The organism is Fuscibacter oryzae (assembly GCF_016765795.1).
GTDB classification, from domain to species: domain Bacteria; phylum Pseudomonadota; class Alphaproteobacteria; order Rhodobacterales; family Rhodobacteraceae; genus Fuscibacter; species Fuscibacter oryzae.
The window spans coordinates 55478-505178 of record NZ_JAESVP010000002.1; the positions used below are offsets into that span (position 1 = coordinate 55478).

Below are 449701 nucleotides of genomic sequence, written 5' to 3' on the forward strand. Positions count from 1 at the left end.
TGGCCGAGATCGGCTGATCCCTTCCCGAAAATCGCCCAAATCGGCAATCAGAAAGGCCGGATGGATCACGCGTCGCCCAAAGCGGATAACCCGGCACAAACCCGCCCCTTCCGGCGGCAGGTGTTTTACCTGCCCGGATATGACCCGTTCCACCCCCGCCGCTACCGAGAGCTTTACCGCAAAGAGGCCAAGGCGCAGGCGGCTGTTTCGGGCTATGACATCGCGCTGCGGGCGCGAAAGGGCGACGGGCCTTACGGCTGGCATGTGACGGCGCGGATCGACGGGGCCGAATGCGTGACCGACATGCAGGTGCTGGTCTGGGCCGATATCGTCAAAGCCTCGATGGCGCATGGTGTCGGGGCGACCTATCTGCAATTGTTGCGCACGGTCTGGACCTATATCGCCACCGGCGCGCTGTTCCGGCTGATGCGGCTGCGCAAGGGGCCGATGATTGCGGCGCTGTACCCAGTGGCGTTTCTGCTGGGACAGTTGGCAATTGCACTGGTGGCGGGGATCGGGCTGGCGGCAGAGCTGGCGCATCTGATCCATTCGGCGGCAGGCTGGGTGGTGGGGCCGCCCTTGGTCTGGCTGATCCTGCGGGTATTCCGGCGCTGGGACCACAAGGTCTATGCCTATTACCTGATGCACGATTACGCCTATTCCGCGCAGGTTAGGGGGGCGACACCGCCCGAACTGGCGGCGCGGATGCGGGCGTTTCAGGGCCAGATTGCCACGGCGCTTGGTGGGAGCGCGGATGAGGTGCTGGTCATCGGCCATTCGTCGGGCGCGCACTTGGGCGTATCGATCCTGGCCGATCTGATCCGGCAGGGTCTGCCCGCGCAGGGGCCAGAGCTGTCGTTCCTGACCTTGGGGCAGGTGGTGCCGATGGTGTCTTTCCTGCCCGAAGCGCGGCAATTGCGCGGTGACCTTGCGTTTCTGTCGGCCAGCCAGGCGCTGACCTGGATCGACATTTCCGCCCCCGGCGATGGCTGCGCCTTTGCGCTATGCGACCCGGTCAGCGTGTCTGGCGTGGCCCCTGCGGGCAAACGCTGGCCGCTGGTTCTGTCGGCGGCTTTCACCCAAACCCTGTCGCCGGAGCGGTGGAAAGCCCTGCGTTGGCGTTTCTTTCGCCTGCATTTTCAGTATCTTTGCGCCTTTGACCGGCCCGGAGACTATGACTATTTCCAGATCACCGCCGGGCCGCAAACGCTGGCCCAGCGCTATGCGGGCCGAGAGCCGTCGAAAAGCCGCATCGAAACCCCGCTTTCGGGCTATACCACAACCGCATGACCCCGCCGAAACCCCAACCCCGGCCAGACCGCGTTTCGCTGTGGCGCTATCTGCGCCTGTTTCGCCAAGACATCCTGTCGGCGCAGCCCGCGCGGCTATACCGGGCGTGGATGGCAGAGTTTCGCACGCCCTTCTTTCGCAGCTATCTGTGCAATGATCCGGCGCTGGTGAACCGGGTCCTGGTGGAAAGCCCCGATGATTTCCCGAAATCGAACCGCATCCGCGCCGGGCTGGAGCCGTTGCTGGGCAATTCGGTCTTTGTGACGAACGGCGAGGTGTGGAAGCATCAGCGCCGCATCATCGACCCGGCGTTTGAAGGGGGGCGGTTGCGCGGCACCTTTCCCGCGATGCTGGCGGCGGGGCAGGCGGCTGTGGCGCGGATGGGGGCGGGCGTGGTTGAGGTGGAGGAGATGGCCAGCCACGCGGCCGCCGATGTGATCTTTCGCACGCTGTTCTCGATTCCGATTGAGAATGAACTTGCCGCCCGCGTCTTCCACGAATTCCGCGCCTATCAGCGCAGCCAGCCGATCCTGAACCTTGCGGCCTTTCTGCCGCTGCCGCGTTGGTTTCCGCGCTTTCATCGACCGGCCACGCGGCGGGCGGCGGAGTCGATCCGCAGCCTGATCGCCCGGCTTTGCGCCGAACGGGCGGCCCAGATCGCCGCCGGAACCGCGCCCGATGATTTGGCGACCAAGATCATGACCACGCCCGACCCGCTGACCGGCCAGCGGTTCACCACGGCGGAAATGGTGGATCAGGTGGCAATCTTCTTTCTGGCCGGACACGAAACCTCTGCCTCGGCGCTGGCTTGGGCGCTGTATCTGTTGGCCAGCCATCCGCAGATACAGGACCGGGTGGCGGCAGAGGCGGCAACCCTGGGCGATGCACCCGATTTCGCCGCGATCACCCAGCTGAAGCTGACGCGCGATGTGTTCCGCGAGACGCTGCGCCTGTATCCGCCCGTGCCGATGATGGTGCGGCAGAACCGTTGCCCGGTGCATTTCCGGGGCCGCAGTATCGCGCCGGGTGGGCAGATTGTGATCTCGCCCTGGCACCTGCACCGCCATGAACGGCTGTGGCAGGCCCCTGACGACTTTGACCCCGACCGCTGGCAGACCGAAGCGGGCCGTGCATCGGCTCGCGATGGCTTCATCCCGTTTTCGGCGGGCGCAAGGGTTTGCCCCGGCGCGGGCTTTGCCATGATCGAAGGGCCGCTGCTGCTGGCGCTGCTGGTGCGCGCGATGCGGTTTGCAGTCACCGAAACGCCGGTGCCGGTGGCGCATCTGACCGTGCGGGCGCGCGATGGCATCCGCTTGCATGCAGCGGCGCGCGCGGGTTTGATGCAATAGGAATGCGGGCTTGCATCGCACGGCCCAGACGTCATAACTGTGCCCCGATCCTTTGATGCCGCAGGCCCCGATGAACGCTGAAGACCGCAAGATCCCCAGCCACGAACTGACCTATGTCCGCCTGCGCGACATGGTGCTGTTTGGCCATCTTGAACCCGGCCAGCCGGTGACGATTCAGGGCCTTGTCGGTGATCTGGAGGCGGGGATGACCCCGGTCCGAGAGGCGATCCGCCGCCTGACCGCCGAGGGTGCGCTGCTGCCGCAGGGCAACCGCCGCGTGACGGTGCCGCGGCTTACGGCGTCAACGCTGGAGCAACTGGCCTTCGCTCGTCTGACGATAGAGCCAAAGCTGGCCGAGTTGGCGGGCGCCCGGATGACGACCGCGCTGATTTCACGGCTGTCGGCGATTGACGATCAGGTCAATGCGGCAATCCGGGCCGGCGACATTTTCGGCTATCTGCAATCGAACCATGCCTTCCACTTTGCGCTTTATGAGGCATCAGAGGCAGCGGTTCTGGTGGATATGGCGCGGTCTTTGTGGCTGCGCTTTGGCCCGTCGTTGCGGGTGGTGGCTGGTTTGCCGGGGGCGAACAGCCTGACGGACAACCATGCCCATGCACTGGCTGCGATGCGCGCGGGCGATCTGGCGGGCGTGGTCGAGGCGATGCGCCGCGATATTGCCCAAGGGGTGGATCAGGTCCGCGCCGCTTTGGAAAGCGGCGCGGTCTGACGCCAAAAGCCGTGATCGGGGATCACTTGATCGGCGTGCGGTACTGGATGCGGCGAACCGACCCGGTTTTCGACCGCATCAGAATGGTTTCCATCGTCACCCAACCCGGTTCGCGGCGGATGCCTTCAAGCAGTGACCCGCTGGTCACACCGGTTGCCGCAAAAATCACATCGCCGCGCACCAGATCGTCTCGGGTGTAAACCCGGTCGAAATTCACGATCCCGGCCTTTTTCGCCCGCGCGCGCTCGTCATCGTTGCGGAAGATCAGCTTGCCAAAGAATTGCCCGCCCATGCACTTCAGCGCAGCAGCAGCCAGCACCCCTTCGGGCGCGCCACCAGAGCCCATGTACATATCAATGCCGGTCTGGTCGGGTTCGGCGCAATGCATCACGCCCGCAACATCGCCATCGGTGATCAGGCGGATCGCAGCGCCGGTGGAGCGGATTTCGGCGATCAACTCCTCATGCCGGGGGCGGTCCAGCACGCAGACGGTGATGTCTTCGGTCGAACAACCCTTGGCGGCGGCAAGGGCCGAAACCCGTTCCGAAGGGGTCATCGTCATGGTCACGGTGCCGGTCTTGAACCCCGGCCCGATGGCCAGTTTTTCCATGTAAACGTCGGGGGCGTGCAGCATCGTGCCACGCGGCGCCATGGCGATCACGGTCAGCGCGTTCGGCATGTCTTTGGCGGTCAGCGTGGTGCCTTCCAGCGGGTCCAGCGCGATGTCCACCGCCGGGCCTTTGCCGGTGCCGACCTCTTCTCCGATGAACAGCATCGGGGCTTCGTCGCGCTCGCCTTCACCGATCACCACCACACCGGCGATATCCAAAAGGTTCAACTGGTCGCGCATGGCGTTGACGGCGGCCTGATCGGCGGCCTTTTCATCGCCCCGCCCGATCAGCTTGGCCGAGGCAAGGGCCGCCGCCTCGGACACGCGGGCCAGGCCCAGCGAAAGCAAACGGTCATGGAATTCAACGGCATCGGCCATGGGAGCATCCTTGAAAATCACCTTGCTCACCCATAGCCGGGCAGGGCAGGCCGGGGCAAGCGTGGTGTCGCTAACGCCCCGGTGCAGGGACGATATTTCGTCAGACTTCCTCGATGCGGATCGCCACCGGGGCACCCACCAGCACGCCCGTCGCCGCAAAGCTGGACATGGCATGCGCCACATCGGCGGGGGCGGCCTTGTGGGTGACGAACAGCACGATGGCGTCGTCATCTTCGGCGTCATGGCTGTTGATCTGGCGCATCTGGTCGATGGACACGCCCGCATCGCCCAGGGCGGTGGCGATCTTGGCCAAGGCGCCGGGTTTGTCCAGCAGGGTCATGCGCAGATACCACGGCGTCGGGTTTGCCGAACGCGCCGGAACCGCAGCGGCCAGCGTGGCGGCGGGCTGGCCAAAGGTCGGCAGGCGCAACCCGCGTGCAAGGTCGATCACATCGCCCATCACGGCGCTGGCGGTGGGGCCTTCGCCCGCGCCGGGGCCGCGCAGCACGATCTGGCCGACACTGTCGCCTTCCAGCACCACCATGTTCGTGCCGCCCTGCAACTGGCCCAAGGGGCTGGCGGCGGGCACAAGGCAGGGGGTCATGCGCTGTTCCAGGCCACGGCCCGTCATCTGCGCCACGCCCAACAGCTTGATCCGATAGCCCATTTCGTCGGCCAACCGGATGTCGTCGATCGACACGTTGCCGATGCCTTCCAGTTCCACAGCATCAAAGGCCACTTGCGTGCCAAAGGCGATGGAGGAGAGCAGGCTGAGTTTGTGGCCCGCGTCGATGCCCCCCACGTCAAGGTTGGGGTCGGCCTCCAGATAGCCCAGCTGACGGGCCTCTTCGAACACGGTTTCATAGGGCAGACCAGCGCTTTGCATCCGGGTCAGGATGTAATTGCAGGTGCCGTTCATCACGCCCATGACGCGGCGCATCTTGTTGCCGGCCAGCCCCTCGGTCAGCGCCTTGATCACCGGAATGCCCCCGGCCACCGCAGCCTCGAACCGGATCACATGGCCCGCAGCCTCGGCCGCGAGGGCCAGCGCCTGACCGTGATGGGCCAAAAGGGCCTTGTTCGCCGTCACCACATCCTTGCCAGCGGCAATCGCCGCCTCGGTCGCGGCCTTGGCGGGGCCGTCATGACCGCCCATCACCTCGACAAACACATCCACATCGGGGCGTTTGGCCAGGGCGACAGGATCGGTTTCCCAAGCATAGCCCGACAGGTCGGCATCGCGGTTCTTTTTCGGATCACGCGCGGAAACGGCGGTGATCACCACCGGGCGGCCCGCGCGGGCGGCGATCAGATCGGCATGGCGCTGCACGATCTTGACGACGCCAATGCCCACCGTGCCAAGACCGGCAAGACCGATGCGAAGAGGTGCGGCGGACATGGTATTCTCCCGAAACTGTGCTGGGGTCTGTTAGCGGTTTGGCGTGGCCAAGGCAACGCAGGTTCAGGGATTGCGCAAGGCGTTCGCGCGGGCCTGAAGGGCGGCGGCTTCGGCATCAAGCGAGCCGGTCGGTGCCGCCGTGGTTATCGGCGCAGGCAGGGCCGAGGCGGGCAACAGCGCAGGCGTAGGGCCCGTGGGCGGGCCGCCAATGCCCAGTTTCGGCAGCGGGTTGCAGCCGGGCAGGGCAATCAGGGGGGCGATCAGGGCAAGGCGCAAGATACAAGGTGTCATGCCGATGATCCTACCCGAAAACACGGCGCGGGAAAGCCCCGCGCCGCGCCGATCCGCTTAATGGGCGGGCTTGATGAAGGTGCCGTTGCGCAGATCGCGCATCGCCTGATCCAGTTCGGCCTGGGTGTTCATCACAATCGGCCCGTGCCAGGCGACGGGTTCCTGTATCGGCGCCCCTGCCACCAGCAGAAAGCGCACGCCATTGTCGCCCGCCTGCACCACCACCTCATCGCCTGCGCCAAACTCAATCAGGGTCCGGTTGCCCGACAGATCACGGATGTTCAGCTCCTCTCCGGCCAGCTCTTTTTCCAGCAGCACCCCGCGCGGGTTGGCGGCATCGGCAAACTTGGCCGCACCGTCAAAGACATAGGCAAAGGCCTTGCGGCGGGTGTCGATGGCGAACCGCTTTTTGCGGCCAGCGGGAACAAAGATGTCCAGATACAGCGGGTCGGCGGCGATGCCATCAACCGGGCCGGTCTTGCCCCAGAAGCTGCCGGTGATCACCTTGACCACAACGCCGTCATCCTCAAGAATCTCTGGAATGTCGCGCGCCTTGACATCCTGATAGCGCGGCGCGGTCATTTTCAGGTCTTTGGGCAGGTTCGCCCAAAGCTGAAACCCGTGCATCTGGCCCTGCGCATTCCCCTTGGGCATTTCCTGATGCAGAATGCCGGACCCTGCCGTCATCCATTGCACATCGCCGCCCTTCAGCGTGCCGCGATTGCCAAGGCTGTCACCATGATCGACCGATCCGGCCAGCACATAGGTGATCGTCTCGATCCCGCGGTGAGGGTGCCAGGGAAAGCCTGCCATATAGTCCGCGGGACGGTCGCCACGAAAATCGTCAAACAGCAGAAAGGGGTCCATCCGCTCTGGCTCGGCAAAGCCGAAGGCGCGGTGCAGGCGGACGCCAGCGCCCTCCATCGTCGGGCGGGCTCGGGTTTCAGAGGTTACAGGACGGATCGACATGGGGCGCTCCTCTCGTTTGCGGTTAAGGCAAAGATAGGGGCGGTGGTCATATTGCCAACCGGCGATAGCAAGCGGTCAGCTGTGCGCGAACGCACAGCTAGGCGACATCAGCCGCAGGCGACACCCGACATGCAGATTTTGGGCACAAAGCGCGGGCGGGTCACGATGAACTGCGAGACGTTATCCGCGCTGATGCCAACGTTGAACGCCGGCACATAGGGCACCACCGTTTCAACGATCACCACATAGTCCCCATCCGACATTGCCGGGATCTTTGACTTGTAGCTTTGCAGCGTTGTGGTCGTCAGTGCGGGCAAATTCGTGCCCCCCGTGGTGCGCGACCAGTGAACCTGAAATTGTTGATTGGTTTGCGACCAGGTGACCGAGGTGACCCGGATCGACACATCCTGATTGCCGTCGATCAGCCGCTCCATCACCGAATCCATGCCGGTAATATAGGCATCGTTGATCGTGAGCATCTCGCGAGAGACCATGTCGGAAATCGTATAAGAGGCTTTCTGAATGCGGTTGATCGACCGGAACGCATCCCAATACACAAACAGCCCCAGATAGGCCCAAAGCATGAAGGGCAGAACCAACACAGCCTCAGCCATGACGGTGCCCTGCTCGGAGCTGAAGTATTGTGCAAATCTGGCGCGGACTGTGTTCATGATACCATTCAACTCGGTTCGGTCACATAGGCGGTGTTGCTGATCAGCGCGTAGCCACCCTTGCCATCAAGCTCCAGATAGGGGGCAAGGCCATAGGCTGGCAGGATCGCATCCTGAATGACGCAAATGCGCACAAGCATCACGTCGTTCTGCTGGCCGATCTGCAACGCTGTCACAGGGTTTACATCTTCCTCACGGTCCACGCAGGCGGCATCAGCGGTCGGGAACGACCAGGTTGTCGTGGAAATGCGCGTCATTTCGATGCTGATGTTCTTCTGGCAATCCAGCAGAATGACGCCACGGCTGCAAATTTCAGTTTTCAGCAATTCGGCTGTCGGGGCCAGATAATGCCCCAAACGCAGTTCCCTGACCGTCCGGTCCACGGCCTGATCCAGCATGATCGACCGCAGCATCAACAGCCCGCTTTCGAACGCCGAGGCGAAGACCAAAAGGATGATCGGCGCTGACAGCGCAAATTCAAGCGAGGCCGTGCCGTTCTGAGAGTTGCGGAAGGCCCGAAGACGCTTGCCGATAGCCCATATCATTGTGTCAACCTCAACTGGCTGATGTTACTGGCAATTGCACGAAACGCGGTTTTGATCTGAAGCCCGGTGGCGTTGAAGTAATGCGCGGCCGAAGAGGCGCAGCCTGCGATCTGGGTCTGGCCGTTGGCCGGTGCCTCGAAGGCGATGCCGTAAACCGTCACACCCTGGTTCTTGATCGAGGTGCAGATTGTCTGAAGCTGGGTGTCCATCGTTGTGGTGGCCGTCTGCGTGCGCATGGCGGTCATGGTGTCATTATAAACCGTGGTGCGCGTCGAGGACGTGGTGCCCAAGGCGCGGGCATAGAACTGCCAGGCGACATAGCTGACCCGCATGTTCGCCCAGACTTGGGGCCAGGTCAGGTTCGTGACGCCACTGGGAATTGCAGCGTTCTGCACATAGCAATTGTTGGTGGGTGGCACCGTGCCGTTCCAGGGGCGCGAATGCCAGGCACCCAGATGCGGCACCCAGTAGGGGCGGCTGTTACAGATCGTCGTGGACGAGGTGGTGACGACTTTGGACGAATGGAAAACCGAGTAATTGTTGTCGCTGGTTGTGCGGAAGATTATCGAGTATCCCGACTTGAAAAGAGGTTTGATCCGCTCTTCGGCGAAATGCTCGCCGTCGGTCATCAGAATGATCACCTTCATCGCATCGTCGTCGACATAGTCAAACGGGCGGCCCTGAAATTCGCTGGGCATCGCACCAGAGGTGATGAACTGACTGAACATGGTCCGCGCGCTCGGATCAAGCAGCGCGGTACCCCAGCGCATCCCGGCGTTGATCGAGGTGGCCCCGATCGCGGTCAGCCCGTTGATCGCCGATTGGAGGCCACTGATGCTTTTCGACGGCAGACGCACGATGTTGGTCGCGGAAGGCGGGCACCACAGGTTGGCGCCGTTGGCGACGCCATAGTTCGAGTCTGTGGGCGTCACGTAAGAGGTGGTCTGGTTGGTGGTCGAATAGGAATCGGCATTCGCGGTCATCGACATCGCCGATGTGCGCGATAGCGACAGAGAACTGTAGGTCGCAGGATCAAGGTCGACACAAAACTGGTTTGTACCGCCATTCGGATCGGTCAGGTTGTATTTCGCCGAAAGGGTAGACCCCAGGTTGACCTGACCATTGAACGGCACGAGGCCAATGGAAATGCGTCCTTCGGCATCACTGGACAGCACCGTATTGACGAATTCGTTCGCGGCCGATTTCAGGTTGGTCAGCTTGCTGTTCGACGCCATCGAGCCAGAAATGTCCAGCACCAGCATGATTTCGACATTGGTCACGCGCTGCTCGGCCTTGGAATGACCTGCCGCGTCCATTGCGTTGATGCCCATCAGTTTCAGGAAAATCGGGTCGGTGCCCGCCGTCGCGTCGGCGGCCACTTCGCGGTAGTTCAGACCTTCGTTGACGGTCACCGTTTTCAGATACTGAATCAGCCCGGCCTTGGTGAAATAGTCGTTCACCACGCTGGTCGCATCCAGTTCCTGAGTCAGCGAGGCCGCCGCAAGGGTAGAACGGTCAAGCGTGTTTTGCAGGTTGGTGCGGATGGTTTCATACCGCATCACATCCACCGCCAACCCACCGATCATGATCATCGCCATGAACAGAGAAAGGGAAAAGATCGTCAGGCTGCCCGACTCTTGTCGTGCAAAGGTGCGCAGCTGAAATCTTGCCATGCCGCCCACGCGGCTCCAAGACTTCGAAACGGACTTTTTGCCAAATAGCTGCATCTGTCGCACTCCCTTCCCCGACTCGATAATCGGGGGAACACACCAAGGGAGACAATTTACTGCGGGGCAGGGCAAATTTGTGGCAAAATGAGGAATAGATTGTGTGACTTGCGGCATTGGCGTGGCTAACGGGGTGCCGGGCAGGGGGATTGTTAACCACGACGCCAGTCATCGGCACTCTCCTACTGCGTCAGGCGCAATTGGGTGATGTTGGTGGCAATGGTGCGGAAGGCGGTTGCGATCTGCAATCCGCTGGCGTTGAAATAGTGCCCGGCCGAGGAGGCGCAGTTTGAAATTTGGGTCTGCCCGTTAATCGGCGCCTCGAACGCGATGCCGTAAACCGTGACGCCGCTGTCCTTGGCAAAGCCGCAAATCTGCTGCAACTGGTTGTCCATCGAGGTGGTGGCGGTCTGCGTGCGGAACGAGGCAAGCGTGTTGTTATACACGGTCGTGCGGCTGGTCGCATTTGTCCCAAGGGCACGGGCATAGAACTGCCAGGCGACATAGCTGACCCGCATGTTGGTCCAGACCTGGGGCCAGGTTTGCAGTGCGACGCCGCTGCCCGAATCCCAAGCGTTTGCACGCCATGCTTCTGCGGTGTTGGTGCCGCCGGTGCAGGCTACCGAAGTGCACAGGTGGGGCACCCAATACTGGTTGGCCCCTGCCGCCGCCGGGCGACCCGTTGCAAAGCGGATGGAATACTTTCCGTCGCCCGAAGAGCGGTAGATCGGCGAGTTGCCGGACTTGTAGGTTTCTCCGACCCGCTCTTCAGCAAAATGTTCGCCATCCGTCATCAGCACGACGATCTTCATCGTGCCGGCTGCGTTGTAGGCATAGGGGCGGCCAGCGAAATCGGGGCTGATCTTGCCAGAGGTGATCAACTCACTGAACATGCCCTTCGAATTGGGGTCCAGCAATGCCATGCCCCATTTCATACCTGCATTGATCGAGGTGGCACCAATCGCCGTCAGGCCATTGATTGCGGCGTGAAGCCCCGACGAGCTTTTTGACGGCAAGAGAACGGTATTGCCTGCAATCGACGGGCACCAGCGGTTCAACGGGTTGGGGGTGCCATAGTTGGTATCGGTCGGCGCAAGATAGCTTGTGGTCTGGTTGGTGCCTGAAAAGGTATCTGCAAAGGCGGTCATCGACATGGCGACATTGTTCGACATCGCGGTCGAGGAATAGACCGAGGGCGGCAGATCGACGCAATTGACGTTCGCCACGTTGGGGTTGTTCGTCAGGTTGTACTTGGCCGCCAGCGTAGCGCCCAGATTGACCTGCCCGTTGAAGGGAACCAGCGTGATCGAGATGCGCCCCTCGGCGTCGCTGGCCAGAACGGTGTCGACGAATTCGTTTGCGGCGGCCTTCAGGTTGACCAGTTTGTTGTTGTTTTGCATCGAGCCGGACACATCGAGGACAAGGGCGATCTCGATGTTGTTCACGCGTTGCTCGGCGCCCGATGCCCCGACCGCCTTCAACTCGTCGATGCCAACAAGGTGAAGGAAAATCGGGTCGGTATTGGTGATGCCATCGGCGCTGACGGTGCGGCCGTTCAGGCCGTCAGTCACATTGATATGGTTGATGTCGCTGCCCAGCCCGGCCTTGGTCATATAGTCGCGCACGACGCTTTCGGGATCAAGCTGCTGGTTCAGCGCCGCCGCCGCAAGAACGCCGCGGTCCAGCGTGTTCTGCAAGGCGGTCCGGCGCTGTTCATACCGCATGAAATCGACGGCCACACCGCCGATGGTCATCATCAGAAAGAACAGGATCAGCGCGAAAATGATCAGCGCGCCATCTTCTTCCTTGCGAAAGCGGGAAAAGGCATTTTTTGCAAAACCAGCACCAGACATATCACTATTCCTGAACACGGCCGACGACATGTTCGACCCACAATTTTCACGCTACAGCCATCTGGTTGCCGCGAAGTTGTGGCAAGATTGTGGCAAATGCGATTGGCTTGGGTCGGCGGCCATCATGCGGGAAACAGTGCAATTTTAGCGGGTGGATTGTTCCGAAATCGGCAAATCGTGGGAAGGTAACTCGCGTCAAGATTGTGTTATGATGAGTCGGTTCGTGTTCGAATTGCGGCATGGTTGCGAATCTATGAATCGGCCCGGCAGCAGATATTCTCTTTGCGGCTGCGGCGATGATTGGCGTGGGGCCGCAGCAGTGACGAAACCGTCGCCTTGTGAAAAGCGACGCGGTTTGTCGCTGATAGCGCAGGAAATCCTGCCGGGCTGTTGATTATCCCGCCCGGACGCGCTTGTATCCGGGCGAGTCAGGGAAAGGCCACGTCATGCGATATTCCGGCTGGAAGGTGATTACCCAAGGTCTCTTGGGCAACAAGGGCTGGACGCCCGCCTGGCGCGAACCCGCGCCCAAGGCGGAATATGATGCCATCATCATCGGCGGCGGCGGACACGGGCTTTCCACGGCCTATTATCTGGCCAAGAACCACGGGCTGCGGAATATCGCGGTCTTGGAAAAGGGCTATCTGGGTGGTGGCAACGTCGGGCGCAACACCACCATCGTGCGCGCGAACTACTTCCTGAAGGGCAATCAGGAATTCTATTCCCACAGCCTGAAGCTGTGGGAAGGGCTTGAGGCAGAGCTGAACTATAACGTGATGCACAGCCAGCGCGGGCTGATCAACCTGTTCCATTCCGATGGCCAGCGCGATGCCTTTGCCCGCCGTGGCAACTCGATGATCAATCAGGGCGATGATGCGATCCTGCTGGACCGCGAAGGCGTGCGCGAGCATCTGCCCTATCTTGATTTCGAACAGACCCGCTTTCCGATTTACGGCGGCCTTCTGCACCCGCGCGGCGGCACCGCCCGGCATGATGCCGTGGCCTGGGGCTATGCGCGCGGTGCCGACCGGCTGGGCGTTGACCTGATCCAGAACTGCGAAGTGACCGGCATCGACATTGAAAATGGCAAGGTCGTCGGGGTCCAGACCTCTCGGGGCGCGATCAAGGCGAAAAAGGTTGGCATCGTGGTGGCGGGGCGCTCGTCTCAGGTGGCGGCGATGGCCGGGATGCGCCTGCCGATCGAAAGCCACATCCTGCAAGCCTTTGTCACCGAAGGGCTGAAGCCCGTCATCCACCATGTGATCAGCTTTGGCATGGGCCATTTCTACATGAGCCAGTCCGACAAGGGCGGGTTGGTGTTCGGCGGCGACCTTGATTTCTACGCCAGCTATGCCGCGCGGGGGAACCTGCCGATGGTTGAGCATGTGATGGAGGCGGGCATGACCCTGATGCCGATGATCGGGCGGGCCAAGGTGCTGCGGTCCTGGGGCGGCATCATGGATATGTCGCCCGATGGCAGCCCGATCATCGACAAGACCCATATCGACGGCCTCTACCTTGACTGCGGCTGGAACTACGGTGGCTTCAAGGCCGTGCCCGCAAGCGGCTGGTGCATGGCGCATCTGATGGCCACCGACCAAAGCCACGAGGTCGCCCGCCGCTTCCGCCTTGACCGCTTCCGCACCGGCCATCTCCTCGACGAGGAAGGCACGGGCAGCCAACACAATCTGCATTGACCATGCCCGCCGCCGCCAAATCTTCGACGTTCCGCCCGGCTTTGGCCGGGGATGCCTCCGGCGGGCATATTTATGCCAATGTGAAAGCGCATTTCACATTGGTCCAAATATCCCGGGGTGAGGCCGCAGGCCGAGGGGCGGCGCCCCTTTTCCTGCCTTTTGCCGTCCTATCGACCAAGGAGACCCGCCCATGCGCCTGACCTGCCCCCTGTGTGGCCCCCGCGACCGGCGAGAGTTCTACTATTATGGCCATGAAGATTACCTTCAGCGCCCCGGTCCCGATGCCGGGCCAGAGGCTTGGGATGACCACCTGCACCTGCGCGACAACATTGCGGGCGAGGTGCGCGACCTGTGGTATCACGAGACGGGCTGCGCGCAGTGGCTGGTCGTCACCCGCAACACCGTGACCCATGAAATCCTGTCCACCGAACTGGTGGCCGACCGTAAAAAGAAAGGGGTCCGTGCATGAGGATCCTTGGCAAGGGCCAGATCGACCGCAACCGCCCGGTCAGCTTCCGTTTTGATGGCAAGAGCTATCAGGGCTATCAGGGCGATACCGTCGCCTCGGCCCTGTTGGCCAATGATGTGCGGCTGATGGGGCGCAGCTTCAAATATCACCGCCCGCGCGGCGTGCTGACCGCCGGGTCGGAAGAGCCGAATGCGCTGTTGGAGGTGGTGGGGGCGACGAACCAGACGCCCAACGTTCGCGCCACGATGCAGGAAATCTTTGACGGGCTGAACACGCAAAGCCAGAATCGCTTTCCGTCTTTGTCGTTTGATTTCATGGGCGTGAATGACCTTCTGTCGCAGTTCCTGTCGGCGGGGTTTTATTACAAGACCTTCATGTGGCCGCGCGCCTTTTGGGAAAAGCTGTATGAGCCGGTGATCCGCCGCGCGGCTGGCCTTGGCCGGTTGTCGGGCAAGCATGACGAAGGGCATTACGAAAAGGCCTATGCCTTTTGCGACCTTCTGGTCATCGGCTCCGGCCCGGCGGGCCTTGCCGCCGCGCTGACCGCCGCCCGCGCCGGGGCCGATGTGATCCTGGCCGAGGAGGACCGCGAGTTGGGCGGTCGTCTGCTGGCCGATGAGCCCGATTTGGATGGCGCGCCCGCGCGTGACTGGGTTTCCAGTACCGAGGCGGAACTGCGCAGCCTGCCCAATGTGCGGGTGATGACCCGCACCACAGTAACCGGCGCCTATGACAACGGCACCTTCGGCGCCCTGGAGCGGGTTGGCCTGCATACCCCCGCCCGCGCCGACCTGCCGCGCGAATGCTTCTGGCGCATCGCGGCCAAGCGGGCGGTTCTGGCGGCGGGTGCGTTGGAACGCCCCATCGCCTTCCCGATGAACGACCGGCCCGGCATCATGTTGGCAGGCGCGGTGCGCAGTTACCTCAACCGCTGGGGCGTGACGGCGGGCAAGCGCGTCACGATCTTTGCCAACAACGATGGCGCGCGCCAGACCGCGCGGCAGTTGATGGCGGCGGGGGTCGAGGTGGCGGCCATTCTGGACAGCCGCACCGATGCAACCGCGATTGAGGATTGCCCGGTCTACCTTGGCGCGCGTGTCACCGACACCTCGGGCCGGCTTGGCCTGCGGTCGATCTCGGGCGCTCATGTCGGCGGCAATTTCCAGATCGAGACCGATTGCCTGGCCATGTCGGGCGGCTGGAACCCGACGGTCAACCTGACCTGCCACCTGAATGGCCGCCCGCGCTGGAACGTGGACATCGCGGCCTTCGTGCCCAGCGAAGGGGTGGTGCCGGGCCTGTCGGTCGCAGGTTCCGCCAATGGCGATTTCACCACCCATGCCTGCCTTGCCGCCGGGCAGGCGGCTGCGATTGAGGCGCTGGCCGAGATTGGTGTGACTGCGGCGGCGGTGCCCTTGCCCCGCGCCGAAGGGGTGCCCTATGCCATTCAGCCGCTGTGGCTGGTCGAAGGCAAGGGCCGCGCCTGGCTGGATTTCGCCAATGACGTGACCAGCAAGGACGTGAAGCTGTCGGCGCAAGAGGGGTTCACCTCGGTCGAGCATATGAAGCGGTATACGACGCAAGGCATGGCCCCCGATCAGGGCAAAAGCTCGAACGTCGCCGCATTGGCGGTGCTGGCCGATGCCACGGGGCGCGGCATTCCCGAAACCGGAACAACCACTTACCGCCCGCCCTTCACGCCGGTTTCCATTGCCGCCATGGGGGCAGGGGGCCGCGCGATGGGCTTTGCCCCGCAACGCTTTACCACCTCCGATCAGGCCAGCCGCGACCGTCATGCGCCCATGATCGAGGCGGGCCTGTGGTATCGCCCCAGCTATTTCCCGAAACCGGGCGAAAAGACATGGCGTGAAAGCTGTGACCGAGAGGTCAATATGGTCCGCAGCGCGGTGGGCGTGTCGGATGTGTCCACCCTTGGCAAGATTGACATTCAGGGGAAAGACGCTGCCCGTTTCCTTGATCTGGTCTATACCAACACGTTCAGCAATTTGCCTATTGGCCGCGTGCGCTATGGCTTGATGCTGCGCGAGGATGGTCTGGTCTTGGACGATGGCACCACGGCGCGGTTGGATGAAAACCATTTCCTGATGACCACCACCACCGCAGCGGCGGGTCTGGTGATGCGGCATCTGGATTTCATCCACCAGACCCATTGCGCCGACTGGGATTTGCGGCTGATTTCCGTCACCGAATCCTGGGCGCAGTTCGCTGTCGCCGGGCCAAAGGCACGGGCGCTTTTGAACGCGGTGCTGGATGCGCCTTTGGGCGATTTCCCCTTCATGGCTTGTGGCGAAACGCAGGTAGGCGGCGTCAAGGGGCGTCTCTTCCGCATCTCGTTCTCGGGCGAGGAGGGGTATGAGGTTGCCGTTCCAAGCCGCTACGGTGAAAGCCTTTTCCGCGATCTGGTCGCCAAGGCCGAGGCGATGGGCGGTGGTCCTTACGGGATGGAGGCGCTGAACGTCCTGCGTATCGAAAAGGGCTTCATTACGCACGCCGAAATTCACGGGCGCACCACCGCCTTTGACATCGGCATGGAAAAGATGGTCAGCCCGAAGAAGGATTGCATCGGTAAGGCCATGGCTGCCCGTCCCGGTATGGTCGGCGAGGAACGCGAGCAGTTGGTGGGACTGAGACTGGCCCAAGAAACCAAGGCTTTCGGCGGCGCGCATCTTTTCACCCAAGGGGCCGAGGTGGAGCGCGAAACCTCGCAAGGCTATGTCACCTCGGTCTGCTGGTCGCCGATGTTCGGCGCCACGCTGGCCATGGGGTTCCTGAAAAACGGCCGTGCCCGGCATGGCGAGAAAATCCGCATCGTCGATCATCTGCGCGACCTTGACCTGTTGGCCGAGGTTTGTGACCCGGTGTTCCACGACCCCAAGGGGGAGAAGCTGCGTGCCTGAACTGATCGCCAAAACCGCCCTGTTGGGCAAAAAGCCCGTCACCTTTGCCGGAACCACGCTGGCCGAGGGTGATGCAGGCCCCGTCGCCTCCATCGCCCTCTTCCCCGGGCAGGACAAAGCCGCCGCCAAGGCGCTGAAACCGCTGGCCTTTCCGGCACCGAACAGCTTTACCGAAAGCGAGGCTGCGCGGTTGGTCTGGACCGGCCGCGACCAAGCCTTCCTGATCGGCGCCGAACCACCCGCGCTGGGTGGCATCGCCGCCGTCACCGACCAATCCGGCGGCTGGGCCACGCTGACCCTGACCGGCCCGATGGCGGTCGAGGCGCTGATGCGCCTTGTCCCCCTCGACCTGCGCGCCACATTCGCCGTGGGGCAGGCGGCCCGCGCGCCGCTTGGCCATATGCAATCGATCCTCTTCCGCACTGCGCCCGACAGCTTTACGCTGATGGTCTTCCGCTCCATGGCGCGCACAGCATGGCATGAGATCGAGGTGGCGCTGCGCTCTCTCGCCGCCCGCGCCGCACTGGCCTGATGCTGACCAACCGCGACATCGCGGAGCTGACCGCGTTTCGCCGCGCCCTGCACCGCGCGCCCGAAGTCTCACGGCAGGAACAGGAAACCGCCCGCTCCATCGCCGCCGCCCTGACGGCGGATCAGGTGGTCGCGGGCTTGGGCGGGCATGGGGTCGCGGCAGTCTACAACGGTGCCGAACCCGGCCCAACGGTGATGTTCCGCGCCGAACTCGACGCGCTGCCGATTGCGGAACTGTCAGACGCGCCCCACCGCTCGGCCATTCCCGGCAAGGGGCATCTTTGCGGCCATGACGGCCATATGACCATCCTGATTGGCCTGTCGCGTCTGCTCTCTCGCCAGCGCCCCGCCAAGGGCCGTGTGGTCCTGATGTTCCAGCCCGCGGAAGAGGATGGCTCTGGTGCCGCCGCCGTCATCGCTGATCCGCGTTGGCCTGCCTTGCGCCCCGATTGGGCGTTTTCTTTGCACAACGAACCCGGCAATGCGCTGGGTCATGCCCACCTGCGCATGGGGCCTGTGAATTGCGCCAGCCAGGGCCTGAAAATCCGCCTGACCGGCAAGACCGCGCATGCCAGCCAACCAGAAACCGGCACCTCGCCCGCCCCGGCGCTGGCCGCGCTGATCCCGGCGCTGACTGCATTGGGGCAGGGCGGCGCGCTGCAACCCGGTTTCCGCCTTGTCACCGTCACCCATGCCCGCCTTGGCGAACCCGCCTTCGGCATCGCCCCGGGCGAGGCAGAGTTGTGGGTCACCCTGCGCACGCTGGAAGACGCCGCCATGGCCGCCCTGCGCGCCGAAGCCATGGCGCTGGCCCATGCCCACAGCCCCGACCTGACCGCCACCTTTGAAACCCACGATGATTTCGCCGCCAGCGTCAACCACCCCGAGGCCGTCGCCCATATGACCGCCGCCCTTGATGCCCTGCATATCCCGCATTCCCCCGGCGAAATCTGGCGCGCCAGTGAAGATTTCGGCCGCTTTGGCGCGACCCCGACCAGATCGGCCATGCTGTTCCTTGGCGCGGGCAATGCCCCAGCCCTGCACAACCCCGACTATGATTTCCCCGATGACCTGACCCCTATCGGCGCGCATCTGTTCCACCGCATCGCCCGCGACCTCCTCGGCCCCCGATAACCGCCGATAGACTTGCCCCTTCCTCTTGGCGTAAATACTCCACGGGGGTCCGGGGGTGTGAAACCCCCGGCTTCGCCCCCTCCAACAGAACCGCAAGCCACATATGTCCCTGCCGCCCGGCTTCCTTGACGAATTGCGCACCCGCGTCACCCTGTCGTCCGTTGTCGGGCGCAAGGTCACCTGGGATATGCGCAAGTCGAACATGGCCAAGGGCGATTTCTGGGCGCCTTGCCCGTTCCACCAGGAAAAATCGGCCAGCTTCCATGTCGATGACCGCAAGGGGTTCTACTATTGCTTTGGCTGCCATGCCAAAGGCGATGCCGTCACCTTCGTCAAGGAATCAGAGAACCTTGGCTTCATGGAAGCGGTCGAGCTTTTGGCGCGCGAGGCCGGCATGCCGATGCCCGCCCGTGATGCCCGCGCGGCGGAAAAGGCCGATCACCGCACGCTGCTGGGGCAGGTGGTCGAGGAGGCGCTGAAGTTCTACCGCCTCAACCTCAAGGCCAGCGCGGGCGCCGAAGCGCGGCGCTATCTGACCGACAAGCGCCGCCTGCCCGAAGCGGCGTGGGAGCGGTGGGAGCTGGGCTGGTCGCCCGAAAACGCGCAAGCGACGGTCGAGGCGCTGAAGCAAAAGGGTATTTCCCCCGAACTGATGGTCGCCTCTGGTGTCATCGCCAAATCCGACTCGGGCCGGTTATATGACCGCTTCCACAATCGGCTGATCTTTCCGATCCGCGATGGCCGGGGCAGGGCAATCAGCTTTGGCGGCCGCAGCCTTGATCCGAACGCGCGGGCCAAATACCTGAATGGCCCCGAGACCGACCTCTTCGACAAGGGCCGCAACCTGTTCAACCACGCCCCGGCGCGCGAGGCGGCGGGCAAGGGCCTGCCCCTGATCGTGGCCGAAGGCTATATGGATGTGATTGCCTTGGCAGAGGCGGGCTTCAAAGCCGCCGTCGCCCCTTTGGGCACTGCCGTGACCGAGGATCAGTTGCGCCTGATGTGGCGGATCAGCGATGAGCCGGTGATTTCGCTCGACGGCGATAAGGCGGGTATCCGGGCAGCCCTTCGGGTGATCGATCTTGCGCTGCCGCTTTTGGAGGCGGGGAAGGGCCTGCGCTTTGCGGTGCTGCCCGAAGGGCAAGACCCCGATGATCTGATCAAGGCGCAGGGGCCGGGGGCCATGCAAAAGGTGCTGGATCAGGCGCAGCCCATGGTGCGCCTGCTGTGGAACCGCGAAACCGAAGGCAAGGTGTTCGACAGCCCCGAGCGCAAGGCTGCACTGGACAAGACCCTGCGCGCCGCCCTGAAGCGCATCGCCGATCCGTCGATCCGCGGCCATTACGGCGAAGAGATCAAGGCGCTGCGGGCCACTCTGTTCGGCACCGGCGCGCGGCCCTTCAAGGAATGGCAGCCCCGCGCGCCCCGGCAGGGCGGCAAATTCGCGCCGCCCGTGGTCATCGCCCCTGCGGCCTCCACGCGCAACTCGTTCCTGGCAGGGTCTGACACAAATGAGACATTTGTACTGGAAGCCACCATTCTGGCCGGAATGCTGATGTTTCCGGCCCTGATCGATGAATTTGAAAGCAGCCTTGGCCCCCTGCGGTTCAGTGGTCCCGGCCACAACCGCCTGCTCGATTGCCTGCTAGGCCTGCCGCAGGGTGTCGAGGCCATCGAATATGCTCGCCTGCATGCCGCCGTTGAACTTGAAACCCTGCTGTCGGATCGCCACGTCTTCTCGATGCCCTTCATGCGGCCCGGCTACCCGCAAGAGGGCGCTATGACCATTATGGCCGATGCGGTGACCAAGCTGCGCGCGGTCAGGGGGGGCGTGCGCGAGGTGAGCGAGGCTGCCAAGGACATCGAAGGTCTGGTGGATGAGGGCCTGACTTGGCGCGTGTCAAAGACGAACGAGGCCCGGTTCGCGGCGCAGAGGGGGCCGCAGGACAATACGGGCGAGGCGGTTCTGGCCCCCAACGGCGTGGCGCTGGACCGCAACGAACTGGAACAGTCCCGTAAGGTTTTCGAAGGGATTCGCTTCGAAAAGCCCAAAGGACGCCACTAACACAAAGAATCACCGCATGCCCCTTCCGTCTGCCGTGATTCGCGTTATTTGATTCGGCAGGACGAAGTGATTCGCGCCCAAGGAGACAGCATGGCCCTGAAAGACAGCGACGACGGCAAACCCGAAGGCGAGGAATCGGACGTATCCCTTGACATGAGTCAGGCGGCCGTCCGCAAGATGATCTCGGATGCGCGCGAACGCGGCTACATCACGATGGAGCAGCTGAACGCCGTCCTGCCGCCCGATCAGGTCTCGACCGACCAGATCGAGGACATCATGTCGATGCTGTCGGAGATGGGCATCAACGTCGTCGAAGAGGAAGAGCAGGAAGAAGGCGAGGCGCCCGCAGGGGGCGAGCTGGTCGAAACCTCTTCCTCGCGCGAAGTGGCGCTGGTTGGTGCGGCCTCCGAAACGCTGGACCGCACCGATGACCCGGTGCGGATGTATCTGCGCGAGATGGGTTCGGTCGAACTCCTCAGCCGCGAGGGCGAAATTGCCATCGCCAAGCGGATCGAGGCCGGTCGCAACACCATGATCGCGGGCCTGTGCGAAAGCCCGCTGACCTTTCAGGCGATCATCATCTGGCGCGACGAACTGCTGTCAGAAGAAATTCTGCTGCGCGATGTGATCGATCTTGAGGCCACCTTTGGCCGCAGCCTTGATGGCGACGAAGAGATGGTTGGCCCGGAACTGGGCGGCGTTGATGTCGGCACCGTAGACCCAGGTGCTGCCCCCCGCCGTGCCACCTCGGCAGAGCCGGAGCTGGATGCTGACGGCAATCCGATCATGCGGTCGGATGATGACGAGGATGACGAGGACGGATCGTCCATGTCACTGGCGGCGATGGAAGCCGCGCTGAAGCCCAAGGTTCTGGAAACCCTGGATCTGATCGCGCGCGATTATGCCAAGCTGGCCGATATGCAGCGCGCCCGGATGGATGCCACGCTGTCGGAAAAGACCCGCTTTTCGGCGTCGGAAGAAGCGGCCTATCAAAAGCTGCGCGGTGAAACGGTGGTTCTGGTGAACGAACTACACCTGCACAACAACCGGATCGAAGCGCTGATCGACCAGCTTTACGGCATCAACAAGCGCATCATGTCGATCAATTCGGGCATGGTGAAGCTGGCCGATGCCGCGCGGATCAACCGCCGCGAATTCATCGACGAATATCAGGGCTATGAGCTGGACCCGACTTGGCTGGATCGCATGGCCTCGAAGGCCGGGCGTGGCTGGCAGACCATGATGGAGAAAAGCCGCGAGAAGGTGGAAGAGCTGCGCAACGAAATGGCCGGCGTCGGCCAGTATATCGGCGTGGACATTTCCGAATTCCGCCGCATCGTGAATCAGGTCCAGAAGGGCGAGAAAGAGGCGCGGCAGGCCAAGAAGGAAATGGTCGAGGCGAACCTGCGTCTGGTGATTTCTATTGCCAAGAAATACACAAACCGCGGCCTGCAATTCCTTGATCTTATTCAGGAAGGCAACATCGGCCTGATGAAGGCCGTGGATAAATTCGAATATCGTCGCGGCTATAAATTCTCGACCTATGCGACGTGGTGGATCCGTCAGGCCATTACGCGCAGCATCGCCGATCAGGCCCGCACCATCCGTATTCCGGTGCATATGATCGAGACGATCAACAAGCTGGTCCGCACCGGCCGTCAGATGCTGCACGAAATCGGTCGCGAGCCGACGCCGGAAGAACTGGCCGAAAAGCTGCAAATGCCGCTGGAAAAGGTTCGCAAGGTGATGAAAATCGCCAAGGAACCGATTTCGCTGGAGACACCGATCGGGGATGAGGAAGACAGCCAGCTTGGCGATTTCATTCAGGATACCAACGCGATCCTGCCCTTGGACAGCGCCATTCAGGAAAACCTGAAGGAAACCACGACCCGCGTTCTGGCATCGCTGACCCCGCGCGAGGAACGCGTTCTGCGGATGCGCTTTGGCATCGGCATGAACACCGACCACACACTGGAAGAAGTGGGCCAGCAGTTCAGCGTGACCCGTGAACGCATCCGCCAGATCGAGGCAAAGGCGCTGCGCAAGCTGAAGCACCCCAGCCGGAGCAGGAAGCTGCGGAGCTTTCTTGATCAATGAGTGGGCCGCGTAACGTCACCCCGCTGACCGCCCAGCGTGCCTTTGCGACAATTCAGGTTGTCGCAAAGGTCGCGCTGAACAGCGAACCGCCACTGACCTATTCCGAACTGGCGCGGCGGCTGGGTATGGCCAAGGTCAACGGGCAAGGCCTGTCGAGCTATCTGAACGAGGCGGCGGCGCTTTGTGCTGAGGCCGGTTGGCCGAATGTAGCGACGCTGGTCGTGTCGAAGGACAGTCTGGACGCAGGCAATCCGATGCCCTCCGAAGGGTCGTTCAGTGACGGCTTTTATGCCAGCACTGGCCTGACCAGGGCCGATATTGCAGACGAACAACAGCGCGTCCGGGCCTACGACTGGCGGTCAGTCGAGGCGTTGGGTCTGACGGGCGAATAACGCCGTATGGTGCGTGCTTTGCACGCACTGCCACCACCTGCAATTGTGCGTGAAATCATGCGGCCTATGGGGCTGCGCGATGTGGATTGCCGCATTTTCCATCACTCACCATCTGGCCATATCGCTCCCCCCAATCTGGCCTCACAACATTTTGTTGACAGCTTCCCCCTGCGCAGCCGTAACCTGTGTCACACAGGGGCCGGGTTGGGGTTCATGCGCGTGTCGCAAACCCTTCCTAAGCCTGTTCTGTCAAAACGGCGCAAGAAGCGCCGGACAAGCCGCCAAAGGCGGACAACATAGGGAGATACCGACGTGTCTGATTCCTCTTCTCTCAATCGCCGCAGCTTTCTCAAACGCTCGGCCGCTGGCATGGGCGCATTGGCTGCGCCTGCGCTGATCTCGTCCAAGGCGCTGGCCTCTTCGGGCGAAATCAACTTCACCGGCTGGGCTGGCTATCCCAAGCTGTCCGAAGTCGTCTTCCCGGCCTTCACCGCTGCTACCGGCATCAAGGTGAATTTTACCGAACTGCCTGATCAGGATGCCATGTTCGCCCAAGCCAAGGTGGCGATCGAGGCAGGCGGCATCGACGTGATCGAGCCGACCATCGACCGTTGGGGCGGCTGGAACTCGAACGGCCTGTTGCAGCCGTTCGACGAATCCAAGCTGGCAATGGCCAACTATCTGCCCGGTCTCGCCGATGGCGCAGCCGGTGAGCGCAGCCGCAAGGATGGCGCGCTGTACTACGTTCCGTCGAACTGGGGCACCGAGTCGCTGGTGGCCAAGGAGAGCGACGCCAAACTTTCTACCCCACCCTCACTGGGCGACCTGTTCAACCCGGATAACCAGGTTGTGGTGCGCCCGCACTCGACTCTGGCTGCCATGGGCCGCTGGCTGGATGCACAGGGTAAGCTGCCCTTCCCGTGGATGGACGGCTATACCGACATGGACAAGATGGTCCAGCTTTGGGACATCGCGCTGGCCGAAGCCATCAAGGCCAAGGGCAACGTGGTTCAGTTCTGGTCGGGTGAAAACGAGGCCAACGCCGGCTTTACCGCCAATGGCGCGACGCTGGGCCTGAACTGGGATTCGACCGGCTACAACCTGCGCAAGGACGGCTACAAGTATCTTGCCCCGGTCGAAGGCGCCTTTGCCTGGCATCAGGGTTTTGTGCTGATGAAGAACGCCGTCAACGTCGAACAGGCGCATGAGTTCGTCAAGTTCGTCTCGACGCCCGAAGGGGCCGCAGGCTGGGCGACTGCCTTCTCGTCGAACCCGGTGGCCAAGGGTGCGGGCGACCTGCTCGACCCGGAAGTGTCGGCCTATTACAATGGCACCTTCAATGACGATGCGCTGAAAGCCCTGTGGTGGTGGCCTGACCAGTCGGCCGATTTCATCGCCAAGCGCGGTGAATACGCCGACAAGTACAAGTCTGCCTGATCGGCCCCACAACCAATGCGCGCCGGGCCCCTGTGGCCCGGCGCGTTTTATTGCGGCCGGGCTGCGGCTGGACGAATGAAGCGTGCTGAACTGGCTATAGCCATTGCGCGATCCAACGGTTCCGCTAGGCTTTCAACAACAACAAAAATGACAGGGGGAAGACGGTCCTATGAGTGCGGGGATTGATCTTGAAAACGTCTGCTGCGATTTCGGCAGCTTTCGCGCGGTGGATAATGCCAATGTCTCGATCAAGCCGGGCGAGTTCTTCTCGTTCCTCGGGCCATCGGGCTGTGGCAAGACCACAATCCTGCGGATGATCTCGGGCTTTACCGAGCCGACGCAGGGTGCCATTCGCATTGGCGGCAAGGATGTGCGGGGCTTGCGCCCGAACCAGCGGCCCACGGCGCTGATCTTTCAGAATCTGGCGCTGTTTCCACTGATGCCGATCTGGGAAAACATAAGTTTCGGGCTGGAGGTGCGCGGGGTAGACAAAGCCACGCGGCGCAAGAAGGCGGAAGAGCTGCTGGAACTGGTGGAGCTGCCCGGTGCGGCCGACAAGATGGTCAGCCAGCTTTCCGGCGGGCAAAAGCAGCGGGTGGCGATTGCGCGCGCGCTGGCGGTGGAACCGGCGGTGATGCTGCTGGATGAACCGCTGTCGGCCCTTGACCTGAAGCTGCGTCAGCACATGCGCGCGGAACTGCGCAGCATTCAAAAGCGCACCGGGGTGACCTTCATCTACATCACCCACGATCAGGGCGAGGCTCTGGCCATGTCGGATCGTGTGGGCGTCATGTCTCAGGGCCGCATTCAGCAGATCGCCGATCCGCGCGACATCTACAACAACCCCGTCAACGGCTTTGTGGCCGGTTTCGTGGGGGAAAACAACGTCTTCACCGGCTCGGTGCGCAACCCGGCCACGGGCATGGCGGGGTATGAGACCAAGCTGGGCACCTTCCGCGCCCGGCTCGGCGAACTGGCCAGCGGCGAGAATGTAAAGCTGTATGTCCGCCCGGAACACACGCTTTTGTCGGAAACCGCCGCCGCCGAAAACTCGGTGCCGGTCACCATTTCCGAAGTGTCGTTCGAGGGCGCCTTCATCGCCGTGCATGGGGTTGCTGAAAACGGCCAAACCCTGGTGGCCGAGATTCGCAACGACGGTTCGGCCACGGTGCCAGCCAATGGCTCGCAGATGTTCATGCAGTTCGATCCGGCGCGGGCGGCCATTCTGCCCGACGCAGCCGTTGCGAAAGGGTAAGCGATGGAGGATCTTTTCCGCCGCTATGGCCACACCCTGACCTTTGCCTTCATGGCGCTTGTTGCCTTCTGGCTGCTGGCGCTGGTGATCCTGCCGAACCTGACGCTGTTCGAGGCATCGTTCCGGCCCTATCTGCCGGTAACGGAAATTGGCGGGCCAAAGGATACCTATTCGCTGGATAACTATGCGAAATTCCTGCGCAATCCGTCGCCGTGGAATGTATTCGGCATCGAGTTGCAGGCACCGCTGAACGTCAAGACCTTCCTGTCCACGATCTTCTATTCGACGATTGCAACCTTCATCACCTTCGCACTCAGCTATCCCTTGGCCTATTATCTGGCCAAGGTGGTGCAGCCGAAATCGCTGCCGACGATGATCTTGCTGCTGTTCATCCCCCTCTGGGTGTCAGAGGCGCTGCGGGCCTTTGCCTGGTACATCATCCTGACTTTCAACGGCCCGCTGAATGCGGTTCTGGTGGGGATCGGGTTGCTGGAAAAGCCGATCCGCTGGCAGCAGGGGGTGCTGACCGGATATGACGCCGTGGTGATCGGTCTGGTCTATTCCTATGTGCTGTTCATGATGTTCCCGATCTATGGCTCGATCCAGTCGCTGGACCGCAACCAGATTGAGGCCTCGGAAGATCTGGGTGCCAAGTGGTGGCAAACGCATTGGCGGGTGATCCTGCCCCATGCCAAGCCGGGCATCGCCTCTGGCTCGGTCATGGTATTCATGCTGTCAGCAGGCTCGCTGCTGGTGCCCTCGGTGCTGGGGTCCACCAATTCCAACTGGTTCACCCAGACCATCCAGCAATGGATGCTGGAAAGCCAGGACTGGAATACGGGCGCTGCCTATTCCTTCCTGTACATCCTGCTTTGCACGGTTGTCGTGGCCTTGGCCATGTGGCTGTTCAAGGTCAAGCTGTCCGATATCGCGAAATAAGGGGGCGGGATCATGCACAAGACGCGCAACTTCCTGTTCAACCTCTATTTCGGGTTGTTCCTGCTGTATCTGTTCCTGCCGCTGGCCATCATGGGCGGGGCGGCGTTCAACAACAACAAACTGCCCTCGGTCTATCCGTGGAAGGGCTTTACCATGACCTGGTTCCAGCAATTGCTGGCCGATCAGGTGATGTGGACCTCGTTCCGCAACACCATTCTGGTGGCGCTGGCGGTTGTGGTCATTGCCGTGCCGATCGGGGCGGCGGCGGCGATCCTGATCAACTCTATCTCTGGTCGGGTCAGGGCGGCACTTTATGGGCTGATGGTGGCGCCCATTCTGATGCCGGGGGCGGTGATCGGCATTTCGACGCTGCTGTTCTGGAACAAGGCCAGTATCCCGCCGGGCCTGCATCTGTCGGTTCTGGGGCAGGTCAGCTATATCGCGGCCTTTGTGATGTTGCTGGTTCTGGCGCGGTTGCAAAGTTTTGATTCGTCTCTGGAAGAAGCAGCGCTGGACCTTGGCGCAAGCCATGCCCAGGTGGTGCGGCGCATTCTGTTGCCGCATCTTTACCCCGCATTGGGGGCAGGGGCGGCGATTGCCTTTTTCCAGTCGATCGAGAACTTCAACGTCACGCTGTTCACCCGCGGCACCTCGAACACGCTGACGGTCTATGTGTTCTCCAAGGTCCGGTCTGGCATCACCCCCACGATCAACGCGCTGGCGCTGTTGCTGATCCTTATGACGCTGGTCATGGCGACGGTATATGAGGTGCGCCGCCGCCGTCTGGCCAAGGTCGAGGCCGCCAGAGAGGCCGAAGGCCGCAGGGCCGCCGCGCTGGAAGAGTTGTAAGAGAAAAGGCCCGGAGGAAACTTCGGGCCTTTTCAATCCAACCAGATGCGTTCGAAGAAATTTGGCCTTACCCTGCCGCCTGCGCGATAAAGGGGGCAAGGTCGCCGTATCCGGTAAACCGCCGTTCAAAGGCCAGTCCCAGCCGCGCCGCGCAGTCCTGCGCCTTGGCGTCCAGCGCCGGATCATTGGTCTGCGCCTGATAGACCAGCTTTTCATAATTGCCGAACATCATCGGGATCAGTTCGGGGTGCCGGTCAAAGCCCATGGGTTTCCAGACAAAGGCATCGAATTGGCGCACCAGAAAGTCGGTCAGGTAAAAGGCGGTGAATTCATCGGGGTGGGCGGCAAAGGCGTCGTTGCCTTCAAAGAACGAATAGCAATGCGGCCCGGCGATCATCTGCACACCCAGCGCATCGCAGGCGACCTGCAACTGCCCGCCGGTGCCGCAATCGGCGTAAAGGACATGGATCGCGTCATAGTCATCGCGGCGCTGCGCCACGGTTTCCTTGACTGCTTCGGTTATCTTATCGGGGTAAAGATGCAACTTGGCGGGCAGGCATTGCAGATCAAGATGGGTCCAGCCATTGGCGCGGATCACGGCCAGCACCTCATGCGCCAAGGCACCGCAGGCCAGCAACAGCACGCGGCCCTTGTGGCTGGCGTCGAGACCCGTCTCGGTCAGCTCGACGTCGCTTAGCGCCACGCAAGACCCCGGACGACGGCGGCCAGACCCAGCGCACCAAAGGCCAGCCAGATCAGCGGCAGGCCAAGGCTGTGAGCCAAGACAAGCGTCACGCCAGCCAAAGCGATGACGCCAAGGAGCAGGGCAAGGAAATGGGGCAGGGGCATTTTGGTCCTCCTGCCCCTAATCTGGGACTTTAAGAGGCGCTTGCCAAGCCTCATAGCGCCCATTTGAAGCCTTCGAACGTCTCATTCCCGTCATAACCGAAATGGCGCTGCTGCGATTTGGTGAAAAGTTTGCGGCCGCGAAAGCGGATGGCGTAAAGCCATTCGATCTGTTGCAGGTTCTCGCAGCCACTGATGCTGCCATCCGGCTCGAAAACATCGATTCCCTCATCGGCATGTTCACCGGCATAGGTATCTTGCTCGCCGTGCAGGATCATCGGCGCGCCGATCTTGCTGTTGACGAACATTTGCACATCGCGGAACGCCGGGCTGCGGGAATGTTTCTGGCCCGACAGGATTTCGAACACGGCCACATTCTCGCTGCGCGCGGTGGCCGGAACGATGCCGTAAAGGTCAAAGTCGCCGTGAACGTATTTGCCCGCCGTCAGCAGGCTGCTGGTGGACAGTTTCACACAGCCATAGCGCGGGCTGCCGGGTGTCAAATCGACGAAATACTGCATGCCGCCGGGAATATAGGTCAGCTCCTGCTGCCCTTCCCAGGTGCGCACGGCGTCATGGATGTGGCCCATGCTGAACCTGGCCCATTCATCCAGCGCCTTTTGGTATTTCTTGTCAGTGGCATAGGCCGCCTGACCCAGAACGGTCGGGTCCACCACCAGCCCGGCACAGTCGATCTGACCATAGGTTTCGTGGGTGACCGGGTTATCCGCCGTCTTGGCCTTGCAGTCGATCCGCTTCGGGACGCAATCCTTGTCGCCGATAAAGCGCAGCGAGGACAGGTTGGTGCGGCGCACCAGAATGAAGACGTTGAAATGGCGGGCTGCGGCCTGAAAGATGCGGGCATGGCCGGGAAGCATGGCAACGGTGGACATCGCAAAATCCTGAATGAACCCGCTTATTCTGCCACATCGCAGGCCCCGCGCAAGCAAAAGCCCCGAAGCGGCGCTTCGGGGCTTTTGCAGATCTGTCAGGCGGTTCAGCCGTTCATCTGGTTGTGCTTGCGCGCAACCCAGCTTTTCGCGGTTTCCACCGCAACGGCGGCATCGCGGCAATAGGCATCGGCACCGATCGCCTTGCTGAACTCTTCATTCAGCGGCGCGCCACCGACCAGCACGATATAGTCTTCGCGCAGGCCCTTTTCCTTCATCGTGTCGATCACGACCTTCATATAGGGCATCGTGGTGGTCAGCAGGGCCGACATGCCCAGAATATCGGGCTTTTCGGTTTCCAGCGCCTCAAGATACTTTTCGACCGAATTGTTGATGCCCAGATCCAGCACCTCAAAACCCGCGCCTTCCATCATCATGGCGACAAGGTTCTTGCCGATATCGTGGATGTCGCCCTTGACGGTGCCGATGACCATCTTGCCCATGCGCGGCGCGCCGGTTTCAGCCAGCAGCGGCTTGAGGATCGCCATCCCAGCCTTCATCGCGTTGGCGGCCAGCAGCACTTCGGGCACGAACAGGATGCCGTCGCGGAAGTCTGCACCAACAATCGTCATGCCGGCGACCAGCGCCTTGGTCAGAACGTCATAGGGCGTCCAGCCGCGCTCCAGCAGAATTTCGACACCCTCTTCGATCTCTTCCTTGAGACCGTCGTACAGGTCGTCGTGCATCTGAAGCACAAGCTCGTCGTCGGAAAGTTCCGAGAGGATGATTTCGTCGTCGTCAGCCATCTGTGTGCTCCTCGGGCAGTTGCCGTAGGTAGTGGGGCCAAAGCCCGGTGCGGACTTTGCGATTTACGACATTGCCTGAATGGAAGCCGACAGCAAGAGGGGGTGAATATAAAAGCTGTTGCGATGTTCGTGAAATGTTCTATTTATTTGACATGCAGGATAAACGCGAAACCCTTTTGCCGGGGCAGCGGGCCAAGGCGCGCGGTGCGCTGGAAAATGCCACGGGGCGGTACGAGGGCAGCACCCGCACCGCCTTTGACGACGGTTGGGAGATGGCGGAGACCGACCGCCTGATCAAAACCGAAGTGCGGGCAGAGGTGGCGCGGTCTGCCATCACCTACAACACATCGCCCGACATTCCGTTTGACCGCTCGATCAATCCCTATCGGGGGTGTGAACATGGTTGCATCTATTGCTTTGCCCGGCCGACGCATGCCTATCTTAACCTGTCGCCGGGGCTGGATTTTGAAACCCGGCTTATTGCGCGCCCCGGCCTTGGCAAAGTGCTGGAGCGCGAGCTGCGGGCGAAATCCTATGCGGTGGATGTGATCGCCATCGGCACCAACACCGACCCCTATCAGCCGTGTGAGGCCGAGTGGCGCGTGATGCGCGAAGTGGTTCAGGTGCTGTCGGATTTCAACCATCCGCTGGCCATCGTGACCAAGGGCACCCTGATCGAACGTGATCTGGACCTCCTTGCGCCGATGGCCGCCAAGGGGCTGCTCAGGGTGGGCGTGTCGGTTACGACGCTAGACCCTGCGCTGTCGCGCAAGATGGAGCCGCGCGCACCCGCCCCGGCGCGGCGGTTGCAGGTGATCCGCAGGTTGGTGGCGGCGGGTGTGCCGGTGCGGGCGATGGTGGCCCCCGTCGTGCCCGGTCTGACCGATCATGAGCTGGAGCCGCTGTTGCAGGCCGTGGCGGACGCGGGCGCGAGCGGCGCCAGCTATATCTCTTTGCGCCTGCCGATGGAGGTGTCGCCCCTGTTTCAGGACTGGCTGGCCGAGCATTTCCCCGACCGGGCCGCCAAGGTCATGGGCCGGGTACGCGAATTGCACGGCGGCAAGGATTACGATGCTCGCTGGGGGCACCGCTTTCGTGGGCAGGGGATCTGGGCCGACCTGATGCGCCAGCGCTTTGCCAAGGCGGCGGCGCGGCTGGGCCTGTTGCGTGACATGCCGCCCTTGCGGCGCGACCTGTTTCAGCCACCGCCGCGTGCGGGGCACCAGTTCACCTTGTTCTGACCGGCGGGCTTGCATCGCTGTCGCAGGATTGCAAGGCTGGGCAAGGTTTTGGAGGGTCCGATGTTTCGCGTTATCATTCCGGTTCTCGCGCTGATTCCATCGCTGGCCTATGCTGGCTGTGAGGTGCTGCTGATGTCGTGCGAGATTGGCAGCAAGCACCTGGAGTTTTGTCTCAATGGCGATATGGTTGACTATACGTTCGGCCCTGCCGGTCGCCCCGAACTGATCCTGTCGCAATCCGTACAAAGCGCGGGTGCCGAGCCGTGGCCCGGTGTCGGTCGCGAGATCTGGGCGATCGCTTCGGTCGAGAACGCGGGCGTGACCTATCTGATGTCGACGAGTTTCGACCGCCAGGACGAGAATGCCGTAACAAACGGCAGCATCGCCGTCCTGAAGGGCGACAAGCCGCTGGCCCGGCTTGACTGTGACAAGGGCACGGTAAAGGGCGATCTGTGGATCGTTGCCGATGAAAAGGCCAGGCGCGGCCAGTGCTGGCAGGAAGCCACCGGCACTTGGGCCTCGGCGCCTTGTAATTGACCGGGCACCCGGGTCTTGCCTTCGCGGCGTGATCCGTTCACCCTGTTTTTGGCCAAATTTCCGTGAGGGAATTCAGTCGATCCTTCGACGGGCCTTTTCCTGTCCTATATGTTGCGCATCAGCCAAAGGAGACGCGCATGTTCTTTGTCGATCGCAGCAAGATGCAGATGGTTTCGCCTGACAAAGCGCTGCCCGGCCGGGCCACGCCGCTTCCCACCGCAGAAACCCATTTCCTGTCGGGCCTGCCACTGGATGGGCCCGTGCCCGAGGGGATGGCGCAGGCGATGTTCGGCATGGGCTGTTTCTGGGGGGTAGAGCGCAAGTTCTGGCAGACGCCGGGCATCTGGCTGACCATGGTCGGCTATGCGGGCGGCTATACGCCGAACCCGACCTATAAGGAAACCTGCACCCAGCTTACCGGCCATAACGAGGTGGTACGGGTGATCTATGACCCTGCCGTGATCAGCTATGATGGCTTGCTCAAGGTGTTCTGGGAAAACCATGACCCGACGCAGGGGATGCGGCAGGGCAATGATGTGGGCAGCACCTATCGGTCGGGCATTTATACCTATTCGCCCGAACAGCAGGCGGCGGCAGAGGCATCGAAGCTGGCTTATCAGCAGGCGCTGGATGCCCGAGGTCTGGGCCCCATCACCACCGAAATCCTGCCCGTGCCCAGGTTTTACTTTGCCGAAGATTACCACCAGCAATATCTGGCCAAGAACCCCGACGGCTATTGCGGCCTTGCCGGAACCGGCGTGACCTGCCCAATCGGCACCGGGGTGGCGGCGCGTTAGCCCCATATACTTGCCACGGGCGGCCCTTGCGATTAAGCCCGGCTTATCCCGAAGGAGCCGCCCGATGACCACCTATTCCGCGCTGACCACCGTGCCCGGCGAAGCCCACGCCAATGCCATTGCGCAATCGCTGGAGCAGTTGGAACCAACCCCGGTTGGCGTAGGCGTGTTTGAGATCGAGGACGACTCGGGCCTGTGGGAAATCGGCGCCTATTACCTTGAACCGCCGAACGAGGCGCTGCTGTCGCTGGTGGCGGAATCTTTCGGCGCGCGTCCCTTTGCCCTGTCGGAACTGCCAGAGATCGACTGGGTCGCCAAGGTGCGCCGAGAGTTGAAGCCGGTCGAGGCCGGACGCTTCTTTGTCTATGGCAGCCATGATGCCGACAAGGTGCCCACCGATCCGGGCCGCGTGGCTTTGCAGATCGAGGCGACGGTGGCCTTTGGCACCGGACACCACGGCACCACGCTGGGCTGTCTGCGGGCGTTTGATCGGCTGTTTGCCGAAGGTTTCCGCCCCGCCAAAGTGGCCGACATCGGCTGTGGCACCGCAGTTCTGGCGATGGCTGCGGCGGCGGTGCTGCCCGAAGCGCTGGTTCTTGCCAGCGACATTGACCGGGTGGCGGTGGATGTGGCCGAGGCGAATGTGGCGATCAACCACTTGCAGGGCCGCATCGAATGCATGGAGGCGGCGGGCTTTGCCCATCCGCGCCTGAAACAGGCCGCCCCCTATGATCTGATCTTTGCCAATATCCTCAAAGGCCCGCTGATCGAGCTTGCGCCCGACATGGCCACCCATTGCGCGCCAGGTGGTCTGATTATCCTTTCGGGTCTGCTTGTGGTGCAGGCAGAGTCGATCATTGCGGCCTATCAGGCTGCTGGCTTCACCCTCGTCTCGCGGGAAGATTTGGGCGAGTGGTCGGCATTGGTTCTGAAACGGAACTGAATCGTTTCCGAACTGCGTGGCGACACCAGCCCCATTTGCCACGTTCGCGCCACATTTCAGGCCCAATCTGGACATGTGAATTTTTTTGTGGCGACGGGGTTTCAGATGACCGATCAGAATATGGCCGACTTCTACGACAGCGTGCGCCGCTATCATTCCCAGCGGGAAAAGGGTTTTGCCCACGAAGCGACGGGCGCATTGGGCCGCTCGTTTTACTTCGGGCAAAACAAGTCGAGGCGCCGGCGGTCCTTGCTGGCCCCCGTGCTGTTTGCCCTGACTTCCGCATTCCTTTTGAAAGCCACTATTTTTTATACTGTGGGTCCTGCCAATTATCAGGACCGTCTCGCCCGGCTTGAGGCAGGGGAAGGGTTTGACAAATTCGGCGCCTGGCTGATGCAGTCGGAACCCGTCACCGAATTTCTGGCCAAGAAGATCGGGCAGGGTGTTAACGCCCTCAAATCCTGAGGGCGTTTATCCCACAAGAACAGGAAGGCCTGAAATCAGCGGGCTTTGAAAACCAGAAGGCCGTTGTCCGCGTTGGACAACGGCCTTCATTCATCTCTGACACTGATTGCGGCTTAACGGCCGATCAGGTCAACATCTCCACGGCACAGGCCGATATCATCAAGCTCACGATCCGTCAGCTTCGACAGGGCCTTGCGGGTCACCCGTGCGTCGTTCCAGGCGGAAAAACGGGTGGTGGCTTCGCCCAGCGACTGGACGAAACGGAAGATCGAGATGGCGCCAAACGGCGCCGCGCGGGACGTCTCATAGGCGGCCATTGCGTATTCCTTTCACAAACTGCTCGCACATCAGGCAGCTTTCTGCCTTCGATGATCGCTAAATAGTCTTGCTGCGAATGCGAAGCAATCCCCACGCCAGCAAGGCCGCCTTGCGTTGTGTGCATGACAAAGTCCATGGATTTGCCATGAATTGCGGGAGAGGCAGGATGCTGCGCTGCGGCAATGTCGTGTTTGCGATGCGCAGCGTCGGCTTTTGCGGCATGATTAGCGAGGCCGGTTCCGATTGCCAAGGCTGGAATTAACCTTGGCGCATGTTCTTGTTTCGTGCTATTTCGGGGAAAACAACGAAAAAGGGGCAGTCATGCGTGTTCTGGGGATCGACCCTGGCCTTCGCAACCTGGGTTGGGGGGTGATCGATGTTGCAGGATCGCGGCTGACCCATGTTGCCAACGGCATCTGCCATTCGGACGGCTCCGAAGGCACTTTGGCCCAGCGTCTGCGCAGCCTGCATGCCCAATTGACCGAGGTGGTACGCCTGTACGCCCCCGATACCTCGGCGGTGGAACATACCTTCGTCAACAAAGATGCGGTCGCCACGCTAAAGCTGGGGCAGGCGCGGGGTATCGCCCTGCTGGTGCCGGCACAGGCCGGGATAGAGGTGGGGGAATATGCCCCCAACGCGGTAAAGAAAACCGTCGTGGGTGTGGGCCACGCCGCCAAGGTCCAGATCGACCATATGGTCCGGCTGCATCTGCCGGGCGTACAACTGGCCGGGCCGGATGCGGCGGATGCGTTGGCAATCGCCATCTGCCACGCCCATCACATGCAAAGCGCGAACCGGCTTCAGGCTGCGTTACAAAGGGCACAGGCATGATTGGCAAGATTTCCGGGCGCTTGGATTGGCGCGGGTCAGACTCGGTGCTGATCGATGTGCGCGGCGTTGGCTATGTCGTGCATGTCAGCGACCGAACGCTGGCGGGCCTGCCCGGTGTAGGAGAGGCCGTGTCGCTTTATACAGAGCTTTTGGTGCGCGAGGATCTGCTGCAACTCTTCGGCTTTCCGACCATGCTGGAAAAGGAATGGCACAAGCTGCTGGTGACGGTGCAGGGCGTGGGGGCCAAGGCCGCCATGGCCATTCTGGGCACCCTGGGGCCAGAGGGCGTGTCGCGCGCCATCACCCTTGGCGATCAACGCGCCATTCAGGCCGCACCGGGGGTTGGCCCCAAGCTGGCGCAACGCGTGATCCTAGAGTTGAAGTCAAAGGCGCCCGGCATCATGGCCATGGGGGTCCGCCTGTCGGCCACCGCCCATGCCGATGATGTGGTGATCGAGACCGAAGCGCCCCCACCCAAACGCGCGGCCAAACCCGCCGCCCCGCCGCCCCGCGCGGCCTATACCGCTGATGCGCTTTCGGCGCTGATCAATCTTGGCTACGGGCAGGGCGATGCCGCGCAAGCCGTGGCAACCGCCGCCGGTGACGCGCCAGAGGCGGACACTGCCGCCCTGATCCGCGCCAGCCTGAAACTGCTGGCGCCAAAGGGGTAAGCGATGCAATCCGACCCCACCTTGCGCCCCGAGCGTCTGGCAGAGGATGCCGATCGCGCCTTGCGTCCTCAGATGCTGGAGGAGTTTGTCGGCCAGCAAGAGGCGCGCGCCAACCTGCGGGTGTTCATCGAAAGCGCCAAAATGCGGGGCGAGTCGATGGACCACACGTTGTTTCACGGCCCCCCCGGTCTGGGCAAGACCACGCTCGCCCAAATCATGGCGCGCGAACTGGGGGTGGGGTTCCGCATGACCTCTGGCCCCGTGCTGGCCCGCCCCGGCGACCTGGCGGCGATCCTGACCAATCTGGAACCGCGCGACGTGCTGTTCATCGACGAGATCCACCGCCTGTCGCCCGTGGTCGAGGAAGTGCTCTATCCCGCGATGGAGGATTTCGCGCTGGATCTGGTGATCGGCGAAGGCCCGGCGGCGCGCACGGTGCGGATTGACCTGCAACCCTTTACGCTGGTGGGGGCCACCACGCGGCTGGGCCTTTTGACCACACCCTTGCGCGACCGCTTCGGCATTCCGACCCGGCTGCAATTCTATACCGAGGATGAGCTTGACCTGATCGTCACCCGTGGCGCGCGCCTGTTGGGTATCGCCGCCGACCCCGAAGGCACCCGAGAGATTGCCCGCCGCGCCCGTGGCACCCCGCGCATCGCCGGTCGCCTGCTGCGCCGCGTGGTCGATTTCGTCACGGTCGAAGGCGACGGTCGCCTGACGCGGGCCATTGCCGATCATGCGCTGACCCGGCTGGGGGTGGACCATCTGGGGCTGGATGGCGCGGACCGGCGCTACATGCTCCTCTTGGCCGAGAATTATGGCGGCGGGCCGGTCGGCGTGGAAACCATTTCCGCCGCCTTGTCGGAAAGCCGCGATGCGATTGAAGAGGTGATCGAGCCGTTCTTGCTGCAACAAGGCCTGATCCAGCGCACCCCTCGCGGGCGGATGCTGGCAATGCGTGCCTGGCGGCATCTGGGAATCGACCCGCCCAAAGGGCTGGGGCAAAGTGATCTCTTCGACGGTTAACCCGAAGAAGCGGGGGCGCTTCGCCCCCCGCATCCCCCGAGAGTATTTCCGGAAGGGCAAGATCAAGAGGCGCTCTTTTATTTGCCCTTCCGGAAATACTCCGGGGGTCCGGGGGCTGGCCCCCGGTCCGGTGGTTGAGCCTCGGCGCGACCTTCGTTATCGCTGCGCCAAGACCGGAGGCCAACATGACCGCTGACGACATTCAAAAGCTGTTCACCCGCAAGGATGGCCAATACCTGTGCGCGCGCTGGGGGCGGCCCATCGTGCCGGTGGTGTTTGGCGTTGACGATGCGACGCTTGCCACGATCAAGGGCGCGATCGAGGCGGTTATGGTCCTGGCCGGGCACAAGATGGCCGAGACCGACCCAGAGCTTGGCGCAAACCTGATGATGTTCTTCTTTCAGGATTGGGCCGAACTGCCGCTCGTGCCCAGGCTGGACCAACTGGTGCCCGATCTTGGCCCCCTGTGCGACCGGCTGGCGGCGGCGGGGGCAAACCAGTATCGGGCCTTTCGGTTCGATGCCGATGGCGCGATCAAGGCGGCTTTCGTGTTCCTGCGGATGAATGGCCCGCTTGCCGATTTGCCTGCCGAGGTTGTCGCGCTGAATGAGGCGACGCAGACCATCCTGACCTGGGGCGAGGGTGCTTTTGCCGAAACCTCGCCTTTGGCGCGGGCGGAGGAAGCCGTGATCCTGCGGCCCGAGATTGCCGGGGTGATTCGCGCCGCCTATCTGCCCACGCTGCCGGTTGTCGCGCGCGATGCCAGCCACGCCTTGCGGCTGGCGGCGCGCCTGTCAGCGGAGGGGCAGGGGGATCACTGACAGCGACATCTTGCCCGAGCCTTGCGTCACCTCTGACGCATGGGCCAGATAGATCAGCGTATTGTTTTTCTGGTCCCAGATGCGGGTGACTTTCAGGCGTTTCAGGATCAGCGATTGGCGTTCGGAAAACACATCCTCGCCGCCCTCATCGTCAGACACGCCGGTGCCCAGCACGATGGGCCCGGTCTGGCTGCAATCAACCGCCGAATAGGAGGGGTCTTCGAACCAGTTGCCTTGGGTCAGCCGGTCATAGACCGAGCGGTCGAAATAGGCGATGTGGCAGGTGACGCCTTGCACCTCGGGGTCGGCGAAGGCATCGATCACGATGTCATTGCCAACCCAGTCAACGCCGACGCGGCCGACCTCTTCGGCGGGGGCGGGGGCGGTGGTGGCTGTGGCTAAGGTCAGGGCAAGGGCGGGCAACAGGCGCATGGAAACCTCCGGGGGCAAGGGCGGATGTTGGCACGGCAAGGCGCCTTCACAAGCCCGCGCTGGACCTTTGCGCGACCTTCCGCCAGCATCGGCCGCGCAAGGAGACCCCGATGCCCCCCCAGACAGCCCACCGCCACCCCGTTCGCGTCTATTACGAAGATACCGACCTTGCCGGGATCGTCTATTACGCCAACTATCTGAAGTTCATCGAACGGGGCCGCAGCGAATGGATCGCGGCGCTGGGGGTGGACCAGATGGCGCTGCGGGCGGCGGAGGGCATCGTCTTTGCCGTGCGCCGGGTTGTGGCCGACTATCTGCGCCCCGGCCGGTTTGGCGATGATCTGGTGGTGATGACCAACCTGCAGGAGCTGGGCGGCAGCCGGATCGAGCTGCGCCAAGAGGTTTGGCGGGAGGATGAGAGGCTGTTCACCGCCGCTGTCACGCTGGTCTGCCTGCATGACACGGGTCGCGCGGCGCGCATTCCGGCGGCGGTGCGCAGCCTGTTGGAGGCGGCCCGCAGCTAGCCGATGCCGGAAAATCGACCGTTGCGGGGGCGCCTTGTGGCGCGATCCCGCCCGATTGATGGCCCCGGTGACGGCAATGTGTTGGCATTCCCCTTCAAATCCGGGTAGAATCGGCGCAATAGGCGGCCATCAGAGCCCCGAGAGCAAAAGAGCAGGCGTAATGGACCCACAAGCCCTTGTTGCGGCGAAGGAGATTGATTTCTCCATCATCGCCCTTTTCTTTCGCGCGACCTTCACGGTCAAGCTGGTCATGCTGGGCCTGATGGCCATGTCGTTCTGGTCCTGGGCGATCATCGTGCGCAAGCATCTGATGTTCCGGCAGGCACGGACCGAGGGGGCAGTGTTCGACCATGCTTTCTGGTCGGGCGAGCCGCTGGATGAGCTGTTCGAAAAGGTGGGCGGCGACCCGCAGGGTGCGTCGGAAAAGATTTTCGCCGCAGGCATGCTGGAATGGCGGCGCAGCCACCGGCAGGATGGCGGGCTGATCGCGGGCGCGCAGGCGCGGATTGACCGGGCGATGGATGTCGCCATCGCGCGGGAAAGCGAGCTGCTGAACAAGGGGCTGTCGTTTCTGGCGACCGTCGGTTCGACCGCACCGTTCATCGGGCTGTTCGGCACGATCTGGGGCGTCAAACACTCGTTTGAAGAAATCGCCATCAGCCAGAACACCAACCTTGCCACCGTGGCCCCCGGCATCGCCGAGGCGCTGCTCGCCACGGGTATCGGCCTGATCGCCGCTATTCCGGCGGTGGTGTTCTATAACAAGCTCAACGCCGACAGCGAGCGTATCCTTGGCGGATACGAGGCCTTTGCCGACGAGTTTTCCACCATCCTGTCGCGCCAGTTGGACGCCTGACCCATGGGCGCGGGGGTGATGAAAAAGGGCGGCGGTGGCGGGCGCCGGGGGCGGCGTCGCGGGGCCTCTGCCGCAATGAGCGAGATCAACGTCACGCCTTTCGTGGACGTGATGCTGGTGCTGCTGATCATCTTCATGGTCGCGGCCCCGATGCTGACCGTGGGCGTGCCGATCAAGCTGCCGGAAACGGCGGCCAGCGCGATGCCGAATGAGGATGAAGAGCCGCTGACGGTCACCATCACCTCGGACGGGCTGCTGCTGATCCAGAATACCGAAGTGGGCGACGGGGAGCTGATCCCCAAGCTGACGGAAATTGCCAAGGAACGCACCTCGAAGAAAATCTTCCTGCGGGCCGATGGCGCGCTGGCTTATGAGCGGGTGGCGCAGATCATGGGTGCGCTGAATGCGGGCGGGTTCAACGAAATCGGTCTGGTGACCGATCCGGGCGGCCCCGCAATGGGGGGCAACTGAGGCCCGGCCATGGATTGGGACAGGGGCACAAAAGTTTCGGCTATCCTGCACGGCGGGCTGATCCTGTGGGTCGCGCTGGGGGATTGGCTGTTTGCGCCGGCCAAGCCGCCCGAAGCGGTTGTGGCAGAGGTGTCGCTGGTGTCGGGCGAAGAGTTTCAGGCGATCATGGCCTCGACTCCGAACCCGTCCAAGGACAACAAGCCTGCGGTAGAGCCGCCAAAGCCGGTCAAGCCCGAACTGCCCACGGCAGAGACCAAGCCTGCCAAACGGCCCCCGGCCAAGCCCAAGCCCGCGCCGAAACCCGCGCCCGCGCCGGATGAGACGGTGCCGGTCGCACCCGATCCGCAGCCGATTGAGACGCCCCCGCCAAAGGCCCCCACGGCCGAGACCGAGCAGCCGATTCAGGTGCCCGACAGCACCGAGGCGCCCGCGCCGAAACCGGCCGAGAAGATCACCGAAACCCCGGTGACCGACCAGAATGACACGCCCGACGTGGCCGATCAGGCAACGCCCAAGGTCAGCGACACCGCGCCGCCGACCGATACGCCGCCGGAACCCGAAAAGCCCGCCGCCTCGCCCGAGGATAGCGCGGCCATGGTCGCGCCCGACGCCAAGCCCACCACCGCGCCGGAACTGGCGCCGACCCGGTCCTTGCGGCCCCGCACCCGTCCGCAGGCCCCGGTGGAACAGCCGACGGAAGACCCGGCCCCGACCGAGACGGCAACGGCGGATGCGACCGACAATCCGGCGGATACCACGGAACAAACCGACAGCACGGCAATTGACGATGCCCTTGCAGCGGCGCTGAACGATGCGACGGCGGATCAACCCGCCGACCAAAGCACGGACCAGCCTGCCGAGACCGGTGGCCAAGACCTGCCCAAAGGCCCGCCGCTGACGGCGGGAGAGATGGATGGGCTGCGGTCGGCCATCAACAAATGCTGGAACATCGGCAGTCTTTCCACCGCCGCCACTATGGTGCGCCTGACGCTGCGGGTGGAAATGGCGCCCGATGGCAAACCGACCTCGATCACCATGACCAACTATGACGGCGGTGATGAGGCTGCGGCCCAGCAGGCTTTCGAGACTGCAAAGCGTGCGGTCAGCCGCTCGGTTCGTGGCTGCAACGGCCCCGGTATGGACCTTGACCCGGCAAAGTACGACAGCTGGAACATCATGAACCTGACTTTCGACGCCTCTGGGATGCGACTGAGATGACGCACCCCGGACAAACCCATTGCCCGTGCCTGATGAGGAAACGATGAGCAAACTTCACGCCCTTGCGACCGCCTTCCTTTTGGGAATGCTTGCCGCCGTCCAGCCTGCGAATGCAGAGTTGAACATCATCATCGACTCTCCCGTCATCGAGCCGATGCCCTTCGCCATCCCCGATTTCGTGGATGAGGGGGGCGCGGGCGATTACGCGCAGAACATCAGCCGCGTCGTGGCGGCGGACCTTGCCGGAACCGGCCTGTTCCGCGAAATCCCGCGAGAGGCGCATATCAGCCGCGTCACCTCGTTCGATGCGCCCATTGCCTATAACGACTGGCAGGCGATCAACGCACAGGCGCTGATCACCGGGGCCGTGCAGGCCAGTGGCGACCGGATTGTCGTCAAGTTCTACCTGTTCGACGTGTTCACCGGCCAACCCCTGGGCGAGGGCCTGCAATTCGCGGGCACCCCCGGCACCTGGCGGCGCATGGCGCATAAGGTGGCCGATGCGGTTTACAGCCGGATCACCGGTGAAGGCGGCTATTTCGACAGCCGCGTCGTCTACGTTGCCGAAAGCGGGCCGAAGAACCAGCGGCAAAAGCGGCTGGCGGTGATGGATTACGATGGTGCGAACACCAGCTATCTGACCGACAGTTCCTCGATCGTGCTGGCGCCGCGCTTTTCGCCGACGGGCGGGCAGATCCTGTTCACCTCTTATGCCTCGGGCTTTCCGCAGATCTATCTGATGGATGTCGGCAGCCTTGGCGTGCGGGCGCTGGAACAGCAGGACGGCACGATGACCTTTGCGCCCCGCTTTTCGCCCGATGGCGGCACCATCGTGTTCAGTCTGGAGCGCGGCGGCAACACCGACATCTATGCGATGGATGTGAACGGCGGCGGGTTGCGGCAGTTGACCAATGCACCCTCGATTGAAACCGCGCCCTCGTTCAGCCCCGATGGCAGCCAGATCGTGTTTGAAAGCGACCGCTCGGGCAACCAGCAGCTTTACATCATGCCTGCGGGCGGTGGCGAGGCGCGTCGGCTGTCGGGCGGGCAGGGGCGTTACGGCACCCCGGTCTGGTCGCCCCGTGGCGATATGGTCGCCTTTACCAAGCAAAATCAGGGCCGGTTCCACATTGGCGTGATGCGCGTCGATGGCAGCGAAGAGCGTCTGCTGACCTCGTCCTTCCTGGATGAAGGCCCGACCTGGGCGCCGAATGGCCGTGTGATCATGTTCACCCGCGAAAGTGCGGGCGCGGGCGGGTCGGCGCAACTGTTCTCGGTGGATATCACGGGGCGGAACCTGCGCCAGATCACGACCGAAGGCGCTGCCTCTGACCCGGCATGGTCGCCGCTGTTGAAGTAATTCCTGTCGCGCCGCTGGTTAACACTGCGGCGCGAATCTGCTACATCTGGGCTATCGAGCCCCCAAAAACCACAAGGACATGCCCATGACCTTCCTGCCCAAAGCCCTTTTGATCGTTGCGGCCCTTGGCCTTGCCGCCTGTAACAACCCCGACCGCTATGGCAAGGGCGGCGCTGGCGGCCCAGGTGCCAATGGTGGCTATGGCGCGGGCGGCATCGACTCGACCGGCCTTGGCGACCCGAACAACCCCAACTCGGTCGCCTATTTCAACCAGCGCATCGGCGACCGCGTGCTGTTCGCGGTAGACCAGTCCACCGTGTCGGCCGAAGGGCGCGGCATCCTGCAAGGTCAGGCCCAGTGGCTGCAATCGCATCCCGATTACGCCTTCATCATCGAAGGCCATGCCGACGAACAGGGCACCCGTGAATACAACCTTGCCCTTGGTGCCCGCCGCGCCGCCGCCGTACAGGATTTCCTGATCTCGCAAGGCATCGCGCCCAGCCGGATGAAGACGATTTCTTACGGCAAGGAACGCCCGCTGGAGGTTTGCTCGGACGAGGCCTGCTATTCCAAGAACCGTCGCGCCGTGACCGTTCTGCAAATGGGCGCGGGGGCCTGATCTGATGCGCCGATTGGCCCTGTGCCTGGCGCTGGCGGCTTCGTCTTTCGCGGTGACCCCGGTTGCCGCGCAGGACAAGGCGCAGACGCTGGCCGACATCAAGGCAGAGCTGGGCCAGTTGATGGCCCAGTTCAACGGTCTGAAATCCGAACTGGTCACAAGCGGGGCCGCCAATGGCGGTGCCGCCGGGGGCGACGCCTTGCAGCGCATGGATGCGCTTGAGGCAGAGCTGACCCGCCTGACCGCCAAGACCGAAGAGGTAGAGCTGAAGCTGAACCGTGTGGTGGCCGATGGCACCAACCGCATCGGCGACATCGAATACCGCCTGTGCGAGGTGACCGAGGGCTGTGATGTGAACAACATCCCCGCTACGCCCACGCTGGGCGGCGATACGGGGGTGGCTGGCACGGCTCCGGCGGGCAACCCCGATCCGGCCCCTGCGGCCGGGGATGCACCTGAACTTGCGGTTGCCGAGAAGGCCGATTTTGACCGGGCCAAGGGGGTGCTCGGTCAGGGTGACTTTCGCACCGCCGCGGACCTCTTTGCGACCTATGCGCAATCCTACCCGGGTGGGCCGCTGACCCAAGAGGCGCAGTTCCTGCGGGGCGAGGCGCTGACCAATCTTGGCGATACCGCCGGGGCGGCGCGGTCATACCTCGATGCGTTTTCGGGCAAGCCCGATGGCAGCTTTGCCGCCGACAGCCTGCTGAAACTGGGCCAGTCGCTGGGCACGCTGGGGCAGACGCCCGATGCTTGTGTGACGCTGGCCGAGGTGGGCAACCGCTTTCCCGGCAGCAGTCAGGCAACGCAGGCCCAGACCTCGATGGCGGGGATGGGGTGCCAGTAGGCAGCCCTGACATGGGGGATACAGGGGCGGCTGAGGCCGCCCTTTTTGCTGCGCTGGGGGCGACATTTCCCCAAGGCCGCCCCGAAAGGGTGGCGGTTGCCGTTTCGGGCGGCGGCGATTCCATGGCGCTGCTGGCGCTGATGGCCGAGATGCCGGGCTGGCAGGTTCATGCCGTGACGGTCGATCACGGCTTGCGCGCCGAGGCTGCGGCAGAGGCGGCGCTGGTGGCGCGGTTCTGCGCGGCGCATGGCCTGCCGCACAGCGTTCTGCGCTGGGATCATGGCGGCGCGCCCAAAGGCAACCTGATGGAGGCTGCCCGTCTTGCACGGCTGTCGCTGATCGGGGAATGGGCACGGGGGCAGGGCATCGCCCATGTCGCCCTTGGCCATACCGCGCAGGATCAGGCCGAAACCCTTTTGCTGGGCCTGTCGCGCGCTGCGGGGCTGGATGGGTTGTCGGGCATGCGCGCCAACTGGCAAGACGGTGGCATCACATGGCTGCGCCCCCTGCTGGCCTTTTCGCGTGAGGATTTGCGGCAGGTGCTGTTGCGCCGGGGAATTGATTGGGCCGAAGACCCCAGCAACGCCAATGACCGCTTTTTGCGCGTTCGCATTAGGAAGGCGCTGGAACCCCTTGCCGCACTTGGTATTTCGGCGGAAATGCTGGCGCAATCCGCCGCCGCCCTTGCCCAATCGCGCGCAGCCTTGGACCGCATGACTGACGCCGCCGCGCAATCGGTGATGGTGCAGCGCGCCGGTGCCCTGTGCCTGAACCGCGACGCCGTGGCCGGAACCGACCCCGAGATCTTGCGCCGCCTGTTGCGCCGCGCCGTCCTTTGGCTGACCTGCGCGCGCCATGCCCCACGGGCTGAAGCGCTGCAACGGCTGGTCGCGGCGCTAAAGGCGGGGCAGGCGGCCACGCTGGGTGGTGTGCGACTGGTGCCCGCGCTCACCGGCCTGTGGCTGTGCCGAGAGGTGCGCAGCCTAGGCCCCGCCGTCGCGCCGGGCATGCTGTGGGATGGCCGCTGGCAGGTGCAGGGGCCGTTCGCCCCCGGCGATCAGGTGGCAGCCCTTGGCGCAGCCGGTCTGGCCCAGCTTGCCGATTGGCGCAGCATGGGCCTGCCGCGCGCCGTGCTGCTGGCGACACCGGCGATCTGGCGTCAGGGACAGCTTGTCGCAGCCCCCTTGGCCGGAAATTTCCCCGAATGGCAGGCGGAAGTGGTGCCAGCCTGCCACGCATTCAACATCGCGCATTGAAGCTGGCGCTGTAATCTCTATCTTAACGACCAAGCGGGCAGTTTGTGCCCTGACGATACGGAGACTTTTGTGGGCAACGCACGCAACATCGCGTTCTGGGTCATCCTGCTTTTGCTGATCCTTGTTCTGTTCAACCTGTTCTCGGGCACGACGATGACCGGCACCGACCGGGCGGTTTCGTATACCGAGTTCATGCAGCGCGTGGACACAGGCAAGGTCACGCAAGTGACAATTGATGGCGAGCGGGCCTTGGTCACCGGATCGGATGGCAGCCGCTATTCCACCGTGGTGCCCACCGATGCCACCTTGTCGGACAAGCTGGTGGCCAAGGGCATCGACGTTTCGGCGCGCCCGCAGCAAAGCTCTGGCCTGATGTCGCTGCTGTCGGTCTATCTGCCCTTCATCGTGCTGATCGGGGTCTGGATCTTCTTCATGAACCGGATGCAGGGCGGCGGGCGTGGCGGCGCCATGGGCTTTGGCAAAAGCCGGGCGAAACTGCTGACGGAAAAGCAGGGCCGCGTCACGTTTGACGATGTGGCCGGGATTGATGAGGCCAAGGAAGAGCTGGAAGAGATTGTCGAATTCCTGCGCAACCCGCAGAAATTCAGCCGTCTGGGCGGTAAAATTCCCAAAGGCGCGCTGCTGGTCGGCCCGCCCGGCACCGGTAAAACCCTGCTTGCCCGCGCCATTGCCGGTGAGGCGGGGGTGCCGTTCTTCACCATCTCTGGTTCCGACTTTGTTGAAATGTTCGTGGGCGTCGGCGCAAGCCGGGTGCGCGACATGTTTGAACAGGCGAAAAAGAACGCGCCCTGCATCGTGTTCATCGACGAAATCGACGCTGTTGGCCGCGCGCGGGGCGTCGGTATGGGCGGCGGCAATGATGAGCGTGAACAGACGCTGAACCAGCTTCTGGTTGAGATGGACGGGTTTGAGGCCAACGAAGGTGTCATCATCGTCGCGGCCACCAACCGCAAGGACGTGCTGGACCCTGCGCTGCTGCGCCCCGGCCGCTTTGACCGCCAGATCACTGTCGGCAACCCCGACATCAAGGGCCGCGAGAAAATTCTGGCCGTGCATGCCCGCAAGGTGCCGCTTGGCCCCGATGTCGATCTGCGCATCATCGCGCGCGGCACCCCCGGTTTTTCGGGCGCCGATCTGGCAAACCTTGTGAACGAAGCCGCGCTGATGGCCGCCCGTGTCGGCCGCCGCTTTGTCACGATGGATGACATTGAAAATGCCAAGGACAAGGTGCTGATGGGGCCGGAGCGCCGCAGCATGGTCATGTCGCAGGAAGACAAGGAAATGACCGCCTATCACGAGGCCGGTCACGCCATGGTTGGCATCAAGCTGCCGAAATGCGACCCGGTCCACAAGGCCACCATCATGCCGCGCGGTGCCGCCCTTGGCATGGTGATGAGCCTGCCCGAAATGGACCGTCATTCCTGGCACAAGGACCAGATGAAGGACCGTATCGCGATGGGCATGGCCGGCAAGGCCGCCGAAATCAAGAAATGGGGCGAAGACCGGGTTTCCTCGGGGGCCAGCGGTGACATTCAGAACGTCTCGGCTGTGGCGCGCGCCATGGTGATGCGCTGGGGCATGTCGGACAAGATCGGCAATATCGATTACTCCGAAGCGCATGAGGGTTATCAGGGCAACACCGGCGGGTTCAGCGTGTCCGCCGAAACCAAGCGCGTCATCGAGGATGAGGTGAAAGCGATCATCGACGAAGGCTATGCCCGCGCGATGAAGGTGCTGACCGATAACGAGGAAGAGTTCGAGCGTCTGGCCAAGGGCCTGCTGGAATATGAAACGCTGTCCGGCGATCAGATCCGCAAGGTCATGGCGGGTGAGCCGCTGGATGGTGGCGATGACGACGGCCCGAAAGATGCGGCACCCGGCCTTGTGGCCGTGCCCAAGACCCGCAGCCGCAAGCCCAAGGCCAACCCAGAGCCGGAACCTCTGGCGTGAGCCAAAAGGCGACACAAGACTGGAACCCCGGGGCCTATGCAAGGTTCCGGGGTTTGCGTTTGCGCCCGGCGCTGGACCTGCTGGCGCAGGTGGGCGATCTGCCCGCTGGCGATGTGGTCGATCTGGGCTGTGGCGATGGCGCTGTCGCCGAGGCGCTGGCCGCGCGGTTCCCTGAGCGGCGGCTGATCGGGGTTGATGCCTCGCCCGCGATGCTGGAGGCGGCGCAGGGTTATGACGCCAAGGTGCAGGCCGATATTGCCGAATGGCAGCCCGCAACGCCCCCTGCGCTGATCTTTTCCAATGCCGCCCTGCAATGGCTGCCCGATCATCCGGCGCTGTTGGCGCGACTGGCGGGGTTTTTGCCGCCCGGCGGGGTGCTGGCGGTGCAGATGCCGCGCCAGTATGCCGCCCCGTCACACCGCTTTTTGCGCGACATCGCGCAGACGATGTTTCCTGACCGCTTTGATTTCCGTCATTGGAAACCGCCGGTCGCGCCCGCGTCCGACTATTGGCAGGCGCTGGCCCCGCTGGGCGCGGTGCAGGCCTGGGAAACCGACTATGTCCAGCGGCTTGATCCGGTGGCTTTGGGGCATCCGGTGCGGTCGTTTACCGGCTCAACCGCGATGCGGCCCTTTGTTGACAAGCTGACCGAGGGCGAGGCTGCAACCTTTGCCGCTGCCTATGACGAAGCCCTGGGTGCGGCCTATCCGCTTTTGCCGGACGGGGCGGCGCTGATGCCGTTCCGCCGGGTTTTCTTTGTGGTAGAACGTTCATGGCAGCCCTGATCCCGACCCCCTTCTTTGGCACCATCACCTGGCTTGGCATCGTCGCCGACCGCGAAGCGCAGTTGGAAAGCCAATCGCTGACCCGGCTGGAGGCGCTTTTTTCCGGCCCCGTGGGCGAGGCGCATGGCGGGCTGACCCGCCCTTCATGCAGCCGGGTGCTTGGGCAATACCCGCGCAACACCGAAATCAGGAACACCCGCCAGCTCGCGGTGCTGTCGCAAGAAGAGCTGGACCGTACGGCCGCAGACATGGGGCTGGACGCCTTGGACCCGGCGTTGCTGGGCACGACCATGGTGATTGCCGGTATCCCTGATTTCAGCCACCTGCCGCCGTCATCGCGGCTTCAGGGCGAGGGGGGTGCCACGCTGGTGGTGGATATGCAGAACCGTCCCTGCACCTTGCCCGCCCGCCCGATTGAAAACCGGCATGCCGGTTTTGGCGTGCGGTTCAAGCCTGCCGCCCAAAACCGCCGCGGCGTGACGGCTTGGGTGGAGCGCGAGGGGATTTTTCTTCTGGGTGAAAAGATTCGCCTGCATGTACCAGATCAGCGCGCATGGGACTATCTGGGTGACGCCCGCGCGCCCGATTGACTGGAATTTTTGTTCTGCATGCGGAATATTCCCGGCCCACGTTCCACTGTTTCCGATAGGAAACGCGACAGGGCGAAATTGGCTGGCAAACTGTCGCAAATTCGCTCTGCCAGACGGGCTCGGACGGCTATCACCCCCATAACCGAGACGCGCGACCTAGGGGGGAGCCCATGGCCTTCAAGACCGATATCGAAATCGCCCGCGAAGCGAAGAAAAAGCCGATCATGGAGATAGGCGCAAAGCTGGGCATCCCGGCAGAGCATCTGCTGCCCTATGGCCATGACAAGGCCAAGGTGGGCCAAGAGTTCATCAAAAGCCTTGCGGGCAAGCCCGATGGCAAGCTGATCCTTGTCACCGCCATCAACCCGACCCCTGCGGGCGAGGGCAAGACCACCACCACCGTGGGTCTGGGCGATGGCCTGAACCGTATCGGCAAAAAGGCCGTGGTCTGTATCCGCGAGGCCAGCCTTGGCCCGAACTTCGGCATGAAGGGCGGCGCTGCGGGCGGCGGGATGGCGCAAGTCGTGCCGATGGAAGAGATGAACCTGCATTTCACCGGCGACTTCCACGCCATCACCAGCGCGCACAACCTGCTGTCGGCGATGATCGACAACCACGTCTATTGGGGCAACGAGCTGGGCATCGACGCTCGCCGCGTGGTGTGGCGCCGCGTGATGGACATGAACGACCGCGCGCTGCGCGACATCGTGGTGAACCTGGGCGGCGTGTCGAACGGCTTCCCGCGTCAGACCGGCTTTGACATCACCGTGGCTTCGGAAGTCATGGCGATCCTGTGCCTGTCGAACGATCTGGAAGATCTGCAAAAGCGTCTGGGCGACATCGTCGTGGCCTATACCCGCGAGAAAAAGCCGGTCTATTGCCGCGACATCAAGGCCGACGGTGCGATGACCGTTCTGCTGAAGGACGCGATGCAGCCGAACCTGGTGCAGACGCTGGAAAACAACCCGGCCTTTGTGCATGGCGGCCCGTTCGCCAACATCGCCCATGGCTGCAACAGCGTTATCGCCACCAAGACCGCGCTGAAACTGGGTGAATATGTCGTGACCGAAGCCGGTTTCGGTGCCGACCTTGGGGCTGAAAAGTTCTTTGACATCAAGTGCCGCAAGGCGGGCCTGAAGCCTGCCGCTGCGGTGATCGTGGCCACCGTCCGCGCGATGAAGATGAACGGCGGCGTGGCCAAGGCCGATCTGGGCGCCGAGAATGTCGAGGCCGTCAAGAAGGGCTGCCCGAATCTGGGCCGTCACATCGGCAACGTCAAATCCTTCGGCGTGCCGGTGGTCGTGGCGATCAACCACTTCTACAGCGACACCGATGCCGAGATTGCGGCTGTGAAAGCCTATGTCGCCGAGCAGGGCGCCGAGGCGATCCTGTGCAAGCACTGGGCGCAAGGGTCTGCTGGTATTGAGGAACTGGCGAACAAGGTTGTCGCCATGGCGGAATCGGGGTCGGCCAATTTTGCGCCGCTTTACCCCGATGAAATGCCGCTGTTCCAAAAGCTGCAAACCATCGCCAAGCGCATCTATCACGCCGATGACGTGATTGCCGACAAGTCGATCCGCGACCAGCTCAAGGCTTGGGAAGCGGCGGGTTATGGCCATCTGCCGATCTGCGTGGCGAAGACCCAATACTCCTTTACCACTGACCCGACCGTGCGCGGTGCGCCCACCGGCCACACGGTTCCGGTGCGCGAAGTGCGCCTGTCGGCAGGGGCTGGCTTCATCGTGGCAATCTGCGGTGAGATCATGACCATGCCGGGCCTGCCCAAGGTTCCGTCGGCCGAAGTGATCCGGCTGAACGATCTGGGTCAGGTGGAAGGTCTGTTCTGATCCTTGAAAAAGAGCGGGGGGCTTCGCGCCCCCCGCACCCCCCGCGGGATATTTGCAGAAGGGGAAGGTGCAGGGGTTTTCGAGCTTGAGCCGGGCCTTTAAGGAGTGACCGGAGCCGAGACGGAGTGTCCGATGCGCAAGCCTGCCGAATGCGAGACCATGGCCCATATCCGGGCCGAAATTGACAGGGTGGATGAGGATCTTGTTCGCCTGTTTGCAGAACGCACGGGCTATATCGACCGCGCGGCGCAGATCAAGGTTGGGGCAGATTTGCCCGCCCGGATCGACAGCCGCGTCGAAGAGGTAGTCCAGAATGTTCGCCGCCATGCCGCCACCTATGGGCTGCCGCCCGAACTGGTGGAAAAGCTGTGGCGGCGGTTGATCGACTGGTCCATCGCGCGCGAGGAAAACCACCTTGGGCCGGACAGTCTGCGCAAGGGCTGATCTTTCGGCCCGCTGATCGGGGAAAGACATGACCGCCACCCAGATTGACGGCCGCGCCATCGCCGCCCGGATGATGTTTGAAACCCTGACCGAGGCAAAGGCGCTGGCCGATGCCGGATGGCAGCCGCGGCTGGTTTCCATTTCCGTGGGCGATGTGGCGGCGGCAGAGCTTTATGTCCGCAACCAGCAGAAACAGGCCGAGGCCGCGGGCGTGGAGTTTGAGGCGCGCAATTACCCCAGCGAGATCTCACTGGAGCAGTTGACGGGCGTGCTGGCGGGGCTGAACGCCGACCCACGGGTGAACGGCATCATCATCCAGCGCCCCCTGCCGGCGCATATTCCGGTGAAAACGCTGCAAAAGGCGGTGCATCCGTTGAAGGATGTCGAGGGGATGCACCCGTCCTCCATCGGTAATATAGTATATAACGATCTTGCGCTTGGCCCCTGCACGGCGGTGGCGGCGGTGGAGATTTTGAAATCGCTGCCTCTGAAGGTTGAAGGACTGGATGTTTGCGTCATCGGCCACAGCGAGATTGTGGGCAAGCCCATCGCTTTTCTGATGATGGGGCTGGGGGCCACGGTGACGGTGTGCCACCATATGACACGGCAGGTTTCGGTGCATTCCCGCCGGGCTGATGCGGTGTTTGTGGCCGTGGGCAAGCCGGGGCTGGTGACGGGCGAAATGCTGAAACCGGGGGCCGCGCTGATCGACATCGGGATCAACCGGGTTGAGGGCAAAACGGTGGGCGACGCCGATTTTGCAAGTTGCGCAGAGGTGGCGGGCTGGATCACGCCAGTGCCCGGCGGGGTTGGTCCGGTGACGGTGGCGATTCTGATGAAGAACGCGGTTCTGGCGACCCGCATGCAGATGGAACATTACCGCAGCGCCTTTGCGATTGCGGTGTAAGGAGCAAGACATGACCAAGGTGATCGACGGCAAGGCTTTTGCGGCCAATGTGCGGGCGCAGGTGGCGGCGCATGTGGCGCGGCTGCGCGAAGAGCAAGGCATCCAGCCCGGTCTGGCCGTGGTGCTGGTGGGCGAAGACCCGGCGAGCCAGGTCTACGTTCGCAACAAACACGCCTCGACGATCGAGGTTGGTATGGCGTCTTTTGAACACCGCCTGTCGGCCGACACCAGAGAGGCCGATCTGCTGGCACTGATCGCGGCGTTGAACGCCGACCCAAAGGTGCATGGCATTCTGGTGCAACTGCCGCTGCCGAAGCATCTGAACAGCGACCTCGTGATCAACGCGATTGATCCGGCAAAGGATGTGGACGGTTTCCACATCTCGAACGTGGGTCTTCTGGGCACCGGGCAAAAGTCTATGGTGCCTTGCACGCCCTTGGGCTGCCTGATGATGCTGCGCGACCACCATGGCAGCCTTGCGGGGCTGAATGCGGTTGTGGTCGGGCGGTCGAACATCGTCGGCAAGCCGATGGCGCAACTGCTGTTGGGCGATAGCTGCACCGTGACCATCGCTCACAGCCGCACCAAGGATCTGGCAGAGGTCTGCAAGCGCGCCGACATCCTCGTCGCCGCCGTTGGTCGGCCCGAGATGATCACCGGCGACATGGTGAAACCGGGCGCCACGGTGATCGACGTGGGCATCAACCGGATCGAGCGTGACGGCAAAGCCAAACTGGTGGGCGATGTGCATTACGAAAGCGCCGCCAAGGTGGCGGGGGCGATCACCCCGGTTCCGGGCGGCGTTGGCCCGATGACCATTGCCTGCCTGCTGGCCAATACGCTGACCGCCTGCTGCCGCGCCAATAGCTTGCCGGAACCCGAAGGCCTGACTGCCTGACAGTTTGGCCGGGGTTGAAAGCCTCGGCCAATTCCTTTAGCCCGGTCTCATGTAATGATCCATTTGGTGGGCGAATGGCTGGCTTTTTGGCCGAATTGAAGTCGGACCTTCAGTCTAAGACGCCATACATCATTTGGGTGATCTGCTCTGGCGTATTTGCCACGACCGGACCCTTTGGCACCTATACCACCGTCAGCCTGCTGGGACGTCTGGTTTATTGGTTGCCGGTGCTGGCGATTTGCGTCGGTCTGGCGACCGTGGTGCGTGCCTTTGTCTGCGGCGGGCTTGGGCTGAAAGATTCGGTTTTTGGCTTTGTGCTGACCACGGTGCTGATCTGTCTTGTGCTGTGTCCGCCCTTCTATCTGGCCGCCAGACTGGTCTTTCTGGATCGCCGCACCAGCACACCGGGCCTGACGGAAATCATTCTTCTGGTCGGCTCGATCTCGATGGGGATGATCCTGCTGCGCCAGTCGGTCCAGCCCGTGGCCGGGGATGACAGCCCTGCGCCCAAAGGTGACGCAACGTCACTTCTGCACGAACTGCGTCTGTTGCGGCGGCTGGGCTCAGATTTGCAGGGCGATCTGTGGTCGATCACCGTGAACAACCATCACGTCGAGGTGGTGACCAGCGCGGGCAGCGCCAGTCTGCTGATGCGCCTTGGCGATGCCATTCTTGAGGCGGAACCGATCGAAGGCGATCAGGTTCACCGCTCTCATTGGGTGGCTTGGGCAGCGGTGGAAGGGGCCGACCGTGATGGCGCGCGGCTGTTCCTGCGCATGAAGGGTGGCCAGCGCATCCCGGTCAGCCGTGCCAACCGTGCCAAGGTGGAAGAGCGTTTGGGCCTTGCCCCCTCTGCCGAGGCGGTGGTCAGCAGCGCGGCATAGGCATAACCAGACAGCGCGGTCCTGTCACGATGGCGCGCGCGCCGGGGGACATCAGCGCCTGAAGTGCAGGGGCTTCCACGCGCAAACCGCCGGTATAGGCGCCAAAGGCGGGCAAGATCAGCCGCTGACCATCGGTCAGAAAACAGCGGCGGCTTTGCCCCGCCAGCCGCACCTTGGGATGAAAATGGCCTGACACCTCAAAGCCATCGCCACCTGCCTGATGGCGAAAGATCAGGCCGCCAAGCGGCAGTTCGGCCCGCAGGCTGCCGCCCAGATCGACCGGGCCGGGATCGTGGTTGCCCTCGATCCAGTGCCACATCCGGCCCGCCATCATCCGCACCAGCCACAGCCGGTCCGCCTCGTCCAGCGCCTCGGCAGCGGCCAGATCGTCAAAACTGTCGCCAAGGCAGACCACCTGCCGCGCGCCCGTCGCCTCCAACTCGGCATCCAGACGTTCCAGCGTGGCAGGGGTTTCATAGGGCGGCAGCAGGCCGCCCCCACGCCGGGCCAGCCGTTCCGATTTGCCAAGGTGCAGGTCTGACACGCACAGCAACCCCTGCGCTGGCCAGAACAGCGCGCCAGAAGGGCGGGCTTGCAGGTCGGCAGGGCCAAGGCGAAAGCTGTGGGGCATGGCGCAGGGTCTGGCGCGGGGCAGGGGGTCAGTCAAGCCCCGCCGCGCGCAACAGGGCCTGCGCCTCGGCCTCGGCCAGCCGTTCGCGGCCCGCACCTTGCACGGGGATCTTGCCGGGTTCCAGAAACAGGGGTGCCGCCAGCGGTGTCACGCCGTCCAGCCGGACAAGATCAATCCGCCCGCTTATGCGTGCCAGCATCGCCTCGATCCGGCCGAAATCGACCATGCCGCGCATCGTCTCTTCCCGAGTGATCTGCAACATCAGGTGGTCGGGGTCATAGCGGCGCAGCGTGTCATAGAGGATGTCCGACGAAAACGTCGCCTGCCGCCCCGATTTGCGGCGGCCCTGATGGGTCCGCTCGATCAGGCCCGCGATGATCGCCACGTTGCGAAAGGTACGCTTCATAACGGCATTGCCCTGCAACCACCCCTCCAGCCCTTGCCGCAGGGCCGCCAGATCGAACAGCGGCGCGGCATCGGTCACCGGATCAAGCCCCCAGATCAGCGTGGCATAATCGGTGGCGACAAAGCCCAAAGGCGCCAGCCCCAATTCCTCCATCCGCTTGGTCAGCAGCAGGCCCAGCGTCTGCTGCGCATTGCGCCCGGCAAAGCCGTAGATGCACAGATGCTCGCGCCCATCTTGTGGAAAGCTTTCCAACAGCAGCCGGTCGGGCGCGGGCAGGCGGCTGACCTCTCGCTGCAAGGCCAGCCAATGGGCGGTATGGGCGGGCAGGCCGGGCCAGCGCGGCTGTTGCAACAGCGCCATGATCCGGTCGGCCAGCAAGGTGGAGGTGGCGAATTTCGTGCCGCCAAACACCGCGACCTTGGGTTGCCGCCCCGGCTGGCGCGTGACCTCGACCGTCAGTTCGTTCAGCCCTTCATAGCGCACGATCTCGCCGCCGATCAGAAAGGTATCGCCGGGGGTCAGGCTGGCGGCAAAGGCCTCCTCGACCTCGCCCAAGGGGGTGGGCCGGCCGCGCAGGCGCACCTTCAGCGTTTCGGTATCGATGATCGTGCCAAGGTTCTGGCGGATCACGGCTGCTGTGCGCGGATCACGCAATTGCCATTTGCCGTTGCGCAAGAGGAGCCGCTGCCACTTGTCATAGGCCCGCAGCGCATAACCCCCGGTGGCGCAGAATGTCAGGCAGGCGGCAAACTGATCGCGGGTCAGGGCCGCGTAGGGTCCGGCTTGGGTGACCTCGGCATAAAGCGCGTCGGCGTCGAACGGGGCGGCGCAGGCCGCCATCAGGATATGCTGGCACAGCACATCGCGCGGGCCGGGGCCACGGGGGGCGCCGTCCAGATCATGGTCCTTGGCAGCTTGCAGGGCTGCAAGACATTCCACCACCTCAAAGCGGTTGGCGGGCACCAGCAGCGCCTTTGACGGCGCGTTATAGCGGTGGTTGGCGCGACCGATGCGCTGCACCAGCCGCTTGACGTTCTTGGGCGCGCCGACCTGAATGACAAGGTCCACATCGCCCCAGTCCAGCCCCAGATCCAGCGACCCGGTGCAAACCACGGCGCGCAACCGGCCTTCGGCCAGCGCGGCCTCCACCCGCTCGCGCGCCTCACGCGACAGGCTGCCGTGGTGGATGCCGATGGGCAGATCATCTTCGTTCTGCAACCAAAGGTTATGAAAGAAGATTTCGGCCTGCGCGCGGGTGTTGTGAAAGATCAGCGTGGTCTTGTGGCGCCGCACCTGTTCCAGAATTTCCGGAATGGCATGGCGCGCGCCGCCCCCGGCCCAAGGGGGCGGAGTTTCGGTTTCCAGCATCGATATCTCGGGGTCGGGGCCGGGGTCGGCCAGCAGAATGGCGGTGTCCTTGCCCAGATAGGCCGCCAGTGCGGGCGGGTCTTCGACCGTGGCCGACAGGCCCACGCGGCGCAGGCCAGGCGACAGGCTGCACAAACGTGCAAGGCACATCATCAATTGATCCCCACGCTTGGATTCGGCCAGCGCGTGGATTTCGTCCACGATCACCCTTTGCAAGCCATCAAAGATGCGTGGCGCGTCTTCATAGGACAAGAGCAGCGCAAGGCTTTCCGGCGTGGTCAGCAGAATGTGCGGCGGATCGGCCCGCTGACGGCGCCGCTGCGTGTAGCTCGTGTCGCCGGTCCGATCCTCAACCCGGATCGGCAGACCTGCGCCCTCAATCGGGGTGCGCAGGTTGCGGCGGATATCGGCAGTCAGGGCCTTCAGCGGCGAAATATACAGTGTATGCAGCCCCTTGTGCGGCGAATTTGCCAGTTCACTCAAGGTTGGCAAAAATCCCGCCAGCGTCTTGCCGCCCCCCGTTGGGGCGATGAGCAGGGTTGAGGACGCCTCGGCCCGCTCCAGCATGGCCTGCTGATGGGGGTGCAACTGCCAGCCTTTGGCATCGAACCAGCGCGTGAGGGCAAGGGGAAGCAGGGCCATGCCGCCAAGCTAGGGCGCTGGCATGCCGCCGAAAAGGGTGAAGCGCGAAAATGCCATGCACAAGGTCGCGGGCAGGCTTGCGAGACAGCGCGCCGGGGCCTAGGACGGGGCCATGAAACTGTTATTCCTTGGCGATGTGATGGGGCGCGCGGGCCGTGCCGGGGTGGCTGAACGGCTGCCGAAACTGCGGGCTGACTGGGGCCTTGATTTTGTCGTGGTCAATGGCGAGAACGCCAGTCAGGGCGCGGGGCTGACGGCGGAACATGCACGCCTGCTGTTGCAGGCCGGGGCCGATGTGATCACGCTGGGTGACCATGCGTTCGATCAGAAAGACATGCTGCAATTCGCCGAAACCGAAAGCCGCATCATCCGTCCGCTGAATTTTTCCAAGGTTGCGCCGGGCAAGGGCGCGCGGGTCTATGAGGCAACGCAGGGCCGCAAGGTTCTGGTGGCGCAGGTGCTGGGGCAGGTGTTCATGAAGCGCCCCTTTGATGACCCGTTCAGCGCGATTGAGACGGTGCTGAAAACCCATCGCCTTGGTGCCGCCGTGCAGGCCGCCATCATTGATGTGCATTGCGAGGCGACCAGCGAAAAGATGGCGATGGGCCATTGGTGCGACGGGCAGGCCAGCCTTGTCGTTGGCACACATACCCATGTGCCGACCGCCGATCACATGATCTTGCCGGGCGGCACCGCCTATTTGTCCGACGCGGGCATGTGCGGCGATTACAACAGCGTGATCGGCATGGAAAAACTGGAACCCCTGCGTCGCTTTATCACCGGCATGGCCAGTGGCCGGTTTGAACCTGCGGGTGGCGAGGCGACCCTTTCGGGCGTCTATGTTGAAGCCGATGACCGCACCGGCAAGGCCACGCGCATTCGCGCCGTGCGCCAAGGCGGGCGGCTGGAGCAGGCCGGACCCTGATGCAGCGCCTTTACATCATCACCTTGGTTTTGCTGGGCATCGGTTGGGGCGGTACGCAACCCCTTGGCAAGATTGCCGCATCAACCGGGCACAAGCCGTTCGGGCTGATCCTGTGGCAGTTGGTGGTCTGCGTTCTGGTCTTGGGCGGGCTGACGCTGCTGCGGGGCAAGCACCTGCCGCTGAACCGCGCGGCGTTGCGGTTCTATGTGGTGGTGGCGGTTCTGGGCACGCTGGTTCCGAACTATACCTTTTACCTGTCGGTCAGCCACCTGCCGGCGGGGATCATGTCGATCATCATCGCCTCGATCCCGCTGATCGCCTTTCCGATGGCCTTGGCTTTGGGGATGGACCGCTTTTCGCTGTCGCGCCTTGGCGGGCTGACGCTGGGGCTGGCGGGGGTGGGGGTTATCGCGCTGCCGGGAGCCGCGCTGCCCGACCCGGCAATGGCCGCATGGCTGCCGGTGGCGATGGTTGGCCCGCTGTTTTATGCCATTGAGGCAACCTATGTCGCGCGCACCGGCATTGGCACGATGGATGCCATTCAGGCGATGCTGGGCGCCTCGATCGCGGGGCTGGTGCTGTGCGTGCCGTTGGCGCTGGCGACCGGGCAATGGTTCACGCCGCCGCTGCCCTTGGGCCGGGCGGAGTGGGCGCTGGTTGCCTCATCCGCGCTGCATTCGGTGCTTTATGCCACCTATGTCTGGTTGGCCGCACGGGCGGGGGCGGTGTTTGCCAGCCAGACCAGCTATGTTGTCACTGTCGCCGGTGTCTTCTGGGCGATGGTGATTTTGGGAGAGCGGTTGACCGGCGGCATCTGGGTTGCTGCGGCCCTGATGATCGGCGGGCTGTTTCTGGTGCGCCCGCGCGCGCGGCAGATTTAATCGGCGCATCACGACTGGTTTTGTAGAATTTTCTTCCCTTTGTCGCCCTCCCGCGCCTATATGCCGCGAAATGACCGGGGGGTGACATGCTGGGACTTGATCTGAGCCAGACCACGCAAACCATCGTCGCGCTGGCAATTCTGGCGGGTATGTTCACCCTGTTCCTGCGCGAAACCTACCCGGTTGAAGTGGTCGCCATGGGCGGTGCCGCGCTGATGATGATGGTGGGCATCCTGCCGGTCAAGGCCGCGACCGAGGTTCTGTCAAACTCTGCCCCATGGACCATCGCCATGATGTTCCTGATCATGGGCGGGCTGGTCAGGACCGGCGCGGTTGAAATGCTGATCGGCATTGCCGAGGCCCATGCCGGCAACCGGCCCCGCACCACGGTTGCCGTGCTGTTTTCCTTTGTCGCCATCGCTTCGGCCTTCATGAACAACACGCCTTTGGTGGCGGTGATGATCCCGGTTGTCATCCAGATCGCGGCGCGGATCGGCACGGCCCCGTCAAAGCTGTTGATTCCCCTTAGCCACATGACGGTGCTGGGGGGCATGATGACGCTGATCGGCACCTCGACCAACATTCTGGTCGATGGGGTGGCGAAGAAAGAGGGGCTGGCGCATTTCACCCTGTTTGAGGTGGCCCCGCTGGGTCTGGCTGTTACGCTGGCGGGGGGCCTTTATCTGGCGCTGTTCGGCAACCGGCTGTTGCCGGTGCGTCAGTCGATGGCCTCGTTGCTGGGTGACCGAAAGCGGATGAAGTATTTCACCGAAGTGGCCATTCCCGAAGATTCGGTGCTGGTCGGCAAGCCGGTGAACGAGGTGCCGCAGTTCAAACGCGCGGGCGTGCGGGTGATCGACGTGTTGCGGGGCGATCTGTCGTTGCGCCGCGCGATGGAGGGCGTGGTGCTGCAAGGCGGCGACCGCGTGGTTCTGCGCACCGAGATGACCGAGATTCTGGATATGCAAAGCCGCACCGACATGCGGATGGCCGACAAGCTGTCCTCGGTGGAAACCGAGACGGTGGAGGTGCTGATCACCCCCGGTTGCCACATGATCGGGCGGACGCTGGGAGAGATGCGCCTGCGCCGCCGCTATGGCATTTATGTGCTGGCGGCCCACCGCCGCAGCCAGAACATCGGGCGCCAGCTTGACGAGCTGGAGGTGCAGGTCGGCGATACCCTGCTGCTGGAAGGCCGGGCCGAAGATATCAAGCGGCTGGCCGAAGATATGGCGATGGTCGATGTCAGCCACCCCAAGGCCCGCGCCTATCGCCGCGCCAAGGCCCCCATCGCGATTGGCGTGCTGGCCATGGTGGTCATCCTGTCCTCGCTGGATGTGGCCCCCATTCTTGTGCTGGCCTTCATCGGGGTGGTGGTGATCTTGCTGGCGCGCTGCGTTGATGCGGATGAGGCGTTCGATTTCGTCGATGGCCGTTTGATGGCGATGATTTTTGCCATGCTGGCGGTGGGCGAAGGGCTGGACCGTTCGGGCGCGGTGGCCATGATCGTGACGGCGGTCAAGCCGTTGATGGAAGGGTTGTCACCATTTGCGATGATCCTTGCGGTCTATCTGTTGGGGCTGATCCTGACCGAATTCCTGTCGAACAACGCCGTGGCGGTGATTTATACCCCTATTGCCATTCAACTGGCGCATGGCTTAGGCGTGGACCCGCGGCCTTTTGTGGTGGCGGTGATGTTTTCGGCCACCTTGGCCTTTGGCACGCCTGTCGGCTATCAGACCAACATGATGGTTTACGGGCCGGGCGGGTACAAGTTTCTCGACTTTACCAAGATCGGCATTCCGCTGAACATCATCACCTGGCTGCTGTGTTCGGCACTGATCCCGTTGATCTGGCCGTTGTATCCCTGACCGCTCTGCCCCTCACCCTGACCCTCTCCCCCAAGGGGAGAGGGAATGCGCCCGAATGGCCATGGTGCGCCGGTGGCAGGGAGGCGCCTCTCCCTCTCCCCTTGGGGGAGAGGGCCGGGGTGAGGGGAGAGGGCTTGCCGCCGCCTTGCCCCGTGGTGTAGAGGACGCCATCACCGAAGATCAGGGGTTCAGGGGTCATGGCAGGCCATTCGAAATGGGCGAACATCCAGCACCGCAAGGGCAAGCAGGATGGCATCCGCTCCAAGATGTTCTCAAAGCTGTCGAAGGAAATCACCGTCGCGGCCAAGATGGGCGACGCGGACCCCGACAAGAACCCGCGCCTGCGTCTTGCGGTCAAGGCGGCCAAGGCCGTGTCGATGCCCAAGGACGTGATCGAACGCGCCATCAAGAAATCGCAGATGGGCGACGCGGCGGATTATGTGGAAATCCGGTACGAGGGCTATGGCGCGGGCGGCATCGCCATCATCGTCGAGGCGCTGACCGATAACCTGAACCGCACCGCCAGCAATGTGCGCAGCTATTTCACCAAGGGCGGCGGCAACATGGGGCAGACCGGATCGGTTTCCCACAGCTTTGACCGCTTGGGCGAAATTTCCTATCCGGCCTCGGTTGGCAGCGCCGATGACGTGATGATGGCCGCGCTGGAGGCTGGCGCGGACGATGTGGAATCGGATGACGAAGGTCATTGGGTCTATTGCAAGATCGAAGACCTGTCGGCGGTGTCCGATGCGCTGGAAAAGGCGCTGGGCGAATCGACCGAGGCCAAGCTGATCTGGAAGCCCCAGACCCTGACCGAGGTGGATCTGGACACCGCGCAAAAGCTGATGCGCCTGATCGACCTTTTGGAAGAAGATGATGACGTGCAGACCGTCACCCATAATTTCGACGTGCCCGAGGATGTGGCCGCGCAATTGTAAAGCGGCCAACGGCACGGTTTCCAAAGGCCCCTTCGGGGGCCTTTTGTTTTGTTTGGGGGCGCAGATCGGGTGACGCTTGACATTGTGCCTGACCGGAACAGCCGCGCCAGCGGCCCGGGCAGCGCCCGACCGCCCCCCGGGCGGGCGCTTCTGCGCCGTCAGATATTGGCTCGGCCGTCACGTGCCATAAAGCGCCTGCATCGCACCGTCGCGCGCCCACCCGCGGTCGGGCACCGCCCTTTGTTGCGCCAAGGGTAAACCGGATCAGCTAAACCAACCCCTTCGCCGCATGGGCGCGGATCGCCCGGGTCAGCGGTGCCAGCGCCGGGGCGGCCAGCCGGGTGAACTGCCAGTGCAAGGGCACGTCCAGCGCGCTGCCGGGCACAAGCTCTGCCAGACGGCCCGTATCCAGATGCGGGCGCACCAGCGTCTCGGGGTTCAGCGCCCAGCCAAGGCCCAAAAGGCACGCCTCGACAAAGCCTTGCGAACTGGCCAGCCGGTGGGTTGGAAACACCTGCCGTGCGCCCTTGACCTGCCGCGTGACCCAGCGTTCCTGCAAACGGTCCTTGTCGGAAAAGGTCAGGGCAGGGGCCTTGGCCAGCGCCTTTGCCGTCGGCCCATCGGGCATCCACCGCGCCAGATAGGCAGGCGAGGCGGTGGCAAGATAGCGCAGCGCCCCAAGGGGCAGGCTGTCGCAGCCGGGCGGGGCGGTGGGATGGGCGGTGATGGCCGCCACAACCTCTCCCCGCCGCAGCCAGTCCTGGCTGACATCCTGATCGTCGATCACCAGATCGAACAGGAACCCGTCGCATTCGGCCAGCGCGGGCAGCACCCAGGTTGCCAGACTGTCGGCATTGACCGCGATGCGCAGCGTCAATGGCCCGGTTCCCAGTTGCGGCAGGTCTTGCCGCAAGGTGCGCTCCAGCACCTCCACCTCGTCATGGTGCCGGATCAGCCGCAGCCCGGCAGCGGTGGCGACGCAAGGTTGCCCCCGCCGCACCAGCAGCGTGCCGGTCTGCTCTTCCAGCGCCTTGATCCGCTGAGAGATGGCAGAGGCCGTTACCCCCAGCCCCGCCGCCGCCAGATCGAACGACCCGCGCCGATGCACGGCGGCAAGGGCGGCCAGTTGGTTGGGGTCCAGCATGGATTAGTTTTCCTTAATCAAGGAAAGACATATTAAGTCGCCTTTCGCTGCGCCGACAAGCTATGTCAGGGCAAAACGGGGGTGCGTGATGACGGGCGAGAAGGATCTGACAAGGCTGCTGGCCGGAATGGCGCCAGAATTGCGGGGGCTGGACTGGGGTTTTGCCGTGGCGGCAGAGGCTCCGGGCGGGCTGCCCTGCTTTGCCACCATTGCAGAAGACGAGGGCCTGACGCTGATCGCCCCGATGGCGCAGCTTTCGGCGGCGGGCCTTGCGCCCATCGGGCCGATGGCGCGGATCACCCTGACCGTGCAGTCGTCGTTGGAGGCGGTGGGTCTGACCGCCGCCTTCGCCAGCGTACTGGCGCAGGGCGGGATCAGCGCCAATGTCATCGCCGGGTTTCACCATGACCATATCTTCCTGCCAGCCGCCGATGCCGACCGCGCCATGACCCTGCTGCGGGGGCTGTCGAATGGGTAACGCGGCTGTCTCTGGCTTTCTCGTCTCTCTCAGCCTGATTCTGGCGATCGGGGCGCAGAACGCCTTTGTGCTGCGTCAGGGCATCCGGGGTGAACATGTCTTTGCCGTGGTGGCGGTCTGCGCGTTGTCTGATGCGGTGCTGATTGCGGCGGGGGTGACGGGGTTCGGCCTTGCCTCGGCGCATCTGCCCTGGCTGGGCACGGCGATGCGCTGGGCGGGGGTGGCGTTTCTGCTGGTCTATGGCGCGCTGCGGTTTCGGGCGGCGGCACGGGGGGGCGAGGCGCTGATGCCTGCCCCCGGTGCCTCGCCCCCCTTGGGCCGGGTGCTGGCCACCTGCCTGACGCTGACCTGGGCCAACCCGCATGTCTATCTGGATACGGTGGTGCTGCTGGGGTCGATTGCGGCGCAGTACAGCCCGCACAAGCTGGCCTTTGGCATCGGGGCGGCCAGCGGGTCGGTGGTGTTCTTTTCGGCGCTTGGGTTTTGCGCGCGGCTGCTGGCCCCGGTCTTCGCCCGCCCGCGCGCCTGGGTGGTGCTGGAACTGGTGGTCGGCCTGACCATGTGGGCGCTGGCGCTGGGGCTGGCCTTGGGGGGCTGACCTTAGCGGGCTGCCCCCCGCCGCGCCGCGTTGCGTGCCCTACCGGGGCAGCGTGCGCCTGCCTTGCCCCAGATTAACCCTGCGCGCCTAGCGTCCGGCCTCAGCACATGCCGGAGGTTCCCGATGCCCGACGACACACCCATTCTTGCCCTGCCGCTGATCATGCCGTCGCAGGCGCAAAAACACGTCACCCATAACGAGGCGGTGATGCTGCTGGATGCGCTGGTGCATCTGGCCGTCACCAGCCGCACCCTTGGCACGCCGCCCGCCTCTCCGGCAGAGGCGGACCGCTATATCGTCGCCACCGGTGCCACCGGCGATTGGGCGGGGCAGGTGGGGCGCATTGCGCTGCGGCAAGACGGGGCATGGCGCTTCGTTATACCGAACCCCGGTTTTCGTGCCTGGATCGTGGCCGAGAATACCGCCGCCACCTGGACCGGCACGGCCTGGGTTTCGCAGGCCGAACAGGCGTTGAGCGTGACCCAGCTTGGCGTGTCCGCCACGCCCGATGCCACCAACCGGCTGGCGGTCTCATCGCCTGCAACGCTGCTGAGCCATGCAGGCGCGGGCCATCAGGTCAAGGTGAACAAGAACGCCGCCGCGGATACCGCCAGCCTGCTGTATCAGACCGGCTTTTCGGGGCGCGCCGAAATGGGGCTGGCGGGCAGCGACGACTTTACTGTCAAGGTTTCGGCAGATGGCTCTGCCTGGTTCGATGCTGTTGTGGCTGACCGCACCTCGGGCAGGGTGCGGTTGCCGGGGGGGGCGCGGCTGCCGAACGGGACGGCAGCCGCGCCCAGCATTGGCTTTGACGCCTCGCCCACAACGGGGGCTTATCGCGCGGCGGCCGACCAGATCGGCCTTGCCACCGCAGGGGTGGCGCGGGTTCTGCTGGGCACCGCCGCCTGCCAGATCGACCTGCCGCTGACGGGGACGGCGGTGGTTTCCAGTGCGACCGATGCCACGGCGGGCCGTGTGCTCAAGGTTGGGGCGGGCTGGCAGCAACTGGACGCCACGCTGTACCGCCCCGGCAACATCCTTGGCACCGTTAGCCAGACCGCTGGCGTACCCACCGGCGCGGTTATCCAGCGCGGCACCGGCGCGAATGGAGAGTTCGTGCGCTATGCCGATGGCACCCAGATCTGCACCCATGCGCTGGCCGGTTCGACAACGGCGGCGGTGACATGGACCTTTCCCGCCGCCTTTATCGCCGTGCCCAGCGTCACGGGCACCGCGCAGGCGGTTGTGCTGTCCTGCGTCATGCTGGATGCGGTGCCCACCGTCACCGCCGCCACCCTCAGCACCCGCGACAAGGCCGATGCCCGCCGCGCCGATACCATGCGGCTGCTGGCGGTGGGTCGCTGGTTCTGATGCGCACAATTTCGTGAAAATCTGGCGCAGATGCCGTGGTTTTGCCGTGGGGTCTGCGCGATTTGCTAACCCTTCGCAGGCAGGCTGGTGGCCGGATCATCCCGGACCCCGGCCATGCAGTTACAAACCATCACCACCTATGGGGCGGACACGCTGGGCACGGCGTTTGTGGCCGATGGCTTGGGCGTGGTGCAGACCGGCGGCTATCTGCGGCTGATCTTCGCCAGCCGAACCGACAGCCGGCCCGGCCAACTGACGCTGACACAGGCCGCCAGCAGCGGATCAGACCTGCAACCCGGCAGCGACATTGCGGTGCAGGATGCCAATGGCACCGCGCGGCTATACCTGTTCACCACCATGGGTGACATGCTGCGCACCACCACGCTGAACGGGAATGGCAAACTCTCTGGCAGCCCCGGCGCTACCACCACCGAGGGCACCCTGATCGGCGTGATCGCGATGGAGGTGATCGAGCGGGCCGGGGGCGACCTTGCGGTTCTGTCGCAAAAGGGTATCGCCGGGTTGCGCATGTTCGGCCTGTCGGACGGCGGGGCGCTGACGCTGATCGGCTCGGTTCAGGATGAGGTGAAATCACACGTCGATACCGTCAGCGATATGGTGAAGCTGACCGTCGGCGCCAGCGATTTCCTGCTGGCCCTGTCACCCACCGAAAACGGCGTGACGGTCTATCATGTCGGCGCGACCGGGTTGGAGCTGAACGACGCCATGGGGCCGTATGATGGTCTGGCAATCAACGGTCCGGTGGCGGCCGAGGTGGTGCAGGTCGGCGGCCAGACCTTTGCCATCGTCGCCTCGACCGGGTCATCCTCGCTGACGGCGCTGCGGATCAACCCTTTAGGCGTGCTGTTCCAGACCGATCATCTGGTCGATGACCGCGACACGCGCTTTGCCCATGTCGCGGCGCTGGACCAGTTCAGCGCGCAGGGCCGGGTGTTCATCGTGGCCGGTGGCACCGATGCCGGGCTGTCGGTGATCGAGGTGCTGCCGGGGGGCGAGCTGTCCAAGGTGCTGAATGTGCCGTTGGAGACGGGGCCGGGGCTGGCGGCTGTGACGGGCATCAGCGTGGCGGTCTATCAGGGCATGGCCAACATCTTCGCCACCGATGCACGCGGCGACCGCATCCTGCACTATGGCATCGACCTTTCGACACTTGGCCCGCTGATACAGGGCGCAGGAACCTTGACCGGCACCAGTGCCGACGACCGGCTGATTGGCAGCGCCGGGGCCGATACGCTGTTTGGCGGCGCGGGTGATGACTTTCTGCATGATGGCGCGGGCAGCGATCACATCACCGGCGGGGCGGGGGCAGATACCTTTGTGATGGCCAGTGACGGGCAGGTCGATTACATTCACGACTTTCAACAAGGCCTTGATCACATTGACCTATCTGATTGGGGCCGGATTTATTCTGCCGCGTCGCTGACCATCACCGCAACCGCCACAGGGGCCGTTATCAGCTATGGAGAGGAGCGGTTGGAGATTGCCTCTTCCTCCGGTCTTGCCCTGAGCCTGACGGATGCCGATTTTCTGTTTTAGGTGGCGGGGCGATAGTCTGTTGCCATGTTGTACATTCGTGCAGCATCGCGTGGCGGCAGATCGGCAATCAGCAGCGCCGCACCCGGCCCGGCCTTGGCCAGAATCTCACCATGCGGGCCGGTGATAACCGACCCGCCCGCATAGGTCAGATCACCCTCAACCCCGCAGTAATTGGCATAGACGATGCCCACGGCATTGTTGGCAGCCATGGCGGGCACCGTCGCCTCGGCCACATGGGTATAGGGCATCATGTTCGCCGTCGGCACCAGCACCGCATCCGCCCCGCGCGCGGCAAGGGCCGCGACATGGGGACCAAACTCCACATCATAGCAAATCAGCAGGCCCATCACCCGCCCTTTCAGCGCAAAGGTGGCATAGCGGTCGCCGGGCGCGTAAATCGCCTTTTCGCGGGGGCCATAAAGCTGGATCTTGCGGTAATGCGCCAGCTCTGCCCCATCCGGGCCAAAGGCCACGGCAGAGTTGAACACCCGGTCCCCGTCACGTTCGCCGTAGCCAAGAACCAAAGCGCACCCCGCCTGCCGCGCCAGATCGGCCAGCGCCTGATGCCAGTCACCGCCGCGCGGCTGCGCCAGCCGGGCGATATTACCCGAATTATAGCCGGGCAGAAAACTTTCCGGCCCGACCAGCACTTCGGCCCCCGCTGCCGCCGCTCCGGCAAGGGCACGGCCCAACCCGGCCAAACCGCCTGCCACATCCTCGGCGGGCGAAGGCGCCTGCCACAAAGCCAAACGCATCATCATACCCCCAGCCGGTCGCGCATCGAATACCACGTCATCGCCATCGCCAACAGCGGCCAGCGGAACGCCACCCCACCGGGAAAGCGTGGCTGCGGCAGGCTGGCCATCAGGTCGAACCGCTCGGCGGTACCTGCCGCAGCCTCTGCCATCACCTTGCCCGCCAGCGTGGCCATCGCCACCCCATGCCCCGAATAGCCCGAGGTGGACAGCACATTCAGCCCGGCCCGTGTGAAACAGGGCATCCGGTTCACCGTAATCGCCAGTGTGCCACCCCAGGCATAGTCGATGCGGGCCTCGGCCAGTTGCGGATAAACCTCCAGCATCGGTTTGCGAACGGTCTTGATGATGTCGGGGAACTTGTAGCCATAGCTTTCGCCGCCCCCGAACAGCAGGCGGTTATCTTCGGACAACCGCCAGTAATTCACCACGAACTTCGTGTCGCAAACTGCGATGGGCTTTGACAAAACCGCCGCCGCCCTGTCGCCCAAAGGCTCGGTTGCGATGATGAAATTGTTGATCGGCATCACCCGCGCCGCCACCGGGCGCGACAGGTTGCCAAGATAGCCATTGCCCGCCAGCAGCACCTGTTTGGCCAAGACCCGGCCATGGCCGCTGCGCACGATGGGGGTGGCACCGGGCACAACTTCATGCACTTCGGACCGCTCGTAAATCCGCGCGCCCACCGCCGTTGCGGCCTGCGCCAACCCGATGGCATAGTTCAGCGGATGCACATGACCAGCGCCCCAATCCACCTCGCCACCCTGATAGGCGGGCGAGCCGACGACGGCGCGAAAACCATCACGGTCCAGTTGTTCCAACTGGGTATAGCCATAATCGCGCGCCAGCTTTTCGGCGTAATGGCGGGTATGCGTCACCTCGCCGGTGGTCCAGCAGGCATGGCCCACGCCGGGGTGCCATTTTACCGGCATGGCGTGGCTGTCGATCAGGCCGCGCACCAGCGCCTTGGCCTCTTCGGCCATATCCCACAGGCGATGGGCGTTTTCCTTGCCCGCCGCCTTTTCCAGCCAGACCTGATCTTGCCGCTGGCCCGACCCGACCTGCCCACCGTTGCGGCCAGAGGCACCAAAGCCAACGCGATGCGCCTCGACCACCACCACATCGTAGCCGCGCTGTGCCAGATGCAGGGCCGCCGACAGGCCGGTATAGCCCGCGCCGACAATGCAGACATCCGCTCTCACCTCTCCGCGCAGCTCGGGGAAGGGGGGCAGGTCGGTGCGGGTGGCGGCGTAGTAGGACGGGGGGTATTTCCCCGTCCGATCATTTGCGTGAAGCAGGTTCATGGCTTACACGTTCAACAGCAGGTGTTCGCGTTCCCAAGGGGAAATAACTTGCAGGAACTCTTTGTATTCGTTGCGCTTTACCGAGTTGTAAACAGCCACGAAGCCCGGCCCCATCACCTCTTTCAGTGCCGTATCCTCATCAAGCAGGTCCAGCGCATCGCCCATGTTCACAGGGATTTCGTCGCTGTCGATATAGGCAGAGCCGATGAATTCCGGGCGCGCGGCCTTTTTCTCCATCAGCCCCAGATAGCCGCAGGCCAATGTGGCGGCGATGCCGAGATAGGGGTTGCAATCCATCCCCGGCAGGCGGTTTTCGATCCGCCGGCCAGAGGGCGAGGAAATCGGCACTCGCAGACCCGTGGTGCGGTTGTCGCGGCCCCATTCCAGATTGATCGGGGCGGCAAAGTCGGGGACATAGCGGCGGTAGCTGTTCACATAGGGCGCGATCAGGGCGATCGCCGCCGACATATGGTTCTGCATCCCGGCGATAAAGTGGTTGAAGGCTTCGGTCTCGACCCCCTTCAGCCCGGCAAAGATGTTCCTGCCGGTTTTGCTGTCCACGACCGAGGTGTGGATGTGCATCGCGCTGCCGGGTTCGCCCGCAATCGGCTTGGCCATGAAGGTGGCGAAACAATCGTGGCGCAAAGCTGCCTCACGGATCAGGCGCTTGAAGAAAAACACATCATCGGCCAGCCGAACCGGGTCACCATGGGCCAGGTTCAGCTCAATCTGGCCTGCGCCGCCCTCTTGCAGGATGCCGTCGATTTCCAGCCCCTGCGCCTCGGCGAAATCATAGATATCGTCGATCACCTTGCCGTATTCATCGACCGCCGACAGGCTATAGGCCTGTTTGCCCGCCGCCCGGCGGCCCGACCGACCCATGGGGGGAATGACCGGCTGATTGGGGTCGATGTTGCGGGCGGTCAGGAAAAACTCCATCTCGGGCGCAACCACCGGGGTCCAGCCTTGTGCGGCGTAAAGATCAACGATCCGGCGCAGCACGTTGCGGGGCGAAAAGGGCACCAGATTGCCCTCTTGGTCCTTGGCGTCATGGATGACCTGCAAGGTGACATCCGCCGTCCAGGGCGCGGCGGTGGCCGTCGTCCAGTCGGGTTCAAGGATCATGTCGGGTTCGGTAAAGGCATCAAACGGGTTGTCGGCCCATTCGCCGGTGATGGTCTGCAAAAAAATCGAATTGGGCAGGAAGTAATTGGTCTGCTTGGCGAATTTCGCGGCAGGCATCGCCTTGCCCCGCGCCACCCCGGCGATGTCGCCGATCACGCATTCCACTTCATCCACACGGCGGTTGCCGATGTAGTCCTTTGCCGCCTCTGGCAGCTTGTCGGTCCATTTGGACATATGTCACACTGTGTTTTTGGGGTTTTGCCCCGCGCATCAGGCGCGGGGTTCCTTGAAAAAGGCGGCGATACGGCCCGCCATGGTCTTGTCCTGCAAGGGGTCGGCCAGCCGGGTTGCGGCGGCCGCCATCACCTCGTCGGGGACCAGACCTTTGCCCCGGGTCTTCATCAGACCATCGACGAATTCGGGGCGGAATTCGGGATGGGCCTGCACCGTCAGCGCGCGGTCATCGTACAAAAGTGCCGCATTGGCGCAGAAGTCGTTGCTGGCAATCACCTTGGCCCCGGCAGGCACCTGAACCACCTGATCGCGGTGCCAGGCGTTCAGCGTTACCTTTTCGCCGGCAAAATCATAATCGGTCGCCCCCACCGCCCAACCGCTGGCATATCGCTCCACCTTGCCACCCATGGCTTGCGCCACGATCTGATGGCCAAAGCAGATTCCCACCACCGGCACATGCGCGGCAAAGGCATCGCGGATGAACTGTTCCAGCGGGGGAATGAAGGCGTGATCTTCGTAAACCCCGTGGCGCGACCCGGTGATCAGCCAGCCTTCGCAATCTGCCACGCCCTTCGGAAACTCTCCCTCCACCACTTTGTAGGTGCGGAAGGAAAAACCGTGGCCATCCAGCAGACGCGCGAACATGTCGGGGTAATCCCCCAGTTCGGGCGACAGGGCGTCGGGCGCAAGACCCGTTTGCAAGATGCCGATCAGCATGGAAGATCCACGAGGTTTGGGTGGTCAAGCCTAACCCGCCGCCCCCCGGGTCCGTCAAGGGGGGAACGTCGGAAATTTGATCAAATCAGAGCTCCCGGCCCTTAGCGACCCCGGACCCGCGGGTCCAGCGCATCGCGCAACCCGTCGCCGATATAGTTCACCGCCAGCACGGTCAGCGAAATGGCCACACCGGGCCAGATGATGCGCTGCGGATAGGTGCGAATGGAATCGATGCCATCAAACAACAACCGCCCCCAGGTTGGAAAATCGGGCGGAAAGCCCAGGCCCAGGAAGGACAGCACTGATTCCGTGATGATCGCGGCTGCAATCCCCAAGGTTGCCGCCACCAGCACCGGCGACAGCACATTGGTCAGGATATGGCGCAGGATGATGCGGCTTGCGGGCGTGCCGATCGATTTCGCGGCCAGCACGAATTCCCGTTCCTTCAGCGCCAGCACCTCGCCGCGCACCACGCGGGCGGCCTGCATCCAGCTTGTCACGCCAATCGCGGTCACAATCAGGATGAAGGTGCCAAGACGCGGCCCCAGCACGCCCGCAATCGCATCGCGGAACAAAAACATCATCACCAGCAGGAGCGGCAAGAGGGGCAGGGCCAGAAACAGGTCGGTCAGCCGCATCAGCCAGCTATCCAAACGCCGGAAATAGCCCGCCAACACCCCGATGGTGGTGCCGATGAACAGGGCGACCATCATCGCCACCGCGCCCACCGCCAGTGAAATGCGGCCCCCGAACATCATCCGCGCCAGCATGTCGCGGCCCAACTGATCGGTGCCCAAAGGGTGTGCCCAGCTTGGCCCAAGGTTGCGCAGCTTGAACATCTTCGCCGTATTCGGCTCGATGAAATTGGGGTCGATCCGCCAGACCAGCGGCCCGATCAGCACAAAGGTCATCAGCACGACCAAAAGCACCAGCGCGGCCATCGCGCCCTTGTGGTGGCGGAACTGCGCCCAGACATCGGCCCACTGGCTGCGCGGCCGTTGAAGTTTCAGCTCAGTCATAGCGGATCCGGGGGTCTAGGATGCCATAGAGGATATCGGCGATCAGGTTGAACAGCACGATCAGCACGGCAAAAATGAAGGTGATGGTCTGGATCAAGGGCAGGTCGCTGACATGGATAGCCCCGATCAGGGCCGCGCCGATGCCGTTGATCTTGAAGATGTTTTCAGTCACGATTGCCCCTCCGAACACGGTGGGCATCCCCAGCGCGATCACGGTGACCACCGGGATCAGGCTGTTGCGCAGAACATGCTTCAGCAACACGGTCGCCTCGCCCATGCCCTTGGCGCGTGCGGTTCGCACATAATCCTGGTTCAGGTTTTCAAGCACCGAAGACCTTGTATAGCGGCTGATCTCGGCTGCGTTGAACAGGGCCAGTACAGTCACGGGCAGGGCCATTTGCATGATCATCTTGTAGAAACTGGCCCAGTCGGTCACGCGCAACTGCGTGTCATAGATCGTCGGAAACCAGCCCAGTTTCACCGCGAAAATCATGATCAGCACGTTGCCGGTGAAAAACGTCGGCACCGAGAACCCGGCCATGGCGAAAAAGGTGCCCGCCTGATCGAACCAGCTATACTGGCGAAAGGCCGAATAGATGCCGATGGGCAGCGCGATCAGAATGCCGATGAAATAGGCGGTGCCGACCACGGTCAGCGTTTGGGGCAAACGCTCGCCGATGATCTGGAAGGCCGGGGCTTTGGATTGCCACGAGATAATCCTCTGCGCGCCCTGCGCGAAATCGGTGCCGAACCAATAGTCGATCAGATATTGCGGCTCTATCCAGAAAAACTGTTTCAGCCACAGCACATAGCGCACCATCACCGGCTGATCGGCGCCCATGGCGGCCATCATCTTCTGGCGAACTTCGGGCGGAACGGTCAACGGAATTTCCGACAGCGGGCTGCCGGGCGCCAGATCGACCAGCAGGAAAATCACCAGCGAAATCAGCAAAAGTGTCGGGATCGCGGTCAGCAATCGCCGGAGCGTGTAGGTCAGCATATGCCTGCCTGTCGCGGATAGGGCCAAGGAAATGGCGCGGCGGAATCTCCGCCGCGCCGGTGTCAGATCACTTCACGCGATACCAATCCTGCGCATTCCACAGTTCGGCATCCCAAGAGTTCATCACGAACCCACCCAGCGCGTTCGACTGCGCCGAGAAACGGCCACGGTCGGCCAGCGGGATGATGACGTTGCTGTCCTTGGTCAGCGCGTCGTTCATCTTTTTCACCAAAGCGCCGCGCGCCTCGATACCGTTGGTGGTGGACAGTTCCTTGGCCATGGCGTCATAGGCCGGGTCGCAGAAGCGGTTCACGTTTTCACCCTGCCACTGGTTGTCGGGGCCGGGGATCTTGTCGCACAGATACTGGGCCATATAGGGCTCGGCATCGGTGCCGTCGAAGTTGTTGGCGTACATTTCAACATCGGCATAGAACTTTTGGAAGGTGTCGGGGCTGGCCGCGTCACCGCCAAAGAACACGCCGGGGTCGATCGATTTCAACTCAACTTCGACGCCGATCTCATTCCACCAGCCTTTGACCAGCGCCTGAAAGTCCTGACGCACGGGGTTGACGGTGGTCTGATAGACGATGGTCAGCTTTTTGCCGTCCTTGTCTACAATGCCGTCGCCGTCGCTGTCGGTCCAGCCTGCTTCGGCCAGCAGCTTCTTGGCGCCTTCAATGTCCTGCGTCAGGCAGCCGGTGTTGTCAGACGCCTGATAGGCCGGTGCGGGCACCAGGTTGCAGGTCGGACGCGCCGCCCCGCCATAGCCCACATCAACCAGCGCCTGACGGTCAATTGCCATCGACAGCGCGGCACGCACCTTGGGTTCAGAGAGGATCGGGTGCGGATGCTTGATCGTCGAACGCTCGCCTTCGGCCAAATCGGCCGAGGGGTCGGTCATGTTGATCTCGATCCGTTCAACCAGCGTGCCAAAGGCGTTAACGAACTTGCCCTTACCGCCAGCTTCCATCTGGGTCTGCTGCTCGGGGTTGATCTGGGTGTTCCAGGCATAGTCGAACTCGCCGGTTTCCATCACGGCAGAGGCCGCGGCCAGCGCATCGCCGCCGCCCTTCAGCGTGACGGTGGCAAAGGCGGGCTTGGCCGGATCCCGATAGTTGGGGTTGGCGGCCATGGTCACCACGTCGTTCACCTTGAAATCCGTTACCATGAACGGGCCGGTGCCGATGGGCTTGGAATTCTGCTCGGTGCAGGTCGAGGCAGCGGCGCCAAGGCAATTGGCGAATTGCGCCTTTTGCAGGATCGGCGCGGTGCCGCCGGTGAAGGGCTGATAGGGATAGGGTTTTGGCCCCTCGAAATTGACCACCACGGTCAGGTCATCGGGGGTATCGACCGACTTCACGCCTTCGTATTTCGCGCCCTGGGCGCAACCGCCGCCGTCGGCGGTGCAATATTCCCAGGTGAACTTGACATCAGCCGAGGTCAGAGGCGTGCCGTCCGACCACAGAAGGCCCGGCTTCAACTTCCAGGTGATCGAGGTCAGGTCAGCCGCAACGCCGCCGTTTTCCACGGTCGGGATGCTTTCCACCAGACGGGGGAACAGGTTGCCGTCCTGGTCAAAGCCGGCCAGTGGCTCCAGCACCAGCGAACCGGCCTCAACGTCTTTCGTGCCCGAGGACAGATAGGCGTTCAGCGTGGAAACAGCCTGATAATACAAGATCTTTACATCGCCGTCGCTGCCGCGTTCGGCATGGGCCGCAGGCGCCAGTACAAAGGCCGCCGCCGCACCCAGAAGGGCGGATTTAAGTTTCATTGTGATACTCCCTGTTGATTATCGCTGATAGGTGCCTGTGTGCCGGTTGGTCCGGCATTGCTGTTGGTATAAAGATGGCAGGCCACGAACCGACCGGGTTCAACCTGAACCAGATCGGGCTTCACTTGCCGGCACAGGTCAAAGACCTTTGGGCACCGGGTACAGAAATTGCAGCCCTTGGGCGGGTTGGCGGGCGAGGGCACATCGCCCTTCAGGATGATGCGCTGACGCCGGGCGCGGTTGGGGTCGGGTTCGTTGACAGCCGACAACAAAGCCTCGGCATAGGGGTGCAGCGGGCGGGCATAAAGCGCATCGCGGGGTGACAGCTCGGCAATGCGGCCCAGATACATCACCGCCACCCGGTCGGCGATATGGCGCACCATCGACAGATCATGGCTGATGAACAGATAGGTCAGGCCAAGGCGGTTCTGCAGGTCTTCCAGCAGGTTGACCACCTGTGCCTGAATCGACACATCCAGTGCTGCAATCGGTTCGTCGCAGACGATGAATTTCGGGTTCAGGGCCAGCGCGCGGGCAATGCCGATGCGCTGCCGCTGCCCGCCCGAAAAGGCATAGGGATAGCGGTTGGCAAAGCTGCGGTTCAGGCCGACCTGATCCATCAGCTCGTAAATCCGGCGCAGGCGGCCCTGTTCGTCCAGATTGGCATGTTCCTGCAACGGCTCGCCGATGATGTCGGCCACGGTCATGCGCGGGTTCAGGCTGGCTTGCGGGTCTTGAAACACCATCTGCATGGTGGGGCGCTTTTTGCGCAGCGCCTCGGGCGTCAGGGTGGCGACATCCTGCCCGTCAATCACCACCTTGCCTGCCGTCGGCTCATACAGCCGCAGCAGCGCCCGGCCCACGGTGGATTTGCCGCAGCCGGATTCGCCCACAAGGCCCAGAGTCTCGCCCGTGTTGATCGAAAAGCTGACGCCATCCACCGCCTTCACATCGCCGGTGTGGCGGCGCAGCAGGCCGGTGTGGATGGGGAAATACATCTTCAGATCGGTGACCTGAACCAGCGGCTGGGCGCCCGCGTCAAGCATCCTCACCCTCCGCCATCAGGTCGGGCGACCAGAAACAGGCCACGTCATGCCCGGTGCCAAGGGGCTTGCCATCCACCCCATGGCGGCCAGGGTTTTCATGGGCGCAGCGGTCCAGCGAATGGATGCAGCGGGCGCGGAAGGGGCAAGAGGCGGGCTCGGCGGTGAGCATCGGGGGCTGGCCCTCGATCACCTGCAACCGCGCCTCGCGTTCGCCGGAAATCGACGGGATCGTGCGCAACAGGGCGCGGGTATAGGGGTGCTGCGGGTTAGCAAACAGCTCTTTCACCGGGGCATGCTCGGCAACCTGCCCGCCATACATCACCATCACCCGGTCGGCGATGGCGGCAATCACGCCAAGGTCATGGGTGATCCAGATGATCGCCATGCCCAGCTTTTGCCGCAGCTCTTTCACCAGTTCCAGAATCTGCGCCTGAATCGTCACGTCCAGCGCGGTGGTCGGTTCATCCGCGATCAGCACATCGGGGTCGCAGGCAAGGGCAATGGCAATCATCACCCGCTGCCGCATGCCGCCCGAAAACTGGTGCGGATAGCTTTTCAGCCGCCGCCGCGCATCGGGAATGCCCACCAGCTCCAGCAGTTCAACCGCCCGATCTGCGGCCTGCGCCTTGGTCATGCCCATATGCTTGCGCAGGGGTTCCATGATCTGGTTGCCCACGGTGAACACCGGGTTCAGGCTGGTCATCGGGTCTTGAAAGACAAAGCCAACCTTGGCGCCGCGCACCGATTGCAGCTCTTTCGGAGAGATTTTCAAAAGGTCGCGCCCGCCCAGCAACACCTGCCCGCCACGCACATCGGCCGGGGGGCTGGGCAACAGCCCCAACAGCGACATCATGGTCACGGACTTGCCCGACCCGCTTTCGCCCACAACGCCCAAAACTTCACCGGGCCGCAGCGAGAAGCTGACCGAGTTCACGGCGTGAACTTCGCCCGCACGGGTATGGAATACGGTCTTCAGCCCCCGCACATCAAGCACGGGCGCGGCCAGATCGGCCATATGATACTCCCCAGAACTTTGTTTTTCTTGTTATTTTTGTCGTGCAGGCCGGGTTTTCCCGGTCCTGATCGGGCAAGTCTTCCCGATTTCGGATTATGTATCAATCCTGTTTTTGGGTGTCATTCTAGCGGGAAGTTTCGTCAATCTGCCGTGCGACACCGTCAATCTGCCAGAGGTTGACACGGATCGGGGCCATGGTCAGGGTTTGCCGCAAGATATGGGGTTAAACATGGAAAAACTGACGCAGCGTCAATTGCTGGACCGATTGGTCAGCTTTCCCACGGTCAGCCGGGGCACGAATCTGGACTTGGTGGATTGGCTGGAGGGCTATCTGACAGGCCATGGCATCACCTGTCATCGCCATTGGAACGAGGATCGCACCAAAGCTGCCCTTATGGCGCATGCCGGGCCGATGATTCCCGGCGCGGTTGTGCTGTCGGGCCATTCCGATGTGGTTCCGGTGGATGGGCAGGACTGGACGGGTGATCCCTGGACGGTGGTGGAACGGGACGGGCGGCTTTATGGCCGCGGCACCTGCGATATGAAGGGTTATGTCGCGCTGGCCGTCTGGGCGCTGGTTGAAGGGCAGGGTATGGGGCTGCGCCGCCCGCTGCAACTGGCGCTGAGCTATGATGAAGAACTGGGCTGCACCGGCGCGCCGCCGATGATCCAGACCCTGCGGCAGGTGCTGCCGGTGGGCGATGTGGCGCTGATCGGGGAACCCAGCCGCATGGGCCTGATCAATGGTCACAAGGGCGGCACCGGGTTTCATGTGCATGTAAAGGGGTATGAGGTTCATTCCTCACGCCTGCCATACGGTGTGTCGGCGGTGATGGAGGGGGCGCGGCTGATCCACTGGCTGAACACCCGCAACGCGGAAATTCAGGCGGCCACACCAACGGCGCAGGCGGCAATGTTCGATCCGCCCTTTACCACCCTGCATGTCGGCCAGATCAAGGGCGGCACGGCGAACAACATCACCGCCGCAGATTGCCATTTCTCCATCGAGATGCGGGTCGTCTCGGACGAGGCGCTGGAGGATCACGCGCAGTCGGTGCTGGATCAGGCGGCGCAGGTGGCGGCGGGGATGCAGGCCATCCACCCCGATACCGGCATCACCCTGACCCGTTTCTTCGGCGTGCCGGGGCTGAAACCCGAACCCGGAGGTGCTGCCGAGGCGCTGGTAAGGAAGCTGACCGGCCAGAACAGCGCCGGTGTGGTCAGTTACGGCACCGAGGCCGGGCAGTTCCAAGAGGCGGGCTATTCCGCCGTAGTGTGCGGGCCGGGCGACATCGCGCAGGCTCATCAGGCTGACGAATATCTGGAGGTTTCCGAATTCGAGGCCGGGCAGCGGTTTATGGAAGCACTGCTAAAGGAATTGGCATGACCTTCCCGATCTCCGAAGCCTCTCCCATCCGATTTCCCGGCCCGCCGCCCGCGCAAACCGAGGTGGTGGTGATCGGCGGCGGCGTCATTGGCGTGATGACGGCGTGGTATCTGGCGGAACAGGGCATCAAGGTTGTCTTGTGCGAAAAGGGCCGGGTGGCGGGCGAACAATCCAGCCGCAACTGGGGCTGGATACGCCAGCAGGGCCGCGATCTGGCCGAACTGCCGATCATGATGGAATCCTTGCGCCTGTGGCGGGGCCTGTCCCAGCAGATGGGAGAGGGACTGGGCTTTCGTCAGGAGGGCGTGACCTACATGGCGCGCACCGCCAAGGAGATGGCCGAGCATGAAGCCTGGTTCGCGCAGGCCCGTGCCTTTGGCGTCGATACCCGGATGCTGGGTCGTGCCGAAACCGCAGACCTGATTCCCGGCGGGGCAGAGCCTTGGCTGGGCGCGATGGTCACCCCATCGGACGCGCGGGCCGAGCCGTGGCAGGCGGTGCCACTGTTGGCGACGGGCGCTGTGGCGAAGGGAGCTGTCATCGTAGAAAACTGCGCGGTCCGCGCGCTGGATGTCGCGGGTGGCAAGGTAGCGGGGGTAGTGACTGAGGCGGGCCGGATTGCCTGCGAACAGGTGGTGGTGGCCGGGGGCGCGTGGTCATCGCTGTTCCTGCGGGCGCATGGGGTCAGCATTCCGCAGCTTTCCGTCCTCGCCTCGGTCGCGCGCACCGTGCCGATGCCGCAGGTTTATGCGGGCAACGCGGCGGATGACCGCTTTGCCTTTCGCCGCCGCCTGGATGGCGGCTACACCATCGCGCCGGGTGGCGCGCATGACTTTTACATCGGGCCGGATGCGTTCCGGCATTTCTTCCTGTATCTGCCGCTGCTGCGGCAGGATTTCCGCCAGACCCGCTTTCTGCCCGTCGCCCCGGCGCATACGCCTGCCTCCTGGCGCCTGCCGCGCCGCTGGGCGCCTGATCGGGTCAGCCCGTTCGAACGTATCCGCGTGCTGAACCCCAAACCCAACATGAAGGCGCTGGGGCGGGTACAAGACGATTTCGCCGCCGCCCTGCCTGCGCTGGGCCGCCCGGTCATCGCCAATGCTTGGGGGGGGATGATCGACACCATGCCCGATGTGGTGCCGGTGATCGACCGTGCGCCGAACGTGCCGGGGCTGGTGATCGCCACCGGCATGTGCGGCCACGGCTTTGGCATCGGGCCCGGCATGGGGCGGGTGGTGGCCGATCTGGTGGCCGGGCGGCCGGTTGGCCATGATCTGTCGCGGTTTCGCCTGTCGCGGTTCACCGATGGGTCAAAGCTGAAGGTCGGTACGGGGTTGTAAGCGGCGGGGGATTGAAGAGGCGGGGGGCTAGCCCCCCGTACCCCCCAGAGTATTTCTGCCAAGAGGAAGGGGGGAAGGGTTTACTTCCCTGTCTTCCCCTCCTATTCCCGCCGCCTTTCCGGGCGAAGGGGCGGACCATGCAGGCCTGTGGCATCGACTTTGGCACCTCCAATTCCACCGTCGGGCTGGCCGATGGCAACGGCGCGCGGCTGATCGCGCTGGAGGGCGGGTCGCCCACGCTGCCCTCTGCCGTGTTCTGGCAGACCGAGGGCGCGCCGCCCCTGTTCGGCCGTGCGGCGGTGGCGGCCTATCTGGAGGGCGAAGAGGGCCGATTGATGCGCGGTCTGAAATCCACGCTGGGATCGGGCCTGATCAACGACAAGACCGCCGTGGGGGGCCGGGCGGTGTCGTTCAAGGACGTGCTGTCGCGGTTTATCGGCCATTTGCGGGCGGCGCAGCAGGCCGAGGTGTCGCTGGACCGGGTGGTTTTGGGCCGCCCGGTGCATTTCGTCGATGACGATGCTGCCGCCGATGCCGCCGCTGAGGCAACCTTGGCCGAAATTGCCCGCGCCTGCGGTTGGCGCGAGGTGGCGTTTCAATACGAACCCATCGCCGCCGCGCTGCATTATGAAACCACGGCACAGACCGAGGAGCTGGTGTTGATCGTCGACATCGGCGGCGGCACATCCGACGTGTCGGTCGTGCGGGTGGGGCCGGGGCGTGCAGGTCTGCCCGACCGGGCGGGCGACATTCTGGCCAATGACGGCATCCGCGTTGGCGGCACCGATTTTGACCGACTGCTGAGCCTGGTCGAGGTGATGCCGCATCTGGGATATCTTGCCCCTACCAAGGGCGGCGGCACCATGCCGCGCCACTACTATCTGGACCTTGCCACCTGGCACCGGATCAACGCCCTTTACACCGCGCGCACCGCCAGCGACCTCAAGGCGCTGCGCGCGGTGGCGGACAGGCCCGAACTGATCGACCGGATGATCCGCGTGGTCGATGGCCGCCATGGCCATGCGCTGGCCATGCGGGTGGAGGAGGCCAAGATCACCCTGTCAGACGCCGAAGCCGCGCGGCTGGCGCTGTCTGGCCTGACCGGGGGGCCGAACCCGATGGTCCGCCGTGAAGGGTTCGAGGCGGCGGTTGAGGCGCCGCTGGACCGGATTCGCGCCCTGCTGGGCCGCGTGCTGGGTCAGGCCGGGGTGACGGCGGACCAGATCGGCACGGCCTTTCTGACCGGCGGGTCCAGCCAGTTGCCGGTGCTGCGCGCCACGGTGCAGGCTGTGCTGCCGGGGGTGACCATGGCGACGGGGGATATGCTGGGCTCGGTCGGCACCGGGCTTGCGCTGGATGCGTGGCGGCGGTTCGGCTAGGGCCGCGCGTCGGGGGCCACGTCTGGGCTGCGTCGGGGGCAGGTTTGGGGGGGCTTGCAGGCGGCGGCCTTTCGGATCAGGCTTTGATCAAAAGGAGTCTCCCCATGCCCGTCAAGAACCGCTTTGCTGAACTCTTGCCCGAAATCACCGCCTGGCGCCGCGATTTCCATGAACACCCCGAACTGCTGTTTGATGTGCATCGCACCGCCGGAAAGGTCGCCGACCTCTGCCGCAGCTTTGGCTGTGATGAGGTGGTCGAAGGCATTGGCCGCACGGGTGTGGTGGCGGTGATCAGGGGCAAGACTGATACGGCGGGCAAGGTCGTTGGCCTGCGCGCCGATATGGATGCGCTGCCGATCATCGAACAGACCGGCGTCGCCTATGCCTCGAAAACCCCGGGCAAGATGCACGCCTGCGGCCATGACGGGCATACCGCCATGCTGCTGGGGGCCGCGAAATATCTGGCCGAGACGCGGAATTTCGACGGCACGGTGGTGTGCATCTTCCAGCCCGCAGAAGAGGGTGGCGGTGGCGGCAAGGAGATGGTGCAAGATGGCATGATGGACCGCTGGAATATCCAGGAGGTTTACGGGATGCACAACATGCCCGGCATCCCGCTTGGCCATTTCGCTATCCGCCCCGGCGCGATCATGGCGGCGGCGGACCAGTTCGAGATCGTGGTGACCGGCAAGGGTGGCCATGCCGCGAAACCGCATGAATGCGTCGATACCACCGTTGTGGCGGCCCATATCATCGTGGCCCTGCAAACCATCGCCAGCCGGAATGTGGACCCGCTGAAACAGGTGGTCGTGTCGGTCTGCACCGTGGCCACGGACAGCACCGCGCATAATGTCATCCCCCAGGTGGTCAAGATGAAAGGCACCTGCCGCACGATGGATTTCGGCGTGCAGGATTTTGTCGAACAGCGCATCGCCGAGATTGCGACCGGCACCGCCCTTGCTTTGGGCGCGCGCGCCGAAGTGCATTATTCGCGCGGCTATCCGGTCACGGTGAACACGCCGGAAAACACCGAACATGCGGTTCAGGTGGCGCAGGCCGTCTCGGGCCATGTCGATGCCGACACCCCCGCCCTGATGGGGGCCGAGGATTTCAGCTTCATGCTGCTGGAACGCCCCGGCGCCTATATCTTCCTTGGCAATGGCGATACGGCGATGGTGCATCACCCCGCCTATAACTTTGACGACAACGCCATCCCGTTCGGGTCAAGCTGGTATGCCGGCATGGCCGAGGCGCGCATGCCTGCGGCCTGAGCGGGCGGACACGTCGGTTTGCCTCCGGCGGGAGTATTTGAAGAAGGGCAATTGCAAGAGAGCCGCCTTGCGGTTTGCCCTTCTGAAAATACTCTCTGGGGGTCCGGGGGGCGAAGCGCCCCCGGCCTTGGCTGGATCAGCCGCCCGTATGGCTCATGTGGCGGCTCATTTGGCCCTTCACATGCTGGCGCGAATAGTCGAAGTCGTGGCCTTTGGGCTTGCGGGAAATGGCGGCGCGGATGGCCTGTTCGGTCAGCGCGTCGTCGGCACTGGCGCGCAGAGGCGCGCGCAGGTCGGCCATGTCTTCCTGCCCCAGGCACATGTAAAGCTGCCCGGTGCAGGTCAGCCGCACGCGGTTGCAGCTTTCGCAGAAATTATGCGACAGGGGGGTGATGAAGCCGATCTTCTGCCCGGTTTCAGCCAGACGCACATAACGGGCAGGGCCGCCAGATCGTTCCGACAGGTCTTGCAGGGTAAAGCGTTCCTCGAGCCGGACGCGCAGGGCCTTCAGGCTCCAGAACTGGTCAAGACGCATCTCTTCGCCCATCTCGCCCATCGGCATGACCTCGATAAAGGTCAGGTCATGGCCGTCGCGGGCGCACCAGTCGACAAGGGTGAACAGCTCATCCTCGTTCACGCCTTTCAGGGCGACGGCGTTGATCTTGACGCGCAGCCCTGCCTCTTTGGCGGCGGCAATCCCGTCCAGCACCTGCGGCAACCGGCCCCAGCGGGTGACCTCGGCAAACTTCGCAGGGTCGAGCGTATCCAGCGACACGTTCACCCGCCGCACCCCAACCGCCGCCAGATCGGCGGCATAGCGGCGAAGCTGGCTGCCGTTGGTGGTCAGCGTCAGTTCCTTGAGCGCGCCGGTTTGCAGATGCCGGCCCATCGCCTCGAAAAACGTCATGATGCCTTTGCGAACCAAGGGCTCGCCCCCGGTGATCCGCAGCTTTTCTACCCCCATCCGCACGAAGGCCGAACACAGCCGGTCCAGCTCTTCCAGCGACAGCAGGTCGGCTTTCGGCAGAAAGGTCATGTGTTCGGACATGCAGTAGGTGCAGCGGAAATCGCAGCGGTCGGTGACCGAGACCCGCAGATAGCTGATGGCGCGGGCGAAGGGATCGATGAGCGGTGCGGTATCCATGCCCAAGATGTAGGCACCCGGCGATTTCGCGGCAAGGTCGAAAGCGGCCATTGAAGCGGCAGCAGCGTCCGACTATCGTCGGGGGATGCGCATTCAGTCCACATTCGCCCCGCTTTTCGTTCTGTCGCTGTCTGTTTCCGGCTGCGGCCTGTTTCAGCCGCATGTGCCGAACTCTGCCCCCGGAACCGACAAGGCCCCGCCGCCCGCCACAGCGCCGCTTGGGGCGCAGGGGCAGTCGGTCGCCAACCTTGATCAGACAACTGACGCCGAGAAGGCTGCGGCCAAGGCCGCCCCTGCTGCTGCCGGGCGGGCCTTGGGTAGCGTATCGGTTGCGCTGGGCAGCCCGGCTGAACAGGGGTTCTGGTTGAAGACGCCGCTGGTTGTGGCGCCGGGCAAGGGGCGGGTCACGCTGGCCTCTGGCAAGTCGGTCGCGGTTGATCTGATGCCAGGGCAGGGCGGCTCGCTTTTGTCGCTGCCCGCCTATCGCGCGCTGGGCCTTGCACTGACCGATCTGCCGCAGGTGACGGTGACGGCAGACTAAGCCGTCACTTAAGGTATTTCACCGCCTCTGACCGGGCAAAGCCCTTCATCGCCTCGCCATGGTCGGCCAGAAACTGTCGCACCCGGTCTGCATCATGCTTGGACAGATCGCGCAGCCACCAGCCGACGGCTTTCTGGATGAACCAGTCCTTGTCCTGCGTATATGCAGCCGCCCAGCCCAGAATACGCTCGCGGATCGCAGCATCTTCGGGTTTCAGGAAATTCAGCTTGGCCCAGGGCAGGGTAATCACAAGCGCCGCGCGGCGCGTCCACATATGGTCCGAGGTGGTCCAGCCTTCCACGGTGTCGATCCTGGACGGGTCGGCCACCAGCCGCCGTTGGCCCGCATCGCAGGCGTGATCGGCAATTGCCCAGGCGTCGAATGTGGGCACCCAACTTGCGATCAGATCCCAAGCCGCGTCATCGGGGCGCAGGCGCGCTTGGGTCAGCAGTTTGGCGGCGGCGATCCGCGCTTCGTGAATGTCGGTCTGCCACAGGGCATCGGCCAGCGCCACGCGGCCCGGCACGTCCAGCTCTGCCCGCCATGCGTTGGCAAGGTCGGTGATCTGCGGCACTGAAACGCCCAGATATTCACGCGGGGCCTTGTGATAGGCCAGCATGTCGGCCGCCTTTGCCGGGTCGGCCAGGGCGCGCAGATCGGCCAGTGCGGTTTCTGCGGTTGTATTTGGGGTTAGGGTCATGGTGTGTTGGCCAGCATATGCCGCAATTGCGACGGGAAAAGTTGAAGCAGCATGGTTTCGCTTTTCGCATCCCCTTGGTGGCTGACAAACAGGCGCAGGTCGATCGGGTTATCGTCCTTGGCGTGCAGCATCGAGAAATCCAGATCGAACATGGCGCGCCAATAGGTTTGCCCGACCACCGGAAACACCGCGCCCTTGCCGGGCTTGCCGGCAGAGGCGGTCACGGTCACCTCTACCCCGTCAGCCGGGCCAAACCCCTCAAGCCCACGGTTGTCAAGATCGCAGACCACCTTGATCACATCGGGCTGGCGGTCCTGTCCCGGCACTCCACCCGCCCCAAGCCGGGTGGCGCGAAACCGGGCTGTCTGAGACTGCACCGGGCAATCCTGAACCCAGGACAGACGGTAGGCGAGGTCATAGCGGTTGCCCGCCTTGGCCGCCTCTGCCGGTTGCCAGCAGGCCACGATGTTGTCATGCGTCTCATCTGCGGTGCGCAGTTCAACCAGCGTGACGCTGCCATTGCCCCAATCGCCCAAAGGTTCGACCCAGGCGCTGGCGCGTTTTTCATAAAAGACGCCATCATCCTGATATTGCGCAAAGTTCCGTTCACGCTGCATCAGGCCAAAGCCTTTGACGCTGGGGGCGGCAAAGGTATTGGCCATGTTGCGCGGCGGGTCATTCAGGGGGCGCCAGATCTGTTCGCCGCTGCCGGTGTGAATTTCCAGCCCGTCGGAATCATGCACCTCTGGGCGCCAGTCTACTGCGACCGAACGGTTGTGCTTGCCGAACCAGAACATCGAGGTCAGGGGGGCAATGCCCAGCCGTTCAACATCGCCGCGCAGGAAGAGGGTGGCCGTCACTTCCTGAATAACGCCGTCCTTACGGGTGGAAGCGATGCGGTAGGCCCCGGTTGCGCGCGGGCTTTCCAGCAGCGCATAAGCCGTCAGGTCGCCATTTTCAGCCGGTTCCAGCCAGAACCGGGTGAACAGCGGAAACTCCTCTGGTCCACTTGCAATAGCGGTATCCATCGCCAGCCCGCGCACCGACAGGCCGAATTGCCCGCTATAGCCTTCGGTCCGCCAGTAGGAGGCACCAAGGAACGCCATCCAGTCGCGGCCCGATTGCGCATCCTGCACGCGGAACCCGGCAAAGCCCTTGGTATGGGTCAGCTTGCGCGCCGGGTTGCCCTTGGGAATGTCGAACATGTCCAGTGCAAAAGGCCATTCGGTCGCCGCGCCGTTTTCCAGCGTGTAAATCCGCACCGGCTCTCGGAAATAGCGGCCGGGAAAGAACGGCTGCACGGGCGACATGCTGCCCTTGTCGCGCCAGAGGGTGTGTTCGGGGCGGAACTGCACCTGATTATGGGCGTCATAGTCAATCTGGTCCAGCACGGCAGGATCGGCAATTTCGGCAGGCTGATAGGGCTTGGCTGCAAGGTCGCGCGCCATGTCCTTCAGGATGTCAAAGCTGAAGGGCGTGGCCTTGCCATCCGAGGCGGGGTTCGCCGTCTGGGCCTGTGCAAGCCGCGGCAAAAGGAAAAACGCCCCACCCGCAAGGGCAGAGCGCAAGATGTCGCGACGGTCGGCGCGAAGGGTCATGATGGGCGTCTCGGTTCGGTTGCGGTCGGCGGAAATCTGCCTGTTCTGGCGCGGTCTGGTATCCGGGTCGGGGCCGCAAGGCAAGCGGCCCCGTGTGCCCTTTGTGGGGCCTTACTCAACCGTTACCGATTTCGCCAGATTGCGCGGCTGGTCCACATCGGTGCCCTTCGCAATCGCGGTGTGATAGGCCAAAAGCTGCGCGGGCACCGAATAGAGGATTGGCGCAAGAATCGGGGCAACTGCGGGCAGGGTCACGGTTTTCCAGCAGCCCTTGCCCGCCTCGGCCACGCCCTGTGCGTCGGAAATCAGCAGCACCTTGCCGTGGCGCGCCATCACCTCTTGCATGTTCGACACGGTTTTTTCGAACAGCGCATCGCGCGGGGCCAGAACGATCACAGGCACCCGGTTGTCGATCAGCGCGATGGGGCCGTGCTTCAACTCGCCTGATGCATAGCCCTCGGCGTGGATATAGCTGATCTCTTTCAGCTTCAGCGCGCCCTCCATCGCCAAGGGGAACATCGGGCCACGGCCCAGAAACAGAATGTCCTGCGCCTCGGCCAGCTTTTCGGCAATACCCGCGATCTCGGCGGAAAGGCCCATGGCATGGTTCATCAGGCCGGGCAGGGTGTTTAGGGCCGACAGATGGTCGGCCACCTGCGCCGGGGTTAGCCGCCCGCGGTCAAGCCCCGCTTTCAGCGCCATCAGGAACAGCACCGTCAACTGACAGGTGAATGCCTTGGTCGAGGCCACACCCACCTCGACCCCCGCAAGGATCGGCAGCGCAAGGTCGCTTTCGCGCGCGATGGAGGAGGTGGGCACATTGACCACCGCAACCACCTTGGCCACCTGTTCCTTGGCATGGCGCAGGGCGGCCAGAGTATCGGCGGTTTCGCCCGACTGGCTGACGAACATCGCCCAGCCTTTGGTGGACAAGGGCGGCTCGCGATAGCGGAACTCGCTGGCAATATCCACGTCGCAGGGCAGATGGGCCAGTTGCTCAAACCAGTATTTCGCCACCGCCGTGGCATAGCTGGCGGTGCCACAGGCCACCATTGACAGCCGGTCCACGGTAGAGAAATCCAACCCTTCGGGCAGGTTCAGCGCGCCGCCTTTGACATAGTGTTTCAGCGCATCGGCGATGACCACCGGCTGTTCAGCCACCTCCTTGGCCATGAAATGCTTGTAACCGGCCTTTTCAATCCGCGTCGCGTCAATCTGAATGCGGGTTTCGGCGCGGTTTGCCAGACGGCCCGCCTCATCATAAATCATCGCGCCGCGCCGTGTGATGACGGCCCAGTCGCCCTCTTCCAGATATGTGATGCGGTCGGTCATCGGGGCCAGCGCGATGGCATCGCTTCCCACGAACATCTCGCCGTCGCCATGGCCAATCGCCAGCGGGCTGCCCTTGCGGGCGGCGACCATCAGGTCATCTTCGCCGTTGAACAGAAAGCACAGGGCAAAGGCACCGTGCAGGCGTTTCAGGGTTTCGCGCGCGGCCTCCACCGGGCTGGCACCCTGATCCATCAGCATCCGCACCGTCAGGGCCACGGTTTCGGTATCGGTTTCCGATTCCGGGGTCAGGCCCGCTGCCTCGACCGCAGCGCGCAGCTCACGGAAATTCTCGATGATGCCGTTATGCACCACCGCCACGTGGCCAGAGCGGTGGGGGTGGGCGTTCACCGTGGTCGCGGCCCCATGGGTGGCCCAGCGGGTATGGCCGATGCCTGATTTCCCGGCCAGCGGGTCATGCACCAGCAGATCCGACAGGTTCACCAGCTTGCCCACGGCGCGGCGACGGTCCAGCCGGCCGTTGTTCACCGTGGCAATGCCCGCGCTGTCATAGCCGCGATATTCCAGCCGCTTCAGCGCCTCGACCAGCAAGGGGGCAACCTCGTGATTGCCCAAGACCCCTACAATTCCGCACATTTTACTGCCCTTTTGCCTTTGCGGCTTTGATAGACTTTAACTTTTCGAACAATTTGGTCGCAAGGCCGGGTTTTGTCACCTGCTTGGCCCGGCCAATCGCCACCGCCTCGGCAGGCACATCTTCGGTGATGACCGACCCGCTGGCCGTCAGCGCGCCATCGCCCACCGTGACCGGGGCCACCAGCATGGTATCCGAGCCGATGAAGGCGCGTTTGCCGATGGTGGTGCGGTGCTTCATCACCCCATCGTAATTGCAGGTCACCGTGCCCGCGCCGATGTTGGTGAATTCGCCCACATGGGCATCGCCCAGATAGGTCAGATGGCCGACCTTCACGCCCTCCTCCAGAATGGCGTTCTTGATTTCGACGAAATTTCCGACATGCACATCCTCGGCCAGCTCGGCACCGGGGCGCAGGCGGGCAAAGGGGCCGACGTCGGCGCCGCGCGACACATGGCAGCCCTCCAGATGGCAAAATCCCTTGATCTCGGCCCCGGATTCGATGGTGACCCCCGGCCCGAACAGAACATGCGGCCCGATCACCGCATCACGGCCCACCACGGTATCAAGGCCGAAGAACACGGTTTCCGGCGCGGTCAGGGTCACGCCATTCTCCAGCGCCTCGGCCCGGGCGCGGGCCTGAAACGCGGCCTCGGCCTCGGCCAGTTGCTGGCGGGTGTTCACGCCCAGCGTTTCCGCCTCGTCACAGATCACCACGCCCGCCGACAGGCCTGCGGCGCGGGCCAGTTCGACCACGTCGGTCAGATAGTATTCCCCGGCGGCATTTGCATTGCCGACCTTGGCGACCAGATCGAACAGCACCTTGGCCGATGCGCAGATAACACCAGAGTTGCACAGGGTCACCGCGCGCTCTGCCTCGGTCGCGTCCTTGTATTCCCGGATCGCCAGCAACTTGTCGCCCTCGGTCAAAAGCCGCCCATAGCGGCCCGGATCGGCGGCATGAAACCCCAGCACCACCACCGCATGATCGCGGCGGGCAGCCAGCATCGCCTGCAGCGTTTCGGGGCGGATCAGGGGGGTGTCGCCGTATAGCACAATCGCCTCACCCGCCGCATCGGCCAGCAGGGGGGCGGCCTGGGCCACGGCATGGGCGGTGCCCAATTGCGGGTCTTGCACAACTGTCTCAACCGCTTCGTCAAAGGCAAGTGCTGCCTTGGCCACATCCGCGGCCCCGTGGCCGGTGACCACGACCACCCGCGCAGGTTCCAGCGCGCGGCCCGCCTGCAGGGCATGGTGCAACAGGGGCGAGGCGGCGACCTTGTGCAGCACTTTGGGCAGGTCGGAATTCATCCGGGTGCCCATCCCTGCCGCCAGAATGATCAATGAAACCGCCATGCCCGCCCTTCCTTTTCCGTTGCGCCCGTTTTACCGGGGAATGGCGGGGTCGCAAGGGGCGGCCGCCTCACGGAAGGTTACAAGGTATGCGGACGGTTGTCTTTGATCTGGATGGCACGCTGGCCGATACCTCTGTCGACCTGCTGGCGGCAGCGAATGCCTGTTTTTCCGCGCTGGGGCATGGCGCGCTGCTGGACGGGCGCGACACGCTGACGGCGTTTCATGGCGGGCGGGCGATGCTGCGGCTTGGGTTTCAGCGGTTGGGGAATGGGTTTACCGAAGAGGACATCAGCCGCGAATATCCCCGCCTGCTGACCCATTACGCCGACAACATCGACACCCACACCCGCCTTTACCCCGGCGCGGTCGAGGCTGTGGAAACCCTGCGCCGCGCCGGCTTTGCCACCGCCATCTGCACCAACAAGCCCGAAGGTCTGGCCGAAACCCTTGTGGTCCGGCTTGGCATTCGCGACCTGTTCGGATCATTGATCGGGGCCGATACGCTGCCCACCCGCAAGCCCGACCCTGCGCCCTATGTCGCCGCCGTGACCCGCGCGGGTGGCGATGTGGCGCGGTCGATGCTGGTGGGCGATACCGATACCGACCGTCAGACCGGCCTTGCCGTGGGCATTCCCGTGGCGCTGGTGACCTTTGGCCCGGAAGGACAGGGGGTTGCCCGTTTCACCCCCGAGGCGCTGCTGCATGATTTCACCGACCTGCCCGCGCTGGCCCAGCGGCTGGTGGGCTAAGACGGCCCAAAACTTCCTCGCGTTGTCTTGCAAAGGCCGTCGCCTTCGCCATGCGCTGGCCTATGCTTACCCGCGTGGACCCGACTTAAGTGGACATGTCGCGCGCGGTCGGGGAAACGCAATGGGTTTCCTGATCCGCCCGGATAAAAGGGGGCACGAATGACGCCCCACCGGGTTTGACAGTTCCGCCCAGCCGCCCTAGCTTTCGCCCCCATGTCGGACAGCATTTCACCCCCCGCGCGCGTTTCGCGCCATGCCACCCTTTTCGTCCTGTTGACCGTGCTTTTGGACATGGTGGGCTTTGGCATCATCATCCCCGTCCTGCCGGTGCTGATCGAGGATGTCGGCCATATGACGCTGGCCGAGGCGACCCGGATCGGCGGCTGGATGGCGGCAGCCTTTTCCATCACGCAGTTCCTGTTTTCGCCCCTGATGGGCAACCTGTCGGACCGTTTCGGCCGCAGGCCGCTGTTGCTGCTGGCAGTCGGGGGGCTAGGCATTGATTACCTGCTGCACGCTTGGGCGCCGACGCTGTTCTGGCTATTCGTCGGCCGGGCGATTGCCGGGTTTTGCGGGTCATCCTGGGTGATCGCCAATGCCTATATCGCCGATGTGACGGCGCCCGAGGAGCGGGCCAAGGCCTTTGGCATCATGGGCGCGGCCTTTGGCGTGGGCTTTGTCATCGGCCCGGCGATCGGTGGCCTGCTGGGAGAGTTGGGGCCGAGGGTGCCCTTCATCGTTGCCGCCGCGATTTCGCTGGTGAACCTGGCCTATGGCTGGTTCGTCCTGCCCGAAACCTTGCCGCAGGACCGCCGCCGCCCGTTCGAATGGGCGCGCGCCAACCCGTTCGGCGCCTTCCGGGTGTTTCGCACTTATCGGGGCGTTCTGCCCCTGTGCGCGGTGATGTTCGTGTTCTTCTTCGCTTCATCGGTTTACCCGGCGATCTGGCCATTCTGGGGCATGGGAAAATTCGGCTGGTCCGAGGCGGTGGTAGGCCTGACGCTGGCCATTTTCGGGCTGGTCATGGCGGCGTTCCAGGGCTTGGGCAGCGGCCCGGCGGTCAAGCATTTCGGCGAAAGCCGCACGGTGCTGATCGGCCTTGTCTGCGCCATGATCGCCATGGTGGGGTATGGGTTGGTCGGCACGCTGGCCGCCGTGGTGATGCTGATGGTGATCCACGGGCCGGAGGGGTTCGTTCACCCGATGCTGACGGCCATGATGTCCAAGGCGGTGCCCGAGAATGCCCAAGGCGAATTGCAGGGCGGTGTATCGGCCATCACCAACATCGCCATGCTGGCCGGAACCGTGTTCTTCTCGCAGATATTCGGGCATTTCATGGCCGAGGGGCGGGAATGGCGGTCGCCTGACGTGGCGTTCTGGTGCGCGGCGGCCACCATGGGCGTGGCGTTGGTGCTTTACATTCTGGTGCGCCCGCGCGACGAAGCGGCATGATGACACCCGAGCGTTTTACCGGCAGTTTCACCCAGCAGGAACCCATCCCCGAAGAGGGGATCGAGGCGGCGGTTGCCGTGCTGCGCCATGGCCGCCTGCACCGCTACAACACCGCGCCGGGCGAGGTGGCCGAGGCGGCGCTGCTGGAAGAGGAATTCGCCGAACTTACGGGTGCGAAATATGCGCTGGCCGTGGCCTCTGGCGGTTATGCCCTGGGATGTGCCTTGCGGGCGGTGGGGTTGAAACCGGGCGAGCCGGTTCTGACCAACGCCTTCACCCTTGCCCCGGTGCCCGGTGCCATTGCGGCGGCGGGCGGCAGGCCGGTCTTTGTTGAGGTGACCGACAATCTGGTGTTGGATTTCGTGCATCTGGAACAGCAGGCCAAGGCAAGCGGTGCGCGCATTCTGATGCTGTCGCACATGCGCGGCCATCTGTGCGACATGGAGGCGCTGGTGGCCCTGTGCGACCGCCTTGGCGTGACGATCATCGAGGATTGTGCCCATACGATGGGGGCGGCGTGGAAGGGTGTGCCTTCGGGTCGTCACGGGCTGGTGGCCTGCTATTCAACGCAGACCTACAAGCACGCCAATTCGGGCGAGGGTGGCTTTCTGATTTCCGATGACGCGCAGGTCATGGCGCGAGCCATCGTGCTGTCGGGCAGCTATATGCTTTATTCCCGCCACCGCGCCGCACCCGGCCCCGAGGTGTTTGAAAGCATCCGGCTGGAAACCCCCAATGTCTCGGGCCGGATGGACAATCTGCGCGCCGCGATCCTGCGGCCTCAGTTGCGCACGCTGCCCGACCGCGTGGCGCGCTGGAACGCGCTTTACCGTGAAATGGAGGCGGGGCTGGCCAACACCCATGGCCTGCGCCTGACCCATCGGCCGGAGGAGGAAACCTATGTCGCCTCGTCCTTCCAATTCCTGCTGCCCGGTTGGTCGCCCACCCGCATCGGCGCGTTTCTGGCACGCACCGGGGCACGGGGGGTGGAACTGAAATGGTTCGGCGCGCCCGATCCGGTGGCCTTTACCAGCCGCTATGACCATTGGGCCTATGCGCCCAGCACGCCCTTGCCCCAGACTGATCGCATTCTGGCGGAGCTGATCGACATGCGGCTGCCGCTGACGTTTTCGGTGGAAGATGCCGCCCAGATCGCCCGGATCATCCGCGCCGAAGTACTGGCCGTGGGGCAGGCGGACGAGGCGGATTTGCAGGCCGAAGCCTTGAATGTAAAGCTGCCGGATTAGGGCGGGGGGGATAGGATGGGCATTCCCGCCCATCCTAAGCAGGGCATCGCGGCGGCGAGGGAACGGCCGCCACGATACCGGACCGTCAGAACTTGATGACGTAGGACACGCCGTAAACCAGCGGGTCAATCTCTGCCGTGCCGATGTCGGCACCGTTCAGCGTGGCCTTGCTGTCGATATCGGCCCAACGCGCATCAACCCGCAGGGCGGCCTTGTCGTTGATCGCCCAGTCCACCCCGACATGCGCCGCCAGCCCGAACGAGTCCTTCAGCTTCAGGTCGCCAAGGGGCGAGTCTTCCTGAAAGAAGGTGGTGTAGTTCAGGCCCAGACCGACGAAAGGCGTAAACGCGGTCTTGTTGGCAAAGTGGTATTGCACCGAGATCACTGGCGGCAGTTGCTTGACCGTGCCGATATTGGCCCCGCCCAGCGAGACCGAATGCTTGAAGGGCAGGGCGGCCAGCAGTTCCACACCCAGATTGTCGCGCAGGAAATATTCTGCGGTGATCGTCGGGCGGGCAGAGGTGCCCACCGTGGCATCGGACCCGGCCAGAACACCATTATCGGATTTCGGATCGACCGCGTGGAACCCGATGCCCAGCGTGATGGTGCCAGCCTCTTGGGCGGCAGCGGGCAGGGCCAGGGCGGCAGAAGCGGCAAGGGCGGAAAATAGAAGTTTCGGATTCATATTATTATTCCGTATGTTAGGTGTGCGCAACCTCTGCCTGCGCGGCGGCGAGAACCTTGATCTGCATCAAATTCCGGTCCGGGCCGGCAATGGGGCGGCAACCTGTCGCAGGCCGGTCTTGCGCCATAGCGGGGTGAGGGGTAGCAGACGGCCATGACCCCGCGCCGGACCTTCAGACCAACCCGCCTGGCCCGACGCACCTCGCCGCCGGGGATGCGGGCGATTGGCTGGCTGGCGGGGGTGCTGGCGCTGTGGCTGGTGGCATTGCCCTTTGCGGTTGACGGCGCGATTTCGGTTCTGCGCCCCGCGACCAGCGAAACCGGCAGTTGCCGCATCCTGCGCGTCGTTGATGGCGATACCGTGAACCTGTGGTGCGCGCGGGGCGGCCACGTCAAAGCCCGGCTTCTGGGGTACGATTCGCCAGAGGTGTTTTCGCCGCGCTGCCTGTCGGAATTTCTCCGTGCCCAGCACGCCACATGGTTTCTGCGTTGGAGCCTGCTGACCGGTAAGGCCCTGCATGTCATCTTGCACGACCGTGACCGTTATGGCCGCCGCCTTGTCGAACTGACGGTTGACGGCCAGCCTGTTGCGAAGACGATGATCGACCGTGGCCTTGGGCGTGGCTATCAAGGCGGGCAGCGGCAGGGCTGGTGCGACTGATTGTTGTGGATAGGGAGCGGTCATAGCCTGCCAGCGGTTTGTGCGATCAGCCAGGCGCGCAGCGCTTCGTACCGTAGGGTCAGCGGGTGACGTTTCGCGCGGTGCCGGTGCTTTGACACACAGTGCTTCGACCCTTCAGCAGATCGCTGCATATAACTCACCGAAATCACACGCTGCACCGCAGCTTTTCGCTTTGCCTTCGGTTGACCCCGCCAAAGGGGCGGAGTAAACGAAAACAAGACCCGGCGGCCCCTGTGATGGGCCGCGGCCCGCCTTGTCGCCAGCCGAAGGAGCCCTTTGTGGACAATTCCCTCCTGCGTGAATACCTGCCCATCCTTATTCTTCTGGCGATTGCAGTCGGTCTTGGCATTGTGCTGATCCTTGCCGCCGCTGTGATCGCGGTGCGCAACCCTGACCCGGAAAAGGTTTCGGCCTATGAATGCGGCTTCAACGCCTTTGACGACGCACGGATGAAATTCGACGTGCGCTTCTACCTCGTCTCGATCCTGTTCATCATCTTCGACCTTGAGGTGGCGTTCCTGTTTCCTTGGGCAGTGGCCTTCAAGGAGGTGTCGATGCTGAGCTTCTGGTCGATGATGGTGTTCCTTGCCGTGCTGACCGTGGGCTTTGCCTATGAATGGAAGAAGGGGGCGCTGGAATGGGCGTGATGGCTGGCGCGAATACGGCGGGTGCCGACCGTGAGGTGGCGACCCAGGCCCTGAACCGCGAATTGCAGGACAAGGGTTTCCTTCTGACCACGACGGAAGACATCATCAACTGGGCGCGCAACGGGTCGCTGCATTGGATGACCTTTGGTCTGGCGTGCTGCGCGGTTGAGATGATGCACACCTCGATGCCACGCTATGATCTTGAGCGGTTTGGCACCGCGCCCCGCGCCTCGCCCCGCCAGTCGGACCTGATGATCGTTGCGGGCACGCTGACCAACAAGATGGCGCCCGCGCTGCGCAAGGTCTATGACCAGATGCCAGAGCCGCGCTATGTGATCAGCATGGGCTCCTGCGCCAATGGCGGCGGCTATTATCACTACAGCTATTCGGTGGTGCGTGGATGTGACCGGATCGTGCCGGTGGACATCTATGTTCCCGGCTGCCCGCCCACAGCCGAGGCTCTGCTTTACGGTATCTTGCAGTTGCAGCGGAAGATCCGCCGCACCGGCACGCTGGTTCGTTGAGGTAACATGATGTCCGAAGCCCTGAACGAACTGGCTGGTTATCTTTCCGCCAAACAACCCGATGCCATCCTGTCCTCCAAGGTGGAGTTTGGCGAGTTGACGGTGACGGTGCAGCCCTCCCGTCTGGTTGCGTTTGTCGAGTTCCTGAAATCCGACCCGACCTGCCTGTTCTCGACCCTTGTCGATATCACCGCCGTCGATCACCCCGAACGCGACCCGCGCTTTGATGTGGTTTACCATTTCCTGTCGATGTACCGGAACCACCGCCTGCGCGTGGTTCTGGGAGCGGGCGAGGAGGACATGGTGCCTTCCTTGGTTGATGTTCATCCCAGCGCGAACTGGGTTGAGCGCGAGGTGTTCGACATGTTCGGCATCCTCTTCTCGGGCCATCCCGATCTGCGCCGCATCCTGACCGATTACGGCTTTCGCGGCCATCCTTTGCGCAAGGATTTCCCGACCACAGGCTATACCGAGGTCCGCTATGACGAGGCCGAAAAGCGCGTGGTCTATGAGCCGGTGAAGCTGGTGCAGGATTATCGCCAGTTCGACTTCATGTCTCCGTGGGAAGGGGCGCAATACATCCTTCCCGGCGATGAGAAGAAGGCCTGATCCGATGGGCATTCTTGCTCCGAACAAGGCACGGCGGCCCATGGCTGCCCCGGCGCGCCGCACGGCGCCGCCGACGCTGATGTTCGGGATCGGTGCGCCGAAATGTGGGACTACCTGGCTGCATGACTATCTGGCAGGCCACCCGGATTGTCACTTTCGCGCGTTCAAGGAACTGCACTATTTCGATACGTTGCAGGAAGGCAAGTTCGACTGGCTGCTGGACATCCTGCATTCCGTGATCGAGCGTCGGACGGCGGCGCTGGCCGATGCCTCGCCCAAGCGGCGGGCAGAACTGACGGACGAGATCATAGATGTCCGGGATTATCTGGCCCTGATGAACCAGCGCAAGGATGATCGATTCGGCTATTCGCGCTATCTGGTTCAGGGCGTTGGCCTAAAAAAACTGGTGGGGGATATTACCCCCAACTATGCGCTGATTCCGGTCAAGGTACTGGCCGAAATGGCTGCGATGACCAAGGAAACCCGCTTCGTCTATCTGATGCGCGACCCTGTGGACCGGCTGTGGAGCCATGTGCGCATGGATGTGCGCAACGATCTGAAAGAGGGCGAAAGCTATCTGGAGAAATCGCGTGCCCATCTGGCCGACCTGATGGAAGGCCGCGCCGATGCCAAGGCTTCGGCGTATCGCTTTTCCGACTATAAGGCGGTGATCGAAAAGCTGCGTGCTGCGATTCCGGCCGAAAAGACGCTGATTCTGTTTCAGGAAGACCTGATGACGCCAGCGGGCGTCAAGCGGCTGTGCAACTTTCTGGGCATCAAGTATGTCGCGGGCGATTTCGGCAAGGAAATCAACGCAGGGCTCCCCGCCGATCTGCCCGAAGAAGACCGCGCGGCGATGCGTCGTGCCTTGCGCCCGCAATACGAATTCGTGGCGCAGAATTTTCCCAATCTGCCAGAAAGCTGGCAACAAACCATGAGCGAGGGCTTCGCATGATGGACGGCGACATTCGTCAGAACAGCTATGACGACGGCTCGCAGGATTCGCTGACGGGCGAACAGCGCATCCGAAACTTCAACATCAACTTTGGCCCGCAACACCCTGCGGCGCACGGCGTTTTGCGCCTTGTCCTGGAGTTGGACGGCGAGATTGTTGAGCGTTGTGACCCCCATATCGGCCTGCTGCACCGTGGCACCGAAAAGCTGATGGAATCACGGACTTACCTGCAAAACCTGCCCTATTTCGACCGGCTGGATTATGTGGCCCCGATGAACCAGGAACACGCCTGGTGTCTGGCGATCGAACGCCTGACTGGCACCGTCGTGCCGCGTCGCGCGTCGCTGATCCGGGTGCTGTATTCGGAAATCGGCCGCATCCTGAACCACCTGCTGAACGTCACCACCCAAGCCATGGACGTGGGCGCACTGACCCCGCCGCTGTGGGGGTTCGAGGAACGCGAAAAGCTGATGGTGTTCTATGAGCGGGCCTGCGGCGCGCGACTGCACGCCGCCTATTTCCGCCCCGGTGGTGTGCATCAGGATCTGCCGCCCGCGCTGCTGGACGATATCGACGCCTGGGCCGACCAGTTCCCTAAAACCGTGGCCGACCTGCATGGTCTGCTGACGGAAAACCGCATCTTCAAGCAGCGCAATGCCGATATCGGGATTGTCAGCGAGAAGGACATTCAGGACTGGGGCTATTCCGGCGTCATGGTGCGCGGGTCGGGCTTTGCCTGGGATTTGCGCCGCAGCCAGCCCTATGAATGCTATGACGAGTTCGACTTCAAGATTCCGGTCGGCAAGAACGGCGACTGCTATGATCGCTACCTCTGCCGCATGGCCGAGATGGACGAGAGCCTGAAGATCATCAAGCAAGCGCTGGCCAAACTGCGCGAACCGGCGGCCCAGACCGATGTGATGGCGCGCGGCAAGCTGTCACCACCCAAACGCGGTGAGATGAAGCGCTCGATGGAAGCGCTGATCCATCATTTCAAACTGTATACCGAGGGTTTCCACGTTCCGGCGGGCGAGGTTTACGCCGCGGTCGAGGCGCCCAAGGGCGAATTCGGTGTTTATCTGAAAGCTGATGGCACCAACAAACCCTACCGCGCCAAAATCCGCGCGCCGGGCTACATGCACCTGCAATCCATGGACTACATCTGCAAGGGCCACCAGCTTGCAGACGTTTCCGCCATCATCGGCACGATGGACATCGTGTTCGGGGAGGTTGACCGTTAATGCTGCGCCGTCTGCACAAAGACCAGCCTGCGTCCTTTGAATTCACCCCGGCGAACCTTGCCTGGGCGAAGGGCCAGATTTCCAAATACCCCGAGGGCCGTCAGGCATCGGCGGTTATCCCGCTGTTGTGGCGCGCGCAGGAACAGCATGGCTGGCTCACCCGCCCGGCGATTGAATATGTCGCCGACATGCTGGGCATGGCCTATATCCGTGCGCTGGAAGTGGCGACCTTCTACTTTATGTTCCAGTTGCAACCCGTTGGGTCCGTTGCCCATATCCAGATTTGCGGCACGACAAGCTGCATGATCTGCGGCGCGGAAGAGCTGATCGCGGTCTGTCAGGAGCTGGTGGCGAAAGCCCCGCATCAACTGTCGGTTGATGGCAAGTTTAGTTGGGAAGAGGTCGAATGCCTTGGTGCCTGCACCAACGCGCCCATGGCCCAGATCGGCAAGGATTATTACGAGGATCTGACGGCTGACAAGCTGCGCGCGCTGATCGGGCGGTTCTCGAACGGTGAGGTGCCGGTGGCCGGGCCGCAGAACGGGCGCTATGCCGCCGAGCCGCTGTCGGGCCTGACCACGCTGCAAGAGTTTGAATCGGGCAAGAAGCAATACAATGCCAGCGCCCAATTGGCGGTGGACATTGGCGACAGCGTGAAGCGCATCGACGGTACCGAGGTTCCGCTGACGACGCCCTGGCTGGGCGTGACCGTCAAGGAACCGGCCAAGGCCGCGAAGAAAACCGCTGCCCCGAAGCTCGCCGCTTTGGCAGATGTGCCTGCGGCAGAGCCTGCGGCGGCCGCGAAAGCGCCGGCCAAGGCGAAGCCCGCGCCCAAGGCCGCAACGCCTGCGACCCCTGCCGAACCCGCTTCGGGGTTGGCTGCTGCCTTGGATCACGCGGCCAAGGCGGGTACCAAGCCGGTCGCTCTGGCCGCCGCACGGGATGGCAAGGGTGACGATCTGAAAAAGATCGAAGGCATCGGCCCGGCGCTGGAAAAACTGTGCCATGAGCTTGGCATCTTCCACTTTGACCAGATTGCCCAGTGGGGCGACGCCGAGGTGACCTGGATGGATGGCAACCTGAAAGGGTTCAAGGGCCGGGTCACGCGCGACAAATGGGTGGCGCAGGCGAAACTGATCCTTGAGGTCGGGGTGGAGGAATTCCTGCGCCGCGCCAAGTCTAACGATTACTGAGGGATAGGCCATGGATCACCACGATCATCACGAAGCGGTCGAGGGCCCCTGGGCCGGGGGCTGGCTGGTGGCGCTGGTTGCGGGCCTGTTCGCAGCCCTGCTGGCGCGCGCAATCGGGGCGACCGGCATGTCGGCGGCGATGGCCGTTGGCACGGTGACCTTTCTGGTTTTCGCGGCGCTGCTGGGCAACGGCGGCGTGGAGCTGACTTTGGATGACAGTCATGGCGATGACCATGGCCATGGTCACCACTAGGGGACGGGATTGACCCCCGGCCCGGAACAGATGGCAACCGCCCGACAGGCCCGCACCGCGGGTTTGGTAATGGCGGGAACCATGGTTCTGTGGCTGGGGGCGCAGGTTGTCGGCGGCGAGATGGGGTGGCCCCCAAGGTTCGCGCTGCTGGTGGATCTGCTGGCGCTGGCGGGCTTTATCTGGGCGCTGGCATTGACGTATCGGATCTGGCGCAAGCGCCGGGCGTGAGGGAAGGGGCAAGGAATGCTCAAGGATCAGGACCGCATCTTCACCAACCTGTATGGGATGCACGACCGCACGCTTGCGGGCGCGATGAAGCGCGGGCACTGGGACAACACGGCCGGTCTGCTCGCGCTGGGGCGCGACAAGATCGTTGACATCATCAAGGCCTCGGGTCTGCGGGGCCGGGGCGGGGCGGGCTTTCCGACCGGCATGAAGTGGTCCTTCATGCCCAAGCAATCGGATGGCCGCCCCAGCTATCTGGTGATCAACGCCGACGAATCCGAGCCGGGCACCTGCAAAGACCGCGAGATCATGCGGCACGATCCCCATACGCTGATCGAAGGGGCGCTGATTGCCTCTTTCGCCATGGGGGCGAACAACTGCTACATCTATATCCGCGGCGAATACATTCGGGAGCGCGAGGCCCTGCAAGCCGCGATTGATGAGGCGTACGAGGCCGGTCTGATCGGCAAGAATGCCTGCAAGTCGGGCTATGACTGCGATATCTACCTGCACCACGGCGCAGGCGCCTATATCTGCGGTGAGGAAACCGCCCTGCTGGAAAGCCTTGAGGGCAAAAAGGGCATGCCGCGGATGAAGCCGCCGTTCCCGGCGGGCGCGGGCCTCTACGGTTGTCCCACCACGGTGAACAACGTCGAATCCATCGCGGTGACGCCGACGATCCTGCGGCGCGGGGCCGAGTGGTTTTCCTCCTTTGGCCGTCCGAACAATGCGGGCACCAAGCTGTTCGGCATCTCGGGCCACGTCAACAACCCTTGTGTGGTTGAAGAGGCGATGTCGATTCCGCTGAAAGAGCTGCTCGACCGTCATTGCGGCGGCGTGCGCGGCGGGTGGAAGAACCTGAAAGCGGTCATCCCCGGCGGCTCTTCGGTGCCGATGCTGACGCAGGCGCAATGCGATGATGCGATCATGGATTTCGACTGGCTGCGCGAACAGCGGTCGGGTCTGGGCACGGCGGCGGTGATCGTGATGGATCAGCAGACCGATGTGATCAAGGCGATCTGGCGGCTGTCGAAGTTCTACAAGCACGAAAGCTGTGGCCAATGCACCCCCTGCCGCGAAGGCACCGGCTGGATGATGCGGGTGATGGAGCGTCTGGTGAAGGGCGAGGCCGAGCTGGAAGAGATCGACATGCTGCTGTCGGTCACCAAACAGGTCGAAGGCCACACCATCTGCGCCCTTGGCGATGCGGCGGCCTGGCCGATTCAGGGCCTTGTGCGGGCGTTCCGCAATGAGATTGAGGACCGGATCAAGGCCAAGAAAACCGGCCGTATCTCGGCCGCGCTGGCGGCGGAGTAAGACGATGCGCGCGCCCTTTGCCATGATCTTGCTGGCGGCCCTTGCGGGCTGTGGTGGCAAGGATGACCCGGCGGCCACGGCCAGCCCGGCGGCGGGCGGGTTTGACATCAAGGTGGATGGCGTCGCCTATTCGGCAGAGCTGATGCCCACCGCCACCGGCAGCAGCCTTAAGGTCACGCGCCCCGGCCAACCCATGACCTATGATGAGGGCGCGCTGGCCAAGCAGGTCGGTGGCCAGTTCTGCTCGGGTCGCGGCAAGCGGTTGGCCCCGTGGAGCCTTGGGCAGTTTCAGGGTGACGGCTGGGTATTCGACGGAGGCTGCGCATGAGCCGCTGTTTACCGATACGGGCCGCCTGTCATGGCATATCACGGGGGGTAGCCCCCATGTCCTTGGTTGGAACAACCAAGGAGGTTTCCATGAAACTTGCAGCTTTCGCCCTTGCCGCCACTCTGGTCGCTATGCCCGCCTTGGCCCAGAAGGTGCCGCTGAACCAGAACCAGCACATCACCGACAGCCTTGTGGCGGGCCGGGTGGCGGATGTGATCCGCAACACCTGCTCGTCCATTTCGGGCCGTCTGGTCACCGCCTATTCCAAGCTGGAAGACCTGAAGCAATATGCCATCGGTCAGGGCTATACCGAGGCCGAGGTGAAGGCCTTCCTGAAAGACGGGTCCGAGAAAACCCGCCTGAAGGGTATCGCAGCCGCCTATCTGGCCAAGGCCGGCGCGGTTGAGGGCGATGAGGAAAGCTATTGCAAGGTCGGTCGGGGCGAAATTGCGAACGGCACCCTTGCGGGCAGCCTGCTGAGGTCGTGGAAATGATCGCGCGTCCGGGCCATCACCTTGCCGAGCTGAACGTGGGGCGCCTTCTGGCGCCCACCGACGACCCGCGCGTGGCTGATTTCATGGCCGCGCTGGACAAGGTTAATGGTCTGGGCAAGCGGATGCCCGGCTTTGTCTGGATGATGGAAGGCTCGGGCGAGCCGGGAACGGGGAACACCGAGGCCAAGATCGGCGGCGACGCGCAGTTCGTGTCGAACCTGACGGTTTGGACGGATGTGCAAAGTCTGGAGCACTTCGTCTGGAACACCGTCCATCGTGCGTTTTACGAACGCCGGGCCGAATGGTTTCAGGTTCTGGGAAAGATGCACTTCGTCATGTGGTGGGTGCCGGAAAGGCACAGGCCCACGCTGGATGAGGCGCTGGAGCGGCTGGCCGATTTGCAGGCGAATGGCGATAGCGACCGTGCCTTTGGCTGGTCATACCTGAAAGAAGCGCGGCTGTGGAAGGACCATGGCTGCACACAAGTGGCAGCGGAGTAGGCTGATGACCAACCTCAAGAAAATCAGCATCGACGGCATCGAGGTCGAGGTGGATGGCGCGATGACCATCATCCAGGCGGCTGAGGTTGCCGGGGTGGAGATTCCGCGCTTTTGCTACCATGAGCGGCTGACGATTGCGGGCAACTGCCGGATGTGTCTGGTCGAGGTGCAGGGCGGCCCGCCCAAGCCTGCGGCAAGCTGCGCCATGCAGGTGCGCGATCTGCGGCCCGGCCCGAATGGCGAGGCGCCGGTGGTGAAAACCAAGTCGCCGATGGTGAAAAAGGCCCGCGAGGGCGTGATGGAATTCCTGCTGATCAACCACCCGCTGGATTGCCCGATCTGCGATCAGGGTGGCGAGTGTGATTTGCAAGATCAGGCAATGGCTTATGGCGTAGACTTCAGCCGCTATCGCGAGCCGAAGCGTGCCAGCGATGACCTGAACCTTGGGCCGCTGGTCGCCACCAAGATGACGCGCTGCATTTCCTGCACCCGTTGCGTCCGCTTTACCACCGAGGTCGCCGGGATCACCCAGATGGGCCAGACCGGCCGGGGTGAAGATAGCGAGATCACCAGCTATCTGAACGAAACGCTGGCCTCGAACCTGCAAGGCAATATCATCGATCTGTGCCCGGTTGGTGCGCTGACCTCGAAACCCTATGCCTTTACCGCCCGTCCGTGGGAACTGTCGAAGACGGAATCCATTGATGTGATGGATGCGCTGGGGTCAAACATCCGCATCGACACCAAGGGCCGCGAAGTGATGCGCATTCTGCCGCGCAACCATGACGGCGTGAATGAGGAATGGATCAGCGACAAGACCCGGTTCGTCTGGGATGGTCTGCGCCGCCAACGTCTTGATACGCCGTACATTCGGGAGAATGGCAAGCTGCGCAAGGCAGGCTGGGGAGAGGCGTTGACCGCCGCCGCCGCCGCGATGAAGGGTAAGAAGGTTGCTGCCTTGGTGGGCGATCTGGCCCCGGTCGAGGCGATCTACAGCCTTAAACAGTTGATTGAATCGCTGGGCGGCAGCATCGAATCCCGCACCGACAATGCACGTTTGCCGATTGGCAACCGCAGCGCCTATGTCGGCACGGCGAAGATTGAGGACATCGATACGGCGAAAACCATCCTGCTGATCGGCACCAACCCGCGGCTGGAAGCGCCGGTGCTGAACGCCCGGATTCGCAAGGCCTGGGCCAATGGTGCGCAGGTGGGGCTGATTGGGGAAGCTGCCGATCTGACCTATGAGTATAAACACATGGGCACCGACCGCGCCGCGCTGGTCGATCTGGTTGGCCGGGTGACGGAAAAGCCGAATACGCTTGTCATCGTCGGGCAGGGCGCCCTGAACGAGGCGGATGGCGAGGCGGTTCTGGCGCAGGCCATGGCCTATGTGCAGGGTTCGGGCGCCAAGCTGCTGGTGCTGCATACTGCCGCTTCGCGCGTGGGCGCGATGGATGTAGGTGCGGTGACCGAGGGCGGCCTGGCGGCTGCCACCGACGGGGCCGAGGTGATCTTTAACCTTGGCGCGGATGAGGTCGAAATCGCCGCCAAAGACTCGGGCGGTCCTTTCGTGATCTATCACGGCAGCCACGGCGACCGGGGAGCGAACCGCGCCGACATCATTCTGCCGGGTGCTGCCTATACCGAGGAAAACGGCCTGTTCGTGAACACCGAAGGCCGCCCGCAACTGGCAATGCGGGCCGGGTTTGCGCCCGGAGAGGCCAAGGAAAACTGGGCGATCCTGCGGGCCTTGTCGGCGGAGCTGGGCAAGACGCTGCCGTGGGACAGTCTGGCGCAACTGCGTCAGGCGCTGGTCGCGGCGCATCCGCATCTGGGCGCGATTGATCAGGTGGCCGAGAATGCGTGGCAGCCCTTGGAGTTGCGCGAACCGGGCAAGGCGACCTTCCGCAACGCGGTCAAGGATTTCTACCTGACCAACCCCATCGCGCGGGCCAGTGCGGTGATGGCCGAACTGTCGGCCATGGCCAAGGCCCGCAGCGCAACAGCCCTTGCGGCGGAGTGAGCGATGACCGCACCCCGCCGCCTGACCCTTGGCCTGACCATCGCTTCGGCGCTGCTGTCGGGCTGCGCGGGTCATGCGGGGGCGGGGGCTTCGGCCTCGGCGTCCTACAAGGGAATCGAGACGATCCTTCTGGATGGCGATCTGGTGAATTTCCGCGTCGCCATGACCGGCGGTCGTGGCGCGGTGGATGTTGAGGATTACGCCCGTTGCGCCGCTGCGCAATATGCGCTGATCCGGGGCTATGGATTTGCCCGCCATGTGCGGACGAATGTGAAGAATTCGGGTGGCGTCTGGCGCGGGGATGCGGTTTACACCGTCTCGGCGGCGCTGCCCCAGGGATTGAAAACGATAGATGCCGAGGTGACCGTGCGCGACTGCGGCGCGCAGGGTATTCCGACGGTATAGGACCAGGAAAAGGGTTCGAGGGATGTGGGCTGATTTCTTCCAAACGGGGCTGGGCACGGCGATTTTGATCGCGGCGCAAAGTCTGCTGATCGTTGCCTTCGTGATGCTCAGTCTGCTGTTCCTTGTTTACGGCGACCGCAAGATCTGGGCGGCGGTCCAGATGCGCAAGGGGCCGAACGTGGTGGGGCCGTTCGGTCTGCTGCAATCGGTGGCCGATGCGCTGAAATATGTCGTCAAGGAAATCGTGGTGCCGGCGGGTGTTGACCGCCCGGTGTTCTTCCTCGCGCCGATGCTGTCCTTTGTGCTGGCCATCCTCGCCTGGGCGGTGATCCCGTTCGACAATGGCTGGGTCTTGGCCAACATCAACGTCGCCTTGCTGTTCGTCTTCGCCGTCTCCTCGCTGGAGGTTTACGGCGTGATCATGGGCGGCTGGGCCTCGAACTCGAAATACGCCTTCCTCGGCTCGCTGCGGTCCGCCGCGCAGATGATTTCCTATGAGGTCTCGCTGGGCCTGATCATCATCGGCATCATCATCTCGACCGGCTCGATGAATTTCTCGGCCATCGTCGCGGCGCAGGACGGGGCTTACGGGCTGTTCAACTGGTACTGGCTGCCGCACCTGCCGATGGTGGTGCTGTTCTTCGTCTCGGCCCTTGCCGAAACCAACCGCCCGCCGTTCGACCTGCCAGAGGCGGAATCCGAACTCGTCGCCGGGTTCATGGTGGAATATTCCTCGACGCCTTACCTGCTGTTCATGGCGGGCGAATACATCGCCATCTTCCTGATGTGCGCCTTGATCAGCCTGCTGTTCTTCGGCGGCTGGCTGTCGCCCATCCCCGGCATCGCCGATGGCTGGTGGTGGATGGTGGCAAAGATGTGGGTGTTCTTCTTCATGTTCGCCATGGTGAAGGCCATCGTGCCGCGCTACCGCTATGATCAGTTGATGCGGATCGGCTGGAAGGTGTTCCTGCCGCTGTCCTTGGGCTGGGTCGTGCTGGTGTCGTTCCTTGCGAAATTCGAAGTGCTGGGCGCGTTCTGGGCCCGTTGGGCGATTGGAGGCTGAACATGGCAAACATCGACTGGGGCCGCGCCACCAAGTATTTCCTGATGATGGACTTCCTCAAAGGTTTCGGCCTGGGGATGAAGTATTTCTTCGCGCCGAAGGCGACGCTGAACTATCCGCATGAAAAGGGGCCGCTGTCGCCCCGGTTCCGCGGTGAACATGCGCTGCGCCGCTATCCGAACGGCGAGGAACGCTGCATCGCCTGCAAGCTGTGCGAGGCGGTCTGCCCGGCGCAAGCCATCACCATTGATGCCGAACCGCGCGAAGACGGCAGCCGCCGCACCACGCGTTACGACATCGACATGACCAAGTGCATCTACTGCGGTTTCTGCCAAGAGGCCTGCCCGGTGGATGCCATCGTCGAAGGCCCGAACTTTGAATTTTCGGCCGAAACGCGGGAAGAGCTGTTTTACACCAAGGAAAAGCTCTTGGATAACGGCGCCCGCTGGGAAGCCGAGATTGCCCGCAACCTTGAACTTGACGCGCCGTACCGCTGATGAACGACGCATTCGCCCAGATGATGAAGCAGATGATGGAGCAGGGCCGCGACATGGCGCGCTCTTTCGCGCCGTCGTTCGAAACCGGGGCGATGGGGGGCTTTGAGAAATTCTGGCCCACCATGTCCAAGGACATGATGGAGATGTGGTTCGGCCGCACCTTCAACCGCGACGGGCTGGATGCCAAGACGCGGCTTCTGGTCACCATCGCCGCCCTGACCGTTCTGGGCGCGCAGGCCGAGCCGCAGTTGAAGTTGACCATCCGCCACGCGATGGAGGCCGGGGCCACCAAACGCGAGATCGCCGAGGTGATCTGGCAGATGTCCATGTTCGGCGGCTTGCCCGCCATGCAGAAGGCGCTTGAGATCGCTCAATCCGTCTTCGACGACACCAAGGAGAGTGACGCATGACCGTTGCGGATTATGCCTTTTACGCTTTCGCCATCGTCACGGTGGCCTCGGGCCTTCTGGTCACGCTGGCCCGCAACCCGGTGCATTCGGTGCTGTGGCTGATCCTTGCCTTCCTGTCCTCGGCCGGGCTGTTCGTGCTGCTGGGGGCCGAGTTCGTGGCGATGCTCTTGATCATCGTCTATGTTGGCGCGGTGGCGGTGCTGTTCCTGTTCGTTGTCATGATGCTCGACATCGACTTTGCCGAGCTGAAGGGCGAGATGGCGCGCTATCTGCCCTTGGCCCTGCTGGTCGGCGTGGTGATCCTGATGGAGCTGGCCCTTGGCGTCGGCGCCTGGGTGCAGGCCGATGGCGCGGGCGGGCTGCGGCAGGCGGTCGCCCCGGCGGCGGCGCAGGTGGAAAACACCAAGGCGCTGGGTCTCTTGATCTACGACAAGTATCTCTACCTGTTCCAGACCGCAGGCCTGATCCTGCTGGTCGCCATGATCGGCGCGATCGTGCTGACGCTGCGGCACCGCAAGGACGTGAAGCGCCAGAACGTGCTCGCGCAGATGTGGCGCGATCCGGCCAAGGCGATGGAACTGAAAGACGTGAAACCGGGGCAGGGGCTTTGACCTGCACCTAGGTGCGTGCCAGCACGCGCCCTACGGAATGACGGGACCGCAAGGCCCAAAAGAATGAACCGGGCCAAAGGCCTTGAGGGACGAAAGACATGGTAGGACTTGAACATTACCTGACGGTCGCGGCGGCGTTGTTCGTCATCGGCATCTTCGGCATCTTCGTGAACCGCAAGAATGTCATCGTGATCCTCATGTCGATCGAACTGATGCTTCTGGCGGTGAACATCAACTTCGTCGCCTTTTCCAGCTATCTGGGCGATCTGGTGGGGCAGGTGTTCACCCTGTTCGTCCTGACCGTGGCGGCGGCCGAGGCGGCGATTGGTCTGGCGATCCTTGTGGTGTTCTTCCGCAACCGCGGCACCATCGATGTCGAAGACGTGAATGTGATGAAAGGCTGAACCCGTGGAGAAAATCATCCTCCTCGCGCCCCTTGTCGGGGCCATCATCTGCGGCTTCGGCTGGCGCCTGATCGGCGAGAAGGCCGGGCAGGTCATTGCGACGGGCCTGGTGTTCCTTGGCGCGATCCTGTCGTGGTACATCTTCCTGACCTTCGACGGCACCACGCAGCACATCACCATCCTGCGCTGGATCGAATCCGGCTCGCTGTCGACCGACTGGGGCATCCGGCTTGACCGGCTGACGGCGATCATGCTGGTCGTGGTCAACTCGGTCTCGGCGCTGGTTCACCTTTATTCCTTCGGCTATATGGCCCATGACGACAACTGGACGCATGAAGAGCATTACCGCGCGCGCTTCTTTGCCTATCTGTCGTTCTTCACCTTTTCGATGCTGGCGCTGATCACCAGTGACAATCTGGTCCAGATGTTCTTTGGCTGGGAAGGGGTGGGGGTCGCGTCCTATCTGCTGATCGGGTTCTACTACAAGAAACCCTCGGCCAATGCCGCCGCGATCAAGGCCTTTGTGGTCAACCGTGTGGGCGACTTCGGCTTTGCGCTTGGCATCTTTGGCCTGTTCTACCTGACCGACAGCATCAAGCTGGACGACGTGTTCGCGGCGGCACCCAAGCTGGCCGAGACGAACCTGCATTTCCTGTGGGCCGACTGGAATGCGGCGAACCTGATCGGCGTCTTGCTGTTCATCGGCGCGATGGGAAAATCGGCGCAGCTGTTCCTGCACACCTGGCTGCCCGACGCGATGGAAGGCCCGACGCCGGTTTCCGCGCTGATCCACGCCGCGACCATGGTGACGGCGGGGGTGTTTCTGGTCTGCCGCATGTCGCCGCTGTATGAATACGCGCCCCATGCCACGACCTTCATCACCGTTCTGGGCGCCTGCACCGCGTTCTTTGCCGCGACCGTGGGTCTGGTGCAGAACGACATCAAGCGCGTGATCGCCTATTCGACCTGTTCGCAGCTGGGCTATATGTTCGTGGCCGCCGGTGTGGGCGTTTATCCGGTGGCGATGTTCCACCTGTTCACCCATGCGTTCTTCAAGGCGATGCTGTTCCTTGGGGCCGGTTCGGTCATCCACGCGATGCACCATGAGCAGGACATGCGGAACTATGGCGGCCTGCGGAAGAAAATCCCGCTGACCTTCTGGGCCATGATGATCGGCACGCTGGCCATTACCGGCGTTGGCATTCCGCTGACCCATTTCGGTTTCGCCGGCTTCCTGTCGAAAGACGCGGTGATCGAAAGCGCCTTTGGCGGTAACCAGTTCGCCTTCTGGGCTTTGGTGATCGCGGCCTTCATGACCAGCTTTTACAGCTGGCGCCTGATGTTCCTGACCTTTTACGGCACCCCGCGCGGTGACCAACATGCGCATGACCATGCCCATGAAAGCCCGACCGTCATGCTGATCCCGCTGGGCGTTCTGGCCCTGGGCGCGATGTTTGCCGGCATGATCTGGTATGGCGTGTTCTTTGGCGATGAGGCCAAGATGCGGTCGTGGTTCGCCATGGCCCCGGCCACCGAACATGCGCAGGAACACGGCACCGAATCGGCCGCCGAAGGCACCGCCGCCGACACCACCCATGCGACGACCGAGGCGGCACCTGCCACGGCAGAAGCCGCCCCGGCAGCGACTCCCGAGGCTGCCCCCGCAACCGAAGCCGCCGCAACCGAAACCCACGAGGCCCCCGCCGTCGCCCCCCAAGGCGCCCTGCTGATGCTCGAGGATCGCGCCGCCCTGCACCACGCGCATGAGGCGCCGACCTGGGTGAAGGTGTCCCCCTTCATCGCCATGGTTCTGGGCTTCCTCCTGGCCTTCCGCTTCTACATCCAGCGCCCGGACCTGCCGGGCAAGCTGGCCGCGTCGCAGCGCCCTCTCTACCTGTTCCTCTTGAACAAGTGGTATTTCGACGAGATCTACGACTTCCTCTTCGTCCGCCCGGCGAAATGGCTTGGCCGCTTCCTGTGGCAAAAGGGCGATGGCACGGTGATTGACGGGGCCTTGAACGGCATCGCCATGGGCATCGTGCCGTTCTTCACGCGGTTGGCTGGGCGCGCCCAGTCCGGCTATGTCTTCACCTACGCTTTTGCCATGGTCCTGGGTATCGCTGCCCTGTTGACCTGGATGACCCTCGGGGGGCACTGAACCATGGATAACCTCCTGTCGATCATCACCTTTCTGCCGGCGGTGGCAGCGCTTGTGATGGCGCTGTTCCTGCGGGGCGATGACACCGCGGCGCAGAAGAATGCGAAGTCGCTGGCGCTGTTTGCCACGACCGCGACCTTTCTTGTCTCGCTGCTGCTGCTGGCAGGGTTCGATCCGTCGAACACCAAGATGCAGTTCGTCGAAGATTATAAGTGGATTGCGGGCCTGAACTACCGCATGGGCGTGGACGGCATCTCGATCCTGTTCATCCTGCTGACCACCTTCCTGATGCCGATCACCATCCTGTCGGCCTGGGGCGTGAACACCCGCACCAAAGACTATATGATCGCCTTCCTGATGCTGGAAACCTTGATGCTGGGCGTGTTCTGCGCGCTGGATCTGGTGCTGTTCTACTTCTTCTTCGAGGCCGGTCTGATCCCGATGTTCCTGATCATCGGCATCTGGGGTGGGCAGAACCGGATCTACGCCGCGTTCAAGTTCTTCCTTTACACCTTCCTCGGGTCCGTCCTGATGCTGGTTGCGATGATCGCCATGTATTCCATGGCGGGCACCACCTGCATCGCCGCCTGTGGTGAGGGGGCGACCCAACTGATCGGGTTCCCGTTCCCGTCGGAAACCTTCAGCATCCTGGGCATTTCCATCGTCGGCGGGGTGCAGACGCTGCTGTTCCTCGCGTTCTTCGCCAGCTTTGCGGTGAAAATGCCGATGTGGCCGGTGCATACCTGGTTGCCCGATGCCCACGTTCAGGCGCCGACGGCCGGTTCGGTCATTCTGGCGGCGGTTCTGTTGAAGATGGGGGGCTATGGCTTCCTGCGCTTCAGCCTGCCGATGTTCCCGGTGGGGTCTGCCCATCTGGCCGATTTCGTGTTCTGGCTGTCGGCGATTGCCATCGTCTACACCTCGCTGGTGGCGCTGGCGCAAGAGGATATGAAAAAGCTGATTGCCTATTCCTCGGTGGCCCACATGGGCTATGTCACGATGGGGATTTTCACCGTGAATTCCCAAGGGGTTGATGGCGCGATTTTCCAGATGATCAGCCACGGCTTCATCTCTGGCGCGCTGTTCCTTTGCGTGGGCGTGATCTATGACCGGATGCACACCCGCGACATCGACGCCTATGGTGGTCTTGTGAACCGGATGCCCGCCTATGCGCTGGTGTTCCTGTTCTTTACCATGGCCAACGTGGGTCTGCCGGGCACCTCCGGGTTCATCGGCGAATTCCTGGTGCTGATGGGGATTTTCCAGGTCAACACCTGGGTTGCCGCCGTGGCCACATCGGGTGTGATCCTGTCAGCGGCTTATGCGCTGTATCTTTACCGCCGCGTCGCCTTTGGCGCGCTGATCAAAGAGGCGCTGAAGACCATTCAGGACATGAGCCGCCGCGAACGGGCGCTGTTTGCGCCGCTGGTGGTGATGACGATCCTGCTGGGCGTCTATCCCGCCGCTGTTACCGACATCATCGGCCCCTCGGTCAAGGCGCTGATTTCCGACTATCACGCAGCCGTTCCGGTCACGGAACTGGCCGCGGCGCATGAATAAAGGACGCACTCGATGACTGGTGTTGATCTTCCCATCCTTCTGCCCGAGATCGTCCTGGCGCTTTACGCGATGGCCGCCTTGCTGTTCGCCGTCTACACGGGGAAAGATGCTCTGACCTCGGCGCTGACTTGGACCACGGTGGCGGTGTTCATCGCCATGGCGGCCTTTGTCGGCCTGCGGAATAGCGAGGGCGCGATTGCCTTTGGCGGCCTGTTCATCGACGACGCCTTTGCGCGGTTCGCCAAGGTAACGGTGCTGCTGGCGGCGGCGGGCGTTCTGGCGGTGTCGCAGGAGTATGTGGCGCGCCAAGGGCTTGCGCGGTTTGAATACCCAATTCTGGTGGTTCTGTCGGTCATCGGCATGATGATGATGGTCTCGGCCGGTGACCTGATTGCGCTTTACATGGGGTTGGAGCTGCAATCGCTGGCGCTCTATGTGCTGGCTGCGCTGCGCCGGGATTCCGTGAAATCGACCGAGGCGGGGCTGAAATACTTCGTCCTTGGTGCGTTCTCTTCGGGTCTGCTGCTTTATGGCTCGTCGTTGGTTTACGGCTTTGCCGGAACCACGATGTTCTCGGGCATCCTGTCGGTGGTGGCCACCGGCGTGCCGCTGGGAGTGCTGTTTGGTCTGGTCTTCGTTCTGGCCGGTCTGGCGTTCAAGGTCTCTGCCGCACCCTTTCACATGTGGACGCCCGATGTTTACGAAGGCGCGCCGACCCCGGTGACCGCGTTTTTCGCGACCGCCCCCAAGGTTGCCGCCATGGCGCTGATTGGCCGCGTGGTGCATGACGCCTTTGGTGGCATCACCAGTGACTGGAGCCAGGTTCTGGCCGCCCTTGCCGTGATCTCGATGTTCCTTGGGGCCATTGCCGGGATCGGGCAAAAGGACATCAAGCGCCTGATGGCCTATTCCTCCATCGCGCATATGGGCTTTGCCCTTGTCGGCCTTGCCTCTGGCACGGTTGAAGGGGTGCAGGCCATGCTGATCTATATGGCGATCTATGCGACGATGAACCTGGGCACCTTTGCCTTCATCCTGTCGCTGGAAAAGGACGGCCGCCCGATCACCGAGATTTCCAGCCTGAACCTGTTTGCCCGGCGTGAACCGTTGAAGGCGCTGGCGATGCTGGTGCTGCTGTTCAGCCTTGCGGGTGTGCCGCCGATGCTGGGCTTTTTCGGGAAATTCTATGTCCTGAAAGCCGCCGTTGATGCCGGGATGACCTGGCTGGCATTGGCCGGGGCCGTGGCTTCGGTGATCGGTGCCTTCTACTATCTGCGCATCGTCTACTACATGTATTTCGGGGCCGAGACCGAGGGCGCCAGCAGCCGCATGTCGCCGGTGCAATGGGGTGTGCTGATGGGCGTGGCGGTGATCATGCTGGTTGGCATCATCAACCTTTTTGGCATTGAACCCGCAGCCCTGCATGCCGCCGAGGCGCTTCTTGGCTGACGCATGGCCTGTTGGCCTTGGGCGGCATGTGCTGCCCGAGGTTGATTCCACCAACGCCCATGCCCTGCGTCTGGCCCCTGATCTTCAGGGGCCTGCGTGGTTTCTGGGCCTGAGCCAGACGGCAGGACGGGGCAGGCGGGCGCGCAACTGGTCCAGCCCGCGCGGCAATTTTTACGGCACGCTGTTGCTGCACCCGACCGAACCGGCAGAGCAGGTGGCCCTGCGCAGCTTTGCCGCCGCTTTGGCGCTGCGCGATGCCTTTGTGGCGCTGACCGGTTTGCCCGACAGTTTCCGGCTGAAATGGCCGAATGACGTGCTGCTGAACGGGGGCAAGGTGGCGGGGATATTGCTGGAATCCTCTGGCCTTGGCAGCAAGGTGCAGCATCTGGCGATTGGCATCGGTGTGAACCTGATCACCCATCCCGATGCGGCGATGGTCGAACCCGGTGCCGTGCCGCCCGTGTCACTGCTGTCGGAAACCGGGCTGCGCATCACGCCCGAGGCGTTTCTGGATGCGCTCGCCCCCGCCTATGCCCGGTGGGAGGCGACCTTTACCACCGAAGGCTTCGCCCCCCTGCGCGACGCATGGCTGGCCCATGCCGCCCGGCTGGGCGAGGAGATTCGCGCCCGCACCGGAACGGCCACCCATCATGGTCGGTTTGAAACAATTGATTCACAAGGGAACCTCATCTTGGCCGCAGCCGGGGGCCGCATGGCCATTCCGGCGGCCGAGGTGTTTTTCTGAAAAGGCATAGCCATGCTTCTGGCCATCGACTGCGGCAACACCAACACCGTCTTTTCCATCTGGAACGGCGACCGTTTTCTGACGACATGGCGTATCGCCACCGACCACAAGCGCACGGCGGATGAATATTTCGTCTGGCTGTCGTCGCTGCTGATGCTGACCAAGACCGAGGCGCATATCACCGAGGCCATCATTTCCAGCACCGTGCCGCGCGTGGTCTTCAACCTGCGTGTGCTGTGCAGCCGCTATTTCGATTGCCGCCCCCTTGTGGTCGGCAAGCCCGAATGCCATCTGCCTGTGGCGCCCCGCGTCGATCAGGGCACCACGGTCGGGCCAGACCGGTTGGTGAACACCGTGGCGGGCTTCGACCGCCACGGCGGAGATCTGATCGTGGTCGATTTCGGCACCGCAACCACGTTCGACGTGGTAGATACGGACGGAGCCTATGTCGGCGGGGTCATCGCGCCCGGCGTCAACCTGTCGCTGGAGGCATTGCACATGGCCGCCGCCGCGCTGCCGCATGTCGATGTGACGAAGCCCGCCAAGGCCATTGGCACCAACACCGTCGCCTGCATGCAGTCGGGCGTTTACTGGGGCTATATCGGCCTCGTCGAAGGAATTGTGCGCGAGGTCCGGCGTGAACGGGACCGCCCATTGAAGGTTATCGCCACGGGCGGGCTTGCTGCCCTTTTTGCCCAAGGCACCGACCTTTTTGCTTCCATCGAGGACGACCTGACAATGCACGGTCTGGTCCTTATCAACGAGTTCAACAAGGAAACCTTATGAGCAACGAACGCCTGATCTATCTGCCCCTTGGCGGTGCCGGCGAAATCGGCATGAACGCCTATGTCTATGGCTATGGCGCGCCCGGCAAGGAACGGCTGATGCTGGTCGATCTGGGCGTCGCCTTCCCTGATATGGATGGCAGCCCCGGTGTCGATCTGATCGTGCCCGACATCGACTGGCTGGTTGATAATGTCGATCGGCTGGACGGCATCATCATCACCCATGCCCACGAAGACCATATCGGCGGGCTGGCCCATCTGTGGCCGCAGTTGAAAAAGCCGGTCTATACCCGCAAATTCACCGCCGCCATCGGCCGGTTGAAGTTTGAAGAGGCGGGCCTGCCGCAAGACGCGATCCACACGGTCGAGGCGCGGCCCGCCGTGGTGCAGATCGGCCCCTTTGCCGTGCAGTTCATGCCCGTCAGCCACTCGATCCCCGAAAGCGCGATGCTGGTGATTGATACGCCCGCGGGCCGGGTGATTCACACCGCCGACTTCAAGCGCGACCCCACGCCGATTGTGGGCGAGGGCTGGGACGATGCCGCCATGGCGGCCCTTGCTGCCGAAGGCCCGGTCAAGGCGGTGATGTGCGATTCCACCAACGTCTTCTCGCCGCTGCCCGGCCGGTCGGAATCGACGCTGGCCGAACCAATTGCCGAATTGATCCGCGCCCAGCCGGGCATGGTGGTGGCGACCACCTTCGCCTCGAACGTCGCGCGGCTGAAGACACTGGCCGAGGCGGGCGTTGCCGCCGACCGCACCATCTGCCTTCTGGGCCGCGCCATGCGCCGCATGGTTACTACGGCGCAGGAAACCGGGGTTTTGACCGGCTTTCCCCGTACCGTCAGCCCGGAAGAGGCGATTGAGCTGCCGCGTCGCAACCTGATGCTGATCGTCACCGGCTCGCAGGGAGAACGGCGCGCGGCATCGGCGGCGCTGTCGCGCGGCAAATATCTGGGGATCGAGTTGAAAGAGGGCGATACCTTCCTGTTCTCTTCGAAAACCATTCCGGGGAATGAGCGCGATGTGTTGAAGATCGTGAACGCCCTGTCGGAAAAGGGCATCGAGATTGTCGATGACAACAACGGAAAATACCATGTTTCCGGCCACGCCAACCGCCCGGATCTGGAGGCGGTGCATCGCCTGTTCCTGCCGGACATGCTGATTCCGATGCACGGCGAACACCGCCACCTGCGCGAACACACCCGCCTTGCGCATGAGGCGGGCCTTGCCTCGACCGTGGCGACCAATGGCACGATGCTGGATATTTCCGGCGATGTGCCGGTGGTGGTTGAGCGGATTCAGACCGGCCGCGTTTATGTCGATGGCACGGCACTGGTGGGGGCGATGGACGGCGTGGTGCGCGACCGGATTCGCATGGCGCTGAACGGGATGGTGATGGTCACCGTCATTCTTGATGAGCAAGATGAGCCCTTGGGCGAGGCCTGGGTGGAACTGATGGGCCTTGCCGCCACGGGCTTGGGCGACCGCCCGCTGGCTGAAACCATGGAACAGGAACTGACCGAGTTTCTGGAAGGTGCGGGCGGCAAGGTGCTGTCCGACGATGATAAGCTGGACGAGGCGCTGAAGCGCATTGTCCGTCAGGTCGCCATGGAAGAGATTGGCAAGAAGCCAGAGGTGCGGGTGGTGATCAGCCGTCTGGCGACGGAGTAAACTGCTTGAAACCCTGCGCCTGCCCTGTAAATTCACTTTACAGGGCAGGGGGGCTGCATGGCCATTCAACCAACCATCGGCACGCGGCTGCGCGAAAGGCGCGCGGCCCTTGGGTTGAAACAGGCCGATCTGGCCGACCGTGCGGGAATTTCGCCCAGCTATCTTAACCTGATCGAACACAACCGCCGCCGCCTGCCGCCCGAATTGTTGGACCGGCTGGCTGCGGCCTTGGGATTGGCGGCAGAGGCCTTGCAGAAAGGCCCCGGTGGCGCATTGGTGGATGATCTGCGCGCGGCGGCAGCGGCCACCACAGGGCCAGAGATGGACGGGATTGAGGATTTCGTCGCCCGCTATCCCGGCTGGGCCGCGCTGCTGGCGGGCCTCAATGCCCGCGTCACCAGCCTTGGCCGCACGGTCGAGGCGCTGAATGACCGCATGACGCATGATCCTCATCTTTCGGCCAGCCTGCATGAAGTGCTGTCGGCCACCGCCTCGGTCCGGTCCACCGCCGCCATTCTGGCCGATACCGAGGATCTGGAACCCGAATGGCGTGACCGTTTCCTGCACAACCTGCATCAGGACAGCGAGCGTCTGGCCGTGGGGGCCGAGGCGCTGGTGACCTACCTTGACAGCACCGGGCAAGAGGTGGAGCTGGGCATCGCCTCGCCGCAGGAGGAGGTCGAGGCCTGGGCCGCCTTGCGCAACTGGGACATGACCGCCGGCACCGATCAGGCCGAGGCGCTGGCCAGCCCCGCCGCCCGCCATCTGGCCGCCGCCATGCTGGCACAGGCGGCAGAAGATCGCCGCGCCGTGCCCGATGACGCTTTGCGGCAGTCGCTGGCCGCGACCGGCGCGGACCCGCTGGCCCTAGCTGCCCGCGCCGCAGCCCCCGTTCTGGCCGCATTTCGCCGCCTTGCCTTGCGCCCACAGGCCGAGGCGGGGCTCGTGATCTGCGATGCCTCGGGCACGCTGACCCTGCGCAAACCCTTGGCCGGGTTCGCCCTACCACGCTTTGGTGCGGCCTGTCCCTTGTGGCCGCTGTTCGCGGCCCTTGGCCGCCCGGCCACCCCGGTTGAGGCGGTGATTGAAACCCCCGGCCCCCAACCCCGCCGCTTTCGCGCGCGGGCGTGGTGCCAACCGCGTCACCCGCAGGGCTTTCGAGGGCCGGAACTGCGAGAGGCGGCCATGCTGATCCTGCCCGAACCGCCCCACAGCTTTGGCCCCCAGCCACCCTTGCCCGTCGGTTCCACCTGCCGGATTTGCCCGCGCGATAGCTGTGCCGCCCGGCGTGAACCGTCGATCCTGTCGCTGTAGGGCGCAGCGGGATTGTGCCAAGCCATGGCCGGGCGGATCAGGAAACGCATTGCGTTTCCCCGCCCGCGCGAGCGGATTCAGCAACAGTCGGCTCCACGCGCAATGCAAAAGGCCAGTGCCTGCCCCGGCGGGCGAGAAGCGCCCGCCGATGGCGGGGCGGGCGCTGGCCGGGCCTTTGCGGCCCGGCGGTGCAATTTGCCGCTGGATGGCATGGCGAAGGCGATGGCCTTCGCCAGATCACAGACGGTGATAGTTGGCCCACCCCAACCAGATCACAGTCTTTTGACAGCGCGCGCATTTCCGCCGATAGTCGGGCCACGGGGCAGGGGGAACGCGAATGGCAGGGCAAGTGCTGCTCATCGAGGATGAGGCGAACATTGCCGAGGCGATCCGCTTTCTGCTGACCCGCGATGGCTGTCAGGTCGAGGTGATCGGCGATGGCCTGACAGCCTTGCAACGCCTGCGCGGCGATTTGCCCGATCTTGTCATTCTGGACCTGATGTTGCCCGGCGCCAGCGGTCTGGACATTCTTGCCAGCCTTCGGGCCGATCCGCGCGGGCAGGGTCTGCCGGTCCTGATGCTGACCGCCAAGGGGCAAGAGCGTGACCGTGACGCTGCCGAGCGGGCGGGCGTGTCGGCCTTCATGGCCAAACCTTTCGCCAATGCCGACATGCGCGCCAAGGTGCGGCAGTTGATGGGGCAGGGCTAGGCCGATGCGCCGCCCGCGCCAACCGTTGTTTCTGGCCCGCGCCAGCTATCGCCGCCGCCGGTTGCGGGATGCGGCGCGGCTGTTGCCGGTGGTGGGGGTGTTCTTGCTGATGCTGCCGCTGCTCTGGCCGCAGGGCGGGGCGGGCAGTGCGGTGATCTTCGTCTTTGTCGTCTGGGCGCTGCTGATCGGGTTTGCCGCCGTGCTGGCCCATGGGCTTGATCAGCCGGAAACCCCCAGCGCCGCCGGGGACGACTGATGCCTTTCGACATCCTTGTCCTGTCGTGCTTCGTCTATGTGATCTTCCTGTTCGCTATCGCCTTTTTTGGCGAGCGGCGGGCACAACTGGGCGGCATGGGGTTTTTGCGGTCCCCGACCGTCTATACCCTGTCGCTGTCGATCTATTGCACCGCCTGGACGTTTTACGGCGCGGTCGGCTATGGCGCGCGGTCGGGGATCGAGTTCATGACGATCTACCTTGGCCCGACGCTGGTGTTCGTCGGCTGGTGGTGGATCCTGCGCAAGCTGGTGCGGATTGGCCGACAACAGCGCGTTACCTCGATCGCTGACCTGATCTCCTCTCGCTATGGCAAGTCGAATGGCTTGGGCGTTCTGGTCACGCTGATCGCCGTGGTGGCGGCAACGCCCTATATTGCGCTGCAATTGCAATCAGTTACGCTGTCATTCGCTGTTTTTTCCTCGGATCAGCCCGAAGGCTGGGCCACGCCGATCCGCGCCTCTACCGCCTTGTGGGTGGCGGGGGGGCTGGCGGTCTTTACCATCCTGTTCGGCACCCGCAGGCTGGATGCCAAGGAACAGCACCACGGCATCGTCATCGCCATTGCGGTCGAGGCGGTGGTCAAGCTGGTGGCGCTGGTGGCGGTGGGCAGCTTTGTGGTCTGGGGGCTGGCGGGTGGCCCCGGTGCGGTGATTGACCGGATCGAGGCGGTCAACCTGCAAGGCTGGCAGTTGCAGCCGGGCCGCTGGGTCGGGCTGATCGCGCTATCGGCGGCGGCGGTGATCTGCCTGCCGCGGATGTTTCAGGTGCTGGTGGTGGAAAACGTTGATGAGCGCCACCTTGCCCGCGCAAGCTGGGCCTTTCCGCTCTATCTGTTCGCGATGTGCCTGTTCATCCTGCCCATCGCCATGGTGGGGCTGGAACAGATGCCCGCCGATACCAACCCCGACATGATGGTGCTGACCCTGCCGCTTGCCCACGGGCAGGGCGCGTTGGCGATGCTGGCGTTTCTGGGCGGGTTTTCCTCGGCCACGTCCATGGTGATCGTGGAAACCGTGGCGCTGGCGACGATGCTTTCGAACCATGTCATCATGCCCTTGTGGCTGCATCTGCGGCCCGAGGCGACACGATCCGCCGACCTGCGCGGCGGTATTCTTCTGGCGCGGCGGCTGTCGATCATCGGGGTGCTGGGGCTGGGGCTGGCATATTACCGGCTGTCGGGCGGCTCTGCCGCGCTGGCCGCGATGGGGCTGATCGCCTTTGCCGGCATGGCGCAGGTGCTGCCCGCGCTGCTGGGAGGCATCTTCTGGCGCGGGGCCAGCCGGGTGGGGGCCATTCTGGGCCTGCTGACCGGCTTTGCCACCTGGGGCTGGACACTGTTTCTGCCCAGCTTTGGGCAGGATGCCGTCATTCCCGCGCAGGTCTTTGCCCTTGGCCCCTTTGGCCTGTCATGGCTGCGCCCCGAGGCGCTGTTCGGCACCGCGGCGATGGACCCGCTGATCCATTCCATTTTCTGGTCGCTGGCCCTGAACACCGCCGCGTTCTTTGCCGGTTCCATCCTGTCTTTCCCCGATCCGGTCGAACGTATTCAGGGGGCCGCCTTCGTCAACGCCTTTGATGCCGAGGCGCAGGGTGGCCGTCTGGGCTGGACCCATGGACAGGCCGAGCCGGAGGCGCTGCTGAACCTCGCCCAGCGGATTTTGGGCGAAGAGGCGCTGACCTTTTTCGAAACTGAAGCCCGCGCACAGGGGAAGGAAGGCTATCTGCCCGACATGACCCCCGCCTTCCTGACCGAGCTTGAACGCCGTCTGGCCGGGTCTTTGGGGGCAGCAACCGCCCACGCCATGATCAGCCAGTTGTTCGGGCGCGCCACGGTGACGGTCGAAGACCTGATGGCCGTGGCCTCCGAGGCGGCGCAGATCGCCGAATATTCCGCGCGGCTGGAATCGAACCAGACCGAACTGACCCGCACCGCCCGCCAGTTGCGCGAGGTGAATGAAAAGCTGACCCAGCTTTCGGTGCAGAAGGATGCGTTCCTAAGCCAGATCAGCCACGAACTGCGCACGCCGATGACCTCGATCCGCGCCTTTTCCGAGATTCTGACCGAGGGCGATCTGCCCGCCCCGCAGGTGGCCGATTATGGCCGGATCATCCATGAAGAGGCCAAGCGCCTGACCCGGCTGCTGGATGACCTGTTGGATCTGTCGGTTCTGGAAAACGGCGCGGTGCAGTTGAACCTTGGCCTTGCCCATCTGGGAGAACTTTTGGACCGTGCAGCGGCAGTGGCCAGCCAGACCCGCCCCGACCGCGCCTTTCGCATCGAACGCGATGTGACCACCGAAGAGATTTACCTGCGCACCGATGCCGACCGGCTGGTGCAGGTGTTCATCAACCTGATTTCCAACGCCCGGAAATATTGCGAGGCGAATCCCGGCGTGTTGCGCATTGCCATCCGCCATCGCGCGGGTCGCGTCACGGTGGATTTCATCGACAACGGGCGCGGTATTCCCAAGGAAAAGCAGGCGCTTATCTTTGAAAAGTTCGCCCGCCTGACCGACCAGACCAAGGCGGGCGGGGCCGGTCTGGGTCTTGCGATCTGCCGCGAGATCATGGCCAACCTTGGCGGCACCGTTGCCTATCTGCCGGGCCAGCGCGGCGCGGCTTTCCGTGTGACGCTGCCCCTGCGGTTGGAACGCAGCGCGGCCTGACGCAGCCCTTGGTTGTAAACCATTCGGTAAGCTCGTTGCCCTAGGCTTTCGTCAGGGTTGCAGGAAAGGGCGCAGAATGGCTGAGATGAGCGTGATCCGGCGAAAGCTTGCGGCAGCGCGGGCGGCGATGGCCGAAGGCACGCCGGGGGCCGACCGGGGCTGGCGGCTCGCGCTGGCCCGCGCCGCGCGCGATGCGATGAAGCTGCCGCTGGAGGTGCCGTCGCTGCGCCTGTCGCGCGCCTCTTTGGCCGAACTGTTGGAGATGCCCGCAGACCGTGCCCTGTTCGCGGTGCTGGAAGGGCCGGCAGAGGGGATGGGGCTGTTGGTCATCTCGCCCCCCATCCTGCAAGGCATGATCGAGCAGCAAACTTTGGGCCGGGTGCAGTCCCACGCCGCCAGCCCGCGCAAACCCACCCGCACCGATGCCGCCATGGTTGCGGGCCTGATCGATGCCGCCCTTGTCGGGCTGGAACAAACCCTTGCCCAAGAGGCCGATCTGGTCTGGGCGGGCGGGTTTCGCTATGCCAGCTTTCTTGACGATCCGCGCCCCCTTGGCCTGCTGCTGGAAGATTTCAGCTACCGCATTCTTCAGGCAGAGGTGTCGCTGGCCCATGGCGTCCGCACGGGTCAGGTGCTGCTGGCCCTGCCGGCCGAAGGACGGGGCGCGATGCCAAGCTATCCCGCGCCCGAAACGCAGGACGATACCGACGCTCCCGCCTTTGCCAGCGCGCTGGCCGAACGGGTTGAGGGCGCCACATCCGAACTGCAGGCCGCGCTGACCCGGGTGACGCTGCCCTTGGCCACAATAATGTCGCTGCGCGTGGGCGAGGTGATGGCCCTGCCGACCGCCGCGCTGGATCATATCAGCATCGAAGGGACCGATGGTCGAACCGTCGGGCTGGCGAAACTTGGCCAAAACCGCGGAATGCGCGCCCTGCGCGTCACCCGCTCTGTCGGGCAGGACGGCACGGCGACCGGGCAGGCAGAGGTGCAGGCTGGTAACCTGATTGTGCCGATGGCCATGCCCGAGCAGATGCGGCAGGCGGGTTGAACCTGACCGCGGCCACCCATCACTGGTCGTGGCAATAAAGGCCTCTCCCCGGACGGTGCGTCTCCTCCCTGCTATGGGGAGGAAACATCGACGGCTTAACCCTGCTCGGCCGCAGCCTCGATCAAACCGCGCAGCGGGGCGTGGTTGTAACCGAACCTCGCGGTGTTGGCGATCATCTCATCCACCGGCAGCTTGCCCGCGTTCATCAGCATCCAGACAATCGCGCTGCGGTTGCCCGACGCGCAATAGGTGAACACCGGCCCGGTCGCCCCGGCCACCGCCTGTTCCTGCACGGCCACGTTCTCGGCCGTCATGGCACCCGGCAACACCGGGTTGATGACAAAGGTCAGCCCCAGCGCCTCGGCCGCCGCCTTCATCGCCTCGGCCTGCAAGGGCGTGGGAATTTCGCCATCGGGGCGGTTGTCGATGATGGTGGTGTAACCGGCCGCCTTCAGGGCGGGCAGGTCCGAAGGGTCGATCTGGGGCGAGACGGCGTAATCGGGGGTAAGCGCGCGGATTTCCATGGCACTCCTGCGGGATGTCAGCGTTTCAATGCGCCGGGACAGCGCGGGTGCGGCGACCATACCCGCGACCATTGCCAGAAGAAAGACCAGACCGCCCAGCCCGCCGTAAGTGGCCGAGGCCAGCGCTGGTCCGGGGCACAGACCCGCCAGCGCCCAGCCCATGCCGAACAGCACTGCGCCAATTACCAGCTTTGGCCCCACCTCGGGCCGGGGCGGTTCGGGGAAGGGGCCGCCCAGAACCGGATGGTACATGCGTGCAGCCACCCGCCAGGCAACTGCCATCGGCACGATTGCCCCGCTCATTACAAAGGCCAGCGTCGCATCCCACTGGCCGAACACATCCAGCCAGCCCTGCACCTTCAACGTGTCGGTCATCCCCGACACCCACAGCCCCGCGCCAAAGATGGCACCGGCCAGCGCGGCAAACCCCGTGCGCCGCATCAGATCACCCCAAAGCCGTGGCGCAAGACCGCCACCGTGATGCCGCCCGCCAGCACATAGAACACCGTCGCCACGATGCCGCGCAGCGACAGGCGCGAAATGCCGCACACGCCGTGGCCCGAGGTGCAGCCGTTGCTGACCCGCGTGCCCACGCCCACCAGCAAACCACCCAACACGATCACCAGCCAGTTGCCGGTCAGATGCGTCGCCCCGCCAAAGGCCAGCGCCAGCAGGCCCGGCACCGCGACCACCCCGGCGACAAAGGCCGCCCGTTCTGCCCATGTGCCCCAGCCGCTGCCATCTACCAACCCGCCAAGGATGCCAGACATCCCCATCACCCGGCCATTCACCAGCAGATAAAGCGCCGCCGCGCTGCCGATCAATAGCCCGCCGCACAGGCCCCAAACCCAGGATGCCAGCATCATTTCCCCCTTACAGCCCGTTCACCGGCACCTTCAGATAACTTGTCCCGTTGTCCTCTGGTTCCGGCAAATGCCCCGCCCGCATATTGATCTGCAAGGACGGGATGATCAGCCGCGGCATCGCCAGCGTCGCATCGCGCTTTTGGCGCAGGGCCACAAAATCTTCGCGCGTGTGGCCCGCGCCGACATGCACGTTCAGTGCCTTTTGCGCACCGACGGTGGTTTCCCAGGCAAAGTCCTCGCGCCCCGGTGCCTTGTAGTCGTGGCCGACGAAAATCCGCGTCTCCTCTGGCAGCGTGAGGATCTTCTGGACCGAAGCCCACATCACCTCTGCCGATCCGCCGGGAAAATCGCAGCGGGCCGTACCGAAATCGGGCATGAACAGCGTGTCGCCGACAAAGGCCGCATCGCCGATCACATAGGTCAGGCAAGCGGGTGTGTGGCCGGGGGTGTGCAGGACCTCGCCGCGCAACTGGCCGATCATCACCACATCGCCGTCACGGAACAGTCGGTCGAACTGGCTGCCGTCACGCTGAAACCTTGTGCCTTCGTTGAAAATCTTGCCGAAGGTTTCCTGTATCACGGTGATGCGGTCACCGATGCCGACCTTGCCGCCCAGCCGCTCTTGCAGATAGGGCGCGGCAGACAGGTGGTCGGCGTGAACATGAGTTTCCAAGATCCACTCTACCTTCAAGCCCTGCGCCGTCACCCAATCGGCCACGGCATCGGCCGACCGGGTATCGGTGCGCCCCGAGGCATAGTCGAAATCGAGCACCGAATCGATGATCGCGCAACTGTTGCCTTCTGGGTCGCGCACGACATAGGTGATGGTGTTGGTTGCTTCGTCGAAAAAGCCCTGCACGGCAGGGGTGGCGGTTCGGGGCATGGCGGCCTCCATGGTCTGGCGCAGTATCTCAGGCATATGCGGCCTTTGTCATGCGATGATTGATGCAGGTCAAGGAAAGCAATTCACCCTCTGGTTACCGTGCCTGCAAGAGAAGGAGTTTGCCATGACAACCGTCGCCCAAAGAAAGCAGCAGTTGCTTGACCGGCTTTCGGCCCTGCAAAACCGGCTGACCGCGGTGGAGGCCGAAATCGCGACCCACGACGAAAAGGACTGGGAAGAGCAGGCGACAGAGCGCGAAGGCGATGAGGTTCTGGAATCCATCGGCCTGAGCGGGCAGGCCGAAATTCGCCAGATCGAGGCTGCGCTGCACCGGATCGAGACCGACGACTACGGATTTTGTGCTAAATGCGGGGCAGAGATCGGTCAGGAGCGGCTGGACGTGCTGCCGCAAACGCCGTTCTGCCGCAGCTGTGCCAACTGACCAAACGGGGGAGAGATGCGATGAAAACCAACAGCGAAATCGAAGCCATGGCCAAGGCTGCCGGAGAGGTGACAGCGGCGGCTTTTGCCGGTCAGGCGGCAGGGCTGGGGCTGTTGCTGGCCGAAATGCAGGCGCTGGCGCAGATGATGCCGGGCAGCACGGCGCCTTTGCCGGAACGCGATCAGGCCGAGATCGAGGCCGATTTCGACAATATGCCCGTCTGAACCTGCCCGGTCTGAGGCCGGGTCTGAAACAGACCCTCTGGATTGCCCGCCCCTACGACAGGGCAATCCCCATCACCACCGCCATCAGCCCCAGTGCGGAAACGCCCAAGGCCCCCAGGTTCAGCATCACCACCCGTTGCAGCCGGGCGCGCAGCGCGTCATCGGGCAGGCCCGCCTTGCGCAGCCGCATCGCCAGCACGATGCACCACACCAGACCGGCAATGCCCGCCAGCGTCAATGCCGCGCCGATCCAGATCAGAAGTCCCATAGCCACCCCCATTGGAATTTTCTTCGCCTAACCGCTTGCGCAGGCCCGCGCAAGCGGCCTTGCCCCGCTTGCGCGGGCCTGCCCGGAAAGGGTAGGGAAGGCCCGAGCAGTTTTCATCCCAGAGGCCAAGATGTCCGATCCCTATAATGTCACCGCTGACGAGCTGAAGCAGTTCATCGAACGCTTTGAACATCTGGAGGCGGAAAAGAAAGATCTTGCCGAACAGCAGAAAGAGCTGATGGCAGAGGCCAAGGGCCGCGGCTATGACACCAAGATTCTGCGCAAGATCGTCGCGCTGCGCAAACGCCAGCCCGATGACATCGCCGAGGAAGAGGCGGTGCTGGAACTGTACAAGCAGGCCCTCGGGATGCAGTGACGCCCCTCATGGCCCCATTCAGGGCGCCATGAAATCCACGCCGTCCATTCCGGCAATCTCGGCCACATCGGCCTCGTACAGCGCGTTGAGGTGGGCAACCACCTCATCCGTCCAGCCCGGCATCTCGATGTTCATGTTGATCCGCTCTGGCAGGGCGAATTTGTCGAGGAAGGCCGAAACCACCCGGCGGCGTTGCAGGATGTTCTGCGGCGGATGCTTGTCAAGATAGGCGCTCAGCCGCACCATCCCTTCGCCCGACATCAGCGTGGCCAGCAATTCATCCTCGCCGGTCAAGGGCACATCGGCAGGCAGGCCAGAGACGGCGCGCAGCACCTCTGGCCAGATCAGCGGCGTATCCTCATCGCACCACACGGTCAGGGGCGCTTGCGGGTTGGCGTCGCGGATGCGCCGGATCACCACCGACCAGCGCAGCGCGAACAGATCGGTGCCCTCCATGAAAGCCTCATAGCTTTCGGGTTTCAGCCGGTCATACAGCAGCGGCACAAAGGTGGCCGGGCTGCGGATCGCCAGATGAAATTCAGCGTCTATCTGTGGGAATATCTGTGAGAACGCCCGCACCCGGCCCCCGGCCGAGGGGTAAAGCGACTTTTTCATCGCCCAGGTCGGCAGCGCCATGAAACTGTCCCATGACAGGATCAGCCGGTCGGCCTTGTCCTCCGCCATGATCTCTTCCAGAATCAGCGCCTGTTCTTCAATCGTCGCCGCGTCGCCCTTCAGCCGGATCGCGGTGTCCCGCAAAAGGGCGCGAAACCGGCGGGTGGGCGGCACGGCAATGGAATGGTCGGCCAGCGCATCGCGGTTGGCCAGCAGACATTTCAGCAAGCGCTCCTCATCGGTGAAATGAGCGCCAAGATGATAGACGATCCGCATCCTGCCCCGGTCTTTCTTGTTCTTGCTTTGGCCGGAATATACCGGGTTTTCTGGACAGGGGAACCGCCTTCCTGTAAGCCGCGCCCATGGATACCCAGCAAAACAGTCGGATAATCCCCTTTGCCCTGCGCTGGAACGGCTGGGCGGTCGGGGCCGTGGTGCTGGCGGTGCTGATTGTGGCGCCGATGCTGGCGGTCTTGTGGATCGCCCTTCATCCGACCGAGAATATCTGGCCGCATCTTCTGGCCACGGTCCTGCCGCGCTATTTCGGCACGACATTGGTGCTGATGACCGGGGTGGCGGTGCTGGCGGGGGCGGCGGGCACCGGGGCGGCCTGGCTGATCACGATGTACCGCTTTCCCGGGCGCGACATGCTGGCCTATGCGCTGCTGTTTCCCTTGGCCATTCCGGCCTATGTCGGGGCCTTCGCGCTGGTCGATTTTCTGGATTATTCCGGTCTGGTGCAGACCTTCCTGCGCGCCACCTTTGGCTGGACCTCGGCGCGCGACTACTGGTTTCCGCAAATCCGCACCAACTGGGGGGCCATCGTGGTGCTGGCCTCGGCGCAATATCCTTATGTGTATCTGCTGACGCGGGCGGCGCTGCGCGAACAATCGGGCGGCATGTATGAGGTGGCGCGCGCCCTTGGCCTGAATGGCTGGGGTGTGTTCTGGCGGCTGGGCCTGCCCTTGGCGCGGCCCGCCATTGCCGCCGGGGTGGCGTTGGCGATGATGGAGACGGTGGCCGATTTCGGCACGGTGCAATATTTCGGGGTGCAGACCCTGACCACCGGCATCTTCACCACCTGGCTGGATGGCGGCAATCCGGGCGGGGCGGCGCAGATTGCGGGCGTCATCCTTGTTCTGATCCTGACCCTTGTGGCCATTGAGCGGTTCAGCCGCCGTAACGCCCGGTTTCACCGCCCCTCACGCGCGCCGCGCCCGATTGCGCCGGTGCGGCTGACGGGGGGACAGGCGGCCATGGCTTGGGTGCTGTGCGTCATCCCCTTTGCCGTCGGTTTCCTGTTGCCGGTCGGCGTGATGGGCCTGCATGCCGTCAAACGGCCCGAAGTCTGGCTGGAGCCGGGGCTTTTGGCGGCGGCGGTCAATACGGCGGTGGTTGGCGGCATCGCAGCGGTGCTGACGGTCGCGGCGGCGTTGTTTCTGGTTTACGCCGTGCGCATGGCGGGGCGGGGCACCGCGCGGTTGGTGCTGCCGGTCACCACCCTTGGCTATGCCGCACCGGGTGCGGTGCTGGCGGTGGGCATCCTGATTCCGCTGGCAGCCCTGGACCACAAACTGGCCGATGGCTGGCTGGCGTTGACGGGGCAAGAGCCGGGGCTTTTGCTGACCGGCACCTCTGCCGCCATAGTGCTGGCCTATGTGGTGCGGTTCTTCGGCATGGCGCAAAGTGCCGCCGACACCGCCTTTGGCCGCATTCCGCCCAGCCTGCCCATGGCGGCGCGGTCTTTGGGGCAGACCAATGGCGGCACCTTGCGCCGGGTTTACCTGCCGATGATGCGTGGCTCGGTTGCCGCCGCGCTGCTGGTCGTCTTTGTCGAATGCGTCAAGGAGCTGCCCGCGACGCTGCTGCTGCGGCCCTTCAATTTCAACACGCTTTCGACCCGCGTTTATGAGCTTGCCAGCCTTGAAAAGCTGGAAGAGGCGTCGCCTGCCGCCCTTGGCGTTGTGGCGATGGGCCTTCTGGCGGTGGCCTTGCTGGCCCATAACAGCCGTGACCGCTAGCTCCCTTGCACTGATGCGTCGGGCTTGCTACATCACCCCTCGCGTAGCCCCTATAGCTCAGCTGGTAGAGCGCTAGTTTTGTAAACTAGATGTCGGCGGTTCGATCCCGTCTGGGGGCACGCGCAACTTCCCTGCTGAGTCTTGCCCGCCACAGTGCCAACCCCATATCGGGTAGGTTCAACTTTCCGCTACCCGATCCCTCGCGCTATGGCCTAGTGTTGGGCCAACCACCGGCGCACAGACACCGGGGCTAGAGGCAGAACAACAATCAGCAAGGAGGGAGCGAATGCGCTGCCCATTCTGCGGCAATATCGATACCCAGGTGAAGGACAGTCGCCCGGCAGAGGATCACGTCTCGATCCGCCGCCGCCGCTTTTGTCCGGCCTGTGGTGGCCGTTTCACCACTTATGAACGTGTGCAGTTGCGCGATCTGGTCGTCATCAAATCCAGCGGCAAGCGCGAGGATTTTGACCGGACCAAGCTGGAACGTTCGATCCGCATCGCGCTGCAAAAACGCCCCATCGATCCCGACCGCATCGACCAGATGATTTCCGGCATCGTGCGGCGTCTGGAAAGCCTTGGCGAAACCGACATCTCCTCCAAGGTGATCGGCGAGATCGTGATGGAGTCTCTGGCCCGGATCGACACCGTTGCCTATGTGCGCTTTGCCAGCGTTTACAAGAACTTCCAGGCCGCTGACGACTTTGACCGTTTTGTCAGCGAATTGCGGCCCTCGCCTACCAGCGACGAGTGAGCGACCGGCAGACAGATGAAACCCACATGGCCCACGCGCTGCACCTTGCGGCGCGTGGGCTTGGCAATGTCTGGCCCAATCCGGCGGTGGGCTGTGTGCTGGTCAGGGAGGGCCAGATCGTCGGGCGCGGCTGGACCCAGCCGGGCGGTCGCCCCCATGCCGAGCGTCGCGCGCTGGATCAGGCGGGCGGCGCGGCACAGGGCGCCACCGCCTATGTCACGCTGGAGCCTTGCGCCCATTATGGCCACACGCCCCCCTGCGCCGAAGGGCTGATCGCCGCTGGTATCGCCCGCGTGGTCACCGCCCTGACCGACCCTGACCCCCGTGTTGCGGGGCGCGGCCATGCCATGCTGCGCGCGGCAGGCATCCGCGTGACCGAAGGCATCCTCTCGGCGCAGGCCGCCCGGTTGAACGCAGGCTTCCTGCGCCGGGTTACCGAAACGCTGCCCTTCGTCACCCTGAAACTCGCCACCACACTTGATGGTCGCATCGCCACCGCCACAGGCGACAGCCGCTGGATCACCGGGCCAGAGGCGCGCCGCCACACCCACCTTTTGCGCCTGACCCATGATGCGGTGATGGTCGGATCGGGCACAGCCCTGGCCGACGATCCCGACCTGACGGTGCGCGACCTTGGCGCACAGCGTCAGCCGGTCCGCATCGTGCTCGATAGCCGCCTTTCGCATTCTCCCGACAGCCGCCTTGGCGGCAGCGCGCGGCAGGTGCCGGTCTGGATGGTCCACGGCCCCGATGCGCCTGCCACCGCCCGAGCCGGCTGGGCCGCCACCGGCGCCGAATTGATCGAGGTTGCAACCGACAACGGCCACATTGCCCCCCGCGGCGCCCTGACTGCACTGGCCGCCCGTGGCCTGACCCGTATCCTGTGCGAAGGCGGCGGCCAGCTTGCAGCCTCCCTTGTCCGCAACGGTCTTGTTCAGGACGCTGCCCTTTACACCGCAGGCGCGTTGATCGGCGGCGACGGGCGCGCGGCGCTTGGTGCGCTGGGGCTGACCCGGTTGGCCGAAGCACCGCGCCTGACACTGCGCGAGGCCTGCCGCCTTGGCCCCGATACCTTTACCCTATGGTCATTCGGCTGAAACAGGGCGGGGGGCGAAGTGCCCCCGCTGCCAACGCTTTCACCAATGCCCGGTGTTGCCCATGCTGGCCCAAGGTTCAGCCGGGGTCAGCGCCGCGCCTTTTTGCAACAGTTCAATCGATACATTGTCGGGGCTGCGCACAAAGGCCATGCGACCATCGCGGGGAGGGCGGTTGATCGTGACACCATTGGCTTGCAAATGGGCGCAGGTGGCGTAGATGTCATCGACCTCATAGGCCAGATGGCCGAAATGGCGGCTGTCCGACGGCAGGCTCGCATCGCCGTCCCAGTTCCAGGTCAGTTCAACCGGGCAGTCGGGCTGACCGGGCGGCGCCAGAAAGACCAGCGAAAAGCGGCCCTGTTCATTGTCATAGCGCCGGGTCTCCTCCAGCCCCAGCAGGCGATAAAAAGCCATAGATTTTTCCAGATCCAGCACGCGGACCATGGTGTGCAGATAGCGGATGGTCATGGAATATGCCCCTTTCAGTTTTGCTGGTCCCAAGGCTAGCCGCCATGGCCGGGGAAGGCGAGGGGGGATCAGAAGGTCGATCGGATGCCCAGCCGCAACTCTGCCTTGCGCGTGGTCAGCGCGGGGATGTTGGAATTTGTGCCGCTCAACACCAGGCCGACTTCGGGGGCAAAGCCCATGTAATCGACCTTGCTGATCAGCGCCGTCACACCCAGCCGTGCGTTCACGTCCTGCCGGGTGGCGAGGCCGGGCAGGGCGCGATCATACTGTGCCAGACCCAGCGTCGCAAAGGCGGACAGTTCCACCCCCAGAACCGGAGCGGCGCGTTGCCAGTCCAGCCGCAGTTCGCCCTCTCTGCGGGCAATCGCGGCAGAGTCGGATTGAACGGTGCCCAGCGTCAAGCGGCTGGCCCAACGGTCGCCCGCCTCGCTGGCCCAGATCCAGCCCACGCCGCCGCCGATTTTCTGCGAGGATCGGATATCGCTGTCCTTGCGCCGGGTATCGGTCACTTCCAGCGCCAGTGACAGGGCGTGGCGCTCGTCCATGCTGCGTTGCAGGCCAAAGGACAGTTGCGACCAATCGGCCAGCGCCGCGCCGCCCTGCCAGTCGCGCCCGATCCGCAGGGTAGAGGACAGCACGCTTTCACCAAACCGCCTGTCATAGCCCGCAGACAGCGACAGGCCAGAGGTGGCATAGTCGCTGGCGCTGGCATCGGGCACCTGCGCGCGCGCGCTTTCGGACAGAATATAGCGCGTGCTGTCTGCCGAAAGGCCAAGGGTGAAACCGGCCTCCTTGCCTGCGGGCAAACGCCAAGTCAGATCGCCTCCGACGCTGAAGCCAAGGCCCGACAGTGGCACGGCATCGGGGTTGACGAATTCGATGCCGCCGACGACCAGCGTGTTTGAGGTCGGGCCATCATTCACGTTCGATGATGGAAACGCCCCAAAAGACAGCCGCGCCTTCAACGGGTTGCGACTGCGGACATAGGTGAAATCGCGCACCGCGACGGCGCGGGCGCGCGCGTCGGGGGCCAGTTCGGTGGCCCGGCGCAGCCAGAATTGCGCCGCCGTCCGCCGTCCGTCCGAAGCCAGTGCCTGCGCCATCGCCAGTGCCGCACCAAAGCGGTCCTCGTCGCGGGTGGCGACGCGTTCGGCGTGGCGGGCGGCTTTTTGCGCGGCCTTGAAGGCGCCCAGATCGCGCTCGGCCCGCGACAGCACGATCAGCGCCACCACATCATCCGGGTCGCGCTGCAACAGGGCAAGGGCGGCGGCACGGGCAGCCGTGGCCTGCCCGTTCTGGACCAACTGTATGGCCAACGCGCGCCCTTGGCCGATCGAAAGCCGCGTTTCCGCCGTTGCGCCACAGGCCAGCGCCACCACCAGCCCGGCCACGCCCAAAAGGCGCGCCGTAGCCCGCATCATGGGCGCGTCGCGATCAGGATGCCGGTCTCTCGCATCGTGTTGCCGTTGGCACCTGCGCCTTCGCCCTCGAACACGATGATGCCCGCAATTTCGGTACCATTGGTCCCGCCGATCACGGCAGACCAACTGCCAGTGCCCAGTTCGGTCGTGACAGTCCGGTTCACCACGGTGCCGCCGCTGATCTTGCCGTTGGCCCGGTCAATCTCGCCCGCAGCAAAGGTTACATAATCGTTCATCGGCCCGATCAGAGATCCGTCTTCGGCATAAAGGTTGCGCCCGGTGATGGTGCCGATCACTGCGCCCACGCCGTCAAAATCGCCAAAGTCCAGCGACAGGTTGGAGCTGCCCGTTATATATTGCACGCCCACCGGGGCCGTCGCGCTGGCGTCGAACGACCGGACGGCGGCATATTCGCCGGTGAAAGTGTATTCGCCGGTCGAGGGCAGGTTGACGTTTCCTGTCCGCCGCACCGCCGCGCCGCCGGTTCCCGGCGTTACATAATCGCCGGTCTGGAAGGCCCCGCCCTCTACTGCGCCGGAATCCGACCGGCGGAAGACGGCATAGTAATTAAGGTCGCCGGCAACATTCTCGTATCGGCCAAAGCCCGTCGCGCCCAGCCCACCCTGCCGCGCATAGACCGCCTGGCCATTGGCCGCCGTCGCGCCGTCGAACGGGATGTTGTTGACCACCAACTCATCTTTGCCCGCATCATAGGCCATGGAGTTCATCGTCAGCGCTGCGTTCAGGGCAGTTCCGTATTCGGCATTGCCCGAATTGTCTCCCGACCCGCTGTCGGGATTGCCCGTGAACGGGTTCCCGCCACAACCTGTCAGGCCGATGGCTGCCACCAGCATCGCGCGTTTCACAAACATTTACTGCCCCTCGCAATTTTTCGTGAATTTGCCGTGAAAGCCCCTGAAAGTCAAAGAGGATCGCCCGCCGCCTTGCAATCGCACCCCAGTGTCGCGCCTGTGCATCACGCTTTCCATGGTGGTTCCGCAAATGGCCTGCCCCAGATATAGTCGGCGCCAACACCAGATTCGCCCGCGAAAGGCCACGCCATGTCCCTGACCCAAGAACAGCTCTCCGAGATCGAGGCCGCCCGCTCCACCCCGCGCCCCACCCTGCGCGCTGTCAGCGAAGGAATGGAGGCCCATCTCTACCGCGCCCATCCGGTGCTGGACCACGGCTTCATCCGCGTGGTCGATTACATGGGTGACGATGCCGCCATCGTGCAGGCGGCGCGGGTTTCCTATGGCGCGGGCACCAAGCATGTCTCGAACGACGAGGGGCTGATCCGTTACCTCATGCGGCACTGGCATTCGACCCCGTTCGAGATGTGCGAGGTCAAGCTGCATGTGAAGCTGCCGGTGTTCGTGGCCCGCCAGTGGATCCGCCACCGCACCGCCAACGTCAACGAATACTCGGCCCGCTATTCCATTCTGGACCGCGAATTCTACATCCCCGCGCCCGAGCAGCTTGCCGCGCAAAGCACAGTGAACAATCAGGGGAGGGGAGAGGTTCTGACCGGCGCCGAGGCCGCCCGCGTGCTGGAGATGCTGAAATCCGACGCCAACCGCAGCTATGACCATTACGAGGCGATGCTGAGCCAGGAGGGCCAGCAGGGTCTGGCCCGAGAGCTGGCCCGCATGAACCTGCCCGCCAATATCTATACCCAATGGTATTGGAAGGTAGACCTGCACAACCTGTTCCACTTCCTGCGCCTGCGCGCCGACGCCCATGCCCAATACGAAATCCGGGTTTATGCCGAGGCGATTGCCGCCTGCGTGAAAGACTGGGTGCCCTTGGCCTTTGCGGCGTTCGAGGATTACCGGATGGGCGGGGTGACCCTAAGCGGCAAGGCGATTGCGGTGCTGAAGCGGCGGCTGGCCGGGGAGGTTGTGGCGCAGGAGGACAGCGGGATGAGCAAGGGGGAATGGCGGGAGTTTGAGGGGGTTTGGGGATGAGTTGGTGGACATTGATGACGGAAGCTCAGGCAACAATTATAAGCGGCGTTTTAACAGTTTTAGCTGGTATAATTGCTGCCTTGCTAGGAGGGTGGGTATTTTCTAAAAAAGTAAAGTCGTTGGAGGATGCAATTTCTGACGCGAATGACAAGCTGGGCCTTCATGTTGAAGGCTTTAAAAAAGAAATTGATAAGCTAGGGGAGAGGTTGAAGGAAATACAAGAGGTAACCCAGGAGACTGGCGAAAAAGTTATCAGGCAGAATGCAGATATTGTTGATCGGCAAGAAGCAGTGCAAGATTTGGCTACATCACCAGATGGAGACTTGAAGTCCAAATTCAGTGAGGCATGGGAGGTAGTTAGGTCAGCTATTGAGGATCGCGCGGTTGATCCATCCATAGATGGCAGAACAAGGGCAAAATATCTTAGAATAGATCGTCGCCAATATCGCGATCTGGCAAACGCTCTCCGGGCGGATGGAAATTTGAATTTAGACGAAGGATCCGTCTTTGGTGCTATTGAACTTAGACAATCGTACCGCAACGGTAGACGGGTAATTAACATTGAGGATGTGGCGAAAATGAAGACTTTTTCTGATGCTATTCAAACGTAGGCTTTGTGATTGGCGCGCATCACACTCGTCATCGCAATCTTAATGACGGCGCGTGTAATGCATATTCAATCTTCCCTCACAGAATTTCAGCCACATGCCGGAATTCTGCTGCGTCCGCCCCCCGGAGGGCGGACGCATTCGCGTCCATCGGGGCGGGCGCATCAGAATTGGCAGCCATAGGGCAAGTTGAACACCCGTTGCCCTGCGGCTTGGGCCTTCGGGCAACGGCGCGGGCGGCTTGCCACTGGCAAGCCCCCTGATCGCGCCCGGCGCATTTTCTGAATCGTTGAGGAAAAGCCGAATCCGTGGCACATTTTTCCGGCGCATTTCGCGCCATTTCAGGGGGTAAACATGCTTCGTTCTGCTTGCACTTCGCCCACCAAATTCATCATCAGCGCGGCCGTTGGCCTTTTCTTTGTCTCCAGCCCCGTCAGCGCACAGGAATTCATGACCCAGGCCGAACTTTTGGCCACCATTCCGGGCCGCACCATTCAGGCCAAGACCGACAAGGGCGTGCCATGGGCGCAGGCCTATAGCGCGGGCAAGAAGAAGGGCAACATTGCCGTGAACTTCAACGGCGAGATGCTCAAGTCAAAATGGTACGTCAAGGACGATCAGTGGTGTGAGGACTGGGGCGATGGCAAGGCCTGCTGGGATGTCGAGCGGGTCGATGCCAATTCTTTGCGGATGTATGAGAACGGCAAGCCCAAGAAGAACCTTTGGAAGCTGAAATAGCACCAATTGGGTGAGGGTCGCACGGCCCTCACCGCATCCGCACAAACCCTTCCACTCCCATCCGCAGCGATGATCCGATCCGATGCGCCAGCGCCGACCAGGCCTCTACCTGATCCGGGCGCAACTCCTGCGCCAGAACGCTATCGAACAGCCCCAGCCAGACCGGGAACATCGGCCCCTTCACGTTCCCCGCCGCAAGATGGGCCTGCATCGGGTTACCGTCATAACTCCGCTCCAACAAAATCGCGTTGCGCCAGAAGGCGGCGATTTTCGCCTCATGTTCGGGCCAGTCGGTGACATGGGCGGCGAAGATAGGGCCAAGGCCGGGGTGCTGGCGGATGGCGGCGTAAAAGCTGGCGACGACGCGGGCGATGTCATCAGCGGTAATGTCAAAGCGGGGCGGCAGGGCGTTGGTCATGGTGCCAAGCTGGGGCAGGGCGCGGGCGGGCGCAAGTGGACCGGCGGTCGCAGGGGCGTTGCCCCCCTTTACCACCTCTGGTGCCCCCCCTATAAGGCGGGGCATGAGCCGGATGATCGCGGAACCCCGTCGAATTATCGGCCCGGCGTCCTGACGGGGCGCCGGGAGCTTGGCGCTTGGCCGCCCCCTTTGACCTGTTCCTGCCCTTTCCCAAGGACCGCCACCGATGTCCGCCGACACTCCTGACTATCGCAATACCGTTTTTCTGCCTGAAACCGAATTTCCCATGCGGGCGGGCCTGCCGCAGCGCGAGCCCGACTGGCTGGCCCGGTGGGAACGGCTGGGCGTCTATGACCGCCTGCGCGCGCAAAAAGGCCGCACGCCGTTTGTGCTGCACGACGGCCCCCCCTATGCCAACGGGCACCTGCATATCGGCCACGCGCTGAACAAGGTGCTGAAGGACATGGTGGTGCGCAGCCAGCAGATGATGGGCCGCGACGCCCGCTATGTGCCCGGCTGGGATTGCCACGGTCTGCCGATCGAATGGAAGATCGAGGAACAATACCGGGCGAAGGGCCTGAACAAGGACGACGTGGATGTGGTCGCCTTCCGTCAGGAATGCCGCAAGTTCGCCGAGGGCTGGATTGACGTGCAGCGCGCCGAGTTCAAGCGGCTGGGCGTGACCGGCAAATGGGACAAGCCCTACCTCACGATGGACTTCCACGCCGAGGCGGTGATCGCCGACGAGTTCATGCGGTTCCTGATGAACGGTTCGCTCTATCAGGGGTCAAAGCCGGTGATGTGGTCTCCGGTCGAGAAAACCGCGCTGGCCGAGGCGGAGGTGGAGTATCACGACCACACCAGCCATATGGTGTGGGTGCGGTTCCCTGTAATTGGCGGCGGCACGGATGACACGACCCACGCCAATGTGCTGATCTGGACCACAACGCCTTGGACGATCCCGCAGAACCGCGCTGTGTCGTTCGGGCCGGGCATCGCATACGGCCTTTATCAACTCACCCCTGACGATCAGCATGAACATGTGCTGGTTGCCGATGCGCTGGCAAGCCAAGTCTTTGCACAAGCCAAGCTGAGTGAAGATCATGTTCACCGCCTGCGTGATGTTTCTGCAGAGGAATTGGCTCGACTGACTCTTGCCCACCCTTACGCCGCCATTCCCGGCGGCAATGGCGAATGGGACTATCCCGTCCCCCTTCTCCCAGGCGATCACGTCACCGATGATGCGGGCACCGGCTTTGTCCATACTGCGCCCAGCCATGGCGATGACGACTATCAGATGGGGCTGAAATTCCAGCTTCCGATGACCTATAACGTCGAGCCGGACGGCAGCTATCGCGCCAGCTTGCCCTTGTTCGGCGGGCAGCACATCATCCTTCCCGATGGCAAGGAAGGGCCGGCCAACGTCAGCAATATCAAGGTGATGGCGGCCCAAGGCGCGCTGTTTGCCAAGGGCAAGCTGAAGCACAGCTATCCTCATTCGTGGCGGTCGAAGGCGCCGCTGATCTATCGCAACACGCCGCAGTGGTTCGTCGCCATTGACCGGCAGTTGGACGACGGCATGTCCACCTATGGCGACACAATCCGCAGCCGTGCGCTCAATTCGATCAACCAGTTGGTCGAGTGGACGCCGGTGACGGGCCGCAACCGCCTGCATTCGATGATCGAGGCGCGGCCCGACTGGGTTCTGTCGCGTCAACGCGCCTGGGGCGTGCCGCTGACCTGTTTCGTGAAAAAGGGCGCGCTGCCGACCGACGTCGATTTCCTGCTGAAAAACCCCGAGGTCAACGCGCGTATCAAAGCCGCCTTTGAGGCCGAGGGCGCGGATGTCTGGTATGTGGCGGGCTTTAAGGAGCGGGTGCTGGCGGGCATCGTGGACCCCGAGGATTACCAGCAGGTCTATGACGTGCTGGACGTGTGGTTCGATAGCGGCTCAACCCATGCCTTCGCGCTGCGCGACCGCGAGGATGGCGCGCCCGATGGTCTTGCCGACCTCTATCTTGAGGGCACCGACCAGCATCGCGGCTGGTTCCATTCCAGCATGCTGCAATCTTGCGGCACCAAGGGCCGGGCTCCTTACCGGGGCGTTCTGACCCACGGGTTCACCTTGGACGAAAAGGGCATGAAAATGTCCAAGTCGCTTGGGAATACCGTGGCCCCGGAAGAGGTTATCAAGGAATACGGCGCCGACATCCTGCGGCTGTGGGTGGCGCAGTCCGACTATACGATCGACCTGCGCATCGGAAAGGAAATCCTGAAAGGGGTGGCCGACAGCTATCGCCGCCTGCGCAACACCATGCGCTTTCTGCTGGGCAATCTTGACGGGTTTACCGAGACCGAACGCGTGGCCCCGGCCGATATGCCAGAGCTGGAACGCTGGGTGCTGCACCGCTTGGCTGAACTCGATGCCGAGGTGCGCAGCGGTTATGCGCGCTATGACTTCCAGGGCGTGTTCCAAAAGCTGTTCACTTTCTGCACCACAGACCTGTCTGCGGTCTATTTCGACATCCGGAAAGACAGCCTTTACTGCGACGCCGCCAGCGACCCGCGCCGCCGCGCCGCGCGTACCGTGCTGGACCTGCTGTTCCAGCGCCTGACCAAATGGCTGGCCCCGATCCTGGTGTTCACCATGGAAGAGGTCTGGCTGTGCCGGAACCCCGGTGAGGACTCGTCGGTCCACCTGACCGACTTCCCCGACACGCCCGCCGACTGGCTGAACCCCCAGCTCGCCGCGAAGTGGGAGGGCATCCGCACCGCCCGCCGCGTGGTGACGGGGGCGTTGGAGGTGCAGCGCACCGCCAAGGTGATCGGGGCGAGCCTTGAGGCCGCTCCTGTCGTGCACGTCGCCGATACCGCCATTCTGGCAGCGCTGAAATCGGTGGAGTTTGCCGATCTTTGCATCACCAGCGGCATTTCCCTGACCGCTGACCCCGAACCGCAAGAGGCGTTCCGCCTGCCCGAAGTTCCGGGCGTGGGCGTGGTGTTCGAACGCGCGATGGGCGAGAAATGCGAACGCTGCTGGAAGGTTCTGCCAGATGTGGGCAGCCACAAGCACCCCGGCACCTGTGCGCGGTGCAACGCGGCGCTGGGTTAAGAAACGAAGAAGGGCGGGTCATCGACCCGCCCTTCGCATAAATGGCTTCGCGGGGGTGTTTGGCCCGCCGCGAAGAGGTTGCCTAGCAGGCGACAGGGAGTGCCCGCTTGGCCAGTGGGGAATGGAAACTGGCGATCCAGCGCGAATCGTCCGCCACGCCCATATGCAGCGCAGTCAGATCGTCGCGGGTCAGACCGATATCATCCAGAAGCCGGTCATCGTTCCGCGCCAGCAAAAACGCGGTGGACCGGCGCATCTGCATCAGGTTGAGAAAACGGTGAAACATGATGGCCTCCTTTACTTGCCCTTGGAATATGGGGCGCAGGGTGGCATTTGACAAACGAATAGGTTTCATGGCTACCATATGTATGGCTTATGGGTGGTGGCGATGCAGATTCCCTTGGAAAGCGACCTGATGCGCAGCTTTCTGGCGGTGGCGGATACCGGGTCGGTCACCGCCGCCGCCGGGCGCCTGCTGCGCACACAATCGGCGGTTTCGTTGCAGATCAAACGGTTGGAAGAGGTTTTGGGCCAACCCCTGTTTGACCGTCTGGCTCGCGGCGTCGCCCTGACCCCGCGAGGAGAGCAGCTTTTGCCCTATGCCCGCCGCGTGGTGTCGCTGCTGGATGAGGCGTCAATTGCCCTGCGGGAAAAGCCGCTGACCGGGCCGGTCCGGGTGGGGATCCCGGATGAATATTCCGGCACCGTGCTGCCCCGCGCGTTGGCGGCCTTTGATGAACGGCACGAGGGGCTGCAAGTGACGGTGCGCTGCGACCACTCCGAAGGCCAGATGCGGGCGTTGGAGAATGACGAGCTTGACCTCGCCGTGATCTATGACTGGAGCTATGTGCAGGACGGCGAGATCCTCTGCATCGACCCGACGGTCTGGGTGACCTCGATGACCCATGCCCAGCACCTGCGCAGGCCGGTACCGGTGGGCCTGTATTTCCGGTCGGACTGGTGCCGCGATTTTGCCGAGGCATCGCTGAACAAGCAGGGGATCGACTGGCGCGCGGCCTGGACCTGCGATCTGGCGGCAGGGTTCCGGGTGGCGGTGCAGAACGGGCTGGCCATCGCCCCCCTGTCGCGCAGCACCATTCCCGCAGGCTGCCGCGAACTGACCGCACAGGACGGCTTTCCCATCGTAGACAGCGCCCGCGTCGTGCTGCGAAGAAACCCGCGCGGCACCTCGCCCGCCATCGAGGGCATGGCCGACATGCTGCGAGAGGCCTTCCGCCCCTTGGCAGAGGCAAACCGGATGTGACGATGGACAAGCATGTAACCAATCTGGAAACGCCGGTGGGGGTGCTGACCCTCACCGAAGAGGGCGGTCAGATCAGCGCGCTGCGATGGGGCGGCTTGTTCAGTTTGACCGAAACCACGCCACTGTTGCAGGCGGCAAAGGCGCAACTGCTGGCCTATTTCGCGGGCGATCTGCGGGTGTTCGACCTGCCGCTGGCCTTGGGGCAGGGGTTTCAGGCCCGCTTTCTGGCCGCGCTATGCGATATTCCCTTTGGCGAAACGCAGACCTATGGCGAACTGGCAAGGGCGCTGGGGGTCTCGGCCCAAGCCATCGGGCAGGCCTGCGGGGCCAACCCCCTGCCGGTGATCGTGCCTTGCCATCGGGTGCTGGGGGCTGCCGGGCTGGGTGGCTATTCCGGGGCGGGCGGGGTGGAAACCAAGGTCTGGCTGCTGCGGCATGAAGGCGCGGCTGGACTGCTTTTGTGACTTGTCTAAGACCACTGGCCGAAAGCGTTAGCGCCACCTGACCATGGCCCCTTTCCCCGGCATCCTGCGAAATGTAACGGTTTTGCGACAGGCGGGATGAGGCGCAGCGGTGACCTTTTGGGTAATGATGGCCGTTCTGGGATCGGCCTTTCTACACGCATTGTGGAATTCGCTGATCAAGGTCGGGGCCTCTCGGCTTGGGGCGATGATCATCCTGTCGATCGGCGAGGTGCCGATTGGCCTTGCCGTGGCGGCGATGCGCCCCACGCTGAACCCCGCCGCCTGGCCTTGGGTTCTGGCGGCAGGCTGCGCCCATCTCTTCTATAAATCCTTCCTGACCTATGCCTATGAGCATGGCGACCTGAGCCGCGTCTACCCGATTGCGCGCGGCACGGCGCCCCTGATCGTGGCGGTTATCGGGCCGCTGCTTGCGCTGGCCTTTCCAACCCAGATGGCGGCGGACAGCCTGACGTTTCACGAATATGCGGGCATATTCGTTCTGGGATGCGGCATCCTTCTGATGGCCCAAGGCGTTTTTGCCAATGGCGAAAGCCGCAAACTGCTGCCCTTTGCGCTTGGCTCTGCTTGCGCCACGGCCAGCTATACCTTGCTGGACGGTCACGGCGCGCGGGTTGCGGGCGATGCGATTGCCTATGTCGCCTGGGTGTTCGTGGTGGACGGCCTGTTCTTTGCCACCGGCATGTTGCTGTGGAAAGGTCTGACGGTGTTGCCGCGTCAGGCCAAGCCTTGGGGCGTGGGCTTCATCGCCTCGGCTGCCAGCTATGGGGCCTATGGCGTTTCGGTCTGGGCGATGACGATTGCGCCGATTGCCGTGGTTGCGGCGCTGCGCGAAACCTCGATCCTGTTCGCGGTGCTGATCGGCTGGCTGGCCTTTGGCGAGCGGATGACCAAAGGCAAGGCGCTGGCGGCGGTGGTGATCGTGGGCGGCGTGATCCTGACGCGGATCTAGCTGATCCGCTTGACGCGCTGCGGCACGATCTGCTGTGCGATTCCCGCAAGGCACAGGTAAAGCGAGGTCGCGACCAAACCCCAATGGGCCAGCGACCCCTCCTCGAAATTCCGCAACGCGGCCCATCCGGCAAAGACCACCCAAGCCAGAGCAACCGGCAACGAGATGTTGATCCAGCGTTTGGTGCGGGTGGGGTGGATGAATTTCAGGTTCAGGAACATCGCAATGGTCAGCCCGGTGACGACGATCAGAATCGTCGTTTGGCTGGGCGCAAGGGCAAACAGAACCAACACCACCATGTTCCAGCAGGCGGGAAAGCCGGAAAAACTTTTGTCTTTTGTTTTCATGCGGGTATCGGCGAAATAGATCACCGAGCCATAGCAGATCACGATAATGGCGAACCACCCGGTCCAGCCCGACAGCAGCCCTGATTTGAACAAGGCATAGGCGGGAATGAAGACATAGGTCAGGTAATCGACGATCAGATCCATCAGCACGCCGTCATAATTCGGCCAGTTGCGGCCAACGTCATAACGGCGGGCCAAGGGGCCATCCACGCCATCGACGATCAGCGCGACGACCAGCCAAAGGAACATCAGGCTCCACTTTTCCTCGACGGCGGCCAGCATGGCGAACATCGACAGAACCGCGCCGGTGGCGGTCAGCAAGTGGACGGAAAGGGCTTTGATACGGATATCCATGGGTCTTTCCTGCCGCAAACCAAAGCGGCGTGCAACGATTCAGACGGGGCTCAGGCGCGGGGATGCGCCTTTTCATAGACTTCCATCAGGCGCGCGGCGTCAACGGCGGTATAGGCCTGGGTTGTCGAAAGCGAGGCATGGCCCAGCAATTCCTGTATCGCGCGCAGATCGCCCCCCGCCGACAGAAGGTGGGTGGCAAAGCTGTGACGCATGGCATGGGGCGTGGCGGTGGCGGGCAGGCCCAGTTGCATCCGCGCCTTTTCCATCACCGATTGAATGAGGCGCGGGTTCAGCCCGCCGCCCCGCGCGCCGCGAAACAGCGGTTCGTTGGGCGCAAGGTCAAAGGGGCACAGGCGGGCATAGCGCGCAACCGCCTCTCGTGCGGCAGGCAGAACGGGGACGATGCGTTCCTTGCCGCCCTTGCCAGTGATGCGCAGCACCTCTGGCAGTGGATGGGCGGCGGCGGTCAGGCTCAGTGCCTCGGAGATCCGCAGGCCACAGCCGTAAAGCAGTGTCACCACCGCCTCATCCCGCGCGGCAACCCACGGGTCGCGCGCCTGTTCGCCCACCATGTCGATCAGGTTGGTGGCCGCCTCGACCGAGACGGGGCGGGGCAGGCGGCGGCGGTATTTTGGCCCGCGCGCTTGCAGAACGGCGGTCACATCGCCGCCATCCCGATCAGCGATCCAGGACAAAAAGCCTTTGACCGCCGACAGCGACCGCGCCAGCGACCGCGCCGACAGGCCGCGCGCGCGCTCTGCCGCCATCCAGCTTCGCAGGTCGGTTGCGGGCAGATCGGTCAGGGTGTGCACGCCATCGGCCCCGCCGCGATGCTGGGCCAGAAAGCCGAGGAACCCCGCCACGTCGCGGCGATAGGCCTCGACCGTCTTGGCGGCGGCCCCATCCAGCGCGCGGCGCTGGTCCAGCCAGCGCGTCATCGCCTCGGACCAGGCGGGGGCCAACAGGGTCAGGGGCGCCTGCATCAGCCCAGCCAACGCCGCATCGTGCGTTCAAAGACGCCCGCGAAAAAGGCCAGCAGGTCGGTGCCATGGGTCGGGCGGAACTGATGCGGATCTTCGGCACCAAGGGCCAGCAGGCCGGGCAGGCGGCCCGTCCCGAAATCCAGCTTCATCAGCGCCTCGGACCGGACCCAGCCCGCGCGTTCGCCATAAAGCACGTCCGAATCCGGCAGCACCTGCCGCAGGACCACCGGGCGCAGCGGCACATTGCGCCCGCCAGAGACGTAATCGGTGACAAAGCCGGGCTGCGCCACGATCAGCGTCTGGCCCAGCTTGCGGACATTTGGGTCTTCGGATTCCTGAACCGATTCAAGCACAAGGCGCACGCAATCCACCCGCAGGGTGGCGGCGACATCGGTGGCAATCGCCTTGATGAAATCCTCAAAACTCAGCGGATCCAGCATTTGCAGAATGGCGCGGTGAATCTGGTTGGTGCCCGCCAGATTTTCATAGGCGGCGGCAATGACGGTGCGGTGGGTATCTTCCAGCCGGTCCAGCCGGGATTCCAGCCGCTCCATCGCGATGCCGCGCAGATCGACGATGTTCGACCCCATGCGCCGTTCATTCGCGCCGATCAGCGCGGACATCACGTCGCGATCCTCCAGAATCACATCGGGTTCCGCAAGGATGCGGTCACGCAGGTCTTGGTCGATCATACTGCCCCTGACTATTCCGTCATTTTTGTCAGGATAGCAGGTAGCGCCGCATTTTGACAGAGGGCGCTATGAACCGGAGCGTCCGGGGGTAAAGGCGGGCAAGGGGGCGGCCAGATGATCGTCGATCAATCCTTTCAGCGCGCTGATCCCGCCCGGAACCCCGCTGCGCGCCGCGCGCGCCGCTTCGGCCAGCGGCGCGTCATGCATCTGGCCCGCCAGCCCGCGCACAAAGCCCGCAACATAGCGGCCCGGCGGCACCTGCCGCGCCAGAAGTTCGGCGGCGCGTTCCAGATCGTCATGCAGGGCCAAGGGGTCTGGGCGCAAAGCCTCTTCCCGGTCCAGCGCTGCGGCCAGACCCCGTATCGGCATGACGGCATTCAACTGCCGGCAAAACCAGGCCACGCTTTCGATGGGTTTTTCCATAAAGCCATCGGCCCCCGCATCCAACGAGGCCGCGCGGCCCATCGGATCGCCGGATGTGGCCAAAATCACCTCTGGCCGATGCGGAGAGCGTGCCAGTTCGGCAATCAGGCCAAGGCCGTTGCCATCGGGCAGTCCCAGATCGATGATCGCCACATCGGGGCGATATGTGCGCAGATGCGCCTGCGCCGCCGCCAGCGTTTCGGCCCGGCGCAACCGTGCGCCGGTGCGCTGGCAGATCAGCCGCAGCGCGTCGCTGGCAAAGCGGCTGTCTTCCACCGCAAGCATCGTCAGCCCGCGCAAGGGCAGCGGGGCCTGAAGATCGGCAGGCAAGGCAAGCGCCGGGGCAGGAGGGTCTGAGGCAAGATGGGGCATGGCAGGCACCATTGGCTTGGGGTTGGCAGGCCCTCAGACAAGCACGGATTGGATAACGATGGGTAAACGCCGTGCCGAAACTGCGGCTGCGACCCTTGGTCCCTTGCCCCGGCGCGGCCCATTGCCCATAACCGGGCAAATTGCACAGGAGAGCCCTATGATCGGACGCCTCAACCACGTCGCCATCGCCGTGCCCGACCTTGAAGCGGCCATCGCGCAGTATCGCAACACGCTGGGGGCCAAGGTTGGCGCGCCGCAGGACGAACCGGCGCATGGCGTGACCGTGGTCTTCATCGAGCTGCCCAATACCAAGATCGAACTTCTCTATCCCTTGGGCGAAACCTCTCCGATCACGGGGTATCTGGAAAAGAACCCCTCGGGCGGCATTCACCACATCTGCTATGAGGTGGATGACATTCTGGCCGCGCGTGATCACCTCAAGGCCAGCGGTGCGCGGGTGCTGGGGAACGGAGAGCCGAAGATCGGCGCGCATGGCAAGCCCGTGCTGTTCCTGCACCCCAAGGATTTCAACGGCTGCCTTGTAGAACTGGAGCAGGCATGAGCATCACCGGCGCACTGATCCTGTTTTCGATCACCTGGTTCATGGTGTTCTTTTGCGTGCTGCCGGTGCGGTTTCAGTCGCAGGCCGACCGGGGCAATGTGGTGCCGGGCACGCCCGCCTCGGCCCCTGAAGATGCGATGATCGGCAAGAAGGCCAAGATCACTACGGCGATCGCGTTGGTGATTTTCGTCCTGCTGTATCTGGTGATCAACTCGGGCTGGATCACCGTGAACAACATGGATGTCTTCCACGTCATGGGGTGATGCGCTGCCCCGTCAGGCGGTGAAACATATGGGTAAAGGTGGCAACGCCCAGCACCGGCACCACCAGATTGACCAGCGGAATGGACAGCGGCGCCGCCATCAGCGTGCCCGCCAGCCAGATTTGCAGCGGATAGGCGGCGCGCAGGGCCTTGGCACCGGCGCGGCCCAAGCGGCGGGTGGCGACAAGGGTGAAATATTCCCGCCCCAACAAAAAGCCGTTGATCGCCCAGAAAAACAGCGGGATCAGCGGGCCGGTAAACGCAAAGACCACCAGCGCCAGCAGGTTCACCACAACCAGCACCCCGAAGAAATTGGCACTGTCGATCAGGCTGTCGGTCAGGGGAACGCGCGGGGCGGGCGGCAGGCCGGGGTAATGCCGATCCTCGACCGCCTGCGCCACATCGTCCAGAAACAGGCCGGAAAAGGCCGAAGCGACCGGCACCATCAGAAACACCGACAGGCCCAGCATCAGGACCAGCGACCCCCAGCTTAACAATGTGTCAATCCCGCCGACCGGCCCGATCCACGGGATGCTCACGCTGCCCGGCGTCGCCCATTCGATCAGCGCCAGAAAGCCCGCGTAAACCCCGGCCAGCAAGGCCAGCGCAAGCCCGATGCCCAGAACGACAACCCGCAGGAATCGCGCATCGCCCAACTGCCCCAGCGCGCGCAGGAAATCCGACAGGATCACGCAAGCCCCCCCAAGCCCCATTGCACGATGCGGGCAGGGTCGGGGCGGGGCCGGTCGGTTGCAGGCGAACCTATTCCGCCGATATGGATCAGGCCCGCGACCTGTTCATCCCCAGCGCATCCAAAAGCGCGCGCGGCAAAGGGGGCATCCAGTGCGGGCCAGCCGGTCAGCCATTGCGCCCCCCACCCGGCGGCAGAGGCGGCGTTGACGAGGTTCAGGCACAGTGCCCCGGCCGAAAGCTGCTGCTCCCACAGCGGCACCTTGTCGGACGGTTTCGGCGAGGAGATCACCGCCACCACCAGATGCCCAAGGTCGAACTGCCCGCGCCCCTTGGCTATTTTCTGCTCATCCCCGCCCATTTCGCGCGCCCGCGCCTCGGCCAGATCGGCCAGCCGCGCAAGGTCGGGGCGCTGCAAGACCACCAGCCGCCAAGGCTCCAGCTTGCCATGGTCGGGCACCCGCAGGGCGGCGGTCAGGATGGCCGTTAACGCGGGCGCATCGGGCACGGCGCCTGTCATCGCCTTGTAGGGATAGGACAGGCGGGTGGCGAAGAAATCAGCAGCAGTGGTGGGCATTGCAGTCTCCTTTGCCGGCAAGCTAGGAGGTGCGAGCAGGGGCGGCAAGGTGGGGCAGGCGATGAAACGGGGCGAATGGGCCGACATGGCCGTGCCGGGGACCGAGTTTTCCCTGCGCGTCACCCCCGCCGTCCGCCGCAACGCGCTGGACCGGGCCGAGGATGGCACGATCCGCGCCCATGTCACCGCGGCACCCGAGGACGGCAAGGCCACGGCCGCCGTTGCGGCCCTGCTTGCCACCGCGTTGGGGGTGGCAAAATCGCGGCTGGTTCTGGTGCGGGGTGTAACGAGCCGGGAGAAGGTGTTCCGGTTGGAGTAGGGGGAGGTGGAAGGACTACTCCTTCACCACGCGCTTCTCGATCCGGTAGCTGCCTTCGGGCAGGTCCAGTGCGGCGGCAAGGTCGTGCAGTTGCGCGATCGACAGGGTGATGGCCACCGGCTCGTCCGTCATCTGGTCAACCTGGCGGATCACCACGCATTCTTCAAAAGCTTCGATCACCACATCCTCTTGCAGGGGGGATGTGCTGTCGTCGCCCTCATCGACAAGGGTGATCACGGTGGCGTCGAAGTCGTGCTCGATGGTGAACATGGGGGCATGGTAGGCGGCGGCGGCGCGATGCTCAAGAGGTCTTGAACAGACGCTTCGGGGCTGGCGGCTTTTGCGGGGTTTGCTATGTCTGCGGAAAAGCCGGTTCGGAGAAACAGAATGACGATGCGGGCAGGATTGTTTTCGGCGCTGGTGGCGGCAAGCGCGCTGGCGGGATGCGTGGACCCTATGGGGATGCCCGCAGGGGGCGGTTATGGCGGCGGCGGATATGAGCAGGCGGCCGATCCGATCCGCCCGGCGGCCTTGCCGTCGCAGGCCAGTTTCACCACCGTCATCGCGCGGGTAGAGCCGGTGGCGACGCGCTATTGCCGCGATCTGGGCCGCGCCGCACGCTGCGATTTCCGCATCATCATTGATGACCGGCCCGGCCAGCCGGTGAACGCCTATCAGACGCTGGACCAGTCGGGCCGCCCGGTGCTGGCCTTTACCAAGGCGCTGATCGACGATGCCCGCAACAGCGACGAGCTGGCCTTTGTCATCGGGCACGAGGCGGCGCACCAGATTCTGGGCCATATCCCCCAGCAGCAACAGAATGCGATGACCGGGGCCTTGCTGGCGGGGGTGGTTGCGGCGGCGGCGGGGGTGTCGGCGGTCGATGTGCAGACGGCACAGCAGGTGGGGGCCACGGTCGCCGCCCGGCGTTATTCCAAGGATTTCGAATTGCAGGCCGATGCGCTGGGGGCCGAGATCGCGTGGAAATCGGGGTTCGATCCGGTGCGCGGCACAGGGTTCTTTGACCGGCTGCCCGATCCGGGCGACAAGTTCCTGGGCACCCACCCGGCCAACGGTGACCGCAAGGCTGTGGTGCGGCAGGTGGTGGCGCGGCTGGAAAGCGGCGGTTGATCTGCGTCAAAGGCGCGCGGTCCGGGCCGTGGCACCCTTGGTGTCAGGAAACTGACGAACGGGTGATGCGATGATGGGCTATACCGAGGCGCCTTTGGCTTGGGGCCATGCGCGGGGCATGGCGCGCACGGTGGGCGTAAGCCTGACCGATGCGGTGGTGGAGGGCTGGCTAAGCCGCACCGAACTGGCGGGCATGGTCGAGATGTGCGGACGATGCAGCCATATCGGAGAATGCACCCGCTGGCTGGCATATACCGTAACGGCCCCGGCGGTGCCGGGGTTCTGCCCCAACGCCCCGGCCATCGGCGCGCTGATGGCCTAGGGTTGCGGGTGGGCAGGACGGCGGATAGTTTGCAGCCATGTTGCAGATCGAAGATGTCGTGCGAGACCGCGGGTCGCGCTATGCCGTGTCGGGCGGCCCGGTTGCGGGCCGCAAGGGGGCGGATGCCTTTCTGGCCGACCTGAAGCGCACCAAGAAATACGCCAAGGCCACGCATAACACCTGGGCTGCAGTGTTTTCCGACGGCGGGCCGGTTCGCAATGATGATGGCGAAAGCGGCGCGGGTGCGGTGATCCTGAAGATGATCGAGCGGGCGGGGCTGGTCGATCACATCATCGTTGTCACCCGCTGGTATGGCGGGGTGCATCTGGGCGGCGACCGCTTTGCCCATGTCGTCACCGCCGTGCGCGCCTATCTGGCGGAACTGGAGCAGTCAGGCTGATGGACAGGCCGCAGCGTTTGGCGTGATATACCCGCAAGGCCCGTGGGAGAGGGCCGTTGGAGGGGATATGCGTGACATTCTGGCAGCCGAGGGGCGGCGGTTTCTGAACACGGTAATCTGGTCCTGGGCCGGGTGGCGTGCCGCCTGGGCCAGCGAGAAATCCTTGCGCCAGTGGACGGTGGTCAACCTTTTGTCCGCCACGCTGGCCTTTGCGCTGCATCTGACACCGGGGGAAAGGGCGCTGATCCTTGCGCTGGGTCTTCTGGTTCTGGCGGCAGAACTGATCAATACGGCGGTCGAAGAGGTGGTTGATCACATCCTGCCCCAGCCCCATCCGGTGGCGAAAAAGGCCAAGGATTGCGGCAGCGCCTGTGTGGCGCTGGCCGCTTTGGCAGGGGGTGTGGCTTGGGCCGTTATCCTGATCGGCTAGCGGTCAGGCGGTGCGCTTCCACAGGTTCACCGTCCACAGGATGGTGCCTGCAAGGATAAACAGCTCAAAGATACCCAGGATCGGACCGATGCTGGCCTCTTCGACCTTGCCCAGCATCAGCAGGGTCAGCCCGATCAGCAGGATCAGCGCGCCGATCTGGTGCAGCCAGAAATGCGCCTTTGGCATCCAGCCCTCGGCCAGACCGGGGATCAGACGATAGGCCAGGCCGAAGATCGACATCACGGCAAAGCCCAGCAGGTTGATATGGGCATGGACCGGGGCCAGCGTATGGTCACCCGAGGCGCCCATGTGCATGCCCAGTCCAATGCCGACCAGCAGATACAGCGAACCGATTACCAGAAAACCACGAGAGATATTCATGTCCTTGTCCCTTCAAAGGGGCCATTCGGCCCATTGTTTTATTGAATGAAAAGGCGCCGGAGAGATCCCCGGCGCATTATATGTAGCATGGTTATGGCTTTTAGGCCCGAAAAAGGGCAGGTCGGGAAAGGCTTACCTCAACCGTGCGCCGTTCGCGTCAAAGTGGAAGGCGCGGGTGGCATCGGGCGTCAGCCAGACGGCCTCATCCACGGCAAAGTCATGCTCGCCGAACAGCCGCACCGTCAAAAGGCCGTGGGGTTCGGCGCGCACATAAACCAGCGTCTCGCCGCCCAGCTTTTCAACATGGCTGACCTGTCCGGCGATCTGGCCCGCATCGCGCGCGATGGTCAGGTGTTCCGGGCGAATGCCCGTGGTCTCGCCCTGCTGTCCCACCGCCGCCGATTTCAGGAAATTCATCTGGGGCGACCCGATAAAGCCCGCAACAAAGGTGTTCGCCGGGTTGTTATACAACTCCATCGGCGCGCCGACCTGTTCCACCCGGCCCGCCCGTAACACCACGATCTTGTCGGCCAGTGTCATCGCCTCAACCTGATCATGGGTCACATAGATCATCGTCGCACCCAGTTCGCGGTGCAGGCGGGCAATCTCGATCCGCGTCGCCACGCGCAGGGCGGCATCAAGGTTTGACAGGGGTTCGTCGAACAAGAACAGCTTCGGCGTCCGCACGATGGCGCGGCCAATGGCCACCCGTTGCCGCTGCCCGCCCGACAGTTCGGCCGGACGCCGGTCAAGGTATGGGTCCAGCGCCAGCATTCCGGCGGCCCGCGCGATTGACGCGTCAATCTTTGCCTTGGGCTCTCCCGCCTGTTTCAAGGCCAGCCCCATGTTTTCGCGCACCGTCAGGTGCGGGTAAAGCGCGTAGGTCTGAAACACCATCGCAAGCTCGCGCTTGGCCGGCGCCAGATCGTTGATCCGCACCCCGTCCAGCATGACATCGCCGCCCGACACATCCTCCAGCCCCGCGATCATGCGCAGCAGGGTGGATTTGCCGCAGCCCGAAGGGCCGACAAAGACGCAGAACTCTCCGTCATTCACGGTCAGGTCGACGCCCTTGATCACCTCGGTCTTGCCGAAGGCTTTGGTAACTTGGGAAAGGCTCAGGGCACCCACGGGCGTCTCCTTCAAAGTTTGACAGGCAGGCCCGACCGCACGCTTTCATCGGCCGCAAGGCAGATGGCAAGCGACTGCACCGCATCTTGCAGGTGCCGCGTCAGGTCCAGGTTTTCGGTGATGGCGCAGGCCATGAAGGCCTGCTCGCGGTCGCACAGCTCTTGGTGGCCCGGTTCGTCCGCCATGCTGATGTCGGTATCGCCGGTATCCACCCGATGAACCCGCAAAAGCGAGGTTTTCGTATGCGTATCGATATCATCCGACCGCGCGCTTTCGGGCATTCGGATGGAAACCGCGCCGTTCGGGCTGACCACATCCTTCACGAAAAACGCGGTGTCCGACATCATCGGGCCCCAGCCCGCCTCATACCAGCCAAGGCTTCCATCGTCGAACAGCACTTGGAAATGGCCGTAGTTATACATGCCGGGCGCAATGTCGTTCGACAGCCGCAGCCCCATGCCGCGCACCTCGACCGGCCTTGCATCGGTGATCTGGCACATCACATCGACATAATGTACCCCGCAATCCACGATGGGCGGCGTGGTCTGCATCAGCGCCTTATGCACCTCCCATGTCGGGCCACTGGACTGCTGGTTCAGGTTCAGCCGGAACACATAAGGCCCGCCCAGCGCCCGCGCCTCGGCGATCAGCCGCTGCCAGCTTGGGTGATGACGCAGGATATAGCCCACCACCACCTTGCGCCCGGTCCGCGCCGCACAGTCCGCCACACGCCGCGCATCGGCCACCGTGGTCGCCAGCGGCTTTTCCACGAACACATCCGCCCCCGCCTCCATCGCCGCCACGGCATAATCGGCGTGGCTGTCGGAATAGGTGGCCACACAAACCAGATCGGGCTTCAGACGCGCCAAAGCTTCGGCATAATCCGCCGTCACCTCATAACCCTGCAACTCCACCGGCAGATCGGGGCGCGACCGGTTGACCAGCCCGACAATCTGGAAAACGGGGTTCGCATGATAGGCCAGCGCATGGCTGCGCCCCATATTGCCTAGCCCTGCAACAAGCACACGGATCATTTCACGGCTCCTGCAGTGATGCCGCTGATAAGCTGGCGAGAGAAGATCAGATACAGCGCCAGCACCGGAATGATTGCCAGCGACAGCGCGGCCAGCACGGCATTCCAGTTGGTCACGAACTGCCCGATGAACACCTGGCTTCCCAGCGTGATGGTCTTGGTCGCCTCGGATGGTGCCAAAATCAGCGGGAACCACAGGTCGTTCCAGATCGGGATCATGGTGAACACCGCCACCGTCGCCATCGCGGGCCGGATCAGCGGCAAGACAAGGGTAAAGAAGATGCGGTATTCGCTAAGCCCATCAATCCGCCCGGCGTTCTTCAGATCATCCGAGATCGTCTTCATGAACTCCGACAGGATGAACACCGCCAATGGCAAACCCTGCGCGGTGTAAACTAAAATCAGCGCTGTCCGCGTGTTCACCAACCCGGCGGCGACCATCATCTGCAAGATCGCCACGGTGCCCAGACGGATCGGAATCATGATCCCCAGCGCCAGATAGAGGCCCATCAGCATGTTGCCCTTGAACCGGTATTCCGACAGGGCAAAGGCCGCCATCGCCCCGAACAACAGCACGAAAAACAGGCTGGCGACGGTAACGATCAGCGAATTGGCGAAATACTGCACCACATGGCCCTGTTGCAGCACGGTGGTATAACCCACTGCGTCAAAATTCTCCGGCATGGGCAGCGCCAGCGGGTCGGCAAAGATCGCCTTCCGCGACTTGAAGCTGTTGATCACGATCACGAACACCGGAAACAGCGCGATCAAGGTATAGGTCAGCAGCACGGCATGGGCTGCAATCGTGCGTCCGGTATGGCTGCGGCTCTGGCTCATGGTTTCCCCCTAGAACTGATAGCGGCGCAGCCGCGTCTGGATGGCAAACAGGTAGATGCACACCCCCACCAGAATGATGCCGAACATCGCCGTCGCAATCGCCGCGCCCATGTGGGGATCGCCCAGCTGCAACTGGAAGCCAAAGAAGGTGCGGTACAGGAACGTGCCCAGAATATCGGTCGAGAAATTCGGCCCGGCCAGCGCGCCCTGGCTGACATAGATCAGATCAAAGGCGTTGAAATTCCCCACGAAAGTCAGGATCGAGATGATGCCGATACTCGGCAAGATCAGCGGCAGCTTTATCTTCCAGAACTGCGCCCAGCCGGTCAGCCCGTCCATCTCCGCCGCCTCGATCACATCATCCGGGATCGACAGCAGCGCAGCATAGATCAGCATCATGGGTATCCCCACGAACTGCCAGACCGACACCAGCGCCAGCGTGATCAGCGCGGTATCCGGCTTGCCCAGCCACGGCCCGTAAAGCGATTTCAGCCCCACCGCATCCAGCATCCCCGGCGCGATGCCCCAGATCGGCGACAGGATCAGCTTCCACACAAACCCCACGATGACGAAAGACAGGATGGTCGGAATGAAAATCGCCGTCCGGTAAAACGCCGCCATCCGCAACCGGGGCGAGGACAGTATTGCCGCCAGCAAAACCCCGATCGGGTTCTGCACCAGCATATGGATGACAAAGAACCAGCAATTGTTCCCCAGCGCGTTCCAGAAACTGGCCGACCAGCGCGGATCGCCAAACAGCGTGGCAAAATTCGCCAACCCCACGAACACCCGGTTTTGGCCCTGCACATTGTACAAGGACAGGTTCAGCGTCCCGAACAGCGGGATGATCATGATGGCGGTATAAACCAGCACCGCAGGCGCCAGAAACACCGCGATATGCCAGCGAAACGCCTTGCGTCCGGCCATGCCCGTTTCCCCATCATCTGTTCATAAATATCCCACGGGGGTCCGGGGGTGTGAAACCCCCGGCGCCGTCAGGTCAACCGGCGTTCAGGGCGCGGGTTTGTACCAGCTTTCAAGGCCCTCTTGTAGACGCTTGGCTGCATTGGCGGGCGTCTCGGTGCCGTTGATCACATTGGCCGATGCCGTCCAGGTCTCATTCTCCAGGTTCGGCGTGCCGCGCGACAGGATCTGATAGGTCGAGCGGATCGTCGAATGGCACTTGCCGCGCCACGACACGAACTCTTGCGCCAGCGGGTCTTTCATCTCGACCGGGGTCGAGTTCAGGCTGAAGAAACCGGGCAGGGCGTTGGCGTACATGGTCGCGAACTCGGGGCTGCCGACCCATTCAAGGAACTTCTTGGTCTCCTCGGGGTGGGCGGTCTTGGCGTTCATGCCCATGGCAATGTCGGTATGGTCGCTGATGTAGCAATCATCCCCGGCGGCTGCGACGGGGGGCGGGAACGCGCCCATCTTGAACGCGGCCTGAGTGTTGAAGCCCGCGATTTCCCACGAACCGGCGGGATAGATCGCCGCACGGCCAAGGGTGAACAGGTTCTGGCTGTCGGGGTAGGTCTGGGCCTGATAGCCGTCGCCCAGATAATCCTTCCACTTCGCCAGTTGCTCGAACGGGGCCACCCAATCGGCATCGGTCAGCTTTTGCGTGCCCTTGATCAGCGCAAGGCGACCCTCTTCGCCCTTCCAATAGTTCGGACCGATGTTGTTATAGCCCATCGTGGCCGCTTCCCACTGGTCGGCGGTGCCCATGGCCATCGGAATATAGGTGCCGTCGGCCTTGATCTTGTCGAGGGCTGCAAAGAATTCATCCACCGTGGTCGGCGGGCTGATCCCCAACTTGTCGAAGGCCTCTTTGTTATAGATGAAGCCGTGGATCACGCTTGCCATCGGAACGCAGAAGGTGGCTGCTGCATCATCCGTCTGCCAGGCAGATTTCGCCACGTCGCTGAAATTCGCCATCGCGGCAAGGCTGGTCAGATCGGCCAGATTGCCCTGCTTGAACAGTTCCAACGAGGCGTCGAAAGGGCGGCAGGTGATCAGGTCGCCCGCAGACCCTGCTGACAACTTGGAGTTCAACGCGGCGTTGTATTCGGCCGGGGCGGTTGGCGAGAAGGTCACCTTGATACCGGGGTTCGCCGCCTCGAATGCGGGGATCAGCGTGTCCTGCCAGATCGTCAGGTCATCGTTGCGCCAGCTTTCGATGGTCAGCGTCACATCTTCGGCCTGAGCGGTGCCTGCCAGCAGCGTGCTGGCCAATAGGGCAAAGCGAAGGGTCTTTTTCATCGGTAACCTCCTGTTGGTCTTTATTATTTGAGTTGTTCCAGCGCCGGGCCAAGATGGCCGCCGCTGTCCGTCAGCAAACTTTGCGCCTTTGCTGGGGCGGCCCCCGCCGCAACCAGAACCGCCGGTTTCACGGCACCCGACGTGGCGGCAAGCGCCTCGTGCGCCCGCGCGACCGGCTGGCCCGACAGCGCCGCGACAATCCGCGCGGCGCGGTCAACCAGTTTGGCATTATCGGCCACAAGATTGACCATAAAGCCATCATGCACATGGCCCAGCCGCAGCCCGACCAGCACGGAAATCAGGTTCAGCGCCGCCTTTTGCGCGGTCGCTGCCCCTAGCCGGGTCGATCCTGCCACGATCTCTGGCCCGGTTTCCAGACAGACCGGAATATCGGCCAGATCCAGCAGCGGGGTGCCCGGCGCATGGGCCAGCCCGATCACCACTGTCCCTGCCGCCTTGCACAACCGTGCAACCGCCAACGTATAAGGCGTGGAGCCAGAGGCCGAGATACACAGTGCCACATCGCCCGCCCCAAGGTTGGCGCGAGAAAAATCCGCCCCGGCCAGCGACAAATCATCCTCGACCGCGCCGGTCATGTGCAGCAGGGCCGTCGCCCCTCCGGCGAACAGCATCGGCGTGCGGTCGGGCGCGATGCCAAAGGTGCCGGACAGCTCCAGGCAATCGGCCAGCGCCATCAGCCCCGAAGATCCGGCCCCGACGTATGCCAGCTTGCCACCGCTCGACAGCGCCTGTGCCGCCGCCAGTGCCGCCCGCTCCAGCGCGGGCAGAGCGGGGCGAACTGCGGACAGTGCCGCGATCTGGCTATCCAGCGCCAGCGACAGAACAGCAGCACCCGGCAGGGCTTGCAGACCCTGCGTTTGGGGATGGCGGCGTTCTGTCGCGGGTGTGGTCATGTGATTCCTCGATTTGATATGACAATGCCAAAACAATACCAATAGTAAAGGGATTTCTTGGATTGGCTGAAATTCCGTTCATTTCACGCAGGATATGGGAACGTGCTTCCTATTTGGTCTTTGTTTGGTATTATCGCGCCGAGAGGGATTCGGATGCAGTTGTTTCTTGGCATTGATGGTGGGGGCACGGGGTGCCGAGCGGCGGTGGCGGATGCCTCGGGCCGTATTTTGGCGCGGGCCGAGGCGGGGCCAGCCAACATCGCATCCGATCTGCCGGGGGCGATGGTAAATATCCTCAGGGCGGCGGATCATGCGCTGACCGAGCTGGGCGCGCAGCCTTCCATGGTGCGCGCCGGGCTGGGGCTGGCCGGGGCCAATGCGGCGGGGGTGGCGGAACAATTGGCCGCCACGCTGCCCTTTGCCGTGGCGCGGGTGGTGACCGATGCGGTGACGGCCGTGATGGGTGCCTTGGGCGAGGGCGACGGGATCGTTGCCGCGATGGGCACAGGATCGGTCTTTGGTGTGCAGCGCGGCGGGGTGGTACGCCAGATGGGCGGGCGCGGCCTTGCCATGGGCGACGAAGGCTCTGGTGCCTGGATTGGCCGCGCGATCCTGGCGCGCGCCTTGCGGGCGGTGGACGGGTTGGAGGATATGACGCCCCTGTTGCGCGCCCTGATTGACGAGGCAGGGGGCGATGACAGGGTGGTGGCCTATTCCCTGACCGCGCGGCCTGCGGATTATGCCGCGCTGGCGCCTCGGGTCCTGACGTCCGGCGATGCGGCGGCAGAGGCGGTGATGCAGGCGGCCACGGATCATGTCGCGGCAGCGGTTGCTGTGTTGCAGGCGGGGCAAGACCTGCCGGTGGTATTTCTGGGCGGGCTTGGCCCTACCTTTGCGGCGCGGCTGGCGGGGCGCTGGCCGATACGGCCCGCTTTGGGCACCGCATTGGACGGCGCATTGCGACTGGCGCGGAGGGACACATGAGCGAGACCATCTTCTCTGCTGCCGGGTTTGACGAACGGCACGCTGGCCCGCTGTATCTGCAATTGCAGCGCCGCATCGCCGAGGCGGTGGCCACCGGCCAGTTGGGCCCGGGCGACAGCCTGCCGCCAGAGCGGGACATGGCGGCGATGACCGGCCTGTCGCGCGTCACTGTGCGCAAGGCGGTTGAGGGGTTGGTGGCGCAGGGCCAACTGGTGCAGCGGCGCGGATCGGGCACCTTTGTCGCGCCCCAAGTCGAACGGCTGGAACAGGCGCTCAGCCTGCTGACCTCGTTCACCGAAGATATGGCGCGGCGCGGGAAATCTGTGGAATCCATATGGTTGTCGCGCGCACTTCATGTGCCGTCACCCGAAGAGGTGATGGCGCTGGGGTTGGGGGCGGGTGACCGCGTGGCCCGGATCGAGCGGGTGCGGCGGTCTGATGGAGTGCCGTTGGCGATTGAACGCGCCTCGCTGCCGCCCGATGTTTTGCCTGACCCTGCCGAGGTGGACACCTCGCTTTATGCTGTGCTGCATCTGCGCGGCCTGCGCCCGGTGCGGGCGGTGCAGAGGATTTCGGCGGCCAATCTGTCGGCCCGCGATGCCGACCTTCTGGGCGTTGCGTCCGGTGCGGCGGGGCTGAAGATCGAGCGGATCGGATATTTGCGCAGCGGGCGCGTGGTGGAATTCACCCGCTCGCTTTATCGCGGCGATGCCTATGACTTTGCCGTGGAACTGAAACTGCCCTCGGATGAGGAAAGGACGTGACGATGACCCAAAGCCACATGGCCCGTGAAGTGGCCGAAATTCCGCAGGTCGCGGCGCGGTTTCTGGACCAATCCGCCCCGGCGCTGGCAAGGGCTGCGGCGGCGATGCGGGCGGCTGACCCCGGCCTGATCGTGACGGTGGCACGCGGGTCTTCGGACCATGCGGCGACCTATCTGAAGTATGCGGCAGAGCTGCTGGCGGGGGTGCCGGTGGCTTCGGTCGGGCCATCGGTTGCTTCGGTTTACGGGCGGCAGTTGCGGCTGGGGGGGGCGGTCTGTATCGGCATTTCGCAATCGGGCCGCAGCCCGGATATTGTAGAGATGATGCGTTCTGCCGGGGCAGGCGGGGCCTTGTCGGTCGCGATCACCAATTTCGCCGACAGCCCGATGGCGCTGGCCTCGGCCCATGCTTTGCCGCTGCTGGCGGGGGTGGAACAGTCGGTTGCGGCGACGAAAACCTTTGTCACCTCTGTGCTGGCCGGGCTGGCGCTGGTGGCGGAATGGCAGGACGATGACGGGTTGCGCCGCGCCGTGGCAGGTCTGCCAGAGGCGTTTGACCGGGCGCTGGCGGTCGATTGGTCGCCCCTTGCCGCGCGGCTGTCACGGGCGCAATCGGCCTTTGTGCTGGGGCGCGGCCCTGCCTTTGCCATTGCCAGCGAGGCGGCGCTGAAATTCAAGGAAACCTGCGGCTTGCACGCCGAAGCTTATTCTGCGGCAGAGGTTCTGCATGGCCCTGCCGCGATTGTGCAATCGAACTTTCCCGTGTTGGCTTTGGCGGTGGAAGATGCCGCACAGGCAGGCGTGGTACAAACGTGCGAACGGCTTGCCGCGCAGGGGGCCGATGTGTTCGTGACCGGGGCCGCAGCACAAGGTGCCGTAACCTTGCCCGCCGTGACCGGGTTGCATCCTCTGGTTGCCCCTTTGGTGCTGGCCGTGTCGTTCTATGGCTTTGTCGAGGCGCTGGCCCGGCGGCGCGGCTTTGACCCCGACACGCCCCCCCATCTGCGCAAGGTGACGGAGACGGTGTGATGACCCTGACCTCTTACACAGGTGCGCGGGTTTTTGACGGGCAGCGGTTTTGCCATGGCGCGCTGGTGGTTGACGGCGGGCAGGTGGTTGAGATCGGCGCGCCGCAGGGGCAGGTGGTGGAGCTTTGCGGCGGCATTATCGCACCGGGCTTTCTGGATTTGCAGGTCAACGGCTCTGGCGGGGTGCAACTGGACGGGCAGGCCACGCTGGCGGGCCTGCGCACCATTTGCGACAGTCAGACGAGCCTTGGCGCGACGGGCTGTCTGCCGACGCTGATAACCGATACCTATCAGGCAACCGAGCAGGTGATCGCCGCCGGAATTGCGGCGACCCAAGCCGGGGTGCCGGGCTTTCTGGGCCTGCATCTGGAAGGCCCGCATCTGGACCCGCGCCGTAAGGGCGCGCATGACCCCGCGCTGATCCGCCCGATGGAGGAGCGGGATCTGGCGTTGTTGCTGCATGCCGCGCGCAATCTGCCGACGCTGCTGTGTACCGTTGCGCCAGAGGCGGTCAGCGCGAACCAGATCGCCGCTTTGGTGGCGGCGGGGGTGGTGGTCAGCCTTGGTCACAGTGATTGCTCTGCCACAACGGCGCGGGCCGCGATGGCGGCAGGGGCCGGATGCGCCACCCATCTTTTCAACGCGATGAGCCAGTTGGGCAACCGGGAGCCGGGCATGGTGGGCGCCATTCTGGGTGGACCCGGCTTTGCCGGGCTGATCGCCGACGGCCTGCATGTTGATCCGCTGTCAATGCAGGTGGCGCTGGCGGCCAAGGCCGAAGGGGTGTTTCTGGTCACCGATTGCATGGGCCTTGCCGGCACCGACCTGGCCGAGATGACGCTGGGCGGGCGGCATATCCTGCGCCGCGACGGCAGGCTGACCTTGCAGGATGGCACGCTGGCCGGGGCCGACCTGACCCTGTCGCGCGCCTTGCAGGTGCTGGTTGATCAGGTGGGGCTGGGGCCAGAGCGGGCGCTGGCCATGGCCTCCTCGGTTCCGGCGCGGGCGATTGGCAGGGGGGACAGCCTTGGCCATCTGGCACCGGGCCGGGGGGCGGATTTTGTGCATCTGTCGCCCGATTGGGCGCTGCGGGGAGTGTGGCGCGCCGGGCAGCCGATTGCGCCCTATGGCAAGGCGCGCACGGCAGCCAGCAACGCCTGAACCTGCGCCGGGTCTGTCTGGCGCGGCGGGCGGAGGGCAAAGCCCATCTGCAACAGGCGCGGATCAACCGCGCCTTCGCGGCCCCCGGAGGCGTGAAACGACCTTGCCCCGGTCGCCTGCGCAAGCTGCGGGATCAGCGCAGCCGTAACGCCAGAGCCCACCATCACCTCGACCCGGCCCGCTGCCGCCTGTACCATCCGCGCCAGCGTTGCAGCCCCATCGGCGGCGCGCGCCGCCCCGCCCGAGGTCAGGATGCGGTCAATCCCCAGATCGGCGGCCACCGCCACCGCATGAACCGGATCGGGCAGCAGATCAACCACGCGGTGCAGCGTGACCGACAGGCCCCGCGCCGCCTGCATCATCCGCGCCAGCGCCGCCACATCCAGCGCGCCGGTGGCGGTTGCCGCACCGATCACCACCCCCGCCAGCCCCATGCTGCGGATGGTGGCAATCTCGGCGCAGATCAGATCAAGCTCGGCTGCCGACCACAAAAAATCACCCGCGCGGGGGCGGATCATCACATGCACCGCGCCATTGCCCTGTGCCGCGTGCAACAGCCCGGTGCCGGGCGACAGGCCCCCCAGATCAAGGGCGGAACACAGCTCGATCCGGTCCACCCCGGCGGCGCGGCAAGTGGTCAGGCCCGCGACAGTATCGACACAGATTTCCAGCGTTGCGGGCATTCCCAACTCCCAGATCAGGCGCGGGGTGATCCGGGGCCGCGCGCTGTGCGTAGTCTTTGCACAACTGCCCGAGGTCGGGCCAGAGCGGATGGGCAGGCGATGCAGGTGATCTTACTTTATACCGTGACAACAGCGCTGTTTCTGGGGCTGGACATGGTGGGCATCCGCTATGTCGTGCTGCCTGCCTTTGAACGCGCGGTGGGCCATCTGTTGGCCGATCCGATGCGGTTAGGCCCGGCGGCGTTGTTCTATCTGGGGTTCACGGCGGGGCTTTTGTATTTCGTATCAATCCCCGCGTTGAAGGCCGAAGCGCCGTTGCAGGCGCTGGTGGGCGGCGCGGCTCTGGGGCTGTTGGCCTATGGCACCTATGAATTCACCAATTACGCCACCTTGGCCGACTGGACCTTGCGGCAGGTGGTGGTGGATTGCCTGTGGGGCACGGCGCTGTGCGGCGTTTCCGCCTGGGCCGGGGTAGCGGTGATGACCGGGCGGCTGGCCTAAAGCCGCGCCACCAGACGCAACGAGGCGGCATAGGGCAGGGCGCGCAACAGCTTGATTCCTAGGGTGAACCGCTTGGGGAAATGGATTTCAAAGCTGCGGCGCTGCAACCCGTTTGCCACGGCAATCGCCGCCTGTTCGGGCGTGATCAGGGCGGGCATGGCAAAGCTGTTCTTGTCGGTCAGCCGGGTTTTCACGAAGCCGGGGCTGACCAGCCGCACATCAATGGCGGGGGCCAGTTCGGTCCGCAGACTTTCGGCCAGATTGATGATCGCGGCCTTGGTGGCCGAATAAGCCTGACCGTTCGGCAGCCCGAAATACCCCGCGACCGAGCCGAACAGCACCAGTTGCCCGCCCGCCGCAATCAAGGGCGGGCAGAGGCGCGCGACATCCAGACTGCCCAGCAGGTTCACCCGCACCAGATCTTCGCTGCGCGCCGCGTCAAGCTCTGCCACGCGCGCCGGATCGTAGAGGGCGGCGGTGCAGATCACTCCATCGACCTTGCTTTCCGCCAGACTGGCCACCGCCCGCACCAGCGTGTCGCGCTGGCCCAGATCAAGCGGCAGCACGGTGGCATCGCCACAATCGGCGGCCAGCGCCTGCAACGCGCCCGCATCGCGGGCCGACAGGATCAGGCTGGCCCTCCGGCGGTGCAATTCACGGGCCAGCGCCGCCCCGATCCCAGCACTGGCGCCGATAATCCAATAGCGCTTGCCCGCGAAAAAGCCGGTCATATGCGGAACAGGGGCTGCAACAGGCGCGGCAACAGCGCATGAAAGCGCAAGGGCGCATCGGTTGCGGCAAGGCAGATGCAGGGGCCTTCCGGCCCGGCGATGGGCTGGTGGTCCAGCTCTCCCCCCGCCACCTCGACATCGCCGGCGGCAAAGCGGCCCTCGCTGTCGGAAAAGCTGCCTTGCAGGACCATCGTCAGTTCCAGCCCGCGGTGGCCATGTTCCGGCACCGCCATTCCCGGCGGGATATAGAGCAAGCGCAACGACCCCTCGCCATCGGCCGCCAGAATCTGCTGGCGCACCCCGCCGCCCAGCATCCGCCAGGCGGGCGGTTTGCCGCCCATCGCCTGCATCACAGGCGCAGGAAAAATGCCGGAACGGGTGATGGGCGCGGGTTCCGGCACCTCATCATCCAGCGCTGCCAGCGCACGGCCCAGCGCGCCCGACGACAGGCTGACCGGCCCAACGCTGTCCATCAGCGCGCCACCCAGCACCTCTGCCGCTTCGGCCCGCGCGCGGCATTCGTCGCAAACCGAGATATGGGCGGCCACCACCACGGAAAACACATGCGGCAACTGCCCGGCAACATGCGCCGCGATCAGCTTTTCAGCGATATGATGAGAAATAACGGTCATTCGGGTTTGAGATCTGCCAGTTCCTTGCGCAGCCTGTCCAGTCCCAGGCGGATGCGCGATTTGATGGTGCCAAGGGGCAGGCCGGTCTGCTGGCTGATCTCGGTATGGGTCAGCTCTTCCAGAAAGGCCTGTTCGATGGTGCGGGTTTGTTCGGGGTTCAGGGCCAGAAGGGCGGCCTTGAGCCGTGTGGTCTCTTGCTCCAGCGCCAGAATTTGCTCGGCGTCGGGTTCGGTGTCGGGCGCTTCGTCCAGCAGCTCGGGCAATGGCGCGGGGCGGCGGCGCACCAGATCGATCTGGCGGTTCCTCGCGATGCGGTAAATCCAGGCCGAGGCGGGGGCGCGGTGGGGGTCAAACTGATCGGCCTTGCGCCAGACCGCCAGCATCACATCCTGCACCACATCCTCGGCGGTGCCATCGCGCAAGCCGCCGCGCATCAGCATGGCCTTCACCCTTGGGGCGAAATGGTCGAACAGGCGGGCAAAGGCCTGCCGGTCACGCTGGTCACGCACCGCAAGCAGCCAAAGCGTCTGTTCCGAGATCGTCTCTTGCACGCCGCGCTCCTGTCTCACCGGCGCACCATGCCCCGGTGCCGCGCGGTCTGACAAGACCGGCGGCGGGGCGGCTGCCTGTGGGGCATGCAAAAGGGGGCAATCAAGCGACATGCAGGGGATACGCTGCCCAAGGCAGGGCGGATCACCCCGAAACGGGTAGGGCAGAATAAATTCTTGCCGGGCTGATCCGCCCGCCTGGGCATTGCGTAACCCTTGATGCAACCATCCAAAACAAGCGGAGCATCCCCTTGCCCTTTGACCAGACGCCCGCCCAAAGCATTGCCATCATCGGCGGCGGCATCTCTGGCCTGTCAGCGGCCTGGGCGCTGTCGGGGATACACCGGGTCACGGTCTATGAGGCAGAGCCGCGTCTGGGCGGTCATGCCCGCACGGTGATGGCGGGGCTGCGGGGCGATCAGCCGGTTGATACCGGGTTCATCGTGTTCAACTATGCCAATTACCCGCATCTGACGGGCCTCTTTCGCGATCTGGATGTGCCGGTCGAACGCAGCGACATGAGCTTTGGTGTTTCCATCGGCGGGGGGCGGTTGGAATATGCGCTGGCCTCGGTCAACGGGTTGTTCGGCCAACGCTCCAATGCGGCGAACCCGCGGTTCTGGGGCATGCTGCGCGACATCATGCGGTTCAATGCGCGGGCCGGGGCCGAGGCGGCGGACCCCAGCCTGACCATCGACCAGTTGCTGGCGCGGCTGGGGGTGGGGCGGTGGTTTCGCGACTATTACCTTTACCCCATCTGCGGGGCGATCTGGTCCACGCCGACGCAGGCGATTGGCGGCTTTCCGGCACAGGCGCTGGTGCGGTTTATGGGCAATCATGCGTTGATGTCGCCCACCGGTCAGCACCAGTGGTGGACGGTGACAGGCGGCAGTGCGGCCTATGTCAGCCGTCTGACCGGGGCGCTGGCCGCGCGCGGGGTTGACCTGCGCCCTGCCACCCCGGTGCAGCGCGTGGTGCGCGATGCGGACGGCGTTACCCTGCACACCGCGCAGGATGAGCCGCGCCGCTTTGATCAGGTGATCTTTGCCACCCATGCCGATGTGACCCTGCGCCTTTTGGCCCAACCCAGCCCGGCAGAGCAGGCGACCCTTGGCGCGATCCGCTTTCAGGACAACCACACCGTTCTGCACCGCGATCCGGGCTTTATGCCGCGCCGGAAGGCGTGCTGGAGTTCGTGGGTCTACAGCACCGACAGTCTGCTCCCCGCCGATACGCCACTGGGTGTGACCTATTGGATGAACCGCCTGCAAAACATCCCCGAGAGTGACCCGCTGTTTGTCACGCTGAACCCGGCGCGGCCGATCCGCGACGATCTGGTTTACGATCAGGTGACCTTTCGCCATCCGGTGTTTGACCATGCCGCCTTGGCGGCGCAGGGGCGGCTGGCCGGGTTGCAGGGGCAAAACCGCAGTTGGTTTGCTGGGGCCTGGATGCGCAACGGCTTTCACGAAGATGGGTTTGCCAGCGCCCTGCGCGTGGCCCGGCGGCTGGCGCCGGTTCTGGCATGAGGGGGCTGGCGGCAAGCCTTGCGGCGGGCGAGGTGCGGCGCATCCCGGCCCAAACCACCCATGCCCGGCGCGGGGGCATTCGCCATGCCTTCCGCTATCATGTTGATTACATGATCCTGTGCCCCGAAACGGCACGCCCGCGCCAACTGTTTTCAATCGACCGTTTGAATCTGGCTTCGTTTCACAGCCGCGACCATGGCGGCCCGCGCGGGCAGGGGCGCGGTGCGGCTTGGGCGAGAGAGGTGCTGGGCGAGGCGGGGCTGGATACTGCGGGGCTGACCATCGCGCTGATCACCCAGCCGCGCCTGTTGGGCCTGTGGTTCACGCCCGTCAGTTTTTGGCTGGCGCTGTGTGGCGATGACCTGCTGGCCGTGATTGCCGAGGTGAACAACACCTTCGGCCACCGCCACAGCTATCTGTGCCACCTGCCGGATTTTGCGCCCATCACCCCGCAGGATGAGATGGTGGCGCAAAAGGTGTTCTACGTCTCGCCATTTCAGCGCATCGCGGGCAGCTATCGGTTCCACTTTGATCTGCGGCCAGACCGCTTTGGCGTGCGGATCGCCCAGATCGACGGGGCAGAGGGGCTGATTGCCACGATGACCGGCCCCATCACCCCCCTGCGCAGCCGTGACCTGCTGGCCAGCCTGATCCGCCGCCCCGGCGGGGCCGCGCGGGTGCTGACGCTGATCTTTTGGAACGCGCTGCGGCTGCGGCTGAAAGGCGCGCGGTATCAAAGCCCACCCCCTCCACCCGCTCAGGAAATCAGCCGCTGATGATGTTTGCGACCAACCTTATGAAAACCCGCTTTCTGTCCTCGCTGGAAGGGCTGCGCCACGGTACGCTGGTGCTGACCACGCCGGAGGGGCAGGTGCATCGTTTTGGGGCTGGGCCAGAGGTGGACCTTACCATCCGTGATTGGTCTCTGCTGCCCCTGCTTCTGACGCGGGGCGAGATTGGTCTGGGAGAGGGCTATGTTGCCGGCCTGTGGGAGACCAGCAGCATTGAGGCGCTGATCACCCTTGCCCTGCGCAATTTTGACCACCTGCAAGGCTGGGCCACACCGGGATGGTGGAGCCGGATCAAGCTGCACCTCTTGGGCCGGGTGCTGCGGCCCAACAGCTTGCGCGGGGCGGGGCGCAACATCCGGGCGCACTACGATGTGGGCAATGAATTCTACCAGCTTTGGCTGGACCGGGGGATGACCTATTCCTCGGCCCTGTTTGCCCCCGGTGAAACCGATCTGGCCCGTGCGCAAGATGCGAAATACGACCGCATTCTTGGCCGTTTGGGGCAGGGGGAACGCGTGCTTGAAATCGGCTGCGGCTGGGGCGGGTTTGCCGAGCGCGCGGCGGAAACCGGGCGGCATGTGACCGCCATCACCCTGTCGCCCAGCCAAAAGGGCTATGCCGATGCACGGCTTGACGGGCGGGCCGATGTGCGGTTGCAAGACTATCGCAGCGTCACGGGCCGGTTTGACAACATCGTGTCCATCGAGATGATCGAGGCGGTGGGAGAGGCCTATTGGCCGATCTATTTCGCCAAGCTGAAGGACAGCCTTGCCGAAGGCGGCCGTGCCGTGCTGCAGGCCATCACCGTGCCGGATGCCGAATTCTCGGTCTATCGCAAGACCACCGACTACATCCGCCACTATACCTTTCCCGGCGGCATGTTGCCCTGCAACGCTGCAATGGCCGATCAGGCCCGGCGCGCGGGGTTGCAGATGGTGGGCAGCTTTGCCTTCGGGCAAGACTATGCCCGCACCTGCCGGATCTGGGGCGAGAACCTGCAAGCCGTTGCCCCCAAGCTGGCGCGGCTGGGGTTTGACGACAGATTCCGGCGCAACTGGCTGTATTATCTGGGCAGTTGCGCCGGGGCCTTTGCAACGGGCCGCGCGGATGTGGTGCAGGTGGAGTTTGCCCACGCCCAAAGGTGATTTACCGCCTCGCATGGCGTCCGAATTGGCGAAGGCCATCGCCTTTGCCACGCGGTGAAGGGGCAAGTTGCACGGTCGGGCCCATAAGGCCCGGCCAGCGCCCGCCCCGCCATCGGCGGGCGCTTCTCGCCCGCCGGGGGTGATGAGGGGTGAGAAACGTGCCAGTGGCACGTTTCCCCGAAGAACGCCGCGCCCGTGGCGCGGCTGGGTGGCACTGGCCTCTCCGAAGGTTCTTGCCGAACTGTCTCTTGTGGAAACCGCACGCACGGGCGGGGAAACGCAGGGCGTTTCCTGATCCGCCCGAACCGACCGCAGGGGCTGATTTCAGCCCATCCGCTCGCTGGCATAGCTGCCGGGGCTGGCGGGGAAGACCACCGTCTTGTTGCCGTTCTGGAACACGCGGTGGTGGATGTGGGCGTGGATCGCGCGGCTAAGAACCTGCGCCTCTACATCCCGACCAAGGCTGACGTAATCCTCAGCCGATTGGGCATGGGTGATGCGCACGATATCCTGTTCGATGATCGGGCCTTCGTCCAGATCGGCGGTCACATAGTGGGCAGTTGCCCCGATCAGCTTGACCCCCCGCTCATAGGCCTGCTTGTAAGGGTTGGCCCCCTTGAACGATGGCAGGAAGGAATGGTGGATGTTGATGATCCGCCCCGACATGCGCTGACAGAAGGCATCGGACAGAACCTGCATATAGCGCGCCAGAACCACCAGTTCGGCACCCGATTCATCGACGAGGTTCAGCAGACGCTTTTCCGCCTCGGGCTTGTTTTCCTTGGTCACCTTGATGTGGTGGAACGGCAGGTCGTGGTTCACCACCACCTTCTGATAGGTCAGGTGGTTCGACACCACGCCGACAATATCCACCGGCAGCGCGCCGATCTTCCAACGATACAGCAGGTCGTTCAGGCAATGGCCAAAGTTCGACACCATCAGCAGCACCTTCATGCGGTGCGCGCCGTCATCGATGGCCCAGGTCATGCCGAACGGGTCTGCCACGGCGGCGAACCCGTCGCGCAGCGCGGCCAGCGAAGCCCCGGTTTCCGACCGAAAGGTGATGCGGGTGAAAAACTGGCCGGTCAGCTCATCATCGAACTGCGAGGCGTCGGTGATGTTGCAGCCCTGTTCGGACAGATAGGTGGTAATGGCCGCAACGATCCCGCGGCGCGAGGTGCATTGCACGGTCAGGACATAGGCGGTCATGCCGGTTTTCCTTTCAGATTCCTGTTACAAGTCGGCAGTTTGTCTGCCAGAGCTTGCGGGCGAGGCTTGGGTGGCGCGTTGGCCCATGTCAATCCATGGGTCAAAAAACAAAGGGTGAAAAGCGACGCAAATTTGCCGCCTTTCACCAATTGCCGATTGTTTCGGCACATCCCGTCGCCAATCGGAAACTTATCCCTGCCGCGTGACCTTTTTCACCAGCACATAAAGGGCGGGCACCATGAACAACGCGATCACGGTCGAGGCGACCATCCCCCCCAGCACCCCGATGCCGATGGCATGCTGCGCCGCCGCCCCGGCCCCGTTGGCCAAGGCCAGCGGCAACACCCCCAGCGCAAAGGCGAAAGAGGTCATCAGGATCGGGCGCAGGCGAATTTCTGCCGCCTTGCGGGTGGCCTCCATCATGCCGACGCCCTGTTTGCGTAAGGATTCGGCAAATTCGACGATCAGAATGGCGTTTCGCGCGGCAAGGCCGATGGTGGTCAGCAGGCCCACCTTGAAATAGACGTCATTCGACTGGCCAAAGGCCCAAGCCGCGACCAGCGCGCCCAAGATGCCCACCGGCACCGCCAGCATCACGGCAAAGGGCACCGTCCAGCTTTCGTAAAGGGCTGCAAGGCACAGGAACACCACCAGCCCCGACATGGCGAAGAGCAGGGGGGCCTGATTGCCCGCAAGCTGTTCCTGATAGGACAGCCCGGTCCAGGCGATGCCGTAGCCGCCGGGCACCTCTTTCACCAGTTCGGCGATCTTGGCCATCGCCTTGCCCGTGGAAACCCCGTCCGCCGGGTTGGCGGAAATGGAAATCGCCCGCGTGCCGCCATAGCTGTCCAGCGAGGGCGAGCTTTCGGTCCAGACCTTGTTCATGAAGGCGGAAAAGGGCACCATTTCGCCCGCGCTGTTGCGCGCGGTCCAACTGTCGATCTGTTCGGGCTGCATCCGCCATTCGGGGGCGCCTTGCACGATGACCGGGCGCAGCTCGGTTCCCAGTTGGAAATCATTGACTTGCGACCCCGAGAAGATGACCGACAGCATCGCATTCACATTGCTGACGGTTAGGCCCATGGCGCGGGCCTTTTCCTGATCGATGTCCAGTTTCAAGGACGGGCGGCGGTTCGGTTCCTGCCCCCGGAAACCTGATGCCACCCCTGCCGCTTCGGCCCGCGCCACCAGATCTTGCGCGGCATCTTCCAGCGCTGCCTGCCCGCTGCCCGCCTGATCGATCAGGTAGAATGAAATCCCGGCGTTCTGGCCCAGGCCCTGAATTTGTGGCGGCTGCATGAAGGTGATGTTGCCCGCCCGGTGGCCGCGGAACCGCTGGGTGCCCGCCTGTTGCAGCATCGCCGCCGTCAGGCCGGGGCGGTCTGCGAATGCCTTGAGCTTGACGAACACCATCGCCGTATTCTGCCCGCCGCCGCCAAAGGAAAAGCCAAGCGCAGTCATCACGCTGTCCACGCTGGCCTTTTCGTCGGTCAGCAACCAGTCCTGCACCTCGGTTGCCACCGCCGCCGTTTGCGCGGTGGTCGATCCTTCGGCCAGCCGCAGCATGACCATCAGCACACCCTGATCTTCTTGCGGAACAAAGGAGGAGGGCAGGCGCTGGAACAGCAGTCCCGCACCCCCGCCGATACCCAAAAGCAGAACCAGCATCAGCAGGGGCTTTTTCATCGCGGCCCATGCAATGCTGCCATAGCTGCGGGTCGCCCCGTCCAGCCCCCGGTTGAACCCCCGCGCAAAGGCGTTGCCGCCGCCATGCGCCCGCCGTTTCAACAGCGCGGCACACATCGCAGGCGTCAGGATCAGCGCAACGGCCAGCGACAGGATCATGGCCGAGATGATGGTGACCGAGAACTGGCGGTAAATCACCCCGGTTGATCCGGTCATGAAGGCCATGGGTAAAAACACCGCCGACAAGACAAGCACGATGCCCACCAGCGCCGAGGTGATCTGCTGCATCGACCGGCGCGTCGCCTCCAGCGGGTCAAGGTGGTCCTCCTCCATCACCCGTTCTACGTTTTCCACCACGACGATGGCGTCATCGACCAAAAGGCCGATGGCCAGCACAAGGGCGAACATGGTCAGCGTGTTGATCGAAAAGCCGAAGACCGCCAGCACGCCAAAGGTGCCCAGCAGCACGACCGGCACGGCGATGGTTGGGATGATGGTCGCCCGCCAGCTTTGCAGAAAGATCAGGATGACAAGGAACACCAGACCCACCGCCTCAAACAGGGTGTGATAAACCTTTTCGATGGACTGTTCGATAAAGGGCGAGGTGTCATAGGGATAGGCGATGTCAACGCCTTCGGGCAGGGCGGGCTTGATACTGTCCAGGACCGCGCGCACCCGGTTGGCGGTTTCAACCGCATTCGCGCCAGAGGTCAGAGTAACCGAGAAACCGGCGGCATTCGCGCCGTTCAGCAGCGCCGAGGCACCATAGCTTTCGGTGCCAATCTCAATCCTTGCCACATCGCCCAACAGAACGCGGGCACCGTCTTGCTCGCCCTTCAACTGAATGCGGGCGAATTGGTCCACGGTCGAAAGCTGGGTCTGCGCCGACAGCGCCACGGTCAATTGCTGACCCGGCACCACCGGCTGTGCGCCCAGTGAGCCCACTGAAACCGTCGAGTTCTGATCCGCGATGGCCGAGGAAATATCCGCCGTGGTGATCTGGTATTCCGCCATCTTGATCGGGTCCAGCCAGACCCGCATCGCATAGCCCGAGGAAAAGCTGTCGATCGATCCCACGCCATCGGTGCGCAGCACCGCATCTTCGATCAGCTGCCCGGTCAGATCGCCCAGTTCCACCGTCGAATAGCGCCCGTCTTTTGACACCAGCGCGCCGACCATCAGAGAAGATTCGCCACTGCGCGCGACCGAGATGCCGCGCTGCACCACGGTATCGGGCAAACTGTTCTGAACCCGTTGCAGCTTGTTCTGGACCAGCATCTGCGCGGTGTCAGGGTCGGTTGCATCCGAAAATGTCATCGCCACCTGCGACCGCCCCGTGGCGCTGGAGGTGGCGGTCATGAACAACAGGCCGTCCAGCCCGGTCATCCCGTTCTGGATGACCGAAGTGACCGAGTTTTCCGTCACCTCTGCCGAAGCGCCGGGGTAATTGGCGGTGATGGTCACGCGGGTGGGCGCGATGTCGGGGTATTGTTCAATCGGCAGGGTCATCAGCCCCCAGGTGCCGAACAGCATGGTGACAATGGCGATGACCCAGGCAAAGACGGGGCGGGTGATAAAAAACTGCGCCACGGGGTCAGTTCCCCGCCGCAGTCGTCTTGGTCGGTGCCGGGGCGGCGGCGTCCTGCACCACGCCGTTTGCGTCGATGGTGGCGGGAACCGGGTCCACCGCCTGCCCGTCGCGCAGGTTGGTGGTGCCGTCGATCAGGATGCGGTCACCCGCCGCCAGCCCGGACTGCACCACCCAGGCGCTGCCATGGGTGCCGCTTTCGGTCACCACCTGTTTTTTCGCCTTGCCCTCCACCACCAGCCAGACGCTCAGGCTGCCATCACGCTGACGCTGGGCGGCGCGCTGGGGCACCAGAAAGGCGGTGGTCTGGCCCAGCTTCAGCTCGCCATGCAGGAACATGCCGGGCGCGATCCGCCCGTTGGCATTGCCCACCTCGAACCGCAGGGTACGGGTGCCGGTGGTGGTGGAAACCGTAGCCCCGGTTGAAACCAGCTTGGCCGCCCCTTCAACGCGCCGCCCGTCATCCAGGATCAGCGTCAGGTCCGGTTCGCCCAGCGTGACCTCACCCGCCGCCGCCCGCGCCTCGATCCGCAGGCGGGTGGGATAGGGTTCGGTCAGATCGACATGGATCGGATCGACTTGCACAATCTCGGCCAGCGCCTCTGACTGGTTCTGCGTCACCAGATCGCCAACCGACACCTGCGGCACCCCGACGATGCCGGCAATCGGCGCGCGGATCGTTGTCCAATCCAACTGCGCCTTGGCCAGTTTCAGGCTGGATTCCGCCGCCCCCAGCGTGGCTTGCGCCTTGAGCAGTGCTGCTTGCGCATCCTCAAAGCCCGAGCGGCTGGTGGCCGAGCCTTGCAACCGTTCGGCCCGGTCAAACGCCAGCTTTGCAGTGCGGTAATCGGCTTCTGCGCGGGTCCGCTCCGCCTCGGCGGCAGAAAGAGCAACCTCATAGGTCAGCGGGTCGATCGAGAACAGCGGCGTTCCCGCCGCAACCTCGGTGCCGGGCGCATAAAGGATGGCGGTCAGCGCCCCGCCCACCCTTGGGCGCACCTGCGTGGCGTTCTGCGCCAGCGCGCGGCCCGTCAGGGTGATGGTCACCGGCACCTGCGAAGCTGCGGCCTCCATATAACCGGCCTTCGCCGGGGGCTGCGCCGTGCCGCCTTGCTGGGCGTTGATGGGGGCTGCGAGCAGCAGTGGGGCAATCAGGGTCAGGGCGGCAAGGCGACGAAGCAGTAGCTGGTTACGGGGCATGATCATCCTTCGTCGAACATTGCGGTGGCCGATCCGCCCGCAGGGGGATTTTATGGTCTGCCGGGGTGATACGCACATGACAAGGTGATCCGTCGCAAGCCGGATCACAAGCCGTTCAACGCGAAGACTGGATTTGGGTCATGGACCACGGCGGTGGCGCGCAGAAAACAGACAGCCCGCAAGATGCACGGGTTTGCGCATCTTGCGGGCCGGTTTTATGAGGCCTTTTCAGGGGTCCAGTTTATTCAGCCGCGATCTTGATCACGGGTTCCATCTTTTCCAGAATCTCTGCCGACAGGTGGCATTTGATCTGATGGCCGCCGCCAATATCGCGCATCGGCGGCATCTCACGGTCACACAACCCCCCCGGAACCTGCGATTTCCAGCGGCAGCGCGTCTGGAACGGGCAGCCGGGTGGCGGGTTCAGCGCCGAGGGAATATCCCCTTCCAGCACGATCCGCTTGCGCGTGATATGGGTGTCGGCGATGGGAACGGCCGACAACAGTGCCTCGGTATAGGGGTGATAGGGCGGGGCAAAGACCTGATCGGTCGTACCGGTTTCCACCACATGGCCCAGATACATCACCAGCACCCGATCCGACAGGTAACGCACGATGGAAAGATCGTGGGAAATGAACAGAAGCGTCGTCTTGTTCTCGCGCTGAATGTCCATCAACAGATCGGTGACGGCGGCCTGTACCGACACGTCCAAGGCCGAAACGGGTTCATCCGCCACCACCACCTTGGCACCACCGGCAAAGGCCCGAGCGATGCCCACCCGCTGCTTTTGCCCGCCCGACAATTGCCGTGGCATCCGTTCGGCAAAGGCGCGCGGCAGTTTGACCAGATCCAGCAGTTCCAGCATCCGGTTGTGACGGTCTTGATCCGAATTGCCGAACTTGAAAATCTCCAGCGCGCGTATGATCTGACGGCCCACGTTCATCGACGGGTTCAGCGTGTCGAACGGGTTCTGGAACACCATCTGCACCCGGCTGACGGTATCGGTGTTGCGCTTTTGAATGGGCGTTGACTGCACATTCTCGTCAAACAGCATGATCGAGCCGGAGGTCGCGGTTTCCAGCCCCATCAGCACCTTGGCAAAGGTGGACTTGCCGCAGCCGCTCTCGCCCACGATGGCCAGCGTTTCGCCTTCATGCGCCTCGAAGCTTAGCGTTTCGTTGGCCTTGACCACCTTTTTGCTGCCGCCGCCAAAGGCACCGGAAGACACCGAGTAATACTTTTTCAGATCGTCCATCTTCAGAACAACCTTGCCAATCGGCGTCTTGACCTTGGCAACGCGGGCAGCGGGTGGTGCGGTCCAGTCGATCTCGGCCCATTTCAGACAGCGAGAGCCGTGGCGGTCGCTGTCGGGTACCGCAGACATCGGAATGTCGGCGGCATCGCAGCGGCCCTTTTCAAAGTAATCGCAGCGCGGGCCAAAATTGCAGCCCGGCGGGCGTTCATGCGGCAAGGGAAAGTTGCCGGGAATGGAAATCAGCGGGCGGGAATTCTTGTCGGCCCCCGGCAGCGGGATGGAACGGAACAGCGCCTGCGTATAGGGATGGCGCATCTTGTCGAACACTTCGGTGACGTTGCCGGTTTCCACCGCCTCACCGGAATACATCACGCAGATGCGGTCGCAGACATCCATCACCAGCCCAAGGTTGTGGCTGATGAACAGCATCGAAGTGCCGTATTTCTCGCCCAGATCCTTGACCAGATCGACGATCCCCGCCTCGACCGTCACGTCCAGCGCGGTGGTGGGTTCGTCCAGAATCAGCAGGGCGGGCTTTGACATCAGCGCCATCGCAATGACGATGCGCTGTTGCTGACCACCCGAAAGCTGGTGCGGATAGCTGCCAAGGATGCGGTCGGGGTCGGGCAGGCGCACATCGGCCACGATCTGGCGCGCCAGCTTCCACGCGGCGTCGCGCCCCATGCCTTCGTGGATCATCGGCACTTCTGCCAATTGCGCACCGATTTTCATCGCCGGGTTCAGCGAGGCCATCGGTTCCTGATAGATCATGGCGATTTCGCTGCCGCGGATGTGGCGCAGCTCTTCATCGCTCATCGTGGTCAGGTCGCGGCCCTTGAACAGGATGCGGCCCCCGGTGATGCGGCCGTTCTTGCCCAGATCGCGCATGACGGCCAGCGCCACGGTGGATTTGCCGCAGCCGCTTTCGCCGACAAGGCCCATCGCCTCGCCGGCCCGCACGGTGCAGGAAAAATCCATCACTGCGGGAATTTCGCGCATCCGCGTGAAAAAGCTGATTGAAAGGTTGTCGATCTGGAGGATCGGGGTTGAAGGATCCCAGTCGGTGATCTTGTCAGACATGGCGTGCCTCGTTCTGGCTGGCGTCGGGACCGGGGGTTTCACACCCCCGGACCCCCGTGGGATATTTATGGACAGATGATGGGATGCGGGGGCGCATCAGTCGCGCAGGCTTTCTTCGCGCAAGCCATCGGCCAGAAGGTTCAGGCCAAGGACCAGGCTCATCAGCGCCAGCGCGGGAACGAGGGCGGGATGCGGGAACAGGTTCAACAGCTTGCGGCCATCATCGATGGTCGAACCCCAGTCGGGGCTTTCTGGGCTGACGCCAAGGCCGAAGAAGCCCAAGGTGCCCAGAAGGATGGTGGTGTAGCCGATCCGCAGGCAGCTATCGACGATCAGCGGGCCGCGCGCGTTGGGCAAAATCTCCCACAGCATGATGTACCATGGGCCTTCACCACGGGTCTGGCCCGCCGCCACATAATCGCGTGCCTTGATGTCCATCACCATGCCCCGCACGATGCGGAACACGCCGGGCGAGTTGACGAACACCACCGAGACGAAGACGTTCAGCAGGTTCGGGTCCATGTGCCAGACGCCCAGCGGGTCTTTGTCGAAGGCCAGGCCGATATAGGCCCAGAAGCCGATGACCAGCACGATACCGACGTAAAGGTTCCGGCGCGCGGGCACCATGAAATAGCGGCTGTTGAAGAGCACCACCACGAACAGGATCGGGAACAGGAACAGCACGGCCGCCAGATAGGTAGGAATGCCGGTCTGGACGATCTCTGGTGTCACCAGCAGGTAGAACAGCAGGATCACCGGGAAGGCCAGCACGAGGTTGGCGATGAAGGACAACACCGTATCCAGGCGCCCACCGAAGTAACCGGCAGGCAGGCCAAGGGTGATGCCCACCATGAAGGCGAACAGCGTTGCCGCCGGTGCAATCACCAGCACCTCGCGCGCGCCCATCACCATGCGGCTAAAGACGTCGCGGGCGCCGTTGTCGCCGCCCAGAAGGTAATATTGATAGGCCTCGGGCGGAACGCCCTTGGCCGGGCTGCCGGGCAGGGCGTTCTTCATGCCCGACAGAACCTTGAGCGGGTCGTGGGTGATGATCGCATTGGCAAAGATCGCGGTGAAGATCCAGAACAGCACGATGCCAAAGCCGACCATGCCGACCGGACTGTCATACAGTTTGCCGTAAAGGCCGAGGTGCCGCTTGTAGCGGACCGACAGAAGGAAGGTGGCAACCATCGCGATCCAGACCGGCCAGAACCGCGCAACGGAATGGGCAAAGATCGAGCCCCAGGAAAGTGCGTCCATGATCTTGTCCTTACGCCAGGCGGATGCGGGGGTTCAGGAAGACATAGCCCACATCGGAAATGAGCTGCGTCACCAGAACCACGAAGACCGCCACGACCGAACAGGCCAGCAGCAGGTTGATGTCGTTGTTGCCTGCGGCCTGAACCAGTGTCCAGCCGAAGCCCTTGTAATTGAACAGGGTTTCCACAATCACCACGCCGTTCAACAGCCAGGGGAATTGCAGCATGATCACTGTAAAGGGCGCGATCAGCGCGTTGCGCAGCGCGTGCTTCATCACCACCTGGCGGAAGCTGACGCCTTTCAGGCGCGCGGTACGGATGTACTGTTGCGTCATCACCTCGGTCATCGAGGCGCGGGTCATCCGGGCGATATACCCGATGCCGTAAAGCGCAATGGTCATCACTGGCAGGGTAAAGTTGCGCCAGGTGATATCATCCATCGCCGATGTGGCGGTGCCCTGAAACAGCGTCTTTTCGGTGATCCAGCCCCAGTCATGCAGATGCGGCGAGATGCCGACCGTGGCCGAGGCGAACAGCGCCACAAAGATCACGCCAGACACATATTCGGGGGTCGCCGTCGTCACGATGGCCAGTGTCGAGAGGATGCGGTCAAGCCGCGTCCCTTCCCGCATCCCCGACAGAACGCCCAAAAGCAGCGCGGTCGGCACCATCACCACCATCACCGCCAGCATCAGCCAGCCGGTATGGCCAAGCGAGCGGCCCAGAACCGTGGTGACCGGCACCTTGGCAAAGGTGGAATAACCCCAGTTGCCTTGCAGGATCCCGCAATAGGTTGCCGCCTGCGCCGGATCGGACCCATCTACGATGCAGCGGCCCCGCGTGACCCCCTTGTCATCGGTGCGCACCCAGCCCGGCACCACACCCAGCCATTCGCCATAGCGCTTCAGCATCGGGCCGCCATGACCGTTGTTCACGATCCAGCTTGCGATGGCATCATCGCTCATTCTGACCGAGCCTTCGCTGCGGGCAAGTTTTTCGAGGTTTGGTTGCAGGTTGGTCAGGCAGAACACTGCGAAGGTCAGCACAAAGGCTGTCAACAGCATCAGACCCAACCGGCGCAGGACAAAGGGAAACATGGCAGACCTACTTTCGCGGAATGGCCAAAATTGCGCGGTCAAGGCAAGGCCGACCACGGTGCAGAAGAGTGAAAAAGGGGCGCCCGAAAAGGTGCGGGCGCCCCCTCTGTCAGGTCAGATCAGGCGATCGACCATTTGTAGTGGTGATGTTCGAAGGACGGGTGCATTTCCACCTTCACGCCTTCCTTGGCGTGACGGAACAGCGACCGCCAGTAAGGCTGAATGATATAGCCTTCGTCCTGCAAGATCGTCTCCAGCGTCACCATCACTTCGCGCCGCGCATCGGCATTGTCCAGGGACAGCGCTTTGGTCATTGCCGCGTCGAAATCGGCATTGGCCATGCCGGTCTCATTCCACGAACCCGTCGAGGTATAGGCCAGCGACATGTTCTGCACCGCCAGCGGGCGGTGGTTCCAGGTGGTCGAGGAGAACGGATACTTCTGCCAATCGTTCCAGAAGGTAGAGCCCGGCATCACGGTGCGCTTGATCTTGGCGCCCGCATCGCGAAGCTGCGAAGCAACCGCATCGGTGGTCGAGGCTTCGAACCCGTCATCCAGCGAGATGATTTCCAACTCGGCATCCGCCAGGCCCGCCGCTTCCAGCGCGGGCTTCAGCCCTGCCGGATCAATGGTTTGCGCCGGGATCTTGGCATACTCCGGGTGGATCGGGCAGGCATGGTGGTTTTCTGCCGTGGTGCCCAGGTTGTTATACCCCAGTTCCAGCACGACCTTGGGGTCAACCGCCTTCTGAATCGCCTGACGAACCGACTTTTCCTTATACAGATCGCCGTTGGCAGAGTTCATCCGCACCACGATGGTCGAAGCGGTCACCGCCTCCAGCTTTTGCCAGCCGATATCGTCAAGCTGGCTGATCTGGTCGCCGGTGGTTTCATAGTTGCAGTCGATCTCGTCCGAGGCAGCAAGGCTGACCATGGTCGAGGGGTCGGTGCCGAAGTCCACATAGTGGATTTCGTCCAGCGGTGCGGTGCCGCCCCACCAGGTGTGGTTCGGCGCACGCACCAGAATGGCGCGCTGACCGGCGATGACCTCTTTCGGCACATAGGGGCCGGTGCCGATGGCATTGGTCGAAGGGTCCGACCCGTCGGCCAGCGACGAATGCACCACCGCAGCCGGATAGTCGGCCAGATTCGGCACCACGGCGATGTCAGACTGGGTCATCTTCAGTTGCACGGTATAGTCGTCAACCTTGGTGACAGCCCCGTCGCGCACGGTTTTCTTCTCGGCATCGACCAGACCGGGGAAGCGCGACGCCATGGCGTTGCCTTCGACCGAGCCGTCGCACCAGCGGGTGAACATACGCACCACGTCATCGGCGTTGAAGGCGTCGCCGTTGTTCCACTTGACGCCCTGACGCACCTTGAGGGTGTATTCGGTGGCGTCGGCATTGGCTTCCCAGCTTTCCAGCAGACGGCCTTCGAAAGTGGCATCGGCGTTGTACTGGATCAGGTATTCCAGCCAGCCACGATAGATGTTGGCAATCTGCGGCCAATCGGCCGTGCGCGGGTCTTTCTGAGCCTTTACTTCCATGGCGCAACGCACCACGCCACCCACTTTGGCTTCTTGTGCCTTGACCGGAGCCGACAGGCCCAGAAGGCCATAGGCCGCCGCCGCCGAGACGCCCAGCGCAGTGGTGCGGGTCAGGAATTCACGGCGGCTCAACTTACCGGCGCGAACTTCCTCGACATACATCTGTGCGGCCGGATGCAGCACGTCATCCGTGATCATGTCCTTCATTGTCGTCTCCCTGTCGGGGCGTTGCCCGGTTTTAATTTTTCTAAGTGCCCCGTCGTTCGACCCAAAAACCGACCCCACGGCGGTTCTTCGTCAGCTTGCCCGACAGGCGCACCATACGCGATATTCGGCACGGTTTTCGTGTTAGCGTCAACGCCCGGATTCGCTGTCTGATGTGCGATTAGCGACATCATCACGGCGGAAACTCACAAATGCGAAGGCTGTGGCCGCAATCGCTGCGGCCAGCACGGCAAAGGAAATTTCTTGGGGGTTTCCGTCAGTTCGGACGATTCGTCGCAGGGGCGTCTTGTGTACGACGGAATGCCGAAGGCGACAGGCCGGTCAGATGCTGAAAGGCCCGCGCAAAATAGGCCGCCGAGGCAAAGCCAAGGCTGGCCCCGATATGGCCGACGGGCGTATCGGTTTCGGCCAAAAGGCGACGCGCCTCAAAGATCCGGCGGTCTTGCAGCAGGTCAATCGCCGACCGCGCGCAAGCCAAGCGGCAACAGCGCGTCAGGTGGGTGGCTGTCACACCCAGCATGGCCGCAATCTCGCCCACGCCCTTGCCCTTGCGAAACTCGGTCTCCATCAGCGCGGTATAGCGCGCGACCAGACGGCGCGCGGCGTCGGGCTGTACAGCCTCGGCGGCGCCCTTGGCCGCCTGCCGCTCCAGCCAGACGCCCAGCAGGCCCAGATGGTGCTGGGCGGCGCGGTCATGGCCGGGGGTGTCGCTGTCCAGCTCGCGCTGGATCATGTCCAGCGTCACGTTCACCTCTTGCTGGGCATGCACCTCGCGGATGCGCAGGTGCAGGGCGCGCTCTGGCAGTGTAACCGGGCAACCGCGTCCGAAAAATACCGCCGTGCCGAAAACCTGCGGCCCAACCTCGAACCCGTGCATCACACCCGGCGGGATGTAGATCGCATTATGCGCGGTGTAGCCCCGTGTCTGGCCCGCCACGGTGATCCGGCCCTGACCCTTGGTGAACCACAAAAGGCAGCCTTCGGACAGGCTGCGCATCGCCTCCACCCGCCAACGCCCGCCAGCCGCCAACCGCGAGATGGCCATCAGGCGCATCTGCGTCGGGTCTTGCGGCGACATCGTGGTCAGCTTTTGCGGCAGCGATTGGGGTGAGGACATTGCGGGGGCCTGCATTCTTGTTCTTGGGCCCCAGATAACCCCGCAGCCACAGCCAACCCAAGCGAAAACTTCCTCGCCGCCGCATCTTGTCCACAGTTGTGGATCAAATCTGTGGATAACTCTGTGGGCAGTTCACGGAAGCGCAATTTCACGCCAGTCGCGCATCCGGGTACGGAACCAGGTGCGCTGGCGTTTGGCATATTGGCGGCTGGCCAGGATCGAGGCGAAGGTCGCCTCGGAAAGTGTTGATTCCCCTTGCAGATAGGAAATCAGCTCTGGCGCGCCGATGGCCTTGGCCGAAGCGTGCGCCGGGTTCCAGAACGGCAGCTCTGCCTGCACTTCTGCCAGCGCTCCGGCCTCTATCATCGCATGGAACCTGCGCGCGATTCGATCGTCCAGCCACTCCACCTTGGGGCGAATAACCCAAGGGTCGCATTGGCCCAGCGCCAGCAAGGGAGGCGGCGTCTCGTCTTGCCAATCGGCCAGCCCGCGCCCGGTGGCGCGCAGCACCTCCCAGGCGCGCTGCACCCGCGCCCCGTTGGCCCGGTCAATCCGCGCCGCGGTGCGCCCGTCCACCCCCGCCAGCAGGGCCGCCACCCCGCCCGCCGCAAAAAGTGCGTCGCCCTCCGCCCGAATGCTGGCAGGTACTGGCGGAATTTCAGCCAGCCCCTCGGTCAGCGCCCGGAAATAAAGGCCGGTTCCCCCGACAATCACCACCGGCCGGGCCAAAAGCGGCGCCACCTGCCGCAGCCATTCGCCCACCGAATAGGCCTGATCCCGCGCCACATGACCATAAAGCACATGCGGCAGCGCTGCTTCCTCCTCAACAGAAGGCCGCGCCGTCAGAATTCGCCAGTTGGCATAAACCTGCAGTGCATCGGCATTCACGATCACCCGCCCGTCGCGCGCCGCAAGATCCATCGCCAGCGCCGACTTGCCCGAAGCCGTCGGCCCCGCCAGCAGAACCGGCGCCTCGCGGGAAATATTGTTCAGAACGCTGCTTATCATCTGTTCATAAATATCCCACGGGGGTGCGGGGGTGTGAAACCCCCGCTCTGTCGTTTGTGACAGGTTGAACCCGCCGCCGTTTTGCGACATTTTGCGCCACAGTCAAATTCCAAAACGAAATGCGGGGGCGCCCATGTCGAATTCCACCACCGGGTCGGGGGTCAAATACAGCCGCGTGATGCTGAAGATCTCTGGCGAGGCGCTGATGGGCGATCAGGGCTTTGGCCTCCATCCGCCCACCGTTGCCCGCATCGCGCAAGAGATCAAATCGGTCCATGATCTGGGGGTCGAGATCTGTCTGGTGATCGGCGGCGGCAACATTTTTCGCGGACTTGCCGGGTCTGCCCAAGGGATGGAGCGGACCACCGCCGATTACATGGGGATGCTTGCCACGGTGATGAACGCCCTTGCCATGCAATCCGCACTGGAAGGGATAGGTGTCTTTACCCGTGTGATCAGCGCCATTCCGATGGATCAGGTCTGCGAGCCCTACATTCGCCGCCGCGCCGTGCGCCATCTTGAAAAGAAACGGGTCTGCATTTTTGCCGCCGGCACCGGCAACCCCTATTTCACCACCGATACCGCTGCGACCCTGCGCGCCAATGAAATGGCCTGTCAGGCGATTTTCAAGGGCACCAAGGTTGATGGGGTTTATGACAAAGACCCCAAGAAATTCCCCGATGCCAAGCGCTATGAAACCGTTAGCTATGACGAATGTCTGGCGAAACATCTGGGGGTGATGGATGCCTCGGCCATTGCGCTTGCGCGCGACAACAGCCTGCCGATCATCGTCTTTTCGCTGGATGAACCGGGCGGCTTCCGGGGCATTCTGGCCGGGCAGGGCACTTACACCCGCGTCTCTGGCTGATCTGTCTGCGCAAGGCCTGCACGCAAAGGCGCAGCCAACCGCTATACCTGTGCCGACATTTCCCCTATAGAACGGCAAATCACGGTGACAGGCCCCGCCCGCCGCCCGCAAAAGACCAGAGGACCCCATGTCGAACGACAACGATCTGGACATCGACACCGACGCGTTGCAGCGCCGGATGGATGGCGCGATGAGCGCATTGAAAACCGAATTCGCCAGCCTGCGCACCGGACGCGCCTCGGCCCAGATGCTGGACCCGATCCACGTTGATGCCTATGGCACGATGACCCCCATCAACCAGCTTGGCACGGTGAACGTGCCAGAGCCGCGGATGGTGGTGATCAACGTCTGGGACAAGGGCATGATCAACAAGGTGGAAAAGGCGATCCGCGAATCCGGTCTGGGCATCAATCCGGTGACCGATGGCCCCTTGATCCGCCTGCCGATCCCGGAATTGAACGAACAGCGCCGCAAGGAACTGTCCAAGGTCGCCGCCGGTTATGCCGAAAGCGCCAAGGTCGCCGTGCGCAACGTCCGCCGCGACGGGATGGACCAGATCAAGAAGGCCAAAGCCGCCGGCATGGGCGAGGATGACCAGAAGATGTGGCAGGACGAGGTGCAAGAGATGACCGACGCCCTGATCGTCGCCATCGACAAGGCGCTGGAAGCCAAACAGCAAGAGATCATGCAGGTCTGACGCCCGTGACGCGGCCCCCGGCAACACTCTGTCAACTGGTTGTGGCGATGCTGTCCCATGGGATGGCGACCGGCACATGGCGGGCACAGGCATGACAACAGACGCAACGTCTTCGGGGCCGGTCGAGCATGTGGCCATCATCATGGATGGCAATGGCCGCTGGGCAACTGGGCGCGGCTGGCCGCGTCTGGTCGGGCACCGCAAAGGGGCCGAACGGGTCAAGGAAATCGTCCGTGCGGCACCTGATATGGGTATTCGCTGGCTGACGCTTTATGCCTTTTCGACCGAAAACTGGAAACGCTCGACCGAGGAAGTCCTTGGTCTGATGGCAATCTTTGCGCGCTATATCGAGCGTGAGGCGGATCGGCTGGCGGCCGAATCCGTGCGGATGCGCTTTATCGGCGACCGGTCGCGGCTGGACCCGAAGCTGCAAAAGCTGATGGCCGGGATCGAGGCGCGCACGGCGCCTTACACGCGGCTGAACCTGACCGTGGCGATCAACTATGGTGGCCGGGATGAAATTGCCCGCGCCGCGCGCGACATTGCCTGCGCTGTGGCTGCTGGGCTGATGGACCCGGCCAAGATCACGGCCGAAACGATCTCTCAACACCTTGATACGGCTGATATTCCCGACCCGGATCTCGTGATCCGCACCAGCGGCGAGACGCGGACCTCCAACTTCCTGCCCTGGCAGGCTGCCTATGCGGAATATGAATTCACCGAAACCTTGTGGCCCGATTTCACGCCGGAAGAGTTGGGCCTTATCGTTGCACGCTTTGGCAATCGGGAACGGCGGTATGGCGGGGTGCTGGCCTGATGGCAGGTGCCGCCGACCGCTGGGCTGATCTGAAGCCGCGCCTGATTTCGGCGGCGGTGATGATTGCCGTCGGCGTGGTCGAGATTGTCTTGGGCGGCTGGCCGTTTCTGGTGCTGGTCGGTGCGCTGATTTCGCTGATGATCTGGGAACTTGCGGCAATGACCGGCAAGCCGCAGGGCGGACGGGTGGCCATTGCCATTGCTTGTCTGGCCGCGCTGGCAATTCTGTTTGATGAGGGCTGGCCCTCGGTACCTTCCTGGTGGGTGTTTCCCTTTGTGATCGGCGCAATTGCCGTGACACCGCGCATTCAGCCCGTCGCGACATCGGTCCTTGCGGCGGCTATTCTGGTGGCCGGGCACGGATTGTTCGTTCTGCGCGACGAGGCGGGAACCGAGGCGATCCTGTGGCTGATCGGCGTTGTCATCGCAAGCGATGTGATGGGCTATTTCGTGGGTCGCATCGTCGGTGGGCCGAAATTCTGGCCCGCGATCAGCCCCAAGAAAACCTGGTCGGGCACCGTTGCGGGCTGGATCGGTGCGCTGGGGGTCGGGGTCTTGTTCGTGGCCATGGGGCGGGGCGAGCCGCTCTTGATCATCCTGTCGCCCATCGTCGCCTTTGCCGGGCAAATGGGCGACATCGCCGAAAGCTGGATCAAGCGGCGCGCGGGCGTGAAGGATTCGTCCCACCTGATCCCCGGCCATGGCGGCGTGATGGACAGGTTCGATGCGCTGACCGGTGCGATGGTTGCGGTGATGGTTCTTGGCCGGATCATCCAGTTGCCAGTGGGCTTTGGGGGCTAGGGGTGCGGCGCATCTCGGTCTTTGGTGCCACCGGATCGGTTGGCGAAAGCACGTTTGATCTGCTGATGCGGCAGGGCGGGCCAGAGGCGTTCCACACCATTGCCTTGACCGGGGGGCAGAACACCGCCCGGCTGGCCGAAATGGCCATCGCGCTGCGGGCCGAAATCGCGGTAACCGCGCATGACGCCTGCCTGCCCGATCTGGCCGACCGTCTTGCGGGCACTGGCATCGCCGTTGCCGCCGGGCCGCAGGCGATTGCCGAAGCCGCCAGCCGCCCCGCCGATTGGGTGATGAGCGGGATCGTCGGTGCTGCCGGTCTGGTGCCGGGAATGCGCGCGCTGGAGCAGGGGGCGACGCTGGCCCTTGCCAACAAGGAAAGCCTTGTCACCGCCGGGCAATTGCTGATGGCAACCGCCGCCCGCCACAAGGCCACCATTCTGCCGGTGGACAGCGAACATTCGGCGATCTTTCAGGCGCTGGTCGGTGAGGATATTTCGGCGGTTGAACGCATCATCCTTACCGCCTCGGGCGGGGCGTTGCGCGACTGGCCGCTGGACCGGCTGGCCCATGCCACGGTGGAAGAGGCGCTGGCCCACCCCAACTGGGCGATGGGGCGGCGGATCACCATCGATTCGGCCTCGATGTTCAACAAGGCGCTGGAGGTGATAGAGACGCGAGAGTTCTTTGGCGTCGATCCCGACCAGATCGAGGTGATCCTGCACCCCGAATCCATCATCCATTCCATGGTGGGGTTCCGCGACGGGGCGGTCATGGCCCATCTGGGCGCGCCCGACATGCGCCACCCGATCGGTTATGCGCTGAACTGGCCCGCGCGCGCCGCGCTGCCGGTGGCGCGGCTGGACCTTGCGCGGCTGGGCAAGCTGACCTTCCGTGAGCTGGACCCGGCGCGCTATCCGGCCTTGCGTCTGGCGCGCGAGGTGATGGCGACGCGCGGGTTGGCCGGGGCGGCCTTTAACGCCGCCAAGGAAATCGCGCTGGACTGGTTTTTGGAAAACCGGCTTGGTTTCATGGACATGGCAGCGGTGGTCGAGGATACGCTTGACAGGCTTGTGTCGGAAACGTGCCTTGCAAATGCCGCGAGCGGTCTTGAGGATGTGCTGGCGATGGACCAACTCGCAAGACGACACGCCACAGAGCTGGCGACAGGACGGGCAGGGGGCTGACGGGTGCTGAGTGACATTCTTTCGCGTGTGGGCGGACTAAGCTGGACCGTCGCGTTTTTTGTGATTGCGCTGGGGATCATCGTCGCGGTCCATGAATACGGCCATTACATCATCGGCCGCTGGTCCGGCATTCATGCTGAGGTGTTCAGTCTGGGCTTTGGCCCCGTGCTGTTCAAGCGCCGCGACAAGCGCGGCACCCAATGGCAACTGGCGGCGGTTCCGCTTGGCGGCTATGTGAAGTTTCTGGGCGACAGCAACGCTGCGGCGGGGCAGGATGCGGGCGCCATGGCGGGCCTGTCGGCGGAAGAGCGGCGGCACACCATGCACGGCGCCCCCCTGTGGGCACGCGCGGCCACGGTTGCGGCGGGGCCGATCTTCAACTTCATTCTGGCGCTGGCGGTCTTTGTCGGCATGATCCAGTGGCAGGGGATTGCCACTGGCAACCCGACCATCGGCAAGCTGCCTGCCTATCCTTTTGACGGACCAAGCCTTTTGGTCGGAGACCGTATTCTTTCAATCGCCGGTCAGCCCACCCCTGATCTGGAGGCTTTGGCAGCGGTGGCCGACAAGTTGCCCGCAGCCCCCGCCGTCACCTATCAGGTAGAACGCGCGGGCCAGACCGTGGATGTGCACGGCCCGCATCCGATGCCGCCCTTGGTCAAGGGCGTGCAGCCGACATCTGCGGCAATGAAAGCGGGGATACAGGCGGGCGACGTGGTGCTGCAAGCGGGCGGGCAGCCGGTTTACACCTTTGATCAGTTGCGCGAGACGGTCGGCGGATCGGGCGGCAAGCCGGTTGATCTGACGATCTGGCGCGAAGGCAAGCAGATTAACCTGTCACTGACACCAGAGCGGCGCGACATGCCGCTGGCCAACGGCGGATTTGAGACCCGCTGGCTTTTGGGCCTGTCGGGCGGCCTGATGATCGAGCCGGAGCTGCGGCACGCGGGGGCGCTGGAATCGGTGAAACTGGCAGCACAGCAAGGCTGGCTGGTGGCGAAATCCTCGCTGTCGGGCCTGTGGCATGTTGTCACCGGCGCAATCTCGCGCTGCAATATTTCTGGCCCCATCGGCATGGCCGAGGTTTTGGGAGATGCCGCGCGGTCCGGTCCGATGGATTTCCTGTCGATTCTGGCCACGCTGTCCTTGGGAATCGGGTTGATCAACCTGTTCCCGATTCCGGTGCTGGACGGTGGCCATCTGGTCTTTCATGTGTATGAGGCGCTGACGGGCCGCGCCCCTTCTGCGCGCATTCTGGGGTTGTTGATGACGGTAGGGCTGGCGGTGGTGCTGTCGTTCATGGCTTTTGCGCTGACCAACGACCTGTCGTGTTAGGTGCCAAATTGGTGCCACAATTTTTCTTTAATCCTGTGGAATGCGCGCGATGACGGGCGTACTGACGGAGGATGCTATGCAAACGGTCATGGAAGGCTATCGTGGGCTTTCGCTGCTGGTTCGCCTGAACTGGGATGTGATCTTCACGCTGGGCACCATTGTCGTGGGCCTCTTGGCAGGGGGCTTCCTCGGCTCTGCCCTGTTGGGCATGTGACAGCCGCAACTGCGGCGGATTATCCACAGAATAATTCATAATGATGCACCGGGGCCGCGTTCTGCGGCCTCTGCCTTTTGACAAGCCTTGTAGTTCCGGCTAGTCAGGGACACAGGATTTTGTAAGGCCGGGGTCAACTTATGGGCATTGCTGCGAAACAAACGGGGCAACCGCGCAACCGGGCAATCCTTCGCCCCGCATTGGTGGCAATTCTGCTTTCCGGCACAGCGATTTGCGCGCCGGTTTTCAACATGGCCCATGCGCAGGCCTACAGCTTTTCCAATGTCTCGGTTGAAGGCAACAGCCGGGTCGATGCCGCCACGATCATCTCGTATCTGGGAATCGGCAAGGGTGGCGCGGTTTCCTCGGGAGAGTTGAACGACGCCTATCAGCGCGTGGTGAACTCTGGCCTGTTTGAATCGGTCGAACTGGTGCCGCAGGGCAGCACGCTGAAGGTGGTTGTCAAAGAATATCCCATGGTCAACGTGGTGGATTTTGAAGGCAACAAGCGCATCAAAGACGAACAGCTTTCCAGCATCGTCCAGTCGAAATCGCGCTATGTCTATTCGCCCGCCCAAGCCGAGCAGGACGCCGCCACGATTTCCGAGATGTACCGCGTCAAGGGCCGCCTGAATGCAGCGGTAGAGCCCAAGATCATCCGCCGGTCTGACAATCGCGTCGATCTGGTGTTCGAGATCAAGGAAGGTAAAGTCACCGAGGTTGAGCGGCTCAACTTTGTCGGCAACCGCGATTTCAGCGACCGTCGTCTGCGCCAGATCCTGCAAACCAAGCAGGCAGGCATCCTGCATGGCTTGATTCAAAGCGACACGTTCGTTCCCGAAAAGCTGGAAGTGGACAAGCAGCTTCTGAAAGATTTCTACCTGTCGCGCGGCTATGTCGATGTGCAGGTGCTGGACGCGACCGGCGATCTGAGCCGCGAACGCAACGCCGGTTTCGTGACCTATACCATCCGTGAAGGCCGCAGCTTCAATGTTGGCAAGGTTTCGGTCGCCTCGGCGGTCGAGGGGGTGGATGCCGCAGATTTTCAGCGTGCGATGCGTTTGCGTCCGGGCGTGACCTATTCGCCATCGGTGATCGAGGCGAACGTGACCCGTATGGAAGATCTGGCGCTGAAAAAGGGTCTGAACTTCATCCGTGTTGATCCGCGCATCACCCGCAACGACGCCGATGGCACGTTGGATGTGCAGTTCGTCGTAACGCGGGGCGAGCGGATTTTCGTCGAGCGGATCGACATCGAAGGCAACACCACGACGCTGGATCAGGTGATCCGCCGTCAGTTCAAGACGGTTGAAGGAGACCCCTTCAACCCACGTGAAATCAAGCAGGCGGCAGAACGTATCCGCGCCTTGGGGTTCTTCAAGAATGCCAATGTTGATGCGGCACCCGGCACCAGCCCCGATCAGGTCGTGCTGAATGTCGATGTGGAAGAGCAACCGACCGGCTCGCTGACCTTTGGGGCCAGCTATGGCGCCAGCGCGGGCTTTGGCGTGACGATTTCGCTGTCGGAAACCAACTTCCTTGGGCGCGGGCAGGGGTTGAACCTGTCGATCGGCTCGGCAACCGACAACATCGATTCCGGGATCACCTTTACTGAACCCGCCTTCCTGGGCCGCGATGTAAAGTTCAGCTTCTCGGCGAACTATCGCACACAGGAATATTCGGAAACCAACTATAGCACTCAAGCGTTGAGCGTTTCGCCCTCGCTGGAGTTTCCTCTGGCGGAAAACAGCCGCCTGCAACTGCGCTACACGCTGTTCCAGGACCGGGTGTACAACGTCGATACCGATTCGTCGCAGGTGCTGAAGGACGAAGAGGCTGTGGGCAGCCCAATCGGGTCTTCGCTGGGCTATACCTATTCTTACGACGTCCGGGGCAAGACCCTGACGCCGGGCGCAGGCCTTGTGTTCCGCTTTGGTCAGGACTTTGCGGGCGCAGGCGGCGAGGTGAGCTATGTCTCGACCAACGTGCAGGCCTTGGCCGAACGCAAGGTGTTGAAGGAAGAGGTTACGCTGCGGGCGATTTTTGAAGGTGGGATGATCACCTCTTTCGGCGATTATGACACCCGGATCACCGACCGTTACACCGGCTCTGGCAAGATTCGCGGCTTTGACCGCAGCGGCCTTGGTCCGCGCGATCTGACCGCGACGAACCAAGATGCACTTGGCGGCAATTTCTTTGCCGTCGCCCGCTTCGAGGCCGAATTCCCGCTGGGTCTGCCCACTGAATACGGAATCAAGGGCGGCGCATTCTTTGATGTCGGTTCGGTCTGGGGTCTCGACAACACCCAAGGCGGCGCGATCGACGATTCGATGCATATCCGGTCGTCCATCGGGTTGTCGCTGCTGTGGGATACCCCGATCGGCCCGCTGCGCTTCAATTTTGCCAAGGCGATTTCGAAGCAGGACTACGACAAGGAACAAACTTTCGACCTGCAGGTTTCGACCAAGTTCTGATGGCGCGCTTTCGCAATGCCCTTCTTCGTTCAGCCCTGGCAGTCTTGCTGGGGCTGACTGCTTTGACGACAGGTGCGCAGACCGTGTCCAACCCGCCGCCGCTGCGCAGCCCGATCCTGACCGTGGATGAAGAGCGGCTGTTCACGGAATCGCGGTTCGGCAAGGCGATTCTGGCCGCGCGCGATGCTGATGCGGCGGGGCTGATCGCCGAGAATCGCAAGATCGAAGCCGATCTTGAGGCCGAGGAACGCGCCCTGACCAGCCAACGGCAAAAGTTGACCAAGGCTGAATTCGCCCCGCTGTCCGAAGCCTTCAACGCCAAGGTAGAAGGTATCCGCAAAGCGCAGGACGCCAAATCGCAAGAGCTGACCCAACGGTTTGACGATCAGCGGCGGCGGTTTTCCGAAGCGGCTGTGCCGGTTTTGGGCCAGGTCATGGCAGAGCGCGGGGCCTTGGCCATCGTGTCCAAGCGGGCCATCCTGATTGGCGTCGCTAATGTGGACATCACGGTAGAGGCGATTGCCCGGCTGGATACCGCCTTGGGCGATGGCAGCACGACCCCGGCCCAACCCACCCCGCCCGCGCCAAAGCCGAACACCAGCCCCTGAGGCAACGGGTGGCTTGCCTCGTGCAATCGGCCTTGTTAGGGAAAGTCAGGCCCCGGCAAGAGGGCAACGCCAAGAGGAGACACCATGGCCGACGCAACCTCCGCGCCCCTCGCCGCCGATCTGGCGCTGATCCAGCGCATCATTCCGCATCGCTATCCGTTCCTGCTGGTCGATAAGGTGCGCGACATTCATGTCGGCAAATCCTGCGTCGGCATCAAGAACATCACCTTCAACGAGCCGCAGTTTCAGGGCCACTTCCCCGGCATGCCGATCTTTCCCGGCGTGATGATCATCGAGGCGATGGCGCAGACATCGGGCATTCTTGTCGGTCTGACGATGGATCTGGTGGACAAGAATGCCAACGTGTTCTTTATGGGCGTCGATGCCGTGAAATTCCGCCGCAAGGTGGTGCCGGGCGATGTGCTGGAACTGCATGTCACCGCCCTGCGCGGCGGTGGCCGGGTTTGGAAATTCTCTGGCAAGGCCATGGTTGACGGCGAATTGGCCTGCGAGGCCGAATTCATGGCCATGTTTGATGTCCCCAAGGACGGGTCAAAATGAGTTGGCACCCTTCGGCCTTCATCCACCCTGCGGCCGTTGTCGAAGAGGATGCGGTGATCGGTGAGGGGTGCCACATCGGTCCCTTCTGCATCATCGGGGCCGAGGTCACGTTGGGCGCGCGGGTCACGGTGAAATCCCATGCCGTGGTGACGGGCTGGACCGAAATCGGTGATGATACGGTGGTTTTCCCCTTCGCCTCGGTGGGTGAGGTGCCGCAGGATCTGAAGTTCAAGGGCGAACGCACCCGGCTGATCGTGGGCGCACGCTGCCGCATCCGCGAAGGTGCGACGCTGAACACCGGAACTGAGGGCGGCGGCGGCATCACCCGTGTTGGCGATGATGTGCTGATGATGACGGGCGCGCATGTGGGGCACGATGCGCAGGTTGGCAACCGGGTGATCATGGCCAATCAGGTCGCCATCGCGGGCCATTGCCATATTGGCGATGACGTGATCATCGGCGGGCTGTCGGGCATCCATCAATGGGTGCGTGTGGGTCGTGGCGCGATCATCGGCGCGGTGACGATGGTTACGAATGACGTGCTGCCCTATGGATTGGTTCAGGGACCGCGGGGCGAGTTGGACGGTCTGAACCTGGTGGGTCTGAAGCGCCGCGGGGTAGAGCGCGCCGACATTACTGCGATGCGCGCGGGCTATCAGATGCTGGCGCAGGGTGAGGGGTCTTTCCTGGAACGTGCCCGCCGCCTGCAAGACGAAACCACCAGCGCCTATGTCCGCGAGATGTGCGATTTCATCCTGTCGCAGACGGACCGCAGTTTCCTGACGCCGAAATGAGCAATCTGGCCATCATCGCCGGGCGGGGTGGTTTGCCCGCCGCCTTGGTGGCGGCGCTGCCGGAACGGCCGTTGGTCTGCGCTTTGGATGGCTTTACGCCCGATGGTCTGGTGCCGGATCAGGTGTTCCGGGTGGAACGGCTGGCGCTGTTTCTGGATGCCTTGCAGGATCAGGGCATCACCCGCGTCACCTTTGCCGGGGCGGTGCAGCGCCCGCGTCTGGACCCGGCCCTGTTTGACCCGATGACCGCGCAGATGGTGCCGCGTCTGGTGGGGGCGATGCAGCAGGGGGATGATGCCACCTTGCGCGAAGTCATTGCGATTTTTGAGGAAAGTGGCATCGAGGTGTTGGGCGTCGATGACATTGCGGCTGATCTGGTGCCCGGTGCTGGGGTGTTGGCTGGCACGGTCACGCCTGCCGATGAACGTGATGCCAAGCGTGCCGCTGCCATCGTGACAGCACTGGGTTCGGTGGATGTCGGGCAGGGCTGTGTCGTGGCGGCTGGCCTTTGCCTCGCGGTCGAGGCGCTGCCCGGCACCGATGCGATGTTGGCGCAGGTGGCCAGCCTGCCGCGTGATCTGCGCCCTGCGAAGGGACTCTTCTACAAAGCGCCCAAGCCCGCACAGGACCGCCGTATCGATCTGCCCGCTTTGGGTGTTCAGACCGTGCGCAACGCCGCCGCCGCTGGCCTTGCCGGGATATGCTGGCAGGCCGGCGGGGTGATTTGCCTTGACCTGCCCGCAATGCAGGCAGAGGCCGCAGCACAGGGCCTGTTCCTGTGGGCGCGCTGAGGCTGTTTCTGCTGGCGGGCGAGCCTTCGGGCGACCGGCTGGGGGCGGCCTTGATGGCGGGATTGAAGTCCCTGCGCCCCGATGTGGAGTTTCACGGTATTGGCGGCCCGCTGATGCAGGCCGAAGGGCTGACCAGCCTGTTTCCGATGGAAGATCTGGCGGTGATGGGCATTGCCGAGGTACTGCCGAAATACTTCCACCTGAAACGCCGGATAGGCGAGGCCGCCCATGCCGCGCTGGCCTGCCAACCTGCCGCCGTCATCACCATCGACAGCCCAGATTTCAGCTTTCGCATGGCGAAACTGGTCAAGGCGGCGCAACCGGGCCTGCGGACCATCCACTATGTCGCCCCCTCGGTCTGGGCCTGGAGGCCGGGCCGCGCCGCCAAGATGGCGCAGTATATCGACCATGTGTTGGCCCTGTTGCCGTTTGAGCCGCCCTATATGACCGCCGCCGGGATGACTTGCGATTTTGTCGGCCACCCGGTGGTCTCCGAACCTTTGGCCGCGCGGGAAGAGGCCGCAGCCATGCACGCCGAGGGCACCGGCCCCCTGTTGCTGGCGCTGCCCGGCAGCCGCCGGTCAGAGGTGACGCGCCTTGCCCCGGTGTTCGGGCAGGTGGTGGCACGGCTGGTCACCACGCACCCCGGTCTGCGCGTCGCCCTGCCCACGGTGCGCGGCGTGGCCGATCTGGTCGCCGACCTGACCGCCGCTTGGCTCGTGCGTCCCGAAATCATCATCGACCCCACCCGCAAGCGCGTGGCCTTTGCCGCCGCCGATGTGGCGCTGGCGGCCTCTGGCACGGTCAGCCTGGAATTGGCGGCGAACCACTGCCCGATGGTGATTGCCTATGACATGAGCCCGATTTCGATGTGGCTGATGCGGCGCATGGCGCTGATCGACACGGTGACGTTGGTCAATCTGGTTTCCGAAACCCGTATCATTCCGGAATTTCTGGGCAAGGATTGCCGCCCCGACCGCATCGCTCCGGCGCTGGAGGATGTTCTGGCCCAACCCATGACGCAAGCCCATGCGATGGAAGTAACGATGAAGCGGTTGGGGCAGGGGGCCGAGCCGCCCGGCCTGCGCGCCGCGAAATCTGTGCTGTCGGTGTTGTAACCAAAATCCTTTGAAGGATTTTGGCCCTACCGCCCCTTCCAGATCCAACCGCCGCCAAAGATCCGGCTGCTGTCGGGGTCATAGAACACACAAGCCTGTCCAGGGCTGACGCCATCTTCGGGCGTGAACAGTTCCACCTCTGCCTCGGTTGCCGAAAGGGGCCGGATCACGGCAGGCAGCGGCGGGCGGGTGGAGCGCACCTTTACGTTCACATGCCATTCGGCACGACTTGTAAGGGGCGCATCGCCCAGCCAGTTGATCTCGCGCACCGGCACAAGGCGGGTGGACAGCGCCTCTTTTGGCCCCACCACCACCTGCCGTGTCGCCGGGTCCAGCTTTACCACATAGATCGGCTCTTCCAGCCCGCCGATGCCAAGGCCCTTGCGCTGCCCGATCGTGTAATGGATCACGCCGCGATGCTGGCCCAGCACATTGCCCGCAAGATCGACAATCTCACCCGGATCGGCCGCTTCGGGCCGCAGCTTTTCGATCACCGCCGCATAATTGCCGTTCGGCACGAAGCAGATATCCTGGCTGTCAGGCTTGTCCGCCACCGACAGGCCGTATTTAGCCGCCAGCGCCCGCGTCTCGGCCTTGGACCCCAGATGGCCCAAAGGAAATCGCAGGTAATCCAATTGCTCGGGTGTGGTCGAGAACAGGAAATAGCTTTGGTCGCGGCGCAGGTCGGCAGCGGAATGCAGCTCTGCCCCCGCGTCGCCCATCTTGCGCTGAATATAATGGCCCGTCGCCATGCAATCGGCGTTCAGATCTTTCGCCGTTGCCAGCAGATCCTTGAACTTTACCCGTTCGTTGCAGCGGATACAGGGCACCGGCGTTGCGCCCGCCAGATAGGCATCGGCGAATTCCTCGATCACCGCTTCACGAAAGGTGTTTTCATAATCCAGCACATAATGCGGAAAGCCCATGGTCTCTGCCACGCGCCGCGCATCGTGAATGTCACGCCCCGCGCAGCAGGCGCCCTTTTTCGCCAGCGCAGCACCGTGATCGTAAAGCTGCAAGGTGACGCCCACCACGTCATAGCCCTCTTCCGCCAGCATCGCCGCCACGACCGAGGAATCGACTCCGCCCGACATCGCCACCACAACGCGGGTATCGGCGGGGGCCTTGGGCAGCCCAAGAGAATTGAGTTTGGCGTCAAGCATGGGGGAACCTTTGGTTTCCTGTGAAATATAGGAAAATCCGAACTACTCTCAACCCCCCGGCTTCACCCTTGCTTAAGGACGATGCGGCAGCATCCCCGAACGGAAAGGGGAGTGCCATGTATCTTAAACGTGTTGACGGTCCGCGACAGGTGACCCTGCCCGATGGTAGCATCCTGACCCGTGCCGACCTGCCACCGCCGCAAACCAGACGCTGGGTCGCCAGCCGCAAGGCTGTTGTGGTGCGGGCGGTGGTCTACGGCCTGCTGTCCGAAAGCGAAGCCATTGAACGCTATCAGCTTTCGCAAGAAGAATTTGCATTGTGGCGTCAGGCTGTCGAGAAATTCGGTGAAAAGGGTCTGCGGGTCACCAGCCTGCAAAAATACCGACAACTTTAGATTGTTTTCTGCTTTCGTTCTGACAGAGTAACCGCTGATTAACCATTGACCCTCAAAGTTAACGACAGCGGTTCTCTGACGGAGCTTTTTAGAATGCGTATCCTGCTGGTTGAGGATGATCCTACAACATCGCGCAGCATTGAATTGATGCTGACCCATGCCAATCTGAACGTCTATTGCACCGATATGGGTGAAGACGGCATCGATCTGGCAAAACTTTACGATTACGATCTGATCCTGTTGGATCTCAATCTGCCCGATATGTCCGGGCATGAGGTATTGCGCCAGTTGCGACTGGCCAAGGTGGAAACGCCGATCCTGATCCTGTCCGGGATGGATGATACCGATAGCAAAATCAAGGGCTTCGGGTTCGGGGCCGATGATTACCTGACCAAACCCTTCCACCGGGAGGAGCTTGTCGCCCGCATCCATGCCATTGTGCGCCGATCAAAAGGCCATAGCCAGTCGATGATCCGCACCGGCAGCGTGAATGTGAACCTTGATGCCAAGACGGTTGATGTGGACAGCAAGCCAGTCCATCTGACCGGCAAGGAATATCAGATGCTGGAGCTGCTTTCTTTGCGCAAGGGAACAACCCTGACGAAAGAGATGTTTCTTAACCACCTTTACGGCGGCATGGATGAACCTGAATTGAAAATCATCGATGTCTTCATCTGCAAGTTGCGCAAAAAGCTGGCAGAGGCGACGGGCGGGCAAAATTATATCGAGACGGTCTGGGGGCGGGGCTATGTGTTGCGCGATCCGGCACCGTTGCAGGCCCGCATCGCCGCCTCTGCCTGATCCGCTTGCCCTTGCCGCCCGTGCCCCCTAGGTTCGGGGGAAAACCGGGAGGGGGCGATGCCCGACACATCCGTCGAGTCCTTGACCGAGGCTGAGGCGCGCGCCGATCTTGCGCGCCTTGCCGGTCTGATCGCCGAGGCCAATCGCGCCTATCACATGCTGGATGCGCCTGACCTGTCGGACGCAGATTACGATGCCCTGAAACGGCGCAACGCGGCGATCGAGGCGCGGTTCCCGCATCTGAAGCGCAACGATTCGCCCAGCGATCAGGTGGGCGCACCGCTGGCGGATGGGTTCGGCAAAGTTGCGCATTCGGTGCCGATGCTGTCGCTGGAAAATGCGTTCGAGGACGGCGACGTCGCGGATTTCGATGACCGCGTGCGGCGTTACCTTGGCTACAGCGGTGCGCTGCTGTACACGGCAGAACCCAAGATCGACGGGCTGTCCCTGTCCTTGCGCTATGAAAACGGCGTGCTGGTGCAGGCCGCGACGCGCGGTGATGGCGAGATGGGCGAGAATGTCACCGACAACGCCCGCACCATCGCCGATATTCCCCAGACCCTGACCGCCGCACCCGAGATGCTTGAGGTGCGGGGTGAAGTTTACATGTCCCATGCCGATTTTGCCGCGCTGAACGACCGGCAGGCGGCAAAGGGGGAAAAGCCTTTTGCCAACCCGCGCAATGCCGCCGCCGGGTCATTGCGACAGCTTGATGCCAGCATCACCGCCAGCCGCCCGCTGCGGTTTTTCGCCTATGCTTGGGGTGCCTTGTCCGAACCGCTGGCCGCAACCCAGTTTGACGCGATTGCCCGGCTGCACGCCTTGGGGTTTCAGACCAACCCGCTGACTGTGCTGTGCGATGGCCCGGCGCAAATGCTGGCGCATTACCGGCAGATCGAGGCGCAGCGCGCCACCTTGGGCTATGACATCGACGGCGTGGTGTACAAGGTCAACGATCTTGCCTTGCAGGTGCGGCTTGGTTTCCGCTCTACCACACCCCGTTGGGCGGTGGCGCATAAATTCCCAGCCGAACTTGCCTGGACCCGGCTGGAGGCGATTGACATTCAGGTTGGCCGCACTGGCGCGCTGTCGCCGGTGGCGCGGTTGGTGCCGGTGACGGTGGGCGGCGTTGTCGTGTCAAACGCGACCCTGCACAACGAGGATTACATCGCAGGCCGCGATTCCAGCGGTGCCCCGATCCGCGACGGCAAGGATATTCGCATCGGCGATTGGGTGCAGGTGTACCGCGCGGGCGACGTGATCCCCAAGGTGGCCGATGTAGATCTGGCCAAACGCCCCGAAGGTTCTGCACCCTATGCCTTCCCCGAAACCTGCCCCGAATGCGGCAGCCCGGCGATCCGCGAAGAGGGCGATTCCATCCGCCGCTGCACCGGCGGCCTGATCTGCCCGGCCCAAGGCTTTGAGCGTTTGCGCCATTTCGTCAGCCGGGGGGCGTTTGACATTGAGGGGCTGGGGGCCAAGCAGGTCGAGATGTTTTTCAATGACGCGGACCTGCCGGTCAAAACGCCCGCCGACATCTTTACCCTTGCGCAACGCGACGCCGACAGCCCGTTGAAAAAGCTGAAAAATCGCGATGGCTTTGGCGAAACCTCGGTCACCAAGCTGTTCGCCGCCATCGACGCGCGTCGGCGGATCGATCTGCATCGCCTGATTTTCGCCCTTGGCATCCGCCATGCGGGCGAGGCGGCGGCGCAGGACCTGGCGCAACATTACGGCAACTGGCAGGCGATGACCGAGGCGCTGGATGCCGCCCGCCCTGCGGCTCTTGCGCACCGCGCCGCCGATGCCGCCGAAGATACTGAACGTCTGGCGGCCCGCACCGCCGCGCGCCGCGCCCGGGTGTCCGAGGCGCGCAGCGCGGCCATCGTCACAGCACAGGTTCCGCCCGAGGCGCAAGCGGCATGGGCCGATCTGGTTTCCACTGACGGTATCGGCCCGGTGCTGGCGCTGTCATTGTCCGACGCCTTTGCCAACGCCCATGAACGGGCCGAGATTGACCGGCTGGCCGCGATGCTGACCATCCTGCCCGCCGCCCGCCGCCAGACCGAAGGCAGCCCGGTCGCGGGCAAGACGCTGGTCTTTACCGGCACCCTGGAAAAGATGACGCGGGCCGAGGCCAAGGCGCGTGCCGAGGCGATGGGGGCAAAGGTTGCAGGCTCTGTCAGTGCCAAGACCGACCTTCTGATTGCCGGGCCGGGCGCGGGATCAAAGGCGAAAGACGCCGCCCGGCTGGGCATTCAGGTGATTGACGAGGACGCATGGATCGCCCTTGCCGGTTTGACGTGAGCGGGCGATGAGCCGCCCGGAACTCCTGTTCCCGCTGTTTGCGGGCCTTGACACGCTGCCCGGCGTCGGCCCGCGCACCGCCGAGGCGTTTCAGGCCATGGGCATCGAACGCCCCAAGGATCTGCTGTTCCTGCTGCCCCATTCCGCGGTGGACCGTACATTGCGTGCCAGCGTTCGCGATGTGGTGCCGCCCTGCGTCGTGACGGTTGAGGTCGAGGTGGGTGCCCATCAGCCGCCGCGCCTGAAGGGCAAGCCCTACCGCGTTCTGGTGCGTGACGCGGCGCTGGATTTTCAACTGGTCTTCTTTCACGCCCGCGCCGATTACCTGCAAAAGCTGCTGCCCACAGGCCAGCGCCGCGTCGTCTCGGGCAAGGTCGAGCTGTTCGACGGTTTGGCGCAGATGCCGCATCCTGATCATATCCTGCGCCCCGAAGAGGCGGGCGATCTGCCCAGCTATGAACCCGTCTATCCCCTGACCGCCGGCATCACGCAAAAGCAGGTGTCCAAGGCGGTGGAGGGCGCGATGGCGCGGTTGCCCGAGATGCCCGAATGGATCGACGGGCCTTTGCTGGCGCGCGAAGGCTGGCCCGGTTTTGCCGAGGCGCTGCGTCTTGCCCATGCCCCTGCGGGAACCGCCGATTTCATGGCCGAAGCCCCGGTGCGGCAGCGGCTGGCCTATGATGAGATGTTTGCCCATCAACTGACCCTTTCGCTGGCCCGCGCCAGTTTGCGGCGGGCCAAGGGGCAGGTCACGCGCGGCACGGGGGCGTTGAAGGCCAGGGTTCTGGCCGCGTTGCCCTATGCGCCTACGGGTGCCCAGACCCGCGCGGTAGCTGAAATCGCGCTGGATATGGAAAATCCGTTGCGTATGAACCGCTTGCTTCAGGGCGATGTGGGGTCAGGCAAGACGCTGGTGGCGCTGCTGGCGTTGCTGGTGGCGGTTGAGGGGGGCGGGCAGGGTGTGATGATGGCGCCCACGGAAATTCTGGCGCGACAGCATTATGAGGGGCTGGCCTCCTTGGCCGCCGCCGCTGGTGTGCGGCTGGAGCTGTTGACCGGGCGCGACAAGGGCGGTGAGCGGGCGGCGAAACTGGCTGATCTCGCGGCGGGCAAGATCGACATTCTGGTCGGCACCCATGCGGTGTTTCAAAAGGACGTCGCCTTTCACGACCTGCGCCTTGCCGTGGTTGATGAACAGCACCGCTTTGGCGTGGCGCAGCGGATGGAGCTGGGTGCCAAAGGGCAGGGCGCGGATGTGCTGGTGATGACCGCCACGCCCATCCCCCGCAGCCTTGCCTTGGCCAGCTATGGCGACATGGATGTTTCGGTGCTGGATGAAAAACCGGCGGGGCGAAAGCCCATTCGCACCGCGCTGATTTCCGACGCGCGGCTGGATGAGGTGATCGGCCATCTGCGCCGCGCGGTAGACGACGGGCGGCAGGCCTATTGGGTCTGCCCCTTGGTAGAAGACAGCGAACTGGTCGATTACGCCAGCGCCGAGGCGCGCTTTGCCAGCCTGCGGGCGGTCTTTGGCGATGTGGTGGGGCTGGTCCATGGCCAGATGCCTTCGCAAGAGAAGGACGCCGCGATGGCGCGGTTTGTCGCCGGTGAGACGCGGGTTCTGGTCGCGACCACGGTGATCGAGGTGGGGGTGAACGTGCCCAATGCCTCGATCATGGTGGTGGAGCGGGCCGAGATTTTCGGCCTTGCGCAATTGCACCAGTTGCGCGGGCGGGTGGGGCGCGGCACGGCCGACTCGACCTGTCTGCTGATGTATCAGGCCCCCCTGTCGGAATCGGGCGAGCGGCGGCTGAAGGTTCTGCGCGATACCGAGGACGGCTTTCGCATCGCCGAGGAAGATCTGGCGATGCGCGGCGCGGGCGATCTGATCGGCACGGTGCAATCGGGCCTGCCGCGGTTCCGTGTGGCCGATCTGGAGCGGCAGGGCGCCCTGATGGCGATTGCCCAGACCGACGCGCGCCGGTTGCTGGCCGATGATCCGGGTCTGACCAGCGCGCGCGGCAAGGCGGCACGGTTGCTGCTGTGGCTGCTGGATCAGGACCGGGCGATCCGGTTGATTTCGGTAGGTTAGGCGTTCGTTCACAAATGTTCTCACAAAGTTCTTGACGGTTAACGAATCGCGTGAGAACAATATGGCAACAACAGGAGGTTGCCATGCTGAATGAGATTGCTGAAATCCTGACCCGTTCGCGCCGTGCCATGTTTGAAGACGCGGTTGGTGTGGTTTCCCTGTTCGTGGTACTTTTCGCCGGTTTGACCTTTACCGGCACCATCTGATCTGCCCGCGGTCTTTTTGATCGGGCCTGACCCTGTCCCCCGGCTGTCCCCGCCGTTGCCCGTATCATGGACACGCTACTTCCGCCGCCAGCCTTGCGCTGTGCGGCGGTTTTTTTATTGGGCGGACGCCTCGCAGGTCGCTTCCAGGGCAAGCAGGATCGAGGCATGGCGGTTCTTGTAATCCCGCGCCGGAATCAGAACCTCATACCCCTCAAACGGCGCATCCGGCACCGGGCCACCGTCTTTCAGCATGGCGCGCAGTTGGTCGCGCGCGGTCTCCAGTTCCGCCCGGCTGCGCCCGATCACCACCGCGCCCAGCACGGCGGCCGAGGCCTGACCCAGCGCGCAGGCCTTCACATCCTGCGCGAATTCGGCCACGCGGCCATCCTGCATCACCAGATCGACCGTGATCGTCGATCCGCACAGCGGGCTGCGCTTTTTCGCCGTCGCCACCGGCGCGGGCAGGCGGCCCAGATGCGGAATCGCCGCCGCCAGTTGCAGAATACGGCCCGAGTAAAGGCTGATCAGATCGCTGTCGCTCATGGCTTTCCCTTTGCCTTGCCCTTAGATAAGCCGCAACCGACCCCAAGCCAAGGAGGCCCGCATGCCCTTTGACCCGACAAGCCTAAAGTATGATGCGGCGGGCCTGATCCCCTGCATCGCGCAGGATGCGGCATCCGACGAGGTGCTGATGTTCGCCTGGATGAACGCGGATGCGGTGGCGCAGACGCTGGCAACGGGCCGGGTGACCTATTGGAGCCGCTCTCGCCAATCGTTCTGGATCAAGGGCGAAAGCTCGGGCCATGTGCAGCGGCTGGTGGAATTGCGGGTGGATTGTGACCGTGATTGCCTGCTGGCGCTGGTGGCGCAGGAAGGCCCGGCCTGCCACACCAACCGTCGCACCTGTTTTTACACGGCGGTGCGCGGGGGCGATGAGGTCGAACTGATGGCGCCGATGGCCTAAAGGCCGACCATCCGGCGAATATCTTCCGGTGTCGCGCCCTCGGCGCGATATTTTGCCAGGGCGCGGGCATCGTCGCGCTTGGCCAACCGCTTGCCCTGATCGTCGCGGATCAGGCGATGGTGATGATAGACGGGCACGGGCAGGCCCAACAGACGCTGCAAGACGACATGAATTGCCGTCGCCTCGAACAGATCCTCGCCGCGCGTGACTTCGGTGATGCCTTGCGCGGCATCATCCACCACTACGGCAAGGTGATAGCTGGTGCCAATATCCCGCCGCGCCAGAACGATATCGCCGATGGTTTCCACCATCCGGCCTGCATCAAAGCGGTATGTGCCGGGGTGAATGCCGGTTTCATCAAAGCTGGTTTCCCCGAGCATTTCCATGGCCTTGGCCATATTCAACCGGACCGCACCGCTTAGGTGGCCTTTGTCACGGCAGGTGCCGGGATATACCGGCCCATCCGGCCCGATGATCGCCACGCCTTCCTGCGGGGCAGAGAGTGCTGCCTTGATGTCGCCCCGCGTGCAGGTGCAATGATAGGTCAGGCCCGCATGGTACAACTGTGCAAGAGCGGCATCATAGGCGAGCAGGCGGCTAGATTGTCGCATCACCGGCTGTTCCCAGCTTAAGCCCAGCCAGCACAGGTCGTCATAGATCGCCGTTTCCCATTCGGGCTTGCACCGGGCGCTGTCGATATCCTCAATCCGCAGCAAAAACCGTTTACCCCGTGCCGCCGCGACCAGCGCCGCATAGGCATGGCCCAGATGCAGCGGTCCGGTCGGGCTGGGGGCAAAGCGGGTTACCCGATCCACCCCAGAAACGCCTCCTTGGCGCGGTCGGTATAGGCCTTGTAGCGGTCTTTCCGGCCCTTGCGGCCACCCCGGGCGTCAATCGGGGGGAAAAGGCCAAAGTTCACGTTCATCGGCTGAAAGGTCTTTGCCTCTGCCCCGCCGGTGATATGCGTGATCAGGGCGCCCATCGCGGTTTCGGGCGGCGGGGGCAGCAGGTCGCGCCCAAGCAATTCCGCCGCAGCCATCCGGCCCGCCAACAGACCCATCGCAGCGGATTCGACATAGCCCTCCACCCCGGTGATCTGCCCGGCAAAGCGGATATTGGGGCGCGACTTCAGCCGCATCTGACTGTCCAGCAGCGTAGGAGAGTTGATGAAGGTGTTGCGGTGAATGCCACCCAACCGCGCAAAGCTGGCATCCTGCAAGCCCGGAATCAGTTTGAAAACATCAACCTGCGCGCCATACTTCATCTTGGTCTGGAACCCGACGATGTTATAGAGCGTGCCCAGCTTGTTATCGCGGCGCAATTGCACCACGGCATAGGGCTTTTGCGGATTGTGCGGGTTGGTCAGGCCCACCGGCTTCATCGGGCCAAAGCGCAGGGTCTCGCGCCCGCGTTCGGCCATCACCTCGATCGGCAGGCAGCCGTCGAAATAGCCCGCCGTTTCGCCTTCGTGAAACACCGTCTTATCGGCGGCCAGTAGGGCGTCGATAAACGCCTCGTACTGCGCCTTGTCCATCGGGCAGTTCATATAGGCGGTCTGTTCCTCGACCGTCTCGCCCTTGTCATAGCGCGACTGCATCCAGGCCACAGACATATCCACGCTTTCGGCATAGACGATGGGGGCGATGGCGTCGAAAAACGCCAGGCTGTCGGCTCCGGTCTGTGCGCGGATGCTTTCGGCCAACTTGCCGCTGGTCAAAGGCCCGGTCGCAATGATCCAGTTTCCGGTTGAGGGAAGCTCTGTAACCTCCTCATAAGAAAACGAAATCATCGGATGCGATTTCAGCCGTGCTGTCACCGCTTCGGCGAACGGATCGCGGTCAACCGCCAGCGCGCCACCCGCCGGCAGGCGGTGGGCGGTTGCCATCTCCATGATCAGGCCCTTGGCCGCGCGCATTTCCCAATGCAGCAGGCCCACCGCGTTCCGCTCATCATCATCCGAGCGGAACGAGTTCGAGCAGACCATCTCGGCAAATTGCCCGGTGCGATGGGCGAATGTGCCGACCGCTGGCCGCATCTCGTGCAGCACCACCGGCACCCCGGCCTCGGCCGCCTGCCAGGCCGCTTCCGAGCCCGCCATGCCGCCGCCAATGATATGAAGCGTTTCCATGCCCGCCCAATTAAGCCAATCGGGCAGGCAAGGGAAGGCTTAGAACAGACCGCGCCGGATCAGCCCGTCCATCGGTTGGCTGGCACGAAAGGCGCGGTCAGCCACCGGGCGCTGCGTGCCGCCCGTATCGCCAAGGCGCCAGGTCAGGCCCAGTTGCACACGGGTATCGGCGGGTGCGTCGTCATTGCCCCACAGGCCATCCTGAATCACGGCGGCAGACAGTTCGAACGGACTGCCCTCGGGCGCGTAATGAAGGCCCAGATCGGCGCGGTAGCTGGTGGCGTTGAAAGCAGCCTCTTGAAAATCGGCCAGCCCCACCCCCAGGCTGACAGCAATCCGGTCGGTTGGCGCATAGATCAGCCGCGCCTCGGCGGAAATGAAATCAAAGCCCCGGCTGGCATAGCCGATACCGGCGCGCCCCTCGATCACGGTCTTTTCCGACAGGGCATACATCCCTTCGATACCCCCATGAAAGATGGTCGCGTCGCGGCCGTCGATATCGGAAAAACTAAGGAAAAACCCATATTTACGGTCACCTTGTGGGGCAAGGTACAGATGCCCGTCGATCGTGCCCACAGCGCCCCCGGCCTGATCGGCAAGGCCCAGATCAAGCTGAATCCCCTGCGCGGTGCCGATCCGCCAATCGCCGGAAAGATGCCCGGCGGCCTTGCCATCGGTTGCGGTCAGGCCGGCCTCGATCCAGGACAGGCCAAGGCTGTCGGATTGGGCAAAAGCGGGCGTAGAAACAACAAGCGCAGCCGCGGCGGCGGTGCGGAACACGGTAAACATGGCGGAACCCTTTGGGCGGTTGGTTTGAACAGACCGCGCTTTGGCGGCAGCAGGGCAACCGGCGCGGTCGCCTATGCCAACACTGTCTCAAATCGATATGATTAACGAAAGTTAAATGTTAGCAAATGGTTAAGGCAGGCCTTTGGCATGAAAAGCCCCGCGCGGTGAACCGGCGGGGCCTTTGATTTTGCTAGGATTACTCTTCCTCGGCCTGTTCCGCGACGCGGGCGACCGAAACCACCTGTTCCTCGCCACCCGTGTTCAGCACCTTGACCCCGCCAGCCCCACGAGAGCGGAAGGAAATCTGATCCACCGGCACCCGGATCGACTGCCCGGAAGAGGTGGCCAGCATGATCTGATCCGACAGTTCGACCGGGAACGAGGCCACCAGCGCCCCGCCACGCATTGCGCCATCCATCGCCTTTACGCCCATGCCGCCGCGGCCGCGCACCGGGTAATCATGGCTGGACGACAGCTTGCCCGCGCCCTGTTCGGTGATGGTCAGAATCAGATCCTCGGCCGCCGACATCTCGGCATAGCGCTCGGGCGACAGGTTGCCCTCGGCCACGCCGTCTTCGTCATCCTCCTCGGCCTCTTCCACCACACCGGCCATCAGGCGGCGCTGTTTCAGGTAAGCGGCACGCTCAGCCGGGTCGGCCTCAAAATGCCGGATGATCGACATCGACACCACGCGGTCGGCCTCTGCCAGACGGATACCCCGCACGCCGGTGGATCCGCGCGACTTGAACACCCTGATTTCATTGGTAGAAAACCGGATGGCGCGGCCCATGGCCGTGACCAGCATCACATCGTCATTCTCATCGGCAATCGCGGCATTCACGAGACTGACACCCTCGGGCAGCTTCATCGCGATCTTGCCGTTGCGCATGACATTGGTGAAATCCGACAGGTCGTTCTGCCGCACATCGCCGTCAGAGGTGGCAAAGACGATCTGCAACTTGTCCCAATCGAGTTCCGGCACATCCACCGGCATCAGGGCGGCAATCGAAATGCCGGTCTGAATCGGCAGAATGTTGACGATGGCCTTGCCCTTGGCGGTGCGCCCCGCCAGCGGCAGGCGCCAGGTTTTCATTTTGTAAACCATGCCGTCCGTGGTGAAGAACAGCAGCGCGGTATGGGTGTTGGCCACGAACAGCGTGGTCACCACGTCATCTTCCTTAGTGGCCATGCTGGCCAGACCCTTGCCGCCGCGATTCTGGCTGCGGAATTCGGCCAAGGGGGTGCGCTTGATATAGCCGCCCGAGGTGATGGTCACGACCATATCCTCGCGCTCGATCAGATCCTCATCCTCCATATCGCCCGCCCAATCGACGATTTCGGTGCGGCGGGGAACGGCGAACAGGTGTTTGACTTCGGTAAGCTCGGTGGAAATGATCGCCATGATCCGGTCACGCGACCCAAGAATTTCCAAGTAATCCTTGATCTTTGCAGCCAGTTCTTCAAGTTCGTCGGTAACTTCCTTGACGCCTAGGGCAGTCAGGCGTTGCAGCCGCAGTTCCAGAATGGCGCGGGCCTGGGCTTCGGACAGGTTATAGGTGCCATCATCGTTGATCTTGTGCGACGGATCGTCGATCAGCCGGATATAGGCCGCAATGTCATGGGCGGGCCAGCGGCGCGTCATCAGCTTTTCGCGCGCCTCGGCGGCGTCGGCGCTGGCGCGGATGGTGCGCACCACCTCATCGACGTTGGAAACCGCAACTGCCAGACCGCACAGGATATGGCTGCGCTCGCGCGCCTTGCGCAGTTCAAAGGCGGTGCGACGCGCAACAACTTCCTCGCGGAAGAGGATGAAGTTGCTAAGAAAATCGCGCAAGGTCAGCGTCTCTGGCCGCCCACCGTTCAGCGCCAGCATGTTGCAGCCAAAGCTGGTCTGCATCGGGGTAAAGCGGAACAACTGGTTCAGCACCACATCCGGCGTCGCGTCGCGCTTCAGCTCGATTACCACGCGCACGCCGATGCGGTCGGATTCGTCGGCAACGCCGGAAATCCCCTCAATCCGTTTGTCGCGCACGCATTCGGCGATGATCTCGATCATCCGCGCCTTGTTCACCTGATAGGGAACCTCGTCGATGACGATGGCAAATCGGTCTTTGCGAATTTCCTCGATATGGGTCTTTGACCGGATGATGACGCTGCCGCGCCCTTCCAGATAGGCTTTGCGCGCGCCAGAGCGGCCCAGAATCGTGGCACCCGTGGGAAAATCGGGCGCGGGAATGATCTCCATCAGCCGTTCCATGCTGATGTCGGGGTCTTCAATCATCGCCAGTGTGCCGTCGATCACTTCGCCCAGATTATGGGGCGGAATGTTGGTCGCCATGCCCACGGCAATGCCGCCCGCACCATTGACCAGCATGTTCGGGAACCGTGCCGGCAGGACGGTGGGTTCCTTGTCCTTTCCGTCGTAATTGTCTTGGAAATCAACGGTTTCTTTGTCAATGTCGGCCAAAAGGAAGGCGGCGGGCTTGTCCATCCGCACTTCGGTATAGCGCATCGCCGCCGCCGCATCGCCGTCCATCGAGCCGAAGTTGCCTTGGCCGTCCAGAAGCTTCAGGCTCATCGAAAACGGCTGCGCCATCCGCACCAGCGCGTCATAAATCGCAGAATCGCCATGGGGATGGTATTTCCCCATGGTGTCGCCCACCGGGCGGGCCGATTTGCGATAGCTTTTGTCATGCGTATTGTTGGTTTCGTGCATCGCATAAAGAATGCGCCGATGCACAGGTTTCAGCCCGTCGCGCAGATCGGGGATCGCGCGGGAAACGATCACGCTCATTGCGTAATCGAGGTAGGCGGTCTTCATCTCGGCGGCAATGTCCACTTGAGGGCCGTGATACGCGGGCCGCTCTGGCATTTCGCCTGCCGTTTCAATCTCTTCGGGGGTGTCATTCACGTTGGCCCGTGCCTTCCTGAAGGTCATCAATATCTGGTTGGCGCGACCTTACACCATGCAACAGGTGGGGTGCAATGGCAGGGTTCCGGCCTTGTTGGCAGCCATAGGGGTCTGCTGCCAACATATTGTTATTATTGAAGAATAAACAGAATCGCGCATCATCATCTGACAGGTAACAGAAAGGCGCGCCAGATGCCGCAGACCGAGACGGAACTGATGCTCAAGGGCTATGGGCTGACCACGGCCGAAATCTACTATCGGATGCCGGATTACAGGCATGTTCTGCAAAGCTACATCTGGCAGGATTACGATCTTGCGCCAGATTATCCGCAGATGTTCCGCTTTATCGAATTCTGGCAAAAGAACCTTGATGGCCCCCTGCATTCGGTGCGCTTTACCCACCGAAAGCTGATTGGCCCCTCGGAATGGCGCAATGTCGTGGGGGAGTTCCGGTTGCACTGACAAGGCGGCCCGGATAAGCGGGGGCCGATGCCACGCCCCCTGCGCCCCTTGCCCCGCGCCGTTACCGGCGCCGATGACCTGATTGCGGCAGGCCTTGCCGCGCCACAGGATCACGCGCTGATGCAGCGGCTGGGCCAAGAGTTCCGCATCCGCATCTCACCCGAAATGCTGGGCGCGATGGGGCAGGGTGTTACGGCGCAATTCCTGCCCGACGCCAAAGAACTGGACCACCGGCCAGAACAACTGTCCGATCCGATCGGCGATGATGTTCACCGCATCGGCAAGGGCCTGACCCACCGCTACCCCGACCGTGTGATCCTGCATGCCACCCAGACCTGCGAGGTTTATTGCCGGTTCTGCTTTCGCCGTGAAAAGGTGGGTGAAGAGGGCATTCTGCCCGAAGCCGATCTGCAAGCCGCGTTGGCCTATCTGCACGCCACCCCCGCCGTGCGAGAGGTCATTCTGACCGGGGGCGACCCCCTGACCCTGTCGCCCCGGCGGCTGACTGACCTGTTTGCACGTCTGTCCGAAATTCCGCACCTGGATGCGATCCGCATTCACAGCCGGATTCCGGTAGTCGCACCAGAGCGGGTCACCCCGCAGATGCTGGCGGCCTTTGATGTGCCACAGGCCGTCTGGCTGGTTGTCCATACCAACCATGCGAATGAGCTGACTGAAAACGCCCGCGCCGCCCTGCGTCGGTTGACGGCGGCCGGTATCCCGCTGTTGTCACAGACCGTGCTGCTAAAGGGTGTCAACGCCGATGCTGACAGCCTTGAGGCACTGTTCCGCGCGCTGATCCGCAACCGGGTGAAACCCTATTACCTGCACCATTGCGATCTTGCCCCCGGCACCCACCATTTCCGCACCACGATTGCCGAGGGGCAGGCGATCATGACGGCCCTTCGTGGCCGCCTCTCTGGCACGGCACTGCCAACCTATGTGCTTGATATTCCTGGTGGGCACGGCAAGGTTCCCATCGGGCCGGGCTATCTGGAGCAAACCGTAGCAGGTCAGTGGCGGGTGACCGACCCCTATGGCCAAAGCCACCTCTACACCGACCCCTGATCATCATCTGTTCATAAATATCCTCTGGGGGTCCGGGGGGCGAAGCGCCCCCGGTCGCGGTCAATAGCTGCGCGTCGGGCGGTCGAAGACCTTCTTGCCCATCAGGCTGCCCACCAGATCGACCATCAGCTTGGCGGTTTTGCCACGCTCATCCAGAAACGGGTTCAGCTCTACCAGATCCAATGATGTGACCAGCCCGCTTTCATGCAGCAGCTCCATCACCAGATGCGCCTCGCGGAAGGTGGTGCCGCCCGGTACGGTTGTACCAACGGCGGGGGCGATGGAAGGATCCAGAAAATCGACATCCAGGCTGACGTGCAGCATGCCACCCGCTTCGCGCACCGCTGTCAGAAACTCGCGCAGGGGGGCAACGATGCCGCGTTCATCCAGCACCCGCATATCGTTGATCGCGATGTCATGGCGCAGCAGGGCGGCATGTTCTGCCGCATCGACCGAGCGGATGCCGTAAAGGCAGATCCGCTCTGCCGGGATCGGTTCGGGGAAGGGCGGAAAGGCATCGAACCCCTCGCGTCCGGCGATATAGGCCACCGGGGTGCCATGCAGGTTGCCGCTTTCGGTGGTCAGCGGGGTGTGAAAGTCGGAATGGGCATCCAGCCACAGCAGGAACAGGGGCCGCCCCTCGCGCGCGGCAAAGGCTGCCGCCCCGGCAACCGTGCCAAGCGCCAGCGAATGGTCGCCCCCCAGGATGATCGGCAGGCCGCCATCGGACAGCGCGTCATCCACCCGGTCGGCCAGCACCTCGGTCCAGCCGACGCATTCGGCCAGCGCATGCACCGCCGGATTGGGGCAGGTGACATGGGCAAGCGAGGGCAGGGCGACATCGCCCCAATCCTCGACCCCGTGGCCAAGGTCAGAGATGGCGCGGGCCAGACCGGCCACGCGATAGGCCGCGGGGCCCATCAGGCAACCGGGGCGGCGCTGGCCCTCGTCAATCGGGGCGCCGATCAGGATGGTGCGGGACATGGGGCCTCCTGGCAGGTTTGCCGCAGTATGGCGGTCGCCTTGGCCGATGTCATCGGTCAAGGGGCGGCAAAGTGCCGGTTTGCACGGGCCTGACGCGGCAGATTGGCGTCAGTTTCCGGTAAAACGGGGGCTGCGCTTTTCCAGAAAGGCCGCGACGCCTTCCCTGAAATCGGCGCTGCCACCGCATTGGCCTTGCAGGCGCGCCTCATGGGCAAGCTGGGTGGCAAGGGTCTGGTCAAAACTAGTGCGCAGCATCTCTTTGATGCCGCGATAGGCCAGCGTCGGGCCTGCCGCCAGATGCGCTGCCCGCGCCGCTACATGGGCGGCAAAGCTGTCATCCGCCACCGCCTCAAAGATCATGCCCCAGTCGGCGGCCTGACGGGCGCTGATCTTGTCGGCGAACAGCATCGCCCCCATCGCCCGCGCCATGCCGATCTGGCGCGGCAGCCAATGGGTGCCACCCGCATCCGGCACCAGACCGATGCGGGTAAAGGCCTGAATGAAGCTGGCGCTTTCGGTGGCAATCACCACATCGCAGGCCAGCGCAAGGTTCGCCCCGGCCCCCGCCGCCGCCCCGTTTACGGCGGCAATGGTGGGCAGCGGGCAATCGGTGATGTCGCGCAGCAGGGGAACGTATTCCTCGTTCAGGATGCGTTCAAAATCAACGCTGCCGGCCTTTTGCGCATCCTGCAAATCCTGCCCGGAACAAAATGCCCGCCCGGTTCCGGTCAGAACCAGAACCCGCGCCTCTGCCACCGCCCGGGCGATGGCCAGCCGCAGGTCGGCGCGCAGCGCGGTGGAAAGGGCGTTCATCACCTCTGGCCGGTTCAGCGCGATGGTGGCGACGCCGCCCTGAAGGGCGTAGGACACTGGTGGGTTCATGCTATCCTCCCGCAATGCGGCCAGATTAGCGGCGGCACCGGGGGCGGAAAGGGAAACCTCGCGTCACTCTTTCAACAGTTCGGCCAGCCGGGCGCGGTCGGCCTCGGTCAGCCCCTCGGCCTCGGGCGCGCGGGCGCGGCGGCGCAGCGTGGCCCAGGCAATCACCCCACCCGCCAGCAGCATCGCTGGCCCCGCCAGCCACAACGCCAGACCCGACCCGGTGGCGCGCGGTTTGAACAGAACGAATTCGCCAAACCGGGCCACGACATAATCGACCACCTGTTCATCGCTGTCGCCCGCCACCAGCCGTTCGCGCACTGCAAGGCGCAGATCGCGGCTGATCGGCGCGTTGGAATCGTCAATCGATTCGCCCTGGCACACCGGGCAGCGCAGGTTTTCCGAAATCTCGCGGGCCCGCGCCTCCAGCACCGGGTCGGCCAGCATCTCGCTGGGCTGCACGGCATGGGCGGGGCTGGCCAGCAGGGCCAGCAGCAGGATGAGCCGACGCATCGCCTATTCCGCCGGTTGGGCAGCAGGCGCCGCACGCCTTGCCCCCGCCGCAATGCGCCAGCGCCGGTCGGTCAGGCTGATCAGCCCGCCCGCCGCCATCATCAGCGCCCCGATCCACAGCCAGTCGGCAAAGGGCTTGATATAGGCCCGCACAGCATAGCCGCCGCCATCCTGCGGATCGCCGATCACCAGATAGATGTCGCGCAGTGCGCCTTGATAAATCGCGGCCTCGGTCGTGGGCATCGCTTGCACCGGATAGATGCGCTTTTCGGGGTAAAGGGTTGTCACCTCGGCCCCGCCTTGCCGCACCACCATCGTCGCCATGGTCGAGGAATAGTTCGGGCCCGGCACCTCGCGCACGCCCGCCAGCGTCACCTCATAAGACCCCAGCGCAAAAGAGCCGCCGGGTTTTACCACGCGAATATCCTCGACCGTCCAGGCCATCACGGCAGAGACGGCGAAAATCGTCACCCCCAGACCGGCATGAGATATCACGCGCCCCCAATCGGCCCGCGGAACCCGGGTAAGCCGCCCCAGCCGCCCCGACAAGGGCCCCCGCCCGGTGCGGCCCATCAGGTCCATGGCAGAGCCAAGGACCAGCCAAAGCCCCAGCCCAACCCCCACCGGTCCCAGCGCCGACCGCCCGGTCTGCATCGCCCAGACCAACAGCCCCACCGCCAGTGCCAGCACCGCCGTGGGGGCCAGCCGCCGCATTGCCCCCGGCAGATCGCCGCGCTTCCACGGCAAGATCGCGCCCACCGGCAAGATCACCGCCAGCGCAACCACAAAGGGCGAAAACGCCGCATCAAAGAACGGCGGGCCGACTGACAGCACCCGACCCCAGGCCATCTCGGCCACCAATGGCCAGATCGTGCCGACGAAGACCACAAAGGCCGCAACCGCCAAAAGCAGGTTGTTCGCCACCAGCGCGCTTTCGCGGCTGACCATGGCAAATACGCCCTTCGCCTCCAACGCGCCCGCGCGGAAGGCAAACAGCGTCAGCGCGCCGCCCATGAAGACGGCGAGGATGGCCAGAATGAACACGCCACGCTCCGGGTCATTGGCAAAGGCATGGACGCTGGTGATCACGCCAGACCGCACAAGGAAGGTGCCGATCAGGCTGAAGCCAAAGGCGAGGATGGCCAGCAGGATCGTCCATGCCTTAAGGCTCTCGCGCCGCTCGACCACAATCGCCGAATGCAGCAGGGCCCCCGCGATCAGCCATGGCATGAAGCTGGCGTTTTCCACCGGGTCCCAGAACCAGAACCCGCCCCAGCCCAGTTCGTAATAGGCCCACCACGACCCCATGGCGATGCCGATGGTCAGGAAGATCCACGCCGCCAGCGTCCAGGGCCTGACCCAGCGCGCCCAGGCGGCATCGATCCGCCCCTCGATCAGGGCGGCGACGGCGAAGGAAAAGCTCATCGAAAGGCCGACATAGCCGAGGTAGAGGAACGGCGGATGAAAGGCCAGTCCGGGGTCTTGCAGCAGCGGGTTCAGGTCTTGCCCGTTCAGGGGGGGCACTTCCAGCCGCAGGAACGGGTTGGAGGTCAGCAGCATGAACAGCAGGAACGCGACGCCAATCATCGCCTGAACCGCCAGAACCCGCGCCCGCAAACCGTCGGGCAGGTTCGACCCAAACCATGTGGCCGAGGCGCCAAACCCGGTCAGCGCCAGCATCCAGAGCAGCAGTGACCCCTCATGGTTGCCCCAGACGCCCGCCACCTTGTACAGCATAGGCTTTGCGGTATGCGAATTCTCGACCACCAGCAGCACCGAAAAATCCGACACCACAAAGGCATAGGTCAGCGCGGCAAAGGCGGTGGCAATCAGCAGGAACTGCGCATTGGCCGCCGGGGCCGCCAGTGCCATCAACCGCCGGTCGCCGATCTGCGCCCCGATCAGGGGCAGGGTGGCCTGCACCAGCGCCACGGCCAGCGCCAGAACCAGCGCGAAATGTCCAAGCTCGACGATCATCGGGGCCTCCTGTTCAGACCCCAGCATAGGGCAGGGCGGCGAAAGGCGGAATGCCCCGCGTCACCCGGTCGCGCCATTGTCAAAGCGGAACATCACTGATCTCTCTCAATGTGGAGATCACTTCTGTGTCAGGGTAGGCGGACAGGCACCCGAAGATCGGTGATGATTATTAGGCTTTCATGCAATGGCGACCGGATCACACCGGTCGCCATTGCATATCTTAGACGCCGCGCGACAGGGCGGCCACACCGGTCCGCGCGATTTCCTTCAGGCCCAAGGGGCGCATCAACTCGGCAAAGCTGTCGATCTTTTCCGGTGTGCCCGTCATCTCGAAGACAAAGCTTTCCAGCGTCGAATCCACCACATGGGCGCGGAAAATCTCAGCCAGTCGCAGCGCCTCGATCCGCGCCTCTCCCTTGCCGGCCACCTTGAACAGCGCAAGTTCGCGTTGAACCGAGGGGCCCTCCACCGTCAGGTCATGCACCTCATGCACCGGCACCATGCGGCCCAATTGCGCCTTGATCTGCTCGATCACCGCAGGCGTGCCGGTGGTGACAACGGTGATCCGGCTCAGGTGCCGGGCGTGGTCGGTCTCGGCCACGGTCAGGCTTTCGATGTTGTAGCCGCGCCCCGAGAAAAGCCCGATCACGCGGGCTAGAACCCCGCTTTCGTTATCGACCACAACAGCCAAAGTATGGCTTTCAATGATCTCGGCATTCGGGTCACGCAGGTCATAGGCGGAATGGCTCGTCGAGCCGCGTTTGATGTTCAGTGCGGACACGTTCTGTCCCTTCATCTTGGCATAAATATCCTGGGGGTCCGGGGGCTAGCCCCCGGTCCACCCGCTTAAACCAGCACCGCGCCCTTGGCGCCGATGACGCCCTGAGTATCGGCCTCGCCCAGCAGCATCTCGTTATGGGGCTTGCCCGACGGGATCATGGGGAAGCAGTTTTCGTGCTTTTCCACCAGGCAATCAAAGATCACCGGGCCGTCATAGCGGATCATTTCCATGATCGCATCGTCCAGATCCCTGGGGTCCGAGACCTTCAGGCCCTTGCAGCCAAAGGCTTCGGCCAGCTTGACGAAATCGGGCAGGCTCTCGCTCCACGAATGGGAATACCGCTCGCCATGCAGCAATTCCTGCCACTGGCGCACCATGCCAAGGCGTTCATTGTTCAGGATGAATTGCTTGACTGGCGCGCGGAACTGCATCGCCGTGCCCATTTCCTGCATGTTCATCAGCCACGACGCTTCACCGGCGACGTTGATCACCAGCGCCTCGGGGTGGGCCACCTGCACGCCGATGCTGGCCGGCAGGCCGTAGCCCATGGTGCCCAGCCCGCCAGAGGTCATCCAGCGGTTCGGCGCCTCAAACCCAAGGAACTGTGCCGCCCACATCTGATGCTGGCCCACCTCGGTGGTGACATAGCGGTCCATGCCCTTGGTCAGCGCCTCCAGCCGTTGCAGGGCGTATTGCGGCTTGATGGTCTTTTCCGATGGCTTGTAGTCAAGGCAGTTGACCGATTGCCATTCCTTGATCTGCTTCCACCATTTGGCCAGACCGTCCTTGTTAACCTTGCGGCCGCGGGCCTTCCAGATGCGCAGGGCATCCTCCAGCACATGGCCCACATCGCCGATGATCGGCACATCAACCCGGATCACCTTGTTGATCGACGAGGGGTCGATGTCGATATGCACCTTGCGCGAATTCGGGCTGAAATCCTTCAACCGCCCGGTGATCCGGTCATCAAAGCGCGCGCCGACATTGATCATCAGGTCGCAACCGTGCATCGCCAGATTGGCCTCATAAAGGCCGTGCATCCCCAGCATCCCCAGCCAGCTTTTGCCGCTGGCGGGATAGGCACCCAGACCCATCAGGGTCGAGGTGATGGGAAAGCCGGTCGCCTCGACAAACTCGCGCAGCAACTGGCTGGCTGCCACGCCCGAATTGATCACACCGCCGCCGGTGTAGAAAATCGGGCGCTCGGCGGTTTCCAGCATTTCGACCATCGCGGTGATGGCCTCGATGTCACCTTTCAGGCGCGGCTGGTAATGCGCGGTGCGCGCGCGCTGCATGGGCGTGTATTCGGCTTGGGCGAATTGCACATCCTTGGGGATGTCCACCAACACCGGGCCGGGGCGGCCCGAGCGCGCCACATGAAACGCCTCGTGAATGGTGCCAGACAGCTTGGCGGTATCTTTGACCAGCCAGTTCATCTTGGTGCAGGGGCGCGTGATGCCCACCGTATCCGCCTCTTGAAAGCCATCGGTGCCGATCATGAAGGTGGGCACCTGGCCCGACAGCACCACGATCGGAATGGAGTCGAGCAGCGCATCGGTCAGCCCGGTCACCGCGTTGGTCGCGCCAGGACCAGAGGTCACCAGCGCCACGCCCACCTTGCCGGTGGAACGGGCATAGCCCTCGGCCATATGGACGGCGCCCTGTTCGTGACGCACCAGAATGTGGCGGATGTCGTTCTGCTGGAAAATCTCGTCATAGATCGGAAGGACCGCACCACCCGGATAGCCGAATACGACGTCCACACCCTGATCCTTCAGAGCCTGAACCACCATTCTTGCGCCGGTCATTGCCTTGGTCATCGGTCTTTCCTCATCTTGGGCCATCGGCCCTTCGGTCAACAAAAAGCCCCCGGGGGTGATCCGGGGGCGCATGGGTTCCGTTATGGACTGTCGTTACCGACCCACGCGCCATTTCCTTACAATTACGAGAAGTTCGGACATTTCCGCACCCTAGAGGCTTCGGGCCGGAAACTAGGCTGGCCGGACAGGGGCGTCAACCGTAAAAAATCATAAAAAGTGTCGTGCGGGGTGGAAAAATTGAAGTTTTCTTTCTCTCGGTGGTCTTTATTTGCAACTTTCAAAAACAAAGTGTCGGATTTGCCGCTGGATGGGCCGACTCGCGCCGGTGCCCGCAACTTCGGCATCTGCATTGTATCTGGGCAGCGGCCGCAGGTTGTCCCCGCGATGCAGATTTACCCTACGTCAAGATTGGTCATCAAAAGTGACCAGAACCCGCCGAACGGGAAAGAAATGGGTTCTCAAGGGTTTGCTGGCTGGCTAGGGTTTCGCCACGTTAACGCGGCGGGGGGGCGAATCCCCGCCACTATGTGGAGGAGAATACATGGATCGTCGTTCCTTTCTGACGAAGGCCACCGTGGGTGGCGTCGCTGCGGCTGGCGCCTCGGTGCTGGCCGCGCCCGCGATTGCGCAGGCCAATCCCAAGGTGACCTGGCGGATCACCTCGTCCTTCCCCAAGGCGCTGGACACCATTTTCGGTGCCGCCGAGGTGATGTCCAAATACATCTCCGAAGCGTCTGACGGCAATTTCACCATTCAGGTCTTTCCGGCGGGCGAACTGGTTCCCGGCCTGGAAGCCGCCGACGCCGTTGCCTCTGGCACGGTTGAGGCCTGCCACACCGTTCCCTATTATTTCTGGGGCAAAGACCCGACCTATGCCTTGGGCGCGGCCGTTCCGTTCAGCCTGAACGCCCGCCAGATGAACGCCTGGTTCTATCATGGCGGCGGCATCGACCTGATGAACGAATTCTACGCCACGCAGAACATCATCGCCTTCCCGGCGGGCAATACCGGGGTGCAGATGGGCGGCTGGTTCCGCAAGGAGCTGACCTCGGTCGCCGACATGCAGGGCCTGAAAATGCGCATCGGCGGCTTTGCCGGCAAGGTTCTGGAAAAGCTGGGCGTCGTGCCGCAACAGATCGCGGGCGGCGACATTTATCCGGCGCTGGAAAAGGGCACCATCGACGCCACTGAATGGGTGGGGCCGTATGACGATGAAAAGCTCGGCTTCTACAAGGTTGCGCCCTACTACTACTATCCCGGTTTCTGGGAAGGTGGCCCGGCGATCGCCACGATGATCAACCTGCAAAAATGGGCCGAACTGCCGCCCGCCTATCAGGCCATGCTGAAGATGGGCTGCCAGGTGGCCAACGCCGACATGCTGTCGAACTATGACTACAAGAACCCCACAGCGCTGAAATCGCTGGTGGCCAATGGCGCGCAACTGCGGCCCTTCCCGCAAGACGTGATGCAGGCGGCGTTCGAGGCGGCGAATGCCACCTATGCCGAGATCGGTTCGACCAACGCGATGTTCAAGAAGATCAAGGACAGCCAGGACGCCTTCAAGAAAGACGCCTATCTGTGGGCTCAGATCGCCGAGTATAACTACGACGTGTTCATGATGACCCAGCAGCAGGCTGGCAAGCTGTAAGCCGTTTCAAACGAACGAAAAAGGCCCGAGGGAAACCTCGGGCCTTTTGCTGTTCAGGGGACAGCTACACTGGTGCGGGCGGAATAGGAAACGCATTGCGTTTCCCCGCCCGTGCGGGCGGGTTCAGCAAGAGACAAGTCCACGAGAAACCCTAGAGGCCAGTGCCTGCCCCGGTGGGCGAGAAGCGCCCGCCGATGGAGGGACGGGCGCTGGCCGGGCCTTGTGGGCCCGACCGTGCATGTTGCCCACTTCATCGCATGGCAAAGGCGATGGCCTTTGCCAGAATGACGTGGCCCCCCGTCAAGGGTTTACCACCGGCGCCCCCAGCTTGGGCAAACCGCCCGGAGCGGGGGCCGGAGCAGGCGCACCGCCGATGCTGGGCGCGCCGATCTTGGGCAGCCCGCCCGTGGCCGGGGCCGCACCCGGCACGTTCAGCGTGGGCAGGGCGGGCACGGTGATCTGCACGTTCGTCGTATCAACCGGCTTGCCCTTGTAATGCATGACCATCGAAGGGAAGGCGATGGTGATGCCGATCATCACAACCTGAATCACCACGAAAGGCACCGCCCCCCAATAGATCTGCCCGGTCGAGACGCCTGCGGTTTTGATGCCTGTCACCTTGTCGATATAGCTCGACTTCGGTGCCACCGACCGCAGATAGAACAGCGCAAAGCCAAACGGCGGGTGCATGAACGAGGTTTGCATGTTCACCCCCAGAATGACCCCGAACCAGATCAGGTCGATCCCCAGCGCCTCGGCCGGAGCGACCAGCAGCGGCACGATGATGAAGGCCAGCTCGAAGAAATCGAGGAAGAAGGCCAGCAGGAACACCAGCGCCGAGACGAAGATCAGGAACCCCATCTGGCCGCCCGGCAGCGCCGTCAGCAGATGTTCGACCCAGATATGCCCGTTCACGCCATAGAAGGTCAGCGAGAACACCCGCGCCCCCACCAGAATGAACATGACAAAGGCCGACAAACGGGTGGTCGAGGCAAGGGCCTGCGTGATCACCCCCATGTTCAGCCGCCCCTTCATCGCCGCCAGCAACATGGACCCAACTGCCCCCATCGCGCCACCTTCTGTGGGCGTGGCGATGCCAAGGAAGATCGTGCCCAGCACCAGGAAGATCAGCGCCAGCGGCGGGATCAGCACCATGATGACCTGACTGGCCAGCTTGCTGAGTACCCCCAGCTTCATCCCGCGGTCCAGCAGGGCAAAGCCGTAGATCGCAGCCACGCCTATGGTTCCGCCCAGAATATCGGCATTGGCGCCATGGGTCGGATACAGCCAGACATGAGCAGCATAGCCGATGCCCATCGCTGCCACGATGGCGATCAGCAAGGAGATGATGCCGTGGCCCAACGTCCGTGCCTCGGGCGGCAGGGCGGGAACCCAGGTCGGCCGCATGATCGAGACGACGAAGATGTAAAGCATGTAAAGCCCGGTCAGAACCAGACCGGGGATCATCGCGCCCTTGTACATATCGCCCACCGACCGGCCCAACTGGTCGGCCAGAACGATCAGTACAAGGCTGGGCGGAATGATCTGCGCCAGCGTGCCCGATGCCGCGATGACACCCGAAGCCACCCGCCGATCATAGCCATAGCGCAGCATGATCGGCAGCGAGATCAGGCCCATGGCAATGACCGAAGCCGCCACCACGCCCGTCGTGGCCGCCAGCAATGCGCCGACGATGACCACCGCATAGGCCAGACCGCCGCGAATGGGGCCGAACAACTGACCAATCGTGTCCAGCAGATCCTCGGCCATGCCAGAGCGTTCCAGCACGATCCCCATGAAGGTAAAGAAGGGAATAGCCAGCATCGTCTCGTTTGACATTGTTCCCCATAGCCTTTGCGGCATGGTGAACAGCAAAGGCCAGTCGAGCGTGATCGAATTGGCCGACCACGGCGCCAGCCAGACACCGATGGCAAAGAACACCAGGCCGTTGGCGGCCAGAGAAAAGGCGACCGGATAGCCCAGCAGGAGAAAGATCACCAGCGAGGCGAACATGATCGGCGCCATGTTCAGGGCGATGAATTCAAGCATTCTTGCGTGCCTCCGCTTCGGCCTGCGCCACGGCTTCGGCAATCGCCGCGCCCTCCAGCTCTGCCGCCTCATGCGCCGAAACGAACGGGTGCGGATCTTCGATCAGCCCCTGCATCACCGCAATTTTCTTGATGATTTCGGAAATGCCCTGCAACACAAGCAAGATGAATCCCGCCGCCAGAATGGCCCGCGCGGGCCAGATCAGCAAACCGCCAGAGTTGGTGGAAATCTGCCCGCTTTTCAGCGCCGCCAGCGCGTAGGGGATCATCATCCACGCCATCAGCGTGACAAAGGGCATCAGAAAGAACACATGGCCGATCAGGTCGATCCAATGCTGCGTCCGCCGGGTGCGGGTGCCGTAAAAGATGTCGATGCGGATATGTTCGTTCTGCTTCAGCGTATAGGCCGCGGCCAGCATGAACGCCGCCCCGAACAGATACCACTGCAGTTCCAGCCACGCGTTCGAGGATATGTTGAAAACCTTGCGCACAATCGCGTTTATCGCACTGACGAGAATGGCAACGAAAATGGCCCACATGACCGTTTTGCCCACAAACTCTGTCAGGCGGTCAATCGCGCGCGATACCGCCAGTAATGACTGCATAAGTCCCTCCCCGTTAGGATGCACTTTGGCACCTTGACCTAAAGTAAACTGGTAAAAAAACTTACCCAATTATTGCAGTCAATCGCGGTGCGTCAATCCGTTAGATCGTGGAACGCCTTATCCCGGTTGAATCAAGTCCCATCGATTGCCGAACGGGTCGCGCCAGACGGCCACAATGCCATAGGACTCATGGCGTGGCGCTTCTTCAAAAACCGCGCCGGCGTTCGTGATCAGGGCCTGGTCGCGCGCAATATCATCAGTCTGAAGAAACAGCCAGACCCGGCCCGCCCCCTGATTGCCAATCGCGTCCTGCTGTGCGGGCGTATCGGCGCGGGCCAGCACAATGTGGCTGCCACCGCCGGGGGCTGCGATGGTGACCCAGCGTTTGCGGCCCTGATCAATATCTTCGATCAGGTCAAACCCCAGATTTTCACAGTAAAAGGCAAGGGCAATGTCATAATCCGGCACGATCAGCGTGATGGCTGCAAGCCGCAGGCCGGTCATTCGCGGATGGCCCGCGCCTCTGGCAGACTGATCCGGGCGACCTGTTCGGCGATCGGATCGACCGACAGCGGATGCAGTTCTGCCCGGTGGTCGGCTGGGTCCCCGATATTCTGCCAGCGCCCGCCCTTGTAAATTTCCAGTGCCGGAAAGTTGGCCTTGTAGCCCATCTTACGGCTGCCGGGCACCCAGTAGCCCAGATAGATATAGGGCAGGCCCGCCTCACGCGCGATGTCGATATGGTCAAGAATGGCAAAAGTTCCAAGCGACCGGCCCTGTAAATCCGGGTCGTAGAACGAGTAGACCATACTCAACCCATCATCGAACACATCCGTCAGGGCAACGCAGGCCATCGGGCGCCCGGTTTCACCGGGGCGGGCGGCGCGAGTGTATTCGATCACGCGACTTTTGATCGGGGTTTCCTCGATCATGGCGGCGAATTCGAACACATCCATATCGGCCATTCCGCCATCGGCGTGGCGTGCATCCAGATAGCGGCGAAACAGCGCGAACTGATCCTCGGTCGCCCAGGGACTGGTGGCGTTGCGGCGCAGGTCGGTGTTGGCTTTCAGAATGCGGCGGTGGGTGCGGCTGGGCTCAAAATCGGCCACCCGGATGCGGGCCGAAAGGCAAGCCGAGCATTCGGCGCAGGATGGGCGATACAGCACATTCTGGCTGCGCCGAAATCCTTGCTTTGACAGCGCATCATTCAGCCGTTGCGCCTGATCGCCTTGCAGGGCGGTGAACAATTTCCTCTCCATCCGCCCGTCAAGATACGGGCAGGGCTGCGGAGCCGTCACATAGAATTGGGGCGCGATGGGAAGGGTGTGGCGCATCTGGCGAACGTGTAAGGACGCGGACAGGTTAGCAACAGGCGCGCCAGAGGCAAGTTTCTTCGAAGAAACTTGCGCTACCCTTGCAAGGAATTTGCGCCGGGACAGCAAAAGGCCCCGCCTTTTGGGGGCGGAGCCTTTGGTCGGTCGGTCAAATCGGCCTTGGGCGGATCAATATTCGCCGGGGCGGTTCGCGGCTTCGGCCTCGGCCGGGCGGGCGGCTTTGGAGCGGTCTTCCATAAAGGCGTCGAATTCCGATTTGTCTTTTGCATCGCGCAGGCGCTGCAAGAACGATTCAAACGCCTGCTGCTCATCCTCCAGCCGTTTCAGCGTTTCGGTCTTGTAGCTGTCAAAGGCCGAATTGCCCGAAGGGCGGAAAGCCTGATGCATGGCGTGGTGGCGTTGCATGAATTCCTGACGGCGGGCTTGGCAGTTGTGGCGGCTGAACATGCGTTTGCTCCAGATCATATAGGCAAGAAGGGCAAGGCCCACGGGCCAGACGAAGACAAAGCCAAGGACCATGGCGGCGATCCAGGCACCTTTGCCCTTGTCGTCCAGCCATGCCTCGGCACGGCGCAGCCAGGACATCCTGGCAGGAGAGGCGCCGCCCCAGGCGGCAGAAGGCGAAGGGGTCATCATAAGGTGGCTCCCGGTTGGTTGATGTGAATGTCTTTCACATGAAGCAAGATGCGCCTGCCGCCCGAGTCTTTCAAGAGGGTATGTTAAAGATTTTTACATGGGGCGGGCGTGCCAATATCCGGCAGGCGAATGGCGCATGGCAAGGCGCACCACGGCAAATGCCTGGGCGCGGAATCTGGTGTATTCATCAAGATAGGCGAGTGGCCCGGCTGGCCGGGAAAACCGGCCTCCCGCGCGGATCAAATGGCCGCGCGGAAGGGGGGAAGGTTTAATTCTGAACCGGGCAGGCACCGTTGACCAAGGCAACCGTGCAGGCTGCGGCCGGGGCTGCGGCGGGTGCGGGAACCGAAGGCGCGGTTACGGCGGGGGCCGGTGCTGCTGCCGGTGCTGCGGGGGCCGCAGCGGCGGGCGCGGCCACAGCGGGAACAGTGACAGGCGCCGCAGGGGCCACGCTGGCGGGCGTCAACACCGGCGGCGGCAACACTTCCAGCTTTGGAATTGCGGCTGGGGCCGGTGCCTCGACCTTTTTCTTCTTGGGCGCGGGCGGCGGCAGGGTCAGGCCCTTGGGCATCTCGCCGCTGGCGGTCAGCACGATCACCTTGCTGCCGTCCGGCACCCGCTCATACAGGTCCATCACGTCCTGATTGATCATGCGGATACAGCCCGACGAGGCATTATGCCCGATCGATTGCCATTCCGGCGTACCGTGAATGCGGTAGCCGTAATCAACGCCATTGGTCTTCAGATACAGCGCACGCGCGCCAAGGGGGTTGGTGGGGCCGCCGGGCTGGCCGTCTTTCCACTTGGCCTTTTCAGGGCTGCGCTCGATCATCTCGGGCGGCGGGGTCCATTTCGGCCAGGTGGTGCGGTGATCGATCAGCGCCTCGCCCGACCACTGGAACCCGGCACGACCCACGGCGATGCCATAACGCATGGCCTGGTTCTTGCCCGTCACCAGATAAAGGTGCTTGGCCGAGGGGTTGATGATGATTGTGCCGGGGGGCTGATCCGTCTCATAATACACATTCTGGCGGCGGAACTGCTGGGGAACCTTGTCTTCGGGCACCGCGGCCACATTGAACTGCGGGTCGGCCTTGGCTGCATACGCACCTTCGGCCAGAATGGTTTCACCCGGTTTCACCTTTGGACCAGAGGTCGAGGTGTTGGTGGTGGGCACGCAGGCGGTAAGCGAAAGGCTCAGGGCCGTGGCAGCAGCCAATTTCAAAAATACAGATGTCATACAGCAATCCAGTGCGCGCGGCCGGGGGTTCGGCTCGATTGTTTCCGAATAACGCTAATGCACCGCCGCAACGTCGTCAAAGCCTTGGGGCATCACGGCGGCGTTATCAGGTCAGATTGTGGTGCGCAAATCCCATAATTCCGGGAAAAGTTGCACTTCCAGCATCCGTTTCAGGTAATGCGTGCCCGAAGTGCCGCCGGTTCCGCGCTTCATCCCGATCACGCGCGACACCGTGGTCAGATGGTTGAATCGCCAGCGGCGGAAGTAATCTTCGAAATCCACCAGCTTTTCGGCCAGCTCATAGGCCTGCCAGTGGTGTTCGGGGTCACGGTACACCGCTTCCCAAACTGCCTGCACCCCGGGGTGATGCGCCCAAGGCTCTCGCAGATCGCGGGTCAACACATCCTGCGGCACCGGCAGACCCGAGCGGGCCAGATGGCGCAGCGCCTCATCATACAGCGTCGGGCGCGCCAGCTCTGCCTCCAGCCGCGCCATCAGGTCGAGGCGGTGGGCATGGGGGCGCAGCATGGCAAGGTTGCGGTTGCCCACCGCATATTCGATCAGCCGGTATTGCCAGGACTGAAAGCCCGACGACTGGCCAAGCGTTTCGCGAAAGGTGGTATAGTCGCTGGGCGTCATGGTGCGCAGCACGTCCCAGGCGTTGTTCAACTGTTCAAAGATGCGGGCGATACGGGCCAGCATCTTGAACGCTTCGCGCGCCCGATCCGCCGCAATCATCCGCCGGGCGGCGTCCAGCTCGTGCAGGGCAAGGCGCATCCACAGTTCACTTGTCTGGTGCTGGATGATGAACAGCATCTCGTCATGCGCGTCCGACAGCGGGGCCTGCGCGGTCAGGATGCGGTCAATCTGAAGGTAATCGCCATAAGACATGCGCCCGTCAAAGGACATCTGGGCGCCATCGGCGGCGGGATCATAGGTGGTCATTGGTATCTCCTGAATTGGGGTTGGGGGGCGGGGTCAGCCGCTCGCACCGAAATTCAGAACCGAGGTGTTGCCCATCCGCCGCCATGCGCAGGCCCAACCGCCGGGCCGACAGACCGGCGGCAGGGACCAGATTTCTGCGAAGAAATTTGCCAGGAATTTTCGAAAATTCCTGGGGCAGGTGGCGGTGTTGCGCATCAGGTCACCTTTTGCCGCGCCTTGAACTCTGGCCGGTCCCAGCGCAGTTCGGCCATGATGCGGGCAAGGATCGCCACCGCACCATCCACGTCTTGCACAGATGTATAAAGCGGGGTGAAGCCGAACCGCAGGATGTCTGGCGCGCGGAAATCGCCGACCACGCCCTCGGCAATCAGGGCCTGCATGATCGCATAGCCTTCGGGGTGGCGGAACGAGGCCTGACTGCCCCGGCTGGTATGGTCGCGCGGGGTGGCAAGGGTCAGGTCGGGGCAGGCGGCCTCGACCCCGGCGATAAAGCGGTCGGTCAGGGCCAGCGAGGTGGCGCGAAGCGCGTTCATATCCACCCGGTCCCAGATTTCCATCGCGGCATCCAGCGCGGCCATTTGCAAGATGGGCGGCGTGCCGACGCGCATCCGTTCGACCCCACGGCCGGGGCGGTAATCGGGGTCAAAGGCAAAGGGCGCCTCATGCCCCAGCCAGCCCGACAGCGCGGGGCGCGCGCGGTTCTGATGGCGGGGGGCGACATAGATGAAGGCCGGGCCGCCGGGGCCGGAGTTGAGGTATTTATAGGTGCAGCCACAGGCGAAATCGGCCCCGCAGGCCGCAAGCTCCACCGGAAAGGCCCCGGCGGAATGCGCCAGATCCCAGACTGCCAGCGCCCCCGCCGCATGGGCGCGGTCGGTGATCGCCTTCATGTCGTGGCGCCGCCCGGTGCGATAATCAACTTCGGTAATCATGGTCACGGCCACCGATTCGTCGATGGCGCCCAGCACCTCTTCGGGCGCGACGACCTTCAGCGTGTACCCATCGCCCAGCGTCTTGCACAGGCCCTGCGCCATATAAAGGTCGGAAGGAAAGTTGCCACTGTCGGAAAGAATGACCTTCCGGCCGAGGTTCATTTCAATCGCCGAGGCCAGCGCCTGATAGACCTTGATCGACAGCGTATCGCCCAAGACCACGCTGCCCGCCTCGGCGCCCACCAGCCGCGCGATGCGGTCGCCCAGACGGGACGGCAGGTCCATCCAGCCCGCGCGGTTCCAGGCGGTGATCAGCATCTGGCCCCATTCATCCTGAATGGTGCGCGCCACGCGGGCAGCGGCACTTTTCGGCAAGGGGCCAAGGGAATTGCCGTCAAGATAGATCACCCCTTCGGGCAGGTCGAACAGCGGGCGGGTCTGGGTGAAATCTGTGATCATGGCTCCTCCTGACGCGCAGTTAACGCGCTGCAGTGTCCAAGATCAATGCGGGCACCGTGAATGAAACCCCTGTGTTAACGCCCAAACCCGACCATTTATTGCCTGAAAGCGGTTGCATCAACGCCCCGCATGGTCATTATGCGCGCGCGGCAAGGCCGGGGGGATGATGGAAAAGGCGCTGGAACGCTGGCTTGACTGGCCGCAGGCTTGGGCCGTGGCTGCGCTGGCGATGATCGCTTTTCTGGGCTGGGTGGGGTTTCCTTGGGGCTTTGGCGCCTATGGGCCGGGTCTGGCGCTGGCCTGTCTGATCGTGGGACTGTGGCTGATGGCCTCTGCGGTCTTGCAGATGCGCCGCGCACGGACCACGGTAAATCCGCGTGGCGAACCCACCGCGCTGGTGACGGATGGAGTTTTTGCCATCTCGCGCAACCCGATCTATCTGGGCGACACCTTTGTCTTGCTGGCGGCCAGCTTCTGGTTCGACACTCTTGTCGGACTATGCGTGGTCACGGTCGCATTCGTGGCTGTGATGACAGAGCGCTTCATCAAGACCGAAGAGGAACGGCTGGGCGAGGCTTTTGGCGATGAGGCGGCGGCCTGGTTTCTGAAAACGCGCCGCTGGCTGTAACGGAATAAGAAGGGCGGCAGTGCCGCGAAGGAGGGACTGGGCGGATGAAGATCGGGGCTTTGGCAGAGATTTTTCCGGGTGAGAACCGGGTGGCAATGACGCCGGATTCAGCTGTGGCCTTGGCCAAGCTGGGCCATAGCAGCGTCATTCAGGCCGGTGCTGGCACTAAAGCAGGCTTTACCGATGCGGCCTATCAGGCGGCAGGGGTGACGGTGCTGCCCGATGCGGCGGCGGTGGTGGCCGAGGCCGATGTGCTGGTCAAGGTGCGCGGCCCGGAACAGGCCGAGGCACAGGCGCTGCGCGACGGCCAGACGCTGATCTCGTTCTTCTGGCCCGCCCAGAACCCCGAGCTTTTGGAAACCGTCAAGGCCCGTGGCGCGACCGTTGTGGCGATGGACATGGTGCCCCGCATCAGCCGCGCGCAAAAGATGGATGCGCTGTCCTCGATGGCCAATATCGCAGGCTACCGCGCGGTGATTGAGGCCGGGAACAACTTTGGCCGCTTTTTCACGGGCCAGGTGACGGCGGCGGGCAAGGTGCCCCCGGCCAAGGTTCTGGTCGTGGGCGCGGGCGTGGCCGGTCTGGCTGCCATCGGCACCTCGACCAGCCTTGGTGCGATCACACTGGCGTTCGACGTGCGGCCCGAAGTGGCCGAGCAGATTGAATCGATGGGCGCGGAATTCGTCTATCTGGATTTTTCGGAAACCCAGACCGACGGCGCGGCCACGGGCGGCTATGCGGCCCCCTCATCCCCCGAATTCCGCGAAGCGCAGTTGAAGAAATTCCGCGAGCTTGCGCCGGAAGTCGATATCGTCATCACCACCGCCCTGATCCCCGGTCGCCCCGCGCCAAAGCTGTGGACGGCCGATATGGTGGCGCTGATGAAGCGCGGGTCGGTCATCATCGACCTTGCCGCCGAGCGGGGCGGCAACTGCGACCTGACCGTGCCGGATGAAAAGGTGGTGTCCGACAATGGCGTGACCATCGTCGGCTATACCGATTTCCCCAGCCGCATGGCGACGCAGGCCAGCACGCTCTACTCCACCAACATCCGCCACATGCTGACGGATCTGACGCCCAAGAAAGATGGCGTCATCAACCACAACATGGAAGACGACGTGATCCGGGGCGCCACCGTGGCCAAGGACGGCGCCATCACCTTCCCGCCGCCGCCGCCCAAAATCGCGGCCATCGCGGCGCAAAAGCCGAAAGAAAAGGCCAAGGAATTGACGCCCGAGGAAAAGCGGGCAGAGGAAAAGGCGGCTTTCGCGGCGCAAACCAAGGCGCAGGTGACCCTGCTGGGCATCGGCACCGCGCTGATCCTGCTGGTGGGCTATTTCGCGCCTTCCAGCTTTATGAGCCACTTTGTGGTGTTCATGCTGGCCTGTTTCGTGGGCTTTCAGGTCATCTGGAACGTCTCGCACAGCCTGCATACGCCACTGATGGCGGTGACCAATGCGGTTTCCGGCATCATCATTCTGGGGGCGCTGGCGCAGGTGGGGTCCACCTCTGTCATCATCACCATTCTGGCAGCACTTTCGATCCTGATCGCCTCGATCAACATCGTCGGCGGCTTCCTTGTCACCCGGCGCATGCTCGCCATGTTCCAGAAATCGTAAGGGCAGGGGCAGCAAATGGATCAATTGTTTGAAATGGGCGCGCATGTCGGCGAGCCGGGCATTGTAATCGCGGCCTATGTTGCTGCGGCGGTGCTGTTCATCCTGTGTCTTGGCGGGTTGTCGGGGCAGGAAAGTGCCAAGCGCGCGGTGTGGTATGGCATTGCGGGCATGGCCTTGGCCGTTGCTGCGGCGGTGTTTTCGCCCGGCACCGGGCATCTGTGGATCATCGCGCTGATGCTGATTGTCGGCGCGGGCGTGGGCAGCGTGCTGGCCAAGCGGGTGCAGATGACGGAAATGCCCCAACTGGTGGCGGCGCTGCATTCGTTCGTCGGTCTTGCGGCGGTGTTCATCGGCTTTTCCACCCATATCGAATTGGCCGGTCTGGCTGATCTGATGGGCCTGATCTCCGACCCGCAAAAGGCGATGGAAGCCTTGATGGGCAATGCCGAAGCCGCCGCCAAATTGCAGGCGCAGGCCGAGGGATTGACGGGCTTTGCCCTGAAGCTGGTGCAGAAAACGCCGCTGGAAGTGTCGATCCTGCGGGTGGAAACCTTCCTTGGCGTGTTCATCGGCGCGGTCACCTTTACCGGCTCGGTCGTGGCTTTTGGCAAGCTGGCGGGCAAGGTGGATGGCAAGGCCAAAAAGCTGCCGGGCGGCCATATGCTGAATGCGGGGGCTGCGATCCTGTCGCTGATCCTGCTGGTGGTCTATGTGCAGACCTCGGCCTTCTGGGCGCTGGCGCTGATGACCTTGGCTGCGTTCTTCATCGGCTATCACCTGATCATGGGCATCGGCGGCGCGGATATGCCGGTCGTGGTTTCGATGCTGAACAGCTATTCCGGCTGGGCGGCATCGGCCATCGGCTTCAGCCTCGGCAATGACCTGTTGATCGTGACCGGCGCGCTGGTTGGTTCGTCTGGTGCGATCCTGTCCTACATCATGTGCAAGGCGATGAACCGGTCGTTCATCAGCGTGATCCTTGGCGGCTTCGGCGGCACCACCGGCCCGGCGATGGAAGTAACCGGCGAGCAGATTGCCATCGACGCCGAGGGCGTTGCGGCGGCGCTGAACGATGCGGATTCCGTCATCATCATTCCGGGTTACGGCATGGCGGTGGCGCAGGCGCAGCAATCGGTGTCGGAACTGACGCGCAAGTTGCGCGCCAAGGGCAAGACCGTGCGCTTTGCCATCCACCCAGTGGCAGGGCGGTTGCCCGGCCACATGAACGTGCTTCTGGCCGAGGCCAAGGTGCCCTATGACATCGTTCTGGAAATGGACGAGATCAATGAGGACTTCCCCAGCACGGATGTGGCCATCGTCATCGGCTCGAACGACATCGTGAACCCCGCGGCGCAGGAAGACCCCAACAGCCCGATCGCCGGGATGCCGGTCTTGGAATGCTGGAAGGCGAAACAGGTGTTTGTGAGCAAGCGCGGCCAAGGCACCGGCTATTCGGGGATTGAGAACCCCTTGTTCTACAAGGAAAACACCCGGATGTTCTATGGCGATGCCAAAAAGTCGCTGGATGCCCTGCTGCCGATGATCGACTGATCCGGCCAAGCAAGTGAAAAGGCCCCGGTTCGCCGGGGCCTTTTTCATTTCCGGGCCTTGGCTTGCAGCGTATCCATTTAGAGGGTCAGCCCTTCGTAAATCAGATGGTTGCCTTTTCGTGCAGCGTGGTCATTTCCGCCTCCAGCCCGGGGCGGTCAGTCCCTAGCCCTTGGCCGATGTAATTTCCCCGCATATTTCCCGTATGCCTTTGCATGCTGATAAATATATGGATTTGTTGGGGATTTTATTTTACCCCCGGATACGACTTTGCCAAGACAGGCCCCAGATGCGTGAACCTTCCGATCATCCCTTGCGCTATGCGCTGGTCAATGAACTGCACGCCCGGCCCTTTCCGGCGCTGCAAACCCCGTGCAGTGCCGTCTTTCTGGCCATCCGTGCCGAAGGCGAAGCGCAGACCCGTGACCGAAACTGCGACCGCGCACATTTGCAGGCCTTGCTTGACCGCCATGGCGCGGCGCATCCCCAACCGGGGGCCACGCATTTCTCGGGCCAGATTGGCCGGGCAGAGCTGAAATGGGAATCCCATACCGAATTCGTGGCCTATTCGGCCTTTACCCCCGGCCAGTCTGCTCACCCGTTTGATCCGGTAGAGGCGACAGTTTTTCCCGCCGACTGGCTGGCAGAGGCGCCGGGTCAGCGTGTCGTCTCGTTGCTGATCCGGGTAGAGCAAATGCCGGTTGATGAGCCGACCATGCTGCGGATGCTTGACGACTGGTTCGTGGCCGAAAGCCTGGCGGTGGCGCGTGTGGTTGATGGCGCGGCGGTGGTGGCGGGCGACTTCCGCATCGATCCGGCGGGCCACATGCGCTTTGTCGTCTTTGTCCGCCCCGGCACCGGAGAGCGGCGGGTGGGCCGCATCGTGCAGCGCCTGTGCGAGATTGAAACCTATCGCGCCATGTCGATGCTGGGCTTTGTCGATGCGCGCGGCCTGTCGGACCGGCTGAACGCGGTTGATCCGCGGCTGTCGGCGCTGGTCTCGGGCCTTGATACCGACCGCCGCCCGGCAGAGGCGGCGCTGCATGAGCTGCTGGCCATCGCGGCAGAGCTGGAAAGTCTGGCGGTGCAGAACTCGTTCCGCTTTGGCGCGACCGGAGCTTATGAGGCGATCGTGATGAACCGGATCGCCGTTTTGCGCGAAGAGCGGGTGAATGGCCGCCAGAGCTTTGGCGAGTTCATGGCGCGGCGCTATGATCCGGCGATGCGGACGGTGAAATCGGCGCAAGGCCGGCTGCGTGAAATGGCCGAACGGGCGCAGCGCGCCGCCGAATTGTTGCGCACGCGGGTGGATGTGGAACGCAGTGCGCAGAACCAGAAACTTTTGGAAAGCATGGACCACCGCGCCGACCTGGCCTTGCGGCTGCAACATACGGTGGAAGGCCTGTCGGTCGTGGCCATCAGCTATTATGCCGTCAGCCTGGCCTATTACCTGACCGGTCCCTTGGCACATGCCGCGCATCTGGAGGAATATACGACCAAGGCCATCCTGACGCCTCTGGTCATTCTGGGGGTGTGGCTGATGATCCGGCGGCTCAAGGCGCGGATGCACTAAGGTGCTTTCCCCCTGACTCTCCTCTCTTGGGCGAGAGGCACGGGGCGGGAAGGGCGCTGCGGTTGGAACATGGGGCAACGCCCTCTCCCCTTGGGGGAGAGGGATGGGGTGAGGGGGCGCCCCTCAGACCGTATCGAGATAGAGTTCCACCTTTTCCTGATCAGACAGCTCGCCGATATAGTGCAGCTCTTGCCGCTTGGTCGAGATCAGGTTCTTGATCAGTTCCGGGTGCAGGAACCGCGAGACGACGGTGCTTTGCTCCATCGCGTCGATGGCATGTTCCCAGCTATCGGGAATTTGCGGCAGATCGGGCAGGGCGTAAGAGTTGCCCACCACCGGGGTCGGCGGCTCCATCTGGTTTTCAATCCCGTCCAGCGCCGCACCCAGAATGGCCGCCAGCATCAGATAGGGGTTCACGTCGCCCCCCGCGACCCGGTGTTCAATCCGCCGCGCGCCGGGGTTGCCAGCGGGAATACGAATGGCCGCCGTGCGGTTTTCATACCCCCAGGCGATCGAGGTGGGCGCGTGTTTGCCCGGCACCAGACGTTGATAGCTGTTCTGGTGCGGCGCAAAGATCAGCGTGGAATCGTGCATCGCGTTCAGGCAGCCCGCCACCGCCTGCCGCAGCATGGCCGTGCCCTTTGGCCCGCCAGAATCGAACACGTTGTCGCCGTCCTGATTGATCAGGCTGAAATGGGTGTGCAGGCCCGAACCGGAATATTCCGGGTAGGGTTTCGCCATGAAGCTGGCGGCAAAGCCGTGGCGGCGGGCAAGGCCCTTGACCAGCATCTTGAACAGCCAGGCATCGTCGGCAGCGCGCAGCGCATCGTCGCAGTGCATCAGGTTCACTTCGAACTGACCCAGGCCGGTTTCGCTGGTCGTGGTGTCGGCCGGAATATCCATCGCCTCGCAGGCGTCGTACAGGTCGGTAAAGAAGGTGTCAAAGGCGTCAAGTGCCCGGATTGACAGGGTTTCCGCCGCCTTGCGCACCTTGCCAGACCGGGGCGAGGCCGGGGCCTGCAACGTCTTGCCAGAATCGTCGATCAGAAAAAATTCCAGCTCCATCGCGCAGACCGGGGTCAGGCCACGGGCCTTGAAGCGCTGTACCACGGTATTCAGCGCATGGCGGGGGTCGCCCTCATAAGGCTGGCCATTTTCGCGGAACATCCAGATCGGCAGCAGCGCAGTCGGTGCCTCCAGCCAGGGCATCGGCATGAAGCCGCGCTCGGTCGGTTTCAGCACGCCATCCTGGTCTCCCTGTTCAAACACCAGCGGGCTGTCATCGATATCCTCGCCCCAGATGTCGAGGTTCAGCACCGAAAAGGGAAAGCGGGTTCCGTCTTTCACAACCTTGTCGGCAAAGCGGGCCGGAACACGCTTGCCGCGCGCCTGACCATTCAGATCCGCCGCCGCGACCCGGATGGTGCGGACGTCGGGGTGTTTGCGAAGATAATCTTTCATGTTCGTATTGATCATGGTGTTGATGCGGGGCACGAGCCACCCGCGCCATACCCCCATGGCATAGCAGGCAGGTTACCGGATCATGCCCTTGATCCTTTCCCTGTTGCGACCTCCGGCGGGTGTCCCGCCAATTTGATCAAATTCAGGATACTATCGGACCAACTGCGGACGCAAGCGAATTCTGCTTTTCATGTTTTGCGGCAGGTGGCGGTTCAGCCGCTTGTTGATCCGGCCAAAGACCCAAGTGATGATCAGCGTCATGGCGATGAAATACATCGCGATGATCGGGTAGGGTACAAAGGGGTTAAACGTCTTGTCCGCGAAATAGTTCGCGTAATACAGCGCATCGCCCTGTTGGCCAAAGGCCGGAAAGCCGGAAAAGAACACCAGTGTCGTGGCGTGGAACAGAAAGATCGCCTCGTTCGTATAGGCGGGCCAGCCCAGCCGCAGCATGGTGGGCCATTCGATCCGGCGGAACTTGTTCCAGCCGGTGATACCATAGGCCTCTGCCGCCTCCAGGTCGCCCTTCGGGATCGATCGCAGCGCGCCAAAGAAGATTTCCGCCGAATAGGCCGAAGTGTTCAGGAACAGCACAAACAGCGCGCCGGCCCAGGCCTTGGTTGTCCAACTGGTGGCGATGGTCAGCCCGAACAGTTCAATCCCGGTGCGCGGCAGCAGCACCAGCGCCTCATAGGCCAGAAAAAACTGAATGAACAAAGGAGAGCCGCGGAACACGAAGATGAACCATTCCGCAGGCTTGCGCAGCCAAGCATGGCGCGACGCCTTGGCCAGCGCCAGCGCATTGGCCAGAAAGAACCCGAAGAACAACGCCAGCACACCGAAATAGATGTTCCACAGCAGGCCAGATCCGATCAGCGTGAATTCCTGGCACAGCGTGAAATCCTTTTTCGGCAAAAGGTTTTCGCCAATGCCGATAGAGCGCAGGCCATAATCCTGAATGGTGTCCCAGCAGCTCATGCGCCCGCCCTCCGCATGGCTTCGCCCGCAGCGGTGGCCTGCCCCTTGGACAGCCGGTTCGACAGGCGTTTCAGGAAGATTTCCGACACCCGGGTCATGGTCAGATAAAACACCATCAGACCCAGAAAGTAATACAGCCGCCAGTCGCCATGCGGATATTCATAGACCTGCGTTTTTGATCCACCCAGCTCTCGGGCATAATAAACGATGTCCTTGACACCAAGCAGGAACAGCAATGGCGTCGCCTTGATCAGGATCATCCACAGGTTCGACAGGCCGGGCAGGGCGTAGACCCACATCTGCGGAATAAGGATGCGGCGGAACACCTGCCCATGGCTCATGCCATAGGCCTCGGCGGTTTCCAGTTGCGCGCGCGGCACGGCCTGCATGGCGCCGAAAAGCACGTTGGCGACAAAGGCGCCAAAGACGATGGCAAAGGTAAAGACCGCCAGAAAGAAGCCGTACATCTGAAACATCAGCGGCGAGGAGGTGGCCAGCGGCACCTTGGCCTCGGCGCAGACCCGAAACTCCAGTCCCTGCCAGGGCCAGGCCGATCCGGCGGGGCAAACGGCCAGACTTTTCAGGTATTCGATGCCCTGATCCAGCGCGATCACGAAGAACATGAAAAAGATGATATCGGGAATGCCGCGCACCATCGCGATATAGGCCTTGCCGACCCAGCGCAGCGGCGCGATGGGCGACCGGGCCATGGTGGCCCCGCCAAAGCCAAAGATCATAGCGGCAGGCGCTGTAACCGCCAAAAGGATCAGCACGATCACGAAGGACCAGTAGAAATCCAGATGCTTGCCAGAGGTCAGATAGCACGAAAGCCATGACAGGCCTTCGATGGCCTTGGGATCGGCGCAGGCGGAAAACATCGGGGCGGTCCCTCGCGGCGGTCGGGGGAAAAGGGTGGCCCCGCCAGATCAGGCGGGGCCGGGGAACAGCAGGCGATGATTACCAGGTCTTGGCTTCGGGGCCGAAGAACTCTGTGATCATGGCGCTGAGGGTGCCGTCTTTCTTCATCGAGTCGATGGCAGCGTCGAACTTGCCGCGCAGCTCGGCATCCGATTTGCGGAAGGCCATGCCGACGCCGCCGCCGATCACTTCTTCCTTGTCCAGCAGCACCAGAGCGCCACCGGATTCGTCGGCGATCGGCTTGAGGTAATCCTTGTCGGCCAGAACGGCCACTGCCTCACCGTTCTTCACCGCTGCAACGGTTTCTTCGGGCGTGGCATATTCCACCAGTTTCATGCCATTCTCGGCGACAAAAGCTGCCTGGATGGTCGAGGTTTGCGCCGCAACCGGACCCGATTTCAGATCGGTATCCTTGGACAGCGTCAGATAGGCCGACGAGGCTGGCGGGATATAGGGCTGGCTGAAATCGACGACTTCGCCACGTTCCGGCGTGATCGACATGCCAGCGATGATGACGTCATAATTGCCCGATTGCAGGTTGGGAATGATGCTGTCCCACTCATTCGTGGTCCAGGTGCAGTTCAGGCTGGCGCGCTTGCACAGCTCGTCGCCCATCTTGCGCTCGAACCCGTCAACCTCGCCCTTGTCGTTGACGAAGTTGTAGGGAGGATAGGCGCCCTCGGTGCCCAGCCGCACAACATCCTGGGCGAAAGCGGTGGTGCCAAGGGTGGCAAACGTGGCGGCAAGTAGCAGTTTTTTCATTGTTAACTCCCTGTAACAGTTTGTGGTTAGGCGGCGGTGGCGGAAAGGAACCCGCGCAGCCGTTCGGTCTTGGGGTTGCCGAACAATTCGGCGGGTGCGCCCTGTTCCTCGATCTTGCCTTGGTGAAGGAAGATCACATGGTCGGAACAATCGGCGGCCAGTTTCATGTCATGGGTCACAAGCAGCATAGTGCGCCCCTCATCGGCCAGGGCCTTGATGACGCGGACAACCTCTTGCTCCAGCTCGGGGTCAAGGGCGCTGGTCGGTTCATCGAACAACAGTGCGCGGGGTTCCATGCAGAGGGCGCGGGCAATCGCGGCACGCTGTTGCTGGCCGCCCGAAAGCTGGGCGGGCCAGTTGTCGGCCTTGTCGCCAATGCCGACCTTGGCAAGGTAGTGACGGGCCTTTTCCTCGACCTCTTTCGGATCACGCTTCAGCACCGTCACCGGCGCCTCCATCACGTTCTGCAAAATCGTCAGATGGGCCCAAAGGTTGAACTGCTGGAACACCATCGACAGATTGGTGCGGATTCGCGTCACCTGCATGCGGTCGGCAGGGTGGCGTGCAAGGCCGGTGCCTTTCCACAGAACATCCTCGCCCTCAAACCTGATGCTGCCTTGCTGGCTGTCTTCCAGCAGGTTGCAGCACCGCAGCAGCGTGGATTTCCCGGAACCGGACGATCCGATCAGCGACACAACATGGCCGCGCGGCGCAACCAGATCGACCCCTTTCAGAACTTCCAACTGGCCATAGGCCTTGTGCAGGTCACGAATTTCTATGACGGGCGTGTCTTTGCTGTCGGTCACGTTCTGCCTGCGGTTCTGGGCCGGGTTCTGATCTGTTGATCAAATAGGACGCAGAAATCGCCGCTTTGCAACGGCATTTCGATGCGTCATAGCGGCCAATGCCTGTAAAAACGTCAGGTTGCGTCGTCGTTTTGTGCAGGAGGCGGCGGTGTCGGCACCGCGCGGTAAGCCGCAGGGGCGATTCGAACGATGCCTTTCAGATGCAGCGTTTCGCGGTCATCGGGCGACAGGGCGGCGTTGGCATCGGCCACGGCGGCAAAGGTAGCCTCCACATCGGCGCCCTCTGCCGCGATCAGCGGCAAGCCGGGTGTGGGTGCGGTGCGCGCCACTTCGCGCAAGGCAACCGTGTCGCCACCACGCTCGCACAGCAGCGCCCAGGTCAGCGCATCCAGTGCCGCCAGATCGGCCTGCCCGCTGGCGACCGCTGCCGCCGAAAGCCGGTGGCCACCGGTTTGTAATCCGGCCGGAAAATGCAAGCCAAGAGAGGAGGCATGGGTCTGAGGCGCGGCCCAGCCCGATTGTGACATCGGTTCGTTATAGGCCAGGGCGGTGCCGTCAAACTCGGCCAACGTGCGGCGCGGATCATCGCGCCGTGCCACGAAGACCGAGCAGTAATGGCCCGGCGGGCACCCCGGCAGACCGTAATCGGGGGTGCCGATCAGCGCCACCTTGTCATGCAGGCGCGCACGATAGGGAAAGCCGCAGGTCTGCGACAGCACCAGATCGGGCGCGGTCCAGGCGGGCCAATAGGCGTCCTCGCCCCGCGTCAGCGCCGCAGGCGCGGCAATGCCATGGCTGCGCAAGCCATCACGGATCAGCGCCCACAGCCGGTCATTCGCGGGGGCCATGCCCGCCAGCTCGTACATTGCCAACGAGGCGATCATTCCTTTTGCGCCTTCGCTCGGGCGAGGGCCGATTCAACATCGGTCAGCCCCAGAAGGTTGGTCAGCAGCCGCAACTGCTGATCTTCCTCGGCGTTGCGATCCCCGTCCGACAAGGCAACCGACCACAGCGCCTGCAACAGGCCGGTGCGCTCTTCGACGGGAACGGCGGCCTTCAGGGCGCGGGTAAAGCGCACGGTATCGGGGGCCTGCACCTCCAGCTCTTCGGCCTGGGCGCGCAGGTGAACCGCCTCGAACGGGCCAAGGCCGTGGCGGGCCATCAGGATACGCTCGATCTTTTCGACCTCTTCGGCGGCGTAAAGCCCGTCGGCGCGGGCAACCCGCACCAACAGCGCAGCCAGCGCCAGCCGGGCATCCGGGTCAGGCAGACGATCAGGGGCGGGGGCCAGAAGCTGGCGCAGGAGATCACCGAACATTGGGCCAACCTAAGGGGCCGCGAGGGCCAAGGGAAGCCCCCGGTTGATCAGGGCGGCGTGATCTGCCCGGCGCTGATGCGCACAGCGGTGCCTGCAATGCGTACCTGGTGCAGCGCGCCTTTTGCGGCAACAGCGGTCAGATGCAGCACCGACGGGCGGCCCATCTCGACCCCTTGATGCAGCGTCAGCCGGGTTTCGCCATCCGCCAATTGCCCTGCCGCCAACAGGCGCGCGGCCAGCAACGCGGTGGCCGATCCGGTGGCCGGGTCTTCGGGAATACCTGCGGTGGGCGAAAACATCCGGGCGCGGAAATCACAATCCAGTCCCGGCGTGTAAAGATAGGCAGAATCCACCCCCGCTGCCGCCATCAGGGCCGACCAGTGCGGCTCAATCGGGCGGGCGCGGGCCAGCGCATCAAGGCTGGTCAGCGGCACATACAGGAACTTTGGCCCGCCCTGCGCCAGCCCGATGTCGGGGCCAAGTGCGCCTTCCGGCAGGTCCAGCGCCGCAGCGGCCAAGGCGCGGTCGGGCGTAAAGGGCAGGGTAAAGGGCACCACCGGGGCCACGAATTCGGCCACCCCGTCGCGGATGGTTACCGGCACAAGGCCCGCCTCTTCTTCCAGCGTGATCACGGTTTCGGGCGTGCCGGCCAGATCGGCCAGCAGCAGGGCGCAGCCAACGGTGGGGTGCCCGGCAAAGGGAATTTCGGCGGTTGGAAAGAAAATCCGCACCCGTGCCGTATGGGCCGGATCGCGCGGCGCCATGACGAAGATGGTTTCCGAAAGGTTGAACTCGCGCGCGATTGTCTGCATCTGCGCGGTGGTCAGCCCATCCGCCCCCAGCACCACGGCCAGCGGGTTGCCGGCATAGCGCCGGGTGGTGAACACATCCAGCGTATGGAACGCAAGCATCACGCCTCTCCGGTTTGCAGGCGCTTGAACATCTTGGCGATCCGCCCGCCCTCTGCCTCGATCCCCCAAGGGGCATTCACGATGAACATGCCGGTGCCGATCATCTTGTGGCCATCCTTGGCGGGTGGAAAATGCAACTCCTGCCGGAACGCCTCAGGGAAGGCCTCGGTCAGCGCGCGCAGCATCGGGCCATGCGCTCCACTGGTCAGCAAGGGATACCACAGCGCCAGAATGCCCACGTTCCATTTGCGCGCCAGTTGCACCATGACCTTTGGAATGGTGTCGTAATCGGCCTTCACCTCATAGGGCGGGTCGATCAGCAGCAACCCCCGGCGCGGGCTGGGCGGCGTGATCGCCATGGCCAGCTCCAGCCCGTCGCGCTTTTGAATATGCGCGCCCCAGTCGCCAAGGGTGGCGACCAAAGCGGCATGTTCCTGCGGATGCAGCTCCGCAAGGTGCATCGTGTCCTGCTCGCGCAGGCTCATCGCGGCGACCAGCGGAGAGCCTGGGTAGGCCGTAGCACCATACCGCGCCCGCACCGCCTCCAGGATTGTGCGATAGGGGTGGCGGCGGTCGAACTGCGGTTCCAGCAGGGTGACACCCGCCGCCGCCTCGCCCGTCTTCAGCGCCTCTTGCCCGGCAAGGTCGTAAAGGCCCCGCCCGGCATGGGTTTCGATATAGGACAGGGGTTTGTCCTTCTGGGTCAGGTAGTCCAGCATCCAGGCCAAAAGCGCGTGCTTTTGGACATCGGCAAGGTTACCTGCGTGATAGGCGTGTTGATAGGACAGCATGGGAATGACCTATCCGGCTTGTGCCCATGGCGCAACGGCTGTCCGGGCGGGGAAACGCATCGCGTTTCCCCGCCCGTGAGTGCGATTTCAGTTCGAGACCTGTCAACACGCAGTGCCAGAGGCCAGTGCCTGCCCCGGCGGGCGCTGGCCGGGCCTTAGTGGCCCGGCGGTGCAACTTGCCAGCGTATCCGTGTGGCGAAAGCGATGGCCTTCGCCATGGCGCCGCTGGCACGGGCGCGAGGTGGTCTTACGGCACCGGCGCCCAGATCACATCGTCAATCCTCGGCGCGCCGGTGGCCAGCATCACCAGTCGGTCAAACCCCAGCGCGATGCCGCTGGCGGCGGGCATATGGGCAAGGGCTGCCAGAAAGTCCTCATCAATCGGATAGGTCTCGCCGTAGACGCGCTGTTTTTCAGCCATCTCGGCCTGAAAACGGATGCGCTGTTCGGTGGGGTTGGTCAATTCGCCAAAGCCATTGGCCAGTTCCACACCGCAGGCATAAACCTCAAACCGTTCGGCCACGCGCGGGTCATCGGGCGTGCGGCGGGCAAGGGCGGCTTCGGCGGCGGGGTAGCGGTCAAGCACGGTCACGCGGCCCATGCCCAGATGCGGCTCTACCCGGTCCACCAGCACGCGAGAGAGAAGGTCAGACCAGCTATCCCCCTCGCGCACGGTGATGCCCACGGCGGCCACCTGTGCAGCCAGCGCGTCGCGGTCGGGCGCACCATCCGCACTGATCGTTGCCAACAGGTCGATGCCGGCATGGCGCGAAAACCCTTCGGCCACCGACAGGCGTTCAGGCTCGGCCAAGGGGTCACATTCGCGCCCGCGAAACCGCAGCCGGTCGGCCCCGGTCACCTGAACCGCCAGCCGCAGAAAGGCCATCGTATCGGCCATCAGCACCTCATAGCCATCGCCCACCCGATACCATTCCAGCATGGTGAATTCTGGCGAATGCAGCGCCCCACGCTCGCGGTTGCGCCAGACATGGGCGAAGGCGGCGATGCGGGTTTCCCCCGCCGCCAGCAGTTTCTTCATCGCAAATTCGGGCGAGGTGTGCAGATACATCCGCCGCGACCCGCCCGCATCATCCAGCGCGTCAGTGGCAAAGCCATGCAGATGCGCCTCGTTCCCCGGTGAGATTGCCAGCGCCGCCGGGTCCACCTCGGTAAACTCCCGCTCGGCCAGCCAGCCGCGAATGCCCGCCTGAATCCGGTTGCGGGCCAGCAAAAGCGGCCTGCGGTCGGCGTGCCGGGCCTTGTCCCACCAGCTTGTCGTCATGTTTTCTGCCTTTCGGCTGGAAATCCGGGCCAAGATGCGCTAACCGCGCCGTCAATCGTGCGTCCCATTAGGACGGCGGACCGAAAACCACAAGGAATGCATCCGTGAAAGTCATCGCCTCGTCCCTGCGCAAGGGCAATGTCGTCGAGATGGACGGCAAGCTCTATGTCGTCCTGTTGGCCGAAACCTACCGCCCCGGCAAGGGCACGCCCACCACCAGCGTGGACATGCGCCGCATCTCGGACGGGGTGAAGGTGTCGGAGCGCTGGAAGACCACCGATCAGGTCGAAAAGGCCACGGTGGATGAACGCGACTATGACTTCCTTTACGAAGACGGCGAAGGCTTCCACTTCATGCAGCCCGAAAGCTACGATCAGGTTGTGGTGACCGAGGATGTGATGGGTGCTAACAAGGCCTACCTTCAGGAAGGCATGCGCTGCTATGTGAAAACCTTTGACGGTGCGCCGATCGCCATCGAAGTGCCGCAAAAGATCACGGTCGAGATCGCCGAGACCGAACCGGTGGTCAAAGGCCAGACCGCCTCGTCCAGCTACAAGCCCGCGATGACCAACACCGGCCTGCGCGTGATGGTGCCGCCGCATATCGGGGCTGGCACCCGCATTGTCATCAACACCGATGACGACAGCTATGTGGAACGCGCCAAGGACTGATCCTCAGGCCAGCCAGATCATACCCCCGGTGCCGCAGGGTGCCGGGGGTATTCTTTTGGCCGTCACGACAGGCGGCGCGGTTTCTGCTATCCTTGCCCCACGAACGGAGTGGAGGGGGAAACCATGACTGCCATGAACGTCGTCCATATGCGCGTCAAGCCGGGGAAAGAGGACGAATTCCTCAAGCTGCACAGCGACATGCCGATGGAGGGGATGAAGGGCGCCATCAGCTTTTCGGTGGTCCGCTCGGGTGAGCGCAGCTTTATCATCGTGGGCGAGTGGGAATCGCTTGATGCGATGGCGGGCGCCCGACCCGCGATGATCGCCAACCTCGACAGGCTGCGGCCCATTCTGGAAGACCTCGGCGGTGGCCGCGGCGTGACCGAGCCGTGGTCAGGCGAAGTGGCCCTGCACCGGCGCGGCTAGTTCCCCCGCGCGCAGGACCTGCCATCGACCTTCAGGATGCCCTTGGGCCGATAATTCGCCACGGCCGTGCGCGCGGCAAGGCCGATCAGGCAGGCCAGCTCATCCTCTCGGTCGGCATTCGGCGTCAGCAAGCTGGCCCGAACGCCAAACACCGGCGTGCCATCATAGGGCAGGCTGGTTTCGCCCGGCGAAATGCCGACGGTGACCGACAGGGTATAGAGCCATTCCTTCCCTTGGGTGGTCTTGACCCATTTGCCTACATCGCTTTCGGGCACCACATTCACCACCACATCCGCGCCGGGGCCGTTCTTGGCCGTCATGCCCGAATGGCGCATCGCCTTGGCCAAGGGGGGCAGCAGGTATTCGCCATAGCCACTGGAATATTGGGTGGAGGACAGTTCGATGATGTAGGTCTTGCCGTCGAGCGGGGCGGCCATGGCCGGCAGGGGGAGGAGCAGGGCGAGAAGGGGCAGGGCGCTGCGCATGGGGGGCCTTTGGGTGGGGTAAGGCAGGGTAGGCCGCGCGGAGGGAGTCGGGCAAGGGGGCGGAGGGGGTGATGGTGCGTGGGGACCACGCACCCTATGGGTATTTGCAGAATTTCGGCGATATGACGAAATTCTGCTGCGTCCGCCCCCCGGGGGGCCCAGTTACAAATTTGGAACCCGCTGCGCTAGTGGAAAACCCCTTGGCCTATCGCAGGACACTCCTCAATCAAGAGCAAGTGCGGACACCTTTTTCTACCAGATCTTTCCATTTTGGACCGAGCACATCTCGGGCGTCCACACCGTTAGCAAAGCCGGGCTCGCCCTTCTTCAGCATTAGAACCGCGAGTTGCGCATCATTACTACCAGTGAAAATTACTTGGCCGCCCGTGTAAGTAGTGTTTGCATAGCCATAGGTTGTGTTACCGTAAGTATTAAAGGTACCAGTGGTATAGGCCCCAGTATAAGGAGTGCGAACAGTTGAAACGTTGTTCTGAGCGCTCGCCCCGCCAATTATGAAACGATCATAGCCCCGTCGCAGAGTCTCAACCGCAGCCATTTTTGCAGCTACCTTCTGAGCGCCTTGCACGCCACAGGCGGGGGCAGCGCTGGTCGTGAGAAGGAATTGATTCTTTGCCACTGGTGTGACTGAGGTGGCTGCACATGCTGCTAGAAAAGGGAGAACTAGCAGAGTTGAAAGTCTTGAATTACGCAATTCATCGCTCCGCGAATTCAATTCAGGGGCAAAGCTATAACTTACGTTGTGTAATGCAAGAAATTTAAAGCCCCCCTCACACCAACCGTTCCCCCTCCTTCGCCGCCCGGATGAAATCGGCGAACAGCGGATGGGGGGCGAAGGGTTTGCTTTTCAGTTCGGGGTGGAATTGCACGCCGATGAACCAGGGGTGGTCTTTGACCTCGACGATCTCGGGCAGGCTGCCGTCGGGGCTCATGCCGGAAAAGATCAGGCCGCATTGCTCCAGTTGCTGGCGATACTGGATGTCGACCTCATAGCGGTGGCGGTGGCGTTCCTCGATCGTGGTGGCGTGATAGACCTCGGCCACCTTCGAGCCTTCTTTCAGCTGTGCGGTATAGGCGCCAAGGCGCATGGTGCCGCCCTTGTCGTCATCGGCCTTGCGCCGCACGGTGTGATTGCCCTGCACCCATTCTTTCAGGTGATAGACAACGGGGGTAAAGCGCTTGTCGCCGGATTCGTGATCGAACTCCTCCGACCCGGCGTTCTTCACGCCAGCCAGGTTGCGCGCGGCCTCGATCACGGCCATCTGCATGCCCAGACAGATGCCCAGATAGGGCACCTTTTTCTCGCGCGCAAAGGTGGCGGCCTTGATCTTGCCTTCGGTGCCGCGTTCGCCAAAGCCGCCGGGCACCAGAATGGCGTGGAAGTTTTCAAGGTAGGGCGCCGGGTCTTCGCGTTCAAAAATCTCGGCGTCGATCCATTCGGCGCGCACTTTCACACGGTTAGCCATGCCGCCATGGGTCAGCGCCTCGGCAATCGACTTATAGGCGTCTTCAAGCTGGGTGTATTTGCCGACGATGGCCACCTTCACCTCGCCCTCGGCATGGGTCAGGCGGTCCATCACATCTTCCCAGCGGGTCAGGTTGGGGCGCGGCGCGGGGGTGATGCCAAAGGCGTCCAGCACGGCCTGATCAAGGCCCGCGCGGTGATAGGCCAGCGGGGCCTCATAGATCGTTTTCAGGTCATAGGCCGGAACCACCGCCTCTTTGCGCACGTTGCAGAAAAGGGCGATCTTTTCCAGCTCACGCTCGGGGATCGGGTGTTCCGACCGGCAGACCAGCACATCGGGGGCAAGGCCGATACTTTGCAGTTCCTTGACCGAATGCTGTGTGGGCTTGGTCTTCAACTCTCCGCTGGCCGAAAGATAGGGCAGCAGCGTCAGGTGCATCAGGATCGATTGGCCGCGCGGGCGTTCGTGGATGAACTGGCGGATGGATTCGAAGAACGGCAGGCCTTCGATGTCGCCGACCGTGCCGCCGATCTCGCAAAGCATGAAATCAACCTCATCCTCGCCGATGCGCAGGAAGTCTTTGATTTCGTTTGTAACGTGCGGGATGACCTGAATGGTCTTGCCCAGATAGGTGCCCTTGCGTTCCTTTTCCAGCACGTTGGAATAGATCCGGCCCGAAGAGATGGAGTCGGTCTGGCGGGCATGAACGCCGGTGAAGCGTTCGTAATGGCCAAGGTCCAGGTCGGTTTCGGCGCCATCATCGGTGACGAACACCTCGCCATGTTCAAACGGGCTCATCGTGCCGGGATCGACGTTCAGATAGGGGTCCAGCTTGCGCAAGCGGACCGTGTAGCCCCGGGCTTGCAACAGCGCGCCAAGGGCAGCCGACGCCAGACCCTTGCCCAGCGACGAAACCACGCCGCCGGTGATGAAGATGTAACGCGCCATGAGGACCCCGCAGATGAATGCCTGATTCGCCGCGACAATGCGCAGCCACTACGGGACTTGGATTATAACGCCAAAGGCGTCATTGCGCAAGCCGACCGCAAGATAATGAAGAAAGGGGCGCCGAAGCGCCCACAGGTTGTGGTTAGTTGCTGGGTGCCGCAGGCGCAGCCGGTGCTGCCGGAGGGGCAGCAGGCGCATCGCCCGGCGTGGGCGGCAGCAGGTCGCTGCCGGTGGGCAGGTTGCCTGCGGGCGCGGGGGCCGGGGCTTCGGTGCCCGTGGCGGGCGGCGTGGCAAGCTGATCGGCGATCGAGCCTGCGGTGTTCACCCGCGTTGCGATGGCCGTCAGCAAGATCGAGGTGATGATGAAGCCGATGGCAAAGATCCACGTCAGCTTGGACAGGGCGGTGGCCGCCCCCCGGTTCGACATGACGCCGCCGGTGGACCCCATGCCCAGACCGCCGCCTTCGGACCGCTGAAGCAGCACAACCCCGATGAGGAGAAGCGCAAGGATCAGGTGGATGGTGAGGACGACGTTTTCCATAGGGCTTCCCAAAGCTGACGCGCCTATCTAGGCGGAAGGGGGATGGCACGCAAGAGGGCGCGCGCCATCGCGCCGCCTGTGTCCTGCGCGTGCCACAGATATGGGATGGCGTGGCTGGCACAGGGGCACCTCATCTGGATCGGGTGGCCGCGCGTGGGGCGCAGGTTTTGGTCACGTTGTTCGCTAGGCCCGCAATCAAATCGGGGAATGCGATCAGCGTTACCGCATCCGGCCCCTGATAGCTTTGTGGCGGAGACCGTGTCAGGACGGCCAATACCGCTGCGATATGGAGGTGAGCATCCGGCGTGGACTATCGGCAGGGTCTTGCGACAATAGCCGCCGATGGCCGGATGCTGCGCTGCGGCATGGCATTTGCGCTGTGACGCGGCGTCATTCTGGCCAAGGGCGTGGCAGGCTATTTTCTCGCCCGCGCCTGCCATGTTTCCGCCCAAGCGCCGCCCTAGATCCGCAGCATCGAATCCACTGTGAAGCTGAACCCCTGTGAACCTGAAAGTTGCCTCCATGCGTACTGTTCTTGCTGCCGCTCTTGCCTTTGCCGCTCTGCCTGTCGGGGCAGCCACCGTAACCGAGACCACTGATTTTTCGTCGGACTGGTTCAACCCCACCGCCATTGCCTCCGGCACCTCTCAGGTGTCTGGCACTGCCAGTGATCTGGATGTGCTGTTGCTGACCGGGCTGAAGGCCGGGGCGCAGACGCTGGCATTTGGGTTTTCGGGGGCGAGCATCTACACCTCGGGCAACCTGACTGCCGGCGGGGCGATCCTTTACAGCTATACCCCGTTCCAGTGGGGCTGGGACAATGACGGGATGACCAATTATCAGGTCAGCTATAATAGCTGGAATGTCGGCACGCCGTGGTTCGGGCAATCGGGGGCGCTGACCTCGACCGCCAGCCTGACGCTGAATGATGCCTTCCTTGGCACGTTGTATCTGGCGATTGTGCCGTGGAATGCCACGCCCCTGGCCTATACCATCGACTTACCCATGGCCGTCGCAGCCCCTGCGCCGCTGCCTCCGACAGAGTCGCCCGCCAACGTGCCGGTTCCGGCGGCGGGTCTGCTGCTGGGTGCCGCGCTGGCGCTGGCCGGTGTGGCATCTGGTCGCCGCAAGCGAGCCTGAGCGTCAGCAAGCCATTGGAAAAGGCCGGTTAGGGGTAACCTGCGCCGGCCTTTTCCATGCGGGCGGGCAAGGTCCGCGATCACTAGTTTTCCTCTGCGGCCATTTTGCGGTTTCATAGCGGGCGGCGGACCGCTATAGGACGCACGGTTTTTCCCAAAGCAAGGACCGAAAGCATGGCCAACGTGGTTGTCGTGGGCGCCCAATGGGGTGACGAGGGCAAAGGCAAGATCGTGGATTGGCTGAGCGAGCGCGCCGATGTGGTGGCCCGCTTTCAGGGCGGCCATAACGCGGGCCATACGCTGGTTATCGGCAACAGCGTTTACAAACTCAGCCTGCTGCCCTCGGGCGTGGTGCGCGGCAAGCTCAGCGTCATCGGCAACGGCGTCGTGCTGGACCCCTGGCATCTGGAGGCGGAGATTGCCAAGCTGGGCGGGCAGGGCGTGAACATCACCCCCGACAACCTGCTGATCGCAGAGAACACCTCGCTGATCCTTCCCCTTCATGGCGAATTGGACCGTGCCCGCGAAGGCGCGGTCGGCGTGGCCAAGATCGGCACCACCGGGCGGGGCATTGGCCCGGCATATGAGGACAAAGTGGGCCGCCGTGCCATTCGTGTGGCCGATCTGGCCGATGCGGCGACGCTTGAAACCCGCGTTGACCGCCTGCTGGCGCACCATGATGCGCTGCGCAAGGGGCTGGGGCTGGACCCCATTGATCGTGCGGGCCTGATCGCCGCGTTGCAGGCGATTGCGCCCAAGGTGCTGCCCTTTGCCGCCCCGGTGTGGAAGGTGCTGACCGAGGCGCGCCGCGCGGGCAAACGCATCCTGTTCGAAGGGGCGCAAGGCGCGCTGCTGGATGTCGATTTCGGCACCTATCCCTATGTCACCTCGTCCAACACCCTTGCCGGGCAGGCCGCAACCGGCGTGGGCCTTGGGCCGACCGCGATCGATTTCGTGCTGGGGATCGTGAAGGCCTATACCACCCGCGTCGGCGAAGGCCCGTTCCCGGCCGAGCTGTTTGATGAAGATGGCGAGCGTCTGGGCACCCGTGGCCATGAATTCGGCACCGTCACGGGCCGCAAACGCCGCTGCGGCTGGTTCGATGCGGTTCTGGTGCGCCAGACCTGCGCCACCAGCGGCGTGTCGGGCATCGCGCTGACCAAGCTGGATGTGCTGGACGGGTTCAAGACGCTGAAGATCTGCGTCGGCTACATGCTGGACGGCAAGCAGATGGATTATCTGCCCACCGCCGCCAATGAGCAGGCCCGTTGCACACCCATCTATGAAGAGATGGAAGGGTGGAGCGAATCGACCGCAGGCGCGCGCAGCTGGGCGCAACTGCCCGGTGCCGCGATCAAATACGTTCGCCGGATTGAAGAGCTGATCCAGTGTCCCGTCGCCCTGCTGTCCACCAGCCCCGAGCGTGACGACACCATCCTTGTCACCGACCCCTTCGCGGATTGAGCCGGTGGCGCTGGCTTACAAAACCCGAAAGCGGCTGGCCCTGCTGATTCTGCTGGTGGGGCTGCCCGCCTATATCGTGGTGGCGGTCACAGTGGTGAACTGGCTGAACCGCCCGCCGATTCTGGTTGAGCTGGGGGTTTATGTCGGCCTTGGCTTCCTGTGGGCGCTGCCGTTCAAGGCGGTGTTCAAGGGCATCGGCCAGCCTGACCCCGACAATCGAGAGCCATAACGTCGCGCGCCATAAAAAAGGCGGGCCAACCCCAGGGTCGGCCCGCCTTTCAGGCTGATCGTGGCAGCGTCAGCCGGCGATCTTTTTCGCCTCGGTCAACAATGAGGAATGTTCGGTCATCGCGAACTGGTTGTGGCCAACCTTTGCGATACGACCGTCACGCAGCAACTGACCAAAACCGCGCAGAATGTCATCGCGGCTGGCACCGGCACCGCCCGGCAGGCCGGCGATCTGCCGCAGGATCAGCGGGCGGGGAAACTCTGGTCGGTTGAGCACCGTGGCACAATAAGCGCCAGCCGCCTCGATCAGATCAGCCAGATTTTCAGCGCCCAGACGTTCGGCGAAATCGGTAAAGTTCTCGCCTTCGACGAACAGGTTTTCGGCCGAAACCTCTGCACCCAGGTCATCGGCATCCTCATCATCCAGCAGGTCGTTCTGGACGGGAGCAGCCACAGGCGGCAACGTGCGCGGGGCGGCCGCGGCAGCCGAGCCGGGGGCCACACGGCGCGGGCGCACCGGAACGACCAGACCCGCCGAAGGGGCGGCGGGGGTGGTCGAGGCCACAGTCAGCGAAGCGGTTGATGCGCTGCTGCGTGGACGGTCGATGCGCTGTTCCGACACCAGAACCAGCGGGGTCAGCCGCTCTCCGGCCTTGGGTTCGACCCGCGCGGGGCGGACCACCTGTTCCAGATCGGCGCGATAGGCCTCTTGGCGGGTGGGGGCAGCCGACAGATCGGCACCGGCCATCTTGCGTTCCGCCTCATTCGCGACAACGGCGGCTTTCATATGCGACAGCGCGGCCTGACGGCGGCGGCTGTCTTCATCATCCATCGCGGTGTTGGCATGGGCCAGCAGGCGATCAACGTCCTGATCCTTTTCGGTGCTATCCAGGTTCTTGCGCGGCGCGGGCGTTGCCACTTCGGCCACAGCAGCGGCGGCAGGTTCCGCATCGACCGAGAATTCCGCAGTCAGGGCGGCAAGCTCTGCCTGAAGCGCCGCTTCGGCCTCTGCCGACAAGAGCGAGCTGACAGGAGCCGCGGTTTCTGACACCACCTCGGCATCTTGCGGCGCATCATCGGTACGGCGGATACGGATAACACGGGCACGGGCGCGTTGCAGCTTTTCGGTAACCGGATCGGGTGAGGCTGCGGAAACCTCGGTCGGTTCCAGCGCGCTTTCGGTTCCGGCGACCATATCGTCGTCTGCCAGATCATCATGGGCCAGAACGATGGCATCGTCGTTCAGGGCGGGCACGGCGTCATACTCTGCCTTGCGGTCCAGTTCGGCCAGCAGCGCCTCTTCGTCCTGATCGAACGGATCGGGTGCAGGGCCTTCCTCAATCGCTTCAACCGGCGCGGCGGTTTCGACGGCAAGGGGGGCACCGTCAACTTCGGCCAGGTCGATTTCATCGTCCCAGTCGTCATCGGCGAACTCATTCACCCAAGCATCGGCCTCGACCTCGACCTCAATGGCCTCATCCATGGTCGCGTCTTCTGCAGCAAGCTCGGCATTAAGGGCCGAAATCATGGCCGCCTCAGCGTCATGGTTTTGATCGGTCGTTTGAATATGCGCCTCTGTGACCGTTTCAACGGCGGTGGCTTCGTCTTCATAGTCTTCGTCAAGCAGCAGATCGGCGGGCGACGCCTCAACCGCAGGGGCGCCAAGTTCGGCGTTCAGAGAAGCAAGCAGCGCTTCGGTCTCTTGCACGGGGTCAACCGCAACGGGTTGTTCCTCAATCTCATCGGTAGCCGCTTCGATGGCGACGTTTTCAATCTGCGCAACCTCTGCCGGGGCCGCAGCGGAAAGCTCGGCACCAAGTGCCAGAATCACCGCATCATCCGAGGCTTCGGTGACGACGGGAGCTTCCGCTTCCGTCACGGCTTCAACGGCGGGCTCCGCCACAATCTCCGGCACCTCAGCCAAGGCATCGGGAACCGATTCGGCGACCGACTCGGGCAGCACATCCGCCACGGCAATCGCCGGGACATCAAGCTCTGGCTCATCCTCGGGCAGGTGATCCTCAGCCATTGCCAGCGAGGGGATATCGGCCTGCACCTCGGCTGTGGCGGTGCTATCGGCAAGCAAGGCTTGCAGCGTATCCGCGCCCTCTTCCTCATAGGGATCGGCAGGCAGGACCATGGGTTCGACCACGGCGGGGGCGGCGGCACGCATCCGGCGCAGGCGCTCTGCTGCGGTTTCCGCCTGCACCGGCGCAGGGGTATAGCTTGGGGGTGGCGGCGGGGCAGCCACAACCGGCAGGGGCGAAACCTGATCCCCGGCGCGCAAAACAACCCCGTTGTCCTGCACCTTCGCCTCAACCCGGCGCTGAATTTCACGCTCTGCAATACGGTGCAGCATGGCTGCATCGGGCTGCGGAGGCTCTGCCCCGAAGTATCTGTCATCGGCGGCAAGGTCACGGAAATATTCCGCAATGGCCTTCATCGTCGAGAAGGGTTCATCAAACCCCTCCAACGTGCACGAAAAGGTGCCGTACGATACAGTTAGGATCTTGCTTGCGCCGATCATCGGTGCATCCCTCTACCAGTCACTGGCCCGACCTTCGCCGCGTTCCTGTTCGAATCCATGGACAGACGAGGGTAATTTAGTGGATTGATTGTGTCCCATGAACCGTTTCTTTGCCTCAATTCGATGAACAGTCCGTCAATACACGCCCCGATTGTCGAAACTACGGCCGGAGTCATCCTTGCAGGCGGCGCGCCGTTTTCGGCCGCACTTCTGGCACGGGCGCAGGGCTATGCCGATGAAATCATTGCGGCCGATGGTGGGGCTGATCGCCTTTTGCGGCTGGGGGTGACCCCACGCGCGGTGATTGGCGATCTGGATTCGATTTCGGCAGCGGCACGGGCGCGCCTGTCGGACCGACTGTTTCCGATCTCCGAACAGGTCACGACTGATTTCGACAAGGCTCTGCGTTCGGTCATGGCCCCCTATGTGCTGGCGCTGGGGTTTCAGGGCGCACGGCTGGACCATGGGCTGGCGGTCCTGAACACGCTGGTCCGCTATGCCGACCGGCGGGTTCTGGTGCTTGGTCCGCGGGACGTGACCTTTCACGCCCCGGGGCGGCTGAAACTGACCCTGCCGATCGGCACCCGTCTGTCGCTGTTCCCTATGGCGGCGGTGACGGGGCGCAGCACCGGGCTGCGCTGGCCGATTGATGGGCTGGAGTTTGCGCCAGACGGAATGATCGGCACCTCCAACGAGGTGTCAGAGGCGGTGGTGCGGCTAGAGTTTGACGGGCCGGGGATGCTGGTGATCCTGCCGGTCAGACAGCTTCCGGCAGTTCTGATGTCACTTTGCCCGCCGTGATCCGCTCTCGCCAGATCACATACAGCCCCGAGGCGACGATGATCGCGATGCCAACCCAGGTCAGCGCATTGGGGAAATCGCCGAAAATCGCATAGCCGACGGCAACGGCGGTGACGATCTCCAGATAGTGGATCGGGGCAAGGGTCGAAGCCGGGGCGTATTTCAGCGCGAAGGTCATGCACATATGGCTGACCGCGGCCCAGAATCCCACGCCGAACAGCCACAGCCACGCCCAGCCCTGGGGCATCACCGGGTCCAGCGTGGGCAGGCCCGAGCCGTTGAACAGGATCATCGCAGGCAAGCACATCGCCGCCCCCGCGACAGAGGTGTGCAGTTGCTGGATCACCGGATGCACGTCGCCCGCAATTGCGCGCGTCACCAGCATATAGGCGGCAAAGCTGAACGCCGTCATCAGCGGGAACAGTGCCACAAGGCCAAAGGCCGCCAGCGAGGGCTGGATCACCAAAAGGCAGCCGACAAAACCGATGACCGAAGCGATGATCCGGCGCGGCCCGATATGGTCGCCGAAAATCAGATGGCCCAGGATCAGCAGGATGAACGGCTCGACAAACACGATGGCCAGCGCATCGGCAATCGCCATGACCTGCACTGCCGCAACAAAGCCGTAGGTCGAGACGATCAGGAACAGCGCCCGCAAAACGATCAGCCAAAGTACCCGTCCAGGTGCGTGCCACGAAAGCCCCATCATCAGTGCCACCGGCACCATCAGCGCGCCCTGCACAAGAAACCGCGCAGCGGTGATCTGGCCGACGGGGATGGTTGCCGTGGCGAGTTTCGAGGCGGCGTCGAGGAGCGGCGCCAGGGTGCAGAAGGCAAGCATCAGAAGGATGCCGGGAAGAATGCGGTCCTGGGTCATGCAAGGGTCATACCCGCCCAATTGCCGCACGGCCCGCCTGAAAACGACGTCCTGTTCCGAGAGTGCCAAACGGGGCGGCGGGCTTCGGGGGCATCGAGCCCCCGCGCCCGCGCTGCCGCTGCTCTTCAGCCCGACGCCGGCGCGGGTTGAAAGGTTGGATGCCTCCGGCGGGAGTATTTGAAGAAGGGCAAATGCGAAAGGTTTTCTTAACCTTGTTCGGCGAAGCTCGACTCACGGCACAGGGGGGAGCCCCGATGGCCGTGAAGGGCAAGTCGCCCCGGTCACGAGGAAAGCTCTTCCTGAGCATCTTGAGTGGTGTCGCTGGCCGGGGCGCAACCTGACTTGCTCTTGCCCTTCTGGAAATACTCCACGGGGTGCGGGGGTGTGAAACCCCCGCCGCTGTCAGGTCAACCTGCGTGCCGTCTCAGCAGTTCGGTACGTTGACGGCCAGACCGCCAAGGCTGGTTTCCTTGTATTTCTCATGCATGTCATGGCCGGTCTGGCGCATGGTTTCGATGCAGGCATCAAGGGAAACCAGATGCACGCCGTCGCCGCGCAGGGCAAGGCTGGCGGCCGAAACCGCCTTGATTGCGCCAAGGCCGTTCCTTTCGATGCAAGGCACCTGCACCAGACCTTTGACCGGATCGCAGGTCATGCCCAGATGATGTTCCAGCGCGATTTCGGCGGCGTTTTCCACCTGCATCACCGTGCCGCCCATCACCGCACAGAGGCCCGCCGCTGACATCGCGGCGGCACTGCCGACCTCTGCCTGACAGCCGCATTCCGCGCCCGAGATCGAGGCGTTGTGCTTGCACAGGCCCCCGACGGCGGCGGCGGTCAGCAGGAAATCCCCAACGCGGCTGGCGCTCGCGCCGGGCACATGATCCAGCCAATAGCGGATGGTGGCGGGCAGCACACCCGCAGCACCGTTGGTGGGGGCGGTCACAACCTGGCCACCTGCGGCGTTTTCCTCATTCACCGCCATCGCATAAAGCGACATCCAGTCATTGATCGTATGGGGCGGGGTCTGGTTCAGCCCGCGTTCGGCCATCAGCGCATCATGGATGCCCTTGGCACGGCGGCGCACCTTCAATCCGCCGGGCAGGATGCCTTCGCCCACCATGCCGCGCGAAATGCAGGCGTTCATCACCTCCCACAGCCGGGAAAGGCCCTTGTCGATCTCGGCCTTGGTGCGGAACTTCAGCTCATTTGCCAGCTTCATCTGCGCGATCGTCAGGCCCGAGGATTTGGCCATAGCCAGCATCTCGTCCGCCGTCTCGAACGGATAGGGCACATCGGCCTTGGCCCGCGCCTTGCCAGCCCCGGCATCAGCCAGTTCGGCGGCGGTCAGCACGAAGCCGCCGCCAATGGAGTAATAGGTTTCCTGCAAGATCACGTCGCCTTGGGCATCGGTTGCCTTCAGGATCATGCCATTGGCATGGCCGGGCAGGGCAGGGCCGAAATCGAAAGTCAGGTCTTTCTTGGGGTCAAAGGCCAGCGGCGGTAGGCCGGGCACGGTGATGGTATGCGTTTCGGCAATCGCCGCCAGCGCCGCTTCGGCCTTTTCGGCGTCATAACTGGCGGGTTCAAACCCGGCGAGGCCAAGAATGGTCGCGCGGTCCGTCGCATGGCCCACGCCGGTAAAGGCCAGCGAGCCGTGGAGCGACGCCCGCAGCCCATGAAAATGAAAGGGCGAGGCGCGCAGCGTATCGAGGAATTTTCCTGCGGCGACCATCGGTCCCATGGTGTGCGACGAAGACGGGCCGACGCCCACCTTGAACATATCGAAAACGGAAAGGAACATGGGGGCCTCAGGCGGGTTCGGTGAAGGGACGGGGGCCAAGGCCCTCGGCTGCGGCGACAGATTGGGCGGCAGGTCGGGTATCAAGATAGGCGGCAACCGCGTGCAATGCCGGATAGTCCGGCAGGTTCACGCGGCGCGGATCATCTGCCGCGAAAGAGCCAAGCCAGCGCAGCAGCATGGAAAGGTAATAGCCCAGCACCGTCGGTTGTTCCGCCGACAGCCATTGTGGCTTGCGCGCCGCCGCAGCCTCCACCGCCGCCAGCAGGGTCGAGATGCGGTCCCGCGAGGCGGCGATGACGGCCTGTTCGTTCGCGGCCCCCGCGGCGCGGTCGGGATAGAACAGATTCAAGAGGTGCGGATGCAGGTTGGTCGAGGTGAAGAACAGCCACTTCAGGAAATCGGCACGCCCGGCGCTGTCGGGGGCCGGGGCAAGGCCAGATTGCGGCGCGCGGTCGGCCAGCCACAGCAAGATTGCGGCAGTTTCGAACATCGTACCGTCGGGGGTATCAAGCGCCGGGATCAGGCCCAGGGGGTGCAGGGCACGGTAATCGGGCGATTGCAGCGCGCCGCCGGTGCGGTCCAGCACCCGCACCTCATGGGGCAGGCCCAGTTCCTCTAGGATCATCCGCACCGCCATCGATGCGGAGTCGGGGGAAGAATGTAGCCGCAGCATGGTGTCCTCCTGTTCGCGCGCCGATCATGGAGCGGAAGGCGCGCCGACAACAGGCGAAAAACGACACATCTGATGCGCCGCCGCCGCTCAGACCGTTGCCGCGAAATCCCACAGCAGTTTCAGGTTCAGCGCGATGATCACCACTGCAATCACGATGGCCAGCGCCACCAGCCAAAGCGGTGCCCGCAAGGGCCCCATCTTGGCGCGGTCGGCGGTGAACAGGACCAGTGGCACCACGGCAAACGGCAGTTGCAGCGACAGGACGACCTGGGTCAGGATCAGCAACTCACCCATCCCCTCGCTGCCATAAAGCAGCGTCACCCCGGCGGCGGGCAGAATGGCAAGGCCGCGCGTGATCAGACGGCGGATCCAGGGCGCAAGGCGGATGCGCAGGAACCCCTCCATCACGGCTTGCCCCGCAAGTGTGGCCGTCACGGTTGAATTCAACCCGCAGGCCAGCAGCGCAATGGCAAACAGCGACGGCGCGATGGTTGCCCCCAGCAAGGGGCCGATGATGCGGTGCGCCTCGCCCAGATCGGAGACATTGGTCTGGCCGGTGGAATGGAACGAGGCTGCGGCAAGGATCAGGATCGAGGCATTGACCAGAAGCGCGAACATCAGCGCGACAGTGCTGTCGATGGTGGCGAATTTCAGCGCCTGGCGCTTTTCTGGCAGGGTCTCGCCCCAGGCGCGGGTCTGCACGATGGCGGAATGCAGGTAAAGGTTGTGGGGCATCACGGTTGCGCCAAGGATACCCAGCGCCAGGTACAGCATCTCGGGGTTCTTCACGATCTCGACCGTTGGCGCAAAGCCAAGGATCACGGCCCCCCAATCAGGATCGGCCAGCGCGATCTGGATGGCAAAGCTGGCGGCGATCACCCCCAAAAGAGTGATGACAAAGGCCTCCAGCTTACGAAAGCCGCGCCGTTGCAGCCACAGGATGATGAACACATCCAGCGCGGTGATGATCACCCCCAGCTCCAAGGGCACGCCAAACAGCAGGTTCAGGCCAATCGCGGTGCCGATCACCTCGGCGATGTCGGTGGCGATGATGGCGATCTCGGCCAGAACCCACAGCGGCATGGAAACCCACCGTGGCCAGGCATCGCGGCAGGCCTGTGCCAGATCGCGCCCCGTGGCCACCGCCAGCCGCGCCGCCAAGGATTGCAGCACGATTGCCATCAGGTTCGACACCAGCGCGACAGTCAGCAGCGTATAGCCGAACTTTGACCCGCCCGCCAGCGAGGTGGCCCAGTTGCCGGGGTCCATATAGCCCACCGCCACCATATAGCCGGGGCCGACAAAGGCCAGAAACCGCTTCCAGACCGACCCGCTGACGCGGACACTGCGGTTGACCTCGGCCAAAGGGGCCTCGCCGCGCGATGTGGCAAAGCCGGCAAGGAAGGATTGATCGGGGTGCTGCATGATGTCCTGCAATTGCGAATTATTCGCAATGTAAATAACTTGGGTCAATCGTCAAGCCCGGATACGGAATTTGCCGTTCCCCCGCGCGCAGGCCCGCCCTATAAGCAGCCATGCCCGTAAAGGAGTTGCCCATGCCAGCCGACCTTTCCCCCATTGATACCGCCAAATTCGTCGCGGCCAAACGTGCGGTGGACTATGTTCAGGATGGTATGAAGGTGGGCCTTGGCACCGGATCGACCGCTGCATGGATGGTGCGCTGCCTGGCCGAGCGCATCCGCCAAGACGGGCTGCGCGTCACTGGCGTGCCAACCTCGACCCGCACGGCGGAACTGGCGCGGCAACTGGGCATTCCGGTCACCAGCCTTGACGATGCCAAATGGCTGGACCTGACCATCGACGGTGCCGATGAATTCGACCCCCAACTTGCGCTGATCAAGGGCGGTGGGGCGGCGCTGTTGCAGGAAAAGATCGTGGCGACGGCATCGGACCAGATGATCGTCATCGCCGATGCCGCGAAAGAGGTCGCCCAACTGGGCGCCTTCCCCCTGCCGGTCGAGATCATTCCCTTTGGCTGGCAGACCACCAAGGCCCTGATCGAAGAGCTGCTGGTCGGCATGGATGTGCTGCACCGCGATGTGACCCTGCGGATGAACGGCGACAAGCCGCTTTTGACCGACGAGGCGAATTACATCGTCGATCTGCATCTGAAACGCATCGGCAACCCGCGCCAATTGTCGCTGGTACTGAACCAGATTCCAGGCGTGGTCGAAAACGGCCTGTTCATCGATATCTGCGATATCGTCATCATCGGCCACGGCGATGGCCGCGTTGTCGTACGAGATATCAACGCTGGCACCGAAGTGGATGAGCGCATTCACTTGGTGCCCAGCGACAATATCTTTACCGATCTTGGCGACTGAAGGGTTGCGCAATATAGCGCGATCCCTACCTGCATTTGCACCTTTCCAAATACTCCACGGGGGTGGGGGTGTGAAAACCCCGCTGCCGACATCTGCCACAGGAGACTGCCATGACCCAGTTCGACTATGACCTTTTCGTCATCGGCGGCGGCTCTGGCGGGGTGCGCGCGGCACGGATCGCTGCGGCCGAGGGCGGCGTGCGCGTCGGGCTGGCCGAGGAAAGCCGCATGGGCGGCACCTGCGTCATCCGGGGCTGCGTGCCGAAAAAGATCATGGTAAACGCTTCGGCCTTTCCGCATCTGGTACAGGACGCCCGCGCCTATGGCTGGGATGCGCGGATCGGCGAGTTCGACTGGTCGCGTTTTCGTGGTCAGCTAGAGGCAGAGCTGGACCGTTTGGAAGGCGCCTATCGCGGCACGCTGAAAAATGCCGGTGTCACGATTCACGACGCGCGCGCCACCGTGGTTGATGCCCATACCGTTGTGCTGTCCACTGGCGAGCGTTTTACGACCAAGCATATCCTGATCGCCACCGGCGGCTGGCCCTTCGTGCCCGATGTGCCGGGCCGCGAGCTGGCCGTCACCTCGAATGAGATGTTCCATCTGGATCAACTTCCCCGCCGCGCGCTGATCGTCGGCGGCGGCTTCATCGCCTGCGAATTTGCGGGCATCCTCAATGGCCTCGGCGTGCAGGTCACCCAATGGTATCGGGGCGAACAGATCCTGCGCGGCTTTGATGACGAGGCGCGCGGCCATGTTGCCAAGGCGATGATCGCCCAAGGCATCGACATTCGGGTGAACACCGATGTCGCCCGGCTGGACCGGACTGAAACCGGCATCCGCGCCACCGCGCTGGATGGGGCCACGACCGAATATGACCTTGTGCTTTACGCCACGGGCCGCAAGCCCAACACCGCCGGTCTGGGGCTGGAAGGTGTGGGCGTCGCACTTGACCGCGATGGCGCGGTCAAGGTGGATGACTGGTCGCAAACCGCCGTCCCCTCGATCTATGCGGTGGGCGATGTGACCAACCGGGTGAACCTGACCCCGGTCGCCATCCGCGAGGGCCATGCCTTTGCCTATACCGTCTTTCGCGGTGTGCCGACGAAGTTTGAACACAAGTCCATCGCCAGCGCCGTCTTTACCCAGCCGGAACTGGGCACCGTTGGCCTGACCGAAGAGGAAGCCAAGGCGCAAGGTCCGGTGGAGGTCTATTCCGCCACCTTCCGCCCGATGAAAACCCTGTTCGCGGGTCGCGAAGACCGGATGCTGATGAAGCTCTTGGTCAGCCAGACCACGCGCAAGGTGCTGGGCTGCCACATCGTCGGCGAAGGTGCCGGCGAGATGATTCAGCTTGCCGCCGTTGCGATTTCGATGGGTGCGACCAAGGAAGATTTTGACCGCACCGTTGCGGTTCACCCCACGGCGGCGGAAGAATTGGTGACGATGCGCAAGCCCAGCCGCGTCGTTTAAGGCAGGGTGCGACACGTCGCCCGGCAGCGAAGTTGCGCAGAGCGCTTGATTTTCCGCCCGATGTGCCCAATTCAGGGCTAGGAAACGACAAGGAAGGACAGTGGATGGCTGGCAGCGGAGGCCCATGGGGCGGTGGCGGCGGTTCGGGCGACGATGATCGCGACAACGGCGGCGACCGGGGCGGGCGCGATGATGGCCGTCGCAATGGCGGACGTCGGCCGGGCGAAGGCCCCCAGATCCCCGAGATCGACGAGCTGATGAAGCGCGGCACCGAACACCTGCGTGTGCTGATGGGCGGTCGCGGCGGACGCCCTACCCCTCCTGGTGCGGGCGGTGGGCCTCAAGGCCCGATGGTCACCCGTCAGGGCGTTATGCTGGGTATCCTCGCGGCCATCGGCCTGTGGGGCTATATGTCGTTCTATACGGTCAAGCCCGAAGAACGCTCGGTCGAGCTGATGCTGGGCAAGTTTTCTTCCGTGGGCAATCCGGGCCTGAACTTTGCGCCCTGGCCGTTCGTGTCGGCCACCAAGGTGCCGGTCAATCTGGAACAGACCACCGATATCGGCAACGGATCGGCGGGCGAAAATGACACCGGGCTGATGCTGACGCGCGACCAGAACATCGTGGATATCGAATTCCAGGTGGTGTGGAACATTTCGGACCCGGCGAAATACCTGTTCAACCTTGCCGATCCCGCCGACACGATCCGCGCGGTTTCGGAAAGTGCGATGCGTGACATTATCGCCCGGTCTGAACTGGCACCGATCCTGAACCGCGACCGGGGGCGGATTGCTTCTGACCTGCGGGCGGCGGTGCAATCGACGCTGGATACCTATGACAGCGGCATCAACGTGGTGCGGGTCAACCTGGCCAAGGCCGACCCCCCGCGCGAGGTGATCGACAGTTTCCGTCAGGTGCAGGCCGCCCAGCAGGAACGCGACCGGCTGGAGAAAGAGGCCGATGCCTATGCCAACCGCGTCACCGCAGGGTCGCGCGGTCAGGCCGCCCAGTTGATCGAAGAGGCCGAGGCCTACCGCGCCCAGGCCGTCAATGACGCGCAGGGCGAGGCCAGCCGGTTCAGCGCCGTTTATCAGGAATACGTCAAGGCACCCGAGGTGACCCGCAAGCGGATGTATCTGGAAACCATGGAAAAGGTGTTGGGCGGCATGAACAAGGTGCTGCTTGATGGTCCGGCAGGCGGGCAGGGGTCGGGCGTCGTGCCCTATCTGCCGCTGAACGAGCTGATCAAACCCATGCCTGCCCCGGCCACCGGAGGGTCCAACTGATGCGGTCCGTTTTCCTGATTCCCGCCGCCGTGATCGTGGTGGCCGTGGCGCTGTCTTCGGTGTTCATAGTTGACGAGCGTGAACGTGCGCTGGTGCTGCAATTCGGGCAGGTCAAGCAAGAGGTCTCGCAACCCGGCCTCGGCTTCAAGATCCCGTTCATTCAAGAGGTGGTCACCTATGAGGACCGCATCCTTGGCTTGCCGACCCAGCCGATCGAAGTGACGCCCTCGGATGACCGCCGTCTGGTGGTTGATGCCTTTGCCCGCTGGCGGATCACCAATCTGGTCGAATTCCGCGAAGCTGTGGGTGCCGGCGGCGAGGCGCAGGCGCGCATGCGGCTGGACAGCATCATCACCGCCGCCATCCGCGAAGTTCTGGGCACCGTACCTTCGACCTCGGTTCTGTCCGAAGATCGCCAGTCGCTGATGAACCAGATCCGCGACCTTGCCCGGCGCGAGGCGGCGGGGTTGGGTGTCGAGGTGATCGACGTTCGCCTGACCCGCACCGATCTGCCGGTCCAGAACCTTGAAGCCACCTTTGCCCGCATGCGGGCCGAGCGCGAGCGCGAGGCGGCGGACGAGATCGGTCGCGGTAACGAAGCGGCGCAGCGCGTGCGCGCGGCAGCCGACCGCAGCAGGGTTGAAGTGACCTCTGACGCGCAGAAAAAGGCCGAGGTGATCCGGGGTGAGGCTGATGCCGAACGCAACCGGATCTACGCCGATGCCTTTGGCAAAGACCCGGAGTTCTTTGCCTTTACCCGGTCGCTGACCGCGTATGAACGGGCGTTGCAGGGGGGCAATACCTCTGTTGTGATCACCCCGGATTCGGCGTTCTTCGACTATCTGAACGGCGAGGGTGGCCGGCCTGCGGGTACGCCTGCACCATGAGTTGGCTGGCCCTTGGCTTGGGCCTTGTTCTTGTGATCGAGGGGCTGGTGCTTGCACTGGCCCCTTCGCGTATCGAGGACATGCTGGCCACGATTGCGGCCCTTGGCCGTGATCAACGCCGAGTGCTGGGCCTTGTCGCTGTGGCGGCGGGGGTGGGCATTGTTGGGCTGGTGCGGGCTTTCGGCGGCTGAAACCGCAGCACAGTCAGGGGGGCGGGCGCCGATCTTGGCTACCCCAAGGCAATCGTCGCCATGGGCGCGACTGGGCGAAGTGTTACAATCGATCACGGTCGCCGGGTCTGCCATTCACAAGCGATTGACGGCTTTTGAACGGGCTTGCATTGCGCATCGCCATGCTGTGGTGATCTATGGGCATAGAATATGTGGGGCCGGTATTGTGCCCCCGGTGATACCGAAAAGGAGTTCGGACGTGCTGAACCGTTCCTCTGTTTCTGCCCCGATCCCGGCCTATGCCGCGATCCCAGGCAAAGCCCCGCGCAAGGCGCGCGGGCGACTGATGATGGCGGCGGCGCTTGGCCTGTCGCTGGCGTTGTCGCCAGCGGTGATGGCGCCGGTCTATGCCCGTGGCGCACCGGAAAGTTTTGCCGATCTGGCCGAACAGGTCAGCCCGTCGGTGGTGATGATCACCACCACAGCCGTTGTGGCCGCGCCAACCGATGGCGGACCCGTCGTGCCCAAAGGCTCGCCCTTTGAAGAGTTCTTCAAGGATTTCGGCCCCGATGGTCAGGGCCAGCAGGAACCGCAACGGGAACAGGCGTTGGGGTCTGGCTTTGTGATCTCTGCCGATGGCTATATCGTCACCAACAACCATGTGATCGAGGGCGCCGATCAGATCGAGGTGCAGACCTTTGATGGCAAGCGCCTTTCGGCCAAGCTGGTCGGCACCGACACCAAGACCGACATCGCCCTGCTGAAAGTGGACAGCAAGGAACAGCTGACTTTTGTGCCCTTTGGCAACAGCGATACGATGCGCGTCGGCGATTGGGTGATGGCGGTGGGCAACCCGCTGGGGCAGGGCTTCTCGGTTTCCGCAGGCATCGTTTCGGCCCGTGGGCGCGAGCTGTCGGGCAGTTATGATGATTTCCTGCAAACCGATGCGGCGATCAACAAGGGCAACTCTGGCGGGCCGCTGTTCAACACGGACGGGCAGGTTATTGGTGTGAACACCGCTATCCTGTCGCCAACGGGCGGCTCTATCGGGATCGGCTTCTCGATGTCGTCGAATGTGGTGTCGAAGGTGGTCGATCAGCTCAAGCAGTTCGGCGAGACGCGCCGGGGCTGGCTGGGCGTTAAGATTCAGGACGTGACGCCGGATGTGGCCGAAGCGATGGGTCTGGCCGCCGACAAGGGCGCGCTGATCACCGATGTGCCCGATGGTCCGGCCAAGGCGGCGGGGCTGAAGGCGGGTGATGTGATCACCACCTTCAACGGTCACGAGGTCAAGACCGTGCGTGACCTGACCCGTACCGTGGCCGACAGCCCGATTGGCGAAGAAGTGCCGGTGATCGTTATGCGCGACGGCAAGCTGGAAACCATCGCCGTAAAACTGGGCCGCCGCGAAGAAGCCGAGGCCGAAGTGGTGCCTGCCAAGCAAAGCGAACCCGGCAAACCCGCAGAGCCGCAAAAGCTGGAGGTTCTGGGCCTGACGCTGGAGCCGGTAACCGCCGACATGGCCAAGCAGATGAACCTGCCCGCCGATACGCAAGGTCTGGTCGTGACCCATGTTGATGCCGTGTCGGATGCGGCGGGCAAGGGCGTTTCGCCGGGCGACATCGTGGTCGAGGCCGGCCAGCGCCCGGTGGCCCTGCTGAAGGATCTGGAGGACCGGATCGCAGAAGCCAAGGATGCAGGCCGCAAGTCGCTGTTGCTGTTGGTGCGTCGTGATGGTGACCCGCGCTTCGTGGCGCTGGCAATCGAATAAACCCGCATTATTTGCGGTCAGCGGGGGCCTTCTGGCCCCCGCAGTTCATTCAGAACGCTTCGGTGATCGTCGCGCAGAATTTCCGAAGGTATTTTGCCGATTGAATCGTGAGGATGGGCGATCACCTCTAGCCACATCAACAGCCGGACAAGGCCCCATGGCCCCCAGCGCCACAATGGGCGACAGGCGTCACAGCCGGTCGATGTCCACGGCGATCAGGCCCAGTTCCTTGGCCGCGGCCAGTGACAGGCGGGGGGAATCAAGTCCGCGGTCGGCCTGAAACCGGCGTACTGCCTCGGCTGTGGTGGCGTCATAGCTGCCAGAGATTGCAGCGCCAAACAGCCCCCGTGCCTTAAGGGCGCGTTGCAGGCTGGCGACGAAGGCCACATCCATCTGCGGCGGACAGGGTGCGCGGAACCAGACATCCTGCCGGTCCTGCACGATGTGCTGTGCAGTTTCGCTGCGAAAGGTGGCGGGCGCGGTGATCTGGCCCGCCGCATCGCGCATCTCTGGCGAGACGATGACTTGCTCGGTCACGGTTTCGATCACGGCGGGGGTGGTATCCTTGTCCCAGCAGGCACCGTCGGGGCCTTTGGGCGCGGTTTCGCCCGGCACCAGTTCAATCCGCAGATCGGCGCGGCCCGGACCATCGGGCGATGCCCCGGCGCAAGCCGACAGCGCCAGTGCGCCCGCGAACAGCAGCGCCCGGCCGCTTTGCCAATGTGATGCCATACTGCCCGCCTCTTATGCCGGTTCTGCCTGCGGCTTGATTGGCGCCACCATAGCGGCAAGCGGCTGGGCAGGAAAGGGAAGCCCTTCGCCCCCTCTGGCAAAACGGGCGCGGGGCGGTTATGTCCTGTGGCAACAGGATTTCGGGGACGAAAATGGCGAAGATCACCTACGTTGAGTTCGGCGGCAAAGAGCATGTGGTGGACGTGGCGAATGGCCTGACTGTGATGGAAGGCGCGCGCGACAACGGCATTCCGGGCATCGAGGCCGATTGCGGTGGCGCCTGTGCCTGTTCGACCTGCCATGTCTATGTCGCGGCGGATTGGGTTGAAAAGCTGCCCAAGAAAGACGCGATGGAAGAGGACATGCTGGATTTCGCCTGGAACCCCGATCCGGTCCGTTCGCGCCTGACCTGCCAGATCAAGGTGACGGCGGCGCTGGACGGTCTTCGCGTCGAAATGCCCGAAAAGCAGATCTGATCAGGCGAACTATTTATCACCATTGTCTGGCGTGAAACCTGCGATAAGCTGCACAAATAGGCTTATCGCAAGGTTTTTTCATGCAGGCTCCTTCTATCCGCCCCGGTGGGCACCTTCCTTCGACCGACGGCGACATCAATCTTTACATCAATGCCGAGGCGCAGGCCCAACCGTGGTTTCAGGCCAACCGGCGGGTGATATTTGTCAACGGCATGGACAACACCCCGCAAGACCATGTGGAAAGCGCGACGGCGCTGTCCTTGTTGCAGGGATGTCCGGTGGTTGGCGTATTCAACAAGTCTGATGGAAAATGGGCCGATCTGGGCCAGTGCGTGGCTGACAAGGTGCGGATGATGCCGGTGCAGGCCGGGGGCGACCGCAACAGTTTTGAAGGCTGGGCCATGGCGACCGAGGCATTGTACCAACTGGCCCGACGCGCGGCCCCCATGGTGCAGAAAACTGATTTCGTCGCTTCGATGATCGACGGCAATGCCGCGGCACTGGCCGTTTACGGATTGTTGGCCGGCGCGGGCGGGCTGAATCCGCTGCGCACGCCGGTATATTGCCACAGCCAAGGCAACCTGATCACATCGAACGCGCTGACCGCAGTGGCGCTGGCGCTTGGGCCAGCGTCGATTGCGGGGATGGAGGTGAACAGCTTTGGTTCGCCCTGTCGGTTCTGGCCGCCGGGTATTCGGCGCACCAATAACGCGTTTACCTTTGATCCGATCACCTGGTTGGACCTGTCAGCCGACATGAGCAGCAGCAAGGTCGGCTTTGTCGCAGGCCACGGTTTCAAGCTTTACATGCAGAAGGATGCCGAATTCGTCGTCAACCGCTTTCGCTTTGGAGCCTTTGGCACGACGATGGATATGGACGAGGAAGGGCTGGCAAAATTCCTTGTTTCGCTGGGGCCCAACCCGCAACGGCTGCGGCCGATCTTTGAACGACTGCGCGACATGCACCAGACCGACAGCGACGATGTGGCGCTGGCCTATGTGCAGGCGGCCCCAAAGCCGGTGTTGCAGGCGTTGAAACGGGCTGATCCCGGAGTGATCAAACTGTTGATCGACCTGTTGAAATCTGGCTGGACGGCCGATGACGAAAAGCGCGCGATTGCGGTGCTGGAAGGGCTTTAATTCGTCTTACGGTTCGGGATGAACGGCAAGGGCGCCACGGGCACGCCGTCTTCCAACAGTTTGCGCGCCTCATCCGGGCGGGCCTCGCCATAGATCGCGCGGGTGGGGGCATCGCCATCGTGCATGGCGCGGGCCTCGGCGGCAAAGCCAAGGCCGACATATTCGGAATTCTCTTCAACCTGACGGCGCAGCGCGGCCATTGCCGCCTCTACCTCGGATTGCGGCTGGCCAAGGGCGGGCCGATCCTGCCCCTGCGTGACGGCGGGGGCCATCAGCGCCTTGGTGACCGAACTTTCACCGCACAAGCTGCAAGACACATGGCCCGAAGCCTGCAACACATCAAACGCCGCCGCCGACTGGAACCAGCTTTCAAAGTTGTGCCCCTTGGCACATCTGAGCGTGTAGCGGATCATCCCTGTAACCTATGCGGTAAACAGGAAAGTTCAAGCCACCGCAGGCTCAATATCCAGCAGCACGGGCAGGGCCATCAACAGGCCGCGCAGTTCCGGTTCTGCCACAAGTCGCGCCGCCTTGCTGTACTTGAACCATTTGCGGCTGCGCATCTTGTCTTCGGGGTATTTGCGCTTCAGCTCTCCGACCCGCAGCGAATAGACTGCAACCCGGCAGGGCAGGCTTTGCCCCGGTTTCAGCACCTTGTCATAGCCAAAGGTGCCAACACTGTCTTCGGCAACATCGCCCTTCACTCCGGCCTCTTCCCAAGCCTCTTGCTGGGCGGTTGAAGCGGGGCATTTATCCAGCATCGGCCAACCCTTCGGGATGACCCAACGCCCCGTGTCGCGGCTGGTGATCAACAACACCTCTACCTTGCCGCGGTGCATCCGCCAGCAGATAGCCCCGTATTGAACGGGGCAGGTCGCCCCGTCTGCGGGCGTATGAGTGAAGTCTTTGGGCACTGGTACGCCTGTACTTGGGCTGGGTAACTCCAGCACTGGTTTTCCTTATTTTGTAGGCTTTCTTGTGAAGCGCAAGTGTCGAATACCCGACCTTTTGGCGATTTAGCGACATTTGTTGCATATGGATTGAGAAACGGGCAGCGAACACTACCATATGCTGCATGACCAGGCAGGCGCATATCGGACCCTTGATGATTGCCAGCGGCATTTACCGCCGGTCAAGCTATGGTGGCTTGCATCCCTTGCGGGTGCCACGCGTTTCTACCGTGGTGGATCTGGCGCGGGCGCTTGGCTGGTTGCCTGCCGAACGCTACCGGCAAAGCCCGCGCGCCAAGGCGGCGGCGCTGACCGCATGGCACAGCGCCGACTATATCGCTGCCTTGCAGTCGGCCGAGGCAAGCGGAGAGGCCACGCCGGAAATGCGGGCGCGGTACGGGTTGGGCACCGTGGCGAACCCGATCTTTCCGCAGGTCTTTTCGCGCCCTGCCACCGGGGCGGGTGGCATTCTGCTGGCGGCAGAGATGCTGGGCCATGCGGCGTCGGGTGCAGTCCATGTACCGGGTGGCGGCACCCATCACGGCATGCCCGACCGCGCCAACGGCTTTTGCTATCTGAATGACCCGGTGCTTGGCATTCTGCGGCTGAAGGCACTGGGGATGGCGCGGATTGCCTATGTTGATATCGACGCCCATCACTGCGACGGGGTAGAGTTTGCCTTTGCAGGTGACCCGGCGGTGCGGCTGATCTCGGTCCATGAAGAGGGGCGCTGGCCGTTCACCGGGCGGTTGGGCGATGACGGCGGCGGGAATGCGTTCAACCTGCCGGTCCCGCGTGGCCTGAACGATACCGAGTTGCGGGTGGTGCTGGAAGGGCTGATCGGCCCGCGCGTCGCGGAATTCGCGCCCGATGTCATCGTGTTGCAGGCAGGGGCCGATTCGTTGCTTGAAGACCCGCTGTCACGTCTGGCCCTGTCGAACACCGCTTATCTGGCAGTTTTGGCCGCCCTTCGCCCGCTTGCACCACGGTTTCTGCTGCTGGGTGGTGGTGGCTATAACCCGTGGAGTGTGGGGCGCTGCTGGACGGCACTTTGGGGCACCTTGTCGGGGCAAGAGATGCCAGACCGTCTGCCACTGGAAGCCTCCGAGGTGCTGCGCGCGCTGTCATGGATGGGCGGTGCCCGCCCGCCGCCGGCGCCTGCGATGCTGAGCACGCTGGTCGATGCGCCGCGCGAGGGCCCGGTGCGGCCTGAGGTGCAGGAGCGGCTGCGCAGCCTGGCACTGCGCCCCGGCTGATCTTAGCCCCCGGGCGTCTGGCCCGCCATCGCGCGCAGGATTGCCGCGATGATCGCCTCGCCCCCGGTCTGGGGGGCCAATGTGGCTTTGGCCCGCGCGGCCAGATCGGCCTGCCGCTCTGCCGTCAGGCTGAGCAGGGCTGCGCCCAGATCCTGCGCCCGTGCCACGCGGATCGCGGCCCCCGCCCGGTCCAGCGCGCCAAAGGGCGCGGCGTTGTTCGACACATCCGGCCCGTGCAAGATGGCACAGCCCGCCCGCGCCGGTTCCCACGGGGTATGGCCCCCCTTGGGTGCAAAGGTGCCGCCTATCAGGCAGGCCCCGGCCATGGCATACCAGGCGGGCATCTCTCCCAGCGTGTCGGCCAGATGGACCGGGGTGTCCGCTGCGGGAACCTGACCTTTCGACCTTGTGGCAAAAGGAATACCGCGCGCCGCCAGCAGGGTCTGCACCTCTTCGCTGCGGCGGGGGTGGCGGGGGGCCAGGATCAGATGATCAAAGGTGTCGCGGGCCGCCAGAAACCCGTCCAGCGCGATGGCCTCCTCGCCCTCATGGGTTGAGGCGGCCAGCAGAACCCGGTCGCGCGGCCACGGCGGCGCAAAGGGCAGGGCGGCGGCCTGCCCTCCGGCCTGAGCCTTTAACGCCAGCACCGGCCCCGCCGCCTGCGGGTCCAGCCCCAGCGCCAGAAACCGCGTGCGCGATGCGTCATCCTGCGCCGAAAGCCAATCCACCCGCGCCAACATGCCGCCGATCAACCCGCGCAAGCGGCCCCAGCGCGCCGCGGATCGTTCCGACATGCGCGCCCCGATCACCAGCACCGGCACCCCGCGCCGATGCGCTGCCGCGATACGAGAGGGCCACAGCTCATTTTCCACGATCACCAGCGCCTGTGGTTCCCAGATATCCAGCACCCGCCCCGCTGCGCCTGCGGCATCCAGCGGGGCCAGCGCCGCCACCACACCCGGCAGACCCCAACCCGCCACCATCGCCCGGCCTGTCAGGCTGTTGGCGGTGACCAGCAGTTGCACCCCCGGTCGCGCCTTGATCAACCGCTCCACCACCCAGCGGGCCGAAGTCAGCTCTCCGTTCGACGCACCATGCAGCCACAGGCGCGGGCCAAGGCCAGGCGGCGGCACTTGTCCCAGCCGCTGCCACACCCCGCCGCGCAGGGCGGCAAAGCCCAGCAGAACCGGCAGCAGAACCGCCATGATCAGTTGATAAATAACCATGCCCCAGCCTTACGGGGCCACAGCCCCTTCGGCAAGAACCGGCGGGCGGCGCGATGGCCAGTCGGTAGCCCGGTGCCAGGCCTGACCCACCGCTAGCACCCGCGCATCCGAACCCACCGGCCCCGCAATCTGCATCCCCATCGGCAGGCCCTGCGCGCCAAAGCCCACAGGCACCGACAGCGCGGGCAGGCCGATCAGGCTGATCGGGATCACCACTTCCATCCAGCGGTGATAGGTGTCCATCGCCTTGCCGTTGATCAGCTGCGGCCAGCGCCATTCCACCGGAAAGGGCCAGACCTGCGCGGTGGGCAACATCACCACATCAAAGCGCTGAAACATCTGCGCCGCATGGGCATACCAACGGCTGCGGATCACGCTGGCCTCGTATACCGCCGCCGCGGTCAGGCCTTGGCCCTGCTCGATCTCCCAAATGGTTTCGGGCTTCAGTTGTGCGCGTTTGGCCGGATCGGCATAGATCGTACGAAAGCTGCCCGCATTCAGCATGGCGCGCAGGGTAACCCAGGATTGCCACAGCTTTTCCGCCGGAAAGGGCGGGGGCAGGGGTTCTACCACCGCGCCCATGGCTTCAAACTGGCGCAGCGCCGCCTCGCACAGCTCCAGTATCCCCGGCTCGGTCGCATAGGCGCCGCCCCAATCGCCCAGCCAGCCGATGCGCAGGCCTTTGATGTCGCGGTCCAGCCCGGCGATGTAATCTTCCACCGGGCGGCCAAAAGGCACCTCGGGGTTCTCGCCCGCCTGCACCGCCAGCAATCGCGCTACATCCTCGACGGTGCGGCCCATCGGCCCCTCGGTCGCCAGCGTGGCCAGATGGGTGTCGCCCTCGGCATCCGCCGGAACCAAACCCCAACTGGGGCGAAAGCCATAGACGTTGCAGAACCCGGCCGGATTGCGCAGGCTGCCCATCATGTCGCTGCCATCGGCCACCGGCACCAGCCGCGCCGCCAACGCCGCCGCCGCCCCGCCGGATGATCCGCCCGCCGTGCGCGACAGATCATAGGGGTTGCGGGTCGCGCCAAAGACCGGGTTGAAGCTGTGGCTGCCATGGCCCCAGTCGGGCGTGTTGGTCTTGCCAATGAAAATCGCCCCCGCCGCCCGCATCCGTGCGGCCAGCAGATCGTCTTTCGTCGGAATGAAATCGGCGAACAACGGGCTGCCAAAGGTCGTTCGCAGCCCGGCGGTCGCGCACAGATCCTTGACCGCCAACGGCATTCCATGCAGCCAGCCCGCAGGCGTGGCATCATCCGCCGCCCGCGCCTCGGTCATAAGTGCATCGCGGTCGCGCAGCGATACCACTGCATTCACCGCGCCGTTCACCGCAGCAATCCGGTCCAGATGCGCCGCCATCACCTCCGATGGGGCGACCTGCCGCGCGACGATCATGCGCGACAGGTCCGATGCCGAAAGCGCGGTCAGATCCATTTGCACCTTTCCAAATACTCTCGGGAGGGGTTGGGGGAGGGCAGACGGCCCTCCCCCTTTTGTCAGATCAACCGGCACTTACTTTTGCAGTTCGGTCCAGATCGCGGTCATGTATTCCTGGGCCTGCGGCGAGCAGGTGGGCAGGAAATGACCCGAAGCCTTGAACTCTTCCGGGATCACCACTTCGGGCGCGTTCTTCATGTCTTCGGGCATGAAGGCATCCGACCCGGCGATGCCGTTGGCATAGCGGGCAAAGCCCGAGATCAGCGCGGCATTTTCGGGAACCATAATGAAGTCGAGGAACTTGTAGGCCTCATCCACATTCTGGGCGTCTTTCAGCAGGGCAACCGAATCCATCCACAGCGGGTAGCCCTCTTTCGGATAGCCGTATTTCACGTCGCCATTGGTCGCCAGACGCGCCCGCATGGTTGAGCCGTTCCAGTTCACCGATGCCGCCCAATCGCCGTTCGACAGCCGTTCCGTGGCACCGTAATCCATGCTGATCCAGTCGGGCTTGGCCGCCAGCAGCGCGTCACGCGCCTTTTTCAGCACTTCCTTGTCTTCGGTGCAGGGCTGACCACCGGCCCAGAAGATCGCCATGTTGACCACATCGTTCATTTCGGGAACGACGTTGATCTTGCCCTTCAACTCGGCCGGCACGTTCAGGAACACGTTCGAGGTGTTGATGTCGCCCGAATAGATCTTGGTGTTCACGGCAACGCCCGTGGTGCCCCACTGCCACGGAACCGAGTATTTGCGGCCCGCATCCCACGGCACATCCATCCATTCCGGCGCGATGTTCTTGTGGTTGGCCAGCTTGGCCTGATCGAGTTCGGTGATCAGGCCCTTTTCAACCCAGATCGGCACATAGTTCGCCGAAGGAACCACCAGGTCAAACCCGGCACCGCCGGCCTCTACCTTGGCCAGCGCGGTGTCGTTGCTGTCATATTCGGTCACCGTCACCTTGATGCCGGTTTCCTTTTCGAACTTGGCCAGCAGTTCGGGGCTGGTGTAGTTGCCCCAGTTGTAAAGCTGCAACTGCCCTTCGGCCATGGCCAGCGTGGTGCTGGCCATCAGCGCGAAGGTCGCGGTCATAAGCGTCTTCTTCATTCGGTAGTCTCCCTGTGGTCGTTGGTGTCCCTGCGCCGGATTTCCGGTCATTTTTGCAGATCGGTCCAGATTGCGGTCATATAATCCATCGACTTGCCCGAGCAGGTCGGCAGGAAATGACCGGCAGCCTTGAATTCTTCTGGAATGTTCACCTCTGGCGCGGTCTGCATGTCGGCTGGCATGAATTCCATCGAGCCGCTGATGCCGTTCGGATACCGCGCAAAGGCCGAGATCAGCGCCGCATTTTCCGGCAGCATGATGAAATCAAGGAACTTGTAAGCCTCATCCACGTTCTTGGCATCGCTGAGGAGGGCAACGGAATCCATCCACAGCGGATAGCCTTCGCGCGGATAGCCATAAACCACGGCGGGGTTGATCAGCCGAGAGCGGAAGGTTTCGCCCGACCAGTTGACGCTTGCCGCCCAGTCGCCATTTGCCATGCGGTCGGTGGTGCCGTAATCCATCGAGGCCCAGAACGGCTTGGCCGCCATCAGCGCGTCACGCGCCTTTTTCAGCACCGCGACATCTTCGCTGCACGGCTTGCCGCCTGCCCACATCACGGCAAGGTTGACGATCTCGTTCATCTCGGGGACGACGTTTATCTTGCCCTTCAGCTCTTCCGGCGGGTTCAGGAACACGTTCGAGGTGTTCACATCGCCCTTGTAAACATTGGTATCCACCGAAATGCCGGTGGTGCCCCATTGCCAGGGAATGGTGTATTCGCGGCCCATGTCCCAATCGACATTCATCCATTCCGGCGCGATGTTGCCGTGGTGGGGCAGGCGGGTCAGATCCAGTTTCTGGATCAGACCCTGTTCGACATAGATCGAGACGAAATGCGCCGAGGGCACCACAAGGTCATAGCCCGACCCACCCGCCGACACTTTGGCCAGCGCGGTGTCGTTGCTGTCGTAATCGGTCACCGTCACCTTGATGCCGGTTTCCTTTTCGAACTTTTCCAGCAGTTCTGGGCTGGTGTAGTCGCCCCAGTTATAGAGGTTCAATTGCCCTTCGGCCAAGGCGGGCAGGGCGGAGGACAGCAGCAGGAAAAGTGCGGTCGCGGATTTCTTCATCGGGTTCCCTGTCAGTTTTTATCGTTTTGGCGGTTTATCAGGAAGAAGGCGGTCAAAAGCGCGATGGTCAGCACCAGAAGGGCGGTGGAAATCGCGTTGATCTCTGGCGTCATCTGGCGACGCAACTGGCCCAGCATGTAGGTGGGCAAGGTGTCCTGCCCGCCGGATTTGACGAATTCAGTGATGACCACATCGTCAAGGCTGATCACAAAGGCCAGCATGGCCCCGGCGATGACGCCGGGCAGCAGCAGCGGCAGGGTGACATGGCGGAACGTCCTCCACGGCGTTGCGTAAAGGTCTGCCGCAGCGGTCTCCAGGCTCAGGTCCATCCCCTCCAGCCTTGCCCGGATCGGCAGATAAGCAAAGGGTACGCAAAAGGCCGAGTGGGCCAGGATCAGATAGCCAAGGCCCTGATAGCCGGTGATCACCTTGATCTGGGCGAAAAAGATCAGCAGCGCCACGGCGGTCACGATTTCGGGCACCATCAGCGGCTGGTTGATGATGACATAGATGAAGGTCTGGCCCTTGAATGCCTTGCGCCGGGTGGTGCCAAGGGCGGCCAGCGTGGCAACCGCGGTCGAGATGACCGCCGCCCAAAGCGCGATGATCAGCGACCGCAGGGTGGCGTCTTTGACCTGATCGTTGTTCCACGCCTTGACATACCAATCCAGCGAGAACCCGCCCCAGGACGACATCGAGATGTTGGTGTTGAACGAATAGGCCGCCAGCGTGAAGATCGGGATATAAAGCGCCAGAAACACGCCGATGGCGATGGTGGCAAAGCCGGGCAGGCGGGAAACCTGAAACGCGCGATCAGACATTGGCGTCCTCCCGGTTCGCATAGCGGACATAGACCAGAAGGGCGATGGTCACGACGATCAACAGCAGCATCGACAGCGCAGCCCCCAAGGGCCAGTTGCGGCCCTGACCGAACTGCAATTCGATAAAGTTGCCGATCATCATCTGCTTGCCGCCGCCCAGAACGCGCGGCGTGACATAGGCCCCCAGCGACGGCACGAAGACCAGAATGGAGCCGGCGATCAGGCCCGGTTTCACGATGGGCAGGATGATGCGGCGCAAGACCTGCAAGCGGCTGGCGTAAAGGTCATAGCCCGCCTCCAACAGCCGCATGTCGAACCTGTCAATTGCAGCGAACAGCGGCAGCACCATCAGCGGCAGGTAGACATAGACCATGCCGATGAACACCGCGACATCGGTATAGATGATCTGCAACGGCGTGGTGATCAGGCCCAGTTTCATCAGGATGGTGTTCAGCAGCCCTTCGGTGCGGATCACCTCGTTGATGGCATAGGTGCGGATCAGAAGGTTGGTCCAGAACGGAATGGTGATCAGAAACAACCAGATCGGGCGCGATTTGGGCGTGCGTGTGGCGATGAACCAGGCGGTGGGAAAGCCCACAAGAAAGGTGAACACCGTGGTCAGCAGCGACAGTTTGATCGACCGCCAGAAAATCGTCAGATGGGCATCGGCCAGCACCAGCGTGTCATCAAAGATGTCCTTGGTGAACAGGATGCCGCGCCAGCCATCAAGGCTGAACCCCCATTCCACATTGCCGTATTTGCCCGGCAGCAGAAAGGAATAGACCAGCACGATCATCAGCGGCCCGACCGCGCCGACCAGCAGGATCAGCAGGGCAGGGGTGGACAGATACCAGGCGTTGCGGACGGATCGGGAAACTTGGGCCTGTTCGGCTTGGCTCATCCCTTAATCCTCCACCACCTGCGCCGCGCCGGGGGCGAAGCGCAGGGCCAGTGTCTGGCCGATGGCAAGCCCTGCATCGCCCGTTGACGGGTTTTGCAGGCGGGCGACAACTTCGGTGCCGTCGTTCAGGGCAACGTGGCAGTGGGTGTCGGTGCCGAAATAGACCAGATTGGTGATGGTGGCGGGAATTGCCCCGGCCTCGCCCGCCGTAACAAGGCGCACTTGCTCGGGGCGGAATGCCACGGTCACGCGCTGGCCGGGGGTGGTGCCCGCAACCTCGATCAGATCGCCAGTAGCAAGGCGGGCACCGCCCGCTTCGGTCGTGGCGGTCAGGAAGTTCGTCTCGCCGATGAAACTGGCGACAAAGCGGTTCACCGGGCGGGTATAGATGTCTTTTGCCGTGCCAACCTGTTGCAGCTTGCCCGCCGACATAACGCCGATGCGGTCGCTCATGGTCAGGGCTTCTTCCTGATCATGGGTCACGAAGACAAAGGTGATGCCGGTTTCGGTTTGCAGCCGCTTCAACTCGATCTGCATTTCCTTGCGCAGCTTCAGGTCCAGCGCCGACAAGGGTTCATCCAGCAGCAGCACCTTGGGTTGCGGCGCCAGCGCACGGGCCAGGGCCACGCGTTGTTGCTGGCCGCCCGAAAGCTGGCTGGTCTTGCGGCCTGCCATCGCCTCCAGCTTCACCAGCGCCAGCATCTTTTCGGTGGTGGATTTCACCTCTGCCGCCGGTTTGTCCAGCATTTGCAGGCCAAAGGCGATGTTCTGCGCCACAGTCAGGTGGGGAAACAGCGCATAGCTTTGAAACACCGTGTTCACCGGCCGCTTGTTGGGCGGCAGATAGGTGATGTCCTGCCCATCCAGCAGGATCGTGCCCGAGGTGGGCATTTCAAACCCTGCGATCAGCCGCAGGAGTGTGGTTTTCCCACAGCCCGACGGCCCCAGCAGCGTAAAGAATTCACCCTTGCGGATTTCTACCGAAACATCGTTCAGCGCACGAACCTGGGCATCGCCCTGTCCGAACGCTTTCACTGTGTTGCGGGCCTCGACGGCGTTTTGCGCGTTCAAGGTGACTCGCTCCCTGTTGTTTTGATCATATTGTGGGCAGTTGAGCTTTCGCGCAACGACTGTTTGATCGAAGCGTGACTTCGGAAATTCCGATGTCAAGCAATGTGGGGGCGACGGTCAATCCAAGGTTGCGCGCTTTCCACCTCTGCACAAAGAGCGATCAGTTCTTCGTCCAACCCGTAGGGGGCTGCCAGATGCAGGCCGATGGGCAGGCCGGTGGCCGACATCGCTAGGGGCAGGCTGGCGGCGGGCTGGCCGCTGGCGTTGAAGGCGGCGCAGAAGGGGGAATAGGGGAAGATGCCCTCCATCCGATAGGCGAGGTAGTCGGTGGTCGTATGGGCAAAGCGGCCGACACGGGCTGGGAGTTCGGCAAGGGTGGCGGTCAGCAGAATGTCCCAGCCTTCGGCGAAGAACCCGGCCATCTGGCGGCCAAAGGCGTGAATTTCTCCCACCGCCTCCAGATACCGCGTCGGGGCCAGCGTGGCGGCATGGGCCACGGCACCCCGGCCCACGCCCTCGACCAGTTCGTCGGTCAGCGGGCGGCCCTTCAGCGCCTTCTGAATCGACAGGGCAGTGCCGACGCCGACGATATCGGTCCAGGCGCGCATCATCATGCCCATATCGGCATGGGGGCGGGCGGGCTCGACCCGGTGGCCCAGCGTTTCCAGCAGCTTGCCAGCGCTGCGCACCGCCTCTGCCACCTCCGGCTCAATCGGCTGGCCAGTCAGAGTGGTGTCGCAGATTGCCACCCGCAGGCGGCGCGGCGGGCGGCTGATCGCATCGGCATGGCTGCGGATCAGCGGCGGGGCGGCGTAAGGCGCGCCAAGGTCGGGCCCGGAACAGGCATCCAGCATCACCGCCGTATCGCGCACGCTGCGCGTCAGGAACCCGTCAATCGCCATGCCCGCCCAACCCTCACCGACATAGGGGCCATCGGGAAGGCGGGCGCGGGTGGGTTTGAAGCCGAAAAGGCCACAAGAGCTGGCCGGAATGCGCACCGATCCGCCGCCGTCCGATCCATGGGCGATGGCAACAATGCCCGCCGCCACCGCCGCGCCGGCACCGCCGGATGATCCGCCAGAGGTGTGGTCAAGGTTCCACGGGTTGCGTGTCGGCCCACCGTAAACGGCGGCCTCGGTGGCTGTGCCCACGCCGCCCTCGGGCGATGTGGTGCGGCCAAAGGTGACAACGCCGGTGGTCTGGATACGGCGGAAAATCTCGGAATCTACCGGATAGGTTGTGTTGGCCAACAGGCGGCTGCCGTTGTGGCCGGGAAAATCCTTGGCCTCGCACCCCAGATCCTTGATCAGAAAGGGTACGCCCCGGAACGGCCCACGCGGCAAACCAGCCTTGATCGCGCGGCGTGCCACCTCTTCTTGCATCATCACCACAGCGTTCAGGCGTGGGTTCAGCACCTCAACCGCCTTCAGCGCGGCATCAAGCGCCTCGTCCGGAGTGATCTGGCCCTTGGCCACCCATCCTGCCAGTTCGGTTGCGTCTTTCGCGCCCAGATCGCCAAACATCGCGGTCTCCCTTTGCTTGCGAGCCACAGAGTTTCGCCGTTTCGCCCGCCCGTCCACCCCATTGTGCCGCCAATGGGTCGGTTTCCGCCCAAGGACGTCGGCCCTTGGCGCTTGACATGGGGGGCAGTCAGGCTATGCACGGCCCACCTTCGGTTCCGGATCACCGGATGAAAAGGGAACGCGGTGCGGGGGCATCCCCAAATCCGCGGCTGCCCCCGCAACTGTAAGCGGCGAGAGACGGCGGATCAGGCCACTGGGCAACCGGGAAGGCCCGCCAGATCGATGACCCGCAAAGCCAGGAGACCTGCCAAGGGGTTCACCCTTTCCCTCGCGCGGGGTGCGCGAAGGAGGCGGCTTCCGCCAGTGGTGACGCAAACAGGCTGCGGGTTTGACCCATGGCGTGGCATCGCATCACGGGGCGTTCGGGCGCCCAAAGGGGGAAGAATGAAGGCCAATAGACTCTCGGTTTGTGCAATTTCGGCTTTGGCGTTGGCGGCAGCCCTGGCGCATCCGGCGGTGGCGCAAGACGGCACCGATGACATCATCGTGCTGGACCCCGTCACCCTGTCGGCCAACCGGACCGCGACCGAAGCCAGCCGCACCGGAACGTCGGTTTCGGTGATCGACCGCGCCGATGTACAGGACACGGGCAGCCTGTCTCCGGTGCAATCACTGGCCGATCTACCGGGAGTGTCGTTCTCGCAACAGGGGGGCTTGGGCCAATCGGCCAACCTGCGCATCCGGGGGGCCGACACGCGCTATATCGCGGTGTATTTTGACGGCATCCGCATCACCGACCCGTCGTCAACCCAGACCGCGCTGGATTACGGCACCCTGCCGGGAATGGATATTGCCCGGGTCGAGGTGCTGCGCGGCAGCCAGTCGGCGCTGTGGGGCGGATCGGCCGTGGGCGGCGTGATCAACTTTTCCTCGGTTGAGGCGATTGAGGAAGGCACCCATCAAGAGGTGGTTGTCCAGGCGGGTGACATGGGCACCGCCGCCCTCAGCTATAGCCTGACGCAAAAGACCGGCGATCTGGAAACCGCGCTGACGGTTTCGCACAGCCAGACCGATGGCTATTCGGCGGCGCGGATTGGCACCGAAAAAGACGGCGCCGAGATTTCTCGCCTGTCGCTGACCGGCAAGTATCATGTGAATGACGTGCTGACGCTGGGGGCCGCCGCCTTCGCGCAGTATTCGCATGTGGATTATGACGGCTACGATCCCTTCACCTATACGCTGGAGGATCAGGCCAACACCCTGCGCCGGCAGGAAACCGGCGCGCGGCTGTTTGCCGAGGTTGTGGCGGGCAACACCACGCATGTCTTTGATCTGACGCGCTATAACATCGGGCGGGTTTATCAGGACGAGATCAGCCCCGGCACCTATGACGCCCACCGCACAACCCTTGGCTGGACCGCGACGACCGAGGTGTCGGACCAGATCAAGCTGGTTTACGGCGCCGACTGGATGCGCGAAGAGGCAAGTTATACAAACCTGACCTCGGGTGCCGCCGACACCCGGCAATATGGCGCCTTTGCCCAATTGCTCTGGGCGCCGCGCGATGATCTTGATCTGGCAGCGACCCTGCGGCGCGATGAGCATTCGGCCTATGGCGGCTTCACCTCTGGCCGTCTGGCGCTGGCGTATCGCCCCGCTGAGGGCACGACGCTGCGCGCTGCCGTGGCAACCGGGTTCCGCGCGCCCTCGATTGACGAGCTTTATGGCGACTATCCGGCCTTTTTCTTCCACGGCAATCCGAACATGACACCCGAGGAAAGCACCAGCTATGAACTGGGGATCGAGCAGGAGTTTGGCGATACCGCCCGCCTGACCGCCACGCTGTTCCGGCTGAACATCGACAATCTGATCGCCACGACCGCCGATTATTCGTCGCTGGAAAACGTGGCCGGGCAATCGGTGCGCCAGGGGCTGGAACTGGGTGGTTCGGTCGATCTGGGCGACCGGGTCACTTTGGGCCTGTCTTACACCTATATCGACGCGGTGCGCGCGACCGGCACGCGGCTGGCCCTTGTGCCGCGCCATGACCTGACGCTGAAACTGGATGCCAAGGTGACCGAGGCGATGAAGGCGGGGGTTTCGGTGCATTACGTCGCCGACCGGCTGGATGATTTCGCCGCCTTCCAGATGCCCGACTACACCGTGGTCGATGCCCGCGTCAGCTATGATCTGGGCGAGGGGGCCGAGGTTTGGGGCGGCATCGGCAACCTGTTTGACCGGGAATACCAAACCTCCAACGGCTTTGCCGCACCGGGACGCACTGTTTATGTGGGCCTGCGCAAAAGTTTTTGACCTGACGCTGGTGCTGGCCCTTGCCAGCGCCGCGCCTGCCTTGGCCGAAGCGCCGGGGCGGGTGGTGTCGATCAACCTCTGCACCGATCAGCTTGCCATGATGCTGGCCGCGCCGGGGCAACTGGTATCGGTCAGCGATCTGGCGTCGGAACCGCAATCGTCCTCGATGGTCAGGCAGGCGGCGGGCTATGCCGTGAACCACGGGCAGGCCGAAGAGGTGTTCCTCATGCACCCCGATCTGGTTCTGGCGGGCAGCTATACGGCCCTTGCCACGGTGGATATGCTGCGGCGGCTGGGTATTCCGGTGGTGCAGGTGCCGCCCGCCAATTCGCTGGCCGAGGCGGTGGAGCAGGTTCGCATCGTAGGCGCTGCCTTGGGGCAAGAGGAACGGGCCGAGTGGTTCGCCACCCGCTTTGAAACCTCGATCAGGGCGGCGCGGATTGCCGGGCCGCGCTATTCGGCTGCCTTTTACCACCCGAACGGCTATACCACGGGTTCGGGCACGCTGGCCGATGAGGTGATGGGGCTGACCGGGTTTGACAATATCGCCGCCACGGCGGGGGTGACGGGCGGCGGAGTGCTGCCGCTGGAGCGGCTGGTGATGGCCGCGCCCGAAGTTCTGGTGACGTCTGAACCCTATCCCGGTGCCTCGCGCGCGGAAGAGGTGCTGACCCATCCCGCCTTGCGCGCGGTTCAGGACAACGCGGGCGCGACCCTGCATACCGATGCCGATTGGGTCTGTGGCACGCCCTTGATCATGCGGGCGATCAACGGGATGCGGCGGGCGCATATCCGGCTGGATTGCAAAGACCCCGGAAACTGGAATTCCAAGATGTGCCGGTTGGATGCGCAGTGACATGAAGGTATTGCTTTCACTTTTGCTGTTGGTGTTGCTGCTGTTCGCAGCCTCATTGCTGGTGGGGCCAGCGGGGCTGGGTGTGGGCGACAGCCTCGCCGCGCTGTTTCGCGGCGAGGGGGATGCGGTCGTTCTGGTGATGCGAGAGATCCGGCTGCCCCGTGCGCTTTTGGGCGCAATGGTCGGGGCGGTGCTGGGCCTGTCGGGTGCTGCGATGCAGGGCTATTTGCGAAATCCCTTGGCAGAGCCAGGGATTATCGGAATATCTTCAAGTTCTGCGCTAGGTGCGGTTCTGGCCTTGCAGACCGGTGCTGCCGCGATGTTTCCCTTGGCCTTGCCTCTGTCTGCGTTGTCGGGTGCAGGGATTGCGGTGCTGTTGATCCTGGCACTGGCCGGGCCGCGCGGCGGGGCGATGGCGCTGATCCTGGCGGGGATTGCCATTTCAGCACTGGCCGGGGCTTTGACATCTCTGGTTTTGAATCTGTCGTCAAACCCTTTTGCCGCCATGGAAATCGTATTCTGGATGATGGGATCGCTGGCAGATCGGTCGATGCAGCATGTCTGGCTGGCGGCCCCCTTCATGGTGGCGGGCAGTGCGTTGCTGTTGGCCATGGGGCGGCCGCTGGATGCGCTGACGCTGGGCGAGGATGCTGCGGCCAGCATGGGGGTGAACCTGACGCGGCTGCGCTGGCAGTTGGTGATCGGCACGGCGCTGGCAGTCGGGGCCTCGGTCGCGGTGGCGGGGGCGGTGGGGTTTGTCGGGCTGGTGGTGCCGCATCTGGTGCGGCCACTGATGGGGGCGCGGCCCTCTCGGGTGCTGCCGGCCTCGATGCTTGGCGGGGCCTGCATGGTGTTGGCGGCGGATGTGGCGGTGCGGATTGTGGCCCCGGATCAAGACCTTAAGCTGGGTGTTTTAACTGCCCTGATAGGTGCGCCGTTCTTTCTGCACCTGATCTGGCGGCTGCGGGGGGCAGAGGCATGACCCTGCTGGCCTTGCGCGATCTGACGGTGCGGCGCGGCACTTGCCCGGTGGTCGATCATGTCAGTCTGACGGTGGATGAGGGCGAGTTTGTCGGCCTGATCGGGCCGAATGGCGCGGGAAAGACCACGCTGCTGCGAGGCGCGCTGGGGCTGCTGCCGTCCTTGGGGCAGTCTTCGCTGCTGGCACTGGCGCCAAAGGCGCGGGCGCGGGCGGCGGCGTTTCTGCCCCAAGGGCGCGAGATTGCCTGGCCGGTTTCGGTGGAAACGGTGGTTGCGCTGGGGCGCGCGCCGCATCTTGGGCAGGGCACCGAGGCGGTGGACCGCGCGCTGACCCGCATGGGGCTGGAACCCTACCGCGACCGCAAGGCCACCGAGCTGTCGGGGGGCGAGCAGGCGCGGGTGCTGATTGCCCGCGCGCTGGCACAAGAGGCGCCGCTGCTGCTGGCGGATGAGCCGGTCGCGGGCCTCGACCCCGAGGCGCAGTTGCGCACGATGGAGGTGTTTGCCGATCTGGCGGCTGAGGGGCGTGGGGTTGTCGCCTCGATCCACGATCTGGGGCTGGCGGCGCGGGCCTGCACACGGCTGGTGCTGCTGCACCGCGGGCAGGTGGTGGCCGATGGCCCGCCGCGACAGGTGCTGTCCGAAAGCAACCTGGCCGATGTGTTCGGGGTGCGCGGCTTTCATGCCGAAACGCCCGACGGCCCGGTATTTCAGCCGATGGGGGTTCTGCGGTGACCGTCACGCTGGACCGGCCGTGGCTGCGCATGCAGTTGCCGCGCCCGATGCGGGTGCTGAGCTGGGCGCCGCACGGTGCGGGCTATACCAAGGCCAGCCAGATTCTGTGGCGCGAGGTGAAAAACGCCGATCTGACGCCGGATTTCGATGCCGAGGGTTGGCTGTCGGCGCAGATGCCACCCGATGCGGTGGGAATGCTGACCTCTCGGGATGTCGGCACATGGGGGCAGGCGCGGGCCGAGGTGGACGGCCTGCGCGCCTGGTGCGTGGTGACGGCGGGTCTGTCGAATGCCGAGGCGGTGGGGCGGCGCTTGCCCTATCACACGGCGGATTATGGCACGATCAACCTGGGCGTGGTGCTGGAGGCCGGGTTGACCGAAGCGGCGCAACTGGAGGCGATGTCCATCGCGGTTCAGGCCCGGACGGCGGCGGTCATGGCGGCGGGGCTGGAATTGGCGACCGGGCTTGCCACGGGCACCGGCACCGATTGTATCGCGCTGGCCTGTGATGTGGGGCAAGGCCGCTATGCCGGCTTGCACACGGCTGCGGGCGAGGCGCTGGGGGCAGCGGTTCGCGCGGCGGTTGCGCAATCGTGCAAGGATTGGATGGTCTGGCGCGATGCCGAGCTTGCGCGCCGGGCGGCCTTATAAAACAAATCGCCTGGCGGTCGCACCAAGCCAGCTTCCCCTTGCCTTGCACGTTCGTACTGAAATTTAGGGCAGCATCGAGGGCGCAAGCCGGGTGCCAAGCTGATCGGTCAGCAATTGGCCCACCGCCTCTGGCGTCAGGGGTTTTACCAGATAGCCGTCAAAGCCAAGGGGGCTGCGCTGAGGCATATCGGCCATGGTGGTATCAGCCGTCATCGCGACCACGCGCAGCCGGCTGATGGGCGGCGGCATAGCGCGCAGGCGGCGCAACGTTTCGTTCCCATCCATGCCGGGCATCGCCAGATCCAGCAACACGATGTCGGGCGGATCGGCGGCAATCTTTGCTAGCGCGGTCGCGCCATCGGCGGCCTCGTCACACAACAGGCCATAGACTGACAGTTGCACCCGCGCCACCAGCCGGTTGGTGGCGATGTCATCGACAATCAGCACCCGCGCGCCGGTAAACCGGGCCGAGGGCAGCGGGCTGGGCTGTTGCGGCACCGGCAAATCGGGCACGACCGAAATGGCCAGTGTCAGGCGAAAGCAGGCCCCCCGGCTGCGCGAGACCAATTGCAGATCTCCCCCCATGACGCGGGCCAGCGCCCGGCTGATCGACAGGCCAAGCCCGCTGCCAGAGGTGGCGGCATGGCCCTGACGAAAGGGTTCAAAGATATGTTCGGCTTCTTCTGGGGGCACGCCGCGCCCGGTATCGGCGACCTCGATCGCCAGTATTCCCGGCGCGGCCATGCCAGCGGTCACGGTCACGCCGCCTTGCCGGGTGTATTTCAGCGCGTTTGACAAAAGATTGGTCAGGCATTGCCGCAGCCGTTGGGCATCAAGCGCCGCACTGCGTGGCAAAGACGGATCGATCCGTACGATCAGATCCAGCCCGGCGCCGACAAAGAAGGGCCGGTACAGCGCGACGGAAGAGGTGATCTCGGCCGCCGGATTGGTCAGGCGCGGGCGCAGCGGCGTGCGGCCTTCGTCAATGGCCGAGAGGTCAAGAATGTCATCCAGCAGCACCGAAAGGTTGCGGGCGGACATGACAATCAGATCCATCCGCTCTTTCCGGTCGGGCTGGGTTTCGGCGGCCAGTTCGGCATGACCCAGCCCGACGATGGCGTTCAGGGGGGTGCGCAATTCATGGCTGATCTGCGCCAGAAAGCGCGACTTGGCCCGGTCTGCCGCCTGCGCTGCCGCGCGGTCCGCTGCCATTTGCATGTGCAGTCGGTGGTTGGACTGCATGGTCATCTGCACAAAGACCGCAGCCCCGCCGACGGCAACAAGCTGAACGGCCAGCCCGCCAAGGCCGAGCGAGGCGTGCCATTCGGCCACGACCGCAACCACGGCGATCAGAACGGTGGTCAGCAGCCCGACCTGCGCATAGGGCAGATGCACCGACCGCAGCACCGCAAGCTGCATCATGGTCAGCGCGGCAAGGCCGGTGGCCAGCGCTTTGGCATAGGCGTCGTCCATCTGCCACAGCAGGGCGACCAGAGTCATATAGGCGGCCTCGGTGGTGATCACCGACAGAAGGGTGCCCAGATAGGCACCGGGCTGGCGCGCCGGGTCAAGCGCACGCATCAGCTTTAGCCCCGCAACCTCGGCAGTCGATTCGCACAGCGCCAGAACCAGCGCCAGCCACGTCGGCAGAAAGGTCAGCGCCAGCGCATAGACCACGCCCGTCAGCAGCAGGCGCAGGATCTGCACCTGATTGAGAACGCCATACTGGCGCGCGATCTCTTCGGCATTCTGGCGGTGGGCAAAGCGGAAGATGCTGAAAACCACGGGCGTCCTCCTTTGCCGCCAAGGAGAGGGGGAACCGCCGGCGAGGTCAACCCCCGGCGGGCAGGTTAGCGGCCAGGTTCAGGGGCACCTCTTGCACCGGTGGGCCGCCACTGTCGCGGAACAACAGGAACCGGCCATCGGCGGTGACCACGCCAACCCAGCCCGGCCCAAAGGTGACGGCCTGCGCCTTGGTCCCGGCGGGCAGGGCAAGGCTGGCGGGCAGGTGGGGAAGGGTGGTCGCCCCCGGCAGGCGGGTGACAAGGACGAAGACCATCGCTATGACGCCCCCGATCAGGGTGATCATCAGTGTGATGACCAGCGCCTTGAGAAATCGCAGCGAGGGCGGCAACGCCGGATCAGGGGTATCGGACATGGCAGAGCCTTTTGAGGACGGCGAAGAGGCGGAAGTGGTGTTCGTCACGCTGGGGCCCAATGCCCCCACGCGTCTTGATAAGGCGCTTGCCGCAGCCGTGCCAGAGGAATGGGCGCTGTCACGCTCTCGTCTGATGAAGATGATCGCCGAAGGGGCGGTGCATCTGGACGGCGTGGCGGTGACGGATGCCAAGGCCAAGGTGGCCGAGGGGCAGGTTTACGCCCTGCATCTGGAACCTGCGGTCGAGGTGGAAACGCGGGCCGAGGCCATTCCGCTGGAGGTGGTTTATGAGGATGCCGATCTGATCGTCATCAACAAGGCGGTGGGCATGGTGATGCATCCCGCGCCCGGCACGCCCCATGGCACGCTGGTGAACGCGCTGCTTTATCATTGCGGCGATACGCTGTCGGGCATTGGGGGCGAGCGGCGTCCCGGTATCGTGCATCGGATCGACAAGGACACCTCTGGACTGATCGTCGCAGCGAAATCGGACCGCGCGCATCATGGGTTGGCGGCACAGTTCGAAGCTCATAGTGTCACGCGTGCCTATCTGGCCGTGGTGCATGGCGTGCCGTCCGTGGGAGATCCGCGTCTGCGCGGCACCAAGGGCATCAGCGTGGAAACCGGCGGCGTGATCCGCATCGCCACCCATCTGGCGCGCCACAAGACCGACCGGCAAAAGCAGGCGGTGGTCTGGGATCAGGGCCGCCATGCAGTGACGCGCGCAAAGGTGCTGGAGGATTACGCCGGGGCGGCGGCGCTGGTGGAATGCCGTCTGGAAACTGGGCGCACCCATCAGATCCGGGTGCATCTGGCCCATGCCGGCCACGGGCTGATCGGCGATCCGGTCTATGGCGGCAAGCGGCGGTTGCCGGAAAAGCTGCTGGGGCAGGGTGCAGTGATCGGCAACGGCTTTGCCCGGCAGGCACTGCATGCGGCAACGCTGGGCTTTGATCACCCGGTCACCGGAGAGAGGCTGGAGTTCTCCGCCAACCTGCCCGCCGACATGGCTGATCTGGTCAAGAACCTGCGCGAAGCTGCCGGAATTCACGCCTGAAACATTTCGGTCTGTGCATTCACGCACGGACACAGTGCCGTGATCGGGACTATGCGTCCGACGGATGTGCGTTCATCATACGTTTATCCGAAGATGCTAGCGCAACCACTTGAACCAGGGTTGCACCACACATAGCTGAACGGTTCCGTTCGGGGGCTGAATGCAGACCCGGCCGCATTGAAAAGGGGGCGACTATGAGCACCTATGCAAATCTGCCTGCACCAAGCCCGGAGCAAGGCCTTAACCGTTATATGCAGGAAATCCGGAAGTTTCCGCTTCTGGAACCCGAAGAAGAATACATGCTGGCCAAGGCCTGGGCTGACCGGCAGGACAGCAAGGCCGCGCATCGGCTTGTGACCAGCCACCTGCGTTTGGCTGCCAAGATCGCCATGGGCTATCGCGGCTACGGCCTGCCGCAGGCCGAGGTGATTTCCGAGGCGAATGTCGGCCTGATGCAGGCCGTCAAACGGTTTGACCCGGAAAAGGGGTTCCGTCTGGCAACCTATGCCATGTGGTGGATCCGCGCGTCGATTCAGGAATACATCCTGCGGTCATGGAGCCTTGTGAAATTGGGCACCACATCGGCGCAGAAAAAGCTGTTCTTCAACCTGCGCAAGGCCAAGGCCAAGGTTGGTGCCTTGGAAGAGGGCGACCTGCGCCCGGAAAATCTGGCCCAGATCGCCAAGGATCTGTCGGTGTCCGAACAGGAAGTCATCGACATGAACCGTCGTCTGGCGGGGTCGGACGCGTCGCTGAATGCCACGGTCGGGTCGGAAGACGGGTCCAGCCAATGGCAGGACTGGCTGGAGGATGAAGGCAGCGATCAGGCTGGTGCCTATGCCGAGAAGGACGAGTTCGAAATTCGTCACAGCCTGCTGACCCAAGCCATGTCGGTTCTGAACGACCGCGAAAAGGATGTTCTGATCAAGCGTCGTCTGGCCGATGAGCCGGTGACGCTGGAAGAACTGTCCGACAGCTATGGCGTCAGCCGCGAGCGTATTCGCCAGATCGAGGTGCGGGCCTTTGAAAAGCTGCAAGCCAAGATGCGCGAACTGGCCAAGGGTAAGGGCATGGCCATTCCGGCGTGACGGAATTTGTCACTGGCAATCACTGCGAACAGGCGGCAGGGTATCCTTGCCGCCTTTTTCGTGTGATCCATGCGCCTAGCCCTGATTTTTCTGCTGCTTGCCGCCTTGCCCGCCTGTGCCGAAGACATCGCCAAGGCACTGACCGGGCATAAGGTGATCTATGCCGAACCCGGTTCCACCGATGACAGGCCCGTCTGGCAGGAATGGGCCGCCGATGGCACGACCCGCACCGGCGGCGGTGGTTTGCTTGACCGCAAATCAGGGCATTGGAAGGTGGAAAAGGGCCGCTACTGCGACATGTTCGGGCTGTCTGAAGAATGGACCTGCTGGAAGGTCAGCTTTCCCGCCAAGGGGCGCATCCGGTTCTGGCAGATTCCGCGCGATATGGGCGATATGCTGTTTCACCGTGACCTGAAGGGGTTCTTCGCGGGCTGACCTCACGCCCTTTTCGGTTGCCCGCTGGGCGCCACGCCGCTAGGACCAAGGGAAAAGGAGTGCCCGATGGCTGTGAACATGCTGGATACCTTTATCAAACCCATGCATCCCGAAGGGTGGCGGTTTGTCGGCATTTTCGGCGCAGTGACGGTGCTGGCCTTTCTGATCTGCCAGCCCCTGGGGTGGATCTGCCTGGGCCTGACGGTGTGGTGCTATTACTTCTTCCGCGACCCCAAGCGCGCAGTGCCGCTGGAACCCGGCCTGATCCTGTCGCCTGCCGATGGCGTGGTGTCGCTGATCGAACCGGCCGTGCCGCCCGCCGAACTGGGGCTTGGACCGGATGCCTTGATGCGGGTTTCGGTGTTCATGTCAGTCTTCAACTGCCATGTGAACCGCCTGCCGGTCGAAGGGCGCATCACCGCCATCGCCTATCGTCCCGGCAAGTTCCTGAACGCTTCGCTGGACAAGGCGAGTGTGGACAATGAACGCAACGCGCTGGCAGTAGAACTGCCCGATGGGCGCAAGATCGCCGTGGTGCAGATCGCCGGGCTGGTGGCGCGGCGCATTATGTGCTGGGCGAAAGAGGGGCAGCACATGCGCGCAGGCGACCGTTTCGGGCTGATCCGCTTTGGCTCTCGCCTCGATGTCTATCTGCCGAACGGGGTGGAACCAGAGGTGGCGATTGGCCAGACCATGATCGCGGGCGAATCCATTATCGCGCGGCTGGATGGGCCTGCCGCCCCGCGCCTTGCCCGGATCGAATGAATGGATGACCCCGACCAGAAAGACGGCATGTCAGATCGGCCCCGTGCCCGCTGGCCGATGAGTCAGCGGCGAGAGGTGCCGCTGATCCAACTGCTGCCGAACTTGATGACCATCGGTGCCCTGTGCGCGGGGCTGATGGCCATTCGGTTGGGTGCAGCGGGACGCTTCCCCGAGGCGGTGGCGCTGATTCTGGTGGCCGCGGTGCTGGATGGGCTGGATGGCCGGGTCGCGCGGTTTTTGAAAAGCGAAAGCCCGATGGGGGCCGAGCTGGACTCGCTGGCCGATTTCCTGAACTTTGGCGCGGCGCCAGGGTTGCTCATGTCGTTCTGGGCCTTTCCGGGGCGGCCAGATATCGGGCTGGGCGCGGCGGTGATCTATGTCGTGTGCTGCGTGTTGCGGTTGGCGCGGTTCAACGTGGGCAATGCGGCGGCGGCGGCGCTGTCGCGGCAGGGCCGGTTTCAGGGCGTGCCGTCACCCGCCGGGGCGCTGTTGTCGATGCTGCCCCTTTATCTGCATTACCTATGGCCGACCTGGCCGAACCTGCCAGAGCCTGCCGTGGCGGTCTGGCTGGTGTTCGTGGGCGTTCTGATGATCAGCCCGTTTGGGACGCCCTCGCTCAAATCGGTGCGGGTGCCGACCGAGAAGGCGTCGTTTGCCGTGGTGGGCGGGGTGGCGATGATTGTGCTGTTGCTGCGCTACCCTTGGGCCACGCTGTCCACACTTAGCACCGCCTATCTGATCGTGGTGGTCCACGCCGGGGTGCGGTCTCTTTTGCGCCGCAGTTGACCCCCGCGCGCTCGGTGTTAGCCTGTCACGGTTAGCGCAAACGGGAGGTTGCGATGAAACCTGTGAAATGGGGCGTTCTGGGCGCCGCGAATTTCGCGCGAGAGCATATGGCGCGCGCGATCCATGCGGCCGAGGGGGCAGAACTTTATGCGCTGGCCACATCGGACCCGGAAAAGGCCAAAGGATTTCAGGCGTTCTGCCCCGGCCTTAAGGTGCATTCCAGTTACGAGGCGCTGCTGGCCGACCCCGAGGTGGAGGCGGTCTATATCCCGCTGCCGAACCATCTGCACATCGAATGGTCGCAAAAGGCGCTTGCCGCAGGCAAGCATGTGCTGTGCGAAAAGCCCATCGCCCTGCGCGCGGCAGAGATTGATGCCCTGATCGACGCGCGTGACCAGTCAGGCCTGTTTGCCACCGAAGCCTTCATGATCGTGCAGCATCCGCAATGGCAACGCGCCCGCGCTTGGCTGGAGGCGGGTGAGATCGGCACCTTGCGCCATGTGGATGCGCAGTTTTCTTTCCACCTGACCGATGGTGCCAACATCCGCAACCGCCCGGAAACCGGCGGCGGCAGCCTGCCAGACATTGGCGTTTACACCTTCGGCTCGGCCCGTTGGGTGACGGGGGCAGAACCTGTCAACCTGCGGTCACAGATCCGGCGCGAGAACGGGGTGGAGGTATTCGCGCAGGTGTCGGGTGTGATGGAGGGGAACGGGCACCGGTTCAGCTATGCCTCGATGACGTCGATGCGGCTATATAACCGGCAATGCGTGACGTTTCAGGGCGACAAGGGGATGATCCGGCTGGAAGGCGGGCCGTTCAACGCCAATGTCAACGATCTGGCCGAGGTGGAGCTGCACCGGAACGGCAACGCGGTTCTGGTCGAACGCTTTCCAGGCGTGAACCAATATGTCCTTCAAGTTCAGGCATTTGCGCGGCATATCAGAGATGGCGCGCCCTATCTTTGGACATTGGAGGATGCACGGGGCAGCCAGTCGATGATCGACATGGCTTATGACCATGCCGAGGAATTTGCGCTGTAAGCCAAGCAGGTGATTGAAAGGGCCCGCGCAAAAGCAGCGCGGGCCATATCGCTTATTCCATCGCTTCAAGCTCGTCGATGAAGCCCGCGATCATCGACAGGCCTTTGTCCCAGAACTTCGGGTCGCTGGCATCAAGACCGAACGGGGCCAGCAGTTCCTTGTGGTGCTTCGATCCGCCAGCCTTGAGCATGTCGAAATACTTGGTCTGGAAATCGGGCAGCCCGTCCGCATAGGCGGCGTAAAGCGCGTTCACCAAACCGTCGCCAAAGGCATAGGCATAAACGTAGAAGGGGGAGTGGACGAAATGGGGGATATAGGCCCAGAACGTCTCATACCCATCCATGAAATTGAAAGCGTCGCCAAGGCTTTGCGCCTGAACGCTCATCCACAGGGCGTTGATGTCGTCGGGGGTCAGCTCACCCTCGGCACGGGCGGCGTGCAACTTGCATTCAAAGTCGTAGAACGCGATCTGGCGCACCACGGTGTTGATCATGTCTTCAACCTTGCCGGCCAGCAGGGTCTTCCTTTCAGCCGGGGTCTTGGCCTGATCCAAAAGGCGGCGGAAGGTCAGCATTTCGCCAAACACGCTGGCGGTTTCGGCCAACGTCAGCGGGGTTGAGGACAGCAGTTCCCCCTGACCCGCTGCCAGAACCTGATGCACGCCGTGGCCAAGCTCATGGGCCAAGGTCATGACATCACGGGGTTTTCCCAGATAGTTCAGCATCACATAGGGGTGGACGTTGGTCACCGTGGGGTGGGCAAAGGCACCGGGCGCCTTGCCGGGCTTGACGCCCGCATCAATCCAGCCCTTGTCAAAGAAAGGTGCTGCGATGTCAGCCATTTCCGGCGCAAAGCTCGCGTAGGCGCCCATCACGGTTTCGCGCGCCTCAGTCCAGTTCACGGTCTTGGGCTGCTCAATCGGCAGGGGGGCGTTGCGATCCCACACTTCCAGATGGTCAAGGCCCATCCACTTCGCCTTCAACCGATAGTAACGGTGCGACAGCTTGGGGTAGGCCGCGACCACGGCATTCCGCAGCGCCTCGACCACCTCAGGCTCCACATGGTTCGACAGGTGGCGCGCGTGTTGGGCCGAAGGCATCTTGCGCCAGCGGTCGTCAATCTCCTTCTCTTTCGCCAGCGTGTTATGAACCCGCGCGAAGAGTTTGATGTTCTTGTCAAAAACCGCTGCAAGCGCGCGTGCCGCAGCCTCGCGCTTGGCGCGGTCGGTATCGGTCAGCAGGTTCAGCGTGGCCTCAAGGTTCAGCTCGTCCTCCTCGCCCGCGACCTTGAACATCAGGCCCGCCATCGTCTCATCAAACAGCTTGTTCCACGCGCTGGACCCGACAACAGAGGCGTCGTGCAGATAGGTTTCCAGCTCGTCCGACAGTTGATAGGGCCGCATGGCGCGCATCCGGTCGAGGACCGGGCGATAGCGCGCCAGATCGGTATTGGCGGCGTAAAGGCCATTGAGGAAGCTGTCCTCCAGCCGGTTGAACTCTAGGCTGAAGAACACCAGCGGCGTGGTGGCGTTGGTAATGGCATCTTGCGTGTCGGCCATGAACTTGGCGCACTCGCTATCCATGGTGTTCTGATAATAGCGCAGGCCCGCAAACGACATCAACCGCCCCGCGACCTGTTCGATCCGCTCATACTCGCGGATCGCGGCCAGCATCGCAGCACCATCCAGCGTGGCGAGTTTGCCTTTGTAGGCAGCCTCGAACGCGGTACCCGCGGTCTCAACATCTGTCAGGTCGCGGTCCACTTCGGGCGCGTCGGTGTCTGTGTAAAGATCACGCAGATCCCATTCGGGCAGATCACCCAAAGAGTTGCCGCCGATGCGGCTGTCAAACAGCGGTTGGGGGAAACGGGGGGGCATGAAGACCTCATCTGGTTTGGTCACCATCTAGGGGGTTGGGGGTGGGGTCTGCAAGGGCGCGGCGGCGGATGCCTAAAACTTGAGCGAATGCACAGAAAACACCGCCGCCTCTACTTTCGGCCCTTTACGCCAGAGAAACCGCCCCCTTTACTGACTGTGTGAGCAAGTAAACGGGGGGGCCATGGGCGGCTATTTCAACGAGATGTATGACGGCAAGTCCGTCAGAGCCCCCTACGCCAGATTGTCGGACTGGATGGCATCAATGCCGGCCGACCGGCGGCTGGAAAAGCAGGCCGAGGCCGAGGCCCTGTTTCGTCGGATCGGCATTACCTTTGCCGTCTACGGCGAGGGCGGCGACCCGGACCGTCTGATCCCGTTCGACATGTTTCCCCGCGTATTCACCGGCGCTGAGTGGAGCAAGCTGGAACGCGGCATCAAGCAACGGGCGCGGGCGCTGAACGCCTTTCTGGTAGACGTGTATGGGCGGGCCGAGATCGTGCGGGCCGGTCGTATACCCGCCAATCTGGTGTTTCAGAATGAGGCCTATGAGCGGGCGGTTTGCGGCTTTGTGCCGCCGAAGGGGGTGTATTCGCACATCGTCGGCGTTGACATCGTGCGCACCGGGCCAACCGATTTTCATGTGCTGGAGGACAATTGTCGTACCCCGTCGGGCGTGTCCTATATGCTGGAAAGCCGCGAGATGATGATGCGGATGTTCCCCGAACTGTTCCGCGAAAACCGGATCGAGCCGGTGGACCGTTACCCCGAGGCTTTGCGCCGCACCCTTGCCAGCGTGGCCCCCGCCAAGTGTGACCGGGAACCGACGGTGGTGATCCTGACCCCAGGCCATTTTAATTCGGCCTATTACGAACACAGCTTTCTGGCCGACCTGATGGGTGTGGAGCTGGTCGAAGGGGCGGATTTGTTCGTAGAGGGCGGTTTCGTCTGGATGCGCACGACCGAAGGGCCGAAGCGGGTGGATGTGATTTATCGCCGGATTGATGATGCCTTCATCGACCCCTTGTGTTTCCGCCCCGACAGCATGCTGGGCGTGCCGGGGCTGATGGATGTGTATCGGTCGGGAGGGGTGACGATCTGTTCGGCGCCGGGAGCCGGAGTGGCCGATGACAAAGCGATTTATACATATGTACCAGAAATGGTGCGGTTTTATCTGGGCGAAGAACCGATCATTCCGAATGTGCAGACCTGGAAATGTGGCGAGAAGGATGATCTTGGCCATGTGCTGGCCAACCTGCCCGATCTGGTCGTGAAAGAGGTGCATGGATCGGGTGGCTATGGCATGTTGGTCGGCCCCAAATCGACCAAGGCGCAAATTGAAGAGTTTCGAGAGCTGATCAAGGCTGACCCCTCGAACTATATCGCGCAGCCCACGCTGGCCCTTTCCACCACGCCGACCTTTGTCGAGGAAGGCATAGCGCCGCGCCATGTGGACCTGCGGCCCTATTGCCTTGTGGGAGAAAGGATCGAACTGGTGCCCGGCGGGCTGACACGGGTGGCCTTGCGCGACGGCAGCCTTGTGGTGAACTCGTCGCAAGGCGGCGGGGTCAAGGATACCTGGGTTCTGGCGGAGTAAACGGACATGCTTTCAAGGACCGCCGACAACCTGTATTGGATCGCCCGCTATATGGAGCGGGCAGAAACTGCCGCCCGGCTGCTGGAGGTGGGCGCGCGGATTTCGCTGCTGCCTTCGGCGCAAGGCTACCGGAACGATTGGGACAGCCTGTTGCGCGCCAGCGGTGGCGCGACGGGGTATGCCGAGAAATATGGCCCGGCAGAGCAGAGGAACATTGAAAGCTGGCTGTTCTTTGACCGCGACAACCCGAACTCGGTTGCAAGCAGCATCACGGCTGCGCGGGAAAACGGGCGGATCGTCCGTACGGCGCTGACCAGTCAGGTGTGGGACGCACTGAACACCGCGTTTCAGGAGTTGAAGGGGCTGGAGGCGCGGCGCGGCGCGTGTGAGTTGTCAAAGCTGACCGACTGGACCATGAAGCAGACAGCCATGGCGCGGGGCGCGATTGATGCGACGCTGCTGCGTAACGATGGCTATAACTTCCTGAACATCGGCTATTATCTGGAACGCGGCGATAGCACAGCGCGGCTGATGGATGTGAAATACTACGTCCTGTTGCCACAGGTCGATTTTGTCGGCTCTGGCTTGGACAATGACCAATGGTCGATGCTGTTGCGCGGCATGGGCGCGCAGCGGGCATTTCACTGGGCCTATGGCGGCGATGTCACGGCGCTGAAGATCGCGCATTTCCTGATTCTGAACCGGCAATGCCCAAGGTCGCTGATCACCTGCGTCGCGGGGATGGAAAACCATCTGGGACGCCTGTCCAAATATTACGGCAAGGAAACCCCCGCCCAGGCGGCGGTGCAAAAGCTGCTGGCCGAATTGGAGAGCCAGACGCCGGAGGCAATTTTCGATGAGGGTCTGCACGAGTTTCTGATCCGCTTTGTCGGCCAGTCGGCAGGGTTGGGCGCGGTGATCCGCGACAGCTATCTTTCGGGAGATATGTGATGTTGCTGAGCATCGATCACGTCACGACCTATCGCTATGACAGCCCGGCGCGCGGCGTTGTGCAAAGCCACCGGCTGACCCCATCCCGGTTTGAAGGCCAGCGCGTGCTGGCTTGGGAGGTTTCGGTGACCGGCGGGGTCGAAGGCGGCAGCTTTCGCGATGGCGCGGGCGATTGGGTGCAGGGTTGGTCGGTCAAGGGGCCGGTCGAGGAAATCGAGGTGCGGGTCAGGGGGCAGATCGAAACCTTTGATACCTCGGGAATGCTGAAGGGCCACCGCGAGATGGTGCCGCCCGAAGCATATCTGCGCGACACACCCGCAACCGAAGCGGATGAGGCGCTTCGGCTGCTGGCGGAATCGGCGCGCCATGATGAGCCTTTGTCCTATGCCCATGCGCTGGCCTTTGCTGTTGCCGGGGCGATTGCCTACAGGCCCGGCGTCACCGATGCCCATACCACGGCTGCCGAGGCCCTGGCTGCGGGAGAGGGAGTGTGCCAGGACCATGCCCATGCGCTGATTGCCTGCGCGCGGGTGGCGGGGTTTCCGGCGCGCTATGTCTCTGGCTATCTGTTCGCCGATGCCGAGGGCACCCCGCACGAGGCCGCCCATGCCTGGGCAGAGCTGTTTGTGCCGGGCTATGGCTGGATCGGATTCGACCCGGCCAACCGCTGCTGCCCCGATCAGCGCTATGTGCGGCTTGGCTCTGGCCTTGACGCCCGCGAGGCGGCCCCCATTCGCGGTACAGCGCGGGGTGCAGGCGCCGAACATCTGAAGGTTGCGGTGTCAGTCCAACCCCCAGAGGCTGTCAAGTCCACTGCCAGCCAGTCGGTTGCAACCCAGTCTCAGGCGCAATAGGGTCTGCGGAAACTGGGGGGCAGGATGACCTATTGCGTTGGGCTTTTGTTGAATGAGGGCATGGTTTGCCTGTCGGATACCCGCACCAACGCGGGGCTGGACAACATTGCCACCTATCGCAAGATGTTTCATTTCGAGGCGCCGGGCGAGCGTATCATCAGCATCATGACCGCAGGGTCGCTGTCGGTGACGCAGACCACCATCGCGCGGCTGCGCGAAGCGGTGGAGGATGCCGATGCGACGCCGGAAACCTCGATCCTGCTGGCACCGACGCTGCTGAAGGTGGCCTCGATGATCGGCAACACGCTGTCCGAGGTGCGGGCCGAGGTGAATGAAAAGCTGTCGGCCAGTCAGGCCAGCGCCAGCGCCTCTATGATCGTAGCGGGGCAACGGCGCGGGGGCGCGATGCGGCTGTTCCTGATCTACCCCGAGGGCAATTTCATCGAAGCCACCGAGGACACTCCCTTCTTGCAGATCGGTGAGCATAAATACGGCAAGCCGATTCTGGACCGGGTGGTGAAGATGACGACCTGTATCGCCGATGCGGAGAAGGCAGTGCTGCTGTCGATGGATTCGACGCTGCGGTCGAACCTGTCGGTGGGCATGCCACTGGATCTGTGTGTGATCGAGAAGGATGCGCTGAAGGTCAGCCGTCAACGCCGGATCGAGGCGGGGGATGCCGGGTTTCGCGCCATGTCGGAGGCCTGGTCCAAGGCTTTGCGCGACGGGTTCCTTCAGATCACGCTTTAAGCGATTTCAGGATGTGAACCCGGATCGCCGAGGCCAGCCCGACATCGGGTGGGCGAGTGGCATCAATTTCTGCTGCCAGCGTATTCAGGCTAACGGCGCGGGCGGTGGCGAGGGCGCGAAACGCCTCCCAGAACTCGACCTCCATCGACACGCTGGTGCGGTGGCCGCGCAGGGTCAGCGAGTGTTTTTCGGGGCGTCCGGTCATTGCAGCCTGATAAAACCCTTGGAAGGATTTTACAAATTTCTTCCAAGAAATTTGCAAGTTTCTTGGAAGAAACTTGGGCTAGACCACGATCCTGACCGGCCCTGCATTGCAGAAGATCACGAAATGCCCGCTGTTTTCAACCGCGCGATAGCCGCGTCGCGCGATCTTTTTCACGAATCTGTCGCGCCCGATCAGGCGCTCAACATCCGAGACCCTGCGCCGCACAATTCCGCCTTCGGCGGCGGTGCGGGCCGAAAACATCTGGGCGACCCAGCGGTCGGGTGACATATGGTTGGTCATAGGTTGCATCAGACACCTCCTGCCGGAAGCCTGACGCATCACGGTTAACCGGGCGCTAATCGTCCAGCTTGTGGCCATCAAGATCGCGGGCCGCTTTTTCCGCCTGCGCCTTTTGCACCTCACGCTCGGCCTTGGTCAGCCCGAATTTTGCGGCGTTCTCGTCACCCTTCTGGCGGGCGGCCTTGCGGGCCGCCTGCTTTTTTGCGCTGCGCAGGTTGACCACCTCGCCCATGATGATCAGCCTTTGGGGCTGATCATATCTTCGGGGCGGACCACGCGGTCAAAGGTTTCGCCATCGACATAGCCCAGGGCAATCGCCTCTTCGCGCAGGGTGGTGCCGTTCTTGTGCGCGGTTTTAGCAACTTTGGTCGCGGCGTCATAGCCGATGGTGGGGGCCAGTGCGGTCACCAGCATCAGGCTTTCCTTCATCAGCTTGTCGATCCGTGCCGTGTTGGCTTGGGTGCCCACAACCATGTTGTCGGTGAACGACCCCGCCGCATCGCCCAAAAGCTGCATCGATTGCAGCACGTTATAGGACATCATCGGGTTATAGACGTTCAGTTCGAAATGCCCTTGCGACCCGGCAAAGCCCACCGCGGCATCATTGCCCATGACATGGGCGCAGACCATGGTCAGCGCCTCGGCCTGCGTCGGGTTGACCTTGCCCGGCATGATCGAGGAACCCGGTTCGTTTTCCGGCAGGATAAGTTCCCCAAGGCCCGAGCGGGGGCCAGAACCCAAGAGGCGCAGGTCGTTGGCAATCTTGAACAAGCTGGCGGCAACGGTTTTCAAGGCACCCGAGAACATGACCATGGCATCATGCGCCGCCAGCGCCTCGAACTTGTTCGGGGCGGTGACGAAGGGCAGGCCGGTGATCTCGGCAATCGCCGCCGCCACGCGGGTATCCCAGCCGACACGGGTGTTAAGGCCGGTGCCCACGGCGGTGCCGCCCTGGGCCAGCTCATAAATGTCGGGCAGGCAGGCTTTGACGCGGGCAATGCCCTTTTCAACCTGTTTGGCGTAGCCCGAGAATTCCTGGCCCAAAGTCAGAGGGGTCGCGTCCTGCGTATGGGTGCGGCCGATCTTGATGATGTCCTTGAACTCCACCGCTTTCGCCGCCAGCGCCTTGTGCAGTTTTTCAAGGCCGGGGATCAGCACATCCCGTGCCAGCATGCCGATGGCGACGTGCATCGCGGTAGGGAAGGTGTCGTTCGACGACTGGCCCATGTTCACATGGTCATTCGGGTGGATCGGCTTTTTCGACCCCATCACCCCGCCCAAGCTTTCAATTGCCCGGTTCGAGATGACCTCGTTCGCGTTCATGTTCGACTGGGTGCCAGAGCCGGTTTGCCATACGACCAGCGGGAAGTTGTCATCGAACTTGCCGTCGATCACCTCGGTTGCCGCCGCTGCGATGGCATTGCCCAGATCGGCCGGGATGTCGCCTTGGGCGATGTTCACCAAAGCGCAGGCCTTTTTGATCACGCCCAAGGCGCGGATGATCGGAACCGGCTGACGCTCCCATCCGATGGGAAAGTTGATGATCGAGCGCTGGGTCTGTGCCCCCCAATACTTGTTGGCGGGCACTTCAAGCGGGCCGAAGCTGTCGGTCTCGGTACGGGTTGCGGTCATGGCCAAACCTCCTGCAAAGCTGGTGCCGTGATAGGCGGGCGGCGGGCGGAAATCAATCGGTATGCGGTTGCATACCGAGAGAATTCAGGCCTGATACAAGCGGTAAATCCGCGCAGGGGGAATGTTTGCCCAAACCTTGCGCCCCAGCTCCGACCGCAAGCCCAGACGACGCAGCTCTGCCTCATCCAGCGCGGGGCGGTCGGCATAGGTGAACTGCACAAAGCTGCCGCCGGGGGCCAAAATGGAAAAGGCGGTGCGCAGGATTTCCTGCCGCAGCGGGCCAGGGAAGGACAGCAGCGGCAGACCGGAAATCACATGGGCAACACCGGGGGGCAGCAGGTTGGGTGCCGCTTGCGCCGGTCCGTGGTGGATGGTCACGCCGCGAAAGCGGTCTTGCAGATGGCGGACAAATTCGCCGTTCATCTCGAACAGGGTCAGGTCTGCCGGGGCGACGCCAGCCTCAAGAATTGCATGGGTGATGCGCCCGGTTCCGGGGCCGAATTCGACGACACGGCCAGTATTCGGACCCAGCCCTTCGGCCATGCCGCGCGCCAGCCAGCGCGAGGATGGAACGACAGAGGAAATATCACGCGGGTTCGACAGGAACTGGCGCAGGAAAAGCGTTGCTTCGTTTGACATCATCTAGCCCTTGCGGAAACGATCCAGTTGAACAACCTGCGCATCGCGACCGGGCGAAGGCGGGTCATCTTCTGGGTCGTCATCGCCGTCCTCTTCGTCCTCCTCCTCATCTTCGTCCTGATCATGCGATTCAAAGCGCAGGCCGAATTCGACCGAGGGATCGACAAAGGTGCGGATCGCATCGAACGGAATGATCAAAGGTTCCGGGCTGTTGCCAAAGTTCAGCGTGACAGAAAAGCCTTCGTCGGTGACGACAAGGTTTTCGAACCAGTTCTGGATGACCACGGTCATGTCGCCCGGATAACGGGCGTGCAGCCAGTCGGCGATGGCGACACCGGGGTAATTGGTGTCGAAGGTGATGAAGAAATGATGCGCGCCGGGCAAACCGTCCCGCGCCACATCCTCGAGCACGGTGCGGATCAGGCCGCGCATGGCCCTGTGCATCAGGCCACCGTAGTCGATCGTTTTCGCCATGCGTCCGTCCCTTGGCCCGTAAATGCTGCGTTGCGGCCAGCATAAGGGATTCGCCCCCGAAGGAAAGAGGGCCCGAAGGAAAGTGGTTGTGGGCAGGAATGGAGCGGGGCGGCAGGTTGCCCCGCCGCCCCGAATGCAATTGAACGAATTTGCAAACGTCCTGAACGAAATTTGCGGCGCGCCCTTAGCCGACCAGTTCAAGACCCGAGAAGAAGAAGGCAATCTCGCGCGCAGCCGAGGCAGCGCTGTCGGAACCGTGAACCGAGTTTTCGCCCTTGGACAGCGCGAATTCCTTGCGGATGGTGCCGGCATCGGCCTGGGCCGGGTCGGTCGCGCCCATGACTTCGCGGTTCTTCAGAATGGCGCCATCGCCTTCCAGAACCTGCACCACAACGGGTTCCGAAGCCATATAGGCGACCAGCTCACCATAGAAACCGCGCTCTTTATGCTCGGCATAGAATTCACCGGCTTGCGCTTCGGTCAGGTGGATGCGCTTGGACGCGACAACGCGCAGGCCCGCGTCTTCGAACTTGGCAACGATCTTGCCAGTCAGGTTGCGCTTGGTGGCATCGGGTTTGACGATCGAAAGGGTACGTTCGGTGGCCATCTGGCTCTCCATATGCTGGGGCCGGGGTGGCCCGTTCGGATGGCGCGCCTGCTATCATGGGTTCATGACAAAGGAAAGATGGGCTGCGGCAGTCTGTCAGTTGCCAGAAAACAAGAATCCAAGCAAAATACTCGGAAATTATCCAGCCGGAGACCAAAATGCTGCGTCTTGCCCTTGTTGCCGTCTTGTCCGCTTTGCCGATTGCCGCATTGGCGGATGGCAAGGCCCCGGAGGCGTTTACCCTGAAATACGAGATGTTTGAGCAGGGTATTGCCCATGTCGATCTTCAGGTTTGCCCCGAGCCTTTGCAGGCACCGGGCCGGTTCTGTCGGGCGACGCTGATCAATGGGATGATCAATGTCTTTGCCTTTGACGAAAAGGGTGACCAGCCGCTTGTCGGGTTCCAAAGCTGGAATGCGGCGTTGCTGGATGGTCTTCTCGACTGATCTTTTGGCAGACGGTTGACCTTGGGCGTCGCTTCGGCCAAGCGTTCGCCCATGCTGCGGATTGACAACATCACATACAATGTCGAGGGGCGTCCTTTGTTCGAAGGCGCCTCGGCCACCATTCCTACGGGCCACAAGGTTGGCCTTGTGGGGCGCAATGGGGCGGGGAAAACCACGCTGTTCCGGTTGATCCGGGGCCAGTTGGCACTGGAGGGCGGCGAGATTTCGCTGCCCACACGGGCGCGGATTGGCGGGGTGGCGCAGGAGGTGCCGTCCTCCTCGACCAGCCTGATCGATACGGTGCTGGGCGCCGATACCGAGCGGGCGGCGCTGATGGCCGAGGCGGAGGTTGCGACCGATCCGCACCGGATTGCCGAGGTGCAGGCGCGGTTGGCCGATATTGATGCCTGGAGTGCCGAGGGGCGGGCATCGTCGATTTTGCGCGGCCTTGGGTTTGAGCCGGAAAAGCAGTTGCGGCCCTGTTCCGATTTTTCGGGCGGCTGGCGGATGCGGGTGGCCTTGGCGGGGGTGTTGTTTGCCCAGCCGGATTATTTGCTGCTGGACGAACCGACCAACTATCTGGACCTTGAAGGGGCGCTGTGGCTGGAAAGCTATCTGGCGAAATATCCCCATACGGTGATTATCATTTCCCACGACCGCGGGCTTTTGAACCGGGCGGTGACGGGTATCCTGCATCTGGATCAGAAAAAGCTGACCTATTGGCAGGGCAATTACGACCAGTTCGCCCGGCAGGCCGCCGAGCGGCGCGCGGTGCAGGCGGCGGAATCGAAGAAGGTCGAGGCGCGGCGGGCGCATTTGCAAAGTTTCGTTGATCGCTTCAAGGCGAAGGCATCCAAGGCCGTTCAGGCGCAAAGCCGGGTCAAGATGCTGGAAAAACTGACGCCCATCACCGCGCCCGAGGATGCGGCGAAGGTGGTGTTCAGTTTCCCCGAACCCGAGGAACTGTCGCCCCCGATCATCAATATGGAGGGGGTGTCGGTCGGCTATGGCGGGCCGCCCGTGCTGCGCAAGCTGTCGCTGCGGATCGATCAGGATGACCGGATCGCGCTTCTGGGGCGGAACGGTGAGGGCAAATCGACGCTGTCCAAATTGCTGGCGGGCAAGCTGGAGCCGGCGGAGGGCAAGATTGCGCGGTCATCCAAGCTGCGGATCGGCTATTTCGCCCAGCATCAGGTGGATGAGCTGCATCTGGACGAAACACCCTTGCAGCATGTGCAGCGGCTGCGGCCTGCTGAACATCAGGCGAAACTGCGCGCCCGGCTGGCGGGGTTTGGCCTGATGGCCGATCAGGCGGAAACCGTGGTGGGGCGGCTGTCGGGCGGGCAGAAGGCGCGGCTTTCCTTGCTGCTGGCCACGATTGACGCGCCGCATCTGCTGATCTTGGACGAACCGACCAACCATTTGGACATCGAAAGCCGTGAGGCTTTGGTGGAGGCGCTGACCGAATATTCCGGCGCCGTGGTGCTGGTGTCGCACGACATGCACCTGTTGGGGCTGGTGGCCGACCGGCTGTGGCTGGTCAAGGGTGGGGCGGTTGCGCCCTATACCGAGGATCTGGAGGCCTATCGCAAGCTGCTGCTGTCGTCCGATGAAGAGGTGAAGGCGGTTGCGAAGCCGGTCGAGAAGAAGAAGGCCAGCCGCGACGAGGTTCTGGCGCTGAAGGCCGAGGTGCGCAAATGCGAGGACCGTTTGGCCAAGCTGAACGACATGCGCGACAAGCTGGCGACCAAGCTGGCCGACCCGGCGCTGTATGAGGATGCGCGGAAGGGCGAGTTGGAGACCTGGAACAAGAAATACGCCGAGGTGATGGAGGGGCTGGACCGGGCCGAGGCGATGTGGATGACGGCGCAGGAGAAGCTGGAGGCGGTGGGTTAGGGATAACCATCGGAGGCGGTATGTTTTTCGTAAATCAAGAAAATAGGGCAAACTATTACAAGTATTTGGCAAGGATGAACTATGAGGCGGCGTTGGCTGCCGACGATGTAATAGGCCAATGGCCCGGTTATAATATTTCAGCTCCGCCACCGGTTATGGTTCTTTGCGCGCAGTGCGTTGAGCTGTCTTTAAAATCATATCTTCTTGATAAATGTGTTCCTGAGATAGTTGTCCGTAAACTTGGGCACAAGCTTCAAGAAGCGTGGAGCGCTTGCATGGACGCTGGCGCATCCCCAGAGACACTTGATGTTGAAATTCTCAAGATTATTGAGGATTTGCTCGTATCTGGGCGATTGCGCTATGGCGACAAGAGCGAGTTGGGTCGAACACCAGTCTTCGGGCCGCTGCAAGAACTATGCCAAGCATGTCTAAAGTTGTGCGGTGCTCCTGAGGCATCGGATATTATTGGTTGATGAAATCGAAACGTTGAAGTTCGTGATGCCGAACTCGGACCAAGCTGTGCATGAAATCGCGCAACCTACTGAAAATAAGAAAAGTGCAGGTTTCTGTTGCCAGGTACCTGCGAACCCCGCCTTACGCGGCTAAGCGCAAGGGCTTAGGTTTGGTATTGCGAGCTGCTTACGCAGCCAGCGCCACCGGAGCACGGTTGTCATTGGCAACTGTGATCATGGACCGATAACGGTGGTACCTCACCGAGCGAAAGCTGGCCTCTTTGAACGTCCGTCGATCCTGTTTCGGCCCCAAGCCCCCGCAATGACCGGGTGATTTGGTGGAGCCGCCGGGTACCGCCCCCGGGTCCGAGCCGTCTATTACAGGTGCGTTTATCGCCATAGTCCGGGTTGCCCCGAACGAGGGGGAATATAGGGGGGATGTGGGGCAGTCACAAGGGAGGATCGGCAGCAGATCGGGCGGCGGCTTTGCTTGGACCGCGCCGGGGTTTCACACCCCCGGACCCCGTGGGATATTTGCCGAAGGGGAAGTGCGTCGGTTTCAGGGGGAAAGGATGTCGCTTTTGATGCTCAAGCGGCGTATTTCGGGGGCGGGACGCTGCCCTTCACGGGCATAAGACGGTAAAGAGCTTAGGAGGCCCTGGACATGAGCGATTTGGGTGGGGGGCGTCGCGCCCGTGGTGGTGGTGGTTCTGCGCGTCGGGCAGAGCGGACGGCGGTGTCGTTCGAGACCGCGCGCTTCATCGAGCGCAACATTCCGAATTTCGAGATTCTGAACGACGAGGCGCTGGAGATCATCGAGCGCAACGCCGAGACGGTGCTGGAAGAAATTGGCGTCAACTTTGTTGAAAACCCCGCTGCGCTGGAATTGTGGCGCGCTGCGGGGGCCGATGTGCGCGGTGAGCGGGTGCATATTCCGCGCGGCCTTGCGCGCAAGCTGATCTCTACCGCGCCGAAGTCGTTCACCCAGCATGCCCGCAACCCTGAACGCAACGTCGAGATCGGCGGTCGCAATCTGGTGCTGGCCCCGGTTTACGGCCCGCCCTTCGTGCGCGATGCCGAAGGCGGGCGCCGCTATGCCACGATCGAGGATTTCCGCAATTTCGTGAAGCTGGGCTATATGTCCAAATGGCTGCACCATTCGGGCGGTACGGTCTGCGAACCGACCGACGTTCCGGTGAACAAGCGCCATCTGGACATGCTGCTGGCGCATATGACCCTTTCCGACAAGCCCTATATGGGGTCGGTCACCGAACCCAGCCGCGCGGCGGATTCGGTGGAAATGTCCAAGATTCTGTTCGGCAGCGATTTCGTTGACCAGAACACGGTGATGACCAGCCTGATCAACATCAACAGCCCGATGACCTTTGACGGCATCATGATGGGCGCCTTGGAGGTGTATGCCAAGGCCAATCAGGCGGCGATCATCTCGCCGTTCATCGTGGGCGGCGCGATGGCGCCGGTGACGGTGGCGGGCACGCTGACGCAGGTAATGGCGGAATGTCTGGCCGGGGTTGCCTATTCGCAACTGGTTCGCGCCGGTGCGCCGGTGATCATGGGCGCGTTTGTGACCTCGATCGACATGAACTCTGGCGCGCCGACCTTTGGCACGCCAGAGGCCGCGCATATCACCTATGGTGCCGGGCAGTTGGCGCGGCGTCTGGGCTTGCCCTACCGTTCGGGCGGCGGGTTCACCGGATCGAAGCTGCCCGACGCGCAGGCGGCCTACGAATCGGCCAACAGCCTGAACATGGCGCTGCTGGCGGGCGTGAACTTCATGCTGCACGCCTGTGGCTGGCTGGAAGGTGGTCTGGTCTCGTCTTACGAAAAGTTCGTGATGGATGCCGATCAGTTGGGCTGTCTACATGGTCTGGCCAAAGGCATCTCGATGGATGCCAACGGTCAGGCGATGGAGGCCATCCGCGAGGTTGGCCCCGGCGGCCATTATCTGGGCTGCGAACATACCCAAGCGAACTTTAAAAGCGCGTTCTGGCGGACCGAGGTTCTGGACTACAAGCCCTTTGAAACCTGGGAAGAAGAGGGTGCGCGCGATACGCAGGCCCTTGCCTCGGCCCGGGTCAAGAAGATGCTGGCAGATTATCAGGCCCCGGCATTGGACGAAGGCATTGCCGAGGCACTGAACGAATATGTGGCGAAGAAAAAGGCCTCGATGCCCGACGCGTTCATGTGATCTGACACCAGGATCGTCGCGAGGCGTTCAACAAAAGGCCCGCCCGGGAACAGGCGGGCCTTTTTGCGTCAGACGGCCCGCGGCCCGCGCGGCAGCAGGTGCATTTCCGCCATCAGCGCGATCAGCACTTCGATGTGATGTGACAGCGAATAATCGGCCCGGCCCTCGACCCGATGGGTCTCCAGCCGCTCTTCCTCATCCATCAGGCGGGTCACTACCTTCTCGGCAGAAACAATCGGCCCTACCAGCCTGCGCAAGTCGCGCTCCCGGCGATAATCGCCCAGCCCCAACCGGGCGGCGCGCATCAACAGGCTGGGGCGGCGCAGTTGCGAAAGGATGGTGCGGATGTCGGACATGGATACCTCCTTGGATCGGAAACCCACCATACATCAACACAACCAAGCGTTGCATTTCTGCCATTTTCACCGCGCGATGGTTTCCGAAAAGTTTAGGATTTGGAAACAATTATCGAGATTGCTTCAGAAATTAACACTTGGGTAACCAATGCCACTCACGGTTGATACAGTCCAAGGCAGGACCGCCGGTGTCGAGACGGCGAATAATAATGAGATGCAGATGAACCTCTCAAACCTGCAAGAATTGCCCGGCTGGGTGCCCGAAGCTGTGCGGCTGTATCTGGACCACACGGAAGAGGGTGTGTCGCTGCGGGCGCTTGCGCGCCGTGATGGACGCCACGCCTCTACCGTCATGCGTCTGGTGCGCCGCTATGAGAAGCGCCGCGATGACCCGCTGCTGGACGAGGCGCTTTCGGCGCTGAACCCGTCTGCGGGAGCCCCAGCCAGAAAGGACGATGCCGCAATGTCTGCCCCTCTTCGCCGTGACAGCCTGATGACCGATGAGGCCACTCTGGAACGAGAGGGCCGCCGCGTATTGCGCCGCCTGACCGAACCGGGGGCGCTGATGGCGATTGCGCCCGATATGGAAAAGGCCGTGATCATGCGCAGTTTTCCCGATGGGCGCAGTGCGCGGACCGGGGTGGTAGGGCGGGCGGTGGCGCAGGCCTTTGTTCTGAAAGACTGGATCACCTGTCGCAAGGCGGGCCGGGTTTCCAGCTACGAGATCACGGCGGCGGGGCGTGCGGCCCTTAAGCGGATGATTGAAACCGACGACCAGTCACGGATGGCGCAAGGGCTGGCCGAGGCGCCGATGGCCTTTGCCGACCAGCACCGCATCTGGGGCGAGCGGCGGGTGGTGGATGAAGACGGCCCGCGCCGGTTGCGCTGCAATCTGGCGGAAAGCCCGGTGGCCGTGCTGGGGCGGCGGCGCGACAAGGACGGCCAACCCTTTCTGTCAGAGGATCTGGTCGAGGCGGCGGAACGCTTACGCGAGGATTTTGAGCTGGCGCAGATGGGGCCGCGCGTTGCCCAGAACTGGGAGCGGTTTCTGACGGGCAGCGACCGGGGCAGCTTTCGTCCCGACGCGGCCGAAGGGCCGCGCGATGGCCGCGACCGCGTGGCGCTGGCCCTGCGCGATCTTGGGCCGGGTCTGGGCGACGTTGCGCTGCGTGTCTGCTGCTTTCTGGAGGGGATTGAGGTGACAGAGCGGCGAATGGGGTGGGCCGCGCGATCAGGCAAGATCGTGCTGCGCATCGCCTTGCAACGGTTGCGGCGGCATTACGACGAAACCTACGGCCGATCCGGCCCGCTGATCGGCTGAGGGTCAGCCCGCCATGGCCCGCGCTGCCAGCAGCAGCGACAGCGCGGCCAGCCACAGCGCCGAACCGCGGTTCAGCCAGCGCCCGGCGCGCGCCAGCAGCCCCGCACCCAGCGTGATCCACAGCAGCGAGACCGGCGGCAGAACCAGCACAAACACCAGCAATGCAGTAACAGGGGCCTGCAAGACCGGCATCAGCACCAGCCCCATGACCAATGCCTTGGGGTTCAGCAGCGTCGTCACTGCGACCGACCGGGCGGTGACAGGGGCGATTGACGGACCCGTGCCCTCTGGCATCCGCCACAGTGTCACGGCAAGCCGCGCGACCCACAGCGATGCCAGTCCAGCCAGAACGGGCTTTAGCACCGGCAGTGCTGCAACCAGTGGCGCGCCCCAGATCAACAGCGGTGTGACAACCACCAGATAAGCAACCATCTCGACTGGTATCAGCGGCAAAGACATCAGCACACCGCGCCGCGCGCCCGCCAGAGCCAACAGCGAATTCGTCGGGCCGGGCGTGACCAGCAGGGCCAGAATGGCAAGGGCAAGGTGCAGGGTGTTCACGCGCAACTCCTCAAGACAGTTGGCAAGGTGCTAAGATGCAATGGCGGGGTCAACCATGACCTGAATCAACCTATCCCTCCTGCGGGGGCGGGTAACAATCGTCGGCAAAGGACAGGATATGCGCGCCACAGCCATACTGGAAACCGTGATCTATGCGGATGATCCGGCAGAATGTGCCGCGTTTTATGTTGCGGTGCTGGGGCTGGTACCGGTGCGTGCGGTGCCGGGCCGCTTCAGCTTTCTGCGCTGCGGGGCGCAGATGGTTCTGATCTTTGCGCCGGGTCCGTCCTCGGATGCCGCGCAGCAGGGCGGTATTCCGGCCCATGGCTGCCACGGGGCAGGGCATCTGTGTTTTGCAGCGCAAGATGCGGCAGATCTGGATGCCTGGGTGCGCCATCTGACCGAAAAGGGTGTAGCAATCGAACATCAGCAGCAATGGGGGGCGGGCAGATCGATCTATTTCCGCGACCCTGCGGGCAATTCGGTCGAGGTGGCCGAGCGGGCAATCTGGGGCCTTGGCCCTGATGGCGGATGATTTGCGCCGCCGCCGGTCAGGCCGCGGCGCAAGATTTCATATTGGTCAGTCGGCGCGCGTCAATCCTGCGGCGTTGACCAAACCGGCTACCGCACCCCCGGCCAGCGGAGCCAGAATGAACACCCATAGTTGCGACAGGGCGGTGCCGCCCACGAACAAGGCCGGCCCGATCGAACGGGCAGGGTTCACCGAAACGCCGGTTACCTTGATGCCGACCAGGTGGATCGCGGTCAGCGTCAGTCCGATGGCCAGCCCGGCAAAACCCGCCGAAGATCCGGGGCCGGTCGCGCCAAGAATCACGGTGACGAACAAGAAGGTCATGACGGCCTCGAACACCAGTGCCGAGGTTAGCGAATATTCCCCCAGATAGCCCGCGCCATAGCCGTTCACGCCCAGACCGCCCGTCCAGCCTGCGCTGCCCGATGCGATCAGATACAGGATGCCCGCACCAAGGATTGCCCCGATGACCTGCGAAATGACATAACCGATGAAATCGCCTGCCGACATGCGGCCCGCCAGCAGCACACCCAGGCTGACCGCCGGGTTCAGATGGGCACCAGAGATCTGGCCAAGGCTGTAAGCCACCGCCACAATCGAGATGCCAAAGGCCAGCGCGATGCCGGTCAGGCCGATTCCGGTCGTCCCATCGGCCCCGGCAATCACGGCCGCCCCGCACCCGAACAGCACCAGGATCAAGGTTCCCAACGCCTCTGCCAAATATTTCTTGCTCATATGTCCCTCCAGACTCGTTATCAACGCGCAGCAGGTCTGCGGCCAGAACAGGGCCGCGATCATTGCTTTCGCGCTGCGGTCAGCATATCTGTTCAAGGGATTTCGGTCAGGGGGAAAATAGATTGCGCGACCTCAAGCTGCCAGACCAGCGTCACCCGGAAAAGGCGCATCGCCCCGATAACGCACAGCCGAAAAAGCCGTCGTGGATCAGGGTCAAGGCCCCGACCTCGGACGGCTACCGCAAGACCCGCGATATTTTGCGCGAGAAAAAGCTGGTCACCGTCTGTGAAGAGGCGGGTTGCCCAAATGTCGGCGAATGCTGGAGCCAGGGCCACGCCACCATGATGATCATGGGCGAGATCTGCACGCGCGGCTGCACCTTCTGCAATGTGGCCACGGGAAAACCCAACGCGCTGGATGCGTTCGAACCGGGCCGCGTGGCCCATGCCGTCAGCGAACTTGGCCTGAACCACGTTGTCATCACCAGCGTGGACCGCGACGATCTTGACGATGGCGGGGCCGAGCATTTCGCCCAGACCATCCGCGCGATCCGGCACCGCAGCCCCGGCACGACCATTGAAATCCTGACGCCGGATTTCCTGAAATGCCCACCCGAGGCGCTGGAGAAGGTGGTCGAGGCGCGGCCCGATGTGTTCAACCACAACCTTGAAACCGTACCGGGCCTGTACCACGAGGTCCGCCCCGGCGCCCGCTATTTCCACTCGCTGCGGTTGTTGCAGCGGGTTAAGGAACTGGACCCGACATTGTTTACCAAATCGGGTATAATGGTGGGCTTGGGAGAAGAGCGTCTGGGCGTGCTGCAAGTGATGGATGACATGCGTAGCGCCGATGTCGACTTCCTTACGGTGGGTCAATATCTGCAACCGACCCCCAAACACCATGCCGTTTCGCGCTTCATCACGCCTGACGAGTTTCAGGCCTATGAGGCCGCCGCCTGGGGCAAGGGGTTCCTTATGGTCTCTGCCACGCCGCTGACCCGGTCTTCGTATCATGCCGGAGAGGACTTCGCCCGGTTGCGCGCTGCAAGACTGGCAACACTTGGGCGGGCGTGATTCCTGCTCTCTTGGTTGATCTCGCCGCAGTCAGCTCATCCTCTGGCTGAAAAAAGACATAATTTCGCCTGAAAATCGTGCTGGCTCTGGAGGTTTTCCTCCGGATCCTTTATATATTGTCCGCTCAAGTATCTGGAACGAGTGATAATTTTTCTTTGTGGAGCGGAGTACCAAAATGAAAAAACTGAGCAGTGTTATTACGACGGCAGTCTTCATTCTTGCAGCAAATGTGGCAACGGCGGCCCAGGTTTCGCTGACCACGATTTCTGGAATCTGGAGTGCTGGCCAACTTACAAACAATCAATCGCCGACGGGTGTCGGAACCAGCGACATTAACTGGGGCACCTCGTGGCAGGGAAACCCGCTTAGCGGGTATTCCTTTGATGCGGCCCTCGCCCCTTCGGTGTTGGTTCAGGACCAACCCTTTGACTTTGGCCTGTTCACCCACAAGAACTTTCCGATTCTGGGGAGTACGCTGAGTTGGGCGCGTCTGGACCTGACCTTTGACCTGATGGTCGATGGTGTGTTGCGTCCGCTTTCGGCGAGCTATCTCTTCACCCATGTGGAAACACCGAACGTCGGAGGCGGCAACTGCTGTAACGACCGGGTGAACTTTGACACGCTGGCCAGCGCCTATGACTCGGTCAATATCGACGGTCTTGAGTTCACCTTCAAGCTGGACGGTTTCCTTGACGAATTGGGTAAACCGGTCTCGTTCTTCTCGACCGAGGAGAACAAGAACAACACCGCGCATCTGGTTGGCCGCTTCACCACTTTGAATGACGTGCCGCCGGTCTCGCCCGTTCCGCTGCCAGCTTCGGCTGTGTTGCTGGGGGCTGCCCTGCTGGGGCTGCGCGCCGCAGGTTTGCGCCGCAAGGCCTGATCGCCACCGGCCCGCGCGTCTTTACCTTCGAAAAGGCCCCCGCATTGCTGTCGGGGGCCTTTTCAATTCAGGCTGGCGGAATGAACGGCTGCGACAGACGGGCGAAGACCTCCAGCCCCTCGCACCTGCCATGAAGTGCTGCAAGGCGCGGGTGGCTGGCCAGACGTATCAGATCGGGATGCGCCGCCACGGCATGGGTCAGCGATGCAGTCACCGCAATATCGGCATGGGACAACCGGTCGCCGAACCAATAGCCAGATTGCGGCGCCTCGGCCTCCAGCATGGCCATGGCATCGGCAATCTGTGCCTGACTGCGCTGGATCAGCACCGGCGATGGCGCCTCATGCAGCACACGAATGTAGAACAAACCGACCGCCTTGTCAGAAATGCCAGAGGCCAGCGCCATGACGCGCAGGCAGGCCCGCCGCGCGGCACCCCTGCGGGCGATCAGCGCGGTTTCGGGCGACACAAGCTGATCAATGTGATCCAGAATGGCAGAGCTTTCGATCAGCACCTCGCCATCCTCCAGCACCAGAACTGGAACGCGGGTCAGCGGGTTCAGCGGGCGGATATTGTCGGCATCGCTGAACACCGACCAGGGCCGGTGATCATAATGCAGGCCGTATAGCGCCAGAGGAATGGCGGCGCGGCGAACAAAAGGGCTATCATACTGGCCAATCAGGATCATGGTGGCACAACGGCTGGAACAGACTTGAGGTAGGTGGCAATCGCCTTGCGGTCACTTTCCGGCAGCTTGGCCATGTTGTCCACCACATGGGCCATATGGCCGCCAACCGTGTCGAAATCGGGCGTCGTGCCGGTTGTCAGATATTCCACGATCTCATCCTCAGACCACTTCAGGGCACCGGGGGTGATATTCGGGATGGTGCCCTGACCAGACGGGTTGGGTGCCCCGCCCAGCCATCGCGCGGTATCCAGCCCGCCCAGCATATTGCGCGGCGTGTGACATTCGCCGCAATGGGCCAGCGCCTCGACCAGATAGCGGCCACGCTCCAGATCGGGGGTTGGCGCGTTGGTCAAGACCCAGTTGCGGTTCAGGAACAGGCGTTTCCAGATACCGACATTGCGCCGGATGTTGAAGGGAAAGCCCACCTCATGCGGTTTTGACGGCGTGGCAGAGGGCGGCAGCGTGCCGATATAGGCCCAAAGGTCTGCCAGATCCTGCCCGGTCATGTGCTGATATGCGCCATAGGGCAGGGCGGGGAACAAATGCTCGCCCGTGGCCGAAACGCCATCCCGCACCGCATGAGAGAACTGATCCAGCGACCACTTGCCAATGCCCGCCACCGGATCGGGAGAGATGTTGGGGGCGATGAATGTGCCAAAGGCGGAAGGAAAGGCCTGACCACCTGTCAGAACCAGCTGCGCGTCGCCCTTGGCATCGGGTGCCATGTGGCAAGACGCGCAACCTGCGGCAGTAAAAACAACCTGACCGCGAGTAGCGTCCCCCTGAACCGAAGCGATGTCTTGTGACTGTCGAACCTGAGGGGCACTGATCAGCAGGTAGGCCGCAAAGCCCACTAATGCCATGCCCACAAGGGCGTATCCAAGACGCCGCATTTTTCATCTCCCGGCCAGATTTCCGGCACAAGCTAGACAAACGCAACCAGAGGTAAAGCTGACTTTTTGGTCAGGGCTAAATGCAGCGAATTACCGCGGAAGGCGGTTTACGGTGGCCCAGCGTGGCCAACCAAACAGATGCTCTATGACATATAACACAAGGCAGGCCGCCACGACACTCAGAACAATGGCAACACGCCGTGCAGAAGGTGGATGGCGCGACCAGCGCGACATCCGCAGCAACCAGGTCAGGCTGGGTATCATGCGGGCGCGTCGGTAAACCGCACCTTGCCGATATAGGGCAGGTTGCGGTTGCGCTGTGCAAAATCAATGCCATAGCCAACGACGAACTCATCGGGAATTTCAAAGCCGGTCCAGGTGGCCTTGATCTCGACCTCGCGGCGCGTCGGTTTGTCCAACAGGGCGCAAACCTCCAGCCGCTTTGGCCCGCGCGACAAGAGCAGGTTCTTGACGTGGTGCAAGGTAAAGCCGGTGTCCACGATATCCTCGACCACCAGAACATCGCGGCCCGCAATCTCGCCGCGCAGGTCTTTCAGAATGCGCACTTCGCGGCTGGAATGCATGGCATCGCCATAGGACGAGGCTTCCAGAAAATCGACCTCGACTGGCAGATCAATCTCTCGCACCAGATCGGCGATGAAGACAAAGCTGCCGCGCAGCAGGCCCACGACGATCAGCTTGTCAGTGTCTTGATAGTAGCGGGTGATGGTGGTGGCCAGCGTCTCGACCCGGGCGGCGATGGATTTCGCGCTGATCATCTGGTCGATCACATAAGGGCGGTCGGGCATTGCTGTCTCCGTCTGGCGGCGTCAGATTTGTGCGACGAATGGCCCGGTTTGAAAAGATGAAACCTTTCGCCAATCTCTCCCCTTGAAACTTCGCCGTCCGCAGTCAAAAGGGCGGGAAAAGAGGTTGCGATGCCCCACCACGCCGAAACGAAGATTCTGCCTTATAGCGCCGACCAGATGTTTGCTCTGGTCGGCGATGTTGCGCGCTATCCAGAGTTCCTGCCCTGGACGGCGGCGGCGCGCATCCGGTCGAGAAAGCCGATTGAGGGTGGCCCCCACGAACGTGGCGAAGTGATGGAGGCGGATCTGGTGATCAGCTTCAAGGTCTTCCGCGAAAGTTTCGGCAGCCGCGTCACGCTGCTGCCCGGCGAAAACCGCATCCTGACCGAATATATCGACGGGCCGTTCAAGCATCTTAAATCGGTCTGGACCTTTGCCGACCGGGCAGATGGTGGCTGCGAGGTCAGCTTTACCGTCGATTTCGAGTTTCGCAACGCCATTCTGGGCCGCGTTATCGGCATCGTCTTCAACGAGGCGATGCAGCGCGTGGTCAAGGCATTCGAGGCGCGGGCCCGCGCTCTGTATGGCGCGACGGAAGGCGGCAAGACCGGCGTATGACTGGCAAACGGAGGGTTGCCATGCGTCTGACGGTTCTGTTGCTGCTGTTGTGGCTTCCCGTGTCTGCCCATGCGCAGCCCTTGCAAGAGGTGACGCTGCCAGATGGGCGATATTACCTCTTTGCCCGTCCCGATGGGGACGCGGCGGTGCCCTTGATCGTGGCGCTGCATGGCGGTGGGGGCAACCCGGCGCAGTTCGACCGCGTGTCGTATATCGCGCAAAGCGCTGTCGCGGCGGGTTTTGCGGTGGCGCTACCTGCGGGAACCGGCGGGCGGGCGGGCAAGCTGAAAACCTGGAACGCCGGGTATTGCTGTGCTGCCGCCCAGCGAGAGCGGGTCGATGACATCGCCTTTCTGGATGCCGTGATCGCCGATGCGCAAGAACATGGCGCCTCTGGTCCGGTCTTCCTGACCGGCATGTCGAACGGCGCGATGATGGCACAGACCTATGCTGCGCGGCGTGCGAACCGGGTGGCGGGGGTGGCAAGCGTTTCGGGCACGATGGATGCGGGCCACCTGCGCGTCGGCGGGCCGGTGCCTCTGCTGCACATTCACGGCACCGCTGATCCGATGGTGCCCTTTGGCGGCGGCCCCGGTGACAGTAGCCTGACCCAGACCGATTTCTCCCCGGTCGAGGCGGTTCTGGCCGATTTCCGCGCGCCTTTCGGGGCGATGGAAATGGGCCACAAAAGCTGGACTGCGGACGGTTATGATTTCCTTCGCACGGCTTGGAGCAAAGGCGGGCATGAAGAAGTGGTGCTGATTGCCATCGAAGGGGGCGATCACGAATGGCCGGGTGGCAGGCGGGCAGAGGATCAGGCGCTGGACGCCAGCGATACCGTGATCGCTTTTTTCAAGGCGCAGATGCGGTAGTATCGGGTGGGCTGCGCGGTTAAAGTGCCAAGGCGCCCGCCAACAGCGACAGCGCATGGTCACGCGCGGCGTGGCGCACCTTGTCACGGCCGATGGCACCAAATTCAACCGTCCCGGTCTCTGTGGCCCGGCCTTTGCGGGCAAGGCCAAAGCACACCCGGCCTTCTGGCTTGAACTCCGATCCGCCCGGCCCGGCGATGCCGGTGATCGATACGGCCAGCGTGGCAAGAGAGTGGTCGAGCGCCCCCTCGGCCATTTCACGCGCGATTTCTTCTGACACCGCGCCATGGGCGGCAAGGGATTCGGGGCGAATGCCCAGCATCGCAACCTTGGCGTCGTTGGAATAGGTGACAAAGCCTCGGTCAAACACATCGGATGAACCCGCCACATCGGTCAGCGCCACGGCCACCATTCCACCGGTGCAGCTTTCGGCGGTAGCGATGGTCTGCCCCCGCTGCCGGGCAGCCTGAAGAATCTGCGCCGGGGTCATTGCCCCCCCATCATCATGGGAACATGATAGAGCGCCGCCGCAACAATTGTGGCGATACCCGCAAACAGCCCCGCCCACAGGTCATCCAGCATCACACCGGGCGCGTCGGCCCGCGCGTCGGCACGGCCCACGATACCGGGCTTCCAGATGTCGAACAGCCTGAAGAACAAAAAGGCGAACACCGGCGCGGGCCAGGGCAGCCAGCCGTCAAAGTCGCGCCACCAAAAGGCCAGCGCCGGGAACAGAAGGGCGATCCACTGGCCCGCCACTTCATCAATGACAAACTCGGACGGGTCATCGCCGGGGCGGTCGCGCAATTCGACGCCGATGGCCCAAAAGCCCAGAGCTGTCACCAGCAGCGTCAGTGCCACCAAGACCGGCGCGCCGAAGTAGCGGCAGACGGCCCAGCCCAGCAGCACGGCGACCAGTGACCCCCAGGTGCCGGGTGCCGGGCGCAGCAGGCCCGCGCCGAAAAAGATGGCCAGCAGGCGGGTCATGCCGGCACCAGCAGGGCGGTCGCTTGCGCAGCGATGCCTTCCTCTCGTCCGGTAAAGCCAAGGCGTTCCGAGGTGGTGGCCTTGACCGAAACGCGATGCACCTCAACCCCCATGATCGTGGCCAATGCGGCGCGCATCGCCTCGGCATGCGGGCCGACCTTGGGGCGTTCGCAGACCAGCGTCACATCGCAATTGGCAAGGCGATAGCCACGGGCGGCGGCCAGTTCCACCGCATGGGCCAGGAAAATGCGGCTGTCGGCCCCTTTCCACTGCGGGTCACTGGGGGGGAAGTGGCGGCCAATGTCGCCCTCGGCCAGCGCGCCATAGATCGCATCGGTCAGGGCGTGCATGCCCACATCGGCATCGGAATGGCCCAAGAGCGCCTTGTCATGGGGCACCTTTACACCGCACAGCCAGACGTGGTCGCCGCCCGTAAAGGCGTGAACGTCATAGCCATTGCCCAGCCGCATATCCATCAGTCCCGTCCCTTCAACAGCCGCGCGGCGCGCACGAAATCGGCGGGCCATGTCAGCTTTATATTGTCTTCGTCGCCCTCGACGATGGCAACGTCAAGCCCTGCGGCGCGCGCCACCTCTACATCATCGGCAGCGCCGCCTTTATGGGCAAGGTGGGCCGCAAGAATGGCGTCATAGCGAAATCCCTGCGGGGTTTGCGCGCGGTAAAGGCCGGTGCGGTCGCGGGTGCCGGTGACAAGGCCGTTCTCGCCCGTCCACAACGCATCGCTGACCGCAACTGCGGGGGCGGCTGCGAGGTGATGGTCCAGCGCGGCCAGAACCCGCGCGATGACGGCCTGCGACACCAGTGGCCGCGCGCCGTCATGAATCAGCACGCGGGCAACCCCCATTCCCTGCAAGGCCCGCAAGCCCGCCAGAACCGAAGCATCGCGCGTCGCCCCGCCTTCAACGATCACGGCATCGCCTGCGATGGCGTTGGCCCGCGCGCGATCATCTGGATGGATCACCAGTACGCGGCGAAATGCGGCAAAGGCGGCCAGTGCATGGGCCACCACCGGCTGTCCGGCCAGCATCTGCCATTGCTTCGGCAACTCGCCTCCAGCGCGGGTGCCACGGCCTGCGGCGACGATTAGGGCAGCGGTCTGGTGCATGGCATCTCCTTCCTACCCTTGTTATTGCCGGATCGGCCCGGTGACAATCTGGCCAGGGAACAGGCATAAATGCCTAATAATTGTGCATTGCACGGATTTCGGGCATATTTTGAGGCTTGTTGCCGCACAGCCGTTACACCCTCCGGTCAGAGTAGCCTAAAGGATCATCATGACGCACGACATTTTCGCCCTTCTGCCCCGCTGCCCGGTGATTCTGGCACCGATGACGGGGATCACCGATCTGCCCTTCCGGCAGGTGGTGGCGCGCTTTGGCGCGGGGTTGGTCGTTTCGGAAATGGTGGCGTCGGAAGAGGTGCTGCATGGCCGCCCGCTGGCCCGCGCGCGGGCCGAGCTGGGGTTTGGCGAAGAGGCAACCTCGGTGCAACTGGTGGGCCGTGATCCGGCGCTGATGGCCGAGGCGGCGCGCTATGCCGAAGGGCAGGGCGCGCAGATCATCGATATCAATATGGGTTGCCCGGCCAAGCGGGTGACGCAGGCGGGTGGCAACGGCGCCTGCGGGTCGGCGCTGATGCGCGAACCGGCGCTGGCGCAGGCGCTGATTGCGGCGGTGGTCGGCGCGGTGAAGGTGCCGGTCACGCTGAAAACCCGGCTGGGCTGGGATGAAAACAGCCTGAACGCCCCCGACATCGCCCGCATGGCCGAGGGTGAGGGGGTCTGCATGATCACCATCCACGGTCGTACGCGCGTACAATTCTACAAAGGCAGCGCCGATTGGGCCGCGATTGCCCGCGTGAAACAGGCGGTGGCCATTCCGGTGATCGCCAATGGCGACATTATCGACAGCGCCACGGCCCGGTCCGCCCTTGCGCAATCGGGCGCCGATGGCGTGATGGTGGGGCGCGGCGCGCAGGGGCGCCCGTGGGCACTGGCGCAGATTGCCCATGACCTGACCGGTACGCCTGCGCCCGTGGCACCCAAAGGCGCGGCGCTGGCCGATCTGGTGATTGGGCATTATCAGGCGATGCTGTCGTTTTACGGCACCGAACTGGGCCTGAAAATCGCCCGCAAGCATCTGGGCTGGTATCTGGAAGCCGCGGGGGCCGAAACCCTGCGTCACGCCATTCAGACCGGGGATGACCCGGCGCAGGTGATCCGCCTGCTGGAACAGGCCTTCCTTGAGCCGGCAGAGGCGGCGGCATGACGGCCTATCGCACGCCCTATCCGGTGCCCGGTGTCATCTGGGCCTCGCTGCCGATCCCCACGGTGCTGATCGACGGCGCAGGCCTGATTGCCGAGGTCAATCCGGCGGGGGAAACCTTCCTCAACGCCTCGGTCCGCATGTTGCGCGGCCAGCCTGCATTCGACCGCATCCTGATCGACGCCCCGATGGACGAGGCGCTGGACCGGGCGCGCAAAAATCAGGCGACGCTGTTCATCAACGATGTCGATGTGACAACCGGCGAACGCCCGCCGGTGCAATGCAACGTGCAGGTCGCCCCCATGCACGACAACCCAGAGATGGTGATGCTGCTGCTGCATCCCCGCGATCTGGCCGACCGCATGGGTCGCGCGCTTCAGATGAAATCTGCCGCGAAATCGGCGATCGGCATGGCGGAAATGCTGGCGCATGAGATCAAGAACCCGCTGGCGGGCATTTCAGGGGCCGCGCAACTCCTTTCGATGGGCCTCACGCCCGAGGATCGCGAGCTGACCGATTTGATCGTTGAAGAAACCCGCCGCATCGTGAAGCTGCTGGAACAGGTAGAACAGTTCGGCAATGTCCGCCCGCCCGAACGCCGCGCGGTCAACGTGCATGACGCGCTGGACCGGGCGCGCAAGTCGGCCCAAATGGGCTATGCCGCGCATATGCTGATCGTCGAGGACTACGACCCCTCGCTGCCGCCCACCTGGGCCGACCCCGATCAGTTGATGCAGGTGTTCCTGAACCTGATCAAGAACGCGGCAGAGGCATCGGCGGGCCGCCAAGGCACCATTCGCCTGCGCAGCTTTTACGATCAGGCGCTGCGCCTGCGCCGCAAGGAGGGCCCGCCCGCCTTTCTGCCGCTGACCATTGAAATCATCGACGATGGCCCCGGCATTCCGCCCGACATCGCCGCCGATATCTTTGAACCCTTTGTCTCGGGCCGCGAAAACGGCACGGGCCTTGGCCTCGCGCTGGTGTCAAAGATCATCAACGACCACGAAGGCTGGATCTCGGTCGACTCGGTGCCCGGACGCACCGTGTTCCGCGTCTCATTGCCCGTCGCCCCAAAAGACACGACCCCCACGAACAGTAAGGAGAAACGCTGATGGATGGCACGATTCTGGTCGCGGATGACGACCGCACCATCCGCACCGTTCTGACCCAGGCACTGACCCGCGCGGGCTGCAAGGTGCATGCCACCAGCAGCCTAATGACGCTGATGCGCTGGGTTGAAGAGGGCAAGGGCGATCTGGTGATCTCTGACGTGATCATGCCCGACGGCAATGGCTTGCAAGCGCTGCCGCAGATTGCCCGGATGCGGCCCGGCCTGCCGGTGATCGTAATCTCGGCGCAAAACACCATCATGACCGCGATTCAGGCCGCCGAGGCCGAGGCGTTCGATTATCTGCCCAAACCCTTTGACCTGCCCGACCTGATGAAACGCTCGGCCCGCGCGCTCGAAATCAAGCGCCACGCACCCAAGGCCGATCCGGTGCCCGCCCAGCAGGCCGAAGACCTGCCGCTGGTGGGGCGCACGCCGGCGATGCAGGCGCTGTACCGCCTTGTCGCGCGGGTGATGAATGTTGACCTGCCGGTGCTGGTCACCGGCGAATCGGGCACCGGAAAATCGCTGATCGCGCGGGCAATTCACGATTTTTCCGACCGTCGCGGTCAGCCGTTTGTCGTGGCTCAGGCGGCCGACCTGGCCGGCGTGGATGGCATTTCCACCCTGCTGGCCAAGGCCAAGGGCGGCAGCCTTGTGCTGGATGAAGTGGCCGATTTCGATGATGACGCCCAGGCCCGTCTGGTGCGGATGCTGGATGTGATGGGCGAACAGGGCCCGCGCATCATGGCCACAAGTCAAGCCGATCTGGCGCAACAGATGGAGGGCGGCAAGTTCCGCAAGGATCTGTACTACCGCCTTGGCGGCGTCACCATCGCCGTTCCCCCGCTGCGTGAACGGGTCGAGGATATTCCCCTGCTTGCCGACCACATCCTGACCCGCGGAGAGCGCGAGATGGGTGTGACCCGGCGCCTGTCATCTGACGCGATGGCGTTGGTGCGGGCGCATCCCTGGCCCGGGAATGTGCGGCAGTTGGAAAACATGCTGCGCCGTCTGATGGTGACCGCGACGGAACCAGAGATTGCCAAGTCCGAGGTCGAGGCAGCCCTTGGTGCCGCCACCCCGGCCGCGCCCCAGCGCGGAGGGGTTGAGGGCGAGAAGCTGTCTGCCTCGGTCGGTCGCCATCTGCGCCGCTATTTCGACCTGCACGGCGGACAGTTGCCGCCAGCGGGGGTTTATGACCGCATCTTGCGCGAAATGGAGATACCGCTGATCGAGATTGCGCTGGACGCAACTGGCGGAAATCAGGCCAGATGTGCCGATTTGCTAGGGATCAACCGCAATACCTTGCGCAAGAAGATCACCGATCTGGATATCCGCGTGACACGGCGGCGCAAGTTGATGTAAAAGCGCAACATCAGCCGTGTCCTTTTTGACAGGGCAATTGGCGTTATGATGTTGCGGGCCGGGCACAGCCCCCCGCAGGTTTTGGGGGGTCTTTCTGGTGGTGTCGAGCGCCCGCAGCAGCACCTGGCTGCGTCTGACGCGCCTGCGGCGGCAGCGTCGGATTCAAACCGGGCTGACCTTTCTGCTGGTGCTTATGGGCCCGGCGCTGGCGCTGCTGACGTTTTTTGCGCTGGGTCCGGCAAATCTGGGTGCCGAGTCGAGCGCGCTGCGCTTGGTGCTGTTGGCCGACATCGTTTACGTCCTGTTGGTCGCGGCTCTTATTCTGGCGCGTGTCATGCGGATGGTGGCCGACCGGCGGCGGCAATCTGCCGGGTCGCGGTTGCACCTGCGGCTGACCGGGGTGTTTGCCTTCGTGGCGCTGGTGCCGACGATTCTGGTCGCGGTCTTTGCCGTGCTGAACCTGAACATCGGGCTGGAGGGCTGGTTTTCCGACCGGGTGCGTAACGTGGTAGGCTCTTCCCTGTCCGCCGCTCAGGCTTATGAGGGCGAACATACCGCCGCGCTGACCGAAGACGCGCAAAAGCTGGCCGCCTATCTGAACGTGGCCAAGCAATCGACCTTTTTCCTGTCAGACGGCGATGTGCGCCCGGTGCTGACCCAAGGCCAGGCATCGGTGCAGCGCGGGCTGAAAGAGGTGTTCCTGATCGACGGCGGCGGAGATCTGAAAACCCGCGGTGAACGGTCGTATCTGTTCAATTTCGATGAACCTACGCCCGACCAGATTGCCCGCGCCAAGGCGGGCGAAACCGTGATCATCGAGGATTGGGCGAATGACGAATTCCGCGCCATTGTCCATCTGGATGCATTTGCCGACCGCTATCTTTATGTCTCGCGTACGGTGGATGGCAAACTGCTGTCACTCTTGGATGACACCAAGCAGACCGTCGCGCTGTATCAACAGCTAGAAGCAGAGCGCGGCCGGGTGTTGTTCAACTTTGGCCTGCTGTATCTGGGCTTTGCGCTGATCCTTGTGCTGGCGGCCGTCTGGCTGGGCCTGTGGTTCGCGGAACGCCTGTCGCGCCCGATCGGGCGGCTGGCGGCGGCGGCGGGGCGCGTGGGGGCGGGCGATCTGGCGGTGCAGGTGGTCGAGGAAGAGGGCGATGACGAAATTGCCACCCTTGGCCGCATCTTCAACCAGATGACCCGCCAACTGGATGGCCAGCGCGAGGCGCTGATGCAGAACCACCGCCAGACCGAAGGCCAGCGGCGTCTGTTCGATTCGGTGCTGTCCAACGTCACCGCCGGGGTGATCGGCTTGAATGCCGAAGGCCGGATTGATTTTTCCAACCGGGCGGCGGCGCGGTTGCTGGATATGTCGGGCGCCACGGATCAGCCAATCGTTGAGACCGTGCCAGAGTTCGCCGATCTGTTCGAGCGCTTGCGCGAAGGGCAGGGCGCTGTGCAGGAAGAGATTCGACTGACCCGTCAGGGCAAGCTGGAAAGCCTTTTGGTCCGCATGACTCCGCGCCGGACCGAAGGCGGCCGGGTCGAAGGCTATGTGGTGGCATTCGATGATGTGACCGATCTGGTCAGCGCGCAGCGCATGGCCGCCTGGGGGGACGTGGCGCGGCGCATCGCGCATGAGATCAAGAACCCGCTGACGCCGATTCAGCTTTCGGCAGAACGCATCAAGCGCAAGTTCCGCCGCGAGGTGGCAGAGCCGGAAGAGCTGGAGCAACTTTCAGACGTCATCATACGGCAAACCAATGACTTGCGCCGCATTGTTGATGAGTTTTCCAAGTTCGCCCGTATGCCCGAACCCGACCGGAGAGAGGCCGATCTGGTCGAACTGGTCCGCGCTGCGGTCATGTTGCAGGAAAACGGCCAGCCCGGCGTGACCTTTCGCAAGGCGCTGCCAAGCCAGCCGGTCGTGCTGGAGATCGACGGCACGATGATTGGTCAGGCGTTGACAAACCTGATCAAGAACGCCGGGGAAGCCATTGAATCCTTGCAGGAAAAATCCGCCACGCCGGGTCTTGTGCCTGAAATCCGCATTGAAATGCTGACCGATGGCGATGGCGCGACAATCACCATCGCCGATAATGGCATCGGCCTGCCACCCGATCGGGCGCGGCTGTTCGAACCCTATGTGACGACGCGCGAAAAAGGCACGGGCCTTGGCCTGCCCATCGTCAAGAAGATCATCGAAGAACATGGCGGGACGCTGACTCTAGAGGATGCGCCCGCCTTTGACGGCAACGACCATCGCGGCGCGATGGCTGTAATCCGGCTGCCCCGGCTGACCCGCCGGCGCGCAGGCCGCAATGGAACCGGCGGAGGCCAGGCAGAGTCATGACCAACATCCTGATTACCGACGACGAAAAAGACATTCGCGAACTGATCGGCGATATTCTGCGGGACGAGGGCTTTGCCGTGCGTCTTGCCGCCAATTCCGACGAATGTATGGAGGCGATCAACGCCGAGCCCCCGGCGCTGATGATTCTGGATATCTGGCTTAAAGACAGCCGGATGGACGGGATCGACATCCTGAAAACCGTCAAGCGCGACAATCCCGATATTCCGATTGTCATCATCTCGGGCCACGGCAACATCGAGATTGCGGTCGCGGCGATCAAGCAGGGCGCTTATGATTTTATCGAAAAGCCGTTCAACATCGATCAATTGATGGTGGTGGTTTCCCGCGCGATGGAAGCCAGCCGTCTCCGGCGCGAGAATGCCGACCTGCGGCGGCGGGACGGGGTGACAACCGATATGCTCGGGTCGTCGCCCGCGTTCCGGGCACTGAAATCGCAGCTTGAAAAGGTCACGAAGTCGAACGGTCGCGTGATGCTGACCGGCCCGGCCGGGTCGGGCAAAGAGATGGCCGCGCGCTTCATCCACACCCATTCCAACCGCGCCTCGGGGCCGTTTGTGTCGGTTTCGTCCGCGACGGTTGAAGCTGAACGGATGGAAGAGGTTCTTTTCGGCCGCGAAACGACAGAACGCGGGGTGGAAAAGGGTCTGCTGGAGCAGGCCCATGGCGGTATCGTCTATTTTGACGAGGTGGCTGACATGCCGCCCGGCACGCAATCAAAAATCCTGCGGGTTCTTACCGAACAACAGTTCACAAGGGCGGGCGGTGCCGACAAAGTTCGGGTGGATCTGCGGGTGATTTCATCAACGACGCGCGATTTGCGCGCCGAAATTCAGGCCGGCCGCTTCCGGCAGGAACTGTACGACCGCCTGAATGTGGTGCCGATCCCGGTTCCCGCGCTGGAGGAACGGCGCGAGGATATTCCCGAACTGACCCGCTATTTCATCGAAGGGTTTCACCGCAGTCAGGGCCTGCCCCTGCGCGATCTGACGCCCGAGGCCGAGGCCATGCTGCAAACCATGTCCTGGCCCGGCAACATCCGCCAGTTGCGCAACGTGATCGAGCGCGTGCTGATCCTGGGCGAGTCCGGCGGCTTGATCGAAGCGCGCGAACTGCCCGGTCAGGAAATGGCGACCGAGACGGGCGGCAAGCTGGTGCTGGGCGGCGGCATGGCCACGCTGCCACTGCGTGAGGCGCGCGAGGTGTTTGAACGCGAATATCTGCTGACCCAGATCAACCGCTTTGGTGGCAATATCAGCCGAACGGCGGGCTTTGTCGGGATGGAACGCAGCGCGCTGCACCGCAAGCTGAAATCTTTGGGCGTTGTCACCTCGGCCAAGGGGCGCGGTGATGAGGCTGAGGATGAGGGGGATGAGGAATAGGGCGCTCGGTTGACCGGGTTGCCCTGATCTGACATGCAAGGGCCGACAGGCCGACGGGGTGTTCGATGAAGGTGATCATCTGCGGTGCGGGGCAGGTTGGCTGGCAGATTGCCCGCCACCTTTCCGGCGAAAAGAACGACGTCACGGTTATCGACCAGAACGCCGATCTTGTGCATCGGGCGACCGAAACCCTTGATGTGCAAGGGGTTCATGGCCATGCCAGCCACCCCGATGTGCTGGAACGCGCCGGTGCGCGTGATGCCGACATGATCATTGCCGCCACCCAGTCGGACGAGGTGAACATGATCGCCTGTCAGGTGGCCCATTCGGTGTTTTCGGTGCCGCGCAAGATTGCCCGCATTCGGGCGCAGTCCTATCAGGCCGATGCCTATGCCGATCTGTTTCGTCGCGAACATCTGTCGATCGACGTGATCATCAACCCAGAGCGCGAGGTGGCCGAAGCTGCGTTGCAACGTCTCGCGGCCCCGGCGGCGTTCGATACTGAAAGCTTCATGGGCGGCAAGGCGCAACTCTTGGGCATTCAACTGACCGAAGATTGCCCGGTTCTGATGACCCCTCTGCGCCATCTGAGTGAGCTGTTTTCCACCCTGCGCGCCATTGTGGTGGGCATCCGGCGGCAGGACAACCTCTATGCCCCGGAACCGCGCGACCTGCTGTTGCCGGGCGACCAGATTTACGTCTTTGTCCATTCGGCGGATGTGGAGCGCACGCTGGAGGCCTTTGGCAAGAAATCAAAACGGCAAGAGCGGGTGATTATCATCGGGGGCGGCAACGTGGGGCTGGAGGTGGCGCGCACGCTGGAACGCCGCACCGAGCGCGTCCGCGCCCGTATCATCGAGAAAGATCGCCCACGGGCCGAAGCAGCCGCCGATGGCCTTAACCGAACAATCGTTCTGTTGGGCGACGGGATGGACCTTGATCTGTTGAACGAGGCGGCGATTGACCGCGCCGATGCCGTGCTGACCGTGACCGATGACGACCGCACCAACCTGTTGGCGGCGGTGCGGGCCAAGCAGGCAGGCTGCCCGATGGCGATTGCGCTGGTCAACGACCCGACACTGGCCAGCCTGATGGCCCCGCTGGACATTGACGCCTATATCAACCCCCGCGCCGTGACGGTTTCGTCGATCCTGCGCCATATCCGCCATGGCCGGGTGCGCGCGATCTATTCCATCGGCGATGCCGAGGCCGAGGTGATCGAGGCGATGGTGCTGTCCACCTCGCCCATGGCGGGCAAGCTGATCAGGGACATCGATTTTCCCGAAGGCGTGCTGGTTGGGGGCGTGATGAAGGGCGATCAGCTTGCCAAGCCCAACGGCGATTTGCGGATTGATGCGGGCGACGTGGTGGCCCTGTTCGCCATGACCAAGGATGTGCCAGAGGTCGAGCGGCTGCTGCAAGTCTCGGTAGAGTTTTTCTAGGCGATGCAACGGCTTGGGGAACTTCCACTGCTGGTGGTTCTTATGGTCCTGACCGGGCTGGCGATGCTGGTGCCCGCCTTTCACGCCGAGGTTTTGCAGGCCCATCGCGTGGCGCGGGCCTTTGTTTATGCGGCCATCATGGTGTTTGTTCTGGCCGGGATGCTGGGCATTGTGATCCGGCCGGCGCTGCGCAGGCCCGGTGCGCGCCACCAGTTGCTGACTGTCGCGCTGCCTTATCTGGTGCTGCCGCCCTTGCTGGCCTTGCCCATGCTGCCGGAAGAGGGCGGTGGCTTGCAGTTGCGCGATGCATGGTTTGACATGCTGGCGGCCTTTACCACCACAGGCGCCACGATTTTCGGGCCGCCCGACCTTTCGCCCTCGGTCCATTTGTGGCGGGCGATGGTGGGCTGGCTGGGGGGGCTGTATATCCTTGTCGTGGCGCTGGCGGTGCTGATGCCTCTGAACCTTGGCGGGATGGAGGTGTTGTCGGGCCGCACGCCGGGGCGCGGCTCTGGTGCCGCCCAGATCACCGAGGTGGCGGGGTTTGGTGCCCGTTTGATGCGCTTTTCGCTGCGGATCGCGCCGCTTTATGCCGGGATGACGCTGGCGCTGTGGATATTGTTGCTGCTGGCAGGAGAGGACAATCTGATCGCCCTTTGCCATGCGATGTCCACGCTTTCGACCTCTGGCATCTCGCCGGTGGGCGGGCTTGCTGCGGGCCGGGCCGGGTGGCCGGGCGAGGTGCTGGTGTTCGCCTTCCTGCTGTTGGCGCTGTCACGCTGGCCGCTGACCCGTGCGCTGGGGCTGCAACGCGCGCAACCTTTGTGGCATGACCCTGAATTGCGGGCCGCTGCCTTGTTGCTGGCCGTGGTGCCGATGGTGATCGTGCTGCGCCTGTGGTGGGGCGCGGCACAGGCGGGCGCGGGCGCGGACATTGCTGCCCTGCTGCGCGCCTGGTGGAGCGAACTGTTCATGGCCCTGTCCTTCCTGACAACCACCGGGTTCGAAAGCGCGAACTGGCCGCAGGCGCTGGCTTGGGCGCATCAGCCTGCGGCGGCGGCGGCCTTTTGGGGGCTGGCGATTCTGGGTGGTGGTGTTGCCACGACGGCGGGGGGCATTCGTCTTTTACGGGTGGTCGCGCTGTTTCGCCATTCGCGTGACGAGCTGGAGCGCCTGATCCACCCGAATCTGGTAACGGGCCAATACGGTGCCGCGCGCCAGATTGCGCGCCAGGGTGTGGCCTTGGCTTGGGTGTTCTTTACCCTGTTCGGACTGTCGCTGGCCGCCACGACCGGCCTTTTGTCGTTGACCGGGCAAGGCTTTGAAAACGCGATGATTATGTCAATCGCCGCGCTGACGAACACCGCCCCCGTGGTGTCGATCTTGCCAGAGCTGGGGCAGCCATGGGCCATGGTCGATCTGCCGGGCCGCATTGTTCTGGGCGCGGCAATGGTGCTGGGACGGTTGGACATTCTGGCGGTGCTGGTGCTTTTCCTGCCCGACACATGGCGCGGCTGATGCGGCGCGGCTGCCCCACCTCTGCCTAAAGTGCTGTTTTGGGCTTGGAATTCCCCAAACGGTCGCGCAATACTGTTTCTCGGGCGCACCAGCGAGGGGGCGCGCCACGTGCGACTGACAAAAAGGGCAAGAAACCGATGGCCGCCGACAAGCAAAATTTGCAGGATGCTTTCCTTAACCACGTCCGCAAGGCAAAGATTCCTGTAACGATCTTTCTGATCAACGGGGTCAAGTTGCAGGGTGTCATCACCTGGTTTGACAATTTCTGCGTACTTTTGCGTCGAGATGGGCAATCGCAACTGGTTTACAAGCATGCGATCTCCACCATCATGCCGGGCGGGCCGGTCAACCTTTACGAAGGTGAAGACTGATTTCCGATCTTCCAGAAGACGAAGATGACTTTGATCTGCCGTTCGAACAGGACGGCGGGATTGAGGCGTATGAGACAGAAGGCGCACGCACCCGCGCCTGGATTGTTCATCCTGAACTGAAGGGCGCGCAGACCCGCCGTCTTGCCGATCATGCGCTGGCCGAAGCCGTCAGTCTGGCCGATGCCCTGCCGGGGCTGGAGGTTCTGGGGTCCGAGGTGGTGCGCCTGTCGCGGGTGCATCCGGGCACGCTGTTCGGCTCCGGCAAGGTTGAGGAGCTTGGTGCGCGGTTCAAGGCCGCCGAGGTGGGGCTGGTACTGGTGGACGGCATCGTTTCGCCCATCCAGCAGCGCAATCTGGAAAAGGAATGGGGCGTCAAGCTGCTGGATCGCACCAGCCTGATCCTTGAAATTTTCGCCGACCGCGCCCGCACCCGCGAAGGGGTGTTGCAGGTCGAACTGGCGGCCCTGTCCTATCAGCGTAGCCGTCTGGTCCGCGCCTGGACTCACCTGGAACGCCAGCGCGGCGGCTTTGGCTTCGTGGGCGGGCCGGGCGAGACGCAGAAAGAGGCTGACCGCCGCGCGATTGACGATCAGGTCATCCGGCTGAAGAAACAGTTGGAGCGTGTGGTGAAAACCCGCGAACTGCACCGCGCCGCCCGGCGCAAGGTGCCGTTTCCGGTGGTGGCGCTGGTCGGCTATACCAATGCCGGAAAGTCCACGCTTTTCAACCGCATGACCGGGGCTGATGTGCTGGCCAAGGACATGCTTTTTGCCACGCTGGACCCTACGATGCGGGCGATTGTGCTGCCTTCGGGGCGCAAGATCATCGCCTCTGATACCGTGGGGTTTATCAGCGATCTGCCGACGCAACTGGTTGCCGCCTTTCGCGCCACGCTGGAAGAGGTGCTGGAGGCCGATCTGGTGCTGCATGTCCGCGACATCAGCCACCCTGAATCGGCGGAACAGGCGGCGGATGTGGCCGACATCCTGTCCTCGCTGGGCATGGACAAGGCCGTGCCGATGTTCGAGGTCTGGAACAAACTGGATCTGGTGGACCCTGGCCAGCACGAGGCGCTGGCCGTGCAGGCCGCCAACCGAGAGGGCGTGTTCCCGATCTCGGCGTTGACGGGCGAGGGGCTGCCCGCGCTGCTCGACACGATTTCAGCGGCCTTTGACGAAGAGAAATCTGAACGCGACCTGACCCTCGGCTTTGCCGATGGCAAGCGGCGCGCCTGGCTGCATCAGGAAGGCGTGGTCACGTCCGAAGAGCAGGGCGAAGAGGGCTGGCAGATTGCCGTGCTATGGACCGCCCGGCAGGAAAAGCGCTACCGCGAGTTGTGACTGCGGCCCGGACGGGCCAGGCGCAGATAAACGCTGTCACACCATTCATCCCGCCATTGCATGGTACGTTCGGCGCGGTGGGTTTCCTGAAACCCCAATCGTGCCAGCAACCCCAGCGAGGCCGCATTGCGCGGGTCCGCCTCTGCCGTCAGGTGATGGGTGTCGTGCCATGTGAACAGGTGTTCAATAATGGCCTCCATCACTTCGCGCGCATAGCCCTTGCCCCAGTGATCGGGGTGGAGCAGAAAGCCGACCTCTGGCACCCGCCACATGCCGGCCTTGCCGATCACCCGACCCTCCAGTTCGATGACGAAATCATCGCCTCCGTTGGCGTTGTTCGCGATCATCCGGGCCAGATATTCGGCGGTGCGCTGTGGCGTTTCATGTTCCGGGTGCGCCCAATGGCGCATGGTCTGCGGCTGGCGCATGGCGTCATGCAGGTCGGCCACATCGGCCATCTGCGGCTTGCGCAGGGTCAGGCGCGCGGTAGTGATGCGGTCGGGGCGGATCATGGGGGGGCAGGTGTCAGCCAGGCGTCACCCACCGCGGCCGCACGGGCCAAGGCGGGGTCCAGGCTCATCGGAATGTATTCGCCGCGCCGCCAAAGCTCTGACTGGTCATCATAAAACCGCGACAGCGGGTGCCCCGACTGGCCGGTAGAAATGATGAAAACCGAGGAATCCGGGTCGGCAAAGTCATAGACCCCGCGATAGGCCCCGGCGTGCACGTTCAGGAACGGTTCGGCCCCATCGCCCTTGGTGCGCCCCCGCATCAGCGTGGTATCGCCGCCGCTGGTCGATTGGCGGATGTTGACGAAATAGCGCAGCACCGGCACATCGCCCAGAACCGGGTGATCATGCGCGGCCTGATGCGCATCGCCCCAGCGCCAGCTTTCGATGTTGGGGCCGTATTTCTCCGACAGGTTCAGCAGCGCCTCATCCAGCGAGCTGCGGGCAATATCGGTGCAGGTTTCCACGGGTGCGGACTGGATGACATCACACCAGACCGAAGCACCACCCTCATTTCTGAACACACGTTCAACAAACAAAGGCTCAATATGGGTGAACTTATCGGCCATCGGGCCGATTTCATCCCGAAGCAAACGGTCTTGCAGCACGCGCAACCATTCTTCGGCAATCAGCGGTTCTGGCAGATGTTCATTCATCTCGCCGTTCCATTCCGCCATCAGCTTCAGCGCGGTCTGGCGCTGGCGTTCGGGCGTGCCCTCGGGGGCGGCATCGCCGGTGAACCACAGATCGGCCCCGATCAGCGGCAAAAGATTGCGGGCGGTGGGGTCCACGGTATCAAGCTGCGCCTCGATGAAACTTTCGCGGGTATGCACCTCGCGGGTTTTCATCAGCGCCAGCCAGCGCTGGATGCGCTGGGTGTCGCCCCAGTCGAATGACACATGCAGCGGGAAGGGGCGGTCGATGATCTTGTTGTTAGTGTTGCCCAGCAATCCCGAACCGGGGTTCACAAAGCGCGGGTTGTCCTCATAGGGCAGCATCCCGGTCCAGCGGTTCTTGCCCTCCCATCCCGGCGCGGGCATCCGGCCTTGGGTGCGGTGGCCGGGGTCGCGCGCGGGCATTGCGCCGATCAGTTGCAGGGCAATGCCGTTCTGGTCGGCCAGCATCAGGTTCTGGCTGGGGGCGATGAACAGGCGGCCTGCCTCGATCGCCTCATCGACCGAGGCAGAGGTCATCAGCCGCACCGCCGCCGTCATCGAAGTGTCCTTGTCCGACAGCGCCGTCCATTCCAGCGCCGCCACATGGCCCGCAGGCGTCACCGATTGCAGGTCATAATGGCTGCCGGGCAGGATCGGACCGCTTTCGCTCCACCTTTGGGTGATGGTGACGGGGGGCGCATCTTTCACAGTGATGATGGTGCGCCGGGTAATGAAGGGCTTGGGGCCTTCGGGGGTCAAATATTCCTCGGGGTTGGCGGGATTGATCTTTTCGATCACCACATCCTGATCGTCCAGATAGCTGGAGGTCAGCCCCCAGCCCAGCTTGTCACTGCGCCCGACCAGCACGATCGGCATGCCCGGAATCGTGCCGCCAATTACCCCGCCCGTGGGCAGTTGCAGCCGCGCCAGATACCAGAAGGACGGCGCGGTCAGTTGCAGGTGCGGGTCATTGGCCAACAAGCTGCCCCCGGCGGCAGAGCGTTTCGGCACCGCCGCCCAGGCATTCGACGCGCCCGCGAAAGCTGCCGAATGAAACGGTGAGAGCGGGTCATCCAGATAGGCCAGCTTGCGCGGGTTGGCGGCGGGCATCGGCCCCGGCATCAGGCTGGCATAATCGGGCAGGGCGGCGACGGCGGGGTTCGGATCGTCCGCCAACAGGTCGCGCAAACGCTCTGGTGGCAAGATCAGCGACAGTTGCGCGCGCTGCACCTCTGATTCCAAATGGCTGGAAAGTTGCAGCGCCATCAGCTTTTGGATGGCAAGGCAGTCGGCGGGTGACCAGGCGGCGATCTCATTGGAAAAAAAGAAGAATTCTGGCGCGCCACGCCCGCGCGCACCCGAATTGACCTGTTCGATCCAGGCGTTGACCCCAGAGGAATAGGCCGCCAGCGCCGCCTTGGTGCGGTCGTCCTGCACCTCGACCGAGGTTTTGGCCAGCGTGTAAAGGTCAAGCCGCCGCATCAGCTCATCTATCTTTACCGTGCGCGTGCCGAACAGTTCCGACAGGCGGCCCTGGGCGGTGCGGCGCAGCATGGTCATCTGCCACAGCCGGTCTTGTGCATGAACAAAGCCAAGGGCGTAAAAGGCGTCCGCCTCGGTTTTGGCAAAGATATGCGGCACGTTGTTGTTGTTGCGCACGATCTCAACCGGCTGTTCAACGCCCGAGAGGGTGAAATTCTCGTTATAATCCGGCAGCGAGCGCGTCAGAATCCAATAGGCCAGCAGCAACGCCACAACCCCCAGCACAACAAGGCCGGTGAACAGGCGCAAAAGCCAGCGGAACGCGAGGACCATCGGGGGCTCCTTGACGGCAGGGACGCGATGCCTTCCTAGTCCGAAACCGGAATGGCGGCAATGCGATGGGGTTCACAGGATGGCGAAGGTGGCGTTTCTGGGTCTGGGCGTGATGGGGTTCCCGATGGCGGGCCATCTTGCGGCCAAGGGGCATCAGGTGACGGTGTGGAATCGCAGCCCGGCCAAGGCGGCGGCTTGGGTGGAAAAGCACGGCCACAGCGCCGCGCCCACCGCCCGCGAGGCGGCAGCGGGGGCCGAGTTTGTCATGGCCTGCGTCGGCAATGATGACGATCTGCGGCAGGTTTGCCTTGGCCCGGATGGCGCCTTTGCCGGTATGGCCAAGGGTGCGATCTTTGTCGATCACACCACGGTTTCAGCGGGTGTCACGCGCGAGATGGCGGCTGTCGCGGCCGGTCTTGGCCATGGCTATGTCGATGCGCCGGTCTCGGGCGGGCAGGCGGGGGCGGAAAACGGTGTCCTGTCCATCATGTGCGGCGGGGCCGACAGCGATTATGCCAAGGCAGAGCCCGTGCTGGCCGCCTATGCCCGCATTTGCCGCCGTCTGGGTGAGGTGGGGGCAGGCCAACTGGCCAAGATGATGAACCAGATCTGCATTGCCGGTCTGATGCAGGGTCTGTCAGAGGCGCTGGCTTTTGGTCAGAAGGCCGGGCTTGACTGTGCCGCCGTGGTTGAAGTGATCAGTCAGGGCGCTGCCGGGTCGTGGCAGATGCAGAACCGCCACAAGACCATGCTGGCCGATCAGTTCGATTTCGGCTTTGCGGTGGACTGGATGCGCAAGGATCTGAAAATCTGTCTGGAAACCGCCGACCAGATCGGGGCGCAACTGCCGGTGACCGCCTTGATCGATCAGTTCTACAAGGATGTGCAATTGATGGGCGGCGGGCGGAACGACACCTCCAGCCTGATCCGGCGTCTGAAGTAACCTTGGGCTTCAGCCTTCGGCCCGGAGTATCTGAAAATGTGCAAGTTATTGGTAATTCACGACATTTGCCATTCTTGAAATACTCCGGGGTCCGGGGCGGCGCCCCGGCGGCCGGGTGTCAGGGGATGATGCGGGTGTATTTCACACCGGCAACCGAAGCCCCGGCGATCAGGCCCTGTTGGCCAAAGACCAGCGCCACCACCGGGTCAAGCTCGGTCGTCTCTTTGCCCAGCGACTGGCCCATTTCGGGCGTGGCATAGCGGATGTCAGCCCCTGCGGCCCAGCCGGGAGAGCGGCGGAATTCGGCAAGTGCCGCATCAGTGGTGAAAAACAGCGCATGGGCATATTGCTGCGCGCCGATCTGCAAACCAAAGCTGGCCTTGGTGGAAGAATAGTAATCCACCGTCACATCGCGAATGCGCAGGGCACCGCGGCCATAGCTGCCGCCAAAGCCAAAACCCGCCTCGGTCACCAGCGGCATGTAGAGAACGCCCGCCGACCGCGCGGCCAGGTCTTGCGTGCCCGGATAGCGCTGGAACAGATAGTCGCGCGTCGCATTCACCCGCGCGTCGATCTGCGCCGATCCGTTCGACCCGATGCCATTGCCGCCAACGCAAGCCGACAGCGCCGCCGTGCCGCCGCCCAAAAGGACCAACCGTCTGGAAATCATGCCCGCCTCCTCGAAATAATGGGCAACTTATGTGCCCTTTGTTTCCGGCAAGTTACTTGTTTCGCGGCACCCTGTCACCGGGTTGCGCGCGCAGTGGCGAAAATGTGCAACCTAGCCCCGCAAGGCTCGTGCAACGGCGGGGGCGAAATAGGTCAGGATGCCGTCGCAGCCGGCGCGCTTGAAGGCCAGCAGGCTTTCCATCATCGCCTTTTCACCATCGATCCAGCCATTCTGCGCCGCCGCCTTGATCATCGCGTATTCACCGGACACCTGGTAGGCAAAGGTCGGCGCGCCAAAGGCGTCCTTAACCCGGCGGCAGATGTCCAGATAGGGCATGCCCGGTTTCACCATCACCATATCGGCCCCTTCGCGCAGGTCGCGTTCAACCAGACGCAGCGCCTCATCCGAATTGCCGGGGTTCATCTGATAGGTCTTCTTGTCGCCCACCAGCGCGCCGCTGGCCCCCACCGCATCGCGGAACGGGCCGTAAAAGGCGCTGGCGTATTTCGCGGCATAGGACATGATCGCCACATCCTTGTGGCCCGCCGCCTCCAGCGCCACACGGATCGCGCCGATCCGGCCATCCATCATATCGGACGGGCCAAGAATGTCTGCCCCGGATTCGGCCTGTGCCAAGGCCATCTTGACCAGCGCCTCGACCGTTTCGTCATTCAAAATCACGCCATCCACGACAAAACCGTCATGCCCAAGCGCGTTATAGGGGTCGAGCGCGATATCGGTCATCACCGCGATATCCGGCACCGCCGCCTTGATCGCGCGAATGGCGCGGTTGGTCAGGTTGTCGGGGTTCCACGCCTCTTCGCAAGTCAGGGTTTTCACCGAAGGATCGGTATAGGGAAACAGGCAAATCGCCGGAATGCCCAAGGCTGCCGCCTCTTCCGCCGCCCGCACCACATTGTCGATCGACAGCCGGTCAACCCCGGGCATCGAGGCGATCGGCTCTTGTACATTGTCACCATCGCGGATGAAAACCGGCCAGATCAGGTCGCCCACGCCCAGCGTGTGTTCTTGCACAAGGTTGCGCAGGGCAGGGGTGCGGCGCAGGCGGCGAAAGCGGTGGGCGGGGCTGGGGATCGTGTACATTGGGGGCCTCGCGCGGCGAAGGGGCTTGCGAACATGCGCCTTGCCTGCCATGGAAACCTGCGCGCCTCAAGACGCAAAAGGGCGCAGGCAAGGGGCCGGGTCGTGGGTGTTTACAAGACCGTTCTGGAACTGATCGATCTTAGGTCGTTTTCCAACCTCTGGTATTGGATCATGCTGGGGGTCATGTGGTCATCGGCCAGCCATTGGGTGCTGGGCGTTCCGTGGGACATGATCACCAAGGCGCAACGTCAGCCCGGTCAGGCGCAAACCGATGCGCTGGACCTGACGCGGATCAACATCGACCGGATGCTGGATATCATTGAAACCTCTGGCCTGTGGCTGATGGGGTTTGCGGCCTTTATGATCACCGGGCTGGGGATGCTGGCCTTTTGGTATTGGGTTGAATTTGCGCAGGCTTTGCTGTTGCTGGTGGCCCCGCTTGGCATTCTGGTGATGATGTCGGTGCGGCGTGCGCGCAAGGTGCGCCTGCTGCTGGATCAGTGGCCGGTGGTCTACATTCAGTTGCGCAACCATAGAATTCTGGTGCAACTGCTTGGGATGATTTCAATTTTCATCACCTCGATGTTCGGCATGTGGCAAAACATGATGATTGGCGCCCCGTTCTGAGATGACAGGCCCGCGCATCATTCTGGGCGGCGCGCCAGAGGGCTATGACGCCCGGCTGCTGCTGAAGGAACTGGCCAAGGGTGCGCCGGTCCTGCACATCGCGCGCGATGACAAGCGGATGGAGGCGATGCGTGCGGCCCTTGCCGTCTATGCGCCCGGAACCGTGGTGTTGGACCTGCCAGCGTGGGATTGCCTTCCTTACGACCGTGTTTCCCCCAACCCCGAGATTTCGGCCCGCCGGATGGCGACGCTGGCCACGCTGGCGGGCGGTCTGTCGGGGGCCTTCGTGCTGCTGACCACAATGACCTCGGCCACCCAGCTGCTGCCCGCGCGGGAAACGCTGCGCACTGCCAGCTTTGCCGCACGTCTTGGGGACAGGGTGGATGAGGGGCGCTTGCGCGGATTTCTGGCGCGGATGGGGTTCTCGCCGGTTTCCACCGTGGCAGAGCCGGGCGACTACGCCATTCGCGGCGGCATTGTTGACCTGTGGCCGCCGGGCACGCGTGGGCCCATTCGGCTGGATTTCTTTGGCGATCAACTGGATGGCATCCGCCGCTTTGACGCCACCACCCAGCGCACGGTCGAAAAGCTGACCGCCATCGAATTTGCGCCGATGTCAGAGGTGATTCTGGACGAGGCCGCTATCACCCGGTTTCGCCAGACCTATCGGGCAGAGTTCGGGGCAGGCGGGTCGGACGATCCGCTGTATGAGGCAGTTTCGGCGGGTCGCAAGCATCAGGGGATGGAACATTGGCTGCCCTTCTTCCATGCCCGTATGGAGACTTTGTTCGACTACCTGCCCGATGCCACCGTGATGCTGGACGATCAGGTTACGCCCGCCCGCCTGTCGCGGTGGGAGGGTATTGCTGACGCCTATGATGCCCGGCGCGAGGCAATGAACGCGCGTGGACGGATGGATTCGGTCTATAAACCCTGCCCGCCGGATCAGCTTTATCTTGACGATGCGGCGTGGGAGGATGCGCTGCGCGAGACCCGCGTCGTGCAACTGTCGCCCTTGGCGCAGGCTCCGGGGCCGGGTGTACTGGACGCAAGCGGGCGGATCGGGCGCAGTTTTGCGCCAGAGCGTCAGCAAGAGAATGTAAGCCTTTTTGGGGCTTTGGCAGACCATCTTAAAGCGTTGCTTCAAGATCGGCAGGTTGTTATCGCCTCTTGGTCCGAAGGGGCGCGCGAACGGCTGAAGGGGCTGTTGGAAGATCAGGGTCTGACCGGCACGCGTGAGGTGAAAGACTTCCGTGAAGTGCCTGATGGAAAAGGCGGATTGTTCCTGATGGTCTGGGCGCTGGAGGCGGGGTTCACCGCCCCCGGCCTTGCCGTAATCAGCGAGCAGGACGTGCTGGGCGACCGTCTGGCCGCAAAGCCCCGGAAAAAGCGCAAGGCCGAGAATTTCCTGCGCGACGCCGAAAGCCTGTCGGTCGGCGATCTGGTGGTGCATGTCGAACATGGCGTCGGGCGCTATCTGGGGCTGGAAACCATCACCGCGCTAGGTGCCCCCCATGCCTGCGTGATGCTGGAATATGCCGAGGGCGCAAAGCTTTACCTGCCGGTCGAGAATATCGAACTGCTGTCCCGATACGGGCATGAGGAAGGGCTGCTGGACAGGCTGGGCGGTGGCGCCTGGCAGGCCAAGAAGGCCAAGCTGAAAGAGCGCATCAAGGAGATTGCCGATCGTCTGATGCGGATTGCGGCTGAGCGTGCCCTGCGCCACGCGCCGATTCTGGAGGCTCCGCACAGTATTTGGGAGGCCTTTGCCGCCCGCTTTCCCTATCAGGAAACCGACGACCAGTTGGCCGCGATTGCCGATGTCGTGGCCGATCTGGAAAAGGGCAGCCCGATGGACCGCCTGATCGTCGGCGATGTCGGCTTTGGCAAAACCGAGGTGGCGATGCGCGCGGCCTTTGTCGCGGCGCTGTCAGGGATGCAGGTGGCGGTGATCTGCCCGACGACGCTGCTGGCTCGCCAGCATTACCGCAGCTTTGCCGAACGGTTCCGGGGCTTTCCAGTGACCGTGCGGCCCCTGTCGCGCTTTGTCAGTGCCAAGGACGCCAATGCCACCCGCGCCGCGATGACCGATGGCACGGTGGATATTGTGGTTGGCACCCATGCCCTGCTGGCCAAGGGGGTGAAATTCAAGAACCTTGGCCTGCTGGTGATCGACGAGGAGCAACATTTCGGCGTGACTCACAAGGAACGCCTGAAAGAGATGCGGTCGGAGATTCACGTTCTGACCCTGACCGCAACGCCGATTCCGCGCACCCTGCAACTGTCGCTGACCGGCGTGCGCGACCTGTCGATCATCGCCACCCCGCCGGTGGACCGCCTTGCGATCCGCACCTATGTTTCGGAATTCGATACAATCACGATCCGAGAGGCTTTGCTGCGCGAACATTATCGCGGCGGGCAAAGCTTTTTCGTCGTGCCACGCCTGTCCGACCTGCCGGATGTGGAAGAGTTCCTGAAGCTGCATGTGCCAGAGGTCAGCACCATCATCGCCCATGGCCAACTGGCGGCGGGTGACCTTGATCAGCGGATGAATGATTTCTACGACGGCAAGGCCGATGTGCTGCTGGCGACGACCATCGTGGAATCCGGTCTGGATATTCCCACTGCCAATACCATGGTGGTCTGGCGCGCCGACATGTTCGGCCTTGGACAGTTGTACCAGATTCGCGGCCGTGTCGGCCGGTCGAAAACCCGCGCCTATTGCTTCCTGACAACCAAGCCGCGCCTGCCTCTGACCCCGCAGGCGCAAAAACGCCTGCGCCTGCTGGGCAGCCTCGACAGCCTGGGCGCTGGCTTCAACCTAGCCAGCCACGATCTTGACCTGCGCGGGGCCGGGAACCTCTTGGGCGAGGAGCAGTCGGGCCATATCAACGAGGTCGGCTATGAGCTGTATCAGCAGATGCTGGAAGAAACGATTGCCAGGATCAAATCGGGTGAGATTGGCGGCCTGAGCGCGATTGACGATCAGTGGTCGCCGCAGATCAACTTGGGTGTGCCGGTGATGATCCCGGAAACCTATATCCCCGATCTCGATATCCGGCTTGGCCTTTATCGCCGCCTGTCGGGCCTTGCCAGCAAGGTGGAACTGGAAGGATTTGCGGCGGAGTTGATCGACCGTTTCGGCCCCATTCCAAAAGAGGTGAACACCCTGATGCTGATCGTGCGCATCAAGGCGATGTGCAAGCGGGCGGGGATCAGTCGGCTGGATGCGGGGCCGCGCGGGGCGACGGTGCAGTTTCACAATGACAAATTCGCCAACCCCGCGGGGCTGGTCGAATTCTTGCGCGATCAGGGGACCGGGGCCAAGGTGCAGGGCAACAAAATCGTGCTGACCGGAGAGATGAAACTTGAATCCGACCGGATCAAAGGCGCCTTCGCCATCGCCCGTGATTTGGCCGAAAAGGCCAAGGCGCGCTAGCGCCTGGCAAGCCGCATCAGCCCCAGCGCCAGCGTGGCAAAGATCAGCACCGCCGTCATCAGTGGTACTTGTGTCCCATTCAGCATCTGCCCGACAGGGATTGCCAGCAGCACCGCCGCCACCGTTGCTAGGGCAGAGATGACTGATGAGGCAAGGCCCGCGATATGGCCCACAGGCTCCATCGCCAGCGCGTTAAGATTTCCCATCGTCAGGCCCATCATCGCAAACAGCCCGACCGACCACAGCAGATGCGCCGGAAAGGCCATCGTTTCGGGCATTATTCCAGCCACGATCAAGGCAAGGATCACCGCCGTCAGCGCCACCACATAGCCATAGGTCGCCACCACCACCGCCCGCATCCCTACCCGCATCACGATACGCGAATTCACGAAGCTGCCGGTCATCGAGGTCAGCGCGATCCCGGCGAACCAATATGGGAAATTGTCGCCCTGACCGAAACGCTGATCAAAGATGCCTTGCATCGAGGACAGGGTGGAGAACAGCATCGCCAGCGTCAGCGTCTGGCACAGAACCGAGATCACAACGATGCGGTGGCTGAAAACCTCTGCCACTCCGCGCGTCAGGGCGTCCAATGCCAGCGGGCGGCGGCTGGCAGGAGGCAGGGTTTCGGGCTGGCGCAGGGCCAGCCAGCCAGAGCTGAAGGCGGCAAAGACCACATAGGTCAGAAAGATCGTGTGCCACCCGGCAAGCGCAACGATGCCCTGACCCATCATCGGGGCGACCGCCGGAACCAAGGTAAAGATCATCATGGCGAAAGACATGATCCGCGCCATCTCGCGTCCTGAAAACAAATCGCGCACCATTGCGATGGAAACCGCGCGCGGCCCGGCAGAGCCGAGGCCCTGAACGACGCGGGCGATCAGCAGAATCTCCAGCGAATTTGCCATCCAGCAGGCCATCGCCCCGATGGCATACAGCACCGCGCCGCCGATAATCACCGGCTTGCGACCAAAAGCGTCCGACATCGGCCCGGCGAACAGGGTGCCCAGCCCCATGCCAAAGACGAACGAGGTGATAACCAGTTGCGCACGGTTGGGCGCATCGGGCGACAGGCTGGCTGCAATTTCCGGCAATGCAGGCAGCATCGCGTCGATGGAAATCGCGATGGTGGCGAACAGAACGGCGATCAGGGCGATGAATTCGCCGTTGGAAAGGCGGGCTTGCATGTCAGTTCTTTTCGGCCAGTTCCGCGATCACCTTGGCCCAGATATCAGGCGGTTGTGCGCCCGAAACCACATATTGCTGCGCAATCAGAAAGGTGGGCACGGCGGTCACGCCCTTGTGCCGGGCATCCTGATCGCGGGCGCGCAGGTCATCGGCGTCGGCATCACTTTGCAAAAGGCGCAAGGTGGCGGCGCGGTCCATACCTGCGGCCGCGGCAATGTCGGCCAGAACCGAAGAGTTGCCGATGTCGCGTCCTTCTTTCCAATAGGCGCGGAACAGGGCGGCGACCACCGGGGTCTGCTTGCCCTCGATCCCGGCCCAGTGAATCAGGCGATGGGCGTTCAGCGTGTTGGGGATGCGCTTGGGCACATCTGGGTCAAGGTCCACGCCGTTCTGCTTGGCAATCTGGCGCAGGCGGTCGTGAATCTCATCCACCTTCGCCTCACCGCCAAAACGGGCGGCCAGATAGTCGCGCTTGTCCACGCCTTCGGGTGGCATGTCGGGATTTAGCTGGAACGGGTGCCATTCAATCCTGAACGGATGGTCGGCCGCAGCCTCCAACGCGCGGTCAAGGTTGGCCTTGCCCAGATAGCACCAGGGGCAAACCGGATCGGAAAAGATATCAAGCCGGATCATGATCGGCCTCCAACAAGGCGCGCAGGGCGCGGCGGTTCAGTTTTGCATTCGGCCCGCGCGGCAGGGCAGGCAGGCGGCGGTAAAGGCGGGGCTGTTTCCAGCGGGCCAGGGTTTCGGCGGCCAGCGTGGTCAGTTCGGCCTCAAGGGTCTGGTCCGCTACATAGGCGCAGGCGATGACATGCACACCCTCTTTCACCTGAATATCTGTGACAGCCAGTTCGGCCAGATCAGGTAGGCCCGCCAGTGCCGCCTCTACCTCGGCAGGGGAAACCCGAAAGCCGCCTGCGTTCATCATGTCATCGGCGCGGCCAAGGTAGGTCAACGCGCCATCCGGGCCACGGCGGGCGTGATCGCCGGTCAGAAACCAGTCGCCCCGGTAGCGCGCGGCGGTTTCCTGTGGCTGATCGAGGTAGCCGATCATCAGGCCGGGGTCGCTGCGGTGAATGGCAAGGATGCCGTCATCCGTGGCGGCACCGGTCTCATCCAGCAAGGCGATGCGGCGGCCGGGCTGGGGAAAGCCGGTGGTGCCGGGGGGCGCGGGGCGAGCCGGGCTGCCCGACAGATAGGTGGAACATTCCGACATGCCCAGCGCCTCGTGCAGGTCGGTGCCGGTGGCGGCCTGCCACTGGTTGCGCAAGGCGGGCGCCAGACTTTCGCCCGCGACAAGGCCATGGCGCAGGCGGGGCAGGGCGGGAAGCGGTGATTTCAACATCTGCCGCACCACGCCCGGCGCTGCGGCAAGAATGGTGGCATCGAACCGCTTCATCAACAGCGGCAGATCGGCGGGCGTCACGCCTGCGCCGGGGATCAGCGCGGTTGCGCCATTGACCCAAGGGTCCAAAAGGCCGGTGCCCAGGGTGAACGTCCAGTTGAAGGCCCCGGCGTGCAGCAGGCGGTCGGTGGGCAGCAGCCCCTCCCACCCCTGATACATCATCCCGCGCGCCCAGATCGCACGATGGGCATGGGCCACCGGCAAGGGGGTGCCCGACGTGCCAGAGGTGAAGACCACATAGGCCAGCCGGTCAGAGGTGCCCATCGCATAGGCACAAGGGGCCAGCCGCTCCATCGCCAGCACATCTGCCGCAGCGATCACCGGGGCAGGGTGGTCGGGCAAGGGCACACCGTCCTCGGCCACGATCAGGGCGGGGGCAATGCGGGCGGCCAGCTTGGTGGTTTCTGCCGCTGTCAGCGCGGCAGAGGTCGGCACCGGCACCAACCCCGCCGCAATCGCCCCCAGAAACAGCACCGGAAAGGCGGGCGAATTGCCCAGCCGCATCAACACCCGGTCGCCGGGCTGCAAGCCCCGCGCCAAAAGGCCGGTGCCACAGCCGCGCACCGCGGCCTCCAGCCGACCGTAACTCCACCGTTCGGCCCCTTGGGGGCGGATGATCTGCAAGGCGGATTTGTCGGCCAGCTCTGCCGCGCGTGACAGCGCATGAGCGGCCAGATTGAACGGCGCAGGGCAGGGGGACAGGGCGGTCATGCCGCCGTGCGTAACGGTGCTTGTCCGGGCTTGCAAGCCATCACCCTGCTGCACGGCGAGAGACGGCCACCGCCGTTGACGCACAGGTCGGCAGGGCGTTTGGCGATTGCGCGCTCGATCTGTGTCATGCCAATCAGGCAGGCTTCTTGCGCGGCTCTGCCGATCTGCTAAGGCTGGGCCATGTCTGCCGATCCCAAGCGCCTGATCAGAATTGCCCGTGAAACCGGGCTTGCCCCCTCGGTCGAACCGATGGATCTGGGTCAGCGTGTGCGCGATCTGCGCAAAGCCAAGGGCTGGACGCTGGAACAAGCGGCGGCACAGGCCGGGCTGGCGCGCTCTACCCTGTCCAAGATCGAAAACGGCCAGATGTCGCCCACCTATGACGCGCTGAAAAAGCTGGCGCAGGGCATGGAAATGTCGGTGCCGCAACTGTTCACCCAGCCGTCGCGGGCGCAGGTATCGGGGCGGATTTCGGTGACCAAATCGGGCGAGGGGCAGGGCCATGCCACCTCGACCTATGAGCATGAGCTGTTGGCGGGCGCGCTGACCAAAAAGCAGATGCTGCCCTACCGCGCGATGATCCGCGCCCGCAGCATGGACGAGTTTGACGGCTGGGTCCGCCATGATGGCGAAGAGTTTCTGTATGTGCTGACCGGCGTCGTGCGGCTTTACACCGAGTTCTACGAGCCGGTGGACCTGCGCCGCGGCGACAGCGCCTATTATGACGCCTCGATGGGGCATAATGTCATCTCGGTTTCCGATGATGACGCGACCATTCTATGGGTCACCTCGCTGGCCTGACCGGCGGGATGTGCCGGTTGGGGGACCGGTTCAGGGAGAGGGAATGCGGCTAGCCATCCTGACGGATATCCACGCCAACCGCGAGGCCTTCTCGGCGGTGCTGGCGGATATGGCAGACCGGCAGATCGACCGGATCGTCTTTCTGGGCGATTTCGTCGGCTATGGCCCCGATCCGGGCTGGTGCCTGGACAAGGCGATGGATCTTGTGGCGGCGGGCGCCATGGCGGTGCGGGGCAACCATGACCGCGCGGTGGGGCTGGCCGACGGCACGCTGAACGCCAATGCCCGCAAGGTGATTGACTGGACGGTAGACCGGCTAACCGTGCCGCAAAAGATGTTCCTGTCCGGTCTGCCGCTTGTGATCGAAGATGGCGATCTGCTGTTCACCCACGCATCGGCCAACAGCCCCGACGACTGGATTTACGTCACGAATGAACAAAAGGCGCGGCCGTCGTTTCTGGTGTCAAAGGCCCGGCTGATCGTTGTCGGCCATGTGCATCGTCCGCAGCTATACAGTTGCGACCGCTCGGGCCGGGTCGCCGGGCATCAGGTGCCGATCGGCCATCCGCTGCCGCTGCTGGGGTCGCGGCGGTGGCTGGCGGTGGTGGGGTCGGTCGGCCAGCCGCGCGACGGCAGTTCGCTGGCCGGTTATGCAATTTTGGACAAAAGTACGAATGAACTGACCTTTCGCCGCGTCGGCTATGACAGCGCCACCACCGCGCGCAAGGTGCGTGCGGCGGGCCTGCCAGAGGCGCTTGCGATGCGGTTGATCAGGGGGGAATAGATGCAGCAGGTCAAACCCCATCCCGGTCTGGAGATTGATGGTTTCACGCTGGGCCAGCAATTGCACAAGGGCGGCTTTGCCACGATCTGGGAGGTGACGCATCCCCTGTATCGCACCGCCATGGTGATGAAGGTTCCGACCATTCTGGATGGCGACGACGGCCCCACCATCGTGGGCTTCGAGGTCGAGCAAATGATCCTGCCGCGCCTGACGGGCCCCCATGTGCCGCGCGTGATGGGCGTGGGTGATTTTGATGTCATGCCCTATGTGGTGACAGAACGCATCCCGGGGCGGTCTCTGCTGCACGATTTTGCATCGGCACCGTTGCCGGTTTCGGATGTGATCGAGATGGCAGCGCGGATGGCCGCGGCGGTGCATGACATTCACCGCCAGCATGTCATTCACTTGGATCTGAAGCCCGACAATTTCCTGCAACGCGAAAGCGGCGAGATGGTTCTGGTTGACTATGGTCTGTCGCGCCACGACCAACTGCCCGACCTGCTGGCAGAGGAATTCACCATTCCGATGGGCACCTTTCCCTATATCGCGCCCGAACAATACTTGCGCCAGCGCGGCGACCTGCGGTCAGACCTTTATGCTCTGGGGGCTATGATTTACGAGTTGGCGACGGGGCGCAAACCCTTTGGCGACCCCGAAAAGCTGTCGCAGGTGCGCAAGCGGCTGTGGCAAGACCCGATGCCCCCGCGCGGCTTGCGGCCTGATGTTCCCGAATGGTTGCAAGAGATTATCCTGCGCGCGTTGGAGGTTGACCCCGCCCGCCGTTACCAGTCGGCGGCGCAGATGATCTTTGACTTGACCCATCCGCAACAGGTGCGGTTGACCGAACGGTCGCATCGGCTGAAGCCAGACGGTTTTTGGGTGGTCTGGCGGCGCAAACGGGTGATGCGCCGGGTGAAAAGCTTGGGCACGCCCATCGCCACCTCCTCACAAATCGACCGCGCGCCGATCTTGTTGGTGGCTGTTGATCTTGCACCAGAGATGGAGGCACTGTCCTCGCGGCTGTTTCAGTCGGTCAAGCGGATGCTGACCATCCAGCCGGATGCACGGGTGGCTTGTGTCAATGTGATCAAGACGGCGCGGATCGGAATTGATCAAACGATTGATGAATACGGCAACAACCTGCATGTAGTGCGCTTGGTCGCGCTGAAAGGCTGGGCCGAGGGGATAGATCTGACCGATGATCGGCTGACCTATACCATTCTGGAAAACCCGGACCCAGCCAGCGCGGTTCTGGACCATGCTTTGGCAGTGCAGGCCGATCACATCATGATGGGCGCGCGCGGCCATTCGACCACGCGGCGGTTTCTGGGCTCGGTCTCGGCAAGGGTGGTGGCCGAAGCGCATTGCTCGGTCACCGTGATCCGCCTGCCTGAACGGCCCGAAGATCAACCCTCGGCCGGTTGAGGCGAAAACAGCCAGCAGCCCACGGCCAACGCCAGAGCGGCCCCGATACTTTCGACCAACAGGAAGGCCGGAACCGAGGCCGGGACAATACTTGCAAAACTGCCCGTCAGGGCGCGGGCAAGGGCGGCGGCGGGGTTGGCGAAGCTGGTCAAGGCGGTGCACCAGTCAGCCGCCGCTATATTAGCTGGCCACCAGCGCCGTCTTTTTACCGCGGAGCGCATCATGCCGCGCGACCGATCTGAGCCCCAGCAAGGCTTGCAGCGCCTTGGGTTCCTGTGTCGCAAACGGCAAGGCAAACAGGGCGGCCGCCTTGGACGGCAACAGGTGATAGGTCAGATCAAAGGCCGCAGGCTGTTCTGCGACGGAGGCTGCGGCAGTATCCTCCACGCCCCATGGGGCGGATCTGCGTGCCCGGCCACATCGGGCAGACTTCTGCCGCCGCAGATCCGCAAACGGTGATCACCACCTCCATCCCCGGCGCGGCTGGCCCGGCAAACTCATCCCAGCTTTTCGAGCGCGGGCCTGCGGGGACATAGCCTTTGTCGGCCAAAAGCCACAGCGACTGTGGATGCACCATGCCCTTGGTTGCGATCCGGCGGAGAACGCCGTCACCTGGCCAGCGCTCTGCTGGTTCAGAATGGCTTCCAGCAGGATCTACCGGGCCGAATTGCCGGTGCAAAGAGCAAGGATATTCATGGGGCGCTGCGATTGGCGCCCCCGATTATCTATAGGGTGCAACGGTTTTGCGACGGCCGGGGCCGATACGTCAGCCGCCCAGCCAGCCTTGAACCTTGCGGGCGCCGCCCGAAACATCCTCACCCGCGCCCGCAACCGTGTTGCAGGCCGACAGCGCCAACAGCGCAAGAAGTGCCAGTTTCTTCATTCCTGATACCACCAGACATCGGGCAGAAAGCCCGGATAATCGCCGTAGATCGGCAATTTCGCCGGATAATGCAACCTGCGGTCATATGCCAGACGGGAAACCGGCGAAAAACCGAAGGGAATGACATAGCGCCCCGAGGTCAGCACCCGGTCCAGCGCCTGCACGGTCTGGGCAAAGGCCTGCGGCGTCTGCGCGGTCAGCATCGTCTGCATCAACCCGTCCACGGCGGGCGAGGCGATGCCCATCCAGTTGCGCGACCCCGCCTGATCAACCCCGGCAGAGGACCAGTAAAGCAACTGTTCGGTTCCCGGCGACAGCGACAGCGAGCGAACGTAATGCGTCATGTCAAAGTCGAAATTCGTCGTGCGTTCCTTGTATTGCACGGAATCGACGGTGGTGATCTTGGCCGCAACCCCCAGCCGCTTCAGCGCCTCGACATAGATCGAGGCGGCGGTGATCACATCGTCCTGCCCGGTTTGCAGCAGGATTTCAAAGGCAAAGGGTGTGCCCTTGGCATCAACCAGCATGCCGTCGCTGCCCACCGTCCAGCCCGCCTGTTCCATCAGCGCCATCGCTTTGCGCAGGTTCTTGCGGTTGCCCTCGCTGCCATCCGAAGGGGGCAGGGCATAGCCATCAACCGCGCCAGGCAGCAGGCTGGCCTGATAAGGTGTCAGCAGGTCCAGCACCGCGCCCTGTGCCGGGTTCGCCACATCGCCCGCCAACGCCGAATTGCCGAAGTACGAGGAAATCCGGGGCAGGGCGCCCGCGTTCAGCGTGTTGTTCACCAGCTCATAGTTAAAGGCCAGCGTCAGCGCCTCGCGCACCCGCCAATCGGCAAACAGGGGTTTGCGCAGGTTGAAGGCCAGCCCCTCGATGCCCGAGGGGCGTTGGTGCGGAATTTCAACCTTGATCACCGCGCCGCTGGCAACGGCCGGAAAATCATAGCTGTCGGCCCATTTCGCCGCGTTGGTCTCTCGATAGACCGAAATCTGCCCGGCCTTGAAGGTTTCAAACGACACCAGCCCATCGCCGAAATACTCATAGCGGATGGTGTCGAAATTCCACAGGCCGCGGTTGAACGGCAGATCCTTGCCCCACCAATCGGGATTGCGGCGGTAGGTGATGGATTTGCCTGCCTCGACCTGATCAACCACATAGGGGCCAGAGCCTGCGGGCGGAACCAGCGTTGTGGCGGTGAAATCCTTGCCCTGCCAATCGGCCTTTTGCAGAATGGGGCGCAGACCAAGGATCATCGGCAATTCGCGGTTGGTGCCGGTAAAGGTGAACCGCACGCTGCGCGGGCCGGTCTGTTCGGCCTTGGCAATCGCCTTCCAGGCGGTCTGATAGCGGGGCTGGCCAAGGGTGCCCAGGGTTTCGACCGACCAGATCACATCTTCGACAGTGACGGGCATCCCGTTCGAGAATCGGGCGTTTTCGCGCAAGGTGAATTGCACCCAGCTGCGATCTGGGTCGGTTTCCACCGATTCGGCCAGCAGACCGTAGAGCGTGAAGGGTTCGTCATAGCTGCGGCCCATCAGCGTCTCGACCGTCAGGGCACCCAGCCCTTCGGGTGCAGAACCCTTGACAATGTAGGGATTGAGCGAGTCGAAGCTGCCGTTCACCCCCAGCACGATCTGCCCGCCTTTGGGGGCATCGGGGTTGGCATAGGGCAGGGACACAAAATCGGGTGGCAGGGCCGGATCGCCATACATAGCTATGCCGTGGCGCGGTTCGGCCATGGCCGCCCCCGCCAGCCCCAGCGACAGAATCGACACGGCGATGGCGCGGCCCAACCTGCCCAAGAAAAACTGCGTTTCCATCCCTGCCGAAATCCTTCTGACGTGACTTTGTTGGCCGGCAGGTTACGGCGGCTTTCGTGGCAATTCAAACTTTTAGCTTGGATTGCCCGGAAAGGCGGCGTATATAGAACCCACTGCTCGATAGGTTTCTTGCCTGTATGAAACCTGCCTCAACGACTTAACGCCGGCCTTGTGCCGGCGTTTTTTTTGGCTGATCGCAGGGTCGTGCATTCCCTTTGCAGATGCAGCATGTAGTCTCTGCCCGACAGCAATAGGAGGCTTCCATGGCCATTCTGAAGGGCAAGATCGCCATCATCACCGGGTCCAATTCCGGCATCGGTCTGGGCGTTGCAATCGAGCTGGCGCGCGCCGGCGCCGATGTGGTGCTGAACAGTTTCACCGACCGGCCCGAGGATCATGCGCTGGCCGAAAAGATCGGCGCGGAACATGCGGTTTCCGCCCGCTATATCGCCGCCGATATGTCCAAGGGCGATGACTGCCGGGCGCTGATCGAAAAGGCGGGCGGTTGCGACATTCTGGTGAACAATGCGGGCATTCAGTTCGTGTCGCCGATTGACGAATTTCCGGTGGAAAAGTGGAATGCCATCATCGCCATCAACCTGTCATCGGCCTTTCACACCACGGCCGCCGCGCTGCCGGGCATGAAGGCCAAGGGCTGGGGGCGGGTGGTCAACATCGCCTCGGCCCACGGTCTGACCGCCAGCCCGTTCAAGGGCGCCTATGTGGCGGCCAAGCATGGTGTGGTGGGCCTGTCGAAAACCGTGGCGCTGGAGGTTGCGGGCAAGGGCATCACCTGCAACGCGGTCTGCCCCGGCTATGTGTTGACCCCGCTGGTCGAGGCGCAGATCCCCGACCAGATGAAGGTCCATAACATGGACCGCGAAACCGTGATCCGAGAGGTCATGCTGGACCGCCAGCCCAGCCGCCAGTTTGCCACGGTGGAACAGATCGGCGGCACGGTGGTGTATCTGTGTTCGCCCGCCGCCGATCAGGTGACCGGCACGACCATCAGCGTGGATGGCGGCTGGACGGCGATGTGATGCGCCGCATCTCGTTGGCGCTGCAGGGTGGGGGCGCCCATGGTGCCTTTACCTGGGGTGTGCTGGACCGGCTGCTGGAAGAGCCGGACATTGAGGTGGCGGCGATTTCCGGCACCTCTGCCGGGGCCTTGAACGCGGCGGCGCTGAAGGCCGGGCTGATCGAGGGCGGCAATGCGGGCGCGCGCGCCAGCCTTGCGCGGCTGTGGTCGGATGTGGCCGAGGTCGGAGATATGCGGCTTGTGCCGTGGATGAAGGCCTTCCTGCCCTATGCAACCGCAATGGCCGATTTCACCGCCAGCGCCTTGCCGATCTCGATTGCCGGAATCGCGGCGCAATTCGTCACCCCCTATGCCTGGGGCGCGGCCTATGAGAACCCGCTGCGTCCGGTGGTGGAGCGACTGGATTTCTCGAAGGTCTGCAACACCGACGGTCCGCAAATCGCCATAGGGGCCACCAATGTCCGCACCGGGCGCATCCGCATCTTTGCCGGGCAAGAGGTGACGCCCGAAGCCCTGCTGGCCAGCGCCTGCCTGCCCACCGTGTTTCAGGCGGTGCAGATTGGCGGAGAGCATTATTGGGACGGCGGCTTTACCGGCAACCCGGCGCTGTTTCCGCTATATGAACCCGGCCTTCCGGATGACGTGGTTCTGGTCTCGATCAACCCGTTTGACCGCAGCGGCTTGCCGATGACACCCTTGGAGATAGAGGATCGCGTCAGCGAAATCAGTTTCAACGCCGCCCTTTTGGGAGAGTTGCGCGCCATCGCCTTTGTCCGCCGCCTGATCGGGCGCGGTCAGGTCGAACCGGGGCAGATGAAGGATGTGCGGCTGCATCTGATTTCTGACGAGACGTTGATGCAGGAATTGTCGGCAGGCAGCAAGCTGATCGCCGGGCCACGGCTGATCGAAAGGCTGCATCAGGCGGGGCGGCAGGCGGCGGGGCGGTTTGTGTCGGGCCATGGCGACAAGATCGGTGTGGAAGCGTCGTTCGATGTGGAAAAACTTTTCCGGTAAAAGGGTTTACCGCGCCGCCAGCGCCGCAACCATCTGATCTTTCTGCACAGGATAGACAAGACCGGCCGAGACGACCAGCTTGACCGCATCATCGGTTTTCATGTCCAGATAGATCACCTCACGCTCTGGCACGAACACCAAGAGGCCAGAGGTCAGCGGCGTCAGTCCGATGAACACCGCCACCATGGTTTCACCCTTTGGCAGGTTTGCGGCAATCTCGCCCTTGGGCTGCGATGACACCATGCCCACCGCCCAACTGCCGGGCTTGGGGAATTCGACCAGACAGGTCCGCTCGAAACTTTTTTCCTTCTTGGCAAAGAAGGTTTCGGTGATCTGCTTCAACCCCGAATAGACAGAGCGGACCAGGGGCACCCGGTCCACGATGTTTTCGGCCTGTCGCACGAATGTACGACCCAGCAATCCGCGTGCCAGCCAGCCAATGATGGCGGTGAAGACCAGAAACACCAGCACGCCCACACCGCGCACCGGAAAATTCGCTTCGGGGCCAAAGATGCGGTGCATGACCGCCTCTGGCTGCCAGGGCGCGGGGATCAAGGGCAGAATCCAGCCATCGATATAGCCGATCACGCCCCAGACCACATAGATCGTCAGCCCCACGGGCAGAACGACCACCAGCCCCGTCAGGAACGAGGATCGCAGCGCCCCAAGCAGGGAACGACGCTGGGGTTCGGGTTCACTCATCGGCAAGCCTCCGCGCACGGGGTCAATCTAGGCATGCTGCATTGCCGCGACAATGGGTCAAGCGGCAAGTTCCCGCGCAATTGCCGCCGCAAGCCGCGCGTTGTTCAGAACAAGGGCGATGTTGGCGGTAAGAGAGCGCCCTTGGGTCATTTGGAACATCCGGTCCAGCAAAAAGGGCGTCACGGCCTTGGCGGCGATGCCTTGGGCCGCAGCCTCGGCCAGTGCCTGTTCGATGACGGGGGTGATTTCCTGTCGGGAGATCTCTGCCTCGACCGGGATCGGGTTGGCGACCAGTTGTCCCCCGGGCAAACCAAGCGCACCGCGCATCTGATGGGCGGCAGCAATCTGTGCCGCCGTGTCCATCCGCAGGGGCGCTTTCAGGCCCGAAGACCGCGACCAGAAGGCCGGAAAATCATCTTGCCCAAAGGCGATGACCGGCACACCAGAGGTTTCCAGATATTCCAGTGTCTTAGGCAGGTCGAGAATGGCCTTGGCCCCCGCAGCCACCACCGTAACCGCCGTGGCGGCCAGTTCTGGCAGATCGGCCGAAATGTCGAAACTGGTCTCCGCGCCGCGATGCACGCCGCCGATACCGCCGGTGGCGAACACCTTGATGCCGGCAAGGGCCGCGCAGATCATCGTCGCGGCCACGGTCGTCGCGCCGATGCCGCCCGTGGCAAGGCAGGCAGCAAGATCGGCGCGACTTAGCTTTGCCACCCCCTGCGCCTGACCCAGAGAGTTGAGCTCCTCGCTGGTCAGGCCAATATGAATGCGGCCCGCCATGATGGCGATGGTCGCGGGCACGCCCCCATGGGCGCGCACCTCCGCCTCGACAAGCCGGGCGGTTTCGACGTTTTGAGGAAACGGCATCCCGTGGGTGATGATGGTGGATTCCAGCGCCACGACGGGGGCACCATCGGCAAGGGCCTTGGCCACTTCGGGCGAGAAGGTCAGGGGCAGGGTCATGTTGATCTTTCACTCATGCAGGGCGCGCGGAATGGACGGGCCGCAAAGATAATCGGAAAACTGGGCCGTAAAGCCCCCGCGCTCGGGTGAGCAGGCCATCGGCCCCACCTGTGCCGGATCGCGCAGCGGCATATAGGCCAGCCGCGCCATGATCCAGCCACCGGCAGGGTCGGCCACCTGAACGCGGATCGCGCTATCGTGCCGGGTCAACCGAAGGCGGACCGGGCTGGGGGCAAAGGGCAGGGGCATAGTGGCCCAGTCTGATCGGCCATTGGTGACAACGGTGGAAAACACCGCACGCCCATCTGTCACCTCGATCCCGGCCTTGATCCAGTGCTGATCATCCAAGAGGAACATCAGGCCCGCCTGATCATAAAGCGCCTCATACTTGCCGCGCACCGTAACTTCGGCAGAGAAATCACCCGTGACATGCTGCAACAAGGCATGGCCCGAATGGCGGGTAAAACCGTAATGGGTTTCGCGCCAGAAATCGGTGTTGGCAGCGGTGGTGACCGCCAGGCCCTGTGCCGTTTCGGTGGCTGTGGCGGGCGGGTTCAGCCATGTCATGCCGGAAAATTGGCTCATGATCCGATCTCGCCGGAAACATAGATCGCTGCGGCGGTGACGGCGGCGTGCAAGGCCGCTGCGCGGCCTGCACCGTTACGTTCAGCCACCAGATGGGCCGCCATGAACGTGTCGCCCGCCCCGGTGACGCGTGCCACCATGACCGGGGGCGGGGCGTCGGTCAGGACACCTGCGCCTTGGGTGCCCTCGGCACAGGCTTTGCCACCGTTGGTCACCAGCACCCGCGCGGCACCGCGCGCCAGCATGGCCTCTGCCGCCGCTGCGGCGGTGTCGGCATGGCCCCGGGTCAGCAGGTTCGCTTCTTCAAGGTTTACATAAAGTGTCGCGCGTGGGTGGCGCATCAGCGGCAGCAGGCGCTCCGCCTTGCCAGGGCTGGCGGGAGCCACGCGCAGGTCGGCAGCGGCGAACAGGGGAGAGATAGCGATTTCCGACAGCAGGGCCTCGGTCAGATTGCCGTCCAGCGCTATGGGGCCGGGCCAAGGGGCCTCTGCCGTGCCAAGGCGACCATCGGCCAAGGGGCGCAAGATCTTGTCGCCCGCAGCTTCCAGCGAATGGGCGTCGGCCACGGCAGCGATCAGGCCGTTCGCGCCTTCGACCGCCATGTAACGGTCGGTCGGCAGGTCATCCGACCGATAGGCGTGATCGGTGATCAGGCCCATTCGGGCGCAGGCGGCGATCAGCTCATCCCCTTCGGCATCGCGACCGACGGCGGTCAGGATGGCGGGGCAGAGGCCGAACCGTGCCAGTGTCATGGCAATGTTCATCGCCACGCCGCCGGGCAGGCGGGTGATGCGGCCCGGCACATCCGCCCCCTGCCGCATGGACGAGGGCGAGCGGCCGATGATGTCCCACAGGACCGAACCTATGCACAGGATGTCTGGCGTCATCCCCCTTCATCGCCCGACGGGCACAGCGGGCGCAAGGGGCAAGCCCCAGCCAAACCCGTCGATTGTTGGCGGTTTTCGTGATAACCTTTCAAATGAACTGTCCTGTGCCAGACCCGTAGCCGAATGTGTCAGACCGGAATGCCGGGCGTGGCCCACCCGGCCCATTCCCGCGCAACCGGGCCGTGGGAGGCAAGATATGTCACGCGAAGCGACTGCGGCCTTGCTGGCCCGCATGGGCGACCGCCTGCATTTGACCGATGGCGGCCTTGAGACTGCGATGATCTTTCTCGAAGGGATGGAGCTACCGCAGTTCGCCTCTTTCACCCTGCTGGCCAACCCCGAGGGCGCGGCAGCGATGCGCCGCTATTTCACCGGCTTTCTGGATCAGGCGGCGATGCTGAATATGGGCTTTGTGCTGGATACCGCCACTTGGCGCGCCAGTGAGGGTTGGGGAGAGGTGATGGGCCTGTCGCCGATGGATATTGACCGCATCAACCGGGAAGCGGTGATCTTTGCCCAGGCGCTGCGCGACGCCCATGGCGATGGGGCGGCGATCCTGAATGGCGTGATCGGCCCGCATGGCGATGCCTATCACCCCGACAGCGTTCTTGGCCCGGATGAGGCGTTTGATTATCACCACCGGCAGGTCGGCGTTCTGGCCGATGCGGGCGTGGATATGGTCAGCGCCATGACAATCTCTTCGACCGGAGAGGCGATCGGTATTGCCGAGGCGGCGCAAGATGTGGGCGTGCCGGTGGCTTTGTCGTTCACTGTGGAAACCGATGGGCGGCTGATCGGCGGGCAGACGCTGGAAGAGGCAATCGGTGTCACCGATGCCGCGACCGGGGGCTATCCGGTCTGGTATGGCATCAACTGCGCCCATCCCGACCATTTCGCGGCCCATCTGCGCGGCGACTGGATCAGACGGGTCGGGGTGATCCGCGCCAATGCCTCACGCCAAAGCCATGCCGAACTGGACGAGGCAGCGGATCTGGATGACGGCAACCCCGAAGAGCTGGCGGTGGCTTACGCCGATCTGCGCCGCAAGCTGCCGGGTCTGCGTGTGCTGGGCGGATGTTGCGGCACCGACCTGCGTCATGTGGCGGCCATCGGCCATAAATGCCAGTAATCCGGGGGTTTCAGCTTGCGTTCCTGATCGGGCCAGAGTAAGGGGCACGCACTTCACAGGCAGGTGCGGGCTTTTGCGGGGAGAAATCCCGTAGGGTCCACCGGTTGGGGGAAACCCTGAGATCACCTGCCAAGGTTCAAACCGGAAAGGATACGAGCATGGCTCTTCCCGAGTTCTCCATGCGTCAGCTCTTGGAAGCTGGCGTTCACTACGGCCACCAGACCGCACGCTGGAACCCCCGCATGGGCGAGTATATCTATGGCGACCGCAATGGTATCCATATTCTCGACCTGACCCAGACCGTCCCGATGCTGGACGCCGCCTTGAAGGTCGTGCGTGACACCGTCGCCAAGGGCGGCCGCATCCTGTTCGTCGGCACCAAGCGTCAGGCGCAAAAGCCCGTCGCCGAAGCCGCTGAAAAATGCGCACAGTATTACATGAACCACCGTTGGCTGGGCGGCACGCTGACCAACTGGAAAACCATCTCGAACTCGATCCTGCGTCTGAAGCAGATCGACGAACAGCTGGCTTCGGGCGCCGAAGGCCTGACCAAGAAAGAGCGTCTTGGCATGGAACGCGACCAGGCAAAGCTGCAAGCTTCGCTGGGCGGCATCCGTGAAATGGGCGGCACCCCGGACCTCTTGTTCATCATCGACGTTGGCAAGGAAGACCTGGCCATCCTGGAAGCGCAAAAGCTGGGCATCCCGGTTGTGGCCGTGGTTGACACCAACTGCTCGCCCAAGGGTGTGGATTATGTGATCCCCGGCAACGACGACGCCGCCCGCGCCATCGCGCTGTATTGCGACCTCGTGGCCCGCGCCGCTCTGGATGGCATGTCGGCCCAGATGGGCGCTGCCGGCGTTGACCTGGGTGCCTTGGAAGCTGCACCCGAAGAAGAAGCCGTCGAGGCCTAAGGCCCGTCACGGGGCTGTCACCCGGCGGGGATATTCCGCCGGGCAACATCCGATTTCAGGAGTCTCACATGACCACAGTCACCGCAGCGATGGTGAAAGAACTGCGCGAATCGACCGGCGCAGGGATGATGGACGCCAAAAAGGCGCTGACCGAAAACAACGGCGACATGGACGCCGCTGTTGACTGGCTGCGCACCAAGGGCTTGGCCAAAGCCGCCAAGAAGGCCGACCGCGTTGCGGCCGAAGGTCTGGTGGGCGTTGCCGTATCGAACGGCAAGGGCGTTGCCGTCGAGATCAACTCGGAAACCGACTTTGTCGCCAAGAACGCCGATTTTCAGGCTTTGGTGCGCGAAGTTGCTAAGGTTGCGCTGGAAACCGGCGATGAGGTTGAGGTTGTCAAAGCCTCTGACCTGAACGGCAAAACGGTTGAGACCGTGATTCAGGAAGCCGTTGCCCGCATCGGCGAAAACCTGAACTTCCGCCGTCTGCACGTTCTGGAAGGCGACACCGTGGTGTCCTACGTCCACAACGCCGCGACCGAAGGCATGGGCAAGATCGGCGTGCTGGTTGCGCTGAAAGGCCCGGCTGACAAGGCCGCCGCCATCGGCAAACAGTTCGCGATGCACATCGCGGCCACCTCGCCGCTGTCGCTGTCGGAAGCCACCCTTGATCCGGTTCTGGTCGAGCGTGAGCTGGCCGTGCAGACCGCCAAGGCGCTGGAAGAAAACGCCGCCTCGGCCAAGCCGAAGCCCGATGCTGTGATCCATAACAACATCATTCCGGGCCGGATGAAGCGTTTCCTGTCGGAAAACACGCTGCTGGGCCAAGCCTTCGTGATCAACCCCGACCTGACCGTGGAAGCTGCGGCCAAGGACGCGGGCGTTGAAATCACCGGCTATGCCCGCGTCGCCGTTGGCGAAGGCATCGAGAAGAAGACCGAAGACTTTGCCGCCGAAGTGGCCAAGGCGCTTCAGGGCTGATCTACCGCAATTGCGGGGCAGGGGGCCGGTGCGCAAGCACCGGCCCATTTGCTTTGGCGCCGTGCTTTGCGTTGATTGGCCGGCATCAGGCCGAGTAGGCCGCCCGCCATAAAAAAACGGTGCGGACCTGGGGGACCGCACCGTCTGCCAGGCCCTTGGGGATGAGGGTGCCCGGCAATTTCCGACATCTCTGGCCATAATGGGCCAAGACGACCGACAGGGAGAGATCGCGGGAAGCGACCCAGACAACCGACGCACCACCATGAAAATACATGACCGATGCGCCCGCTTGTTCCTGGCCGAAGCCATCACTCACGGAACGAAGATCACTCTTCCACCGCGGGATGAAATCTGGAAGTGGGGGATTCCCTACCTTAGCGTGTCGTAACCATGACAGCACCCGGCAGCTCGGGTTGTTCGTTGAAGATCAGGTTCATCATCGCGGCCTTGGCCACAGCCTGCGCGGTGGTGTCCACGCTCAACGCCTCTCGCGCCAGTCGCAGGTGCTTTTCCACCATGGCAGGCGAAATCTGCATCAACAAAGCCACATCCTGCGTGGTCTTGCCGTCCGCCACCCATTCCAGCGCCTCGCGTTGGCGTTGGGTCAGGGCACGGCGCGCTGTGGGAAAGGGCAGGCTGGTCAGCCGCAGGTGCATCATATGGGACAGCGAGAGAATCTCTCCCTGACTTTCGGCAAAGATGCGGTCCACGGCTGGCGGGTCCAGCCCCGGATCGGCGATCAGACCCAGCCCACCCTTGGCGCGGGTCGAGTTTTCGGGAAAGCTGACCGTAACCCCGGCCACGATTCCCATGGCAAGGTTCTGGCGCACGGTATCGGCTTCTTCCGCAGTCAGCTTGCCCGCCAGAAACGCCTCGCGAACCCAAGACCAGGTGCAGGCACCGACGTTGTTCAGAGACCAGCGGAAGGCAGGCGTTTTCGAGAAGAACCCGTTGCGGAAATAGAACTGGGCATAGCTGGTGTCGCAACTGGTCAGAAACAGCGCGTCATCCGGGTCACCAACCGAGCGCGGCCCGCGATACAGGGTGAAGCCATAGTTGACCCGCGAAAACCCCAAGCCAGCAAAATGCGGAACCGCGAGGCTCCACACATCATGCACAGTGCGCGCCTCGGCGATGCGCGTCAGAAGTGACAGAATACCTGTCAACTTTGCCTCATACTTTCCATGACAACATCTGCGGATGCGTAATTGCTGCGCAGGTTGTCCTCATCCCATGGCAAGTCTATTCCTTGTCGTATCGGTCTGTCGAGGCCGTTCAACAGGGTGGCGGAAATGACGGAACGGGTTGACGTCGCGATTATTGGCGGCGCGGTGATGGGGGCCTCTTGCGCGTGGTGGCTGACGCGGATGCAGCCGGGCTTGAAGGTTGTGGTGATCGAGCGCGATCCGACCTATGCCCATTCGGCCACCGCCCTGTCGGTGGCATCGGTCCGTCAGCAGTTCAGCCACGCGACGAATGTTGAAATCTCTCGGTTCGGAGTTGATTTTATTCGGAATTTCTCAGACAGGCTGGGGCCGGACGGTGGTATTCCCTCGCTTGGACTAAAGGAAAACGGCTATTTGTTCCTGTCCCGCACGGCAGAAGGGGCGGCTTTGCTGGCCGATCTGGCGGCGATGCAGCGTGATCATGGCGCTGCGACCGAGGTCTGGAGCGCCGATCAAGTCAAGGCGCGCTATCCCTGGATGGAGGTTGGTGACGTGACCGCAGGCAGCTTTGGCCCGCGCGATGAGGGCTGGTTTGACAACATGGGCCTGTTGGCCGGGTTCCGCAACGCCGCCCGCGCCCAAGGGGTGCGGTTCATCAAGGATGAGGCGGTCGGGCTTGATATGGCGGGCGGCAAGGTCACGGCGGTGCGGCTGGCCACGGGCGAAAAGGTTGAGTGCGGTGTGGTGGTGAATGCCGCCGGAACCCGTGGCGCGACAGTGGCAGCTTGGGCCGGCCTATCGCTGCCGGTCGAGCCGCGCAAGCGCACCGTCTTTGTGATCGATGCCCCGAACGCGCGTCACCCGGATGCGCCCTTGCTGATCGACACCGGCTATTACATGCGGCCCGAACATGGCCAATGGATCATCGCCACCGTGCCAGAGGGTGATGGCCCCTGTGATCCCAATGACTTCGAGCCCGATCTTCATCTGTTTGAAGATGTGATCTGGGAGCAGGTCTATAACCGCGCACCGGGCTTTGATGCGGTCAAGGTGGTGCGCCATTGGGTGGGGCAATACGATTACAACACGCTGGACCAGAACGCGGTGCTGGGCCCGCACCCGGATGTGCCCAACTTTTTCTTCATGAACGGCTTTTCCGGCCATGGCTTGCAACAATCGCCCGCCATTGGCCGGGGCACCGCCGAACATATCCTTACCGGAGCTTGGCAAAGCCTTGATCTGTCAGAGCTGTCAATTGAGCGGGTGATTGCCGGGCGGCCATTTCTGGAACTGGCCATCGTGTGACAGGCTCAGGCCCGGTCAGGGCCTGAACTCATCGTGGTGATCAAAAATCCATTTCGCACCAAGGTCTTCCACCGCAGTCTTGCGGTAACCGCCCGTGAACAGCGCAAAGGGAATTTGCGCGTTCCGGGCGGTATCAGCATCCACCTCGCTGTCACCGACGAAAATCGCATCACCGCCGCCCGAATCGCGGATGGCCTGATGCAAGGGCAGGGGGTCTGGCTTGCGCCGGGGCAGGGTGTCGCCGCCAATGACCACCGAAAAGAAATCCGTCAGCCCGAAATGTGCCAGAACGGCGCGGGTCGGGGCTTGGGGTTTGTTGGTGCAGATGGCCAGCCGGTGGCGCCCGGACAGATCGTGCAGCATCGACATCACGCCCGGATAGAGCGATGTCAGATCAAAGCGTTGCTGATAGATGCTTTCGAAATGTTCAACCATGCGGTGATGCTGTTCGCCAGTGCCGGGCAGACCAAGCTGGACCAGAATCCGGCTGACCAAGGTTGGCAGGCCATTGCCGACGAAAGAGGTGATCAGCTCATACGAAAGCTCTGGCAAACCTTCCTGTGCCAGTACATCGCGGGCAACACCATGGATTTCTGGTGCGGAATGGATCAGCGTGCCGTCAAGGTCGAAAACCAGAACCGGATCAGCCATTTGCTGCCTGCGCAGCGGCGCGGATCGACCTGATATTATTACCGTAAGGTGCTGGATTATCGACAGAACCTCCCTTGAACACGGCGGAGCCTGCCACCAGCACATCCGCACCGGCAGCCGCAACCAAAGGCGCCGTTTCGGGCGTGACACCGCCGTCGATCTCGATATGGATCGGACGGTCGCCGATCATCGCGCGCAAGGCACGCACCTTGTCCAACTGGCTGTGAATAAACTTCTGGCCGCCAAAGCCAGGGTTCACCGTCATCACACAGATCAGGTCCACCATATCCAGCAGATAAGGAACAGCCTCCAACCCAGTACCGGGGTTCAGCGCAAGGCCAGACTTTTTCCCATAGCTGCGAATGGCTTGCATCGTGCGGTGAATATGCGGACCAGCCTCGAGATGTGCGGTGATCACGTCTGCACCAGCCTTGGCATAAGCCTCGATATAGGCATCAACCGGCGCAATCATCAGATGCACATCCATGGTGCCCTTGATATGCGGCCGGATCGCGGCACAGGTCGCCGGACCAAAGGTCAGGTTCGGCACGAAATGACCGTCCATCACATCGACATGAACCCAGTCAGCGCCTTGCGCCTCGATCGCGCGACACTCGGCGCCGAAATTGGCGAAGTCGGCGGACAGGATAGATGGAGCGATCTTGATAGAACGGTCGAACATGGCGAGTCCTCGTTTTTTGCGGTTTCTAACGCTTTTGTTCGGTTTGGGCCAGTGTTGGTTGGTATTTATATTACATAATAGTGATTATGCGAATACTATAGGCTAAGACAATCAACTCTGCTATTAGGACGAATTAAGGGGGATTGGCGCACCCAGCACGATTCGAACGTGCGACCTTTGCCTTCGGAGGGCAACGCTCTATCCAGCTGAGCTATGGGTGCCTATCGCTCCCTATAAGCGGTCATCCTCATCGCCGCAACCCCGAAGCACATTGATCAAGGCACCACTGCAACAAATCACGGACGCGTGAAAAACCCCTTCGTCGAAAGACTGCGATTGTCTAAAACATGATTCTTGTTGCGTTCCGTTCAATGCTGGATTTTGTCATGCCCCAGTCTATTCGCCCCATGGTTGTCGTTCTTGCTGTTCTGTCGCTAGGTGCCTGCAAAGGTGGTGGCTCTGCCGGTGGAACGGATCTGCCGCCGCTGACACCCGGTGGGTCTGGCACGCTGGGGTCATACTATGTGCTGGACTTCTCGCCTTGGGAAAGCATCGCATCGGGTGTGCGCAGTTCGGCACGCTATGTGCTGCAACAATCGACCTGGCACTTTTCCAGCGCCCCCAGCGTGGAATATACCAGCAACCCTCTCGCGGCCGCGCGGATCGATTATGCCCATGCGGTGGGCCTGACCGGCAAGGGGCAGACCATCGCGGTCTCGGATGGCGGTTTCAACACCCGGCATGAGGTGTTTTCAGGCAAGTCTGTAACGATCACTGGCCAGATTTCGCCGGATGATCACGGCACGATGGTGGCTTCTGTCGCGGCGGGAAACTCTGCCAAAATGACCGGCGTGGCTCCGGGGGCAGACCTAATTGTCGGGGCGTTTGATACGACCTCCCTGCTCGCCCAAACTGGTACGCGAGCGTTGCAGATGGGCGCTGTCGCCTGGAACAACTCTTGGGGCTACACCAATACGCCGGTCAACCAGACCAGCCTGTCCAACTTTTTCACCAGCCAGGCCGATCTGGCCTATCTTGCGTCCTTGCGGGCCTATGCGGCGCAAGGCGTGGTGGTTTTTGCCCTGTCAAACGACGAGACGGATACCAATTCTGACCTGATGGCCGCATTGCCGATGTTCGATGGCAGTCTGCAAGACGGCTGGCTGGCGGTGGGAAATGCGGTTCCGACCTTTGACAGCACACAAATTTTGTCGGCGACCCGTCTTTCGGCAGGCTGTTTGGAAGCGGCCGAATGGTGTCTGGTTGCGGATGGCGCCTGGACGGGCGCGCAGGCGACAAGCAACACCGCCTATGATTTTGCCACCGGCAGCTCGTTTGCAGCACCGCAAGTCTCTGGTGCGCTTGCTCTTTTGGCCGAGGCGTTTCCATCGCTTACGCCCCATCAACTGCGTATCCGGCTACTTGCTGCGGCAGATAATGGCTTCTTTGCCGCTGACGGCTCTACCGAACTGGCTCCAGGGTTTTTCCACGATTACAGCACCGAATACGGCCATGGGTTCCTGAATGTGAAGGCGGCGCTGATGCCGATCGGCGTGGCACAGCTTTCGGTGGACGGGCAGGCGATCCCCCTGCCCCAGGCAACTGTATTCAGTGGCAGCGGCGTTGGCGATGCGGTTGCCGCCAGTCTGGCAAGCCAGACCATGACAGTGGTTGACAGTCTGGCCGGTGACTTTTCTGTTCCTGCCAAGGTCTTGTCGGTTTCCGCCGCTCCGGTTGCGCTGTCGGCGCGGCTTGCCGAAAATGGTCGGCAGGCGGTCAGCGGCAATAGCGCCGTTGCTGACGCCGGGGTTGAGGGCTTTGCCACCTTCCGCGGCACCGAAGTGGCGATGGAGGCGGCAGACAGCCCGATCTCGGTCCGCGTGTTGTTGCCTGCGGGGGGCGATGGCAGCCTGGGCCTTGCCGTGACCCGGCACTTTGGCGACGGGACCAGCGGGCTTGACCTGGGGCTGAAGCTGACGCGCGATGGCGGCGAGGTGTTCGGCCTTGGCGACGGCGCGCATGGCAGTGGCACGGCAGCAGCCTCGATCACGCTGGGTCTGCGCGGGGCGCTTGGGCAGGACGGCTTTGTCCGAGTCGGTGCAGAGTTTGGCCTTGCTGCCGCAAGTGGCAGCGGTGCGCTGACCGATGTCGGACAGGTTGCGTTCAACAGCCTTGGCGTTGATCTGGGCCAAAGCAACCTGTTCTCGCAGGGCGACCGCCTGACGATTGGCATTGACACCCCCGTCACCGTGACCGCCGGTCATGGCACGACCCACCTGCCCCTGCGCAGCGTTGACGGCATCACCCGGATGTCGGCGCTGGATGTGGGTCTGGCCCCCGACAGCCGCGAGATGGACCTGAAGCTCAGCTATCAGGTACCCTTGAACGAGCGTACGAACCTGCGGCTGGATCTGGTGCGCGCCACGAACTATGGCAACCGCGCTGGGGTGACCGAGGCAGCCGGGGCACTGTCGGTGAGGATCGCGTTTTAAGCGGCTGTTCTGTCAGAAAAAAAGTTCCCGACAGAACTCCAGCGCCGAAATCAGGGCATCCACCTCTTCGGTGGTGTTATATAGTCCGAATGACGCGCGACAGGTGGCATTCACCCCGAAATGCGACATCAGAGGCATCGCGCAATGGGTTCCGGCCCGAACCGCGATACCACGCTTATCCAGCACCGTCGAAATATCATGGGCATGGGCCGGACCTTCCAGCGTGAAGGAAAAGATTGCCCCCTTCCCCGGTGCATTTCCCTGCACATTCAACCAGTTGAGACCGGAAAGGCGGCTGTGGGCATAGTCGCCGATTGCGCGTTCATGTGCGGCGATATTGGCCATGCCAAGGCCCATCAGATAGTTCAGCGCCACGCCCAGCCCGATCTGCTGCACGATGCCGGGGGTGCCTGCCTCGAACTTCATCGGCGGGTCGGCATAGATCACGGTGTCTTTCGACACCTCGCGGATCATGTCACCTCCGCCGATGAAGGGGCGCATTTCAGCCATGCGCTCTTTGCGTATATAAATGGCACCAGAACCACTTGGGCCGTAAAGTTTATGTCCGGTGATGGCATAGAAATCGCATCCCAGCGCCTGCACATCAACCGGCATATGCACCGCACCCTGACTGCCATCGACGCAAACCGGAACGCCCCGATCCCGTGCCGCGCGACAGATCGCGGCAACATCCACCACTGTTCCGGTGACGTTCGACATCTGGGTAATCGCCACCAGCCGCGTTTTTGGCCCGATGGCGTCAATCACCGCCTGCGGGTCCAGCGCGCCAGTCTGATCGCACTCGACCCATTTCAGTACCACACCCTGCCGTTCGCGCAGAAAATGCCAGGGCACGATATTGGCGTGATGCTCCATCACCGACAGCACAATCTCATCCCCCGGCTGCAAGCGCGGCGCGGCCCAGGCGTAAGACACCAGGTTCAGCCCCTCGGTTGAACCAGAGGTAAACACGATCTCTTCCGCATCACCCGCATTCAGAAACCGGGCGATAGTGCCGCGCACCGCCTCATACTTTTCGGTCGCAAGGTTGGAAAGATAGTGCAAGCCACGGTGAACATTGGCATATTCCATCGAATAGGCCTGCGTGATCGCGTCAATTACCACCTGCGGTTTTTGCGCACTGGCACCGTTGTCCAGATAGATCAGCGGCTTGCCGTTGACCTGCCGCGACAGGATCGGGAAATCGGCACGCACTTTTGCAACATCATACATTGGCAAGCCCCCCGGCACCCACCAGCGCCGCCAGAATGAAGACGACCACAACGCCCAAGGCAGCAGCGGTCAGGATGATTCCCAAAAGCACCTTCCAAAGCGTTGGAAAGCCATGCAATTCTGCGATAAAGCTGGCCATCAGCCAGAAGAACAAGATCAAGGCCAGCGGGCTGGTCGCCTCTGCCAAGGGTGGCAGGGCCAGCAACAGCAGCACCTGCGCCACCTGAACCAGAACCAGCACCCACTCGACCCAAGCCATCAGCGCGCAAGCCTGCGCAAGATTGCCGGTGCCACCGAAGAAACGGCCGACAGCCCAAGCCAGCCAAGCCGCCGCCGCCTGCACCAACACCTGTATTCCTGCCAGCAGAAACGGTCGGTCGAACACGTCGGCCATGGCAGAAGCGTTGTCTTCAGCCGTTCCCAGCAGCGCCCAGGTCGTCGCTGAAAGCAGCGCACCCAGAATGGCGGTCAGCAGCAACGCCGTCGCCGCACTGTTAAGCGGTAGGTTCATCGCCATGATCCGCCGCGCCATCATACGCGGCTGCCTGATGGTATCCCAAGCAGAAAGTGCCATATCATTCATCATGTTGCACCTTCCTCCTCACGTAGCATGGCAAGCCATAGGACAAGGAAAGCCACGGCGACCAGCGCCCCCACCAGCTCTGCCTGCGCCCCCGGCCCCAAAAGGCCAGAGGTCAACCCCTGCAACAGCATCGCCGGGCTGACGGCAGCCAGCGCCCAGAAAAGCGCGACGCGCGTGCCATACCAGTTACCCTGCCCGCCCAAGGCCCGCGCAATCAGCCGCGACAGCGCCGCCAGCCCATACCACGCCGGAATCGTCGCCATCAGCCCCAGCCCCGCCGCCAGCAAGCGCTGTGTCAGCGGCACCTCTGGGTGCAAATAACTGGCCCGTGCCGCCTGTGGCCATTGCGCGACAAAGGCGACCAGCAAAAAGACGAACAGAAAGGTAAAGGCAAAGGCCTCTGACCGCGGGCGCGCCAAATGGCGGCGAACCACCAACCGTGGGTGGCGCCAGCTTTCGACGATATCGGGAACCAGCGCCATCAGCTTTCGTGGCGGTGAAGCCATCCCTCCAGCCGGCCGCGAATATCGTCGGCGATCGCCTCATCCTCGATCTCGGCAATTGCCTCGGCCAGAAAGGCCAACACCAACAGCGACTGCGCCTGTTTCAACGGCACCCCACGCGACCGCAGATAGTAAAGCGCCGTCTCGTCAATCGCACCAGAGGTGGACCCGTGGCTGCATTTCACGTCATCGGCATAGATTTCCAGCTCTGGCTTGGCCAGAAACTGGCTGTCGTCATCCAGCAGCAGACTTTGGGAAATCTGATACCCATCCGTCTTTTGCGCGCCGGGCTTCACCAGGATCTTGCCCTGAAACACCCCGACCGCACCGTTCTTGAGTACCTTCTTGAAGACCTGACGGCTTTCACACCGCTCTGCCGCATGGGTCACGAACACCGTATCATCGTGGTGGAAACTCCGGTCCCCCATCGCGGCGCCGGCAACATGGGCCTTGGCATCATCGCCAACCAGCTCCAGCACGCAATCATTGCGAGTCATCCGACCGTTCGCGGTCAGCGTAAAGGATTTGAACAGCGCTTCTGCGCCCAGACGGGCAAAGATATGGGTCGCAGCCAGTCGCTCATGGTCACGCCCCTGCGCCCGGATGTGGTGGAAACGGGCACCGTCGCCCACCTCAACCTCCAGCACCTTGAGGAAGCGCGCCGCCGCCGGGCCGTTTTCCAGCAAGGTAAGCTCCGCCCCCGCCTCAAGCTTGATGCAATGATGCAGGATGGCATCGGAAGCATCTGATTTATGTCGATAAATCAGTGATACTGGCTTTGCCACCTTGCCCGTGACGCGGATCAGGATACCGTCGGTCGCAAAGGCAGAATTCAACGCCGCCAAAGGGCGCGGAACCGGGTTTTGCCCCCGCGTTTCCAGCACGCCATAAAGGCCCTGCGCCCAATGGATGTCGGCAGAGCCGGCCAGAGCCAGCCGCTCAATCTCGATCCCGGCCAACGCCGGGTTATCCGAGGCAGCGGCATCAAAGACACCATCGGTGAACACCAGCTTGAGCCGGTCAATCGCGTCAAACACCGGCGGCTCGTCACTGTCATCAAAGACAGCGGCGCAAGCGCCGGGAGCGGTCAGCAAGGTGGGGTCAGTATAGCGCCAGTATTCATCGCGCTTTGTCGGCAAACCCATCGCGGTCAGCCGCGCCAGCGCTTCGGAACGGGCCGCACCCAGCCAACCGCCCTGCGGCAGGTCAAGCCCGGCGATCCGCGCCGCCAGCGCGTCTTGCTTTGCTTGCGGCAGCGCCATTACTGCACCTCTGCCAGAAGGTCGGCGTAACCGTTGTTCTCAACCTCCAGCGCCAGTTCGGGACCGCCGGTCTTGATGATGCGGCCTGCGGCCATGATATGCACCACGTCAGGTTTGATATGGTCCAGAAGCCGTTGATAATGCGTGATAACAAGGAAAGACCGTTTGCCGTCGCGCAGGGCGTTCACCCCATCCGACACCAGCTTCATCGCATCGACATCAAGGCCCGAATCCGTCTCGTCCAGGATGCACATTTTCGGTTCAAGCACGGCCATTTGCAGGATCTCGTTGCGCTTTTTCTCACCGCCCGAGAAGCCCACGTTGACCGGGCGTTTCAGCATGTCGGCATCGATTTTCAGCGTTTTGGCCTTTTCACGCACCAGCTTCAGGAAATCGCCCGCAGACAGCTCTTCCTCGCCACGCGCCTTGCGCTGCGCGTTCAGCGCGGTCCGCAGGAAGGTCATGTTGCCGACGCCCGGAATTTCCACCGGATACTGGAAGGCCAGAAACAGCCCCGCCGCCGCACGCTCTTCCGGCTCCATCTCCAGCAGTTCCGCCCCCTCAAGGCTGGCGGACCCATCCGTCACTTCGTAACCGTCGCGGCCCGACAAAACATAGGACAGCGTGGATTTGCCAGACCCGTTCGGCCCCATGATGGCATGCACCTCGCCCGGCCCGATATTCAGGTTGACCCCTTTCAGGATAACCTTGTCTTCTTCTTCAAGTTTGACGTGCAGGTTATTGATATTCAGCATCATTTCCTCATGTATCCTGTGCCGTGGGCAAGCTTAGCCGACCGAGCCTTCAAGGCTGATCGCAACCAGGCTTTGCGCCTCCATGGCGAATTCCATTGGCAGGGCTTGCAGCACCTCACGGCAGAAACCGTTCACCACCAGCGCCACCGCCTCTTCCTCATCCATCCCGCGCGACCGGCAGTAGAACAGTTGATCGTCGTCCACCTTGCTGGTCGTCGCCTCATGCTCCACCCGGGAAGAGTTGTTCTTGACCTCGATGTAAGGCACCGTATGCGCGCCGCATTTATCACCGATCAGCAGGCTGTCGCATTGGGTATAGTTGCGGCTGTCGGTGGCTTTCGGGTGCATCGACACCAGCCCGCGATAGGTGTTCTGCGCCCGGCCTGCCGATATGCCCTTGGAAACAATGCGAGATTTCGTGCGCTTGCCCAAATGGATCATTTTGGTGCCAGTGTCGGCCTGCTGGGCGTTGTTGGCGATTGCGATGGAATAGAACTCGCCCTGACTGTCATTGCCGCGCAAAATGCAGGACGGATATTTCCAGGTGATCGCCGAGCCGGTTTCCACCTGCGTCCACATTACCTTGGCCCGGTCACCCCGGCAATCGGCGCGCTTGGTGACAAAGTTGTAGATGCCGCCCTTGCCGTTTTCGTCGCCCGGATACCAGTTCTGCACCGTGGAATATTTCACCTCGGCATCTTCCAGAATAACGATTTCCACCACGGCAGCGTGCAACTGATTGGTGTCACGCTTCGGCGCGGTGCAGCCCTCCAGATAGGACACATAGGCGCCCTTGTCGGCGATGATCAGGGTGCGTTCAAACTGCCCGGTGTTCTCAGCATTGATGCGGAAATAGGTCGAAAGCTCCATCGGGCATTTGGTGCCCGGCGGGATATAGACAAAGGAACCATCTGAAAACACGGCAGAATTCAGCGTGGCAAAGAAGTTGTCCGATTGCGGCACGACCGAACCCAGATATTTCTGCACCAGTTCCGGATGTTCGCGCACGGCCTCGGAGATCGAGCAGAAGATCACCCCCGCCTTGGCCAGTTCGGCCTTGAAGGTGGTGCCCACCGAAACGCTGTCAAACACCGCATCCACCGCCACGCGGCGCTCGCCTTCGGGGGCTTCAACGCCGGCCAGAAGTGCTTGTTCTTTCAGCGGAATCCCCAGCTTGGCATAGGTCGCCAGCAGCTTGGGGTCCACCTCGTCCAGCGACTTGGGTTTCACGTCCATGCTTTTGGGTTTGGCATAGTAATACTGGTCCTGATAGTCGATCTCAGGATAGTTCAGCATCGCCCAACGCGGCTCTTCCATCTTCAGCCAGCGCTCATAGGCGGCCAGACGCCAATCCAGCATCCATTGCGGCTCGCCGTTCTTTTCCGAAATCAGCCGAACGATGTCTTCCGACAGGCCCTTGGGGGCATATTCGGTCTCAATCTCGGTTTCCCAGCCGTATTTGTATTTGCCGGCCATGGCGTTGACGGTTTCAATCGTCTCACGGTCCACGCCTTCGCGGACTTCAAGCTCGGCGCTTTGCGCATCAAGGGCAGCCATGGCTTTTCCTTCCTTTTCGCGGGCTTGCGCCCGTAACTTCATGCCGCGCGCGAACGGATGCGGCGGTATTCACGGCCCCACGCTTCGGCAAAGCGCAGCACCTCATCCCTGGTCGTCTCTGGTCCGATAGAGATGCGGATGGCCTGCGCCGCCCGATCATCCTCAAACCCCATCGCCTTCAGCACCCGACTTGCCCGAACCTTGCCCGAGGAACAGGCAGACCCGGCCGAGATGGCAAAGCCCGCAAGGTCCATCGCCATGACCTGGGTTTCGCCTTTCCAGCCAGGCGCGATCAGGCACAGGGTATTGGGCAGGCGCGACGCCGATTTTCCGACTGAAATAGTCTCAAATTCTGCCGCCGACAATGCCGAGTCTAGAATATTTCTAATCTCGGCAACCTGCTCCCAGACCCCATTGGCAAGATCGCGCACGGCGGCTTGGGCGGCAGCCGCAAAGCCCGCTATGCCGATGATATTCTCGGTGCCCGCGCGGCGGCCCATTTCCTGCCCGCCACCTTTAAGCTGCGACGCAACCTCAAGTCCGCGGCGCACCACCAAAGCGCCAATTCCCTTGGGCCCACCCAGCTTATGCGCCGAAACCAGCCCCATCTCACAGCCCAGCCAGTTGAACGCCAACGGCAGCTTGCCAAAGCCTTGCGTCAGATCGCTGACGGCAATCCCCGCCGGCAGGTCCTGCACCACACCGGTTTCGGAATTGGCCAGTTGCAGCGCCGTCTGCGCCGGATCGGCCACCGCTACCCGGCCCGCCTGATCCACCGGCAAGCTGCCATCACACCAGGCGGCAACCGAATCGTGTTCCACATCCGCACTGGCAAGACCGCGACCGGCGCAAGCCAGCGCCGCCGCCTCGGTTGCGCCAGAGGTAAAGACCACATCCGCGCCCTCGGCCCCAATGGCCGCCGCGATCTGGCCGCGCGCCCGTTCGATCAGCGCCTTGGCCGCCCGCCCCTCGGCATGCACCGAGGATGGGTTGCCCACCAGATCCATCGCCGCAACCATCGCCGCCCGCGCCTCTGGGCGCAGCGGTGTGGTGGCGTTCCAGTCCAGATAGATGCGGCTCACGCTTTATGCCCTTCCTCTTGGCAAAAATACTCTGGGTGCGACCATGTTTGCGCCATTGGTTCAAGCAACCATGGTCGCGGGGGCAACGCCCCGGCGCTGTCCAAAGGCGCGCGGGCCGTCATTCATCCACCACGCGGAAGAGGGCGGGCACCGCCGGGCAGGGCTTCATCTTGTTCGAAATCACCTCGGCCAGCGTGGTCTGGTGCAGAAACACATAGACATGCGCCGAAAGCCCTTCCCACAGCCGGTTGGTCAGGCTTTGCGCCCGACTGCCCGACACGGCACCCGAAGCCCCTGCCCCGGCGTGCATGGCGTCCACGTTCTCTTCAACCGCCTCCATCACATCGGCCACCCGAATATCCTCGGGCTTGCGCGCCAGCCGATAGCCGCCGCCGGGGCCGCGCACCGCCTCGACCAGACCGGCACGGCGCAGTTTGACGAACAACTGCTCCAGATAGGGCAGCGAAATGTCCTGACGGCGTGAAATCTCGGCCAAGGATCGCAGATCATCGCCCTGCGCCAGCGCCAGATCGGCCAGCGCCACCATGGCATACCGCCCTTTGGTCGAGAGTTTCATGCGCAAACCACCCCAAAAACATTGACGCCAAAGGCCCCGGCCATTACCTGAAGTCGGCAAGCCGTCCGGGTTATCCTTGGAACGGTTCTAAGTTCTCTGAGCGATTTTGTCAACAATCGCTCACTCATGCAGGCGGAACGAATGCCAGAAGTTATCTTTGCCGGTCCCGAAGGTCGCCTTGAAGGGCGCTATCACCCCCAGAAGGACCGCGACGCCCCCATCGCCATCGTGCTGCATCCGCACCCGCAATATGGCGGCACGATGAACAACAAGGTCGTCTATAACCTGCATTACGCCTTCTACAATCTGGGCTTTACCGTGCTGCGGTTCAATTTCCGCGGCGTGGGGCGCAGCCAGGGCGAATATGACATGGGCATCGGCGAATTGTCCGATGCGGCAAGCGCGCTGGATTACCTGCAATCGATGAACCAGAATTCCAAGCATTGCTGGGTTGCCGGGTTCAGCTTTGGCGCCTGGGTGGGCATGCAGCTTTTGATGCGCCGCCCCGAAATCACCGGCTTTGTCTCGGTGGCGCCGCCCGCGAACATGTATGATTTCAGCTTTCTTGCGCCCTGCCCGTCTTCCGGCCTGATCATCAATGGCACGGCCGACAAGGTGGCCCCGCCCAAGGATACGCTGTCCCTGGTGAACAAGCTGCATGAGCAGAAGGGCATCACCATCACCCACGAACAGGTCGAAGGTGCGGACCACTTCTTCAAGGATGAAGAGGCCCACATGAAGCCGATGATCGACACGGTTTCCACCTATGTGAAACGCCGTCTAGGCGAGGTTTCGCGCTGATGGGCATTCTGCAGGATCTGGCCGAAAAGCTGGCGCAGGACGTGCTGGACGCCCAGGACGAGCTTGGCGACGAGCGGTTTTATGAAAAGGTGTCCAAGATCCTACTGGACGCCTCGCCCACCACGCAGGAAACCTATATGACCGCCTGCCGCGTCATTCTGGCGGAACGCAAGGCCCGCAAGTTCCTGGAGGCGAACCTGAAGGCCAAGCGCACCGGCGGGGCGGCTCCGCAGGCGCCACGGGATGCGATTGGTCATTGAGCGATCTTGACGCCCAGTTCGCCTTTCTGAACGAGGCGGATCGCCTGAAATCGGTCTTGCGCGCCACGACCCTGTGCGACGGGTCGCGGCGCGAAAACTCGGGCGAACATTCCTGGCATCTGGCGCTTTATGCGCTGGTGCTGGAAGGTCAGGCTGGCCCCGGCGTTGACATTAATCGAGTGATTAAAATGCTGCTGCTCCACGATCTGGTGGAGATTGACGTGGGCGATGTGCCGATCCATTCGGCGAACGGTCAGGCCCATGCCAGCGCCGAAACCCAAGCCGCCGAACAACGCGCCGCCAACCGCATCTTTGGCCTGCTGCCCGAGGGTCAGGCCACAACCTTCCGCGCCCTGTGGGATGAGTTCGAAGCGGCCGAGACGCCGGACGCCCTGTTCGCCAAAAGCCTCGACCGCGTGCAGCCCGTCATGGCCAACCTGCAATCGGGCGGCGGAACCTGGGTGACCTATGATGTGACCTATGACCAGTTGGAAGCGCGCGTTGGGGTGAAGATTGCCAAGGGCGCACCGGGGGTTTGGGAGTGGGTCAAAGGGAAGGCGCGGGTTTGGTTCGGATAAGCGGCGAAAGCCTGCGGCAAATCGGTATACCTTCGCATACCATCTTTCCCGACGCCCCCTTTTCCGCTATGCAACCCCCAGCGAATCCCCAAACCGAAAGGGCATCCTCATGACCAAGATCAAGGTAGCGAACCCCATCGTCGAGATGGACGGCGACGAGATGACCCGGATCATCTGGGACTTCATCAAGAAAAAGCTGATCCTGCCCTATCTGGACGTGGATCTGCTTTACTACGATCTGGGCATTGAAGAGCGGGATCGCACCAACGACCAGATCACAATCGACTCGGCCGAGATGACCAAAAAGGTCGGCGTGGCGGTGAAATGCGCCACCATCACCCCGGACGAACAGCGGGTTGAAGAGTTCGGCCTGAAACAGATGTGGAAATCTCCCAACGGCACCATCCGCAACATTCTGGGTGGCGTGATCTTCCGTGAGCCGATCATCTGCAAGAACGTGCCGCGTCTGGTGCCGGGCTGGACCAAGCCCATCGTCATCGGCCGTCACGCCTTTGGCGACCAGTACCGCGCGACCGATTTCCACTTTCCCGGCAAGGGCAAGCTGACGATGAAGTTTGTCGGCGACGATGGCACCGTGATCGAAAAGGACGTGTTCAACGCCCCGTCGGCGGGCGTGGCCATGGGCATGTATAATCTGGACGATTCGATCATCGATTTTGCCCGGTCGTCGATGAACTATGGCTTGCTCAAGGGCTGGCCGGTGTATCTGTCCACCAAGAACACCATCCTCAAGGCCTATGACGGGCGCTTCAAAGACCTGTTCCAAAAGGTGTTTGACGAAGAATTCGCCGATGCGTTCAAGAAGGCCGGCATCACCTATGAACACCGCCTGATCGACGACATGGTTGCATCGGCGATGAAATGGTCGGGCGGCTATGTCTGGGCCTGCAAGAACTATGACGGCGATGTGCAGTCCGACACCGTGGCGCAGGGCTTCGGTTCGCTGGGCCTGATGACCTCTGTGCTGATGACGCCCGATGGCAAGATTGTCGAGGCCGAGGCCGCCCACGGCACCGTGACCCGCCACTATCGCCAGCACCAGAAGGGCCAGGAAACCTCGACCAACTCTGTTGCGTCGATCTTTGCCTGGACCGGCGGCCTGAAGCACCGCGCCAAACTGGATGGCAACGACCAACTGGCTCGCTTTGCCAATACGCTGGAAAAGGTGTGCGTGCAGACGGTCGAAGACGGCTGGATGACCAAGGATCTGGCGCTACTGGTCGGGCCGGATCAGAAATGGCTGTCCACCATGGGCTATCTGGAAAAGGTGGACGAATATCTGAACAAGGCCCTTCAAGGCTGAATTGAGCACGATGTTAAGGAATGGGCCGGGAAGATTTCCCGGCCCATTTCATTTGCCCTATCGGGTAACAAGGCCATAACGGTCGGCATCAAATTTTCCGCGCACAACATAGCCCTGCACGGTGAAACCACCGCCTTTCAGCGCGACACAGCTCTTGTCCTGAGACTGGATTGAAACCTGGGTGATGGCCATGCCATTGCCCAGCGTGGCGCTATGAACCACGCCAACCTGATTTCCGTCACGATCCACCAGCGGATAGCCATTCAACGCAGTGGTGTTGCCGGCCTTGCTGGCGCAGGGCAACCTTTTTGGCACAACGGGCGGCGTTGCAGAGGTGGTGGATACCGCAACCGCGCCAGGCAAAACGCCCGGAGTCGTTCCGGGAGGCGTTGTGGTTGAGCAGTTGCCGACGCAGGCAGATGCCGCCGTCGAGCCACCGACACCGACGGAAACGTCGGCAATCGTGCCGCCCGAACTGCCAACGGTTGCAGAGGCACCGACGGAATCTCCGACAGACACATCCGCCGAGGCGACGCTGCCGCCGCCGCCGCCGATGGAAGCACCCGCCGAAATACCGCCAATTTCAGCGCCGATCCCCAGACCACCCCCAAGAGGACTGGCAGCAACAGGGGCCGCAAAAATGACAGTCAAAGGCAGAACCGCAGCGATAGTTTGAAAGGTGCGGGTCGTTACGTTGAAATCAAACATACTAACCTCTTTCAAATAGAGGCCGACAAAGCACATGCACCAATTTGGTGCATCCAGGCAGCAAAGCCGACCAGAGCACCCCCACTCAAAAAAAGGATAGTCTCATTCAGAAAAAAATCAAAATCATAGATAGATGTTATTTCGGCAGAGATTGGCGGACCCTTTAATAAGAATCCGCCAAAACCACCAATTTCTTAACTCTTTATTATCACAATAGTGGATCACGCGGCTGCAAGATCAGCCCGTGAGCCCCGATATCGCGCAAAAGATGCGCGTTCAGGTCGCGCAGATCTGGCGGGCGTGCTTTGCGAAACCGACCACGCAGCAGCGCAACTACCGCAGCGGCCAGAACCTTGCCCGCGCCATGCGCCGCAAGAACGGAATCGATCGAAGGAAGCGGGCGCATACCCGCCCGAGTTTCATCATAGGTCATGGAGTTTCCGGGACGTGTTACCACGAAGCCGGCCTTTGGTTTGAGGGGTGGTTCGCCGGTCGCCAGATGGCCCATGCCGAAAAAGGCATATCAGAGGCGGGTCAGGAAACCGGAAGTGTCAGGAAACGGGGCAAAGCCCCACGGCTCAGGTGCGTCGATGCGACACCAAAGTCCAGCCGGTCGCGCGGGTATAATCAGTCATGATACGCCCCCCCTGTTGTTGCGACGGATGTGGGATTGCTAGCGCACAGCGCCGCTTCGTGCCAAGCCGGGCTTGGCGTAAATGTCCGGCTTGCGGCATCCGGGCCACAGGCTTGTCATTGGCAAGGCCCGTGATAGGACTTTGCGCCATGACAATACCTTCGCGCCCCCTGCCCGATGCCGCCACAGTTAGACCGGGGCAAGTCTGGATATGGCTGGCTTGCGGCGGTTTGGGGCTAGCGTGGCTGGGCGCATTGCAGGTGCTGTGGCGCTGTTTGGCCGAGGGCGGGCAGAAATGGCTTCAGGCAGACTGGCTGATCAATCTGGCGGCAGGTCCGGTACGACGTGGGCCGTTTGGTGAGGCGCTGATCCGGCTTGCCGAACTATCTGGCCTGACCCCGCTGGCGGTGGTGGGGTTGGTGCAGGCGGTGCTGGTGTCGGCGCTGTTTCTGGCAACCTTGCGGCTGGTGGCGGTTCAGACCCGGCCAGCGATGGTTCTGGCGGTCTTGTCGCCAGGGTTCTTCGCGGTCTTGTGGAGTGCGGATGCCTTGGCCGGATTGCGCAAGGAGATGATACCACTGCTGGCCTTGGTGCTGCTGGCCCTGCCCCGGGCGGGCCTTGGGCGGCTGGTGGTGTCGGCCGGTCTGCTGGCAGCGGGGGCCTGGGGGCATGAGGTCGGGGTTCTGATGCTTCCGGCCTGGGGGATCGCGTTGCTGCTGTTTCCGCCGGACTGTTCGCGCCGCGCGCAGGGTGCTGTGGCTGCGGTCACTGCCGCCGTGGTGCTATGGGCCGCGATTTATGCGCTGCGCCATGCCGGTGTGGCCGATACAGCCCCGATCTGCGACCGGATCTTGCAGCTTGGCCCGGTGCATCCGGCCTTTTGCGATGGGGCTATCGCCTGGCTTGGGACGAGCGAGAATGGCCCCGGCACCCTGCGCCGCGCTTTGGATGCCAGCCACAACCTTCTTCTTTTACCGGTGGCAATCGGGCTGGCCGTGGCACCACTGGCTCACCTGTGCCGCCTTGCCAAACCAGACCGCCACCTGCTGGCGCTGATCTTGCTGGCCGCAGCGCCGCCCCTGCTGCTGTATCCGCTGGCGATCGACTGGGGGCGCTGGGTGTCGCTTCAGGTTTCGACCCTCGCCATCCTGCTGCTGGGGCTTGGGGCCCGGGGCAGGTTCCGGCCCGAACCCTGCCCCCGGCCCGCCCTTATGGTGCTTTGGTTGTTTCTGGCCGTGGCCGCCGGTTTGCAAGCGATGACCGAGGTGCATCCCGGCGCCCTGCTTTTCCGCCTGCTGCACGGCTTTGCGGTTTAGGGGTGTCGGGGCTTGCCGATGCAGGTTGGGGCGGATAGGGCAGCAACCATGTCTGATATCACCCGCCATACCCGGTTCGAGGATGCCCAAGGGCTGATTTTCGGCACGCTGATGTGCGCGCTGGGGTTGCAGTTCCTGCGCCATGCCGGGTTCATCACCGGGCAGACGGCGGGCCTTGCGCTGCTGATCTCTTACGCGACGGGCTGGGCCTTCGGGCCGGTGTTCTTTGTCATCAACCTGCCGTTCTATTGGCTGGGGTACAAACGGATCGGGCTGGCCTTTACGGTGAAAAGCCTGATCTCGGTCACGCTGCTGTCGGTCTTTGCCGGGGTGATGCCGCAGTATCTGGCGTTTTCCAACCTGCATCCGCTGCTGGCGGGGGTGCTGTTCGGCTTTGTCACCGGCGCGGGTCTGCTGGCGCTGTTTCGCCACGGGGCCAGCCTTGGCGGCATCGGCATTGTCGCGCTGATGGTGCAGGACCGCACCGGATTTCGGGCGGGCTGGTTGCAGATGGGGTTTGACGCCGTGCTGTTTGCCTTGGCTTTCCTGTGGGTTCCAACGGACCGCATTCTGTGGTCACTGCCCGGCATGGTCATTTTGAATGCAGTTCTGGCAATCAACCACCGGCGCGACAGGTATGCGGCGACCTGATAGGTCATAAGTATTGACATTTATTCAGCGCGGCGCATCATGGCCCCATGCCCGATACCTTGCCCCGCTATACCCGACTGGAAGATGCCCAAGGGCTGTTCGTCTCTATCGTCGGGGGCGCGTTTGGCATTTTGCTTTTGCGCACCGCCGGGCTGATGACCGGGGGCACGGCGGGGCTGGCGCTGCTGGTTTCCTATGCGACAGGCTGGGGCTTTGGCTGGGTGTTCTTCTCCGTCAACCTGCCGTTCTATCTGTTCGCATGGCGACGCAAGGGGCCGGTCTTCGCCGCCAAATCCTTGCTCGCCGTCACCGCCGTAAGCTGGCTGGCCGAGGCGTTGCCGAACTGGATCAGAATTAGCCACCTGCACCCCGCAGCCGCCGCGATTCTGTTCGGCGTCATTGCCGGTGTGGGGTTACTGGGGCTGTTTCGGCATGGCTCCAGCCTGGGCGGCGTTTCAATCGTTGCCGTCATCCTGCAAGACGCCACCGGCATCCGCGCGGGGTGGATACAACTGGGATGGGACGCCTGCCTGTTCAGCGTCGCGCTGTTCATCCTGCCACCGGATCGGGTGGCATGGTCGCTGCTCGGGGCTGCCGTTCTGAACCTTGTCATCGCGATGAATCATCGGCGCGACTGGTATCTGCCCGGCTGATTTTGCGGGGTCACTGGCCAAAGCCCGCGCAGTCGTGTATGCGCGGCACCGCAGCAATCAGGACGCCCCTCATGGAACTTCGCAATATTGCGATTATCGCGCACGTTGACCACGGCAAAACCACGCTGGTGGACGAGCTTCTGAAACAATCGGGGTCATTCCGCGACAATCAGGCCGTGTCCGAACGGGCGATGGACAGCAATGACATCGAACGCGAACGCGGCATCACCATTCTGGCGAAATGTACCAGCGTTGAGCATAACGGTGTGCGCATCAACATCGTCGATACCCCCGGCCACGCCGACTTTGGTGGCGAGGTAGAGCGTATCCTGAACATGGTTGATGGTGTGTGCCTGCTGGTGGACGCCGCCGAAGGCCCGATGCCGCAGACCAAGTTCGTGACCTCGAAGGCGCTGGCCCTTGGCCTGCGGCCCATCGTGGTTCTGAACAAGGTGGACAAACCCGATGCCGAGCCTGACCGCGCCCTGAACGAAGTGTTCGATCTGTTCGCCAACTTGGGCGCCAGCGACGAACAGCTTGATTTTCCGCATGTTTACGCCTCTGGCCGGTCCGGCTGGGCGGATATGGAACTGGACGGCCCGCGCAAGGACCTGACCGCTCTGTTCGATCTGATTGTCAAACATGTGCCCGCGCCCAAGCAGGTTGAAAAGGCGGCAGAGCCGTTCAAGATGCTGGCCACCACCCTGTCGGCCGACCCGTTCATCGGCCGCATCCTGACCGGCCGGGTCGAGGCGGGCACGCTGAAGGTGGGCGAACAGCTCAAGGCGCTGACCCGTGACGGCGACCGGATCGAGCAGTTCCGCGTCACCAAGATCCTCGCCTTCCGCGGCCTGAACCAGACCGCGATTGACGAGGCGCAGTCCGGCGACATCGTGACCATCGCGGGGATGAGCAAGGCCACCGTGGCCGATACACTCTGCGCGCTGGATGTCGATACCGCCCTGCCCGCCCAGCCGATTGACCCGCCGACCATCACCGTGACCTTCGGCATCAACGACTCGCCCCTTGCAGGCCGCGATGGCAACAAGGTGCAAAGCCGCGTCATCCGTGATCGCCTGAACAAAGAGGCCGAGGTGAACGTGGCGATCAAGATCGCCGACACCCCCGGCGGCGAAGCGTTTGAAGTGTCGGGCCGTGGCGAATTGCAGATGGGCGTGCTGATCGAAAACATGCGCCGCGAAGGGTTTGAGCTGTCGATCAGCCGCCCCCGCGTGATCATGCGCGACGAAGACGGCACCCGGATGGAACCGGTCGAGGAAGTCATCGTTGACGTGGATGATGAATACTCGGGCGCAGTGATCGACAAACTGACCGGCGAGCGCAAGGGCGATCTGGTTGAGATGAAACCGGCTGGCGTCGGCAAGACCCGCATTGTGGCGCATGTGCCGTCGCGCGGCCTGATCGGCTATCACGGTCAGTTCCTGACCGATACCCGTGGCACCGGCGTTCTGAACCGCATCTTCCACGGCTGGGTCGCCCACAAAGGCCCGATTCAGGGCCGTCGTCAGGGCGTGCTGATCAGCATGGAAAACGGCGTCTCCGTGGCCTATGCGCTGTGGAACCTGGAGGACCGGGGCCGCATGTTCATCGGCGCGCAGGAAAACGTGTATGAAGGCATGATCATCGGCGAGCATTCGCGCGACAACGATCTGGAAGTGAACCCGCTCAAGGGCAAAAAGCTGACCAACGTGCGCGCATCCGGCACCGACGAAGCCGTCCGCCTGACGCCGCATGTCAAGATGAGCCTGGAAGAAGCCATCGCCTATATCGATGACGATGAACTGGTCGAGGTCACGCCCAAGATCATCCGCCTGCGCAAGCGCGTGCTGGACCCGCATGAGCGCAAGCGCACCTCGCGCAGCCAGTAAGGCAAGAAGAGGGGCGCTGCCCCTCTGCTTCGCCTCACCCCGGAGTATTTCAAGAAGGGCAAGAGCTTGGCTGTTGCCCTTTTTCAATTTGCCCTTCTGCAAATACTCTCTGGGGGTCCGGGGGGCGAAGCGCCCCCGGCTTTCTTAGGCCAAGGGCTGCGCCCGTTCCACCAAACGCGCGAAAAAGCTTGCGCCGACCGGGGCCGCCTCATCGTTGAAGTCATAGGCGGCGTGGTGCAGGCCCGCGCCGGGGCCGGTGCCGAGGAAGAGGTAAGCGCCGGGGCGCGCCTCAAGCATATAACTGAAATCTTCCGATCCCATTTCTCGCACCGAGTCGGCATTGACCAGATCGGGGCCAGAGATTTCGCGCGCCACTTCGGCGGCAAAGGCGGCATTTTCGGCGTGGTTGATGGTGGCAGGATAGCCCCAGTCATAATCGATGCGGGCCTTGACGCCATAGGCGGCGGCATGACCTTCGACGATCTCGTAGAACCGCTTTTTCAACAGATGCCGCACATCGGGCTTGAAGCAGCGGATGGTGGCGCAGAACATCGCCTCTTCGGGGATGATGTTGCTGGCGGTGCCGGTGTGGATCTGGGTCACCGAAACCACCGCCTCATCCAGCGCATAGATGTTGCGGGGGATGATGGTCTGGATCGCCTGCACCATGCCCACCACCGCCACCACCGGATCGACGCATTCATGCGGCGTGGCGCCATGGCCGCCCTTGCCGGTCAGATAGACAAACGCCGTATCGACCGAGGCCATCAGCGCGCCGGGCGTGGTCAGGAACTGGCCAAAGGGCACATTGGGCGCATTATGGATGCCGTACACCTGTGCAATGCCAAAGCGGTCCATCACCCCTTCCTGCACCATGACCTGACCGCCGCCGCCATCCTCTTCCGCAGGCTGGAACAACAGCGCGACTTTCCCGGAAAACTTGCGGGTTTCGGCCAGATACTTGGCCGCGCCCAGCAGCATCGTCACATGGCCATCATGGCCGCAGGCGTGCATCTTGCCCGGCACCTTGGACGCATGTACAGCGCCGGTTAGCTCCTCGATCGGCAGCGCATCCATATCGGCGCGCAGGCCGATGGTCGGCCCAGGCCCGGTGCCGTTGATGATCGCCACGATCCCGGTCTTGGCGATGCCGGGGTGAATTTCATCCACACCGATCTCGGCCAGCCGCGCCTCGATCCAGGCTGCGGTATTCACGCAATCAAAGGCCAGTTCGGGATGCTGGTGCAGATGGCGCCGCCAGCCCTTCATTTCCTCGGCATAGGCTGCGATACGGTTCAAGACGGGCATGGGAGACTCCTGTTCAGCCCTTTGATCAAATCGCAAAACCGGGGGAACGGCAATGCCCACGAACGACAGCGACAGGCTGGTCCATGACGCAAACGGTGGAATGCCGCGCCTGTTGGAGATCATGCGCCGCCTGCGCGACCCGGCGACCGGCTGCCCCTGGGATATCGAGCAGACCTTTGCCACGATCGCCCCCTATACGCTGGAAGAGGCGCATGAGGTGGGCGACGCGATCGACCGGCAGGCCTGGGCTGAACTGCCCGGAGAGCTGGGCGATCTGCTGTTTCAGGTGGTGTTCCACGCCCAGATGGCGCGGGATGCGGGGCTGTTCGGCTTTGACGATGTGGTCACGGCGATTGCCGACAAGATGGTGGCGCGGCATCCCCATGTATTCGGCGACGAATCCCGCAACGAATCGCCCGATCAGCAAACCGTGGACTGGGAGCGGATCAAGGCCGCCGAACGTGGCCCCGCTCGTGTGCTGGACGGGGTCGCGCTTGGCCTGCCCGCCCTGACCCGTGCCGTCAAACTGCAAAAGCGGGCGGCGCGCGTGGGGTTTGACTGGCCTTCGACCGATGAAGTGCTGGCCAAGATGCGCGAGGAGATGGCCGAACTGGTCGAGGCGCGCGACACCCTGACCGAAGCTGAAGTGTTTGAGGAGTTTGGCGACCTGATGTTCGTGATGGCCAACCTTGCCCGCCATATGAAGATCGACCCAGAGGCAGCCCTGCGCGCCGCCAACGCCAAATTCACCCGCCGGTTTCAGCGGATCGAGGATTGGCTGGCCCAAGCAGGCAAGACCCCCGACCAGTCCGACCTTGCCGAGATGGACGACCTGTGGAACCGCGCCAAGGCCGAGGAGAAAACGAAAGCGTGATGCGACAATTTGCCGATTATTTCTGTCAGGTATTGACCGGAGTGTTTCAGTCAGGTTTACCTCGCGCATCAAACGGAGGTTCCGATGCGTGCAACGCTGCTTTCCCTGATCCTGGCCACCACCGCCCTGCCGGTGCTGGCTGATGAGGTCAACATTTACTCCCACCGCCAGCCCGAACTGATCCAGCCCCTGCTGGATGCCTTTACCAAGGAAACCGGAATCGCGGTGAATGTGGCCTTTGTTGACAAGGGCATGGCCGAACGGCTGGTGGCCGAGGGTGCGCGCTCTCCTGCCGATCTGGTGCTGACGGTCGATATTGCGCGGGTCGAAGAGGTGGTGAAGGCCGGTGTGATCCAGCCGGTCGATTCTGAGGTGCTGAAGGCCGATATTCCCGCAGCGTTCCGCGACAAGAACGACCAGTGGTTCGCCCTGACCACCCGCGCCCGCATCGTCTATGCCTCGAAGGAGCGGGTGAAGGATGGTGAGGTAACCACCTATGAAGACTTGGCAAATCCGAAATGGAAGGGCCGCATCTGCACCCGGTCTGGCCTGTCGGATTACAACGTTGCACTGACCGCCGCGATGATGGCACATCACGGTGAAGAGTATACCAAGACCTGGCTGGAGGGGCTGAAGGCCAACCTTGCCCGCAAACCCGAAGGGGCCGACCGCGATCAGGTCAAGGCGATCTGGGCCGGGCAATGCGATATCTCGCTGGGCAACACCTATTACATGGGCCAGATGCTGGCCGACCCGGAACAGAAAGAATGGGCCAATTCGGCGCGCATCATCTTTCCGGTGTTTGAAGGTGGCGGCACGCATCTGAACATCTCTGGCATCGCGATGACCAAGGCCGCGCCGAACAAGGCGGCTGCGATAAAACTGATGGAATGGCTGGCGGGCGATGAGGCGCAAAAGATCTATGCCGATACCAACAACGAATTCCCCGTGAAGCCGGGGGTTGAACGGTCGGATCTGGTGAAAAGCTGGGGTGAATTCACGCCCGACAGCCTGACGCTGGACCAGATTGCCGAGTTGCGGCCTGCGGCTGTGAAGCTGATTGAAAGCGTTGATTTCGACGGCTGACCCTAGCCAGCAGGCCAGACAAAGGGGGCGTCCTGTCACGGGGCGCCCCTTTGTTTTTGACTTGATGGACAAATCGCTTTGCATCCGCTTTGCTGCCGGGGAAGGAGACCGCCATGCCCCACAAACCGCGCAAGATCATCATTGATACCGACCCCGGCCAGGATGATGCCTTTGCCATCTTGCTGGCATTGGCCAGCCCCGAGGATGTGGAGGTGCTGGGGATCACAGCGGTCGCGGGGAATGTGCCGCTGCACTATACCGAGAAAAATACACGAATTATCTGCGAACTGGCCAAGAAACCTCATGTAAAAGTTTATGCCGGTTGCGACGGACCTTTGGCGCGCAAACTGGTGACGGCAGAGCATGTGCATGGCAAGACCGGGCTTGATGGCCCCGCCTTGCCAGAGCCGACCATGACCTTGCAGGCGCAACATGGGGTGGATTTCCTGATCGACACCCTGCGGCAAGAGGCATCTGGCACCGTGACCCTGTGCCCGCTGGGCCCGCTGACCAATATTGCCACTGCCTTTCAACGCGCGCCCGACATCATTGCCCGGGTGCAACAGATCGTGTTGATGGGCGGGGCGTATTTTGAGGTGGGCAACATCACGCCAGCGGCAGAATTCAACATCTACGTCGATCCAGAAGCCGCTGATATTGTGTTTAAATCTGGCGCTCCACTGGTGGTAATGCCGCTGGATGTTACGCACAAAGCGCTGACCACCCGTGCGCGGGTAGAGGCGTTTCGCGGTTTGGGCACCGAGGTGGGCCGGATGGCCGCCGAATGGGCCGATTTCTTTGAACGGTTCGATATGGAGAAATACGGCAGCGAGGGCGCCCCGCTGCATGACCCGACCGTGATAGCCTATCTGATCAACCCCGGCCTTTTCGCCGGTCGCCATATCAACGTCGAGATCGAAGTGCAGTCCGACCTGACACGCGGGATGACCGTGGCCGACTGGTGGCGCGTCACCGACCGCCCAGCCAATGCACTGTTCATCAAGGATATTGACGCCGACGGCTTCTTTGATCTGCTGACAGAACGTCTGGCGCGACTTTAACTTTACCTGGTAACCCTATGGCTCACTGATCTTTCCGCCGCCAACAGCGGCGGCAACACCAGTCGTGCGCGGGCAAGAGGTGGGCCAGCCACGCGCGACCCGCACCGCCAGATAGGCAAAGGCCTGCGCCTCCATCATATCGCCATCCAGCCCAACCTCTTCCACCGGGCGCACCGAGATTGCGGGCAGGCGCAGGGCAAGCTCTGCCATCAGCGTCGCATTATGCCGCCCACCGCCGCAGACCAGCAGGTCAGACACAACAGTCGGAAAGTGTTGGCTGCCCTGCGCGACAGCGGCAGCGGCAAAAGCGGTCAGCGTGCGGGCGGCATCGGCATCTGGCAGGTAAGAAACTGCCTCAAGAATGGATTGGAACGCATTGCGATCCAACGATTTTGGCGGCATCTTGAAGAAGTAGGGATGCTGCATGGCCTGTTCAAGAACTGCCCGGTCCACATGCCCACTTGCCGCCAGCGCCCCGGCCTGATCTGTCGCCAGGCCCAACCGCTGCTGCATCAGATCATTGATCGGCGCATTCGCCGGTCCGGTATCAAACGCAAGGCACGCCGCCTCGGGAGCAGCAACTGCGGGATCAACCCAGGTCACATTTCCCACGCCGCCAAGGTTCAGAAAGGCCAAGGGCACCTCTGCCCCGATCTGCCGTGCAAGGGCGTGGTGAAAGAACGGCACCAGCGGCGCGCCCTGCCCGCCCAGTTGCACATCGGTTGACCGGAAGTCCCAGACCACCGGCAGGCCAAGCGCCCCCGCCAGCAAGGCACCATTTCCGGCCTGATGCGTACCGCGCCCGCGCGGATCATGCGCCAGCGTCTGACCGTGGAATCCGATCACATCAACGCCGGAAAAGCCCGACAGCAGTTCGGCATGGGCGTTTTCCACCACCTCCGCCGCCGCGGCCACCCCCGCCTCTCCGGGCCAGCGGCCAAGGGCAGCGCGCAAGGTTGCCTGCTCTGCCTCCGAATAGGGCCGATAGGCGGTGGGCCCGAAATCCAGCACCCGCTCACCATCGGTCAGGATCATCGCCGCATCAACGCCGTCCAGCGACGTGCCAGACATCGCGCCAAGTGCCCAGACCGGACCCGCCTTCAACATCTTTCCCTTCACCCCCGTCGGGGCTATACCCCTTGGGAATTAATGCACGAGTGAGCCATGACCTACCATCCAAAATCCGACTTTCTGCGCGTGATGTTCGAGCGCGGCTTTGTAGCCGATTGCACGGATTATCAGGCGCTTGACGAGGCTTTGGTCAAGGGGGTCGTGCCCGCCTATATCGGCTATGACGCCACAGCGGCCAGCCTGCATGTCGGCCACCTGATGAACATCATGGTGCTGCGCTGGTTGCAGAAAACCGGGCACAAGCCGATCACGCTGATGGGCGGCGGCACCACCAAGGTGGGCGATCCGTCTTTCCGCAGTGAGGAACGCCCCCTGCTGACGCCGGAAAAGATTGATGAGAATATCGCGGGCCTGAAACAGGTTTTCGCGAAATACCTCGACTATTCCGATGCGCCCAATGGCGCGATCATGCTGAACAATGCCGAATGGCTGGATGCGCTGAACTACCTCGACTTCCTGCGCGACATCGGGCGGCATTTTTCGGTCAACCGGATGTTGTCGTTTGAAAGCGTGAAGTCGCGGCTGGATCGGGAACAGAGCCTGTCCTTCCTTGAATTCAACTACATGATCCTGCAAGCCTATGATTTCCTTGAGATCAACCGCCGCTATGGCTGCCTGTTGCAGATGGGCGGCAGCGACCAGTGGGGCAATATCATCAACGGCATCGACCTGACCCGCCGGGTGATCGACCAGGAAATCTATGGCCTGACCACGCCACTCTTGACCACCAGCGACGGGCGCAAGATGGGCAAATCGGCCAATGGTGCGGTGTGGCTGAATGGCGCGATGCTGTCTCCTTACGAATTCTGGCAGTTCTGGCGCAACACGACCGATGCCGATGTGGGCCGGTTCCTGAAGATCTTTACCGAGCTTCCGGTCGAGGAATGCGATCGTCTGGGCGCGTTGCAAGGGGCCGAGATCAATCAGGCCAAGATCACGCTGGCTAATCTGGCAACTGCCATGCTGCATGGGACCGAAGCCGCGCAGGCGGCGGAATTGACCGCGCGGCAGGTGTTCGAACAGGGCGGCGTGGGCGAGGATCTGCCCACCGTCAAGGTCAGCGCTGACGAGATGGCCGAGGGGCTGGGCATCGTGCAACTGTTCGTCAAAACCGGCCTTGCTGCATCGGGCAAGGACGCCAAGCGCCTGATCGCCGAGGGTGGCGCGCGGGTGAATGACGAGGTGGTGATGGATGCGGGCCTGCGGATCGGAGCCAGCGAGCTGGTAGAGCCGCTGAAGCTGACCGCTGGTAAAAAGCGCCACGCTTTGGTGGTGCTGGACTGAAATAAGGGCCTGCGGATCGCTCCGCAGGCCCATTTTCTTAGGCGCGGCGACGGCGCAGACCGGCCAGTGCCCCAAGGCCCGCCAGCAGCATCAGGCCAGCGGCGGGCACCGGAACCGGCGACAGCTCTTGCTTTAGATCGGCAAAGGTCACCGCGCGACGGTCGGCAAAGTTGAACATGCCCCAGTTGCGCAGGTTGATCGAGAAGTTCGATACATCGGTCTTGAAGGCCAGCGTCACCTCATCGCCCGCACCGAACACGGCCGAGATCAGGCCTTCAAAGGCCAGCGTGGCGAACTGCACCGTGTTGGTATCTTCACCGCCATCAAACCATGCGTCAAACCCGCCAATCTGGCCAAGGAAATCACCCGACAGCACCAAAAGGTCGTTGCCTGACCCAAAGGCCCCGCCACCCTTGACGAAAGAGCCGCCAAAGATCGTCAGGCTGTCGTCACCCTGCCCCAGATCAACCGCCAGCCCGTCGCGCCCCTCCAGCGTGCCCCAGTTGCGAACATGCTGCGCACCGGGGCTGTCAGGGTCAGCCAGAACGCCAATGGTGCCCGAGATCAGGCCATAATTGTCAATGAAGCCCTGATTGCTGCTGATGTCAAAATCGATGGCGGCATCATCATCGGATTTGATCACGCCGGTCGCCTCGTTCACCACGGTGCCCGAGTCAATATCGATGCCGTCTTGCGGATCGTCCTTGTCAGCCGCGCCGCGCAGCACGCTGTGGACCAGACCACGATTGACGATATAGGCATTCTCCCCCACCTGAATCGCGTCGTCTGACGCGATGATCCGACCAGTCACATCGTTCAGGACGTAAACATTGTCGCCCGATTCAAACCCTTCATCCGTATCGGATTCGATCAGGCCGGAATTCGTCAGGCTGCCGTTCTTGCCGTTCTGGTTGCGGATCGCCTTGTCATAGGCGTGGATCGTGCCGGTGTTCAGCACGGTCAGATTGTCCAGCGCCTCGGAATCGATGCCTTTGTTGGTGGCGGTGATGGTGCCATGGTTATTCACGGTCAGCCCTGCGCCGCCATCAATCCCGTCGGTGCCGTTATCGGGCAGCGCGCCGGTGCCGCTGATCGTGCCATAGTTGGTCACGGTGTTCCCGGTACCGCGAATGCGGATACCGTCGCTGGTGGCGCGGGTGACAGTGGCGCCTGCCTCAACCGTAACATTCAGGGTGTTGGTGCCGTTGTTGGTGAACCCGGTCGAGGCGCCTGAACAGGTGATCGCGGGCAAGGCGCTGACACAGGCGGCAGTTGCGGGCAGTGCCGTCAGCGTCAGGGTGCCCAGAACGGTGGGAATGAAAAAGCGCTTCATCAAAATGGTCCTCGCCATGTTTTTGCCAGATTCCGGGCGGGCTTAGCGAGGTTTCGTGACGGTTTTGTTGCGCCAGGGGTGAATGTTTTCAACTGGCAAACAAAAGCCCGCCCCGCAGCATGGCGGGGCGGGCGCTGGAAACTTGGGCAGGTTATTCCTGAACGGTAACCTTGGTCATCACGTCGGGATCGGTGGTCTCGCCATTCTGGCCTTCGCCCTTTTTGATGGCATCCACCACATCCATGCCTTTGATCACGCGGCCAAAGACCGTGTACTGGCCATTCAGGAAATCGCCCGGCGCGAACATGATGAAGAACTGGCTGTTGGCGCTGTCTGGGTCTTGCGACCGGGCCATGCCGACCACGCCGCGTTCAAACGGCACATCCGAAAACTCGGCCTTGATGTCGGGCATCGAGGAACCGCCCATTCCGGCCATCGAGGTGTCGCCACCCTTCTTGCCGTATTGCACATCGCCGGTTTGCGCCATGAAGCCGTCGATCACGCGGTGAAACACCACGCCATCATAGGCGCCAGATTTCGCCAGGGCGACGATCTGGGCCACATGGTTCGGGGCGACATCGGGCAACAGGTCAATGACAATCTCGCCCTTGGCTTGACCGTCAACCTCGATCACCAGGTTCGGGCCGGGGCCGTCGGTTGCATCTTGCGCGACGGCAGGGGTCGCCAGCAGGAATGCGGCAATAACGATTTTATTGAACATCGGCGGCCACCCGGACGGTGATCATGCGGTCGGGGTTCACCGGTGGTTCGCCCTTCACGATCTTGTCCACCGCGTCCATGCCTTTGATGACACGGCCATAAACGGTGTATTGGCCGTTCAGGAAGTGGTTGTCCTTGAAGTTGATGAAGAACTGGCTGTTCGCGGAATTCGGGTTCTGCGAACGGGCAGCGCCAAGGGTGCCCCGGTCATGCGGCAGCTTGGAAAACTCGGCCGGCAGATCGGGATAGTTCGAGCCGCCCGTGCCGGAGCGGCGCGGGTTGTAGTTGTTTTCCATGTTGGCGTGTTCGACATCGCCGGTCTGGGCCATGAAGCCGTCGATCACGCGGTGGAAGGCCACGTTGTCATAGGCCTTGTCGCGGGCCAGCTGCTTCATGCGCTCGGCATGTTTGGGGGCCACATCGGCCAACAGCTCGATCCAGACTTCGCCGTCTTTCAGCGTCAGGATGATGGTGTTTTCGGGGTCTTTGATCTCGGCCATCTGGCGTTCCTTTTGCAGATTGGCCGCGAACCTAATGTCGCAGGCGCCAAAGGGGAAGGCCCGACGGTTGACGAACGGTCACATTGCGCGGAAACAGGGTGGGCAAAGATGGAGGACACCATGGGCTGGAACACCCTTGATGACGTGGCGCTGGCAGGCAAGACCGTGCTGACGCGGGTAGACATCAACGTGCCGATGGAGGGGGATCAGGTCACCGACACCACCCGCATCGACAAGATCGTGCCCACGGTCGAGGACATTATCGCACGCGGCGGCAAGGTTGTGCTGCTTGCCCATTTCGACCGGCCCAAGGGCAAGGTCGTGCCCGAGATGAGCCTGGGCCGCCTGAAAGGCGCGCTGGAGGCGGCGTTGAAGCGCAAAGTGGTATTCGGGGCCGATTGCGTGGGTGCGTCGGCCAAGGCAGCGATTGCGGCGGCGGCACAGGGTGATGTGGTGTTGCTGGAAAACACCCGGTTCCATGCGGGTGAGGAAAAGAACGACCCTGCATTGGCGGCGGAACTGGCCGCCTTGGGCGATGTGTTCGTGAACGATGCGTTTTCCGCCGCCCACCGCGCCCATGCGTCAACCGAAGGCGTGGCAAAGCTGTTGCCCCGCGCCGCCGGGCGGCTGATGGAGGCCGAGTTGAAGGCGCTGGAGGCCGCTTTGGGCGCGCCCGTCCGCCCGGTGGTGGCGGTGGTTGGCGGGGCCAAGGTTTCGACCAAGCTGGACCTCTTGGGCAATCTGGTCAGCAAGGTCGATCATCTGGTGATCGGCGGCGGCATGGCCAACACCTTCCTTGTGGCCCAAGGGATCGAGGTCGGCAAATCGCTGGCCGAACGCGACATGGCTGGCACTGCGCGCGAGATTCTGGGCAAGGCCACGGCGGCGGGCTGCACCATTCACCTGCCGGTCGATGTGGTTGTGGCGCGCGAATTCAAGGCCGGGGCCGCGAATGAAACCGTGGCTGCCGATGCCTGCCCGGCGGATGCGATGATTCTGGATGCCGGGCCGAAAACCGTGGCGGCGCTGGAAAAGGTGTTTGCCGGGGCAAAGACGCTGATCTGGAATGGCCCCTTGGGTGCCTTTGAAATCGCGCCCTTCGATGCGGCGACCACGGCGGCGGCCCGCAGCGTTGCGGCACTGACGCGGGCAGGCAAGCTGGTGTCGGTGGCGGGTGGGGGGGATACCGTTTCGGCGCTGAACCACGCAGGTGCTGCGGGCGATTTCACCTTCATCTCCACCGCAGGCGGCGCGTTTCTGGAATGGATGGAGGGCAAAGAGCTGCCCGGCGTTGCGGCGTTGCAGGTCTAAACCCCTGTTAGCGTTACCATCCTTGCCTGACTTCGCGGCATTCCCTATGCCGCGAGGAAAGGTGTTCATTCAAAAGGGTTCGGCATGACCAAGGCACAGCAGACGGCGCAGGTAAAAAGCGGCAAGGGCTTTATCGCCGCGCTGGATCAATCAGGCGGCTCGACCCCCAAGGCGCTGAAGCAATATGGCGTCGCGGAAAATGCCTGGTCGAATGAGACCGAGATGTTCGACCTGATCCACGCGATGCGCGCCCGCATCATCAAATCACCCGCCTTTACCGGCGACAAGGTGGTGGGCGCGATCCTGTTTGAACAGACGATGGACCGCACGGTCGATGGCATTCCGACCGCCACCTATCTGTGGGAAAACCGCCATGTCGTGCCGTTCCTGAAAATCGACAAGGGGCTGGAGGCCGAGGTTGACGGTTGCCAACTGATGAAGGCAATGCCGGACCTGGACGCACTGTTGGCCAAGGCGGTCAAGGCCGGGATCTTCGGCACCAAGGAACGCTCGGTCATTTCGGCCGCCAATGCCAAGGGCATTCAGGCCGTGGTCGATCAGCAGTTCGCGGTGGGCAAGCAGGTGCTGTCGCATGGGCTGATGCCAATTCTGGAACCCGAGGTGACCATTTCCATCGCCGACAAGGCCGAGGCGGAAGACCTGCTGCAACAGGCGCTGCTCAAGGGGTTGGATGCGCTGCCCGAGGGCACGCAAGTAATGCTGAAACTGTCGCTGCCGACGGTGGCGAATTTCTATGCACCGCTGGTCGATCACCCCAAGGTGCTGAAGGTGGTGGCGCTGTCGGGCGGGCACAGCCGCGATGCGGCCAATGCCATTTTGGCGCAAAACCGGGGCATCATCGCCTCTTTCAGCCGGGCCTTGAGCGAGGGGCTGAGCGCGCAGCAGACGGATGCCGAGTTTGACAAGATGCTGGCGGGGGCGATTGCCTCGATCCATGCCGCGTCGATTGCGGGCTGACGGGATTTGGCACTTGCCGGGCGGGTTGCCCGGCGCGAAAGTTGGGCGTCCCGTCGCGGGGCGCCTTTTTCGTTGGAGAATCCTTTGCGCAAAACCCTTTGCTTCGTTCTACTTTTGCTGATCACCACCCTGCCCGGCTTTGGCCAGGTTGCGCTGGAGGAATTTGAAACCCCTCCGCCCGGCTATCCGCCCAAGATGGGAGAGATTTCGGGCACGCTGGGCGACAAGCCGGTGGCATGGGAGACGTTCGACTTTTCCATCGGCGCCTTCGACGCCTCGGCTCAGGCGCGGGCAGATTGGGAAACCAAGATCGTTCGTCTGTCCATCATGGGCATGAAACCCGGCAAACCCGATGAGGACCGCCAGCGGATCTGGATCAAGGCCGAGTTTGGCACCACCCTGCAACCCGGCCCCACGGTTGGCGGAGCAGAGGTAGTGTTGCTGCGGGGCAAGGATCTGGGCGGGCCAAAGCTGGTTTCGCAAGCCGAGACGGTGGACTTGGTGCTGGAGAGCATCGGGCCACAGGCCGCAGACAGCTATTCGCGCCGGATGACGGGCCATGTATCGGCACGACTGTGCCCGGTGGAGTGGGCGTTCAAGAAATGTCAGGATGTGGTGCTGCGATTTGACACCGATGTGCAGATTGACGGCGATTTTCCGATCAAACCCTGAAGAAAGTGCCACCGTCCCGCAGGACAGGATTCCCAAAGCGGAACGAATCTGCCAAGGTAATCCTTGCACCACCCCCGGCGAAATGAGGGGCGGGCGATGAGGCGGCAGATGACACATTCCCAGACGGCACCCGCGCTTGGCGGCGTTTTGTACATGGTCGCGGCATTCACGCTGGGCGGCTATTTCACCTTTGCCGCCGTGCAGGGCGATTATGGCGTGTTCCGGCAGGTGCAGATCAAGGCCAAGCTGGAAGAACTGACCGCCGAAAGGGCGCAGCTACAGGCGCAATTGGACGAGGTTTCGAACCTGACGCACCGCCTGTCGGATGACTATCTGGATGTTGATCTGCTGGACGAACGCGCCCGCGATGTTCTGGGTTACATGCGCCCGGATGAGCTGCTGATCCGCTAATTCCCGGCCTTATTGCTGCCCCTGCACGCACGGCTTGCGCTGCAATGCGGCATTTCACTTTGTATTTTGCGTTATTTCTCCGATGTTGTATAAATGGTTTAACGCTAAACCATTTTCACTATGGGAGGGGTGCCGTGGCGACCAAGAAAGCAGCGGAGAAATCCAACGTCTCCAAGGACGAATTGCTGAAATACTACCGCGACATGCTGCTGATCCGCCGATTCGAGGAGAAGGCCGGTCAGCTTTACGGCATGGGCCTGATCGGTGGGTTCTGCCACCTGTATATCGGGCAAGAGGCGGTCGTCGTGGGGCTGGAGGCCGCCACCAAAGAGGGCGACAAGCGCATCACCAGCTATCGTGACCACGGCCATATGCTGGCCTGCGGCATGGAAGCGCGCGGCGTGATGGCGGAACTGACCGGGCGCGCGGGCGGCTATTCCAAGGGAAAAGGCGGCTCGATGCATATGTTCTCAAAAGAGAAACATTTCTACGGTGGGCACGGGATTGTTGCGGCGCAGGTGCCGCTGGGCGCGGGGCTGGCGTTCTCCGATTGGTACAAGGGCAATGACAACGTGACCTTCACCTATTTCGGTGATGGCGCGGCGAACCAGGGCCAGGTGTACGAGACCTATAACATGGCCGAACTGTGGGGCCTGCCGGTGATTTTCGTCATTGAAAACAACCAGTACGCCATGGGCACATCGGTGAAGCGCGCGACGAAATCGACCACGCTTTATGGTCGCGGCACCGCTTATGGCATTCCGGGCGAACAGGTTGACGGCATGGATGTGCTGGCGGTGAAGGAAGCGGCTGAGAAGGCCGTGGCGCACTGCCGCGCGGGCAAGGGGCCGTATATCCTTGAAATGATGACCTATCGCTATCGCGGCCATTCCATGTCGGACCCGGCGAAATACCGGACCCGCGAAGAGGTTGAGAAGATCAAAAGCGAAAAGGACTGCATCGAGCATGTCCGCGATCTGCTGACCCAAAGTGGCCTTGCCTCGGAAGAAGAGCTGAAGGCCATCGACAAGGACATCAAGGAGATCGTCAACGACTCCGCCGAGTTCGCCAAAACCAGCCCGGAGCCGGACCATTCCGAGCTTTGGACCGACATCTACGCATAAGGGAGACAGAACATGGCAACCGAAATTCTGATGCCCGCCCTGTCGCCCACGATGGAAGAAGGCACGCTGGCCAAATGGCTGGTGAAAGAGGGCGATGTGGTCAAATCGGGCCAGATCATCGCCGAGATCGAGACCGACAAGGCTACGATGGAGTTCGAGGCGGTGGATGAGGGCACCGTCGGTAAGCTCTTGGTGGCTGAGGGCACGGCGGGCGTGAAGGTGAACACGCCGATTGCGGTGCTGGTCGAGGAAGGCGAGACGGTTTCCGACGCGCCCAAGGCGGCTGCGGTAACAGCGGCCCCTGCCCCGGTGGCGGCGGTTGCCGCGGCGCCTGTGGCGGCAGCCGCGGTCGCGGTGGTGTCGCGCGCCTCGCCAGATTGGGCCGAAGGCACACCGATGAAAACCATGACCGTGCGCGAGGCGCTGCGCGAAGCGATGGCCGAGGAAATGCGCGGCAACGCCAATGTGTTCCTGATGGGCGAAGAGGTCGGCGAATATCAGGGCGCCTACAAGATTTCTCAAGGCTTGCTGGATGAGTTCGGGCCAAAGCGCGTGATCGACACGCCGATCACCGAGATCGGCTTTGCCGGGATCGGGGTGGGCGCGGCCTGGGGCGGGCTGAACCCGATTGTCGAGTTCATGACCTTCAACTTCGCCATGCAGGCGATTGACCACATCATCAACTCTGCCGCCAAGACCAACTATATGTCGGGCGGGCAGTTGGGCTGCCCCATCGTGTTCCGTGGCCCGAACGGCGCGGCGGCGCGGGTGGGCGCGCAGCACAGCCAGGATTATTCGGCCTGGTATGCCGCCATTCCGGGCCTGCGGGTGGTGATTCCTTATTCCGCATCGGACGCGAAGGGCCTGCTGAAACAGGCGATCCGCGATCCGAACCCGGTGATCTTCCTGGAAAACGAAATCCTTTACGGCCAATCGTTTGAAGTGCCGGATGTACCAGATTTCACCATTCCCTTCGGCAAGGCGCGCATCTGGCGCGAAGGCAGCGATGTCACGATTGTCAGCTTTGGCATCGGCATGAAGCACGCGCTGGAGGCGGCGGATCAACTGGCCAAAGACGGGATTTCTGCGGAAGTGATCGACCTGCGCACCCTGCGCCCGATCGACTATGACACGGTTCTGGCCAGCGTGATGAAGACCAACCGCTGCGTGACGGTGGAAGAGGGCTTCCCGGTCGGCTCGATCGGCGATCACCTTGCCAGCACGATCATGCAGAAGGCGTTCGACTATCTGGATGCGCCGGTCATCACCTGCACGGGCAAGGATGTGCCGATGCCCTATGCCGCGAACCTTGAAAAGTTTGCGCTGATCACGGCGGCCGAGGTGGTCGCCGCCGTCAAATCCGTCTGCTACCGCTGATAGGTGCGCCATGTTTTGGAAAAAGAAACCCGCCGAGCCCGTCAAGCGCATCGAAAATCCGGCGCTGATTGCCGTTTTTGACCGCTCGAAAACCTTGACGGTCAACGTGTTTCCGACCGAGATCAAAACCCCTGCCATTGCGGGCATCATGCTGGCGGACATCGCCGTACATATGTCAAAAGCCCTGGTCGCCGCCGGACTTGCGGTCTCGGAGGCCAGTGCCTTGTCCGTTATCGTCGAAATCTTCAATGCAGAGCGCGCCAATCCGACCGACGTAGCCGTCGGCGGATTGGTCCAATAGGAGGTAACAGGAAATGGCTGTTGAAATTCTGATGCCGGCCCTGTCTCCGACGATGGAGGAAGGCACGCTGGCGAAGTGGCTGGTCAAGGAAGGCGATGTGGTCAAATCGGGCCAGATCCTTGCCGAGATCGAGACCGACAAGGCGACGATGGAGTTTGAGGCGGTGGATGAGGGCACCGTCGGCAAGATACTGATCGCCGAGGGTACGGCGGGGGTGAAGGTGAACACCCCCATCGCGGTGCTGATCGAGGAAGGCGAAAGCGCCGATGCCGTGGTGGCCAAGCCTGCTGCTGCGGCAGCGGCGACCCCCGCCCCGGTTGCGGCGGCGGCCCCGGTTGCCGCTGTGGCTGTGGCGGCGCCCAAGGCCGATGGCGCGCGGGTGTTTGCTTCGCCGCTCGCTCGGCGGATTGCCAAGGACAAGGGGCTGGACCTGACCAAGGTTGCTGGTTCCGGCCCGCATGGGCGCATTGTGCGGGCAGATGTCGAAGGGGCGACCCAGGTTGCAGCGGCTGCGGCCCCTGCCCCGGTTGCGGCGGCGGCGGCAGCACCTGCGGCCAAGGCAGCGGCCCCGGCGGGGATGTCTGCCGAGACCGTGCTGAAGATGTATGCGGATCGTCAGTTCACCGAGGTTCCGCTGGACGGGATGCGCCGCACCATCGCGGCACGCCTGACAGAGGCAAAGCAGACCATCCCGCATTTCTACCTGCGGCGCGATATTCGTCTGGATGCGCTGATGGCGTTCCGGGAGCAGTTGAACAAAGGGCTGGAGGCCCGTGGCGTCAAGCTGTCGGTCAATGACTTCATCATCAAGGCTTGCGCCTTGGCGTTGCAGGCGGTGCCGGATTCCAACGCGGTTTGGGCGGGCGACCGTATCCTGAAGTTGAAACCTTCGGATGTGGCGGTGGCTGTGGCGGTGGAGGGCGGGTTGTTCACGCCTGTGCTGCGCGATGCCGAGAAAAAGACGCTGTCGGCCCTGTCGGCAGAGATGAAAGACCTGGCCACCCGCGCGAAAACCAAAAAGCTGGCGCCGCATGAATATCAGGGTGGCAGCTTTGCGATCTCGAACCTGGGGATGATGGGGGTCGAGAATTTCGACGCCGTGATCAACCCGCCGCATGGCGCCATTCTGGCCGTGGGCGCCGGGGTGAAAAAGCCGGTTGTGCTGAAGGATGGCACGATTGGCGTGGCGACGGTGATGTCGGTCACTCTGTCGGTTGATCACCGCGTGATTGATGGGGCCTTGGGGGCAGAGTTCCTGAAGGCGCTGGTCGAGTCGCTGGAAAACCCGATCTCGATGCTGGCCTAAGCGGACGAAAACAGAAAGGCCCGAGGTAAAACCCTCGGGCCTTTTCAATTGGTTACTGGCAGTATTGTTACTGGTATTGCGCGGCCAGCAAGCTGTCACCCGCCGAGACGGCCAGTGACCGGCAAGTGATGCGGCCCAGATCGGCAATCGCTGCCCCACCCTGACGGCAGGCGGTCAGCGCCTGTTCGGTCGTCATGCCATAGGTCTGTTCGAAATTGGCAGGCAGGGCGGATTCGGTGGAAACCGCCGGGGCCGAGGCTGTGGCCAGCCCGGGCAACGCCAACCCACCAGCGGGGGCCGCTGGGGCCTGCTGGGCCGCCAGATAGGTCTTCCAGTCGCCAGTCACCTCCAGCGAGGAATCGGCCAATGCCAACAGCAGAGGCACATGGTCGTAATCCACCGTCGTGATCAGCTTGGCGCCACCGCCATCAATTGCCTCGGCTGTCCAGAGATACCAGGCGTTGGCCTGCGCCCCCGATTGTGCCGTGCCAAGGCCAAGCGCATCGCTGGCTGCAACCAGCTCGCCATAGCCCGCCCCACCGAACGAGGCCACAAGCGCGGCAAAGGCGCGAGCATCGGGCGCATTGCCCGCCGCCTGCGCGATGCCGTGGCAGATCGAGAAACTGTCGCGCATCGCGGCCAATTGCGGAGCCGCCGCACCGGGCACCAAGGCCGCCAGATCGGCCACCGCCGCCTCTGGCTCTTTGGCCAAGGCACCGTCCAGCTTGGTGCGGTTCGCCACAAGCCAATCGGCGCATTGCTTGCCCGAAACGGCGGGGTCAAAGCCCTGCACCGCCTTGGACAGCGTTACCGAGTTCTGCACGGCATAACCGACGGCGGAACAATAGCTGTCTACAATGGTTTCGGCAGGCGAAACCGCGCCCGGACCCTTTGTGGCCACTGCCGCAGGGGCCTTGCACAGATCATCCTGCGCCGGGCCAGCGGCGGGCAGAGCGACGGATTCGGTGGCGGAGACAGTCGCGGTGGCAAGCGCCGCTTCGGGCGTTGCCGGGGCCAGATCGTTGGTGCCCTGACTGCCAAGGCTGGCCAGCAGAGTGGACATCTGAGCATTGCCCGAAGCAGTGCGATTGCCCGCAAACAGACCATTGTTGGCGGTGCCCGCCGTATCGCGGGCATAGGCCGATAGCAGCGCCGTGGTCTGGGCAGAGGTCATCTCTCCGGTCGCAGGTTCGCCGATATAGGACTGATACCGCCGAATGGCAGAACGGGTGCCGGGACCAAAGACACCATCGGGGGTGCCCGCCTCGAAATTATAATAATTTAGGGCCACTTGCACTTGAGCATCGCCGCGCTTGGCGCTGCTGGCGGGCTTGCTGGCCGATTTCTTGCTGCGGCCAGAGGTGGAGGTGGCCTTCTTTTTCTGCTGGTGCTTTTGCGCGGCGGCCCCGGCAATGGCGCCCACGCCAAGGCCCACAATAAAGCCTGCAACGGCGTCATTATCGGCCCGCGCCTCTGGTGCGGGGCCGATGGCCAGCGCAAGGCTGACCAAAGCTACGCTGGAATACTTGAACATCGCCGTATCCTTCTTCATCAAAATACCCTGCGGCCTGTAAAAATTTGCGGCCTGATGGGTCAGAAGACCCAACTTGCGAAGTTAACGATTCGCGATCACGTTACAAACATATCACGACTGACGGGTTGATTCATTGCGCTTCGAATCGCTGTTCTTCAAGGTGGGAATTCCTGACGTGAGACGTCTTTTTCCGGCCACTGTGCTGGCGGTATTGCTGGTTGTGCTGGGGATGATGCTGGCCCCATCGGCATGGGCAGAAGAGGTGACGGCACGGTCGCTGGCGAAGGATTTCGACGCCGAGGCCACCACTGCAACCACCGCGCAAGGCGAGGTAGCACAGAAGGCGGCCTATGAGGCGGTGCAGATCCTGGACCGGATACGGCGCGACTTTCCCACCTCGCTGGAGGCGCGGTTGTTGCAGACCAAGGGGCGGCTGCCGAACCGGACCACCGACTTGCAGGCGATCTACAAGCTGGCCGAGGAATGGACCAGCAAGACCCCGGATGCCGAACCGATGCTGCCGGCCGAACTGGCCATCGGTCAGGGTGACGGTGCCACGGTGATCGGCGATGCGGTGGAACTGGAGCAGGCCCCAAACGCGGGCCCCAGCGTTCCGCCCCGCCCGACGGGCGATGCGGGCGTGCTGCTGCCACAGGCATCGCCGCCCCAACCCCAGGTGGACAAGACCGACCACACCGCCCTGTCGGAAAGCGAATTGCACCGGCGGTTGCGCGCATCTTCCGTGCTGTTGTTCTTTGTCGGCAACAAGAAAGACGGTGGGTTACGGGCCTTTCATGTCGGATCAGGGTCGCTTATCACGCCGGATATGGTGCTGACAAACGCTCATGTTGCCGAAGAGATGAAGGATTTTTCGGGCACCTGGCTGGTGATCAACGAGACCATCGGCATCCGGCAAGCCAAGGTTGTTTCGATCGCACGGCGGGATACGGCGTTCAAGATCGACGCAGCGCTGATGCAGTTGCAGGGCTTTCGCGCAGAGGAATTTTTGCCGCTGAACGTGTCGCCCCGGCTGGACGAGCGTATTCTGATCGCGGGGTATCCCGGCGATGCGACCCTGCTGGACCAGCGCTATGTCACCTTGCAGGGGTTATTGGAGCAGGGCCAGATTCCACAGAAGGCCCAACTGCCCACGGCCCTTTTGAATGAAGGGCGGATCAACAATTTCATTGATTACTCGGGCACCAATTCGACCGAGCTGCAATATACGATGGTGACGGCGCCGGGGAATTCCGGTTCCCCTATCGTCAATATCTGTGGGGAAATCGTGGGCCTGCATTACAGCGGCGGCGCGCGGGGGGCCGAGGTCAAGTTCAACGGTGCGGTTCACGCCCGCGATGTGCTGCAATATCTGCGGTCTGTCGGGGTGGCGGTGCAGGCCACCGAAGGGGTCTGCACCGAACGCAATTAGCGGATCAATTGATCCATGTTGACGGCGGGTTGCGGGCAACCGGCCTCTCCCACCACACGGGCGGGAACCCCGGCCACAGTGGTGCAGGGCGGCACGTCCTGCAACACCACCGAACCGGCGGCGATGCGGCTGCAATGGCCAACGTGAATGTTGCCCAGCACCTTGGCCCCTGCCCCGATCAGCACGCCATCCCCGATCTTGGGGTGACGGTCGCCATCCTCTTTGCCCGTGCCCCCCAGCGTGACGGAATGCAGCATCGAGACGTTGTCGCCGACGACGGCGGTTTCGCCGATCACGATGGAATGGGCATGGTCGATCATGATGCCGCGCCCGACGCGGGCGGCGGGGTGGATATCGACGCCAAAGGCTTCGCTGACCCGCATCTGCACGAAATAGGCCATGTCTCGGCGGCCCTGCTGCCACAGCCAATGACCGATGCGGTAAGCCTGCACGGCCTGATAGCCTTTGAAGAACAGGATGGGCTGGATATAGGTCTGGCAGGCGGGGTCACGGTCGAACACCGCCATCAGATCGGCGCGGGCGGCCTGCCCCAGTTCGGGGTCGGCGCCATAAGCCTCATCCGCCATTTCGCGCAAAAGCTGCTCGCTCATCTCGCCGCTGGCGAGTTTGAGGGAAAAGCGATAGGCCAGCGCGCGTTCCATCGTGGGGTGGTGCAGCAGGCTGGAATGGGCAAGGCCGCCCAACAGCGGCTCTGTCCGCACCATCTCATAGGCCTCGTCGCAGACGCGCGACCAGACAGGATCAATGGTTGATACACGCGGTTTGAGTTCGGCCATGATCGGCGCCTCCGGGCAGTTTGGCCTTTAACATAGGCCTGTCCGGCCGTTCTGACCAGAGGGGCAAAGCAGGCCGCGCCGACGAAAGGCCGCAAGCCGGGCTGCGGCAACCGACAAGGCGGCGAAATCGCAGATATCGCCGCCGGGATTTGCCACGGCAGGTTCAGCTAGGGCGCGCGCCAAAAGGCTGCCATCGCCCCACAGCAAATGAGGGCGGCCAAAGCGCGCCATATAGCGGTGGGCGGCATGGGCCTGATCGATCAGGCGGTCCATCACCCCTGCGCGCAGATGCGGCGGCTGGGCCGAAAGCACCCGCGCCGCCGCCAGAAGATCACCGATCAGCGCCCGCCGCATCGCCGATCAGAGCGTAAAGGTCGCCGACGCGGCCGGCCCCGGCCCAAAGCGTTGCGAAAGCTGCATCACCTCGACCGTCACCGCGCCGGGCGTAGCACCGTCCAGCACCTGCGTGGCGGCCGTCCATTGCCAAAGGGGCGTGGCAACGGTTGCCTCGTGCAGGGTCACGCTGCCTTTGCGCAAGCGCAGCAGATAGCTTTCGGTTTCCTCGCCCAGGGGCACCTCGACCGATTGCCAGCTATCGCCGTCAATCCGGGTGCGGCGGGTCCAGGCAAAGGACCAGTCTGCCCCCGTCTTGACCGCCCGCAAATGTGCAGGCCGGTAGGGGCGCAGGCCGATGCCGTCAAAGGCATCGGACCGGCTGACCACATTGGCCGCGTCATAGCCCGCCGCAGCGCGGCCAATGCGGTAGTTGCGCGCCAGCCCCCGTGCGGCAAGCGGCAGGTCGATCTGGCGCAGCGCCGGGGTGATCAGCACAACATGACTGCCCGCAGGCCATGCGGCCGGCATGGTGCCATCGGTTCCGGCCTGACCGCGCAGACGCATTGAAAGATCATAGGTAAAGGGGGCCACAAGCGTGGCGGTCGCAAATTGAAACAGCTCCCAATTGGCGGGGGTGCCGTCGCCGATGGCGGCCAGATTGGCCCCCGACAGTACGCTGTCGAAAAGGGTCGAGGATACCTCTCCCGCATCGAACCGCACGCGCAGGGCCGCACCCCTGTCCCACCGCCCGGCGGGGGCACGGGCCAGCGCAGTCTGGGTCAGGCCCACCACCATCGGGGCATCAACCACGCTGACCTCGGCAAAGCCATCCTGGCTGGCCGATGACCAGGCCGCGACAGTGCCGGGCCAAGGGCTGGAGGCGGCGCCCAGATAGGGCGCATGTTCAACCTCGGTTCCCTTGATCAAGGGCAGGTCAAGAAACAGCGGATAGACCGGACCGGGCGCGACATAGGGTGTCCAAAGCACCGGCTGCACCTCGGCCGCCGCTGTGCCCTGACGATAGATGCCGGGGTCGGTGCGGACCGCCTCGATCAGCCGCATCTCGGCCTGCTCGACCCGGTCCACCCGCCAAAGCTGGCCCGCAACCGCCAGATTGTCGCCCGCCCCGATACCGGATGACGAGGGCGGCAAGGCAAGGCGAAGGGTATCGCGGGCAAGACGCGCCTCGGCCAGCCAGCGTTCGGCGATGGTCACCGCCTCGGCCCGCGTCAGCGACATCGCCAATTCGCTGTCGCTGACACGTTCGGCCCCCGGAACCGGCAGGGCGGCCTCGGCCACGCGAACGGCAAAATCGCCCTCCGCTTCGACAAAACTCAGGCGAACACGGTCAATCGCCTCGCCCTCTGCCGCGCGGCTTAGTTCCAGCGGGCCGTCAATGTCGGGCGACCGGGCCAGACGCGCCTCATCCACCGGATGGGCGGCCAGCGCGTTGCGTGGAGCAAAGCGCAAGGTGCCCTCGCGCTCGCTGGCCTCGACCCCATGGGCCAGCAGCAGCGGCTGAATGGCCGACCGGGCTGAGGCGCTTTCGGCCAATCCATAGCCGCGCACGATTCCGTCGGCTGCTGCTGTATCGGCATCGGGCAGGCCCGCGCTTTCGCAAATCTCGCCCAGCACCGCGGCAAGGGGCTGCCCCGACGTCCGCCCGTTCAGCCAATGACCGCCGTTATAATTGACCGCATCGCCCCACAGCGCGCCATGTGCCGGAAAGGCGGGCCAGGGCCGCGCGTCCCACGCCCAGACATGGCTGCGCGCGAAATCAACCATCGCGGCACCATAGATCGGCGAGACAGGGTTCTTGGCCGGATCGGTCCAGTGCCGGTGCATCGCTTGCAAGTAGGCCAGTTGCATCAGATCATCGCGCTGGCCGTTGGAATAGCGCGGCAGGCCGGATTCCGAGGATTTCGGATCCAGAAAGCGGTTCGGCTGATTGGCACCCTTGTCGATGGCGGCACAGCCATATTCGACAAAGCGGATCGGCTTGGAATAGGGCTGCCAGGCGGTTGTCGCCGCCTGCCGAACGCCGCCAAGGCGGTCGTGGTGAGCGTTCGACCACCAGCCGACCAGATCCTTGTAGCGATAGACCCAAGGTTCGTTGTCGGCACCATCTTCAATCGGCAGGCGGCGCTGGGCCTCGATGCCGTTGGGGTCATCGTAGTACCAGTCGAACCCCTCGCCGCCCGCAATGTTGACGACCAGATAGTCGGGGTTGCGCGCGCTGCCCCAATGGGCGTCCGCGTGATCCTCACCATCGCGCCAATCGGCCAAGGGCATGTAATTGTCGATGCCGACAAAGTTGATGTTGGCATCGGCCCACAGCGGATCGAGGTGAAAGCGGTGATCGCTGCCTGACTGGTGACCGAAATACTCGGTCCAGTCGGCGGCATAGCTGATCTTGACCGCTGGCCCCAGAATGGCGCGCACCTGTGCTGCCAGCGACTGCATCGCCGCCACCGCCGGATAGGTGCCCCCCGCGCCCCGGATCTGCGTCAGGCCGCGCAGTTCAGAGCCGATGCAGAATGCCTCGACCCCGCCCGCAATCGCGCACAGCTTGGCGTAATGCAGGATAAAGCGGCGATAGCGCCATTCTGCCGGGCCTGAATAGGTGACCACCTCACCATTCTGGCCAAAATGGCTGGCGCTGGCGGTGCCGAAAAAGCTGGTAACCTCGGCCAGCGCCGCAGCGGTTCCGTCTGGTGATCCGGGCTGCCCCGCCGCCTTGCTTGTGGTGATGCGACCGCGCCATGGTAGAACCGGCTGGTCACTAGCACTGGACCACGGGTCGGCCAGACCGTTTCCGGCAAGTTGCTCCATCAGCATGAAGGGATAGAGCGTCACCCCCTGCCCCTTGGCCGTCAGCGCACGGATCGCCTCGATCACAGCGGCATCGGCGGGCGTTCCGCCATAGATCGACCTTCCGTCCTGCTGGGCCAAGACCTCGGCAGCGGCGCGGGCGACACCATTCACCTGCCACGGCATGCCAGTGCCATCGGTATCCTTTTGTTCGACCTTGGGTTTGATCAGCGTCTGCCCGCAGCGCAGATCATTGCCGAACCAACTGACCACCAGCGCCGTGGCACCGCACCCCGGCAATTCTTCGGTCAATTGCCGAAGCGAGACGATAAAGTCGGTCTCTTCGGTGATGCTGTGGACGTTGGCAGGGCGCGTCACGCCGGGGCCGGCGCTGTAATGCACCGGAGTTGTGGCAAGGGCATATTCGCCGGTTCCGGGGATCAGGCAGACGCCGGGCACGATATCCTGCATCGCCGGATGCGCCGCCGCCGCGGTGCCTTGCGCCGCGCGGATCACTTCGAATGAGAATTGCGGCACCCTGCCACCAAAGGCCGACAGATCGAGATCGTCGATCACGACATAGGCAATGCCGCGATAGGCCGGGGCATTCCCCGCGCCCTCAACCGCCTCGATCTTGGTATCGGGCCCCTGATCCTCGGCCCCGCGATGCAGCCGCAGGTTCAGCGTGGCGGGCGAAATCTCGTTTCCATCGGCCCAGATACGGCCAACACGGCGAATTTCACCTTCGCACAGCGCAATCGCAAGATTGACGCTGTAGGAATAGGTTTTGGCCTTGGGCTGCGGCGCACCCTTGCCGCCGCCAGAGGTGGTTACATTCTCCTGAAAGCGCGAGGCCCAGATCACCTGACCCGCCACCCGCACCCTGCCCCAGACCCGCGGAATTGCCGCCCCTTCCGAGGCACCCATCAGGCGGAACCGCTCGATCCGCCCGGTCTCAATGGTTTCCGATCCTGCGCCCAGAATGCGCTGGTCGATCACCCGGCCGACGGTCGCGCCAATGGCCCGCCCGATCACCAGACCCGACAGGCCCAGAACGGACCCGCCAAAGCCGGACCCCAGCGCGGCACCTGCCGCCGACAGAAGAATGGTTGCCATGTCTCAGGCCCTTTCAGGAAAACGAAAGCGCGCCGCAAGCCGCCGCGCCCAGGGTTCTGACAAGGCGGTTTCCACCACCGCATGGCCGGAATAGGCGTGAATGAACCGCGCCGCCGGGGCCGGATCGGTGGCGATGCCCAGATGCTTGGCCACCGCCCCGTCGCGCATGCGAAACAGCAGCACATCCCCCGGCTGCGCCGCATCTGCCGGAACCAGCCAGCGCATGGCCGCCTGCAACAAATCCTCGCGCCCGCCCGCCTCTGACCAGTCGGCAGTATAGGGCGGCACCGCTTCGGGCAGTTGGCCAAGCGTCTCGCGCCAGACCCCAAGGATCAGGCCAAGACAATCGGTGCCCGCCCCCCGGCACGATGCCTGATGGCGATAAGGCGTGCCCAGCCAGCCGCGCGCGGTAGAAACAATATGCTCATCTTGCATCATGACAACCTGCTTCCGCCGTTGTTGGGCGTTGTCGAGGTTGGATAGGACGCCAGCCAATCTTCGCCCGGAATGTGGGGAAAGCCGCGAAAATTGGTGAAATTGGCGAATTTCGCCTTGCAGGCGGCGGCTGTCCGGTCGCAACCAACTGTCAAGCGAACGATTGACCCGGCAACCAGCGGCACCGTCGGCTGATGCCACAGCTCAATCCGTCTCCGCCCGCCCTGCACCACATCGCGCCGGATCACCGTGGCAAGCCCAGCCCCCGCGCCCTGAACCGCCGTCAGACTGCCCCTTGCGAACCAGCCATCGGGCAGTGGCTGAATGCCGTCAAACCACAGCCCGCCCAGATCGTCCATTTCGGCAATCGCCACTTCGACCTGATGGTCCGGCAAGGCCAGATTGACACCGCAGCGCGCATCTCCCAGCACCACCGAACAGCCAGATTGAAACACCCGGCCCTGCGGCTGGTTCAGCACCTCTGGCAGGCCGCGCAGTTCAACCCGAAAGCTGCCGTTGACGCGCGTCACCTCGCCAAACTGGCCCCGGAATATCAATATCCGCTGATCGGGCACCCGCCAGTTCACCTGCCAGCACCGCACTTCGGCCCCGTCAAACCGCCCCGCCGCCAGATCTTCTTCGCGCACAGCAGCCGAAGACAGCGCGCCCACCGCCTCGCTGTTGTCAACCGCAAGCCCGGTTACCTGCTGAAACGCCTTGGCGCTCATGCCGCTGCTGGCCAGAAAATCGATGCCATCAAACGTCAGGTTGCCGTCATGGTCGGTAAAGCCCAGCTCTGCCCCATCTCTGCGCCGCACCTGCCAGCAACGGCACACCGTGGTGCCACCCGTCGCCAGATGCGCCAGAAATCCGTCCCGATCCGCTGTCACAGCCGCACCTCGATCACCGGAATTGCCGGAATTTCGCCCGCTTGAAACGAGGCCATCGAAACGTGGATGCGGTCGGTATCAAACCGCACCGGCACGTCGAATTCAAACCCGGCGCTGATTTCGGCGCCGATATCGGGCGCCACGGCAAAGGTGACCACCCCGGTCCCGGAATCGACCGTGAACTCGGCACCCTCAACCTTTGGGTCGCCGCCCACCGCCGCCAGCACCGTGCCAGCAACAGGTTTCAAGACAGGCCTGACATAGCTTTCCGTGCCCGAGACATAGGTTTTTTGCAGTTGGAACTGCGTGATCACCCCGTCGCCCACCCCAAGACGCTGGTCAAAATGAGTCAGCGCGCGTGAAGAGCCAACCGACCGCCAATCCGCCCAATCCTTCCAGCGAAAGCCATGCAACTGGCCGCGCCGCGCCTCAAAAAAGGCGATCACCGCCTCAAGGTCTTCCAGCCCGCGCAAGCCAAGACCCGCATCATAGCGGCGCAAGGAATGCTCCCAAGGGGTGTTGCGCTCTTCAAAACCATTGGCCAGCGTGACGATCTCGGTCCGCCGCTCGGGGCCGCCTGCCGCACCAAAACTCAGGTTCGCGGGAAAGCGGATTTCATGAAAGGCCATGGCTCACCTGTTCCTTTGCCCGCGTGCCAGCATCCGCTGCGCCTGCGCCGCAAGTTGGCTCTGGCTGCGCTGAAAGCCCTGCACATCGGGGGTTTGAATGTTCATCACCACCGTCACGGGTCGGGCGCCGCCACTGGCCTGCACCCCCAACCGCCCGTCGGCCCCTCGCGCCAGGGGCATGATCGCCTCTGGCCCCGCCTCGCCCATCAGGCCGGTGGCACCCCGCATCGCGAAATTTGTGGGTGCCGCCACCACGCCGCCCTTGGCAAAGGGCATCACCCGGCCTTGGGCAAACGCACCCCCCTTGGCGAAGGGCATGATGCCACCCAGCAAGCCCGCCAGACCTTGGGCAATCGCCCCGCCCGCTGCGTTCTGGATCGGCTTCATCGCGATGGAATAGACCGTGTCGATCATCGTTTTCGCCACGCCTTTCAGCGCGTCCGACAGTTTCATCCCGTCAAACACCAACCCGTCGAACGCGCCCCGCAAGCCCCGCCCGATACCGCTGGACAGGGCGCCTACCTCGCGGCCCGTGTAGACGGCACTTTCGCGCAACCGCGACAACTCGCCCTCAAATGCCCCCACCACGGATGAGGTGCCCGTCAGCGTCGCCTCCAGCGCCGCAATCTGGTCTTGCACATCTTCAATCTGCGTCATGTGTCCCTCGTTTCCCCATCAGGAAATGCCGCCGCCAGTTCCTCCAGCCGCGACCGGGTCAGCGGCGCCGACTGCGGCTCTGCGCCCAGCATCATCCGCAGTTCCACCGGGCTAAGCCGCCAGAACACGTCCGGCGTCAGCCCCAGCCGCCCCAGACCGGCCCGCATCAGCCCCGGCCAGTCGATGGCGCTCATCCCTCGTCCGGCAGGGCAAAGGCACGCGCCAGCAACTCTGCCGACACCCGCGCCGCCTCAACCGCCCCCCCGCGCACCTCTGCCTGGCCCAGATCTGCCGCCGACCCGGCCCAGCCGCCACCGCGCAACCCCGCGACCAGCACCGCCAGCACATCGCGGGTCGAAAAGCGCCGCCCCTCGAACCGTTCCACCAGATCGATCAGGCTTATCGCCCCCAGCGCCTCTTCCAACTCGGCCAGCGCGCCCAGCGTCAGCTTGGCCACATGGCGCTGGCCATCCAGCCAGACCGCCACCTCTCCTGCCCAGGGGTTCGCCATCAAAGCGCCGTAAAGGTCAGCGCCCCGGCAGATGCCAGCGTGACCTCATAGGTCGCCTCGCCATTGTGGCTGCCGGAATATTCCAGCGCGGTAATCTGGAACGGCCCTTCCACCACGCCGAAATCAGGCACAACCACCTGAAAATCGGGCATCTCGGCATCAAAGAAAATCTGCCGCGCCCGCGCATCGGTATTGGCATCGCGAAACACGCCAGAGCCCGAGATAGAGGCCGCTTTCATTCCCGCACCCGCCGCCAGCTCCCGCCAGCCGCCGGTGCTTTCCAGGCTGGTCACATCCACCGTTTCGGCGTTGAAACTCAGCCGCGTCGCGCGCAGGCCCGCCACCGTCTGAAACTGGCCGTCGCCGGTCAGGTCCACCTTGATCAGCAAATCCTTGCCGTTCTGAACTGCCATGTCACTCTCCTGATGTCAGAATTCGATGCGGGCGCGAAAGGTCAGGTCGATCCTGCGTGTCGCGCCCTCATCCAGCCGCCGCGCCACCGCGCGCTGGAACCAGATGCCAACCAGATGCCCCGCCGCCAGCGTCAGGCTTGCGCCCACCAGCGCCTGCGAAACCTCGGCCGCCGCCGTCTTGGCCGACAGAAAGCCCGTATCGGTGGAGATCACCGCCACCTCGAACCGATGCTCTGCCCCCGCGCCGGTTTTGTCGGATTGATCCACCACCGCTTCGGGGCCGATCAGTACAAATGTCTCAGGCGCTGTTCCGGTTGGCATCGCATCCACCACCGCCACGCCCGCGAACCCGGGCCAGCCCGAAAGCCGCCCATAAACTGCCACCTGCAAGGCTGTCGCCGCCGCATAGCTCATGCCGCCACCTCCTCGCGTGCATGGCAGGTCAGGAACCGGCCCTCGGCATCGGCCTCGAACACCGCCAGAATGCTGAACAGCCGCGTGCCCTCGCGAAACCGCTGCCCCGGCTTGGGCCGTTGGTCGCTGCCCACCGGCGCACCCCGCACCACGATGCGGCAGGTGGTGCGCGCCATCACCACTTCCTCACCCGCCGCCTGATTGCCTGCACCCGGCCGCACCTCGGCCCACAGCGTGCCCAGCACGACCCAGGCCTTGTGCCGCCCGCCCGCGCCGTCGCCGGTCTCTTGCGGCGCCTCAAGCAGTAGCGCCCGGTTCAATTGGCGCGCGCTCATCTTGCGCCTCCGCCCAGAACCCGCACCGTGCGCCAGCGTTCAATCAGCGCCAGAACCGCATGGGGCAGGCCAGCCACCCGGTCTGTCTCATGCCGGTTTTCATAGTATTCCGCTGCCAGCATCAGAACCGCCTGAGCCAGATCGGCAGGCACCGCCGCCCAGTCGCCAAAGCCTGCGTCGAACACGATCTCCAACCTGCCATCCTCGGGCACCGCCGGAAACAGCACGCCATGCGCCACCAGCTTGGGCCGCGCCACATCCGCCACCAGCCGCCAACGCGCCACATCCAACACCGTCGCCACGCCATAGGCGTCAAACACCGTGACCGATGCCACCGCACCCACCGGCGCGACCGGCAGCGGCTGTTCGTCTGCTTGCCGCCAATCTTCCAGCACTAACTTGTACTGACGTGCAAGAATGGCCTTCGCCGTCCGCCCCTCAATCACCGCCATTGCGGCGCGCAAATGGCCCTCCAGCAGGCCATCCTGCAAGCCGTCGGCACCAAAACCCGACCCCAGCCGCAGATGGTCTTTCAGCGCCTGCACCGGCAGCGCCGCACTTGCCACCCCGGTCACTTCCGTCAACATCATCGCAATATCCCTTCTCCGCCATGGACGCGCACCCCGCACCGCTCGGACGGAGGGGAGCTGCTGGACGGCGCGGTATTCCGGCGCGCGCCCACTGCCCGGCCCGTGATCGGGCCGGGCGATCACGGCGCCTTACGACACCGCGATTTTCAGCAGTTTGATGGCCGCAAAGTCGGTCACATCACCGCCCACACGCTTGTTGGCATAGAACAGAACGTGCGGTTTGGCCGAGAACGGGTCACGCAAGATGCGCAGATCCGGGCGTTCGGCCACCGTGTAACCGGCACGGAAATCGCCAAAGGCAATCGGGAAGGTATTGGCCGCCACATCCGGCATATCCTCGCAGATCAGCACCGGATAGCCCATCAGCCGCGCCGGTTCCGCCGCCGCCAGACCGTCCGACCACAAAAAGCGGCCATCGGCATCCTTCATCTTGCGCACCGCGCCGGCGGTCTTGGAGTTCATCACAAAGGTCGCATTGGCGCGGTAATCCGCCCCCAGCGCATAGACCAGGCTGACAATGCAATCGACCGCATTGGTCGTCGCAAAATCCGCCGCAGCGCCCGAGGGGATGTAGCCAAGGCTGCCCCAGGTCCAGAAAGCGTTCGCCACCTTGGTCGGCAGCAGAATTCCCTTGGGCTTGTCCACCCCATCGCCATTGATAAAGGCCGAGGCTTCGGCGCGGATGAAGCGGGTGGCGATTTTGCCGGCCAGCCAGCCTTCCACGTCGAATGCGCTGTCATCCAGCAGGCGCTGGCTGGCCTTCGGCATCGCCGACAGCTCGTTCAGCTTGATCGAGATGCGATCCACTTGAGGGCTGGTGGTTTCCGCCGCCGCCACCGCTTCGGTCGCCCAGCCCGACCCCACTTCGCTGCGGTCGATCAGCACGTCAAACGACGTCGCTTCCACCTGAACAACATTCGCCACCGCCCGCAGCGAAGAGGTCGAAACCAGCATCGAGCGGATGGTATCCGCCGTCTGCGGGTCGATCAGATAGCCGCCATCCGCCGCCACCGTGGTGGACATGGCCTTGCCTTCCAGCACCAGCCCCCGCAGGCCATCATCATCGCCCGACCGCAGATAGGCGCCAAAGGCCTTCTTGTGGGGCACGTCACGATCCGCCGCCGCCGACAGAGGGGTGCGGGCATAAGTTTTGGTGTTCAGCATGGTCAGTCGCTCTTCCTGATGTTGCAGCGATTTCTTCACTTCGGCCTGAAAGCCACTGAAGGCGTTCAGAAACCCGGACATGGCGGATTTGGTCTCCGCCCCCGGATCAAGGGCCAAGGCTTCCCCGGCCCGAGAGGTCATCTCGGTCATCATCTTCCCCTTTTCGATTGAACTCAGGCCCGGCCGGGCAGCGCCCAGCTTTGCCGCGCCTCTTCGAACACTTGCGCAAGTTCGCGCCAGATATCGGCCTCGCCTCGGCCAGACTTGGCCGCCACCCGCGCTTCGGCCAGCATCGGAAAAGTCACCAGTGACACCTCCCACAGCTCCAGCTCTTGCAACAGGCGCTGGCCCTTGGCGTCGCGCTCGGCCCGCAAGGTGCGATAGCCGATCGACAATCCGTCAATCGCCCCCGCCACCAGCAGCGCCGCCGCCTCGCGCCCCTTGTCCACTTCGGTCAAAAGGCGCCCCTTGACCCACAGGCCCGTGGCATCCTCTCGCACCTCATCCCAGATGCCGATGGGTTGCGCAGGGTCATGCTGCCACAGCATCTTCACCGCCGCCCCCCGCGCCGCCAGCCGCTTCAGGCTGGCCGCATAGGCCCCCGGCATCACCACATCGCCGCCCTGATCGCGGGCGCCGAACAGGCTCGCATAGCCCTCAACCCGCGTGCCATCCACCACCCGCAGCCCGGCCTCGGGCTGATGAAACTTGCGCTCGGGCGCGCCGCCATTCCAGTTCATCTCTCACCTCATCGCCGTGCGGATCACTGCTTCGGCCCCTTGCGCCAGCAGAAACGCCGCCACCCCGTAAACGCCCACCCAGATGCGCTTTTCCAAACGCTCCAGCACTGCATCGATCTGGCCCAGCCGAAACTCCAGCGCCGACCAGCGCTCTTCGGCCACCCGTTCGTTAGCTTCGATCCGCGCCGACGCCGCGTCGAAACTGTCGTAAAGAAAACGCGATCCCTCGCCCGGCCGCCGAATGGTCATTCCCCCTCCGCAAGCCGTGGCAGACCAAGGATCATCCGTTTTTCGGCGGGCGTCAGGAAATCGGCCGCCCCCACCCGCGCCCATTGCTGATCCCGCTCTGCCGCCAGCGCCGGAATCTGGTCCAGATCGGGCCGCAGCTCCACCGCCTCGCCGGTAAACACCGACAGCCAGTGCGATACCGCCGCCGTCACCCGCGCCACCAAAGGCAGCACGGTCAGCCGGTAAAACGCCCGGTTCGCCTCCTGATAATTCGCATAAGTCGCATCCCCCGGAATCCCCATCAGCATCGGCGGCACCCCAAAGGCGATGGCAATCTCGCGCGCCGCCGCCTCTTTGGTCTGCTGAAACTCCATGTCGCTGGGCGAAAACCCCATCGGTTTCCAGTCGAGGCCGCCTTCCAGCAGCATCGGCCGCCCGGCATTGCGCGCGCCCTGATGATGCGCCTCCATCTCGTTTACCAGCCGGTCGTACTGGTCAGGCGTCAACTGCCCCTGCCCGTCCAACCCCTTGTAAACAATGGCCCCTGATGGCCGCGCCGCATTGTCCAACAGCGCCTTTGACCAGGCCGATGCGCTGGAATGCACGTCAATCGCCGTCGCCGCCGCCTGCAAGGGCGAAAAGCCGTAATGGTCATCCTGCGGATGAAACGTCCGCACATGGCAAATCGGGGGTACCTCGCCCGTCATGTCAAACCGATGCGCCCGACCGCCCACCGAATAATCATACGCAATCGGCCATCCATCCGCCCCCGGCACCAACGCCATGCGGTCGGGGCGCAGCACATGCAGCTCTCCCGGCAGGCGTCCAGCACCGGGGACGGCCTCCAGATAGGCATTCCCCGACAAGAGCAGGTAGCCGTAAACCGCCTCGAACAACTCCGCCCGCCCCTGCGCTCCGTTCGGACGGCGGATCAGGTCCAGCACCGGATGCTGCTCATAGCGCCGCTCATGGTCCTGCAAGATCAGCGGCAAGGCGGCGGCGGCCTCAGAGATCAGCTTGACCACACGAAACCCGATCGGGTTGCCCTGAAACCCCGCCCGCGCCAGCGACACCGCATCGCGCGGGCTCCACGCCACCCGCCCCGACGTGCCCCATGCCACCACCCGCCCCGTGGCCGAGGCCTTCATTTCCGGCGCCTTCACCTCGGCACGCTTCAGGAAGTCGAACATCCGTCTCTCTCCATCCTTCAGGGGCAAGCCCCGCCCAGCCCGGACAAGTGGTTCGCCCACCCGGTCACTCGGCTTTCTGTCTCGATTGAAGCCACCCTAGCGGGCCAATCCTTAAACCCGCTTAACCAAGCGCGCGGTGGCCCTTGGGCCACGCAACGCGCGCGCTTTCATACTGGTTCAAATATCCTGGGGGCCGGGGGCTAGCCCCCGGCCTTGGCAAGGTCAAAGCCCCCGCACCTGCGGTGCCCGCCAGTTCCGCGAAGGATCAATCATCAGTTCGGTCAGCGCCCAGACCAGCGCATCCACCCGGTCCGGGCTGCCCCCGCCCTGATAGCCGCGCAGGGTCATCCGGCACATCTGTTCCTCCAGCGCATGCAACCCCCGCACATGGGACACGCGGCCCTGTTCATACAGCGCCGCCACCGGCTCGGCCCGTGCGACCTTGCCGACACTGGCATGCACCATGCGCAAGGGCACCAGCGCATCCTTGCTGCGCAGCACCGCCTCAACCAACTGCCCGCCCTGATTTACCTCGGCCACCACGCGCTGCGCCTTGTGGCGATCCATCGCCGCCAGAACCGCCCGCGCCCAGACCTCGGGCGAGGCTCCTTTGACCGTGGCATCCTCGATCACCACCGCCCGCCAATCCTGTGGCGGCCCCTTGGTTATCGCGCCCACCACCACAATCCCGCATTCGTCCCCGGTATCCTTGCCGCTGACCGAAGGGTCCACCGCCACCACCACCCGGTCGAAAGCGGGCAAAGCCTCCACCCGCCCGGCCTCCAGCATCGCTGTCGTCCACAGCGCCCCTTCGGAATCCTCCAGCAGCACCCCCTCCAGTTCCTGCCGCCCCAGCCGCGTGCCGCCAAACCGCGCCTGAACCTCCTCAAGGAAGCTCGCCGCCAGATTGGCCTTGTTCGCCTCGGTCGGCGCATGGGTCATCACGGTTGACGGGTTCTTCAAAACCGCCTTCAGCACCGCCACATTGGCGGGCGTCGTCGTCACCACCTGCCGCGGGTTTTCCCCCAGCCGCAGCGCGAATTGCAACTGGTCCCAGGCCTCCTGCGCTTTCGGCCATTTCGCCAGCTCGTCCACCCAAGCCGCATCAAACTGCGGCCCACGCAAACTGGCCGGGTCATGCGCCGAAAACACCTGTGCCACGGCACCATTGGGCCAGACCAGCCGCCGCCGCGTCGCCTCCCACTGGGGCCGCCGGTCGGGAGGCGAACAGGCCAAGATCCCGCTCTCCCCCATCACCATCACCTCGCGCACCTGATCAATGGTTTCCCCCACCAGCGCCACGCGACGTGACCGGCCCGGCGCCTCGGGCTTTGCCCCCTCCACCTCGGCCCGCACCCATTCCGATCCGGCGCGCGTTTTCCCCGCGCCCCGCCCCCCCAGGATCACCCAGGTTTTCCACGCCCCCTCGGGCGGCAACTGATGCGGCAGCGCCCAGAACTCGAACATCCAGGGCAGCGCCAGCAGCGCGTTGTCACTCAAGCCCCCCAGAAAGCTCTCCACCTGGTCCTGCGTCGCGGAGGCGAGCCAGACGGCGCCCGATTTCATCGCGCGCGGCGTCAAAGTCGAGACCGGAGGCTCCGACAGCCCCGGCAACCTGCTTGCGAAGTTTTTCAACGCGATTCCTTTCATCTATGAACAGCTCCAGCGCGGCCCTCAGGTCTCGAACGTGCTTTTCCGCCGTCTTGACCTCGGCAAAGCCACCGGCCCGCACGGCCTGCACCGTGCGGGCGATGTCTTCCGCCGCCTGTCTGATCCAATCTTCTGCCACCGCCAGAACTGCGTCCGGCGTCTCTTCTCCAACGGAGAACTTCAACGTCATGCCTGCTTTGCCCGCCGCTCGTGTCTGCCCCCGCACGAGTGAAAATGAAAAAACGGCCAAGGCTTGCGCCAGGCCGTTACCCATCTCTTCCAGCATGCAGAAACACTGCCTTAAGGCGTGCGCAAAGTCAATCCGTTGCAGCCCTAGGGCGTGACCGGCCTCGGCGTTAACCCTATGATAACAGTAGGACATCCCGGCGGCATGATCACCCCGCCCTTCACCGTCGGCGCCGTCACATAGGCCGCAGGCAGCCCCCCGATCAGCACCACAGGAGACCCCATCAGAATAGGGTCGGGCACTGGCACGGGGGAAATCGGGCTGGCGACACAGGCGCACATATCGGTCTGCCGCGCCGCCGGCATCCCGCCGATCAGCACATTGATCTGCCCTGGCGCCACAATCGGCATCGGTGCCCCGGCACAGGCGGCGCAGACGTGCATATCCATCAGACGGGCGGCGGGAAACATCGGCAAACCTTTCACCAATGACAAAAAGCTACGCCCGCCCACCCCGATACGTCAAGGAATGGAAAACCTGCCCCCGGAAGGCTCATTTCCCAGGACGCTCAGTTCCCCTGAACACCGCCCTGATCCTGCCCGCCTTGCGTCGCCTCGATCTCGCGCCATTTGGCGACATTCTTGTTATGCTCTTCCAGCGTCGTGGCGAAGGCATGGCCACCCGTGCCATCGGCCACAAAATACAGGTAATCGGTGGCCGCCGGATGCAGCGCCGCCTCGATTGACAGGCGACCGGGGTTGGCGATCGGGGTCGGCGGCATGCCGTCGATGACATAGGTGTTATAGGGCGTCTCGCGGCGCAATTCGCTTTGCCGCAAGCCCCGGCCCAAGGGCGCCTGCCCCTTGGTCACCCCATAAATCACCGTCGGGTCGGTTTGCAGCTTCATCCCCTTGGCCAGACGGTTCAGGAACACGCTGGCCACCTGTGGCCGCTCTTCGGCCACCCCGGTTTCCTTTTCCACGATAGAGGCCATGATCATCGCCTCTTCCGGCGTCTTGTAGGGCAGCCCTTCGGCCTTGCCCGCCCACAATTCGGCCAAGGTCGCGGCCTGACGCGCCTCCATCTCGGCAACCAAAGCCTTCAGGTCCGCGCCCTTTTCCACCTCATAGCTGTCGGGCGAAAGGCTGCCCTCGGGGGGAATATCCTCAACATCGCCTGACAGGAAATCAGCCGCCCGCAGCTCCTGAATGACCGCCCAGCTCGTCACGCCCTCGGCCAGCGTGATCCGCCAGCGCAGGTCTGCCGACTTCGCTGCCTCCACATATTCAGGCGGTTTCACTGCCGCCGCCGGGTCAAAGCGCACCACCTCAACATAACGGTTCGCCGCCGGGTCCAGCTCTCGCAAGATCACCTCGGCCGTCGCCACCCCGATGCGGAAATTCACCTCGCGCCCGCAGGTCGATTGCCCGCCCGCCGTCAGCGCCCCTGCCACATCCGCCATCGAGGCCGCGGGTTCGATCAGATAAGACCCGAATTTCAGTTTGGCCGATTTCTCGGAATATTCGGTGCCGATGCGAAAAATCCGCGCATCGCGCACGACGCCCTGATCTTCCAGCGCCCGGCTCACCTGTGACAGGCTCGCGCCCTTTTCCACCTTGAAACACACCGCCTGCGCCAAGGGGCCGGGGCCGTCATAGGTCCGCCGCCCCCAGGCCAGAATGCCCGCCACCACGACCAAGGCCACGATGAACAGCGTCAGCGCATTCGAGGCGATGGCCCGCCACATCAGCCGCGCACCCCATCCTTGACACGGCCCAGCACAAGGCTGGCATTGGTGCCACCAAAACCAAAACTGTTCGACAGGGCCACATCGATCTTGCGCTTGACCGCCTTGTTCGGCGCAAGGTCCAGCTTGGGCTGAACCGCCGGGTTATCAAGGTTGATCGTCGGCGGTGCCACCTGATCGCGGATCGCCAGCACGCAGAAAATCGCCTCAACCGCACCCGCAGCGCCCAACAGATGGCCGATGCTCGATTTGGTCGAAGACATCGTGGCCCCCGCCGCCGCATCGCCCATCAGCCGTTCAACCGCGCCCAGCTCAATGGTGTCGGCCATCGTGCTGGTGCCATGGGCGTTGATATAATCCACATCCGCAGGCGTCAGCCCCGCGCGCTTCAGCGCCGCACTCATGCTGCGGAACCCGCCATCGCCATCCTCGCTGGGGGCGGTGATGTGATAGGCATCACCCGACAGGCCATAGCCCAGCACCTCGGCGTAAATCTTGGCCCCGCGCGCCAATGCGTGCTCGTATTCTTCCAACACCACTACGCCTGCACCTTCGCCCATCACGAACCCGTCACGGTCGGCGTCATAGGGGCGGCTGGCCTTGGCCGGCTCATCGGCGCGCTTGGTGGACAAGGCCTTGCAGGCGTTGAACCCGGCAATGCCAATTTCCGAAATCGGCGCCTCGGCCCCACCCGCCACCATCACATCGGCATCGCCAAAGGCAATCAGCCGCGCCGCATCGCCAATCGCATGGGCGCCGGTGGAACAGGCGGTCACCACCGCATGGTTCGGTCCCTTGAAGCCAAACCGGATGGAAACCTGACCCGAGATCAGGTTGATCAGGCTGCCCGGAATGAAGAAGGGCGAAACCCGTTTCGGCCCCTTTTCCTTGATCAGCACAGCGGTCTCGGCAATCGTCGTCAGCCCGCCGATGCCCGACCCGATCATCACACCCGTGCGCTGACGGCTTTCCTCGTCCTGCGGCTCCCAACCGGAATCCCGCACCGCCTGCGTGGCCGCCGCCATCCCGTAAAGGATAAAGTCATCCACCTTGCGGCGGTCTTTCGGCTCCATCCAGTCGTCGGGGTTGAAGGTGCCCTCGCTGCCATCACCATAAGGCACTTCGCAGGCATATTGCGTGACCACATTCGCGGCATCGAACCGCGTGATCGGGCCTGCGCCCGATTGCCCCTGCAACAGGCGGCTCCAGGTTTCCTCGACCCCGCAAGCCAGCGGCGTCACCATTCCCAGACCCGTCACCACGACACGACGCATATTGCCTCCCAAGGCTGGTCCATTCGCTCTTGGGGCGTGATACACCGCGCTCTGGCCCCACGCAACCGGCGGGCCGGGCCATAGGCGGTGTCTGCCACGGCAATCCGACCCATATGTGTACCCGGTCCACTCAGCAGGCTTGACTAAGCTAACGGTGAAGATCAAATACGCCGAGTGAATGAATGTTCATTCTTGCCCTGACTTGACCTGATCGGACCACGATGACCACCGCACGGCACGAATTCCACCCCGCCGACCAGCGCAGCTCTGCCATCCTGCAAAGTGTCCGGTCCGCTTTTGCCGAAAAAGGCTTTGACGGGGCATCGATGCAGGATCTGGCGCGCGCGGCGGGGATGAGTGCGGCTAACTTCTATCGCTACTTTCCCTCCAAGGCCGCCATCGTCGATGCCCTGATCAGCCACGATCTGATGGTGATTCAGCAAGATTTTGGCCAGATCATCACCGCTCCCCACCCGGTTCAGGCCCTGCGCTCCCTGCTCGGCCGCCGCATCCCCGAACACCAAAGCTGCGAGGATGGCGCCCTTTGGGCCGAAATCACCGCCGCGGCACAGCGCAAGCCCGACATCTGGGCCAGTGCCGGGCGGATGGAATCGCAGATCCGCGACTATATGCTGGGGGTTTTTGTCGCCGAAACCGGCTGGCCGCGCGAAAAAGTGGCCGAGGTGTTTTCCGCCCATGCCGCGTTCATTATTGTTCTCTTCAAATCCGCCTCGATGGCGGCCACCATGCCCGCCGAAATCCGTGGGGCGATGACCGATATGATCCTTGCCACGATTGACCGGACGCTGGGCGAAGTTTCCAGCGCCAGATTGAAAGCTTAATCCATGCGTTTTTCCCGTCTTTCGCTGATTGCCCTGCTGACCGCTTCGGTTAACCCTCTCGTCTGGCCCTTGACCGCCCGCGCAGAGGCCGCAACCGAAGCCACCGCCACTCCCGAAAAATCGGCAGAGGTTCTGCCCGCCATAACCGTATCTACCGTCTCCACCCGTGAACTGACGGATATTGTCCTTGCCTCCGGCCTGATCTCCGCAGTGGAAGAGGTGCAGGTCGCCCCCCTGATCGAAGGCCAGCAGATAGAGGCGGTTCTGGTCGATGTTGGCGACAAGGTGACCGCGGGGCAGGTTCTGGCCCGTCTGTCACCCTCTTCGCTGGAATTGCAGCAAAGCCAGCTTGAGGCGCAGGTTGCCTCTGCCAAGGCGCAAGTGGCCCAAGCCGAAGCCTCTCTGGTCGAGGCGCAATCCACCGCAGACGAGGCGAACCGCGTGAATGAACGCGCCAAGGCCCTGCGCGCCCAAGGCACCGCCAGCCAGGCCGCCGCCGATCAGGCCGCCGCCGCTGCCACTTCGGCCAATGCGGGCGTTCTGGTTGCCAGGCAGCAACTGGAAAGCGCCAAGGCCAACCAGACCCTTGCCGAAGCGCAGCGGTCGAACATCGAACTGCAACTGGCGCGGGCCGAGGTGAAAGCCCCGGTCTCGGGCGAGATCACCGCCCGCAATGCCAAAATCGGCGCCATCGCCTCTGCCGCGGGTGATCCGATGTTCACCATCATCCGCGATGGCGCGCTAGAACTGCGCGCCGATGTCGCCGAACGTGATGTCATGCGCCTGCAACCCGGCCAGACCGCCACGCTTACGCTGTCCGGTTCGGCCGAAGGGCTTGTAGGCACCGTCCGTCTGGTGGAACCCGTGATCGACCCGCTGTCCCGTCTGGGCCGCGCCCGCATCGGCCTGCCCGTCGGCAGCGCTGTCCGCTCGGGCATGTTCGCCGAAGCAAGCATCGTGATCGCCCGGCGCAGCGTGGTCGCCGTACCAGTCACCGCCGTCGGTTCTGCCGAGGGTGAAACCACAGTCATGCGGGTGCGCGATGGTGCGGTTGATCGGGTCAAGATCACCACCGGCATTCGCGATGCGGGCTGGGTAGAGGTTTTGACCGGCCTCGCATCCGGGGATACAATCGTTACCAAAGCGGGCGCCTTCGTGCGCCCCGGTGACCGCATCAACCCCATTCCGGCCGACGCCGGTACGAACTGAGTCCAGCCCATGAACTTTTCAGCCTGGTCCATCCGAAACCCCGTCGCGCCGCTTCTGGCCTTTGTCATGTTGATGTTCCTTGGCTGGAGCAGCTTCAACAAACTGCCGATCACCCGGTTTCCCAATATCGACGTGCCTGTCGTCCTGATCTCGGTCTCGCAGCCCGGTGCCGCGCCTGCCGAAATGGAAACTCAGGTGACACGAGAGGTCGAAGATGCCGTCTCGGGGATTGAGGGGGTGAAGAACATCACCTCCACCATCACCGATGGCGTGTCGAACACCGCCGTCGAGTTCCTGATGTCCGTGCCCACCGACAAGGCGGTGCAGGACACCAAGGACGCCATCGACAAGATCATTTCCGACCTGCCCGCCGATGTTGAAAGCCCGAATGTCTCGCGGCTGGATGTCGAGGGTCAGGCCATCATGACCTTTGCCGTCAAAGCCCCGGCGATGACCTTTGAAGAGCTGTCATGGTTCGTCGATGACACGATCAAGCGCGGATTGCAGGGCAAGGCGGGCATCGGCAAGGTTGAACGCTATGGCGGGGCCGACCGCGAAATTCAGGTGCTGCTAGATCCGGTCAAGCTGGAAAGCCATGGCATCACGGCACAGGCCCTCAGCGCACAGCTTCGGATGACCAATGCCAACATCGGCTCTGGTCGGTCCGAACTCGGCTCTGGCGAACAGATCATCCGCACCCTTGGCGACGCAAACGAGGCCGCGCGCCTGTCGAACACCACCATCTCATTGCCCTCGGGCCGGTTCGTCAAACTGACCGAACTGGGTCAGGTGGTGGATGGGTATGAGGAGTTGCGCAGCTTTTCGCGCCTGAACTTCCAGCAGGTCGTTACCTTCGCCGTCTTCCGCGCCAAGGGGGCCTCTGAAGTTCTGGTCTCGGAAACGGTAGACAAGGTTCTGGGCGATATCCGCGTCAAAAACCCCGGCGTGACCATCGAAAGCGTCGATGAAACCGTGTCCTACACGGTCGGAAACTATGATGCCGCCCTGGATACGCTGATCGAAGGCGCGCTTCTGGCGGTGCTGGTGGTGTTCGCCTTCCTGCGCAACTGGCGTGCCACGCTGATTTCTGCTGTGGCGCTGCCGCTGTCGGCAATTCCGACCTTTTGGGCCATGGACATGCTGGGGTTCTCGCTGAACCTTGTGTCCTTCCTTGCGCTGACGCTGGCGACCGGCATTCTTGTCGATGATGCCATCGTGGAAATCGAGAACATCGCCCGCCACATCCGCATGGGCAAAACCCCCTACCGCGCTGCAATCGAGGCCGCGGATGAAATTGGTCTGGCCGTCATCGCAACCACCTTCACCATCATCGCAGTCTTTGTTCCGGTCAGCTTCATGCCAGGCGTGCCGGGGCAATATTTCCGACAGTTCGGCCTGACCGTGGCGATTGCCGTGGCCTTCTCGCTGCTGGTGGCGCGGCTGATCACGCCGATGATGGCCGCCTACTTCATGCGCACCAAGGATGCCGCCGGGCATGGCGACCACAAGGACGGTGCCTTCATGCGCGGCTATATGGCCTTCGTGCGGGCCACGACCGGCACTTGGCATCTGCCTTGGGGCGTGAACTTCGGGCGCTATTACGTCACGCTGGCGGCGGCTATCGGGGTTCTGATCATCTCAGTCTATTTCATGCTTCAGGTACCCGGCAGCTTCATTCCGCCCGAAGACGTCAGTCGTATCTCGATCTCGGTCGAACTGCCGCCCGGCTCTCGGCTGGAAGAAACCGACGCCACAACCCAACGCATGGCCGACCTGATCAAAGAGGTGCCCTTTGTCGATAACGTCTTTGTCCTTGGCGGCACCTCGCCCACTGGCGACCTTGATACCCGCCGCGCCGCGATTACCGTGTCGCTGGTCAAACTCGATCACCGACTGACGCTGAAACTGTCGCAACTTGGCCGCCGGATTCCGATCCTTGGTTATCTGGTGCCCAAGGTCACAAATCACGGCCGCGACATTCCGCAGAATGAAATCGAGGCGATGATCTTCGACAAGCTCGCGGTCATCCCCGACATTCGGGCGTTCAAGCTGAACGACCGGGGAGAGCGTGACATTTCCTATTCGATCCTCGCCTCGAACGAGCAGGATCTGAATCAGGCCGTCGCCCTGCTGGAAGAGGGGCTGCGCAAGGAACCCACCCTTGCCAACGTCGCGTCCGAAGGTGCCCTGCCACGCCCTGAAATCCACATCACGCCCCGGATGGACGAGGCCGCACGCCTTGGCATCACCACGGCCCAAATCGCCTCAGTCGTACGCGTTGCCACCATCGGCGATCTGGATGCACAGCTTGCCAAGGTGTCCATCGACAACCGGCTGATCCCGGTTCGCGTCCGGCTGGATGATACCAGCCGCGAGAACCTTGACCGTATCGCCAACCTCAAGTTGACCACCGCAGCCGGCGCACAAGTGCCCCTGTCCACCGTGGCCGATGTGTCGCTGGGCGAAGGCCCCTCGACCGTGAAACGCCTGAACAAGGAACGTATGGCCAAGATCGGGGCAAACCTGCCGGTCGGCGTGGCGCTGGGCACCGCGACCGAACGGTTCAGCGCGGTGGCCGCCGGTGTGAAACTGCCGCCCACGGCGCGGTTGCAGGAATCGGGCGACGCCGAAATTCAGGCCGAGATGCAGCAAAGCTTTGGCAATGCCATGCTGATGGGCCTGCTGTTGGTTCTGACGGTGCTGATCCTGCTGTTCCGCTCGGTCTTGCAGCCCTTTACCATCCTCTTCTCCTTGCCGCTTGCCATCGGCGGGGTGGCGGGCGCACTGATCCTGACCAATTCGGCGCTGTCGATGCCGGTTCTGATCGGGATTCTGATGCTGATGGGCATTGTCACCAAGAACGCCATCCTGCTGGTCGATTTCGCCATCGAGATGCGCGCCCGTGGCATGGACCGCATCGCCTCGGTGATCGAGGCCGGTCACAAACGGGCGCAACCCATCGTGATGACCTCTATCGCCATGTCGGCGGGCATGTTGCCCTCGGCGCTGGGCGTGGGCGAAGGCGGCGCGTTCCGCGCGCCCATGGCCACCGCCGTGATCGGGGGGATCATCGTCTCGACCGTGCTGTCCTTGGTCATCGTGCCGTCGTTCTACCTGATCATGGACGATCTTTCCTGGCTTTTGGGCAAGATATTCAGCCGCATGATCGGCGAGAAAGAGCCGGAGCCTGAAGCCCCGGCCCCAGAGGTTCTGGCCGAACGCATCGCCCTTCTGGCCGCCGATCAGGCCGATTTGCGTGACAGGTTAACCCGAACCGAGGGCCCTCTTGGTGGGCCCGGCAACCTGCGTGCGGCTGAATAACCTTGCCGCGCAGGCATGACTCCACCGCCCCGGAGCGTTTCCGGGGCGGATTTTTTGACCGGAACGCCCCATGATCTCGCTGACCGCCGCCCAAGCCCATGCCAACACCGGGCGCGGCATTCTGCTGATGCTGCTGGGCGTCGGCCTGTTCACGCTGATGGACGCCACCGCCAAAGGGCTGGTGGCAACCTATCCGCCCAGTCAGGTGATCTGCGCCCGCTTTGCCGGGCAGGCGCTGGCGGTTGCGCTGTATCTTGGCGGCAGCGGCACGGCGGCGGCCCTGCGCACCGCCCACCCCTGGCTGCACATGGTGCGGTCTGCCTGCCAGATGGGGGCGACCGGGTTCTTTTTCTTTTCGCTGGCCCATATCGGTCTGGCCGAGGCGACGGCCCTGACCGACATCAACCCCGTGCTGATCACCCTTGGGGCGGCGCTGTTTCTGGGCGAAAAGCTGGGTTTGCGCCGCATTATGGGGGTGATTGCCGCCATGATCGGCGCGCTGATCGTGGTGCGCCCCGGTGCGGGCGTGTTCAGCCCCGCCGCCCTGCTGCCGCTGGCCTGCGCCGTCTGCTACGCTGCCAATGCCCTGCTGACGCGTCACATCGGCCAGAAAGAGGGGCCGTGGACCTCGCTCATCCACGCGGCCCTGTTCGGCACGCTGATGATGGGGCTGACGCTGCCCTTTGTCTGGCAACCCATCGCCCTGCCCGACCTGCCGTTTTTCGTCATTCTGGGCTTTATCGGTGCCGCGGCGCAATTCTGCGTCATCCGCGCCTTTTCGCTGGCCGAGGCGTCGGTAGTGGCCCCCTTCGGATATGTCGGACTGATCTTTGCCACCTTTTGGGGTTTTGCCTTTTACGGCGAACTGCCCGATCGCTGGACGGTCGTCGGCGCGCTTGTGATCGTGTCGGCGGGCCTTTATGTCTGGCACCGAGAAATGCAGGTCGCCCGACGCGCCCTGAAATGAACCCGAGGCCGATGAGCGACAAGCCCCCTTTTCGTCTGGCAGACTGGGCGCAGAACCTTGTTCTGCGCGGCCTGATCAACGGGCTTTTGCTGCTGCCTTACCGGATGCGGGTGCCCCTGTGCGGCTGGGTCATGTCGCGGGTCATCGCGCCGGTGGCGGGTTATCGCAAACGGGTGCGCAACAACCTTGCGATGATCATGCCTGACCTGCCCAAGTCCGAGGTCGAGCGGATCGCGCGCGAGGTGCCCGACAACGTCGGCCGCACCCTGATCGAGATTTATTCCGGCCCCGAATTCGTCGCCCGCGCCGCCAGCCTGCCGCTGAAAGGCCCCGGCGTTGCGGCGCTGGATCAGGCGCATCACGAAGGCCGCCCGGTGCTGCTGATCACTGGTCATTTTGGCAATTACGATGCCAGCCGCGCCGCCCTGATCGCGCGAGGCTACCGGGTCGGCGCGCTTTATAACCCCATGAAAAATGGGTATTTCAACGATCATTACGTCCGCGCCATTTCACAGATCGGCACCCCCCTGTTTCAGCGTGGGCGCCGGGGCATGGCCGATATGGTGCGCCATCTGCGGTCGGGCGGGATGCTGGGCCTTTTGATCGATCAGCATATGAGCCACGGGGCAGAGCTGACCTTTTTCGGTCACCGCGCGCTGACGGCCCTGTCTGCCGCCGAGCTGGCGCTGAAGTATAACGCGCTGGTGGTGCCGACCTATGGCATCCGTCAACCCGACGGCCTGTCATTCGAGGTGGTGGTCGAAGCGCCCATTCCCCATGGCCCGCCCGAACAGATGACCCAGGCCCTGAACGACAGTCTGGAACATCTGGTCCGACAGAACCTTGGCCAGTGGCTGTGGATTCACCGGCGCTGGAAATAGGCCGCCCATCGGCCTGCTGTTGCGCATGCCCTTTCTGGCCCTTCACACACACCCTTCACTACCCTAGGCTTCCCGCAACCTGAAGGGGAGGTTCAGTTATGACCGACAGACCGCTTGGCTTTGACACGCTTGCCATTCATGCGGGCACCGCGCCCGACCCGGCCACCGGCGCGCGGCAGGTGCCGATTTACCAGACCACGGCCTACGTCTTCAAAGACGCCGAACACGCCGCGCGTTTGTTCAACCTGCAAGAGGTTGGCTATATCTATTCCCGGCTGACCAACCCCACCGTCTCTGCTCTTGCCAATCGTGTGGCAGCACTTGAGGGCGGCGCGGGTGCCATCGCCTGCTCGTCCGGTCACGCGGCGCAGATCATGGCGCTGTTTCCGCTGATGGGGCCGGGCAAGAATGTCGTCGCCTCGACCCGGCTTTACGGCGGCACGATCACCCAGTTTTCGCAAACCATCAAACGCTTTGGCTGGTCGGCAAAATTCGTCGATACTGACGATCTGAACGCGGTAGAGGCGGCGATTGACGACAACACCCGCGCGCTCTTTTGCGAAACCATCGCCAACCCCGGCGGCTATATCACCGATATTCCGGCACTGGCCCGCATCGCCACCCTCAAGGGCATTCCGCTGATCGTTGACAACACCACCGCCACCCCGTGGCTCTGCAAACCGATTGAGATGGGGGCCACGTTGGTGGTCCATTCCGCCACCAAATACCTGACCGGCAATGGCACGGTGACGGGCGGCATCGTGGTGGATTCGGGGCAGTTCGACTGGTCGGCATCCGACAAATTCCCCAGCCTGTCGCAGCCCGAACCCGCCTATCACGGCCTGACCTTCCACCCCACGCTTGGCGGCATGGCGTTCACCTTCCACTCCATCGCCGTGGGCCTGCGCGATCTGGGCATGACGATGAACCCCCAAGGCGCGCATTACACGCTGATGGGCATTGAAACGCTGGCCCTGCGCATGGCCCGTCATGTTGAAAACGCCCAGATCGTGGCCGAATGGCTGGAACAGGATTCGCGGATTGAGGCGGTCACCTATGCGGGCCTCAAATCCTCTCCCTGGCACAAGCGCGCCGAATCCATCGTGCCGAAAGGGGCCGGGGCGCTGTTCACCTTTGCCGTAAAGGGCGGGTATCAGGCCTGTGTGAAGCTGGTCGATAGCCTACAGCTTTTCAGCCATGTCGCGAACCTTGGCGATACCCGCAGCCTGATCATCCACCCCGCCTCGACCACCCACCGCCAGTTGGAAGAGGATGCGCAAATCCGCGCCGGGGCAGCACCCAATGTGGTGCGTGTGTCGATTGGTATCGAGGATGTGCGCGACATCATCGCCGATCTGGATCAGGCGCTGACCAAGGCCACCGCCTGACCAAAGGAAAGGGGCGGCCCGCGCAGGGCCGCTCCGACCGCTTACTGCGCAATCTCATAGGTGATGCTGACCGACGCCATCATGCCCACCTGCCCCGCCTGCACCGGCACGGCAGCGGCAGCCTTGGCATCGTACATAACCGGCATCCCGCCGCCATAACCCTGCGACTCGCTGATCGAAAGCACGCGGCCCAGTTTCACCCCGGCCGCCGCCGCCAGCAATTCGGCCCGCGCATGGGCATCCAGCGTGGCGGCCTTGCGCGCCTCATCCTGCGCCGGGCGCGGCTGCGACAGATCAAAGCTCAACCCGTTCAAGGTGTTGGCCCCGTCGCCCACCGCCGCATCCAGCACACCGCCCAACCCGGCCAAATCACGCACCCGGACCGACAGGATATTGGCGGCGGAATAGCCGGTGATGGTCTGCGCGCCACTGGAACTCAACCCCTCGCTCGACCAGACCGGGTTCAGGCTCAGGTTCTGGGTCTGCAAATCCTTGTCATCGATGCCCGCGCCCTTCAGCCGCTCGATCACCTTGGTCAGCGCCTCTGTGTTGGCCTTCATCGCCTCGGCCCCGGTGGCACCTTGGGTCGTGACACCCAGCGAGATGGTTGCCATGTCGGGCGTCGCCTGCACCGTTGCCTCTCCGGTTACGGTAATGGTCGGCGTGGGCGCATCGGCCAGGGCGGCAAAGGGCGAAACAAGGGCCGTGGAAAGAACGATCATCTTAAGAATGCGCATGAAAACCTCCTTATAGGTCTGGCGCGATCAAGCTGTGATCTTAAGACGCAAGCCGCAAGGCGATCCTTGGTGTGAAGACGGGCCTTTTTCTTCCCTTCGGCGGAAAGCTGCTGTAAGGGGTATTCACCCGACCGGGGCGCGTTCCCGCGCCTCTGGCCAACGTGCTAGACCCCTTGGAATGAAACCAGCCTTCGCACTTGACTTACGGGACGATGCCATCGGCCTTCTGCATCGCAGCGGCCCAACCTGGCAACAGGTGGGCGGTGTGGCCATGGATGAACCCGACCTGACCGGCGCGCTGTCTTATCTGCGCGCAACGGCCCTGGGCCTGTCGCCTCGTGGCATCACCACCAAGCTGGTGATCCCGAACGACCAGATCCTGTATACCACCGTTTCGGCCCCTGGGCCGGATGACGAAAGTCGGCGCAGCCAGATCAGGGCCGCCCTCGACGGGCGCACCCCCTATGCGCCCGAAGATCTGGTGTTCGACTGGTCGGGCACCGGGGATGAGGTGCAGGTCGCCGTCGTCGCGCGCGAGACGCTTGACGAGGCAGAGGGCTTTGCCGCCCGCCACCGCTTCAACCCAATCGCCTTCGTCGCCGTCCCCGAGGCGGATGACTTTGCAGGAGAGCCGTGGTTCGGCCCCAGCGCGTTGTCGGTCTCGCTGCTGTCCGGCATCGAAAAGGTCGAGCGTGACAACCTGCCCGTCCTCGACATCCGCCGAAACTTCGAACCCGAACTTGAAGCTGAAGATGACGCGCAGGTCGCACCGCTGCTGATCCAGCCCGAATATGCGCCATCGGATGATGTTGATGCGGTCGCAACCCCGGCTTTGCAAGAAGCAGTCTCGGCAACCGCTGAGGGCGACCCAGAGGCAGAGCCAGACTTCGATCCGGCCCCGATGGAAGACCCGTCCCTTCCTGACGAGGTTGCCCCCCTCCCGGAAGAAGCCCCGCAGCAGCCAGAACCAGAGGTCCCTCCTCCGGCAGATCCGGTCCAACCACCGGCACAGAAATCTTTGCCAGCGGAAACCTTGTCGCAAGCGATCCGTCCGTTGCTTCCGCCCATCGTGGAAGAGGCACCGATGGCGCTGGATGTCATGCCAGAGGAAGAGGGCCCTGCCCGCCCCTCGGTCATCAATCCGGCGATCCCCGATGACGTACCTCCGATGCCGGGGCTGGCAGCGGCCATGGCCTTCTCCAGCCGCCGTGCGCCCGATGTGGCGGCGGCAACAAGTGGTCGGATTGTGCGGCCCACCGTTACCAAGCCTGCGGTGGCAAAACCGCTGGCCGCCAGCAAAGGCTTTGCGGCAGAGCCGGGTCCGGCACAGCGACCCGCCGTTTCTGCGGCCCCAGCCACGGCTGCTGCGCGCAACGGGCGGGTAGCCCCTGCCAAAAACGGTCTCTCATCGCTCGATTCGTCCGCCGCAAAAGGCAAGAAATCCCCGACAGAAGAGCTGTCCGCCGCCAGCACCGCAGGCGCATCCGCTGTGGTCCGGCCAACGCAGGCCAAACCTGTAACCGGCCTGTCGGGCCGTGCAGTCGCTCCGCCCCGCAAGTCGCGGCATATGGGGCTGATCCTCACCGGCATCTTGCTGCTGTTTCTGGCGCTGGTTGCGGCGTGGTCGTCAATCTTCCTCGCCTCTTCCGACGATCCGTCCCAGCCAGAGGCGGTACAAACCGCCTCTGCCACGCCGGATGTGCAACCGACGACCGATCCTGCCGACGCCACGCCCCCCGACCAATCCACCGACCTGCCCACGGCAGAGGATGAAGCGCTGGCCGATCTGCAAGATCCGGCATCTGGCACCGATCAGGCCACCCCAGCCGTCACCGAACCCGCCCCGCTCGATCCGGCCCCCGCTGCCGCCCAGTCGGCCGATGCTGCGCCAACAGCGACCGCCCCGACAGGCGAGCAGGCTCAGGATGAGATTTTCCTGGCAACGATGGATGCCGCGCCCAAAACGCCCGATCCCTCTGCTTTGCCCGACCCCGAAGCGCGCGGCGACAGCCTGCCTCTCTCGCAGGCTGCCCCCCCGCCCTTTGGCACCACCTATCAGTTCGACGCCGCAGGTCTCATCAAGCCCACGCCGGACGGGATCATCACCCCCGAAGGGATCACGCTGGTTGCAGGCAAACCGCCGCTGCTGCCCAAGCCGCGTCCGGCTGCGTTGGCCGCTGCCGCCCTTGCTGTCGCTGCCGCACCTGCTGTGGAAGCGGCAGTCGCCGCAGTTGCCGCCGAAACGCCGTTCCCATCAGACCCCGCGCTGGCAGGGGCCAAGCCCCGGTCACGACCCGCATCGCTGGCCCTGCCCCCGGCCGTAACGCCAGATCCCGCAACCGCGCCCAAGCCGGATGACGGGGCCGCGCTTGCTCCGGCGGCAGATGTGCCGCCCGGCCCACGCCCGCTTGCGCGCCCCGCAGCACTCGCCGCAGCCGTTCCCCCCGCAACCGATGCCTCCGCCGCTTCGCTTGCAGCAAATATCGACGCGGATTCGATCAGCCCGCTGGCCATCGCAATTTCCCGTCGCCCTGCCGCGCGCCCCTCTGGTCTGAACAGCGCGGTCGAGGCTGCGGTCGCCGAAGCCAACCGCCCCGAAGCGCGCCCTGAAACACCTGCCCCGGAACCAGAGGTCAAGCTGGCCGCCGCGCCGGTTGCTGCCCCCGAATCGAATGTCCGCCTCGCCACGCCAGAGGCCGATTCAGAACCAGAGGCCGCCTCCGCCGCGCCTTCCATCCCGACCCGCGCCTCGGTGGCAAAACAGGCCACGCTGAAAAACGCCTTCGATCTGGGCAAGACCAATTTGATCGGGGTCTATGGCACGCCGTCGAAACGCTACGCGCTGGTCCGCACCTCGTCTGGCAGTTTCAAAAAGGTCAAACCGGGTGACCGGATCGATGGCGGCAAGGTTGTCTCGATCGGAGATGACAGTTTGCGCGTTCAAAAAGGCGGCCGTACGGTCGTGCTGGCCCTGCCCAAGACCTGACGACCCGAAAACCAGACTGCCCAAATCCTGACCGGCCAATACGACACCGGCTGTTTTCAGAACACGAAAGATTTCGTATCCGCCCCTGATTGTTTCAACTCGCCGAGAGGTGGGTTGCGCTGCCACATTCATCCGGCACAAGAAGACGCCATGGAAGATTTCCTGCTCCTCGCCTCGATTTATCTGGGTGCCGCTGTGCTGGTGGTGCCGCTTTCCGTGCGTGCCGGTCTTGGCTCTGTCATCGGCTATCTGGGCGCGGGCATTCTGATGGGGCCGATCCTTGGCCTTGCCGGGGCTGAAACCGCGAACCTTCAGCATTTTGCCGAATTCGGCGTGGTGCTTATGCTGTTCCTGATCGGGCTGGAGCTGGACCCGGCGGCCCTGTGGGAAATGCGGCACAAGCTGGTGGGCTTGGGCGGGGCGCAGGTGGTGCTGACCTCGGCGGCCATTGCCACGGGGCTTTTGCTGTTGGGCCAAAGCCCCGGCGTGGCGGTGACCTGCGGCATGCTCGCCTCGCTGTCCTCGACCGCCATCGTGCTGCAAACCATGACGGAAAAGAACCTGATGCGCACCCAAGGCGGTCGCAGCGCCTTTTCGGTGCTGCTGACGCAAGACATCGCCGTCATTCCGATGCTGGCGCTGATTCCGCTGATTCCGCTGCCGCAAACCAATATCACGCTTGATGCGTCGCGCTTCGGCATCATCAACCCGCCGACCGAGGTGGAAAGCCACGCTGCTGGCACCGCCGCCGAACCCTTGGTCACGCTGGTGCAATCCTTGCCCGGCTGGGGGGCGGCGCTGCTGACGCTGGCGATCGTTGCTGGCATCGTGCTGGCGGGCCATTACCTCAGCCGCCCGGTCTTCCGCTTTGTCCACGCCGCCCGCCTGCGAGAGATGTCCACCTTCATCTCGCTGCTTCTGGTGCTGGGCATTGCTTTCCTGATGACACTGGTCGGCCTGTCGCCCGCGCTTGGCACCTTTCTGGCCGGGATGGTTCTGGCCAACTCGGAATTCCGCCATCAGCTAGAGGCGGATCTGGAGCCGTTCAAGGGCCTGCTGCTGGGTCTGTTCTTCATGACCGTGGGCGTTGGCGTCAATTTTCAGATGCTGGCGCGCAGCCCCTTTGTCGTTCTGGGCCTGACGCTGGGGCTGATGGCGCTGAAGCTGGGCATCCTTTATGGCCTGTCGCTGGTGTTCAAACTGCGCGGCAAGGACCGCTGGCTGTTTTCGCTGTCACTGGCGCAGGGCGGCGAGTTCGGCTTTCTGATCGTCAGCTTTGCCCGCAGCGAAGGCGTACTGCCCCTTGCCGCCGGGCAAATGTCGCTGCTGGTGATCAGCCTGTCGATGCTGCTGACGCCCTTGCTGTTCATCGCCTATGACCGGCTGGCGCTGCGGCTGAAAGCGCGGGTGCCAGACCGCGCACCCGATGCGATTGACGAAAAAGGCCCGGTCATCATTGCCGGGATCGGGCGCTTTGGTCAGGTCGTCAACCGGCTGGTGCGGCATTCTGGCATTCCGACCGTCGTCCTCGATGCCGATCATTCCACCATCGAAACCCTGCGGCGGTTCGGGGTGAAAAGCTTCTACGGCGACCCCTCTCGCCCCGATCTTTTGCAGGCGGCGGGTCTGGCCGAGGCGCAGGTTCTGGTGGTCGCGGTTGATGATACGCAGGTGGCCAACCGCATCGTGCGCTATGCCAAATCGGTCCGCCCCGATCTGCATGTTGTCGCCCGCGCCCGCGACCGGGTGCATGTGTATGAGATGTATCAGGCCGGGGCCGATGACATCATCCGCGAAACCTTTGACAGTTCAATTCGCGCTGGCCGTTATGTCCTAGAAAACATGGGGTTCTCAGAATACGAGGCCGCGAAACTGTCGCGCACCTTCTATCATATGGACCGTGCGGCAGTGCGCGATCTGGCCCGGTTGTGGAAACCGGGGCAACCGGCCCATCTGAACGAACCCTATGTTGCCCGCGCCAAGCAGCTTGACCGCGATCTGGAAACCGCGCTGATCGATACACTGCACGAAACCCAGGCTATGCCCGGAGAGATTGACCTGTCCGAAGCCATCCTGCTGTTTGACGAGCCGCCCGCAACGCCGGTGGCCGACAATCTGCCGGTCACCGCCGAAATTGCGCTTCAGCCGCCCGAAACGCCTGCTTCGGCAAAGGTTGCCATCCCCGACTGACAGACCACCGCCGCGCGGATCACACCCAAGGCAACCGCCGCACCTGACCCTTCGCCCAAGCGCAGGCCCAGCGACAGCAGTGGTTGCTTGCCCAGTTTCTCCAGCAGCCGCGCATGGGCACCCTCGGCCGACAGATGCCCCGCCACCGCATGATCCAGCGCCCCCGGCGTGGCACAATGAAGCACCGCCGCCGCCGCGCAGGCGATAAACCCGTCCAGCACCACCGGCACCCGTTCGACCCGTGCCCGCGCCATGGCCCCGGCCATCGCCGCCACCTCGCGCCCGCCAAGCGCGGCCAGCACCTGCAAGGGGCCTGTCACATCCGCATGACGCGCCAGCCCGGCATCCACCGCCTTCGCCTTGCGCGTCAGGCCCGCATCATCCACCCCGGTGCCGCGACCCACCCAATCCATGCCGGTGCCACCGAACAGCTTGGCGGCAAGGGCGGCAGCCACCGTGGTATTGCCAATCCCCATCTCGCCCACCACCAGAATGTCGGCCTTTGGGCTCACCGCATTCCAACCGGCTTGCAGGGCCGCCACCGTCTCGGCCTCGGTCATCGCGGGGCCTTGGGTAAAGTCTGCCGTGGGCCGGTCAAGTTCCAGCGCCACCACTTCTACCTCGGCGCCATGCAGCCGCGCCAACTGGTTGATCGCTGCGCCACCATGGCGAAAATTCGCCACCATTTGCACTGTCACTTCGGACGGAAAGGCCGAAACGCCTTGCGCCGTCACGCCGTGGTTACCAGCGAAAATCACCACCTGAGGGTGATCAATCTGCGGCTGCGCCCGGCCTTGCCAACCGCCGATCCAGATCCCCACCTCCTCCAGCCGCCCCAGCGCGCCGGGGGGTTTGGTCAACTGGCCATTGCGCTGGGCAGCGGCGGCAAGGGCCGAGGCATCGGCGGCGGGGCTTGCCGCCAGCAGGGCGGCGAATTCGGGCAAAGAGGTGAAGGCGGTCATGGCAAATCCGTTGTATTCCGGTTCTCCCTTGGCTAGCCAAGGCCAAGCCGAATGAACAGCCCGGAAAGGACCGTTCGATGCAATTGCGCGACCTGCGCCACGATCTCTTTGCCGCCTTCGGCCTGTTGACGCGGCTGCCCATGCCCGACACCGGCGCACCAGACCCGCGCGCCGCCTGGGCCTGGCCTCTGGCGGGGCTGGCGGTGGGCGGGCTGGCGGTTCTGGCGGGCATGGGCTCTGCCGCGCTGGGGATTGTGCCCGGTGTTACCGCCGCGCTGATGCTGGGCGTTGCTGCGGCGCTGACTGGGGGCCTGCACGAAGACGGGCTTGCCGATTGCGCCGATGGCTTTTGGGGCGGGCGCGACAAGGCCCGGCGGCTGGAGATCATGAAAGACAGCCGCGTCGGCAGCTATGGCGTGCTGGCGCTTGGCATCGTGCTGCTGGCGCGCTGGTCGGCGCTGACGGCGCTGGTTGGCGCGGGCCATTGGGGGCCGGTGCTGGCGGCAGAGGCGCTGTCGCGCGCCGTGATGCCTGCCGTGATGGCCGCCTTGCCCAACGCGCGCGGCAGCGGCCTGTCGGCCAGCCATGGTGCGCCGGGCTGGGGCACGGCGATGCAAGCGGCGGCCCTTGCCGCCCTGCTGGCACTGTCACTTGCAGGGTGGCAGGCCGTGCCGATGATCCTTGCCGCCATGCTGGGCACCGGGGCCGTCGCCCTGACCGCCCGCGCCAAGATTGGCGGGCAGACCGGCGATGTTCTGGGGGCCAGCCAGCAGATCGCCCTGACTGCCGCGCTGGCGCTGGCAGCGTAAAGCAAAACGGCGGCCCGACGGCCGCCGTTTCATTCATTCCCACAAAGATCAGGCCGCGCGGCTGGTCAGCACATCGCCAACCTTGCGCTGCGCGCCCGCTTCGTCATCGCCCGAAACGGCGGCGACTTCGCGGGTCAGACGCTCCAGCGCCGCTTCGTAAAGCTGACGCTCGGAATAGCTTTGCTCGCGCTGATCATCGGCGCGGTGCAGGTCGCGCACCACTTCGGCAATCGCCATCAGGTCGCCCGAGTTGATCTTTTGCTCATACTCTTGCGCGCGGCGCGACCACATCGCCCGCTTGACCCGTGCCTTACCCTTCAGCGTATCCAGCGCCTTCGACACCACTTCAGGCGAGGAAAGCTGGCGCATCCCGATATCAATCGCCTTGTTGGTCGGAACCCGCAGCGTCATCTTGTCCTTTTCGAACGAGATCACGAATAGTTCCAGCTTCAGCCCGGCAATCTCTTGCTCTTCGATCGAGACGATCTTGCCCACGCCATGGGCGGGGTATACCACGAATTCGTCAGGGCGAAATTCGGGCTTCTTGGCTTTGGTCATGTTTGTCAGAGTCCTCGGCGTTCACCCATTTTCCGGCGCAAACTGCCACAGCACGGGAAATCCCGCCCTGCGGTCACATCAGTGTCGGAAAAGCGTCCCAGACGAGCAGTCCTGAGGCGCAGTCAGGTATATTTGTTTTGCGTCAGAAATATGTAGCACAAAAATCACGCGATTCCAACCGCCGCAATAGCAGCATCAGGCCAATCACGCCCGGTAATCTCGAGTATTTTACCAGTTAGTCAGCCAAACTGACCCAAACTGACGATTCGAAACCGAATCAGCCGCCTTCGCCAGGGGCTTCCGAGAAATACTTCTCAAGCTTGCCGGTCTCGCCATCGCGTTCCTCATAGCCGGGCAGCGGGTCGCGCTTGGTGGTGATCACCGGCCACAGCAGGGCGTATTTGCGGTTGAACGTCACCCATTTGTCCATATCCGGCTCGGTATCCGGGCGGATCGCATCGGCGGGGCATTCAGGTTCGCAGACGCCACAGTCGATACATTCATCCGGGTGGATGACCAGCGTGTTCTCGCCCTCATAGAAACAATCGACCGGGCAAACCTCTACACAGTCGGTGTATTTGCAGGCGATGCAGTTGTCGGTCACCACATAGGTCATCGGCGGGCCTCATAGCGTTCACGGCGCATCCCTACCCGCTTGGGCAGGATCATTCAAGCGGCTCTGCCATGGCATCCTGCCCCGGCGGGTCCAGATCTTCGTAAAGGGCCACAGCCTCGGTTGCGGGGCCGCGCCGGTCAGACAGCGACAAGACCCGGATCAGGCGGATGCGCCGGCCTTGCGGAAAGGTCAGCACATCGCCCACCGCCAGCCCATGCGCCGGTTTCAGGCAGCGCTGCGCATTGATGCGCAGATGCCCGCCCTCGGCCACCTCGGCGGCCAGTTCGCGCGATTTGAAGAACCGGGCGTGAAACAGCCATTTGTCCAGCCGCAGCTTCGGCTGGGCCAAATGGGTCTGCTTGCCGCCCGGTCCCGCCATACCGGCCTTAGACCTTGCCCTTCAGCGCCAGCAGGGCGGCAAAGGGGTTATCGGGGTCAATCGGCTTTTCGGGGCGCGGAGGACGCGCCTCGAACGATTTCGGCTTGTTGTCGCGGTCGCGGTTGCGGTCAAACTTGCCGCCACCCTTGCGGTCGCCGCCACGATCCGCCCGGTCGCCCTGCGGCTTGCCGCCTTCGGGTTTCGGGCCGCGACGCTCGCCCTCGGGGCGGGGGCCACGGTCGCCTTCGCGCTTTTCGCGCGGGGGCCGGTCACCACGCGGAGCGTCACCACGGGGCGCATCCGCGCGCGGGGCATCCCCCTCTTTGCGGGGCGCGCGTTCGGGGCGCGGGCCGCGCTCGGGGCGCTGGAACCGGGGCTTTGGCGCCCAGGTGAAGGTGTAGAACACCTCCATCTCGGGCGGCGCTTCGGCAGCCGCCTCTTCCGCCGGGGCCTCTTCGGGCGCAGGCGCAAGGATGGATACCTCTTCAGGGATCGGGTTGATCACCGCTTCGGGGTCAACCACGACCTCGACCGGCGCGGCGGCAACGGCCTTCACCTTGGCGCGTTCGGCTTTCTCGCCCTTATAGCCCAAACCGCCCATCAGGTCGTTGAACTGTTCCAGCGTCATCCCGGTGATCGACAGCATGTCCGGCGTGGCTTCAAACCCCGCGCGGCTGTCTTTCTGGCGCAGGATGTCGGCCAGACGTTCCAGCATATCAATGCGGATCGCGCGGGCGCCCGACGGGTGATAGCCCGACAGCGTGTAATGCGTCTTCGGCACCTCGGCGATGTTCGGTATGGTCACAAGGCCGGGCGGCGGGCTTTCGGGGAATTCCGACAGACCGTTCCACAGCGACCACAGCACCAGCCGCAGCCGTGTGGGCGCGGGTTTCAGCAGCGCGGGCAGGAACACGGTATATTGCCCGAACCGCACGCCATGCTTGCGCAGGGCACCGCGGGCATCCTGATCCAGTTCCTTGACCTCGGCCGCCACCGCCTCGCGCGAGATCACGCCCAGACCCTCAGCCAGCCGATAGGCAAAGCCACGCGCCAGCCCTTGCAGAGTTTCGTCGCGCGCCATCGCCAGCAGCGGTTCATACTGCGCGGCCACCTTGCGGTCGATGAAATGCTGCAACCGGCGGCGCAGCTTTTCGGCAACCTCGGGTCCGGCCTCTTCATCGACAAAGGCCTCGACCGCCGGTTTCAGCGGCTCGGTCCCCTTGATGAGCTTGCCCACCGCAGAATTGCCCCACATCAGGCCACCCTGCTCGGTAAAGTCCATCTCGGTATCGGGCGCGTTGTAAAAACGGTCCGCCCGCAGGCTGAATTCGGGCTTCAGCGCCTGATAGGCCGCCTGCCGCAGCGTCTTCGCCTCATCCGTCGAAGCGGAAGCATCCTGCTGAAAGCGGAAGCCTTCCAGACGGCCGACGAATTCGCCTTCAACCGTCACTTCACCCTTGTCATTCACCTCGGCCACGAGGGTCTCCTTCTGTTTCAACCGGCGAAGCAGAACGCTTGTCCGCCGGTCTACAAATCTTTGGGTCAGGGCTGCATGCAACGCATCTGACAGGCGGTCTTCTACCGCGCGCGTCTCGCCCCGCCAATGGCTTTCGTCTTCGACCCAGTTTTTCCGCTGCGCAATGTAGGTCCAGGTGCGGATATAGGCCAATCGCTTGGAAATCGTGTCAATGTCGCCACCCGGCTTGTCAATGCGCGCCACGGCCTTGGCCAGCCAGTCCGAAGGCACCCTGCCCCCGCCAAGGCCGCGCCCGACCAGAAAGTCGAAAATGCGGGCCAGCAGGGCGGCATGGTCCGCCTCTGACACGCTGCGAAAATCGGGGATTCGGCACACGTCCCACAACAATTGCACCCGCTTTGGGCCGGTCAGCCTGTCACGCACCTCTGGCATGGCCGACAGCGCCTTCAGCGCCACCACATCATCAGCATCGCGCGCCCGGGTCAGCCATTCGTCGTTTGTGTGGCGCTCAAGGCTCGCTATCAGGCGCTCGGCGGTGCCAAATTCCAGATCATGGTTGCGCCAGTGCAGCTTGCGCACCGGCGGAAAGCGGTGGTTTTCAATCGCCTCGACGGTTTCCTCATCAAAGGGCCGCGCCTCGCCGGTCACGCCAAAGGTGCCGTCTTCGGTATGCCGCCCTGCCCGGCCCGCGATCTGGGCCAGTTCTTGCGGGAACAGCCCGCGCATCCGCCGCCCGTCAAACTTGGCTGTCGCCGAAAAGGCCACATGCTTGATATCCAGGTTCAGCCCCATGCCGATGGCATCGGTCGCCACCAGATAATCGACATCGCCATTCTGATAGAGGTCCACCTGCGCATTGCGCGTGCGGGGCGACAGCGCCCCCATCACCACCGCGCAGCCCCCCTTGGTGCGGCGGATCAGCTCGGCGATCGCATAGACGTTTTCCACCGAAAACCCGACAATCGCTGACCGGGGCGGCATCCGGCTGATCTTTTTCGACCCTGAATACGTCAGCGTCGAAAACCGCTCGCGTTTCAGGAACTGCACGCCGGGCACCAGATTCGCGATGGCCTGCCGCATGGATTCGGCGCCCAGAAACAGCGTTTCGTGCCAACCCCGCGCCCGCAGCAACCGGTCGGTGAACACATGGCCGCGGTCCGGGTCGGCGCAAAGCTGAATTTCATCCACCGCGACGAAATCGGCCCCAATGTCCAGGGGCATCGCCTCGACCGTACAGACCCAATAGGCGGCGCGTTCGGGCACGATCCGCTCTTCGCCCGTCACCAGCGCCACGACCGACGGGCCGCGCAGCGCGACGATGCGGTCATAAACCTCGCGCGCCAGCAGCCGCAGCGGCAGGCCGATCACCCCGGTGCGGTGCCCCAGCATCCGTTCGATCGCGTAATGAGTCTTGCCGGTATTGGTCGGCCCAAGAACGGCCGTGACCCGCGCATTGGCGTCCATGGGGTGGCGTCCTTACAGGTCCTGGCCTTGAATTTCGGCGGTCAGCCGGGTGATCGCATCGGGCACGCCCTCGGCATGGGGATCAATCTCCAGCACCTTGCGATAGACTTCCAGCGCCTTTTCGGGGCGCTTCAACTCCTCAAAAATCATCGCCAGACCCGACAGCGCGCCAAAATGCCGGGGGTTCAGTTCCAGCGTACGGCCGATGTCATGGATCGACGGGCCCAGCAGACCCGCGTTGTAATAGGCCGTCGCCCGCGCGTTCCAGCCTTCGGCAAAGTCGGGCGCGTGATCGACCAGCGCCGTCAGATGGGCAATCGCCCCCTCGGTATCGCCCGCCTCCAGTGCGTCACGCCCGCGTTGCAGCAACAGATCCATCGCAGGAGAGCCGGATTTCGACCATTCGATCCAGATTTCTCGCTCTATCTGGCGGGCATCGGCATCATTCGAGGCGCGCAACCGCTCGAACAAACTGTCCAGCCGCGACGGATCGGCCATGGCAGGAAGGGCCGCAGCCGTCATGGCCAGCAAGATCGGCAAAACTGCCGCAACGATATGATTGTGTAACCGAACCCGGAACCGCATAACTTGAAAGTAACGCATTGGGCGAGAAATTCCAGCCCGGCACTTTCACGATGGAGAGACAGATGAGCGAAGTGATCAATACCGCAGTTGCGGCCCTGCAACGCAAGATGCCCGCGGGCTTTGGCGGCGGTATTGCCAAATTTGTCATTCCCGGCGAAGGCAGCATTATTGCCGATAGCGCCGGCGTACGCGCCGAAGATGGCGACTCCGATGTGACCCTGACCGCCACCGGCGAAGTGTTTCGCGCGATTCTGGAAGGCGAGATGAACCCGACAATGGCCTTCATGACCGGCAAACTCTCGGTCGATGGCAACATGGGCCTTGCCATGCAGCTTGGCGCGGCGATGGGTTGACCTTGAACACCCCATCGCCCGCGCCGCTGTTCGAAGATGTGGCCGACGGTCCCGCCGGGGGGCGCGCGGACTGGATTGTCACCTATGACGGCGCGCGCATTCGCGTCGGCTGGTGGGCGTGCGATGGGGCGAAGGGCACAGTCATCCTGCTGCCCGGCCGCACCGAGTATATCGAAAAATATGGCCGCGCCGCAACCGATCTGGCCGCGCGCGGCTATGCCATGCTGACCATCGACTGGCGCGGACAAGGGTTGGCCGACCGCCCCATGCCTGACCGGTTGGTTGGCCATGTCGAACATTTCGACGAATATCAGCGTGATCTGGATGCGACCTTGGCTCATGCCCGCGCCGTGGGCCTGCCCGAACCGTTTTACATGATCGCGCATTCGATGGGCGGCTGCATCGGTCTGCGGGCCTTGCTGCGCGGTCTGCCGTTCAAGGCGGCTGCCTTCTCTGCCCCGATGTGGGGCATCCTTATGGCCGCATGGATGCGGCCCGTGGCGCTGACCGTTTCAACCTTGTCACGGTTTGTCGGCGCAGGCGGGCGCTATACGCCCGGCACGGGCGAGGCGTCATATGTACTTGCAGCCCCCTTCGCCGGCAACACTCTGACCACCGATTCCGCGATGTGGGGTTATATGGTGACCCAAGGCAAGGCGCATCCAGACCTGACGCTGGGCGGACCCAGCCTTGGCTGGCTGCGGGCGGCGCTGGTCGAATGCCTGTCGCTGGGGCGTAGCGCCTCGCCCGCCGTTCCGGCACTTTGTGCGCTGGGTTTGCAGGAAAAGATCGTCGATGCCGGGCCGATCCACGCCCGCATGGCGGCCTGGCCGTCAGGGCGGCTCGATCTTTATCCGGCTTGCGAGCATGAGGTGATGATGGAAACCCCCACCACCCGCGCCCGGTTCTTCGATGCCGCCTGCGCTTTGTTCGACGCCAACCGCTGACCGCCACACCTGCGCGCGCAAAAGCCCCCCCTATTTCTCCCGTAGACGCCCGCGCTCTCGCTGCAACCACAGCGCGGTCAGGATCAGCGGCGCATTACCCACCTCTCCCGAACCCACCAGCGCCATCAGATCGTCAAATCCGATCAGGTGGCCGCGAATATCCTCTGCCTCGCCTGCCACGCCGAACACCCCGGCGCTGCCATCGGGCAGATCACACAGCGCAACATAGGAATACAGAAACTCGGCACAGATGCCGGGGCTGGGGTAATAGCCCGCCACCGTCTCCAGCGCGCCCAGTGTCAGGCCCGCCTCCTCCACTGCCTCGCGCCGGGCGGCCTGTTCGGGCGTTTCTCCGGGGTCGATGCGGCCGGCAATCGCCTCTAGCTGCCAGGGGTTGGCATCACCGCGCCCGAAAGGGCCGCTGCGGAACTGTTCAACCAGCAGCACGCGGTCTCGTACCGGATCATAGGGCAGAACCGTCACTGCATCGCCCGACAGAAACACCGCCCGCGTCACAACCGGGCTGGCTTGGCCGCCAAACTGGCGGAACGACAGGTCGTATTCCTCAACGGCAAAGAACCGGGCATAGGGCTCGCTGCGGGCCGAAACCTGCACATCCTGCGGCTGGCGCGGGCTGCGCAGCGCCGCTGGCGCGCCCACTACCGCCCGCGCCCGCGCGGCACCGCGAACCTTTACCATCCCCAGCCGCGCCGCAACCTCGGCAGCGGGTTTCAAGCCGTATAGCGCCATCACATCCAGCGCCGTCGCCGCCAGCTCTGCCACCGGCAGATCATCGGCCCCGCCTGTGACCGCCAGATAAAACTGCACGCGCGCCAGATCGTCAGCGCCCTCACGCCCAAGCACAGCGCGCAAAACCGCCTCGTGGCGCAGCGCGCCTTGCCGCCAGTCAGCCTTCATCGGTCAACCCAGCCGCTTATAGGCAATCTCGGTCAGCCATCCTGCAATGATCCCGCCGACGATCAGCGCGACCGGCGTCGCCGGCGCCGCAAGATTGTGGCCATAATCATACATGATCGTCAGCACACCCAGCAGCGCATCCGTCGGACCATCGTAAAGCTGCCGCATGGAGCGATGGATCATCAGATAGATCGAGAACAGCAGCATCACCCAGAACAGCATCACGACCGATGTCACGATGCCAGAACCCGCCGCCTCTCCCATACCCTTGCCCACGCGGCGCCCCATGGTCCGCCATCCCCAGACCACCCCCACCAGCGCTGAAACCTCACGCAAATACCCCGGAGGCGTGCCTTCGGGCAGGGTCGGCAGGAACAGATGGGCGGCAATCGCCCCGACGATGGCAAAAAGAATGGCGGCAACCAATTTCGAGGCGGTGGGCATAAAGGCTCCTCAGGGCCGGGTCATGGTAATTTGTGTCACATCACAGTTGCCCCCACCAAAGGCCCCGGCGCAAGAGGTCAGATAGAAATTCCACATCCGGCGAAAACGGTCATCAAACCCCAGCCGTGCAATCTCATCCCACCGGCTGTTGAAAGTATCGTGCCAGCGCCGCAGCGTCTGGCTATAGCTCTGGCCAAATTCGACATGGCTTTTCAACCGCAGCCCGGCCCGCGCAATCTCGGCCCGCAGCGCGGCGGGAGAGGGCAGCATCCCCCCCGGAAAGATGTATTTCTGGATGAAATCAACCTGCTTGCGATAGGTCTGGAACCGCTGGTCTGAAATGGTGATGATCTGAAGCGTCGCATTGCGGCCCGGTCGCAGCCGGTCATGCAGCGTGTCGAAATAGGCGGGCCAGTATTTTTCGCCGACCGCCTCGAACATCTCGATGCTGGCGATCCCGTCATAGCTGCCGGTCTCGTCGCGGTAATCTTGCAGCTTGATCTGAACCCGGTCCGACAGCCCCGCCCGCGCCATCCGCGCCACGGCAAAATCGTGCTGGGCTTGGCTGATGGTCAGGCCCGTCACCCGCAGCCCACGCTCTTTCGCGGCATATTCGGCAAAACCGCCCCAGCCGCAGCCGATCTCCAGCACATGGTCGCCGGGCCGCGCGCCCATCTGATCAACCATCGCGGCGTATTTCTGCACCTGCGCCCGCTCTAGGCTTTCCTGCCCGGTCACAAAACGCGCGCTGGAATAGGTCATCGTTTCATCCAGCCACAGCCGGTAGAATTCGTTCCCCAGATCATAGTGATAGGCGATGTTCTTCTTTGCCTGCCGCTTGCTGTTCGATTGCAACCAGAACCGCATTCTTTCGTACATGCGTACCAGACCCAGACCGGGAAAGCCGTCATAAACGCTTTCATTGCCCTGCTGGATCAGATCCAGAAAGGCCTGAAGGTCGGGGCTGGACCATTCGCCTTCAACATAGGCTTCGCTGAACCCCAGATCCCCTTCGCGGATCAGGCGGGCAAAGACATCGGGCGCATGCGCGACAATCTCTGCCGCCCCTCCGGCATTGCGCCCTTCGGCGCGAAAGCGGCGGCCATCGGGCAGCACGAAATCCAGCCGCCCACGGTTCAGACCCTTTGCAATCTCGAACACCGCAGCAAAGTAACGTGGCAGGCCGGTCTGGCCCTTTGTCGTTGTGAACACGGTCATCGCACCCCCCCAAGGCGTGATCACCGCAGGATTCCAGAGTTTCCCGCGCTTCTCAAGATTTTCCTTGCTTCAGCGCCTCCAGCGCGCGTTCGCGCCCTGCCGCCAGATCGATCAGGGGCATCGGATAGGGGGCCGCCGGGTCCATCCCCCAGCTTTTGGGAACCGCATCGAAATAAGACAGTGCCTCGGCACCGGGGTTGCGCGTCATTTCGGCAATCCAGCGGCGGCGATAGCGGCCCTCGGGGTCAAACTTCTCGGCCTGCGTCGCAGGGTTGAAAATGCGGAAATAGGGCGAGGCATCGGGGCCTGAGCCCGCAACCCATTGCCACCCCATCGCATTCGCCGCCGGGTCCCAATCGGTCAGGCATTCGGCAAACCAGTCAAGGCCCACGCGCCAATCGGTCAGCAGATGCTTGGTCAGATAACTGGCCGCGATCATCCGCGCGCGGTTGTGCATGCGCCCCGTGACGAACATCTCGCGCATCGCGGCATCAACCAAAGGCTCGCCGGTCAGACCACGCCGCCACTTTTCCGCATCGGCATTGTCACCGCGCCAGGGAAAGGCGTTCCAGTCGGCCTTCCAGTTGTCCTGCCCCAGTTCCGGATAATGATACATCAGGTGCCAGGCAAACTCGCGCCAGACCAGCTCCTTCAAGAAGGTCTCGGCCCCCGGATTGCCCTCTTCCATCGCGCGCCTGCCCCGGTGCCACAGCGTGCGGGGCGAAATCTCGCCATAGGTCAAATGTTCCGACAGGCCAGAGGTTGCGTCTTCGGCCACGAAATCGCGCCGCGCCGCATAGGCGGCCATGCGGTCTTCGGCAAACCCGGCCAGCCGGTCCAAGGCCGCGCCCTCTCCGGACGACTGCCAACGCGCCAGAACCACCGCGCCGCGCTGCATGTCGCAGGTCATGTTCCAGTCCGCCAAAGCCGCGCTGTCGGGCCAGCGCTCCGGCCCCGGCAGATGCACCGGCGCAGGCAGTTCTGGCGCAACCGGCAAGGCCCGCACCGCCCGCCAATAGGGGGTGAACACCCGATAGGGCCCGCCCTGCCCGGTTTCCACCGTCCACGGCTCGTGCAGCACAAAGCCCGCATGGCTTTCGGCCAACAGCCCCCGCGCCTTCAGCGCCGCCTTCACCACCTGATCGCGGACGCGAGAGGTCGCGTCATAAGCGCGGCTCCACATCACGCCTGCTGCCCCGGTCTCCTCCACCAGCCGTTCCAGCACCTCCAGCGCCGGACCGCGCCGCAGGATCAACCGGCTGCCCACCCCCTGCAAGGCCGCCGCAAACGCCGCCAGCGCCATCTGCAACCGCTGCTTTGCCGCCGCCCCCAGCGCCTCGGTTTCCGGGTCCAGCACGAACACCGGCACCACGGGCCGCCCCGTCGCCAGCGCTGCCGCCAACACCGGATTGTCACCCAGCCGCAAATCGCGCCGGAACCACAGGATCAGGGGTTCAGCCATCCTTTCCTCCTTTTTCCCATGATACGCAATGCCTTGCCCCCCGGATCATTTGCACCTTTCCAAATACTCCGGGGGTGAGGGCCGCAAGGCCCGAGGGAGGCAGCGCCCCCTTACCTTACAGCACCCGATCCAGCGCCCCGATCAGCCGCTGCACATCCTCGCCACTGGTGTAATGCGTCAGGCTCATCCGCAGCACACCCTTTTGCAGATCAACCCCCATCGCCTCCAACGGGCGCACGGCATAGAAATCGCCGCCCCAGCAGGCAATGCCTTCGCGCCCAAGCGCTTCGGACACTGGCTCTGCCGCGCCGTGCAGCGCCACGGCAACGGTCGGCGCACGGGCCGCCGCGTCGCGTGGCCCGATCAGCCGCAGGTCATTGCGGCCCGCCAGATAGTCCAGCAAGGGGGCCACCGCCTCGACCTCTGCCGCGCGCATCAGGTCATGCACGCGGGCATTGCGCTCGCCCGCCGGGGCGTCGCCCGCGAAGTGGTGGCCGTAAAGCGCGTCGATGTAATCAGCCATCCCGGCGCAGGCGGCGATCTGGGCATGGTCCGGCCCGGCGGGGGTGAATTTCTTGTAAAGCGTGCCCGCATTGAACCAATGGCCCTGAACAGGCAGTTCCGCCCCGAACGCTTCCCCGATCAGCATGATGCCCTGATGCGGCCCATAGGTTTTATAGGCCGAGAACAGATACACATCCGCGCCAAGTCCCGCAAAATCCGGCAACCCGTGCGGTGCATAGCTGACCCCGTCCACCACCGTCCGCGCGCCCGCAGCACGGGCCATGGCGCAAATCTCATCCACCGGATTGATCTCGGCTACCACGTTGGAACAATGCGGGAAACAGACCAGCCGCACCTTGCCATCGGCCAACAGCGCCTTCAGCCCGGCCAGGTCCAGATGCCCGGTGGCCGGGTCAATCTGCCATTCCCGAACCTCGATCCCTTCATCCGCCAGCCGCCGCCACGGGCCGCTGTTCGCCTCGTGGTCCTGATTGGTCACCACGATTGCCGCATTCTGGCCCCGCAGCCAGACCCGCACCGCATTGGCCAGCACAAAGGTATTCGCCGTGGTCGAGGGGCCGAACGACACCTCCTCGCGTTTGGCGCTCATCAGCGCGGCCAGACGGGTCCGCGCCTCATCCATCTCTGCCCCGCCCTCTTGCGCGCCGGGATAGGGCGCATAGGGCTGCACCTTGCGGTCGGTATAAAAGCGGTGCAGCCGCTCTACCACCTGCTTGCAGGGATAGCTGCCGCCCGCATTCTCAAAGAACGCATGGCCGGACAGAACACGGGAGGAAAAGGCCGGGAACTGCGCCCGGACAAAATTCAGATCAAGCATGGCCATGGGCCTCCTTACATCAGTGCCTGTAAGGGATGACGACCCCACGAAGGGATCGGTCCCGTCGCGGCAGGTCTTCCAGCCAGCCACCTCGGCTTTTTCTTGCGCCGGGCGACAGTTGTCGGGGCTAGCCCGATCAACATGCTATGCCTAGCCAGCACCGCAGCGGCTGTAAACCCCCAGATGCCTGTGCCCTCAAATACGGCACGCCCGGCGCAACAACCCGACGTCAGGCACAAATTTGATCACGATTTTCAAGACTTCCCCTTGCATCGCTCCGCGCCATCGGCATTCTTCGCTCGTGCAATCGGCGACCGATGCCAAGTCGGTGCCACCCCGGCCCGGTCGTGGGGATTCGACCCGGCCTCCACCAACAGGAGAGCTCATGACCCGTTCCGCCCTACTTTTTGCCACCGCCGCAACGCTTGTGCTGGCCCCCCTTGCCGCCCGCGCGGCAGATGCCGAACTTACGGTGTTCGACTGGGCCGGTTTCGGCCTTCAAGAACTGATCGAACCCTATGCCGCCAAATACGGCGACATTCCCACCTATTCCTTTTTCGCCGATGATGACGAGGCGTTCCAGAAGGTCTCGACCGGGTTCAAGACCGATGTGACGCACCCCTGCTCTCAGATGGTATCGAAATACCGTGATGCCGGCCTGATAGAGCCGTGGGATGTGTCCAAGATCCCGGAATTCGCCAATATCAACCCGCGCTTCCTGAATTCGTCGATCTTCAAGGATGATGGCGGCGTCTGGTACATTCCGACCGACTACGCCTATACCGCCATTGCCTATAACACCACGGATGTCCCGGCCGAGGATGTCGCATCGCTTGACGTGTTCAAGAACCCGAAATATTCGCAGCGCATCGCTTTGCCCGACAACACCGATGACGTCTGGTCGCTGGCCCTTTTGGCCACCGGCGTCACCGATTGGACCAACGTGACGGATGAGCAGTTCAAGGCCGCCGCCGCCTGGCTGCGTGAAGTGCATCCGAACGTACGCCTGTACTGGACCGACCCGGCAGAGCTGTCGGCCGTCATGGCCACGGGCGAGGTGCAGGTGGCCTGGTCGTGGAACGATGCCGTGGCGCTGCTCAAGGCAGAAAACTTCCCTGTGGGCTTTCAGCGTTCGCCCAAGGAAGGCGTTGCCACCTGGTTCTGCGGCTATGTCAACATGAAGGACGGCCCCGGCAAGGAAGAAAAGGCCTATGATTACATCAACGCCTTCATCGATCAGTCTTCCGCACCGCAACTGCTGGCCAATATCGGCTATGCGTCCACCAATGACGCCGCCATGGCCAAGATTCCGCTGGAAGATCTGAAGAAGGCAGAGGTTGATCCGATCTCGACCACCCTTCTGGCCCAGACCCCGATTGACCACGCGATGCGCCAGAAAATGCTGGAAGAGTTCGAGCTGATCAAATCCGGCTTCTGATCGCAACCTTTCGCGGTCGCCGCAGCCGCGCTCCCCGATAGGGCGATTGCGGTCACATTACAGATCAGGCCAGACGCCCGGATGCCAGCCATCCGGGCGTTTGCATTTCCCTCCGCCCTCTTGCGATTCGTGCCCCCATCGCTTACGCGGGCGCATGACCCAGCATCAGCGCCTTCTCATCATCGACTTCGGTTCCCAGGTCACGCAACTGATCGCGCGTCGCCTGCGGGAACTGAACATTTATTGCGAAATCCACCCCTATAACCGTGTGGATGACGCCTTTCTTGCCAGCTTTGCACCGCAGGCGGTGATCCTGTCGGGCGGCCCCGACAGCGTGACCCGCCCCGGTTCTCCCCGCGCGCCAGAGGCATTGTGGAGCTTCGGCGTCCCGGTTCTGGGCATCTGCTATGGCCAGCAGACCATGATGCAGCAACTGGGCGGGCTGGTCGAAAGCGGCCATGGCACCGCCGAGTTTGGCCGCGCCTTCGTCACCCCCGGTGCAGACAAGCTGTCGATTCTGGATGGCTGGTTCACCGACGGCAACGAACAGGTCTGGATGAGCCACGGCGACCATGTGTCCCGAATTGCGCCGGGCTTTCAAGTCTACGGCACCTCACCCAATGCGCCCTTTGCCATCACGGCGGATGTGTCGCGCAACTTCTATGCCGTGCAGTTCCACCCGGAGGTGCATCACACCCCCAAGGGCGCGAAACTGTATGAGAATTTCGTGCGTCTGGCGGGCTTTACCGGCGACTGGACCATGGCGGGCTATCGTGAGCAGGCCATAGCGCAAATCCGCGCGCAGGTGGGCGACAAACAGGTGATCTGCGGATTGTCGGGCGGGGTTGATTCTTCGGTCGCGGCGATTCTGATCCATGAGGCCATCGGCGACCAACTCACCTGCGTCTTCGTTGACCATGGCCTGCTGCGCAAGGATGAGGCGGCGCAGGTCGTCGCCATGTTCCGCGACAATTACAATATCAAGCTGATTGCGGCGGATGAATCCGATCTGTTCCTGGGCGAGTTGGAAGGCATTTCCGACCCCGAGGTCAAGCGCAAGACCATCGGGCGCCTGTTCATCGACGTGTTCCAGAAATACGCCAACCAGATCGAAGGCGCGGAATTCCTGGCCCAAGGCACACTGTACCCCGATGTGATCGAATCGGTGTCGTTCAGCGGCGGCCCTTCGGTCACCATCAAATCGCACCACAACGTCGGCGGCCTGCCGGAAAAGATGGGGCTGAAGCTGGTCGAGCCGCTGCGCGAGCTGTTCAAGGATGAGGTCCGCGCCCTTGGCCGCGAGCTTGGCCTGCCCCAATCCTTCATCGGCCGCCACCCCTTCCCCGGCCCCGGCCTTGCCATCCGCTGCCCCGGAGAGATCACCCGCGAAAAGCTGGAAATCCTGCGCAACGCCGATGCGGTCTATATCGACCAGATCCGTAAGCATGGCCTGTATGACGACATCTGGCAGGCGTTCGCCGCGATCTTGCCGATGCGCACCGTGGGCGTCATGGGCGACGGGCGCACCTATGATTACGCGCTTGCCTTGCGCGCGGTGACCAGCGTGGATGGCATGACGGCGGATTACTATCCCTACACCCATGAATTCCTTGGCGAAACCGCCACGCGGATCATCAATGAGGTCAAGGGCGTGAACCGCGTCTTTTACGACTGCACGTCCAAACCCCCCGGCACCATCGAACTGGAATAAGGGCCAGCACCATGACCACCAACACCCGTGTTGCGCTGTCCAGCGACCATGCCGGAATAGAGATGCGTCAGGCCATCGCCAAGCACATCGCCGCCCAAGGCTGGGTGCCGGTGGACATCGGGCCGACCACGCCCGAAAGCACCCATTATCCCAAACATGGCGAGGCGGCGGCGCGGCTGGTCGCCTCGGGTGATTGCCGGTTCGGCATCATCCTGTGCGGCACGGGGCAAGGCATCATGATGGCCGCGAACAAGGTCAAGGGCATCCGCTGCGGCGTCTGCTCCGAAACCTTCTCGGCCAAAATGATCCGCCAGCACAATGACGCCAACATGCTGTCTTTGGGCGTGCGGGTCATCGGCGAAGGGCTGGCGCTGGAGATTGTCGATGCCTTTCTGTCCACCCAGTTCGAGGGCGGCCGCCACGCCACGCGGGTTGACATGATCACCGCGCTGGAAGGCCAAGGATGATCCGCCTGCGGGGTCAATTGCGCTGCATGACCGCCGATGAACGCGCGGCGGTCATCGCCCATATTGCCGACCACATCCGCCTGAGCCGGGCCGAACCGGCCTGTCTGTCGTTCGACATTGCCGAAACCGACGATCCGATGGTGTTCGAGGTGATGGAAAGCTTCCGCGACCGCGCGGGGTTTGAGGCGCATCAGGCCCGCACCCGCGACAGCGCGTGGTTCGCTGCGACCCGGCAGATTCTGCGCGATTTCCGGGTCGAGGAGGTGGGCGACTAACCCCGCCCCCACCCTAAACGGGAAAGGCCCCGCGCGCCGCGATGGCGGACAGGGCTTTGCGCTGACTGGGCACTTCGCGATTGCGCAGATCTTCGGGCAGGCTGGCAGGGTCACCGGGATGGCCAATGGCAATAACCGCGTGCAGGCCATGGCCTTGCGGCACATTCAGCGCCCCCGACAGCTTATCCTTGTCGAATCCGCCCATGCCGTGGGTCACAAACCCCGAAAGATGCGCCTGAAATGCCAGGCTGGCCCAGGCCGCCCCGGTGTCAAAGGCATGGGTCGGGTTGGGGACTTCCTCGCCCGAACTGGTGGTACGCGTGCTTTTTGACCCCACCGCCACCAAGGCCGCAGCCTTGCCCGCCCAAACCTGATTGCCGGCGCTCAGGCTGTCAAAGATCGTGGCAAAGCCTGCATCGCCGCGCAGCCCCCAGACCAGACGCCACGGCTGAATATTGCTGGCCGAGGGCGCCCAGCGGGCCGCCTCCAGCAGGCTTAACATCTGCGCTTCGCTTATCGGCGCATCTGAAAAGGCGCGGGGCGACCATCTGGCCGGAAACATCTCATCCACAGGATAGGCAGGGTGGCGGTTGGCCGGGATGGCGGACATCGACAGGTCTCCTTGCTGCTCAACAGTGACTTAGGCCGATTTGCCACCCGTGCAAATGCCAAAGCGCAGAATGTAACCGATACAATCTTGCGGTGGCGCGATACAATCGAAGGCGATACGTCTTATCCATGCGCACCAATTTCCTGTTCCGCCACCGCGATTTCGGCCTGTTCTGGCTGGGAATGCTGCTTGTCAACATCGCCGTGCAGATCGAGGCGATCACCATCGGCTGGCAGATATATGGTCTGGGCCGGGCGACGATGAGCATCGAGGAATCGGCGTTCCTTGTGGGCATGGTCGGCCTTGCGCAGTTTTTGCCGCTGTTCTGCCTGACGCTGTGGGCTGGCACGCTGGCAGACCGCCATTCCCGCCGCACCATCGTGATGATCAGCCTTGCGGTTGAAACGGTCTGCGTGCTGCTGCTGGTTGGCGTCGCACTGGAACCGCAACCCGACTATCGCCACATCTTTGCCGTGGCCGCGATCTTTGGGGCCGCGCGGGCCTTTCTGTCGCCCGCCGCCTCGGCTTTGGTGCCCATGCTGGTGCCGGTCGAAGAGATGCCGCAGGCCATCTCGCTCAAATCCTTGTCCTGGCAGGGCGCTGTGATTGTCGGGCCCTGGGTCGGCGGATTACTGTGCGCCGTATCGACCGCGCTGGCCTATGGTGTGGCGGCGGCGCTTTATACAGGCGGCATCGTATTCTGCCTGTTCCTGCGCGCCAATACCACGCCCGTCCGGCAGCCCGGCCATGCGCTGGAACTGATCCGCGAGGGACTGACCTATGTCTGGCGGCAAAAGATCATCTTTGGCGCGATCAGCCTTGATCTGTTCGCGGTTCTGCTGGGCGGGGCCACCGCCCTGCTGCCCGCCTTTGCCGCCGACATCCTGAAGGTCGGGCCAGAAGGGTTCGGCATCCTGCGCTCTGGCCCTGCCGTCGGCGCGGTGATCATGGCGCTGGTTCTGGCGCGCTGGCCGCTGAAACGGCGGGCCGGGGTGCGGATGTTCTGGGCGGTTGCGGCCTTTGGCGCGGCGACGGTTGTCTTTGGCCTGTCCAAGAACATGTGGCTGTCGGTCGCCGCCTTGGCCGTGCTGGGTGCGGCAGACATGGTGTCGGTCTATGTCCGCCAGACTCTGGTGCAGATTGTGACGCCCGATCACATGAGGGGCCGGGTGTCTTCGGTCTCTGGCCTGTTCATCTCTGGCTCCAACGAGTTGGGGGAGTTTGAATCGGGCGTCGTCTCGCGGTTTCTGGGGCCGGTGGGGGCGGCCATCTTTGGCGGCATCGGAACGCTTGGCGTCACCGGGCTTTGGGCGTGGATGTTCCCTGCTCTGCGCAAGGCCGACCGGCTGGACGCCGTGCCGGACGAGGCGGTCGAGACGATGCGCACCCATTCGGTCACCAGCCCGGCCACCCCGGTCTAAAACGGTCGGGGGCCTCTGGCCTCTGCCGCCCTAAGCTGTCCCCTCTGCCGCTGCTCCGCGCGCCCAGGATTTGCTTTCCCAGATCGCCACCAGGAACAGCACCACAGCCGCCAGCGCATTCACTTGCCACAATACCAGCCAAGGCGACACCGCCGCCAGCGCCGCGCAGAACCCCAGCCCTATCATGTGCGACAGCGGGAAATTGGGCGCCGAAACCCATTTGAAAAACCCGTTCCCGGCAAGAAAGATCGCCACGCCGCCGACGATCGCGACAATCTCGGGCAAACCGGAATGGCCATCGGGGTGTGCAATCGCAAGCTCGCTGCCCACAGCCGACAAGACGACGCCCGCCACGATGGGCAGGGGCAGATAGGTGAACGCCAGCCGCGCCAACCGCCCCGGATCGGCGGCATGTTCGATCTGGTGGGTGCTGCGACGATGGCCGATGTGGAAATAGACCCACCACATCCCAACCGTCCCGGCCACCGCCCCCAAAAAGGCCAGTGTCGGCGGCAGGGTCCAGTCCATCTCGCTAAAGGTGGCGCCAGAGACCAGCAGCGTCTCGCCCAGACAGATGATCACGAACAGGCCCGACCGTTCGGCCATATGCCCGCCGCGCACCTCCCAGTTGGTCGAAACTTCACGCCCGCCAAAGGGTGTCCAGTATCCGGCGGCGGGGCCGGTGTATTCGATGGCCAAGGCGATCGCCCAGAACACAAGGCGCGCGCCGTGATCGGCCAGCCCGCCCATGATCCAGAACACGGCCGACATCAGAAACCACACCAGAATGCGCAGATAGGTGCGTTGCAGCACGGCCTGTCCCTGCGCCGCGCGCCATACGAACAGCGTGCGCCCGATCTGCATGCCGCAATAGGCCAGCGCAAAGACCAGCCCGCGCCCGGCAAAGGCCTGCGGTACGGCCATGGACATGAACAGCCCCGCCGCCATCAGCCCGAACAGCAACAGGCGCACCGGCGTCTGATCGGGGTCGAGCCGGTTGGTGACCCATGTGGTATAAATCCAGACCCACCAGACCGCCAGAAACAGCAACAGCGTCTCGACCGCGCCCAACAGCGTGAAATGATGCAGCAGCAGATGGCTGATTTGCGTGATGGCATAGACAAAGACAAGGTCGAAGAACAACTCGACAAAGCCAACACGCTCATCGGCGCTGCGTAAGATGTTGTGCTGCATGTCGCGGTCCTTCCTGTTTCGCATCCAAAGGCTATCCTGCTCTGGACATTCCGGGCAAGCAACGCAACAGCTTCGCCATGGAAAGTCGCGCCAATCACCTGAAAGCCGCAGCCTGGATGACCGGCTCTATCGCCGCCTTCACGGTCATGGCCGTGGCCGGGCGGGCGCTGGCAGGGCGTCACGACGTGTTCGAGATTCTGACCTGGCGCTCTGCTGTCGGCTTTGTGCTGGTGGTTCTGGCGGGGGCGGCAACCGGGCAGTTGCGCACGGTTTCGACCCGTCGGCTGGGCGGGCATCTGTTGCGCAATTCGCTGCATTTCGCGGGGCAGAATCTTTGGTTCTGGGCACTGACCGTC

General features: G+C 63.2%; 450 protein-coding genes, 2 tRNA genes, 1 other RNA gene, 1 pseudogene and 1 riboswitch (2 of these 455 cut by a window edge). Of the genes and pseudogenes, 243 read left to right on the forward strand and 211 right to left on the reverse strand.

The genetic code is table 11. The annotated features are described in order from the left end of the window. The 4 genes from JI744_RS03445 to JI744_RS03460 all read left to right on the forward strand — a co-directional run. Positions 1-17 carry the final stretch of a cytochrome c biogenesis CcdA family protein gene (locus JI744_RS03445; protein ID WP_202658305.1) on the forward strand. It extends 724 nt beyond the left edge of the window, so the window shows 17 of its 741 coding nt (coding positions 725-741); the start codon falls outside the window, past its left edge; it ends in the stop codon at positions 15-17. Between the two features lie 43 nt (positions 18-60). After that, complete coding sequence (locus JI744_RS03450) at positions 61-1290, forward strand: hypothetical protein (RefSeq protein WP_202658306.1); 1230 nt, start codon at positions 61-63, stop codon at positions 1288-1290. Further along, on the forward strand, positions 1287-2639 hold the full coding sequence (locus JI744_RS03455; RefSeq protein WP_202658307.1) for a cytochrome P450: 1353 nt from the start codon (positions 1287-1289) through the stop codon (positions 2637-2639). Before JI744_RS03450 ends, JI744_RS03455 begins: the two co-directional genes overlap by 4 nt. A gap of 70 nt (positions 2640-2709) precedes the next feature. Then, on the forward strand, positions 2710-3369 hold the full coding sequence (locus JI744_RS03460) for a GntR family transcriptional regulator (RefSeq protein ID WP_202658308.1): 660 nt from the start codon (positions 2710-2712) through the stop codon (positions 3367-3369). Positions 3370-3391: 22 nt separating this feature from the next. On the opposite strand, the gene glpX is transcribed toward JI744_RS03460, so the two are convergent. From glpX to JI744_RS03500, 8 genes are all read right to left on the reverse strand, one after another. Further along, positions 3392-4357, reverse strand: coding sequence for a class II fructose-bisphosphatase (gene glpX / locus JI744_RS03465; RefSeq protein ID WP_202658309.1), 966 nt, complete (start codon positions 4355-4357; stop codon positions 3392-3394). A gap of 100 nt (positions 4358-4457) precedes the next feature. Beyond that, complete coding sequence (locus JI744_RS03470; RefSeq protein WP_202658310.1) at positions 4458-5756, reverse strand: homoserine dehydrogenase; 1299 nt, start codon at positions 5754-5756, stop codon at positions 4458-4460. A 63-nt stretch (positions 5757-5819) separates the two neighbouring features. Then, the gene (locus tag JI744_RS03475; protein WP_202658311.1) at positions 5820-6047 is read right to left on the reverse strand and encodes a hypothetical protein; all 228 of its coding nucleotides are present in this window, start codon (positions 6045-6047) and stop codon (positions 5820-5822) included. Positions 6048-6104: 57 nt separating this feature from the next. Further along, positions 6105-7016, reverse strand: a complete 912-nt coding sequence (locus JI744_RS03480) for a pirin family protein (RefSeq protein ID WP_202658312.1) — start codon at positions 7014-7016, stop codon at positions 6105-6107. A gap of 107 nt (positions 7017-7123) precedes the next feature. Beyond that, positions 7124-7630: a TadE/TadG family type IV pilus assembly protein gene (locus tag JI744_RS03485; protein WP_202658313.1), complete on the reverse strand. Its 507-nt coding sequence runs from the start codon at positions 7628-7630 to the stop codon at positions 7124-7126. 65 nt (positions 7631-7695) lie between these two features. Beyond that, the gene (locus JI744_RS03490) at positions 7696-8232 is read right to left on the reverse strand and encodes a TadE/TadG family type IV pilus assembly protein (RefSeq protein ID WP_202658314.1); all 537 of its coding nucleotides are present in this window, start codon (positions 8230-8232) and stop codon (positions 7696-7698) included. Next, positions 8229-9905 (reverse strand): pilus assembly protein TadG-related protein, encoded by a 1677-nt coding sequence (locus tag JI744_RS03495; protein ID WP_202658315.1) that lies wholly within the window; start codon positions 9903-9905, stop codon positions 8229-8231. The genes JI744_RS03490 and JI744_RS03495 overlap by 4 nt, the downstream gene beginning before the upstream one ends. 236 nt (positions 9906-10141) lie before the next feature. Next, entirely contained in the window at positions 10142-11812 is a 1671-nt protein-coding gene (locus JI744_RS03500; RefSeq protein WP_202658316.1) for a TadE/TadG family type IV pilus assembly protein, read from the reverse strand. A gap of 446 nt (positions 11813-12258) precedes the next feature. On the opposite strand from JI744_RS03500, the gene JI744_RS03505 reads away from it, so the two are divergent. The 12 genes from JI744_RS03505 (at position 12259) to JI744_RS03560 (ending at position 27595) form a co-directional block, all read left to right on the forward strand. After that, entirely contained in the window at positions 12259-13509 is a 1251-nt protein-coding gene (locus JI744_RS03505) for a sarcosine oxidase subunit beta family protein (RefSeq protein ID WP_202658317.1), read from the forward strand. Between the two features lie 190 nt (positions 13510-13699). Then, on the forward strand, positions 13700-13978 hold the full coding sequence (locus JI744_RS03510) for a sarcosine oxidase subunit delta (protein ID WP_202658318.1): 279 nt from the start codon (positions 13700-13702) through the stop codon (positions 13976-13978). Beyond that, positions 13975-16896: a sarcosine oxidase subunit alpha family protein gene (locus JI744_RS03515; RefSeq protein ID WP_202658319.1), complete on the forward strand. Its 2922-nt coding sequence runs from the start codon at positions 13975-13977 to the stop codon at positions 16894-16896. Before JI744_RS03510 ends, JI744_RS03515 begins: the two co-directional genes overlap by 4 nt. Further along, a complete protein-coding gene (locus JI744_RS03520) occupies positions 16889-17428 on the forward strand; it encodes a sarcosine oxidase subunit gamma (RefSeq protein WP_202658320.1) in 540 nt (179 codons plus the stop codon). The genes JI744_RS03515 and JI744_RS03520 overlap by 8 nt, the downstream gene beginning before the upstream one ends. Further along, complete coding sequence (locus tag JI744_RS03525) at positions 17428-18561, forward strand: amidohydrolase (RefSeq protein WP_202658321.1); 1134 nt, start codon at positions 17428-17430, stop codon at positions 18559-18561. Before JI744_RS03520 ends, JI744_RS03525 begins: the two co-directional genes overlap by 1 nt. A gap of 103 nt (positions 18562-18664) precedes the next feature. Beyond that, on the forward strand, positions 18665-20626 hold the full coding sequence (gene dnaG / locus JI744_RS03530) for a DNA primase (protein WP_202658322.1): 1962 nt from the start codon (positions 18665-18667) through the stop codon (positions 20624-20626). A 90-nt stretch (positions 20627-20716) separates the two neighbouring features. Next, a complete protein-coding gene (gene rpoD / locus JI744_RS03535) occupies positions 20717-22723 on the forward strand; it encodes an RNA polymerase sigma factor RpoD (protein WP_202658323.1) in 2007 nt (668 codons plus the stop codon). Then, positions 22720-23115, forward strand: a complete 396-nt coding sequence (locus JI744_RS03540; protein ID WP_202658324.1) for a hypothetical protein — start codon at positions 22720-22722, stop codon at positions 23113-23115. The genes rpoD and JI744_RS03540 overlap by 4 nt, the downstream gene beginning before the upstream one ends. 312 nt (positions 23116-23427) lie before the next feature. Beyond that, positions 23428-24552, forward strand: a complete 1125-nt coding sequence (locus JI744_RS03545; RefSeq protein ID WP_202658325.1) for an extracellular solute-binding protein — start codon at positions 23428-23430, stop codon at positions 24550-24552. A 169-nt stretch (positions 24553-24721) separates the two neighbouring features. Then, positions 24722-25807: an ABC transporter ATP-binding protein gene (locus JI744_RS03550; protein WP_202658326.1), complete on the forward strand. Its 1086-nt coding sequence runs from the start codon at positions 24722-24724 to the stop codon at positions 25805-25807. A 3-nt stretch (positions 25808-25810) separates the two neighbouring features. After that, positions 25811-26746, forward strand: coding sequence for an ABC transporter permease (locus JI744_RS03555; protein ID WP_202658327.1), 936 nt, complete (start codon positions 25811-25813; stop codon positions 26744-26746). Between the two features lie 12 nt (positions 26747-26758). Beyond that, positions 26759-27595 (forward strand): ABC transporter permease, encoded by an 837-nt coding sequence (locus tag JI744_RS03560; protein WP_202658328.1) that lies wholly within the window; start codon positions 26759-26761, stop codon positions 27593-27595. A gap of 67 nt (positions 27596-27662) precedes the next feature. Here JI744_RS03560 and JI744_RS03565 read toward each other — a convergent pair whose 3' ends face one another. The 4 genes from JI744_RS03565 to JI744_RS03580 form a co-directional block, all read right to left on the reverse strand. Next, a complete protein-coding gene (locus JI744_RS03565) occupies positions 27663-28298 on the reverse strand; it encodes a DUF1638 domain-containing protein (protein ID WP_202658329.1) in 636 nt (211 codons plus the stop codon). After that, entirely contained in the window at positions 28289-28444 is a 156-nt protein-coding gene (locus JI744_RS03570; protein WP_202658330.1) for a hypothetical protein, read from the reverse strand. The genes JI744_RS03565 and JI744_RS03570 overlap by 10 nt, the downstream gene beginning before the upstream one ends. A 50-nt stretch (positions 28445-28494) precedes the next feature. Next, positions 28495-29334, reverse strand: coding sequence for a hypothetical protein (locus tag JI744_RS03575; protein WP_202658331.1), 840 nt, complete (start codon positions 29332-29334; stop codon positions 28495-28497). Between the two features lie 104 nt (positions 29335-29438). After that, complete coding sequence (locus JI744_RS03580; RefSeq protein ID WP_202658332.1) at positions 29439-30137, reverse strand: corrinoid protein; 699 nt, start codon at positions 30135-30137, stop codon at positions 29439-29441. A gap of 152 nt (positions 30138-30289) precedes the next feature. On the opposite strand from JI744_RS03580, the gene JI744_RS03585 reads away from it, so the two are divergent. From JI744_RS03585 to JI744_RS03605, 5 genes are all read left to right on the forward strand, one after another. Beyond that, positions 30290-31378: a PA0069 family radical SAM protein gene (locus JI744_RS03585; protein WP_202658333.1), complete on the forward strand. Its 1089-nt coding sequence runs from the start codon at positions 30290-30292 to the stop codon at positions 31376-31378. A gap of 60 nt (positions 31379-31438) precedes the next feature. Then, positions 31439-31915 (forward strand): hypothetical protein, encoded by a 477-nt coding sequence (locus JI744_RS03590; RefSeq protein WP_202658334.1) that lies wholly within the window; start codon positions 31439-31441, stop codon positions 31913-31915. Positions 31916-32052: 137 nt separating this feature from the next. Beyond that, positions 32053-32712 carry a peptide-methionine (S)-S-oxide reductase MsrA gene (gene msrA, locus JI744_RS03595; protein ID WP_202658335.1) on the forward strand — a complete coding sequence of 220 codons (660 nt, stop codon included), beginning with the start codon at positions 32053-32055 and terminating at the stop codon, positions 32710-32712. A gap of 64 nt (positions 32713-32776) precedes the next feature. Continuing rightward, a complete protein-coding gene (locus tag JI744_RS03600) occupies positions 32777-33655 on the forward strand; it encodes a 50S ribosomal protein L11 methyltransferase (RefSeq protein WP_202658336.1) in 879 nt (292 codons plus the stop codon). Between the two features lie 105 nt (positions 33656-33760). Then, a complete protein-coding gene (locus JI744_RS03605; RefSeq protein WP_202658337.1) occupies positions 33761-34120 on the forward strand; it encodes a hypothetical protein in 360 nt (119 codons plus the stop codon). A 113-nt stretch (positions 34121-34233) separates the two neighbouring features. On the opposite strand, the gene JI744_RS03610 is transcribed toward JI744_RS03605, so the two are convergent. Then, a complete protein-coding gene (locus JI744_RS03610) occupies positions 34234-34437 on the reverse strand; it encodes a DUF1127 domain-containing protein (RefSeq protein ID WP_202658338.1) in 204 nt (67 codons plus the stop codon). Between the two features lie 322 nt (positions 34438-34759). On the opposite strand from JI744_RS03610, the gene ruvC reads away from it, so the two are divergent. The 4 genes from ruvC (at position 34760) to JI744_RS03630 (ending at position 37793) form a co-directional block, all read left to right on the forward strand. Continuing rightward, positions 34760-35272, forward strand: coding sequence for a crossover junction endodeoxyribonuclease RuvC (ruvC, locus tag JI744_RS03615; protein ID WP_202658339.1), 513 nt, complete (start codon positions 34760-34762; stop codon positions 35270-35272). Then, positions 35269-35943, forward strand: a complete 675-nt coding sequence (gene ruvA, locus JI744_RS03620) for a Holliday junction branch migration protein RuvA (RefSeq protein ID WP_202658340.1) — start codon at positions 35269-35271, stop codon at positions 35941-35943. Before ruvC ends, ruvA begins: the two co-directional genes overlap by 4 nt. A 3-nt stretch (positions 35944-35946) precedes the next feature. Then, complete coding sequence (gene ruvB, locus JI744_RS03625; protein ID WP_202658341.1) at positions 35947-36972, forward strand: Holliday junction branch migration DNA helicase RuvB; 1026 nt, start codon at positions 35947-35949, stop codon at positions 36970-36972. A gap of 185 nt (positions 36973-37157) precedes the next feature. Continuing rightward, complete coding sequence (locus JI744_RS03630; RefSeq protein ID WP_202658342.1) at positions 37158-37793, forward strand: hypothetical protein; 636 nt, start codon at positions 37158-37160, stop codon at positions 37791-37793. Here JI744_RS03630 and JI744_RS03635 read toward each other — a convergent pair. Further along, entirely contained in the window at positions 37767-38225 is a 459-nt protein-coding gene (locus JI744_RS03635) for a CreA family protein (protein ID WP_202658343.1), read from the reverse strand. The two genes, JI744_RS03630 and JI744_RS03635, sit on opposite strands and share 27 nt — an antisense overlap. Positions 38226-38335: 110 nt before the next feature. On the opposite strand from JI744_RS03635, the gene ybgC reads away from it, so the two are divergent. The 16 genes from ybgC (at position 38336) to JI744_RS03715 (ending at position 53702) form a co-directional block, all read left to right on the forward strand. After that, on the forward strand, positions 38336-38749 hold the full coding sequence (ybgC, locus tag JI744_RS03640) for a tol-pal system-associated acyl-CoA thioesterase (RefSeq protein WP_202658344.1): 414 nt from the start codon (positions 38336-38338) through the stop codon (positions 38747-38749). Positions 38750-38909: 160 nt separating this feature from the next. Continuing rightward, positions 38910-39605 carry a protein TolQ gene (tolQ, locus tag JI744_RS03645; protein ID WP_202658345.1) on the forward strand — a complete coding sequence of 232 codons (696 nt, stop codon included), beginning with the start codon at positions 38910-38912 and terminating at the stop codon, positions 39603-39605. Between the two features lie 3 nt (positions 39606-39608). Further along, the gene (tolR, locus tag JI744_RS03650; RefSeq protein ID WP_202658346.1) at positions 39609-40076 is read left to right on the forward strand and encodes a protein TolR; all 468 of its coding nucleotides are present in this window, start codon (positions 39609-39611) and stop codon (positions 40074-40076) included. Positions 40077-40085: 9 nt separating this feature from the next. Continuing rightward, the gene (locus JI744_RS03655; protein ID WP_202658347.1) at positions 40086-41294 is read left to right on the forward strand and encodes a cell envelope biogenesis protein TolA; all 1209 of its coding nucleotides are present in this window, start codon (positions 40086-40088) and stop codon (positions 41292-41294) included. Positions 41295-41337: 43 nt separating this feature from the next. Next, the gene (gene tolB, locus JI744_RS03660) at positions 41338-42654 is read left to right on the forward strand and encodes a Tol-Pal system beta propeller repeat protein TolB (protein ID WP_202658348.1); all 1317 of its coding nucleotides are present in this window, start codon (positions 41338-41340) and stop codon (positions 42652-42654) included. Positions 42655-42739: 85 nt separating this feature from the next. Beyond that, positions 42740-43273 carry a peptidoglycan-associated lipoprotein Pal gene (gene pal, locus JI744_RS03665; protein WP_202658349.1) on the forward strand — a complete coding sequence of 178 codons (534 nt, stop codon included), beginning with the start codon at positions 42740-42742 and terminating at the stop codon, positions 43271-43273. A gap of 4 nt (positions 43274-43277) precedes the next feature. After that, a complete protein-coding gene (ybgF, locus tag JI744_RS03670; RefSeq protein ID WP_202658350.1) occupies positions 43278-44120 on the forward strand; it encodes a tol-pal system protein YbgF in 843 nt (280 codons plus the stop codon). A gap of 11 nt (positions 44121-44131) precedes the next feature. Next, on the forward strand, positions 44132-45376 hold the full coding sequence (tilS, locus tag JI744_RS03675) for a tRNA lysidine(34) synthetase TilS (protein WP_202658351.1): 1245 nt from the start codon (positions 44132-44134) through the stop codon (positions 45374-45376). A 69-nt stretch (positions 45377-45445) separates the two neighbouring features. Next, entirely contained in the window at positions 45446-47347 is a 1902-nt protein-coding gene (gene ftsH, locus JI744_RS03680) for an ATP-dependent zinc metalloprotease FtsH (RefSeq protein WP_202658352.1), read from the forward strand. Beyond that, positions 47344-48132: a methyltransferase domain-containing protein gene (locus tag JI744_RS03685; RefSeq protein WP_202658353.1), complete on the forward strand. Its 789-nt coding sequence runs from the start codon at positions 47344-47346 to the stop codon at positions 48130-48132. Before ftsH ends, JI744_RS03685 begins: the two co-directional genes overlap by 4 nt. After that, positions 48120-48722 (forward strand): MOSC domain-containing protein, encoded by a 603-nt coding sequence (locus tag JI744_RS03690; protein WP_202658354.1) that lies wholly within the window; start codon positions 48120-48122, stop codon positions 48720-48722. The genes JI744_RS03685 and JI744_RS03690 overlap by 13 nt, the downstream gene beginning before the upstream one ends. Before the next feature lie 170 nt (positions 48723-48892). Then, on the forward strand, positions 48893-50569 hold the full coding sequence (locus tag JI744_RS03695; protein WP_202658355.1) for a formate--tetrahydrofolate ligase: 1677 nt from the start codon (positions 48893-48895) through the stop codon (positions 50567-50569). Between the two features lie 132 nt (positions 50570-50701). Further along, positions 50702-51013, forward strand: coding sequence for a chorismate mutase (locus JI744_RS03700; protein WP_202658356.1), 312 nt, complete (start codon positions 50702-50704; stop codon positions 51011-51013). 28 nt (positions 51014-51041) lie between these two features. After that, positions 51042-51920, forward strand: a complete 879-nt coding sequence (locus tag JI744_RS03705; RefSeq protein ID WP_202658357.1) for a bifunctional 5,10-methylenetetrahydrofolate dehydrogenase/5,10-methenyltetrahydrofolate cyclohydrolase — start codon at positions 51042-51044, stop codon at positions 51918-51920. A 10-nt stretch (positions 51921-51930) separates the two neighbouring features. Then, positions 51931-52818: a bifunctional methylenetetrahydrofolate dehydrogenase/methenyltetrahydrofolate cyclohydrolase FolD gene (gene folD, locus JI744_RS03710; RefSeq protein ID WP_202658358.1), complete on the forward strand. Its 888-nt coding sequence runs from the start codon at positions 51931-51933 to the stop codon at positions 52816-52818. 74 nt (positions 52819-52892) lie between these two features. Further along, positions 52893-53702 (forward strand): LytTR family DNA-binding domain-containing protein, encoded by an 810-nt coding sequence (locus JI744_RS03715; protein ID WP_202658359.1) that lies wholly within the window; start codon positions 52893-52895, stop codon positions 53700-53702. Here the strand turns inward: JI744_RS03715 and pdeM are convergent. Continuing rightward, the gene (gene pdeM / locus JI744_RS03720) at positions 53686-54333 is read right to left on the reverse strand and encodes a ligase-associated DNA damage response endonuclease PdeM (protein WP_202658360.1); all 648 of its coding nucleotides are present in this window, start codon (positions 54331-54333) and stop codon (positions 53686-53688) included. The two genes, JI744_RS03715 and pdeM, sit on opposite strands and share 17 nt — an antisense overlap. Before the next feature lie 28 nt (positions 54334-54361). After that, on the reverse strand, positions 54362-56749 hold the full coding sequence (locus tag JI744_RS03725; protein ID WP_202658361.1) for a ligase-associated DNA damage response DEXH box helicase: 2388 nt from the start codon (positions 56747-56749) through the stop codon (positions 54362-54364). A gap of 112 nt (positions 56750-56861) precedes the next feature. Here JI744_RS03725 and JI744_RS03730 point away from each other — a divergent pair, with 112 nt between their 5' ends. The 4 genes from JI744_RS03730 (at position 56862) to JI744_RS03745 (ending at position 61364) form a co-directional block, all read left to right on the forward strand. Beyond that, the gene (locus tag JI744_RS03730) at positions 56862-57674 is read left to right on the forward strand and encodes a TIGR00282 family metallophosphoesterase (protein ID WP_202658362.1); all 813 of its coding nucleotides are present in this window, start codon (positions 56862-56864) and stop codon (positions 57672-57674) included. After that, positions 57674-58555: a DMT family transporter gene (locus JI744_RS03735; protein WP_202658363.1), complete on the forward strand. Its 882-nt coding sequence runs from the start codon at positions 57674-57676 to the stop codon at positions 58553-58555. The genes JI744_RS03730 and JI744_RS03735 overlap by 1 nt, the downstream gene beginning before the upstream one ends. 86 nt (positions 58556-58641) lie before the next feature. Next, positions 58642-60426 (forward strand): SLC13 family permease, encoded by a 1785-nt coding sequence (locus JI744_RS03740; RefSeq protein ID WP_202658364.1) that lies wholly within the window; start codon positions 58642-58644, stop codon positions 60424-60426. Positions 60427-60623: 197 nt separating this feature from the next. Continuing rightward, the gene (locus JI744_RS03745; protein ID WP_202658365.1) at positions 60624-61364 is read left to right on the forward strand and encodes a YebC/PmpR family DNA-binding transcriptional regulator; all 741 of its coding nucleotides are present in this window, start codon (positions 60624-60626) and stop codon (positions 61362-61364) included. A 268-nt stretch (positions 61365-61632) separates the two neighbouring features. Here JI744_RS03745 and JI744_RS03750 read toward each other — a convergent pair whose 3' ends face one another. After that, positions 61633-62508: a LysR family transcriptional regulator ArgP gene (locus JI744_RS03750; RefSeq protein WP_202658366.1), complete on the reverse strand. Its 876-nt coding sequence runs from the start codon at positions 62506-62508 to the stop codon at positions 61633-61635. 88 nt (positions 62509-62596) lie between these two features. On the opposite strand from JI744_RS03750, the gene JI744_RS03755 reads away from it, so the two are divergent. The 4 genes from JI744_RS03755 to JI744_RS03770 all read left to right on the forward strand — a co-directional run bounded on the left by JI744_RS03755 (position 62597) and on the right by JI744_RS03770 (position 66512). Next, positions 62597-62986 carry an ACT domain-containing protein gene (locus JI744_RS03755; RefSeq protein WP_202658367.1) on the forward strand — a complete coding sequence of 130 codons (390 nt, stop codon included), beginning with the start codon at positions 62597-62599 and terminating at the stop codon, positions 62984-62986. Continuing rightward, on the forward strand, positions 62979-63584 hold the full coding sequence (locus JI744_RS03760; RefSeq protein WP_202658368.1) for a LysE/ArgO family amino acid transporter: 606 nt from the start codon (positions 62979-62981) through the stop codon (positions 63582-63584). Before JI744_RS03755 ends, JI744_RS03760 begins: the two co-directional genes overlap by 8 nt. 123 nt (positions 63585-63707) lie before the next feature. Then, entirely contained in the window at positions 63708-64955 is a 1248-nt protein-coding gene (locus tag JI744_RS19055) for a DUF2793 domain-containing protein (RefSeq protein WP_236019241.1), read from the forward strand. Positions 64956-65069: 114 nt separating this feature from the next. Beyond that, complete coding sequence (locus JI744_RS03770; protein WP_202658369.1) at positions 65070-66512, forward strand: calcium-binding protein; 1443 nt, start codon at positions 65070-65072, stop codon at positions 66510-66512. Here JI744_RS03770 and JI744_RS03775 read toward each other — a convergent pair. From JI744_RS03775 to JI744_RS03815, 9 genes are all read right to left on the reverse strand, one after another. Then, on the reverse strand, positions 66509-67270 hold the full coding sequence (locus JI744_RS03775; RefSeq protein WP_236019242.1) for a nitrilase-related carbon-nitrogen hydrolase: 762 nt from the start codon (positions 67268-67270) through the stop codon (positions 66509-66511). The two genes, JI744_RS03770 and JI744_RS03775, sit on opposite strands and share 4 nt — an antisense overlap. Continuing rightward, positions 67270-68571, reverse strand: coding sequence for an NAD(P)/FAD-dependent oxidoreductase (locus tag JI744_RS03780; RefSeq protein ID WP_202658371.1), 1302 nt, complete (start codon positions 68569-68571; stop codon positions 67270-67272). The genes JI744_RS03775 and JI744_RS03780 overlap by 1 nt, the downstream gene beginning before the upstream one ends. 3 nt (positions 68572-68574) lie before the next feature. Continuing rightward, positions 68575-69930 carry a glutamine synthetase family protein gene (locus JI744_RS03785; protein ID WP_202658372.1) on the reverse strand — a complete coding sequence of 452 codons (1356 nt, stop codon included), beginning with the start codon at positions 69928-69930 and terminating at the stop codon, positions 68575-68577. Positions 69931-69966: 36 nt separating this feature from the next. Further along, on the reverse strand, positions 69967-70647 hold the full coding sequence (locus JI744_RS03790) for a type 1 glutamine amidotransferase (protein ID WP_202658373.1): 681 nt from the start codon (positions 70645-70647) through the stop codon (positions 69967-69969). Positions 70648-70748: 101 nt separating this feature from the next. After that, the gene (locus JI744_RS03795; RefSeq protein ID WP_202658374.1) at positions 70749-71666 is read right to left on the reverse strand and encodes an ABC transporter permease; all 918 of its coding nucleotides are present in this window, start codon (positions 71664-71666) and stop codon (positions 70749-70751) included. Next, a complete protein-coding gene (locus JI744_RS03800) occupies positions 71659-72666 on the reverse strand; it encodes an ABC transporter permease (RefSeq protein ID WP_202658375.1) in 1008 nt (335 codons plus the stop codon). The genes JI744_RS03795 and JI744_RS03800 overlap by 8 nt, the downstream gene beginning before the upstream one ends. Before the next feature lie 67 nt (positions 72667-72733). Further along, positions 72734-74437, reverse strand: coding sequence for a peptide ABC transporter substrate-binding protein (locus JI744_RS03805; RefSeq protein WP_202658376.1), 1704 nt, complete (start codon positions 74435-74437; stop codon positions 72734-72736). Beyond that, on the reverse strand, positions 74434-75483 hold the full coding sequence (locus JI744_RS03810) for an ABC transporter ATP-binding protein (protein ID WP_202658377.1): 1050 nt from the start codon (positions 75481-75483) through the stop codon (positions 74434-74436). Before JI744_RS03810 ends, JI744_RS03805 begins: the two co-directional genes overlap by 4 nt. Next, positions 75476-76498, reverse strand: a complete 1023-nt coding sequence (locus tag JI744_RS03815) for an ABC transporter ATP-binding protein (protein WP_202658378.1) — start codon at positions 76496-76498, stop codon at positions 75476-75478. The genes JI744_RS03810 and JI744_RS03815 overlap by 8 nt, the downstream gene beginning before the upstream one ends. Before the next feature lie 229 nt (positions 76499-76727). Between JI744_RS03815 and argE the strand changes: the two genes are divergently transcribed. From argE to JI744_RS03835, 4 genes are all read left to right on the forward strand, one after another. After that, on the forward strand, positions 76728-77885 hold the full coding sequence (gene argE / locus JI744_RS03820; protein ID WP_202658379.1) for an acetylornithine deacetylase: 1158 nt from the start codon (positions 76728-76730) through the stop codon (positions 77883-77885). After that, the gene (locus JI744_RS03825) at positions 77882-79225 is read left to right on the forward strand and encodes an NAD(P)/FAD-dependent oxidoreductase (RefSeq protein WP_202658380.1); all 1344 of its coding nucleotides are present in this window, start codon (positions 77882-77884) and stop codon (positions 79223-79225) included. The genes argE and JI744_RS03825 overlap by 4 nt, the downstream gene beginning before the upstream one ends. Before the next feature lie 137 nt (positions 79226-79362). Continuing rightward, positions 79363-80604: an Hsp70 family protein gene (locus JI744_RS03830; protein ID WP_202658381.1), complete on the forward strand. Its 1242-nt coding sequence runs from the start codon at positions 79363-79365 to the stop codon at positions 80602-80604. Positions 80605-80708: 104 nt separating this feature from the next. Beyond that, positions 80709-81875 (forward strand): M20 aminoacylase family protein, encoded by a 1167-nt coding sequence (locus JI744_RS03835; protein WP_202658382.1) that lies wholly within the window; start codon positions 80709-80711, stop codon positions 81873-81875. A gap of 136 nt (positions 81876-82011) precedes the next feature. On the opposite strand, the gene moaA is transcribed toward JI744_RS03835, so the two are convergent. Continuing rightward, on the reverse strand, positions 82012-83019 hold the full coding sequence (gene moaA / locus JI744_RS03840) for a GTP 3',8-cyclase MoaA (protein ID WP_202658383.1): 1008 nt from the start codon (positions 83017-83019) through the stop codon (positions 82012-82014). Positions 83020-83104: 85 nt separating this feature from the next. On the opposite strand from moaA, the gene JI744_RS03845 reads away from it, so the two are divergent. Further along, positions 83105-83560, forward strand: a complete 456-nt coding sequence (locus JI744_RS03845) for a hypothetical protein (RefSeq protein ID WP_202658384.1) — start codon at positions 83105-83107, stop codon at positions 83558-83560. A gap of 4 nt (positions 83561-83564) precedes the next feature. Here the strand turns inward: JI744_RS03845 and JI744_RS03850 are convergent, their stop codons facing one another. The 4 genes from JI744_RS03850 to glmU all read right to left on the reverse strand — a co-directional run bounded on the left by JI744_RS03850 (position 83565) and on the right by glmU (position 89138). After that, positions 83565-84260 (reverse strand): DNA alkylation repair protein, encoded by a 696-nt coding sequence (locus JI744_RS03850; RefSeq protein ID WP_202658385.1) that lies wholly within the window; start codon positions 84258-84260, stop codon positions 83565-83567. After that, positions 84257-85858, reverse strand: a complete 1602-nt coding sequence (locus JI744_RS03855; protein ID WP_202658386.1) for a glucan biosynthesis protein — start codon at positions 85856-85858, stop codon at positions 84257-84259. The genes JI744_RS03850 and JI744_RS03855 overlap by 4 nt, the downstream gene beginning before the upstream one ends. Before the next feature lie 111 nt (positions 85859-85969). Then, complete coding sequence (glmS, locus tag JI744_RS03860) at positions 85970-87784, reverse strand: glutamine--fructose-6-phosphate transaminase (isomerizing) (protein WP_202658387.1); 1815 nt, start codon at positions 87782-87784, stop codon at positions 85970-85972. Between the two features lies 1 nt (position 87785). Next, positions 87786-89138, reverse strand: a complete 1353-nt coding sequence (gene glmU, locus JI744_RS03865) for a bifunctional UDP-N-acetylglucosamine diphosphorylase/glucosamine-1-phosphate N-acetyltransferase GlmU (protein ID WP_202658388.1) — start codon at positions 89136-89138, stop codon at positions 87786-87788. An 86-nt stretch (positions 89139-89224) separates the two neighbouring features. Between glmU and JI744_RS03870 the strand changes: the two genes are divergently transcribed. The 3 genes from JI744_RS03870 (at position 89225) to JI744_RS03880 (ending at position 92586) form a co-directional block, all read left to right on the forward strand. Further along, positions 89225-89887, forward strand: coding sequence for an HAD-IA family hydrolase (locus tag JI744_RS03870; RefSeq protein ID WP_202658389.1), 663 nt, complete (start codon positions 89225-89227; stop codon positions 89885-89887). Between the two features lie 213 nt (positions 89888-90100). Then, positions 90101-91339 carry a TCR/Tet family MFS transporter gene (locus JI744_RS03875; RefSeq protein WP_236019243.1) on the forward strand — a complete coding sequence of 413 codons (1239 nt, stop codon included), beginning with the start codon at positions 90101-90103 and terminating at the stop codon, positions 91337-91339. Next, positions 91336-92586 (forward strand): DegT/DnrJ/EryC1/StrS family aminotransferase, encoded by a 1251-nt coding sequence (locus JI744_RS03880; RefSeq protein WP_407927493.1) that lies wholly within the window; start codon positions 91336-91338, stop codon positions 92584-92586. Before JI744_RS03875 ends, JI744_RS03880 begins: the two co-directional genes overlap by 4 nt. 85 nt (positions 92587-92671) lie before the next feature. On the opposite strand, the gene JI744_RS03885 is transcribed toward JI744_RS03880, so the two are convergent. Further along, positions 92672-93271: an OmpW/AlkL family protein gene (locus tag JI744_RS03885; RefSeq protein ID WP_202658390.1), complete on the reverse strand. Its 600-nt coding sequence runs from the start codon at positions 93269-93271 to the stop codon at positions 92672-92674. 153 nt (positions 93272-93424) lie between these two features. On the opposite strand from JI744_RS03885, the gene JI744_RS03890 reads away from it, so the two are divergent. From JI744_RS03890 to JI744_RS04040, 31 genes are all read left to right on the forward strand, one after another. Next, positions 93425-93931, forward strand: coding sequence for a thermonuclease family protein (locus JI744_RS03890; protein ID WP_202658391.1), 507 nt, complete (start codon positions 93425-93427; stop codon positions 93929-93931). A 299-nt stretch (positions 93932-94230) separates the two neighbouring features. Continuing rightward, the gene (locus tag JI744_RS03895; RefSeq protein WP_328756826.1) at positions 94231-94599 is read left to right on the forward strand and encodes an NADH-quinone oxidoreductase subunit A; all 369 of its coding nucleotides are present in this window, start codon (positions 94231-94233) and stop codon (positions 94597-94599) included. Continuing rightward, the gene (locus JI744_RS03900) at positions 94590-95123 is read left to right on the forward strand and encodes a NuoB/complex I 20 kDa subunit family protein (RefSeq protein WP_202658393.1); all 534 of its coding nucleotides are present in this window, start codon (positions 94590-94592) and stop codon (positions 95121-95123) included. The genes JI744_RS03895 and JI744_RS03900 overlap by 10 nt, the downstream gene beginning before the upstream one ends. A 9-nt stretch (positions 95124-95132) precedes the next feature. Continuing rightward, positions 95133-95732, forward strand: a complete 600-nt coding sequence (locus JI744_RS03905; RefSeq protein WP_202658394.1) for an NADH-quinone oxidoreductase subunit C — start codon at positions 95133-95135, stop codon at positions 95730-95732. A gap of 4 nt (positions 95733-95736) precedes the next feature. After that, positions 95737-96687, forward strand: coding sequence for a sulfotransferase (locus JI744_RS03910; RefSeq protein WP_202658395.1), 951 nt, complete (start codon positions 95737-95739; stop codon positions 96685-96687). Continuing rightward, positions 96684-97928, forward strand: a complete 1245-nt coding sequence (locus JI744_RS03915; RefSeq protein ID WP_202658396.1) for an NADH-quinone oxidoreductase subunit D — start codon at positions 96684-96686, stop codon at positions 97926-97928. The genes JI744_RS03910 and JI744_RS03915 overlap by 4 nt, the downstream gene beginning before the upstream one ends. Further along, positions 97928-99121: an NADH-quinone oxidoreductase subunit E gene (locus JI744_RS03920; RefSeq protein ID WP_202658397.1), complete on the forward strand. Its 1194-nt coding sequence runs from the start codon at positions 97928-97930 to the stop codon at positions 99119-99121. The genes JI744_RS03915 and JI744_RS03920 overlap by 1 nt, the downstream gene beginning before the upstream one ends. 10 nt (positions 99122-99131) lie before the next feature. After that, complete coding sequence (locus tag JI744_RS03925; protein ID WP_202658398.1) at positions 99132-99374, forward strand: hypothetical protein; 243 nt, start codon at positions 99132-99134, stop codon at positions 99372-99374. 9 nt (positions 99375-99383) lie between these two features. Beyond that, entirely contained in the window at positions 99384-99602 is a 219-nt protein-coding gene (locus JI744_RS03930; protein WP_407927494.1) for a DUF5337 domain-containing protein, read from the forward strand. Positions 99603-99617: 15 nt separating this feature from the next. Next, the gene (gene nuoF / locus JI744_RS03935; RefSeq protein ID WP_202658399.1) at positions 99618-100916 is read left to right on the forward strand and encodes an NADH-quinone oxidoreductase subunit NuoF; all 1299 of its coding nucleotides are present in this window, start codon (positions 99618-99620) and stop codon (positions 100914-100916) included. A 4-nt stretch (positions 100917-100920) separates the two neighbouring features. After that, positions 100921-101244, forward strand: a complete 324-nt coding sequence (locus JI744_RS03940) for a hypothetical protein (protein ID WP_202658400.1) — start codon at positions 100921-100923, stop codon at positions 101242-101244. 89 nt (positions 101245-101333) lie between these two features. Beyond that, entirely contained in the window at positions 101334-101738 is a 405-nt protein-coding gene (locus JI744_RS03945; RefSeq protein ID WP_202658401.1) for a DUF5333 domain-containing protein, read from the forward strand. Next, positions 101735-102238, forward strand: a complete 504-nt coding sequence (locus tag JI744_RS03950; RefSeq protein WP_202658402.1) for a DUF3291 domain-containing protein — start codon at positions 101735-101737, stop codon at positions 102236-102238. Before JI744_RS03945 ends, JI744_RS03950 begins: the two co-directional genes overlap by 4 nt. Positions 102239-102242: 4 nt before the next feature. Then, positions 102243-104264 carry an NADH-quinone oxidoreductase subunit NuoG gene (gene nuoG, locus JI744_RS03955; RefSeq protein ID WP_202658403.1) on the forward strand — a complete coding sequence of 674 codons (2022 nt, stop codon included), beginning with the start codon at positions 102243-102245 and terminating at the stop codon, positions 104262-104264. 3 nt (positions 104265-104267) lie between these two features. Beyond that, a complete protein-coding gene (locus tag JI744_RS03960; RefSeq protein WP_202658404.1) occupies positions 104268-104669 on the forward strand; it encodes a hypothetical protein in 402 nt (133 codons plus the stop codon). A 22-nt stretch (positions 104670-104691) separates the two neighbouring features. Next, positions 104692-105732: an NADH-quinone oxidoreductase subunit NuoH gene (gene nuoH / locus JI744_RS03965; RefSeq protein WP_202658405.1), complete on the forward strand. Its 1041-nt coding sequence runs from the start codon at positions 104692-104694 to the stop codon at positions 105730-105732. 2 nt (positions 105733-105734) lie between these two features. Next, positions 105735-106229 (forward strand): NADH-quinone oxidoreductase subunit NuoI, encoded by a 495-nt coding sequence (gene nuoI, locus JI744_RS03970; protein WP_202658406.1) that lies wholly within the window; start codon positions 105735-105737, stop codon positions 106227-106229. Further along, on the forward strand, positions 106229-106639 hold the full coding sequence (locus JI744_RS03975; protein WP_202658407.1) for a carboxymuconolactone decarboxylase family protein: 411 nt from the start codon (positions 106229-106231) through the stop codon (positions 106637-106639). The genes nuoI and JI744_RS03975 overlap by 1 nt, the downstream gene beginning before the upstream one ends. Beyond that, positions 106636-107250 (forward strand): NADH-quinone oxidoreductase subunit J, encoded by a 615-nt coding sequence (locus JI744_RS03980; protein WP_202658408.1) that lies wholly within the window; start codon positions 106636-106638, stop codon positions 107248-107250. The genes JI744_RS03975 and JI744_RS03980 overlap by 4 nt, the downstream gene beginning before the upstream one ends. A 98-nt stretch (positions 107251-107348) precedes the next feature. Beyond that, entirely contained in the window at positions 107349-107654 is a 306-nt protein-coding gene (gene nuoK / locus JI744_RS03985) for an NADH-quinone oxidoreductase subunit NuoK (RefSeq protein WP_202658409.1), read from the forward strand. Positions 107655-107658: 4 nt separating this feature from the next. After that, a complete protein-coding gene (gene nuoL / locus JI744_RS03990; protein WP_202658410.1) occupies positions 107659-109812 on the forward strand; it encodes an NADH-quinone oxidoreductase subunit L in 2154 nt (717 codons plus the stop codon). A gap of 3 nt (positions 109813-109815) precedes the next feature. Then, the gene (locus JI744_RS03995; protein ID WP_202658411.1) at positions 109816-111372 is read left to right on the forward strand and encodes an NADH-quinone oxidoreductase subunit M; all 1557 of its coding nucleotides are present in this window, start codon (positions 109816-109818) and stop codon (positions 111370-111372) included. Between the two features lie 12 nt (positions 111373-111384). After that, entirely contained in the window at positions 111385-112821 is a 1437-nt protein-coding gene (gene nuoN / locus JI744_RS04000; protein ID WP_202658412.1) for an NADH-quinone oxidoreductase subunit NuoN, read from the forward strand. Then, complete coding sequence (locus JI744_RS04005) at positions 112814-113566, forward strand: biotin--[acetyl-CoA-carboxylase] ligase (protein ID WP_407927495.1); 753 nt, start codon at positions 112814-112816, stop codon at positions 113564-113566. Before nuoN ends, JI744_RS04005 begins: the two co-directional genes overlap by 8 nt. A 12-nt stretch (positions 113567-113578) precedes the next feature. Next, on the forward strand, positions 113579-114352 hold the full coding sequence (locus JI744_RS04010; protein ID WP_202658414.1) for a type III pantothenate kinase: 774 nt from the start codon (positions 113579-113581) through the stop codon (positions 114350-114352). Continuing rightward, positions 114349-116025, forward strand: coding sequence for a ribonuclease J (locus tag JI744_RS04015; RefSeq protein WP_202658415.1), 1677 nt, complete (start codon positions 114349-114351; stop codon positions 116023-116025). Before JI744_RS04010 ends, JI744_RS04015 begins: the two co-directional genes overlap by 4 nt. 57 nt (positions 116026-116082) lie before the next feature. After that, the gene (locus tag JI744_RS04020) at positions 116083-117339 is read left to right on the forward strand and encodes a helix-turn-helix domain-containing protein (RefSeq protein WP_202658416.1); all 1257 of its coding nucleotides are present in this window, start codon (positions 116083-116085) and stop codon (positions 117337-117339) included. 337 nt (positions 117340-117676) lie between these two features. Further along, positions 117677-118048, forward strand: a complete 372-nt coding sequence (locus tag JI744_RS04025; RefSeq protein ID WP_202658417.1) for a response regulator transcription factor — start codon at positions 117677-117679, stop codon at positions 118046-118048. A gap of 4 nt (positions 118049-118052) precedes the next feature. Further along, positions 118053-118304 carry a hypothetical protein gene (locus JI744_RS04030; protein ID WP_202658418.1) on the forward strand — a complete coding sequence of 84 codons (252 nt, stop codon included), beginning with the start codon at positions 118053-118055 and terminating at the stop codon, positions 118302-118304. Further along, positions 118304-120991 (forward strand): ATP-binding protein, encoded by a 2688-nt coding sequence (locus JI744_RS04035; RefSeq protein ID WP_202658419.1) that lies wholly within the window; start codon positions 118304-118306, stop codon positions 120989-120991. Before JI744_RS04030 ends, JI744_RS04035 begins: the two co-directional genes overlap by 1 nt. A gap of 76 nt (positions 120992-121067) precedes the next feature. Further along, complete coding sequence (locus JI744_RS04040) at positions 121068-122042, forward strand: FliM/FliN family flagellar motor C-terminal domain-containing protein (protein ID WP_236019244.1); 975 nt, start codon at positions 121068-121070, stop codon at positions 122040-122042. A 95-nt stretch (positions 122043-122137) separates the two neighbouring features. Here JI744_RS04040 and JI744_RS19385 read toward each other — a convergent pair whose 3' ends face one another. From JI744_RS19385 to JI744_RS04060, 3 genes are read right to left on the reverse strand one after another with little or no spacing between them, the layout of a single operon-like run. After that, a complete protein-coding gene (locus JI744_RS19385; protein WP_407927496.1) occupies positions 122138-123007 on the reverse strand; it encodes a DUF6691 family protein in 870 nt (289 codons plus the stop codon). Next, a complete protein-coding gene (locus tag JI744_RS04055) occupies positions 123007-123429 on the reverse strand; it encodes a YeeE/YedE family protein (RefSeq protein WP_202658420.1) in 423 nt (140 codons plus the stop codon). The genes JI744_RS19385 and JI744_RS04055 overlap by 1 nt, the downstream gene beginning before the upstream one ends. A 10-nt stretch (positions 123430-123439) precedes the next feature. Beyond that, positions 123440-124351: an MBL fold metallo-hydrolase gene (locus JI744_RS04060; protein ID WP_407927497.1), complete on the reverse strand. Its 912-nt coding sequence runs from the start codon at positions 124349-124351 to the stop codon at positions 123440-123442. Positions 124352-124439: 88 nt separating this feature from the next. On the opposite strand from JI744_RS04060, the gene JI744_RS04065 reads away from it, so the two are divergent. Together JI744_RS04065 and JI744_RS04070 are read left to right on the forward strand one after the other, a co-directional pair. Next, on the forward strand, positions 124440-124757 hold the full coding sequence (locus JI744_RS04065; RefSeq protein WP_202658421.1) for a TraR/DksA family transcriptional regulator: 318 nt from the start codon (positions 124440-124442) through the stop codon (positions 124755-124757). Between the two features lie 20 nt (positions 124758-124777). After that, positions 124778-124981 (forward strand): hypothetical protein, encoded by a 204-nt coding sequence (locus JI744_RS04070; protein WP_202658796.1) that lies wholly within the window; start codon positions 124778-124780, stop codon positions 124979-124981. A gap of 52 nt (positions 124982-125033) precedes the next feature. On the opposite strand, the gene JI744_RS04075 is transcribed toward JI744_RS04070, so the two are convergent. Next, entirely contained in the window at positions 125034-125249 is a 216-nt protein-coding gene (locus JI744_RS04075; protein WP_202658422.1) for a hypothetical protein, read from the reverse strand. Positions 125250-125379: 130 nt separating this feature from the next. Here JI744_RS04075 and JI744_RS04080 point away from each other — a divergent pair, with 130 nt between their 5' ends. Next, on the forward strand, positions 125380-125625 hold the full coding sequence (locus tag JI744_RS04080) for a DUF2312 domain-containing protein (protein ID WP_202658423.1): 246 nt from the start codon (positions 125380-125382) through the stop codon (positions 125623-125625). Positions 125626-125643: 18 nt separating this feature from the next. On the opposite strand, the gene JI744_RS04085 is transcribed toward JI744_RS04080, so the two are convergent. Beyond that, on the reverse strand, positions 125644-126516 hold the full coding sequence (locus tag JI744_RS04085; RefSeq protein ID WP_202658424.1) for a hypothetical protein: 873 nt from the start codon (positions 126514-126516) through the stop codon (positions 125644-125646). Positions 126517-126602: 86 nt separating this feature from the next. Here JI744_RS04085 and JI744_RS04090 point away from each other — a divergent pair, with 86 nt between their 5' ends. The 4 genes from JI744_RS04090 to ribD all read left to right on the forward strand — a co-directional run bounded on the left by JI744_RS04090 (position 126603) and on the right by ribD (position 130112). After that, positions 126603-128261 carry an ABC transporter permease gene (locus tag JI744_RS04090; protein ID WP_202658425.1) on the forward strand — a complete coding sequence of 553 codons (1659 nt, stop codon included), beginning with the start codon at positions 126603-126605 and terminating at the stop codon, positions 128259-128261. A gap of 46 nt (positions 128262-128307) precedes the next feature. Then, positions 128308-128380 (forward strand) — tRNA-Thr (locus tag JI744_RS04095). Positions 128381-128547: 167 nt separating this feature from the next. Beyond that, positions 128548-129015: a transcriptional regulator NrdR gene (gene nrdR / locus JI744_RS04100; RefSeq protein WP_202658426.1), complete on the forward strand. Its 468-nt coding sequence runs from the start codon at positions 128548-128550 to the stop codon at positions 129013-129015. Continuing rightward, entirely contained in the window at positions 129012-130112 is a 1101-nt protein-coding gene (ribD, locus tag JI744_RS04105; RefSeq protein ID WP_328756837.1) for a bifunctional diaminohydroxyphosphoribosylaminopyrimidine deaminase/5-amino-6-(5-phosphoribosylamino)uracil reductase RibD, read from the forward strand. The genes nrdR and ribD overlap by 4 nt, the downstream gene beginning before the upstream one ends. 39 nt (positions 130113-130151) lie before the next feature. Here ribD and JI744_RS04110 read toward each other — a convergent pair whose 3' ends face one another. From JI744_RS04110 to JI744_RS04120, 3 genes are all read right to left on the reverse strand, one after another. Then, on the reverse strand, positions 130152-130580 hold the full coding sequence (locus JI744_RS04110) for a VOC family protein (RefSeq protein ID WP_202658428.1): 429 nt from the start codon (positions 130578-130580) through the stop codon (positions 130152-130154). Between the two features lie 68 nt (positions 130581-130648). Next, positions 130649-132001: a hypothetical protein gene (locus JI744_RS04115; protein ID WP_202658429.1), complete on the reverse strand. Its 1353-nt coding sequence runs from the start codon at positions 131999-132001 to the stop codon at positions 130649-130651. Beyond that, on the reverse strand, positions 131998-132873 hold the full coding sequence (locus tag JI744_RS04120) for a hypothetical protein (RefSeq protein WP_202658430.1): 876 nt from the start codon (positions 132871-132873) through the stop codon (positions 131998-132000). The genes JI744_RS04115 and JI744_RS04120 overlap by 4 nt, the downstream gene beginning before the upstream one ends. Before the next feature lie 189 nt (positions 132874-133062). On the opposite strand from JI744_RS04120, the gene thyX reads away from it, so the two are divergent. The 3 genes from thyX (at position 133063) to JI744_RS04135 (ending at position 135314) form a co-directional block, all read left to right on the forward strand. Continuing rightward, complete coding sequence (gene thyX, locus JI744_RS04125) at positions 133063-133968, forward strand: FAD-dependent thymidylate synthase (protein ID WP_202658431.1); 906 nt, start codon at positions 133063-133065, stop codon at positions 133966-133968. Next, positions 133965-134579, forward strand: coding sequence for a hypothetical protein (locus tag JI744_RS04130; RefSeq protein ID WP_202658432.1), 615 nt, complete (start codon positions 133965-133967; stop codon positions 134577-134579). The genes thyX and JI744_RS04130 overlap by 4 nt, the downstream gene beginning before the upstream one ends. Positions 134580-134930: 351 nt before the next feature. Next, positions 134931-135314, forward strand: a complete 384-nt coding sequence (locus JI744_RS04135) for a hypothetical protein (protein WP_202658433.1) — start codon at positions 134931-134933, stop codon at positions 135312-135314. Between the two features lie 28 nt (positions 135315-135342). On the opposite strand, the gene JI744_RS04140 is transcribed toward JI744_RS04135, so the two are convergent. Next, the gene (locus JI744_RS04140; protein WP_202658434.1) at positions 135343-135732 is read right to left on the reverse strand and encodes a group III truncated hemoglobin; all 390 of its coding nucleotides are present in this window, start codon (positions 135730-135732) and stop codon (positions 135343-135345) included. Positions 135733-135958: 226 nt separating this feature from the next. On the opposite strand from JI744_RS04140, the gene ileS reads away from it, so the two are divergent. Next, the gene (ileS, locus tag JI744_RS04145; protein WP_202658435.1) at positions 135959-138844 is read left to right on the forward strand and encodes an isoleucine--tRNA ligase; all 2886 of its coding nucleotides are present in this window, start codon (positions 135959-135961) and stop codon (positions 138842-138844) included. An 82-nt stretch (positions 138845-138926) separates the two neighbouring features. On the opposite strand, the gene JI744_RS04150 is transcribed toward ileS, so the two are convergent. After that, complete coding sequence (locus tag JI744_RS04150) at positions 138927-139130, reverse strand: DUF1127 domain-containing protein (RefSeq protein WP_202658436.1); 204 nt, start codon at positions 139128-139130, stop codon at positions 138927-138929. Positions 139131-139208: 78 nt separating this feature from the next. Between JI744_RS04150 and JI744_RS04155 the strand changes: the two genes are divergently transcribed. The 3 genes from JI744_RS04155 (at position 139209) to JI744_RS04165 (ending at position 141542) form a co-directional block, all read left to right on the forward strand. Beyond that, entirely contained in the window at positions 139209-140108 is a 900-nt protein-coding gene (locus JI744_RS04155; protein WP_236019245.1) for a LysR family transcriptional regulator, read from the forward strand. Positions 140109-140110: 2 nt separating this feature from the next. Then, the gene (locus JI744_RS04160) at positions 140111-140572 is read left to right on the forward strand and encodes a methylated-DNA--[protein]-cysteine S-methyltransferase (RefSeq protein ID WP_202658437.1); all 462 of its coding nucleotides are present in this window, start codon (positions 140111-140113) and stop codon (positions 140570-140572) included. Between the two features lie 109 nt (positions 140573-140681). After that, on the forward strand, positions 140682-141542 hold the full coding sequence (locus tag JI744_RS04165) for an EamA family transporter (RefSeq protein WP_202658438.1): 861 nt from the start codon (positions 140682-140684) through the stop codon (positions 141540-141542). On the opposite strand, the gene JI744_RS04170 is transcribed toward JI744_RS04165, so the two are convergent. From JI744_RS04170 to JI744_RS04185, 4 genes are all read right to left on the reverse strand, one after another. Then, complete coding sequence (locus JI744_RS04170) at positions 141539-142243, reverse strand: CDP-alcohol phosphatidyltransferase family protein (protein ID WP_202658439.1); 705 nt, start codon at positions 142241-142243, stop codon at positions 141539-141541. The genes JI744_RS04165 and JI744_RS04170 overlap by 4 nt on opposite strands. 50 nt (positions 142244-142293) lie before the next feature. After that, positions 142294-143226 (reverse strand): tyrosine recombinase XerC, encoded by a 933-nt coding sequence (locus JI744_RS04175; RefSeq protein ID WP_202658440.1) that lies wholly within the window; start codon positions 143224-143226, stop codon positions 142294-142296. After that, positions 143226-143918 carry a DUF484 family protein gene (locus tag JI744_RS04180; protein ID WP_202658441.1) on the reverse strand — a complete coding sequence of 231 codons (693 nt, stop codon included), beginning with the start codon at positions 143916-143918 and terminating at the stop codon, positions 143226-143228. Before JI744_RS04180 ends, JI744_RS04175 begins: the two co-directional genes overlap by 1 nt. Before the next feature lie 66 nt (positions 143919-143984). After that, the gene (locus tag JI744_RS04185; RefSeq protein WP_202658442.1) at positions 143985-144713 is read right to left on the reverse strand and encodes a response regulator; all 729 of its coding nucleotides are present in this window, start codon (positions 144711-144713) and stop codon (positions 143985-143987) included. Between the two features lie 157 nt (positions 144714-144870). Here JI744_RS04185 and mce point away from each other — a divergent pair, with 157 nt between their 5' ends. Together mce and JI744_RS04195 are read left to right on the forward strand one after the other, a co-directional pair. Then, positions 144871-145275: a methylmalonyl-CoA epimerase gene (gene mce / locus JI744_RS04190; RefSeq protein ID WP_202658443.1), complete on the forward strand. Its 405-nt coding sequence runs from the start codon at positions 144871-144873 to the stop codon at positions 145273-145275. Continuing rightward, a complete protein-coding gene (locus tag JI744_RS04195; protein ID WP_202658444.1) occupies positions 145272-145538 on the forward strand; it encodes a DUF1467 family protein in 267 nt (88 codons plus the stop codon). The genes mce and JI744_RS04195 overlap by 4 nt, the downstream gene beginning before the upstream one ends. On the opposite strand, the gene JI744_RS04200 is transcribed toward JI744_RS04195, so the two are convergent. After that, the gene (locus tag JI744_RS04200; RefSeq protein ID WP_202658772.1) at positions 145528-146226 is read right to left on the reverse strand and encodes an EI24 domain-containing protein; all 699 of its coding nucleotides are present in this window, start codon (positions 146224-146226) and stop codon (positions 145528-145530) included. The two genes, JI744_RS04195 and JI744_RS04200, sit on opposite strands and share 11 nt — an antisense overlap. Then, entirely contained in the window at positions 146226-146804 is a 579-nt protein-coding gene (locus JI744_RS04205) for a nitroreductase family protein (protein WP_202658445.1), read from the reverse strand. The genes JI744_RS04200 and JI744_RS04205 overlap by 1 nt, the downstream gene beginning before the upstream one ends. A gap of 61 nt (positions 146805-146865) precedes the next feature. Between JI744_RS04205 and JI744_RS04210 the strand changes: the two genes are divergently transcribed. Then, positions 146866-147123: a DUF167 domain-containing protein gene (locus JI744_RS04210; protein WP_202658446.1), complete on the forward strand. Its 258-nt coding sequence runs from the start codon at positions 146866-146868 to the stop codon at positions 147121-147123. Positions 147124-147138: 15 nt separating this feature from the next. On the opposite strand, the gene JI744_RS04215 is transcribed toward JI744_RS04210, so the two are convergent. Next, entirely contained in the window at positions 147139-147393 is a 255-nt protein-coding gene (locus JI744_RS04215; protein WP_202658447.1) for a hypothetical protein, read from the reverse strand. Between the two features lie 117 nt (positions 147394-147510). On the opposite strand from JI744_RS04215, the gene JI744_RS04220 reads away from it, so the two are divergent. The 4 genes from JI744_RS04220 to JI744_RS04235 all read left to right on the forward strand — a co-directional run bounded on the left by JI744_RS04220 (position 147511) and on the right by JI744_RS04235 (position 149406). Beyond that, positions 147511-148254 carry a M48 family metallopeptidase gene (locus JI744_RS04220; protein WP_328756843.1) on the forward strand — a complete coding sequence of 248 codons (744 nt, stop codon included), beginning with the start codon at positions 147511-147513 and terminating at the stop codon, positions 148252-148254. A 70-nt stretch (positions 148255-148324) separates the two neighbouring features. Beyond that, positions 148325-148576 carry a DUF6455 family protein gene (locus JI744_RS04225; protein WP_202658448.1) on the forward strand — a complete coding sequence of 84 codons (252 nt, stop codon included), beginning with the start codon at positions 148325-148327 and terminating at the stop codon, positions 148574-148576. Positions 148577-148613: 37 nt separating this feature from the next. Continuing rightward, a complete protein-coding gene (locus JI744_RS04230) occupies positions 148614-148976 on the forward strand; it encodes a YigZ family protein (protein ID WP_202658449.1) in 363 nt (120 codons plus the stop codon). A 67-nt stretch (positions 148977-149043) separates the two neighbouring features. Further along, positions 149044-149406, forward strand: coding sequence for a diacylglycerol kinase (locus JI744_RS04235; protein WP_202658450.1), 363 nt, complete (start codon positions 149044-149046; stop codon positions 149404-149406). Between the two features lie 3 nt (positions 149407-149409). Here JI744_RS04235 and JI744_RS04240 read toward each other — a convergent pair whose 3' ends face one another. The 7 genes from JI744_RS04240 to JI744_RS04270 all read right to left on the reverse strand — a co-directional run bounded on the left by JI744_RS04240 (position 149410) and on the right by JI744_RS04270 (position 155964). Further along, positions 149410-149787 (reverse strand): hypothetical protein, encoded by a 378-nt coding sequence (locus JI744_RS04240; protein ID WP_202658451.1) that lies wholly within the window; start codon positions 149785-149787, stop codon positions 149410-149412. Between the two features lie 132 nt (positions 149788-149919). Beyond that, positions 149920-150918 carry an ABC transporter ATP-binding protein gene (locus JI744_RS04245; RefSeq protein ID WP_202658452.1) on the reverse strand — a complete coding sequence of 333 codons (999 nt, stop codon included), beginning with the start codon at positions 150916-150918 and terminating at the stop codon, positions 149920-149922. An 11-nt stretch (positions 150919-150929) separates the two neighbouring features. Beyond that, a complete protein-coding gene (locus JI744_RS04250) occupies positions 150930-151952 on the reverse strand; it encodes a Gfo/Idh/MocA family protein (RefSeq protein WP_202658453.1) in 1023 nt (340 codons plus the stop codon). After that, the gene (locus JI744_RS04255) at positions 151949-152788 is read right to left on the reverse strand and encodes a carbohydrate ABC transporter permease (protein ID WP_202658454.1); all 840 of its coding nucleotides are present in this window, start codon (positions 152786-152788) and stop codon (positions 151949-151951) included. Before JI744_RS04255 ends, JI744_RS04250 begins: the two co-directional genes overlap by 4 nt. Positions 152789-152797: 9 nt before the next feature. Next, positions 152798-153715, reverse strand: a complete 918-nt coding sequence (locus JI744_RS04260; RefSeq protein ID WP_202658455.1) for a carbohydrate ABC transporter permease — start codon at positions 153713-153715, stop codon at positions 152798-152800. An 84-nt stretch (positions 153716-153799) separates the two neighbouring features. Beyond that, a complete protein-coding gene (locus JI744_RS04265; protein WP_202658456.1) occupies positions 153800-155050 on the reverse strand; it encodes an ABC transporter substrate-binding protein in 1251 nt (416 codons plus the stop codon). Positions 155051-155073: 23 nt separating this feature from the next. Beyond that, positions 155074-155964: an N-acetylmuramic acid 6-phosphate etherase gene (locus tag JI744_RS04270; protein WP_202658457.1), complete on the reverse strand. Its 891-nt coding sequence runs from the start codon at positions 155962-155964 to the stop codon at positions 155074-155076. 153 nt (positions 155965-156117) lie between these two features. Here JI744_RS04270 and JI744_RS04275 point away from each other — a divergent pair, with 153 nt between their 5' ends. From JI744_RS04275 to nagA, 4 genes are read left to right on the forward strand one after another with little or no spacing between them, the layout of a single operon-like run. Further along, complete coding sequence (locus tag JI744_RS04275) at positions 156118-156948, forward strand: BadF/BadG/BcrA/BcrD ATPase family protein (RefSeq protein WP_202658458.1); 831 nt, start codon at positions 156118-156120, stop codon at positions 156946-156948. Beyond that, positions 156945-157712: a GntR family transcriptional regulator gene (locus tag JI744_RS04280; protein ID WP_202658459.1), complete on the forward strand. Its 768-nt coding sequence runs from the start codon at positions 156945-156947 to the stop codon at positions 157710-157712. Before JI744_RS04275 ends, JI744_RS04280 begins: the two co-directional genes overlap by 4 nt. A 2-nt stretch (positions 157713-157714) precedes the next feature. Next, positions 157715-158740 carry an SIS domain-containing protein gene (locus JI744_RS04285; RefSeq protein WP_202658460.1) on the forward strand — a complete coding sequence of 342 codons (1026 nt, stop codon included), beginning with the start codon at positions 157715-157717 and terminating at the stop codon, positions 158738-158740. Further along, complete coding sequence (gene nagA / locus JI744_RS04290; RefSeq protein WP_202658461.1) at positions 158740-159900, forward strand: N-acetylglucosamine-6-phosphate deacetylase; 1161 nt, start codon at positions 158740-158742, stop codon at positions 159898-159900. The genes JI744_RS04285 and nagA overlap by 1 nt, the downstream gene beginning before the upstream one ends. On the opposite strand, the gene JI744_RS04295 is transcribed toward nagA, so the two are convergent. Beyond that, a complete protein-coding gene (locus JI744_RS04295) occupies positions 159864-160583 on the reverse strand; it encodes a copper homeostasis protein CutC (RefSeq protein ID WP_202658462.1) in 720 nt (239 codons plus the stop codon). The two genes, nagA and JI744_RS04295, sit on opposite strands and share 37 nt — an antisense overlap. Positions 160584-160682: 99 nt before the next feature. Here JI744_RS04295 and JI744_RS04300 point away from each other — a divergent pair, with 99 nt between their 5' ends. After that, on the forward strand, positions 160683-161084 hold the full coding sequence (locus JI744_RS04300; protein WP_202658463.1) for a DUF2177 family protein: 402 nt from the start codon (positions 160683-160685) through the stop codon (positions 161082-161084). Here the strand turns inward: JI744_RS04300 and JI744_RS04305 are convergent. From JI744_RS04305 to JI744_RS04315, 3 genes are read right to left on the reverse strand one after another with little or no spacing between them, the layout of a single operon-like run. Next, positions 161081-161815 carry an SDR family NAD(P)-dependent oxidoreductase gene (locus JI744_RS04305; protein WP_202658464.1) on the reverse strand — a complete coding sequence of 245 codons (735 nt, stop codon included), beginning with the start codon at positions 161813-161815 and terminating at the stop codon, positions 161081-161083. The genes JI744_RS04300 and JI744_RS04305 overlap by 4 nt on opposite strands. Further along, on the reverse strand, positions 161812-162447 hold the full coding sequence (locus JI744_RS04310; protein ID WP_202658465.1) for a ChrR family anti-sigma-E factor: 636 nt from the start codon (positions 162445-162447) through the stop codon (positions 161812-161814). The genes JI744_RS04305 and JI744_RS04310 overlap by 4 nt, the downstream gene beginning before the upstream one ends. Further along, positions 162444-163016 (reverse strand): sigma-70 family RNA polymerase sigma factor, encoded by a 573-nt coding sequence (locus JI744_RS04315; protein WP_328756847.1) that lies wholly within the window; start codon positions 163014-163016, stop codon positions 162444-162446. Before JI744_RS04315 ends, JI744_RS04310 begins: the two co-directional genes overlap by 4 nt. Before the next feature lie 230 nt (positions 163017-163246). Here JI744_RS04315 and JI744_RS04320 point away from each other — a divergent pair, with 230 nt between their 5' ends. Genes JI744_RS04320 through JI744_RS04330 form a run of 3 tightly spaced genes read left to right on the forward strand, consistent with a single transcriptional unit; the run spans position 163247 to position 166460 of the window. After that, positions 163247-164524 (forward strand): NAD(P)/FAD-dependent oxidoreductase, encoded by a 1278-nt coding sequence (locus JI744_RS04320; RefSeq protein WP_202658467.1) that lies wholly within the window; start codon positions 163247-163249, stop codon positions 164522-164524. Then, on the forward strand, positions 164521-165300 hold the full coding sequence (locus JI744_RS04325) for a DUF1365 domain-containing protein (protein WP_202658468.1): 780 nt from the start codon (positions 164521-164523) through the stop codon (positions 165298-165300). Before JI744_RS04320 ends, JI744_RS04325 begins: the two co-directional genes overlap by 4 nt. After that, the gene (locus JI744_RS04330) at positions 165300-166460 is read left to right on the forward strand and encodes an SAM-dependent methyltransferase (protein WP_202658469.1); all 1161 of its coding nucleotides are present in this window, start codon (positions 165300-165302) and stop codon (positions 166458-166460) included. Before JI744_RS04325 ends, JI744_RS04330 begins: the two co-directional genes overlap by 1 nt. A gap of 324 nt (positions 166461-166784) precedes the next feature. Here the strand turns inward: JI744_RS04330 and purU are convergent, their stop codons facing one another. From purU to miaA, 9 genes are all read right to left on the reverse strand, one after another. Further along, positions 166785-167669 carry a formyltetrahydrofolate deformylase gene (purU, locus tag JI744_RS04335; protein WP_202658470.1) on the reverse strand — a complete coding sequence of 295 codons (885 nt, stop codon included), beginning with the start codon at positions 167667-167669 and terminating at the stop codon, positions 166785-166787. Positions 167670-167858: 189 nt separating this feature from the next. After that, complete coding sequence (locus JI744_RS04340; RefSeq protein WP_202658471.1) at positions 167859-170945, reverse strand: efflux RND transporter permease subunit; 3087 nt, start codon at positions 170943-170945, stop codon at positions 167859-167861. Between the two features lie 4 nt (positions 170946-170949). Then, entirely contained in the window at positions 170950-172143 is a 1194-nt protein-coding gene (locus tag JI744_RS04345; RefSeq protein WP_202658472.1) for an efflux RND transporter periplasmic adaptor subunit, read from the reverse strand. Positions 172144-172384: 241 nt separating this feature from the next. Then, positions 172385-174478 carry a dipeptide ABC transporter ATP-binding protein gene (locus JI744_RS04350; protein WP_202658473.1) on the reverse strand — a complete coding sequence of 698 codons (2094 nt, stop codon included), beginning with the start codon at positions 174476-174478 and terminating at the stop codon, positions 172385-172387. 96 nt (positions 174479-174574) lie between these two features. Then, positions 174575-175738, reverse strand: a complete 1164-nt coding sequence (locus JI744_RS04355) for an ABC transporter permease (RefSeq protein WP_202658474.1) — start codon at positions 175736-175738, stop codon at positions 174575-174577. A gap of 10 nt (positions 175739-175748) precedes the next feature. Continuing rightward, a complete protein-coding gene (locus tag JI744_RS04360; protein WP_202658475.1) occupies positions 175749-176834 on the reverse strand; it encodes an ABC transporter permease in 1086 nt (361 codons plus the stop codon). 119 nt (positions 176835-176953) lie between these two features. Beyond that, positions 176954-178588 (reverse strand): ABC transporter substrate-binding protein, encoded by a 1635-nt coding sequence (locus JI744_RS04365; RefSeq protein WP_236019247.1) that lies wholly within the window; start codon positions 178586-178588, stop codon positions 176954-176956. A gap of 274 nt (positions 178589-178862) precedes the next feature. Further along, positions 178863-179738, reverse strand: a complete 876-nt coding sequence (locus JI744_RS04370) for an AraC family transcriptional regulator (protein WP_236019248.1) — start codon at positions 179736-179738, stop codon at positions 178863-178865. 117 nt (positions 179739-179855) lie between these two features. Continuing rightward, on the reverse strand, positions 179856-180821 hold the full coding sequence (gene miaA / locus JI744_RS04375) for a tRNA (adenosine(37)-N6)-dimethylallyltransferase MiaA (RefSeq protein ID WP_407927498.1): 966 nt from the start codon (positions 180819-180821) through the stop codon (positions 179856-179858). A 43-nt stretch (positions 180822-180864) separates the two neighbouring features. Between miaA and pyrH the strand changes: the two genes are divergently transcribed. From pyrH to lpxB, 13 genes are all read left to right on the forward strand, one after another. Continuing rightward, on the forward strand, positions 180865-181599 hold the full coding sequence (gene pyrH / locus JI744_RS04380) for a UMP kinase (protein WP_202658476.1): 735 nt from the start codon (positions 180865-180867) through the stop codon (positions 181597-181599). Positions 181600-181726: 127 nt separating this feature from the next. Further along, positions 181727-182296 carry a ribosome recycling factor gene (frr, locus tag JI744_RS04385; RefSeq protein ID WP_202658477.1) on the forward strand — a complete coding sequence of 190 codons (570 nt, stop codon included), beginning with the start codon at positions 181727-181729 and terminating at the stop codon, positions 182294-182296. Positions 182297-182387: 91 nt separating this feature from the next. After that, on the forward strand, positions 182388-183113 hold the full coding sequence (gene uppS, locus JI744_RS04390) for a polyprenyl diphosphate synthase (RefSeq protein WP_236019249.1): 726 nt from the start codon (positions 182388-182390) through the stop codon (positions 183111-183113). Further along, complete coding sequence (locus tag JI744_RS04395) at positions 183113-183913, forward strand: phosphatidate cytidylyltransferase (protein WP_202658479.1); 801 nt, start codon at positions 183113-183115, stop codon at positions 183911-183913. Before uppS ends, JI744_RS04395 begins: the two co-directional genes overlap by 1 nt. 2 nt (positions 183914-183915) lie before the next feature. Then, entirely contained in the window at positions 183916-185097 is a 1182-nt protein-coding gene (dxr, locus tag JI744_RS04400; protein WP_202658480.1) for a 1-deoxy-D-xylulose-5-phosphate reductoisomerase, read from the forward strand. 3 nt (positions 185098-185100) lie between these two features. Continuing rightward, positions 185101-186432, forward strand: a complete 1332-nt coding sequence (rseP, locus tag JI744_RS04405) for an RIP metalloprotease RseP (protein WP_328756852.1) — start codon at positions 185101-185103, stop codon at positions 186430-186432. Between the two features lie 76 nt (positions 186433-186508). Then, positions 186509-186646: a hypothetical protein gene (locus tag JI744_RS04410; protein ID WP_202658481.1), complete on the forward strand. Its 138-nt coding sequence runs from the start codon at positions 186509-186511 to the stop codon at positions 186644-186646. A 140-nt stretch (positions 186647-186786) separates the two neighbouring features. Further along, positions 186787-189120 (forward strand): outer membrane protein assembly factor BamA, encoded by a 2334-nt coding sequence (gene bamA, locus JI744_RS04415; RefSeq protein ID WP_202658482.1) that lies wholly within the window; start codon positions 186787-186789, stop codon positions 189118-189120. A 44-nt stretch (positions 189121-189164) separates the two neighbouring features. Further along, complete coding sequence (locus JI744_RS04420; protein ID WP_202658483.1) at positions 189165-189728, forward strand: OmpH family outer membrane protein; 564 nt, start codon at positions 189165-189167, stop codon at positions 189726-189728. A gap of 84 nt (positions 189729-189812) precedes the next feature. Next, entirely contained in the window at positions 189813-190289 is a 477-nt protein-coding gene (gene fabZ / locus JI744_RS04425) for a 3-hydroxyacyl-ACP dehydratase FabZ (RefSeq protein WP_202658484.1), read from the forward strand. Continuing rightward, positions 190286-191083, forward strand: coding sequence for an acyl-ACP--UDP-N-acetylglucosamine O-acyltransferase (gene lpxA, locus JI744_RS04430; protein ID WP_202658485.1), 798 nt, complete (start codon positions 190286-190288; stop codon positions 191081-191083). The genes fabZ and lpxA overlap by 4 nt, the downstream gene beginning before the upstream one ends. Continuing rightward, positions 191080-191874 (forward strand): LpxI family protein, encoded by a 795-nt coding sequence (locus JI744_RS04435; RefSeq protein ID WP_202658486.1) that lies wholly within the window; start codon positions 191080-191082, stop codon positions 191872-191874. Before lpxA ends, JI744_RS04435 begins: the two co-directional genes overlap by 4 nt. After that, entirely contained in the window at positions 191871-192992 is a 1122-nt protein-coding gene (lpxB, locus tag JI744_RS04440; protein ID WP_202658778.1) for a lipid-A-disaccharide synthase, read from the forward strand. The genes JI744_RS04435 and lpxB overlap by 4 nt, the downstream gene beginning before the upstream one ends. A 26-nt stretch (positions 192993-193018) precedes the next feature. Here lpxB and mnmA read toward each other — a convergent pair whose 3' ends face one another. Then, positions 193019-194155, reverse strand: coding sequence for a tRNA 2-thiouridine(34) synthase MnmA (mnmA, locus tag JI744_RS04445; protein ID WP_202658487.1), 1137 nt, complete (start codon positions 194153-194155; stop codon positions 193019-193021). Positions 194156-194271: 116 nt separating this feature from the next. Here mnmA and sciP point away from each other — a divergent pair, with 116 nt between their 5' ends. The 5 genes from sciP (at position 194272) to JI744_RS19210 (ending at position 199956) form a co-directional block, all read left to right on the forward strand. Next, positions 194272-194550: a CtrA inhibitor SciP gene (gene sciP, locus JI744_RS04450; protein WP_202658488.1), complete on the forward strand. Its 279-nt coding sequence runs from the start codon at positions 194272-194274 to the stop codon at positions 194548-194550. A gap of 93 nt (positions 194551-194643) precedes the next feature. After that, positions 194644-195351 (forward strand): response regulator transcription factor CtrA, encoded by a 708-nt coding sequence (ctrA, locus tag JI744_RS04455; protein WP_202658489.1) that lies wholly within the window; start codon positions 194644-194646, stop codon positions 195349-195351. Positions 195352-195408: 57 nt separating this feature from the next. Further along, on the forward strand, positions 195409-197658 hold the full coding sequence (ligA, locus tag JI744_RS04460; protein ID WP_202658490.1) for an NAD-dependent DNA ligase LigA: 2250 nt from the start codon (positions 195409-195411) through the stop codon (positions 197656-197658). A 7-nt stretch (positions 197659-197665) separates the two neighbouring features. Further along, on the forward strand, positions 197666-199750 hold the full coding sequence (gene recG / locus JI744_RS04465; protein WP_202658491.1) for an ATP-dependent DNA helicase RecG: 2085 nt from the start codon (positions 197666-197668) through the stop codon (positions 199748-199750). A gap of 83 nt (positions 199751-199833) precedes the next feature. Next, on the forward strand, positions 199834-199956 hold the full coding sequence (locus JI744_RS19210) for a hypothetical protein (RefSeq protein WP_268885770.1): 123 nt from the start codon (positions 199834-199836) through the stop codon (positions 199954-199956). A gap of 114 nt (positions 199957-200070) precedes the next feature. Here JI744_RS19210 and JI744_RS04470 read toward each other — a convergent pair whose 3' ends face one another. Next, complete coding sequence (locus tag JI744_RS04470) at positions 200071-200499, reverse strand: iron-sulfur cluster assembly scaffold protein (RefSeq protein ID WP_202658492.1); 429 nt, start codon at positions 200497-200499, stop codon at positions 200071-200073. A gap of 61 nt (positions 200500-200560) precedes the next feature. On the opposite strand from JI744_RS04470, the gene hisI reads away from it, so the two are divergent. Continuing rightward, positions 200561-200920 carry a phosphoribosyl-AMP cyclohydrolase gene (gene hisI / locus JI744_RS04475; RefSeq protein WP_202658493.1) on the forward strand — a complete coding sequence of 120 codons (360 nt, stop codon included), beginning with the start codon at positions 200561-200563 and terminating at the stop codon, positions 200918-200920. Here the strand turns inward: hisI and gluQRS are convergent. From gluQRS to gyrA, 4 genes are all read right to left on the reverse strand, one after another. Further along, the gene (gene gluQRS, locus JI744_RS04480) at positions 200917-201735 is read right to left on the reverse strand and encodes a tRNA glutamyl-Q(34) synthetase GluQRS (RefSeq protein WP_202658494.1); all 819 of its coding nucleotides are present in this window, start codon (positions 201733-201735) and stop codon (positions 200917-200919) included. The two genes, hisI and gluQRS, sit on opposite strands and share 4 nt — an antisense overlap. Continuing rightward, positions 201723-203048 carry a methylenetetrahydrofolate--tRNA-(uracil(54)-C(5))-methyltransferase (FADH(2)-oxidizing) TrmFO gene (gene trmFO, locus JI744_RS04485; RefSeq protein WP_202658495.1) on the reverse strand — a complete coding sequence of 442 codons (1326 nt, stop codon included), beginning with the start codon at positions 203046-203048 and terminating at the stop codon, positions 201723-201725. The genes gluQRS and trmFO overlap by 13 nt, the downstream gene beginning before the upstream one ends. Before the next feature lie 39 nt (positions 203049-203087). After that, positions 203088-203837, reverse strand: coding sequence for a hypothetical protein (locus JI744_RS04490; protein ID WP_202658496.1), 750 nt, complete (start codon positions 203835-203837; stop codon positions 203088-203090). 196 nt (positions 203838-204033) lie between these two features. Continuing rightward, entirely contained in the window at positions 204034-206748 is a 2715-nt protein-coding gene (gene gyrA / locus JI744_RS04495) for a DNA gyrase subunit A (RefSeq protein WP_407927506.1), read from the reverse strand. Between the two features lie 192 nt (positions 206749-206940). Between gyrA and JI744_RS04500 the strand changes: the two genes are divergently transcribed. Together JI744_RS04500 and JI744_RS04505 are read left to right on the forward strand one after the other, a co-directional pair. Further along, positions 206941-207210: an usg protein gene (locus tag JI744_RS04500; protein ID WP_202658497.1), complete on the forward strand. Its 270-nt coding sequence runs from the start codon at positions 206941-206943 to the stop codon at positions 207208-207210. A 27-nt stretch (positions 207211-207237) separates the two neighbouring features. Then, complete coding sequence (locus JI744_RS04505) at positions 207238-208278, forward strand: lysine-2,3-aminomutase-like protein (RefSeq protein WP_202658498.1); 1041 nt, start codon at positions 207238-207240, stop codon at positions 208276-208278. Positions 208279-208338: 60 nt separating this feature from the next. On the opposite strand, the gene rocF is transcribed toward JI744_RS04505, so the two are convergent. The 6 genes from rocF to JI744_RS04535 all read right to left on the reverse strand — a co-directional run bounded on the left by rocF (position 208339) and on the right by JI744_RS04535 (position 215232). Then, positions 208339-209262, reverse strand: a complete 924-nt coding sequence (gene rocF / locus JI744_RS04510; protein ID WP_202658499.1) for an arginase — start codon at positions 209260-209262, stop codon at positions 208339-208341. Positions 209263-209370: 108 nt separating this feature from the next. Then, complete coding sequence (locus JI744_RS04515; RefSeq protein WP_202658500.1) at positions 209371-210144, reverse strand: enoyl-CoA hydratase-related protein; 774 nt, start codon at positions 210142-210144, stop codon at positions 209371-209373. 63 nt (positions 210145-210207) lie between these two features. Next, positions 210208-210654 (reverse strand): cytochrome c-type biogenesis protein, encoded by a 447-nt coding sequence (locus JI744_RS04520; RefSeq protein WP_202658501.1) that lies wholly within the window; start codon positions 210652-210654, stop codon positions 210208-210210. A gap of 3 nt (positions 210655-210657) precedes the next feature. Beyond that, positions 210658-212631: a heme lyase CcmF/NrfE family subunit gene (locus tag JI744_RS04525; protein ID WP_202658502.1), complete on the reverse strand. Its 1974-nt coding sequence runs from the start codon at positions 212629-212631 to the stop codon at positions 210658-210660. Positions 212632-212851: 220 nt separating this feature from the next. Then, positions 212852-213412 (reverse strand): acetolactate synthase small subunit, encoded by a 561-nt coding sequence (gene ilvN, locus JI744_RS04530; protein WP_202658503.1) that lies wholly within the window; start codon positions 213410-213412, stop codon positions 212852-212854. A 65-nt stretch (positions 213413-213477) separates the two neighbouring features. Beyond that, entirely contained in the window at positions 213478-215232 is a 1755-nt protein-coding gene (locus tag JI744_RS04535) for an acetolactate synthase 3 large subunit (protein WP_202658504.1), read from the reverse strand. A 541-nt stretch (positions 215233-215773) separates the two neighbouring features. On the opposite strand from JI744_RS04535, the gene JI744_RS04540 reads away from it, so the two are divergent. Beyond that, a complete protein-coding gene (locus tag JI744_RS04540; protein WP_202658505.1) occupies positions 215774-216880 on the forward strand; it encodes a TRAP transporter substrate-binding protein in 1107 nt (368 codons plus the stop codon). Positions 216881-217180: 300 nt separating this feature from the next. On the opposite strand, the gene JI744_RS04545 is transcribed toward JI744_RS04540, so the two are convergent. The 9 genes from JI744_RS04545 to kynU form a co-directional block, all read right to left on the reverse strand. Further along, positions 217181-218929 carry a TRAP transporter large permease gene (locus JI744_RS04545; RefSeq protein ID WP_202658506.1) on the reverse strand — a complete coding sequence of 583 codons (1749 nt, stop codon included), beginning with the start codon at positions 218927-218929 and terminating at the stop codon, positions 217181-217183. Beyond that, a complete protein-coding gene (locus tag JI744_RS04550) occupies positions 218922-219533 on the reverse strand; it encodes a TRAP transporter small permease subunit (RefSeq protein WP_202658507.1) in 612 nt (203 codons plus the stop codon). The genes JI744_RS04545 and JI744_RS04550 overlap by 8 nt, the downstream gene beginning before the upstream one ends. Positions 219534-219650: 117 nt before the next feature. After that, positions 219651-220037 (reverse strand): VOC family protein, encoded by a 387-nt coding sequence (locus JI744_RS04555; RefSeq protein ID WP_202658508.1) that lies wholly within the window; start codon positions 220035-220037, stop codon positions 219651-219653. Beyond that, entirely contained in the window at positions 220034-220870 is an 837-nt protein-coding gene (locus JI744_RS04560) for an arginyltransferase (RefSeq protein WP_202658509.1), read from the reverse strand. The genes JI744_RS04555 and JI744_RS04560 overlap by 4 nt, the downstream gene beginning before the upstream one ends. Positions 220871-221038: 168 nt before the next feature. Continuing rightward, positions 221039-221455 carry a DUF2852 domain-containing protein gene (locus JI744_RS04565; protein ID WP_236019250.1) on the reverse strand — a complete coding sequence of 139 codons (417 nt, stop codon included), beginning with the start codon at positions 221453-221455 and terminating at the stop codon, positions 221039-221041. A gap of 319 nt (positions 221456-221774) precedes the next feature. Beyond that, positions 221775-222746, reverse strand: a complete 972-nt coding sequence (locus JI744_RS04570) for a L,D-transpeptidase (protein WP_202658511.1) — start codon at positions 222744-222746, stop codon at positions 221775-221777. A gap of 111 nt (positions 222747-222857) precedes the next feature. Continuing rightward, positions 222858-223691 carry a tryptophan 2,3-dioxygenase gene (gene kynA / locus JI744_RS04575; protein ID WP_202658512.1) on the reverse strand — a complete coding sequence of 278 codons (834 nt, stop codon included), beginning with the start codon at positions 223689-223691 and terminating at the stop codon, positions 222858-222860. Positions 223692-223724: 33 nt separating this feature from the next. Next, entirely contained in the window at positions 223725-223886 is a 162-nt protein-coding gene (locus tag JI744_RS04580; RefSeq protein ID WP_202658513.1) for a hypothetical protein, read from the reverse strand. Then, complete coding sequence (gene kynU, locus JI744_RS04585) at positions 223886-225079, reverse strand: kynureninase (RefSeq protein WP_202658780.1); 1194 nt, start codon at positions 225077-225079, stop codon at positions 223886-223888. Before kynU ends, JI744_RS04580 begins: the two co-directional genes overlap by 1 nt. Before the next feature lie 169 nt (positions 225080-225248). Between kynU and JI744_RS04590 the strand changes: the two genes are divergently transcribed. From JI744_RS04590 to JI744_RS04605, 4 genes are all read left to right on the forward strand, one after another. Next, positions 225249-225710, forward strand: coding sequence for a methyltransferase family protein (locus JI744_RS04590; RefSeq protein ID WP_202658514.1), 462 nt, complete (start codon positions 225249-225251; stop codon positions 225708-225710). 44 nt (positions 225711-225754) lie between these two features. Then, the gene (locus JI744_RS04595; protein WP_202658515.1) at positions 225755-227329 is read left to right on the forward strand and encodes a Re/Si-specific NAD(P)(+) transhydrogenase subunit alpha; all 1575 of its coding nucleotides are present in this window, start codon (positions 225755-225757) and stop codon (positions 227327-227329) included. A 15-nt stretch (positions 227330-227344) separates the two neighbouring features. Then, complete coding sequence (locus JI744_RS04600; protein ID WP_236019252.1) at positions 227345-228880, forward strand: NAD(P)(+) transhydrogenase (Re/Si-specific) subunit beta; 1536 nt, start codon at positions 227345-227347, stop codon at positions 228878-228880. Between the two features lie 286 nt (positions 228881-229166). Then, positions 229167-230450, forward strand: a complete 1284-nt coding sequence (locus JI744_RS04605; protein WP_202658516.1) for a DUF3422 family protein — start codon at positions 229167-229169, stop codon at positions 230448-230450. Between the two features lie 123 nt (positions 230451-230573). Here JI744_RS04605 and JI744_RS04610 read toward each other — a convergent pair whose 3' ends face one another. The 10 genes from JI744_RS04610 to epmA form a co-directional block, all read right to left on the reverse strand. After that, entirely contained in the window at positions 230574-231911 is a 1338-nt protein-coding gene (locus tag JI744_RS04610; RefSeq protein ID WP_202658517.1) for a glutamine synthetase family protein, read from the reverse strand. A gap of 150 nt (positions 231912-232061) precedes the next feature. Then, positions 232062-232889: an ABC transporter permease gene (locus JI744_RS04615; protein ID WP_202658518.1), complete on the reverse strand. Its 828-nt coding sequence runs from the start codon at positions 232887-232889 to the stop codon at positions 232062-232064. Continuing rightward, on the reverse strand, positions 232886-233767 hold the full coding sequence (locus JI744_RS04620; protein ID WP_202658519.1) for an ABC transporter permease: 882 nt from the start codon (positions 233765-233767) through the stop codon (positions 232886-232888). The genes JI744_RS04615 and JI744_RS04620 overlap by 4 nt, the downstream gene beginning before the upstream one ends. Positions 233768-233846: 79 nt before the next feature. Continuing rightward, positions 233847-234569, reverse strand: a complete 723-nt coding sequence (locus tag JI744_RS04625) for a transporter substrate-binding domain-containing protein (protein WP_202658520.1) — start codon at positions 234567-234569, stop codon at positions 233847-233849. Between the two features lie 26 nt (positions 234570-234595). After that, on the reverse strand, positions 234596-235375 hold the full coding sequence (locus JI744_RS04630; protein WP_202658521.1) for an ABC transporter ATP-binding protein: 780 nt from the start codon (positions 235373-235375) through the stop codon (positions 234596-234598). Positions 235376-235488: 113 nt separating this feature from the next. Further along, positions 235489-236259 (reverse strand): phosphate/phosphite/phosphonate ABC transporter substrate-binding protein, encoded by a 771-nt coding sequence (locus JI744_RS04635; RefSeq protein WP_202658522.1) that lies wholly within the window; start codon positions 236257-236259, stop codon positions 235489-235491. Continuing rightward, the gene (locus JI744_RS04640; protein ID WP_202658523.1) at positions 236256-236693 is read right to left on the reverse strand and encodes a tellurite resistance TerB family protein; all 438 of its coding nucleotides are present in this window, start codon (positions 236691-236693) and stop codon (positions 236256-236258) included. Before JI744_RS04640 ends, JI744_RS04635 begins: the two co-directional genes overlap by 4 nt. Before the next feature lie 47 nt (positions 236694-236740). Then, entirely contained in the window at positions 236741-237604 is an 864-nt protein-coding gene (locus JI744_RS04645; protein ID WP_202658524.1) for a PhzF family phenazine biosynthesis protein, read from the reverse strand. Beyond that, positions 237604-238395, reverse strand: coding sequence for a 23S rRNA (adenine(2030)-N(6))-methyltransferase RlmJ (locus tag JI744_RS04650; protein WP_202658525.1), 792 nt, complete (start codon positions 238393-238395; stop codon positions 237604-237606). The genes JI744_RS04645 and JI744_RS04650 overlap by 1 nt, the downstream gene beginning before the upstream one ends. A 247-nt stretch (positions 238396-238642) precedes the next feature. Further along, complete coding sequence (gene epmA / locus JI744_RS04655) at positions 238643-239677, reverse strand: EF-P lysine aminoacylase EpmA (protein ID WP_202658526.1); 1035 nt, start codon at positions 239675-239677, stop codon at positions 238643-238645. A 104-nt stretch (positions 239678-239781) separates the two neighbouring features. Here epmA and efp point away from each other — a divergent pair, with 104 nt between their 5' ends. Further along, positions 239782-240348, forward strand: a complete 567-nt coding sequence (gene efp, locus JI744_RS04660; RefSeq protein ID WP_202658527.1) for an elongation factor P — start codon at positions 239782-239784, stop codon at positions 240346-240348. A gap of 123 nt (positions 240349-240471) precedes the next feature. Then, positions 240472-240774 (forward strand): putative quinol monooxygenase, encoded by a 303-nt coding sequence (locus JI744_RS04665; RefSeq protein WP_202658528.1) that lies wholly within the window; start codon positions 240472-240474, stop codon positions 240772-240774. Here the strand turns inward: JI744_RS04665 and JI744_RS04670 are convergent. The 4 genes from JI744_RS04670 to secG form a co-directional block, all read right to left on the reverse strand. After that, entirely contained in the window at positions 240771-241211 is a 441-nt protein-coding gene (locus JI744_RS04670) for a hypothetical protein (protein ID WP_202658529.1), read from the reverse strand. The two genes, JI744_RS04665 and JI744_RS04670, sit on opposite strands and share 4 nt — an antisense overlap. A 274-nt stretch (positions 241212-241485) precedes the next feature. Then, positions 241486-241896: a hypothetical protein gene (locus tag JI744_RS04675; RefSeq protein ID WP_202658530.1), complete on the reverse strand. Its 411-nt coding sequence runs from the start codon at positions 241894-241896 to the stop codon at positions 241486-241488. Positions 241897-242047: 151 nt separating this feature from the next. Further along, complete coding sequence (locus JI744_RS04680) at positions 242048-243691, reverse strand: CTP synthase (protein WP_202658531.1); 1644 nt, start codon at positions 243689-243691, stop codon at positions 242048-242050. A gap of 142 nt (positions 243692-243833) precedes the next feature. Continuing rightward, complete coding sequence (secG, locus tag JI744_RS04685; RefSeq protein ID WP_202658532.1) at positions 243834-244232, reverse strand: preprotein translocase subunit SecG; 399 nt, start codon at positions 244230-244232, stop codon at positions 243834-243836. Between the two features lie 522 nt (positions 244233-244754). Here secG and JI744_RS04690 point away from each other — a divergent pair. From JI744_RS04690 to JI744_RS04700, 3 genes are all read left to right on the forward strand, one after another. Further along, positions 244755-245372 carry a hypothetical protein gene (locus JI744_RS04690; RefSeq protein WP_202658533.1) on the forward strand — a complete coding sequence of 206 codons (618 nt, stop codon included), beginning with the start codon at positions 244755-244757 and terminating at the stop codon, positions 245370-245372. Between the two features lie 173 nt (positions 245373-245545). Continuing rightward, positions 245546-246835 (forward strand): adenylosuccinate synthase, encoded by a 1290-nt coding sequence (locus JI744_RS04695; RefSeq protein WP_202658534.1) that lies wholly within the window; start codon positions 245546-245548, stop codon positions 246833-246835. A gap of 4 nt (positions 246836-246839) precedes the next feature. Next, the gene (locus JI744_RS04700; protein ID WP_202658782.1) at positions 246840-247064 is read left to right on the forward strand and encodes a DUF2842 domain-containing protein; all 225 of its coding nucleotides are present in this window, start codon (positions 246840-246842) and stop codon (positions 247062-247064) included. A 69-nt stretch (positions 247065-247133) separates the two neighbouring features. On the opposite strand, the gene JI744_RS04705 is transcribed toward JI744_RS04700, so the two are convergent. Further along, the gene (locus tag JI744_RS04705; RefSeq protein ID WP_202658535.1) at positions 247134-249590 is read right to left on the reverse strand and encodes a hypothetical protein; all 2457 of its coding nucleotides are present in this window, start codon (positions 249588-249590) and stop codon (positions 247134-247136) included. 123 nt (positions 249591-249713) lie between these two features. Here JI744_RS04705 and JI744_RS04710 point away from each other — a divergent pair, with 123 nt between their 5' ends. Next, a complete protein-coding gene (locus JI744_RS04710; protein WP_236019254.1) occupies positions 249714-250391 on the forward strand; it encodes a thiamine diphosphokinase in 678 nt (225 codons plus the stop codon). On the opposite strand, the gene JI744_RS04715 is transcribed toward JI744_RS04710, so the two are convergent. From JI744_RS04715 to JI744_RS04730, 4 genes are all read right to left on the reverse strand, one after another. Beyond that, positions 250348-251268, reverse strand: a complete 921-nt coding sequence (locus JI744_RS04715; RefSeq protein WP_202658536.1) for a DMT family transporter — start codon at positions 251266-251268, stop codon at positions 250348-250350. The two genes, JI744_RS04710 and JI744_RS04715, sit on opposite strands and share 44 nt — an antisense overlap. A 424-nt stretch (positions 251269-251692) precedes the next feature. Continuing rightward, positions 251693-253072 (reverse strand): L-serine ammonia-lyase, encoded by a 1380-nt coding sequence (locus JI744_RS04720; RefSeq protein WP_202658537.1) that lies wholly within the window; start codon positions 253070-253072, stop codon positions 251693-251695. Positions 253073-253079: 7 nt separating this feature from the next. Then, positions 253080-253745, reverse strand: a complete 666-nt coding sequence (locus JI744_RS04725; RefSeq protein ID WP_202658538.1) for a glutathione S-transferase family protein — start codon at positions 253743-253745, stop codon at positions 253080-253082. Between the two features lie 87 nt (positions 253746-253832). After that, complete coding sequence (locus JI744_RS04730; RefSeq protein ID WP_202658539.1) at positions 253833-255170, reverse strand: Nramp family divalent metal transporter; 1338 nt, start codon at positions 255168-255170, stop codon at positions 253833-253835. 131 nt (positions 255171-255301) lie between these two features. Here JI744_RS04730 and rpiA point away from each other — a divergent pair, with 131 nt between their 5' ends. The 6 genes and pseudogenes from rpiA (at position 255302) to JI744_RS04760 (ending at position 261676) form a co-directional block, all read left to right on the forward strand. Further along, complete coding sequence (gene rpiA / locus JI744_RS04735) at positions 255302-256090, forward strand: ribose-5-phosphate isomerase RpiA (RefSeq protein WP_202658540.1); 789 nt, start codon at positions 255302-255304, stop codon at positions 256088-256090. A 110-nt stretch (positions 256091-256200) separates the two neighbouring features. Further along, positions 256201-257562, forward strand: a complete 1362-nt coding sequence (gene gor / locus JI744_RS04740; protein WP_202658541.1) for a glutathione-disulfide reductase — start codon at positions 256201-256203, stop codon at positions 257560-257562. Between the two features lie 104 nt (positions 257563-257666). Then, positions 257667-258848, forward strand: coding sequence for an FtsH protease activity modulator HflK (gene hflK, locus JI744_RS04745; protein ID WP_202658542.1), 1182 nt, complete (start codon positions 257667-257669; stop codon positions 258846-258848). Then, positions 258848-259732: pseudogene (hflC, locus tag JI744_RS04750) on the forward strand (protease modulator HflC); the annotation flags it as partial. The gene hflK and the pseudogene hflC, both read left to right, overlap by 1 nt. Beyond that, entirely contained in the window at positions 259732-259926 is a 195-nt protein-coding gene (locus JI744_RS04755) for a DUF2065 domain-containing protein (protein WP_202658543.1), read from the forward strand. The pseudogene hflC and the gene JI744_RS04755, both read left to right, overlap by 1 nt. A 325-nt stretch (positions 259927-260251) precedes the next feature. Next, positions 260252-261676: a DegQ family serine endoprotease gene (locus JI744_RS04760; RefSeq protein ID WP_202658785.1), complete on the forward strand. Its 1425-nt coding sequence runs from the start codon at positions 260252-260254 to the stop codon at positions 261674-261676. A gap of 189 nt (positions 261677-261865) precedes the next feature. Here JI744_RS04760 and JI744_RS04765 read toward each other — a convergent pair whose 3' ends face one another. Continuing rightward, positions 261866-262408, reverse strand: coding sequence for a peptidoglycan-binding domain-containing protein (locus JI744_RS04765; protein WP_202658544.1), 543 nt, complete (start codon positions 262406-262408; stop codon positions 261866-261868). 152 nt (positions 262409-262560) lie between these two features. On the opposite strand from JI744_RS04765, the gene JI744_RS04770 reads away from it, so the two are divergent. Beyond that, complete coding sequence (locus tag JI744_RS04770; protein ID WP_202658545.1) at positions 262561-262884, forward strand: 2Fe-2S iron-sulfur cluster-binding protein; 324 nt, start codon at positions 262561-262563, stop codon at positions 262882-262884. 80 nt (positions 262885-262964) lie between these two features. Further along, on the forward strand, positions 262965-264023 hold the full coding sequence (locus tag JI744_RS04775; protein WP_202658546.1) for a hypothetical protein: 1059 nt from the start codon (positions 262965-262967) through the stop codon (positions 264021-264023). Here the strand turns inward: JI744_RS04775 and JI744_RS04780 are convergent. Both JI744_RS04780 and JI744_RS04785 read right to left on the reverse strand, forming a co-directional pair. Next, the gene (locus tag JI744_RS04780; protein WP_202658547.1) at positions 264020-264436 is read right to left on the reverse strand and encodes a DUF1178 family protein; all 417 of its coding nucleotides are present in this window, start codon (positions 264434-264436) and stop codon (positions 264020-264022) included. The two genes, JI744_RS04775 and JI744_RS04780, sit on opposite strands and share 4 nt — an antisense overlap. A 30-nt stretch (positions 264437-264466) precedes the next feature. Next, the gene (locus JI744_RS04785; RefSeq protein WP_328756864.1) at positions 264467-264937 is read right to left on the reverse strand and encodes an NUDIX hydrolase; all 471 of its coding nucleotides are present in this window, start codon (positions 264935-264937) and stop codon (positions 264467-264469) included. A 161-nt stretch (positions 264938-265098) separates the two neighbouring features. Between JI744_RS04785 and JI744_RS04790 the strand changes: the two genes are divergently transcribed. Beyond that, positions 265099-266229, forward strand: coding sequence for an acetoin utilization protein AcuC (locus tag JI744_RS04790; RefSeq protein ID WP_202658549.1), 1131 nt, complete (start codon positions 265099-265101; stop codon positions 266227-266229). Positions 266230-266231: 2 nt separating this feature from the next. Here JI744_RS04790 and JI744_RS04795 read toward each other — a convergent pair whose 3' ends face one another. The 8 genes from JI744_RS04795 to JI744_RS04830 all read right to left on the reverse strand — a co-directional run bounded on the left by JI744_RS04795 (position 266232) and on the right by JI744_RS04830 (position 275394). Beyond that, positions 266232-267455: a 3-deoxy-D-manno-octulosonic acid transferase gene (locus JI744_RS04795; protein ID WP_202658550.1), complete on the reverse strand. Its 1224-nt coding sequence runs from the start codon at positions 267453-267455 to the stop codon at positions 266232-266234. A gap of 9 nt (positions 267456-267464) precedes the next feature. Beyond that, a complete protein-coding gene (locus JI744_RS04800) occupies positions 267465-268895 on the reverse strand; it encodes an amidase (RefSeq protein WP_202658551.1) in 1431 nt (476 codons plus the stop codon). A 78-nt stretch (positions 268896-268973) separates the two neighbouring features. Next, the gene (locus tag JI744_RS04805) at positions 268974-270005 is read right to left on the reverse strand and encodes an extracellular solute-binding protein (RefSeq protein ID WP_202658552.1); all 1032 of its coding nucleotides are present in this window, start codon (positions 270003-270005) and stop codon (positions 268974-268976) included. Between the two features lie 47 nt (positions 270006-270052). Continuing rightward, complete coding sequence (locus tag JI744_RS04810) at positions 270053-271078, reverse strand: ABC transporter substrate-binding protein (protein ID WP_202658553.1); 1026 nt, start codon at positions 271076-271078, stop codon at positions 270053-270055. An 11-nt stretch (positions 271079-271089) separates the two neighbouring features. Then, positions 271090-271899, reverse strand: a complete 810-nt coding sequence (locus JI744_RS04815) for an ABC transporter permease (RefSeq protein WP_202658554.1) — start codon at positions 271897-271899, stop codon at positions 271090-271092. Beyond that, complete coding sequence (locus JI744_RS04820; protein ID WP_202658555.1) at positions 271892-272800, reverse strand: ABC transporter permease; 909 nt, start codon at positions 272798-272800, stop codon at positions 271892-271894. The genes JI744_RS04815 and JI744_RS04820 overlap by 8 nt, the downstream gene beginning before the upstream one ends. Positions 272801-272803: 3 nt before the next feature. Continuing rightward, positions 272804-273871 (reverse strand): ABC transporter ATP-binding protein, encoded by a 1068-nt coding sequence (locus JI744_RS04825; protein ID WP_202658556.1) that lies wholly within the window; start codon positions 273869-273871, stop codon positions 272804-272806. Between the two features lie 95 nt (positions 273872-273966). Then, a complete protein-coding gene (locus JI744_RS04830; RefSeq protein ID WP_202658557.1) occupies positions 273967-275394 on the reverse strand; it encodes an amidase in 1428 nt (475 codons plus the stop codon). 133 nt (positions 275395-275527) lie between these two features. Continuing rightward, positions 275528-275719: riboswitch (cobalamin riboswitch) on the forward strand. 119 nt (positions 275720-275838) lie between these two features. Between JI744_RS04830 and JI744_RS04835 the strand changes: the two genes are divergently transcribed. The 5 genes from JI744_RS04835 to JI744_RS04855 are packed head-to-tail and all read left to right on the forward strand — an operon-like array spanning position 275839 to position 280929. Continuing rightward, the gene (locus JI744_RS04835) at positions 275839-277707 is read left to right on the forward strand and encodes a TonB-dependent receptor plug domain-containing protein (RefSeq protein ID WP_202658558.1); all 1869 of its coding nucleotides are present in this window, start codon (positions 275839-275841) and stop codon (positions 277705-277707) included. After that, entirely contained in the window at positions 277682-278563 is an 882-nt protein-coding gene (locus tag JI744_RS04840; protein ID WP_202658559.1) for an ABC transporter substrate-binding protein, read from the forward strand. The genes JI744_RS04835 and JI744_RS04840 overlap by 26 nt, the downstream gene beginning before the upstream one ends. Before the next feature lies 1 nt (position 278564). Continuing rightward, positions 278565-279545, forward strand: a complete 981-nt coding sequence (locus JI744_RS04845) for a FecCD family ABC transporter permease (RefSeq protein WP_407927499.1) — start codon at positions 278565-278567, stop codon at positions 279543-279545. Beyond that, positions 279542-280279: an ABC transporter ATP-binding protein gene (locus JI744_RS04850; RefSeq protein WP_202658561.1), complete on the forward strand. Its 738-nt coding sequence runs from the start codon at positions 279542-279544 to the stop codon at positions 280277-280279. Before JI744_RS04845 ends, JI744_RS04850 begins: the two co-directional genes overlap by 4 nt. A gap of 29 nt (positions 280280-280308) precedes the next feature. Continuing rightward, the gene (locus JI744_RS04855) at positions 280309-280929 is read left to right on the forward strand and encodes an adenosylcobinamide amidohydrolase (RefSeq protein ID WP_202658786.1); all 621 of its coding nucleotides are present in this window, start codon (positions 280309-280311) and stop codon (positions 280927-280929) included. Positions 280930-280992: 63 nt separating this feature from the next. Here the strand turns inward: JI744_RS04855 and JI744_RS04860 are convergent, their stop codons facing one another. Together JI744_RS04860 and JI744_RS04865 are read right to left on the reverse strand one after the other, a co-directional pair. Further along, complete coding sequence (locus JI744_RS04860; RefSeq protein WP_202658562.1) at positions 280993-282714, reverse strand: ATP-binding protein; 1722 nt, start codon at positions 282712-282714, stop codon at positions 280993-280995. 46 nt (positions 282715-282760) lie between these two features. Beyond that, the gene (locus tag JI744_RS04865; RefSeq protein ID WP_202658563.1) at positions 282761-283087 is read right to left on the reverse strand and encodes a DUF6476 family protein; all 327 of its coding nucleotides are present in this window, start codon (positions 283085-283087) and stop codon (positions 282761-282763) included. Here JI744_RS04865 and JI744_RS04870 point away from each other — a divergent pair. The 6 genes from JI744_RS04870 (at position 283086) to JI744_RS04895 (ending at position 288261) form a co-directional block, all read left to right on the forward strand. After that, on the forward strand, positions 283086-284144 hold the full coding sequence (locus JI744_RS04870) for an RluA family pseudouridine synthase (protein WP_202658564.1): 1059 nt from the start codon (positions 283086-283088) through the stop codon (positions 284142-284144). The genes JI744_RS04865 and JI744_RS04870 overlap by 2 nt on opposite strands. A 194-nt stretch (positions 284145-284338) precedes the next feature. Next, positions 284339-285232: an RNA polymerase sigma factor RpoH gene (rpoH, locus tag JI744_RS04875; RefSeq protein ID WP_202658565.1), complete on the forward strand. Its 894-nt coding sequence runs from the start codon at positions 284339-284341 to the stop codon at positions 285230-285232. 69 nt (positions 285233-285301) lie between these two features. After that, positions 285302-285667 carry a hypothetical protein gene (locus tag JI744_RS04880; protein ID WP_202658566.1) on the forward strand — a complete coding sequence of 122 codons (366 nt, stop codon included), beginning with the start codon at positions 285302-285304 and terminating at the stop codon, positions 285665-285667. A gap of 66 nt (positions 285668-285733) precedes the next feature. Next, entirely contained in the window at positions 285734-286432 is a 699-nt protein-coding gene (locus JI744_RS04885) for a phosphatidylserine decarboxylase (RefSeq protein ID WP_202658567.1), read from the forward strand. Then, positions 286433-287218 (forward strand): CDP-alcohol phosphatidyltransferase family protein, encoded by a 786-nt coding sequence (locus JI744_RS04890; protein ID WP_236019255.1) that lies wholly within the window; start codon positions 286433-286435, stop codon positions 287216-287218. A gap of 53 nt (positions 287219-287271) precedes the next feature. Beyond that, positions 287272-288261 (forward strand): Gfo/Idh/MocA family protein, encoded by a 990-nt coding sequence (locus JI744_RS04895; protein WP_202658568.1) that lies wholly within the window; start codon positions 287272-287274, stop codon positions 288259-288261. A gap of 52 nt (positions 288262-288313) precedes the next feature. On the opposite strand, the gene JI744_RS04900 is transcribed toward JI744_RS04895, so the two are convergent. Then, positions 288314-290137, reverse strand: coding sequence for a M3 family oligoendopeptidase (locus tag JI744_RS04900; protein ID WP_202658569.1), 1824 nt, complete (start codon positions 290135-290137; stop codon positions 288314-288316). Positions 290138-290318: 181 nt separating this feature from the next. Here JI744_RS04900 and JI744_RS04905 point away from each other — a divergent pair, with 181 nt between their 5' ends. The 4 genes from JI744_RS04905 to JI744_RS04920 are packed head-to-tail and all read left to right on the forward strand — an operon-like array spanning position 290319 to position 294286. After that, entirely contained in the window at positions 290319-291731 is a 1413-nt protein-coding gene (locus JI744_RS04905) for a circularly permuted type 2 ATP-grasp protein (protein WP_202658570.1), read from the forward strand. Positions 291732-291737: 6 nt separating this feature from the next. Beyond that, positions 291738-292682, forward strand: coding sequence for an alpha-E domain-containing protein (locus JI744_RS04910; RefSeq protein WP_202658571.1), 945 nt, complete (start codon positions 291738-291740; stop codon positions 292680-292682). Further along, entirely contained in the window at positions 292682-293536 is an 855-nt protein-coding gene (locus JI744_RS04915; RefSeq protein WP_202658572.1) for a transglutaminase family protein, read from the forward strand. Before JI744_RS04910 ends, JI744_RS04915 begins: the two co-directional genes overlap by 1 nt. A 24-nt stretch (positions 293537-293560) precedes the next feature. Then, complete coding sequence (locus JI744_RS04920) at positions 293561-294286, forward strand: peptidase (RefSeq protein ID WP_202658573.1); 726 nt, start codon at positions 293561-293563, stop codon at positions 294284-294286. Here the strand turns inward: JI744_RS04920 and JI744_RS04925 are convergent. The 7 genes from JI744_RS04925 to ndk all read right to left on the reverse strand — a co-directional run bounded on the left by JI744_RS04925 (position 294276) and on the right by ndk (position 298143). Continuing rightward, complete coding sequence (locus tag JI744_RS04925; protein WP_202658574.1) at positions 294276-294491, reverse strand: ribbon-helix-helix domain-containing protein; 216 nt, start codon at positions 294489-294491, stop codon at positions 294276-294278. The two genes, JI744_RS04920 and JI744_RS04925, sit on opposite strands and share 11 nt — an antisense overlap. Before the next feature lie 78 nt (positions 294492-294569). Further along, entirely contained in the window at positions 294570-294800 is a 231-nt protein-coding gene (locus JI744_RS04930; RefSeq protein WP_202658575.1) for an N-(5'-phosphoribosyl)anthranilate isomerase, read from the reverse strand. 46 nt (positions 294801-294846) lie between these two features. Then, positions 294847-295023 (reverse strand): DUF4169 family protein, encoded by a 177-nt coding sequence (locus JI744_RS04935; protein ID WP_202658576.1) that lies wholly within the window; start codon positions 295021-295023, stop codon positions 294847-294849. A gap of 5 nt (positions 295024-295028) precedes the next feature. Beyond that, entirely contained in the window at positions 295029-296423 is a 1395-nt protein-coding gene (fumC, locus tag JI744_RS04940; RefSeq protein ID WP_202658577.1) for a class II fumarate hydratase, read from the reverse strand. An 84-nt stretch (positions 296424-296507) separates the two neighbouring features. Next, the gene (locus tag JI744_RS04945) at positions 296508-297062 is read right to left on the reverse strand and encodes a class I SAM-dependent methyltransferase (protein WP_202658578.1); all 555 of its coding nucleotides are present in this window, start codon (positions 297060-297062) and stop codon (positions 296508-296510) included. A gap of 3 nt (positions 297063-297065) precedes the next feature. Beyond that, a complete protein-coding gene (locus tag JI744_RS04950) occupies positions 297066-297536 on the reverse strand; it encodes an SspB family protein (protein ID WP_202658579.1) in 471 nt (156 codons plus the stop codon). Between the two features lie 184 nt (positions 297537-297720). Further along, the gene (gene ndk / locus JI744_RS04955) at positions 297721-298143 is read right to left on the reverse strand and encodes a nucleoside-diphosphate kinase (RefSeq protein WP_202658580.1); all 423 of its coding nucleotides are present in this window, start codon (positions 298141-298143) and stop codon (positions 297721-297723) included. Positions 298144-298301: 158 nt separating this feature from the next. On the opposite strand from ndk, the gene JI744_RS04960 reads away from it, so the two are divergent. From JI744_RS04960 to JI744_RS04970, 3 genes are read left to right on the forward strand one after another with little or no spacing between them, the layout of a single operon-like run. Next, positions 298302-298589: a hypothetical protein gene (locus JI744_RS04960; RefSeq protein ID WP_202658581.1), complete on the forward strand. Its 288-nt coding sequence runs from the start codon at positions 298302-298304 to the stop codon at positions 298587-298589. A gap of 51 nt (positions 298590-298640) precedes the next feature. After that, on the forward strand, positions 298641-300485 hold the full coding sequence (locus JI744_RS04965; protein WP_202658582.1) for an ABC-F family ATP-binding cassette domain-containing protein: 1845 nt from the start codon (positions 298641-298643) through the stop codon (positions 300483-300485). A 20-nt stretch (positions 300486-300505) separates the two neighbouring features. After that, a complete protein-coding gene (locus JI744_RS04970; protein ID WP_202658583.1) occupies positions 300506-300958 on the forward strand; it encodes a hypothetical protein in 453 nt (150 codons plus the stop codon). 82 nt (positions 300959-301040) lie between these two features. Here JI744_RS04970 and ssrA read toward each other — a convergent pair. Then, positions 301041-301396: a transfer-messenger RNA gene (gene ssrA / locus JI744_RS04975) on the reverse strand. 205 nt (positions 301397-301601) lie between these two features. Here ssrA and JI744_RS04980 point away from each other — a divergent pair. Beyond that, positions 301602-303146 (forward strand): trimethylamine methyltransferase family protein, encoded by a 1545-nt coding sequence (locus tag JI744_RS04980; protein WP_202658584.1) that lies wholly within the window; start codon positions 301602-301604, stop codon positions 303144-303146. A 68-nt stretch (positions 303147-303214) separates the two neighbouring features. Here JI744_RS04980 and JI744_RS04985 read toward each other — a convergent pair whose 3' ends face one another. Further along, complete coding sequence (locus tag JI744_RS04985) at positions 303215-303502, reverse strand: DUF6477 family protein (RefSeq protein ID WP_202658585.1); 288 nt, start codon at positions 303500-303502, stop codon at positions 303215-303217. 214 nt (positions 303503-303716) lie between these two features. Between JI744_RS04985 and JI744_RS04990 the strand changes: the two genes are divergently transcribed. After that, positions 303717-304823 (forward strand): DUF6456 domain-containing protein, encoded by a 1107-nt coding sequence (locus JI744_RS04990; RefSeq protein WP_202658586.1) that lies wholly within the window; start codon positions 303717-303719, stop codon positions 304821-304823. A 3-nt stretch (positions 304824-304826) separates the two neighbouring features. On the opposite strand, the gene JI744_RS04995 is transcribed toward JI744_RS04990, so the two are convergent. Continuing rightward, the gene (locus tag JI744_RS04995) at positions 304827-305384 is read right to left on the reverse strand and encodes a hypothetical protein (RefSeq protein WP_202658587.1); all 558 of its coding nucleotides are present in this window, start codon (positions 305382-305384) and stop codon (positions 304827-304829) included. Positions 305385-305502: 118 nt separating this feature from the next. On the opposite strand from JI744_RS04995, the gene JI744_RS05000 reads away from it, so the two are divergent. Further along, the gene (locus JI744_RS05000; protein ID WP_202658588.1) at positions 305503-305919 is read left to right on the forward strand and encodes a VOC family protein; all 417 of its coding nucleotides are present in this window, start codon (positions 305503-305505) and stop codon (positions 305917-305919) included. Between the two features lie 45 nt (positions 305920-305964). Here JI744_RS05000 and JI744_RS05005 read toward each other — a convergent pair whose 3' ends face one another. After that, the gene (locus tag JI744_RS05005) at positions 305965-306651 is read right to left on the reverse strand and encodes an MIP family channel protein (protein ID WP_202658589.1); all 687 of its coding nucleotides are present in this window, start codon (positions 306649-306651) and stop codon (positions 305965-305967) included. A 122-nt stretch (positions 306652-306773) separates the two neighbouring features. Between JI744_RS05005 and lipA the strand changes: the two genes are divergently transcribed. Together lipA and JI744_RS05015 are read left to right on the forward strand one after the other, a co-directional pair. Continuing rightward, positions 306774-307724, forward strand: coding sequence for a lipoyl synthase (gene lipA, locus JI744_RS05010; protein WP_202658590.1), 951 nt, complete (start codon positions 306774-306776; stop codon positions 307722-307724). A 175-nt stretch (positions 307725-307899) separates the two neighbouring features. Continuing rightward, positions 307900-308607: a THxN family PEP-CTERM protein gene (locus tag JI744_RS05015; RefSeq protein WP_202658591.1), complete on the forward strand. Its 708-nt coding sequence runs from the start codon at positions 307900-307902 to the stop codon at positions 308605-308607. A gap of 67 nt (positions 308608-308674) precedes the next feature. Here JI744_RS05015 and JI744_RS05020 read toward each other — a convergent pair whose 3' ends face one another. The 3 genes from JI744_RS05020 to hpt all read right to left on the reverse strand — a co-directional run bounded on the left by JI744_RS05020 (position 308675) and on the right by hpt (position 310997). Further along, positions 308675-309295, reverse strand: a complete 621-nt coding sequence (locus tag JI744_RS05020; RefSeq protein ID WP_202658592.1) for a glutathione S-transferase family protein — start codon at positions 309293-309295, stop codon at positions 308675-308677. Further along, a complete protein-coding gene (locus tag JI744_RS05025) occupies positions 309292-310188 on the reverse strand; it encodes a c-type cytochrome (protein WP_202658593.1) in 897 nt (298 codons plus the stop codon). The genes JI744_RS05020 and JI744_RS05025 overlap by 4 nt, the downstream gene beginning before the upstream one ends. Before the next feature lie 260 nt (positions 310189-310448). After that, positions 310449-310997, reverse strand: coding sequence for a hypoxanthine phosphoribosyltransferase (hpt, locus tag JI744_RS05030; protein WP_202658594.1), 549 nt, complete (start codon positions 310995-310997; stop codon positions 310449-310451). A 129-nt stretch (positions 310998-311126) separates the two neighbouring features. On the opposite strand from hpt, the gene JI744_RS05035 reads away from it, so the two are divergent. Both JI744_RS05035 and JI744_RS05040 read left to right on the forward strand, forming a co-directional pair. Beyond that, the gene (locus JI744_RS05035) at positions 311127-311615 is read left to right on the forward strand and encodes a type II toxin-antitoxin system RatA family toxin (protein WP_202658595.1); all 489 of its coding nucleotides are present in this window, start codon (positions 311127-311129) and stop codon (positions 311613-311615) included. Positions 311616-311635: 20 nt separating this feature from the next. After that, on the forward strand, positions 311636-312487 hold the full coding sequence (locus JI744_RS05040) for an alpha/beta hydrolase family esterase (protein WP_202658596.1): 852 nt from the start codon (positions 311636-311638) through the stop codon (positions 312485-312487). Positions 312488-312506: 19 nt separating this feature from the next. On the opposite strand, the gene JI744_RS05045 is transcribed toward JI744_RS05040, so the two are convergent. The 4 genes from JI744_RS05045 to ispD are packed head-to-tail and all read right to left on the reverse strand — an operon-like array spanning position 312507 to position 314600. Further along, the gene (locus tag JI744_RS05045; RefSeq protein WP_202658597.1) at positions 312507-312977 is read right to left on the reverse strand and encodes a CinA family protein; all 471 of its coding nucleotides are present in this window, start codon (positions 312975-312977) and stop codon (positions 312507-312509) included. Beyond that, complete coding sequence (locus tag JI744_RS05050) at positions 312974-313474, reverse strand: phosphatidylglycerophosphatase A family protein (RefSeq protein WP_202658598.1); 501 nt, start codon at positions 313472-313474, stop codon at positions 312974-312976. Before JI744_RS05050 ends, JI744_RS05045 begins: the two co-directional genes overlap by 4 nt. Continuing rightward, complete coding sequence (gene ispF, locus JI744_RS05055; protein ID WP_202658599.1) at positions 313471-313950, reverse strand: 2-C-methyl-D-erythritol 2,4-cyclodiphosphate synthase; 480 nt, start codon at positions 313948-313950, stop codon at positions 313471-313473. Before ispF ends, JI744_RS05050 begins: the two co-directional genes overlap by 4 nt. Next, positions 313950-314600: a 2-C-methyl-D-erythritol 4-phosphate cytidylyltransferase gene (gene ispD, locus JI744_RS05060; protein ID WP_202658600.1), complete on the reverse strand. Its 651-nt coding sequence runs from the start codon at positions 314598-314600 to the stop codon at positions 313950-313952. The genes ispF and ispD overlap by 1 nt, the downstream gene beginning before the upstream one ends. Positions 314601-314769: 169 nt before the next feature. Between ispD and dusB the strand changes: the two genes are divergently transcribed. The 9 genes from dusB to hflX all read left to right on the forward strand — a co-directional run bounded on the left by dusB (position 314770) and on the right by hflX (position 326662). Next, complete coding sequence (gene dusB / locus JI744_RS05065; protein ID WP_202658601.1) at positions 314770-315762, forward strand: tRNA dihydrouridine synthase DusB; 993 nt, start codon at positions 314770-314772, stop codon at positions 315760-315762. Then, a complete protein-coding gene (locus JI744_RS05070; RefSeq protein ID WP_202658602.1) occupies positions 315759-316871 on the forward strand; it encodes a two-component system sensor histidine kinase NtrB in 1113 nt (370 codons plus the stop codon). Before dusB ends, JI744_RS05070 begins: the two co-directional genes overlap by 4 nt. Continuing rightward, positions 316871-318235, forward strand: coding sequence for a response regulator (locus JI744_RS05075; RefSeq protein WP_202658603.1), 1365 nt, complete (start codon positions 316871-316873; stop codon positions 318233-318235). Before JI744_RS05070 ends, JI744_RS05075 begins: the two co-directional genes overlap by 1 nt. 97 nt (positions 318236-318332) lie before the next feature. After that, a complete protein-coding gene (locus JI744_RS05080; protein WP_202658604.1) occupies positions 318333-320591 on the forward strand; it encodes a sensor histidine kinase NtrY-like in 2259 nt (752 codons plus the stop codon). Next, the gene (gene ntrX, locus JI744_RS05085; RefSeq protein ID WP_202658605.1) at positions 320588-321991 is read left to right on the forward strand and encodes a nitrogen assimilation response regulator NtrX; all 1404 of its coding nucleotides are present in this window, start codon (positions 320588-320590) and stop codon (positions 321989-321991) included. Before JI744_RS05080 ends, ntrX begins: the two co-directional genes overlap by 4 nt. A 65-nt stretch (positions 321992-322056) precedes the next feature. Continuing rightward, the gene (gene trkA, locus JI744_RS05090; RefSeq protein ID WP_202658606.1) at positions 322057-323433 is read left to right on the forward strand and encodes a Trk system potassium transporter TrkA; all 1377 of its coding nucleotides are present in this window, start codon (positions 322057-322059) and stop codon (positions 323431-323433) included. Between the two features lie 3 nt (positions 323434-323436). Next, complete coding sequence (locus JI744_RS05095) at positions 323437-324951, forward strand: TrkH family potassium uptake protein (protein WP_202658607.1); 1515 nt, start codon at positions 323437-323439, stop codon at positions 324949-324951. Positions 324952-325088: 137 nt separating this feature from the next. Beyond that, entirely contained in the window at positions 325089-325322 is a 234-nt protein-coding gene (gene hfq, locus JI744_RS05100) for an RNA chaperone Hfq (protein ID WP_202658608.1), read from the forward strand. 101 nt (positions 325323-325423) lie between these two features. Further along, the gene (gene hflX, locus JI744_RS05105) at positions 325424-326662 is read left to right on the forward strand and encodes a GTPase HflX (RefSeq protein WP_202658788.1); all 1239 of its coding nucleotides are present in this window, start codon (positions 325424-325426) and stop codon (positions 326660-326662) included. Here hflX and JI744_RS05110 read toward each other — a convergent pair. Next, positions 326647-327174, reverse strand: coding sequence for a GNAT family N-acetyltransferase (locus tag JI744_RS05110; RefSeq protein WP_202658609.1), 528 nt, complete (start codon positions 327172-327174; stop codon positions 326647-326649). The genes hflX and JI744_RS05110 overlap by 16 nt on opposite strands. Continuing rightward, positions 327171-329642 carry a penicillin acylase family protein gene (locus JI744_RS05115; RefSeq protein ID WP_202658610.1) on the reverse strand — a complete coding sequence of 824 codons (2472 nt, stop codon included), beginning with the start codon at positions 329640-329642 and terminating at the stop codon, positions 327171-327173. The genes JI744_RS05110 and JI744_RS05115 overlap by 4 nt, the downstream gene beginning before the upstream one ends. Positions 329643-329721: 79 nt before the next feature. On the opposite strand from JI744_RS05115, the gene JI744_RS05120 reads away from it, so the two are divergent. Then, positions 329722-330585, forward strand: coding sequence for an NAD(P)-dependent oxidoreductase (locus JI744_RS05120; protein WP_202658611.1), 864 nt, complete (start codon positions 329722-329724; stop codon positions 330583-330585). Between the two features lie 118 nt (positions 330586-330703). On the opposite strand, the gene JI744_RS05125 is transcribed toward JI744_RS05120, so the two are convergent. Both JI744_RS05125 and hemB read right to left on the reverse strand, forming a co-directional pair. Next, positions 330704-331255, reverse strand: coding sequence for a lipid-binding SYLF domain-containing protein (locus tag JI744_RS05125; RefSeq protein WP_202658612.1), 552 nt, complete (start codon positions 331253-331255; stop codon positions 330704-330706). Positions 331256-331366: 111 nt separating this feature from the next. Next, positions 331367-332359: a porphobilinogen synthase gene (hemB, locus tag JI744_RS05130; RefSeq protein WP_202658613.1), complete on the reverse strand. Its 993-nt coding sequence runs from the start codon at positions 332357-332359 to the stop codon at positions 331367-331369. Positions 332360-332461: 102 nt separating this feature from the next. Here hemB and JI744_RS05135 point away from each other — a divergent pair, with 102 nt between their 5' ends. Both JI744_RS05135 and mfd read left to right on the forward strand, forming a co-directional pair. Then, positions 332462-332986, forward strand: coding sequence for a component of SufBCD complex (locus JI744_RS05135; protein ID WP_202658614.1), 525 nt, complete (start codon positions 332462-332464; stop codon positions 332984-332986). 1 nt (position 332987) lies between these two features. Beyond that, positions 332988-336425: a transcription-repair coupling factor gene (gene mfd / locus JI744_RS05140; protein WP_202658615.1), complete on the forward strand. Its 3438-nt coding sequence runs from the start codon at positions 332988-332990 to the stop codon at positions 336423-336425. On the opposite strand, the gene JI744_RS05145 is transcribed toward mfd, so the two are convergent. Genes JI744_RS05145 through JI744_RS05155 form a run of 3 tightly spaced genes read right to left on the reverse strand, consistent with a single transcriptional unit; the run spans position 336422 to position 339729 of the window. After that, positions 336422-337612, reverse strand: a complete 1191-nt coding sequence (locus JI744_RS05145) for a multidrug effflux MFS transporter (RefSeq protein WP_202658616.1) — start codon at positions 337610-337612, stop codon at positions 336422-336424. The genes mfd and JI744_RS05145 overlap by 4 nt on opposite strands. A gap of 1 nt (position 337613) precedes the next feature. Then, positions 337614-338246 (reverse strand): DsbA family oxidoreductase, encoded by a 633-nt coding sequence (locus JI744_RS05150; RefSeq protein WP_202658617.1) that lies wholly within the window; start codon positions 338244-338246, stop codon positions 337614-337616. Beyond that, positions 338233-339729, reverse strand: a complete 1497-nt coding sequence (locus JI744_RS05155) for a class I adenylate-forming enzyme family protein (protein ID WP_202658618.1) — start codon at positions 339727-339729, stop codon at positions 338233-338235. Before JI744_RS05155 ends, JI744_RS05150 begins: the two co-directional genes overlap by 14 nt. Positions 339730-339909: 180 nt before the next feature. Between JI744_RS05155 and JI744_RS05160 the strand changes: the two genes are divergently transcribed. From JI744_RS05160 to JI744_RS05170, 3 genes are read left to right on the forward strand one after another with little or no spacing between them, the layout of a single operon-like run. Beyond that, positions 339910-340530, forward strand: coding sequence for a helix-turn-helix domain-containing protein (locus JI744_RS05160; protein ID WP_202658619.1), 621 nt, complete (start codon positions 339910-339912; stop codon positions 340528-340530). A 43-nt stretch (positions 340531-340573) separates the two neighbouring features. Continuing rightward, positions 340574-341314, forward strand: a complete 741-nt coding sequence (locus JI744_RS05165) for a metallophosphoesterase family protein (protein WP_202658620.1) — start codon at positions 340574-340576, stop codon at positions 341312-341314. Continuing rightward, positions 341315-342739: a serine/threonine protein kinase gene (locus JI744_RS05170; protein ID WP_202658621.1), complete on the forward strand. Its 1425-nt coding sequence runs from the start codon at positions 341315-341317 to the stop codon at positions 342737-342739. On the opposite strand, the gene JI744_RS05175 is transcribed toward JI744_RS05170, so the two are convergent. The 3 genes from JI744_RS05175 to JI744_RS05185 form a co-directional block, all read right to left on the reverse strand. Further along, on the reverse strand, positions 342721-342891 hold the full coding sequence (locus JI744_RS05175; protein ID WP_202658622.1) for a hypothetical protein: 171 nt from the start codon (positions 342889-342891) through the stop codon (positions 342721-342723). The two genes, JI744_RS05170 and JI744_RS05175, sit on opposite strands and share 19 nt — an antisense overlap. A 185-nt stretch (positions 342892-343076) precedes the next feature. Beyond that, positions 343077-343316, reverse strand: a complete 240-nt coding sequence (locus JI744_RS19395) for a low molecular weight phosphatase family protein (protein ID WP_407927502.1) — start codon at positions 343314-343316, stop codon at positions 343077-343079. 302 nt (positions 343317-343618) lie between these two features. Then, positions 343619-345442 (reverse strand): extracellular solute-binding protein, encoded by a 1824-nt coding sequence (locus JI744_RS05185; protein WP_202658623.1) that lies wholly within the window; start codon positions 345440-345442, stop codon positions 343619-343621. 263 nt (positions 345443-345705) lie between these two features. On the opposite strand from JI744_RS05185, the gene JI744_RS05190 reads away from it, so the two are divergent. Then, positions 345706-346482 (forward strand): 3-hydroxybutyrate dehydrogenase, encoded by a 777-nt coding sequence (locus JI744_RS05190; RefSeq protein ID WP_202658624.1) that lies wholly within the window; start codon positions 345706-345708, stop codon positions 346480-346482. Continuing rightward, positions 346413-347495, forward strand: coding sequence for a patatin-like phospholipase family protein (locus JI744_RS05195; RefSeq protein WP_328756878.1), 1083 nt, complete (start codon positions 346413-346415; stop codon positions 347493-347495). Before JI744_RS05190 ends, JI744_RS05195 begins: the two co-directional genes overlap by 70 nt. A 6-nt stretch (positions 347496-347501) precedes the next feature. Here the strand turns inward: JI744_RS05195 and JI744_RS05200 are convergent, their stop codons facing one another. Genes JI744_RS05200 through JI744_RS05215 form a run of 4 tightly spaced genes read right to left on the reverse strand, consistent with a single transcriptional unit; the run spans position 347502 to position 350635 of the window. Then, the gene (locus tag JI744_RS05200; protein WP_202658625.1) at positions 347502-348197 is read right to left on the reverse strand and encodes a DUF502 domain-containing protein; all 696 of its coding nucleotides are present in this window, start codon (positions 348195-348197) and stop codon (positions 347502-347504) included. A 57-nt stretch (positions 348198-348254) separates the two neighbouring features. Next, positions 348255-349163: a pseudouridine-5'-phosphate glycosidase gene (locus JI744_RS05205; protein WP_202658626.1), complete on the reverse strand. Its 909-nt coding sequence runs from the start codon at positions 349161-349163 to the stop codon at positions 348255-348257. A 9-nt stretch (positions 349164-349172) separates the two neighbouring features. After that, the gene (locus JI744_RS05210; RefSeq protein ID WP_202658627.1) at positions 349173-349748 is read right to left on the reverse strand and encodes a DUF1349 domain-containing protein; all 576 of its coding nucleotides are present in this window, start codon (positions 349746-349748) and stop codon (positions 349173-349175) included. After that, positions 349745-350635, reverse strand: a complete 891-nt coding sequence (locus JI744_RS05215) for a PfkB family carbohydrate kinase (RefSeq protein ID WP_202658628.1) — start codon at positions 350633-350635, stop codon at positions 349745-349747. Before JI744_RS05215 ends, JI744_RS05210 begins: the two co-directional genes overlap by 4 nt. 196 nt (positions 350636-350831) lie before the next feature. Here JI744_RS05215 and JI744_RS05220 point away from each other — a divergent pair, with 196 nt between their 5' ends. The 3 genes from JI744_RS05220 (at position 350832) to tsf (ending at position 353658) form a co-directional block, all read left to right on the forward strand. Continuing rightward, positions 350832-351764 (forward strand): homocysteine S-methyltransferase family protein, encoded by a 933-nt coding sequence (locus JI744_RS05220; protein ID WP_236019258.1) that lies wholly within the window; start codon positions 350832-350834, stop codon positions 351762-351764. Between the two features lie 158 nt (positions 351765-351922). Beyond that, positions 351923-352678: a 30S ribosomal protein S2 gene (gene rpsB / locus JI744_RS05225; RefSeq protein WP_202658629.1), complete on the forward strand. Its 756-nt coding sequence runs from the start codon at positions 351923-351925 to the stop codon at positions 352676-352678. A gap of 68 nt (positions 352679-352746) precedes the next feature. Then, a complete protein-coding gene (tsf, locus tag JI744_RS05230) occupies positions 352747-353658 on the forward strand; it encodes a translation elongation factor Ts (RefSeq protein WP_202658630.1) in 912 nt (303 codons plus the stop codon). Positions 353659-354032: 374 nt separating this feature from the next. Here tsf and JI744_RS05235 read toward each other — a convergent pair whose 3' ends face one another. Next, complete coding sequence (locus JI744_RS05235; RefSeq protein WP_202658631.1) at positions 354033-354824, reverse strand: helix-turn-helix transcriptional regulator; 792 nt, start codon at positions 354822-354824, stop codon at positions 354033-354035. Positions 354825-354950: 126 nt separating this feature from the next. Here JI744_RS05235 and JI744_RS05240 point away from each other — a divergent pair, with 126 nt between their 5' ends. Then, complete coding sequence (locus tag JI744_RS05240) at positions 354951-356129, forward strand: NAD(P)/FAD-dependent oxidoreductase (protein ID WP_202658632.1); 1179 nt, start codon at positions 354951-354953, stop codon at positions 356127-356129. 15 nt (positions 356130-356144) lie between these two features. Here the strand turns inward: JI744_RS05240 and gph are convergent, their stop codons facing one another. The 3 genes from gph to JI744_RS05255 all read right to left on the reverse strand — a co-directional run bounded on the left by gph (position 356145) and on the right by JI744_RS05255 (position 357683). Continuing rightward, on the reverse strand, positions 356145-356780 hold the full coding sequence (gph, locus tag JI744_RS05245) for a phosphoglycolate phosphatase (RefSeq protein ID WP_202658633.1): 636 nt from the start codon (positions 356778-356780) through the stop codon (positions 356145-356147). Then, the gene (gene rpe / locus JI744_RS05250; RefSeq protein WP_202658634.1) at positions 356773-357462 is read right to left on the reverse strand and encodes a ribulose-phosphate 3-epimerase; all 690 of its coding nucleotides are present in this window, start codon (positions 357460-357462) and stop codon (positions 356773-356775) included. Before rpe ends, gph begins: the two co-directional genes overlap by 8 nt. A 144-nt stretch (positions 357463-357606) precedes the next feature. After that, a tRNA-Arg gene (locus JI744_RS05255) sits at positions 357607-357683 on the reverse strand. Positions 357684-357869: 186 nt separating this feature from the next. Between JI744_RS05255 and JI744_RS05260 the strand changes: the two genes are divergently transcribed. Continuing rightward, positions 357870-359954 (forward strand): S8 family peptidase, encoded by a 2085-nt coding sequence (locus JI744_RS05260; RefSeq protein ID WP_202658635.1) that lies wholly within the window; start codon positions 357870-357872, stop codon positions 359952-359954. A 12-nt stretch (positions 359955-359966) separates the two neighbouring features. Here JI744_RS05260 and JI744_RS05265 read toward each other — a convergent pair whose 3' ends face one another. The 8 genes from JI744_RS05265 to iscR form a co-directional block, all read right to left on the reverse strand. Further along, positions 359967-361187 (reverse strand): cysteine desulfurase, encoded by a 1221-nt coding sequence (locus JI744_RS05265; protein ID WP_202658636.1) that lies wholly within the window; start codon positions 361185-361187, stop codon positions 359967-359969. Beyond that, positions 361180-361773: a YIP1 family protein gene (locus JI744_RS05270; RefSeq protein WP_328756883.1), complete on the reverse strand. Its 594-nt coding sequence runs from the start codon at positions 361771-361773 to the stop codon at positions 361180-361182. The genes JI744_RS05265 and JI744_RS05270 overlap by 8 nt, the downstream gene beginning before the upstream one ends. Continuing rightward, positions 361770-362252, reverse strand: a complete 483-nt coding sequence (locus JI744_RS05275) for a Yip1 family protein (protein WP_202658638.1) — start codon at positions 362250-362252, stop codon at positions 361770-361772. The genes JI744_RS05270 and JI744_RS05275 overlap by 4 nt, the downstream gene beginning before the upstream one ends. After that, positions 362252-363535 carry a Fe-S cluster assembly protein SufD gene (gene sufD, locus JI744_RS05280; RefSeq protein WP_202658639.1) on the reverse strand — a complete coding sequence of 428 codons (1284 nt, stop codon included), beginning with the start codon at positions 363533-363535 and terminating at the stop codon, positions 362252-362254. The genes JI744_RS05275 and sufD overlap by 1 nt, the downstream gene beginning before the upstream one ends. After that, a complete protein-coding gene (gene sufC, locus JI744_RS05285) occupies positions 363535-364290 on the reverse strand; it encodes a Fe-S cluster assembly ATPase SufC (RefSeq protein WP_202658640.1) in 756 nt (251 codons plus the stop codon). Before sufC ends, sufD begins: the two co-directional genes overlap by 1 nt. A 33-nt stretch (positions 364291-364323) precedes the next feature. After that, a complete protein-coding gene (gene sufB / locus JI744_RS05290; RefSeq protein ID WP_202658641.1) occupies positions 364324-365847 on the reverse strand; it encodes a Fe-S cluster assembly protein SufB in 1524 nt (507 codons plus the stop codon). 38 nt (positions 365848-365885) lie between these two features. Continuing rightward, entirely contained in the window at positions 365886-366929 is a 1044-nt protein-coding gene (locus tag JI744_RS05295) for a cysteine desulfurase family protein (protein WP_202658642.1), read from the reverse strand. Positions 366930-367047: 118 nt separating this feature from the next. After that, positions 367048-367506, reverse strand: coding sequence for a Fe-S cluster assembly transcriptional regulator IscR (gene iscR, locus JI744_RS05300; RefSeq protein WP_202658643.1), 459 nt, complete (start codon positions 367504-367506; stop codon positions 367048-367050). Between the two features lie 141 nt (positions 367507-367647). Between iscR and JI744_RS05305 the strand changes: the two genes are divergently transcribed. The 4 genes from JI744_RS05305 (at position 367648) to JI744_RS05320 (ending at position 370469) form a co-directional block, all read left to right on the forward strand. Then, positions 367648-368307, forward strand: a complete 660-nt coding sequence (locus tag JI744_RS05305; RefSeq protein ID WP_202658644.1) for an alpha/beta hydrolase — start codon at positions 367648-367650, stop codon at positions 368305-368307. After that, entirely contained in the window at positions 368307-368567 is a 261-nt protein-coding gene (locus JI744_RS05310) for a hypothetical protein (RefSeq protein ID WP_202658645.1), read from the forward strand. The genes JI744_RS05305 and JI744_RS05310 overlap by 1 nt, the downstream gene beginning before the upstream one ends. Next, positions 368564-369145, forward strand: a complete 582-nt coding sequence (locus JI744_RS05315) for an HD domain-containing protein (protein WP_202658646.1) — start codon at positions 368564-368566, stop codon at positions 369143-369145. Before JI744_RS05310 ends, JI744_RS05315 begins: the two co-directional genes overlap by 4 nt. 109 nt (positions 369146-369254) lie before the next feature. Continuing rightward, complete coding sequence (locus JI744_RS05320) at positions 369255-370469, forward strand: NADP-dependent isocitrate dehydrogenase (RefSeq protein WP_202658647.1); 1215 nt, start codon at positions 369255-369257, stop codon at positions 370467-370469. A 57-nt stretch (positions 370470-370526) separates the two neighbouring features. Here the strand turns inward: JI744_RS05320 and JI744_RS05325 are convergent, their stop codons facing one another. Both JI744_RS05325 and JI744_RS05330 read right to left on the reverse strand, forming a co-directional pair. Continuing rightward, positions 370527-371213, reverse strand: a complete 687-nt coding sequence (locus tag JI744_RS05325; RefSeq protein WP_202658648.1) for a hypothetical protein — start codon at positions 371211-371213, stop codon at positions 370527-370529. A 172-nt stretch (positions 371214-371385) separates the two neighbouring features. Beyond that, a complete protein-coding gene (locus JI744_RS05330) occupies positions 371386-371610 on the reverse strand; it encodes a hypothetical protein (protein ID WP_202658649.1) in 225 nt (74 codons plus the stop codon). Between the two features lie 350 nt (positions 371611-371960). Here JI744_RS05330 and JI744_RS05335 point away from each other — a divergent pair, with 350 nt between their 5' ends. The 4 genes from JI744_RS05335 to typA all read left to right on the forward strand — a co-directional run bounded on the left by JI744_RS05335 (position 371961) and on the right by typA (position 376320). Next, positions 371961-373127 (forward strand): hypothetical protein, encoded by a 1167-nt coding sequence (locus tag JI744_RS05335; RefSeq protein ID WP_202658650.1) that lies wholly within the window; start codon positions 371961-371963, stop codon positions 373125-373127. Positions 373128-373175: 48 nt separating this feature from the next. Then, a complete protein-coding gene (locus tag JI744_RS05340; protein ID WP_202658651.1) occupies positions 373176-373778 on the forward strand; it encodes a YitT family protein in 603 nt (200 codons plus the stop codon). A 47-nt stretch (positions 373779-373825) separates the two neighbouring features. After that, positions 373826-374431 (forward strand): YitT family protein, encoded by a 606-nt coding sequence (locus JI744_RS05345; RefSeq protein ID WP_202658652.1) that lies wholly within the window; start codon positions 373826-373828, stop codon positions 374429-374431. 71 nt (positions 374432-374502) lie between these two features. After that, positions 374503-376320 carry a translational GTPase TypA gene (gene typA, locus JI744_RS05350; RefSeq protein WP_202658653.1) on the forward strand — a complete coding sequence of 606 codons (1818 nt, stop codon included), beginning with the start codon at positions 374503-374505 and terminating at the stop codon, positions 376318-376320. 144 nt (positions 376321-376464) lie between these two features. Here typA and JI744_RS05355 read toward each other — a convergent pair whose 3' ends face one another. Then, positions 376465-377628, reverse strand: a complete 1164-nt coding sequence (locus JI744_RS05355; protein ID WP_202658654.1) for a M20 aminoacylase family protein — start codon at positions 377626-377628, stop codon at positions 376465-376467. Between the two features lie 52 nt (positions 377629-377680). On the opposite strand from JI744_RS05355, the gene mazG reads away from it, so the two are divergent. The 3 genes from mazG to JI744_RS05370 all read left to right on the forward strand — a co-directional run bounded on the left by mazG (position 377681) and on the right by JI744_RS05370 (position 380649). Beyond that, a complete protein-coding gene (gene mazG / locus JI744_RS05360; protein WP_202658655.1) occupies positions 377681-378502 on the forward strand; it encodes a nucleoside triphosphate pyrophosphohydrolase in 822 nt (273 codons plus the stop codon). An 84-nt stretch (positions 378503-378586) separates the two neighbouring features. Next, the gene (locus JI744_RS05365; protein WP_202658656.1) at positions 378587-379588 is read left to right on the forward strand and encodes a Fe(3+) ABC transporter substrate-binding protein; all 1002 of its coding nucleotides are present in this window, start codon (positions 378587-378589) and stop codon (positions 379586-379588) included. A 113-nt stretch (positions 379589-379701) separates the two neighbouring features. Further along, positions 379702-380649, forward strand: a complete 948-nt coding sequence (locus JI744_RS05370) for a nucleoside hydrolase (protein WP_202658657.1) — start codon at positions 379702-379704, stop codon at positions 380647-380649. A gap of 15 nt (positions 380650-380664) precedes the next feature. On the opposite strand, the gene JI744_RS05375 is transcribed toward JI744_RS05370, so the two are convergent. After that, on the reverse strand, positions 380665-381756 hold the full coding sequence (locus JI744_RS05375; protein WP_202658658.1) for an anhydro-N-acetylmuramic acid kinase: 1092 nt from the start codon (positions 381754-381756) through the stop codon (positions 380665-380667). A 57-nt stretch (positions 381757-381813) separates the two neighbouring features. Here JI744_RS05375 and tyrS point away from each other — a divergent pair, with 57 nt between their 5' ends. Next, the gene (gene tyrS / locus JI744_RS05380) at positions 381814-383064 is read left to right on the forward strand and encodes a tyrosine--tRNA ligase (RefSeq protein ID WP_202658659.1); all 1251 of its coding nucleotides are present in this window, start codon (positions 381814-381816) and stop codon (positions 383062-383064) included. Positions 383065-383101: 37 nt separating this feature from the next. Here tyrS and JI744_RS05385 read toward each other — a convergent pair whose 3' ends face one another. The 3 genes from JI744_RS05385 to JI744_RS05395 form a co-directional block, all read right to left on the reverse strand. Beyond that, positions 383102-384397 carry a VPLPA-CTERM sorting domain-containing protein gene (locus JI744_RS05385; protein WP_202658660.1) on the reverse strand — a complete coding sequence of 432 codons (1296 nt, stop codon included), beginning with the start codon at positions 384395-384397 and terminating at the stop codon, positions 383102-383104. Positions 384398-384548: 151 nt separating this feature from the next. Then, positions 384549-385118, reverse strand: a complete 570-nt coding sequence (locus JI744_RS05390) for a peptidylprolyl isomerase (RefSeq protein WP_202658661.1) — start codon at positions 385116-385118, stop codon at positions 384549-384551. Continuing rightward, positions 385108-385617, reverse strand: a complete 510-nt coding sequence (locus JI744_RS05395) for a peptidylprolyl isomerase (protein ID WP_202658662.1) — start codon at positions 385615-385617, stop codon at positions 385108-385110. Before JI744_RS05395 ends, JI744_RS05390 begins: the two co-directional genes overlap by 11 nt. A 120-nt stretch (positions 385618-385737) precedes the next feature. Between JI744_RS05395 and JI744_RS05400 the strand changes: the two genes are divergently transcribed. From JI744_RS05400 to JI744_RS05435, 8 genes are all read left to right on the forward strand, one after another. Then, the gene (locus JI744_RS05400; RefSeq protein WP_202658791.1) at positions 385738-386928 is read left to right on the forward strand and encodes a phosphoglycerate kinase; all 1191 of its coding nucleotides are present in this window, start codon (positions 385738-385740) and stop codon (positions 386926-386928) included. 84 nt (positions 386929-387012) lie between these two features. Continuing rightward, on the forward strand, positions 387013-387906 hold the full coding sequence (locus tag JI744_RS05405; RefSeq protein ID WP_202658663.1) for a fructose bisphosphate aldolase: 894 nt from the start codon (positions 387013-387015) through the stop codon (positions 387904-387906). An 84-nt stretch (positions 387907-387990) separates the two neighbouring features. Continuing rightward, a complete protein-coding gene (locus JI744_RS05410) occupies positions 387991-388578 on the forward strand; it encodes a hypothetical protein (protein ID WP_202658664.1) in 588 nt (195 codons plus the stop codon). A 108-nt stretch (positions 388579-388686) separates the two neighbouring features. Further along, entirely contained in the window at positions 388687-388989 is a 303-nt protein-coding gene (locus tag JI744_RS05415; protein ID WP_202658665.1) for an FtsB family cell division protein, read from the forward strand. 134 nt (positions 388990-389123) lie between these two features. Then, positions 389124-390113 carry a pyruvate dehydrogenase (acetyl-transferring) E1 component subunit alpha gene (gene pdhA, locus JI744_RS05420; RefSeq protein WP_202658666.1) on the forward strand — a complete coding sequence of 330 codons (990 nt, stop codon included), beginning with the start codon at positions 389124-389126 and terminating at the stop codon, positions 390111-390113. Positions 390114-390125: 12 nt separating this feature from the next. Beyond that, a complete protein-coding gene (locus JI744_RS05425) occupies positions 390126-391490 on the forward strand; it encodes a pyruvate dehydrogenase complex E1 component subunit beta (RefSeq protein ID WP_202658667.1) in 1365 nt (454 codons plus the stop codon). A gap of 10 nt (positions 391491-391500) precedes the next feature. Next, positions 391501-391791 (forward strand): hypothetical protein, encoded by a 291-nt coding sequence (locus JI744_RS05430; RefSeq protein ID WP_202658668.1) that lies wholly within the window; start codon positions 391501-391503, stop codon positions 391789-391791. A gap of 13 nt (positions 391792-391804) precedes the next feature. After that, positions 391805-393097 carry a pyruvate dehydrogenase complex dihydrolipoamide acetyltransferase gene (locus JI744_RS05435; protein WP_202658669.1) on the forward strand — a complete coding sequence of 431 codons (1293 nt, stop codon included), beginning with the start codon at positions 391805-391807 and terminating at the stop codon, positions 393095-393097. A gap of 67 nt (positions 393098-393164) precedes the next feature. Here the strand turns inward: JI744_RS05435 and JI744_RS05440 are convergent, their stop codons facing one another. Further along, positions 393165-394649 (reverse strand): peptidoglycan-binding domain-containing protein, encoded by a 1485-nt coding sequence (locus JI744_RS05440; RefSeq protein WP_202658670.1) that lies wholly within the window; start codon positions 394647-394649, stop codon positions 393165-393167. A gap of 157 nt (positions 394650-394806) precedes the next feature. Between JI744_RS05440 and JI744_RS19065 the strand changes: the two genes are divergently transcribed. Then, entirely contained in the window at positions 394807-396060 is a 1254-nt protein-coding gene (locus JI744_RS19065; RefSeq protein ID WP_202658671.1) for a trypsin-like serine peptidase, read from the forward strand. On the opposite strand, the gene cysE is transcribed toward JI744_RS19065, so the two are convergent. The 22 genes from cysE to fabF all read right to left on the reverse strand — a co-directional run bounded on the left by cysE (position 396057) and on the right by fabF (position 414174). After that, positions 396057-396857, reverse strand: coding sequence for a serine O-acetyltransferase (gene cysE / locus JI744_RS05450; protein ID WP_202658672.1), 801 nt, complete (start codon positions 396855-396857; stop codon positions 396057-396059). The two genes, JI744_RS19065 and cysE, sit on opposite strands and share 4 nt — an antisense overlap. A 27-nt stretch (positions 396858-396884) precedes the next feature. Continuing rightward, positions 396885-397211 carry a DUF7742 family protein gene (locus JI744_RS05455; RefSeq protein ID WP_202658673.1) on the reverse strand — a complete coding sequence of 109 codons (327 nt, stop codon included), beginning with the start codon at positions 397209-397211 and terminating at the stop codon, positions 396885-396887. Positions 397212-397217: 6 nt separating this feature from the next. After that, positions 397218-401120 carry a baseplate multidomain protein megatron gene (locus JI744_RS05460; RefSeq protein ID WP_202658674.1) on the reverse strand — a complete coding sequence of 1301 codons (3903 nt, stop codon included), beginning with the start codon at positions 401118-401120 and terminating at the stop codon, positions 397218-397220. Between the two features lie 3 nt (positions 401121-401123). Beyond that, positions 401124-401555 (reverse strand): NlpC/P60 family protein, encoded by a 432-nt coding sequence (locus JI744_RS05465; RefSeq protein ID WP_202658792.1) that lies wholly within the window; start codon positions 401553-401555, stop codon positions 401124-401126. Beyond that, positions 401555-402445 (reverse strand): DUF2163 domain-containing protein, encoded by an 891-nt coding sequence (locus JI744_RS05470; protein WP_202658675.1) that lies wholly within the window; start codon positions 402443-402445, stop codon positions 401555-401557. The genes JI744_RS05465 and JI744_RS05470 overlap by 1 nt, the downstream gene beginning before the upstream one ends. Continuing rightward, entirely contained in the window at positions 402442-403074 is a 633-nt protein-coding gene (locus tag JI744_RS05475) for a DUF2460 domain-containing protein (RefSeq protein WP_202658676.1), read from the reverse strand. Before JI744_RS05475 ends, JI744_RS05470 begins: the two co-directional genes overlap by 4 nt. 3 nt (positions 403075-403077) lie before the next feature. Continuing rightward, complete coding sequence (locus JI744_RS05480; RefSeq protein WP_202658677.1) at positions 403078-403731, reverse strand: phage tail tape measure protein; 654 nt, start codon at positions 403729-403731, stop codon at positions 403078-403080. After that, entirely contained in the window at positions 403728-403925 is a 198-nt protein-coding gene (locus JI744_RS05485; protein WP_202658678.1) for a rcc01693 family protein, read from the reverse strand. The genes JI744_RS05480 and JI744_RS05485 overlap by 4 nt, the downstream gene beginning before the upstream one ends. After that, positions 403922-404242 carry a gene transfer agent family protein gene (locus JI744_RS05490; RefSeq protein WP_202658679.1) on the reverse strand — a complete coding sequence of 107 codons (321 nt, stop codon included), beginning with the start codon at positions 404240-404242 and terminating at the stop codon, positions 403922-403924. Before JI744_RS05490 ends, JI744_RS05485 begins: the two co-directional genes overlap by 4 nt. Then, a complete protein-coding gene (locus tag JI744_RS05495) occupies positions 404242-404655 on the reverse strand; it encodes a phage major tail protein, TP901-1 family (RefSeq protein ID WP_202658680.1) in 414 nt (137 codons plus the stop codon). The genes JI744_RS05490 and JI744_RS05495 overlap by 1 nt, the downstream gene beginning before the upstream one ends. Positions 404656-404670: 15 nt before the next feature. After that, positions 404671-405069: a DUF3168 domain-containing protein gene (locus JI744_RS05500; RefSeq protein ID WP_202658681.1), complete on the reverse strand. Its 399-nt coding sequence runs from the start codon at positions 405067-405069 to the stop codon at positions 404671-404673. Then, positions 405066-405404, reverse strand: coding sequence for a head-tail adaptor protein (locus tag JI744_RS05505; RefSeq protein ID WP_202658682.1), 339 nt, complete (start codon positions 405402-405404; stop codon positions 405066-405068). Before JI744_RS05505 ends, JI744_RS05500 begins: the two co-directional genes overlap by 4 nt. Continuing rightward, positions 405401-405994, reverse strand: coding sequence for a head-tail connector protein (locus JI744_RS05510; protein ID WP_202658683.1), 594 nt, complete (start codon positions 405992-405994; stop codon positions 405401-405403). The genes JI744_RS05505 and JI744_RS05510 overlap by 4 nt, the downstream gene beginning before the upstream one ends. Positions 405995-406123: 129 nt before the next feature. Continuing rightward, complete coding sequence (locus tag JI744_RS05515) at positions 406124-407308, reverse strand: phage major capsid protein (protein ID WP_202658684.1); 1185 nt, start codon at positions 407306-407308, stop codon at positions 406124-406126. 23 nt (positions 407309-407331) lie between these two features. Next, positions 407332-407898, reverse strand: coding sequence for an HK97 family phage prohead protease (locus JI744_RS05520; protein ID WP_202658685.1), 567 nt, complete (start codon positions 407896-407898; stop codon positions 407332-407334). Positions 407899-407901: 3 nt separating this feature from the next. Beyond that, positions 407902-408147, reverse strand: coding sequence for a GTA head formation protein, RCAP_rcc01685 family (locus JI744_RS05525; protein WP_202658686.1), 246 nt, complete (start codon positions 408145-408147; stop codon positions 407902-407904). Next, positions 408144-409316, reverse strand: coding sequence for a phage portal protein (locus JI744_RS05530; protein ID WP_202658687.1), 1173 nt, complete (start codon positions 409314-409316; stop codon positions 408144-408146). Before JI744_RS05530 ends, JI744_RS05525 begins: the two co-directional genes overlap by 4 nt. A 222-nt stretch (positions 409317-409538) precedes the next feature. Further along, complete coding sequence (locus JI744_RS05535; RefSeq protein ID WP_202658688.1) at positions 409539-410882, reverse strand: DNA-packaging protein; 1344 nt, start codon at positions 410880-410882, stop codon at positions 409539-409541. Beyond that, a complete protein-coding gene (locus JI744_RS05540; RefSeq protein ID WP_236019259.1) occupies positions 410809-411252 on the reverse strand; it encodes a hypothetical protein in 444 nt (147 codons plus the stop codon). Before JI744_RS05540 ends, JI744_RS05535 begins: the two co-directional genes overlap by 74 nt. A 47-nt stretch (positions 411253-411299) precedes the next feature. After that, the gene (locus JI744_RS05545; RefSeq protein WP_202658689.1) at positions 411300-411623 is read right to left on the reverse strand and encodes a PAAR domain-containing protein; all 324 of its coding nucleotides are present in this window, start codon (positions 411621-411623) and stop codon (positions 411300-411302) included. Positions 411624-411721: 98 nt separating this feature from the next. Beyond that, positions 411722-412900: an endolytic transglycosylase MltG gene (mltG, locus tag JI744_RS05550; RefSeq protein WP_202658690.1), complete on the reverse strand. Its 1179-nt coding sequence runs from the start codon at positions 412898-412900 to the stop codon at positions 411722-411724. Beyond that, on the reverse strand, positions 412900-414174 hold the full coding sequence (fabF, locus tag JI744_RS05555; protein ID WP_202658691.1) for a beta-ketoacyl-ACP synthase II: 1275 nt from the start codon (positions 414172-414174) through the stop codon (positions 412900-412902). The genes mltG and fabF overlap by 1 nt, the downstream gene beginning before the upstream one ends. A 221-nt stretch (positions 414175-414395) precedes the next feature. Between fabF and JI744_RS05560 the strand changes: the two genes are divergently transcribed. The 6 genes from JI744_RS05560 to JI744_RS05585 all read left to right on the forward strand — a co-directional run bounded on the left by JI744_RS05560 (position 414396) and on the right by JI744_RS05585 (position 422782). Next, complete coding sequence (locus tag JI744_RS05560) at positions 414396-415016, forward strand: TetR/AcrR family transcriptional regulator (protein WP_202658692.1); 621 nt, start codon at positions 414396-414398, stop codon at positions 415014-415016. Between the two features lie 3 nt (positions 415017-415019). After that, positions 415020-416225, forward strand: a complete 1206-nt coding sequence (locus JI744_RS05565; RefSeq protein ID WP_202658693.1) for an efflux RND transporter periplasmic adaptor subunit — start codon at positions 415020-415022, stop codon at positions 416223-416225. A 9-nt stretch (positions 416226-416234) separates the two neighbouring features. Then, positions 416235-419546, forward strand: a complete 3312-nt coding sequence (locus JI744_RS05570; protein WP_202658694.1) for an efflux RND transporter permease subunit — start codon at positions 416235-416237, stop codon at positions 419544-419546. 70 nt (positions 419547-419616) lie between these two features. Continuing rightward, entirely contained in the window at positions 419617-420513 is an 897-nt protein-coding gene (locus tag JI744_RS05575; protein ID WP_202658695.1) for a DMT family transporter, read from the forward strand. Between the two features lie 11 nt (positions 420514-420524). Further along, positions 420525-421394: a lysophospholipid acyltransferase family protein gene (locus JI744_RS05580; RefSeq protein WP_202658696.1), complete on the forward strand. Its 870-nt coding sequence runs from the start codon at positions 420525-420527 to the stop codon at positions 421392-421394. Positions 421395-421492: 98 nt separating this feature from the next. Continuing rightward, the gene (locus tag JI744_RS05585; RefSeq protein ID WP_202658697.1) at positions 421493-422782 is read left to right on the forward strand and encodes an O-acetylhomoserine aminocarboxypropyltransferase/cysteine synthase family protein; all 1290 of its coding nucleotides are present in this window, start codon (positions 421493-421495) and stop codon (positions 422780-422782) included. Positions 422783-422823: 41 nt separating this feature from the next. Here JI744_RS05585 and JI744_RS05590 read toward each other — a convergent pair whose 3' ends face one another. Continuing rightward, a complete protein-coding gene (locus JI744_RS05590) occupies positions 422824-423519 on the reverse strand; it encodes an SIMPL domain-containing protein (protein ID WP_202658698.1) in 696 nt (231 codons plus the stop codon). Between the two features lie 178 nt (positions 423520-423697). Between JI744_RS05590 and JI744_RS05595 the strand changes: the two genes are divergently transcribed. Together JI744_RS05595 and JI744_RS05600 are read left to right on the forward strand one after the other, a co-directional pair. Continuing rightward, positions 423698-426505 (forward strand): hypothetical protein, encoded by a 2808-nt coding sequence (locus tag JI744_RS05595; protein WP_202658699.1) that lies wholly within the window; start codon positions 423698-423700, stop codon positions 426503-426505. A gap of 150 nt (positions 426506-426655) precedes the next feature. Continuing rightward, positions 426656-428695 (forward strand): cation:proton antiporter domain-containing protein, encoded by a 2040-nt coding sequence (locus JI744_RS05600; protein ID WP_202658700.1) that lies wholly within the window; start codon positions 426656-426658, stop codon positions 428693-428695. Here the strand turns inward: JI744_RS05600 and cobT are convergent. Then, positions 428647-429657: a nicotinate-nucleotide--dimethylbenzimidazole phosphoribosyltransferase gene (cobT, locus tag JI744_RS05605; RefSeq protein WP_202658701.1), complete on the reverse strand. Its 1011-nt coding sequence runs from the start codon at positions 429655-429657 to the stop codon at positions 428647-428649. The genes JI744_RS05600 and cobT overlap by 49 nt on opposite strands. A gap of 77 nt (positions 429658-429734) precedes the next feature. Here cobT and JI744_RS05610 point away from each other — a divergent pair, with 77 nt between their 5' ends. Beyond that, positions 429735-430466 carry an adenosylcobinamide-GDP ribazoletransferase gene (locus JI744_RS05610; RefSeq protein WP_202658702.1) on the forward strand — a complete coding sequence of 244 codons (732 nt, stop codon included), beginning with the start codon at positions 429735-429737 and terminating at the stop codon, positions 430464-430466. A gap of 48 nt (positions 430467-430514) precedes the next feature. On the opposite strand, the gene JI744_RS05615 is transcribed toward JI744_RS05610, so the two are convergent. From JI744_RS05615 to JI744_RS05635, 5 genes are all read right to left on the reverse strand, one after another. Further along, a complete protein-coding gene (locus tag JI744_RS05615) occupies positions 430515-431024 on the reverse strand; it encodes a CarD family transcriptional regulator (protein WP_202658703.1) in 510 nt (169 codons plus the stop codon). A gap of 277 nt (positions 431025-431301) precedes the next feature. Continuing rightward, positions 431302-431640 (reverse strand): ferredoxin FdxA, encoded by a 339-nt coding sequence (gene fdxA, locus JI744_RS05620; protein WP_174211256.1) that lies wholly within the window; start codon positions 431638-431640, stop codon positions 431302-431304. A gap of 49 nt (positions 431641-431689) precedes the next feature. After that, the gene (locus JI744_RS05625) at positions 431690-432019 is read right to left on the reverse strand and encodes an RNA-binding S4 domain-containing protein (protein ID WP_202658704.1); all 330 of its coding nucleotides are present in this window, start codon (positions 432017-432019) and stop codon (positions 431690-431692) included. A gap of 7 nt (positions 432020-432026) precedes the next feature. Continuing rightward, positions 432027-434960, reverse strand: coding sequence for a helicase-related protein (locus tag JI744_RS05630; RefSeq protein WP_202658705.1), 2934 nt, complete (start codon positions 434958-434960; stop codon positions 432027-432029). A gap of 12 nt (positions 434961-434972) precedes the next feature. Then, the gene (locus JI744_RS05635; RefSeq protein ID WP_236019260.1) at positions 434973-435482 is read right to left on the reverse strand and encodes a tetratricopeptide repeat protein; all 510 of its coding nucleotides are present in this window, start codon (positions 435480-435482) and stop codon (positions 434973-434975) included. A 125-nt stretch (positions 435483-435607) separates the two neighbouring features. Between JI744_RS05635 and JI744_RS05640 the strand changes: the two genes are divergently transcribed. Both JI744_RS05640 and JI744_RS05645 read left to right on the forward strand, forming a co-directional pair. Further along, entirely contained in the window at positions 435608-435898 is a 291-nt protein-coding gene (locus tag JI744_RS05640) for an SCP2 sterol-binding domain-containing protein (protein ID WP_202658707.1), read from the forward strand. A 2-nt stretch (positions 435899-435900) separates the two neighbouring features. Further along, complete coding sequence (locus tag JI744_RS05645) at positions 435901-436845, forward strand: alpha/beta hydrolase (protein WP_202658708.1); 945 nt, start codon at positions 435901-435903, stop codon at positions 436843-436845. A gap of 30 nt (positions 436846-436875) precedes the next feature. Here the strand turns inward: JI744_RS05645 and JI744_RS05650 are convergent, their stop codons facing one another. The 5 genes from JI744_RS05650 to JI744_RS05670 all read right to left on the reverse strand — a co-directional run bounded on the left by JI744_RS05650 (position 436876) and on the right by JI744_RS05670 (position 442235). Next, positions 436876-437763 carry an NUDIX domain-containing protein gene (locus tag JI744_RS05650; protein WP_202658709.1) on the reverse strand — a complete coding sequence of 296 codons (888 nt, stop codon included), beginning with the start codon at positions 437761-437763 and terminating at the stop codon, positions 436876-436878. Between the two features lie 3 nt (positions 437764-437766). After that, a complete protein-coding gene (locus JI744_RS05655) occupies positions 437767-438207 on the reverse strand; it encodes a TrgA family protein (protein WP_202658710.1) in 441 nt (146 codons plus the stop codon). A gap of 9 nt (positions 438208-438216) precedes the next feature. Further along, complete coding sequence (locus JI744_RS05660) at positions 438217-439425, reverse strand: SAM-dependent methyltransferase (RefSeq protein ID WP_202658711.1); 1209 nt, start codon at positions 439423-439425, stop codon at positions 438217-438219. 52 nt (positions 439426-439477) lie between these two features. Next, positions 439478-440887 (reverse strand): cryptochrome/photolyase family protein, encoded by a 1410-nt coding sequence (locus JI744_RS05665; RefSeq protein WP_202658712.1) that lies wholly within the window; start codon positions 440885-440887, stop codon positions 439478-439480. A 115-nt stretch (positions 440888-441002) separates the two neighbouring features. Continuing rightward, complete coding sequence (locus JI744_RS05670; protein WP_202658713.1) at positions 441003-442235, reverse strand: aminotransferase class V-fold PLP-dependent enzyme; 1233 nt, start codon at positions 442233-442235, stop codon at positions 441003-441005. A 379-nt stretch (positions 442236-442614) separates the two neighbouring features. Here JI744_RS05670 and JI744_RS05675 point away from each other — a divergent pair, with 379 nt between their 5' ends. The 4 genes from JI744_RS05675 (at position 442615) to JI744_RS05690 (ending at position 446120) form a co-directional block, all read left to right on the forward strand. Next, complete coding sequence (locus tag JI744_RS05675) at positions 442615-443667, forward strand: extracellular solute-binding protein (RefSeq protein ID WP_202658714.1); 1053 nt, start codon at positions 442615-442617, stop codon at positions 443665-443667. 154 nt (positions 443668-443821) lie between these two features. After that, the gene (guaA, locus tag JI744_RS05680; protein ID WP_202658715.1) at positions 443822-445378 is read left to right on the forward strand and encodes a glutamine-hydrolyzing GMP synthase; all 1557 of its coding nucleotides are present in this window, start codon (positions 443822-443824) and stop codon (positions 445376-445378) included. Between the two features lie 11 nt (positions 445379-445389). Continuing rightward, complete coding sequence (rpiB, locus tag JI744_RS05685) at positions 445390-445845, forward strand: ribose 5-phosphate isomerase B (RefSeq protein WP_202658716.1); 456 nt, start codon at positions 445390-445392, stop codon at positions 445843-445845. Then, positions 445842-446120, forward strand: a complete 279-nt coding sequence (locus tag JI744_RS05690) for a putative quinol monooxygenase (protein WP_202658717.1) — start codon at positions 445842-445844, stop codon at positions 446118-446120. The genes rpiB and JI744_RS05690 overlap by 4 nt, the downstream gene beginning before the upstream one ends. 13 nt (positions 446121-446133) lie before the next feature. Here JI744_RS05690 and JI744_RS05695 read toward each other — a convergent pair whose 3' ends face one another. Beyond that, positions 446134-446730, reverse strand: coding sequence for a nitroreductase family protein (locus tag JI744_RS05695; protein WP_202658718.1), 597 nt, complete (start codon positions 446728-446730; stop codon positions 446134-446136). A gap of 128 nt (positions 446731-446858) precedes the next feature. Between JI744_RS05695 and JI744_RS05700 the strand changes: the two genes are divergently transcribed. Further along, positions 446859-448151: an MFS transporter gene (locus JI744_RS05700; protein ID WP_202658719.1), complete on the forward strand. Its 1293-nt coding sequence runs from the start codon at positions 446859-446861 to the stop codon at positions 448149-448151. A gap of 30 nt (positions 448152-448181) precedes the next feature. On the opposite strand, the gene JI744_RS05705 is transcribed toward JI744_RS05700, so the two are convergent. Further along, positions 448182-449345, reverse strand: a complete 1164-nt coding sequence (locus JI744_RS05705; RefSeq protein WP_202658720.1) for a low temperature requirement protein A — start codon at positions 449343-449345, stop codon at positions 448182-448184. Between the two features lie 77 nt (positions 449346-449422). On the opposite strand from JI744_RS05705, the gene JI744_RS05710 reads away from it, so the two are divergent. Then, on the forward strand, positions 449423-449701 hold the 5' end (the start) of the coding sequence (locus tag JI744_RS05710; RefSeq protein WP_202658721.1) for a DMT family transporter. The gene runs 600 nt beyond the window's last position; only the first 279 of its 879 coding nucleotides appear in the window; its start codon is at positions 449423-449425; its stop codon lies off the right edge, out of view.

Coding starts and splice junctions, on each gene's coding strand:
- JI744_RS03450 (WP_202658306.1), top strand. CDS start 61: ATGGATCACGCGTCGCCCAAAGCGGATAACCCGGCACAAACCCGCCCC.
- JI744_RS03455 (WP_202658307.1), top strand. CDS start 1,287: ATGACCCCGCCGAAACCCCAACCCCGGCCAGACCGCGTTTCGCTGTGG.
- JI744_RS03460 (WP_202658308.1), top strand. CDS start 2,710: ATGAACGCTGAAGACCGCAAGATCCCCAGCCACGAACTGACCTATGTC.
- glpX (WP_202658309.1), bottom strand. CDS start 4,357: ATGGCCGATGCCGTTGAATTCCATGACCGTTTGCTTTCGCTGGGCCTG.
- JI744_RS03470 (WP_202658310.1), bottom strand. CDS start 5,756: ATGTCCGCCGCACCTCTTCGCATCGGTCTTGCCGGTCTTGGCACGGTG.
- JI744_RS03475 (WP_202658311.1), bottom strand. CDS start 6,047: ATGACACCTTGTATCTTGCGCCTTGCCCTGATCGCCCCCCTGATTGCC.
- JI744_RS03480 (WP_202658312.1), bottom strand. CDS start 7,016: ATGTCGATCCGTCCTGTAACCTCTGAAACCCGAGCCCGCCCGACGATG.
- JI744_RS03485 (WP_202658313.1), bottom strand. CDS start 7,630: ATGGCTGAGGCTGTGTTGGTTCTGCCCTTCATGCTTTGGGCCTATCTG.
- JI744_RS03490 (WP_202658314.1), bottom strand. CDS start 8,232: ATGATATGGGCTATCGGCAAGCGTCTTCGGGCCTTCCGCAACTCTCAG.
- JI744_RS03495 (WP_202658315.1), bottom strand. CDS start 9,905: ATGGCAAGATTTCAGCTGCGCACCTTTGCACGACAAGAGTCGGGCAGC.
- JI744_RS03500 (WP_202658316.1), bottom strand. CDS start 11,812: ATGTCTGGTGCTGGTTTTGCAAAAAATGCCTTTTCCCGCTTTCGCAAG.
- JI744_RS03505 (WP_202658317.1), top strand. CDS start 12,259: ATGCGATATTCCGGCTGGAAGGTGATTACCCAAGGTCTCTTGGGCAAC.
- JI744_RS03510 (WP_202658318.1), top strand. CDS start 13,700: ATGCGCCTGACCTGCCCCCTGTGTGGCCCCCGCGACCGGCGAGAGTTC.
- JI744_RS03515 (WP_202658319.1), top strand. CDS start 13,975: ATGAGGATCCTTGGCAAGGGCCAGATCGACCGCAACCGCCCGGTCAGC.
- JI744_RS03525 (WP_202658321.1), top strand. CDS start 17,428: ATGCTGACCAACCGCGACATCGCGGAGCTGACCGCGTTTCGCCGCGCC.
- dnaG (WP_202658322.1), top strand. CDS start 18,665: ATGTCCCTGCCGCCCGGCTTCCTTGACGAATTGCGCACCCGCGTCACC.
- rpoD (WP_202658323.1), top strand. CDS start 20,717: ATGGCCCTGAAAGACAGCGACGACGGCAAACCCGAAGGCGAGGAATCG.
- JI744_RS03540 (WP_202658324.1), top strand. CDS start 22,720: ATGAGTGGGCCGCGTAACGTCACCCCGCTGACCGCCCAGCGTGCCTTT.
- JI744_RS03550 (WP_202658326.1), top strand. CDS start 24,722: ATGAGTGCGGGGATTGATCTTGAAAACGTCTGCTGCGATTTCGGCAGC.
- JI744_RS03555 (WP_202658327.1), top strand. CDS start 25,811: ATGGAGGATCTTTTCCGCCGCTATGGCCACACCCTGACCTTTGCCTTC.
- JI744_RS03560 (WP_202658328.1), top strand. CDS start 26,759: ATGCACAAGACGCGCAACTTCCTGTTCAACCTCTATTTCGGGTTGTTC.
- JI744_RS03570 (WP_202658330.1), bottom strand. CDS start 28,444: ATGCCCCTGCCCCATTTCCTTGCCCTGCTCCTTGGCGTCATCGCTTTG.
- JI744_RS03575 (WP_202658331.1), bottom strand. CDS start 29,334: ATGTCCACCGTTGCCATGCTTCCCGGCCATGCCCGCATCTTTCAGGCC.
- JI744_RS03580 (WP_202658332.1), bottom strand. CDS start 30,137: ATGGCTGACGACGACGAAATCATCCTCTCGGAACTTTCCGACGACGAG.
- JI744_RS03585 (WP_202658333.1), top strand. CDS start 30,290: ATGCAGGATAAACGCGAAACCCTTTTGCCGGGGCAGCGGGCCAAGGCG.
- JI744_RS03590 (WP_202658334.1), top strand. CDS start 31,439: ATGTTTCGCGTTATCATTCCGGTTCTCGCGCTGATTCCATCGCTGGCC.
- msrA (WP_202658335.1), top strand. CDS start 32,053: ATGTTCTTTGTCGATCGCAGCAAGATGCAGATGGTTTCGCCTGACAAA.
- JI744_RS03600 (WP_202658336.1), top strand. CDS start 32,777: ATGACCACCTATTCCGCGCTGACCACCGTGCCCGGCGAAGCCCACGCC.
- JI744_RS03605 (WP_202658337.1), top strand. CDS start 33,761: ATGACCGATCAGAATATGGCCGACTTCTACGACAGCGTGCGCCGCTAT.
- JI744_RS03610 (WP_202658338.1), bottom strand. CDS start 34,437: ATGGCCGCCTATGAGACGTCCCGCGCGGCGCCGTTTGGCGCCATCTCG.
- ruvC (WP_202658339.1), top strand. CDS start 34,760: ATGCGTGTTCTGGGGATCGACCCTGGCCTTCGCAACCTGGGTTGGGGG.
- ruvA (WP_202658340.1), top strand. CDS start 35,269: ATGATTGGCAAGATTTCCGGGCGCTTGGATTGGCGCGGGTCAGACTCG.
- ruvB (WP_202658341.1), top strand. CDS start 35,947: ATGCAATCCGACCCCACCTTGCGCCCCGAGCGTCTGGCAGAGGATGCC.
- JI744_RS03630 (WP_202658342.1), top strand. CDS start 37,158: ATGACCGCTGACGACATTCAAAAGCTGTTCACCCGCAAGGATGGCCAA.
- JI744_RS03635 (WP_202658343.1), bottom strand. CDS start 38,225: ATGCGCCTGTTGCCCGCCCTTGCCCTGACCTTAGCCACAGCCACCACC.
- ybgC (WP_202658344.1), top strand. CDS start 38,336: ATGCCCCCCCAGACAGCCCACCGCCACCCCGTTCGCGTCTATTACGAA.
- tolQ (WP_202658345.1), top strand. CDS start 38,910: ATGGACCCACAAGCCCTTGTTGCGGCGAAGGAGATTGATTTCTCCATC.
- tolR (WP_202658346.1), top strand. CDS start 39,609: ATGGGCGCGGGGGTGATGAAAAAGGGCGGCGGTGGCGGGCGCCGGGGG.
- JI744_RS03655 (WP_202658347.1), top strand. CDS start 40,086: ATGGATTGGGACAGGGGCACAAAAGTTTCGGCTATCCTGCACGGCGGG.
- tolB (WP_202658348.1), top strand. CDS start 41,338: ATGAGCAAACTTCACGCCCTTGCGACCGCCTTCCTTTTGGGAATGCTT.
- pal (WP_202658349.1), top strand. CDS start 42,740: ATGACCTTCCTGCCCAAAGCCCTTTTGATCGTTGCGGCCCTTGGCCTT.
- ybgF (WP_202658350.1), top strand. CDS start 43,278: ATGCGCCGATTGGCCCTGTGCCTGGCGCTGGCGGCTTCGTCTTTCGCG.
- tilS (WP_202658351.1), top strand. CDS start 44,132: ATGGGGGATACAGGGGCGGCTGAGGCCGCCCTTTTTGCTGCGCTGGGG.
- JI744_RS03690 (WP_202658354.1), top strand. CDS start 48,120: ATGGCAGCCCTGATCCCGACCCCCTTCTTTGGCACCATCACCTGGCTT.
- JI744_RS03695 (WP_202658355.1), top strand. CDS start 48,893: ATGGCCTTCAAGACCGATATCGAAATCGCCCGCGAAGCGAAGAAAAAG.
- JI744_RS03700 (WP_202658356.1), top strand. CDS start 50,702: ATGCGCAAGCCTGCCGAATGCGAGACCATGGCCCATATCCGGGCCGAA.
- JI744_RS03705 (WP_202658357.1), top strand. CDS start 51,042: ATGACCGCCACCCAGATTGACGGCCGCGCCATCGCCGCCCGGATGATG.
- folD (WP_202658358.1), top strand. CDS start 51,931: ATGACCAAGGTGATCGACGGCAAGGCTTTTGCGGCCAATGTGCGGGCG.
- JI744_RS03715 (WP_202658359.1), top strand. CDS start 52,893: ATGGCTGGCTTTTTGGCCGAATTGAAGTCGGACCTTCAGTCTAAGACG.
- pdeM (WP_202658360.1), bottom strand. CDS start 54,333: ATGCCCCACAGCTTTCGCCTTGGCCCTGCCGACCTGCAAGCCCGCCCT.
- JI744_RS03725 (WP_202658361.1), bottom strand. CDS start 56,749: ATGGCCCTGCTTCCCCTTGCCCTCACGCGCTGGTTCGATGCCAAAGGC.
- JI744_RS03730 (WP_202658362.1), top strand. CDS start 56,862: ATGAAACTGTTATTCCTTGGCGATGTGATGGGGCGCGCGGGCCGTGCC.
- JI744_RS03735 (WP_202658363.1), top strand. CDS start 57,674: ATGCAGCGCCTTTACATCATCACCTTGGTTTTGCTGGGCATCGGTTGG.
- JI744_RS03740 (WP_202658364.1), top strand. CDS start 58,642: ATGCTGGGACTTGATCTGAGCCAGACCACGCAAACCATCGTCGCGCTG.
- JI744_RS03745 (WP_202658365.1), top strand. CDS start 60,624: ATGGCAGGCCATTCGAAATGGGCGAACATCCAGCACCGCAAGGGCAAG.
- JI744_RS03750 (WP_202658366.1), bottom strand. CDS start 62,508: ATGCTGGACCCCAACCAACTGGCCGCCCTTGCCGCCGTGCATCGGCGC.
- JI744_RS03755 (WP_202658367.1), top strand. CDS start 62,597: ATGACGGGCGAGAAGGATCTGACAAGGCTGCTGGCCGGAATGGCGCCA.
- JI744_RS03760 (WP_202658368.1), top strand. CDS start 62,979: ATGGGTAACGCGGCTGTCTCTGGCTTTCTCGTCTCTCTCAGCCTGATT.
- JI744_RS19055 (WP_236019241.1), top strand. CDS start 63,708: ATGCCCGACGACACACCCATTCTTGCCCTGCCGCTGATCATGCCGTCG.
- JI744_RS03770 (WP_202658369.1), top strand. CDS start 65,070: ATGCAGTTACAAACCATCACCACCTATGGGGCGGACACGCTGGGCACG.
- JI744_RS03775 (WP_236019242.1), bottom strand. CDS start 67,270: ATGATGCGTTTGGCTTTGTGGCAGGCGCCTTCGCCCGCCGAGGATGTG.
- JI744_RS03780 (WP_202658371.1), bottom strand. CDS start 68,571: ATGAACCTGCTTCACGCAAATGATCGGACGGGGAAATACCCCCCGTCC.
- JI744_RS03785 (WP_202658372.1), bottom strand. CDS start 69,930: ATGTCCAAATGGACCGACAAGCTGCCAGAGGCGGCAAAGGACTACATC.
- JI744_RS03790 (WP_202658373.1), bottom strand. CDS start 70,647: ATGCTGATCGGCATCTTGCAAACGGGTCTTGCGCCCGACGCCCTGTCG.
- JI744_RS03795 (WP_202658374.1), bottom strand. CDS start 71,666: ATGACTGAGCTGAAACTTCAACGGCCGCGCAGCCAGTGGGCCGATGTC.
- JI744_RS03800 (WP_202658375.1), bottom strand. CDS start 72,666: ATGCTGACCTACACGCTCCGGCGATTGCTGACCGCGATCCCGACACTT.
- JI744_RS03805 (WP_202658376.1), bottom strand. CDS start 74,437: ATGAAACTTAAATCCGCCCTTCTGGGTGCGGCGGCGGCCTTTGTACTG.
- JI744_RS03810 (WP_202658377.1), bottom strand. CDS start 75,483: ATGCTTGACGCGGGCGCCCAGCCGCTGGTTCAGGTCACCGATCTGAAG.
- JI744_RS03815 (WP_202658378.1), bottom strand. CDS start 76,498: ATGGCCGATCTGGCCGCGCCCGTGCTTGATGTGCGGGGGCTGAAGACC.
- argE (WP_202658379.1), top strand. CDS start 76,728: ATGGAAAAACTGACGCAGCGTCAATTGCTGGACCGATTGGTCAGCTTT.
- JI744_RS03825 (WP_202658380.1), top strand. CDS start 77,882: ATGACCTTCCCGATCTCCGAAGCCTCTCCCATCCGATTTCCCGGCCCG.
- JI744_RS03830 (WP_202658381.1), top strand. CDS start 79,363: ATGCAGGCCTGTGGCATCGACTTTGGCACCTCCAATTCCACCGTCGGG.
- JI744_RS03835 (WP_202658382.1), top strand. CDS start 80,709: ATGCCCGTCAAGAACCGCTTTGCTGAACTCTTGCCCGAAATCACCGCC.
- moaA (WP_202658383.1), bottom strand. CDS start 83,019: ATGGATACCGCACCGCTCATCGATCCCTTCGCCCGCGCCATCAGCTAT.
- JI744_RS03845 (WP_202658384.1), top strand. CDS start 83,105: ATGCGCATTCAGTCCACATTCGCCCCGCTTTTCGTTCTGTCGCTGTCT.
- JI744_RS03850 (WP_202658385.1), bottom strand. CDS start 84,260: ATGACCCTAACCCCAAATACAACCGCAGAAACCGCACTGGCCGATCTG.
- JI744_RS03855 (WP_202658386.1), bottom strand. CDS start 85,858: ATGACCCTTCGCGCCGACCGTCGCGACATCTTGCGCTCTGCCCTTGCG.
- glmS (WP_202658387.1), bottom strand. CDS start 87,784: ATGTGCGGAATTGTAGGGGTCTTGGGCAATCACGAGGTTGCCCCCTTG.
- glmU (WP_202658388.1), bottom strand. CDS start 89,138: ATGGCGGTTTCATTGATCATTCTGGCGGCAGGGATGGGCACCCGGATG.
- JI744_RS03870 (WP_202658389.1), top strand. CDS start 89,225: ATGCGGACGGTTGTCTTTGATCTGGATGGCACGCTGGCCGATACCTCT.
- JI744_RS03875 (WP_236019243.1), top strand. CDS start 90,101: ATGTCGGACAGCATTTCACCCCCCGCGCGCGTTTCGCGCCATGCCACC.
- JI744_RS03880 (WP_407927493.1), top strand. CDS start 91,336: ATGATGACACCCGAGCGTTTTACCGGCAGTTTCACCCAGCAGGAACCC.
- JI744_RS03885 (WP_202658390.1), bottom strand. CDS start 93,271: ATGAATCCGAAACTTCTATTTTCCGCCCTTGCCGCTTCTGCCGCCCTG.
- JI744_RS03890 (WP_202658391.1), top strand. CDS start 93,425: ATGACCCCGCGCCGGACCTTCAGACCAACCCGCCTGGCCCGACGCACC.
- JI744_RS03900 (WP_202658393.1), top strand. CDS start 94,590: ATGGGCGTGATGGCTGGCGCGAATACGGCGGGTGCCGACCGTGAGGTG.
- JI744_RS03905 (WP_202658394.1), top strand. CDS start 95,133: ATGTCCGAAGCCCTGAACGAACTGGCTGGTTATCTTTCCGCCAAACAA.
- JI744_RS03910 (WP_202658395.1), top strand. CDS start 95,737: ATGGGCATTCTTGCTCCGAACAAGGCACGGCGGCCCATGGCTGCCCCG.
- JI744_RS03915 (WP_202658396.1), top strand. CDS start 96,684: ATGATGGACGGCGACATTCGTCAGAACAGCTATGACGACGGCTCGCAG.
- JI744_RS03920 (WP_202658397.1), top strand. CDS start 97,928: ATGCTGCGCCGTCTGCACAAAGACCAGCCTGCGTCCTTTGAATTCACC.
- JI744_RS03925 (WP_202658398.1), top strand. CDS start 99,132: ATGGATCACCACGATCATCACGAAGCGGTCGAGGGCCCCTGGGCCGGG.
- nuoF (WP_202658399.1), top strand. CDS start 99,618: ATGCTCAAGGATCAGGACCGCATCTTCACCAACCTGTATGGGATGCAC.
- JI744_RS03940 (WP_202658400.1), top strand. CDS start 100,921: ATGCGCGCGCCCTTTGCCATGATCTTGCTGGCGGCCCTTGCGGGCTGT.
- JI744_RS03945 (WP_202658401.1), top strand. CDS start 101,334: ATGAAACTTGCAGCTTTCGCCCTTGCCGCCACTCTGGTCGCTATGCCC.
- JI744_RS03950 (WP_202658402.1), top strand. CDS start 101,735: ATGATCGCGCGTCCGGGCCATCACCTTGCCGAGCTGAACGTGGGGCGC.
- nuoG (WP_202658403.1), top strand. CDS start 102,243: ATGACCAACCTCAAGAAAATCAGCATCGACGGCATCGAGGTCGAGGTG.
- JI744_RS03960 (WP_202658404.1), top strand. CDS start 104,268: ATGACCGCACCCCGCCGCCTGACCCTTGGCCTGACCATCGCTTCGGCG.
- nuoH (WP_202658405.1), top strand. CDS start 104,692: ATGTGGGCTGATTTCTTCCAAACGGGGCTGGGCACGGCGATTTTGATC.
- nuoI (WP_202658406.1), top strand. CDS start 105,735: ATGGCAAACATCGACTGGGGCCGCGCCACCAAGTATTTCCTGATGATG.
- JI744_RS03975 (WP_202658407.1), top strand. CDS start 106,229: ATGAACGACGCATTCGCCCAGATGATGAAGCAGATGATGGAGCAGGGC.
- JI744_RS03980 (WP_202658408.1), top strand. CDS start 106,636: ATGACCGTTGCGGATTATGCCTTTTACGCTTTCGCCATCGTCACGGTG.
- nuoK (WP_202658409.1), top strand. CDS start 107,349: ATGGTAGGACTTGAACATTACCTGACGGTCGCGGCGGCGTTGTTCGTC.
- JI744_RS03995 (WP_202658411.1), top strand. CDS start 109,816: ATGGATAACCTCCTGTCGATCATCACCTTTCTGCCGGCGGTGGCAGCG.
- nuoN (WP_202658412.1), top strand. CDS start 111,385: ATGACTGGTGTTGATCTTCCCATCCTTCTGCCCGAGATCGTCCTGGCG.
- JI744_RS04010 (WP_202658414.1), top strand. CDS start 113,579: ATGCTTCTGGCCATCGACTGCGGCAACACCAACACCGTCTTTTCCATC.
- JI744_RS04015 (WP_202658415.1), top strand. CDS start 114,349: ATGAGCAACGAACGCCTGATCTATCTGCCCCTTGGCGGTGCCGGCGAA.
- JI744_RS04020 (WP_202658416.1), top strand. CDS start 116,083: ATGGCCATTCAACCAACCATCGGCACGCGGCTGCGCGAAAGGCGCGCG.
- JI744_RS04025 (WP_202658417.1), top strand. CDS start 117,677: ATGGCAGGGCAAGTGCTGCTCATCGAGGATGAGGCGAACATTGCCGAG.
- JI744_RS04030 (WP_202658418.1), top strand. CDS start 118,053: ATGCGCCGCCCGCGCCAACCGTTGTTTCTGGCCCGCGCCAGCTATCGC.
- JI744_RS04035 (WP_202658419.1), top strand. CDS start 118,304: ATGCCTTTCGACATCCTTGTCCTGTCGTGCTTCGTCTATGTGATCTTC.
- JI744_RS04040 (WP_236019244.1), top strand. CDS start 121,068: ATGGCTGAGATGAGCGTGATCCGGCGAAAGCTTGCGGCAGCGCGGGCG.
- JI744_RS19385 (WP_407927496.1), bottom strand. CDS start 123,007: ATGCGGCGCACGGGGTTTGCCGCGCTGGCCGGTGCCATCTTTGGCGCG.
- JI744_RS04055 (WP_202658420.1), bottom strand. CDS start 123,429: ATGCTGGCATCCTGGGTTTGGGGCCTGTGCGGCGGGCTATTGATCGGC.
- JI744_RS04060 (WP_407927497.1), bottom strand. CDS start 124,351: ATGCCTGAGATACTGCGCCAGACCATGGAGGCCGCCATGCCCCGAACC.
- JI744_RS04065 (WP_202658421.1), top strand. CDS start 124,440: ATGACAACCGTCGCCCAAAGAAAGCAGCAGTTGCTTGACCGGCTTTCG.
- JI744_RS04070 (WP_202658796.1), top strand. CDS start 124,778: ATGAAAACCAACAGCGAAATCGAAGCCATGGCCAAGGCTGCCGGAGAG.
- JI744_RS04075 (WP_202658422.1), bottom strand. CDS start 125,249: ATGGGACTTCTGATCTGGATCGGCGCGGCATTGACGCTGGCGGGCATT.
- JI744_RS04080 (WP_202658423.1), top strand. CDS start 125,380: ATGTCCGATCCCTATAATGTCACCGCTGACGAGCTGAAGCAGTTCATC.
- JI744_RS04085 (WP_202658424.1), bottom strand. CDS start 126,516: ATGCGGATCGTCTATCATCTTGGCGCTCATTTCACCGATGAGGAGCGC.
- JI744_RS04090 (WP_202658425.1), top strand. CDS start 126,603: ATGGATACCCAGCAAAACAGTCGGATAATCCCCTTTGCCCTGCGCTGG.
- nrdR (WP_202658426.1), top strand. CDS start 128,548: ATGCGCTGCCCATTCTGCGGCAATATCGATACCCAGGTGAAGGACAGT.
- JI744_RS04110 (WP_202658428.1), bottom strand. CDS start 130,580: ATGACCATCCGCTATCTGCACACCATGGTCCGCGTGCTGGATCTGGAA.
- JI744_RS04115 (WP_202658429.1), bottom strand. CDS start 132,001: ATGATGCGGGCTACGGCGCGCCTTTTGGGCGTGGCCGGGCTGGTGGTG.
- JI744_RS04120 (WP_202658430.1), bottom strand. CDS start 132,873: ATGTTTGTGAAACGCGCGATGCTGGTGGCAGCCATCGGCCTGACAGGT.
- thyX (WP_202658431.1), top strand. CDS start 133,063: ATGTCCCTGACCCAAGAACAGCTCTCCGAGATCGAGGCCGCCCGCTCC.
- JI744_RS04130 (WP_202658432.1), top strand. CDS start 133,965: ATGAGTTGGTGGACATTGATGACGGAAGCTCAGGCAACAATTATAAGC.
- JI744_RS04135 (WP_202658433.1), top strand. CDS start 134,931: ATGCTTCGTTCTGCTTGCACTTCGCCCACCAAATTCATCATCAGCGCG.
- JI744_RS04140 (WP_202658434.1), bottom strand. CDS start 135,732: ATGACCAACGCCCTGCCGCCCCGCTTTGACATTACCGCTGATGACATC.
- ileS (WP_202658435.1), top strand. CDS start 135,959: ATGTCCGCCGACACTCCTGACTATCGCAATACCGTTTTTCTGCCTGAA.
- JI744_RS04150 (WP_202658436.1), bottom strand. CDS start 139,130: ATGTTTCACCGTTTTCTCAACCTGATGCAGATGCGCCGGTCCACCGCG.
- JI744_RS04155 (WP_236019245.1), top strand. CDS start 139,209: ATGTATGGCTTATGGGTGGTGGCGATGCAGATTCCCTTGGAAAGCGAC.
- JI744_RS04160 (WP_202658437.1), top strand. CDS start 140,111: ATGGACAAGCATGTAACCAATCTGGAAACGCCGGTGGGGGTGCTGACC.
- JI744_RS04170 (WP_202658439.1), bottom strand. CDS start 142,243: ATGGATATCCGTATCAAAGCCCTTTCCGTCCACTTGCTGACCGCCACC.
- JI744_RS04175 (WP_202658440.1), bottom strand. CDS start 143,226: ATGCAGGCGCCCCTGACCCTGTTGGCCCCCGCCTGGTCCGAGGCGATG.
- JI744_RS04180 (WP_202658441.1), bottom strand. CDS start 143,918: ATGATCGACCAAGACCTGCGTGACCGCATCCTTGCGGAACCCGATGTG.
- JI744_RS04185 (WP_202658442.1), bottom strand. CDS start 144,713: ATGCCCCATCTTGCCTCAGACCCTCCTGCCCCGGCGCTTGCCTTGCCT.
- mce (WP_202658443.1), top strand. CDS start 144,871: ATGATCGGACGCCTCAACCACGTCGCCATCGCCGTGCCCGACCTTGAA.
- JI744_RS04195 (WP_202658444.1), top strand. CDS start 145,272: ATGAGCATCACCGGCGCACTGATCCTGTTTTCGATCACCTGGTTCATG.
- JI744_RS04205 (WP_202658445.1), bottom strand. CDS start 146,804: ATGCCCACCACTGCTGCTGATTTCTTCGCCACCCGCCTGTCCTATCCC.
- JI744_RS04210 (WP_202658446.1), top strand. CDS start 146,866: ATGAAACGGGGCGAATGGGCCGACATGGCCGTGCCGGGGACCGAGTTT.
- JI744_RS04215 (WP_202658447.1), bottom strand. CDS start 147,393: ATGTTCACCATCGAGCACGACTTCGACGCCACCGTGATCACCCTTGTC.
- JI744_RS04220 (WP_328756843.1), top strand. CDS start 147,511: ATGACGATGCGGGCAGGATTGTTTTCGGCGCTGGTGGCGGCAAGCGCG.
- JI744_RS04225 (WP_202658448.1), top strand. CDS start 148,325: ATGATGGGCTATACCGAGGCGCCTTTGGCTTGGGGCCATGCGCGGGGC.
- JI744_RS04230 (WP_202658449.1), top strand. CDS start 148,614: ATGTTGCAGATCGAAGATGTCGTGCGAGACCGCGGGTCGCGCTATGCC.
- JI744_RS04235 (WP_202658450.1), top strand. CDS start 149,044: ATGCGTGACATTCTGGCAGCCGAGGGGCGGCGGTTTCTGAACACGGTA.
- JI744_RS04240 (WP_202658451.1), bottom strand. CDS start 149,787: ATGAATATCTCTCGTGGTTTTCTGGTAATCGGTTCGCTGTATCTGCTG.
- JI744_RS04250 (WP_202658453.1), bottom strand. CDS start 151,952: ATGATCCGTGTGCTTGTTGCAGGGCTAGGCAATATGGGGCGCAGCCAT.
- JI744_RS04255 (WP_202658454.1), bottom strand. CDS start 152,788: ATGAGCCAGAGCCGCAGCCATACCGGACGCACGATTGCAGCCCATGCC.
- JI744_RS04260 (WP_202658455.1), bottom strand. CDS start 153,715: ATGGCCGGACGCAAGGCGTTTCGCTGGCATATCGCGGTGTTTCTGGCG.
- JI744_RS04265 (WP_202658456.1), bottom strand. CDS start 155,050: ATGAAAAAGACCCTTCGCTTTGCCCTATTGGCCAGCACGCTGCTGGCA.
- JI744_RS04270 (WP_202658457.1), bottom strand. CDS start 155,964: ATGACCACACCCGCGACAGAACGCCGCCATCCCCAAACGCAGGGTCTG.
- JI744_RS04275 (WP_202658458.1), top strand. CDS start 156,118: ATGCAGTTGTTTCTTGGCATTGATGGTGGGGGCACGGGGTGCCGAGCG.
- JI744_RS04280 (WP_202658459.1), top strand. CDS start 156,945: ATGAGCGAGACCATCTTCTCTGCTGCCGGGTTTGACGAACGGCACGCT.
- JI744_RS04285 (WP_202658460.1), top strand. CDS start 157,715: ATGACCCAAAGCCACATGGCCCGTGAAGTGGCCGAAATTCCGCAGGTC.
- nagA (WP_202658461.1), top strand. CDS start 158,740: ATGACCCTGACCTCTTACACAGGTGCGCGGGTTTTTGACGGGCAGCGG.
- JI744_RS04295 (WP_202658462.1), bottom strand. CDS start 160,583: ATGCCCGCAACGCTGGAAATCTGTGTCGATACTGTCGCGGGCCTGACC.
- JI744_RS04300 (WP_202658463.1), top strand. CDS start 160,683: ATGCAGGTGATCTTACTTTATACCGTGACAACAGCGCTGTTTCTGGGG.
- JI744_RS04305 (WP_202658464.1), bottom strand. CDS start 161,815: ATGACCGGCTTTTTCGCGGGCAAGCGCTATTGGATTATCGGCGCCAGT.
- JI744_RS04310 (WP_202658465.1), bottom strand. CDS start 162,447: ATGACCGTTATTTCTCATCATATCGCTGAAAAGCTGATCGCGGCGCAT.
- JI744_RS04325 (WP_202658468.1), top strand. CDS start 164,521: ATGAGGGGGCTGGCGGCAAGCCTTGCGGCGGGCGAGGTGCGGCGCATC.
- JI744_RS04330 (WP_202658469.1), top strand. CDS start 165,300: ATGATGTTTGCGACCAACCTTATGAAAACCCGCTTTCTGTCCTCGCTG.
- purU (WP_202658470.1), bottom strand. CDS start 167,669: ATGACCGCCTATGTCCTGACCGTGCAATGCACCTCGCGCCGCGGGATC.
- JI744_RS04345 (WP_202658472.1), bottom strand. CDS start 172,143: ATGCCCCGTAACCAGCTACTGCTTCGTCGCCTTGCCGCCCTGACCCTG.
- JI744_RS04350 (WP_202658473.1), bottom strand. CDS start 174,478: ATGTCTGACAAGATCACCGACTGGGATCCTTCAACCCCGATCCTCCAG.
- JI744_RS04355 (WP_202658474.1), bottom strand. CDS start 175,738: ATGGACGCACTTTCCTGGGGCTCGATCTTTGCCCATTCCGTTGCGCGG.
- JI744_RS04360 (WP_202658475.1), bottom strand. CDS start 176,834: ATGTTTCCCTTTGTCCTGCGCCGGTTGGGTCTGATGCTGTTGACAGCC.
- JI744_RS04365 (WP_236019247.1), bottom strand. CDS start 178,588: ATGAAGGACATGATCACGGATGACGTGCTGCATCCGGCCGCACAGATG.
- JI744_RS04370 (WP_236019248.1), bottom strand. CDS start 179,738: ATGCAGGCCCCCGCAATGTCCTCACCCCAATCGCTGCCGCAAAAGCTG.
- miaA (WP_407927498.1), bottom strand. CDS start 180,821: ATGTCGCAAAACGGCGGCGGGTTCAACCTGTCACAAACGACAGAGCGG.
- pyrH (WP_202658476.1), top strand. CDS start 180,865: ATGTCGAATTCCACCACCGGGTCGGGGGTCAAATACAGCCGCGTGATG.
- frr (WP_202658477.1), top strand. CDS start 181,727: ATGTCGAACGACAACGATCTGGACATCGACACCGACGCGTTGCAGCGC.
- uppS (WP_236019249.1), top strand. CDS start 182,388: ATGACAACAGACGCAACGTCTTCGGGGCCGGTCGAGCATGTGGCCATC.
- JI744_RS04395 (WP_202658479.1), top strand. CDS start 183,113: ATGGCAGGTGCCGCCGACCGCTGGGCTGATCTGAAGCCGCGCCTGATT.
- JI744_RS04410 (WP_202658481.1), top strand. CDS start 186,509: ATGCAAACGGTCATGGAAGGCTATCGTGGGCTTTCGCTGCTGGTTCGC.
- bamA (WP_202658482.1), top strand. CDS start 186,787: ATGGGCATTGCTGCGAAACAAACGGGGCAACCGCGCAACCGGGCAATC.
- fabZ (WP_202658484.1), top strand. CDS start 189,813: ATGGCCGACGCAACCTCCGCGCCCCTCGCCGCCGATCTGGCGCTGATC.
- lpxA (WP_202658485.1), top strand. CDS start 190,286: ATGAGTTGGCACCCTTCGGCCTTCATCCACCCTGCGGCCGTTGTCGAA.
- JI744_RS04435 (WP_202658486.1), top strand. CDS start 191,080: ATGAGCAATCTGGCCATCATCGCCGGGCGGGGTGGTTTGCCCGCCGCC.
- mnmA (WP_202658487.1), bottom strand. CDS start 194,155: ATGCTTGACGCCAAACTCAATTCTCTTGGGCTGCCCAAGGCCCCCGCC.
- sciP (WP_202658488.1), top strand. CDS start 194,272: ATGTATCTTAAACGTGTTGACGGTCCGCGACAGGTGACCCTGCCCGAT.
- ctrA (WP_202658489.1), top strand. CDS start 194,644: ATGCGTATCCTGCTGGTTGAGGATGATCCTACAACATCGCGCAGCATT.
- ligA (WP_202658490.1), top strand. CDS start 195,409: ATGCCCGACACATCCGTCGAGTCCTTGACCGAGGCTGAGGCGCGCGCC.
- recG (WP_202658491.1), top strand. CDS start 197,666: ATGAGCCGCCCGGAACTCCTGTTCCCGCTGTTTGCGGGCCTTGACACG.
- JI744_RS19210 (WP_268885770.1), top strand. CDS start 199,834: ATGCTGAATGAGATTGCTGAAATCCTGACCCGTTCGCGCCGTGCCATG.
- JI744_RS04470 (WP_202658492.1), bottom strand. CDS start 200,499: ATGAGCGACAGCGATCTGATCAGCCTTTACTCGGGCCGTATTCTGCAA.
- hisI (WP_202658493.1), top strand. CDS start 200,561: ATGCCCTTTGACCCGACAAGCCTAAAGTATGATGCGGCGGGCCTGATC.
- trmFO (WP_202658495.1), bottom strand. CDS start 203,048: ATGGAAACGCTTCATATCATTGGCGGCGGCATGGCGGGCTCGGAAGCG.
- JI744_RS04490 (WP_202658496.1), bottom strand. CDS start 203,837: ATGTTTACCGTGTTCCGCACCGCCGCCGCGGCTGCGCTTGTTGTTTCT.
- JI744_RS04500 (WP_202658497.1), top strand. CDS start 206,941: ATGCCGCAGACCGAGACGGAACTGATGCTCAAGGGCTATGGGCTGACC.
- JI744_RS04505 (WP_202658498.1), top strand. CDS start 207,238: ATGCCACGCCCCCTGCGCCCCTTGCCCCGCGCCGTTACCGGCGCCGAT.
- rocF (WP_202658499.1), bottom strand. CDS start 209,262: ATGTCCCGCACCATCCTGATCGGCGCCCCGATTGACGAGGGCCAGCGC.
- JI744_RS04515 (WP_202658500.1), bottom strand. CDS start 210,144: ATGAACCCACCAGTGTCCTACGCCCTTCAGGGCGGCGTCGCCACCATC.
- JI744_RS04520 (WP_202658501.1), bottom strand. CDS start 210,654: ATGCGTCGGCTCATCCTGCTGCTGGCCCTGCTGGCCAGCCCCGCCCAT.
- JI744_RS04525 (WP_202658502.1), bottom strand. CDS start 212,631: ATGATCGTCGAGCTTGGACATTTCGCGCTGGTTCTGGCGCTGGCCGTG.
- JI744_RS04535 (WP_202658504.1), bottom strand. CDS start 215,232: ATGACCAAGGCAATGACCGGCGCAAGAATGGTGGTTCAGGCTCTGAAG.
- JI744_RS04540 (WP_202658505.1), top strand. CDS start 215,774: ATGGATCGTCGTTCCTTTCTGACGAAGGCCACCGTGGGTGGCGTCGCT.
- JI744_RS04545 (WP_202658506.1), bottom strand. CDS start 218,929: ATGCTTGAATTCATCGCCCTGAACATGGCGCCGATCATGTTCGCCTCG.
- JI744_RS04550 (WP_202658507.1), bottom strand. CDS start 219,533: ATGCAGTCATTACTGGCGGTATCGCGCGCGATTGACCGCCTGACAGAG.
- JI744_RS04555 (WP_202658508.1), bottom strand. CDS start 220,037: ATGACCGGCCTGCGGCTTGCAGCCATCACGCTGATCGTGCCGGATTAT.
- JI744_RS04560 (WP_202658509.1), bottom strand. CDS start 220,870: ATGCGCCACACCCTTCCCATCGCGCCCCAATTCTATGTGACGGCTCCG.
- JI744_RS04565 (WP_236019250.1), bottom strand. CDS start 221,455: ATGTCCTGGCTGCGCCGTGCCGAGGCATGGCTGGACGACAAGGGCAAA.
- JI744_RS04570 (WP_202658511.1), bottom strand. CDS start 222,746: ATGACATCTGTATTTTTGAAATTGGCTGCTGCCACGGCCCTGAGCCTT.
- kynA (WP_202658512.1), bottom strand. CDS start 223,691: ATGACCACCTATGATCCCGCCGCCGATGGCGCCCAGATGTCCTTTGAC.
- JI744_RS04580 (WP_202658513.1), bottom strand. CDS start 223,886: ATGCGCAACACCGCCACCTGCCCCAGGAATTTTCGAAAATTCCTGGCA.
- JI744_RS04590 (WP_202658514.1), top strand. CDS start 225,249: ATGGAAAAGGCGCTGGAACGCTGGCTTGACTGGCCGCAGGCTTGGGCC.
- JI744_RS04595 (WP_202658515.1), top strand. CDS start 225,755: ATGAAGATCGGGGCTTTGGCAGAGATTTTTCCGGGTGAGAACCGGGTG.
- JI744_RS04600 (WP_236019252.1), top strand. CDS start 227,345: ATGGATCAATTGTTTGAAATGGGCGCGCATGTCGGCGAGCCGGGCATT.
- JI744_RS04605 (WP_202658516.1), top strand. CDS start 229,167: ATGCGTGAACCTTCCGATCATCCCTTGCGCTATGCGCTGGTCAATGAA.
- JI744_RS04610 (WP_202658517.1), bottom strand. CDS start 231,911: ATGAAAGATTATCTTCGCAAACACCCCGACGTCCGCACCATCCGGGTC.
- JI744_RS04615 (WP_202658518.1), bottom strand. CDS start 232,889: ATGAGCTGCTGGGACACCATTCAGGATTATGGCCTGCGCTCTATCGGC.
- JI744_RS04620 (WP_202658519.1), bottom strand. CDS start 233,767: ATGTTTTCCGCCTGCGCCGATCCCAAGGCCATCGAAGGCCTGTCATGG.
- JI744_RS04625 (WP_202658520.1), bottom strand. CDS start 234,569: ATGAAAAAACTGCTACTTGCCGCCACGTTTGCCACCCTTGGCACCACC.
- JI744_RS04635 (WP_202658522.1), bottom strand. CDS start 236,259: ATGATCGCCTCGTTGGCAATGTACGAGCTGGCGGGCATGGCCCCCGCG.
- JI744_RS04640 (WP_202658523.1), bottom strand. CDS start 236,693: ATGTTCGGTGATCTCCTGCGCCAGCTTCTGGCCCCCGCCCCTGATCGT.
- JI744_RS04645 (WP_202658524.1), bottom strand. CDS start 237,604: ATGCTTGCGTTCCATACGCTGGATGTGTTCACCACCCGGCGCTATGCC.
- JI744_RS04650 (WP_202658525.1), bottom strand. CDS start 238,395: ATGCTGTCCTATCAACACGCCTATCACGCAGGTAACCTTGCCGATGTC.
- epmA (WP_202658526.1), bottom strand. CDS start 239,677: ATGACGACAAGCTGGTGGGACAAGGCCCGGCACGCCGACCGCAGGCCG.
- JI744_RS04665 (WP_202658528.1), top strand. CDS start 240,472: ATGACTGCCATGAACGTCGTCCATATGCGCGTCAAGCCGGGGAAAGAG.
- JI744_RS04670 (WP_202658529.1), bottom strand. CDS start 241,211: ATGGCCGCCCCGCTCGACGGCAAGACCTACATCATCGAACTGTCCTCC.
- JI744_RS04680 (WP_202658531.1), bottom strand. CDS start 243,691: ATGGCGCGTTACATCTTCATCACCGGCGGCGTGGTTTCGTCGCTGGGC.
- secG (WP_202658532.1), bottom strand. CDS start 244,232: ATGGAAAACGTCGTCCTCACCATCCACCTGATCCTTGCGCTTCTCCTC.
- JI744_RS04690 (WP_202658533.1), top strand. CDS start 244,755: ATGCGTACTGTTCTTGCTGCCGCTCTTGCCTTTGCCGCTCTGCCTGTC.
- JI744_RS04695 (WP_202658534.1), top strand. CDS start 245,546: ATGGCCAACGTGGTTGTCGTGGGCGCCCAATGGGGTGACGAGGGCAAA.
- JI744_RS04705 (WP_202658535.1), bottom strand. CDS start 249,590: ATGATCGGCGCAAGCAAGATCCTAACTGTATCGTACGGCACCTTTTCG.
- JI744_RS04710 (WP_236019254.1), top strand. CDS start 249,714: ATGAACAGTCCGTCAATACACGCCCCGATTGTCGAAACTACGGCCGGA.
- JI744_RS04715 (WP_202658536.1), bottom strand. CDS start 251,268: ATGACCCAGGACCGCATTCTTCCCGGCATCCTTCTGATGCTTGCCTTC.
- JI744_RS04720 (WP_202658537.1), bottom strand. CDS start 253,072: ATGTTCCTTTCCGTTTTCGATATGTTCAAGGTGGGCGTCGGCCCGTCT.
- JI744_RS04725 (WP_202658538.1), bottom strand. CDS start 253,745: ATGCTGCGGCTACATTCTTCCCCCGACTCCGCATCGATGGCGGTGCGG.
- JI744_RS04730 (WP_202658539.1), bottom strand. CDS start 255,170: ATGCAGCACCCCGATCAATCCTTCCTTGCCGGCTTTGCCACATCGCGC.
- rpiA (WP_202658540.1), top strand. CDS start 255,302: ATGCCAGCCGACCTTTCCCCCATTGATACCGCCAAATTCGTCGCGGCC.
- gor (WP_202658541.1), top strand. CDS start 256,201: ATGACCCAGTTCGACTATGACCTTTTCGTCATCGGCGGCGGCTCTGGC.
- hflK (WP_202658542.1), top strand. CDS start 257,667: ATGGCTGGCAGCGGAGGCCCATGGGGCGGTGGCGGCGGTTCGGGCGAC.
- JI744_RS04755 (WP_202658543.1), top strand. CDS start 259,732: ATGAGTTGGCTGGCCCTTGGCTTGGGCCTTGTTCTTGTGATCGAGGGG.
- JI744_RS04760 (WP_202658785.1), top strand. CDS start 260,252: ATGATGGCGGCGGCGCTTGGCCTGTCGCTGGCGTTGTCGCCAGCGGTG.
- JI744_RS04765 (WP_202658544.1), bottom strand. CDS start 262,408: ATGGCATCACATTGGCAAAGCGGCCGGGCGCTGCTGTTCGCGGGCGCA.
- JI744_RS04770 (WP_202658545.1), top strand. CDS start 262,561: ATGGCGAAGATCACCTACGTTGAGTTCGGCGGCAAAGAGCATGTGGTG.
- JI744_RS04775 (WP_202658546.1), top strand. CDS start 262,965: ATGCAGGCTCCTTCTATCCGCCCCGGTGGGCACCTTCCTTCGACCGAC.
- JI744_RS04780 (WP_202658547.1), bottom strand. CDS start 264,436: ATGATCCGCTACACGCTCAGATGTGCCAAGGGGCACAACTTTGAAAGC.
- JI744_RS04790 (WP_202658549.1), top strand. CDS start 265,099: ATGACCAGGCAGGCGCATATCGGACCCTTGATGATTGCCAGCGGCATT.
- JI744_RS04795 (WP_202658550.1), bottom strand. CDS start 267,455: ATGGTTATTTATCAACTGATCATGGCGGTTCTGCTGCCGGTTCTGCTG.
- JI744_RS04800 (WP_202658551.1), bottom strand. CDS start 268,895: ATGGATCTGACCGCGCTTTCGGCATCGGACCTGTCGCGCATGATCGTC.
- JI744_RS04805 (WP_202658552.1), bottom strand. CDS start 270,005: ATGAAGAAGACGCTTATGACCGCGACCTTCGCGCTGATGGCCAGCACC.
- JI744_RS04810 (WP_202658553.1), bottom strand. CDS start 271,078: ATGAAGAAATCCGCGACCGCACTTTTCCTGCTGCTGTCCTCCGCCCTG.
- JI744_RS04815 (WP_202658554.1), bottom strand. CDS start 271,899: ATGTCTGATCGCGCGTTTCAGGTTTCCCGCCTGCCCGGCTTTGCCACC.
- JI744_RS04820 (WP_202658555.1), bottom strand. CDS start 272,800: ATGAGCCAAGCCGAACAGGCCCAAGTTTCCCGATCCGTCCGCAACGCC.
- JI744_RS04830 (WP_202658557.1), bottom strand. CDS start 275,394: ATGTTTGGCGATCTGGGCGCGAAAGACGCAACCGAACTGGCAGGATGG.
- JI744_RS04835 (WP_202658558.1), top strand. CDS start 275,839: ATGAAGGCCAATAGACTCTCGGTTTGTGCAATTTCGGCTTTGGCGTTG.
- JI744_RS04840 (WP_202658559.1), top strand. CDS start 277,682: ATGTGGGCCTGCGCAAAAGTTTTTGACCTGACGCTGGTGCTGGCCCTT.
- JI744_RS04845 (WP_407927499.1), top strand. CDS start 278,565: ATGAAGGTATTGCTTTCACTTTTGCTGTTGGTGTTGCTGCTGTTCGCA.
- JI744_RS04850 (WP_202658561.1), top strand. CDS start 279,542: ATGACCCTGCTGGCCTTGCGCGATCTGACGGTGCGGCGCGGCACTTGC.
- JI744_RS04855 (WP_202658786.1), top strand. CDS start 280,309: ATGCAGTTGCCGCGCCCGATGCGGGTGCTGAGCTGGGCGCCGCACGGT.
- JI744_RS04870 (WP_202658564.1), top strand. CDS start 283,086: ATGGCAGAGCCTTTTGAGGACGGCGAAGAGGCGGAAGTGGTGTTCGTC.
- JI744_RS04865 (WP_202658563.1), bottom strand. CDS start 283,087: ATGTCCGATACCCCTGATCCGGCGTTGCCGCCCTCGCTGCGATTTCTC.
- rpoH (WP_202658565.1), top strand. CDS start 284,339: ATGAGCACCTATGCAAATCTGCCTGCACCAAGCCCGGAGCAAGGCCTT.
- JI744_RS04880 (WP_202658566.1), top strand. CDS start 285,302: ATGCGCCTAGCCCTGATTTTTCTGCTGCTTGCCGCCTTGCCCGCCTGT.
- JI744_RS04885 (WP_202658567.1), top strand. CDS start 285,734: ATGGCTGTGAACATGCTGGATACCTTTATCAAACCCATGCATCCCGAA.
- JI744_RS04890 (WP_236019255.1), top strand. CDS start 286,433: ATGGATGACCCCGACCAGAAAGACGGCATGTCAGATCGGCCCCGTGCC.
- JI744_RS04895 (WP_202658568.1), top strand. CDS start 287,272: ATGAAACCTGTGAAATGGGGCGTTCTGGGCGCCGCGAATTTCGCGCGA.
- JI744_RS04900 (WP_202658569.1), bottom strand. CDS start 290,137: ATGCCCCCCCGTTTCCCCCAACCGCTGTTTGACAGCCGCATCGGCGGC.
- JI744_RS04905 (WP_202658570.1), top strand. CDS start 290,319: ATGGGCGGCTATTTCAACGAGATGTATGACGGCAAGTCCGTCAGAGCC.
- JI744_RS04910 (WP_202658571.1), top strand. CDS start 291,738: ATGCTTTCAAGGACCGCCGACAACCTGTATTGGATCGCCCGCTATATG.
- JI744_RS04915 (WP_202658572.1), top strand. CDS start 292,682: ATGTTGCTGAGCATCGATCACGTCACGACCTATCGCTATGACAGCCCG.
- JI744_RS04920 (WP_202658573.1), top strand. CDS start 293,561: ATGACCTATTGCGTTGGGCTTTTGTTGAATGAGGGCATGGTTTGCCTG.
- JI744_RS04925 (WP_202658574.1), bottom strand. CDS start 294,491: ATGACCGGACGCCCCGAAAAACACTCGCTGACCCTGCGCGGCCACCGC.
- JI744_RS04930 (WP_202658575.1), bottom strand. CDS start 294,800: ATGCAACCTATGACCAACCATATGTCACCCGACCGCTGGGTCGCCCAG.
- JI744_RS04935 (WP_202658576.1), bottom strand. CDS start 295,023: ATGGGCGAGGTGGTCAACCTGCGCAGCGCAAAAAAGCAGGCGGCCCGC.
- fumC (WP_202658577.1), bottom strand. CDS start 296,423: ATGACCGCAACCCGTACCGAGACCGACAGCTTCGGCCCGCTTGAAGTG.
- JI744_RS04945 (WP_202658578.1), bottom strand. CDS start 297,062: ATGTCAAACGAAGCAACGCTTTTCCTGCGCCAGTTCCTGTCGAACCCG.
- JI744_RS04950 (WP_202658579.1), bottom strand. CDS start 297,536: ATGGCGAAAACGATCGACTACGGTGGCCTGATGCACAGGGCCATGCGC.
- ndk (WP_202658580.1), bottom strand. CDS start 298,143: ATGGCCACCGAACGTACCCTTTCGATCGTCAAACCCGATGCCACCAAG.
- JI744_RS04960 (WP_202658581.1), top strand. CDS start 298,302: ATGCTGCGTCTTGCCCTTGTTGCCGTCTTGTCCGCTTTGCCGATTGCC.
- JI744_RS04965 (WP_202658582.1), top strand. CDS start 298,641: ATGCTGCGGATTGACAACATCACATACAATGTCGAGGGGCGTCCTTTG.
- JI744_RS04970 (WP_202658583.1), top strand. CDS start 300,506: ATGTTTTTCGTAAATCAAGAAAATAGGGCAAACTATTACAAGTATTTG.
- JI744_RS04980 (WP_202658584.1), top strand. CDS start 301,602: ATGAGCGATTTGGGTGGGGGGCGTCGCGCCCGTGGTGGTGGTGGTTCT.
- JI744_RS04985 (WP_202658585.1), bottom strand. CDS start 303,502: ATGTCCGACATCCGCACCATCCTTTCGCAACTGCGCCGCCCCAGCCTG.
- JI744_RS04990 (WP_202658586.1), top strand. CDS start 303,717: ATGCAGATGAACCTCTCAAACCTGCAAGAATTGCCCGGCTGGGTGCCC.
- JI744_RS05000 (WP_202658588.1), top strand. CDS start 305,503: ATGCGCGCCACAGCCATACTGGAAACCGTGATCTATGCGGATGATCCG.
- JI744_RS05005 (WP_202658589.1), bottom strand. CDS start 306,651: ATGAGCAAGAAATATTTGGCAGAGGCGTTGGGAACCTTGATCCTGGTG.
- JI744_RS05015 (WP_202658591.1), top strand. CDS start 307,900: ATGAAAAAACTGAGCAGTGTTATTACGACGGCAGTCTTCATTCTTGCA.
- JI744_RS05020 (WP_202658592.1), bottom strand. CDS start 309,295: ATGATCCTGATTGGCCAGTATGATAGCCCTTTTGTTCGCCGCGCCGCC.
- JI744_RS05025 (WP_202658593.1), bottom strand. CDS start 310,188: ATGCGGCGTCTTGGATACGCCCTTGTGGGCATGGCATTAGTGGGCTTT.
- hpt (WP_202658594.1), bottom strand. CDS start 310,997: ATGCCCGACCGCCCTTATGTGATCGACCAGATGATCAGCGCGAAATCC.
- JI744_RS05035 (WP_202658595.1), top strand. CDS start 311,127: ATGCCCCACCACGCCGAAACGAAGATTCTGCCTTATAGCGCCGACCAG.
- JI744_RS05040 (WP_202658596.1), top strand. CDS start 311,636: ATGCGTCTGACGGTTCTGTTGCTGCTGTTGTGGCTTCCCGTGTCTGCC.
- JI744_RS05045 (WP_202658597.1), bottom strand. CDS start 312,977: ATGACCCCGGCGCAGATTCTTCAGGCTGCCCGGCAGCGGGGGCAGACC.
- JI744_RS05050 (WP_202658598.1), bottom strand. CDS start 313,474: ATGACCCGCCTGCTGGCCATCTTTTTCGGCGCGGGCCTGCTGCGCCCG.
- ispF (WP_202658599.1), bottom strand. CDS start 313,950: ATGGATATGCGGCTGGGCAATGGCTATGACGTTCACGCCTTTACGGGC.
- ispD (WP_202658600.1), bottom strand. CDS start 314,600: ATGCACCAGACCGCTGCCCTAATCGTCGCCGCAGGCCGTGGCACCCGC.
- dusB (WP_202658601.1), top strand. CDS start 314,770: ATGACGCACGACATTTTCGCCCTTCTGCCCCGCTGCCCGGTGATTCTG.
- JI744_RS05070 (WP_202658602.1), top strand. CDS start 315,759: ATGACGGCCTATCGCACGCCCTATCCGGTGCCCGGTGTCATCTGGGCC.
- JI744_RS05075 (WP_202658603.1), top strand. CDS start 316,871: ATGGATGGCACGATTCTGGTCGCGGATGACGACCGCACCATCCGCACC.
- ntrX (WP_202658605.1), top strand. CDS start 320,588: ATGACCAACATCCTGATTACCGACGACGAAAAAGACATTCGCGAACTG.
- trkA (WP_202658606.1), top strand. CDS start 322,057: ATGAAGGTGATCATCTGCGGTGCGGGGCAGGTTGGCTGGCAGATTGCC.
- JI744_RS05095 (WP_202658607.1), top strand. CDS start 323,437: ATGCAACGGCTTGGGGAACTTCCACTGCTGGTGGTTCTTATGGTCCTG.
- hfq (WP_202658608.1), top strand. CDS start 325,089: ATGGCCGCCGACAAGCAAAATTTGCAGGATGCTTTCCTTAACCACGTC.
- JI744_RS05110 (WP_202658609.1), bottom strand. CDS start 327,174: ATGATCCGCCCCGACCGCATCACTACCGCGCGCCTGACCCTGCGCAAG.
- JI744_RS05115 (WP_202658610.1), bottom strand. CDS start 329,642: ATGGTCCTCGCGTTCCGCTGGCTTTTGCGCCTGTTCACCGGCCTTGTT.
- JI744_RS05120 (WP_202658611.1), top strand. CDS start 329,722: ATGGCGAAGGTGGCGTTTCTGGGTCTGGGCGTGATGGGGTTCCCGATG.
- JI744_RS05125 (WP_202658612.1), bottom strand. CDS start 331,255: ATGATTTCCAGACGGTTGGTCCTTTTGGGCGGCGGCACGGCGGCGCTG.
- hemB (WP_202658613.1), bottom strand. CDS start 332,359: ATGTACACGATCCCCAGCCCCGCCCACCGCTTTCGCCGCCTGCGCCGC.
- mfd (WP_202658615.1), top strand. CDS start 332,988: ATGACAGGCCCGCGCATCATTCTGGGCGGCGCGCCAGAGGGCTATGAC.
- JI744_RS05145 (WP_202658616.1), bottom strand. CDS start 337,612: ATGCAAGCCCGCCTTTCCAACGGCGAATTCATCGCCCTGATCGCCGTT.
- JI744_RS05150 (WP_202658617.1), bottom strand. CDS start 338,246: ATGATCCGGCTTGATATCTTTTCCGATCCGGTTTGCCCCTGGTGCTAT.
- JI744_RS05155 (WP_202658618.1), bottom strand. CDS start 339,729: ATGACCGCCCTGTCCCCCTGCCCTGCGCCGTTCAATCTGGCCGCTCAT.
- JI744_RS05160 (WP_202658619.1), top strand. CDS start 339,910: ATGTCTGCCGATCCCAAGCGCCTGATCAGAATTGCCCGTGAAACCGGG.
- JI744_RS05165 (WP_202658620.1), top strand. CDS start 340,574: ATGCGGCTAGCCATCCTGACGGATATCCACGCCAACCGCGAGGCCTTC.
- JI744_RS05170 (WP_202658621.1), top strand. CDS start 341,315: ATGCAGCAGGTCAAACCCCATCCCGGTCTGGAGATTGATGGTTTCACG.
- JI744_RS19395 (WP_407927502.1), bottom strand. CDS start 343,316: ATGGTGCATCCACAGTCGCTGTGGCTTTTGGCCGACAAAGGCTATGTC.
- JI744_RS05185 (WP_202658623.1), bottom strand. CDS start 345,442: ATGGAAACGCAGTTTTTCTTGGGCAGGTTGGGCCGCGCCATCGCCGTG.
- JI744_RS05190 (WP_202658624.1), top strand. CDS start 345,706: ATGGCCATTCTGAAGGGCAAGATCGCCATCATCACCGGGTCCAATTCC.
- JI744_RS05200 (WP_202658625.1), bottom strand. CDS start 348,197: ATGAGTGAACCCGAACCCCAGCGTCGTTCCCTGCTTGGGGCGCTGCGA.
- JI744_RS05205 (WP_202658626.1), bottom strand. CDS start 349,163: ATGACCCTGCCCCTGACCTTCTCGCCCGAAGTGGCCAAGGCCCTTGCC.
- JI744_RS05210 (WP_202658627.1), bottom strand. CDS start 349,748: ATGAGCCAATTTTCCGGCATGACATGGCTGAACCCGCCCGCCACAGCC.
- JI744_RS05215 (WP_202658628.1), bottom strand. CDS start 350,635: ATGACGCCAGACATCCTGTGCATAGGTTCGGTCCTGTGGGACATCATC.
- JI744_RS05220 (WP_236019258.1), top strand. CDS start 350,832: ATGTCACGCGAAGCGACTGCGGCCTTGCTGGCCCGCATGGGCGACCGC.
- rpsB (WP_202658629.1), top strand. CDS start 351,923: ATGGCTCTTCCCGAGTTCTCCATGCGTCAGCTCTTGGAAGCTGGCGTT.
- tsf (WP_202658630.1), top strand. CDS start 352,747: ATGACCACAGTCACCGCAGCGATGGTGAAAGAACTGCGCGAATCGACC.
- JI744_RS05240 (WP_202658632.1), top strand. CDS start 354,951: ATGACGGAACGGGTTGACGTCGCGATTATTGGCGGCGCGGTGATGGGG.
- gph (WP_202658633.1), bottom strand. CDS start 356,780: ATGGCTGATCCGGTTCTGGTTTTCGACCTTGACGGCACGCTGATCCAT.
- rpe (WP_202658634.1), bottom strand. CDS start 357,462: ATGTTCGACCGTTCTATCAAGATCGCTCCATCTATCCTGTCCGCCGAC.
- JI744_RS05260 (WP_202658635.1), top strand. CDS start 357,870: ATGGTTGTCGTTCTTGCTGTTCTGTCGCTAGGTGCCTGCAAAGGTGGT.
- JI744_RS05265 (WP_202658636.1), bottom strand. CDS start 361,187: ATGTATGATGTTGCAAAAGTGCGTGCCGATTTCCCGATCCTGTCGCGG.
- JI744_RS05270 (WP_328756883.1), bottom strand. CDS start 361,773: ATGATGAATGATATGGCACTTTCTGCTTGGGATACCATCAGGCAGCCG.
- JI744_RS05275 (WP_202658638.1), bottom strand. CDS start 362,252: ATGGCGCTGGTTCCCGATATCGTCGAAAGCTGGCGCCACCCACGGTTG.
- sufD (WP_202658639.1), bottom strand. CDS start 363,535: ATGGCGCTGCCGCAAGCAAAGCAAGACGCGCTGGCGGCGCGGATCGCC.
- sufC (WP_202658640.1), bottom strand. CDS start 364,290: ATGCTGAATATCAATAACCTGCACGTCAAACTTGAAGAAGAAGACAAG.
- sufB (WP_202658641.1), bottom strand. CDS start 365,847: ATGGCTGCCCTTGATGCGCAAAGCGCCGAGCTTGAAGTCCGCGAAGGC.
- iscR (WP_202658643.1), bottom strand. CDS start 367,506: ATGAAACTCTCGACCAAAGGGCGGTATGCCATGGTGGCGCTGGCCGAT.
- JI744_RS05305 (WP_202658644.1), top strand. CDS start 367,648: ATGCCAGAAGTTATCTTTGCCGGTCCCGAAGGTCGCCTTGAAGGGCGC.
- JI744_RS05310 (WP_202658645.1), top strand. CDS start 368,307: ATGGGCATTCTGCAGGATCTGGCCGAAAAGCTGGCGCAGGACGTGCTG.
- JI744_RS05320 (WP_202658647.1), top strand. CDS start 369,255: ATGACCAAGATCAAGGTAGCGAACCCCATCGTCGAGATGGACGGCGAC.
- JI744_RS05325 (WP_202658648.1), bottom strand. CDS start 371,213: ATGTGCTTTGTCGGCCTCTATTTGAAAGAGGTTAGTATGTTTGATTTC.
- JI744_RS05330 (WP_202658649.1), bottom strand. CDS start 371,610: ATGACCTATGATGAAACTCGGGCGGGTATGCGCCCGCTTCCTTCGATC.
- JI744_RS05335 (WP_202658650.1), top strand. CDS start 371,961: ATGACAATACCTTCGCGCCCCCTGCCCGATGCCGCCACAGTTAGACCG.
- JI744_RS05340 (WP_202658651.1), top strand. CDS start 373,176: ATGTCTGATATCACCCGCCATACCCGGTTCGAGGATGCCCAAGGGCTG.
- JI744_RS05345 (WP_202658652.1), top strand. CDS start 373,826: ATGCCCGATACCTTGCCCCGCTATACCCGACTGGAAGATGCCCAAGGG.
- typA (WP_202658653.1), top strand. CDS start 374,503: ATGGAACTTCGCAATATTGCGATTATCGCGCACGTTGACCACGGCAAA.
- JI744_RS05355 (WP_202658654.1), bottom strand. CDS start 377,628: ATGCCCGTCTTGAACCGTATCGCAGCCTATGCCGAGGAAATGAAGGGC.
- mazG (WP_202658655.1), top strand. CDS start 377,681: ATGCCCACGAACGACAGCGACAGGCTGGTCCATGACGCAAACGGTGGA.
- JI744_RS05365 (WP_202658656.1), top strand. CDS start 378,587: ATGCGTGCAACGCTGCTTTCCCTGATCCTGGCCACCACCGCCCTGCCG.
- JI744_RS05370 (WP_202658657.1), top strand. CDS start 379,702: ATGCCCCACAAACCGCGCAAGATCATCATTGATACCGACCCCGGCCAG.
- JI744_RS05375 (WP_202658658.1), bottom strand. CDS start 381,756: ATGTTGAAGGCGGGTCCGGTCTGGGCACTTGGCGCGATGTCTGGCACG.
- tyrS (WP_202658659.1), top strand. CDS start 381,814: ATGACCTACCATCCAAAATCCGACTTTCTGCGCGTGATGTTCGAGCGC.
- JI744_RS05385 (WP_202658660.1), bottom strand. CDS start 384,397: ATGAAGCGCTTTTTCATTCCCACCGTTCTGGGCACCCTGACGCTGACG.
- JI744_RS05390 (WP_202658661.1), bottom strand. CDS start 385,118: ATGTTCAATAAAATCGTTATTGCCGCATTCCTGCTGGCGACCCCTGCC.
- JI744_RS05395 (WP_202658662.1), bottom strand. CDS start 385,617: ATGGCCGAGATCAAAGACCCCGAAAACACCATCATCCTGACGCTGAAA.
- JI744_RS05400 (WP_202658791.1), top strand. CDS start 385,738: ATGGGCTGGAACACCCTTGATGACGTGGCGCTGGCAGGCAAGACCGTG.
- JI744_RS05405 (WP_202658663.1), top strand. CDS start 387,013: ATGACCAAGGCACAGCAGACGGCGCAGGTAAAAAGCGGCAAGGGCTTT.
- JI744_RS05415 (WP_202658665.1), top strand. CDS start 388,687: ATGACACATTCCCAGACGGCACCCGCGCTTGGCGGCGTTTTGTACATG.
- JI744_RS05425 (WP_202658667.1), top strand. CDS start 390,126: ATGGCAACCGAAATTCTGATGCCCGCCCTGTCGCCCACGATGGAAGAA.
- JI744_RS05430 (WP_202658668.1), top strand. CDS start 391,501: ATGTTTTGGAAAAAGAAACCCGCCGAGCCCGTCAAGCGCATCGAAAAT.
- JI744_RS05435 (WP_202658669.1), top strand. CDS start 391,805: ATGGCTGTTGAAATTCTGATGCCGGCCCTGTCTCCGACGATGGAGGAA.
- JI744_RS05440 (WP_202658670.1), bottom strand. CDS start 394,649: ATGAAGAAGGATACGGCGATGTTCAAGTATTCCAGCGTAGCTTTGGTC.
- cysE (WP_202658672.1), bottom strand. CDS start 396,857: ATGGCCGAACTCAAACCGCGTGTATCAACCATTGATCCTGTCTGGTCG.
- JI744_RS05455 (WP_202658673.1), bottom strand. CDS start 397,211: ATGCGGCGGGCGCTGATCGGTGATCTTCTGGCGGCGGCGCGGGTGCTT.
- JI744_RS05460 (WP_202658674.1), bottom strand. CDS start 401,120: ATGGCAACCATTCTTCTGTCGGCGGCAGGTGCCGCGCTGGGGTCCGGC.
- JI744_RS05465 (WP_202658792.1), bottom strand. CDS start 401,555: ATGCAAGATGAGCATATTGTTTCTACCGCGCGCGGCTGGCTGGGCACG.
- JI744_RS05475 (WP_202658676.1), bottom strand. CDS start 403,074: ATGGCCTTTCATGAAATCCGCTTTCCCGCGAACCTGAGTTTTGGTGCG.
- JI744_RS05480 (WP_202658677.1), bottom strand. CDS start 403,731: ATGACGCAGATTGAAGATGTGCAAGACCAGATTGCGGCGCTGGAGGCG.
- JI744_RS05485 (WP_202658678.1), bottom strand. CDS start 403,925: ATGAGCGCCATCGACTGGCCGGGGCTGATGCGGGCCGGTCTGGGGCGG.
- JI744_RS05490 (WP_202658679.1), bottom strand. CDS start 404,242: ATGGCGAACCCCTGGGCAGGAGAGGTGGCGGTCTGGCTGGATGGCCAG.
- JI744_RS05495 (WP_202658680.1), bottom strand. CDS start 404,655: ATGGCAGTTCAGAACGGCAAGGATTTGCTGATCAAGGTGGACCTGACC.
- JI744_RS05500 (WP_202658681.1), bottom strand. CDS start 405,069: ATGAGCTATGCGGCGGCGACAGCCTTGCAGGTGGCAGTTTATGGGCGG.
- JI744_RS05505 (WP_202658682.1), bottom strand. CDS start 405,404: ATGAGCGCGCGCCAATTGAACCGGGCGCTACTGCTTGAGGCGCCGCAA.
- JI744_RS05510 (WP_202658683.1), bottom strand. CDS start 405,994: ATGATGTTGACGGAAGTGACCGGGGTGGCAAGTGCGGCGCTGCCGGTG.
- JI744_RS05515 (WP_202658684.1), bottom strand. CDS start 407,308: ATGACCGAGATGACCTCTCGGGCCGGGGAAGCCTTGGCCCTTGATCCG.
- JI744_RS05520 (WP_202658685.1), bottom strand. CDS start 407,898: ATGAACTGGAATGGCGGCGCGCCCGAGCGCAAGTTTCATCAGCCCGAG.
- JI744_RS05525 (WP_202658686.1), bottom strand. CDS start 408,147: ATGACCATTCGGCGGCCGGGCGAGGGATCGCGTTTTCTTTACGACAGT.
- JI744_RS05530 (WP_202658687.1), bottom strand. CDS start 409,316: ATGTTCGACTTCCTGAAGCGTGCCGAGGTGAAGGCGCCGGAAATGAAG.
- JI744_RS05535 (WP_202658688.1), bottom strand. CDS start 410,882: ATGAAATCGGGCGCCGTCTGGCTCGCCTCCGCGACGCAGGACCAGGTG.
- JI744_RS05540 (WP_236019259.1), bottom strand. CDS start 411,252: ATGCTGGAAGAGATGGGTAACGGCCTGGCGCAAGCCTTGGCCGTTTTT.
- JI744_RS05545 (WP_202658689.1), bottom strand. CDS start 411,623: ATGTTTCCCGCCGCCCGTCTGATGGATATGCACGTCTGCGCCGCCTGT.
- mltG (WP_202658690.1), bottom strand. CDS start 412,900: ATGTGGCGGGCCATCGCCTCGAATGCGCTGACGCTGTTCATCGTGGCC.
- fabF (WP_202658691.1), bottom strand. CDS start 414,174: ATGCGTCGTGTCGTGGTGACGGGTCTGGGAATGGTGACGCCGCTGGCT.
- JI744_RS05560 (WP_202658692.1), top strand. CDS start 414,396: ATGACCACCGCACGGCACGAATTCCACCCCGCCGACCAGCGCAGCTCT.
- JI744_RS05565 (WP_202658693.1), top strand. CDS start 415,020: ATGCGTTTTTCCCGTCTTTCGCTGATTGCCCTGCTGACCGCTTCGGTT.
- JI744_RS05570 (WP_202658694.1), top strand. CDS start 416,235: ATGAACTTTTCAGCCTGGTCCATCCGAAACCCCGTCGCGCCGCTTCTG.
- JI744_RS05575 (WP_202658695.1), top strand. CDS start 419,617: ATGATCTCGCTGACCGCCGCCCAAGCCCATGCCAACACCGGGCGCGGC.
- JI744_RS05580 (WP_202658696.1), top strand. CDS start 420,525: ATGAGCGACAAGCCCCCTTTTCGTCTGGCAGACTGGGCGCAGAACCTT.
- JI744_RS05585 (WP_202658697.1), top strand. CDS start 421,493: ATGACCGACAGACCGCTTGGCTTTGACACGCTTGCCATTCATGCGGGC.
- JI744_RS05590 (WP_202658698.1), bottom strand. CDS start 423,519: ATGCGCATTCTTAAGATGATCGTTCTTTCCACGGCCCTTGTTTCGCCC.
- JI744_RS05595 (WP_202658699.1), top strand. CDS start 423,698: ATGAAACCAGCCTTCGCACTTGACTTACGGGACGATGCCATCGGCCTT.
- JI744_RS05600 (WP_202658700.1), top strand. CDS start 426,656: ATGGAAGATTTCCTGCTCCTCGCCTCGATTTATCTGGGTGCCGCTGTG.
- cobT (WP_202658701.1), bottom strand. CDS start 429,657: ATGACCGCCTTCACCTCTTTGCCCGAATTCGCCGCCCTGCTGGCGGCA.
- JI744_RS05610 (WP_202658702.1), top strand. CDS start 429,735: ATGCAATTGCGCGACCTGCGCCACGATCTCTTTGCCGCCTTCGGCCTG.
- JI744_RS05615 (WP_202658703.1), bottom strand. CDS start 431,024: ATGACCAAAGCCAAGAAGCCCGAATTTCGCCCTGACGAATTCGTGGTA.
- fdxA (WP_174211256.1), bottom strand. CDS start 431,640: ATGACCTATGTGGTGACCGACAACTGCATCGCCTGCAAATACACCGAC.
- JI744_RS05625 (WP_202658704.1), bottom strand. CDS start 432,019: ATGGCGGGACCGGGCGGCAAGCAGACCCATTTGGCCCAGCCGAAGCTG.
- JI744_RS05630 (WP_202658705.1), bottom strand. CDS start 434,960: ATGGACGCCAATGCGCGGGTCACGGCCGTTCTTGGGCCGACCAATACC.
- JI744_RS05635 (WP_236019260.1), bottom strand. CDS start 435,482: ATGACGGCTGCGGCCCTTCCTGCCATGGCCGATCCGTCGCGGCTGGAC.
- JI744_RS05640 (WP_202658707.1), top strand. CDS start 435,608: ATGAGCGAAGTGATCAATACCGCAGTTGCGGCCCTGCAACGCAAGATG.
- JI744_RS05650 (WP_202658709.1), bottom strand. CDS start 437,763: ATGAAGGCTGACTGGCGGCAAGGCGCGCTGCGCCACGAGGCGGTTTTG.
- JI744_RS05655 (WP_202658710.1), bottom strand. CDS start 438,207: ATGCCCACCGCCTCGAAATTGGTTGCCGCCATTCTTTTTGCCATCGTC.
- JI744_RS05660 (WP_202658711.1), bottom strand. CDS start 439,425: ATGACCGTGTTCACAACGACAAAGGGCCAGACCGGCCTGCCACGTTAC.
- JI744_RS05665 (WP_202658712.1), bottom strand. CDS start 440,887: ATGGCTGAACCCCTGATCCTGTGGTTCCGGCGCGATTTGCGGCTGGGT.
- JI744_RS05670 (WP_202658713.1), bottom strand. CDS start 442,235: ATGGCCATGCTTGATCTGAATTTTGTCCGGGCGCAGTTCCCGGCCTTT.
- JI744_RS05675 (WP_202658714.1), top strand. CDS start 442,615: ATGACCCGTTCCGCCCTACTTTTTGCCACCGCCGCAACGCTTGTGCTG.
- guaA (WP_202658715.1), top strand. CDS start 443,822: ATGACCCAGCATCAGCGCCTTCTCATCATCGACTTCGGTTCCCAGGTC.
- rpiB (WP_202658716.1), top strand. CDS start 445,390: ATGACCACCAACACCCGTGTTGCGCTGTCCAGCGACCATGCCGGAATA.
- JI744_RS05690 (WP_202658717.1), top strand. CDS start 445,842: ATGATCCGCCTGCGGGGTCAATTGCGCTGCATGACCGCCGATGAACGC.
- JI744_RS05695 (WP_202658718.1), bottom strand. CDS start 446,730: ATGTCCGCCATCCCGGCCAACCGCCACCCTGCCTATCCTGTGGATGAG.
- JI744_RS05700 (WP_202658719.1), top strand. CDS start 446,859: ATGCGCACCAATTTCCTGTTCCGCCACCGCGATTTCGGCCTGTTCTGG.
- JI744_RS05705 (WP_202658720.1), bottom strand. CDS start 449,345: ATGCAGCACAACATCTTACGCAGCGCCGATGAGCGTGTTGGCTTTGTC.